This is a genomic window from Aequorivita sp. KMM 9714, assembly GCF_011065475.1.
In the GTDB taxonomy this organism is placed as follows: domain Bacteria; phylum Bacteroidota; class Bacteroidia; order Flavobacteriales; family Flavobacteriaceae; genus Aequorivita; species Aequorivita sinensis.
This window is the reverse complement of sequence record NZ_JAAGRO010000001.1, coordinates 922742-1383058: the sequence shown is the minus strand read 5'-3', so window position 1 is coordinate 1383058 and position 460317 is coordinate 922742. Positions and strand designations below refer to the sequence as shown.

The following is a 460317-nucleotide window of genomic DNA, read 5'->3' as shown; positions in this document are numbered from 1 at the left end:
ATCGCCATTATCTACAAAGATGTCTGAGTTAGCAGTTATAATGGAAATTATCTCATTATATATATCGCCTTGATTTTGAATGTTAGTTACTACATCCCCAACAACATCAACGGTAATTGTGTCGCCAGCTTCATTAATGTATGTATAGGTTCCATCACCATTATCGGTAAGGGTAGTTACTGTTTCAAAATTCTTAATAATAATTTCTAGATCTATACTAGTTAAAATCCCGTCTTCATCAAGATACTCAAGTGTTTTACCATCTGGATTTAAAGCTAATGAGGTTAGCGTTTCTAAATTTGAAACATCTAATGTTGTTGTATTACCATTTTCATCAGTGTATGTAAACGTTCCATCACCGTTGTCGACAATAGTTGTAAGAGTCTCAAAGTTCTTAATTACTTCCTCAAGATCTATAGTTGACGTTACACCATCTTCATCTATATACTCTAATGTATGTCCATCGGCATTTAGCTGAAGAAACGTTAGAGTTTCTAAGTCTGATATATTTATTACAATTGTATCTCCGTTTTGATTGATATAATAGAACTGATTATTTTCTATATCCCAGTATACTATATTATCCGGTAAATCATCTTCAATCATTAATTTATGCCATCTTTCTTGAAACCAATAATAGTATCCAGGTGATAGAGTTTCACTCGTGTTAGTGTTATAAACCAACAAACTCTCTATATTACCTGCACTAATAGTATGCTGATCGGTAATACTTGTTAAAGGAACTTGAGGCATTAACACCCCTCTGTTTAAAGATTTTATCTCTAATTGAGCTGAAGGGTTTGGCATATCTGTACCAATCCCTACTTGGGCATAGAGAACATTAGTTAAGATTAATGTAAATAACAGTAATAGTTTTTTCATAGTAAATTGTAATAGAAAATGTTATTCTTAAAGTGTTTTAAAAAACTAAAAAGGGGAATAAGATTTTTTAAGTTTATTACTAATAAAAATTGAATAAAATTTTATCGAATAATAATAACCGAATGAAACGCTTATTTTTTAGCTCGAGAGCAAATGTAGAGGGAAGAAATTCCTTAAAAAATTGTTAGGATACGTGTTTTCCGCAATTCTAACATGTCGCAAATAGTTGATTTTCAAGTATTTGTGTTTTTAATGAAAAACACTCAAAAAAAACCATCTTTAAGTCTTCTTTTTATGATAGAAAGAGTGTGATATTGTAAATATCAATGAATATTATTTCTGCAAAATGAAAAGATATCCTATTACTTAAAGTTAGCAGCTTATAAGACTAATAGATTAATATTTGGGATTGCATAAAACAATAAAAGCCATAAGTACACTTATAGCTTTTAGGATAGAATTAATCTATGATTTTTAAAGAAGGATTAGTAACAAAAGTGACAGATAAGTAAAAATTGGTATAAATATTCAAATATCTAATTTAATTTTTAATACTATCAATAAACTCAGAAGGTGTTACTCCTACAACTTGTCTAAAGTTTGATGAAAATTTACTGTGAGACGAAAAACCACTTTCATCTGCTAAATAACTTATCTTATAATTTGAATATTCTGGATCTGACTTTAATTTTTCTAAAATATAGTCGATACGTAGCTGATTGATATACGTATTATAATCGGAGTTTTTATGTTTCTTAAGAATATATCGTAAATACTTAATGTTGGTGTTTAGCTTTCCTATTAAAATTGACATAGACATGTTTTTGTCAAGAAAATCAAGGGAAGTTTCAAATTCACTTAGTTTATCTAAAATTTCTTTTTCAGTTTTCTCTGAAAGATTTATATCAGAGTTATTACAGACTTCTGTTTCAGTATCTTCATAAAATTTAGAAAATATTGTTTTTCTTTTCAATACTACAAAAACACCTAAAACTGAAAAACAAATTAAAATAACACCCAAATAACCCTTATTATTTTCGTCTAAATTAGTTTCTTCATTTGAAATATTAAGGGTTTGATATGCGCTATTAACCATGCTCTTTTTCTTAGCGGTATTTTCATTTAATAGCTTATTAAATTTTAATTCATATTTGGAGAAACTATCCAACTCTCTAACCTGCTGGTAATAATTTGAAGCGGTTTTATATACTGACTCTTTTAAACTTCCGTTATTGCTTTTCTCAGCAATGTCTAATGCTTTTAAAATATAAAACTTAGCACTATCAATTTTATTAGTTTTTAAAAATGCATTAGAATATTCTTGATATATTAATCCGGCCCACAATGAGTTTCCTGCATTAGCTTTATTGATATAATAATTGGCTCTAGAAAAATGAGATTTTGACGCCTTAATATCATCAAGATTAAAATATGCCCTTCCAAACATTTCCTCAATATTGCTTTTAAAGAAGTATTTTAAAGACTCGTTTTTTTCCTGGTCATACGCTAACATGGAAAGGTTTAAAAATTCTATTGCGCTTTTATAGTTTTTTTCTTCCAATGCATACTCGGCTAATTCATGATTAGCCATAGCTTTATATTTGGTAACACTCTCTTTATTTTCAATTTTTGAGCTTACTTCAAGTCCTTTATTTATAGATTCTTTTCCTTTGTCTAAGAATCCTATGTTTCTATATTGGGTAGATAAAAAACCATAAATTCTAGCTTGGAAACTATAATCATCTTCTCTTTTAGCAATTTCTAAAGCTTTTTGAGCTTGTTGTATAGCTTCTCCTCTTTTATCTTGTTTTTCTAATATATCAGCCTTAAGCATCAATGTTTTTACCCGTTGGTTATCATTGGTTGAATAAATAAACAAGGAGTCTGCTAAATGCATCGCTTTTAAATGATCTGAAGAAGATACATTTACTGCAATGTGATAAAATATACTATCGAAGGCTTTAAGATCTTTATCTTTTTGAGAAAAACTTTGAAAAGGAAGAAGCAGAAGAATTAATAAGGCTAAGTAATGGTTCATTAAAATAAATTAGTATAAATATTTTACCAAGTCAAAGATAGCAAAAACTATAGCCGTAATAGTTTAATCTTCAATTAAAAATTAATACTAAAATATCTTTTAAATGTTAATTGCTATTAGAATTTATATGTGCATTAAATAAAAATCCCCTCTTACTTCCAAACCTGGATTTAAGAGGGTGATTTTTAATAGTTAGTAAATAACTAAAAACTTTAGGATAGGATTTATTACTTTATCACAAACTTTCCAGTCGTTTTTGAATCTCCTACCTCAACGTTATAAAGATATACTCCAGAAGCCCAGCTTTTTGTAGGAACTGTTATGGTGCTATTTATTCCGTTTTCAATAGTTTTATTATACTGTACTCTACCCATAACATCGGTAATTGTTAAAGTTGCTTTATTACCCAGTTCTTTTGGAAGCTGAAGGTTAACAAAATCACTAGCAGGATTTGGATATACAATTGCCTTTAATGTTGATGGCAATTCTTTTACACTTAGTACATCAGCTGGAACTGGAGCTTTATAAACTCCACCTACTTCTTCAAAACTAGAAAAGACTCCACAGTACATGGTTTCTCCGTTAAAAACAAAATTCATCGGAACTCCATAAAGGTCTACACCTGGAGCAGGTGAAAACGCAGGAAATTCCTCGCGATAATCAATCCAAGTTTGTCCGTGATCTAAAGTATAGTAAACCGCGTCGTGCACGTGCCCCATAAAGAAAGCTCCTTCGTAGTATTCTAAAATTCTAACTGTAGTTTGAGATCCCGCAGGGATTGGCATAGTTTGCCAATTTTGAAAGTCGGTTGTATATCGAATTGCATCAGGAATTCCACCAGCATTGTAAGCAACATAAAAAGTATCATTTACCACTACCGAACTACCTCCGTACCAGTAATCGTCAACTTGTGACCATAAATCTGCAGTTTCATCGTATTTCCAAATTCCGAAGGCACCTACATTGTATAATTCACCATTAAAAGATCTTAGGTTATATGTCCACTGCCCTCCGTTATCAGGATTATCAACATCCCATAAAGATTCTTGATCGGTAAGATGCCAAGTTACACCATTGTCTTCGCTATAAACCACACCAAGACTTAATACAGAGACATAAACTCTTCCGTTGTGGTATTCCATTGCATAAATGGCATTATTTTCAGTTGCTGAAGGAAGTAAATCTCTAAAATTTACATTTGTCCAAGTCTCACCATTGTCGTGAGAAATAGCGACATTGCAATCAACACCTCCCATGTAAATGCTTTCATCTTTTACTAGAAAAGAAGTGTATGCATAATCAGCTGCGCTAGTTTTTGTCCAAGATGCTCCTTCGTCCTGAGAGATATAAATTCCGCCCAATTCAGGGTAATTATCATCTGCAGCAATTAGGTTACCATTTTCAGCTTGACATAACACCCACGTGCTTTTATCAAGGTTGGTAGATTGCCACTGTGCTGTAAGTACAGAAGTATTTAAAAATAAAAGCGCAACTAGTGCGAATAGTAAAGGTTTTTTAATCATAATAAAGGGGAATTTTAAGGGTTTTTAAAAAAGTTAGATTTTTAAATTATTAGTTAAATTTTAAAAACAAATCGCTAACATAACAATTTATTTTAACAGAAAATGAGCGATTTCAAAATTTTATAATACCCTTATTCCCCACCCTTATGTAAACAAAAGATTTTTAGTGTTTTAGTGAATTAGAGTACTTAATTATAAATATCTGAGCTTTATTAGATTAGAAATCTGAATGCCTTTATTAATATTTTTAATTCCCCTTATAACTAACTCTCCATATATGATGTGTTTTATCGTCTGTAATCAACATGGAGCCATCTGCTAAAACAACTGCCCCTACAGGTCTTCCACGCACCTCATCTTTCTTTGGCTCAACTATAAAACCTGTTAAAAAATCCTCAGCTTTCCCTGAAGGCTTTCCATTTTTAAATGGAATAAAAATCACCTTATATCCTGAAAGTATATCTCTATTCCAAGAGCCGTGTTGGACTACAAATGCTCCGTTTTTGTATTTCTTTGGAAAAGCATCTGCCGTATAAAACACCAAGCCTAAAGAAGCAGTATGCGAACCAAGATCTACATCTGGAACTATAGCAGATTTTAGTCTAACATTGGGTGGTACAGGCATTCTAGGATCAAAATTGTTTCCCCAGTATGAATAAGGCCAACCGTAATAACCATCTTCCTGAACAGAAGTTAGATAATCTGGCACCAAATTATCTCCTAAGCCATCTCGTTCATTTACGGTAGTCCAAAGGGTTTGAGTTGTCGGTTCCCAATCCATTCCTACTGGATTTCTAAGGCCAGAAGCAAATACACTAAGATTGCTACCGTCGGAATTCATAACTAATATATTAGCCTTCATCACTTCATGCTCCATTCCTTTTTCACCAATATTATCGCCACTACCTACTGCAATATAAATTTTAGAATTATCTTCATTGGCTATAATATTCCGAGTCCAATGCTGATTCACTTTGCCAGCTGGGAGGTCTACAACTTTTTGTCCTTTCGTCTTAATTTTTGTCTGTCCTGTTTCATATGGAAAACTCAAAACCGCGTCGGTATTTGCTACATATAAACAATCCCCTATTACCAGCATCCCAAATGGCTGATTTAAACCTTCTTTTTTAGTTAGTAATATTTCTCTAAAATCAGGGAGTCCATCATTATTTGTATCCCGAAGTAGGGTAATTCTATCGGCACTGCGTTTTAAATTGTTTGATCCTCCTGCACCAATAATCGCAGCACCTATTCGCTTTAAAAGACTATAATTACTATTGCTTTCAGCTACTAATACATCTCCATTTGGCAATTCATACATCCAACGTGGATTCTCAAAACCATCTGCATATTTAGTAACCTGAAAATCTTCAGGAGCTTTGGGAGTTTCACCATCTTTCCATCCTATTACATTAGAATAATTGGAAACCGACTTTGTTTCAAAAGGTTCAGGCAATGGTTTTTCTTCTTGTGAAAAGAGAGAAAATTGGACTATAATTAAAGCTAAAAGAGAAATGGACTTTTTCATTTTTTATGTTTTAAACTACTCAGTATTGAATAGTAGTTAATGCCAATGAAGATATTGTATAACCTTAAAAATCTCTCTTAACAAACTGTTATTCTTTTAAATAGAAATAGCTGAGTTAAAAATTAGGTAAACTTTCTGCTTCAATTAGCCAATTCTATTCTTATTGCTTATTTTTAAATAGATTCGAAACTTTAGATATGAATAACACCTATTTACTCTCCCCATTTTTTAAGTCTCGCTATTCAAACCTATCATTTTCTATTATCGCAATAGCATTTTTTTTCTTGAGCGTTTTTTCCAACACCTTGAATGCACAAGAAATACAAGGAATAGTTTACTCAAATACTAATAAACCTATTAGTGGAGTGTCTGTATTCTTGAATACTAAAAAACTTACTGAAACAAATAGCAAAGGGGTTTTTAGTCTTCCAAAAACTTATCAACTTCCTATTAATTTGAGATTGGAACACCCTAAATATTATATTAGTACTGTTACAATTTCAGAAAACAACTCTACTTTTAAGCTATCTCCACTTTCAAAATCGGAAGATTTAGATGAAATTATCTTAACTACAACTACCCAGAAACAAACCTCACCATCAGCAGAAATAATAATCCCAACTGAAAAAATAAAGACGGAGAAATTGGATGCATATAGTCCTACTGAGCTTATATCGGTGATCAATGAAACGCCTGGGGTATTTATTCAAAGTGGTGCATTAAACACCAATAGAATTACGATTCGCGGGGTTGGGTCACGGACACTTTATGGCAGTAATAAAATTCGCGCTTATTTTAATGGTATTCCAATTACAAACGGAATTGGGGAAACAACCATTGATATGTTTGACCCAGAAGATTTACAATCGCTAGAAGTTATAAAAGGCCCAAAGGCTACTCAATACGGCACCAATCTAGGGGGAACGCTTTTATTAAATTCAAAACAAGCTGCGGTAGGAGAAACTTTTCTGAAATCAAATCTAAGTTTAGGTTCCTTTGGCCTTATAAAAAATACTGTGAGCGCTGCAACGGCTACAGAAAAGTTTTCGTTGAATATAAATTACGATCATCTCGAAACCGATGGTTTCAGAGAAAACAATAAATACAATAGAAATGGATTACTACTAACTTCCAACTATAAACTAAATGCCAAAAGTGAAATTTCACTTTTAGTAAATTACATCGACTATAACGCGCAAATTCCTAGTTCAATTGGCAAAACTGCTTTTGAAGAAGACCCCACACAAGCTGCATTTACTTGGAAAAAAGCACAAGGTTATGAAGACAATAAAATTCTATTAACTGGTTTAAGTTTTACGCATCATTTTTCGGAAAATTTTGCTAATAGAACTAGCGTATTTTACACCTATCTAGATCATTATGAACCGCGACCTTTTAATATTTTAGATGAATTCACCAATGGTTTTGGAGGAAGAACGGTTTTTAATAAAGATTTTTACTTCTTGGAAAATAAGGCAAATGTCAGTTTTGGAGGAGAATTTTATAAAGATCAATACAACTGGAAAACCATAGAAAACCTTTACGAAGACAACAATGGCAATGGAAGTTTAGAAGGAAATTTATTAAGCGATAATATTGAAAATAGAGATAACCTGAACATATTAGCCACTGTAACAATTCCATTTACTGAAAAGCTTAAGGGACAGTTTGGGTTGAATTTCAACAAAACAAACTACAGCTTTACCGATGAGTTTAATTTAGGTGATGCCAATAAAAGTGCAGACCGAGACTTCGACCCTATTTTTGCACCGAATGTAAATCTGCTTTATCAATTTAATGAAAACTTAAGTGCTTATTTTAATTTCAGTCGCGGATTTAATTATCCTTCCATTGAAGAAACCCTAACTCCAGAGGGTGTTATAAATCCAGACCTCGGACCTGAAAAAGGATTTAATTACGAAGTAGGAAGTGAAGTATTTCTATTAAAAAGAAAACTTCACTTTAAAGTAAATGCCTATCTTTTAGATATTGACGATTTATTGGTTGCAGAGCGTGTTGGCGACGATCAATATATCGGTAGAAACGCAGGAAAAACAGAACATAAAGGAATTGAATTACAACTCTCATACCTCCACCCATTAAGTAATTCTGGTTATATTTCGCCCTATATCAATGCTGAATTCAACAATCATAAATTCATTGATTTTGTAGATGGTGATCGCGATTTTTCTGGTAACAAACTCACAGGAGTTCCTGAGAGAAAAGTGAATGGTGGAATTAATTTTGGATTTAAAAATTTCGTTTTAAATACCAATTTTCTTCATATAGGTGAAATTCCTATGAATGACGCTAACCAACTTTATTCAGAAAAGTATACCGTTCTAAATGCTAAAGCATCCTATAAAAAAGAGCTTTCTAAAGCTTTATCAGCAGAAGTGAATGTTGGCATCAACAACTTTACAGATGAAAAATACGCTTCTTCTATTTTGATAAATGCAACTGGTTTTGACAATAGTGAACCACGGTATTATTATCCAGGAATGCCTCGAAATTGGTTTGGTGGAATCAAACTGAAATACATTCTATAACCCAGGAAAGAATCGTCCTGATCGTTTTTTATATTCCGTGTAGTTCGGGAATTTTTCAATCAGACGTTTTTCTTCGTATAAACTTTTAATATAAAACAGTACAAAAAGAACTGTAGCGATAAGCAATCTATATCCAGAATCAGTGATTACAGCATAGCCGTAGAAAGCTAAAATTAACCCCGTATATATAGGATGACGAACCAACTTATAAATACCAGTCTCAACTAGTTTAGCACCAGGTAAAGGACTAGGAAATGGTGATAGGTGAATATTGAGATGTAAGACGGCAACCACCGTTATAAAAGATCCTGAAATAAATAGTAATAACCCAATCCAAAATAATACCTCCGGAAATATTATCGATAATACTTCAAAATCGAAAGCAAAAGCAATAATCAACAGGAATTGAAACAGTACAAATAATATGTCTTTTAAAGGAATTTTCAACTGGAGCTAAGATTAGTGGTGACTTTTTACAAAGATGTAAAAGATATTTCTATCAGACATTAATATTCAAACCTGACTTTTAAGAAAAATTAATCCGATTTTTTTAATGTGATAAGCGTAATTTCAGGACGCATCCCCATTCTTCCTGGAAAGCCGAGCCATCCCAACCCTCTAGTAACATATAGGTTTTGATTTTCCACAGTATATAATCCTGCCCAGCGTTTGTATTTATATTTTATAGGGCTCCATTGTTTCCCCATAATATTAATTCCTGCTTGCATCCCGTGTGTGTGCCCCGAAAGTGTAAGCGCCACATCGGTGTATTTTAATACCTCTTGGTCCCAATGAGTAGGGTCGTGAGAAAGTAGTATTTTGAATGGAATATTTTCTACATTTTTCAATGCTTTTGATAAATCCCCATCCTGTCTAAATGGTGGAAGACCCCAATTTTCAACACCTGCAATTGCAATTTCTTGATTATCTTTTTTAAGTGTAACACTTTCGTTTAGCAGAAGTTTGAAGTCTATTTTATCATAAAAAGATTTAATTTCTTCAAAATTTTCACTTTTAGCTTCTGGGGAATTCCATTTGCTATAATCGCCATAATCGTGATTTCCTAAAATCGCATATTTAGCAGTTTTAGCCGAGAGTTTTTTCAGGACTTTATCCCATCCATTTAATTCCCAAGCGTAATTATTTACAAGATCACCAGTGAAAAAAATTATGTCTCCTTCCAATTCATTTATAATATTAACGGCTCTTTCTAAAATTCTATAGCGATAATTAAAGCTTCCAAGATGAAGGTCGGAAATATGAATTATTTTAAAATCGTTAAATGCTTCGGGTAACTCTTTATGAGCAACTTCAACCCGGTAAACTTTATACTTATAAGCTCCTTTAAAAATGGCATAAACAATAACGAAAAAGGGAAGAAATCCGGCGAGTAATCCTACTGTAGGAACAATGATTAGAGATTCTGTTTCAGAGAAAACATAGTTTGAAAAATATAGAATACTAATTATTATTACGAATAATATTTTAGGTGTAAATGAAGAAATTGTAAGTCCATACAATGAAGATACTAACGTTTGCCTTTTTGTTACAGGCAAAGCATCCATTTTAATCTTTAGAATTAATATAGCAGATACTAAGCCAATCGTAAACGTCCAAAATAAAATATTGATAATCGTATTCAATAATGGAGAGGTTAAAAGCTGAGTAATAGATTGCAGCCAGTAAAAAGTGAGCACGTCAACCCCCACAATAACTACACACAATAAAAAAATAGTAAAAAGTGAATACGAACGCATTTAAGTGTTTTTATTTAATACTCCTAAAATTACGTAGAAGATAAAACATTACCACTCCTCTACCCTTTAATTTTAAAGTAGTTTAACATAGAATAAAATTGATTCCAGTATTTTAAAAGTACAATTCTAGATACCTAAATTTCAATTAATTTGACCTAGATTAAGGTTTTTTACTTTTGAATTTAATTAAATTGAATAATAAAATGATTAATTTAACCAGATGGATAATATTGGTTTAGTACTATCGGGCGGCGGCGCGAGAGGCGCAGCACACATAGGAGCATTAAAAGCATTTGAAGAATACGGAATTTCTCCAACACACATTTCAGGAACAAGTATTGGGGCTATTGTAGGAGCACTTTATGCCGCTGACGTTCATTGGACTGAAATATTAAAGTTCTTCAAAAACACCTCTATTTTTCATACTAAGAGATTCGCATTTAACAAGCCAGGATTTCTAGATACCGAAAAGTTTTATGATGACCTCAACTTCTATCTCCCAAGGGATAATTTTGACAGCTTACAAAAGCCTTTATACATCACTGCAACAAATGTTTTAAACGGAAAATTAAAGATTTTCAGCAAGGGGCAACTTATAAAACCAGTTATAGCTTCTGCGTCATTTCCAGGTGTTTTTACACCTACAGAAATCAATGGTTCTTATTATATCGATGGAGGAATTCTGAACAATTTTCCTGTTGAGCCAATAAAAAAGCACTGCGATAAAATTATTGGAGTCTATATCAATTCCCTTAAAAAGATAAGCATAAAAGATTTGAAATACTCTTATAGTGTTGCAGATAGAGCCCTGAAAATTAGGGCTGCTTACGATTCGATAAAAAAGTTCCCTGAATGCGATTTAATTATTTCTCCTGAAGAAATTGGGGAGTTTGCCGTTTTCGGAATGAGCAATACAGACATCATTTTTGAACTAGGATATAACGCCACAATAAAAACCTTAGAAGAAAATAAAAATCTTTTTAAAAGCTAATTACAGTTTCACTTCAAGCTTGATTGGGCAATGATCAGAACCGTAATATTCTGATAATATTCCTACATTTTCCACTTTTTCTAACAATTGATTACTTACCAAGAAATAATCAATTCGCCAACCAGTATTACGCTCTCTTGCTTTAAAACGATAGCTCCAATATGTATATGCAACTGTATCTGGATTAAAGTGTCTATAGGTATCTACAAATCCTTCGTTGAGCAGGTTATCCATCCCATCAATTTCTATTTGAGTATATCCAGCAGTTTTGTTGTAATTAGACTTGTCGTTTTTAAGGTCAATTGCACGATGTGCAACGTTTAAATCGCCACAAAGAATAACAGGTTTTGTTTTTTCTAAAGACTTTAAATAGTTTTTGAAATCTTCATCCCATTTCTGTCTGTAATCAAGCCTTACTAACTTCTGACCAGAATTCGGAACGTAAACATTCACCAAAAAGAAGTCTTCAAACTCTGCGCATATTACTCGTCCTTCCTGATCGTGTTCTTCAACTCCCATATCGTAACTAACTGATATAGGTTCTATTTTACTTAAAATAGCAACGCCTGAATATCCTTTTCTTTCTGCAGAATTATAAAATTGGTGATAGTCCTTTAACTGAGATAATGCCTCAGCAACTTCCTCATCCTGAGCTTTAGTTTCCTGAAGACATAGAATATCTGGATTTATTTTGGAGATATCCTCGAAGAAATCTTTTTGAGTTATCGCCCTTACACCGTTAATATTCCAAGAGATTATTTTCATTGCTAATTTTTGTTTTTGTAAATATCAGAAAGGAGAAAAGAATATCCAATAAATATGAAGATCAAATTTAACCAAGACAGTTAATAATCGTGAATGAATTTGTAAAGATAATTCTATCCATAAGGTTTTCTGTATTAAAGGTAGCCGATAGGTAATTAAACTATCCGCAAATATTTTAGTCAATCAAAACTTCTTCGCCAAACCAATTCCAAAAGAGAAATAGTTAAGTTTCGTTTCTGTAGAAACATTTTCAACTTCTATATCTGTTGAAAGAGAACGATATCTTAACATTGGTCGCAATGAAATTTTAGAAGCCAACTCATAATCTATGCCTACCGCAAGTTGCCACCCAAACCCATATTCTGTATCTGCAGTTATATCGCCCGCGATATTTTCTAATTCTATGCGATTGTAAATAGCACCAGCTCTCGCCAAATAAGAAAATGAAGTGGTACCAATTGGACGATTAATTTGAAATCCAAAAGTGAACCCTTTTTCTAACAAAGTAATGTCCTCTTGGGTAAAAACATCATCACCTCTAAATTGATTAAAGCCCCAACCTGCATAAAAAGCCAAGTGAGGCATAATTTTATACGCGCCTGTTATTTCAAACCCATAACCTATATCGGCATCAGTATCACCTACATCACTTGTAGGGAAATTTAAGCCAGGTCTGAACTCAATAGCCCATTTCTCCTGCGCCATTACCTGGGTAGAGATTAACAATACGGCAGACACGATTAAAAAATAATATTTTTTCATAATGCAATAACTAACTTAATCATATCTCCAAATTACTGCGAAAAAAAACCTTTAACTATGACTTAAGTCAGTTAAAGGTTGTTGATCAGATAACTACAAAATAGTAGATAAAGCTATAAAGGAATATTCCCGTGTTTTCTATTGGGTCTCGCTACATCTTTAGTTTCTAACATTGTAAATGCTTTTAATAGCTTTCTACGGGTTTCACGAGGTTGAATTACTTCATCTATAAATCCACGTTGTGCAGCTTTAAAAGGGTTTGCAAACTTCTCGGCATATTCGGCTTCTTTTTCTGAAAGTTTCAATTCAGGGTTTTCAGCTGCTGCAATTTCTTTTCTAAAGATAATTTCACTTGCTCCCTTTGCTCCCATTACCGCAATTTCAGCAGTTGGCCAGGCGTAATTCATATCTGCACCAATATGTTTACTATTCATTACGTCATAAGCTCCACCATAAGCTTTTCTGGTAATAACAGTTACACGTGGCACTGTTGCTTCACTTAAGGCGTAAAGAAGTTTAGCTCCATTAAGAATAATTCCGTTCCACTCTTGATCGGTTCCTGGAAGGAAGCCTGGAACATCTACTAAAACTAAAAGAGGTATATTAAAACAGTCGCAGAAACGTGTAAATCGTGCTCCTTTTTTAGAGCTATCTACATCTAATACTCCTGCCAAACTCATTGGTTGGTTTGCTACAATTCCGATACTTCTACCACCTAATCTTGCAAATCCAACAATAATATTATCGGCATAATCTTTATGCACTTCAAGGAAAGAATCGGTATCGATAATTCCCTTAATCACCTCGTGCATATCGTATGGCTTATTTGAAGAATCTGGAACTATCTTTTCCAATTCATCTCGATATTCATCAGCAGCTTCAAACGGAAGTTTTTCTGGAGTTGTTTTATTATTTTGAGGCAGGTAACTTAAAAGAGTTTTCACCTGTTCTAAACAAACAATATCATTTGCAGCTGTAAAATGCGTTACCCCACTTTTTGTAGCGTGGGTTTTCGCTCCTCCTAATTCTTCTGAAGTAACAGTTTCATTAGTAACAGTTTTCACAACATTCGGACCTGTTACAAACATATAACTACTGTCCTGAACCATCAAAGTGAAATCGGTCATTGCTGGTGAATAAACTGCTCCCCCGGCACATGGTCCCATAATGGCAGAAATTTGAGGAATTACTCCTGAAGCTTGAACGTTTCTGTAGAAAATATCTGCATATCCACCTAAAGAGCGAACCCCTTCTTGAATACGCGCTCCACCAGAATCGTTTAGCCCAATAACGGGCGCACCAACACTCATTGCGTGATCCATTATTTTACAGATTTTCTCGGCGTGAGTTTCTGATAAAGCTCCTCCAAAAACAGTAAAATCTTGTGCGAACACATAAACTAAACGTCCGCTAATTGTTCCGTAGCCAGTAACAACACCATCCCCATAATACACTTCTTTTTGCATATCAAAATCGGTGGTTCTATGGGTAACGAGTATGCCCATTTCTTCAAAAGAGCCTTCGTCTAAAAGATATTCTACACGCTCGCGAGCAGTTAATTTCTTCTTTTCGTGTTGTTTTGCAATTCTCTTTTCGCCTCCACCCATCTTGGCTTCAGCTATGAATTCTTGCAGTTTTTTATTGTTGTCGCTCATAATTCTTGTAATTGACATCTATGCGAAATCTGGGGCTTCGCAGTATTTTTTTTACCGCAGAGGCGCAGAGGACGCAGAGACATTACTTCGGTAATTGAAGTTTTTCTGAATCTTTAAAATATTGTTTTAATGCAAATAGTGCCGCCACTTTTGCCTCTTCTTCATTAATAGCCTTAAGCTTGTCTTCGGAATAATATTTCTTCACAAAATTAGTATCGAAATTTCCACTGCGGAAAGCCTCGTGTTCAAAAACAAATTTTCCAAACGGAAGTGTGGTGCTCACACCTTGAACATCGTAATTAGCGATTGCTTCAAGCATTCGTTGCATTGCAGCGTTTCTTGTTTTTCCGTAGGTAATAAGCTTGGATAGCATAGGATCGTACTGAATTGGCACTTGCATACCTTCTGTAAAACCATCATCCACACGAATATTCTCACCACTTGGCGGGCGGTAAACTTCTAGTTTTCCAACACTGGGCATAAAATTATTAAGTGGATCTTCGGCATAAACACGAACTTCAAAAGCGTGTCCTTTTATTTTTATATCCTCCTGCGAAAAAGCAAGCTTTTCGTTATTAGCTACATTAATCTGCTGTTCTACTAAGTCGAGACCAGTAATTAATTCGGTTACTGGATGCTCCACTTGTAGTCGGGTATTCATCTCAAGGAAGTAGAAATTTAGATTTTCATCTAAAAGAAATTCCACTGTTCCCGCTCCAACATAATCACAGGCTTTGGCAACTTTTATAGCCGCTTCCCCCATAGTTTTACGCAATTCTGGAGTAAGAACTGAAGATGGTGCTTCTTCTACAACTTTTTGATGACGCCTTTGAATACTACAATCGCGCTCAAAAAGATGAACTGTATTTCCAAAATTATCAGCTAAAACTTGAATTTCAATATGGCGTGGAGAAGTAACAAACTTTTCAATAAAAACAGAACCGTCGCCAAATGCATTTTCAGCTTCGCTAATAGCACGTTTCATTTGATCTTCAAATTCTTCGGCATTCTCAACTACTCGCATTCCTTTTCCACCACCACCGGCAGAAGCTTTTATAAGAATTGGAAATCCAATTTCTCTAGCAATTTGTTTGGCTGCTTCAACATCTGTAATGGCTTCATCGGTACCAGGAACCATAGGAATATCATAAGCTTTTACCGCTTCTTTAGCAGCTAGTTTGCTTCCCATCACGCGAATTGCGTGCGACTTTGGCCCGATAAAAATCATTCCGCTTTTTTCAACCTTCTCTCCAAACTCAGCGTTTTCACTCAAAAATCCATACCCTGGGTGAATAGCATCAACGTTTAAGTCTTTAGCAACTTTAATGATATTATCTCCTAATAAATACGATTCGTTTGAAGGAGGTGGGCCGATGCATACGGCTTCATCTGCAAACTTAACGTGTGGAGAGTTTCTATCTGCTTCAGAATAAACTGCAACCGTTTTGATCCCCATATTACGGGCGGTTTTCATAATTCTTAAAGCTATTTCGCCACGGTTGGCAACTAATATTTTCTTAATCATTTTTCTCTAATTCAATTAGCAATTTTCCTTTATCAACCGTATCACCTTTAGCGATGTTTACAGTTTTTACAATTCCATCTCGAGAAGCTGTAAGAGTGTTCTCCATCTTCATAGCCTCAAGAACACAAAGGGAATCACCTTTTTTAACTTCATCGCCTTCAGCAACATTAACTTCTAAAATAATCCCCGGCATAGGTGCGTGGATTTCGTCTTCAAAGGAATCATTTCCTAAAGAAAGCCCCATTTCTTTTATAAGCGCATCCAAAGGTGTTCCTACATTAACATGGTAAATATTACCATTTACTTTTACGCTGTAGTTTCTATTAATGAAGTCGTTTTCTAAAAGTTCAATTTCGAAAGATTTGTTGTTGTGAAGTAAATGTACTTTTTGACCAGAAAGTTCGGTTTGGTCTATGTTTTCGGTATCTTTTTTGACAAGTTGGAATTCGTAATTCTCATCCACCGAAACGCTATAGCTTTCTTTCATAATTTTGAAAATTTTGGTTAAAGATAAGGTTTGTTTAGGTTTTCGACCAAAAGGAATTTCCTAAGATTTTAGAAATCACACTCATTTTTGGTATCTTTAAGCTAAAAGAAATAAAAATGAAGAAATACCTACTTATTTTATCGGCCCTTATCGTTTTTACATCTTGTGGAAAGCAGAAAAAGAAAGAAGATGTAGCCTTAAAAACAAAACCCCAGACTTATAAAACTGAAATGTTTGTAAGCGACCTGTCAATTCCGTGGGGAATGACTTGGTTACCTGATGGCAGTATGCTTATTACTGAAAAGGATGGGAGATTAATACACTTTAAAGATGGCAAGAAAATAGAAATAGCAAATATGCCAGCGGTATATGTAAATGGACAAGGTGGGTTATTAGACATTAAACTACACCCAAATTATAATGAAAATGGATGGATTTATATGACTTATGCTTCGGAAGAAGGTCCAGGGAAAGGAGGTCATACTGCTTTAATGCGCTGTAAACTAGATGGGGATTCGCTAACTAATATTGAGATGCTTTATAAAGCAAGCCCTAACTCTCCTGCAGGGCAACATTTTGGTTCAAGAATTGAGTTTGATAATGACGGTTATGTGTATTTCACCATAGGAGAACGCGGAGATAGAGAAGTTAACCCGCAAGACATTACTCGTGATGGAGGTAAAGTTTACCGATTAAAAGACGATGGTAGCATACCTGAAGACAATCCATTTTTCAACGAACCAAATGCTAAAAAGGCAATTTATACTTATGGAAATCGCAATCCACAGGGAATGGCTATTCACCCTGAAACAGGAAAAATATGGATGCACGAGCACGGACCAAAAGGCGGGGATGAAATTAATATTGTGAAGAAGGGTGCAAATTACGGTTGGATGGTAGTTACCTATGGGGTTAATTACAGCGGAACAGAAATCACAGATCAAACTGAAAAAGAAGGAATTGAACCACCTATTTACTATTGGGTTCCTTCTATCGCTCCTTCCGGAATGGCATTCGTTACTAGCGACAAATATCCTGAGTGGAAAAACAAATTACTCGTAGGTTCGTTGAAGTTTGCATATGTTGAACTGCTAACTCTTGATGGAGAAAAAGTAACCAAACGAGAAAAAATAGCTCAGGATATCGGACGAGTTAGAAACGTAAAGATTGGTCCGGATGGACTAATTTATATTGCAGTAGAAGGACAAGGTATTTACAGATTAATTCCTGAATAAATAAAACCTATTCTCTTTAAAAAACAAAGTCGAGACCTATTTGATAGATCTCGACTTTATTTTTTTATTCATCCTAGATATCTGAATGAAGCCTAATATTCTACATTAATTATTGAAGATTGAAGCTTACAGGCTTGAACTAAATTGCTTCTACTTTTTAGTTCCTTTCTTTTTCTTTCTAAAGAAATCAAACGCGAACCATCCTATTACTGCAATTACGAAATACATTAAATAAGACACTGGTTTTCCACTTCCACCTACTGTTGTGAAAACTCTATCCCAACGAACTTTTTTGTTAATTCCATCCCAGCTCATCCATACAAATACTGGTTTTCCTACAACGTGATTATAAGGTACAAAACCCCATGTACGAGCATCCTCACTGTTGTTTCGGTTGTCCCCCATCATCCAATAGTAATCCATCTTGAATGTATAATCGGTTAAGGGTTGACCATTTAGAAGAACTTCCGTTCCTGATTGAGTAATTTTATTTTCAATTCCTATTTCGCTTCCTTCATAAACTTCTATAATACGCTTGTAGAATGGAAGAGTCTCTGGATTTATAGAAACTGTTTCTCCTTTCTGAGGGATATAAATTGGTCCGAAGAAATCATTATTCCAAGGATATTTTTGATCGTTTGGAAAAATCCCTGGATCCCACTCTCCTTTTTCACTTCTAAGACGCGTAATTTCAACCACATTTGGGTTGTTTTTTAGCATATTCATAGACTCTTCAGAAATAGCTGCAAAACGATATGTATTATTACCAAATCCATAGCGATCGGTAATATCATATCGATTATAAAGCATTTCTGGATTTAATTGTCCGTTTACCTTAACGTCATACGCAAATTGAATTTTAGCACGATCTGGAAGTTGGTTTTTCTCTCCATTAATATATACGTAACCATCGCGAATTTCTAGAGAATCTCCAGGAACACCTACAGCACGCTTTACGTAATTCGACTTTTTGTCGATTGGCTTGTAGTAATATTTCCCATCACCGTACTGCTGAAAGGCGTTTACAGTATCTACAGGCCAATTAAATACTACAATGTCATTTCGTTTTATACTCTGAAAACCTGGCAATCGGAAATAAGGTAGTTGTGGTTTTGAAAAATATGACTTTTTATGAACCACAGGAATTGTATCGTGCACCATTGGAAATGCAACAGGCGTCATCGGGTTTCTAGCCCCATAATGAAACTTACTCACAAAAAGGAAGTCACCAACCAATAAGGTTTTCTCTAACGATGAAGTTGGAATTGTAAAAGGTTGCATTACATAAGTATGCACAACTGTTGCAGCTACAACGGCAAATAATATAGAACTCACCCACTCTCCAGTTGAAGTACGCGGTTTTAAGCTTCTATCCTTTATATGCGTAACATCTTGAGTGTAATTTATGTAATATATGTAAAGCCCTAGAGTAACTATCCCTAAAATTGTATCCGTAGTGGAATTACGTCCATAACTGCGTAAGGTTTCAACCCAAACTACCGGAAACATAATCAGGTTAACAATTGGAATAAATAATAAAATAGTCCACCACCAAGGACGATTAATAATTTTCATTAAAACCACAGCATTGTAAACTGGTACTGCTGCTTCCCAAGGTTTTCTACCTGCAGCTTTATAAAGCTTCCAAGTTCCTGCAAAGTGTATTAATTGAACTATTAAAAATAATATAAACCAACCTGTCCAACTCATAATTTGTAATTCGTTAAATTGTAATTCATTTAAACCCCTTCTAATCTATACTGCAAAATAATAGGGATAATATATTTTAATTGAAATTGTACTAATACAACTGCAATCTAAAAACTGTTAATCCGCACTTGTTAATCCTAAAACATCCTTCATTGAGAAAACACCTTTTTTATCTTTAAGCCATTCCGCGGCCAAAATAGCACCCTTCGCAAATCCTTCACGGCTATGTGCTTCGTGTTTTAAAGAAATTGTATCAATATTAGATTCATAGGAAACTATGTGGGTTCCTTTTACGTCTTCTTCCCTTTTAGCGGTAATTGATAAAACTTCGTCAGAAGTAGAATCTAGATTCCATTCTTTTTTACTGTTGTATTTTAAAATACTCTCAGCTATTGTTATTGCTGTTCCGCTTGGGGCATCTTTCTTTTCAAGGTGATGCGTTTCTTCAACAGACACATCGTACTCCTTCCATTGAGCCATCAACTTAGCAGCATATTCATTAATGCTAAAGAAAAGGTTAACTCCAACACTGAAGTTTGACGCATAAATAAAACTTCCGTTACGCTTTTCGCATAACTTTACCATTTCATCATAACTTTCTAACCAACCTGTAGTTCCTGAAACTATTGGTAAATCTGCTTCTAAAGCTTTTTTAATATTACTTACTGCAGCTTCGGGAGAAGAGAATTCAATAGCAACCTCAGCGTCTTCTATATTACCTTCAGAAGATTCCAACCAACTTTTAAAAACAATTGAATGACCACTTTCTAAAGCTAATCTTTCAATAGTTTTTCCCATTTTACCATAACCGAGTAAAGCTATTTTCATAATTTTCTATTCTCTATAAAACACCAACTATTTAAATCGATACGTCAACGACATTCCGTATTGTGGTTTTGCATTAAATTGATTGTAATTTAGACTAGGTTGTAATGATAGGTCTTCACTCACTTCATATTGTTGTAAATGAGCATCTACGTTTGCATCAATAACATTAAGCAAATAGAAACCTAGAGTTACAATAATACTGTAACTCTTATTTCTTTGTGCTGATTTTTGAGCATTTATAAGTCTATCGTTTGAAATTCCTTGAAATTCATCATCTGTATAGCCTGCAAGTCTTCGCTTATAAGCATCTCTAAAACGATTATAGTCGTCGTCCTGCTGCTTATAAAAATAAACTCCAGCTGCCATTCCAGCATAGATAATAGGGATTTTCCAGTATTTTTTGTTGTAGGCTTGTCCTAAACCAGGGATTACTGCTGAGTAAAATGCAGCTTTAGCTGGAGCCAATGGATTGTATTCAACCTTAGGACCGAGTGAATCTTTCACTACAATTACTTTTTCTTTCTGTACAGAAAGAGAATCAGCTGTCTGCGCAAACAGTGATGAAGCGAAGATTAAAAAAAAAATATTTAGAAGATTACTTTTCACTTTTAATTAGCTTCAAAATACGCTCGAAATCATCTTGATTTTTAAATGGCACAACCAACTGCCCTTTTCCTGACTTTGAAACCTTAACATCCACAGCAGTTTCGAAAAGGTCTGTAAGTTCTTTCTTTGCTTTTTTAGCAAAAGGTGGTGCACTTGGTTTTGATGGAGTAGCTTTTTTATCTGGGTTTTTGAAACTTCTAACTAAAGCTTCTGTTTCACGAACCGATAAGTTCTGACCTAAAATTTTCTCGTAAATATCAAGTTGATCAGATAAATCTTCAACATTAATTAATGCTCTACCGTGGCCCATACTTATAAAGCCATCTCGCATTCCTGTTTGGATTATTGGATCTAGTTTAAGCAAACGCAAATAGTTTGCAATAGTAGATCGGTTTTTTCCAACTCTATCACTCAATTCTTCTTGAGTAACGTCTATTTCTTCAATTAAGCGTTGGTATGAAAGAGCTATTTCAATAGGATCTAAGTCTTGTCTTTGGATATTTTCAACCAAAGCCATTTCTAGAGATTCTTGGTCGTTTGCAATACGAATATAGGCTGGTATGGTTTCTAAACCAACCAATTTTGAAGCACGGAAACGACGCTCTCCACTTACTAACTGATATTTATTGAAATCTAATTTACGAACAGTAATCGGCTGAATTACACCTAGTTCTTTTATCGATGAAGCAAGTTCACGAAGGGATTCTTCATTAAAACTAGTTCGCGGTTGAAAGGGGTTTACTTCAATACTACCTAACTCCAACTCTACTATGCTACCAACAACTTTGTCGGCATTTTTGTCTTCTACAGATTTTATATCATTGGTAGGATCTTTCAACAGTGCTGAAAGACCACGACCTAATGCTTGTTTTTTTGTTGCCTTCGCCATTTATTCCGTTTCGTTTTTTTTGATTAACTCGTTCGCCAAACTTAAATAATTATCCGCTCCTCTACTTGATGCATCGTAACTAATAATACTTTCACCATAACTTGGCGCTTCACTTAAACGCACATTACGTTGAATGATTGTTTCGAAAACCATTTCATCAAAATGCTTTTTCACTTCATCTACCACTTGATTTGATAGACGTAAACGTTGATCGTACATGGTCAACAACAATCCTTCAATATCAAGGTTTACATTGTGAATTTTCTGAACGCTTTTTATAGTGTTCAAAAGTTTTCCTAAACCTTCTAATGCAAAATATTCGCATTGAATAGGAATAATTACAGAATCTGATGCTGTAAGGGCGTTAAGAGTTAATAACCCTAAAGATGGCGCACAGTCTATAAGTATATAATCATAATCATCTTTTAAACCTTCAATAGCTTTTTTAAGCATATATTCACGGTTCTCAACATCTACTAATTCAATCTCGATTGCCACTAAGTCTATATGCGACGGAATTAAATCTAAATTAGGAGAGCTTGTAGATATTATCGCTTCTTTTGCAGTAGCACTATGTTCAAGCAATTGGTAAGTACCTAGTTCTACAGTTTCAACATCAATACCCAATCCTGACGTAGCGTTAGCCTGCGGATCTGCATCTATTAGTAAAACTTTTTTCTCTAAAACGCCTAAAGAGGCCGCTAAATTCACAGAGGTTGTAGTCTTACCAACTCCTCCTTTTTGGTTTGCAATTGCAATTATTTTACCCATTAATTTACTTGAGATTTTAGCAGTTAAAAGTACAATTAATTATGTTGATAGAAAATCATTTTTGTTAACACTAAGTAAACAGACTCTCTATTTGAAAATGCAAAAATAAAAAACACCAAATTCCAAACCTACTTGTTTAACAAGTGAGCTTGGAATTTGACTATAATCTCGATTATTACCGATTTAAAATTTATTTTTTTGTTTTTTGTGAACGAATCATAGCTTCAAGCATATCCCACATTTGTTGTGGTACTTCCTCAAGCTGATTCATTTGCCCTGCGCCCTTTAACCATTCACCACCATCAATAACAACAACTTCACCATTGATATATGCAGAGAAATCTGAAACTAAATATGCCGCTAAATTTGCAAGTTCTTGGTGTTCACCAACTCGCATAACAGGAACTTTTTTAGCCGGATCGAATTTTTCTTTTAAGTCGCCTGGAAGCAATCTATCCCACGCACCTTTAGTAGGAAATGGCCCTGGAGCAATTGCATTAGAACGAATTCCGTATTTAGCCCATTCTACAGCAAGCGAACGCGTTAAAGCAAGCACACCAGCCTTTGCCGTTGCACTTGGCACAACATAAGCAGAACCTGTAAAAGCGTATGTGGTTACAATATTTAAGATGGTTTTATTTGTTTCTTTTTTATCAATCCAATGCTTTCCAAAAGCGAGGGTACAGTTTTTTGTTCCTTTTAAAACTATATCTATAATAGTATCAAAAGCATTTGCTGAAAGTCTTTCGGTTGGAGAAATAAAATTTCCTGCAGCGTTATTTAAAAGAACATCCACAGAACCAAACTCTTTTACCGATGCTTCAACCATAGCTTCTACTTCATCGTAATTTCTAACATCACATTGCACAGGAAGCACTTTTCCACCAGTAGCGGTTTCTAACTCCTCTTTTACTTTTTGTAGCTTTTCAATATTTCTAGAAGTGATTACCACATTGGCACCTAATTCCAAGAAATAGGTTGTCATTGCTTTTCCTAAGCCGCTTCCACCACCAGTTACTACTATTGTTTTTCCTTTTAACGCATCGTCGCGTAACATTTTTGAAGTATAGTCCATCGAATAATTTGTTTGTAGGTAAAGATAAGAACTAAAGTAATGAATGAAGAATTAGTTAACAAGAATTAGCAGTTGTAAATAAGCCTCTAAAGTTAATAAAGCGATAAATGATTGCTTTTAAGGCGTTAAATAATGTGAAATGGCTAGCCTACCAAAAGTATTACTCTTAACTTACAACTATGGAAAAAGTATTAGTAGCAGGTGCAAATGGCACCACAGGAAAAAAGATAATTTCAATTTTAAAACAATCTGATAAATACGAACCTTTTGCTATGGTTCGCAACAAAGAACAAGTTGAACATTTTAAAAATGATGGTGTAAAAACCATACTTGCCGATTTAGAGCAAGATGTAAGCGGAACTACTAAAGGAATGGATCGTGTTATTTTTGCAGCTGGTTCTGGTGGAAAAAACGTTAAAGGCGTAGATCAGGAAGGAGCTAAAAAACTTATGGATGTATCTAAAAAAGATGGCATTAAGAAATTCGTAATGCTAAGCTCAATGGGTGCTGATAATCCAGAAGTTTCTTCTGAACTGAAAGACTATCTAAAAGCTAAGCAAAACGCAGACCAACACCTAGTGAATTCAGGACTTGAATACTCAATTGTACGTCCTGGCGCTCTGAACAATGAAGCTGGTAAAGGTAAAATTGTATTAGAAAGCAAACTAAATCAACAAGGTGAAATATCCCGTCAAGATGTGGCTGAAACTTTAGTTGGATCACTAGAAAGTTCTGTTGCTAGAAATAAAACTTTTGAAATCCTACAAGGAGATACGCAAATTAAATCTGCTTTAGAGAAGATTTAAAATTTAGAATACAAATACTAAAAAGCACGTAATTTACTTTACGTGCTTTTTTTATGAAATTTGGTGAAACTATTCTGAAGTCCACAATAGTTTTTGAGCAGTTCCGTGATCTCCTAATTGATATACAGCTAAGGATGATGGTAAGAATGGTATTGGTTTAAAAACAGCTTCAGATAAGCTATCCAATAAAACTCTTTGAGCTACCCCCAAACTTATGTGTGGGTCAAAATTTTCGTAGCTGTACTTTTCAACAAAATCTGGCACATAATCTACAGTAAATTCACTTATTTCACTTCCATCTGGATTTTGAACAAAAGACTCTTGAGACCCACCTTTAACTATAAACGGTTTTACAAGTTCTATCGTTTTTTTATGAAGATTAACTATAGATTCGGTTCTACTATGCCTAATCATTGCAAAACTCTCTTCAGTATCACGAGAGTAGTATAAACTTTCGGTATAAATAGTATCATTTTTAATTGTTTCGAAAAGACCTTCAACAGCTTTATTAACTTTCGGCAAATCTTTTTCTTTTATAAAACATTGCAATAGCGTTATATGCGGAATGTGGTTATCGTCAAGCTTTATCGTTTCAGGATTATTCTGATTGATTAAAGTATTTAATTGAAGTGATTGCGCTTGCATCGCTTCAGAAGGAGTTAACAGCACATCAATTGCAATTATTTTGTCATTCTTAGGAACACAGGATAATACCATTATAGAAGTAGCTATTAAAAATGCGATTTTTTTCATGTTTCAAAACTAATATTAATCGATTAGATTTTGATTAGAAAACTGTATCATTTTGATTCCCCAACAACTAAATCTCTTTTTAAAATAATATCGCAAACAATAAACAATTAACTAGACACATAATACGCGAGAATATTATCTTTGCAGACTGTGTAAACTATTTTAACTAGAATATGACAATTTCTTACAACTGGCTAAAGCAATTTATTGATCTTCCTTGGGACGCTGAAAAAACAGCAGAACTATTAACCGACCTTGGTCTTGAAGTGGAGGGAATAGAAGAATTTTCTTCCGTAAAAGGCGGATTAAAAGGTGTTGTAGTAGGTCACGTACTTGAATGTGAACAACACTCTAATGCCGATAGATTAAAAGTAACTAAGGTAGATGTTGGTGGCGAAAAGCCTTTACAAATAGTTTGCGGTGCACCAAACGTAGCCGTAGGTCAGAAAGTTCCTGTTGCTACTATTGGCACAACCTTATATGACGCCGAGGATAAACCTTGGGAGATAAAAAAAGGGAAAATTCGCGGAGAATCAAGTGAAGGAATGATTTGCGCTGAAGATGAACTAGGAATAGGAGAATCTCACGATGGAATTATGGTTCTAGACAACGATTTAGTTCCTGGAACTCCTTTGTCTAAAATTTTAGAAGTAGAAAACGATACTATTCTTACAATAGGGCTTACTCCAAATCGCGCCGATGCAATGAGCCATTGGGGTGTTGCAAGAGATTTAAAAGCTGGGTTGTTACAAAAAGGTATCTCTAAAAAGTTAGACACTCCTTCTACTAGCAGTTTTAAAATAGACAACCGAGTATTAAAAATAGGTGTACAAGTAGAAGATAGCTCACTTGCTCCAAGATACTGCGGAATTACAATTAGCAATATTAAAGTAGAACCATCTCCAGCTTGGCTTCAAAATAGATTAAAATCTATAGGAGTTGCTCCTATTAACAATGTGGTTGACGTTACTAACTATATTCTCCACGACTTAGGACAGCCACTTCACGCCTTTGATGCTGCGAAAATATCAGGCAATAATGTAGTTGTAAAAACATTACCTGCAGGAACTAAGTTTACAACTCTTGACGGCGTTGAACGCGAACTCCACGAAGAAGATTTAATGATTTGCGACGCTGAAAAACCAATGTGTATTGCAGGGGTTTACGGCGGTTTAGATAGCGGAGTTACCGAAAATACAACAAGTATTTTCTTAGAAAGTGCATATTTCAATCCTGTGAGTGTTCGTAAAACAGCGAAACGTCACGGCTTGAGCACCGATTCATCTTTTAGATTTGAAAGAGGTGTTAACCCAAATATCACCGATTACGCACTGCGTCACGCGGTAATCCTAATAACTCAATTAACTGGCGGTCACGTGTCAAGTGATTTAATAGACATTTATTTAAAGAAAATAGACGACCACCAAGTTGTATTGAATTTTGAAAAAACCAATAGAATTATTGGTGAAGAAATTCCTCAAGAAACCATTAAAGACATTCTTACTTCTTTAGAAATAAAGATTAACAACTTTACTGAAACGGGTATCGGGATGACCATTCCGGCATATAGAAATGATGTAACTCGTGACGTTGATGTTATTGAAGAAATATTGAGAGTTTATGGATACAACAACATAAACTTCACACAAAAATTAAATGCGTCTATTGCACCTATTACTCCAGGACAAGATTATAGTGTTCAGAATAAAATAGCACAGCAGTTAACGGGGCTTGGTTATAACGAAATGCTTAACAATTCACTTACAACACCTAAATACGGTGGCATGAGCGAAACGGTTAAAGACAACTACAATGTTGAAATGCTAAACCCATTAAGTAGTGATCTTTCAGTTATGCGTCAGTCTATGTTGTTTTCTGGATTAGAAACCATAGCGTATAATGCTAATAGAAAGAATAGCGACTTAAAGCTTTTCGAATTTGGAAAAACATACCATAAATTCCCAGGAGGTCATATAGAGAATAAACACTTAGCATTGTTTATCACTGGTTTTAAAACACAAGGAAATTGGGCTTTACAAGAAGTAAAAACTAATTTCTTCTTCGGAAAAGGAAATGTTTCAGCCATTTTAGAACGACTAGGAATTAATGATTACTCCGAAACTTCTACTGACAACGATATATTCTCTGAAGGAATTGCTTTTAAAAAGAACAAGTCTACAATTGTGGAATTTGGAATCGTAAAGAAGAAAATTGCTAGTGAACTAGATGTTGATGCAGAGGTGTTTTACGCAGATTTTAATTGGGATGAAGTATTAAAACTAATTCCTTTAAAAACACTTAAGTTCCAGCCTATTCCAAAATATCCAGGATCACAACGTGATTTTGCACTTTTATTAGATGATTCTGTAAGCTTTGGTGACTTGCGTATTGCCGCGTTTAATACTGAGAAAAAAGTATTGAAAGAGGTAACGCTATTCGATGTTTATAAAGATAAAAATCTACCGGAAGGCAAAAAGAGCTATGCATTGTCATTTACTTTTGAAGACAAATCCAAAACATTAACCGACAAACAGGTTGATAAAATAATGGATAAGCTTAAAAGAACGTTTGAAAATGACTTCGGCGCAACTCTAAGATAACTGAGTTTTACTTAAAACTTACTCTTCTTCTGTCGGGAAAACTAATCCATCCACAATATGGAAAAATCCGTTTTTGTGATAGAAGTCTGATGCTATAATTGTAGCAGTTCTGTTTTCAGAATCTATAAGTTGTAGGTTGCCATCTTTTTCTCTAATAGCTAGGTTTTGGCCATTTAGAGTAGAAAGGTGTGCTGTTCCGCCATTTTTTAAAACAGCCATTTTTAAACTGTGACTATCCAACCTACCTGGCACTGTAAGATACCTTACTAGAGATTGTGTTATTGATTTATTACTGATAATTGAATCTCTACTCTGTTCTTCAATTTTCATAAAAGCATCATCTACAACAGCAAAAATGGTTACCATTTCCTCTTTTTCAAGTTTTGCCTGCAGCACTTCATCATTCAATATTTCAGAAAAAAATGTAAGCGATTTTGCTTCTGAAATATTATCAATAAAGGATTTTGTAGAGGTAAATGTTATATCGTTCCATTTTTTAGAAACTTCTACTTTTTCAGCAGAAAGGTATTTTTGCGCAACAGCGGAAGTAGTTAAATTGATTACCAATAGAAGTAATAAGGCATTTTTGAATGGCATAGCATAATTTTTATAGGTGTAAATATAGCAAATACAACAGCAAGTTTGTGAAAATCAATTTACAGCTATACTGTTTAATAAATTCATAAAATATTTAAATTATTTGTTTTGATGAATTCTTGTGCTTAAATTTATTCATCCTTAAGCTTCGCAATGATGTTTTCAAAAACAAATATCGAACAAAAACTTCACAATTATCGTTCAAAACGTATTGACGAAAATTCTATAATGGATGAAGTTTATCGTATTTTTTCTAACAACGAAATAGAACGATCTCAAATTGTTTCACGTCTACAAGAAAAATCTAAGGAACAGGAAAATTCATTTTCATTCGATTCTCTAGATGGCAAACGAATTTATCATATAGAAGACATAAAAAAGCTTTGTATAAACTACAGATTGCGTTTTTTAGATTCACATTATTTTAAAGGAGACTTTCCAGAAGAGGCTATTTCAGAAATAAGAAATCTAGAAAAGGAACATAACACTAAACTTAAGAATTTTAAAATTGTTGCTCCTGCTAAGCTTTTAAAGCTAGAAAATGCTGACGACCCACTACTTTTTGCTCCTATAGGGAATGACTATTTTTATTTAATACACAAGTGGGGAAACGATTTACACCCCTTCAGAAAACTTCTGATGTGGCCTTATAAAAGCTTTGAAAACATTGTATTTACAGTAGTTGTTATTAGCATTTTACTCACAATTTTAGCGCCTATCAATATGTTAACCTCAAATCCTAGTATTGGGCTTTATATATTTTTGGCTTTTTACATTTTTACAGCACTTGGAGGAATTGTAATTTTCTACGGTTTTTCTAAAGGGAAAAATTTTAACGGCGCTATTTGGAACAGCAAATATTACAACGCTTAAAATCCTCTAAATTCTTCTTACTAAAACAGGCATCCATCTTTTTGTGAAATTTTTCACACATAGTTTATACCTGAATTTGAAAATAAGTTAGTAATTTGATAATCTAATCCATAAACACATACAACTATGTCAGATAATTCAGAAGAAACAATTCGCATATACACTGGTTCAGATATTATGGCCCAAGCTCTAGTAGAAAGATTAGAGAATGTTGGAATCACTCCTATCCTTCGAGATGACGAACAGAGCGGGGTTATGTTTGGTTCTGGGAGTAAGTTTGACGACCAAGTACGCATCTTTGTTCGTAAGGATGAACTTTCGGTAGCGCAACCTATTGCAGATGCTTTTATTGAAGAAACAAAAGAATAACATGGCCAACACAACAAGAATTTATACCGGCCCAACACTTATTGCAAAAGGATTAGTTGCACGATTAAATGAAATAGGAATTAGTCCTATAGAAAGAAACGATCATGACAGTAGCTTAAGGGCTGGTCTTACTATGGGTATTGCAAACCAAACGATGGTTTTTATCCGAAAAGATGAAGAGCAAAAAGCACAACCTATAATTGATGAGTTTCTAAAAGATATTGAAGAGTAACAGAATGATTTAAAAATAGTTTACAATTTAAGAAAACAAAAAAACGGTCTAACTTTTATAGTTAGACCGTTTTTTTTAGTTGTTAAGAGTATTTAATTAAACTTCAACAGCATACATTTTGTCTCTTAATTCCTTAATTTTCTTATCGCTCATATACTCATCAAAGTTCATATATCTGTCTATTGCTCCATTTGGAGTAAGTTCGATTATACGAGTACCAACAGTTCTAGCAAACTCGTGATCATGAGTAGTAAGAAGAACAGTTCCTTTAAAGTTTTTAAGTGAATTGTTAAACGCAGTAATCGACTCTAGGTCTAAGTGGTTTGTAGGCTCATCAAGCATTAATACATTTGCACGCATCATCATCATTCTACTAAGCATACAACGTACTTTTTCACCTCCAGAAAGCACATTACTCTTTTTTAAAGCTTCTTCTCCACTGAACAACATTTTTCCAAGGAAACCTCTTAAAAACACTTCTTCGCGTTCTTCTTCAGTTTTTGCATATTGACGTAACCAATCCACTAATGACAGGTTGTTTTTGAAGAAAGCATCGTTATCTAAAGGTAAATAACTTTGATTAGTAGTAACACCCCATTGGAAAGTACCACTATCAGCTTTCATATTATCATTTAATATCTCATAAAAAGCTGTTGCTGCACGAGAATCTTTTGAGTAGATAACTACTTTATCTCCTTTAGCTAAGTTGATATCAACATCTTTAAAAAGCACTTCCCCATCAATAGATGCCGAAAGGTTTTCTACATTTAATATTTGATCTCCTGCTTCGCGTTCGCGTTCAAAAATAATTGCTGGATAACGACGGCTAGAAGGTCTGATATCTTCAATATTTAATTTTTCAATCATTTTCTTACGAGAAGTTGCCTGCTTACTTTTTGCAACGTTCGCGCTAAATCGCTGAATAAATTCTTGAAGTTCTTTCTTTTTCTCCTCTGCCTTTTTATTTTGTTGAGCACGTTGACGTGCAGCTAGCTGGCTACTTTCGTACCAAAACGTATAGTTACCGCTGTAATGGTTTATTTTTCCAAAATCGATATCACTAATATGGGTACAAACAGCATCTAGGAAGTGACGGTCGTGAGATACTACAATCACACAGTTATCGTAATTTGCTAGGAAACCTTCAAGCCAACTAATTGTTTCGTAATCTAAGTCGTTTGTAGGCTCATCCATAATAAGCACATCTGGATTCCCAAAAAGTGCTTGTGCAAGAAGTACACGTACTTTTTGTTTACCATCAAGATCCTTCATTAATGTATAGTGTAGACTTTCATCTATACCAAGATTTGAAAGCATTGCTGCAGCATCACTATCTGCATTCCAACCATTCATTTCTTCAAAGGCAACTTGAAGTTCGCCAATTTTTTCGGCATTCTCGTCTGTGTAATCTTCGTAAAGCTTATCTATCTGAGTTTTTATTGAAAACAACTCTTTGTTTCCTCGTACAACTGTCTCAAGTACGGTAAATTCATCATACGCGTTGTGGTTCTGTTCTAGAACCGACATACGTTTTCCTTTTTCTAAATGTACATGTCCCGAAGTAGGCTCTTGTTTTCCTGAAAGGATTTTCAAGAAAGTAGATTTACCCGCACCATTGGCACCGATAATTCCATAAATATTCCCTGTGGTAAACTGTGTATTTACATCATCAAATAAAACACGTTTACCAAATTGAACCGAAAGATTTGAAACTGAAAGCATAAAATTCTGTATTTTGCGCAAAAGTAGCTAATTAAGCGACACGCTGAAAATATTAAAGCTTTAAAAACCCTTTTAACCATCATTTAACATTAACCATCAAAAGGCTCTGCTATCTTTGTGTGTTAATCTAATTTTGTCTCATTTGTTTAGAAAACTACTCCTTTTACTTTCTGTTCTTGCACTGTTCTCCTGTAAAAATAAGGAAGAAAATACTGTGCAGACTACCTATATACGTGGGCAAATTATAAATCCTACGCTAGATTACGTTATATTTTCTAAAGGAAACATCGTTTTAGATACGATTCCTCTAGACGAAAATAACTTCTTTGAATATTCAACCGACAAAATTAAAGCTGGATTACATCTTTTCAGTCATAGTGAAGGTCAGGTATTTTACATTGAACCTGGCGATAGTTTATTAATACACATCAACACTATAGATTTTGACGAATCATTAGCTTTTTCAGGAAAAGGCGGGGACCAAAATAACTTACTGATTGATCTTTATCTAAAAAATGAGAAGGAAAATCAAAATCTTCCAAAATGGTATTCCCTTTCTTCGGAGGAATTTGAAGGCAAAATAGATTCTTTAAAAGCTAGTAAACTTCAGAGCTATGAAGAATTTATAGCAAATAATAAAGTTTCTGAAAGTTTTAAAGACATTGCGCTTTCAAACATCGAATACGATTATTATTCAAAAAAGGAATTATACGGAGCTGCGAATAGAAATACTCCTGCTAAGTTTTCTGATGATTTCTTCAATTACAGAAAAAACATAGATTTCAATAAGGACGAATTGAAGTTTTATTATCCATATTATCGTTTTCTAAATCGATATTTTGAAAATATGGTTTGTACAAAGTACAATGAAAATGATGTAATAGATCGAAATTCATTCGATTACAACTACAAAAAAATCCACATTATAGACAGTGTAGTCGCTTCAGATTCTATTAGAAATAGACTTTTACGCTACAATACGATCATGTATCTCTTTAATGCACAAAATGAAGAAGAAGAAACTCGACTTTTTGAAGCCTACAAAAAGATGAATACGGATATAAAATATTTGAATGAAGTTGAACAAGTTTATAATGCTTCAATTCAACTCATCAAAGGGAAGAAAATCCCTAATGTTCTATTGGTTAATACCGAAAATGTATTAAATGAGTTAACCAATGTTATTAATGCCCCTACTGTGGTGTTTTTCTGGAGAGGGCAACCTGCAATTCAGCACAGAAACCTGCACAAACGCGCTTCCGAGTTAAAAGCTAAGTTTCCACAATACGATTTTATAGGTGTAAATACAGACACGCACTTTAAAAGATGGAGAGACATTGTTTACAAATCTAAATACGACTCTAAGTTTGAATATCAGATAGAAAACCTAACTGATGCAGAGAAAAAATTCATATTAAGATATATCAATTACGTAATTGTTATCGATAAAGATGGAATTATTTTGGATGGTAAAACCAATATGTTCAACTTAGATTTTGAAGATCAATTACAAGCTTTCCTAAACGAATAACGCTTCAATAAGTTGTTTTGCAGCAACATATTAAAGCGTTATTATTTTATTTTAGAGTTCTTCTACTTCAATATTTACTGAAGTCTCATTAATTTCCTTTTTTATAATCTTCAAGAAACTTTTCTAAGCCAATATCGGTTAGTGGGTGTTTTAGCAACCCTTCTATTGAAGACAAAGGACCGGTCATAACATCCGCTCCTATTTTAGCACAGTTAATTACGTGCATCGTATGACGAACAGATGCTGCTAAAATCTCAGTTTCGAAGCCATAGTTATCATAAATTAGTCTAATATCTGCAATCAATTCCAACCCATCAGTTGAAATATCATCAAGTCGTCCTATAAATGGAGAAACATAAGTCGCTCCAGCTTTTGCAGCTAATAATGCCTGTCCTGCAGAAAACACCAAGGTACAATTTGTACGAATACCGTGGTCGGTAAAGTATTTTAATGCCTTTACACCATCTTTAATCATTGGAATTTTCACAACAATTTGCGGGTGTAACTCGGCAAGCTCCTCACCTTCCTTCACCATACCTTCAAAGTCTGTTGCGATTACTTCTGCAGATACATCTCCATCTACAATATTGCAGATATCTACATAATGCTTTAAAATATTATTTCGGCCAGTAATGCCCTCTTTAGCCATCAACGATGGATTAGTAGTTACGCCGTCTAGGACACCAAGGTCTTGTGCTTCTTTTATTTGGTCGAGGTTTGCAGTATCAATAAAGAATTTCATAAGTACAATTTCAGATTATTACACAAAAATAGCGAAGATTACTTCGTGGAAATAGGGTTGTTAAAAAAGATTGATAAGTTGATAATTTACAACAAATAGTCTAAATCTCTATAATATTTTACTGGAATATATTTTTTAAATCATTTATTGCCGTTAATTTTTCTTTATTATATCCTTTGATTGAAGCTGGAAGAATAATTAAAAAAAATATAAGAGGCCAAAGCATAAACCATTCAAATCTATTCTCAATTAATATATAGTACATAGAAACAGTAATGGTGATTAAGCTCAATAAAATAAACAATGAAATAATGTAAAAACTGAGAACTGGAAACTTAAGTTCTAATTCAATATTATTATCATTTATAATTCCAAAAATGACAGGTTGCCACGATCCATTTTCTCCATATATACTTTTACGCTGGATTTTGAATTCATTTCCTCTTCTAAACCCTTCATATATTTCTTTTGACTTTTGAGGATGTGTTTTACGAAATATGAATGAATTACTAAATGAAATATTAGCATCAAATCGTTCAATAATTTCAGACTTATTTAAATCCGTAACTAAATGAAACTTTTCAGCAGGGTAAATTAGAGACATAATCGACAAAGTCTAATTAAGTGAAGTAAAATTACTTCAACCCGTAATGCTTCAAAAGCATTCGTTCGTAAACTCTATCTGGCAATACGCGTTTTAAAACAATAGAAAATTTTTGCAAAGGAGCTCCTACCTTATAGTGTATCTTAGGATTTGGAGTTTCAATAATTTTATGAACTACTTTTGCCATTTCTAAGGGATCACCGCCATTATCTACATGTTCATCCATCATCTTTAGGGTGCTTCCGTAATCCCTTTTATAAGGTGAATCATCCAAAACTGGAGAGTGATATCTACCTGCAGCAATATTAGTAGCGAAATCACCTGGAGCTATATTGGTCATTTTTACACCAAATTGCAAAGTTTCCATTCGCATTGCCTCTATAGTAATTTCTAAAGCAGCTTTGGTTGCAGAGTATATTCCACGATATGGAAGCCCCATGTACCCAGCTATAGAGGTGATATTTAATATATGCCCTCCTCCCTGTTCTCGCATATGCGGCATCACAGCCTTAATCACATTAATAGGCCCGTAAAAATTGGTTTGAAAAGCCTTTTTAATCTCAGATTCTGGAGTTTCTTCAATAGGCCCCGTGATTCCAACACCGGCGTTATTTATAACAACGTCAATCCTTTTTGATTTGTCGATTATTTCAGAAATAACAGCCTCAATAGATTCAGTATCGTTTACGTCCATCTTTAATAACGGAAATACCGAACTTGAAATTCTATTAGGGTTTCTACTTGTTCCGTACACTTGGTAACCACGTTTTGATAAATATTCGCCAATAGCCTTACCAATTCCTGAAGAACCGCCTGTGATGAGTACTGTTTTAGACATAAAATTTTGTTGAAAAGCAAAGGTGCGTTTATGCAATCAGTTTTCCAAATAGTTTTTGCAAAAAGACACTAGAACAAAAACTGCTGCGCTGTAAGAAAAAGGATGAGTTTGAGATATTTTTTAGAATCTATTCTGTTTCCCTTCAGAACTGTTTTGAGCTACTTTCAGAACGAAAGTTTATTGCATAAAAAATGGCAAGCTACCTACATCACACCGCTACGACCATTTACCTTTGCTGCGTTCCCGCCCTGGAGGATTCAACAGGAGCTGGTTGTGTAGGACTTGCCGCTGCAAAGATAAAGCTTTTTCAAGTTTTTCCAAGTATTTTCACATTTCAATTTTAATAAATACCTTGCAGAAAAATTATCGTGAATCATGAAAATCTATAACGCTTTAATTCCTACACTCTTACTGCTTTTTTTAGGTAGTTGCGGAAATAATTCTGAAGACAAAAAAGATGCTTTTTCACTCGAAATTAACGAGCCGAAGAAGACATATACCACCGAAGATGTTATTTCTTTGACATTAAACAACAAGAAAAGTTTAAAAACAGATTCTATCGCCTACTTTTTAAACAATGATAGACTTGAAGTTTCAGGGAAAACGGTTTCTCTTTCTGGACAAAAACTGGGAGAAAAAACGTTATTAGCTAAAATTTACAGCGATGGTGATGAATATGAAGCATCAACAAAACTCCTTATTTTATCTTCAATAAAACCGAAGCTATACACATATAAAGTTATTGAAACCTATCCCCACGATATAAATGCATACACTCAAGGTTTAGAGTTTAATGGTGACATTCTATACGAAAGCACAGGGCAATACAAAGAATCTACCCTTAGAAAAACCGATTACAAAACGGGTGAGGTTTTACAAATGGTAAAACTTGCCGATCAATATTTTGGCGAAGGACTTACTATATTGAACAACAAAATCTACCAACTTACTTGGAGAGAAAACACAGGTTTCATCTACAATTTGGAAACTATGGAACAAACTGGAACGTTTGTTTATGGAAAAAGTAAAGAAGGTTGGGGACTATGTCAGGACGGAGTAAACATCTATAAAAGTGACGGAACAGATAAAATATGGACCTTAAACCCAAACACACTTGCCGAAAAAGACTATATCGAGATTTTCACAAACACTAGCAAAATCAGCAGTGTTAACGAATTAGAATGGGTAGAGGGAAAAATTTACGCGAATGTATACCAACAAGGTTCAATCGCTATTATCAACCCTAAAAATGGGGCGGTAGAAGGAGTAATTGACCTTACCGACCTTAAAGATAAAGTGACGCAGCACCCAAAACTAGATGTCCTAAACGGGATTGCTTATAAAGGTGAAGAAAACATACTTTACATTACCGGTAAAAACTGGGATAAGCTTTTTAAAGTTGAGATTATTGAAAAGTAAAAACCGTTATAATTTTAAGTAACTATTTTTCAACCACGAATTCACTAAACAAATTGCGAATTCGTGGTTGATTTTTTTTACAATAATATTTTACAAAATATCCTTTCAAAACTTCTTTTAGCATTACAATAATAAGCTTCATAAAAAGTTATATTTTTACCAAAACTTTATTTGAATGAGGTATTTATACGGATTAGCAATTTTGAGTTGCTTAGTGCTATGGAGTTCGTGCCGAAACGACTTTGAAACTGTTGCAAGTACTGGAAAATTAGAATTTTCGAAGGACACAGTTATGTTAGACACTATTTTTTCTAACATTGGTTCTAGCACATATAATTTAAAGGTTTATAACCGAAGTGATGAAGACATCAACATTCCTACTGTTCGATTGAAACAAGGAGAATCTTCAAGTTACCGACTTAATGTAGATGGTATGCCTGGAAAGGTATTTGAAAATGTTCAGATACTTGCCAAGGACAGTATTTTCATATTTATTGAAACCACTTTTGACGTAACGGGAGTACCTACAAATCCTAAAGAGTTTCTTTATACAGACCAACTTCTTTTCGATACCGGCGGCAATGAACAAAAAGTAGAATTAGTTACTTTGGTGAAAGATGCTGTTTTTCTATATCCTGAAAAATATGAGGACGGCACTTACGAATCTCTCAACTTAGGTATGGACAGTGATGGTAATGATATACTTGTAAAAGGATTCTTCCTTGACGACGACGAGCTTACATTTACAAATGAAAAACCCTATGTAATTTATGGCTATGCAGCTGTGCCAAGTAATAAAACACTTATGGTTGAAGCTGGTGCTCGTGTTCATTTTCACGCAGGAAGCGGAATTATAGTTGCTGAAAATGCTACTATGAAAGCTATGGGTGCACCAAGCTTGGACCGCGAAGCAATGGAAAACGAAATTATTTTTGAAGGCGATAGATTAGAACCTGGTTTTGCTGATGTTCCTGGACAATGGCTTACCATTAGATTTACTAGTGGAAGTGTAAATAACGAATTCAATTACACAACTATTAAGAATAGTACAGTTGGATTATTACTTGAAGACAGTCCTGTTACATTAAAAAACGTACAGATTTACAACAGCGCGAACGTTGGTTTATTAGCGCGAACTGGAGTAATTGATGCTGAAAATATGGTAATAAGCAATAGCGGACAATCATCATTAGCAATACAACTTGGCGGAAGTTATGAGTTTAGACATTCTACATTTGCTAATTACTGGAACAATGGATTCCGTACCTTCCCTACAGTTTCATTAGACAACAGTTTAGAAACTGAAGAGTATATTTTTGTAGCGGATTTAGTAAAAGCTAATTTCACAAACTGTATTATCTATGGAAGTGAGCGTCGTGAATTTTCATTATTAAAAAATTCGGAAGCTGATTTCAATTTTAACTTCACCAATTCATTGTTGCGTTTTGAAGATCCTACAGGTGAATTTAACGACAACCCAATTTATGATTTTGAAAACCCTCAATATTATACCGATTCAAAATTCAATATAGAACCTATGTTCCAGGACACTGCGCTTAACAATTACAACATTGAAGCCGGAACTTCTGGAGCTGATAATATTGGTAAAAATAATGTAAGCCCAAACATAGATTTAAACGGAAATTCTAGAAGTACTCCTCCAGATGCAGGAGCTTATGAGGCTACTGTTTTTCCTGAACCTTAAATTTTAAAACATTTATTTTCAACAAAAAACCCATCTTTAGGATGGGTTTTTTACTGCACTATTTTTAATAAAATTGTTATTTAACCTTCAACCATTTTAGTTTTAATCTTGAATTTTTTCTTTCTACCGGTTGCATAATTAAAGTATCGCCAACAAAGTAAAACCTTCTTTCGGCTGTAAGTCCAAATTCGGAAGGGTTTGAATGCGAGAGTTTGTAATGAGATACAATACTATCTGCTTCAGAAACTTTATAATTCCCCATATAATAATAGGACTTAGTAATGTGCTTTAAAGCTTCTAATGAAATGGAATCTGTAAAATTTGGAAATTCTACGCCTGCATTTTCGTATCCTTTATTGTAAAGATGAAGTGCTACATGATTGTTGTTATCGTATAAAAGATAACCATCCATCCCACCGCGGTAATGACTCCAAGTATTAGTTGTAGTATCGCGCACCTTCATACTTTCCAGTTTCCAAAGACCCGTAATTGATGGGCTGGTAAGTTTTTCGTTTTGACAGGAAATCGTAAACCATAAAACTCCGGCGGCAACGATATATTTAATTTTCTTCATTTATTAAAAACTCAATTCGAAATAATTCGCAAAAAGCAAATATTAAATTATATATTCTTTAATCTAGGATTTGCCGCAAGGTCTACTTTTGACCTTGTAGTTATAGTTAATTGCTCTAGAAAGTCGTAGATGGTATTGAAAATCTTGTAGAAGGGGATAATTTAGTAATCCACCCTACCCTCTTTATCTTCCCATTTATTAAAAACGACTCTACCTTCTTCTCTGTTCAGATTGATAAATTTCACGTTTCTATCTTCAATATTCTTATCTATTTCATCATAAATAAAATGGTCGTCGAAACCTATTTCAGCTGCGTCTTCTTTAGTACAAGCATAATACACAGCTTTTGGTCGAGCCCAGTAAATCGCACCTAAACACATAGGGCAAGGTTCACATGAAGTGTAAATAATACAATCATCCAACTGAAACGTATTCAGTTTTTCACAAGCCTTGCGAATAGCTACAACCTCAGCGTGAGCAGTAGGATCGTTACTAGATGTTACTTGATTATAACCTTCGGCGATAATTTCACCATTCTTTACTACTATCGCTCCAAAAGGACCACCAGCATCAGCATTCATCCCTTTTTCAGAAAGTTCAATCGCTCTATTTATAAATTTTTTATCTTCTTCTGTAATCATTTCAATTTATTTTAAAAAAATGGCTCTAATTGTTTTTAGTAACTATTAGAAAATTTATCTATCGACTTAATTTATTTAGGTTTAAGTCTAAAAAAACCTATAATAAAAAAACAACTCTCCAACTATACCTAGAAATATTTCAGGGAAAGTTAGAGAGTTGTTTTCTAGGAGTTATTACATTTTAAAAAGTGGTAAACCAGACATCATCTCGTTAACCTCTTCGGCAATGCTCTCTAATTTAGCTTCGTTATCGTGATTCATAATTACCTCATCAATCAAGTCGACAATTTTACCCATATCTTTTTCAACCAAACCACGTGTTGTAACGGCTGCAGTTCCAACTCTAATTCCACTTGTTACAAAAGGTGATTTATCATCAAAAGGCACCATGTTTTTATTTACTGTAATATCAGCTTTGCTAAGTGCTTCTTCTGCCTCTTTTCCAGAAATATTTTTATTTCGAAGGTCAATAAGCATCATATGGTTATCTGTACCACCTGAGATAAGATCGTAACCTTTATCAACAAAATGCTTTGCCATTGTAGCTGCATTTTTCTTCACTTGTACCATATAGTGCAAGAACTCATCTGTTAATGCTTCACCAAATGCAACTGCTTTAGCCGCGATAATATGCTCTAATGGCCCTCCTTGGTTTCCTGGGAAAATTGCACTATCCAAGATACTGCTCATTTTACGAAGTTTTCCGTTTTTCAGTTTAATACCAAATGGGTTATCAAAATCTTTCCCCATTAAAATCATACCTCCACGAGGACCGCGTAAAGTTTTGTGTGTTGTAGTAGTTGCAATATGGCAATGAGGTAATGGATCACCAATAATACCTTTAGCAATAAGACCTGCTGGGTGAGCTATATCTGCAAAAAGGATTGCTCCAACTTTGTCCGCAATCTCGCGAAAACGCTTGTAATCCATTTCACGTGAATACGCAGATGCTCCGGCGATTATCATTTTTGGCTTTTCTCTCAGTGCGATTTCCTCAACCTTATCGTAATCGATTAGTCCAGTTTCTTTTTCAACACCATAGAAAACAGGGTTGTAAAGTTTACCAGAGAAGTTTACTGGTGAACCGTGCGTAAGGTGACCACCGTGAGAAAGGTCAAAGCCTAAATATTTATCGCCTGGGTTTAAGCAAGCTGCAAAAACTGCTGTATTTGCTTGTGAACCACTATGTGGCTGCACGTTTGCATATTCAGCTCCAAAAAGTGTTTTTGCACGATCAATTGCTAGTTGTTCAACTTCATCAACAATTTCACAACCTCCGTAATAGCGCTTACCTGGATAACCTTCAGCATATTTATTAGTTAAAACTGATCCAGCAGCTTCCATAACTTGGTCGCTTACAAAGTTCTCTGAAGCTATCAGCTCCAAACCATTTTTCTGTCTTAGTTTTTCCTCTTCTATAAGTTCAAAAATCTGTTCGTCGCGTTTCATAGTAAAATTTTATTATTTGAAATAAGGGTTAAAACATCTGTTTATTTTCAAAAATATTAAGCTCTTAAAACCTTTTATGAAGCTAATATTTTTTTTGAAAGTTAATTAATTCCAAAAATAGCAAATCCAATTGGTAACTGTCGTGAAATATATATATTTGATGAAGAATTTAATGAACAAAACATAAGTTACAAACTATTCTTATTCCATAATTAATTCCTTGAATTTCAGTAATTCGAATAATTTTTACTTAGTTTTATTTCACAACTATAAAAGATATTAAAAAATGCCTATAACAGCTAATGACCCTAATCGAAAAACCTGGCTCGAAACTAATCCAGATACAGATTTTCCAATTCAAAATATCCCTTTTGGCGTTTTCTTAACCAGAGATGATATTATTACTATCGGCACCCGTATAGGAGACTATGCTATAGACCTAGGTGCTTTACATCAATTAGGCTATTTCAAAGGAATTGACCTTACTGATGATATTTTTCTTCAAGACACATTAAATGATTTTATAAGTGATGGAAGAAAAACTTGGCGTTTGGTACGTAACCGAATTGCCGATATTTTCGACAAAGAAAATCCCGAGCTTCGCGATAATGAAAATCACAGAAAGCACATTCTATTTACTATGGATGAAATAGAAATGCAGCTTCCTGTACAAGTAGGAGATTACACCGATTTTTATTCAAGTAAAGAACACGCAACAAATGTGGGAACGATGTTTCGCGGAAAAGAAAATGCTTTAATGCCAAACTGGCTTCACATCCCTGTTGGATACCACGGAAGAAGCTCGTCTATTATACCTAGTGGAATTAATGCCCGTAGACCTTGGGGACAAACTATGCCTGAAGGAGCTACCGAACCTGTTTTTGGTCCGTCAAAACTAGTTGATTTTGAGCTTGAAATGGCTTTTATCACTACTGATGCCAATGCTTTAGGTGAGCCAATTCCTGTAAATGAAGCTGAAGATTACATTTTCGGATTAGTACTTTTTAACGATTGGAGTGCTCGTGATATTCAAAAGTGGGAATATGTTCCCCTTGGACCATTCTTAGCGAAAAACTTCGCTTCTTCTATATCACCTTGGATTGTAACTTTAGATGCACTTCAACCTTATAAAGTAGAAGGTCCTAAACCTGAAAGAGAACAGCTACCTTATCTTCAGTATAAAGGAAAGAAAAGCTACGACATCAACCTTGAAGTTTATATCGCTCCAGAAAATGCAGCTGAAACAAAAGTTTCTACTTCCAACTTTAAATATATGTATTGGAATATGGCTCAGCAACTTGCGCATCATACTGTAAATGGATGTAATGTAAATAGCGGTGATATGATGGGAAGCGGAACTATTTCTGGACCAACTCCAGATTCTTATGGTTCAATGCTAGAGCTTACTTGGCGCGGTGCTAAACCTATCACTCTTTCAGATGGTACGGAAAGAAAATTCATAAACGATAACGACACCGTAATTTTAAGAGGATACTGTAAAAATGACAAAGTACGTATTGGCTTTGGTGAATGTAGAACAAAACTACTTCCAGCGATAAAGCAATAAAAATTCAATTTTATTAAACCACGGAAACGCTAAAATAATAATATATTAGTGTTTTCGTGGTTTTTTTATTTACTCCAATTATATACTATTAAGTATTTATCTAAAAATTGGTACTACTATTGTATTTTAGCTTTCACAACTAATCCAAATTATTATGAAAGCTTATTACATTCTTTTATTTACAGCACTTTTAAGTTTTTCTTGTAATAGCGTAAAACGAACTGAGAGATTTGTTTCTCAAGGGAATTACGATGAAGCTATAAATCTTGCGGTTAAAAAACTTCAAAAAGATAAAACTGCTAAAGAATTCGACACACACATCAAACTTTTAGAAGTTGCATTTTTAAAAGCTACGGATAGGGACTTGCGTGAAATTGAGTTTCTCAAAAAAGATAAATCAACTTCAAGTGCTAAAAAAGTTTACTACACATACCTAGACCTAAAAGATCGCCAAAATAAAATCCGCCCCCTCCTACCGCTACACAGTCTTGAAATGGGACGGAAAGCAAACTTCGTTTTTTCCGATTATTCAAATGAAATACTCAATTCAAAAGAAAATTATCTAAAAGCTCTATATCAAGAAGCTCAATTATATTTAAATAGTAATTTGAAAAAAGATTTCCGTAGTGCGTTCAATGTTTTGTGTGAAATAGACGAAGTGCAACCAAATTATCGGGACGTAAAAAAACTAAAAGAAGATGCTCATTTTTATGGGACCGATTTCGTTTTAGTTGAATTAAACAATCACACAGGACAATTAATCCCATTTAGATTGGAACAAGATTTATTAGATTTCAACACCTACGACTTAAATGAATTTTGGAAAGAATATCACGGAAAACCTGAGCAAGGTATTAACTACGATCTAGGTATAGATCTGAATTTTCAAACAATTCAAATTTCTCCTGAACGTATTTCAGAAAAACAATTCACTAGAAAAGAACGTGTAAAGGATGGTTACGACTACAGATATGACAGAGGTGGAAATATTATAAAAGACAGCCTTGGCAACCCAATAAAAGTCGATAAGTTTAAAGATGTTTCGGCCTTAGTAACTATTACCACGCAACAGAAAAGTGTGTTTGTTGGAGGTGAAGTAGTCTATAAAGACTTAAACAAAAGAAGGAGGTTAAAAAACTTCCCTCTTTCAGCAGAATTTATTTTTGAAAATGTGTTTTTAAAATACCGTGGAAACAAACGTGCATTATCTAATGAAGACATGCAACTTCTAACCAATCATTTTATAATTTTCCCAAGCAACGAACAAATGGTTTTTGATGCTGGTACAGTTATAAAGGAAAATTTCAGGGAAATTCTAATAAACAACCCATTTTAAATAAAGTAGTTGAAAGTACTAATCTATAGCTAAACAAATTTTGTGAGGTCAGCAGCATCAATTCCGTTATGCGAATCGTGGTGCACCACTACCCCATCTTTAATTACAATAAGCTGTGGGCTTTCGTGGTTTACTTTAAAACGTGTTGCTATTTCATTTGAAATATCGCGATTTTGCAACAAATCAAGAAAATACAATTTTAGCTGATCGTCATTTAAGCTATAATTTTTTTCGAACATCTTTAGGACGCCACGACTCACACCACAACGGGTAGAGTGTTTAAAAATTGCAACTGGTTTTGTTTTAGACTGTGCTACTAAATCGTCTAACTGCTCTATTTTACCTAAAACGTGCCAAGGAGTTTCTACTATTTCCTCTTTAGCAGCATCTCTTGGTGATTTAAACATATCAAAAAGTCCCATAATAATTTCTTTTATACAAAGCTACAAGTTCTATTGTCATAAATATCTAAATGAAATGATAAAAGCTAAAAACAACAGTCATAATGTCTGTTAAATAGCTGATTATTACAGACATTTTGTCTTAATTTTATAATGGCTTTGTATTTGTAATTCGACTAAGCACAATGACTTTCGCTCTTTAAACGAAGCCGAAAGAAATAAACAAAAAGCAAAAAAAAGAATATTATATATGAACTTTAACGATTTTACCATAAAAAGCCAGGAGGCCATCCAAAAAGCGCAGCAAATTGCCCAGGGATTTGGCCATCAGCAAATTGAAAACGAACACATACTCAAAGCTATATTTGAGGTGGATGAAAATGCCACACCATTCATTTTAAAAAAATTAAATGTAAACCTTGTTACCCTTAAACAGATTTTAGAAAAGCAACTAGAAAGCTTCCCTAAAGTTTCTGGTGGTGATATTATGCTTTCACGTGAAGCCAATAAAGCTGTACTTGAAGCGAGCAATATTGCTAAAAAAATGGGCGATGAATTTGTTTCTATTGAACATCTTCTTTTGGCGATTTTAAATTCTAAAAGTGCTATTGCCCAAAGTCTAAAAGACCAAGGAGTAACCGAAAAAGGGATGAAAGCTGCTATTCAGGAGTTACGAGGTGGCGAAAAAGTAACTTCACAAAGTGCTGAAGAAACCTATAATTCATTAAACAAATACGCTAAAAACCTCAACCAACTAGCTCGTGATGGCAAGATGGATCCAGTAATTGGTCGTGATGAAGAGATAAGAAGAATTCTTCAAATTCTCTCTAGAAGAACAAAAAACAACCCAATGCTTGTTGGAGAACCAGGAACTGGTAAAACTGCAATTGCAGAGGGTCTTGCTCACAGAATAGTGGACGGGGATGTACCTGAAAATTTAAAAACTAAAGAGATTTATTCATTAGATATGGGTGCGTTAATCGCCGGAGCCAAATACAAAGGGGAGTTCGAAGAGCGATTAAAAGCTGTTATTAAGGAAGTAACTTCAAGCGAAGGAGACATTGTTCTTTTTATCGACGAGATACACACCCTAGTTGGTGCTGGAGGTGGACAAGGTGCAATGGATGCCGCAAACATCTTAAAACCAGCATTAGCCCGTGGTGAATTACGCGCAATAGGAGCAACAACGCTTGATGAATACCAAAAGTATTTTGAAAAAGACAAAGCCTTAGAGCGTCGATTCCAAAGAGTTGTTGTAGATGAACCAGATACTGAAAGTGCTATTTCAATATTACGAGGAATTAAAGAAAAGTACGAAACACACCATAAGGTACGTATTAAAGACGAAGCAATTATTGCTGCCGTTGAACTTTCAGAAAGATATATTACAAACCGTTTCCTTCCAGACAAAGCCATTGACTTAATGGACGAAGCAGCTAGTAAACTTAGAATGGAAATCAACTCTAAGCCTGAGGAACTAGATGTTTTAGACAGAAAGATAATGCAACTTGAGATCGAAATTGAAGCGATAAAACGTGAAAACGACGAAGTTAAGTTGAAGTCTCTACATTCAGAATTAGCCAATTTAAAAGAAGAACGAAATGAACTTAATGCAAAGTGGCAAAGTGAGAAAGAAGTAGTAGATAATGTTCAGAATCTGAAAAAGGAAATTGAAGAGTATAAGCTAGAAGCTGAACGCGCTGAACGAGATGGCGATTTTGGAAAAGTAGCAGAGCTTCGTTATGGAAAAATTAAAGAAGCCCAAGAAAAGCTTACCAAACTTGAAACGCAACTAGCGGAAAACGACGAAAGCACATCTTTAATTAAAGAAGAAGTTAATAGAGAAGATATTGCTGAAGTTGTTGCAAAATGGACTGGAGTTCCAGTTACCAAAATGCTTCAAAGTGAACGTGAAAAACTATTAGTATTAGAAGATGAGCTTCACAAACGAGTAGTTGGTCAACACGAAGCAATAGTTGCAGTAAGTGACGCTATTAGAAGAAGCCGCGCAGGATTGCAGGACGAAAAAAAACCAATTGGTAGTTTCTTATTTTTAGGAACAACTGGTGTAGGTAAAACCGAGCTTGCTAAAGCCTTAGCTGAATATCTATTCGATGATGAAAGTGCTATGACGCGAATTGATATGAGTGAGTATCAGGAGAGACACAGTGTGAGCCGTTTAGTTGGTGCACCTCCAGGATATGTGGGATATGACGAAGGTGGGCAATTAACCGAAGCTGTACGTCGTAAACCTTATAGTGTGGTGTTGCTAGACGAAATTGAAAAAGCACACCCTGATACCTTCAATATTCTATTGCAGGTTTTAGATGAAGGTAGGTTGACAGACAACAAAGGACGATTAGCAGATTTCAAAAACACCATTATTATTATGACTAGTAATATGGGTAGTCAGATTATTCAAGAGCGTTTTGAAGCGGTGAAAGATCCGGATACTGCAATGGAAGGTGCTAAAACTGAAGTATTAGCATTACTAAAACAAACAGTTCGTCCAGAATTCTTAAACCGAATTGACGACATTATAATGTTTACACCACTTTCAAGAACAGACATCCGCAAAATTGTGGAGCTTCAATTGAAGGGTGTGTCTAAAATGTTGCTGAAACAAAATATTGTTTTGGATGCAACACCTGAAGCTATCGATTATTTAGCTGAGAAAGGTTACGACCCTCAATTTGGAGCAAGACCAGTAAAGAGAGTTGTACAACGAGAAGTGCTTAACGAGCTATCGAAAGAAATTCTCGCAGGAAAAATAACTACAGAAAGTATTATACTGCTAGATAGTTTTAATGATAATCTTGTGTTTAGAAACCAAGAGACTTTAGTAGAATAATTTAGTTTTTCTATTCTATGAAAATCCCCCAAGCAAAAGTTTGGGGGATTTTTTTATCTAGTTTTAAGTTTTACATGAAGTTCATACTCGCCCTCAGCCAATCCATCTGCTCCTGTCACACCAATTACCACTTGGAAAGGATTTGCAATAGCCGTTAAATTTTTTACTGTACGTGTATGATTCTGAGTTCTTCCTCTTTTTTTATAATCCCATTTATGTTCAGCTTCACAACTCACGCAACCGTTTAAATTAGGTACAATATTTTTCTCCGAAACTGTTCCAACTTGATATGCGTAAATACTAAAATTAGCTCTACGATTTTTAGGAACCACCGTTACTTCCATTTCGGAATAAGCTGGTAAATCGGTATAATACAACACATGATTTCCTGTAAATTTATTTTTTTGCGTTTCTGGGAAACATGCATTATTACTTTTCCACGCCCAAGATAAATCCTCCATAGGCTTACCTTGATTAAGGTTTCCTTTTAAAACACCATTGCCATTTTCAAAATATATAGGTTCTTGACTGTAAGATTGTAGCGAAATAAATAGAAACAAAAGTGTAAGTGGAAATATTTTCATTTTATTATTAATTTAAATGTTAGTCAAGTTTTAAAATTAAAATTTCTATAAAACTATTAACTAATTTATTCTTTAGTACGCTTATTTAGTGAACACCTACTTTTTATTTAGTGAATGAAAAATAAACGCCCAGAAGCAGCTCTGAATTTGTAGAAAAATTAGGTACAACAAAAAGCCCATCAAAATTTTAATATTGAATTTTGATGGGCCTGGCTTCAAATAAAGCAGTAACTATAGTTTAGAAATAACTACCACTTATCTATCAAGTCCTTTAATTGTTCTTTGGTTTTACCCGTTTTCTCTTGAAGGCGTCCAAGTAATTCATCAGACTTTCCTTCAGCGTACATTAAGTCATCATCGGTAATGTCTGCAAATTGTTGCTTAAACTTACCTTTTACTTGATTCCATTTTCCTTTAAACTGATCTTCGTTCATAGCTTTTTGATTTTAGTTTAATTAATTATTTTTTTTTGATACTTTAAAATTACATGTCTTCTCTGAGATTTTATATTAATGAAACCCTAAAGGTTCTTTGAATTAAGTTATAACTTTGCTAACAAGTCTTAAATGATGTTATTTAAAACACAACACTATGAAGCAATTTCTATTATTATTGATTTTCATGCCGCTTTTTACATTTTGCGGTCAACAAAAAGAAAAAAACATCGAGGAACAGTCTTCAGAAGAAAACAATGTAGTCGAAACCCCACTATATAAAGCAACATATTATTTAATTCGTCACGCCGAAAAGGATAGAACAGATCCTCAAAATGAAGATCCTAGTCTTAACATAGATGGAATGATGCGTGCAAAAAATTGGGCGAAATATTTCGAGACAATCAAAATTGACGAGATTTACGTAACTAAATACATTAGAACCAAGCAGACAGTCTCTTTTATTGCTCAGCAAAAAGCAATTTCTCCTAAAACTTACAACCCAAACACATTATACTCTGAAGACTTTCTAAAAGAAACCAATGGTAAAACTGTTATCATTTCGGGACACAGCAATACCACCCCTATGCTGGTAAATAAACTTATAGGAGAACAAAAGTTTAATGATATGGATGATAGCGATAATGCAACACTTTTTAAGGTATCTATCGATGGAAACAACCGAAACGTAGAAACTTTAAAAGTGGAATAAAATCTTCTTTTCGGATTTTATAATAAAATTTAGAAATTCTTCTTTATTCATTCTATTTTTGCATCTATGGCAATTCAGAAAAACGTAAAAATTAAAAATCGTAAAGCTAGGTTTGAGTATGAGATTCTCGATACTTTCACTGCAGGCATTGTTTTACGCGGAACCGAAATAAAAGCCATCCGAGAAGGTAAGGCCTCGATTGCTGAAAGCTTTTGTGAATTCAATAGTAAAGGCGAACTCTTTGTGATAAACATGACTATTCAAGAATATAGCCACGCCACACATTACAACCACAGCCCTAAAAGTGAACGTAAACTTCTTCTTAATCGAAGTGAATTAAAGAAACTTGAAAAAGAAGTTAAAAACTCTGGGTTAACCATTATACCATTAGTACTTTTCACTAATAACAAAGGTTTAGCTAAAATGGATGTCGCTCTTGCTCGAGGTAAAAAACTATACGACAAAAGGGAAACCATAAAAGAAAGAGATACCAAAAAACAACTCAGCAGAATTAAGAAATCATTTAATAATTAGTTGTTTTCCCAGTTTTAGCATCTTCGTATTCTTCTAACTAAAAGAAGTTTAGATTACATTATCCGATAACAATACTTTAGCAAGATGTAAACTTTTTTATTAGTATTTTGCAATAACTAATCTTCCAAAATACTGATGAAAATAAAATTACTTCTTCTAGTTTTCCTATTAATTTCAACAACTATTTCTGCTCAGATAGTAGGAAAAGTAACCGACACTAATGGTGAACCACTACCCTATGTGAATATTTATCTTCAAAATAGCTATATAGGAACTACAACAAATGACGACGGTAACTACTCTTTAAACGTATCTGATAAGAAAGAATACAAAGTTTCATTTCAGTTTTTAGGTTATAAAACGTTAACCAAAAATATCACGGCTACATCTTTTCCTTATATCTTAAACATTTCACTTGAAGAGGAAACAACAAGTTTAGAGGAAGTAGTTGTAGACACTTCAGAAGATCCCGCCTATCGCATTATTCGCAAGACAATTGAACAGCGTAAAGAAAACTTAGAAAAACTAAGCGAATACACTGCAGACTTCTATTCGAGAGGACTATGGCACGTGAAAGATGTTCCAGAGAAAATTTTCGGACAAGAAGTTGGTGATTTTGATGGGGCGCTAGACAGTACACGTACAGGAATAGTTTACCTATCGGAAACTATTTCAGAAATAGCCTATCAAAAACCTGACAAATTCACTGAAAAAATTATAGCAAGTAAAGTAAGCGGTAACGATAACGGATTTAGCTTCAACAGTGCGCAAAGTGCAAACATTTCGTTTTACGAAAATACGGTAGAACTAAATACTGCTCTTGTTTCGCCAATTGCAAATAATGCCTTAAGCTATTACAACTATAAACTCGATGGAGTTTTTTATGAAGGCACAAAGCTTATCAATAAAATTAAAGTTACACCTAAACGCCCTAAAGACCGAGTATGGCACGGATATCTTTATATAGTTGAAGATGATTGGCAACTTTACGGCGTAGAACTTTCTACTGCAGGAAGTGCAATTCAGATACCTTTTGTAAGTGATTTATTAATTAAACAAAATTATAAATACGACACCGATAATGATTTCTGGGTTAAACTTTCTCAAACTATCGATTTTGGGTTTGGCCTCTTAGGGATGAAAGGAGATGGCCGTTTTATTGCTGTTTATAGTAATTACGATTTTAAACCTGAATTCACTAAAAAGTCATTCACCAACGAAGTGCTTTCCTTTAAACCAGAAGCTAATAAAAAAGACAGTCTATTTTGGAAAGGAATTCGTCCAGTGCCACTTACGAATGAAGAACTTAAAGATTACATTAAGAAAGACAGCCTTCAAGTATTAAGAAGCTCGAAGAAATATTTAGATTCTATAGATGCTAAATCAAATAAACCTGGAGTAATGAGCCTATTAACCGGCTATACTTACAAAAACTCATACAACAAGTGGTCGGTGGGATACGAAGGGCCATTAAGAGGGATAAACTTCAACACTGTACAAGGTTGGAACAGTAAAGCTGGATTAACTTTCTTTAAATGGTACGACGATAACCAAACAAACACGCTATCGGCAGCCGTTAGAGCAGATTATGGAATTGCCGAAGACCGACTTCGATTTACAGCTGGCATTCTTAGAAACTTCAATTGGAAGAACAAGTTGCGTTTTTCACTCTCAGGAGGAAGCAAGGTTGCTCAGTTTAACGATGAGGAGCCTATTTCTCCACTAATAAACACCATAGCTACGCTTTTCTTTGAAAGAAATTATATGAAGCTTTACGAGCTTAATTACGGACGTCTAGCCTATAGTCAGGAAGTTTTTAACGGACTGCACTTATATGCATCTGTTGCTTATGAAAACCGTCAACCGCTCTTTAACAATACCGACTATGTTACAATTCCGAATAAGGATGTAAATTACACAAGTAATAATCCGCTATCTCCAAACGACTTCACCAATGCGGCAATTTCAGAACACAACATTGTAAAGAGTAAGTTACGAGCTCGAATTAATTTCGCTCAAAAGTATTTTTCAAATCCTGATATGAAGTTTAATATTGGTGATAATAAATTTCCTGAACTTAATATTTCAGTAGAAAATGGAACCACTATTACTGAAAGCTACTACGATTATACTCACTTAGAAGCGAGTTTAAATCAATCAATATCTTTAGGAAATAAAGGTCAATTTTATTACAATTTAAAAGGAGGAACCATTGCAAACGGTGAAGGAATTTCATTTATAGATTACAAACATTTCAACGGAAATCAAACAAGAGTGGGCACTTCGCCAAATTATACTAATGTTTTCAACCTAATGCCCTATTACGAATTCAGCACCAATAAAAGTTATTTTGAAGGGCATTTAGAACACGACTTCCGCGGATGGATTTTAGGTAAAATTCCAGGAATAAATCAGCTAAACCTCAACTTAGTGGCAGGAGCACATTTTTTAAGTACCGAAGAAAGAAAGCCTTATTCCGAAGTTTCAATCGGTATCGACAATCTCGGTTTTGGAAAATTTAGACTCCTCCGCGTAGATTATGTTCGCTCCTATTACAACGGTAGTAGTGAAGGCGCTTTCATTTTTGGTTTGAAATTTATAGACCTTTTAAGGCTATAAGCTTATAAAACACCTCAGTCATTATTAGCTTATTAGCTCTTTTGTAATTATATTTCATTGTAATGAAATTGACAATAGCGAGATTCTATTCTTTAAAAAATAAAAGATGAAAATTATATTTAAACTCCTGCTCATATTTTCGCTTTTTACAAGCTGTATCCCAATGCAGAAAGTACCAAAAGGTGCGAAAATGACCGATTTTTTTCATTTTCAAAAAGCTGATAATTACGATGCTTCCAAATGGGCTGTTTTCCTACCTGGAACTGGAGGTTTGAGGATTTTCAAAGACACTACGCACTATTTTAACGTAGCTAAAAAACTTAATGCAGAAGGAATTTCTGTTTTATTGGTCGATAACGTTGCAGCTTATAAGGCATCCAAAAGAAATGTTGACGAAGAAGAGCCCTCTCAAATACTTTGGACTCTAGAACAAGCTTTAAAATGGGCTAAAGAGAGTGAAAGAATCAATCCAAACTCCAAGGGAAGCATTGTAGGTTGGTCACGCGCTGGCTTAGGCTTAATTCCTTTGGCAAATGACAAAGCGCAACTAGGGAAATTTCATATTAAGTCAATTGCAATGTTCTATCCTGCAAATGGCTATGAGTTGAAGTTAAAACCAAAGGTTCCAGTTCTCATTATGACGGGAGGAAGAGATAAAATTGTAAAAATTGACGATATTCTTGAGCACATGATTGCCGAGAATGTAAACATTCAAGTTTATGATGAAGCCTATCACGGATATGATGTTGAAAGTTTAAAGAAAGGCAAGTATTACAGAATCATTCCATTTATCAGTAAAAAACACTATTTATTAAAATACAATCAACAAGCCGCAAATGAATCTTTTGAGGAGTTGATTGAGTTTTTAAAAAAGCAATGATTACATATACTCACTTTGAATGTAAATTCATTTCAAAAACAAAGTTCATAATATAGATAAGCACTTATGGCCATCCCTTTCCCTATTCTTAAAACTGAACGTTTGCATCTACGTAAGATAAATCTTTCGGATGTAGATCGAATTCATTATTTCCGTTCAGATGAAGAAATCACAAAATTCATTAAAAGATCGGAGCCGCAAACTTTTGAAACGGCGGTGGCACATATTAAAAATATTAGCAGCCAATTAAAGAAAAATCAGTCCATAACTTGGGGGATAACTTTACAAGATTCAACAGAATTAATTGGCTCGATTTGTCTTTGGAATTTTTCAGAAGATAAAAAAACTGCAGAGGTTGGTTACGACCTAGATCCTAAATTTCAAGGCAAAGGATTTATGAGTGAAGCCCTAAAAGCAGTATTAAATTATGGCTTCACCCAAAGAGGTTTTGAAACTATTGTTGCTTACACAGATTACAGAAATATTCCGTCAAAAAACCTATTAAAACGCTTTGGATTTATTCCAAGTTGCACTTTAAAAGACACTGATAACCAAAACAATGAAGTGTTTTACTTAAACCGTTAGTTCTTGTCCTCTAGGAGAGGTACAAATCGGAATTCTCCGTGCTCTTCTTTCACAAATTCAGTCTCAGATTTACGAGTAAACACCGTCATTATCTGAACATTTTCACCTACAGGAATCACTAATTTCCCTCCAATTTTCAGCTGAGCTAATAAAGGATTTGGCACAAAAGGTGCACCTGCGGTAACTATAATTCCGTCATAAGGAGCTTCCTCTTCTAACCCAATATACCCATCTCCAAAAATCATTCGCTTTGGTTTATAACCTAATTTCGGAAGAAATAATTTAGTCTTTTTAAAGAGTTCGTTTTGCCTTTCAATGGTAAAAAGAGTCACCCCTAATTCTAAAAGCACGGCAGATTGATATCCGCTTCCAGTTCCAATTTCAAGAATTTTATCTCCCCTTTTAACTTCTAAAAGTTCTGTTTGTCTAGCTACAGTATAAGGTTGAGAAATAGTTTGATCTGCCGCAATAGGAAAAGCTTTATCGGTATAGGCGTGATCTACAAAACTAGAATCCATAAAGAGATGCCTTGGAATCTTACCTATAGCCTGCAGAACATTATTATTTACAATTCCTTTCTTTTTAAGAGTTTCAACAAGCCTCTTGCGCATTCCTTGATGAGTAAAGGTATCTTTCACTTTATTAGATTTTAGTTCCGAAGAATTCGGGATAGACAATTACGTTACAAAGTAACCAAATAAGCTTTATAAGCCTTAATTTGCGAGGACCAAATTCCAAAATATATTTCAATATTCAAAAACCAAATTCCCTTCACAACTACTAAAAAAGGCCAACTTAATGATTTTCATTGCCTGAACTTACAATTAAACTTATCAACATATAAAATCATAGTCTCGGCTCATAAAGTTCAAAATTTTAAAACACTTAAACTACTCAACTTTTAACCCCTTCAACTTTTAAACTTTCCCTTGAAAACCCTTACATTTGTGAAAAACACACGTCAATGTTAAAAGCTGGAGTTCTAGGTGCTGGACACTTAGGAAAAATACACTTAAAACTACTGCAACAATCATCAAAATACGAACTTGTTGGTTTTTACGATGCAGATAAACAAGCTTCCGAAAAAATAGAATCTGAGTTCGGCTATAAAAGTTTTCCAACTATGGAAAGCCTTATAGATGCTAGTGAAATGGTTGTGGTAGTAACACCTACAAGCACACATTTTGAATGTGCTAAAAAAGTTCTTAAAGCTAAAAAACATCTTTTTATTGAAAAACCTATCACAGAAACCGTTGCGCAAGCAGAGGAAATTCGTGATTTAGCTAAAGAGATGAAAGTTCGAGGTCAGGTTGGACAAGTTGAACGTTTTAACCCTGCATTTCAAGCTATAAAAGACAACATCCACAACCCGATGTTTATTGAATCGCACAGACTGTCAGAATTTAACCCTCGCGGAACCGACGTTTCTGTAGTTTTAGACTTAATGATTCACGACATAGACGCTATTTTAAGCGTAGTAAAAAGCCCTGTTAAAACGGTAAGTGCAAGTGGAGTTTCGGTAATTAGCGAAACACCAGATATTGCAAATGCAAGAATTGAGTTTGAAAACGGTTGTGTAGCAAATTTAACAGCCAGTAGAATTTCACTCAAAAAAATGCGTAAAGCACGATTCTTTCAGCGTGATGCATATATTTCTGTAGATTTCTTAGAGAAGAAATGTGAAGTGGTGAAAATGAAAGAGGCAGCTACAGAACCTGATGATTACGCAATGATATTGACTAATGCAGAAGGCGTAAAAAAGCAGATTTATTTTGAAAACCCTCAGGTTGAAGAAAACAATGCTATTTTAGATGAACTTGAAAGTTTTTACGATGCTATTAAAGCAGATAGAACACCTGAAGTATCTTTAAAACAAGGTACTGAAGCATTGCGAGTAGCAATGTTGATTATAGAGAATTTCAAAAAAATATAGATAACATAAATTGATACACGAATTATAAATTCAAGATTTTAAAATGAAAAATATAGCAGTAATAGGTGCAGGAACAATGGGTAATGGTATCGCTCACACCTTCGCACAATTCGATTACAAAGTAAACCTAATTGATATTTCACAAGAATCTCTAGACAGAGGAATAGCAACTATCACCAAGAACTTGGATAGAATGGTTGCAAAAGATAAAATTTCAGAAGAGGATAAATCACGTACGCTTAACAACATTACAACTTTTACTGATTTAGAAAAAGGTGTAAAAGCAACAGACTTGGTTGTAGAGGCTGCTACAGAAAATGTAGATTTAAAACTTAAGATTTTCCGCGATTTAGAGAATTTTTGCGACGAGAATACTATACTAGCAAGTAATACATCTTCAATCTCAATCACTCAGATTGCTGCAGTAACTAAAAGACCTGAAAAAGTAATTGGTATGCACTTTATGAATCCAGTGCCGATTATGAAGTTGGTTGAAATTATTAAAGGATACAGCACTAGCCAAGAAACTTTCAAGGTTATTGAAGACCTTTCTAAAAAGTTAAACAAAGTTCCTGTTGAAGTTAACGATTATCCAGGCTTTGTGGCAAACCGTATTTTAATGCCAATGATTAATGAAGCCATCGAAACGCTTTACAATGGCGTAGCAGGCGTTAAGGAAATAGATACAGTTATGATGCTAGGAATGGCGCACCCTATGGGTCCTTTAGCTTTGGCCGATTTTATTGGTCTTGATGTTTGCCTTTCAATCTTAAACGTGATGTACGACGGATTTAAAAACCCTAAATATGCACCTTGTCCATTATTGGTGAATATGGTTATGGCTGGAAAGCTAGGAGCTAAAAGCGGGGAAGGATTTTACGACTATAGCGAAAACAGAAAAGCAGAAGTTGTTGCTGCTATGTTTTCAAAATAGCATTAAAACGATCTGCTAATTACAATCATTCATTGAATTTTAATAAATGGCCAAAATTATTCCCTTCAAAGCTGTTCGCCCAACTCGAGACAAAGTGAGTTTACTCGCCGCACGCTCGTATGAAAGCTATACAGCTTTGCAGGTAGAGTCGCGATTACGAGATAATCCATTTTCGTTTTTACATATTGTAAACCCAGGCTTTAGATATCACAAGGAGATTTCTGGAGAAGAACGTTATGGCTTGGTGAAAAATCGCTATTTAGAATTTAAAGAAGATGGTATTTTTATGCAGGACGAAAAGCCTTCCTTTTACATTTATAAAATTGTGAATCGTGATGGCTTAGTTTTCAATGGATTTGTGGGTGCAACTAGTGTTCAAGATTATGAAAACAACATAATTAAAAAGCACGAAGACACTCTTGAATACCGAGAAGTAGCTTTTAAAGAATATTTAAAAACTGTAGGATTTAATGCTGAAGCTGTACTCCTCACCTATCCAAATAATCAGGAGTTAACAGACATTAAAAAGTTGGTGATGCAAAACAGACCCGAGTATGAGTTTACAACAACATACCGAGACACGCATTACCTGTGGAATGTAGATGATGAGGAGCTTTTGAAAAAAATTCAGGAAATCTTTGAAAAAATTCCATCATTGTATATAGCAGACGGACATCACCGTTCGGCATCTTCTTATCTTTTAGCAAAAGATTTAAAAGAAGAAAATCCGCATCACACTGGAGAGGAGCCTTATAATTTTTTTATGAGTTACCTCATTCCTGAAAGCGATTTAAAAATATATGAATTCAATAGGTTGGTTAAAGACTTAAATGGATTGACAAAACAAGAGTTTTTAATAAAGCTCGATGAATATTTTAGAATCGAAAACCGAGGGATGGAATACTATAAACCATCTCAGGTGAATCATTTTAGTATGTATTTAGATGGGGAGTTTTATTCACTTCACCTTCGTAAAAGCAAATATAAAATCACAAATGCTCTTGATGCTTTAGATACTCATATTTTATATGTTACAATTTTAAATCCTATTTTAGGGATTGAAGATTTACGAAAAGACAAACGCATTGAATATTCACACGGTAAAAAAGATTTAGCTTACGTTAAAACGGTTGTAGATTCAGGGGAATTTGCTGTAGGTTTTGGTGTATTACCTGTTACCACAGAAGAAATGCGAAAAATAGCAGATGAAGGCTTTAAAATGCCCCCAAAAAGCACTTATATTGAACCGAAGCTTAGAAGCGGAGTTACGGTTTATGAATTCTAATTACAATTGAAATAAAGAGGGAAAGTTTAAGAAGAAAGAGAAAAATGATTTCAGAAAATTTAAAGAATTTAAAAAGTAAGTTACCTAACGATGTAACCTTAATTGCGGTTTCCAAAACAAAACCTGTATCAGATTTGATGCAAGCCTACAATGCAGGTCATAAAGTTTTTGGTGAAAATAAAGTTCAAGAAATGGAGTCTAAATGGCAAGAAATGCCAAAAGACATCCAATGGCATATGATTGGACATCTGCAACGCAACAAAGTAAAGTATATAGCTCCATTTGTAAGCTTAATTCACGCAGTTGACAGCCTAAGGCTTTTAAAAGAAATAAACAAACAAGCCAAAAGAAATGAAAGAGTCATTGAATGTTTGCTTCAAATAAAAATTGCAGAAGAAGACAGTAAATTTGGAATGGATATAGCCGATGCAGCTGCGCTACTAGCATCTGATGAATTAAAAAGTTTTAAAAATGTGAAAATTGTTGGTTTGATGGGAATGGCAACATTTACAGACGATGAAAAGCAAATTTCACAAGAGTTTCAGAGACTAAAAAAGGCCTTTGACCAATTCAAAATTGAAAATTCAGAATTGAAAATCTTGAGTATGGGAATGAGTGGTGACTACAAGATTGCAATCGAGAATGGCAGCAATATGGTGCGTGTAGGCAGTGCTATATTTGGCGAAAGAAACTATTAGCACAAAATTAAATTATTGAATAGTAAGTAAAGTAGATGTACGCAATTTTAGATATAGAAACGACGGGAGGAAAATACAATGAAGAGGGCATTACAGAGATTGCTATCTATAGGTTTGACGGTCATAAAATAGTCGATCAGTTTTCAAGCTTAATTAATCCTGAAAGACCCATTCAGCCTTTTGTGGTTAACCTAACAGGAATTAACAATGAGATGTTACGCCAGGCACCGAAATTTTATGAAGTAGCCAAACGTATCATAGAAATAACAGACGATTGTATTTTAGTAGCGCACAACGCACTTTTCGACAATAGAATATTAACCACTGAATTTGATCGTTTAGGTTATCCTTTCGAAAAACAAACGCTTTGTACTGTTGAATTGGCAAAAAAGTTAATTCCAGATATGCCTTCCTATAGTTTAGGGAAATTAGTACGTGCATTAGGAATTCCTCTTACCGACCGCCATCGCGCTCAAGGGGATGCAAAAGCAACAGTTTCACTTTTCAAAATGTTGTTAGCTAAGGACACTTCAAAGCAAATTATTAGCGAAACAGTTCGAAAAGACCCAAAGAAAAAACTAGATTCCAAATTACTAAATCTTGTAGAAAACATCCCTTCAGAAGTCGGTGTTTACTATATGCTAAATGAAGCGGGTGATGTTATTTATATAGGAAAGAGTAAAAACATCAAGAAAAGACTTAGCCAACATTTTACTAGCGAAAATCGAAAGTCGAAAAGAATTCAACAGCAAGTTAAATCGGTTAGCTTTGAAAAAACAGGAAGTGAACTAATAGCACTTTTAAAAGAATCTGAAGAAATTAAGCAAATTAAACCTATGTTTAATCGTGCCCTTCGCAGATCTTCGTATACACATCAACTAACCTCATTTGTAGATGAAAACGGTTATATAAACTTAAGTATTGAAAAAGCAGATGGCCGTAAAAAAGCTATAATTACATTTAGCAATTTTCAACAGGCAAAATCTGAACTTTTTAAAATTACTGAAGAATATAACCTTTGTCAAAAACTCAATGGTCTTTACGATTCTAAAAAACAATGCTTCAACTACACAATTAAGGAGTGTTATGGGGCTTGTATAAATAAAGAGCCTGCAGAAGAATACAATGCACGAGTTAAAGCATTTCTAGAAAAGAAAAGCTTTGAAAATCAAAATATGTTGATAATCGATCGCGGGCGAGATGTAGAAGAGCGAGCTGTTGTTTTAATTGAAGATGGGAAGTATAAAGGTTATGGATTTTACAATTTAAACCATCAAATTAATAACCCAGAAATACTAAAGACTATTATCAATCCGATGCAAAACAACCGAGATGCACAACATATAATTCAGAGTTATTTAAGAAGTAAAAAAGTACTTAAAACAGTGAATCTTTCAACCAACTCGATTAATAAGTAATCATTGCTTATTTTTATAGTTCAGATATTTATATGAAACCATCCAATAAAAAATCTTGGCGTTACAGGCTACACGAAATTATCTATGAGGCAGACACGCCAATGGGTAAGCTATTCGATATAGTACTACTCATTCTTATACTTCTAAGTGTATTGATTGTAATGCTAGAGAGTGTTAAATCAATAGATTTAAAGTATCACGAATTATTTTATATAATTGAGTGGACAATTACTATCTTTTTTACAATAGAATACATAGCTCGAATAATTTCAGTAAAGAAACCTAAGCACTATATATTTAGCTTTTATGGGATAATAGATTTTTTATCTACAATTCCTCTATACCTTTCATTCATTCTAGTAGGAAGTAATTATTTATTAACTGTTAGAGCTTTACGACTATTACGTGTTTTTAGAATTTTAAAAATCACCCGTTATATAGGAGAAGGAAATAAACTTAAAAAGGCTTTAATAGAGAGTAGGCCTAAAATATTTATTTTCATTTTTGCAGTTCTTATCGTGGCAACTATTGCTGGAACATTAATGTACTTAATTGAAGGAGAAGCGAGTGGTTTTGAAAATATACCCGTAAGTATTTATTGGTGTATTGTAACTTTAACTACCGTAGGCTTTGGTGATATAGCTCCAATAACACCCGCTGGAAGATTTTTAGCAACTTTAATAATGATACTTGGTTACGGTGTAATAGCCGTTCCTACAGGAATTGTAAGTGCTCAATATGTAAGAAAAATTCCGGATGATTTCGTTCACGTAAATACATTATCTTGTAGAAATTGCCTCGAACAAAAGCATAGAGACGACGCAGAATTCTGCCATAAATGTGGGCACAATCTTAATGAAGAACCAAACCAAATTGAAAACACATAATACTCCATTGCTTATTTGTGTAGTTGGTCCAACAGCTATCGGAAAAACAGCAATGGCAATAAAACTTGCGCAAGCTTTTTCTGCTGAAATAATTTCGGCAGATTCTCGACAGTTTTTTAAAGAAATGAACATTGGAACAGCGGTGCCCTCGCCAGAAGAACTGGCAGCAGCTACGCATCATTTTATTCAAAATAAAAGCATTTTTGAAGATTATTCCGTAGGTGATTTTGAAAGAGAAGCAATTGCTTTTTTAGACGAGTATTTCACACGTAAGAATATTGCAATAATGGTTGGTGGCTCTGGATTATATGTAGATGCCGTAGTAAATGGTTTGGATCATTTTCCTGAAGTACCATCAGAAGTAAGGGAAAAACTAAATTCTGAACTCGATGAAAAAGGTATACAACACCTTCAAAGCGAACTTAAAGAAGTAGATGCTTCCTATTATGAAAAAGTAGACATCAACAACCCACATAGGTTAATACGCGCTTTAGAGATTTATAGAGCTACGGGAAAACCATATTCTACCTTTTTAAAGAAAGATTCTATTAAAAGAAATTTCGACACGATATTTATTGGCTTAGAAGCCGAAAGAGAAATAGTTTACGATCGTATAAACCTACGTGTTGACAATATGATTTCTGAAGGACTTATGGAAGAGGCCCAACAATTGTTTAAACACCAGGAAAGAAATGCGCTTCAAACGGTAGGGTATCGAGAGCTTTTTGAATATTTCGATAACAATATTTCTGAGGAAGAAGCTATTTCAGAAATAAAGAAAAACACACGCCGATTTGCAAAGAGACAAAACACATGGTTTAAAAAAAACAAAGATATTCATTGGTTTGATTATAAAACAGACGCTATTGAAATCATCAATTTTATAAATGAAAAAAACGCCTAATAAAGGCGTTTTTTTACACATATCTTACTCTAAAATACTAGTTATCCACTTCGCTTTTTACAACTAAACGGAAACCTTCACCATGGATGTTAATAATTTCAACATCTTCATCTTTCCCGATGTACTTACGCAGTTTTGCAATATATACATCCATACTTCTTGATGTGAAATAGTTATCATCTCTCCAGATTTTAGTAAGTGCTAATTCACGAGGCATTAAATCGTTTTTATGTAAAGCCAAAAGCCTTAATAATTCATTTTCCTTTGGAGATAATTTAATTGGAGACTCCTCTTTATAAGTTAAGAAACGCAACTTTGAATTAAGGTGGAAATTACCAATCTCGAATTCAAACTGCTTACTGTCTGCAATACTATCTGTAGCTTTTCTTTGAATAATCGCTTTTATTTTCATTAAAAGCACTTCACTATCAAATGGCTTGTTTAGGTAATCGTCTGCCCCCACTTTATATCCTTTAAGCACATCTTCCTTCATAGCTTTCGCTGTTAAGAAAATGATTGGCACATCTTCGTTTTTTTCACGAATTTCTTTCGCTAATGTAAATCCGTCTTTATAAGGCATCATTACGTCAAGTATGCAGAGATCAAAATCGTCTTTTTTAAATTTTTCGAAACCTTCCATCCCATTTTTGGCGTGAGTAACGTTATAATCATTCATTGCCAAATAGTCCTTTAATACTGTTCCAAAATTTGGATCATCTTCCACTAGAAGGATCTTTTTGTTTTCTGTTTCCATAATTCTAAGATATTAAGTGTAATTTTATTATAAATGTGCTGCCTTTTCCTTTTTCACTTTCAACATAAATTTCGGCATCGTGATCATCCAAAATTCGTTTTACGTAAGCTAGACCTAGGCCATGTCCTTTTACGTTATGTATATCGCCAGTATGTTCTCTGTAAAATTTTTCAAAGATTCTCTTTTGTACTGCTTTAGTCATTCCAGTACCTTGATCACGGATTTTGAGAATCACACTGTTTTTTACATTTTCTGAGTATATGTCTATTTTAGGTTCATCATCAGAGTATTTTACTGCGTTGTCTAACAGGTTTACAATAACATTTGTTAGATGCGATTCGTTCGCTAACACTGCAGATTTAAGCGCTCCGTAATGTGTTTTTATATAACCTCCTCTATCTTCAACAATTAAGCTTACGTGGCTAATTGCATCCTCTACTACTTCTTGTAGATTAACACGTTCTTTTGGCAAGTCCAACTCATTTTTCTCTAATTTTGAAATGCGAAGAACATTTTCTACTTGCGCGTGCATACGTTTATTCTCTTCTCTTATCATCCCCAAGTAACGCTCTAAAAACTCTTTATTATCCTTTACTTTCGGGTTCTTAAGTGAGTCTAATGCAAGATTAATTGTTGCAATTGGAGTTTTAAACTCGTGAGTCATGTTATTTATAAAATCTGTCTTAATCTGAGAGATTTGTCGTTGTTTATAAATCTGAGAAATCGCACTAGAATAAGCAAGAATAATAACTGCGGTAAATACTAAGGAAAGGATTGCCATTCCTAAAATACTATTCCAAACAAGCTTTTCTTTTCCTGAAAAGTTTACATATAACTCGTAGCTGGCTTGATTGTTATTTTCAAAGAGCGGAACCATGTAAGTACTTTCTTCATCATACTTAAAGTTTTTAGTTCTTACTTTGGTCTCTAGTTCATTACTGTAAACAGCAAATTCGAACTTAGTACTTAAACCTCGTTCTTTTAATTCTTTATTTAATAAATCCTTTATTTCAGAAACACTTATTCTTTTATAAATTGGAGTAAGTGTATTAATCGTACTTACAAAATTTTCGAATTGTTTTTGTTCGTAATCTTTTAATCTAGAAAAAGATTCGACACGTGTTTCCGAAACTGTATTCCCATCTATTCCAGATGATAATTTTGTTTGAGTTTTTCGATTTGTTAGCTTTCTAAACTGAATAGTATCAGTGTCTAAATTTAATAGTCCTGATGAAAGCTTAAAATCCTGCTCTAATATACCATCGGTAAAAATGTATGTTTCATTCGTTGCTTTATTCTGAATCTTATAAGCCAACTCTGTAAAACTCACATTATCTGGCACTTGAATACTATCTACATAAGGCATATAAAGCTTGTAATAAGCTTCAGTTTCTTTTAGTTTAATTTCCTTAGCTACCGACAAAAGCACTTGCTTTGCAGTAATTGTAAATTGATCAGCCTTAGTACTATATGCATTGGAAATCCAATAGCCCTGTACAAAAACTATCCCTAATAATGAAAGGCTCATAAGAGCTATGAGTAAAACAAATAGCTTTTTGTTCATAGCCCCAAAAATAAGATTTTAACATTTAGCTCTTTGTTCATTTAACCAAATGTTAACAAAAGACGAGGCTAGATTTAACGTGGGTTTAACTAAGGGAGAGATGAATTTGGTTTACTAATTTCTGAGTGTCTTCTAAATCAATGTTTTCGATAATAATATCTGCCAATTCTTTCTTTTTAGAATCAGGCCATTGATTTTTAATTCGCTCTTCTACTTGGCTTTTTGTAACACCATCGCGCTTCATTACGCGAGCAATTCTTACTTCTTCTGGAGCTGTGACTAATATTACTACATCACAATTTTTATAACTTCCATTTTCAAAAAGAATAGCAGCTTCTTTAATTACGTAATCACTTGTTTGTTGTTCTCGCCATTTTTCGAAGTGTAAACCAACTTCAGGATGAATAATAGCATTTACTCCTTCTAACAAGTTTTTATCATTGAAAATCTTTTCCGCAACGAATTTACGGTTTAGCTCATCGTTTTGATAAGCTTCATTCCCAAGTAACTTTATTAGCTTTTCACGGATAACGGGGGAAGAATTCGTTAGTTTTTTCGCTTCAATATCAGCGATATAAACAGGAACACCTAAAGCAGCAAACATTTTTATAACAGTTGTTTTTCCACTGCCAATGCCTCCCGTAAGTCCAACTACTTTCATTTGTGCTATTGTTTTATTTTACGATTAAAAGATCAATTTTTTTAGGTTCGAAAACTATATTATAAATATTTTCAGGTTTAGAATCTAAAAATGGAATCATAAACTTTCCCTCTTTATTCATTTTTGAATAGTCGCAAACAACTCTAAAATTATCTTTAGTGAGATTAGCAAATTCATCTACAGAAACGTCAAATTTCAGTGTAATTGTAGAGGGTACTAATTTAATTTCAATATTAGGCGGTAAGTTTACAACTTCTACCGGTAATGTGAATTCTCCTTGTGAAAATTCTGCAACTTTAAGATTTGCAGTAACCTCTTGAGGCTTAACAGCAATAACATCCTCTGATGGTTTACTTATAGCTATTTTTCTTGAAATATTTCTATCTACATTTTTAATTTCGATATGCTCTGTCTCAACGTATTTTATATCACTTATAACCTTTTTAGGTCCAGATATTAATACAGAATCGGGCGTAAATTTTAATGAATCAACGGCTTTAAATCCATTTTTATACGAAATAGATTTTAAAGCTTTAATTGGAACTCTTTTAAGTACAATTGGGTCTAGTTGAACATTTAAGTCTTCAATAGAGAGGTTTTTGATAGCTCTGCTACTTCCAAATTTTAATCCTATTAGCCCTATGAGGTTCTTGTTAGGTATTTCGAATTTAAACTTATTGTTTTCTAAGTAATCTTCGATATTTATTTCTATTGAAGGCTTCTTAACTTTATAATACAAAATTTCGAATCCGTTTGCTGTAAGGTCAAAATCAATATCTCGAACTGCATTTTCTGATAAAGCAGTAGTCTCTGGAATATTTGAATATTCAATTTTGGTATTTAGTGAAGCTGTAAACTCTCGGCTGAATTTTGTAAAAACCCAAAATATGGTTGCTAGGGTTAAAAAAAGTAAAAAACGCTTAACTTTTTTTTTATTAAGGTTTCTAAAAATTCCCTTGAACATATTTAAGTGATTATTAATTTATAAAGTTACTTAAAAAATAAAGATGGAAATTGTTCTTGTGGGTTTTTATTGAGAAGTCCAATAAAAAAACTCGATTTTAAAAACGCTAAACCATACCCAAAAAACTGAATAAAGACTGCTACTACAGATAAAACACCAATATAAACACTTTTATTTTTAATAGATGAGTCAATCAATATTAATACGAGGTAACTTGCTAATGGTATGCCAAGATAAGGAGATAAAAACAGCGCTCCCAAGATTGAAGCTATAGTAAATAACACAAATAAAGTTGGAAACCAAAAAGTGATTTTTGCCGATGAAGGATGCCATTTGCTTAGAATTGGTCTTACCATACCGAATTTCTTAACCTGAATATGAAATTTTTTCCAAGAAATCCTTCTTTTGTGATACACATATGCATTAGGAAGAAAAACAGTTTTGTAGCCAGCTTTTAAAATACGTTGTGATAAATCAGGATCTTCACCTGGATGAATTTTACCGTACCCTCCTGTTTTCTCAAAAACCTCCTTTGAAATTCCCATATTAAAACTTCTAGGTTCAAATGAGTTTACACTTACTTCACTACCTCTTATTCCTCCAGTTGTAAAAAAGGATGTCATGGTGTAATTAATAGCTTTTTGCAGTGGTGTAAAGCTTTGGTGCGCTGCATCGGCACCTCCGAAGCAATGGTAAAATGAATTTTTTAAGAACTCATCAACAGCGGTAAGATAATGCGACGGTAATAAACAATCGGAATCTAATATTATAAAATAATTTCCTTTAGCTCTTTGCATACCGTAATTTCGAGACTCTCCAGGGCCAGAGTTTTCTTTAAAGTAATATGAAATATGGAGCTTATCTGAAAACTCATCAACCACCTCTTCCGATGTTATACTAGATCCATCTTCAACTATCACAATTTCAAAATCACCTGAGTAATCAAGTTCAAAAAAACTATTCAATAGCTCTCTAACCTCCTGAGGACGGTTATATACAGGTATAACAAATGAGTATTTTAATAACATGCGGCAAAGTTACTCAAATAAAAAAAACCACCCGCTTTCGCAGGTGGTCTTTAAATAAAATTAAACCATTAAAACCTAATTTTTAATAACCCTGTAAGTTCCAGTTTGTCCATTAGCAGTTACTCGCATAATGTACGTACCAGTACTTAGGCCTGAAACATCTAATTGTGATGTTGTAGCATTAATTTGGGCATCGATCACTCTCTGTCCTAACATATTGAAAAGAGCAACAGACTCAATGTTGTCTACGCTGTTCATATTCAATATAGTTGTTGTTGGGTTCGGATAGAAAGAGAATCCTTCAATAGTATTATCTGCAACACCTAAGTTAGTTCCATCAATTACTATATCAGTTACAGCACCATTGTTTAATACGAAAACATAGTATGCTTGTCCTGCTACAGTATTAATAGATGCAGACGTACCTGGAGCACATTGGTTAGTGTTTTGGTCTACCAAAGTAAGATCAGTTTCTACTGCATTTTCGTTAGGTGCAGTATAGAAAGTTACTGAACTTGCTCCTCCTGGAGTTACGATGGTTGCTGTTGCAGTTCCATCTCCAGTTGGTACAAAGTTATACCATACACCATTTGCTCCTGTAAGATCACATCCGTTTGGATTACCATCTTCTGTTGTAGCTGCAGGCATATTAACCTGAGGATCTGTATAAGGGAATCCTATTTCGTCTACATCAATAGAGTTAGCAATCTTATCGTTTGGTGGCGGTACTGGTGCACAAGTAATATCAGCTTCCCATCCAGCGTAATTAAATGAACCATCACTCATAAATACAAAAGTAAGGGCTCCACTTGGATGTGTAGAAGTGAATGGTCCAGGAATTGTACTACCCCAATATCCTCCAGGAGGGAATCCACCTGTAGTACCAGGATTTCCACTAGAAATAATAGGAGCAGTTGCATCAGGTCCATCATAAACATATAATGCATCCCAATTAGCTTCCGTTTCAAAAGATAAGAAAGTTACAGTAACAACATCACCTGAAACATCAGGTACTATTGTAGTTGTAATATTAGCAGAGTTGCTATAGTTACCATTTGGTCCTCCATCATCGTAGAATTTATCACCACAAGCTGGTGGAGTTGCAAATGTAACAGGTCCTGCATGAGTACTCAAGCCATCTACGGTTCCACAGTCGGCGACAACATAGAAGTCATAATTCATTCCACTTGTTAAACCTGTAGCAGTTGCAGAAGTTGTCCCTGAAGGAGTAGTTCCTGTAACTACTGGTGTGTCTGTAGTTGGGTTTGCTCCAGCATCAAAAATGTACCAGATATAACCATTACTAGCATTAGGTTCACCAGTCCAAGATAAATCTACAGACGTTGGAGTAATGTTAGTTACAGTAAGGAATGTTGGTTCAGGACAAGTAGGTGGATCTAAAGTCTCTCCTACAGATGCCCAAGCAACTTGAGTAGTAGCTGCAGTTGTTACGATAGGACCAATTAAAGTTGTCATACCTGTACTTAAATCAACTGAACGCCATTCTGCTTGGAATGTATCACCATTAAAGGCAGCCATATAAACTGTATCGGTTGTAGGATCCCATGCCATACCTTGTCCATAGTTTGCAGTAAATCCAATACTACCAATAGGTGTAGAAGCAGCAGTTGCAAGATCTATTGAATGGAAGGTATCAGTAACCAAATCATAAGTATATCCTACTCCAGCTCCGTCAATTGCAAGAGCAATTGGAAGGTCTGCAGCTGGCAAATTCATAGCTCCAACCAATGTAGCAGAAACTGCTACCGGGTCTATAGTATAAAGGCTATTACCAGCAATCGCATAAAGAATTCCAGTAGTTTGGTCGTATTCCATTCCAACCCAGTCTCCAGGAATATTACCTAGTGCAGTATAAATACCTGTAACAACATCGAAAGAGAAGAAATCACCTCCGTTATCTAATACGTATCCTGTTGTTGGATTTGCAGGATCGATTGCACCCGCATTTTCAAAGTTAACTGTTACTGGAGATGATCCAAAAACTTCAGTGTTTTCTGGCGTTGCAACTCCAAATCCGATTAACTCTACGTTTGTGTTATTAACACCATATACAGTAGTTAATGGACCTGGTCCACCACCGCCACCAATTGGCTCACAAGTTCCTTCGAAAGTATAAACTCCTTCTTCTGTTGCAGTAACAACAAAACCGGTTCCATCATCATATGCTTGACCATAACCAATTGTACCAGCTGTTGAATATTCCCAGTAAGTATTACTTCCATCTGTTGGTTCAAGTGATAAACCTATCCAATAAGTGGTATCTGCACCATTTTGTCCAGGTAGGTTTACATCAGCAATGTCAAGAACTACACTCCACGCGTCGAATCCAAAATTACTTCCTATTACTGTTTGTGAATCTGGAACTAAACTTGTTTGTGAAGTAATTAATGCTCCAGGCGCTCCTGAACCATCGTCTTCATAAATAAACACGTCAACATTATCAGCATTAACACCAGAACCTTGAGTTCCAATAAATGCTGTTATCGTGATTGATTCTAAAGTCATATTTTCACCATCGGCAACAGTCAAGTCGTTAGCAACAACACGTCCTAAATTTTTAGTGAAGCTCTTACCATTTTCAAAAGCGTTACTCGGAGCTGTAGTAGCACAAGGACCTCCTGTTCCACCACCTCCAATAGGTTCACAAGTACCCTCGAAGGTATAAACTCCTTCTTCTGTTGCAGTAACAACAAAACCGGTTCCGGTTCCATCATCATATGCTTGGCCATAACCAATGGTACCAGCTGTTGAATATTCCCAGAAAGTATTACTTCCATCTGTTGGTTCAAGTGATAAACCTATCCAATAAGTGGTATCTGCACCATTTTGTCCAGGTAGGTTTACATCAGCAATGTCAAGAACTACACTCCACGCGTCGAATCCAAAATTACTTCCTATTACTGTTTGTGAATCTGGAACTAAACTTGTTTGTGAAGTAATTAATGCTCCAGGCGCTCCTGAACCATCGTCTTCATAAATAAACACGTCAACATTATCAGCATTAACACCAGAACCTTGAGTTCCAATAAATGCTGTTATCGTGATTGATTCTAAAGTCATATTTTCACCATCGGCAACAGTCAAGTCGTTAGCAACAACACGTCCTAAATTTTTAGTGAAGCTCTTACCATTTTCAAAAGCGTTACTCGGAGCTGTAGTAGCACAAGGACCTCCTGTTCCACCACCTCCACCGGCTGCAGTTACATTAATTGTATAATCTTCAGCTTGTCCATAACTTGAACCTGGATCACAAGAATCTGGAGCATAACTAGATAGGAATTTTTTTATAACTCGCATTCTCGTTGGTCCTTCAAGAACCCCAGCTGGTACATCAATAGTACCTGTAGCTTGTTGTCCGTCTGTACCTGTAGAACCAACTATAGTCCCTATTTCATATCTTTCACTCGCATTATCCAAAATACCGTCTTGATTCCAATCTATAAATACAGTAAAACTATTTGTAAAACTTCCACCTGTATTACCTTCTAAGGCAATTGGATAAGACATTCCTTCTTCCATATCACCGCTAATTGCAGTAAAATCTTCATGTGCAGGAGATCCATCAATCGTAGCATCAGAAACATTACTAATTCCTGCTACCTCAACTAAGGTAATAGGCTCTACACCATTGTTAAATTCTAATGGTCCACAATATGGAGCAGGAAAAGATCCTCCACCTCCACCAGAGAGAACTTCAACTTCCCATCCACAAGTATTTACTACTGAAGTGGCGTAAAACTCAAAAGTTAAAGCACCAGTTGTAGATGTAAATACAGCGGATCCATTTGCAGCTATCATCCCTGCAAGCTCATCTGTATCGCTATTTAAGTTGCTATCGTAAATTTGAGGCGAACTTGTGTCTGGACCATCATAAATATTTAAATAATCAAAATTTCCAAATACACTAAACGATAAAAATTCTACAGAAAGATCAGTTCCAGTCAATGTAGTAATTGTAGCACAACCACAGTTAGGATAATCACCAGGATCTCCTGAAGAGGTAGTAGAACAATCACCACCCGGTCCTCCAGTCATACCATCGGATGGGTCATAAAAGAAATCCCCTGCTTCTACTGCAAAAGTTTCAGTTGCACCTGCAGTAGGTATAATTTGAGATAAAACTCTGTTTTGAGTAGCCTGGTTTTGAACGTTAAAATTAGGAGTACCTCTTTGCTGTGCAGCGGCTTCAGCAGCTAAAATCTCAGCTTGCTCTAAAGATGTAAGACCAATGGAATTTTGATATATTGGATTACTACCAACATAGCCATTTGCATTAGCGTGTTCTGACAGAGTAAGTGGCGCATCCGATATTCTTGCGTTATTAGCTCTATTGGAAGATCTTAGATAAATTGGGTTTGTGTTTACCGCACCATTTAATCTAGAATATTCCGAAAGACTAATAGGCTCATCAGAACTGATATTTGAATTAACACCTCTTACACCATTTGTAGTGCTATTTTGGGCCTTAAAATAAGAACGCAGCATTTGCTGCTCCTCTGCCGTAAAATGATCGGAAATAGAACCATTGTATTTCCCGACATTATTATACCTTACCAACAAATCCTGTATGGAGGAGTTGGATTTTTTCTGGACTTCTGTCTTCGTCGTACCGGGGACGGTCGTCGAAGTCGAAGGCTGAGTAACCTGGGCATTCATCGTAAGCGCAAGCAAGCCGATGAAGCACCCAATGAGAGTACTTTTCTTCATAATTTGATAAGTATTTAGTTAATAATACTTTAAATGTATTTAAAATATTGTTAACAAACAAAAGATACAATAACAAATTTGACCATAAAAAGAAAATCCTGTACAGTAAACTGCACAGGATTGATGATTTCGTAAAAAATTTAGATTTTTTATTTCCCTTCAACAAAAGCTTCCATCACGGCGTCGCTTACTCCCATATTAGAAAAACCACCATCGTTATACAAGTTCTGTAAGGTTACTCTTTTAGTAAGATCACTAAACATTGCTACCGTATAATTTGCACAGTCAAGAGCAGTTGCGTTTCCTAATGGCGACATTTTATCAGCATAGCTCATAAAGCCATCAAAACCTTTTACTCCTTGTCCAGCTGTAGTTGGAGTTGGAGATTGAGAAATTGTGTTTACACGCACCTTTTTATCACGCCCAAAGAAATATCCAAAACTACGTGCAATGCTTTCTAAATAAGCTTTATTGTCGGCCATATCATTATAGTCTGGAAATACACGCTGTGAAGCCATATAGGTTAGTGCAATAATACTACCCCACTCATTCATAGCGTCTTTCTGATATAACACTTGCATAGTTTTATGAAATGAGCCTGCTGAAATATCCCATCCTTTATGCGTAAAGTCGTAATTCTGATTTGTATAATGGTTACCTTTTCGAACGTTTACCGACATCCCTATTGAATGCAATACGAAATCTAATTTACCTCCTAAAATTTCAGTTGCCTTAGTAACTAGATTCTCAAGGTCTTCCAAGTTTGTTGCATCTGCTGGAATAACTTCAGAATTTGTTTTTTCAGCAAGTTCTTTTATTTGGCCCATACGTAGAGCGATAGGCGCGTTAGTAAGCACAAAGCTTCCACCTTCTTCATGTACTCGCTCAGCAGTTTTCCATGCTATAGAATTTTCGTCAAGAGCTCCAAAGATGATTCCACGCTTTCCTTTAAGTAAATTATAAGACATATTTTAAATGTTAATAGTTATCAATATATTATAGTGTAATGCTAATATAAAATTACACACTTTGAATCGTAAAGATACATTTTAATTCAATAATTCTTTGGCATTAGCCATCGCTGCTTCGGTTACTTTTTTGCCACCAAGCATTTGTGCAATTTCTACAATTCGTTCATCTGTATTTAATACCTTTAGATGAGTAGTTGTTATATTATTTACATCTTCCTTGTAAATCTTAATATGCTGTTCGCCTTTTGCTGCTATTTGTGGTAAATGCGTAATACTAATCAACTGCATTTTATCACCCATATTTCGCATTATAACTGCCATTTTATTAGCTACTTCTCCCGAAACCCCTGTATCTATCTCATCAAAAACAATTGTAGGTAGTTTTTTATATGAAGCTAATACTGCTTTTATAGCAAGCATTATTCTACTCATTTCACCACCTGAAGCAACTTTTCTCAAAGGGCCAAATGCTAAACCTTTATTTGCAGTAAACAACAACTGCAATGAATCGGTACCATTTCCTTTAAAAGTTTCTGAAGCCACAAGCTCAAATTTAAATTGTGCATTCGGCAACCCTAAAGGAATTAGTGTTTCTTCAAGTTTTTTCTTTAAAACTGGAATAGCCTTTTCTCTCTTACTATGAAGCGAATTTGCAGTTTGTAAAGCCTTAGATCGAAGCGTAGATATTTGCTTTTCTAAGTCTTCAATTTCAGCATCTAATCCTAAAGTAGTATTTACTTTTTCTTCAAGATTTTTTTCTATCGCAATTAATTCTGCAACTGTAGCAACAGCGTGTTTTTGCTGAAGTTTATATAGTGTTTGTAATTTTTCATTTATCCTAAAAAGATCTTCAGGATTAGCCTCAATTTTTTCTGAAGTATTTGCTGCTTCAGCACCTATATCTTCAAGTTCGAGAATAACGCTGTTTAAACGCTCCCATAAACTTTCAAATGATGTTGAAAAACCTTTAATTTTCCCTAATACTATACGAGCTTCTTTGGCTGTAGAAATTGAACCAATTTGCTCTTGGTCTAACAACTGATTTACAGTGACAAACGCTTCTTGAATAGATTCGGCATTATTAAGAGTTTCGTACTCTTCTTCCAATTCTGCTTGATCGATTTTATCAAGCCCTGCTTGCTGTAATTCGTTATAGAGAAAACTATTGTAATCTAATTCTTTAGCAGCTTCTTCCTTTTGGTGTTTTAGCACCGTTAGTTTTTCTGAAACTTTTTTATAGTCTGAAAACTGTGATTGGTAAGTGTTTAATAATTCATCATTTCCAGCCAAAGCATCAATAACTTCCATCTGGAAACTTTCAGAAACCACTTCTAAAGTTTCGTGTTGACTATGAATATCTATTAAATATGGTGATAAGGCCTGAAGTTGAGATAAAGCCACTGGAGTATCATTGACAAATGCTCTTGATTTACCACTAGGCAAAATCTCTCTTCGAATAATAGTAAGAGAGTCGTAATCTAAATCATTTTCTTCAAAAATGGATTGTAAATCATAATTTTCAACTGAAAAATGACCTTCAATTATACATTTTTTTGAAGAATCTTTTATGTTGCTTAAATCTGCTCTTTTACCAAGAAGCATAGCTAAAGCACCTAGAAGTATCGACTTTCCTGCTCCAGTTTCACCAGTTATAATAGTTAATCCCTTTTGAAGATCTACACGTATATCTTCAATAAGCGCATAGTTTTTTATGGCAAGGGTAGTTAACATATTTTAAATGTATGACATTAAAATTAAGTAGTGAGAATTTAAGAAGTTAGATTAAGTAAGAATTAAAATTCTCGCGTTTAACCGTATGTAGCTTAACGTTGAAGTTAATACTTAATCTCAGACCAATTGCTGCGTTTTGTAGGGGCAAGTCTATTTAAGTTTTCTACTAGTTTAGTAATATCAACTTTTGGACCTCCACTGAAAACAGCTTGAATTTCATCGGTTTTTGCATCAAAAAAAGTACGAACTAAATATGAATTTGGACGTCTATCGCTAATTCCTTTTAATCTATTAATAGCATCGGCTATAACTTTTTTCCCTTCTAATTGATTAGACTCCATTTTATCCATTCCTTCACGGTGATACATATACATTACATCGTGAAAATCTTTATAAACAGAAGATAATAAAGCATCGTTATAACTATATCTAGTTTGGTTTCCATCAGTAGCTTTCCATCCAGAATAACTACTAGAAGCTGCAGTACTCGTTATTTGTTTAGCAATTTCAAAATAAGGCTTTCCTCCTTCAGGACTAAACGTATCGGCATCAAGCCCAATTACTGTATAAACGTGAAATGCAATAACCGAAATAAGGTTAGAATCGAATGAGTTAAGATTAAGCGCTAATGGTTCAAATTCCTTATATCTAAAAGTAACCTGCTTGTCGTAATAGTTGTATACAGGACTGTCATAAGTAGATCCATAAACAGGTCTTGAAGATTGTATTTGAAGTGTTCCGCTAAATGTTTCACCTTCGTAACTATTGATCACCAAGGTCATATTACAATCAATTCTTTCTTGGTTTTTATAAACTTTATCTGTCCATTTTGTATTGTTTATAAACTCAAGTAATTGACTCTGTAGTGTGCTAAAAACCTGAAGGTTTGGTTGTCCCGTTTTTTCAGCATCGACAGTTACCGTACAATTTAATTCTTGCGCAGTTGCAGGAACTATAATTGCGGTGCATAGTATAAAAAATAATAGTTTACGCATGGATGTTTTCTATAATATATTCTAAAATATCTTTAGCTACTTCTTTTTTAGGTTTAACAGGGAAAGGCAACATTTTATTGTCTTTAGCTATTAAAGTAACTTTATTGGTGTCCGATTTAAAACCAGCACCTTTATCTCGTAGCGAATTTAGCACAATTAAATCTAAATTCTTTTTTTTGAGTTTCGATTTTGCATTTTCTTCCTCGTTTTGAGTTTCCAATGCAAATCCAACTAGAAATTGCTTTTTCTTAATCGCACCAAGTGAAGCAAGTATGTCTTTTGTTTTTGTAAGTTCTATTGTAAGATTATCCGTTTTCTTTTTAATCTTTTCTGAAGAAACTTCTGCTGGTCTGTAATCTGCAACTGCTGCACTTAGTATTGCGATATCACTTGTATCGAAATATTTGTGAGCCGCTTGATACATTTCTTCTGCCGAAGTAATACGAATTAATTTTACAAAATCATTCTCCAACTTTAATGCAGATGGCCCAGAAATCAGAACAACCTCAGCACCTAATTCCGCTGCTGTTTCGGCAATGGAATATCCCATTTTCCCACTAGAGTGATTTCCTATAAATCGAACAGGATCAATAGCTTCATAGGTTGGACCTGCAGTGATTAGAATTTTCTTACCTCGAAGTGGAAGCTTTCCAAGAATATCGTTTTCTAAGAAAGAAACAATGTCTTCAGGCTCTGCCATTCTTCCTTGACCTACTAACCCACTCGCAAGTTCACCAAAAGCCGCAGGAATCTGAATATTCCCAAAACTTTCTAATTTTTCAAAAGTTTGATTTGTAGTTGGATGCTGATACATATCCAAGTCCATTGCCGGAGCGTAATAAACAGGACATTTTGCAGAAAGATAGCAAGCGAGCAACAAATTATCGCAGCCTCCATTTGCCATTTTAGAAAGTGTATTTGCAGTAGCTGGTGCAATCAACATCAAGTCTGCCCAAAGTGCTAACTCAACGTGGTTATTCCACTGTGCTTCACGATTGCTTTCGGTGTCAGTTTCTTCATTTGTAAAAGAAGAAAACACTTCGTTTTTAGAAAGCGTGGCAAGCGTTAAAGGTGTAACAAATTCTTTTGCAGAAGAAGTCATTACTACTTTTACGTTAGCTCCTTTTTTCACAAGAAGCCTAACTAAAAAAGCTGCTTTGTACGCGGCAATCCCGCCGGTAATGCCAAGCAAGATATTTTTCCGGTTCAAAACAGACATTATCTAATTTTTCAAATTATAAATATATAGCTCAAAGCTAAAATAATTTTCAACTTTGAGCTATTTCTTTTACACTTTTACTCTACTACTTCGTCAGCAGTATTTCTGTAGTAAATTTTATTTTCTAACCATTCCTGCACTGCTAAAGCGTGTGGTTTTGGTAATCTTTCGTAGAATTTTGAAACCTCTATTTGTTCTTTGTTTTCAAAAATCTCCTCTAAACTATCGTTATAAGTTGCAAACTCATCTAGTTTTTCTAAAAGCTCTTTCTTAATATCGCCATTTATTTGCGTAGCTCTTTTCGAAATAATAGAAATAGCTTCGTAAATGTTGTTTGTTGGAGCATCAATTAAGTTTTTGTCTAAAGTGACAGTGTTAACAGGTGCTTCTGAGTTTTTAATATCCATAGTAAATTAATTAAATAGTAGGTGTTGTTTCTTCGGTTACAGTTCTGCGCTCTATATCTTCATATATTTCAACAGCTTCAGAGGCTAGATCTGTATCCTTGTAATATTTCATGAAATTTTTATAGTGTCCTTTTGCTATATCTAATCGCTCTTGCACCAAACTTGGAATACTATTTATTGCAAGTTTATAAGCTGAAACAAAACGATTAAAAAATGCTTCTCTTCTATAAATAGATCCAGGATTATCTGTTATAAAGTTATCGAAAGCTTCAATTGCAGACTTGTAATCCTCTACATGCAGATATTGCACTGCAGTTTTGAATTCTTTTTTCTCAAGTTTTTCACGCAATTCAGCAACAAGTTCGTTAGCTTCCATTCTCTTATCAGAGTTTGGATATGTGTTTATAAACTCCTGAAGTTTTTCCAACCCTTTATGAGTATCTCTTTGGTCTAATGAAAACCTAGGAGAAAGTTCGTAAAAACTTTTTGCCGATTTAAACGATGCAACCTCAACACTATCACTTTGTGGATAAGCTTGCGTAAAACGCTCAAACTGATATCCAGCACGGTAATAATCTTCTAAGTTGTAGTACGTATTTGCATAGATAAACATTAGTTTTTCACCTTGTGGTTTACCTCTATATAACGGAACAATTTGTTCCATCAATTTTAAACCTTTACGGTATTTACCCATTTGATAGAGCGAATCTGCAAAAGCGTATTTCTTACCAATATCATCCTTACGCAACACCTCTTGGTATTGGCTACAAGATGAAAGTAATATTGTAAGACAAAGTATTATAAAAAAAGGTAATCTCATGGGCTTAAAAAACATCGTGCAAAAATAGGCAATTAAACGGGATTCAACAAAACTTATTATTACGCTAAATTATTGCCCTAAAAGCTATTATTTGCACACCTTTTGAAAAATTTAACGCAATACCGAATTCTAATAGATCTAGAACTCCTGAACGAAAGAATCTATTTTGGCGCTCAATCCATCACTTACACCAACTAGAGGCAGCCTTACAGTATCATTACAAATTCCTAATTTTTTGAATACAGCTTTTATTCCAGCTGGGTTTCCTTCTGCAAAAATATAATCGATTGCAGGAGCAATTTTATAGTGAATTTCATAAGCTTCATCTACTTTTTTATCAAGACCAAGTTTCACCATTTTTGAAAATTCTTTTGGAAATCCTTCTCCTATAACCGATATAACTCCAGCACCACCAGCAAGTACCATAGGTAAGGTAATCATATCGTCGCCAGAAATAACTAAGAAGTCTTTTGGACAGCCAGAAATCAATTTCATAGCCTGAACAATATCTCCTGCAGCTTCTTTAATCGCCACAATTTTATCAAAATCATTCGCTAAACGAATTACAGTCTCAGGCAACATATTTGATGCTGTTCTACCAGGAACATTATATAAAATCACAGGAAGTGGAGCTTCTTTTGCTATGGCAGCAAAATGCTGATAAATTCCTTCTTGCGTTGGTTTGTTGTAAAAAGGAGACACTGAAAGTATTGCAGTAAAAGCAGAAAGATCACGTTGATTCATTTCAGCAATAACCTCATTAGTGTTGTTACCTCCAATTCCTATAACTAAAGGAAGTCTTCCGTTGTTTGTAGAAACTACGGTATCAATAACCAACTGCTTCTCTTCTTTAGACAAGGTCGCACTTTCTGCTGTAGTTCCAAGAACTACTAAGTAATCGATACCATTATCAATATTGAAGTTTACTACATTTTTAAGTCCTTCTACATCAACCGAAAAATCACTCTTAAATGGGGTGATTAACGCAACTCCAGTCCCTATTAATTCTTTCATTTTAGTATTTTATTATTTATTAAGATTACAATGTAATCTATATTTTTTTTAAGATTTTTAGATATTTAGTTACCTCAGCTTTAAAGTCAGCTTTACTTTTCGGATCTACAGCCAACATCAAGTCAAAAAGTCTTTCATCTGCCCCATTAAATCCTATTTTAAACTTTGCTTTGCTTTGAGCAATTAAGGCATCTAAAAAATCATTTTCCGTATTTGTAAACCCAATTAATACATCAAAATCGAAATCGAGAAATTCTTTAGCTATTTGATTATTAATATCACCTCTCCAGTTAAACTCTTTGTTGGTAATTTGGTTTTGCCTTAATGTGGGTAGCTTTCTTCGGGTTTCCATAAAAGTAAAGACCCTAATATCTTTTCTTTGCAAACCAAGGGAGGCTCCAAAATCATAAAATCTTTCAAAGTCGTCAAAATAAGATTCATCAACCAGAAAACCTAAAAACTTTAATGGCGCATTTCTCTGAGAAAAATCGCGTGATTCTAAGCTTTTTTCAGTTTGATTTTTTAAAGATTTAAGTTTGATTTTTTTCAGCATTGAAAGCATAATTTCGCCCCTCAAAAATAATATATTAAAGGATTATTTGACCTTCAAATTGAAATTCATTTTTGAAGATTTTTATTCCAAATTTATCGCGGTTTATTTTTGAAAACTTTTAACCTATATTTCCTATTAAAAGCCAATCATTTCAAGAAAATCGTCTTCAGAGATAATTGCCACACCGAGGCTTTCAGCTTTTGTTCTTTTACTAGGTCCCATATTGTCTCCCGCTACTACAAAATTTGTTTTAGAAGAGATAGAACTTGAAACTTTCCCTCCATTATCTTCAATTAGCTTTTTGAGCTCATTACGAGAAACCTTTGTAAAGACACCAGAAACCACGAATATCTGTCCGTTTAAAGTGTCTGTTTGATTGGCTAGTTCGTCGGCAGAAATCTCTAGCTGAACGCCGTAGCTTTTCAATCTTTCAATAATAGTAAGGTTTTCTTCGGAAGCGAAAAACGACACTACACTTTGAGCAATACGTTCTCCAATTTCATCTACAGTAACTAAATCTGCTTCCGAAGCATTAATTAAAGCATCAATCGTTTTGTAGTGTTTTGCTAGTTTTTTAGCCACTGTTTCTCCAACGTAACGAATTCCTAAGCCAAAAAGAACTCTTTCAAAAGGTATTTGTTTTGAAGCTTCAATCCCGTTTACAATATTTTCGGCACTTTTTTGCGCCATTCGCTCTAACGGAATAATTTGTTCAGATTTTAAAAGATATAGATCTGCGTAGTTATTTATCAATCCATTGTTTACCAACAATGCAACCGTTTCACCCCCTAATCCTTCTATATCCATCGCTTTTCGCGAGATAAAATGTTGAATTCTACCAATAATTTGAGGTGGGCAACCTTCGGCATTAGGACAATAATGTTGCGCCTCACCTTCTGAACGTACTAACGGTGTACTACATTCTGGACACTCACTTATATATTGAGTGGGCTGCGAATTAGGGTCTCTTTGCGTAAAATCCACTCCAATTATCTTCGGAATAATCTCTCCTCCTTTTTCTACAAAAACCGTATCTCCTTCTCGAATATCGAGTTTTTCAATCTGATCTGCATTGTGAAGCGAAGCTCTTTTTACAATAGTTCCAGCCAATTCAACCGCCTCTAAGTTTGCAACTGGGGTAATTGCTCCAGTTCGCCCAACTTGATAGGTGATTTGATTTAAAACCGTGGAAACCTGCTCTGCTTTAAATTTATAGGCCATTGCCCAACGTGGGGATTTTGCTGTATAGCCCAACTCTTCTTGTTGTTGAAGATTGTTAACTTTTACAACAACCCCATCTGTTTCATAAGGTAATTCGTGACGGTGAATATCCCAATAATTAACAAAAGCCAAGACCTCATCCAAACTTTTTGCCAGCTTGGCTTCAGTTGGCACTTTAAAACCCCACTGTCTTGCTTTTTCTAAACTCTCAAATTGGGTTTTTATAGGAAGCCTTTCCCCCACTAAACTATACAACAAACATTCTAACGGACGTTTAGCCACTTCGGCACTATCTTGAAGCTTTAAACTACCCGAAGCGGTGTTTCGTGGGTTTCTATAAGGTTCTTCTCCTGCCTCTACTCTTTCGGCATTCATCTTTGTAAAACCTTCAAAAGGCAAAACAATTTCACCTCGAATTTCAAATAATGGCGGATAATCTCCTTTTAATTGTAAAGGAACAGAACGTATGGTTTTTACATTTGCCGTAACATCATCCCCCTGAAAACCATCACCACGAGTAACAGCTTTTACAAGCTTACCATCTTCATAAGTAAGACTTATTGAAGCTCCATCGTACTTTAGCTCACAAGTGAATTCCACATTGCCATCCACCATTTTTTCAATACGCTTTTCCCAATCTTCTAAATCTTCTTTTGAATAAGAATTATCCAAAGAATACATTCTGAAAGTATGCGGAATGGTTTTAAAATTTTTAGTGATTTCACCACCAACTCTTAATGTTGGTGAATTTGGATCGTGAAATTCTGGATGTGCTTTTTCTAAATCTTGAAGTTGTTTCAGTTTTTGATCAAATTCAAAATCGGTAATAGTTGGATTATCAAGCACATAATAGTTGTAGTTATGCTCTCTTAACTCGTTTCGAAGCGATGTAATTTGCTGTTCAATATTCATACAACAAATATAAAACTAAAGCACTATTATAAAAGAGAAGAGACCTATTTTACACATCGAAAAAAACAAAACTCCTCTAATTCATTCTTAAAACCTTAAATTAAAGAACAACTTTGATAGAGATAACTCCTACGTTCTATCTTCATTCAACCATTTTGGCTGATCTGTAGGCTTAAATTTCTCCATTTTATTAAGAAGTTGCTGAGGATTAGAATCTACTAAAAGCAGATTGTAATTATCCATAGACAGGAATCCTTTACGCACCATGGTTTCCAGCATTTTTATAAGATCGTTATAAAAACCATTGACATTTAATAATCCAATTGGTTTTGAATGCAAACCAAGCTGAAGCCAAGTGATAATTTCAAAAAGCTCTTCTAAAGTTCCCATTCCGCCAGGTAGTGCAATAAATCCATCGCTATTTTCCTGCATTTTTAATTTGCGTTGATGCATATTATCGGTGGTTATGAGTTCGGTAAGTCCAAGGTGAACAACTTCCTTTTTCTTCAAAAAGTTTGGAATAATCCCCATTACCTTTCCTTTGTTATCCAAAACGCTTTTTGCTATAACTCCCATCACGCCAATCTTCGCAGCTCCATATACCAATGTTATATTTCTTTCAACGAATATTTTTCCTAGTTTTTCAGCAGCAGCAGTTATTGCAAGGTCATTACCTTCACTACTTCCACAGAAAACACATATTTTTTCAAGTTTATTCATAATCAAATCTCTTTGCTCGGTTTTATTGGCTTTTTGTGCTACAGGCATCGAATTTTAAGTAGACTACTTAACACACTTCATCATGCGATCTTTCCCAAAAATATCTTTTTTCACCTCTATTTTTTTAAATCCTTCATCCTTTAAAAGCTGAATCATTTCATCAGCAAGGTACTCATTAATCTCGAAAAATAGTTTTCCGCCAGGCTTTAAATGTATTTTTGCTAAGCGTGAAATTGATCTATAAAACAGCAATGGATCACTGTTAGTCACGTATAATGCAGAATCCGGCTCATGTCTTAAAACATTTTCCTGCATCAATTCTTTTTCCAATTCCCGCACATAAGGTGGATTGGAAACTATAATATCGTAATGTTCTGGAAGTGCTGTTACTTTTAAAATATCTGTTTGAAAAAAATCAACATTTACATTATTAATTTCTGCATTCTCAGAAGCGACCTTTATTGCCTTTTCTGAAATATCCAACGCAGACACTTTAGAATTTGGAAGGTTTTTAGCTAAAGAAATAGCAATACAACCACTCCCCGTGCCTATATCAAGAATAGAAGTGGGCTCAGAATGCTGAGTGGTGGTTTTATGATTAGAAATTATATAATCTATCAACTCCTCTGTTTCTGGACGGGGAATTAAAGTGTATTTATTCACTTTAAATGGAAGTCCATAAAATTCTGTTTCTCCTATTATATATTGAATAGGCTCGTGATTATTAAGCTTAAAAAGCGCAATTTGAAACTTATCATAATCGTTTGCTGAGACTTCTGTTTCGGGATTTAAAGCAATATTAACCCGAGAAAGATTCAGGTATTCTTCAGAAAGTATATAGAAAAAAGATTGAATTTCTTCCGAAGGATAAAGTCCTGAAAGTTGTTCGTGAAAATAATTTTTTAATTCTGAAATTTTCAAAAGCTGTCTTAGTTTTTACTTGAAATTGAATTTTGATAATTATATGGAATTTACAACGATTTCAACATATGTACTTGACAAGAATAATGTCCCGTATCCCCCATTCTAGTTTCAATATATTCAAATCCCGATTGTTTGTAAAGTTTCTGAGCTTGAGTCATATATTCCATAGTTTCGAGATATATTTTCTCATAACCAAAATCCCGCGCTTTTGACAAACAAACTTCCATCATTTGCGTCCCAATACCTCTTCCTCTTGCTTCGGGTAAAAAATACATTTTCTGAAGTTCACAAACGTTGCCGTCAAAATTATCCAATTTAGCAATTCCCGCGCCTCCAATTACTTTATTATTTACTTCAACTATAAAATATGCAGTTTTGGGTTTGTTATAGGTTTCATACATACAATCTAAAGCAGTATCAGCATAGGCGGTACCAACTTTTGGCACGTTGAAATCCTCCAAAATAGCACGTATTACTTTGGCAATTTGAAGATTATCACTCTTTTTAATAAGTCGGATAATTGGTGTGTTCATTCTAATTAAAACCTTGTATTTTTACGCTGTGAAGATACACGAAAAATATATGTTGCGATGTATACAACTCGCTAAAAACGGACTAGGAACTACCTATCCAAATCCTTTAGTGGGAAGCGTTGTTGTACACAATAATAAGATTATTGGCGAAGGCTGGCATTATCAAGCAGGACAACCACACGCTGAAGTTAACGCCTTAAAAAACATAGAAAATCGAGAACTCTTAAAGGATAGTACAATATATGTAAGTCTAGAGCCTTGTAGTCATTTTGGAAAAACTCCACCCTGCGCCAATCTAATTGTTGAATCTGGGATTAAAAAAGTGATAATTGGGAGCTTAGACCCTAATCCTCAAGTTGCCGGCCGTGGAATAAAAAGACTAATAGAAGCTGGATGCGAAGTAATTGTTGGAATTTTAGACAAGGAATGTGACGAGCTTAACAAGCGGTTTTTTACGTTTCACACCAAAAAAAGACCTTATATTTTCTTGAAGTGGGCGCAAACAACGGATGGCTTTATCGCTCCAAAGAGCGAAACTCGAAATGAAAAAAAACCAGTCTGGATAACAAATAAATTTTCGCGACAAATTGTGCATAAAATGCGAGCCGAAGAACAGGCAATTTTAGTCGGCACTAATACTGTTTTAGAAGACAATCCAACACTCACAGTAAGAGATTGGTATGGCAAAAATCCATTGCGAGTTATTATCGATAGAACCTTAAAAATTTCGCCAGAAGTTTCAGTTTTTGATGGGAGTGTAAAAACTATTGTTTTTAACAATAAAGAGAGCAAAATTTCAGATAACATTGAATTTGAGAAATTAGATTTCAAAAAGAATATTCCACAACAAATCTCTGATGTACTTTTTAAAAATAACATTCAATCTGTAATCATTGAAGGAGGTTCAAAGACTTTACAATCATTCATCGACGCGTCACTTTGGGATGAAGCGTATGTTTTTACAGGAAAGAACACTTTTAGCGAAGGAATAAAAGCTCCTATTTTTAAAGGCGATATTTCTTCGGAAAAAATGATAAAGGAAGACACATTAAAAATATTTAAAAACCCTAGCATTTGATAGCGCTTCTCTTTAGCATACTTTCTTCCACAATGATTTTTGTGGTTTTTAAGCTTTTTTCACGTTTTAAAATCAATACTTTTCAAGCCCTTACGTTTAATTATGTTACTGCTTGTATCTGCGGAATTATCCTTCAAGAAAATTCAATAAAATTTTCTGAAGTACCACAATTTGAATGGTTTCCCTTTGCCCTTGGTTTAGGTGGATTATTTATTTTGGTTTTCAACCTAATGGCGATAACAACACAGCGAAGTGGACTTTCGGTGGTTTCAGTAGCCACAAAAATGAGTGTAGTTATCCCAATTCTATTCGGGTTATTATATTATAAAGAAAGTCTTGGATTTTTTAAAATTATTGGAATTATCCTCGCTTTAATTGCTGTGTACCTAGCTTCTATCAAAACTAAAGATGGAATTAAAATAAAATTATCAAATTTTATTTTTCCTGTTCTTGTATTTTTAGGGAGCGGCACTATAGACACAACTATCAAATATTTAGAAGGCGAGTTTATTGCTAAAAACGATATCCCAATATTTTCAGCAACAATTTATGCCATGGCTGGCCTTATTGGATTTGCAATACTAATATTTCAACTAGTTAAAGGAAGTTTTAAGTTTGAATTTAAAAACTTAATTGGTGGAATTGCTTTAGGTGTTCCAAACTACTTTTCCGTTTACTTTCTAGTTGAAGCCCTGCGCAGCAATATACTTGAAAGCTCTGGAGTTTTTACTGTAAATAACGTTGCGATTGTAATGACTTCAACAATGTTAGGTATTTTACTTTTTAAGGAAAAGTTATTGAGAAAAAACTGGATTGGAATTGCGTTGGCTGTGCTAAGTATATTATTTATAGCTTTGGAAAAATGGTAGTTTAAAAATTAAAAACACACTTTTGGAAACGGAAAAAGACACATATAAAACCATTTTAAAACCATCGGAAGAAGTTCTTTATAAAGAGAAAGGAAGTAAGTTTTTTGGCTATGCTTTTCCTGTTACTTCAGAAGAAAAAATTAAAGAGCATTTAGAAGATCTTAAAAAGCAACACTACAGTGCGCGACATTGGTGTTATGCCTGGCAGTTAGGCAAAAGCTACGAACATTATCGCGCAAATGATGATGGGGAACCTTCAAATAGCGCTGGAATGCCAATATACGGTCAATTGCAATCTTTTGATGTTACTAACATATTGGTGGTAGTTGTGCGCTATTTTGGCGGAACAAAGCTTGGCGTGGGCGGATTAATTCAAGCGTATAAAACTACAGCGCAAATGGCATTAGAAACTTGCCGAATTCACACTAAAACTATAGACGAAATCTTTTTCGTGCAATGTGAATATCCTGAAATGAATACTGTAATGCGCATTTTAAAAGACGAAAACATCAAAATCGTAAATCAGAAACTTGAACTGAGTTGTGAATTCGAAATTTCGGTTAGAAAGAAAGATGCAGATAGAATTTTTGAACTTTTTGAAAATACATACAAAGTAAAAATCATCAAGGAAGAAGATAAAAAAGAGTAGTATTAGAAAAACTAACGTCTGAACAGAAATTTGATGATTTTTTAATTAAGGCGACTTGGAATTACTTATAAAATTATTGCACTTTTCAACAACCTTTATTAACAATTTAAAGTTTGAACATCCAATTGTAGATTTCAAAAACATGCTTAAATTTTAATACTTCTTTTTTTGAAATCAAGTATTAAATCTATCAATTTTCAAACAGTTTAGATTGATTATAAATTTCAAAAATAAATTGAAAATAGAAACTTTATTTTTTCAGGAAAAAGAAATTAATTTCGAATAATTTTTCCGCAAAATATGTTTAACGATTGACCGAAAAACATAAACAGTTATCGCGCTTATAACCAGCAATTTAAAACTCATCCCACTGCCTATAAGTCTTTCCGTTTAGTTCTTTTAAAACCTAAAACTTAACTAACTAAAAATAAAACAACCAACTAATTAATTTTTTAATAGGGCTTTCATATTTTTACAATTGCCTTCTTGCAAATATGTGGGCGTTTGATAAAAGTTTTTTGTAGCTTTATCGAAAGTGGAGTATGATGAAAAAAATTGAATATTTCAACCCCAAAGTGGTTTTTTTTATAACTATTTTGTTCACATATTTGCACTGTTAGGAAATAGGTCGGAAACTCTCCATCCGTTATTTTTTAGCCACATCTAAAATTAAAAATAAATTATTCAAGATTAAATTATGAGCAAGACTGCGGAATCGGTTTGGAATAACTGCTTGGCTTTTATAGAAGACAACATTTCTTCTCAAGCATATAAAACATGGTTCGAACCAATTAAAGCCGTTAAATTAGCTGACTGCTCTCTCAGCATACAAGTGCCAAGTAAGTTTTTTTACGAATGGCTAGAAGAGCACTATGTGAAAATTTTAAAGGTTGCTCTTACCAAAGAATTAGGTAAGAACGCTAAGTTGGTTTATATAATCCGTATGGAAAATACATATGGTAATAAGCAGCCCTTTACTGAAAAAATTCCTAGTGCAAACCGCAGCAATTTACGATCACAAGAAATTGATGTACCATTAAAAAATAAAAGTCCTGAATTAAAAAATCCATTTGTAATTCCTGGAATTAGAAATGTTAAGATAGAATCTCAATTAAATCCTAATTACAACTTTGAAAACTTCCTAGAAGGAGAGTCTAACCGTTTGGCACGCTCTGCAGGTTTAGCAGTAGCAAACAAACCAGGAGGAACATCATTTAACCCACTGTTGATATTTGGAGGGGTAGGTTTAGGAAAAACTCACTTAGCACATGCTATTGGTGTTGACATAAAAGATAAATATCCAGAAAAAACTGTTCTGTATATTTCTGCTGAAAAATTCACACAACAATATATAGAATCTGTTACTAAGAATAATAGAAACGACTTTATTCACTTCTATCAAATAATAGATGTATTAATAGTTGACGACATTCAATTGCTTTCGGGTAAAGCTGGAACTCAAGATGTTTTCTTCCATATTTTCAATCATTTACACCAAAATGGAAAGCAGGTTATCTTAACAAGTGATAAAGCACCTGTAGATATGATTGATATCGAACAGCGATTACTATCACGCTTTAAGTGGGGATTATCTGCAGAATTAAATCACCCAGATTACGCCACAAGAATTGCAATTATAAAGAGTAAATTATACCGTGATGGTGTTGATATGCCTGAAGACATTATAGAGTTTTTGGCAAACAACATCAAAACCAACATACGTGAACTTGAAGGCGCTATTATTTCTTTAATAGCTCATTCATCATTCAACAAAAAAGAAATTACAATTGATCTTGCTCGTAAGATTGTTGACAACTATGTGAAACACACCAAGCGTGAAGTTTCTATAGAATACATTCAAAAAGTAGTTAGTGATTATTTCCAAATGGATGTAAGCACGCTTCAGTCTAAAACGCGAAAAAGACATATTGTACAAGCTAGACAATTGGCGATGTTCTTTGCTAAAAAACTAACCAAAGCATCACTAGCTTCTATCGGCTCACAAATAGGTCAGCGAGATCACGCAACTGTATTACACGCATGTAAAACTGTTGATAATCTTTCTAGCACCGATAAGCAGTTCCGTAAGTATGTTGAAGATCTAAACAAAAAGTTGACTTTATAATTTAGTTCTTATTTAGAATTAAGCATATAATCGTTTACTTTATTTTAAAAATCTTTAAATTTTCATTTTGGCAAAAACAAAAGTTTTAATGGTATGTCTAGGCAATATTTGCCGGTCTCCTTTAGCCGAAGGTATTTTAAAATCTAAAGTTGATTCGTCAAAGGTAATTGTAGACTCAGCAGGTACTGGTAGTTGGCACGTAGGCAGTAAACCAGACAGCAGAAGTATTGCAGTTGCTAAAAAAAATAATTTAGACATAACCGATCAACGCGGAAGACAATTCAGCGTTAGTGATTTTGATGAGTTTGACCACATATACGTTATGGATAATTCCAACAAAGAAAACGTGCTGGATCTTGCGAAAAATGACGAGCATAGAAGTAAGGTAAAACTTATTTTAAACGAAATATTCCCTGGAGAAAATGTAGATGTTCCAGATCCCTATTACGGAGGAGATTCAGGCTTTGATAATGTTTACAAAATGCTAGATGAAGCTTGCGAAGTAATTGCTAATAAACTTTAATAAACACTTCCAGCTTTTTAGTAGTTATTAATATTTAACGCTAATAATTAATAACACTCAATCTTACCTAATTTGAAGAAAACATACTTTCTGACAATAAGGAAATGAATGTATCAAGTTTGAGTACAGGTCTATACCTCACCAAAATAACTTCTGAAAAAGAACAAGCTGTTATCGAAAGATTAATAACTCAATAATAACAATAATGAGGCCCGAAAAAGGAAAACTTTACCTTATCCCCTGCCCTTTAGGCGACGTATCACCTTTAGCTGTGCTTCCGGCATCAGTACAAACTACTATTGAAAAAATAGACCATTATATTGTAGAGCATCAAAAAAATGCTAGGAGGTTTATAAAAAGTATTTCCCCAGAAAAAGAACAATCTTCTTTAAAGCTTCAAGAAATAAACAAATTCACTCAGCCTGAAGAAATTCCCGCTATGCTTAATCCTTGTTTAGAAGGATTTGACGTGGGAGTTATAAGCGATGCTGGTTGTCCTGGCATTGCCGATCCTGGTGCAAGAGCGGTTCATTACGCTCACGAGAATGATATAAAAGTAGTGCCTCTTGTAGGACCATCTTCTATTTTACTTGCAATGATGGCAAGTGGTTTTAACGGACAAAACTTCACCTTCAATGGATATTTGCCCATCGAGAAAAGTGAAAGAAAATCTGAATTAAAACGTCTAGAAAAGCTGTCTAAAGACTTCGATCAATCACAGCTTTTTATTGAAACGCCATATCGTAACAACCAGATGCTTCAAAGCTTGATAGACATCTTAAATCCACAAACTAGAATATGTGTTGCTTGTGACATTACTTTGCCTTCGGAGTACATTAAAACAGCTCCAGCGAGTGTGTGGAAAAAAATAAAGGTGGACCTTCATAAAAGACCCACCTTATTTATCATTCACGGATAGTGTTTAATTACATTATCCTTGGTTTTCTATTAGGCACAATATGTGAAGTATCATAGCCTGAAAACTTTCGTAGGTAGTAACGGATGGAAGTGCCATTAGCATCTTCAAAACCATCTGCACCGCCACTTCTAAGGAACTTCTTTACATTTCCAGCTCCTGCTAAATGCGCTGCCGCTAGGATACCAGATTCTGTAACTTTAACCCCTCCTACTACTTTGCCTACAGTTCGTTTAATATCTTTACGTAAAATCCACTTGTTTAAAGAAGTGTAAGCCATAAAAGCTGCTTCTTGTTGACGAGTGTTATAAAGAAAGTTATCAGCATCTCTAAGTCCCATCATTTTCAGGGTGTTTTTTGAAAACTGATATTTTCCCATATACCCATAAGGGTTAACAACGTGATAATCCCCTCTCGATTCTTTAAAACCAAGAGCTTCTTTAAATCCTAAATAAGATTTTCCTAAGAATAAATAGTACTTAGGTTTCAGAGGAGCGTCTAACGGAACTAGCTCGTCTTCTGTGGGCACATTGTAGTTCAACTCCATACCTTCAGTACTAAAAACTGAAAAATCGTAGTTGCTTTCATTTGCATTAAAACCTGTCCCTACTATTACGGTAACAACAAGTAAAGTGATAATAAAATAATATCTTTTTTTCATTCATTCTAAAATTCGGGTGTATTGCTACACCTTCTTTTGAGGGCGCAAAGATAAGACTTTTTTTAAAAACCTGATTTACAAGATGTTAATTAAATGTGAAAGAAAGATAAACCTCTATTTCTAAAGGGTTAAGAAGGTAAATAAATTTAAATGTGAATAATTAACGATTTAGACCTTGACTATTTACCCAACGAACATATTGTGCTTTATTCGCATTGTGTTGGGCTAGATTTTTTGCAAACTTATGGTAGCCAAAATTAGTAACATCGGCCACAAAGTAATAATAATCGTGTTGCTCCGGATTTAAAACAGCATCAATCGAAGAAATATCGGGCATTGCAATTGGACCTGGCGGAACTCCTGCATATTTATAAGTATTATAAGGCGAATCAAGTTCTAAATCTTTATATAGCACACGTTTAATCACTTGGTCATAATCATTTGTCTCACGTTTTAAAGCATATATAACCGTAGGATCCGCTTGAAGTAACATCCCTACTTTTAATCGATTAAGATAAACCCCTGCCACTCTAGGGCGTTCATCGACTTTTGCAGTTTCTTTTTGAACAATTGCTGCCAAAGACATTACCTGCTCCTTTGTGAGGTTTTGTTTTTTAGCCTTTTCAATTCGTGAATCGCTCCAAAAACGTTCGTATTCTTTTTTCATTCGTTCACGAAAAGTTTCTGCTGAAGTGTTCCAATAAAATTCATAGGTATTTGGAATATAAAGCGAAAGCGCTGTATCATCATTTAACCCTACTTCTTTTAAAAATTCAGGATCACGCATAGCCGTAATAAGTGAAGTGCTATCCGCTTCAATTTGTCTAGAAATATGTCCTGCCAAATTTTCCAATCGTTCCTGATTATTGAATTTTATATTTATAGGAATGTTTTTACTTCTCAGAGTGTTTACAATATCGTTATTGCTCATTCCTTTTCTGATAATAAAATGACCAGCTTTAATACTAGAAGAATATTGTTTTCTGTCTGCTATTGCCAAAAAAGAATCTGGATTATCTATTAGCGGTTCTAATTCATCAATTACATCATGAATAGTAGCATCGGTTGGGATATATACGTGAGCTTCATTATTGTTGAATGCTGTATTTGGAGTAAAAGCTGTATTGTAAACATACCAAGCAAATCCGCCCATGGCAACGGCACCTAATAATACTATAGCTATTAATATTTTTTTAATGTACATTATATTTGATTATGAATTGACTAGTTATAATTGTTTAAGTGGGCAAGTAGATTTAGTAAACTTCAGTTTGCAGCGCCTAACGAAAGTTAATCTTGAATGCGTTGATAAATATATTCACTTTTGAATTTCCTGTCGGAATAAATCCAATCTTTTTTAATTCCGTTTTGTATGAAGCCTGCTTTTTCAAAAAGTTTCATACTCCCGATATTATCTTCAGTAATTCCTGCGTGAATTTGATGAAGATTTAAATGCTTAAAAGCATAATTACAGGTTAGCTCTAACGCTTCATAAGCAAAACCTTTTCGTTTATTTTCATCAGAAAATATAACAATTCCCACTCCTGCTCTTTGATGTTTGGGATCAAAATCGAAAAGATCTATAAAGCCGATAATGGCTTCATCGTCACTTTTACAAATTGTTAAACGCAATTGCTTTACATCGTAAATGTCGCGGTGACTGTTTTGTAAATATTGTTGTAGGATAAATCTAGAAAAAGGTGTAGTAGTATTACTAACCTCCCAAAGCGACTCAGTGTTTTCTAAAATATAGAGAAAATCTATATCGGAAGGTTCCAAAGCACGTAAATATAAGTTCTCTCCTATTAGTGTGTTCATTTCCAAATACCTTTAAAAACTTGCGTTGCTGGCCCTTCTAAATATACATTCTCATAACCTTTAGCAGTTTTTTCAAAACTAACTTGAAGATTTCCTCCTGGGGTGATTAATGAAATATTGTTATTTGATGTCTTTCCAGTTTCAAACATTGCTATTGCTACAGCTGTAACTCCTGTTCCACAAGATAGTGTTTCATCTTCTACGCCGCGCTCATAAGTTCTAACTGAAAAAGTGTCAGGATTTTCTTGTTCAACAAAATTTACATTTGAACCTTCTTTACCATAAATATTATTGCGGATTTCTTTTCCTTGTGCAAAAACATTGAATGCCTTAAGGTTGGAAACCAATTGAACGTGATGTGGCGATCCCGTATTTAAGAAGGTATAATTTTCTGAAGTATTTAGTGTTTCAATATCATTCATTTTCAAAGAAACCCAATCATCTTCAACTGATGCTTCATGCAATCCGTCAACAGCTTCAAAAGTTGTGTTTTTTGAAATAATCCCTAAAAACTTTGCAAAGTGCACTATGCATCTTCCACCGTTACCACACATTGTACTTAAGTTTCCATCACTATTATAGTACACCATTGTAAAATCTGCCGATGGATTGTTTTCTAATAGTAATAAACCGTCTGCACCAACGCCGAAACGACGGTCACAAATTTTTGCTACAAGAGCTGTATCTTCTTTCGGGAAAAACAAATCGCGATTATCTATAATCACAAAATCATTTCCTGTTCCTTGGTATTTATAAAAGGTGAATTCCATATCAGCGCAAAGATATAAAAAGCCGCTACGAGTTGGAGGATAGTAATTGAGTTAAATACAAGTTAAAACAGGTTTTATGGCACACTATTTTCAGGCTATGCTTGTTAAATTTGTTAAGCTGTGATAAAATTCGTTGGCAAAATGATTTTTCAATATACCTTACCCTTAGACAAGAAACATCTGAATTGCAGAATGATACAGCGAAAATCAAAATCTCATTTGATTTAAAAAATTAGTATTAATTAAAAAATGTTATACAATGAAACAAACATTCCGTTTATTTCTAGTAGCGCTATTTGCGGGCGCCATTACACTAGGAGGCTATAAGTATCTAGAAGACGAAGAGCGTATTTCATTTGCTCCGCAAGAAACATCAAAATTTATCCCTACTACCTATTTAGGAACTGCAGCTGAAATGAGTACCGATTTTACTGAAGCTGCCGAAAAAACAGTTCACGCAGTAGTTCACGTAAAAAACATAACAGTAAGCAGACAACCTACCAATATATTCGAGTTTTTTCAAGGTGGTGGTCAGCCACGAGCTATGGTAGGTAGTGGTAGTGGAGTAATTATTTCGCCTGATGGATATATTATTACCAACAACCACGTAATTGCCAATGCTTCAAATCTAGAGGTTACTTTAAATAACAATAAGGTGTATAAAGCAAAACTAATAGGTACAGACCCTTCAACAGATATTGCGCTTTTAAAAATTGATGATGAGGAGGAGCTTCCATTTATTCCCTTTGGAGATTCAAACAATATAAAGATTGGCGAATGGGTTCTTGCAGTAGGAAATCCATTTAATCTTACTTCAACAGTAACAGCTGGAATTATTAGTGCAAAAGCACGTGATTTAAATCAATTTGACGGGAATCCGCAGTCGTTCATTCAAACTGATGCTGCTGTAAATCGCGGAAATAGTGGTGGTGCTTTAGTGAATACAAGAGGTGAATTAATTGGAATAAACACCGCAATAACTTCAGAAACTGGAAGTTTTGTTGGATATTCCTTTGCTGTTCCTTCAAACAATGCACGAAAAGTAATTGAAGATATTCTTGAATATGGAAATGTACAACGTGGAATTTTAGGAATTCAAGTTGGCAACATAAATCCTCAAATCGCTGAAAAATATGGAATCACCGATACAGAAGGAGTATTTGTTGGAGGCATAGAAAAAGGAAGCGGTGCAGACAAAGCTGGAATTAAAGAAGGTGACGTTATTAAGCAATTAGATGGTTTTAAAGTTTCAAAATTTGCTGATCTTTCAGGGTATTTAGGTTCTAAAAGACCTAACGACGTGGTTGAAGTAACTGTACTTCGCAACGGAAATGAAAAAACTCTAGCAGTTAAACTAATAAAGCTAGAAACATTTTCAATGGATGATTTAGGATTAGAAGTAAAGAATATTACTGCTGAAGAATTAAAAGAACGCGGACTTAAAAACGGAGTAATTGTAACTCGTGCTCTTACCCCTGAAATTGCTCAATACAAGCTTGAAGGAATAATAATTACAAAAATCAACGACGAAACCGTAATAGACATTGATGATGTAAAGCGAATTATGATGAAACGCAACACCCGCACACCTATAAAAATGACTTTCATGGATACAGCAGGAGGTATTAATACCTTTATATTTAGGTAGATTAAATTCTGAGAAAATTTAAATCAACTAAATGAAAAAAATTCTAGTTGGTTGAACGCAGTCGAGAACGTATAAGTTGTATTTAACTTTTAGTTCTCGACTGTTCTTTTATAGTCTTTTAAATACTTTTCAAGTCACAGGTTTTTATTTACTGTTTATATTTCTTCAAAATGATGAAAAAGAGTACTTTTGCAACAAATTTAAACCCTTAAATCCTTCCTTATGAGTTTTGATGACGTTTATGAAAAAGAACTGTCTTTTCAAACTGATCGCCGAAAAGCTTCAGTAGAATTTATTAAAATCATTAGCGACCTTTGGTACGATAAGTCCATTGAATTGGTGCTTTTCCGTAACCAACTTATAGACCGCAATGTGAGCGAAATATTAAACCTTCACGAATATGCGGGTGAATTTGTACAAAAGCCAATTTCAATTTTTGACTCTGTTGAAATTGCTCAAGCAATAAAAACGTTAGACCTTCCACCAGCTAAATTAGACATTGGAAAACTTACTTACGAATTCCACTTGGAAGACGACAAGTATTCAAACGCTCTTGCATTTGTTTCAGCAAAACTAAAAGATGCAAAAGAAGCTAAAACTGTTGTTCCTAAAGACGTAGTGCTTTATGGATTTGGTCGTATTGGTCGTTTATTAGCTCGTGAGCTAATGGGCCGTACTGGTCAAGGTAACCAACTTCGCCTACGTGCAATTGTAGTTCGCGGAAACGTAGACCAAACTGTATTAGACAAGAGAGCTTCATTACTTCAAAACGACTCTGTTCACGGTGAATTCCCAGGAACTGTTCGTACAGATCTTGAAAACAGCGCGTTAATCATTAATGGTACTACAGTTCATATCATTTCAGCAAATAACCCTGAAGATATCGACTACACTAAATACGGAATTGAAGACGCATTAATTATTGATAACACAGGAGCTTTCCGTGATAAAGAAGCTTTAAGCGGTCACTTAAAAGCAAAAGGTGCTTCAAAAGTATTATTAACTGCTCCAGGTAAAGGAGTTCCAAATATCGTTCACGGTGTAAACCAAAACGAACACGATCCTAACACAACCGATATATTCTCAGCTGCTTCTTGTACTACAAACGCTATTACGCCTATTCTAAAAGCGGTAGAAGATTCATTCGGTGTAGTTCGTGGTCACTTAGAGACTATTCACGCATACACAAACGACCAGAATCTTGTAGATAATATGCACAAAAAATACCGTCGTGGTCGTGCTGCTGCATTAAACATGGTTATTACTGAAACTGGTGCTGGAAGTGCTGTTGCTAAGGCATTACCAGAATTAGCTGGTAAACTTACAAGTAACGCTATTCGTGTTCCTGTTCCTAATGGTTCACTTGTAGTATTAAACCTTGAGCTTGCTAAGCCAACTTCAGTTGAAGATATTAATTCTGTAATGAAGAAATACGCTTTAGAAGGTGATTTAGTTGAGCAAATTAAATACTCATTAAACAATGAGTTAGTGTCTAGCGACATTGTTGGCTCTTCTGCTCCTGCTATTTACGATAGCAATGCAACTATCGCTACTGAAGATGGTAAAAACGTTGTACTATACATCTGGTATGATAACGAATATGGTTATAGCCACCAAGTAATTCGCCTAGCGAAATACATCGCTCAAGTAAGAAGGTTTACTTATTACTAGTAGCTAAATACAAGGGTAGATTTTAAGTTCCCTTAGTTTATATCTTTGCGTCCTCACTGATTCTGTGATAAATCATTATCTCAAAATCATTAGGACGCAAAGTTTTTTTTATGAGTTCATTAACTGAGAATTATTAGGCTTTCTCTCAAATTTGTTTGATTTATATTTAGACTTTCATGTCACTAGAGAAAAAGCGATCTTACCTCAAAAAAAAGCGATTCATAATTCCATTAGCATTTTTAATCCTAATTTTCGCTTTTCGCTTATACCTTCCTTTTTTCTTAAAAAATCATTTAAATAAAACTCTCAATAATATTTCTGGGTATTACGGTAAAGTGGAGGATGTTGATGTTTTTATATTTCGTGGGGCTTACACTATAAAAGGACTACACTTAAATAAAAACACTACAAAATCTCAAAAGCCCCTTATCAGCATACCTAAAACTGATATTTCTATTGAATGGAAAACGCTGTTTAAAACCAAGTTAGTAAGTGATGTTGTTTTGACTAATCCAGAAGTCACTTTTTCTTTAAAAGAAAATGAAACTAATGGAATAAACGTAAATGATTGGCCAAAAATCTTTAAGGAGCTCATAATGATAGACTTTAACCGTCTTGAAGTTAAACAGGGAAAATTAACTTTCTTGGAAGATTATGAGCAACCCAATATATTTTTTGAAATTAACGATATAGCTCTTTACACCGACAATTTGAGTAATGTTGTTGAAAAGAAAAGGCTACTAAACTCCCCTATCCGAGCATCAGGTTTCACCCCTAGCAATGCAAAGGTATCTTTAGAAGGTTATATGAATTTTTCAAAGAAAATCCCTGACATGGATTTGTTTTTCACAGTTGACAACACAGAAACAAGCAGTTTAAATAACTTTACAAATCACTACACAGGTTTAGAATTTAAGCAAGGTAATTTCAGTGTAAAAAGTGAGGTAACTGTTATAAACGAAAACATAAAAGGTTATGTTAAGCCAATATTTTCAAATACGCAATTAACAGGAAACGCAGAAAACTTTACAGTTGAAATCTGGGATGGATATTCTGAATTTTTTAATTTTATTTTAAAGAATCAGAACCTTGAAACATTCGAACAAAAAGTGTTTTTTGAAGGAAGTTTAAAAAATGAAAATTCTGATGCTTGGTCTAGTTTAGAAGACATTTTTAAAAATGCGTGGATAAAAACTTTTTCTAAAAGCAACCATGAAATTAAAGATAAACCTATGAAACTCACGCCACAACAAAAACGTGAGTTACGTAAAAAAGCGCGAGATGAAGAACGCGCTAGACGTAAGAAGGAACGAGAAATCAAGAATGGTTGATTTTAAGAGCCAAATCCTTACTTTTACCATAATTAAAATCACACATCATTTAAGATCATCCCAATGCGAATCGATATAATTACCGTCCTACCTGAATTACTTCAAAGTCCGTTTGAGGCATCTATTTTAAAACGTGCCATAGAAAAAGGATTAGTGGAAGTTCACACCCACAATCTACGCGATTGGTCTACTAATGCTTATAAACAAATAGACGATTATCAATTTGGTGGTGGCGCAGGAATGGTAATGATGATTGAACCCATCGATAAATGTATTTCCGAATTAAAAGCAGAAAGAGATTACGACGAAATAATCTATATGACGCCAGATGGGAAAACTTTTAATCAACAAGTTGCCAATGAGCTTTCGCTAAAAGGAAACATTATTATCCTTTGCGGTCACTACAAAGGTGTAGATCAACGTGTTCGCGATCATTTTATCACTAGAGAAATATCTGTGGGCGATTTTGTGTTAAGCGGTGGCGAACTTGCAGCAGCCTTAGTTTGCGATGCAGTTATCAGATTGCTTCCTGGGGTATTAGGTGATGAAACTAGTGCTTTGACAGATTCTTTTCAAGATAATCTATTAGCCCCGCCAATCTATACCCGTCCAGCAGAATACAAAGGCTGGACTGTCCCTGAAGTTCTTACAAGTGGTCATGCTGCAAAAATTGAAGAATGGCGTGAAGAACAAGCTTATAAACGCACAAAAGAACGCAGGCCAGATTTATTAGATTAGCTTTTTATACAATTACACACTAATTTGTTTCTTACACCAAACCACTTACTATTTAGTATAGTATTTTGTAAATTTGGTAATCACAAACAAGATTATAATTAAAATGAAAATATATACAAAAACTGGTGATGCAGGTACTACCGCTCTTTTTGGTGGCACACGCGTTCCCAAGCACAATATTAGAATTGAAAGCTACGGTACTGTAGATGAACTAAATTCGTATTTAGGGTTAATTCGCACACAAGATATCGATCCTCGTAGTAAAGAAATTCTCACATTTATTCAAGATAGGTTATTTACACTTGGAGCAATTTTAGCTACTGACCCTGCAAAAGCTACTTTAAAAAGTGGAAAAGAGCGGTTAAACATCCCTAAGATTGAAGAAGAAGACATAGTGCTATTGGAAACAGAAATGGACAAAATGAATGATGCACTACCCCCTATGACGCATTTCATTTTGCCAGGTGGCAACACTACAGTGTCATATTGTCACATTGCCCGTACGGTATGCCGTCGAGCTGAACGTCGAGCAACGCTTTTAAATGAAAATGAACCTGTTGACAACCGTGTGCTGATGTATTTAAACCGACTATCTGACTACCTATTTGTACTGGCACGAAAGTTGTCTAAGGATAGCAACGCGGAAGAAACAAAGTGGATTCCGGAAAAATTATAATAGAATTAATTAAAAATCAGAAACAGCAGAACAACAGCATTTTAGCTAAAATAACTTATTAACAATGCTATTCGTAACTGTCTGATAATCAAAGTTTAAAAAACGTTCTTTAAAATATTGTAGAAATAATTTAGTTTTTACTTGACTTTCTAAACTAAAAAATTATTTTTGCAGAAAACTAAAACCTAAAGTGCTATGTACTGGACATTAGAATTGGCATCATATTTAAGCGATGCACCCTGGCCCGCAACCAAAGATGAATTGATTGATTACGCGATCAGGACTGGTGCTCCACTAGAAGTAGTGGAAAACCTTCAGGCAATTGAAGACGAAGGCGACTCTTACGACTCTATTGAAGAGATTTGGGCGGATTATCCTACCGACGACGATTACCTTTGGAACGAGGATGAGTATTAATACCCAAAACATTTTGGGAAACATTAAAAAATAATATAAAAAGTCTCTTCAAAGGGGCTTTTTTTTTATTCAAATTTTATTGAAAATAAACCACTATTCACGAATTCAAAATATAGTATTCGTGTATTTTTGGTGAAAAATTAATTATTGCAGATTCACAATTGTAGGATTCTGAAATAATTCAACATTGACGAAATAGTGCTCTGCATCTGCATCACTTCAAAATAAATTAATATCATGGGAATATTAGATAATGTATTAAAAATATTTGTTGGCGATAAGTCTAAAAAAGACATCGGCCAAATACAACCGTTGGTGAACGAAGTAAAAAAACACGAAGCAGCCCTTGAAAAATTATCCCACGATGAGCTACGCGCAAAATCAGAGTTCTTCAAAAAAGAAATAAAAGACGCTCAAGCCGATATTCAGAAGCAAATTGATGATCTTGAAAAAGAGTCTGAAAACGAAGAAGACATCAATAAAAAAGAAGAAATCTATAACCAAATAGATAAACTTAAAGACGATCGCTACGAGGTAGAAAAAGCGACTCTTACCAAAATTCTTCCTGAAGCTTTTGCTGTTATGAAAGAAACCGCAAAACGCTTTAAAGACAACGAAACAATTACAGTTACCGCTTCACCTTTCGACCGCGAGCTTTCAGCAAATAAAGATTATGTAACTCTTGATGGCGATAAAGCTATTTGGAAAAACTCTTGGGATGCTGCCGGAAAACCTATTACCTGGGATATGGTGCATTACGATGTTCAGCTAATCGGTGGTATTGCACTTCACGAAGGAAAAGTTGCAGAAATGCAAACTGGGGAAGGTAAAACATTAGTTGCTACCCTACCTATGTACCTAAATGCACTTGCAGGAAACGGAGTTCACCTTGTAACTGTAAACGACTACCTAGCAAAACGTGATAGCGCGTGGATGGCACCATTATTCAATTTCCACGGAATGACAGTGGATTGTATAGACTATCACCGCCCAAACTCTGAAGAAAGAAGAAAAGCATATTTAGCCGATATTACGTACGGAACAAACAACGAGTTTGGTTTCGATTATCTACGTGATAACATGGCTCACTCACCAAACGATCTTGTTCAACGCCCACATCACTACGCAATTGTCGATGAGGTGGATTCTGTATTAATTGACGATGCTCGTACACCACTTATTATTTCAGGACCAGTTCCAGAAGGTGATCGTCACGAATTCAACGAACTTAAACCACAGATTAATAATATTGTTGAGGTTCAGAAAAAATACCTAACAGGTGTTTTAGCTGAAGCGAAAAAACTTATTAAAGAAGGAAACGAAAAAGAAGGTGGTTTCCAATTACTACGTGTTTATCGTGGTTTACCAAAAAACAAAGCACTTATTAAATACCTTTCAGAAGAAGGTGTTAAGCAAATTCTTCAGAAAACGGAGAATCATTATATGAGTGACAACAATCGCGAAATGCCAAAGGTAGATGCCGAGCTTTATTTCGTAATTGATGAGAAAAACAATCAGATAGAACTTACCGACAAAGGTGTAGATTATCTATCAGGCGAAGGAGATTCTAATTTCTTCGTAATGCCAGAAATAGGATTAGAGATAGCTCAAATTGAAGCTAAAGGTCTTTCAAAAGAAGAAGAAGTAGCAGCAAAAGAAGAGCTTTTCCGCGAATTCTCTGTTAAGAGTGAGCGTATCCACACTATGAATCAACTTTTAAAAGCTTACACGCTTTTTGAAAAAGACGATCAATATGTAGTGATGGATAATAAAGTTATGATTGTAGACGAACAGACCGGTCGTATAATGGATGGTCGTCGTTACAGTGATGGACTTCACCAAGCAATTGAAGCGAAAGAAGATGTGAAAATTGAAGCAATGACTCAAACATTTGCTACAGTTACACTTCAGAATTACTTCCGTATGTATCGCAAACTGTCAGGTATGACGGGTACAGCTGTTACAGAAGCAGGAGAACTTTGGGAAATCTACAAACTTGATGTGGTAGAAATTCCAACCAACCGCCCAATTGCACGTTTTGACCGGGAAGATAAAATTTATAAAACTAAACGTGAAAAATACAACGCTGTTGCCGAAGAGGTTACAGCACTTTCACAAGCAGGGCGTCCTGTACTAATTGGTACTACTTCTGTAGAAATTTCAGAATTGTTAAGTAGAATGTTGAGTATTCGCAATATTCCACACAACGTACTTAACGCGAAACTTCACAAACGTGAAGCAGATATTGTTGCTGAAGCTGGTAAAGCTGGTATTGTAACTATTGCTACAAACATGGCAGGTCGTGGTACCGATATTAAGCTTAGTAAAGAAGTAAAAGAAGCCGGTGGACTAGCAATTATAGGTACCGAACGTCACGATTCACGTCGAGTTGATAGACAGTTACGTGGTCGTAGTGGTCGTCAGGGAGATCCAGGAAGTTCACAATTCTACGTTTCGTTGGAAGACAACCTAATGCGATTATTCGGAAGCGAGCGTATCGCGAAGATGATGGATAGAATGGGCTTGAAAGAAGGCGAAGTTATTCAGCATAAAATGATTTCAAAATCTATTGAGCGTGCACAGAAAAAAGTAGAAGAAAACAACTTTGGTGTTCGTAAAAGACTACTTGAATACGATGATGTTATGAATGCGCAACGTGAAGTTGTTTACAAACGTCGTTACAACGCATTATTCGGAAACAGACTTCGTGTAGATATCGCAAATATGATTTTCGATACTTCTGAAGTTATCACTGAGTCTAACAAAATGGCTCAAGATTTCAAGAATTTTGAGTTCGAACTTATTCGTTACTTCTCAATGAGTTCTCCAATTACTGAAAAGGAATTCGAGAAAATGGATAGCAAGACAATTGCAGGTAAAGTTTACAAAGCTGCTTATGTTCACTATCAAGATAAAATGGCTCGTAACGCTGAAATGGCTTACCCAGTAATTAAGAATGTTTACGAAACTCAAAAAGATATATACAAGCGAATTTTAGTGCCATTTACTGATGGTGTAAAAACACTAAATGTTGCAACAGATCTTGAGAAAGCATATGAAACTGAAGGAAAGCAGTTAGTTCACGATTTTGAGAAAAACATCACACTTGCTATTATAGACGATGCTTGGAAAACACATTTACGTAAAATGGATGAACTTAAGCAATCGGTACAACTTGCGGTTCACGAACAAAAAGATCCTTTATTAATTTATAAGTTTGAAGCTTTTGAATTGTTTAAGGAGATGATTGAGAAAGTAAATAAAGATGTTATTTCTTTCTTATTCAAAGGTGAACTACCACAAGAAAACCAACAGCAAATTCAAGAAGCACGTGAAGTTAGACGTAAAGAAAAACTAAGCGAACAGAAGGACGAAATCCCAAATATGGATGAGCGTGCTGCTCAATCTCGTGCGGCCGGTAATACGCAATCACAACAACAGCAGGTAACTGAAACTATTGTACGCGAACATCCAAAAATCAATCGTAACGACAAGGTAACTATCAAACACGTTATGAGTGGTGAAAACAAAACGATGAAGTACAAACAAGCTATTCCGCTTTTAGACAAAGGAGATTGGGTATTGGTAAACGAATAACCGATATTAATTTCTTATAAATCATTAAATCCCGAAACTATTCTTTTCGGGATTTTTTATGTCTAAAAAAACTATCTTTAGTTGAATTTTCTCAAAGTAAGAGTGATGAAAAAAATTTATATAGAAATAAAATGGGCTTTTATTTATAGCATCACGCTTTTAGCTTGGATGCTTTTAGAAAATACACTTGGCTGGCATCAAGAAAAAATTGCCGATCAATGGTGGTTGACTTTATTATTTATTCCTTTCGCAGTTTTTATTTATTTATTATCAACCAGAGAAAAAAGAAGAAGGGTTTACGATAGAAAGATGACTTGGCCTCAAGCATTTCTTTCAGGAGCAATTTTAAGTGTTTTTATAGCTCTCCTCACTCCTATTAGCAGTTATATTATAAGCAATTACATTACTCCTGAGTTATTTTTTAATGCTATGGATTACTCCACAAAAAATGTAGGTATGACGCAATCGGATGCAAATGAGTACGTTCTACTTACTACTTATTTATGGCAGTCTCCCGTTGGAGCTTTAGCTTTTGGATTAGCAACTGCAGCAATTGTAGCATTTTTTGTTAGAAAGAAGTAAAAGCGATTGTCTTTGAAAATGGTAACTTTGACGCAAACTAGTCCTAATAGGCTATTTTCTATTTTATGCGATTTTTATTCACCTTTTTAATGGCTTTTTTTATTTCTGCTGCGACCCATGCTCAGGAAAATATTGCCATTAATGATTTACTAAATGAAGCAAATGCTTCTACGTATTCTCATCCTGAACAGGCAGGAAAAATTGCTTCGTATATAGTTTCCCAAAATGAAAGCGATAAAATTCACGCACAAGCTAAATTAATACTTGCTAAGAGCTATTACGTTCGTGGAATCTACAACACAGCAATAAAAAATGCTTTGGAAGCTAAAGTTCTTGCTCAAAAAACTAACGATGACATTATTAAGTATGAAACTTTAGTTTTCGCCATAAAATTGCTGCGAATCTTAGATTTGGAAACTGTTGCTAAAAAATATACAAACGAACTAATTGCCTTAAAAAAGCAAACAAAAGATAATGAGCTTATCTTAAAAATTGATGGAAAGTTAAAACAAGACCATGCTCTTTTACTTCTAAAAAGTGGCAAGTATTTGGAAGCTGATAAAAGCTTAAAAAACGCAGCATCTTTGATTTCTAAAACTGAAGATAGTATTTCAAAAAATGAAATTAAAATTGCAAAGTTTGATTTGCTACTAAAAAGTGAAAAACTACAGCCAAATGATATAGCTTCAAAAGATTTTGAAACAATAAGCACTTCCGATTTTGAAAAGATACAAGTCTTAGATATTATTGGAAGACAATATTTTCACGAACAGGAATACCAAAAAGCTATTACAAGTTTTGAAGATGCTTTAGCGCTTTCTATTAACCTCCCTAATATTCAATTCAAAAATAAAAGTTTAGAAGGCTTATCTCTAAGCTATTTAGCTCTAGAAGACACAGATAATTTCTTTAAATACAAACAGCAATCAAATTTGGTTTCAACACAAATTGTAACAGATAAAAATCTAGCTACCAATACAGTCTTTAATTTTATAAATTCATATTTAAATGAAATTTCAGAAAGTAAAATTCATCAATCTTATACTTCAATTTACGTTTTAGGTGGTGTATTAATTCTAATGATTTTAATCGGTGTTAGTATAAACTATATGTACACCTCAAAAGCGAAAGAATATTTAACGATTTATAAATATATTTCTCCTAAACAAACTGTTGAAAAACCTCAACCTAAAGTTGAGAACATTGATAAAAGTTCTATTATCCCAGTAGAAACAGAGCAAATGCTTCTTCAAAAGCTCTCTAAGTTTGAAATGGGGAAAAAGTTTACTAAACAAGATATGAGTATTGCATTATTAGCTTCTCAATTTGATACAAATACTAAATATCTCTCAGAAGTGATTAATAGACATAAAGGAAAAAACTTTAATGGATACATCAACGAACTTCGCATCAATTACATCATAGAAAAGCTTAAAACAGATCCAGTTTATTTCAACTATAAAATAAGCTATCTAGCCGAAGAATGTGGTTTTTCATCACATAGCAGTTTTACTACCGTTTTTAAATCGGTTACGGGTATTTCTCCTACCAAGTTTATGAATTACCTACAACATCAAAAAGAGTCGGCATGAGAATAGAAGGTTTTTTAAAAGTCGTTTTGTGTTTTCTTCTGTTGTTATCAGGAGTGAATTCTGCTGCTCAAAAAGATTTAGATAGTAGTATTACTGCCTCAAAGAATAAAATATTTGAAGATCCAAATAAAGCTATTTCAATTGGGAATGAAATATATCTAAAAGCAACACAGCCGGAAACTAAGGTTAACGCCTTAATGCTTATAAGCAACGCTTACCTTTCTAAAAGAGATAATTTAAAATCGCTAGAATACGCTTTAAAAACCCGTGAATTTTTAAATGAAATAAGCAGCATTAGAACACGTATAAACGTGTTAAATACAATAGGGATGCAACATCAGCAACTTCGTATATACGACAAGTCTATTGAGTATCTAGATGAGGCACTACAATTGTCTAAACAAATTACTAATCCAGATAGCCTTTCTTCTTTATTGGGATACAACTACACTATTCGCGGCTTTATTTATCGTGAACAGATGAGCTGTGAAATTGCCTTAAACTATTTTGACAAAGCATTTAATGAGTTCGAAAAAAAATCTGAAGACAAAACAATGATTGCTAATTTGAGTACAATCACTTACAACAAAGGCAACTGTTTTCTTCAGCTTTCACAAGTTGATTCGGCTCGAGTTAATTTCAATAAATCCATATTCTTCGCAGAAGAGGTTGGCGCAAAAAGTTTATATGCTTTTGCTAAAAAAGGTTTAAGTGAAGTTTACACTATTGAAGGAAAATATACCAAAGCCATAAAAGAATTAAAAGAAGCTGAGGAAGCTTCAAGTAATGTTGGCGATTTAATTTTAAATCAAGGTATCTATAAAAACTTATCCGATAATTATCTCGCAATAAACGATCATAAATTTTACAATTTATATTTCAAAAAATATTCAGAAGTACAAAAACGAATTAGTGAAAAAGAACAAACAACTATTAACTCTTCAATAAATAATCTAATTGAAGAAAGTTCCTCAGCCACTGAAAAAACACTTTCAAATCTAAATATTGCTTGGTGGGTATTAATGGTATTAATATTAATCTCAGTTCTAATTTTTGGAAGTTTCGGTATTAAAAATCATAAAAAATATAAAGAAGCCAAGGAAAAATTAGAAACTTTGAAGGCATAGTCTATCAAATCCTATTTTGGCGTTTAACACCTGTAAATTAGTTTATTAAAGAGGTTTTATCCTTTCAAATTTCGTGAATTTAAAAAGGACTACCCTTTTATTAATGTAATTAATAACCTACTTTCGACATCGTTAAACTAAATCTAATTTATCTAAAATTTAAGAATGAAAAAAAATACTTTTTTAATCAAAAGTTTGTTTTTAGGAGCTGCACTTTTTTTTGCCTCTAATGCGCAAGCGCAAGTAGAATTAAAAATACTTACCGAAATGGGTACTCGTTTTAGCGACGTAAACGATAACGGTCAAGGTGTAACAACTGCACAGTATTATGATTTTGCAACAGGTACATTAACACCTATGGAATATGATGCATTGATGCTATCTTCTATTAATAACGATGGAAATGTTGCTGGAATTATAGACATCAACAACTATATGGAAGCTGGCTATAGAATCAATGGAGAGTGGAAAGGCGTTGGCTTTACAACGCAACAAGATCCATCAAACGACCAAAATTTCCCTTATGGAATTTCTGATAATAGTAGATATATAACTGGACAAGGAAACTTTGGCTTAAATTATGGAGGTTTTCTTTTCGACACTCAAACTGAAGAATTAGTTATTAGATTAGACCCTCAAGGTGAAGCAGGAGCTTCTTATGGAGTAAATGACAACGGAATTATGGTTGGATGGGTTGATCGTCCTGACGGAGGTGGAACTTTACGCGTACCAGCTTATATTACATCAGATGGTGAATTCCACACTATTCCTGAAAATCAATCACCAGCAGAATCATGGGATAATTCAATTTTTGGAATTAACAATAATAACGTAATGGTAGGTAGTTTTGACCTAGAACCATTTATCTACGATTTAACAACAAATACTTTTACAAGTTTTGATATCCCTCAAGGCGCATTTAGTGCATCTTTTTCTACAATTTCTGATAATGGAGTTGCAGTAGGATATGCCGAAGTTGATTTTCAAATAAGAGATGCTATTGTTTATCACCCTACATTTGGTGATCAACCAGTATTTTTAAAAGATATTTTAGCAGACCACGGTATTACAGTAGATACATCTGATGGTTATTTAGGAACTGCCATCTCAGTATCTTCTAATGGAAAGTATATCGCAGGATGGTTAAACGGCCCACCAATGTATTCTCAAGGTTGGATGGTAAATCTTGACGACTTAATACTAGGAACAGCTACACTAGAAACTACAACTGTTTCTTACTACCCTAACCCAGTGAAAGATGTCTTAAACTTAAGTACTAAGGAAGCGATTAACTCGATTGCTGTTTACAATGTAACAGGTCAAAAAGTTTCTAACGTAAATGTAAACGAAAACAATACTCAAGTAGATTTCTCAAATCTTGCATCTGGTGTTTACTTGGTAGAAGTAAAAAGTAATGGAAGTGTAGAAAACTTAAAAGTAGTTAAAGAATAATTAGACTCCCCCTCTAGTTTTTATTAACCATAAGCCTCTTTTTAAATTTTAAAAAGAGGCTTTTTTATTTCCCTTTTTAAAATACACTCTTATTGTAATAAAAACTCACTACATATGGCATCTTTTTTGGTATATCTAATTCAATAAAAAGCCTTTAGCAGAATATCTTTGAAATAGCAATAAATCGAATAATTTGTTTTTTTGATAAAATTTGAATCAAAATTTACACAAAAAATAAGATATCCTCAATGCGCCTAACAGACACTCACAAAAAACGTTAAAATCATTGAGTTTTTTATAATAAAAATAAGATAATATTACAAAACATTTAAGATATAAAATTTCAAATACCGCTTATTTATATTAACTTTGATAAAATCGAAAAAATATGAAACAGAAATACGCAGACTTCGATAAACTTAACCGTTTACTGGTGGCATGCTTTGAAGCAGAAAAATTGTATTACAATGCTGCTCAAGATGCTCAAACTACGGAATTAAAGCGGTTTTTGAACTATATGGCTGTTGAGAGAAACAGGATGAGCCATGATATCAGCAACGAACTTCACTCCCGTGATATCGAACCTTTGAAAGAAGATTCTAACAAGGGTAATTTAGACCGTACTTGGCAAGAAATAAAAGAAGCTCTAGAAAATTTTGATGCTGAATCAATTGTAAACTCTTGTATTAGCCGAGATCGTAATAACATTAAACGATACGACGAACTTTTAGAACGAAGAGAATTACCAGATGGTATTCTTGAGTTACTTGAAAAACACAAGTATCAATTAGAATGGTATATAAAACAAGCTAAACAACACACAAAGAAATGTCCTTTTATTGAAGGTAAAAAAGAAGAACAGCCTCAAGACGAGAATAAAGGAAAAAATGACGGTAAAGTCATTAATCTTAAAGCAATGTAAAAAAAAAAAGCCCTGAAAATCAGGGCTTTTTTTTATTGTTAAAATCTTGTTCTTATTCGTCTAACAACAAATTCAAAGTTACAGTAATATTATCACGAGTTGCTCTAGAATAAGGACATACTTCGTGAGCTTTATTCACTAAGTCTTCTCCCGTCTTAACATCCACACCTGGTATATAACAATCTAAAGTAGCTTTTAGCTGAAGGTTGTCTTCTTTTGTCATACCAATTTCAATATTTGCAGTTACGCTCACATCTCCATCAAGTTTTACTTTCTCTCTCTCAGCTACTAATTGTAATGCTCCACCAAAGCAAGCTGCATAAGCACTTCCAAATAGCTGCTCAGGGTTAGTTCCTTTTCCACCGTCGCCACCTAGACCTTTAGGAGTTGAAAGTTCTAAATCTATCTTTTTATCTTCTGAGGATACGTGACCTTTTCTTCCTCCTACTGCTGTAGATGAGGCTTCATATAACTTTTTCATTTCTTTGTATTTTTATTAATATTAAATTCCAATATACTATGTTAAACCCGTTTTTAAAAAAACATATTCATAAATTTGTGCTAAATTCACAATGTGGCTAAAAAGATAAAAAATACAAGTGCTTTAAAAGAGAAAGAAGGCGTTCCACAACCTAATACGTTGAATATGGAGGTTGTAAATAAACTTCGTGCTCGAAAAAAGAAAGAATTAACTGTTGAGGGTTTGGTTTCAGGAATTTTAAATGGAAATCAAACTGCCTTAAGCCAAGCAATTACTATAATTGAAAGCAAGGCTGCAAAACACCAACTTCTGGCTAAAACGCTAATTGAAAAGTGTTTACCTCACGCAAATAAATCTATCCGTATTGGGATTACAGGAGTTCCAGGGGTAGGGAAAAGCACATTTATTGAAAGTTTTGGAAAGTTATTAATTTCCAAAGGCAAAAGAGTTGCAGCACTTACGGTAGATCCTAGTAGCAGTATTAGCAAAGGAAGTATTCTAGGTGATAAAACCCGAATGGAAGAATTGGTTAAAGAGCCTAATGCCTTTATTAGACCTTCGGCAAGTGGAAGCACTTTAGGCGGTGTAGCGAGAAAAACGCGAGAAACAATTATTTTATGTGAAGCTGCAGGTTTTGATGTTATTTTAATTGAAACTGTTGGGGTTGGACAAAGTGAAACCGCCGTACACTCTATGACCGATTTTTTTCTATTGCTAAAACTCGCTGGTGCAGGTGATGAATTACAAGGAATAAAACGCGGTATTATGGAAATGGCAGATTCCATAGTGATTAATAAAGCTGATGGGGAAAATCTCAAGGCTGCCAAGATGGCTAAAAATGAATTTAACCGCGCCTTACACCTCTACCCTCCCAAAGAAAGCGGATGGAATCCAAAAACTCTTTTGTCTAGCGCATTGAATAACGAAGGTATTGAGGAAATCTGGGAAGTTGTTTCTAACTATTTCGAAAAAACTCAGGAAAACGGATATTTTCAACATAAAAGAAAAGAACAAAACAAGTTCTGGCTTATGCAAACTATTGAAAGTAGGTTGAAAAGTGATTTTTATGCTAGACCTTCAATTAAAATTGAATTAGAAAAGCAATTAATCGCTATTGATGAAAATAGAACAACCCCTTTTGAGGCTGCTGAAAAGTTATTAAATCTAAAATAATCTTACTTAAAATTCTTTTTAAACCATTCAACTTGGGCTTCTAAGCCTTTGCGTAAATTTGTTTGTGGATTGTAATCTAATAAATTTCTTGCCTTATCAATATTAGCCTTAGTTCTCGATTGATCCCCTGCACGAGGTGGTTTCTTTTCAAAATTTATTTTTTCTTGAAGAATATCTTCAACCGTTGAAATTCCTTCAGTAGTTGTGCTTTCTGTTTCAGTTCCTAAATTGAAAATCTCCCCATTACAAATATCTTCTTTACCGATAACGCTTATAATTCCGTCAACAATGTCTTGCACATAAGTAAAACTACGAAGATGTTTTTCACTCCCATCAAATAGAGGAAACGGTTTATTATTTAAAGCACAATCTATTAACCTTGTGTAAAGTTTATCAGGTCTTTCGCGAGGTCCATATACCGAAAATAATCTTAGAGAAGTTGCTTGTAATTTCTTTTCACGGCTTTTTGCCAAAGCTAATTGCTCCGCAGCTAATTTTGTAACACCATACCAAGATGCAGGTTTTGCTGTAGTTGTTTCAGGAAAGGTAGCTTCAAGTCCGTATATTGATGAAGTAGCAATATTTACAAAAAAAGGTTTTTGTGGTAAGCTTTCAGTAAATTCTAATAAGCGTTGAGTTGCTAAAATGTTATTACTAAAATAATCTTCGAAAGTGGAAGTATTTGATATGCCTGGATGTGCAGCAAAATGAAATATATAATCTAAGTTTTCAGGAATTTTACTGCTTAAATCATCAGTTCGTAGGTCTAGTTTTAGAACTTCAATATTTTTTTCGGCTAAGGCTTTTGCATTTAACTCTTTTAACTGCGTATCGTAATAAGGTGAAAAATTATCAACTCCAATTACATCATGACCCACAGCTTTCAATCTTTCTGCAGTATGTGAACCTATAAACCCGGCAGCTCCCGTAACAAGTATTTTCATTTATTTAATTTTCAATCAAGACTGAAGAAAATCACAAACCAAAACAAGTAAAAATATTTAAATCTCTCCTTACTGCTCTAAAGGCTTGTTTACATTTTTCTTTTCCTTGCAAAATAACATCTTTTTAAACAAACACTTTTACCTTTCGCAACTTTACTTTCATTAAACAAAGTAATATTTTGACTATGTTCGGTATTCATCGACTAATAAACCTATAAACTTCTCAACTAAAAACTTACATTTGCAGAAATCTTTTCAATTTATTGCATGTACGAATTTACAATCATTGTACCCGTTTATAACGAGGAAGAAAACTTAGAAAGAGTTGAAAAGGAACTATTAGCATATACCAAAATCGCTTCTAAAAAAACATCTATACTGTTTGTTAACGATGGTTCTAGTGATAATAGTCAAGCTTTAATTGAAGCTATATGTAAAAGGAATGAAGCTTTTAATTTTATTTCTTTTAAAGATAATCGAGGGTTAAGCGCAGCAATTAAAGCTGGATTTGACACTGTTGAAAGTCCATTAGTGGGTTATATTGACAGTGATTTACAAACCGACCCAGAAGATTTCAACCTACTTCTAAAACACATTGATGAGTACGATCTTGTTACTGGAGTTCGTGCCGATAGAAAAGACAAGTTTGTAAAAAACATGTCGTCTAAAATTGCAAACGGCATCCGTCGCACATTTACTCATGATGGAATGGACGATACAGGGTGTCCTCTAAAAGTTATAAAAACAGACTACGCCAAACGTATTCCTATGTTTAAAGGGCTTCATCGTTTTTTACCTGCAATGATTTTATTGCAAAACGGAAAAATTATCCAAGTACCTGTTAAGCATTTCCCTAGAATGGCGGGTACAGCAAAATTCGGGCTATGGAATCGTTTGATTGGGCCTTTAATGGATTGTTTTGCATACTTATGGATGAAAAAGAAGTACATCAATTACGAGATTAAAAGTAAAGGATGAGTAGCTGGCTTATTTATAGCATTGGTTTTTTAGCTCAGATTCTTTTTAGCGGAAGACTACTACTTCAATGGATTCTTTCTGAAAAAAGCAAACGAATTATAACTCCTTCTACATTTTGGAAGCTTAGTTTATTCGCTTCATTTTTACTTTTTGTTTACGGATATCTAAGAGACGACTTCGCAATAATGTTAGGGCAAGCGCTCACTTATTACATCTATATTCGAAATTTACAACTACAAGGGGAATGGCAGAAATCGCCTAAACTACTGCAAATATTTCTAATTATATTTCCGGTGCTTATTGTAATATTCGCTTATAACAACGGCGAATACGACCTCAATAAGCTTTTTAACAATCAAGAAATTCCTTTTTGGTTATTACTTCTAGGAATAGTTTCACAGGTTTTATTTACCCTCCGATTTGTTTATCAATGGATGGTTTCCGAAAAATTGAAAGAATCTTTACTACCTGTAGGCTTTTGGAGAATGAGTGTTGTTGGGGCTTCATTGATCTTAACTTATGCTATATTTAGAAAGGATCCTGTGTTATTTGTTGGGCATATAGCTGGATTGGTAATTTATGTTCGAAATATTTTCATTTGGAAAAAACAAGTTGATAATGAAAATTGAAAGAAATTATTTAGTGCTTCTTATAATTACTTGCGCAGCCATTTTCTTTGTAAATTTAGGCTCTTTGCCTGTAAATATAATGGAAGCTCGCAACTTCATTACAGCACGTGAAATGCTTACCGATGGCAATTGGCTGCTAACTACAATAAACGGAGAGCCACGTTATCAAAAACCTCCATTACCCACTTGGTTAACGGCTTTTTCTGCAGCGATTTTCGGAATAAAATCAGTTTGGGCTTTACGTCTTCCCGCAGCCATAATGTCGCTTATTTTAGTCTTAATCTCATACAAATTTGCACAAAAACTTACATCTGAAAAGCTGTATTCTTTTATCAGCTCGCTTGTTATGGCGACTTCATTTTATATAGTGGCATCTGCACGTGACGGCCAATGGGATATTTACACACACGGATTTATGATGTTGTGTATTTATATGCTGTATCTCTTTTTTACTGAAGACTTAACTAGGCATAGTGTAGGAAATCACAAATATCGAAATGCACTTTTAGCAGGACTGTTTTTCGGATTTTCATTTTTAAGCAAAGGCCCCGTTTCATTTTATGCGTTACTTCTACCCTTTCTAATTTCGTTTGGGATAGTTTATAAGTTTAGAGATTTAAAATCAAGATGGCTTGCTTTATTACTATTTATTGTAGTTGCAGCCATTGTTTCTAGTTGGTGGCACTGGTACACCCTTACTTTTGATCCTGTAGCAATAGAAATCACCAAAAAAGAAACTACCAACTGGATTAGTTACGAAATAAAACCGTTTTATTACTATTGGAGCTTTTTTACACAAAGTGGAGTTTGGACTATCCCAGCGTTTGTAGCATTACTCTATCCTTATTTAAAAAATCGCGTATTCAATAAAAAAGCTTATCTCTTTACTTTTCTTTGGACAATGATTTCGGTAGTCTTACTGTCTTTAATTCCAGAAAAAAAATCTAGATACTTATTGCCCGTTCTTATTCCAATGGCGCTAAACACTGGATTTTATATTGAATATCTTTTCAGAAGGTTTAAAGAATTAACTGATAAAAAAGAAACAATTCCAGTTTATTTTAACTTCGGACTTATTGCTTCAATAGGAATAATTTTTCCTATTGGCGGATATATATTTTTGAAAGATGGTCTTGAAGGGAACTGGCTTTGGTTTGTGCTCCTTTCAATAACTCTTTTGATAATTGGAGTTTTTATGTTCCGAAACCTCTTCAGAAGAAAAATATCAAATGTATTTTATTTAACCATTGCATTTATTGTTACAGTTATTTGGTTTGGACTACCGCTAAGTAATGCTATTACAAACAATCCTGAATACAAATCATTTTCAGAATTGAATGCTTTTGGTAAAACTGAAGGATTAAGTATTTATGAGTTTTCTGATATGACTCCGGAGCTTATTTGGGATTACGGTGAAAAGATGACGATTTTAAAAGCAGATGAGAATGTTATCATTCCAGAAGAAAGCAAGTTTGGTGTTATGGTTTCTGAAAACAACATAGAAAACTTCAATAATACTTTTGCTGATTACCACAAAGAACTTGTAGAGCGATACGATATGAATCCAAAAGGTTCCGACAGCCGCACTCACAAAAACAGATTGTATAGAGATTTGTTTATTGTATCGAAAAAATGACGAATTAAAACCTGTCAGGTTTACAAAAGTTGAAGAATTAAATTTTCGTTGTGAAAAAGAGGTTTCGACTGGGCTAAACCTAACATCTTTTATGTATTAAATTTTCGTTGTCCCCATTGCTGCAACAAATAAAAGCCCCAGCCTAATAAGCCACCAATGGCCATTCCTGTAATAACATCTAAAGGATAGTGAACGCCTAGGTAAATTCGGCTGTATCCTGTCATAATTGCCCATATTAAAAGAAGAAAAGGCAAGTGTTTATACCATTTTTGAAGACTCAATCCTAGAAATACGGCTGCTGCCATTGAACTAGCTGCGTGTGCTGAAAAGTATCCATATCTTCCACAACCGTCCGCAACGTAGCGCATAGTTTCTTTAAGCTCGGCTACTTGGCAAGGTCTAGGACGTTTAATTCCGTATTTAAAAAGATTGGCTAGTTGGTCTGTTGCAGTAATCATTAAGGCTACACTCACAACAATTACAAGCATTCCCTTTAATCCGTAATGTTTATATATTAAATAAAGCAAAACAGCGTACAAAGGAATAGACGACCATTTTTCAGTTACAAAACGCCAAAATCCGTCCCAAGAGGTATTTCCTAGGTTATTCAGAAATAAAAATAGTTCGGTGTCGTATTCTAATAATTGGTCGAGCATTTTTTTGATTCTTTTGTAAAAATTCAGCTAATCGCTTTCACCACAGATGAAATAACAGTTTAATATTATTCGTGTGCCGCAGTAATAGCTAATTAATCTTCTTCGTACAAGGCAATCTCACGATCGTAAAAATCGGTAGCACCTTGGATTAAGTTTTCTGCTTCAGCTTCTAATTCTTTTTGATCTTCCTTGTCAAAATCTTCCAGCCATTCTACTTCATCATTTTCAAGGTTTATGATAAAACGAGGAAATTCTGTGTGAATCACAAAAATTGCATTTGGGTAATCGCTATTGTCGCCTAGTAAGTATTTTGGGAAATCCATTTTTAGTTATGAGTTTAGAGTTATGAGTTTTTTTAATCAGGATTCAGTTAAACATTATCCTACCATTATTATTTTGCAGCCAACCTAATTAATTTCTTCGAAAGATAGTTAAATCTGATGAATAACATAATTCCGCTAGCGCTTAGCCCAGCTAGTAGTCCTATCCAAATTCCCATACTTTCTAATGAAGTGTGCATACTTAAGTAATATGAAACTGGGAATCCAATAATCCAATAGGATATAAAGGTTAACACTGTAGGAATTTTCACATCTTGCATTCCGCGTAACGCTCCTAGAGCAACCACTTGTAGCGCATCAGTAAATTGGAAAATAGCAGCAATTATCAACAACTGCGAAGCTAATATTACTACTTCATTGTTATCGGCAAACTGTGCTAAATTATCGTAATCAAGGAATATTTTTGGTAAATCACCATTAAAAATTATAAAACCAGCTACGAATACTAATGATAAAATAGACGTTAGAAGGAAGATAGAAATGGCTACACGACGTAACTCTACATAGTTTTTTAAACCTTTCTGATTACCCACTCGTATCATTGCAGCTACACTAAATCCCATTGCCACCATAAAGGTCATAGATGCAAGATTTAGTGCAATCTGATTGGCAGCTTGTGGGTTTTTACCCAATATTCCCGAAAGCCAAACAGCAGAAGTGAAAATCCCCACCTCAAAAAACATTTGCATAGCCGAAGGAAAACCAAGGTTTAAAAGTTTCTTAATCATTGCTTTACTAAGGGTGAAAATCTTAATTTCAGTAACAAAGAAGCGCGACTTTTCTTTTCGACTTAGTAAATACCATAAAGAACCTACCAACACAACACGCGATGCCAAGGTGCCAATTGCAGCACCAACAACACCTAGCTCTGGTGCACCAAACTTTCCAAAAATAAACATATAGTTTAGTAAAATGTTTACCAAGTTTGCTATAATAGTAGCATACATTGGCAGTCGTGTCATCGACATTCCATCACTAAACTGTTTAAAAGCTTGAAATATAATCATTGGAACCAATGATGCAGCAACCAAAGTAAGATATGGCATAGCTAAATCCACAACCTCTGGGGGTTGTTTCATCATATACATCAAAGGTTTTGAGAACATCACTAAGGCAAATAAGGCAATCCCCAAAGCAATACACAAAAACAGTCCGTGCTTAAACGAGGATTTCCCTTTCTCTCTATTCCCTTCTCCATCAGCTTCAGCAACCAAAGGCGTTATGGCTGTAGAAAACCCAATGCCTAAGGACATTGCTACAAACATAAAACTATTTCCAAGTGAAACAGCAGCAAGTTCGGCACTCCCCAACTGCCCAACCATAATATTATCTACCAAGGCCACCACTTGATGCCCTAGCATACCCAAAATAACTGGGGTTGCCAGTTTGGTGTTGTATTTGAATTCGCGAGTATAATCTGAAAGCGCCAAAATTTAAATTTTGCGCAAAGATAGTAGTTGTGTAATTTAGAATAGCTTTGTATTTTAAAAATTATGAATTCATACTTCTTAATTAAGAATTAAAAAGAAATGGCAAGACGAATCCCAAAATCTATAACCGATAAAAAAGAAAAAACTAGCGTTAAAGACTCCTTCAAAGCACTAAAAACGATTCCTAGATTTTTTAGAGAAATATTTAAAAGTAGTCCGAAACTTTTCTTACTTAATATCTTCAGTAGGTTAATTAATGCTTTTACACCTGTAGTAATTCTTTGGGTAGGTAAAATGATTATTGATGAAATCATACTTCAAGTTTCGTTAGAGGATAAAGATTTTACTCAATTATGGAATTTGGTGCTTATTGAATTTGCCGTGGTAGTGCTTTCAGATTTGTTGGGTAGGTTGATAAATCTAACCGATGGACTTTTAGGAGACCTCTACTCCAACGATTCTTCCGAAAAGATTATCCGAAAAACTGCCGAACTAACTATTGCCCAACTAGAAGACCCTGAGTTTTACGACAAGCTAGAACGTGCTAGAACCCAAACCAACAGCAGAGTTGAATTAATGAGTAACGCTTTAGGACAGGCTGAAAGTGTAATTTCAATATTTTCATTAATAGCAGGATTGGTATATTTTGAACCTATATTAATTCTAATTCTTATACTCAGTATTATTCCATCTTTTATTAATGAAGCCAAATTTAGTAGTACTCGCTATTCACTTGCAAGAAGTTGGACTGCAGAAAGAAGAGAATTAGACTATTTACGATTTATTGGGGCTAACAACCAAACTGCTAAGGAAGTTAAACTTTTTGGACTCACTGATTTTATTGCAGAGCGATTTAAAAATCTTTCCAATGAATATTATCACCTCAACAAAAAACTTTCGTTGAAACAAAGTTTATACGGTTCGCTGTTTAACATTCTAGGGATATTGAGCTATTATGGCGCCTATATTTATATTATTTTAAGAGTACTTACTGGAGTTATTTCAATCGGGGAACTTACTTTCCTTTCTGGATCATTCAACAGATTGCGAAACAACCTACAAGGCTTTTTCTCACGATTCACTCGTATTTCTGAAAGCGCCCTATACCTTCAGGATTATTTCGATTTCTTAGATTTAAAAATCGAACAAACTTCCGAAGCAAAAACTCCTATTCCCGAAACCATTACCCAAGGTTTTCAAATAAACGATTTACATTTTGCTTATCCTGGTAGTAAAACTGAAGTGCTAAAAGGCGTTACTTTTACTATGAAGGCAGGAGAAAAAATGGCTTTTGTAGGACAAAATGGAGCTGGTAAAACAACACTTATAAAACTCTTCCTACGTTTTTATGAACCTACTCAAGGTGAAATATTATTAGATGGAATAAACATCAATAAGTTTGATGTTGACGAATACCGAAATCGTTTTGGGGTGATTTTCCAAGACTTTTTTAAATATGAATTTACCCTTCGTGAAAACATTGCTGTAGGGAACATATCCGAAATCGATAACGATGAAACAATTGGTTACGCGGCCAGTAAAAGTTTAGCAGAACAAGTTGTAAGCGAAATGGAAGACGGTTTAGAACAACGCCTTGGAAGACGTTTTTACCAAGGGCAAGAACTAAGCGGTGGACAATGGCAAAAAGTAGCCCTCGCCCGCGCCTATATGAAAGACGCCGATATTATGGTGCTAGATGAACCCACTAGTGCTCTTGATGCACAAGCAGAATACGATGTTTTTGAACGATTCATAGCACTTACCAAAGGAAAAACCAGTATTATTATCAGCCATCGTTTTAGCACGGTACGTATGGCTGACCGAATTTTGGTGTTGCAAAACGGACAAGTATTAGAGCTGGGCACTCACGAGGAGTTAATGGCAAACCCTAAATTGTACTCGGAGTTGTTTAAATTGCAGGCAGCGGGGTATCAGTAGGATATGAGAATGAAATCGAAATCGAAATCGAAATTGAAATTGAAATCGAAACCGAAGTTGAAGTTTGTAAGATAAAATGTAAATTGAAATCATAAAAAGCACCCAAAATAGTAATTAGCCACCTCAACAGAACCTCAAAGACTAGATGAACGATTTAAAATCCTATGCCAGATTAAAAAGTTCTAATAAATCGCTTATAGAACTATTGGCTAGTGAATCTAGTTTTTCTAATGTTCCTAGCACTTGGCAGGTGGTTGTTGTGGATATTCAAAACTCCACCCATGCTGTTAAGGAAGGCAAACACCATCAAATAAACTTGACCGCAACTGGAGCAATAATTTCAGTTTTGAACACGATTAGAAAAGAGGGAAAGAATGTAGAAATCCCATATTTTTTTGGAGGTGATGGCGCCACATTTATAGTACCCAAAGTACTTCTATCTAAAGTTACCTCAGTTTTAGAAAATTACAGACTACACATTAAACGCAAAACAAAGCTAATCCTTAGAGTTGGGTATATTTCAGTGGAAGAGTTAAACGATCAAAAAACCACAATAAAAATAGCCAAACACCGACTTACTGAACAATTAACAATTCCCATTGTTTTAGGAAACGGTTTAAAAAAAGCTGAGGAAATTATTAAAACTAATTTTGTAGAAAATAATGCTACAAGTTTTAAAAAAGACCTTCTCAATTTAGAAGGAATGGAATGCAGATGGAAAGAAATTAATCCGTCACAAACTAAAAATAAAGTTGTTTGTTTACTGTTGGATGCCACAGATGAAGCTACTCAAATTGAAGTCTATAGTGAAGTTCTATCCAAAATAGACTCGCTTTTTGGCACATTTAAAAACAGACAACCTATAAAATCTCAAAGTCTTAAATTGAATTATAGTATTTACAATATTTGGGAAGAAATGAAAATTAGTCTCGTCAATAAAAGTTGGATGTACTTGTTTAAAAATTGGTTTTCAACACTTATAGGAACACTATATTTAAGAATAACTTCCACTGGAAAACAATATTTACAGCAAATAAGTCAGTTGTCACACACTTTTATGCTCGACGGTATGATTAATACAATTTTTACTGGGGAACAAAGTAAAATAGACGCGTTTTTAGAATACTTAAATCAACTAGAAAAAGAAAAGAAAATCATTTTTGGCATTCATATAACCCACGCTTCCGTAATGTCGTGTTATGTTCTAGATAGAAAAACAAAACATTCCCATTTTGTGGATGGCACAGAAGGTGGTTACACTTCAGCGGCTAAAATGTTCAAAATGAAATTGAAGGGTTAAGGTGATTTTGTAAATCGAGATTTGATATCCATTTTACCTTTGTGATTCAACAAAATAATCCTGAAGTTTCAATAAAAACTTTAATTTTAGCCCAACACAATCAAAACTCTCATTATGCAATCTAAAGCTACCACAGCAGACCAATATATTTCTGAACTTCCTGAAGACCGTCAGGAGGTAATGAAAAAACTTAGAGAAACTGTAAAGTCTAATCTCCCTAAAGGTTTTGAAGAAACTATGCAATACGGAATGATTAGTTATGTTGTTCCGCATAGTATTTATCCAGATGGATACCACTGTAAACCCTCAGATGCTTTGCCTTTTTTAAGTATTGCTTCTCAAAAAAATCACATTGCATTTTACCATTCAGGAGTCTATGCAGATCCTGAGCTTTTAGATTGGTTTGTTAATGAATATCCAAATCACGCCAAAGGAAAATTAGACATGGGCAAAAGCTGTGTTCGATTTAAAAACCCTAAAAACATTCCTTTTGACCTCTTAGGTGAGCTTAGCTCAAAAATTACTGTTGAGCAATGGATTGAAAAATATGAAAGTGTTTTAAAGAAGTAGAAATTACTTCTTCGCAATCTGACGCTCATTTCAAAACCTTCGCTATTTTTGCATTCTCAAATAAAGAGGCAAATGGCTATATCAGACTATATTCTCAACTCAGATGAAACTACTATTGGATTAGATGAAATCCATTTGAGTGATTCTAATAAAAATGCTTTGAATCAGTTATTAAAAGAGTTTAAGCATTTGGATATTTTAAGCAAGTATAAACTTCCTGTTGATAATAAGATATTTCTTTTTGGTCATACAGGTTGTGGTAAAACGACTACTGCCAAAGCCATTGCACAAGCTTTAGGTAAAAAAATAATCATCTTAAATCTTGGAACTGTTGTCTCTTCCCGATTGGGCGAAACTGCCAAAAACATTACCGATGTTTTTAAAAAAGCTATGCGCGAAAAAGCGGTGTTGTTTTTGGATGAATTTGATTCCATCGGAAAACTTCGAGATCACGACGACAAGGATTCTTCAGAAATGAAACGCCTTGTAAATACCGTAATTCAGTTAATTGATGAAATGCCCAATGAAACCTTATTAATTGCTGCAACCAACCATCCTAAGGTGATTGATTCAGCTTTGCTAAGAAGGTTTCAATTAAGACTAGAGTATGTATTGCCAACCGACAAACAACTAGATAACTATTACGACACGCTGTTAAAACCTTTCCCTGAAGAATTTAGAAATATAAAACGCAGCTATAATATTTCGTATGCTGAAGCAAAAGACATAACCTTCAGCGCAGTAAAAAATGCCATTATAGCAAGTGAAGAGGCTAAGGAAAAAGCAGGGATTCGTGAAAATATAGAACAATAGGCTAACTAACGAGAGAACAGTATTGATTGTAGTATCTTTACAGTTCTAAAAAACTACTCGTGCATCCAAAAAACCCATTCAATAAAGACTATAATTTCAATAATCTTATAGCTAAACATCCCCCATTAAAGTCTTTCGTATTTGTAAACGAACACGGAAATCAAACAATTAAATTTGCCGACAGCCAAGCTGTAAAAGCACTAAACACTGCCTTACTTAAGGAACATTTTGGTATAAACTATTGGAATATTCCTGAAAATAATCTCTGCCCTCCAATTCCTGGGAGATTAGATTACCTATTGCACGTTGCAGATTTAGTATCAGAAAAAGACATTCATCTATTGGATATTGGTACTGGAGCAAATCTTATTTACCCTATTCTTGCAAGTACTCATTTTAATTGGAATTGTACAGCTAGCGAAGTGAACACAGATTCATTAAGCAATGCACAGGAAATAATCGATAAAAACGAAGCTTTAAAAAACATTGAACTTCGACATCAACAGTTCAAAAGCAATATTTTAGAACATATAATTCAGCCTACCGACGCTTTTGATGTTGTAGTTTGTAATCCACCTTTTTTCAAAAACCGAACAGATGCCGAAAAGAGCAACTTAAGAAAATTTGAAAATTTAAAACTCAGTGAGGATAAAACTCAAAATTTTGGCGGATTGAGTAACGAACTTTGGTACAAAGGTGGCGAAGAAGCATTTATCAAAAAAATGGCTGAAGAAAGTGTTCAGTTTAAAGATCAAGTACGTTGGTTTACCTCTATTGTTTCACAAAAAGAAAACCTAAAAAACATAAAACGCGCCATCAATAAAACGAAACCAACTGAAGTGAAAATTATAGAGATGGAGCAAGGCAATAAACAAAGCCGCTTCGTTGCTTGGACGTTTAAATAAATTACTTTTTTAAAACACTTTTATCTTTTGAATCCAAAAGTGCCAAATATTTTAAACTCATTCCTTAAAGCTCCCGTTTTAAAAATTAACTCGGAACAGTATCCTTTTTCTAATTTTGATTTTTTAGAGGAAAAAATTTCTGATAGTGAATTCAGTTTTCCAACAAATCTAGTTCTCGGTATGCAAGCCGAAGCCTGTTTTGAAGCAGTTTTAAGGATGTCTAAAAAATATGAATTGCTACTTGCAAACCTTCAAATTCATGCTTCGAATACTATCAATAACCAAAAAGAAACTTTAGGCGAACTAGATTATATTGTTAAGAATTTAGTTGCAAAGGAAGTCAGTCATATAGAATTAGCCTGCAAGTTCTATTTATACGATGAAAACAACGGCACTACAGAAGAAGAAAAATGGATTGGTCCGAATAGAAAAGATACTCTTTACGACAAATTGGAAAAGGTAAAACTTAAGCAATTCCCGTTACTTCATAATCCTGAAACCATTCAAAGGTTAGAAGACCTAAATGTTGAATTTCCTACATCGCAGAAATTATGCATAAAAGCATTTCTATTTCTTCCCAAGGAAATTAGCAGTGACTCATTCCCTAAAAATTACACTAGCTGTCTTGTTGGGCATTGGATAAAACACCAGGATTTTAAAAAGGAGGATAAAACTGCCAAGTACGCCATCCCGACAAAAAAAGAATGGCTCTTACCAATTGAAACTATTGAAGAATGGCATACTTTTTCAGAAATTGAGAAGCTGATAAATGAACAGATTCAAAATAAAAAGTCACCTTTAATCTATAAAAAAACGCCCCATACATTGGAGCGCTTCTTTGTGGTTTGGTGGTAGCTATTTTTTTTAATCAACACTACCAACTAAATTAAGTTTATTTAGCTCCGTAAGTATCCATTAGATACATCAAGCTTGCCATAGTTGCAGCACCGAGCTCTAGCTCCCGCTTATTAATTTTATCGAAAGTGTCATTTTCGGAATGGTGAATGTCGAAATATCTTTGCGAGTCTGGTTGTAGTCCAGCAAGAACATCTATATTTCCTTTCATTGGGCGAATATCTGCACCACTATAACCTTCGGTAAATAAATGAATAAAATAGGGTTCAAATAAAGGTGCCCAAGAGCGAATTTGTGCAACGTTAGCCGCATCAGTTTCAAGAGAAAAACCTCTTGGTGTAAAACCACCGCTATCACTTTCTATGGCAAAAACGTGTTTTTCATTTTTACTTTTAATTTCCTCAGCATATTTTTTACCTCCGCGTAAGCCATTTTCCTCATTCATAAACAACACAACGCGAATAGTATGTCTTGGTTTGTAGTTAAGCTTTTTAAACAAGCGTAACACTTCCATACTTTGTGTCACTCCTGCCCCATCATCGTGGGAGCCATCGCCATTATCCCAACTATCTAAATGTCCGCCCACAACCATATATCGATCTGGGTAAACACTACCTTTAATTTCACCGATTACGTTGTACGACAAAACATCGTCCCAATTCTTACAGTTTTGTTTAAAGTAAAATTTCAAATTTGGATCAAGTTTTAATAAACTGCTAAGTAATTCTGCTCCGTTTGTACTAATGGCAGCCGCTGGAATATATTTAGACTCAGGGGTCTTTCCATAGCTCATAGCACCTGTGTGAGGCGCATCGTCCATTTTATGTGAAAGAGAACGAACAATTACACCTACAGCTCCGTATTTTGCCGCGTGTTCGGCCCCAGAAAAACGTTGATCTGATGCACCACCATAAGCATAACCAGTATGAATAAACTCAGGATTCATCGGCCTATTAAAAAATACAATTTTCCCTTCGACCTTTTCTTTTCCTAATGCTGCCAATTCGTCGAAGCTATGAACTTCAACAACTTCAGCTTTTAAACCTAGGTTTGGTGTTGGTATAGAGCCACCCAAAGCACTAATATGTGTTTCTGTTTTAATACCTGAACTTCCTTCAATATATGCGTATTCTTTAAAACCACGCGTCCATTTTGGGACCATTACAGGTTGTAGCCAAACTTTGTCTAAACCAAGTTCGTTAAGTTGAGATTCGGTGTATTTTACAGCGTATTCTGCTTCAACTGAACCAGAAAGTCTACCACCAATTTCGTTGGATAAGTAATCTAACCAATCGTAAGCTTTTCCATCGGTTAAGGCTGTATTATACAGCTTCTTCAACATAATTGAATCCTTGGTAGGATTTTGTGAAATTGCTATAAATGAAAAAAGAATTGTAAAAATTAAAGTGGGGAGAAAATTTATTTTCATTGTGTTTTGTTGAGAAAATTAATCATTTTTAAGCCTTTCACGATATTCTGAAATTTTCGCCTTTATATCATTATCCAATTCAGGCTCTTTAATATCAGTGTATTTTTGTAATTCTTGAAGCATTATTTCTGCCACAATATATCGTGTAGCTTTTTTATCATCTGAAGGAATTATATACCAAGGTGCTTTAGGTTTTGAAGTGCGATTAATCGCTTCTTCGTAATACTTTTGGTATTCATTCCAAAGTTCGCGCTCATCTAAATCACCTGGAGAAAACTTCCAGTTTTTATTAGGCTTGTTTAAACGACGTAATAGGCGATATTTTTGTTCTTCTTTTGAAAGATTTAAAAAGAATTTAAAAATAATTGTTCCATTTTCCTGAATGGTTTTTTCAAAATCATTTATTTGCTGAAAACGTTTGTCCCAAAACTCATCGGTGATGTCATCCAAGCTATTTACATCTGGTAAATTTTCACCTAGAATATATTCTGGATGTACACGTGTAACCAAAACGTTTTCGTAGTGGGTACGATTAAACACACCAAACTTTCCTCGTTCTGGTAGCGCTATATAATGACGCCATAAATAATCGTGGCGTTTCTCTAAAGATGTAGGTGTCTTGAAACTGTGAACTACTACTCCACGAGCATTAAAATCTTTGAAAACCTCACGAATTAAACTGTCTTTTCCTGCTGTATCCATTCCTTGAATACACACTAAAACACCATATTTCCCGTGAGCATAAAGTGTATCTTGAAGATCTCCAAGCTCCTTTCGAGTTTTTTTCAATGCTTTCTTTAACTTCTTTTCTGAAGCATCTAAATCTACTTTTGTTTTTGTGTCTTTTATCTTTATACTTTCAGAAACCTTAAAGTCTTCGATTTTTATGTCTTTCATATCTAATATTTTTAAAGAGAAGGACCTCAACCCTTCTACAATTACTATTTAAATACCGCTGTTAGCACTTCTTATTTACTAGCAAATAACTTTACGTCCTCTTCGCTTATTTCTTTGCCACCAAGGATAATCAAGCGCTCTACAACATTTCGTAACTCACGAATATTTCCTGTCCAATCAAATTCTTGTAATAGCTCAATAGCTTTTTTTGAAAATTTCTTTTGAGCCGTTCCGTGATCTGTTGATATTTTTTCTGAAAAATACTCAACTAATAATGGAATATCGTCTCTTCTATCGTTTAATGAAGGAACTTTTATTAAAATAACTGCTAATCTGTGATATAAATCTTCACGGAAATTGCCTTCAGCTATTTCCTTTTTTAAGTCTTTATTGGTAGCAGCAATAACACGAACATCTACTTTTATGTCTTTATCACTTCCCACTCTTTGAACTTTATTTTCTTGTAAAGCTCTTAGTACTTTAGCTTGGGCAGATAAACTCATATCTCCAACTTCATCGAGGAAAATAGTTCCTTTATTAGCAGCTTCAAATTTTCCTGCTCGATCTTTATTTGCAGATGTAAAAGCGCCTTTAACGTGACCGAAAAGCTCACTTTCTATTAATTCACTTGGAATGGCAGCACAGTTTACTTCTATCATTGGACCTTTATTTCTATCACTTTTCTGGTGAAGCCAATGCGCAACAAGTTCTTTTCCTGTTCCGTTTGGACCTGTGATTAAAACGCGGGCTTCCGTTGGGGCCACTTTTTCAATCATATCCTTTATCTTCTCAATTTCTGGAGAATTCCCAACCATTTGATAGTTTTTAGACACCTTCTTTTTAAGACGAGTATTTTCAACTACCAACTCTTTTCTATCAAGAGCTATTCGTACCGTATTTAGTAAGCGGTTTAAATCTGGTGGTTTTGAAATATAATCGAAAGCTCCTAATCGCATGGTATTAACAGCTGTATCAAGATCACCATGTCCAGAAATCATTACCATTGGTATTTCAGGCTTTATCTTTTTTACAGCTTCTAAAACCTCAACACCATCCATTTTTGGCATTTTGATATCACACAGCACAAGATCAAAATCTTCTTTTTTAATAATCTCCATTCCTGCAAGACCGTCTTCAGCTTCAAAAACTTCATAATCTTTATTCTCTTCAGTAAGAATTTTAACTAAAACTCTTCTGATGGCTGCTTCGTCTTCTATAATGAGTATTCTTGGCATTTTTAATATTTAAATTTTATTCCAGCCCTAAAATAAGGCGATTTTTCTGAATTTATCTGATATATCTTATCTCCATCACCATCTTCCAGTCTAAAGTTGTTATAAACCGAATGCGCGGCGTATGTATAAAACACTAAGTGTTTTGTGAAAAAATGTTCGTAACCCAATCCAGCAAGAACTATAGTAGTTTGAATACTTTCTGCAACTTTTGTTCCTGAGCCTTGTATAGAAATGGGCACAAAATTCTGTTGTAAATTGGCATAATCGTTATCTAAAGTTGCAAACGCTTGAATTGCATCTTTATGACTATCATTTAAATAATGCCTGATATTTGTTTTAGGCACACCAATTGTAAAAGTCCAATTAGGATGAAATTCTTCATAATAATTCAAAATTGGCAGTGGCAACCATCTCCCTGGTGTCGTTGAGTAAGTAAGTCCTGCAATTAATCTATACGGATTTTTACCCTCTGGCACATCTTTTCTTTTATCATTTATAGCATAAACTCCAACTTCATACGTAAAATCATCTGCTATTAAACTACCTTCAAGATCACTCTGAACTTTAGCTCCAACCTTCATTCCTAAGCGCCATTCGTCACTATACTTCCAAGTATATCCTAAGTAAAGATCTATACGTTCTACAGAACTAACTTGATGTGATCCAAATGCGAGTTTATCATTGTCATCTTTAATATTTACATCAAGATAACGATACTCTGCACCAACAACAAAAAAATCACTTCTACCCTTTTTCAAAGGAATTGGAGATTGTATCAAAACTCTATACCTCTGAATAGAATTATCCGATTTTGAAAGTGGTAAATTCAAAAACTCAACTCTAGCCAAATCGGTAGTTTGAGCTTTCACTCCCAAACCGATTAGTCCGATGAAGACAATTAACAAATTGAGCCTATAATTCATAAATGATTTATTCTTCTGAAGAAATCTTTAAATCTGTATTACTACTTGTTGTTCTTGCGAACATATGTATGTCACTTTGGGGATAAGGTATTGCAATTTTATTTTCTCTGAGCTTAGCGTCGATTTTAAATCGTAATTCGCTTTTTATTCTAGGTTCGGAAAAACTATCGTTAATAAAGAAATATACACCAAACTCAAGAGCCCATTCTCCAAACTCATTAAAGAAAACGAATGGTTTTGGATTCTTCAGTACTCCTTTTTGAGTAGACACTGCTTCAATTAATATTCGCTCAACTAATCTTGTGTCACTTCCAAAGGGAATTCTCACTCTAATAAACTCCCGCGTTGTTGTATGATTTTGAGTGTAATTCTTAAAAGTATTAATTAAGAACTTGTGATTAGGAATAATTAATATTTTATCATCACGTGTTATTGCTCTGGTACTACGAAGTTTTATTTCTATAATCCTACAAACCTTATCTTCAACTTTAATAATGTCGCCAATTAAAAGCGACTTATCCATAATGATATAAATTCCTCCTATTATATCTTGAAAAAGCTCCTTTAAAGCTAACCCTAAACCAACTAATAAAGCAGCAGAAGCAGCGAGTATAGGCGTGATATTAAAGTTTGCTAAACTTAAAACCGTAAAAAAAACAATAATATAAACGGCTGCTTTAATATATTTAAACAAGCTGATAAATTTTTGCTTATCAGTTGAGTCCATTTGCCTAGTTATAAGCGAACGTGTAAATTTTAAAGCAAAATGAGTAACTATATAAGAGACAAGAAGTAATAGCAATAATCCAATGGTGACTCCCACTTGGTTATCACCCTCACCAAAGTAGAATCCTAGATCCAAAAATCTCTTTATTGTACCTAGAACATCTTCTTTAACTACAGTTTCTATTTTAGTTACTTTATTATTCACATCTATTAATACTTAAGCCATTTAAAAATTTCTTTATACGATGGTTTCTTTCCGTACATCAAAATTCCTACGCGGTATATTTTTGCAGCAAACCAAACCATTCCTATGAAAGTACCAAATAAAATTAATACTGAAATTACTTGTTGCCAAATTGGTACACCAAAAGGTATACGCATAAGCATCACTACAGGAGATGTAAAAGGAATATAAGAAAAAACTTGTGATACTGTACCATGTGGATTATCTATCACTGTAAAGAAACCTACGTAAACTGCTAAAATAAGAGGCATTAAAATAGGCATCATAAATTGTTGTGTATCGGTTTCGCTATCAACAGCAGCTCCAACAGCAGCATATAATGAAGCGTATAATAAGTAACCTCCAACAAAAAATAGAACAAACATTATAATGAGGTTTGTAATTGGCAGATTATTAATTTCTATTAAAATATCGTTTAAAACCTGTTGAGTCCCTCCGTCTATAGTACTTTCTATTGCTTGCTGAGAAGGTGAGCCAGCTGAAGGGTCTATTCCGAAAACTGATGTCACTACCGTCATTAATACCAATATTAAAATCACCCAAATTAAAAACTGGGTAATTCCGGCAAGCGTGGTTCCAAATATCTTTCCTAACAATAATAAACGAGGTTTTACCGATGAAATTATAACTTCTATAACCCTGCTTGTTTTTTCTTCAATAACACTTCGCATTATCATATTACCATAAATAATGATAAACATAAATAGCAGATAACCTGCCGCTCCACCGAAGATTAGTTTTAAGCCAGAGCCAAGTTTTGACGTCTCCTCACCTTTAAAAGTTTCTTGATTTGCATTAATGTTAATACGAAGGTCTTTTATAACATCAGAATCCATTCCGGCTTCTTTTAGCTTAAGAGTATTCACTTTACTTTCAAGCATTTTATTAATACTATTCATTAAAGGGAGCGACGGAGATTCTTCAGAGAAAAATGTAATTCCTTTTGAAATAGACTCTAGACTTTCTGAATCGGGAATATATAAAAGCCCATAAGTTTCATCGGTTTGAGCATCTTTTTTAGCTTCATCTAATGAAATATTTGGCAGTAATATATAATGTGTTTGTGCTGTGCTTTTAAATTCAGTTAAGAACAGTCCACTCTCGTCCAAAACTGAAATCTTGCGAACTGTGTCATTATTCAAATTAGACAAATAAGCAACTAGTGCAAAAATCCCAACAAATATAATAGGACTTAAAAAAGTCATAATAACAAACGACTTATTGCGGACCTTGGTAAGGTATTCTCTTTTTATTATTAATGGAAGATGATTCATCTATAATTAGTTGTTTTGGATGGTTTCAATAAAAATGTCGCTCGCTGATGGAATTACTTCAACAAAGTGAGTTAATTGACCTTGAGATGTAAGATAGTTCACAAACTCATTAGTAGATACGGAATCTGGCAACTTCACTTTATATTTAAGTTCCTCGTTTATACTTTTGAATGTTGTTGGGAAAATTTCAAACTTCTCTTTTAAGGAAGCTGTTGTTGCTGCGTGATTAGGAGTTATTAATCCAATTTCAAAAACGTTGTTTTTGTATTGTCTTTTAATATCCACTAGCTTACCATCAAGAATTTTATTGGATTTATTAATTAACGCGATATGATCGCACATTTCTTCTACCGATTCCATTCGGTGTGTAGAAAAAATCACAGTTGCTCCGTCATCTCGTAATTTTAATATTTCATCTTTAATTAGATTGGCGTTAATAGGATCAAAACCACTAAAAGGCTCATCAAATATCAACAATTTTGGGTTGTGTAAAACGGTAACCACAAATTGAATTTTTTGCGCCATACCTTTTGAAAGCTCTTGGATTTTTTTATCCCACCAATCACCGATATCTAGTCTATCAAACCAATATTTAAGTCTTTCCTTAGCTTCTTGTTTTGAAAGCCCTTTTAGTTGAGCCAAATACAATGCTTGCTCTCCTACTTTCATAGTTTTATACAAACCTCGTTCTTCAGGCAAGTATCCTATAAATCTTACATGGTCTGGTTTAAGAGGTTCGCCATCTAATATTACCGAACCCGTATCTGGCATTGTAATTTGATTGATAATTCGAATTAAAGTTGTTTTTCCAGCTCCATTTGGCCCTAACAACCCAAAGATGCTTCCTTTTTCCACCTCTATAGACACATCGTTGAGCGCCTTATAATCTCCGTAGTTTTTGGAAACATTATTAACTACTAAAAGTTTTTCCATAGAATTTATTTGTAAGGTGTAAATATATTGATTTGAGAGCCTAACAGCACTTTTTAAAGCTAACTTTTAAGAAATTTTTAGACTCTAGTTTATTAGCAATTTTTGTAGACTAATTTATATAATTATCTAGAAAACAATAATGCCCTAAATGCAAAACCCACCCAAAAACCTAAGCTTTTGGGTGGGAAAAAAATTGCTATGAAAAAGAAAAATTGCCGCCTCTTAGACGAAGCGACAATTCAAATATATACAAATTATTTTAATTTAACGTTTGTTTAAGAAAACATGTCTTTAACTTTTTCAAAAAATGACTTGTCTTCCTTTTCTGGGTTTGGTTCAAAATGTTGATCGTTGGCCATTTTTTCAAAAAATTCTCTTTGTTCTTTCGAAAGAGATTTTGGTGTCCAAACATTAACGTGAACAAGCAAATCACCAGTACCGTAACCATTTATACTTGGTATACCTTTACTGCGGAGTCTTAAAATTTTTCCACTTTGTGTACCAGCTTCAATTTTAATTCTAACTTTTCCTGTTACAGTTTCTATTTCTTTAGAAGTTCCTAAAGCTGCATCAGAAAAACTTATATATAAATCGTAATGCAAGTTATCACCTTCACGTTGTAAGCTTGGATGAGGTTTTTCCTCTATGGCTACTAAAAGGTCACCTGCAATTCCATTACCTGGCGCATCGTTTCCTTTTCCAGAAACTTTTAATTGCATTCCATCTACAACACCGGCTGGAATTTTAATTGAAACTGTTTCCTCAGTCACTAACATTCCGTCAGCATCTGCATTTGCAGGTTTCGAATCTACAGTTTGCCCTAAACCACCACAAGCACTACAAGGAGCTGAAGTTTGCATACGTCCCAAAATTGTATTTTGGATACGGGTAACTTGACCTTGTCCATTACAAGTAGGACAAGTTTTATAAGTTGTTCCTTGTGCTAGTTTCTTGCGTTTTACTTTAATTTTCTTTTCTACACCGGTAGCAATCTCTTCTAAGGTAAGTTGTACACGAATACGTAAATTACTCCCTTTTACAGTTCTACGTCCGCCGCCACCGAAGCCACCGCCTCCGAAGCCACCTCCGAATGCGCCGCCAAAGATATCGCCAAACTGGCTGAATATGTCATCCATATTCATACCACCGCCACCGAAGCCACCACCGCCTTCAAAGGCTTGATGACCAAATTGGTCGTAACGTGAACGTTTGTTCGGGTCGCTAAGCACTTCGTAAGCTTCTGCAGATTTTTTAAACATTGCTTCCGCTTCATCGTCCCCCGGATTTTTATCAGGGTGATATTGAATTGCTTTTTTACGATATGCCTTTTTTATTTCGGCAGCCGTTGCATTTTTTGAGATTCCTAATATTTCGTAATAATCTTCCTTCATATTATTGTCCTATAACCACTTTTGGGTAGCGGATAATTTTCTCACCTAAAGTGTATCCCTTTTCTACCACATCAATTATTTTTCCTTTTAATTTTTTGTCTGGAGCTGGAATCTGAGTAATTGCTTCGTGTGCTTCAGAATCAAAAGTATCGCCCTGCTTAACCTCCATCATCTCTAAACCTTTAGAACGCAGAGTTTCACGCAGTTTATTATTGATAAGTTCTACACCCTTAAAGTGATCGTCTCCTATTTTTTCAATTTCTTTTAGCGCTCTTTCAAAATCGTCTAAAACCGGTAATAATGACATTATCACATCTTCACCTGCTGTTTTAAACATTTCTATGCGTTCGCGAGAGGTACGCTTTTTATAATTTTCAAATTCTGCGAAAAGACGCAAGTAGCGATCTTTTTCATTTTGAAGTTGATCTTGCAATTCGGCTAAAGGATCTGTTTCGTTTTCTTCAGCAATTTCCTGCTCATTATTCATTTGTTCGTCTAAACCTACTTCTTCCTGAAATTCGGTTTCTTTGTTTTTATCATTTTTGCTCATAGCGAGAATTCTTTCAGTTTTTCAACAGGGAGCAAAAGTACTGCCAATTGTTGTAAAATGTCAAAATGTCACAGCTTTTAATTTAATATTAATTTAAGATATTATGTTTCAATTAATATTACTTTTGCGCTCCATTAAAAATTTAAAATAAACTATGAAATCAACAACCTTAAAAATTACATTACTAGCCTTTTTGGCAGCAGCAACATTTTCTTGTAAAAATGCTGAAAAAGAAACTGAAGTTGCAGTAGAAACTCCAGCAGAAGCAACTGAAGCAGCAGTAGAATACAACGTAGACCCAGCAGCTTCTGAAATTAAGTGGGAAGGTGAAAAGCCTACTACAAAACACTTCGGAACTATTTCACTTAACTCTGGTGTATTCCATTTAAACAATGGAGCTGTAGAAGCTGGAAAATTCGAAATAGACATGAACACAATCAATGTTCAAGACTTAGAAGGTGAATACAAAGACAATTTAGAAGCTCACTTAAAAGGAACTGTTGAAGGTAAAGAAGGAGATTTTTTCAATATCAAAGAATATCCAACTGCTAAATTTGAGTTGACTGGTATCGAAAACAACGTAGTGAAAGGTAACTTAACTATTAAAGGTAAAACTAACGCTATTGAGTTTCCTGCAACTGTAACTACAGAAGGAGATAAAATGACGTTAAAGAGTGAAACTATTGAATTAGATAGAACAAAGTGGGATATCAACTTTGGTTCTAAGTCTATTTTCGACAACCTAGGAGACAAATTTATTAGTGACATTATGAAAATTGAAGTTTCTTTGGTAGCTAATAAAGCTTAATCAAAAAAACTTTCTCACAAAACTTAAAAAGAGGCCAATTTGGCCTCTTTTTTTATTTCATATTATTCTTTCAAAACATCTTCTAGCGCATTGTCTAGATTATAATATTTAAACTGATATCCTAGTTTTTCTAATTTCTTAGAACTAACAAGCTGCCCTTCTAAAACTAATACAGACATTTCCCCCAGAACTAATTTCAACACAAATGCTGGTATGTTTGGCAACCATAGAGGACTGTCAAGTTTTGAAGCTATCATTCTTGTCATTTTTTTATTCTGAACAGGATTTGGGGCTACAGCATTAAACTTCCCTTCCAACTGATTATTGAGTAAGAAAAGATAAATTGCTGCAATATCTTCTATATGTATCCAAGACTGCCATTGCTCGCCACTGCCTAATGGAGCACCAACACCTAATTTAATAGGTTTTATTATTTGGGGTAATGCACCTGCTCCTTTTGCCAAAACCATCCCTGTACGAACTTTGGTAACCTCCATCCCGGCATTTTTAAATTTTGCTGTGGCAGCTTCCCAAGAAGAAACAACATTTGCTAAAAATGAATCATCGGTAGCTTTGTCTTCTTCAGTGTAAAGTTTTGTTTTGGAATTGGGGTAGATATTTATTCCACTAGCTGAAATAAAGTGAACTATATTGTGATCTATCTTTTGAAGTGTGTCATAAAGTAAGTTAATAGACGTTACCCTACTGTCGATAATAGTTTTTTTATAACTATCTGTCCACCTTTTTGCAATAGTTGCTCCTGCCAAATTTATTATAGCAGTAACACCTTCAAAAACTTTAGTATCTATTTCACCTTTTTTTGGGTTCCAATAAAACCCTTTGTAGTTTTCGGTATTTTCAATTTTTTCTTTACTTGTGGTAAGATAGTGAACAGCGATCCCACCATTGTGACATTGTTTTACCAACTCACTTCCCACAAGTCCTGTAGCTCCAGTTATCAACACTTTCTTCTTCATAATTTTAAATTTATAAATTCAAAAAGAAACTACAAAGTGTCTTAACGGAAGATTGTGAAATAAGCATCGTAATGTAATTAATTGAAGTTTCTTAACTACTTTTTAATGATGAAAACGAAAAAGCAGATTAGGGCTTTTCTGACTTTTAAAGTTCTAATTTAGTCGCTCTCATCATTTCTTTTTTTCCTGGAGGACCAGGAATTCTCTCTACAGAAAAACCAACAGCTTGCATTGCACGCCGGGCATTTCCATTTGCCGCATATGTCACTAATACCCCGTTTGGCTTTAAAGCATTGTACATTAATTGAAAAATTTCTTCGGTCCACAAATCTGCTTGCACACGGATTCCAAAAGCATCGAAATAAATTAAGTCTATGTTGCTTTCAAGAGTAATTTCTGAGAAGAACATTTTATTCTTTAGAAGTTGAAAATTATCTGAAATCGATGATTTTTCTTCCCAAGGAGTATTGTGCAGTTTTAAAAACCCTTCTTCTGGAGCATTTAACAGTTCTGGGTAATTTAAGGTTTCAATTTCAGAGACTTCTAAGGGATAAGCTTCAACGCCAGTGTATATAATATTGAAGTTGTGCTTTTCTGTTTCTAATAAAGTGAGAAATGCATTTAACCCTGTGCCAAAACCGATCTCTAATATAGAAATATCCTTAGATGAATTTTTGTCAGTATAATAAAAAAGCCCTTCTTTTATAAAAACGTGAAGAGCTTCGGCTATCGCCCCGTGCTTAGAATGGTATTGTTCATTCCATTCTGGTATATGTAAAGTGTAAGAGCCGTCTCCTGTTTTAAGTATTGTACGTTTCAAACTACTATTCTTTTTCTACTTCTGGAATAAGCACACCATCGGCTTCAAAAGCTAGTGTTCTTTTTACTTCGGTAATAGCGGCAATTTCGTCTTCAGATTTCCCTCCATCTTCAGCATAGTGACGCTGGTCTTCAACACTCATTTCTTCAATATATGCTTTTCCATTAACAATGATTTCTTGTCCTGCTATATCTTTCGGCATAAAAAAGCCATAATCTTTAAAACGAACCATAGCTTCATCATTACCTAAATCGAGATTCATCCAACATCCTTTTTTCTGGCATACATCTTTTACAGTTGTAGTAAATTTCACATTTATAGTATCTCCAGGTTTTAAAGCGTTATACTTTTCAATCATTTCAGCCTTTGTCAAAACACCTTCATCTGTTATTTCATCTCCAAAAGACTGATAGTTTATCGCTACCTCTTCCACTTGAGAATTAGATGACTCCTCTTTTTGTTCATTTTTACAGCTAAAAACTGCAAATGAAATTGCGAGTACTAATAATATTTTTTTCATTTTTAAATAATTATTATATTATTGATTGCTATTGCATTGCAATTTTAAGGATTTTTTAAATTTTTAATGGTCTAAATTTTACCTATTTTTACCGAATAAATGAAAATTAAATGAATTCTTCTATTACTCCAAAATTAAACATAATTAAAACAGAAACTTCTAGAGTTAAAGAAGTTGATTTTGACAACCTTGTTTTTGGAAGCACATTTACCGATCACATGTTCGAATGCGATTTTAAAGACGGCGAATGGCAAAATCCAACAATTAGACCTTACGGTAATTTATCAATCTCACCTGGTGCGAAAGTCTTTCATTATGGCCAAGCCGTTTTTGAAGGAATGAAAGCCTATAAAGATGAAGATGGTAAAGTTTGGTTATTTAGACCACAACAAAATTACGAGCGAATTAATAAATCGGCTAAGAGATTAGCGATACCTGAATTCCCTCGCGAGATTTTCTTTGAGGCATTAACCACTCTTGTTCGTATGGATAAGGAATGGATTAAACCAGGACTTGGTAACTCATTGTACATACGTCCATTTGTAATGGCTACTCAAGTTGGGGTTTCTGCTTCACCATCAACCGAATATAAGTTTATGATTTTAGCAGCTCCTGCTCAAGCATATTATACTGGTGATGTAAGAGTTGTTATCGCCGATCATTATAGTCGTGCTGCAAACGGAGGTGTAGGTGCTGCAAAAGCTGCTGGAAACTACGGGGCACAATTTTACCCAACAAACCTTGCACGCGAAAAAGGATTCCACCAAGTAATTTGGACTGACGATAGTGAACATAAATATCTAGAAGAGGCAGGTACAATGAATGTTTTCTTTAGAGTGAACGACACATTAATTACCGCTCCTGTTAGTGATAGAATTTTGGATGGAGTAACTCGTAAAAGTGTTATTGATATTGCAAAACACAATAACATAGATGTAGAGGTGCGTCCTGTTTTAGTTTCAGAAATTATTGAAGCTGCAAAAGACGGAAGTTTAAAAGAAATTTTTGGTGCGGGAACTGCAGCAGTTATAAGCCCTGTAAGCGCTATTGGCCACAAAGATAATGTTTACGAACTCACTAAACCTGAAGACAGCTACTCTGCTCGATTTAAGAAAGATTTAATGAGTATCCAACACAATGAAACTGAAGATCCATTTGGTTGGAGATTTGAAGTTAAATAAAAAGAAACAACAAATTAAAAGTGCCGACTAGGTACTTAAATATAAAATCCAAATTCCAAAGGTTCTAACCATTTGGAATTTGGATTTTTCTTTTTATAATTTATTTTTCTAGTATCTCTTTAATTTTTGGCTGAAAATAATTTGGGCCTTTTAACACCTTTCCATCTTCTCGGTAAATAGGTTTGCCATCTGCTCCTAACTTACTCATATTACTTCGTTGAATTTCGTCAAAAACCTCTTCAATTTTATGTTGCATACCATGCTCGATTATGGTTCCACATAAAATGTATAGCATATCGCCCAAGGCATCTGCAACCTCAACTAAATCGTTATTATTTGCAGCTTCAAGGTACTCTTCATTTTCTTCTCGCATTAATTTGTAACGCAACAGATTTTTATTAATTCCAAGTTCAGCAGTTGGAGCGTCTTTCATACCAAGACCAAATGCTTTGTGAAATTCTGTTACTGCAGCTATTTTGTTTTTCATTGTATTTTTTTGAGGTTAGACTTCTTCAATTATTGAAAAAAGAATTAAAATACAGGTTTTCAGAATTTACATTGATTCTTGTGAATCCTGAATCTTGTTTGCACTTTAATCCTTACTTTTACAGCCATAAAACTACAAATTTATGTTCACAACTGGTCAATGGGTTTTTACGGCTTTGTTTTTTATTGTTTTCGTGATTATCATAGCTTTTAGCTATCGAAGCGATAAAAAACTTCATAAAAAATACTACAAAGGAAGTATTTGGGTTTTGATTGGTTTTATAGCTTTTGTATTACTCTTAGTTATGGTTAAAACATATTTTAAACCTTAAATTGAATTCAATTTATTTTAAAACAAAAAGCGCTTCGGGAATTCCGAAGCGCTTTTTTTATAAGTTGAAAACTAAAATTAGTTTACAGCAGGCAAATTACTATAGTTTTTTGCATAGTATAACATCTGCTCAGCAAATGTTTTTGGCTGCTCAATTGTAAAGCTTTCAATTTCGCCATTATCATTCATTTTTGGAACAATTACAGGATTTACAAATCCGCTATATGGCGCAGATGTAAACTGCTCGTTACGCTCTAAAATTTCTTTATGAAGGTCGTAATCTACTTTTACACCGTAAGTTTCAACAAGTTTTTCTACAGCTGCATAATCTCCTTCACTCTTAATTCTTTGAGTTTCTCTTAATAACTGACCGAATAAATCGTGTAATTTATCATAGTCGTTAATATTGTAATAAGTTTTGCCATCACGAGTAACTTTTTCAATTACATTGTCAGCTTTTCCTTTTTCGTAAACCCAAGAAGACACCCACTGACGGTTACGCATATGTGCTTGTACAACATCATCACCAAGGTTAAGACGAATTAACTGCGTCATCAAACCATTTCTGATATAGCCATCATAAGCAGCCATTCCCACTTTTTTCCAATCATCAACTAATCCTAACTCTTGTAATTTTGGAGTGTATAAGTAGTATAATCCTACTAAATCTGCACGACCTTCTTCTAAAGTTGAAGCGTAATTCTTAAGTGTTTCTTTTGTTTCACCTACACCAGGATTTAATTGTCCTGAAGCGTGACCAATTACTTCGTGAAGTGCTGTGTGAAGTTTGTCGGCTACTTGTCCGTATTCTTTTTCTAATGCTAACTCTTCGTCATCGTGAACAAATTCTTTTAATCTTCCTGAACTACCAGCGTTATTGTAAGCTTCAATAATGTTACCCAATGAAACCGACTTACTTCCTACTGCTGCACGAATCCAGTTAGCATTTGGAAGGTTTACACCAATTGGTGTACTTGGAGAAGCATCACCAGCTTCACCTGCTACGTTTACTACTTTATAAGTAACACCTACAACATTTTTCTTTTTGTGTTCTTCCATCAATGTTGAGTTATCTTCAAACCATTGTGCGTTTTCAGAAAGTACGGCCATTTTTTCAGACATATCAAAATCTTTAATCTGTACAATGCTTTCGAAAGTACCTTTATACCCTACTGGATCCTGATAAACTTCAATAAAACTGTTGATGTAATCAATATTTCCTTCCGTAGCAGCTGTCCAAGCAACGTTGTAATCGTCCCAAGTTTGAAGATCTCCTGTTTTGTAATATTCTATTAACAAACCAATAGCATCACCTTGAGCTTTATTTTCAGCTACACCTTGAGCCTTTTCAAGCCACTCAATAATTCTATCAATTGCTTCGCCATAAAGTCCACCCGACTTATACACCAATTCTTTTACCTCACCATTCTCTTTAACTAGTTTTGAGTTAAGACCAAAAGACAATGGCTTTTGCGGATCTGGCGACTGCTTTTTTGAATAGAAATTTTCTACATCTTTAGTAGTAACATCAGCTCCGTAAAAGTTTACAGCGCTTTTAGCTACGTTATCAATTCCTTTAGACTGATCAACTTTTGTAGCGTCTTTATCATTAAAGATTACATCAAATGCTTCACCTTCTAAAGTAGTGTTTGTATCGTTTAATAATTGCTTTAGATAATCTGAAGAGAATTCAGGCTTAATCTTGTTACTTGCATAATGATGGTGAATACCATTACTAAACCAAATTCTTTTTAAGTAAGTTTCAAAATTATTCCAGTCATCAGAAGACTTATCACCCTCATAATTTTGATACACATTTTCTAATGCCTTTCTGATAGTAAGGTTGTGTCTATAATTCTGATCCCAGATTATATCTCTTCCCTCTAATCCTGCTTGAGTAAGGTAATAAACTAGTTTTTGTTCTTTCAAAGAAAGTTTTTCCCATCCTGGAATTTGGTAACGCAAAACTTTGATATCTGCAAATTGCTCTACTGAATAGTCAAAATCTTTATTTTCTTCAGTTTCTACTTGTGCAGTTGGTTTTTCATCTTTTTTCTCATTACAAGAAAAAAACAACAAACCACTCATTGCCATTGCAATAAATAAGGTTTTCTTCATTTTATTTAAATTTTTATTAAACGCAAATGTACTAAAATATTGGTCTCTATATTAATTGGTTTATCATGAATGAAATAGCAGACGTCTATATATAAAAGCTTAGATGAAATTTCCGTATCTTAGCACCTACAACCAACACCAACCTCAAAAACATGAAAATAATTAAGTATTTACTTTTTCTTATTCTCCTGATAGTAATTGGCGGTGCCATTTATTTTGGAACACAGGACGGCTCTTACGACATTAAAGATTCAATGGTTATTAAGGCTCCTCCAGAAGTAGTATTTAATAAAGTAAATGATTATAGAAATTGGGAAACTTGGGGGCCTTGGAAAAAAGAAGACCCTACAATAAGATTTACTTACGCCGAAAAAACTGTAGGCGAAGGTGCTTCCTACTCTTGGGATGGTGAAATGAATGGTTCAATGAAAACTACCAAGGTTATCCCTAATAAAGAGATTGAACAAGATTTAACGCTAGAAACTCCAGGAGGAGCGCGTCACCCTAAAGTATTTTGGAGTTTTGAAGAAGTTCCCGAAGGAACCAATATTACTTGGAGAATGAAAGGAGAACACACGCTACTTGATAAGTTCTTTTTCTCGATAAGTGGAACCGATTTTAAAGCTCAAATTCACGATATGAATATTACTGGTTTGGAAGGAATTGCCAAAGAGGTAGTGGAGGATATGAAAAAATATTCGATAAATGTAGATGGGCTTACACAATACGGCGGTGGATATTATATGTACACAACTTCCGTAGCTAGAATGCAAGAATTAGGTGATAAAATGGAACCAATGATGACACAAGTTTTAGACTTTGTTTCTAATAATAATTTAAATATGTCGGGGAAACCTTTCACCTTATACAATCAAGTTGACGAAGCAAACAATACTGTTATTTTCTCAACAGGTGTTCCAGTAAGAGAAAAAGTAATTACTCCTGAAGGAAGTCCAGTTGTTTGTGGATTTATGGAGCCTATTTCTGCGGTTAAAATTTCTCTAAAAGGTAACTATAACCACTTGCCAGAAGCTTATACTAAAGGTAATGAATACATTAAAAAGAATAGTTTAGAAATAGACCCTGAGGGTAAAAAATTCGAAGTCTATATTACAGATCCAAATGAAACTGCCAACCCTGCAAATTGGGTAACAGAAGTTTATATCCCAATTATAACGACGCCAAAACCTGATTTAGAAGAAGGTATTTAAAATGAAGCAACTCGTTCTAGTTTTTATTGGTGGGGGTTTAGGAAGTACATTGCGTTATGGACTTTCTAAGTTTCTAAACAATGCTGAAACAGGAATACCTTACGGTACATTTGCCGCCAATATTCTTGGAAGTTTATTAATTGGAATAATACTAGGACTCGCTTTAAAAAACCAAACCCTTTCTCAGAATACAGTTCTATTTTTAGCTACCGGGTTTTGTGGTGGATTTACAACATTTTCAACCTTCGCTTATGAGAATCACTTATTCCTAAAAAGCGGGGATTTTATGTCATTCGCTTTATATACTATCGCTAGTTTTGTAGTTGCATTTGCAATGGTTTTTATCGGAATGTGGGCTGTGAAGTTTTTTTAATGTTTTCCAAAATTCTTAACCCCAGCTTCAATTCGAATTAACAAATCGTTTTCTTTAGGAGGTATAGGGCAAGAATATTTTGGGTTATATGCACAATAAGGATTATAGGCTTTATTAAAATCGATAACAAAAGTATCTCCTTCAGGAATTCGCTGGTCTAAATACCTTCCCCCACCATAGGAACCGGCTCCACTTGTTAAATCGGTAAACGGTAAAAATAGATAATCCTCGTATCCAGGTTCATTATAGGGTTGTGTGTTTTTAAAGAGACTTAATACAAACTCCTTTCCATCTATACTAAAATGTGCTTCTCCATATTTTACATATTCTGGAGTTCTATCTGTAGTGGTTGGCATTAAAAATGGCTTTTCATTTGGAGTACGCACAAACCTAGCATTCACAATATATTTTTCATCTATTGGATAAAACTCCAATTCTTTAAAAGTTCGAAAATCTTCAGGAGTGAGAATCGTTGTTTCCGGATTAGCGAATTCATTATTTAATTTTATCTGTGCTTCTAGACTTTCTAAAACCAGTGCTTCACTCTGTGCAAAACCTAAAGATGTAATTAGTAAAAATGAAAATAAAAGTAAATTCTTCATAAATAGTTTTTAGTAAAAATAGAAAAGAATTCTAAAATTCGTAATTATTTATTGAGAAGACGAAAAAATATATAACTTTCAAACTTCTCATCAGTTAAATTCTTCTATTACTACAACTTTCACACAGAATTTATTAATTTAAACAATATTCACCTACAAGCAGAAGAAGAAAAACACTATTGGCCAAATGAGGAAAAGGCTATAGCTTGGAAATAGGAATACAAGGGAAGTATAGCTTTACTTTAAGCTTATATAATTCATTTAAAATAAAAAAAGGCGAATACCAATCTTAAGATTGTGACTCTTTTTTAAACCTTTTATTCTTACGACTAACAATTACTGCATCTAAACAAGAGATCATCAAGGCAATTCCCGCAAACAGACAAATAATTCGAACCAACTTATCACCAGGAAACTCTAAACCTGTAAAACCTAATAGTGCTGTGACAATAGTTATAATCAAAAAATGAATAGTATAGTTTTTCATGGTATATGTTTTAATTAGAATACCAAAAATACTTCATACATAGCTCCACAAGTCTTAACAAGATTCTAATTGTAACAATTTTAACATCAGCTAACTACTTCACAGGTTTTAGTGCATTGTTCTTTACAACATGCGAAAGTACTATCTGAGTTTTAGTTTCACCATAAAAAATAAGTTGGTCTATAAAAGACTCTAAATGTTTTTGATTTTTTAAAACAACTTCCATTACAATATTTTCATTTCCTGTAATGCGATAGCAGTTTATAACCTCATCGTATGTTTTTACTATTTCAAGAAAAGGTTTCAATTTACCCATAAAAGCGCGAAGTGTGATAATGGCTTTAAATTGATACCCAGCTTCCATAGGAGAAACATCTGTAAAATAACCAGTTATAATATTAGAGTCCTCCATTTTTTTAATACGTTCAGAAACTGCAGGAGAACTAATACCTACTTCCCTCCCAATTACGGTGTTTGGCTGACGTGCATTTGTTTGAAGACACTTCAGTATTTTCCAGTTTAAAGAATCTATACTCATATTAAAGTTTTAATCAATTTTTACTTAATATTTAAAGCAAATATACGTTTTTACTTTAACATCAATTATGAATTAAAGTTTCTTGTCGCTAAATTTGATACACTTTAAAATTATAAAATGTCAGCTCATACTTACGGAAATAATAAACATTCAGCGATGTACCTAAAAGCAATGGAAATTTTTTCATTAGCTCGTAACATCTCTACATACCTAAGTTATGATTTAGCAGGAATTCAGAAAAACGGAAAAGAAGATCCTAATATTTATTTCAGTGGCGATATTGTTCAACAATCAGTATCACTTGGACCTAAAATTCTAAAAGCAGAAAGTCAACCTTTTTCTGAAGAAAAACACAAGCATGCAGCCTCTGTGATTCACTTATCTAATTTGTTGTACAAAACCTGTGAACGCTTAGAGAAAGTAAATAGCAATGGTAAAGATTTTTTACCGTTACTTAGAAAAGAAATCAAGAAATTCCGCAAACTCCAACATACCTGGCAATTAACTCTTTAACATATAGAGTTCTACTTTTCATTTTCTATATCAGAAACCTATCGTTACCTTTGTAAAAGGAAAGTATTAATGCCTTATTATGTTTGACGACGACGATTTTGATTCTATGGAGCACCACAACAACGTGAGGCAAATGCCTATTTATATAAAAGCCGAGGAAATCTCAAACCTCGTTTATCACCTTGTGAAATCTGTAGAAAACACAGATATAAAGTATAAACGCAAAGGTGAAAAGAAATTAATGGAGTATAACTTGAGTTATATGATGGAAAACTCACTTATTATTCCAACCAAAATTATGGGTGCAGAAAGCGTTGACGCTTACGACCTTAAAATGGAAAATGCCACCATAATTCGTAAATCAGCTCGGGAAATTATCAACGACCTTCAAGGAATTGAAATGTTAGGCTTTGATGAAATTGAATACCTTGATTTACTTCGAAAAGAAGTTGAAAACTTCCGTGTTCTTTTTGCTGAATGGGTAAAAACCTTTGATCCTTGGGATTACACTATAGATCGTTGGGGGCTTTTTAATCCGCCAGGTATAAATTACGACGACCACAGTCCTGAAGATGACATCCCTTTTGATTCAGAAAATATTTTTGAAGATTTTTTTGATGATTATGAAGACGAAGACTGGGAAGATCTAGAAGATGAGGATAGTGAAACTGAGGAAGAGGAATAACAACAATTTTTAATTTTAAAATATAAACCCCGACAATCTAATTAGAATGCCGGGGTTTATTATTATAAATTATTATTTCTACATATTACGTCTATACTGCCCACCTACTTTAAATAAGGCTTCGGTAATTTGACCTAACGAACAAACCTTTGTTGCTTCCATAAGTTCTTCAAATATGTTTTCATTGTGAATTGCTGCAGTCTGTACTTTTTCAATTGCATCCGTTGCTTTTCCATCATACATTTTATGAAGACTTTGAAGTGTTTTAATTTGAACTTGCTTCTCTTCCTCGGTTGCGCGAATTACTTCAGCAGGAAGAACGGTTGGCGAACCTTTACTACTTAAAAAAGTATTTACTCCAATAATCGGGAATTCACCATTGTGCTTTAAAGTTTCATAATACAAACTCTCTTCTTGAATTTTGCTGCGTTGGTACATAGTTTCCATTGCACCAAGAACTCCTCCACGCTCAGTGATACTATCAAATTCTTTTAATACAGCTTCTTCTACTAAATCGGTTAATTCTTCAATAATAAAAGATCCTTGAATTGGGTTTTCATTTTTAGCAAGCCCTAATTCCTTATTGATAATTAACTGAATTGCCATTGCACGACGTACACTTTCTTCTGTAGGTGTTGTAATAGCCTCATCGTAAGCATTTGTATGCAGTGAATTACAGTTATCATAAATAGCGTAAAGCGCTTGTAACGTAGTACGAATATCATTAAAGTCAATTTCCTGCGCGTGCAATGAACGTCCAGAAGTTTGAATGTGATACTTCAGCATTTGAGCTCTTGGGTTTGCACCATACTTCTCTTTTAATGCTTTTGCCCAAATCTTTCTAGCTACTCGACCAATAACTGCATATTCAGGGTCGATACCATTACTAAAGAAAAATGAAAGGTTTGGACCAAACTCGTTGATGTCCATTCCACGGCTCAAGTAATATTCTACATAAGTAAAACCATTTGCTAGTGTAAATGCTAACTGGGTAATTGGGTTAGCTCCTGCTTCGGCAATGTGGTAACCACTAATAGAAACAGAATAGAAGTTTCTTACTTTCTTTTCGATAAAATACTCCTGAACATCCCCCATCAATCTAAGTGCAAATTCTGTAGAGAATATACAGGTATTTTGCGCTTGATCTTCTTTTAAAATATCTGCTTGAACAGTACCGCGAACTTGTTGTAGTGTTTCGTATTTAATTTTGTTGTAAACATCAGCATCTAATACTTGATCTCCCGTTACACCAAGTAGCATCAATCCTAAACCGTTGTTTCCTTCTGGTAACTCTCCGTTATATTTAGGTCGTTCAATACCTTTATCCTTGTAAATTTTGCTGATTTTCTTTTCAACATCTGCCTCAAGACCGTTTTCAACAATATACTTCTCACAATTCTGATCGATAGCTGCATTCATAAAGAAACCTAATAGCATAGGTGCAGGACCATTAATAGTCATACTCACAGACGTCATTGCGTGACTTAAATCAAAACCAGAGTAAAGTTTCTTGGCGTCGTCTAAACAGCAAATTGAAACTCCCGCGTTACCGATTTTTCCATAAATATCTGGTCTTAAATCAGGATCATTACCATATAGGGTTACACTATCAAAAGCAGTAGAAAGCCTCTTTGCAGGCAATCCCATACTTACATAGTGAAAACGTCTATTTGTACGCTCTGGTCCACCTTCACCTGCAAACATTCGTGCAGGATCCTCTCCAGTTCTTTTGAAAGGATATAAACCAGAAGTATAAGGGAACTCTCCAGGAACATTTTCTTGAAGTACCCATCTTAAAATATCGCCCCAAGCTTGATATTTTGGCAAAGCAACTTTTGGTATTTGTGAATGTGAAAGCGACTCGGTATGTGTTTCAATCTTAATTTCTTTGTCGCGAACTTTAAAACTATAGATTGGGTTTTTATATTTATTTACTTTTTCATCCCAACCGGTGATAACTTCCCAGTTGTAGGGATCTAAATTCAACTTTTCACGATCAAACTCAGCAAGTAATAATTTTAATAGATCTTTATTGGCTTCCGAATCGTTAATAAATTCAGAAACTATCCCTGCTTTATCCAATTCTGGTGCTTTTCCAGAAATCGATTCTATAGCTTTATAGATTCCATAAAGTTTTTGGGCAACTTCAGATTGCTCTGAAGCTTTTTTATCGTAAGCTCTGTTGTTTTCAGCAATTTCAGATAAGTATCGCGTTCTTGATGGTGGGATTACAAAAACCTTCTCATCCATTTCTTCTGGAACTTGAAAATCACTTTTAAGATCTCCCTCAGTTTTTTCTGAAATAGTTTCCATTATTGCTTTATACAGCGTGTTCATTCCAGGATCGTTAAACTGGGACGCTATTGTACCATAAACAGGGAGCTCGTCTTGTGGAGTTTCCCATAGGTGATGGTTACGTACATATTGTTTTTTAACATCGCGTAGTGCATCTAAAGAACCGCGCTTGTCAAACTTGTTAATTGCCACTAAGTCGGCAAAATCTAACATATCAATTTTCTCAAGCTGAGTTGCCGCCCCAAATTCAGGAGTCATTACATATAATGAAACATCACTGTGCTCTAATATTTCGGTATCGCTCTGCCCAATACCTGAAGTTTCAAGTATGATTAAATCGAAGTTAGCAGCTTTTAAAACCTGAATAGCTTCAGCTACGTATTTAGACAAAGCAAGATTACTTTGTCTTGTAGCCAGACTACGCATATAAACTCTTGGAGAGTTAATAGCGTTCATTCGAATTCGGTCTCCTAATAAAGCCCCACCAGTTTTTCTCTTTGATGGATCAACGGAAACAATTCCAATAGTTTTTTCAGGGAAATCTATTAGAAATCTTCTTACTAATTCATCAACTAATGATGATTTACCAGCTCCTCCCGTTCCAGTAATACCTAATACAGGAGTTGTATTCTTTTCGTTTATAACGTGAATTTTATCCAACGCATCTTTTGCGATTTCAGGGAAATTTTCAGCAGCAGAAATTAAGCGAGCAATAGAACCGATTTCCTTATTTGGAAGATTCTCTAGTTCATTATTTAGTTTATCACCAATAGCAAAGTCTGATTGTTTTACTAAATCGTTAATCATTCCTTGCAACCCCATTTCTCTACCATCATCAGGCGCATAGATACGAGTGATACCGTAATCCATCAATTCTTTTATCTCTGATGGAAGAATAACTCCTCCACCGCCACCAAATATCTTAATATGACTTGCCCCTTTTTCCTTTAGGAGGTCGTACATATATTTAAAGTATTCGTTGTGCCCACCTTGGTATGAAGTCATTGCTATTGCATTAGCATCTTCTTGGATTGCTGTATTTACCACTTCTTCCACACTACGGTCATGACCTAAGTGTATAACCTCAACACCAGTGGACTGAATAATTCGTCTCATTATATTAATAGCGGCATCATGTCCATCAAAAAGAGATGCTGCAGTTACAATACGTACTTTATGTTTAGGGGTATATGGCTTAATATTTTGCATAATAATTTCTACTTGTAAATTAATAGGCAAATTTAATTAAAACCATACGAACTAAACAGTTATATGTAATAATGATAATTTTTAAAAATATTGTGGTAATAAATCATTTTATCGTATCTTAGGGTATTAATTTCTTAACCTAAATTTAAAATATTATGAAAAAAATCTACTTATTAGCATTTGCTTTAGGAGCATTTGCTTTTTCTACTCAAGCTCAAGTAGAATTAACCGACGATTTTGAATCTTATACGGTGGGCGATGTGTCACCACAAGCAGACCATTGGCGCACTTGGTCTGGTGTTAGTGGAGGTGCTGAAGATGCAGACGTAACAGACGATGAGGCATTATCTGGAATCAAATCATTACATATTGACGGATCTGGAATTACAGATATGATTCTGTTAACTCCTACGGCTCCAATGTTTGGAACATATACAATTCAATGGTACTCATATATTCCTGCTGGTGCTTCCGGATATTTTAATATGCAGGCAGCATTAACCGCAAGTGGATCGGCATGGACACAAGCCCTTATGGGAGGAAACGTTTATTTTAACTGTAGTGGTTCAGAAACCGGACAAGGTGGGGTAACCGGACAAACGGATTGCTCAACTTACGATCAAGTTTTTACATTTCCAGAAGACCAATGGTTTAAAACAACTTGTGTTTATGATTTAGATAACCAAGTTTGGGATATGTTTATTGATGGCCAACAAGTAATATTTTCACAAGTATTTGAATTTGGTGGACAAGTATTTACAGAATTAGCTGGAATTGACTTCTTTTCTGCAAGCCCAAATAACGATATGTATATAGATGATATAACTATGGCTTCTGGGATTTTAAGTACAGAAAATTTTACTGAAGATAAATTCTCTGTATATCCTAACCCTGTAAAAGACATACTAAACATCGAATCTGCAGCTTCAGTAGATAAAGTAACTGTTTATGATGTTTTAGGAAAAGTTGTGCTTCAAGAGATGCCAGGAAAAATTTCTCCTACAGTTAATATGAGCAGCCTTTCTTCAGGAACATATATGGTTAAAGTAACTATCGGAAACAACTCAAAAATTGTAAAAATTGTAAAATAAAGAATAGTTTTAAAGGTTTAATTTAAAAAAGGTCCTTAAATTTTAAGGGCTTTTTTATTTCTAAAAACTTATATTTTTTTTAATAAAAACATCAAAACATCTTTTTTTTAAATCATTTTATTATATCTTAGACCCTCGTAAAATCAAACAAACTATAAAATATTATGAAAAAAATTTACTTATTAGCATTTACCTTAGGAGCATTTAGTTTATCTACATCTTATGGGCAAATTGACCAACAAGATGATTTAGAAAGCTATTCTCCTGGTCCTATTTCAGCTCAATCTGACTATTGGAAAACTTGGTCTGGACAAAATGGTGGTCCAGAAGATGGTATCGTTGCATTAGACCAATCTAACTCAGGTTCACAGTCTTTATTGATTGACGAAGTTGGTGCCCCTGCTGGTAAAGACCAATTATACATTATCGATAGCCAACCAGATACAGATATCTATACTGTGAGATTTAACATGTACATTCCATCTGGTAAAGAAGGATATTTCAACTTACAAGGAGAAACACCTGCAGTTGATCAAGGTGCTGGTTCTTTCTTAAGCCCTGATATTTATTTTAACCCAGACAATATGACTCCAGGTCAAGGTCAAGTTGCTGATGGATCTGCTACTTGGGCTTTCCCTCATGATACATGGTTCCCAGTAGAATTAATTTTAGATCTTGATAACAAAACACTTCAAATGAATGTAGATGGTTTACCAGCTATTTTAGAAGGAACTCCATTTAACGATATGGCAGTACCTTATTTTGGAGCTATTGACTTTTACGCACCTAGCGAGTTTACAACTTACTATATTGATGATGTAGTTACAGCTTTTGGCTTACTAAGCACTGAAGACTTTAAAGCTGATAAATTCTCTGTATATCCAAACCCAGTGAAAGACTTCTTAAATATAGAAACTGTTAATGCTGTAGACCAAGTAGTTATTTACGATGTATTAGGAAAAGTTGTACTTCAAGAAAACCCAAGTACTATTTCTCCAAGAATTAACATGAGCAACCTTCCAACTGGTGCTTATTTAGTTAAAGTAAAAATTGGAAACAGCTCTAAAACTGTAAAAGTTCTTAAATAAGAATTTTAAAATAAGTTTATAATTAAAAGACCCTTCACATTGAAGGGTCTTTTTTTATCTTTGAGGTTTCTATAAAAACACAAACAAGATGTATTTAAAAAAATTTATCCTTTTTATTAGTGTATTCACGCTATTCTCTTGCGCTGAATTACAGCAAGTAGTAAACACCCTTCCAACTGACACAGGTATAGGCATGGACCCTCAACTAATAGGAAACGGTCTTAGAGAAGCTTTAGATAAAGGAATAGATAAACAAGTAACGAAGCTAACGAACAAGGATGGATTTTATAAAAATCAACTCGTGAAGATTATGCTACCTTCAGAGTTGCAAAAGGTAGATCAAACCCTACGCGATATAGGCCTTGGAAGTCTTGCCGATGAAGGGATTAAAGCATTAAACCGCGCTGCTGAAGATGCTGTAAAAGAAGCTACACCTATATTTGTAAATGCAGTTAAAGAAATAACATTTACAGATGCAAAAAACATTCTATTAGGTCCAGATAATGCAGCTACCAATTATTTAGAACAACGCACTAACACGGCATTATATTCAAAATTTAATCCTGTAATAAAAAACTCTTTTGCTAAAGTTGGAGCAGATCAAATTTGGACAAATATTATTACAAGATACAATTCAGTTCCTTTTGTTACTAAAGTAAATCCAGATTTAACCGACTACGTAACCAACGAAGCCTTAAAGGGTGTTTATACAATGATTAGTGTAGAGGAGAAAGATATTAGAAACAATATCGGAGCAAGAACCACAAAATTACTCAGACAGGTTTTTGCAATGCAGGATTAATATACTTAATTATTTAACAGTATAAATCACTAAGCTACTTACTTTTAGGATACTATTAACCAAGCCTTTGTAACATTTTGGCTTTATACAAATTATCTTTGCAATCGTAAAAAATGTGGCAATGACTAATTTGTTTAGAAAAAAATCGAAGCTTGAAAAATTAGAAGACAAATACACTCTTTTGATGAAGAAATCTTTTGAAATTTCTCTAAAAGATGTTGAGAAAAGTGAATTATTTCATAGTCAAGCCGATAAAATTATGAGTGAAATACAAAGGCTTTCATTGAACAGCCATTCCTAATTGATTCCCATATTAGCTTTTGTGAAGTCCTTTAAAGTACTCAAACGCTTTTGTCATTCTACTACCATACCAACTAAAGTATTCACCATCTACTAACTTAACTTCAGCCTTAAATTCTTTTTGTAATTCCGAAACGTGCTTTTCTTTAAAAGGAAATGGCTCTGTGGAAAGCAAAATGGTTTCAGCCTGACGTAATAAATCTTCTTGAACTTCAGGATAACGGGAATTTTCGTCAGTAAAGAGATTTTCAAACCTATTTAATTCTAGTAATTCATTGATGAATGTATCTCTTCCTGCAGCCATATACGGATCCTCCCAAATTAAGTAAACCACTTTTTTTATAGGAAGTTTCTCAGAAAATGCTTTGAAAGCATTCCATTCGGATAAAATTTTTGAGCTTATTTCTAATGCAGATTGCGAGACTTCAAACATCTCCCCTAACCTATTTATCATCTCAATACATTCAGAAATATTTGAGATATCACTTACCCAAACTGGAGCTATTTTCTCTAACTCAATTACTATTTCTTCAGTATTTTCTTCTTTATTACAAATTACAATGTCTGGATTAAGGGCTTTCACCTTCTCGAAGTGTACATTTTTTGTACCTCCAACAATTGTCTTTTCCTTCCGAAGTTCATTAGGGTGCACACAAAACTTGGTTACCCCAACTATATTATCACGTAAACCTAAATCTACCAATAATTCGGTTTGCGAAGGCACCAAAGAAACAATTCGGGTGGGAGTTTTGCTAAGTTTTACAACTCTATTTAACTGATCAATGAATTCCATCTAAAATGGTTTTCATTTCAGTTTGCATTTTCATTGCTACTTCAGCAGCAGCATCGTCAAAATCATTTTTATTTGAAGCGTAAATTATACCTCTTGAAGAGTTAATTAATAAACCGATGTTTTCAGACATTCCATATTTACAAACATCTTGTAGGTTTCCGCCTTGAGCTCCTACACCAGGAACCAATAAAAAGCTATTAGGCACAATTTTGCGAATGTCTGCTAAGTACTCTGCTTTAGTCGCACCAACCACGTACATTAAATTTTCGCTGTTGTTCCAAGTTTTAGAAGTTTCCAAAACCTCTTTATAAAGTTCTTGTTGCCCAACATTTTTTGTTTGAAAATCAAAAGCACCTTCATTTGAAGTAAGTGCAAGTAAAATTGTGTGCTTGTCTTTAAAAGCTAGAAAAGGCTCTACAGAGTCTTTGCCCATATATGGAGCAACAGTAATCGAATCGAATCCTAAGTCTTCAAAGAAAGCTTTTGCATATCTTGAAGATGTATTACCTATATCACCGCGTTTTGCATCTGCAATGGTATATATTTCAGGATAATTTTTATTTAAATAAGAAATCGTCTTTTCCAGGGATTGCCATCCTTTTAAACCATAAGCCTCATAAAAAGCAGTATTTGGCTTATATGCCACTGCATATTGATGTGTAGCATCTATAATAGCTTTATTAAATGCAAAAATCGGGTCTTCTTCCTTTAAAAGAAATTCCGGAATTTTATCAAGATCTACATCAAGTCCAACGCAAAGAAAAGATTTCTTCCTTTTTATTTCTGAAATTAATTGTTGGGTAGTCATTAGGTTTAATTTAAATCTGACGAAAGTTTATTGTAAAGTATCTGAAAATTAAATAGAAGTGAAATTGACCAACTATGATTAATAGTTGGTTCATCCCTACTTTATAAGACTTGTAACGCTAAATTATTTTAAAATGTTTCGCCTGTTTCTTTTAGCTTCTCTGTATTACTCACCAATTGCAATTCGTCTATTATTTCTTGGATATCTCCATTCATAATATTACCCAAGTTGTAAAGAGTAAGGTTTATTCTATGGTCGGTTACACGCCCTTGCGAGTAGTTATATGTTCTAATTTTAGCACTACGATCCCCACTTGTTACCATAGAACCTCTTTTAAGAGCATCTTCAGCTTGTTTTTTAGCCAATTCCATATCATACAAACGTGAACGAAGCACTCTAAAGGCTTTTTCCTTGTTTTTATGCTGTGATTTTTGATCTTGACACTGCGCAACCAATCCTGTTGGAACGTGAGTTAAACGCACAGCAGAATAGGTAGTGTTAACAGACTGCCCACCTGGACCAGACGAACAGAAGAAATCTACCCTTACATCTTTTGGATTAATTTCAATATCAAATTCTTCAGCTTCTGGAAACACCATAACCGTAGCAGCACTTGTATGTACACGTCCTTGAGTTTCGGTTTGTGGTACTCGTTGTACACGGTGTACACCAGCTTCAAACTTTAGAGTTCCATAAACATCATCACCTTCAATTTCAAACTGAATTTCTTTAAAACCTCCGCTAGTACCTTCACTTAAATCTATAACGTTTGTCTTCCAACCTTTACCTTCACAATACTTTGTGTACATTCTAAAAAGGTCTCCTGCAAATATACTTGCTTCATCACCACCAGTACCCGCGCGAATTTCCATAACGGCGTTCTTAGAGTCTTCAGGATCTTTAGGCACTAAAAGGAATTTAATTTCCTCTTCTAATTGAGGCAAACGAGTTGACGCTTCGTCTAGTTGCAACTTTGCCATTTCAACCATTTCCGCATCGCTTCCATCTGAAATGATTTCTTCAGCTTCATTAATATTATCAGTAAGCTCAAGATATTCTGATCTTTTATCCATCAAAACTCTTAAGTCTTTATATTCTTTATTTAACTGAATATATCTCTTTTGGTCACTGATTATATCTGGTTGAATGATAAGGTCACTCACCTCATCGAAACGTTGTTTTATTATTTGAAGCCTGTCTAACATATATTTTTATAATGAATGGCAAATTTACAATTTTTTAGTCGAAATTATTTCGATTGAAAAAATGAAATTATTTCTTGAAGAAACCTGAAGTTTCTATATCTATTTTGTGGTGTTTTAGAGCAGATTACGAGGTTTCTTTCGATTTAGATAACTTATCAAAATCGATAACCACTCCTACTCCAAGTATTTGTTTCCATTGAACACTTGGACCTTCAAGAATGATTTCTTCGTTTGTGATCTCATTTCTTTTGGACTCTACTTTAATATCATTATCATATCTGAGGTGAGATCCTAAAGTTGCTTTAACAAACTTGTTTACTTTCATATCTATATTCACCTCCCAATCAATATCAATATTGCCAAAACTATTGACGTAATCGGTATATAATCTTAAATGACTATTCAACTTAATATTTTCGAAAATATTCTCTTCGTATTTATTGGTTAACAGTATACCTACTTCTTGCTTTATATTATTACCCTTACTCAACATATTTCCATCCATATCGTAAATAGCTGGATTTACACCAAAGGCACCTCTATTTGCTAGATGATCATCCATTACAAAAGTGGTTTTTAAAGTAAAAGGAGAAGCATAAAATGATAAATGTTCAATTTTTCTACCGTATTCCATCCCAACACCAAAAAACATATAACCAGGCGCTAAAAACCTAGATATAGCTTCATCTTTATTAGGGTATTTATAACCATTTGAAAACTGAGTGTTAAAGCTAAATCTTGCAGAATAAAACCAATTGCTTATAGAATCGGTTTGCAACACTACGTTGGAATTTAAATCTATAACATCTTCGGTTTTTTTTACGCCATTATCTTGTTGCTTATTTAAACCGTACTTCAGATTTAATTCAGAGTTCCAAAACCATTTTTCTTGCTTATATTTTGCTACAGACTTAGTAGAAACAATACCTGAAATAGAATTTGTTCCTCCAGAATTCCAATTAGTAAAAGATACTTGGTTTAGCAATAAGCCAGCCTCATTTTTGGTTCGCCAACCTAAGTCGACAGTATCCTTTTTTTTTGTTTTTACCTTTAATGAATCTGTATGCGCTTTTAAATTATAAGAGTTAAGAATCAATAAAGGAAAAATTAACCAAAGAGTATATTTCATTATAATCTATTTAATATGTAAACGTGCCGTTTTCACCAGTTATTGTAAGCTTCTTTGTTTCTGAAGCCTCAACTCTACCCACTATTTGGGCGTCTACATTAAATGACTTTGAAATTTTTATGATTTTCTCGGCAATTTCTTCTGGAACGTATAACTCCATTCTATGCCCCATATTAAAAACCTTATACATCTCTTTCCAATCGGTCTTACTTTCAGCTTGAATTAGTTTGAAAAGTGGTGGAACATCAAAAAGATTATCTTTTATAATATGAAGATTTTCTACAAAATGAAGAATTTTGGTTTGTGCCCCTCCACTACAGTGTACCATACCATGAATTTCTTTGTTGGTAAACTGCGATAAAATTTCTTTAATTATCGGCGCGTAGGTACGAGTTGGAGACAAAACTAATTTCCCAGCATCTAAGGGACTGTTTTCAACAGTATCTTGTAGTTTTTTAGAGCCAGAGTAAACTAACTCAGACGGCACTGACGAATCAAAACTTTCAGGGTATTTATCACTTAGGTATTTTTCAAATACATCGTGTCTGGCCGAAGTAAGGCCATTACTTCCCATACCTCCATTGTATTCTTTCTCGTAAGTTGCTTGCCCAAAAGAAGCCAAACCAACAATTACATCGCCCGGTTTTATATTTGCATTATCAACTACATCACTGCGTTTCATTCTTGCAGTTACGGTAGAATCTACAATGATAGTTCGTACTAAATCGCCCACATCAGCTGTTTCACCACCAGTTGAATATATGTTTACACCAAATTGTTTTAATTCGGAAATCAACTCTTCTGTACCATTTATTATTGCAGAAATAACTTCACCTGGAACTAGGTTTTTATTTCTTCCAATGGTTGAAGAAAGCATAATATTATCTACAGACCCCACGCAAAGTAGGTCGTCTATATTCATTATTAGCGCGTCTTGAGCAATCCCTTTCCAAACAGATAAATCTCCTGTTTCTTTCCAATACGTATATGCAAGTGAAGATTTTGTCCCAGCACCATCGGCGTGCATAATTAGACAATAGTCTTTATCACCCGTAAGATAATCGGGGACTATTTTACAAAAGGCTTTAGGAAATAGACCTTTATCAACATTTTTGATGGCGTTGTGTACATCTTCTTTACCGGCTGAAACACCTCTTTGTGCGTATCTATCTGAATTTTGTGAGCTCATTTAATAAAATTTACGGCAAAAATACGCATTAAAAAAAGCCCAGCAAAGTGGGCTTTTTGAAATATGATTAATTAGTTTACTCCCAATCAGGCATAAATGCATTTTCAAATAGAAGAGTTCTACTTTCGCTATCATCTATTTCAAGTTGATATACATCTTTTTGAGAGATACCATCGTTAGAGGTATTTGTGAATATCACAAAAGCTTCATTAGGTGAGAAAATTGGTTCTAAATCGTTAGTACCATTAGGTTTTTCACCAGAAATATCTGTGGTTGTATTTGTTACCATATCGTATAGGAATATTCTAGAATTCAATCTTCTATAATCTAAAGGCTCAAAACCATCCACATCATAAGAGTATACAATTTTAGAGTTTGTTACAGAGATATCCAATCCTCCTGCACCACCAGGAAGTCCAGTAATAAGAGTGTCTAACACTGTTCCACTAAAGTCTATAGTAAAAATTGAAATATCATATCCACTTAAATTATTTGTTTTCAAAACTATTAGATCGCTATTTTCACTAACAGCTATTTCAGAAATTAAAGAACCATCGGTAGTTTGATATACTAGTTCAAGGTCTTGTCCGCTTGATCGAATTCGATATAATTTATCTAATACTGGGAAGTATATACGATCACTCGTTGGAGGCCAAGATATATTTATTTCATTCAAATTAAAACCATTAGGCTTTACGTTTGATGTAACTTTAACCTTATCCGTACCATCGCGGTTCATAGTATATATGTCGGCTTGGGCACCGGTGGTTTGTAGGTAAGCAATTCTATTTGCAGCAACATTTCTACGTGGCCTGTAACTATTTGTATTTTCTGATGTTAACTGAAATTCATTACCTTCTTCATCTGCTGAAAATATAACGTTGTTACCATTTATATTTCTAACAAAGAGAAATCTATTTTCAATAGGTGCGGGTTTCACTTTAAATGTTCCAACAGGACTTAAAACTGGAGGATTATATTCGTCCGCAGCCGATACTTGCCAAAAATATTGTGCACCGAGCATCAATTCTGAATATACAAATGTAGAGTCTGTAAGCTCATCGAACATAAGTACTTCTTCATTTTGGTCATTTCTCAACTCTAATGTAAATGTTATAGGGTCGCCTTCAGGGTCTGTTGATTTCCATTCAAATACTGCTTCAATGCTTTCTAGAACTTCATTTTCCTCAGGTGCAATTAACTCAGGGGTTGATGGTGGTCTATTATTTGCCGTTGAAACCTCCATATCGAAAATAACATTAACGGTTTTATTTGCAAGAACAGTTGCTGGCTCATATCGAGCTAGATAACCATCCAAACGAGCTAAAACAGAGTATTCACCTCCAGGAACATTTTCTATAATAAAATATCCTTCATCATCTGTAAATACTGTACTAGTTACTGGACTTGTAGAAACTCTAACGTTCTGCAATGGTTCGTTTGTCCCTTCTATTACAGCCTTTCCGGTAATTTTACCGTAGGCGTTTTCGTCAATTCGGTCTTCGTTACAGCTAACCAAAACGACAAATAACAAGCATAAGAACTTTATATATGTAAAACTTCTTCTCATCTGTATGTTATATTTGTTCATTAATGTTATTTTCTTAAAACCACCCGATTATCAATTATTAAGCGGTGATATTTCAAGTTGATCACCTTCTTGGTAAATCTTCTTTTTTGACCTAGAAGAACCAAAATGATAACTCAACCCTAAACTCATTGTATAATAGAAGTCGTCCCTTCTTCCTTGAGGTAAATTGTCTATTTTATCTGAGAATGTAACATCCCACTCTCCATTAAGTACAAATGACACTCTAGGAGATACACGATATTCTAATCCAGCTCCAAACTTTAAATTAAAGTAGCTATCCCAACGTTGTAAATCGCCTATAGGGCTGTCATCTGCGAACAACAATATTCCTGGTCCTGCGTAAAAAATAGGACTTAACCTATCATTAGGCAGCATATTATACTCAACATTAACACCTTGACTAAGCCACCAATGATTTATTTCTGGAGTAGAATTTAGCCTAAAAAATTGAAAATCTGCTGCTACTCTTAATTCTGGAAGGATGGAATACTTATACAGTAGCCCAAATTTATAATCTAAAATTCCAGTGGTATAATCTCCATCCACTAATGCCATACCGGCATTAATATTGAACTGACTTTTATAATTATTCTCTAAATATCGTCTTTCGTAAAGTTCGGTTGATTCTTCAACTTCTTTTTCAAGTAAATATTCATCTACAATCTCTTTATTTTTCTCACTTCCTTCTTTTGTAGACCATAATTTGTCTTTGATACCTTCAATGATTAGCATTTCAACCGACTTCTCAATAGCTTCTTGAACTGCCATTTGCGCTGGTTCATTTTTAGTAAAACCTGTTTCAACCTCAAGTAAGCGTTGAAAATTCACATATTTGAAAAGACTTACATCTACGGCTTGGGAAAGAATAGTTTTTGAAACATATACTGTTTTTAAAACTTCACCAGTGTTAGTAGAAACCGCACGTAAATAAACAGTAATTCTATCTTGTCTATATTGTGTAGATCCTCCAACACCAAAATACCTTGCACCAGCACCACCTGTTATGATGTTTGAATCATAGGACACTACTCCACCTTCTAATAAAACACCAGCAAATAAAAGTGGAGGTAATCGCGTAGGCGAATTATCATTAGCTCTTCTGTGTTCCTCACGAGTTGATCGTATAATCTGTCGCTCGTTTAGAAGATTACTTATGTTTTCGCGCTCAATAGGTCTAAACCACTTTGAGTCTTCTAAGGCTTTAATTAAAATAGTGGTTGCACCTTGAGTTATTGCAGTACTGAAAGTACTTCCATTTTCTATGTTTTTATATTGCCCGGTTTGGTCTTTAAAATTATAAACCCCAGCAATTATTGGTTCTTCTGGCTCTGGAAGGGTATAAAGCGTTTTTGTTTGTTTAGTAATCTCACCTATACGTGCGTCTTGCGGACCCAAGGGTTGATTAAAATATGCACCACAACCCCAAAATAAAAAAGAGAGAGCTACAATACAAAGTTTTGTAAGTGTATTCTTCATATAGATTTTAATTTGGAATGATTATTTGGGTTGCTTCACCAGTAATAATATTTAATACATTTATCACTAATCCTCCCGATGATTCAAATACTTCATACTGATAGTCACCACTAATACTTGTTCCCATTGGAGGAGTTTTCCCTTGATTAAATTGATTATAACCAAGTTGATTAAATCCGTCCAATCGATCTAAGGCATCAAATGCAGAATCATCCTCAAATGAATTTTGAGCATTGGCAGAGTTTAGTAGCCAAGCCCCATTAAATGGATCTCCCCCTACAAATGATGGATTTATAGGCCTATACACTAGCTGTTGTCCGAAACTCACAGTAGAAAAAGTAATAAATAAGAAAAAAATAAAGTATTTCATCTTCATTTGTGTTAGTTAATTTTTATGAGATATTAAAATGTTTTAATCTCAATGAAAAGATAAGAAATTTTTACATATTTTTAACAGAAAAACCGATAATTATTCATGAAAGACAGCAATATTCTCTTCTTTTAAGGTAAAAAAATTATTTCCTAGTAATATTTCTGTGTATGCTTTCTCTCATTATATTGATGTAAAAACCAATATACTTTTCTAATAGCAATGTCTGCCATCTGTTTTAAGAACTCAATTTGAGGCCTAACAAAAAATTCTAAAACTTTTTCATTTGCTACTAAAATTTCAATTTTGGTAGTATTATTTAATGACAAAACTTCTTTGATAGTTACGACTTCTGCTCCGTTTATATTGTTTAATCTGTACTTTTGATCAAACAATTTATAAAAATCCCTGCCTGGTTTTGTTTTAGTATCCTCGGTAACGATTCCACTAATCATAACACCATCTACAGGTTTTGTACTAATATCTGGCGACAGGTTTACAGCTCTTTCTCTTTCGATGCTATCACGTTTTTGAAGTGCTAAATCCTCTTCCGTTGCATTTATAACTTTACGATCCATACCCAATGGTGTATCTTCGTCGTCATATATTAATAGCAACACAATTACCCGTTCGTTGTCATTAACAGTTATAGTAGTTGTGGAAAGATTTTTTTTCTCTCCAATCTCTAGTACAAATCTTCCACTTTGATCGTTTTTTGATGTATTTGAATTATTATCTTGATTTTTAATCACAGAAAGAACATAATGTAAACTCTGATTAGAAACAGTTTTATTTACAGCCGAACTAGTAATACTATAAGAATTCCCATGTTGCTCTATATTGATATTAGCTTCCACCTCAGTATTGTAAATTTGAGATAGAGCTATACAAGGCAACAACAGCAGCAAAAAGAAAAGAGGTAAGCTATGTAATCGAGTTTTGTACAAAATTTTAATTTTTTAAATTCCGAATTATAACGGTTTGATTTTTACCTTTCATCGTAACCATCATTTTATCGGACATTGAATTTTGGCCACCAAGCCAAATTAAGTTTTGATTAGCTCCAAACTGTAAAACGTTAGCAGCATGTATATCACTGTGACTAACACTTAAGTCCGTAAAGCTATGATTATTACCAATTTGCAAAACATCTTCTGAGATTTTATTTGCAGCAACCACCATATTAACGTCATTTCTATTACCAAATTGATTCACGTCTATATAGCTATAATTTGAATTTGTAACAGCAAAGGCGGAATTGTAATTTCCCACTTGTTGCACACGAGTAACATTATTAACCCCAACTAACTGGTTGTTTTGTGCAGCTACAACATTTAGTAGTGATGTTTTAGACTGGATATCCTCCAAAGCCTTATTGTCTTTGTCTTTATAGGTTTGACCATAAGTAGCACACGCCATAAACCAAACAATAGAAACTACCGATATTTTAATTAAGTTATTCATAATATTTTGTTTTAAGAGTTGGTGTAAAGCGTAAGAGCACTTAAAAAGTGCTCTTACAGTTTACTACTTTTCTATAAATATAATTAATATTTATTTCAGTATACTATAGATTAGTTTGAACTACTAAAGAGCCGTTACCAATTCCTATTTGATTAACTACACTGTTGTGACCAAGACCGAATTGACCAACAACACTAGTGTTTCCAAGTCCAAATTGATTTACCATTGAAGTATTAAACAATCCCATTTGCAATACAAGGCTTCCGTTAAGAGCACCTATTTGATTAACATCTGAATCGTTAAACCATCCGATTTGACCAACAAATGATTGGTTTCCTAGACCCAATTGGAAAACATCTGAATCATTCAATAATCCGTCTTGATAAACTGTAGATCCATTTCCAATTCCTAATTGAGTTACATCTGAAAAATTCAAAACCCCCATTTGGTCAACATCTGAATTATTTCCTAAGCCAATTTGAATTACATCAGAGTCATTTCCAAATCCGTTTTGATCTACATCAGAAGTGTTAAAAGCTCCTAATTGATCTACGTCTGATATGTTAAAGTCCCCTATTTGAGTAACACTAGAAGTGTTTAAAACTCCAGTTTGATCAACATCAGAATCATTGTCATTTCCAACTTGCAATACAGTAGAACCATTAGCTAAACCCCATTGAGTTACTGTAGACTCATTATTTTGTCCTAATTGCACAACTAATGAACCGTTAAGTGCACCATCTTGATCTACATCAGAATCGTTGTTAGCTCCAACTTGAAGTACCGCAGATTGATTTAGAACACCATACTGATCTACCATTGATGTGTTTCCAACACCAAACTGGAATACGTCTGAGTCATTAAGAATTCCTTGCTGGAAAACTGTTGAACCATTTCCTAGTCCAAATTGAAGAACATTACTGTCATTTGATTGTGCGAACATTACTGTTCCCGCGATTAGCGCCAATGCGCTTAAAACTACTTTTTTCATAATTTAAAGATTTAAAGATTATTAATAATTGGTTAAAAATTCTTTTTCTTGCAAGGAAAAATTTCCTTGAGGTTTTTCAGGAACACGTAAAAGCATTCCATTAAAATTAAATTATGGGGATGGGTGTAAAGATGAACTTAGTAAAAGAACATTTTAAAAAGTAGGGATTTTTTTTAATTTACAAAACGCTGGGGACAGGTTTGTTTATTTGAGGAGGAATTGCAGTTCGAGATAACTTATCTCCTTTTGAACTACACAACAAATATGCAACAAATATTATTAATAAACAAACAAAGTTGATCTTTTTACGCAAATAGGGGGAAACAACTATTTTTAAAAAATAATCCCCTATTTAATTTTTTAACCTTCAATAAAACCCACAGCACCTAGGGTTCATTTCAATTTTAACTTTCTAATCTATAACTAAGAAACTTTAAAAAAAGGTTGGAACTTAAAATAACCTTAGATTTATTTAAGCAATCTATAATACCAACACATTTATTAGATTCATCACTTTAAAAGCACACACAATTAAACACCATTAACTGCGTCTTAAAAAGATGATTTTCAAAAATAAAAAACCGCTCAACAAAAGTTAAGCGGTTTAGAATGATCCTTATATAATAGAGTATGTTATTTTGTAAATAACAGTTCTCTGTATTTAGTTAATGGCCAAAGCTCATCGTCTACTAAAAGTTCTAGTTTATCACAGTGATACCTTATAATTTGGAAATAAGGTTTTACTTCGTGACAATATGAAAGGGCACGTTTTTCAGCGTTTTCAATTTTATTAGCTTTTTTACGCTCTTCAATCATATCGGTAATGCCTTTATTAATTTTAGCAAGGTGTTCACTTATTTGTTCAATAAGGTGCATTTGCTCTGTAGCATACTTCTTAAAGTCGGTACCGTAAATATTTTTTAAACCTTGAACGTTTTCTATCAATATGTTTTGATATTGAATAGCAGTAGGAATAATGTGGTTTCTAGCAATATCACCAAGTACACGTCCTTCAATTTGAATACGCATAGTGTATTCTTCCATTTCAATTTCATAACGAGCTTCCATTTCCACTTTGCTCATTATCCCTAACTCTTCAAAAAGATCAATAGTTTTCTTAGAGATTTTCGCCTTTAATGCCTCTGGAGTTGTTTTGTGATTGCTAAGTCCGCGTTTTTTTGCTTCCTGTTCCCATGCTTCACCATAACCATCACCTTCAAAACGAATTCTTTTTGAGTCTTTAATATACTCTCTAAGCACATTGAAGATGGCGTCGTCCTTCTTCATCTTTTTGCTCTTTATCAATCCGTCAACTTTTGCTTTGAAGTCGATAAGTTGTTTAGCAACAATCGCATTCAACACAGTCATAGGGTTTGCACAGTTAGCTGTTGAACCTACTGCACGGAATTCAAACTTATTACCTGTAAACGCAAAAGCTGAAGTACGGTTACGGTCGGTATTATCTAGTAAAATTTCTGGAATTTTACCTACAACATTTAACTTAAGCTCTGTTTTTTCTTGTGGCGAAAGTTTTCCGTTAGTTACTTTTTCAAGCTCATCAAGAACCTCAGTTAATTGCGAACCAATAAAGGCCGAAATAATTGCTGGCGGCGCCTCGTTAGCCCCTAATCTATGATCGTTACTTGCACTTGCAATAGAGGCTCTAAGTAATTCTTCGTGATCGTTTACCGCTTTAAGCGTATTGATAAAGAAAGTTAAGAACTGAAGGTTTTTCATTGGAGTACTTCCAGGCCCCAAAAGGTTTACTCCTGTATCTGTAGCTAACGACCAGTTGTTATGTTTCCCACTTCCATTTACATTCGCAAATGGCTTCTCGTGAAACAACACCCTAAAATTATGTTTTTCGGCAATTTTATGCATCAAATCCATCAATAAGGAGTTGTGATCTACCGCAAGGTTTGTTTCTTCAAATATAGGAGCCAACTCAAATTGATTTGGGGCAACTTCATTATGACGGGTCTTTACTGGAATACCTAATAACATACATTCAGTTTCCAAGTGTCTAATAAAGTTTAAAACACGTGCAGGAATTGAACCAAAGTAATGATCGTCTAATTGCTGTCCTTTAGCAGAAGAATGACCAAGTAGGGTTCTTCCAGCCAATGAAATATCAGGACGAGAAGCTGCTAAAGCGCTATCTACTAAAAAGTATTCTTGCTCCCAACCTAGAGTTGCATTTACTTTAGTTACATTTTTATCAAAATATTTTGCTACTGCAGTTGCTGCATTATCAATAGCAAGTAATGCTTTTAGCAAAGGAGTTTTATAATCTAACGCTTCACCTGTATACGAAACAAAAACTGTAGGTATACATAATGTCGTTCCGTAAATAAATGCTGGAGAAGTTGGATCCCACGCAGTGTATCCACGAGCTTCAAATGTATTTCTAATACCACCATTAGGGAAACTAGAAGCATCTGGTTCTTGCTGTACTAATTGACCGCCACCGAATTTTTCGATAGCGTGACCGTCTTCCATTGTTTCAAAAAACGCATCGTGCTTTTCAGCAGTTGCACCCGTTAAAGGTTGAAACCAGTGAGTATAATGTGTAGCACCTTTAGCAATTGCCCATTCTTTCATACCTGTAGAGATATGATCGGCAATGTTTCTTTCTATTTTAGCGCCAGTATTAATAGCTGCCATAACACTATTAAATGAATCTTTGGTAAGATATTGACGCATAGCATCTCTATTGAAAACATTTTTTCCAAAGATTTCGGAACGCCTTTGTGGTTCAGTTACAGGAACTGGAACTCTATCAAAGGTCTTTTTTAGTGCGTGAAATCGCAATGTTGGCATCTTGTAGTTTTTTTAGTTTGACATTGCAAAAATAAGAAAAACCAAAGCACACCCCTTTATTTTTAGAGTTTTTTTGAAAAAAAATGTGTTTTCCCGTGAAGACCCCCTAAAAAATAGGGGTTAAACCAGATAAAGACTACTTTAATATTGTTAAAGCAATAAAAACAGCATAAGCCGATAAAAGTAAAATCCCTCTTTTACGGCCAAGTTCGTAAGCTTTTGGCAGGAATGCTAAAGGCAAAAGTATTCCAGCAAAACCAATCATCCAGAATATGTCGTTTGTAAGCACCTCTTCGCTTATAACTGCTATAGGTTGAATAATAGCAGTAATTCCCAAAACTGAAGCAATATTAAATATGTTAGAACCTATAAGATTCCCAAGCGATAAAGCCTTTTCTTTTTTAAGTGCTGCAATTACAGAAGCAGCTAGCTCTGGGATACTTGTACCTACAGCAATCATCGTAACTGCGATTACTCGTTCTGTAACTCCAAAACTTTGTGCTAAAGAAACCGCTCCGTTTACTAACAATTCACTTCCGCCATATAATGCTACACCACCAATAACTAACCAAAGAATAATCTTAAAATTAGACGTGGTTGCAAGACTTTCATCAACTTCTTCATCAACTTGCACAGCCCCTCTATCCTTTCGTGCTTTTCTTATTAAAACCCATAGATAAACCACTATCATAAGTATTAATGCAAATCCTTCCGAACGAGAAATTATATCTCCACTCTTCAATATAAAATACAGCCCAATTGAGAGTATCATCATAACAGGCCAATTAAGCTTATAGAAATCCTTATCTATAGCTAAAGGTGAAATTATTGCCGTTATACCTAAAACAAGTCCAATATTTGCAATATTGGAACCGATTACATTTCCTAAAGAGATATCAGAAAACCCATTTAAAGCGGCTTGTAAACTCACTAACAATTCTGGAGCTGAGGTAGCAAATGAAACTACCGTCAGTCCTATAACCATTTTTGACAAATTCAATTTAAAGGAAAGCGCCACGGAAGACCGCACCAAAAATTCTCCTCCAATTACCAATAATGTTAAGCCGATAAATACAAATAAATAATCCATAAACCTTATTAAGTTCGCGAAGATACTAATTATGAAAAAAGCACAGGTTTTGATAGTATTTTTTTAACGAATACAATAAACAACTAAAAAAGAAGTTTTATAACTACAAAAATAGTTGTTTAACTATAAAACTAGTTCTGAATTTTATCTATGGAAAACCTCACAAATAAAGAAGAAGAAGTAATGCAAGCCCTTTGGAAGCTTGAAAAGGCCTTTGTAAAAGAAATTTTACAGATTTTACCGAGCACTAATCATTACAACACAATTTCTACTATAGTTAGAAATCTTGAAGATAAAGGCTATGTAGCCTTTAATGCATTTGGCAAAACACATCAGTACTACCCTATTATTTCTAAGGAAGAATACAGCAAGGGATTTATGAATCTCGCCTCTAAACGATACTTTAATAATAGTTATAAAAACATGGTTTCATTTTTTGCTAAAGAAGAAAAAATAAGCGCGCAGGATCTTCGAGAGATATTAGAGTTAATTGAAAACAAATAATAAAATGGAAACAATTCAATACATTTTAAAATCTGCTGGAATTCTTTCCTTATTTTATCTTGTTTATACTTTTCTATTAAAAAAAGAAACACACTTTACCTTCAACAGGCTCTTTCTTTTTATAGGAGTCCTTGCTGCTGCAATACTTCCATTTATACAGTTTACCAAAACCATAATAATAGAAACTCCGGCTTTAGCATCATTTTCTTCCACTGAAACGACTTCAGAAACTTTAACTTCCATAGCATTTAACACAAACTATTCAATTGAAAATATACTATTGTATATATATGTATTAGGAGTAATAGTTTTTTCATTAAGATTCATTTATCAGCTTGTTTCTCTTTTTATTTTATTAGAAAAACAACCTCACAAGCAAAGTAACAATTGTAAAATAATTGAAGTATCTGAATCAATTTCACCATTTTCATTTTTCAATTATATCGTTTACAATCCCAATTTACATACTGACAATGAACTTGGTATGATATTAGCACACGAAAAAGCACACGTAGAACAACTACATACATTAGATGTATTGATAAGTAACCTACTTATTATTATACAATGGTTTAATCCATTAGCATGGGGCTATAAAAAAAGCATTGTAGAAAACTTAGAGTATTTAGCAGACCGAACAACCATTACTCGTATTAATTCAAAAAAGGAATACCAATTAGCATTGCTAAACACCTCATTGGCATCGCCTTTATCTGCCCCAACAAATAACTTTTATAATTCATTCATCAAAAAACGAATCATTATGTTAAACAAAGCAAATTCAAATAGACAAAACGCCTTTAAGGCTATGGTACTACTGCCCTTATTAACGATATTTTTATGGAGTTTTAATGTAAACGAAGTAAAAAAATACGTGGAAATTCCTTCAGAAAATAATAAGGTAAAAACAGAAAAAGTTAAAGAAGAAGCTATCACACCTATTTCAGACAAGAAGGATATAGCTGTTATTACAACTATTGAGCCTGTAACAGAATCTATAGCTCAAAAAACACCAAAAGCTATGACTAAAAAACAATCACCATTACAGGAAACCTACCGTGTGAAAATTGACAAGAACACAACCGATGCTTCACTTCAAGAAATTAAAGAAGAGGTTAAAAGTAAATATGGTTTAGAATTAAGCTATGCTACCATTCGCAACAATAATAACGAAATTACTTCACTTACCCTGACTTATACCGGAAACGGAAACAACGGAAACTACCAAGTAAGCCAGAATCAAGGCATTGATGAATTTTTCTTTTTTATCGATAAAGATGGGAAAACAGGGTTTTGGTCTGAAGCAGTCGAAAAGCGCCGTAATGAACGTATGCAAAGAAGAAATTTAAAGACGCAAGAACGTTCGCAGGATATGAACGAACGCAAAATGGAAATGCAAGAACGTATACAAAAGAGAAAAATGGAAATTGAGGAACGCAGATCTAAAATGAAAAATAATCATCCTACTCCTTCAGCCTCTCCAAATAATGAAGCACATGAAGTGCAGGGCCAAACAAACACAAAAAGACATTTGAATAAAAATAAAAAAGCAGATAATACACTTTATTTCATCGATGGTATAGCGTCTACTAAAAAGCAAGTAGAATTATTGTTGCCTGAAAACATTGATAAAGTAAATGTTTTAAAAAGTGAAAAAGCGCTTAAGAAATATGGTGGCAAAGGAGTCAATGGGGCTATAGAAATTACCACCAAAAAATAGAAATCTTATAAATTTCATAAACCTTCTTGATAACTAGAAGGTTTTCTTATTTTTATACAATATGAAAAAGAAATTCTTTAAATTTTTAGCAAAGGTTAATAGGAAGATACTTCCTAGTTTCACCAAAAAGGGAGTGGATTTGGCTAAAGCATCGAAGCTACAAATGGCAATTTTTGGTTACAAATTATGGGTAACCAAAAATTCGTTAGACTAATACTTTAGTAAGGATTTTACATTTTGATTTTTTAATTTCTGAACGCCTTTTAAAAACTCTATTTCTAGTAAAAAATTACACTGCACAATTTCCCCTCCAAGATTTTCGATAAGCTTACAAGCTGCTCTTGCTGTTCCACCCGTAGCTAGTACATCGTCGTGCAAGAGAACGCGATCACCTTTCTTAATAGCGTCTTCGTGTATTTCGAGGGCATCCATTCCATATTCTAACTCATAAGGCTCTTTAAGAGTATTAAACGGGAGCTTCCCTGGCTTTCTTATAGGAACAAAACCCGCTTTAAGTTCTTTTGCTAGTAATGTTGCAAAGAAAAAACCACGCGACTCAATACCTACAACTTTATCTACCTTTTCACCTTCCAACAAAGCTACTAATTGCTGTAAACAATAGGCGGTTGCATCAGGGTTTGCTAGTAGCGGAGTTATATCTTTAAAACGCACTCCAGCTTTGGGGAAATCCTCAATATTTCGAATATATTCACTTAAATTCATTTTTTTGTAGATTTTATTTGTCTTGCAATTTAAAAATAAATATATTTGCAGCCGCTAAAAGCAACAACAAAATGGCCTTGTGGCGCAACTGAATAGCGCACCTGATTACGGCTCAGGAGGTTCCAGGTTTGAATCCTGGCAAGGTCACAAAAAAAACCACACTCATTTGAGTGTGGTTTTTTCATTTTAGGAGAAAAAATTTTCATATTTCACTTCCATAAATTTCTTCTGTCATTAACAAAGCCCCTATCTATTAGCCGCAATAAATATCTTTTATGATTTCTTTTTAAGTTATGTAATTCATTATCCGTAAATTAATACTCTAAAACAAACCTTATGACAAAAATTGTAAAAGATTCAGACGATAAAAAAGAAAGAGATTATATATTCCAAGACAATAAAAAAACCCGCTATGGAGCAGGTTTTATTTTAATTGTGTTATTTCTATTAATTATTGGAGTAATTATTTCAGGTATTTACCTTGAGTGGTTTTAAATAATTTCAGCACTCAAACCAGCTTCCAACAATATTGTACAACGAGGTTTTAATTCCTCATATTCTCCAGTTTTCACCGTACACTTACCTTTATAATGAACAATTATAGAGCATTGTTCTGCTTGCTCAGGTGTATGCTCGCAGGCAAATATTAAACAATTTATTACATGGTCGAATGTATTTACATCATCATTGTAAAGTACTATTTCATTTTGGTTGCTCTCCATTTCAGCAACATCTACATCTTCTTGTATTTTTTCTCTTGTACTCAAATCGTGAAATAATTAAACGTTAATAGTTATTCATTAGTAAAACCTTTGTCAAAAAACTCTGTTTAACCTTACAACAGATGTTTCAACTACTAAACTAATTAATAATTAGCTAATTACGAAATTAAAAATTTCGCAGCAACCCATCTATTTTTCTCTTTATTCTCAACGAAGGTCAGTCCCAAATTATTGCAAGTTTCTGTAATAATTGGTAAATCTTCTATGTAAAAACCACTTAAATACAGCTCGCCTTTAGCGTTTAAACACTTGACATAACTAGCCATATCATTTAATAAAATGTTTCTATTAATGTTAGCAATTATAACATCGTATTTTTGGTCTTTCAATAAATCTGCATCGCCTTGATATACCGAAATATTAGCACAGTTATTTCGTTCTACATTTTCCAAAGAATTTTCATAACACCATTCATCAATATCGACAGCATCAAGTTGTGAAGCACCTCGCATTTCAGCTAAAATTGCCAAAACAGCAGTACCACACCCCATATCGAGAACAGTTTTATTTTTAAAATTATTTTCTAAAATAAACTGAAGCATCATAAAAGTGGTTTCGTGATGTCCCGTCCCAAATGACATTTTAGGCTCGATAATAATTTCGTATTCAAACGATTTTACAGGATGAAAAGGTGCACGTACCGTACATTTTCCATCAACTTCAATAGGATCGAAGTTCTTTTCCCACTCTGCATTCCAATTTACCTGGGCTATTTCTGAAAAGGTATATTCAACTTTAAATTCATCAGAATCTAAAATATTTATATCACTCAAAATATCTTCATTCCACTCATCTTTCTGAATATACGCTGTAACACCTTCTTCTGTTTCAACGAAACTTTCAAAACCTGCATAACCTAATTCGGCAGTTAGAATCTCAGCTCCTGGTTGTAAAGGAGACACTTTAAAAATATATTCTATATATATCATTGGTAAGTTTATTTGTCAATTAATCAATACTAATTGACGGTGAAAATTAATTTTATTTTATTCTATCGGAAGAAATATTTCTTCTGGATACTTCACTTTTGTAAGATATAATCCGTGCGCTGGTGCCGAAGCCCCAGCCTTAGATCTATTTTTACTATTTAAAATTGCTTGAAAATCTTCTACACTCGTTTTCCCAAATCCAACATCCAATAAAGTTCCTACTATAGCTCGAACCATATTGCGTAGAAATCGATCTGCGGAAATTGTGAAGGTTAATTTATTATCAATCAATTCCCACCTTGCTTTACTAATAACGCAATTATATGTTTTCACATCAGTTTTAGACCGCGAAAAACATTGAAAATCTATATGATTAAATAATAATTCAGCAGTTTTATTCATTAAATCTACATCAGGAGTTTTATTTAATTGATAAGCAAAATCCTGAGAAAAAGGATCTTTCCTTAATGATATCACGTACTCATATTCTCTTGCAACAGCATCAAAACGCGCGTGTGCGTTGTCTTTTACTTGAAAAATATTTACCACAGAGATATCCTTTGGAAGAAAGGAATTTATTCTAAAAACTAAAGCTTTTGTATCATTTATAGCTTCAAAATCAAAATGAGCAAATAATTGTTTTGCGTGAACACCAGCATCTGTCCTACCCGCTCCCGTGATTTTTATATCCTCACGAAGTAAAGTAGATAGCGATTCTTCAATAACTTGCTGAACACTCACCTGCTTTGGTTGGCGCTGCCACCCAAAATAATTTTTCCCATTATATGCTATCTCAATAAAATATCGCAAACTTAACTGTTTTTACAATTTGCAAAATTACAACATACTACGGAGCTTCTTACTTTCAAAATTGAAAATATTAATTTCAATGCTATCAAGGCTTAGAGCTTGATTTTATATAAATTTGAAAACTATTACAATCAAGCAAATCCCACACATTGAAAAAAATTCTCCTACTTAGCGACACACATAGTTATATTGATGAAAAAATCTTGAAATATGTTAAACAAGCCGATGAAGTATGGCATGCTGGTGATATAGGAGACCTAGCTGTTACCGATGCTATAAAAGCATTAAAGCCACTTCGTGCTGTTTATGGCAATATAGATGATCACGAAGCGCGCCGAGAATTTCCCTTACACAATCGTTTTATGTGCGAAAAGGTTGATGTTTGGATTACTCATATTGGAGGATATCCAGGTAAATACAATCCATCAATAAGACAAGAGTTATACGCCAATCCACCAAAAATATTTATTTGTGGACATTCTCATATATTAAAAGTTATGCCTGATAAAACTACAGGTCTGCTCCATATGAATCCAGGTGCAGTGGGTAAACACGGATTCCACAAAGTAAGAACGATGTTAAGGTTTGAAATAGATGGTGAGAAAATTGAGAATTTGGAAGTTATAGAATTCGAAAAGCGCTAGGAATTACTTTTTACTCAGTTAATAAAAGTTTTTTTACTTTCTTTTGACTTTGTCCTAAAAAGCAAAAAACCCCCTAAGGTGGCATCCTGAGGGGGTTTTGCACTAATATACCAAGATCGGTTTACCGTAAACGATCAACAGATTTTACGAGGTCCTCGTCCTTTTTAATGGCCTTATTGGCCAGCACTAAAAATACGATAGAAATGATAGGAAAAAGAACCCCAATACCCTTCTCTGAAACAATAGTTTCTCCGGATAAAGTTAGTAATCGATAAACGAAAACTCCTAGTAATACAAAATTTGATACTATATTTAAACGGTTTAACACAAATTGCTGTTGCCGTTTTTTAAATGATATAATCGAAATAATAGCCAATGCTATAGACAAAAATATAAGTCCAAAAATCAAAGGCTCACTGCGTTCCATAATAATTTGACCATCCGTTCCTACTACTTCAGGAAACCATAAATATAATCCGCCCATTATAAGGGCTGAAATGATTAAAAAAACAGTTTGTATACGTTGTATCATTACTATTAACACAATTAAGCAGCAAAAATACATTATCTTTTTAAAAAAAATAACACTAGTTTTTAAAATATTGTTGTATTATTGCATTATCTATTCGTAACCACCTCAATAAAGGTTACTTAGTCTTCAAAAAAACATTTTCAACGTACTTACCTTCTCAAAAGGAATTAAATAGTATAAATTTTAACTACAGCATTCATTACATGTTTGAAATTTCAGAATTAAAAAGTAAAAAGCTTCCTGAATTACAGGAAATAGCCAAAGAACTTAAAGTGCCAAAATTCCGCACACAAAAAAAATTAGATTTAGTTTATCAAATACTCGATTATCAAGCTGCTAACCCTAAAGCCGTTAAAGCTGTACTTGGGTCAGATGATTCTTCTACAACTACTAAGAAGGAAGAGAAAAAAACTGAGTCTCCAAAAAATAGTGGCAACCAAGAAGAGCAGCCAAGTCCTAAAAAGGCTGACAATCGAGGTAACAAACCTCAATCCAACAAGCCACAGCCGCAAAAGAAACATCACGATAAGAAGAGTGATGACGATAAAAAAGATGACGTGAAGAAATCTTCTAAATCTGATAATAAAGATAGCGATAGAAAACCACAACATCAGAAATCTTCTTCTTCAAATCGTCCAAATAAATCAGACGACAGAGAGAAAAATCAGCGTACTGATAAAAACAACACAGACAACAGACAAAAACATCAAAGCCACAAACAAAAAGATGGCAACATTCACGATAATCGCAACAACGGGAATAAAGATTCTCGTAATCGTTACCGTGAGCCAGATTACGAGTTTGCAGGGATAATAGAAAGCGAAGGAGTTCTAGATATAATGCAGGACGGATACGGATTTTTACGTTCTAGCGATTATAACTACTTATCTTCTCCTGATGATATTTATGTTTCACAATCACAAATTAGACTTTTTGGTTTAAAAACCGGAGATACAGTTTTAGGTGAAGTACGTCCACCAAAAGAAGGTGAAAAGTATTTCCCTTTAATTAAAGTAAATAAAATTAATGGGTTAAACCCAAATGTAGTTCGCGATCGCGTATCATTTGAGCATTTAACACCACTTTTCCCACAGGAAAAATTTAAATTAGCTGAAAAGCAAAGCACAATTTCTACAAGAATAATTGATCTTTTTGCTCCTATTGGAAAAGGGCAACGTGGTATGATTGTTTCTCAACCAAAAACCGGGAAAACAATGTTGCTAAAAGATATTGCAAATGCAATTGCGGCTAACCATCCAGAAGTTTATCAAATTATTTTATTAATTGATGAACGTCCTGAAGAAGTTACCGATATGCAACGTAACGTTCGAGGTGAAGTTGTAGCTTCTACTTTTGATAAAGAAGCAACAGAACACGTTCGTGTAGCAAACCTGGTAATAGATAAAGCTAAAAGATTAGTAGAATGTGGTCACGATGTTGTAATTTTATTAGATTCTATAACTCGTTTAGCTCGTGCCTATAACACAGTTCAACCTGCAAGTGGTAAAATATTAAGTGGAGGTGTTGATGCAAATGCACTACATAAACCAAAACGTTTCTTTGGTGCTGCACGTAATATAGAAAACGGTGGTTCATTAAGTATTATAGCTACAGCCTTAACCGAAACTGGTTCTAAAATGGACGAGGTTATTTTTGAAGAATTTAAAGGTACAGGTAACATGGAGCTTCAATTGGATAGAAAAATATCTAACAGAAGAATCTTCCCTGCTATAGATCTTACCTCTTCAAGTACTCGTAGAGATGATATCCTGCTAGATGAAAACACAATACAGCGTATGTGGGTTCTTAGAAAATACCTAGCCGATATGAATCCTATAGAAGCTATGGAGTTTATTAACGACCGTATTAAGCAAACGAAAAACAATGAAGAGTTCCTAATTTCGATGAACGGATAGAACTCTTTTCAATATAAATTTAAAATCGCCATTGAAGAAAATTTCAATGGCGATTTTTTTTGTTTCCGAAATCCATAATAACTTTAGTCCACTCGCTTTATATTTATAAGCAACACTATAAACTTATAATTATATCCCCAGCAAATGAATATGCATTAACGCTACTTAACATCAACTCTACCAATTACCATTCAACACTTATAAGCTTAAATAGAAGCGGTTTTAGACACAATCTACTCATGATCACCTATAGCTAGCCAATTCCATTAGATACAGCTTCAGAAACGCTAATTTAGAAACAAAAAAAATCCCGACCATATGGCCGGGATTTTAATATTTAGAATTTTAAAATTCTTATTGCTTTACTACTTTTTGAGTAAGAGTACCTGAAGTAGTTTCAACTTTTAAAGTGTAAACACCTTGTGCAAAAGAAGAAGTATTGATAGTTCCGTTGCTGTATACAGCACCTACGTTTTTACCTAATACATCATACATAGCTACGTTAGTAACTTCGATGCTTGAAGGAATGTTCAAGTTAAGAACATCAGTTGTAGGGTTAGGGTAAACAGCGATCATTTCAGCAAGGTTGTCACCGATAGATGCAGCTGGCTCATCAGTTAAGTTCCAAGCAAAACTTGGGAAAGGCTCACCAATTAATCCAGTAATGTTAGTCCAGTTCTGTGCTCCAGCACCAAAAAGGTCAGATGGGTCAATTAACACAGGCTCTTGGTTAGGGAAAGAAGATAAAGAACCAAACCAGTTCCAACGTCCATCTTCAGCTGGTCCACCAAGTACACTTGGGAAAACAGATACCCAGTAAACACCTGCAGGAAGCACAACTTGGTTACCACCGTTTGCATCTGTAATGTTTATTTTAAATTCAGAACTACCTGCTCCATCCTCAGTAAGAGTATATAAAGAAGGATCGATATCACCTAATTCTAAAACACCTGATCCAGCTACCTCTGGGTTACCACCTGGAATAGAACCAGAAATCTCATAAATGTATACGTTAAATCCAGTAGTAAAAGGTTCAATTGCACCAAAGTTAGAGTTAAGACCGTAAACAGTAAGATCTCCAAGAGCAACATCAGAAGTTAATGAGAAATAATCAGCACAGTAAACACCAGTACCATCATCACCTAATGTAGAAATTAATCCTGTCGAATTATCTGCGATACGATCAATAAGAACGTTTTGACCAAAAGTCGCTGCGGTCATCAAAAGAGCCGAAGCTAAAAGAGTAATTTTTTTCATAATAGAAAAGTTTTAAGTTTAATTTATATGAGCAAATATAACCAACCAAATAAGATTTACAAATAATTTAGTGCTAATTTTTCTGATTTCACCCTGTTAAATTTAAAGCAATCACAGGTTGAACGCTATATTTGACAAATTTCCTCATAAATTATTAGCAGATGAAAAATCACCTCTTAGCACTTAGTATTATACTTTTTGGTTATTCCTTAAATCTAAACGGACAAATGCAACAAAGGCAAGTTCAGCCAATTATTGATTACCCAAATTTAAATAAAACTTAAACTTACAATGAAAGCATTACGTTTTATAAAAATTTGGCTGCCACAGATAAGAGATTTCAGGTTTTTGAAATTGCCAATTTAGTTATGGATTAAAAATTTGAGTATTAAGAAATCGTTTATTCCCTTTAGATCTTTTTTGGTGTTGCACAATTAATTTTAATGTTTAAGATTTCACAACTAAAGGAAACAAAAAATTAAATTAACGTAAACACCATAGTAGGTGTTTCAATAAGACTAAAAGAAGACAAAACTTTTAATTAAATTACATATTAAAAAGCCCCAATCTTTCGATTGGGGCTTTCATTTAAATAATTCGATAATGAAAAACTATTGTTTAACTATTTTTTGAGTGATTGTACCAGCTGATGTTTCAACTTTTAAAAGGTAAACACCACTAGCAATTGAAGACACATTTATTACACCATTGTTAAAGTTAACATTAACTCTCTTTCCTAAAGTATCAAAAAGCACTATAGATTCAACTTCTACATCTGATGGAGTTTTCAAGTTAATTATGCTAGATGCAGGATTAGGATAAATTGAAACTTGAGATAATAAGTTTTCGATAGTTCCTAAAGCATCATCACCAATTACATTCCAAACGAGTCCTTGAGTTAATCCTAAATCTGAGAAAGGTGTAGGTTCTGTAGCTCCACATACCTCAGCTTCAATATATGAAGGCGAAATTTCACCAGCATTATTACATCCAAAACGCATGAAGTTGGTGTCAGTTAGGTCATCAGTAATAACAACTTCAACAATTAAACGCTCACCAGCAGGAATAACTCCTACCACTGGAATTGTAACAAAAGATTCAGCATCCGCCTCAGTAATAGTAACTTCGCCAGTTCCTTGTGTGATATAAGTACCATTAGGAACAGGAGGAAATTCGTCTGTTGTGGAATAAATATTAACTGTCATTGGAAAACCATTTGGAGAAATAACAGGTCCAATTGCAATTTCTACCGCTTCAACCGATAAACCATTAATAATATTGTGATCACCTACTAAATCGAAATCACGATACATGGAATTATCACGAAATGATGTTGCAGTAGCACAAGCAATTTCAGCACCTGCTTCAATGGTTTGTGAAAGACTTTGGGTTAATATTACCGGCGCACGATTTTGATCTAACTCAATCGTTACGTCTTGACTTGTGGTTACCGCAGTATTCGTTAAACTAGTTTGAGCTTGAGTTGTTAATCCAGCCATAAAAACGGCTGCAATAAGTGTAATTTTTTTCATAATTTAATATTTAAATTGTTAAAAGTTAGCTTTAATATTTAAACATATACATTTTAAACAAACTAACCCAATAAATAATAATTATTTTTATATTTTTCCTTTAAATTAGTTTTAACCATTGGACCAAAACCCAACATATAACACAGGTATGTTGCAGGTTTTTATATTATTCAATTATATTCACTAAAAACTGATGAAAATAACAATATTCATATTTTCTTTAATTATTCTCTTTTCCTGTACTTCAGAAAAAACAAGGAAACCCTTTAACTTAACTACAACTTTTGAAACTTCAGAAGGAAAAGAAACTTCAACTTATAATGAAAGCATTACGTTTTATAAAAATTTGGCTGCCACTGATAAGAGATTTCAGGTTTTTGAAATGGGAGAAACAGATAGCGGACGACCTTTACACATAGTTATATATAATTCAGAGTTTACCAAGAAAACTCAAAATCAAAGTTCCTTTTCAAAAAATGATAAAAATCTTTTATTAATTAATAATGGAATACATGCAGGAGAGCCTGATGGAATAGACGCCACTATGCGGCTTTTTGGAGAATTATCCAAAAACAGTATTCCTAGTCCGAAAAACACAATTATAGCTACAATACCTATCTATAATATAGGAGGGGCACTAAATAGAAATAGCACAAGCCGAACAAATCAAAACGGCCCTAAGGAATATGGGTTTCGTGGGAATGCTAGAAACTACGACCTAAATAGAGATTTTATAAAATGTGATACCAAAAACGCAAAATCATTTGCTGAAATTTTTCACTGGCTCAATCCAGATCTATTCATCGACAATCACGTTAGCAATGGCGCAGATTACCAATACACGCTCACCCACCTATTTACGCAACACAACAAACTAGATGGTGAATTAGGTAACTATCTTGAAACTTCATTTATTCCTGAATTTGAGAAATCTTTAAAGCAAAAACAATGGGACATCACACCTTATGTTAATGTATTCAACAATAAACCAGAAATCGGGTTTTCACAGTTTATGGACTCTCCTAGATATTCAACAGGTTATAGTGCGTTATTCAACACTATGGGAATGATGGTAGAAACTCATATGCTAAAACCCTATAAAGATAGAGTTGAAGGAACTTATGAATTAATGAAAAGTTTTATAGCCATTGCAGATTCAAATGCCGCAAAAATTAAATCATTAAGACAAGATGCTATTAAAAAGTACAAAATTGGAAGCTACTACCCTATTTCTTGGAAAATAGATTCAACAAAAACAACTTCACTTAACTTCAAAGGCTATGAAAGTGATTTTATACCGAGCAAAATTACAGGACAAAAACGATTAAAGTATGATAGAAATAAGCCTTTCAACAAAACTGTTACCTACTACAATAACTTTAAAGCAAACGATTCTATCAAAATCCCTACTGCATATATAATTCCGAAGGGGTATTGGAATATTATCGAACTTTTAAAACTAAACAATATAAACTTTTCAAAAGTTGAAAATGACACAATTATCACTTCCGAAGTTTATAGAATTGCCGAATATCAAACAGTTAAAAGTCCATACGAAGGTCATTATTTACATTATAACACCAAGGTGGATAAAACTACAGAGAACGTTAAAGTAAACAAAGGAGATATTTTAGTAAAAACCCAGCAACCGGGGTTAAGATATATAATTGAAACTTTAGAGCCTTCAGCGCAAGATTCATTTTTCAATTGGAATTTCTTTGACGCTATTCTACAACAAAAAGAAGGATTTTCTCCCTATGTATGGGAGGATTTAGCCGAGGAGTTTTTAAATAAGAACCCTATAATCAAAGAAAAGTTTGAGACTAAAAAACAAAACCAACCTGAATTTGCACAAAATTGGTATTTACAATTAGATTGGATTCACAAACAATCCCCTTATTACGAAAAATCACATCTTCGTTATCCTATCATTAGGGTGGGTGGTTAAATATTCTTTGGGGAAGAGAAGTTTAATGTTTTCATAAGAATTTTTTAAAGCATCCTGGGATTTTTCAAAATTTTTCCATTTTGCTTTTTTAATGCCCTCTTCAGGCTGAGGAGTTAAAGGGCCATCGTAATCGGTATACATTTCATACCAGTGGGTAATTTTAAGTCGGTATTTATTGTTTCTAGTAAAAACGTGATAAGTTTTCATTATAAAGTCACGAATTTCTAGACCTTCTACCCCTGTTTCTTCTTCTACCTCACGGATTGCAGCTTCCCTATAACTTTCTCCTTTTTCAATTTTTCCTTTAGGCAGGTCCCATTTCCCGTTACGTCTTATAAAAAGAATTTCTTTTTTACTATTATAAACTAATCCCCCAGCTGCTTCTACTACTTTTATTTTTTTCCGAAGAAAACGTTCTAACTTTTCCGCATTCTTGTGATAAAGATTAACATAGAGAAGCTCGCCGTTGTTAATCTTTTTAACCAATTTTTTAAAACGCGCTTGCTTTAAAGGTATGGTTGTATAGTGTTCACCAATATTTTTTTCAGTAGAAAGAATAATGGGAATTTCTTTTACAAAAACTTTATACATTTGTAGTATGATATTAAATAAGGAAACGGCACAAAAAACCGCAGCATTATTATTGCAAATTAATGCAATAAAATTACAACCACAAAACCCTTTTACATGGGCTTCGGGATGGAAATCTCCCATTTATTGTGATAATAGGATAACACTTTCGTATCCAACAATTCGAAATTACATTCGTGAAAACCTCGCTAAACAGATTGAAGAAACCTACGGAAAGCCAGAAATGATAGCTGGTGTAGCCACTGGAGCAATTGGTATTGGCGCTTTAGTAGCAGACTATCTTAACGTTCCTTTTTGTTACGTAAGACCGGAAGCTAAAGGTCATGGACGAAAAAATAAAATTGAGGGTCACCTTGAACCCAATACCAATGTTATTGTAGTGGAAGATTTAATTAGCACAGGAAAAAGCAGCCTTATGGCTGTAGAAGCACTTAAAGAAGCAAATGCTAACGTAAAGGGAATGTTTGCTATTTTTAGTTATGGCTTTAATATTGCAGAGGAAAATTTTAAGAATGCTAATGTAGAGTTAAGCACCCTTAGCAATTATGAAATGTTACTACAAGAAGCTGAAAAGTCGAAGTATATTAGCGCTGATGAAGCAAGATTACTTGGCGAATGGAGAACCAACCCTGAAACTTGGGGGCAGTAGTTGGTAGTATAAAAATAAAAAATAACAGACTTAATAATTTTAATAATGAAATTAAACAGTAAAAAAGTAACGGTTCAAAAATCAGCTTCAGAGCTGTGCGAATTTTTGGCGGATGTAAAAAACTATGAAGGCTTGATGCCAGACACTATTAGTAAATTTGAAGTAATTAGAGACAATGCTTTTGTATTTGCGTTAAAAGGTATGCCTGAAATAGCTTTAGAAATAAAAGAAGTTGACAGCCCTAATAAAGTAGTTTTAGGCGCGATTAGCGACAAACTTCCGTTTACTTTAAAAAGCGATATTGAAAGTGTATCCGATACATCATCTACTGCTGAATTACTTTTTGAAGGAGAATTTAACAGTATGATGGCTATGATGATAAAAAGCCCTATTTCAAAATTTATTGAAACTCTAGCTTCAAACTTAGAAAAGCTGTAGATTTATTTATAACAATATATATTGAGAACGGAGCTAAATCAGAATTTTAGTTCCGTTTTTATTTTTAGTAAATAAGCTTCACTTCCTTTAATTGATATTTTTGAATTTTTTCATTTTCAGTTTCTACTAAAAGCTCTCCCAAATCGCTAACCCCTTTTATAATTCCATTAAATCGAAATCCTTTTTGATCTTCAAATACCGAAATAACATCTTTCCTAAATAGTCGATCTTCAAAAAGCTTTTTCTTTTCAACAAAATCTACAACTGAAAGATTTTCCAAACTTTTAGTCAACGACTTTAAAACCTCCTGTAAAACTTCATCTAAAATAAATTCCCTGCCAGATTCGAGCTTCAAAGAACTCGCTTGAGGCAAATCCGGGAAGGATATTAAATTAACATTTAGCCCAATTCCTATAATTGAATACTGTACATTACTGCCTTTAAGTACATTTTCAATTAAAATACCGCCAATTTTTTTTTTGGCTGACATTATGTCGTTAGGCCATTTTACAGAAAGATTCGGGATATTTAGATTATTTAAAGCATCATAAATAGCTATTGAAACTGCCATGGAAATAATAAAATGATATTCTGCTGCCAACCCTTTAAAATCTTTAAACACACTAAATGTAAGGCTTTGACCTTGTTTTGAAAACCAAGAAGCTCCCATTTGTCCACGACCGGAAGTTTGTTGTTCAGCTAGTACAACTGTATGATCTGAAAGCAGGTTTTCACGTAGCAATTCCTTCATATACGAGTTGGTTGAATGGGTGGCATTAAGTTTGATTATCTTCAAAACAATAATTTAGTTTAGTATTACTTAATTTAAGCGGTTCAAGAAACAAAAAAGTAATAACTTTGCGAAATAGAAAAGAAAGATATTTAATGCAAAAAAAACAAGCAGGAACAGATCAACTTATTGCTCAAATAATACGAGGGATTGAAGATGTTAAGGGACAGGATATAGAAATCCTAGACCTAAGAGAGATAGAAAACACAGTATGTGACTATTTTATAATTTGCAATGGTACCTCTAACACACAAGTTAATGCCATTGTAAACTCAGTTCAAAAATCAGTAAGCAAAGAATTAAAGGAAAAGCCTTGGCACGTTGAAGGTAGCGACAACGCCGAGTGGATACTTATGGACTATGTTCACGTAGTTGTACACGTATTCCAAAAGCATATCCGTGAATTTTATGATATTGAAGGACTTTGGGGCGATGCAAAATCGGTTAAAATAGAAACAACTCATTAAAAAGAAGACTGCCTTATGGCTCAAGAAAATAAAAACAAGAAAAACGAATCCAAAAAGCCTAGGCCAAATTATTATTGGATTTACGGTGCTATAATTTTATTATTTTTTGGATTACAAATCTTTGGTGGTGGTAGCTGGTCTCAGCCTGCTAAAACCAACCAAGCGCAATTTGAAGAATTTTTAAAGGCTGGGGATGTTGAACGCGTTGAAGTAATCAACAAGAAAATTGCTAAGGTATATCTTACTGAAGAAGCCAAAGCGAAAGACATACACGCTCCTAAAGGAAACGCACCCTCTTTTTTAGAGCCAGGCACAAATGACGCAACTTACCAGTTTGAATTTGGAGACTTACAGTTATTCCAACAAGATTTTCAACAAATAAAAGCTGAAAACGATTTAACTACTAGCTTAAACTTCGATACAGACACTAACGTATGGGGTGATATCTTAATGGGAATTCTTCCATTTGTAATCATTATTGCAATTTGGATATTCATTATGCGTAGAATGTCTTCTGGTGCTGGAGGTGGTGGTCCGGGTGGACAATTGTTCAACATAGGAAAGTCTAAGGCTAAACTATTTGATGAAAAAACCGATATCAAAACTTCTTTTAAAGATGTTGCAGGATTAGAAGGTGCAAAAGAAGAAGTTCAAGAAATTGTAGACTTCCTAAAAAACCCAGATAAATATACGTCTCTAGGAGGTAAAATCCCTAAAGGTGCATTACTAGTTGGACCTCCAGGCACAGGTAAAACTCTTTTAGCTAGAGCCGTTGCGGGTGAAGCAAAAGTACCTTTCTTCTCACTTTCAGGTTCAGATTTCGTTGAAATGTTTGTGGGTGTAGGTGCCTCACGTGTACGTGATTTATTTAAACAAGCTAAAGAAAAATCTCCAGCAATTATATTTATTGATGAGATTGACGCAATTGGTCGTGCACGTGGAAAAAACAATTTTTCAGGTGGAAACGACGAGCGTGAAAACACATTAAACCAGCTTTTAACCGAAATGGATGGTTTTGGAACAGACTCTAATGTTATTGTACTTGCTGCAACAAACAGAGCTGATGTTCTTGATAAAGCTTTAATGAGAGCCGGTCGATTTGACAGACAAATTTATGTTGATCTTCCAGACGTTCGTGAAAGAAAAGAAATTTTTGAAGTGCATTTACGTCCTTTAAAAAAGGGAGAAGACTTAGACACCGATTTCTTATCAAAACAAACACCAGGTTTCTCTGGAGCCGATATTGCAAACGTTTGTAACGAAGCTGCTTTGATTGCTGCCAGAAAAGGAAAAAAATCTGTTGGAAAACAAGATTTCCTTGATGCAGTAGATAGAATAGTTGGTGGTCTTGAAAAGAAGAACAAAATAATGACTATGGACGAGAAACGCGCCATCGCATTCCACGAAGCTGGTCACGCCACTGTAAGTTGGATGCTAGAGCACGCTGCTCCATTAGTTAAAGTAACAATTGTACCACGTGGACAGTCTCTAGGAGCTGCTTGGTACCTACCAGAAGAAAGACTAATTATTCATCCAGAACAAATGTTGGATGAAATGTGTGCAGCCCTAGGGGGTCGTGCCGCAGAGAAAGTAATTTTTAACCGAATTTCTACAGGAGCATTAAGCGATCTTGAAAAAGTTACTAAACAAGCTCGAGCAATGGTTACTATTTACGGTCTTAACGATAAGGTTGGAAACCTAACCTATTATGATAGCAGTGGTCAATCTGAATACAACTTCTCTAAGCCATACAGTGAAAAAACTGCTGAACTTATTGATCAGGAAATTTCAAAACTTATTGAAGAACAGTATGATCGTGCGGTTAGAATCCTTGAAGAAAATAAGGATAAACTTACCGAACTAGCAAATGTGCTCTTAGAAAAAGAAGTTATTTTCAAGGACAACCTTGAGAAAATATTTGGAGAGCGTCCATTTCAAAAACCAGAAGAAGCTCCAAGAGTGACAACATAATAATGTTGTCACTTTAGAGTTATTACTAATAATTACAGAACTAGTTGCTATACTTCAAAATGTATTTTATATCTTTGAAGTAAACGCATTTATAAACTCCTCAATTACTTGATTAATGAGTCTATTAAAAAGGCTTTTAAATCCAATATATAAAAAAACAGAAGCTAAGACTAAATCGTCTGAGCTGCCTGAGCACAGTACCTATTACCCTGAGCAAAAACTTCCTGTAGACGAGAAATTTACTTTCAATTTCAAAAACAACGGAGGTAAATTTTTATATTGTGAAAACTGGGAAGAGATAAAAGAAGCATTTGATAACATTCTTTTAGAAAATGATTGGTACGAGCAAGATGTTTTCTGTTTTAATGAAATGCTTTCTGAAAAGTTTGACGGCTTTAACCTCAACTTTGTAAAAAATACAAATTCAACATTTTTCCTTACTACTTGTGAATCACTTGTAGCTAAAAACGGTTCTATTCTACTTTCGTCTAACCAGATAAAAGAAAAAAAACTAAGCGAGTTTCCTTTTAACATCGTAGTGTTTGCAACTACAAGTCAGATTGTTGAAACCATAAGTGAAGGTTTGCGAATTATCAAAAACCAAAGCTTAAAACACATCCCAAGCAACATTACTACCATTCAGGACTTCGACACTGAAAAAGAAAAAGAAAAGGATTTTATGAGTTATGGAAGTAGCACAAAAAACCTATATTTGTTGCTATTGGAAGACTTATAGTATGAAAGAAACACTCGTTAGGACCCTTTCGGGCGTATTATACATTTCGATTATTATCATAGCAATGTTTACCTCGCGCGAATGGTTTATGGGGCTATTTTTCGTACTTGCAGTGATTACCTTAAGCGAATACTTGAAACTTGTGCACTTAACTAGCTACCTAGCTTATTTTCTACTAGCAGCTGGTTTTTATTTTTTAAGCTATAATGTCTTCGACGATAACGCAATCTATCTTTTACTCATTCTAAGTGGTTTTGTAAATTTATTTCTTCTTAAAGACGTACTTTGGACAAGCAAAATCCCAATGTTTGAAAAGAAAAAATACATTACAGTGGTATTTTATATTATTAGTGGTTTTGTATTTTTAACGCTAATTCCCGTAATGAATATCGATGGCAGGTTTATGCCAGAACTTATAGTAGCTGTTTTTATATTAGTATGGAGCAATGATACCTTTGCTTATCTAATTGGAAAGAATTTCGGCAAACATAAACTCTTAGAGCGAATCTCACCTAAGAAAACTATTGAAGGCTTTATAGGAGGTATGGTAGGAGCCTTGTTAGCAGGATATATTATATTTAAAGTCCTAGAACACTATAGCCAATTAGACGCCTTAGAATATCCTCTATGGATGTGGATTGTAATGGCATTAATTGTAGCTATATTTGGAACGATTGGCGATTTAATTCAGTCGAAATTTAAAAGGCAAGCCGGTGTTAAGGATAGTGGAATTATTATGCCAGGTCACGGCGGATTATATGATAGATTAGACAGTATAATCTATGCCAGCCCATTTGTATATGCGTTTTTATTAATAGTTGACAATGTTTCATAAAGAAGGTTTTAAAATTATAATTATAGCTCTGGTAATTGTTATCGGACTAAGCCTATTGGCCAATGTTTTTATTGAACATCCAACTATTCGCGGAGGAGTAATTATTTCATTAATTATTTTATTGCTACTCATTCTGCAATTCTTCAGAAATCCTAAAAGAAACTTCTCTCTAAACTCTAACCAAGTATTATCCTCGGTAGATGGAAAAGTTGTTGTTATTGAAGAAGTATTTGAAAAGGAATATTTTAAGGACAAACGTCTACAGGTTTCTGTATTTATGAGTCCTATAAACGTTCACGTAACACGCTATCCTGTGGGAGGAAAAGTTACGTATAGCAAATATCACCCAGGAAAATATTTGGTTGCTTGGCACCCTAAAGCATCTGAAGAAAATGAACGTACAACTGTTGTTGTAAAAAATGATGTAATTGGTGAAGTTCTATTCCGACAAATTGCAGGAGCATTAGCTAAAAGAATAGTAAACTACGCCGAAGTAGGACAAGAAGTAGAACAAACAACAGATAGTGGTTTTATTAAATTTGGTTCGAGAGTAGATATTTTCCTACCGCTTGATGCCAAAATTAAAGTAGAATTAAACCAAAAAGTAAAAGGTGGAATTTCAATAATTGCTGAAAAATAATGACATCTGAAGAGTTAGATATCGCCTTTAAAAATGCCGTAAAAAGCATTAATGAACATAAAGATCCGTTTCCTGCCGATGTTTTATTACGCTTATACGCATACTACAAACGCGCTACAAATGACGACCACCCCCCAAGTGGACGAAAGGCACATATCTCGGCTTTTAAAACAAATGCGCTATTCCAAACTCGTGGCTTAACACCTGATGAAGCTAAAGAGCTTTACATTAAAGCTGTAAAACAATACTTTCTGTATAGAAAGTAAATTATGACTGCTGGGCTTTATTGAATTTTATTTCATAAGTCTCAATAGCTGCGCGAATTTTATCTACATTATCCGACGCCATTTGATGTGCTAACTCCATAGCCTCTTCCAATTCTTTATCTGGGTGTTGAAACAAATCGGTAATAACATGATTAATTTTATCGAGAATACTTTCTTGACTGTTCTTAATGTCTTCTAATTTTTGAAGCATTGCTTTCATTTCATTATACTTAGCCTGATCCATAATTATCTATTTTACAACAAGATACAAACTAAACCTCTTCAAATTCAAGAAATTAAACTCGATTTAAAACTAATTAAGAAAACTCTATAAAATATAAACCATAATAGACTTACATATTTTAAGTTCCAAATTCTATAAAAAAAACGACCCCGAATGGAGTCGCACAATTTAAATATTTATGTTTAACAAGATTTTAAACCTAATAGGTTTTGCAAACCTAGCTTTTGCTTATAATTTATTTTAATCCGGCTAGACTGGCTTTCAAGGTTTCAATCTTTGCAAGAGCATCAGCTTCTTTTTGCTTTTCTAAGGCAACTACCTTTTCAGGAGCGCCATTTACAAAGCGTTCGTTCTTCAGTTTCCCTTGAACACTCTTTAAAAAACCTTCGGTATATTTTAATTCCTCAGTTAGTTTTGCTATCTCTTCTTCAACATTAATAGCACCTGCTATCGGAATAAAATACTCGTTACTCTTTGCACGGAAAGTTAGTGCTCCGTCAAGCTTTTCTGTAATGTAGTTCAGTTCAGAAATATTTCCTAGTTTAGCAATTACAGCGTCAAAATCTTTTGAAGCGTTATCGTTATTTAAAACTGAAAGCTCAATTGTATCTTTAAAAGAAATATTCTTTTCTTTACGAATTGTTCTTATACCTGAAATTACTTCAGAAGCAAAATCGAAATCTTTAATAATCTTTTCGTCAAAAGGCTGAGCTTTTGGCCATTCTGAAACTATTAAGGCTTCAGAAGTATCACGTTTAGTTATGTGTTGCCAAATTTCTTCTGAAATAAAAGGAACAAATGGGTGTAGAATTTTTAAATTATCTTCTAGTACTGAAATTACTTCCTCATAAGTTTTCTTAGAGATTTTTTCACCGTAAGGTGGTTTTACCATTTCTAAGAACCAAGAGCAGAAATCATCCCAAACCAACTTATAAGTAGCCATTAAAGCATCACTTATACGATATTTACCGTAGTGATCTTCAATCTCCGCAAGTGTTTTTTGAAATTTACTTTTATACCAGTTTAATGCTATAACATCACTTTGCGACTGTTCCTTATCTGGGCAAACCTCCCAGCCGTCGATTAGTCTATAGGCATTCCATATTTTATTTACAAAGCCACTTCCCTGTTTACACAGGTCTTCATCAAACATCAAGTCGTTTCCTGCAGGAGAACTTAAAAGCATGCCCACACGTACGCCATCTGCACCATAAGTTTCCATTAAATCTATAGGGTCTGGCGAATTTCCTAAAGACTTACTCATTTTTCTACGCTGTTTATCGCGAACGATTCCCGTTAGATAAACATTTGTAAAAGGCTTTTCATTTCTATATTCGTAACCAGCAATAATCATTCTTGCCACCCAGAAAAATAAGATTTCAGGAGCAGTTACTAAATCGTTTGTTGGATAGTAATAATTGATTTCTTTATTGTCCGGCTCTAAAATTCCGTTGAAAACACTTATTGGCCACAACCAAGAAGAGAACCAAGTATCTAATGCATCTGGATCTTGAGTTAAATCTGTAGTCTTTAATGCGTTGTTATTCGTTTTTTCTTGAGCAAGTTTTAAAGCTTCCTCAATATTTTCAGCAACTACAAAGTCTTCTTTTCCATCGCCATAGAAATACGCTGGAATTTGTTGTCCCCACCATAACTGTCTTGAGATATTCCAATCGCGTACATTTTCCATCCAATGACGGTAAGTGTTTATAAACTTCTCGGGAACTAAGTTTACATCTTTTTCAAGAACTGCATCTAAAGCAGGTTGAGCAAGCTCCTTCATTTTTAAGAACCATTGATCACTCAACTTTGGTTCTATTACAGCGCCTGTACGTTCACTTGTACCTACCTTGTGCATATGGGTTTCAATTTTTGAAACCACTCCCATTTCTTCAAGCTCTTTTACAATTTCTTTGCGAACTACAAAACGATCTTTTCCTTCATAATGCAATCCAAAACTATTTAGAGTTCCATCGTCATTAAGAATATCTACAATCTCAAGATTGTGCTTATCGCCAAGAGCTTTATCATTTTCGTCGTGAGCAGGAGTTACTTTTAAACATCCTGTTCCAAATTCTACGTCTACATATTCATCTTCAATAATAGGAATCACTCGGTTGCAGATAGGAACAATTGCTTTTTTACCACGTAAGTGTGCAAAGCGTTCGTCATTAGGGTTAATACAAATAGCAGTATCACCTAAAATTGTTTCAGGGCGAGTAGTAGCGATAGTTAAGGTATCCTCACTACCTTCAACTTTATATTTTAAGTAATAAAGATTACCTTGTTTTTCTTCGTATATAACCTCTTCATCAGAAAGTGTAGTTTTGGCTTCTGGATCCCAATTTACCATTCGGTAACCGCGATAGATATTTCCTTTTCTATACAAGTCTACAAACACTTTTATAACAGAAGCAGACATTTCTGGATCCATTGTAAACTTAGTACGTTCCCAATCACAAGATGCACCAAGTTTTTTAAGTTGTTCAAGGATAATTCCTCCGTGTTTGTGCGTCCACTCCCAAGCGTGCTCTAAAAACTCTTCTCTCGAAAGGTTAGCTTTATCTATCCCTTCGGCTTTAAGTTTAGCCACTACCTTTGCTTCTGTTGCAATTGAAGCGTGGTCTGTTCCTGGCACCCAACAAGCGTTAAAACCTTGTAATCTTGCACGACGAATTAATACATCCTGCAAAGTATTATTAAGCATATGCCCCATATGCAGTACTCCAGTAACGTTTGGAGGTGGAATAACAATAGTATAAGGCGTTCTTTCATCTACCTCAGAATGGAAGCAATTATTCTCCATCCAGTAGTTATACCACTTATTTTCAATCTGTTTCGCGTTATATTTTGCTTCTAATGCCATACTTTGGTCTAGTATTTGTACTATGAATGGCAAAAGTAAATATATCTGTAGGATAATAAAAGGATTAAGTTATTTTGCAGAATCTTTAAAAGTTCGATACTTTTACAAATATTAAAAACCAAAAATCATGAAAAAATTAGCTCTAATGGCACTTGTTGCCTTTATCGGTTTTACCGCTCAAGCACAACAAGCAAAAATTACTTTCAATGAAGACACCGTGGATTACGGAACTATCGAAAAAGGTAGTGACGGTTTACGTGTATTTGAATTCACGAACACTGGTGATGCCCCACTTATTATTAGTGATGTAAAATCTAGTTGTGGTTGTACTGTACCAAAAAAACCTGAAGGACCAATTGCTCCAGGTGCAAGTAGCAGTATTCAAGTGAAGTACGACACAAATCGTGTTGGACCTATTAGAAAAACAATTACTGTATATTCTAACGCAAGCGAGCCTATGGTAGCCTTAAAAATAAAAGGTACCGTAAAACCAGAAGCGGCAAGTGTACTTGAAAAAAGTTAAATAAATATACTTGAAAAAGCATAATCCGGCTGAAGATAAATTCTTTAGCCGGATTTTTTTTTTAGAATAAGCTTTTGAGATTGAAAGCTACTTTTTGAATTTCACCATCTCTTTTTATATGCATAGAAATTCGCTTGTCTTCTTCACTAGAAAACAAAGAGATTAATTGGTATAATTTATATCTATACGCTGGCTTGCCGTTAACGTTAACTATCTCATCATTTTCGACTATCCCGGCTAAGGCAGCAGGCGAACCTTCTCTTACATCTACAACTATATAAATTGGTACAAGTGTAAAATTAAACTCGGTGGTTATAGCAATACTATTTCTGTTTAAGGCCTCACTCCTACTATCACTATTTGTATTTATAGCGGCTTGGCGTTCCTCTTTCACTAACTCCATTCCTCCGTGCTCTAAAGTCAAACCACTCATATTATAGTGAAAAGGCCTATTGAAGTTTCGGTTTTTCTTAAACCGAACAACGCTACCGCCATAATCAAAAGTTATAGTAAACCTACTTAAAAACCCACCCCCTATAGTTCCGTCTCGATCTTCGTAGAAGCGCGCTTTTAAAACAGCAACTTCTTCAGGAAACGAGGCATTAACATCTTTTAATAAGTAATCGCCCAATATTAGTTCTGGTACTCGCGCACGCTTACCAAAAATATTTCCACTTAAGCCCAGCCCTAAAAAATCATTAAAATAGTTTTTAGGATTTTCATTTATAAACCCCAACTCATCAAACAACCACAAAACATCACTAGAACCAGAGTCTATCAATAAAGTTACTTCTTCTTGTATAGTTTCTGAAGCTACTTGTAGGTTGATATATGGCTTGCCATTTACAAAATTGAGGGCAAGATCTTCACACTTTTTGCACTTTTTAAAAGTATGTTTTTGAGGATCGTAGATGGTTATTACCTCGGATGCATAATTAATTTTTACTACGAAATTTTTAAAAAATTCATTTCCCAATATACCGTGAATGGGTACCCCCATTCTAGGAGAGAAATTTAGAGAGCTATCGAAAATCACGTAAAGCGAATGGCTTTTATCAACAGCTTCCCCTACTTTTATATGATTGTTTAAGCTCTTTAATGCTTCAACCATTCCCCCTGCCCCTAGACCTTGTAATTGAACTGGCGATGTGTTTTTCAACTGAACACTATCTGCAGCTTCTAAACTAAAAAGGATTGTAGACTTCACCCCAGTATCGAGAATGAAAGACAATGGCGTTCCATTAATTTCGATTTCGATTACTGCTAGGTTATTTACTATTTTAAAAGGAATTCGGTTTTTTTTAGCATTGTTTTCCAAAGTAAATCCCGCCTGCGCCATCAATGAAAAAGAGCACAGCAACAAGATTATAAACAATGGCTTATACAAATTGAGAAGGGTATTAATGAATATCTCTTGAAGATATAAAAAAAAGGCGAATGTTAATCGCCTCAGATTAGTTTTATAAAATATATTTTGCAACTTTGCTGCTAAAATTTTTATTATGCCATCAGTATCAACAAAAGGGAAAAACATGCCGGAATCTCCAATCCGCAAACTAGTTCCTTTCGCCGAAAAAGCTTATAAAGCTAATAAAACTGTTTACCACTTAAACATCGGTCAACCTGACATTAAGTCGCCGGAAATAGCGATGAAAGCAGTTTCCGAACACAATCTAGAAGTTCTTGCATACACTCGTTCTGAAGGATCGGAGGAGTATCGCAAAAAGATTTCTGCATACTATCACAGAAACAATATTCCAGCTGAAGCTAATGATATAATTGTAACTACGGGAGGTAGTGAAGCTTTGCTTTTTGCAATGGGTAGCATTGCCGACGTTGGAGACGAAATAATTATTCCTGAGCCATTTTATGCAAATTACAATGGTTTTGCAACTGCATCTGGTATTTCAATTGTTCCTGTAATTTCAAAAATTGAAGACAACTTTGCCTTGCCTCCAATTTCAGAATTTGAAAAGCTTATTACTCCAAAAACAAAAGCTATTCTTATCTGTAATCCAGGAAACCCAACTGGATATCTTTATTCAAAAGAAGAAATTCAAACTTTAGCTGAAATTGTAAAAAAACACGATTTATTTTTAGTGGCAGATGAAGTTTATAGAGAATTTACATACGATGGATCTAAGCACTATTCAATTCTAGAAGAAGAAAGCTTAGCACAACACGGAATTATTATTGATTCGGTTTCAAAAAGATACAGTATGTGCGGTGCTCGTATTGGCTGTATGGTTTCAAGAAACAAAGAAGTTATTGCTACAGCATTAAAGTTTGCTCAAGCTAGATTGAGTCCTCCTACCTTTGCACAAATTGCTAGTGAAGCTGCCTTAGAAACTCCACAGAGCTATTTTGACGATGTAATTACGGAATATCAAGATAGACGTAATACTTTAGTTAAAGCTTTAAAAGCTATTCCTGGGGTGACTGTAGGTGAACCAAAAGGTGCTTTTTATTGCATCGTGCAATTACCTGTAAAAAACAGTGACGCTTTTGCACAATGGTTGCTTGAAGAATTTGACGATAACGGTGAAACCATCATGGTTGCTCCTGCCGCAGGTTTTTACTCTACTCAGGGCGTAGGACTAAATCAAGTGCGTATCGCTTATGTGCTAAATAAAGAAAGCTTAATTAGAGCAGTTGAAATTCTAAAAATTGCTTTAGAGAAATACAAGGATTAATGCGAATTGAAGAGAACAAATCGCTTAAAAATTACAACACCTTTGGTATCGATTGTACGGCTCGCTACTTTGTTTCGGTTGAAACAGTGGAAGAGTTAAAAGAAGTACTATCCCAAAAAATATCAGACGAAATATTCATTCTTGGTGGGGGTAGCAATATGCTACTTCCCGCCAAATTGAATTCGTTTGTTATTCATTTAAACTTAAAAGGAATTGAGGTTTTAGATGAAACCCAGAGTGACGTAAGAATAAAAGTAATGGCTGGTGAAAACTGGCATGAATTTGTTCAATACTGCATAGCTAACGATTTTGGTGGGTTAGAAAACTTATCATTAATTCCAGGAAATGTAGGTACAGCACCTATTCAAAATATTGGCGCTTATGGCGCAGAATTGAAAGATACTTTCGAAAGCTGTACCGTTCTTGAAATTGAAAACTTAAATGAAAAAGAGTTCTCAAATGAAGAATGTAAATTCGGCTATCGAAATTCAATTTTCAAAAATGAGGCTAAAGGAAAATACATTATTACAAGTGTAACTTTTAAGCTCACAAAAAAGGACCATAAATTAAGTATTTCATACGGAGATATTCAGAAAGTATTAGCTGAAAAAAATATTCTGAATCCTGGTATTAAAGATGTTTCTGATGCAGTTATTGCTATTCGACAATCAAAACTTCCTGACCCTAAAGTATTAGGTAATAGCGGTTCTTTTTTCAAAAACCCGATAGTAGACAAAGATACTTTTGAAGAATTCCGAAAAAAATATCCTGAAGCACCATTTTATGAAGTTTCACCTACAGAATTTAAAATACCTGCAGGCTGGCTAATAGAAAAATCTGGTTTCAAAGGAAAACGTTTTGGAGATGCTGGAGTTCACAAAAAGCAAGCGTTGGTATTGGTTAATTATGGCGAAGCCACAGGCAAAGAAATCTGGCAACTTGCAATGGACATTCAGAAAAAAGTAAAAGAATTATCTGGTATTACAATAGAACCCGAAGTAAATATATTTTAATTGGCTGTAAGAACTCCATCAACAACGTAACTTGTCCCGTTAGAGCCTTTTTCTCCGCCTTTTAAAACTTTAACCTTCATCCCTTTATTATCGGAGATAATAATCTTATCATCTGCTTTAGTTAATATTAAACTTGTTCCTGACAATGTTTTTAACTTGAGTTTCCCTGATTTACTAATACTTTCTGATAAAGATTCTTTAGAATGCTCTCCTTCTACGATGTGGGACTTTAAAAGGTCTATTAACTTATCGAGATTTTCTTGTTTTGAGTAAAACTTATTGTTTTTATCGGCTAAGGAATCTAAAGCTGTATTGGAAGGCCCAAAAACCGTATAAGCCCCACCATCTTTAGTAAGTTGAGTAGCCATTTCTGCGGTAACAATTAAACTAGCAAATCTTTTTAAATCTCTTTCATTCATAATTTGCGACATTATACTTTTTGATATCGCTATACCCTCTGGAGTTAACGCTTTCTTAGGAGCTCTATTTAATTCAGACTTTTGAATTTCTTCGTTCGTCGTATTAACAGATTCCAAACTATTAACTTCTTGGTTTTCATTTTTACAAGACGCTGCAAGAAAAATGAATAGAAAAACAAATATTAATGAGAGTAATTTTTGCATTATGAAATTGTTTAAATGAAACCTAAAAATACTTAAAATCTGAGTGAAACAATAAGAAAGGTTGTATTTTTGCAGTCAAATATATTGTCATGAAACTATTACTTATAACATTAGTATTATTACTATTAGGTGTTGCAGGAATTGCAATAAAAATCTGGGCTAAGAAAGATGGAAAATTTGCTGGAACATGTGCTAGTCAGAATCCATTTTTGAATAAAGAAGGAGAGTCTTGTGGATTTTGTGGTAAAACTCCAGATCAATTTGCAAACTGCTCTGAGGACACACACAAATTGGAAGCTTCTAATAAATAATCAATTTAGAAACAAAACTCTTTAATCAACAATCTTAATCGCTACAGCAGCTTTAGGGGTTTCAATCAGATAAATTTATGGTGCTACTTTACGTTTTCGGCGCTGTTGCGTTGATTAACTGTGCTTATTATCTTCTTTTTTCAAAATTTTCATTCTTAAAACCTACCGAAAAGGTTGTTTCGGTTAAACATCCCGTTTCTCTTATAGTTTGCGCCAAAAACGAAGCTGAAAATCTTAAAAAGCATATTCCGCTTTGGCAACAACAGGATTATCCTGAATATCAAATAATACTTATTAATGATGCTTCTATAGATGATACTCTAGAAGTAATGGAATCGTTTGCTGAAAATGACCCTCGTATTCAAATAGTGAATGTAAAAAACAACGAGGCTTTTTGGGGCAATAAAAAATACGCACTTACCTTAGGGTTAAAACGCTCTGTAAACACTCGTTTAATCTTTACTGATGCAGATTGTTACCCTGCTTCAAATAAATGGCTAGAGAGTATGGCGACGAAGTTTACTGACCAAAAGCAGCTGCTTTTAGGTTACGGAGCCTATGAAAAACAACCAGGTTTATTAAATAAATTAATCCGGTTTGAAACATTGATGACCGCTGTTCAGTATTTTTCTTACGCTGAAGCTGGAACACCATATATGGGGGTAGGCCGCAATCTAGCCTACACTAGCACACTTTACTACGAAAACAATGGGTTTATGAGTCATATTAAAGTTCCTTCAGGAGATGACGACCTTTTTGTTAATGAAGCAGCAACAAAAGACAATGTAGAAATATGTGTAGAACCAGAAGCGTTTACATATTCTATTCCGAAGAAAAAATTTAGCAGTTGGATAAAACAAAAAAAGAGACACTACTCCACAGCCAAACTTTACAAGACTAAACATCGATTTTTGCTAGGAGCTTATTACATTTTTAATCTTCTTTTCTGGCTATTAGGTGCTGCAACTTTGTTTACAGAGTTTTGGATTTTTGGATTGGTAATTATGTTTATCAGACTTGCATTTCAACATCTTATTATCGGCTATGCAGCTAAGAAACTTAAGGAACAGGATTTAATACCGTTCATACTGTTTTTTGAATTGTTTTTAATCTTCAGTCAATTAAGTATCTTTATTTCCAACAGAGGAGAAAAAAACCCGAGATGGAAATAACTTCAGAAGAAATAATACAACAAATACAAAGTGCGAAAAAAGGAAAGCAAGGAGCTTTTAAATTCTTGCTAGATTTTTACTGGAATGACGTTTACGGATTTCAACTTAAAAGAGTACGTAACGAACATGAAGCTGAAGACATCACCATTGAAACTTTTGCTAAAGCATTTGATAAAATAGACACCTTTGATGAGAACTACACTTTTTCAACTTGGTTGATTACTATTTCAAAAAACATTCAAATAGATAAATCAAGGAAAAAGAATGCTTCTATAAATTCCCAAACTACCGATACATTTAACGATCACGCCCATAAAATTGTTGATCACTCGCCTACTCCGGAAGATAATTTAATTCGCGAACAAAATCTTGCGGAATTGCTGCGTTATATTAAACTGCTAAAACCTCATTATCAAGACGTGATCAACCTTAGGTATTTTCAGGAAATGAGTTATAATGAAATTTCTGAAACCCTTGAAGAACCTCTTAACAATGTAAAAGTAAGATTGCTTAGAGCTAGGAAACTCTTAGCAGAAATCATTACCCTAAAACAATAGCAGAATTTCATAGTATTTTAAGTTTTCTTCTTTATTCTTAACCTCTAATTAGCATTTCATTTTCGTACTTTTGTTAGTTATATGAAAACAAAGACAACTATCGGCATAAATGGTTTTGGGCGCATTGGCCGAAACCTATTTAGATTATTAATTAATCATCCAACTATTGATGTTGTTGCTGTAAACGACTTAGCAGATTCTAAAACATTAACTCATCTTTTAAAGTACGACAGCATTCACGGTGTATTAAAAGAACCTATTTCATTTACTAACGATGAAATTACTGTAGCTGGTAAAAAAGTAAGGTTCACTTCAGAAAAAAATATCGAAGCTATCTCTTGGGGTGCTATTGATGTTGTGATTGAGTGTACAGGGAAGTTCAAAAAAAGAAATCAACTAGAATATCATTTGAAGAATGGAGCAAAAAAAGTGATTCTTTCTGTTCCTCCTCTTGAAGATGATATTAAAACTGTTGTACTTGGCGTAAACGATTCAATTTTAAATGATGACGATATCATTATTTCAAATGCTTCTTGCACTACAAATAATGCAGCTCCAATGCTAAAGGTTATTAATGAACTTTGTGGAATTGAGCAGGCATACATTACTACCGTTCACTCTTATACTACAGACCAAAGTTTACACGATCAGCCTCATCGCGATTTGCGCCGTGCAAGAGCTGCTGGGCAATCTATTGTTCCAACAACTACTGGTGCCGCTAAAGCCTTGACAAAAATTTTTCCAAATCTCGCCGATGTAATTGGGGGTTGTGGAATTAGAGTTCCAGTTCCAAATGGATCTTTAACCGATATTACCCTTAACGTAAAAGAAGAAGTTACAATTGAGGAAATAAATAACGCTTTTAAAGTTGCTTCAGAAAACTCCATGAAAGGAATTCTTCAATACACCGAGGATCCTATTGTTTCAATCGATATTGTTGGCAATACACACTCGTGTATTTTTGACGCTGAAATGACTTCGGTTATAGGTAAAATGGTGAAAATTATTGGGTGGTACGATAATGAAATCGGCTATTCTTCAAGAATCATCAATTTGATAGAAAAAATTTCAGCTAAATAGATTTACATTTATTCGACTCAAAGATTAATAAGTTCTAGTGAAATTCAAGTAAACTCTTATTGATTCTATTTTTGAATTTTGCTTCTTCCCCATTCATAATTATCGTTTGAATTGGTAAATAATAAATCTCTGTAACATCTTTTAAAGACGCTAATCGCATAAAGTCTTTTTCAGTGGTTAAGATTAGTTTGTGAGTTTTAAGACTATCAATTTCTGAAGTTGTAAAATTATGATGATCTGGGAATGATTTTTCCTCAAACGTTAAGCCTCGCTGTTTTAAATAAGAAATTAATGGCTTAGGATTGGCAATACCTGTCACCAATAAAAACTTTTTATCGTTTAAATACTCGATGGGCTTGGATTGATTTGCAGCTTTTATTTCTGAGCCATATCCAATTTTTGAAAAATAAACCTCTTGTTTTGATGTAGGATTTAATTTGCGTTTTATGTTTTCGATATTCGATGAAGAAATATTATCAGGACATTTAGTAACTACTATAACGTGCGCTCTTTTAGCACCGTTTCTTGGCTCTCGAAGGTTTCCTGCGGGTAAAACACAATCATCGGCATACAAACTGTCGTACGGGGTAAGTAAAATATTGAAAGACGCTTTTACTTTTCTATGTTGAAACGCATCATCTAATAAAACCAGTTCTGATGTAGGTTGTAACTTTTCAATACCTGTTTGCCTGTCTTCACAAACGGCTACCGTAATTTCTGGAAATTTCTTTTTAAACTGAAGGGGTTCATCCCCAACCTCTTCAACTTTGCTATTCACTAAAACCTCACGATATCCTGAAGTTTTTCTTTTATACCCTCTACTTAAAACTGCAAGCTTATGATTTTCCTTTAGAAACGACACTAACAATTCAATCATCGGTGTTTTTCCAGTGCCTCCTGTAGAAAGGTTTCCAACACAAATAACGGGAAGATTATAAGCTTTACTTTTTAGCCAACCTTTATTGTATAGGAAATTACGGCCTGCAGTAATGCCACCGTACAAAATTGAAAATGGGAATAATAATTTCCGAAGTGATTTCATTCAACGAAAATACTAATTCCGGAGTAAGTGCAAATCTGAAAATTCAATATTTAAGAATTAAGTGCCTTTTTGTATTTTCAATAATCCGTTATCTTTACAGAAAATAATAAAAATGAAGGTAAAAGAAGTTATTGGTTTGCTAGAAGAGCTATCTCCCCTAGCATATTCTGAAGGTTTTGACAATACCGGCTTACTTGTAGGCGATGAAAATGCAGAAGTTTCAGGAATTCTGGTAACATTAGATACACTGGAAGCGGTTGTAGATGAAGCAGTCGAGAACAATTGTAACCTCATCGTAAGCTTCCATCCTATTGTCTTTTCTGGGTTAAAAAAGATTACAGGAAAAACCTATGTTGAGCGTGTAGTTCAAAAAGCAATTAAACACGATATTGCTATATTTTCAAATCACACAGCGCTAGACAATTCATGGAATGGTGTAAACACTATGATTTGTGAAAAGTTAGGTTTAATAAATCGCAAAGTCTTAATCCCACAAAATGAAACTATAAAAAAACTCATCACTTTTGTTCCTAATGAAAGTGATGAAAAAGTTCGAAATGCCTTATTTGAAGCTGGCGGTGGAAGTATAGGAAATTACGACAATTGCAGTTTTAATATAAAAGGAATTGGCAGCTTTAAAGGTAATGAAGATTCAAATCCTAAAAAAGGTGAAAAGGGCGAACTTCATTTCGAAGAAGAAACTCAAATAGGAATCACTTTTGCTAAGCATTTACAAAGTAAAGTTTTAAAGGCCCTTTTTGAAGCGCATCCTTACGAAGAAATTCCCTACGAAATTACCACTCTAGAAAATCATAATCAACAGATAGGGATGGGAATGATTGGAGAGTTTGAAACAGAAAAGTCTGAAACTGAGTTTCTGAAATTTCTTAAAACTACAATGAAAACTGACTGCGTACGTCATTCAAAATTGTTAAAAAAACAAATTAAAAGGGTTGCAGTACTTGGAGGAAGTGGAAGTTTCGCTATTGACGCTGCAAAAAAAGCTGGAGCAGATGCATTTGTATCGGCAGATTTTAAATATCACGACTTTTTTAGGGCTGAAAACGCCATAGTTTTGGCGGATATTGGTCATTATGAGAGTGAACAGTACACAAAAGACCTTTTACATTCTTTCCTTAAGAAAAAAATCACTAATTTTGCACCCTCCTTGTCGGCAGGCAGGATTCTTATATCGCAAATAAATACCAATCCAATTAGTTATTTATAATTTATGGCAACAAAAACTGAAGTTACGGTTGAAGAGAAGTTGAGAACACTTTATGATCTACAACTTATTGATTCAAGAATTGATGAAATCAGGAATGTTCGTGGAGAGCTTCCTTTAGAAGTGGAAGATCTTGAAGACGAAGTAGCTGGAATGAACACTCGTTTAGAAAAGCTAAAGGCCGATCTTGAAGTGATTGAAGACCAAATTAAAGAAAAGAAGAATAATATTGAAGAGTCTAAAACTCTTATCAAAAAATATTCGACTCAACAAGATAATGTTCGTAACAACAGAGAATACAACTCGTTGAGCAAAGAGATTGAATACCAAGAATTGGAAATTCAACTTTCTGAAAAGAACATTAAGGAATTCCGTGCTCAAATAGAGCAAAAAAATCAAGTTATCGAAGAAACTCAAAATCGCTATAACGAGCGTTCTGAGCACTTAAAGCACAAACAAGCAGAACTTGATGAAATCTTGAAAGAAACTGAAAAAGAGGAACAAACTCTTATTAAGGAATCTGAAAAGTATGAAGCTAAAATTGAGCCTAGACTTATTAAAGCTTACAAAAGAATTAGAAGTAATGTAAGAAACGGACTAGCAATTGTTGCAGTTGAAAGAGGTGCTTCTGGAGGATCTTTCTTTACTATTCCACCACAAGTTCAAGTAGAAATTGCAGGACGTAAAAAAATCATTACAGACGAGCACAGTGGTCGTATTCTAGTTGATCCAGATTTGGCTAACGAAGAGCGTGAAAAAATGGAGGCAATGTTTGCCAAACTGAAATAAGCGAATTCATTAAATATAACAAAGCCTTCACATAAAGTGAGGGCTTTTTTTGTACCTTCAATCTAGGTTTTTGATAATATATCAAACTCACTTTTGAAAATATGTACTATGAAAAGATTATCGATTTTAATTATAAGCATCCTTTTTTTCTCTTTACAAGGAGCTTGTAAACCTTCAAATGAAAAAAATAAAGAAATTGAATCTATAGCTCAAAAAGAACAATCCCCCGTTCAAACTGAATCAATTAACGGCCTTAAAAAAGCCTATTTCGCCAGTGGCTGCTTTTGGTGTGTAGAAGCAATTTACGAAAGTGTTATTGGAGTTAAAGACGCCATTTCAGGATATAGCGGCGGAACTATTGATAATCCTACCTATCAAAATCATAAAGATCACGCAGAGGCAGTTGAAGTAATTTACGACCCTGAATTGATAAGCTATAGCCAACTTGTTGATGTTTATTTTGGCTCCCAGAATATCACACAAATAAACGGCCAAGGGCCAGACCGTGGAACATCTTATCGTTCTATAATATTTTATCAAAACGAGGATGAAAAGAAAATTATTGATGATAAGATATCTCAACTCAATAAAGAATTAGACGGAGAAAAAGTTGCAGCTCAAGTATTGCCTTTTCAAAAATTCTGGAAAGCCGAAGAATATCATCAAAACTACGAACGCAATAATCCTGGCAATCCATACATTCAGAATGTTTCTATTCCAAGGTTAAACAAATTCAAGAAAAAACACCCTGAATTGCTTAAGGAAAAGCAAAACCACTAATAGCTAAATTTTAAACTATAATTATAATTAAGGGTTAGACTTTCTTTACTGCCTTAATCTCAAAAATAAGAGGATACAATTTGTTAGGAAGCTCGAATAATCCTTTTGCATTTTCTATTAAATCTGGAAAAACATTATAGGGAGATGCGTCGTGCTCTTTTAAGTATTCAATATGAAGACCAGCTTCTGCCAATGAAGTAATCACTTCTCCTAAACCGTGATTCCAGCCGTATTCCTTACTAATCATATCAGAATTTGGATTGGCATAAGTGCCTTTGTATTCTTCGTATATAGATTCTTTTTGTTGATAGCCATACTTCATTGCAGGTGGCGAAACTCTATAATCGAACATCCAGCCAATAGGGTGAAATTCTACAATATAAAAGAACCCTCTAGGTTTGAGCCGTTCCGAAATCATTTTTGCCCAAGGTTTTAAATCTGGCAACCAACCTATAGTTCCGTAGCTAGTGAATACTATATCAAACTTTTCTGAAATATATTCTGAAGTTTCTAATACATTACAGCATATAAAATTTGCGTTAAGATTCAATTGTATATTTAATTCCTTTGCTAGCTTAATACCTTCATCTGAAATATCAACACCTGTACAATTTGCCCCCATTCGCGCTAAGCTTAGGGTGTCTTGCCCAAAATGGCATTGAAGATGAAGAATACTCTTCCCAGAAACATCACCTAATGTGCTAACTTCATATTTGTTAAGAGAAGATTTTCCAGAGATGAAATCTTTCAAATTATAAAAGTCACTGCTAGCGTGAATCCCAACTTTCTTATTCCAAGTTTCCCTATTAGTATCAAACTCTTTTTTAAACTTCACAACTTTAATTTTTATAAATGTAACGAAAAACTAAAATTTCAAATTGATAAATTTTTAATTTATTTTTTATTATATTCGTTAAAAACGGGTTAAATACATTACGAAGCAATATTTTATATTGTAGTTTTATGAGACTAACTTAAAAACAAATTGTTATGGGAGACATTATTTGGCTTGTTGTTGTCCTTCTTATCTTAGGATGGCTTGTGGGTTATTTCGGCTTTGGAGAAGCTGTAGGAAGTTTAATTCACATTTTATTGGTTCTAGCAGTTATCGGTATTTTATATCGTTTAGCTACAGGCCGCAAACCTTAATACCGATCAATTCAAATCTCAATTATTAATTTTAAAACCAACAATCAATTATGAAGAAAGTTTTTTTAATTTTATTTGCCGCAGGTTTAATGAGCACTAGCTTTGTTAGTTGCCGAGAAAATAAAACTGTCGCAGACGACATAGAAGACGTTGCAGACGATATAGGTGATGCAATAGATTAATCAACCCCTTAAAATCAATAAAAAGCCCTTTTAACATATATTAAAAGGGCTTTTTTAATTTAAGCAACCATATCACTCCACTTGGGATGCTTGTCAATATACTTTTTTGTGAAAGGGCACAAAGGCTTTACTTTCAACCCACGCTCTTCAATATGCTTTAATACTGCCTCGGTTAATTTACTACCTATACCCTGACCTGCCAAAGCTTTAGGCACTTCAGTGTGAGTTATAGATATAACCTCATCCTTTAGGCTGTATTCAACAATTGCCAACTCTCCGTTTACATTTGCTTCAAACCTATTCTTTTCTTTATTATCAATCACTTCCATACTAATTCTTATTTTAAATAGTTCAACTCTCTAAAATAACCATTTAAAACCCAAATCCAAGTCCAAAAGCAACTCGAGCTCCATCTTTACTATTAAAGACACCTATATTTGCCGACATTAATTCTGCTCCATTAATAAATAATCCTCCACCATAAGTGTTATGCCACTTTTCAGAATAGTCGAAGTTTGGCATCCAAACTCTTCCATAATCAAAGCTACCATAGACCCCTAATTTAATTGGAGCAAGCGGAGTTTTTAATTCCCCAAAAGAATAACGTAAATCGGTGTTTTGATAGTAAGCAGATTTTCCAGTATAACGCTGATTTCTAAATCCTCTCAAACCATCTGTTCCCCCTATGGAAGCAGCGTGATAAAATTCGTAGTCGTCTCCAATATTTAAATGACCTTTAAGTGTTGTTGCTAAAACTAAATTCCCGGAAGGAATTAATTTATGGGCAATTCCCCATTTTGAAGTTATATAACCAAATGTTTTATCTTCATCGAGATTACTCTTAACTCCAGTTTCTAAATCGAAAGACATTCCCATAGTAGGGTAAGCTCTGTTATCTGAATTTGCAAATTCAAATAGAATGCTTGCACCTGCAAATTGCACTTCATCAAAAACATAAGTTGGAAGATGAGGGTTATTATCAACAAAGCGGTTATTAGTTTTATGAACTTCTATATTTTCATAAGATCCATTAACGCTAATTTTACTTCCACGATGTGAATCCCAAATAAATCCTGGGGAAATGGAAAAACCTCTAATTTTAACTCGATTATAATCCTTTCCAAAATCTTCTTGAAGATTATTTGTTTCGTTTCCGTATCCAAAAAAGTTCTGAGTGAAATTTGGACTTTGAAACTTGAGATCTAATAGAAAGTTTATTTTTTTAATCACATTGGCAAACTCCCCACGATAGTTTAATTCATAACCATTTGTTTCAAAGTAATAAGCTCCTAAAATTGTATGCTGACTTGTAAATGGATTTCGTTCAAACCCGTAAGTTGTATAAATATTTGACAAACCTAGCTTTAAACCATCATCAGGATTTGCTCCTATAGTTGGCAAAATTTGATTGGTATTGTTTTTTTGTTTTTTATAATCAAACACATTGGTTTTGTAGTCGTCTGTAAGTTTGATTTTAGCCTTTTTTGCTTTTGAAACATCATTAGGCATTGTTTTGTAATCGTATATAATCACATTCCTCCCATCTTCCACTATATAATCGTCATTGTTTTGCCCTCCGATTAATCTAATTTTAATCTTCTTACTTTTTCCTATTACTTCAAAAGTATCATCGTCATCTAATCCGTAAACCCAAATTTCCTTTGTTGTTTTTGGTGAAAACACTCTAGAGTGAAAACGATCTTTAATAGTGTCATCTTTTTTACGGAATATCTCAACAGTAACCTCATTATTTTCAGCGGCTTTAATCCTTATATAATCATCCTTATTTGTCCCTGTTAAAACTCCATATTTTGATGTAAGTTTATAATACCTATCTGCAATTTTCTGAAGATTTGCCCTGCGTTGTTTTAGGTTATATTTTATTTTATCTAAACTTTCATCTTGAACTTCTTTTGGCATTTTTGAAAAGGCTAAATCGATTACCTCATCTGTAACATTTTCAGTTATATATTGCACTTCTGCATCCCAATCATCTTTATCCACATCTACTAGAAAAGCCATATCTAATGGGTAAGGCTCAATATTCACTCCTTTTACATCTTTTATATCTGGACCGTATTTTTGTATCATCCTTGCTCCAGGTATAAATGCAATAGCTGCAGATAATAATAAACCTTCAGACATTACAGAAAAAGCTTGATCTCGATCTCTTGGAAGGGGTTTGTAAATTGTTTTCCCTTTTTTCTCAAACTCCATCCAACGCCACTGATCTTGATGCCTGTCCCAATCTCCAATCAGCATATCGAATAGTCTAGCTCTTAAATAACTTTTTTGGTCAATCACTACATCTTCGTCAGAGTAGAGATCTTCCATCATATCTAATGTACTTATAACTTCCCCCGTAAATTTTTCTCCTGCCAAATGCATATGTCCTTCAGAAGCGTGTTCTTCAAGTAGGTATAGTTCATTACCGAATTCTTCATTAAATTGTTTTAAAGCATTTTGTTTTGGTATGTAGAATAATTGCGGATTTAAATGATAAACTCCAGCAGCGTCAGATAGTGTTCCAACTACTAGTGGCGCATAAGGATGAGATCCGGTAAATGCATCTTTCACAAGTTTTTCAGAAAATGTATTATCGAATTGCCCTCCTACATAATTATCTTTAAAAGCTACAGCCTGTATGTATTGAGTAGCACTTTTTTCTACCGCACGCATAACAAATTGCCTACCGTCTTTAGCTTCTAAACGTAAAGACCTAGATTGACTTCCACCACCTTTTCTAACGGGTTGTAATCCTCCGAATAAAGTGTCTAAATCTACTACTTGGGCTTTTACTTCTTGGCCAAAATACTTTCGATATCGCTCACCCAACAGAAATCTATGAAATCCTGACTTCTCAGTATCTTCCTTTTTATAAACAGAAGCAGAAATTGAATCTTTAAAGGTATTTTGGTATTCTGGAATCTCAAATTTCGAGGGTATATTGATAGTTTTTCTAAAAATTACCTTATTCGATTTGGCGTCAACAAACTGAACATCTGAGGACATATTAGCATTAATATTTAATACAGCATAACCATTTCCTGCAAATCCAAAATCACCCTTTTTTCGCACTCTAACTGCATTGGTTTTTATTCCAGCTCCACTAATTATTTGAGTGAGATTATTAGAATTTATTAACTGCAAGTTATGGTCGTGCCCTGAAAGGAATACAACATTTTCATTATGCTGAGCCGCGGCAATTAGGTTTTTACTTAATTCGTTATAGAATTTGTTAGAAATATCTGCATTAGAAAAACCACTAGTATTTCTTATTACATTCTTTAAGTTTCCAAGGATTGGCAATGGTTTCATAAAGTCGATAAAACTATATTGCCCTCCGTGAGACCCATTAGTAAATACAGGGTGATGTATAGCAACTAAGGTAGTTTTACCTCGGGCTTTTTTAATTTCATCTCTAAACTCTTCCAAAAAAAGAGAGCGTGACTTAATTTCACAATTATCATTGATTTTTGGATGCTTGTTCCAATTTGTAATGTACCAATGTGAATCTACTATGAGTAAGATTGTATCGTCATCTAGCTTCACTTTCTCGATAGGGCATCCATTTTCAGGTAAAAATGTATTTTTTCCTAATGCGTTCTCTACAAATTTTTCTTGCTTTTTTAAACCATTAATTCCGCTATACCAATCGTGATTTCCTGGAATAAAAATAACTCTCCCTGGGAACGTTTTAGCAACATCAGTTTGAAATCGGATTATTTCTTCAGCCTTCTGAGCTTTAAAACCTTTTTTTGTTGGGAAGCCATTTGGATAAATATTATCACCTAAAAACAACAAAACATCTTCTTTGCTTGCTTTTTTAAAGTTCTCTTGCATTGCTCGTAATGCCAAAGGAGTCGATCCATCTTTTTCGATATATCCTGCATCCCCAATTAAAAAAATATTTCGAGTTTCAGAATTAATACCTCGTAATTCTGTGTCTAACCCATCTTCAGGAGTGAAGTTGAAAGTAGCGCAAGAGCTTAAAGTAATAACAAGTAAAATAAGTAGTGTTTTCTTCATATAACTAGAAAAGTTCTAATAAATTAAGATGTTCTTTCGAGATCTTTTGTGGTAAATAAATTTTCAGCTTTCTCTAAATCGTGATTCAAATCTGCTCTAATAGCCTTTATTCCAGAAGCACCTTGAAGTTCTTCAATTTCAACTATTTCTATATTGTCACTAATATAGTTTTTGGCTTTTAAAAATTCGAAATACTTTAAGTATTCCTTTTCAATAGCAGAACTTGAATATACAACGCATAATTTATGTGGCTGCGTTAAACGCTCATTTGTGTTTTTAATAAGAGCTTTATCAATTCGCTTTTTTATAATCTCATATCGCACATTATACGCTCCATCTACATCAAATTGCTTTTCATCCATTCTATAACGAATGTTTAAAGGAACATCGTGAGCAAGAATTAAAGAGGCTACTTTTAATTTTAAAGGAAAGTCCTTTTGAGCTTTATAAAACATAGCTTCCATTTCACACGCTACTTGCAATTGCCAAACACGAAGATTGTATAAATCTGTAAGGTGAAATGTTCTTTCTTGAGTAATAGATTGGCCTATATAAATATTGTGCTCTACCCCATCTGTTTTAAACTTCTCAAAGTAATGAGGGAACATATTTTGAGCCTTCCGCTGCTGCTTATCAATAAAACAAGACAATTCTTTATTGATTTTGTCAATTGTATTGTCATAGTTCTTACGCGCTTTGTAAAAGGACCTTAAATTTTCATCTAAACAATCGTAGAACCTCTTGATATCTTCAACATTCTCATTCGATTTAAGAAGGTGATCGAACAATGGAAATATTTGAGACGAATAAAAATTATTAATCTCCTGTTCGGTACTCGTATGAAGGTTTAATTTAAGTTCGAATAAAAAATTATCGATTTGATAAACTAACTGTTCGTAAAAAGGAAGTTTCTTTTCTTCAATACGTGTTTCTAATATTCGTTTTGTTTGGGTTAATTGTTCTTTGTAATCTTTTTGAACCGCCTCATTTCTTGCATTAGAAGAACCTACAATATCAATTTGACCGTATAGTGGAATAACGTTTTCGAAAACTATTTCCTTAAACACCGCATTCTCACCACTGTTTCTATTCTGTATGTATCTGTTTGCTTCTTCTTCAAAACGCCACTGAACTGATGGATGAATAGAAGTACACTCTTGTTGTATTACGGCGCTAATTTCATTTTTAAACTCAGTAATTGTTCTAGCCGAATAACTTAAAATGAATGGCATTAAAGTCTCTAACTTCACCATATTTATAGCATTAAGCTGATTGGCATTGTAGGTAGCGAGTTCTAAAATAAACATCATCTGCCCTTCAATCACAATTGGCATCAACACCGCACTCTTCAAGCCTTGATCAATTAAGGATCTACTTAAGCTATTTCCTCCAGTTGACTCATTATAACGCTCTACATTAGAAATAATAACCGTTTTATGCTCTTTAAACAAGCGGTTATAAACATCGTTACAGGCGTATTCCTTACAATTTATAGATTCGTTTGACGCAATTGTCAACATCTTAAAATTTAAATCATAAGGAGGTCGAAGTTGATTTCTATCTAAAATATAACTACCAAGCTGCAAATCGGGAATACCAAAAATCTTTCGAATGTCTTCTACTAAAAACTTATAGCTTTCATTATTCGGACGAATCATATGAGTTTTAAAACCATCGATGGCATTATCCAAAGTAGTATCAATCATATTTATGATACCGAATCCCTCCATAGTCCAAGAACCTTCAGGGAAATATTTCATCCAAACATTTTTGTCTTCCGCATTAGCTAGCAATTCGTCAACTACTTCTTGCGTAATTTCAACAGCACTTTCATTAGGGTAGATTTCTACATAGTCGGCATTAAATGTTACGCGATAGTTTTTCTCTTCGCCATTTTTCAATTTAATTTTTAAGTTTTTCGGCCTGTCAAAATCAATGTTATATTGATAATATGAATTCAGAATAATAGCATAAGGAATAAAGTCGTATCCCTCAATATGGTCGCGAAAAACTTCCTTTAAAACATTGTGATTTTGACGATTTGAGTCTTCAAGTATTTTAGCTAACCTTCTACTTTTATAAAAACTAAAATTAGACAATGGATCAATTGCCGCTTTAATTTCGTTGTTACTTAAGGCTGGAGGAAACAAATACCCCATAAGCTGATCTATTACCTCTTGATGCTGTTCATATTCTTCATAGGAAGATATACCTTCCGTAAGAATAGGGTTTTCTTTAAAGTGATTTAAAGCTTGACTTGCTTGAAATTGTTCTATTGGGTTATCAGACTTTAGTAATTCTAAACACTTGTCTCTAAGAAACCTAAAAGACAACATAGACACAAAAGGTCCTGAAGTAAATACTTTTTTCATACTAAATCTTTTAAGGGTTTCATGAAGTTATAATAGCTAATAATAAATGCTAGAGCCGAAATCACAATACCAAACATAAATACGGTATACGTAATTCTTAAGAGTCTGTATTTACGCTCTAAAACTAACCCTAGATAATATAAGTCTTTTGTAAGTGAATTGTAAAGAACATCTTGATTTTCCATTAAGTAATCAATTCCCCATTCAAAATCTTTTAATCCCATTTTATGGAAGTTTCCAAAAAACAAAATATTAGTTTGCTTATTCATAATCATCTCCTTTGTTACATTAACACTAGAGATATTTGGTCGTGTTGAAAGCACAGACAAAACAACTGAAGTAACGCTAAACAACATTAAAACCAAGGTAGGCCATACCAAGAAAGCATTAGACAAATTATCTAGCTTTGGAACAAGATTAGAAAGTGCCACCGAAATAATAATAGCATTTACTGAAAGTAAAATGTTGGCTTTTGTATCGGCGATAGCACTTAACTCAATGTGATTTTTTAAGGTAACACGAAACATTGTCTCTACCCCTCTACCAAATTTATTCGAGCTTTGTTTTGAAGCCTGTTTTGCCTTAATCTTATCAATCTTAGCGTCTAATTCACGAAGGTTTAACGCCTTTAAAGGTTGCCATTTTAGTTTTGCTGAATCTGAATAAAACTTATGCCATTCAAAAAATTCTTTATTTCCTTCAAGCCACTCCAAGTCAGTAAAAGAAGTGTTTAGTTTTAAAGAATTTTCTTTTCTTAAAAGATTAGAAATTTCAAAATAATTTTCAGAAGCTACGTGACTGCAATCTGCATCCTTTATTAATTTCTGAAGTTTAGTTTTTGGCTCCACATCTTTAATTGAAACAAGAATTAAATCTGCAACAAGGTCAATAATATCTTTAGAGACCTGATTGGATTGCAAAAACTCCTGAACAATTTTCACACTTACTTCTTCATGACCTTTATCTACTTCTACAAAACCAGTGTCGTGAAACCAAGCTGCCAGCTTTAAGATTTTTGTTTCCTTCTCAGAACATCCTTCCCATTCAGCGAGTTGAGAGATATCTTCAACCACTCGCCTAGTGTGATTTATATTGTGATAAAAATTTACTGTAGACAATCTTGTTTCAAATAAATCTGAAACAAATTGTTCGGCTTTTTCAATTATATCTTCCACTCAATTTTATTTAAATTAATGAAGTTTTTTCTAATAATAGTTATTAGCAAGTTAAGGTATTTTGTCTTTTAATAGCCTTAAAACTTACGCAAACACTATTCAAATAATAAAAGATTAGTTTCAAATTATTGTTTAATTCTATATTTCAAAACTACTTCCTACTAAATCGCAAGACTATTTAAGGATAAATTAAAGTACAAATCCACTAAGCGTCTCTTGTTTTGCTATTTTTACAAGAAATAACACACTATGAAAAATATACTATTACTTATCTTGTTTACAGTCTTTTTAATATCCTGCAAAAATAACAATAAGTCAACTGAAAACGTTAATCAAAACCAGTCTATTTCTATTGAAAACCTAAGCACTTCCGAAAAAATTGCAAATGCAAGCGGCTATAAAAACTGGAAAGACGTTTCGGAAATAGCCTTTACTTTTAATGTAAATCGTGGCGGCAATCATTTTTACCGAGCTTGGACTTGGAAACCAAAATCCGGAGATGTCACCATGACCTCAGCAAATGATACAATTAGCTATAATCGTACGCAATTAGACAGTTTAAATTTGGAAACCGATGCTGCATTTATAAACGATAAATATTGGTTACTTACTCCTTTTCAACTAATGTGGGATGAAGGAATCACTATTTCTGAAAAGAAAAACGTTGCTGCTCCAATTTCAAAAGACACATTAAACCAAATTACAATTGTTTATGGAAATAAAGGAGGATACACTCCTGGTGATGCTTATGATTTTTTCTATGACGAAGATTTTAAAATTAGAGAATGGAACTACAGAAAAGGAAATGCCGACACTCCATCTCTTAGCACCACTTGGGAAGATTATGAAGATTTCAATGGTATAGAAATAGCTAAAACATACAAAGATTCTACAGGCGGTTTTAAGTTGTATTTTACGGATATATCGGTGAAAAAATAAAAATCCCCACTACTAAATCACTAAGTTACAAAACCTTAAAAAAGCAGTTGTTAATGCTAAAATATATGACAAAATAAACGGATATAAATTCCTATTTTTGTGAAAAGACGAAAATTTTAACTCATCCAAATGTTTCAAAACACTTTAGAATACGCAAAACAACAGGACTCCCAAGACCCTTTAGCATCTTTCAAAAAAAAATTTCACACACCTAAAAATGCTTCAGGGGAAGATTTAATCTATTTATGTGGAAACTCCCTTGGGTTACAACCAGTACTTACTTCAGAATACATCAAAGAAGAATTACAGGATTGGGCCAATCTTGGTGTAGAAGGTCACGTACAAGGGAAACACCCTTGGTTACCTTATCACGAATTTCTAACTAAAAACATGGCTAAAATTGTAGGAGCAAAACCTTCAGAAGTAGTCGTGATGAATACCCTTACAACAAACCTTCACTTGATGATGGTTTCGTTTTACCAACCTACTAAAACAAAGTATAAAATTGTAATAGAAAGTGATGCTTTTCCTTCAGATAAGTACGCTATGGAAAGTCAACTAAAGCATCACGGGATTGACCCTAAAGATGGATTAATTCTTTGGAAGCCAAGAGAAGGTGAAGAACTTTGCCGTTTTGAAGATTTGGAAGAAATCATGGCACAAAGTGGAGATGAAATTGCTTTATTAATGATTGGCAGCACCAATTATTACACAGGTCAATCTTTTCCTTTGAAAAAAATTACCGACTTAGGACATAAGTACAACTGCAAGGTTGGTTTTGATTTGGCTCACGGGGCTGGAAACATACAACCAAATTTACACGAATCGGGTGCTGATTTTGCTGTTTGGTGTACTTATAAATATTTAAACAGCGGTCCTGGAAGTTTAGGAGGATGTTTTGTACATGAACGACACGCAAACAATAAGGACTTAAATCGTTTTGCAGGTTGGTGGGGACACAATAAAGACACCCGTTTTAACATGCGAAAAGATTTTGATGCACTTCCTGGAGCTGAAGGATGGCAGTTAAGTAACCCGCCAATTTTATCGATGGCTGCAATTAGGGCTTCATTAGACACCTTTGCCGATGCTGGTTTTGAAAACCTACGTGAAAAATCTATAAAGCTTACAGGCTATTTAGAGTTTCTACTAGATGAGATGAAAAACGATGCTATAAATGTAATTACGCCTCGAAATCCAGAAGAACGCGGTTGTCAGCTTTCTATTCAAGTGAAAAATGCAGACAGAAACTTACACAATAAGTTAACAGAAGCAGGAGTAATTAGTGATTGGCGTGAACCTGATGTAATAAGAATCGCCCCTACTCCTCTTTACAATAGCTTTGAAGATGTTTATAAGTTTTCAGAGAAATTAAAGCAAGTATTAAACAAATAAAAAGAATTCCTCCCGAGCGCAGTCGAGGAGTAAATCTTTAGCAGAATATTGAATAACTAGGTCTCGACTGCGCTCGACCAGACAATTTTTATAATGAGCAAAAACCATAATATCTTAGTAATAGGCGCTGGTCTCTGCGGAAGCCTTTTAGCTTTACGTTTAGCGCAACACGGTTTCAATATAACCTTAGTAGAAAAAAGACCCGATTTACGAAAAGTAACTCTTGATGCTGGTCGCTCTATAAATTTAGCCTTAAGTGATCGCGGATTACGCGGTTTGCGATTGGCAGGTGTTGAAGAAGCCGCCAAAGAACTATTAATCCCAATGACGGGAAGAATGATTCACGAGAAATCTGGCAAAACATTTTTAAGCCCTTATAGCGGTAGAGATGATGAATATATCAATTCAGTTTCTCGCCCAGGTTTGAATAAACTTTTACTAAATGAAGCTGAAAAAATGCCAAACCTGAAAATAATCTTCAATCAATCCTGCGTGGAGGTAGATCATAAGACTCCTTCTGCAACTTTTGAAGATTTTGAAACAGGTGAATTAACCACATATACGGCAGATGTAATTTTTGGAACTGACGGCGCTGGATCTGTTGTAAGATCTAGCATGGTAAACGACAAGGAATTCCTTTTAAACATCTCACAACAATGGCTGGGTCACGGGTATAAAGAACTCGAAATTCCTGCTGCTGAAAACAATGGTTATAGAACTTATAAAAACGCACTTCATATTTGGCCACGTGGTGAAGATATGCTTATTGCGCTACCAAATTTAGATGGAAGTTTTACTGTAACCTTGTTTCTTCCGTATAAAAACAGCGATTATTGTTTTGAAAACCTTACTACTCCCGAAAAAGTAGAAGAATATTTCCAAAAGGAATTTCCTGATGTGTTAGAATTAATTCCTAATCTTACTGAAACCTTCTTTACCAATCCAACAGGTTCTATGGGAACTGTAAGATGTGATCCTTGGCAACGCGAAGGAAAGATTTTATTAATGGGAGATGCAGCACACGCAATGGTTCCATTTTACGGCCAAGGAATGAATGCTAGTTTTGAGGATGTAGCAGTTTTTGACGAAATTTTAAATCAATATAAAGATGGTTTATCTTCAGGAGAATCATCTTGGGAAACCATTTTCAATGAATATGAAAAAGTCCGTAAAAAAGATGCCGATGCTATTGGTGAGCTTGCAGTTGACAATTTCGATGAAATGAAAGCTCATACGGGAATGGAAATATTTCAAAAGAAAAGAAAACTTGAAACGGCATTCGAAAATGAATTTCCAGGAGAGTATTACAGCAAGTATTCTTTAGTTACCTTTAATGAAGATATTCCCTATTCCGAAGCAAAAAAATTAGGAAGAGCACAAGACAATGCTATCTTAGGACTGATTCACGAAGGAAAACTTCCAGAAACGATGTCGTTAAAAGAAAAGCTTGAAGTAGTAAGAAAACAAACACAAGTTATTCTCAATACAAAAGAGAAAGCTGATTATTTAAAATATTAGAAACATCATTATTTGATGTTAAAGAAAAAATTCAATAAAAAAATTAATAATGGGAAACAGCAGCAAATTAGTTGAAGGAAAAGCAACCCCGAGAGGTGCATATCCACACGTTAAACGCGTAGGCGACTTTATTTTTATTAGTGGCACAAGCTCACGTTTGCCAGACAATACTTTTGCAGGCGTAAATAAAATTGACGAAATGGGAACAATGCATTTCGACATTAAAGAGCAAACTCGTGCTGTATTAGAAAATATAAAAGATTATTTAGCAACAGAAGGAGCAACAATGGCCGATGTGGTTGATATCACTACTTTTTTGGTAAACATGAATGACTTTGGAGGTTATAATCAAGTATATTCAGAATATTTCAACAAAGAAACCGGACCAACGCGCACAACTGTTGCAGTACATCAATTACCGCACCCACATTTAGTGATCGAGATTAAGGCTATGGCATATAAGCCAGTAAAAAGCTAAATAAAGAACTACTAAGAGTTATCGCAAACCTCCATGTAGGTTAAAAGAAGATTGCTATGTTCCTTTCAAAATTAAATTGAGGGAACAGGATAAAATTGAAAATAAATTGACATTGAAAATTCTAAACTATATAAACGGCGAATACGTTGAGCCACTCTCAAAAAAATGGCTGGATAATTATAATCCTTCCAATGGAGAAGTGTATTCTCAAATTGCAAATTCCAATCAGGACGATATAGAAAATGCATATAAAGCCGCTAAGGAAGCTTTTCCTAAATGGAGTAATACAACTATAGACGAACGCAGTCGTATTCTTCTAAGAATTGCAGATTTAATTGAAGAAAACTTAGTTGATTTAGCTGAAGCTGAAGCAAAAGACAATGGGAAGCCATTAAGTTTAGCTTTGTCTGTTGACATCCCAAGAGCATCATCAAATTTTAGATTTTTTGGAAATGCCATCACTCAGTTTTCAAGTGAAGCTCATGAAAGTGTTGGGTTAAATACTATGAATTTTACACTTCGCCAACCCCTTGGAGTTGTAGGCTGCATTTCACCTTGGAATCTACCTTTATATTTGTTTACATGGAAAATTGCACCTGCAATTGCTGCAGGAAATACGGTAGTTGCTAAGCCAAGTGAAGTAACCCCAATGACCGCCTTTCTCATAGGAAAAATTTGTACGGAAGCTGGTTTACCAAAAGGTGTTCTGAACATAGTTCACGGCTTAGGTCCTTCTGCGGGAGAAGCAATAGTAACCCATAAAAACATTAAAGCAATCTCCTTTACTGGTGGCACAAAAACTGGCGAACATATTGCTCGTACTGCCGCTCCAATGTTCAAGAAATTGTCGTTAGAATTAGGTGGCAAAAATCCAAACCTCATCTTTGCCGATTGCGATTATGAGAAAATGCTAGAAGTTACTGTACGCTCATCGTTTGCTAACCAAGGTCAAATTTGTTTATGTGGAAGTAGGATATTTGTTGAAAGACCAATTTTTGAAAAATTTAAAAGAGACTTTGTTGAAAAGGTAAAACAACTAAAAGTTGGAAATCCTTTTGAAGCTGAAACAAACATAGGAGCTCTGGTTTCCAAACCTCACTTAGAAAAAGTTGAATCTTATATTAAACTCGCCAAAGAAGAAGGTGGAAAAATACTTTTCGGTGGAAATCGAGTTAATGTAAAAGATTTTGAAAACGGATATTATTTAGAACCTACAGTTATTGAGGTTTTCGACAATAATTGTCGTGTGAACCAAGAAGAGATTTTTGGGCCTGTTGTAACCATTATGCCTTTTGATACTGAAGAAGAAGTGTTAAATATGGCAAACTCAGTTAAATATGGCTTATCTTCTACTTTATGGACTTCAGATTTAAATCGTACCATGCGAATTTCTAAACAGATTGAAGCGGGAATAGTTTGGGTTAACACATGGCTTAACCGCGATTTACGAACTCCATTTGGTGGTGTAAAAGACAGCGGTGTGGGACGTGAAGGGGGATTTGAAGCTTTGAGATTTTTCACTGAAGCAAAGAATGTGTGTATTAGATACGAATGAAGTTGAACACGAAATAAATATTGAACCTAAAAAATTAAAATAAATTTTCCTCGAGCGCAGTCGAGGTGCCTTATAAAAGTTGAAAGACAATTGAATTGGTTACGACTGCACTCGCTTTGATAAATAGATATGAATATAGACTTAACAAATAAAAACGCATTAGTCTGCGGAAGTACTGCAGGCATAGGAAGGGCAACTGCAATACAATTGGCTAAACTTGGAGCTACAGTTACTTTGGTTGCAAGAGATCAAGTTAAACTAAAAGAAACTTTAATTGAGCTTCCACACGACAAAGGTCAGAAGCACAATTATTTTGTAGCAGATTTTACAAATCCGCAGCAATTAAAAGACAAGGTAGAAGTTGCCGTTTCAAACAAGATTTTTCACATTTTAGTTAATAATACGGGTGGACCAAAAGGCGGCCCTATATTTTCAGCAGAACCTGATGAATTTGAGAAAGCATTTTCAATGCACGTTATATGCAATCAGATTTTAGCTCAGGCTGTAGTGCCAGGAATGAAAGAAGCGGATTATGGTAGAATAATAAATATTATTTCAACTTCTGTAAAACAACCTATTGATAATTTGGGAGTAAGTAATACCATTCGCGGAGCTGTAGCAAGCTGGAGTAAAACCATGGCAAATGAGTTAGGGCAATTCGGAATAACTGTAAACAACGTTTTACCAGGATTTACTGCTACAGATAGACTAAACGATATAGTTGCAAATGCTGCTAAAAGAATGAATAAAACAGAAAAAGAAGCTGCCGAGGCTATGAAAAACCTTGTGCCAGCAAGACGTTTTGCACAACCTGGTGAGATTGCAAATGCAGTAGCTTTTTTATCGAGTGAAGCCGCTAGCTACATTAATGGGATTAACCTTCCAGTAGATGGTGGAAGAACCAAAAGTTTGTAAATTTAACTTCAAAATAATTATTACTCTCCAACTTAGTGAAATGATATGAAACGAAAACTCCGCATTAATGGCCATTCTCACCTTCTACCCTATCCAGAAGAAATTCCTCAATTTATGCAGGACAAGGGAATTTTTTGGGTAGATAAAGACAGAAAGTTTATGCTTCAAAAAGATTGGAGTCGCCCTGTTACAGACTCTAGTTTCTTTTTAAATGAAAAGCTAGAATGGATGGAGCGTTTTAAGATAGACCACGCTGTGGTTTTAAATCTTTCACAACTTTATGGAAACGGTTTACGCGTTGAGGAAATGAAAAAAGCGCTTCGTTTTCAAAACGATTTCAACGCTAAAGTACAACACAACAATCCTTCAAAATTCACTTGTGGTTTTGTTGTACACCCTGGATTCGTAAGAGGTGCTTTGTGGGAGATAGAGCGTTGTGTTGAAGAGCTAGGAATGCAACTTTTGTGTTTACCTACCCACTATATGGATACTATCGGTACATGGCGCTGTATTTTTGACGAGGAAAATGAACCGATATTTGAGCTTGCTTCAAAATATAATTTAGCTGTAGAAATCCATCCTTATGATGGTGAAAAATTTATAAAATTAGAAAATACAGCTTGGCGTTTTCACCTTATCTGGATGTTGGCACAATGCGCCGATGCTTATCACTTTTTAACGCTAAATGGCTATGCCGACAAATACCCTGGTATGCGTACTTGTTTCGCACACGGAGGGCAATTAGCGCAAATAAACCTAGGTAGAAGAATACAAGGTTTTGACGGTCGCCCAGACTTATTTGAAGGAAAAACACACCCTAGAAAATCTGTAGGACACAAAAATATCTTCTTCGATACGCTTGTACACGATACAGGCTCATTAGAGTTGGTAGTTAAAAACCAAGGAGCAAAACAAGTTTTAGTAGGACTTGACGATCCATATCCGTTAGGAGAAATGGAAAGTGCTCCACAATCATCATATCCTGGAAAAATATTAGATCTTGCCTTAGAACGTAAGATTATTACCCAAACAGAAGTCGATGCTATGTGGGAAGACAACGTAATACAATGGCTATGTGGCGATGATGAAGCTGCTAAAGAAAAACTTGTTAAACGTATTCTTGGCGAATAATTAAATTAATAACTACAATCTTACATCTATAAAAAATGGATTTCCTTCCTGAAAAAATAAACGATTACATTGAAAGTCATTCACAACCTGAACCTGAATTACTACAAAAGCTAAGTCGTGAAACATGGCAAAAAGTACTTGCACCAAGGATGCTAAGTGGGCATTTACAAGGTCGTGTATTAAGTATGTTATCGAAGTTGATTCAGCCAAAGTACGTTCTTGAAATTGGGACTTATACAGGTTATTCTGCGCTGTGCCTAGCTGAAGGAATGCAAGAAGACGGGGAACTTCATACCATAGATATTAATGAAGAATTATTCGATTTTCAACGTAAGTATTTTGACGAATCTGCTTTTGGGAATCAAATAGTGCAGCATTTAGGAAATGCTTTGGAGATTATTCCAGAAATCGATAAAACCTTCGACCTAGTTTTCATTGATGCTGATAAAAGCAACTATCCAAACTATCTCGAAATTATTCTTCCAAAACTAAAAAAAGGTTCTGTAATTTTAAGTGACAACGTACTTTGGAGTGGAAAAGTAGTTGAAAAAGTAAAGAAGGATGATATCGATACACAAGCTCTTCTAAAATACAATCAAGCTTTAAATACACACCCTAGGTTAGAAACTGTGTTACTTCCAATTCGAGATGGTTTAACTATTAGTCGGGTAAAATAAGCTCCCAAACTTCAAGAAAACATACTTCTACAATTTATCTCCCAAATTTTTTACGCATGTTACATATGTGCTAGTCTTTGGTACATACACTGTAACCTCCTCACTATCAATACCCTAAATTTACTTCAAATTACTTAGTAGGTATTCCTTATTATTTTAAATCAGGCAAACTCCATAAACAAGAAAAGTGTTTACCCACAGATAAACCGTGTTTTGCCTTTTGAAAGCTTCGTAGTTCCATGCGTTTTTGAAGCGGTAATTCGATTCAATCATTTTATCAAAATTCTTACGAATCAAAAATGCGTAAAACAGTATTAATCATTTAAATATCAAATTATGAGAAAAACATTCTATTTATTACTTATTGCACTCATAACGCTGAGCTTTTCACAAGCCCAAAGTTTAAGTCAAGATGTAATGTCAAGTGCTGGCGCAACCATTAGTGGAGCGTCAAACTCCTTAAGCTTTACCGCCGGGGAAGCCGTTATCGGCGATATCTCCAATGGTGAATCTTTAGGTCAAGGTTTTTGGCTTGGCGCTATTGAAGGTGTGGTATTGAGCAACGAAGACTTCACTCTTGACGTCCACACAACGGTATATCCAAATCCGGTAACCGACTATTTAAACATCAGTTTTAAAGACATGGAAGGCGAAACTTTCGATATATCAATTTTCGACCTTAACGGAAGACTAGTCTATAATAATGTACTTATGGATAGCACTTCCAATGAAACCCTCAACTTTAGTGGGTACAGTAGCGGTTTGTATATCCTAAACATTGAGCAACGTGTTACCAAAAAATCGAAATCATTCAAAATAATCAAACAATAAAAATTATGAAAACAATAATATATTATTTCGCTATCGCTACATGTTTACTGACCTTTCCAGGAATAATTGCGCAAAATCTTACCGAGGAAGGAGCTACATCCAATTCAGGTTATTTGTCAAAAACAGTACAGGATTCACAGGTTGAACAAAACAAAAACGAACAACCTATCATTGCTTCAAGCAATACATCAAATAGATCAGCGGCGGCTGAACTTATAAATTATCAGGCGGTTGCAAGAGATGCTGGTGGAGCGCTTATGACAAATGCCGCAGTAACTATAGAATTTGAAATAAGAGATGGTGCCGGAGGCCCAGCCGTTTACAATGAAACCCAAAACCTTAATACAGATATCAATGGTGTATTTTCAGCAAAGATTGGTGCCGTTTCGCCACTTGTTGGAATAAATTGGGCAAATATTAATCCTTGGCTGCAAGTAAATCTTAACAGTACCAATGTGGGGGAAACTCAAATGGCGAGTGTTCCAGGGGCATTGTACAGTAACAATAGTGGATCTGTAATGATTTATGGATCAGGAACTACAAATGCTGATAAAATGATTGCTCAACATTCGCCTTCTTTCCCTAATTGGGGTATTGGGTATAATGATGTAGAGGATGATATTGACTTTGTTTCTGGAGGAACCAAAACAATGCGAGTTGACCTTGAAAATGGTAATATAAGTACTATGGGTAATGTGGAAGTTCAGCACACAACTACTGCACCAGAATTAAATAGAGTTTATGGTAACTCTATGCCAATTGCATTTGGTAGTGTTGCGCTAGGATATAATGATATCCAGACTGGATATGGAATTACATCTTTTACAAACCCAGCAGAAGGTACATACAATATCGTGCTTGACCATGCAACAGATATGAATAATTGTGTTGTTTTAGTTACACCATATAACGGATCTTTTGGAACACCTGAAATTGCTGGTTATGAACCAACTGGAGCAAATTCTTTTACCGTTCGTATTCAAACTGCCGGTGGCGTAGCTCGTGATAGTGCTTTTACCTTTGTGGTTTACGGTAATCAATAAAAATTAAAAAGTCAGGTTTTCTAACATTGGGAAAATCACATTATAAGGAGTGATTTTTCTCAGAGTATAAAGTAAAATTGTACTAAAAAGCTTTCAGGAATTCATTTTTCTGAGAGCTTTTATTATGGTATCATTTTAATTATTTGCGACTTCAACTTTGTTTAATATGTTTTTACATAACTTGTAAAAAACAAAAGCGAATACAGTTCCTACTAAGGCTCCAACAAAGATGTCGCTTGGGTAATGAACACCAACAAATATCCGACTTAACACAAAAATTATTGGCCATATATAAGCTAAGTAAATCCATTTTGTGTAGTTGCGTAACATCAATACAACAAAGGTTGTTATTGCAAAGCTTGACGAAGCGTGACCCGAGAAAAAACTATAGCTATTGGGTTTTTGAAGAATTCGAATAAGTTCAGTAAAGGCTTCTACATTATTAGGTCGTAAACGCCCTACGTAGTCTTTTACAATTAAAGTGAATAAGTAAGTAGCCGCAAATGTTAATACTAAAAAAGTTAAAGCGACTAATGCCTTTCGACCTTTGTAATAATAAAAGAATAGGAATCCAAAGAAAATAAAAAGTGGTATCCAGATTTCAATTTGTGTGGTAAAAAGCCAAAACGAATCAAAAGATTCACCTCCGAGACTGTTTAAAAAAACAAAAAGGTCTCTATCCCATTGCTTAAGGCTTTCAAACATTTAAAACTTTCGCTTAATCGGGCCGGTAATTTCATCGACCTCTTCTTTTACTTTATCAATTTCTTTGCGAACGTCCTTAGTGATATCAATATCGATACCTTGCTTTTCGGCACTTTTGGTGATTTCAGATTTTATATCGTTTGTAGCATCCTTAACTTGACGCATAGCCTTCCCTAATCCCCTTGCAATCTCTGGTACTTTGTCTGCACCAAAAACCAAAAGAATGATGAATAGAATAAATCCTATTTCGGCACCGCTAATGAAAAGAAAATAAGCCTGTAAAATCATGCTGCAAATATACTAATGAGTTATGAGTTAATTGTGATGAGTAGGGAGTTTTTATAAAATGATTGCACAAAAAATCCCTTCTACATTTTATAACGCAGAAGGGATACTCTTTAAAAATCTTAAGATTACTACTTTCTTGAATTATTTTTAAATTCTTCAAAAGCCCCAAGCTCTTTTTGTCTTGGCCAAACATTGTTTGAAGTATCAATATCTGCAGTTTCTTCCTCTGGGTCTACTTCAACCTTTACGATTTCCTTTTCTGAAGCAATAACTTTACTTACATAGCTATCATTCTTTCTCCATATTTGAGCTGGATATGTGATTTGTTCTGAAGTACCATCGCTATAAGTGTACTTAGCTAATATAGGCATCGGAATACCTCCTGGCTTTTCAAAAGTAATTTCATGAAAGTACTTCGGGTTTTTTAAACTTGCTCTTTCTTCTACTGGAATATTTTCTTCAATATAATCCTTTAAAGGTTGTACATCCTTAAGATTAGCAGTTTTCATACTTTCTTCGTAATCCTCACTATCTTCAGTAACCATATACACCATTGCGGGAATTTCAGTTTCAAGAATTCCTCGTTCAGCGATAATCTCTTTTACCTCTTTGGTCATTTTAGAGGTTACGTGATACTTCTTTACATCTATTACACCTATATCTACATAGTTGGTTGTGTAAAACCATTCTCTCCAATACCAATCTAAATCTACAGCCGAAGCGTCTTCCATTGTTCTAAAGAAATCTTCTGGGGTAGGGTGCTTAAACATCCATCGATTAGCATAGGTTTTAAATGCAAAATCAAAAAGCTCACGCCCCATTACGGTTTCTCGAAGAATATTTAATGCAGTTGCAGGCTTTCCATATGCGTTTGCTCCAAAATTATAAACATTCAATCCCTTAGTCATAATTGGTGCTAACTGACTTTGATCACCAGCCATATAATCTACTATGTTTTTTGCTGGACCGCGACGCGACGGGTACTTTTTATGTGGTGCTATAGCGTCTGGGTATGTTTCTCCAAAATCCTGCTCGGCAACGTATTGAGTAAAAGTGTTTAAACCTTCGTCCATCCAAGTCCACTGACGTTCATCGCTATTTACAATCATAGGGAAGTAATTATGTCCCACCTCGTGAATAATTACGCTTATCATTCCGAACTTAATACGCTCTCTTATTGTGCCGTCTTTTTCAGGTCTTCCATAATTCCAGCATATCATCGGGTATTCCATTCCTTGATTTTCAGCACTTACTGAAATTGCTTTTGGATAAGGATAATCAAAAGTCATTCGTGAAAAAGTTTTTAGAGTACTAGCAACCGCACGAGTTGACCAATCGCCCCAAAGTGGATTAGATTCCGGTGGGTATAATGACACTGCCATAACAGAACCTGCTCCCATTTTTACCGCCATCATATCCCACATATACTTTCTTGATGTGGCAAAAGCATAATCACGTACATTTTCAGCTTTAAACTTCCAAGTTTTCTTTGCTTTAGAAAATCCTTTTGAAGCTGCCTCAGCCTCTTCTTGTGTTACAATCAAGACAGGTTTATCGAAAGATTTTTGAGCATCTTCATAACGCTTCAACATATCTTTTGTGAATACTTCCTTTCTGTTTTGAAGGTTTCCAGTTGCATCCAAAATATGATCTGCAGGAACAGTAATATTCACTTCAAAATTTCCAAATGGCAATGCAAACTCATCTCTTCCCCAAAACTGACTATTTTGCCATCCTTCTACATCGTTGTAAACTGCCATTCTTGGATAAAACTGAGCGATTACATATCCGCGATTTCCATCTTCAAATGTTTCGTAACCACTTCTTCCATCTACAACCATATAGTCGTTAATATTATACCACCACTTAATAGAGAACTCAAACTTTTCTCCTGGTTTTAAAGCTTGAGGCATATCAATACGCATCATTGTACGATTAATAGTATATTTCAATGCTTTTCCTTTAGCATCTTTTACTTCAAGTATATTAAACCCACCATCAAAAGCTTCAGTCATATAATTTTCAACAAATGTTGAAGGCATATTTGCAGGAGAAATTTCTGAAGGCTCAATTAAAGGTGACTTCGAGTCTTTTGCTCTCACGTTTTGATCGAGTTGTACCCACAAGTACTCCAAAACGTCAGGGGAATTATTACTGTAAGTTATGGTTTCAAAACCACTAATCTTTTTGTTTTCATCATCAAGCTCAATATCCATAATATAGTCTGCTTGCTGTTGATAGTAATGCGGACCAGGGGCACCACTTGCAGTTCGAAACATATTAGGTGTTGCAAACTCTTCGTTGAGCTGCTTAAATCGGTTTGTGTTGTAATGGCCTTGTTCTCTTTTGGTAGGTTCCCATTCATTTTGTGCAAAAGCAAACCCAGAGAAAAAGAATAATACTGCAAGGAATAGAATGTTTGTTGATTTCATTTGGAGGAATTAAAAGTTTAATAAGCCACTTGGTTCATCCCTATCAAGAATTAAACTTCTACGGCTTTTAGGTGTTTTTAAATGAATAATATTCTGCTGATCTGAAAAAATTTCAGTCAGAACTTTATTTTCAATTTCAATCGTCTTTATTTCTTTTATGTCTTTCACTTCAATATAGGAAACAACCATATCTACATCATATTCTTTGCCTATATACTCAAGCTTCACCGGTTTCCCGTTTACTTTAATATTTATTTTTTGAAACAGGTAGTTTTCCAGAAGCTCATCCACTTTAGGCGATTCATTTTTTCCACCTAATAAGATTGAAGAATCATAACGCTGTTGTAGTGCATCTTCAAGATCATCTGTGAAGATTTTGGCTATTATCTGAAGAGAATTTTTCTGTTTTGCATATTCGATTTTTGTAATACTTACATAAAACTTATGAACCGGAGCACCCGACATCAAAGGAAAAGCAATTAATAAAATAAGGATTTTGAAGTATTTCATATAAAAATCAAAAGACAAAACATCTGTAGATTACTATCAATAAGAGTACAATACTAATTATTTTTTTTGTCTTTTTCGGTCTAAATTAGGCTTAGACAATAGAGAATTATGAAGATAATTAATTTCAAATTTTATTTTTCACATAAAGTTTTAGGTGAAAATTTTGGGAAATTACTCACCGCGCTTTTTATATTCCTTGCTTTTATCAAGAAGAAAGTCCATTAATTGCATTTCGTTTTCAGGCTTTAATAAATCCTTATCCAAGCCATTTTCTTGTGCATAAAACAAAAAGTCTACAGCTTTTTCTTGAGGAATATTGAAGTTATCTTCTATAAACTCCTTACTAAAACGCTGTTGTATATTATTACTTATAAGATTTTCATTTTCTTGTTTTTCAACAACTGAAACCTTTTTTCCATTCGGAAATAGTAATTGCCCAACTCCACCTAAAATAGCTAAAACATCTGCACCATTTTTAAGTGCGTAGCTGTGAAGAGCTTCTTCGGCTGCATTTCCAGAAATGGCCGTTTTATCATCTGGCTTAAAATTGTATCCATACTCCAGGGCTTTATAGCTCAAATCCCAATCTTTTGCCACACTGTACGTAGGAATCTTCATTACGTCTACATTGATATTCCCTGATAAATCATAAGGCCTTACTACAACCTCTTCTAATTGATTTACTGCAGGATTGAGAAAAATATTCATTATTTTCCTATCCACAACTCCTTTATCTATTACAACTGTAAATGCTTGATATTGCAGCGCAGTAATCTGCACTCTATCGTTTTCTGCTATTGCAATTTCAAAGGTTCCATCAGCATTAGTAATAGTTCCATTTTGAGCGGAAATATTATACACTGAAATTCCTTCGGCATCTTCACCCTTGGGAACGTGAAGTTTACCAGAAACTTTAACACGGTCAATTTCTTGTGCTAATATTGCGGGACTTACTATTATGAAAAGTAAAAGAAGTAGTTTTTTTGTCATCTATTAAAGATACGGATTTGTTTTGACTATGAAAATTTAAAGTTTCCATTCGCATTGGTTAAATTTACATGCTTTAAAAGTCAACATTCTTATTTTATTAGAGCTGACAAGAAAAATTATTCAAAATGAAAAACCTTTTAGTAGTTAGTACAAGCACTGTTTACGGTGGTGAATATTTAGATTATATAACAGGTGAAATGGCCGAATTATTTAAGGACACTGAAGAAGTTATTTTTATCCCCTACGCTCGACCTGGCGGGATTAGCCACGATAGTTATACTGAAAAGGCTGCTAAAGCATTCGATAAAATAGGTAAAAAAGTAATCGGACTTCACACTTTTGAAGACCCTGTAATAGCAATTAAAAATGCAAAAGGAGTTTTCACTGGTGGCGGAAATACATTTGTACTAGTTAACGCACTATATAAGTTCGAAGTAATGCAACCGCTTCGAGAAGCTATTTTCAACGGAATGCCTTATATGGGAACTAGTGCTGGAAGCAACATTTGTGGGGTGTCTATGCAAACCACCAACGATATGCCAATTGTATATCCACCTTCTTTTAAAACATTAGGAGTTATCCCTTTTAATTTAAATCCTCATTATTTAGACCCAGATCCTACTAGCAAACACATGGGAGAAACACGAGAAACGAGAATTGCAGAGTTTCACACTCAAAACACCATTCCCGTGGTTGGACTTCGTGAAGGAAGTTGGTTACGTGTAAAAGGGGATGAAATTATTTTGAAAGGTGATTTAGATGCTCGCGTGTTTAAACAAGGAAAGAAACCGTATGAAATTTCAAGCGGCACAGCTCTAAATTCTGAATTAGTTTAACTCTTTCACAAAATGATAGCCCTTGGCAACAAAGCCTTGGTTGTAAAAAAACTTATGCGAAGGAAAATTATGCACATAACTATTCAGCTCTATCCAATTGCATGATTTTTTCTTTGCATAATCTGTAACGAAATTGGTTAGCATCTCGCCTATTCCTTTTCCTCTATAGGTATCGTCGATAATAACGTGGTCCATTTCTACATTTTTGCCAGCATAATGCCGAGTTTGAAACCACAAGCCGCAGGTACCTATTAAAACTTCATCGTCAAATATACCTAGGCACTCATAATTTTGCTCTACCATTTCAAGCAATCGTTCTTTTATAAGATCTTCGGGAACAGTGTAGTTTCCGAGTTTCTGTAATAGCGGAACTATACTTAAAATATTTTTAGACTCAATAATGCGGATTGAAATAACGTTATCTTTCAAAATAATGGTAATTTTAAAACTTCATAATTTACTATAATGAAGCGTAACGAATTTATTAAAATTTCTGGTCTTGCAGGTCTAAGCTTAGCTATTTTTCCGCATTTTTCTTTTAGTACTTTTTCAGAAGAATTTACCCGAAACCAACTTATTGGTAAAGGTAATCCTGATATTGTAGGTGAAAGTTATACCTCCAAAATGCACAAAACCACCAAGGAAGCTTTCAATAAAATGAAAGCAGCGGCTGCAAAGGATAATTTTAATATAGAAGTTGTTTCTTCATACCGAAGTTTTCAGCGTCAAAAGGAGATTTTCGAAAGAAAGTATAGAAATTTCACTTCTAAAGGACTTTCTCCTATGGAGGCAATCGAAAAAATTATTGAGTATTCTACCATCCCTGGAACTTCTCGCCATCATTGGGGTACCGACTTAGATATTATTGATGCTAATGCCCCTCGCCCATCAAGTGTTTTACAACCTGAAAATTTTCATGGAAATGGGCCGTATTGCGACTTTAAAGTTTGGCTAAATAAAAACGCAGAAAAATATGATTTCTATGAGGTTTATACCGACAATGGAAATCGAAAAGGGTTTAAATACGAACCTTGGCATTTTAGTTATGCTCCAGTATCTATTCCTATGTTAAAAGAATATAAAGAAAAGATTGATGTGAAGAAAATGCTTTCGGAAGAGAAGCTTTTAGGCAGCGAACACTTTTCTGATGATTTTATCAAAAGGTACTACACTGAAAACATCTTAGATATAAATCCGAAATTACTTCCTCAGGGAAGCTTATAAACAGTTTTACTGTTACAGTATTTAAACTAATATTATCAAACAAAAAATCTTAAAATGAATAAAAAAGTCCTTTTAATGATTCTTGACGGTTGGGGTATTTCTCAGAATCCAGAGGTATCTGCTATAGCTCAAGCCAACACACCATTTATAGATTCTCTTTACCACAAATATCCAAACGCACAGCTACTTACTCATGGAATGAATGTTGGTCTTCCTGACGGACAAATGGGGAACAGTGAAGTAGGACACATGAATCTTGGAGCTGGACGAATTGTATATCAAGACCTGGCCAAAATAAACATGGCGGTTGAACAACAAAAGTTAAATCAAGAGCCTGAACTTCAAAAAGCATTTGAGTATGCAAAAATGAATAATAGAAATTTACACTTCATAGGCTTAGTTTCTAATGGTGGTGTGCATTCACATATTGGGCACTTAAAAGGCTTACTTTCAGCAGCACAAAAAGAGGGAGTAAAAAACATGTATGTCCACGCTTTTACCGATGGACGCGACGTCGACCCACATTCAGGAAAAGGATTTATTGAAGATTTAGAAAACCACTTAGAACAAACTGGAGGAAAATTAGCCTCAGTAATCGGGCGTTATTTTGCAATGGACCGTGACAAACGCTGGGAACGCGTAAAAAAAGCTTACGATTTGTTGTGCTTCGGTAAAGGTAAACCTTCAAAAAATGCAGTAGAGAGTATTGAGGAAAGTTATGCGGAAGGAATTACAGACGAATTTCTTGAGCCTATTACAATGACAACTTCTGATAGTAAACCAGTTGCAACTATACAAGCAGACGATGTTGTGATTTTCTTCAATTTTAGAACTGATAGAGGAAGACAACTCACTGAAGTTTTAACTCAGAAAGACCACGATAGCTTTGAAATGAAAACGCTTCCACTGTATTTTGTAACACTTACAAATTACGACGATTCCTTTGGAAACATAAAAGTTGTTTACAACAAAGAAAACTTGAATGATACTTTAGGTGAAGTATTGGAGAAAGCCGGTAAAAAACAAATTCGAATTGCAGAGACTGAAAAGTATCCGCACGTAACATTTTTCTTTTCAGGAGGTAGAGAAGTTCCTTTTGAAGGTGAAAAACGTATTCTTTGTCCTTCTCCAATGGTAGCTACCTACGATTTAAAACCTGAGATGAGTGCTTATGAAATTCGTGACAAAATTTTACCAGAAATAGAAAATGAAACCGCAGAGTTTATATGTTTAAATTTCGCTAACCCAGATATGGTTGGACATACAGGTGTTTTTGAAGCAGCTATTAAAGCTTGTGAAACTGTAGACAACTGTGTAAAAGCAATTGTAAACCAAGCTTTAAAAAGTCATTACACTACCATAATTATTGCCGACCATGGAAATAGTGAAACAATGCAAAACCTAGATGGCTCACCAAATACAGCACACACAATTAACCCAGTGCCAATCATCATTGTTGACGAGGATATAAAATCGGTTAAAAATGGAATTTTAGGTGATATAGCTCCAACAATTTTAGATATTATGGGTGTAGCTCAACCTGAAATAATGACACAGAAATCTTTAGTTTAAAATATTTAATGTAAAAATCAACATCAAACTTAACTATGAAAAAAGTAATTTTAATTCTCTCTGCTACCCTTTTGGTAGCCTGTAATTCTTCAAAAGACAAAAAAAATTCACTTGAAAACAGCGCAATTGAAATGGCAACAGAAAACAGTAATAAAAAAATTAACGACACTGTTCCCTATGAAGACACAGTTATGCTTTTAGGAGAATCTAACAGACAAGGATTACTAATGGAGCCTTTTAAAGAATGGTATAATTTAGGTTATAGTCATTACAGAACAGCTCCAGAGGTTGCAAATGAGTTAAAGCCACTTCTTGAAGATGTATCTATCTCCGTTTTTATGGGTACTTGGTGTGAAGATAGTCAGCGTGATGTTCCACATTTGTATAAAATACTAGACGACACCGGTTTTGACGAATCTAACCTTACTCTAGTAAATGTTAACGACGAAAAAACTACACCTCAAGGATTAGAAGATGGAAAGGATATCATTAACGTTCCAACCATAATATTTTATAAAGATGGAGTTGAATTAGGTCGAATTGTAGAGTACCCAATTGAGACAGTTGAAAAAGATATGCTTAAAATATTGAGTGGAAAAAATTACAAGCACGCTTACGCCGAATAAAACTTTAGCATCGGTATAATTCTTTGTAATTTTGCAGCTTGAAAAAAATTGAAATGATTGGAGAAACAATAACTATTGCTGTAGATTTTGATGGAACCATCGTAGAGGACAAGTACCCTCGTATTGGCAAACCTATCATCTTTGCTTTTGAAACATTAAAGAAACTGCAGGATAAAGGTCATCGACTTATTTTATGGACGTACAGAAAAGGTCCGGAATTGGAAGAGGCAGTACAGTTTTGCAAGGATAATGGTATTGTTTTCTACGCAGTCAACAACAGCTTTCCTGAAGAGGAATTCAACCTCTCTCACAGTCGCAAAATAAACGCAGATATTTTTATTGACGACAGAAATGTTGGCGGACTTAAGAGTTGGGGAGAAATTTACCAAGAACTAGTTGGAGAAAAACCTATTTCTAATAAATATACTACTAAAAAGAAAGGGTGGTTTTCCTTTTTGAAATAAAGATATGATTATACCAAAAACAAGAGAAGAAATTGAATTAATGCGCGAAAGTGCATTAGTAGTATCCCGTACTTTAGGAATGCTTGCAAAGGAGGTAAAACCAGGGGTTACAACTAATCAGCTAAATAAAATGGCTGAAGAATATATCCGTAGCCAAGATGCGATTCCAGGATTTTTGGGGCTTTACGACTGTCCTTCAACTTTACTTACAAGTGTAAACGAAGCAGTAGTTCATGGACTTCCTACCGATATACCTTTAAAAGAAGGAGATATTGTAGCGATTGATTGCGGGGCGATAAAAAATGGATTTTACGGGGACCACGCTTATACTTTTGAAGTAGGTGAAGTTTCGCCAGAAATCAAAAAACTTTTAAAAATCACTAAGGAATCTCTTTATATAGGTATTCGCGAATTTAAAAAAGGAAACCGTGTAGGAGACGTAGGTTACGCAATTCAAAATTACTGTGAAGCACAGGGTTATGGAGTAGTTCGTGAACTTGTAGGTCACGGAATTGGTCGTAAAATGCACGAAGATCCTGAAATGCCAAACTACGGACGTCGTGGTCGTGGAAAGAAATTTGTAGAGGGAATGACAATTGCGCTAGAGCCTATGATTAATATGGGAACTCACAGAGTAAAGCAATTAAATGATGGTTGGACTATTGTAACTTTAGACGGACAACCAAGCGCTCACTTTGAACACGATATCGCTCTTGTAGATGGAAAACCTGAATTACTATCTACCTTTGATTATATTTATGAAGCGCTAGGTATTACTAGCGACGAAGAAAAAGAATTCAGAAACTTATAAACTTTAAAGCCTTTTGCACCTATGCGTTTAATATTTAATCGCAAGGTGCAAAGGTTTAAAAGTTCAAGCCCTACACTTTGTTCAAGAAAATCCTAAATACTATTCCGCGTCCTTTGCTTATCAGGCTGAGTATTATCGGACGTCCGATTCTTGCTTTTTTCTTGAGGGGCAATAAATTCACTGATCCAATAGACGGGAAATCTTATCGAAAGTTTCTTCCGTATGGATATGAAGTTATTCGCGAAAACGCACTTTCTCCTGGAACCCTTTCCTTGGAAAGACATAGGCTGTTTTGGCTTTATTTAAAAAATGAAACAGGGTTTTTCACGGATAATATAAAAGTCCTACATTTTGCTCCAGAACAAGCTTTCTATAAAAAATTCAGGAAAATGAAAAACCTGACTTACACAACAACAGATTTGAATTCTCCTATTGCTGATGTAAAGGCTGATATTTGCAACTTACCTTTTAAGGATAATGAATTTGATTTTATAATCTGTAATCACGTTTTAGAGCATATCCCCGACGATACTAAAGCGATGATGGAATTATACCGTATTCTAGCTCTCGGCGGCACAGCGATTCTGCAGGTGCCTTATAAAGCCGATTTAGATACTACTTTTGAAGACGATAGTATTACAGACCCTAAGGAACGCGCAAAAATATTTGGACAGTATGACCACGTTCGTGTTTATGGGATGGATTACTTTACAAAACTAGAAAGCATCGGGTTTAATGTAGAAGCCGTAAATTACACAAGCACCTTAACTTCTGCAGAGGTTGAAAAGTACAGACTTCCGAAAGGCGAATTAATTCCAGTTTGCCGAAAACTAATCTCCTAATTGTCTTTTAAAACCTTTGGTAATAAAAACCTGATGTTTGTTTAATGAATCATTGAAGGTTAAATAAGCCTCTACACCTGGAAGGTTTTCAAGTAAGTTTTTAGATTTTTCAAGACCTAAAGCCATAAATGAGGTTGCATAAGCATCTGCTAAAGCACAAGTTTCGGCAAGTACAGTTGCGCTAGTTACATCACTCTTTTCTGCAGAACCTGTTAACGGGTTTAAAGTGTGTACATAACTTTTACCAGTTGCTGAATCAATTCTGAACTTACGGTAATTTCCTGACGACGCCATTGCAATATTTTTAAGCTTAACAGTCGCTTCATAAGAACGATCAGTTAATTCGGAATCTACAGTTTCAATCCCTACTATCCAATCTTGCTGACTGTTTAAATTCTGCCCCTTAGCAAGAATTTCACCACCTAATTCTATAAGGTAATTACCAACTCCTTTAGACTCTAAGTAGCGGCCAATACAATCAATTCCAAAGCCTTTAGCTACAGCATTAAAATCGAAGTAAATTTGAGGGTATTCTTTAGAAATTGTCCCGTTTGCATTTATTTTTACTTTGTGAAATCCAACATAGTTCATAAGAGAATCTAAGGTTGTACTATCTATAACTTTCAAATGTTTTACATCACCAAAACCATAAGCATTTCGCAATACTCCAATTGTTGGATCGAAATAACCACTGGTTTTCTTATTCACATCTTCTGAAATTTCAAACACTTCTTTAAAGATAGCATCCACAACTAAAGTAGAGTCTCCACGATTAATTTTTGAAATATCACTTTCAGGAATATATGTACTTACAGAATGATTTACGGCATCGATAACAGAGTCTATTGCCATTTTAAAATTTAAATCTTTTTCTGAGTACAACTGAATATTGTAAGTAGTACCAAAAGCTTCACCCTGAAGGTAGATGGGAGTGTCTTTATCCTTATCACAAGAAGTTAATACTAGTAAAAAAGACAATGCAATGTATTTCACAAATTGAAACATACGATAAGTTGATAGTGTTAAACTAGATTAAATTATTTCTTGTAATCCTTTATAGACAAGCGTGTAATCTTCGTTTTTTAAAACAGGCTTACCGTAATCACTTCCATGTCCTAAACCTACACCAGCATAGTAAGTTTTTGCATCAAATTTAGATGCGTGTTCCTTTATGGTTTGCATAAAAACAGGATCGTATGCTGTAGCATCTTGAGGATAAGATATAGCCCTTACAATAATGAAATGAAGTTCTTTGTTTTTTAAAGCAACAAACTGCGGATCCTTTTTAAGTTTTGAGTTAACCCCTAAAAATTCAAATCCATCTTCTTTCAATTGTTTCCCTACAATATTCATTGCAAGGTTATGTAATTCTTGTTTTGTAAGTTCTTCTGCCATAATTAATTCAAAATTAAGGAAAATAGGATTACGTTATACAAAAAAACCGTTTCAAAATTGAAACGGTTTTTAAATATTTGAGATGTTTATTATCCTCCGAAATCATCGAAACGGATGTTCTCATCTGGGATTCCGAAGTCTTCACCCATTTTTTGAACAGCTTGGTTCATCAATGGAGGACCACAGAAATACAATTCGATATCTTCTGGAGTATCGTGGTGATTTAGGTAGTTATCAATAACTACTTGGTGAATAAACCCTACGAAACCGTCTCCTTCTTCATCATGAATGTCCTTTTTCACTTTCCAATTATCTTCTTCTAATGGTTCAGATAATGCTAAGTAGAACTTAAAGTTTGGAAATTCGTTTTCTAGTTCTTTAAAGTGATCTAAGTAGAAAAGCTCTCTCTTAGAACGTCCACCATACCAATATGTAACTTTACGTCCTGTTTTTAAGGTTTTGAATAAGTGGTATAAGTGAGATCTCATTGGTGCCATTCCTGCTCCACCACCAACATAAAGCATTTCTGCTTCTGAAGGGTTGATAAAGAATTCACCGAAAGGACCAGAAATAACAACTTTATCACCTTCTTTACAGTTAAAGATGTATGACGAAGCAATACCTGGATTTACATCCATCCATCCACCTTTTGCACGGTCGAATGGCGGAGTTGCAATACGAACGTTAAGCATAATCTCACGTCCTTCTGCTGGGTAAGAAGCCATTGAGTAAGCTCTTTCAGTAGTTTCGGTATTCTTCATTACAAGTGGCCAAAGTTTAAACTTATCCCACTCTTCTTGGAATTTGTCTGGTCTATCGTGCTCCTCAGGGTGAGCCGTAATATCCATATCTGAGAATTTGATCTCACATGGTGGTATTTCAATTTGAATATACCCTCCAGCTTTATAGTTCATATCCTCAGGGATTTCAACCACAAATTCTTTAATAAAAGATGCAACGTTGTAGTTTCTAACAACTGTAGCTTCCCATTTTTTAATTCCGAAGATTTCCTCTGGAATTGAAATATTCATATCCTGCTTAACTTTCACTTGGCAAGATAAACGTGCACCTTCTTGTAATTCTTTACGAGTAAAGTGAGGAGTTTCTGTAGGCAATGCTTCACCACCACCAGATAATACGTGGCATTCACATTGAATACAAGTTCCACCTCCACCACAAGCAGATGGTAAGAATATTTTTTCGTTACTTAAAGTAGTTAGAAGTGAGCCACCACTTTCTACTTCAATCACCTTTTCGTCGTTGATAGTAATCTTTACAGGACCAGATGGTGATAATTTTTGTTTGGTAAAGAGTAATAGTGAAACCAATAACAAGATTAGCACTAAAAAGGCTACAACTGTTACTATAATTACTCCGAGTGTACTTACTGCTAAAAACATACTATTGCTTCGTTATAGTTGAAACTTCAACCGTTTTCACGGCCTCTGTATTTTCATTTTGAATTTGTTCAGTTTGAATTCCTAAGTTTTCAGGATTTCCTTCTAATGAAGATGTGTCCTCATCACCACCAGTTAACATACCACCGAAACTCATAAATCCAATCGCCATTAAACCAGTAATAATAAATGTAATTCCTAATCCCCTTAATGGTGCTGGAACATTTGAGTAACGGATTTTTTCACGAATTGCTGCAATAGCAAGAATAGCTAAAAACCAACCAATTCCTGAGCTTATTCCGTAGTTTAATGCCAACCCTAAAGTTTCGATTTCTCTAGATTGCATAAATAATGATCCTCCTAATATCGCACAGTTTACAGCAATAAGCGGTAAGAAAATACCTAAAGAGTTATATAGTGAAGGTGAAAACTTCTCTACTACAATCTCTACCAGCTGAACCATAGTTGCAATGGTTGCAATAAAAAGAATGAATGATAGGAAGCTTAAGTCATAAGAAGCATATTCTTCTCCTAACCAAATTAAAGCTCCTTCCTTTAATATATATTGATCTAAAAGCCAGTTTATAGGTACAGTAACTGCTAGTACGAAAATAACTGCAGCACCAAGACCAACAGCAGTTGATACTTTTTTAGACACCGCTAGGTAAGAACACATTCCAAGGAACGTGGCGAATACCATGTTGTCTATAAATATCGATTTAAAAAATAACTCTACGTGTTCCATTTGTTCAGTAATTGAGTTTACAGTTTCAGTTACAAATAGGAGAACCTACTGCAACCGTCATCTGCCTAGTTTGTTATTCCTCTATTAAGTCTTTGTTTCTTGCGCGTTGTACCCAGATGATTAATCCAACGATAATCAATGCCATTGGAGACAATAGCATAAATCCATTGTTTTCGTATCCTATAGCATAAAGCCCAGTTTTCGTAATTGGATCTCCAAGTACTTGGTATCCTAGAAGTGTTCCAGAACCAAGTAATTCTCTAAAGAAACCAACGATTACAAGTATAAGACCATAACCAGCAGCGTTTCCAATACCATCTAAGAATGATCTCCAAGGACCGTTAGCTAATGCAAAGGCCTCAAAACGCCCCATGATTATACAGTTAGTAATAATCAAACCAATAAATACAGAAAGTTCTTTACTTAACGAGTAAGCAAAAGCCTTCAATACTTGATCTACAACAATTACCAAAGAGGCAACTACTACCAACTGAACGATAATTCTAATTTTTGAAGGTATTATATTACGCATTAACGATATAACCACGTTACCAATCCCCATTACTGCAAGTACCGAAATGGCCATTACAATTGAAGCTTTAAGTTGGGCTGTAATAGCTAATGCAGAGCAAATTCCTAAAACCTGAATTGTAATAGGGTTATTATCCGCTAGAGGATCTAGAATAAGCTTACTGTCTTTTTTTGATAGCAATCCCATAATTTATTGATTTAAAGATTTTAAATAAGGAAGGTACATTCTCATATCCTTTTTAATCATTGCTGTTACTCCATCACCTGTGATAGTTGCTCCAGCAATAGCATCAACCTTATTGTCGGTTTTATTTTCGTTAACAGGGTCGTTATTACCTTTTGCTACGGTAATTCCTTTAAAAGTATCGCCATCTAAGATGTGCTCACCAGTAAAGTCGTCCATAAAGTAGCGTTGCTTAATCTCAGCTCCAAGACCTGGAGTTTCCCCCGCGTGGTCAAAGAATACACCTTGTACTACTAACGATTTATCAACAGCTACGAAGCCCCAAATTGCATCCCAAAGACCTTTACCTCTCATAGGAATTACATAAAGAGTTTTACCATCTTTCTCTCCTACAAATAATGGAAGTCTACGCTTGTAGTTTGGGTCTTTAGCTTTAGCTTCTTCTTGTTTAATATCTATTAAATACGCTTCTGGATCTTCTGTTACTTCTTCACCTTGAATTACTAATTGCTTAGTAATGTATTTTGAAAAAGCTTCTTCAACTTTATCGGTCGAAATAAATGTGATATCACCATCACCTTCATTATCGTTGACGTCCATAGCGTAAAGAATGTTTTGCATCTTTTCAAAACGCTCATTTAGTGTAATTTTACTTTTTAACCCCTGTGCAACACCGGCTAAAAGTGATCCCACTACAATAACCATAATCACTGCAAAGATTATAGTATATGAGTTTTTATCTGTTTTCTTTGACATGATTACGCTGTTTTAGCTTTTAAACGTTTCATTCTCTTCTTAATATTTCCTTGTACCACGTAATGGTCAATTGTTGGTGCAAATACGTTCATCAACAATATTGCAAGCATTACACCTTCTGGGTAAGCCGGGTTAAACACTCGAATTAGCACCGAAATAAACCCTATAAAGAAACCGTAATACCATTTACCTATATTGGTTTGCGAACCTGTAACTGGATCTGTAGCCATATAAACGATACCGAAAGCTAAACCACCAATCACTAAGTGATGCCAGAATGTTTCACTCATTAATCCGTAGAAAGTATTTCCTTCTTGAATCCAACCAGCATTTACAACACCGTTAAAGATAAGCCCCATTGTTAAGGCACCAATAACCGCTGAAAGCATAATTCTCCAGCTTCCAATTTTTGTGTAAATTAAAAACGCTGCACCTAATAGTATTAAGAAAGTAGAAGTTTCTCCTACCGATCCAGGTATAAAGCCCCAGAAACTATCCCATATACTATAAATAGGCTCTTGGTTTTGAGCTAAGCTACCTAATATTGTCTCTCCTGAAATTGCATCTGGCTGTCCAGTCATTTCTTTAGCACCATGTACCCAAACTTTATCTCCACTCATCCAAGTTGGGTAAGCAAAGAATAAGAAAGCACGAATAGTAAGCGCTGGGTTAAGGATATTCATCCCTGTTCCACCAAAAACTTCTTTACCAATTACAACACCAAAAATTACGGCTACAGTAAGCATCCAAAGTGGAATATCAATAGGAACAATAAGTGGCACAAGCATACCCGTTACCAAGTACCCTTCTTCTACCTCATGTTTGTTGATAATTGCAAAAATAAATTCTATTAAAAGACCAACTCCGTATGAAATTATAACCAAAGGCAACACCTTCATAGCACCTAGAGCAAAGTTGTCCCAAGTAAAGAAGTTAGCAAAAGGATCTAATCGCAAAGTTCCATCTATAGCAGCATAATGCTGATATCCGGCGTTAAAAATTCCGAAAATTAAACAAGGAACAAGCGCCATAATAACCGTGTTCATAGTTCGCTTTAAATCGTCCACTACTCGAACGTGCGAACCAGAATGTGTGGTTTCATTCGGCATATACAAGAAGGTATGCAACGCATTAAATGCAGGAGCCATTTTTGTACCTCTGTACTTTTCCTTTAGCTTATGTAAATTCTGTTTCAATCCCATAGCAATTATCCTATTTCTTTATACATTATGTCAAGACCGTTTCTAATGATCTGTTGGTGTGGTTGCTTACTTACACAAACAAATTCTGTAAGCGCAAAATCTTCTGGTGCTACCTCATACATTCCCATAGCTTCCATTTGATCTAGATCTTTAACCATACAAGCTTTAAGCATTTGTAATGGATACATATCTAATGGAAAAACTTCTTCATAGATACCAGTCATCACGAAAGCTCTATGCTCTCCGTTAGTATTTGTATCTAGATCGTATACTTTATTTGGCATCAACCAAGAGAATGTTAACGCTCTTGAAGTAGATATTTTATCAAAAACAGGCTTATTCCAACCAAATAATTCGTAGTCATCACCTTCTGGAATTACAGTTACAGTATTGCTGTAATATCCTAAATGACCTTTTGGTGAAATTTTAGCTCCAGTAAGAACATCACCACTAATAACGCGTACGTTCTCACTGTTAAGACCAGAGTCATACAAGAATGTAGAAACCTCTGAACCTATTTTAGTTTTATAATATTTTGGAGCTTTTACTTCTGAACCTGAAAGAGCAACAGTTCTTTCAGCATTAAACTTACCAGTTAGCAATAACTCACCAATAATTACAAGATCTTGTGGCGCAACAGTCCAAACAACCTCACCCTTATTAACTGGCTGAATCTTGTTTATTAGCGTACCAACATTACCTGCTGGGTGCGGTCCTGAAACAGTATGCAGTGTAATATCTTTTAAACCTTTAAAAGGAGAGCTTCCACTTTTACCAACACCAACATGCAACTGTCCTTTAGTAAGTTTACTAAGAGCAGTTACAGCAGCTTGAAGTTCTTTTTCTTTACCATTTAAAGAAAAATCAACATCGTTTGCTAAAGGCGCAGTAGTATTTGCTGAAACATAGATAGCTTCTGGTTCTTGCTCAGTATTAGCAATAACCGCATATGGTCGCTGCATAATAAATGGCCAGCAACCAGATTCTAGCAATCTAGCTTTAATAGCATCAGCACTTGAAGATTCTGGGTTTAAAACACCAAAATCCTTATAAGTATCCTGCGTATCCGCTTCGATTAAAAGGTTAGTAATTACACGTTTTGCACCGCGCTCTATTTTAGTAAGAGTACCACTTACAGGTGAAACAAATTTTATCGATTCGTTACTCTTTGAGTAGAAAATGGTGTCACCAGCTTGAAACTTATCGCCTTCTCTAATCACCATTTTCGGGATGATAAGATGAAAATCCGACGGTTTTATAGAAAAAGTTCTAGATCTTGGTGCGCTAGAAATTGTCTTTTCCGCTTCACCCTTCAGCTTAATAGTGAGACCTTTTTTAATTTTAATGTCTTTGGACATAATATAGATATTAATAATGCCTTTATATCACCTTAATAAACCCAAATAATATATCCTCTGAGTTTAAGGGCGTGCAAATTTATAAATTAAAACTACCATTGCACAACAAATGAGTATAATTTTATTTCAGAAAAATAAGATTAGGCAAATTAAAAAGGGTTTGAAAGATTGTATGACTTAAAAATTACTTATTTCACATCAAAAAATAAATTTATCACAAGTTTCTTTATTCTATCCTTTGATTAAAAAATATTAACTTCCATCCAATACCTTCAGCTTCAACCACAAAAAATAATTACTATTGTGCTATAAAAAAATGCTACAAAGTTTATCTTGATTGTTTTATTATAACCGATGAAACTAAATCAAAATAAGCAAACAGAAGTGAGAAGGGTGGAAAATGAAAAAATTTACTGGGCTGCTTGTGATGATTGTAAAGGGCGTGGAAAAACACGTCAAAAACTCAGCATAAAAGCTAGAAAACGCTATCAAAAAGAATTAGATGAATTTGAAAATTTAACTACTAAAACCAAAGCTCCCACTCGCCCTAAAGCTCCTTCTAAACCATGTACAACTTGTGAAGGAACAGGAATAATTCCTTCAAAAAACCATCCAATCCCGGATAGCGAAACAATGCCACATATAGCAATTATTGGTGGCGGAATAGGTGGCGCAGCTCTTGCCGTAGCTTGTTTACATCGCGGCATCCCCTACACTCTTTATGAACGAGACGATAATTTCGACACTCGATCTCAAGGATACGGACTCACACTTCAACAAGCCAGTAAAGCCATTGCTGCATTAGGAATTCTCTCCTTAAAAGATGGCGTGATTTCAACCAGACATCTAGTTCATACTGTAGAAGGAAAAATTATTGGGGAATGGGGAATGAGAAAATGGATTAAACCTGATTCAAAAAAGACTTCAAAAAAAACTAATATTCATATCGCAAGGCAATCCCTACGCTTGGCCTTACTTGAGCAGCTAGATTCAAAAAACTCAATTCAGTGGGGCCACAAATTAATTGACCTTAAGGAAAGAAAAAATAATAGCGTTGACTTAAAATTTTTAGTAAGCGGGAAAACTAAAACAGCAAGAGCTGATCTCGTTGTGGGTGCAGACGGCATTCGAAGTTCAGTGAGGAAGCTCATAATTGGTGAAACTATTTCTCCATTACGACATCTTGATTGCATTGTAATTCTTGGAGTTTGCTCTTTAGAATCCTTAAAAAACATGGATAGCTCACTTTTAGATTCTAAAACAGTATTTCAAACCGCAAATGGCAACGAACGTATATACGTTATGCCCTTCACTTCAGATACTGTTATGTGGCAACTCAGCTTCCCTATGTCGGAAAAACATGCAAAATCATTAAGTGAAAAAGGAGCTAAAGCATTAAAGGAAGAAGCAATCAAAAGAACTCAGTGGCATTCTCCTATCCCTCAAATTATTAGTGCTACGGAAGAATCTCAAATTTCTGGATATCCAGTTTACGACCGAGAATTACTCGATCCAGAATTATTAAAGAAATGTGGGGCAATCACCTTAATTGGAGATGCTGCCCACCCTATGAGTCCTTTTAAAGGTCAAGGTGCCAATCAAGCACTGTTGGACGCACTTTCCCTGGCAAGAAAAATATCCAAAGGTTGCAATGCCTCATCCCAATGGAGAAAAGCAGGAATAAGAGAAAGCGTTTTAAATGATTTCGAAGTTGATATGATAAAGCGAAGTGCTTCAAAAGTAAAAGACTCTGCAGCAGCTGCAAAATTCCTTCATTCTGAAATTGCACTCCATAAAGGAAACGAACCCAGAGGACGAGTTTTAAAAAGAAAAAACAATTCAAATAACACCGAATAAACCTAACTCTTTGAATACACAATTTGAGGGAAGTATAAAGAAGTATAAATCTTTATTATTTCACATTAGGAATTTATTTATTTTAGCTATCAATCAAAACTTAGCTTAATCTTTACTATTGAAAAAGAAAATCTTATTCATATTATTATCGATACTAATTATAGGTTTTTTAATTCCACAGAATTTAAAAATGCCTGTAAAAGGCGCCACTAAGTCCGATTATAATGCTGATTCGTTTTGGTATTACCCGTGGGGGAAATCTGTTACACATAAAGGTGTAGATGTATTCGCGAAAAAACGAACTACAATATATTCGGCAACAAATGGACTTGTATTATTTTCAGGAGAAGTGCCTATAGGAGGAAAAATAGTTTTAGTACTTGGACCAAAATGGCGATTACATTATTACGCTCACCTCAATGATTTAAACACTTCTTTTTTATCTTTTGTAAGTAAAAGATCTAAGGTAGGAACAGTGGGAAACACTGGAAATGCCGCTGGAAAAACACCACATCTCCACTACTCTATTGTTACGATTATTCCGTATTTGTGGAGAATAGATTCCGATAAACAAGGTTGGAAAAAAATGTTTTATTTAAACCCTATTGAGTATTTCGAAAACTGATAAGTGGATAATTACAATCACTTTTTATAACATATAGTATCACTCTAAACTTAGGTTAACATTTCTTTACTATATTGATACAGTAAACTGAATGTATATTTGCAAACTCAATCAAAATATATAACCTCACTAAAGGGTTTAAAGAAGGCTTCAACAATTCAGGAGCCTATTAAATAATTTTAAAAGTATTTTAATGTCAAATAATAACGATCAAATAAATAAGAAAATGAAGCTTGCTGAAGGGCTTTTGCTAAGAGCAGACTTATTGAAGAAAATTGAACATCTTCAAAATAGAATTAGACCTGTATTAGTAGTTTCAGACGACAAACTACCTCAAGAAGATCCTGATAAATTGATAGCTCAGTTACGAAAAGCAATTCAAGATTTAGAAACTTTAGTTATACGAATTAATAAAACCAACAACGAAACTTTAGTTGAAGGTGAAGGAATTCTTATGGAAGCACTAGCGAAAAGAGATTCTTTAAAAATGCTTTCTGAAAGACTAAGAAGAATAAGACTTGACGCACAGTTTAACAATAGTGGCGACAGCAATTTAAAAAATACAATTAGCATCAAAAAGCTTCAAAATGAAATGGATGAAACAGGAAGAGCTTTTAGAGAAATTGACAGCAAAATTCAAGAAATAAATTGGCTCACCGAGCTTAAAGATTAAGCCGAAAGGCTAGAATGGTCGGGGCGAGTACCAGCCCCTTTTTGTGGTAGTTTTCGGGGCAAACTGAAAACACTACCAATACAGAAGCTGCTTGGGTTGCGGCAAAACGTACTGTTTAGGACCCATTACCGCTTACAACTTACAAGTGTATAATTTACAACTTACTACCAGGTACTGACCGATCATTCTTATTAATCAACTTCTAGCAACTAGAATTATAAAAAAGATAATAGCACTTTTTTTTACTTTAACTTCATTCCACATAACCGCACAGAATATAATTGGTGCTTGAAAAACACCGAAAAAGCAATATTTTTTTCGACTTAAGTCTTTACACTGCATTTTTTATAAATTGGACTTTTCACACTCTAGATTAAGGTGAAATCTAAAGTTAACTTAATAGATTTCAAAAAGCATTTCAAGATTATTACCTTAAAATGAATTGATTTTATTTACGATCGAAATCAAATAAGCAAACAGGCATAAAATTTGTTTATATTAGCTTCATAAATAATTATTATGCTAAAATCATTCGCTTTCTCCCTTATCCTTTTATTTATTGCGCCTCAAATTTCGGCTCAAATCACTGAAAAAGTAGAACCACCCTATATTCAAACTGTACAATTTAGAGGTGCTACAGAATTAAGTGAACTACCAATAATCAGGTTAGGACAATCTCTAGAATTAACGTTCGATGCATTAAATGGAGATGAAGCAGATTACTTTTATAGAATCACTCACCACAATTTTGATTGGACCCCTTCAGACCTTTCAAAAAGTGAATATTTAGATGGATTCGACGATGTTCGAATTACCGAATATCAAAACTCATTAAACACACTTCAAATATATTCACATTACAAACTAATCATCCCTAACCGAGACACTCGAACAATTAAAAAAAGCGGAAATTATTTACTAAGCATATTTAGTAGTAATGGAGATTTAATTTTTACTAGAAAATTCTTAGTCGTAGAGGATATCGCATCGGTTGGAGTTGAAATTAAGCGTGCACGAGATCTAAATGTTATCGATGAAAAACAAGTAGTTCAATTTACTGTAAACTCACAAAGCCTATTGTTGCGAAACCCAAAACAAAGCGTAAAAACCCTAGTTCTTCAAAACAGCAACCTTAAAACCGCTATAACAGACCTTGTTCCACAATACACTATGGGGAATGAGCTTATTTATAAGTATGACAAAGAAGCTGCATTTGGAGGTGGAAATGAATTTTTAGCTTTCGACAACAAGGATGAGCGTTCAGCCTCAAACGGTATAAGATCTATCGCCGTTACCGATTTATACGAAAACTATTTATTTACAAATATTCCAAGGTATAATAGACCTTACACCTACAACCCTGATATTAACGGTAATTTTGTGGTAAGAAATATTGATGCTAGAAATCAAGATATTGAAGCTGAATATGTTCGTATGCATTTCAACTTACAGTATTATGAAGATTTAGGCGACAAAGAAATTCACGTTTACGGCAACTTCAACAACTGGACTATAGACGGAAGCACGTACTTACGCTATGACAGTGAAAGTGATTCTTACAGAAATACTCGACTTTTCAAACAAGGGTTTTACAACTACAAATACGTGGTAGTAAACAGAGATGGAAGTATAGATGAAGGCGCCATTAGTGGAGATTTCTGGCAAACAGAAAACGATTATACCGTAGTAGTTTACTTCCGAGACCTTGGTGCTAGATACGACAGAATTATTGGGATTGGTCGTGCAAATTCAACCTCAATTACCAATAATTAATTTATAAATTTCACTTAATGAGTGAGTGATGAGCAAAAATAAGCCAAAAGTTCTCGATGGAAGAAAATCAATGCGATACCGCGGAACTAAATGCTTGAACTGTAATCAACCACTCGATAAAAGCGATGTTTATTGTCCTTATTGCTCCCAGCTTAATAGTGACAAACAACTTTCTGCCAAAGATTTTTTGGCGGAATTTCTTAGTAGTATTCTAGTTTATGACTCTCGAATACGCACAACATTCAAGGATTTACTGTTTAGACCTGGTGTAATTACAAAGAACTATGTAAAAGGACAACGTCTTAAATATGCCAATCCCTTTCGCTTTTTTCTAAGTGTTTCTATTATTTATTTTCTTTTAGAAAGTTTTATAGGGTTTGTACAAACCTCCGAAAAAACTAGCTCATTCAGTCTAAACAATGATGATGAAAAAGGCGTTTCGATGGATTCGCTAATCAATGAACAACCAGAGAATTTCGTTTTAAATAGTTCGGCAAATGAAGTTTCAAAAGCTAAAGAACTGGGCATATCACAATATTACTCAGATAGAACATTAGATAGTTTATCATTTTTTGAAAGCTACAGTAAGCGCGGAAATATCTATTATTCTTATTATTTAAAAACTAAGATTGAAAACCCAATTGCAGCTCTTGATAGTTTAGGCCACACCAACACCTTTAAGCACCGATGGCTTTATTCGCGATCTGTTTCGGTTTATAAAATAATTCACAATACAGACGAATTCTTTACTTATTTAAAAGCTAAATTGCCATTTTTCTTATTCTTTTTTGCTCCAATTTATGCTTTGTTTTTTTGGCTTTCCTACTCTCGAAATAAATACAATTTTATTGAACACGTGATTTTTGTGTTTCATATTTTCAGTTTTATATTTCTGTATTTGATTATTTTCAGTATTCCTGACATAATCTTTAACTCTAGTTTTTTTCAAACACTTTTATTTGCCCTCATTGGGCCATTATATTTTTACTTCGCACTGAATAAATTTTATGGTCAGGGAAAGTGGAGAACATTTTTTAAATTTGTATTTTTAAGCATTGTATTCTCGCTGAGCTTTATGATAGCAATAGGTTTTTTTGTAGCGATTAGTGCAGCTTTATATTAACAAAATGGTGCAACAGGTAACACAGGGAATTAAAATTTCAGTACTTACTGAATTTGACGGCACATTTTACAAAAACCGTAAAATGCAATATGCCTTTGCTTATAATATCACCATTGAAAACCAAGGAAAAGACACTGTTCAACTCACTTCGCGAAGATGGGTAATCAAAGACTCGTTAAACAACACTGTGATTGTAGAAGGTCAAGGAGTTATTGGGCAAAAACCTATTCTAAAGCCTGGTGAAAGACATTCGTACACTAGTGGCTGCTTATTATTTTCACCTTTTGGCTCGATGAAAGGTCATTTTAATATGATTAATTTTGAATCTAATCGTAAATTTAGTGTTGCAATTCCGCTTTTTAACTTGAGCGCTCCATTCTCAATGAATTAAAATGCTGTTTTACTTACCTTATCAGTTTGCAAATCTTCATAACGCATTGAAATAGCATCGTTATTCCTAACAATCTGTGTAATACTTTTAGTTTTTACATATTCTCGATCCATTACTAAACTACTTTTGAGATCTCCATCTCCAGATGTTTTATGAAAATTTAGCAATTCATCTTCTGTTGGTCTAATAGTTTCGAATAAGAACTCTGAAAACCATTTCTCTCTTTTTTTCTTTAAAACTTCAGGGTACAATGGTGAGGAAGACCAAATTTGGGGAGCCAATGGTTCCTCAGAAAAATGATATTTTTCCCCGTCCCAAACTAATTTAAATAATCTAACACCATCATTCCAATCTACAAGTATAACGGTAAATGGTTCAATATCTTGGAAATTGTATTGTTCTATTTCCGATTTTAAATCGTTTGATCTCAAAATATCTTTTAGCACTACTCCTCTACTTTTACGGTAAGATTGTTTGGGTTCGTGAGCCACAAAGCCTCCGTTCATCAATGAAGCAACTCGTTTTCTATCACTTACTCCTATCCAAGTTCCTCCCGCAACCGCATCTTTAGGATAAAGTAGTTTTACGCCATCTTCATTATAAATTTCAGGCGGTAAGGTTTCTCGACCTGGAGCTTCGTCACGATTAGAAGTTAATATAAATCCGTGATTTGATATAGGAGTGAAAGTTATAGTGCACATTATGATTTATTTATTAATCGAATCTACAAAAGGAAACTTAAAAACACCAATTTACTGGCTTTAAATGTAAAATTAGACTGATTACCAAATTTATCCATTTTGGAATTAAGAAATATGAAGATTAGGTGCTTCAAAAATTGTATCTTTGCAACCTTTAAGAACACAAAAATAATAATGTAATGGGAAAAGGATTTTTTGAAGTACCGATCGCTGTAAACGAACCTGTTAAGGACTACGCTCCTGGTTCACCAGAACGAGAAGAAGTACTTAAAACGTATAGAGAAATGTATAAGGCAGAAATTGAAGTGCCTTTATTTATCAACGGAAAAGAGGTTAAAACTAAAGAAACCGCTACAATGTCACCTCCACACGACCATAAGCACGTGTTAGGTACTTACTATAAAGCTACTAAGAAAAATGTTGAAGAAGCAATTGAAACTGCTTTGGAAGCAAGAAAAAAATGGGCTGCAATGCCATGGGAACAACGTGCTGGAATCTTCCTTCGCGCTGCCGAACTAATTGCTGGTCCATATAGAGCAAAAATAAACGCTGCTACCATGCTTGGGCAGTCTAAAAATATTTATCAAGCTGAAATTGATTCTGCTTGCGAGCTAATAGATTTCTTGCGTTTCAACGTTCAGTATATGACTGAAATCTACGCTGAGCAACCAGAATCTACATCTTCAGCTTGGAACAGAGTTGAATACCGTCCGTTAGAAGGATTTATTTATGCTATTACTCCATTCAACTTTACTGCCATTGCTGGGAACCTTCCTGCAAGTGCTGCATTAATGGGGAACGTAGTAGTTTGGAAACCAAGTAACACTCAGGTTTATTCAGCTAAAGTTATTATGGATGTATTCCGTGAGGCTGGTGTTCCTGCAGGAGTTATCAACATGGTAATGGGAGACGCTGTAATGATTTCAGATACGCTTATGGCAAGCCCAGATTTCAGTGGAGTTCACTTTACTGGTTCAACTGGAGTTTTCCAAGGGATTTGGCAAAAAATTGGAAACAATATTTCAAACTACAAAACTTACCCACGAATAGTAGGTGAAACTGGAGGTAAAGACTTTATTGTTGCTCATAAAACTTCAAACCCAAAACAAGTTGCTACTGCAATGGCTCGTGGAGCATTTGAATTCCAAGGTCAAAAATGTAGTGCAGCAAGCCGTTGCTACATTTCAAGTACAATTTGGGAAGATGTTAAAAAGCAATTGATTGAAGATGTTCGTTCATTCAAAATGGGTACTCCAGAAGATATGGGGAACTTTATTACTGCAGTAATTAATGAAAGCTCTTTCGATAAACTTGCAAGCTACATAGACCAAGCTAAGAAAGATAAAAACGCTGAAATTATTGTTGGAGGTGGATACGATAAGAGTAAAGGATACTTTATTGAGCCTACTGTTATTGTAACTAAAGATCCTAAATACACTACTATGTGTACTGAGCTTTTCGGACCTGTTCTTACAGTTTATGTATATGAAGATAAAGACTGGACAGAAATGCTTGAATTAGTTGATGGAACTAGCGAATACGCATTGACAGGTGCTGTTTTCAGTGAAGATAGATATGCTTTAGAAGAAGCTGTAAAAGCTCTTGAAAATGCTGCAGGTAACTTCTACATCAACGACAAACCAACTGGAGCTGTTGTAGGTCAACAACCGTTTGGTGGGGCTCGTGCAAGTGGTACAAATGATAAAGCAGGAAGTAAACAAAACCTTTACCGTTGGATTTCTCCTAGATTGGTAAAAGAAACTTTTGTTTCTCCTACAGATTATAGATATCCTTTCTTAGGGTAACCCAAAATAATTTAAATAGAAAAAGCCCCGATTTGAAATTTCAAATCGGGGCTTTTTTATGATCTATTTTAGAAATTTCTATTCAAAATTCTTAGCCTCATTAATACTTGCAAACTGAGAGTTTTTAGCATTGTTGTCCTGATCAACTACCATAACTACAAAACTTAAGTTTTCACCTACATAGTTAGAAGGAACTGTAAATGTGTAGTTCTTTTTAAATTCTTGGAAAGCAGGTGTTGAAGGAATTGCATCTCCAAACAAGTCAGAAAGTGAGTTTCTCAACGCATCATTGTGTACATAATCTTCAATAGGATTTCCTAGACCTTCATATGGATGCCCAGGAGTTTCATTAAAGTAGTTAGCCTGTGGCGCAACAACTCCATTTTCTAATAAGTAAACCACAACCTTATCACCAGGAGTTGAACCATTTTCGTAAACAACTTTTACTTCTACAGTTAAGTTAGCACCTGTAAGCTTTGAGTTAATTGCAATTGCAACATCAGTATCTGCACCTGCCATTGATAAAATTTGACCACTTGGGTAAGGATCTGGCCAAGCTACAGTACGGTTAATTTGTCCTTTTGGGAAACCATTACTTACACCAAACATATCTTGTAATTCCTGAATTCTAGGGAAATCTAATGGATCTGGTAAACTTGCCGCAGTTTTATGAATAGCTACAATACTTACGTGCTCTGTAGCAGCTCTTAACTCGTCAATAGCCAAAGCAACCGCTGGACAGAATCCACACCAAGTTCCTGTATAATCTTCAACTACTACTTTACGTTTTGGTATATATACTGCAAAATTCTTTGTTGCTGAAGTATAAGTTTCATTGTTTACTACATACTCTGCATAAACCTCAAAGTCTCCTACATTATTAGATGAATAAGTATTACCTTCAATAGCTGTATTGTTAACATAAAAAGTAGCTTCGTCTGAAGTATCAGTACCTTCATTATCTAGTAGGCCAAAAGTAACTGTTTGATTTCTCATTGCTTTAGTAACACTCACTGTTAAAGCTCTTTCAGTTTCAGCAAGTACTTCAAAAGTTAATACATTACTTACAACATCATCATATATAGCTTTTACTTGATAGTTACCTAATTCACCAAATGTGTAGCTACTGCCTTCAATTTCAACATCATTTACTAGGATATTCGCCAGAGATGTATAGTCTTGATCGTCGTTACCTATAACAGTAAAATTCACCACTTGATCAATACTCACAACTTCTAACTCTCCATTCCCAGCGTCACTTTTGAGTTCTAATACTAAAGCAGGTCCTTGCTCAACAAATGGATCTTCTTTTTTGCTACAAGAAACAACTGCCAAAACCGCAAAAAGGAATAAAAATTTAAAATAGGGATGTGTTTTCATAATAAAATTAGTTTTTTAAAGTGTGCTAATATAGCGCAATTATAAAAAAATGTTAAAGAATAAATTGTTAAATCAATATTTTTTCAAAAAACCAATCTTTAATTCATTAAAAAAAACTTAATATTGCCAATATAAAGTTAAATTAAAACCTTATTACAAAATGAAAAAATTAATCCCTCTTCTACTTCTACTAGTATCTTTAGCTGCTACATCACAAAATGAAATGCCTAAAGTAAATCTTACAACAGTAGACGGTAATGTTTTTAACTCTTCAAGCATTTCAACCGACGACAAAGTAACTATTGTATCCTTATGGGCAACTTGGTGTGTGCCTTGTTTAAAAGAATTAGACGCAATAAGCGAAATTTACGACGAATGGCAAGAAGAAACTGGAGTTGAGCTTTACGCAATTTCTGTAGACGATAGTCGAACTGTAAAAAGAGTTAAGCCTTTAATTAATGGAAAAAGCTGGGATTACACTGTGCTTTTAGACACTAATAATGATTTTAAACGTGCTTTAGGTGCTGCAACCGTACCATTAACACTTCTTGTAAAAAACAACGAAATAGTTTATCGTCATTCTGGATATAGCCCTGGTGCAGAGTATGAACTTTATGAAAAAATAAAGGAATTCTCTAACTAATCTTTATATTACAAACCCAACAAATAATTATGAAAAAACTTATTTTAGGCGCCTTTCTTTTAGTGGGAGCAATTGGCTTTTCACAAGAAAATGGCTACTTTTTTGGTGGACTTGAATCTAATTCTCAATGGCTTTTAGACGATGAAGATTTTGGTTATTTTGCCCCAAAAGAACAGTTTCGTTCTAACAATTACCTTCAATTAAACTATTCATTAGGAAAATTTACTGCTGGAGTACAATACGAATCGTATTTACCAAAAGCTCTAGAAGGCTACTCTCCTACTTGGGATAATCAAAACGGAATTGGAACTTATTACTTAAATTTTAGAAATGAAACCCTAGATGTTACTGCCGGTTATTTCTACGAACAATTTGGTAGTGGATTACTTTTACGTACTTGGGAAGACAGACAATTAGGAATAAACAATGCTTTAAAAGGTGTACGTGTTAAGTTTAGCCCAACTGCAACTTTTAATATGACGGGAGTTTACGGACAGACTCGTAATGGTTTTGATGTTTCTGAAGGAGTAATCCAAGGACTTGATGCCAATCTAGATTTAAGCGCATTAATGAATATTGATGCAGTAGATTTAAAATTTGGCGCTAGTTACGTTGGTAGATATCAAGACAATGGTGCAAACGATACAATTCCAGCAAGCGTTAATGCTTATGGAGGAAGACTTGATTTTGTAGCTGGTAACTTTTATGGTGGAGTTGAAGCTAATACAAAAGATCCGGACGTACTTATAAATGAAACTATAGTAACATCTCCTCAATTGTTTGACGGAACTGCTTTATTAGTAAACTTAGGGTACGCACAAAAAGGACTTGGTATAAATACTACTTTTAGAAGGCTAGAAAACTTTGCGTTTTATTCAGACAGATACGTTGAAGGAAACCAATACAACGAGCAGATTATAAACTACGTTCCAGCAATTACAAAGCAGCACGATTATTTACTTTCTAATATATATGTTTACAACTCTCAACCAAGACTGTTGTTTACTACAAACGAGCAAAGAGCTGGAGAAGTAGGAACTCAAGTTGACGTTTACTACTCTTTCGACAAAGAAAGCGCTTTAGGTAAAGTAGGAACTAAATTATCAGGTAACTTTTCATACTGGGCTGGACTTGATACCGACTTCAATAAAACAGATCAAAACTACGATGTTAAGTTTATTGGTAAAGGTGATAGATACTTCAGAGATTTAAATATTGAAATAAAAAACCGTTGGAGTTCAAAATGGAGCACTGTTGCATCCTTCCAAGATGTTATAATAGACAAGAGTGTTTCTAAAGGAGGAATTCTAGGTCAGCAAGGAGACATCCGCGCTCAGATTGCCGTAATAGAAGGAACTAGACGCTTTACAGGTGCTAAAGCTTTACGTATGGAACTACAACATCTTTGGACTGCAGACGATGATAAAAACTGGGCAGCTGGAGTTCTTGAATACAACTTCAACTCATCTTTAGGTGTGTATGTAGCAGATTCTTGGAATTATGGCGGACCAAACAACGACCACTTTTACAACATTGGAGGTAGTTATTCAAAAGGACGTGCTCGTTTCGGACTTAACTATGGTCGCCAAAGAGGTGGTTTAATTTGTGTAGGAGGTGTTTGTCGTGAAGTTCCTGAAAGTTCAGGAGTAACAGCAAACCTTGTAGTTACATTCTAAACTACTTAGATATAAATTTATAAAGGTCGTTCAAAGCAATTTGGACGACCTTTTTATTTGGAATATAGTGAGATTAAAACCGAATTTTTTCTCAACAAGCAATTAGCTACAATGAATATAGCACAGTTCGTATAGGTTGAGATGTATACCTAGAGCTATTTAAAAATGAATGATATTTGATTCATCTATTTACCTTAAAAGGATTACATATACTTCAGATTAAATCAATTTCGAAATTGGTATACGTAGTAATTCTTAATGAAATCTAACAACGAGATGTTCCTAAATGAAGCCATGCTGAAACCAATTAATTATTCAGACTTACACGTTTAACTTCTTTAAATAGAAATCATTATTTGAAGAGAAACTTATTTGAAAGGTATATAAAAACAAAAAAGACTATTCCGATTAAGAATAGTCTTTTTAGAAAGCTATAAAGATTAAAACCTTACTGCTTTAGTATTTTAGTAGTTTGTACAGCACCAGCCTTGTTAGTTATTTGTAAAACATAAGCCTGTGAAGCCAAGTTTGAAACATTCATAGTATGACGTCCAGTATCAAAAGATGCTTGTTTCACAACTTTCCCTAAAACATTATACATAGTTAATTGAACAGGCTCAGCAACTTCCATTACAATTTCATTAGAAACCATAGTAGACTGAACAGCAAATTTAACTTTTCTTAATTCGTTAACTCCTAGTGTTGGGTTGTAACGGTAAGAAAAAATTAAAGGTTCATTAATTTCGTTTGTTCCTGCAGCATCAGAATATTGACGGAATGCAAATTTAAATTCAACATTGTCAGTTCCATTACCAGCATCATTATTCCATAGGTGGTTTCCTATACCTGTAGTTTCACCAACTGCGATAGGAAGTGCAGGGTCTACAGCAGGAGGAACAGTCTCTCCTATTTCTAAATCGTTATAACACAATCCGTAACACAATTGCTCAAATGTACCAGTTACAGAGTTTTGTTTTTCAATAACCTCAATTCGAGTATATATTTCTTCTGAAGTATTATCATTGGTTACAAAAAACTCAAACTCGGAATCTATGTATTCAATAGAACCATACTCAACAACATCTCCATTATTTAATTCATTCCCAGCTCTGTCTCTTACAGTAAACTGTGCATTAGCAACAGTAAAGCATCCTATAGTCGCTAATAAAAGTAATTTGATTTTCATTAATTTAAAATTTTAAGGTTAAAAGGAATTATATTTTACCAAAAGTAGTGATTTTAATTATATATAAAGTCCTGAATATTAAAAAGATTTGAATTTTTAACACTTGTTAAAATCACACTAAACACTACAAATCAATTACTTACACCTAAAAAACCACTATAAATTGAATTTTCTTAAAATTAAAGAAGTATGTAAAAATTTTAATCTTTTATTAACATTGTTTCATTGAAAATAGTAGATTTGTATGTATAAAATCTTTAAAAACTCCTAAAAAACTAAAATCATGTTTAAAAAACTATCTCTTTCCTTAGTTTTTACAGTATTTGCATTTGGCTCGTATGCGCAAACTATTGTATCAACTTCCCCTCAAGACAAAAATGTTGTCTTGGAAGAATTCACAGGAATTTATTGTCAATTCTGTCCAGACGGACATGCACGTGCTCAGGCTATCAAAGATGGTAATCCCGACAGAGTCTCGTTAATAAACATCCACACTGGTGGTTTTGCGAATCCATCAGGTAATGCCCCTGATTTCCGAACAAATTACGGTGCTGCCATTGCTGCACAAACTGGTTTAACTGGATATCCATCTGGAACGGTTAACCGTCACGTATTTTCTGGAAATAACACTATACTTGATAGAGGTCAATGGGCAATTAGAGCTAATGAAATTTTAGGAACTGCTTCAAATGTAAACATAGCTGCAGAAGCCAATATTGATATACAAACTAATGAATTAACAGTTCACGTTGAAGCTTATTATACTAGTAATAGTGCTGAATCTACAAATAAATTGAATGTTGCTGTATTACAAGATAATACAAAGGGACCTCAAAGTGGTGGTGGCCAAGGTAGCAATTACAACCATATGCATCGTTTGGTTGATCTAATTACCGGACAGTGGGGTGAAGACATTACTAATACTACAGCCGGAAGCTTTATCGATCGTACTTTCACTTATACTATACCGGCAGACTATAGAGATGTTCCTACAAATCTTGCTGATATGAAGGTAGTTGTATTTATTACAGAAACTACTCAAGAAATACCTACTGGTGTTACAACTTTACCAACGTATACTGGTCTAACAAATAATAATGATGCTGCGATAGCAGAAATTCCTGAAATAGAACCTACTTGTGATACTGAATTATCAGCCAATGTAGTAATTAAAAATTTAGGCGCAGATCCAATCACTTCACTACCTATCACATACACAATTAATGGTGAGGCAAACACATTTACATGGACTGGTAACTTATTATCGCTTAGATCGGAGACGGTTTCCTTACCTGCAGTAACTTATACATTAAATAGTACAAACACACTGGAGGTTACTATCCCTAACGACGACGATAACTCTAACAACTCGCTAACTACTACCTTTGACCAAGCAGCTGAAGGTACTGGAACAGTAAACTTAGAAATTCGTACCGATGCATATGGATCTGAGTGCCGTTGGAACCTTAGAGATAGCAATGGAAACATTATCGAAAATGGAGGACCTTACCCTAACAACACTACAGTAAACCTTACATTTAATTTGGACGCAGACTGCTATCTATTTACTGGGATAGATACTTGGGGAGACGGTGGAACAAGATTCACATTAACTGATAGTGATGGAACCCAACTGTTTTACGCAGTAGGTAATTGGGGAGCTGAAACCACAGGACAGTTTGGTAGTAACGGTGTATTAGGCACTAACGATTTTAGCACTGAAAACATTGCTCTTTATCCTAACCCAGCAAGTACAGTTCTTAACCTTAAGAATGCTGAAAATGCAAACATCGAAGTTTATGATATTTTAGGAAAATTAATTCTAACTCAAAATAACATTGATGTAGACGCTCAAATAAATGTTGCTAATCTACAAGCTGGAACCTATTTTATTAAAATCTCTAAAGACAACTCGGTAACAACTAAGAAGTTTTTAGTTACTAAATAGTTTTAGAATTACATATTTTAAAAACCCCGATTCGTTCGGGGTTTTTTTATACCTTAACCCTACTGAAGATATAACTACAAGAGTTCACATTTTAAATCATTACAAATATGAAATATACTATTAAGAAGGAAAAAACAATATTTGATGATCACTACAAAATAACTGAGGGATATATAAAGCACCAAACTTTCAATGGAAATGTAATAACAGTTAGACGTTTAGCATTTGAAAGAGGTGACTCTGTTGCAATACTATTATATGAAAAGGAATCGCGAAGCATACTACTAACCAATCAATTTAGATATCCTACCTGCAAACACCACAATGGATGGCTGCTAGAAATTCCTGCAGGATCTCTAGAAAAAGATGAAAACCCTAAAGATTGTATCATTAGAGAAGTGCTAGAAGAAATTGGATATAAAATTGAAAATCCAAAATTAATAAACACATTCTACACCTCACCCGGCGCTAGCACCGAACGTATATTTTTATATTTTGCAGAGGTTTCAGCTCAAGACAAAATTTCACAAGGTGGTGGAGTTGAAACAGAAAATGAGGATATTCAACTTGTAAAGTTACCCATAGCTGATATTCATTCGAAAATCACAGAATTTAAGGATGCAAAAACCATCCTTGCAATGCAATGGTTTCTTACAAATAATAAAGCTTAATGTGGCTTTAGTGAGTTTACCATCTAAAACAAACTAATAGTCTACCCAAAGCTACTTCGCTTATCCTTTATACTTAAGTGGTAAATACACCACACTTTTCGTTTCAAAAAAGTCTTCTTCAAAGTAATCTTCTAAAGGATAAATTTCAGCATTTTTATACACTTTTAATTCCTCTGTTAAATCACCTCCTTTTAAATAAAGAATCCCATTTTTGCGATCGTGTAAACTCTTTTTGGCGATTTTTCCGTTTACCCAATGTACAAATGTTTCCATTTGAGCTACGGCACGACTTACAATAAAATCGTAATTATCTGAAATAGTTTCAACTCTTGCATTTGTAGTCTTTACATTTTCTAATTGCAAACCATCTACTACTTCATCTACTACTTTTATTTTTTTTCCGATGCTATCTACCAGGTGAAATTGAACATCTGGATATAAAATAGCAAGAGGAATACCTGGAAAACCTCCTCCTGTACCAACATCTAAAATCTTAGATCCTGGTAAAAAAGTTTGAATTTTTGCAATCCCAAGTGAATGTAAAACGTGTCTTAAGTATAGTTCGTCTATATCTTTTCGAGATACTACATTTATCTTTAAATTCCAGTCTTGGTAGAGTTCTTGTAACCGCTTAAACTGTTCCTTCTGAATATCAGTAAGTTGCGGGAAATATTTTAAAATTAGCTCCATATTAGTAAATAAGTCGCAAAAGTAGGATATCTTAACTTAAATTGTGAATTTCGACAACTAGATTTCCATAAAAGATGCCTATTTTTGTTGAATATACAAATTAAATTACCCTTGTTAACTATTACATGAATCAAAAAAACTTAAACTTTTCAAGAAAGGATAGCGCCAAATTCTTTAGAACACTAAATAAACGAGTAAACGATTATTTCAAAGAAAACGAAATTGATAAATCAGGAAACTGGAAGCTTCACCTGAAAACAATTATTATGTTTTCACTTTATCTTACCCCTTATTTTTTATTACTTACACTAAATTTCCCTGGATGGGCTCAATTACTACTTACCATTATTATGGGAGTAGGAATGGCTGGCGTGGGAATGAACGTTATGCACGATGCCAATCACGGAGCATATTCATCTAAAAAATGGATAAATAAGGTGATGGGCAGCAGTATGTATATTCTTGCAGGAAACGTCTATAACTGGCAAGTACAACACAACGTACTTCATCATACTTACACAAACATTCACGGTCACGATGAAGATTTAGAAGCTGGACGTATTCTTCGATTTTCAGAACACTCTAAATGGAAGCGTTTCCATAAATACCAACACTGGTATAGCGTATTACTTTATGGCTTATTAACCTTCAACTGGGTACTAACTACAGATTTTTTTCAAACTAAAAGATATTTAGCTAGAAAACTATCCTACGGTAAATTCCCTAGTCCGGTAAAACAATGGAGTATTTTAGTAATCACTAAAATTATTTACGTTTCCTTATGGATAATAATTCCAATTTTATTCTTCAACATTGTATGGTGGAAAATACTAATAGGTTTCTTTATAATGCACTACGTTGCTGGATTGATCTTAAGTATTGTTTTTCAACTTGCTCACGTTGTTGAGGACACCGAAGTCTTCCTTCCAGACGAAAGCGGTACTATGAAAAATACTTGGGCTATTCACCAGTTATTTACTACAGTGAATTTCTCTACAAACAATCCAATTGTAAATTGGTACACAGGCGGATTAAACCACCAAGTAGAACATCATATTTTTCCAAATATCAGTCATATTCACTACAAGAAAATTTCTGAAATTGTAAAAAGCACTACAAAAGAATTCAATTTACCTTATAAAGAATATAAAACTACCAGAGAGGCAATAGCTGCCCATTTTAGACATTTAAGAGAAATGGGGCAAAAACCTGCTACTCTAACTGCTTAATAATTATGGACAAAAGACTTTCAAATCGCGTAAATGCGATGGCAACCTCAGCTACGCTAGCAATGGCTGCCAAAACTAGAGAACTTAAAGACCAAGGAGAAGACATTATTGGGTTAAGTCTTGGTGAGCCTGACTTTACAGTTCCAGATTACATCAAGGATGCTGCAATTCAAGCTATTAAAGACGATTATCATTCATATACTCCTGTAGATGGTTATGGCGAGCTAAAAAACGCTATAATTCACAAATTTAAGCGAGATAATAATATTGAATACAAACCTTCTCAAATAGTAGTATCTACAGGTGCCAAGCAATCTTTAGCTAACTTAACTATGGTCCTTTTAAATGAAGGGGATGAAGTTTTACTTCCAGCACCATATTGGGTGAGTTATGCAGACCAATGCAAAGTTGCTGGAGGAGTTCCAATAGAAATTCCAACTACTATCGAAACCGATTTTAAAGTTACTGCAGAAGCACTAGAAGCTGCAATTACTCCAAAAACTAAAATGATTATTTACAGTTCACCTTGTAACCCAAGTGGTTCGGTTTACAGTAAAGAAGAACTTAGAAAGTTAGCCGATGTATTGGTAAAATATCCTGATGTAATTGTAATTAGCGATGAGATCTACGAACACATCAACTTTAGCGGTAGTCACGCTTCAATGGCTGAGTTTGAAGATATGTACGATCGTACCGTAGTTGTAAACGGGGTTTCAAAAGCCTTTTCTATGACGGGTTGGCGTATTGGATATATAGGCGGTCCAGAATGGATTGCAAGAGCTTGTAATAAAATGCAAGGTCAAGTTACTAGTGGAGCAAATGCTATTGCACAGAGAGCTGCAATTACAGCCTTAGAGAATCCACCGAGTAAAATTAAATTCATGGTTGATGCCTTCAAAGAAAGGAGAAAGCTAATACTAAATTTACTTTCAGAAATTGAAGGTTTTAAAACCAACGAACCTGAAGGTGCTTTTTATGTTTTTCCAGATATTTCATATTTCTTTGGAAAAACTTTACGTGGTAAATACATTAACAGTGCTTCAGACTTATCATTATATCTTTTAGAGGAAGCTAAAGTGGCAACCGTAACTGGTGAAGCCTTTGGAGACCCTAATTGTATTCGCATTTCTTATGCCACTTCAGAAGCTGAAATAAAAGAAGCTATTCGCCGAATTAAAGAAGCCCTTTCTTAAGAAGAATTTTTTTTTAAAAATATTATTTTAGCAACAGGATTAGTTAAAAACAACTAATCCTGTTTTGCTTTTATAAAATCTCTGTAATTTAGGCAACTTAAAATCCAAAAAACTAACTTTAATGAAAACAAAACTTACATTATTTCTCATTCTTTTTGCTTTTGCATTTGGCGCTAAGGCACAGGATAGAACCAAAGCCACTTATGTAGGCACAGTAGGAAGTGTAGTGCACGTTCCATCAATTGCCTCACAGGCCGCTAAGAACGAATTACCTCCGGCACGAGTAAAAAAATCTGTAATGCAAGATGGCAGAGCATCGCGAAACTTAATTGTGCCTGGAAAAGATCCTCAAATTGAAGATGATTTCTTTGTTAGAAATCCCCATAAATTAACACAAGCCCTCAAGGGACGCACCCCTTCCCTAGTATTTGATGCTGCTTCATCAAATTCACAACCTACAGACCCAGCTGTTGGCGTTGGGCCTAACCATGTGTTTGTTGTTTTTAATACTGGTTTCAGAATTTTCGATAAAAGTGGAAACCCTTTAACTGAACAATTAAGCCCTAATCCAACTATTTTCCCTAATGGTGGATGTTGCGACTTAACTGTGTCTTATGACAATGCAGCTGATAGATTTGTAATTACATTTCTCGGGAATGGTGCTCAAATTGCAGTATCAGATGGGCCAGACCCAGTAAATGACGGATGGTATGTTTATAATATTCCTCAAATTAGTGACTATCAAAAACTTTCAATTTGGAGTGACGGATATTATATGACTGATAACACAAGTGCAACCAATAAGGTATATGCTATGGAGCGTTCAAAAATGCTTAATGGAGATACTTCAGCTAAAATTATTGGATTTCCACTTCCTGGAATTGTTAGAAATGGCTTTTACAGTCCGCAAGCCTTAAACGTTTCCAACAATAATCTTCCTGCTCCTGGGGCAGCTCCTATTGTTTATCTGCAAGACGATGCTTGGTCTGGTGTTTCACAAGATCATGTAAAATTATGGACTATAGATGTTGATTGGGCAAATCCTGGCAATTCCACAATTACATCGCCAATTGAACTAATCACTACTCCATTTATATCAGTTTTTGACGGCGGAAGTTTTTCTAATCTTTCTCAGCCTGGAGGAGGTGCTGCAATTGATGCACTTCAAGCAACTATTATGAATCAGGCTCAATTCAGAAAATTTAACACTCACAACTCTGCGGTATTTAATTTTGTTGTTGATACAGATGCAAGCGGTGGTGAACTTGCGGGAATTCGTTGGTTCGAACTTCGCCAAGATGGCGATGGTCAACCTTGGAGTATTTACCAAGAGGGCACACATACTTCCCCTGATGGAAAACACGCTTGGCATGGAAGCATGATGATGGACATACAAGGTAATATTGCTATGGGATATACCGCTATGGCTGGACCGAATACGCCAGACCCAACTTCGAAAAGAGTGAGTTCATATTATACAGGGCGTTTTGCAAATGACCCGCTAAACACCATGACCATAGGTGAAGAGTTAATTGCAGCTGGAAATCAAAATATCCCTGGATTGCGATATGGAGATTACAGTAAAATTGATATCGACCCTGTAAACGATAAAGAGTTTTGGTATATAAACGAATATATGAACAACGGTAGAAAAGACGTTGTAGGTGTTTTTCAAATTGCTCCTAACTTCAATAAAGATGTTGGGGTGGTAAGCATAGACAGTCCTGAATCTGGAACACTTTCAAGTAGTGAAACTGTTAAGGTTACTATTTTCAACTATGGAGAAGACAGCGCTTCCAACTTCCCAATAACTTTTCAGGTTGATGGTGGCACGGTAGTTACTGAAACATTTTCAGGAACAATTCCTTCTGCAACAACAGCTGAATACACGTTTACAGCTACTGCAAATTTAGGAACAGTTGGCACAACATACTCTATTACAGCTGCAACAAATATGGCTGGCGATGAAAACACTAGTAACGATTCGCTTTCAAAATCTGTTACTTTCTTAGAGCCGAATGACATTGGTGTGAGTGAAATCTCTTCACCTACCTCTGGCACACAATTAAGTGCTTCAGAAGAAATTACAGTTACAGTTACTAACTTCGGAGGTGAAACACAATCAAATTTTGATGTTTCATTTAATCTAGAAGGAACAATTGTTACTGAAACTGTTGCAGGACCGTTAGAAGGGAATTCAGAGATTACATATACATTTACTCAAACAGGCGATTTTTCAGCTTTTGGAAGTTACGAGTTAAGCGCATATACATCGCTACCTAATGATAGTGATACTTCTAATGATGCGACAGCCGTAGTGATTACAAATCAAAATTGTACTCCAACAATGAACTGTAGTTCAGGAGATGGTTTACGATTGTTTAATTTAACAACTATTGACAATGCGTCAGGTTGCGAGGGATATGCTGACTTCACCGATCAAATCGCGATTTTGGATCCGGATACTACTTACGACCTTACATTAAAAACCAATTATGGGAATCAATATGTTCGTGTATGGGTCGATTTTAACGACGATTTTGTGTTTTCACAAGATGAAATTGTAGTAAATAATGTAATTATTGGTCAAGGACAAACATCGGGTACTTTTACCTTAACAACACCATTTGTAGTTCCGGCTGATGCCGCTATAGGCCAACATTTGATGCGTGCTAAAACCAATTGGAATGCACCCGTGCCAAACGATGCATGTGAAGAAACCACTTATGGAGAAACAGAAGATTACAGCGTTCAAATAGGTGAATTAGGAGTTGGAGATTCTATTTTTAATGAAAGTGGACTTACTGTTTTATCTTTAGATAACAATGTGTTTGATATTAAAGCGGAAACTCAAGGGTACTCTAAAGACCTTCAATTGTCTGTTTATAACATCTTAGGACAAAGGTTACTATTTAGAAAGCTTGAAAACGAAGGTGGAACATACAGGTATAAACTAGATATGGGTTATGTAGCAAAAGGAGTTTACCTAATCCGCGTTGGTAATCGAGATACCGGAAGAGTACAACGTATAATTGTGAAATAAATATTTTTTACATTTAACATTAAAGCCCAAAGCATAAAATTTGCTTTGGGTTTTTTTATGAAATCTATTGCTGTATTTTTACCAAAAATCGATAAATGGCCAAAATTTTATTATTAGGAAGCGGAGAATTAGGTAAAGAATTCACCATTGCCGCCAAGAGAATCGGACAAACAGTTATCGCTGTTGATAGTTATAAAAATGCACCTGCAGCCCAACTCGCAGATTTTGCAGAAGTTATAAATATGCTAGACGGCAAGGCCTTAGACGCTTTAGTTGAAAAATACAAACCAGATTATATAGTTCCAGAAATTGAAGCCATCCGTACGGAACGTTTTTATGAATATGAAAAGCAAGGCTATACGGTTATTCCTTCAGCGAAGGCAGCTAATTTTACTATGAACCGCAAAGCCATTCGTGATTTAGCGTCAAAAGAATTAAGTTTAAAAACCGCAGCTTATCGCTACGCAACCTCAGCCGAAAGTCTTAAAAAAGCAGTTTCGGAAATTGGGATGCCCTGCGTGGTAAAACCATTAATGTCTTCTAGCGGAAAAGGTCAAAGCACCATTAAAACCGAAGCAGATATTGAAAACGCTTGGACCTATTCACAAGAAGGTTCCCGTGGTGATGTGGCCGAAGTTATAGTAGAAGCTTTTATAGATTTTAATTATGAAATTACGCTACTTACCGTAACTCAACGCAACGGAGAAACACTTTTCTGCCCACCCATTGGCCACCGACAAGAACGTGGCGATTATATGGAAAGTTGGCAACCCGCCCCAATGAAAAGCGATGTTTTAAAAGAAGCACAACAAATGGCTGAAAAAGTTACCACTGCCCTAACCGGTTGTGGCATTTGGGGAGTAGAATTCTTTGTGGCTGATGACGGCGTTTACTTTTCTGAACTTTCTCCAAGACCACACGATACTGGCATGGTAACCCTTGCAAAAACACAAAACTTCAACGAATTTGAATTGCACTTAAGGGCCGTACTTGGACTTCCAATTCCAGAAATAACCCAAGAACGCATTGGCTGTAGTGCAGTAATTTTAGCTTCAGAAAATTCAGATAATCCAACCTACAGCGGACTTGAAAAAGTAGCTGCATCACCTAAAACAGATTTTAGAATTTTTGGGAAACCAACTTCTCGCCCGTATCGAAGAATGGGCGTTGTTTTAACCTACGATAATGTAGATGGAAACATTTCAGAAGTAACTGAAAAAGCTAAAAATTTGGCTAAACAAGTGAATGTGAATTAAAGATAAACCTTAATCTTCAATAGTAAATTCCAAAATCTACTATAGATTAAAGCTTCATTTTTTATAAAAACTGAAGAGGACAGTTATACCTACAAGATTAGAAAAACCTTGCAGGACAATTAATTATTATCGTCAAATTCTGAATCCTGAATTTGGAATTTCAAATTCCAATTATCGATTTCTCCAGAAAAATGGAGTTAATAAGATAAGTACTGTAAATAGCTCCAATCTTCCTATTAACATCAAAAAGCTAGACCACCATTTTGCAGCATCTGGCAAATGTCCATAGTTGTCAACTGGACCTAGACTACCAAGTGCGGGCCCTATATTTCCAAGTGTTGAAGCAGCTGCACCTATAGCTGTTTTAAAATCTAAGCCCACCCATGAGAAGACTAATGTTCCAACTATAAACGAAAGCATATAGAGTATAAAAAAGCCCAATATATTAAATACAATGGGTTGCTGTACAGCTTTTTGGTTGTATCTCACAGGTAAAATTGCATGTGGATGTAGTGTTCTTTTAAATTCTAATACACCGTTTTTCACCATTATTAGATGGCGCATAATTTTTATTCCTCCTGAAGTAGAACCTGCACATCCTCCTAAAAACATCATTCCAAAGAAAAATATGGTTAAGAATGGTGTCCATGCGGTGTAGTCTGCACTTATAAAACCTGTAGTTGTTATTACCGTAAGCACCTGGAACAATGCGTGGCGAACTGCGCTTTCAAATGGTCCCCAAACCATTGGATGAACAACACTAGAAAGTGACATATCTGCTTCAAAATATATTAATAAAGCTGCTAGTAACGTAAACCCTAATACAATCGCGGCGTACATTTTAAACTCTTCATCTTGAAATATTTTCTGAAACTTTCTTTTGAAAGCAAAATAGCTCAGAACGAAATTACTACCCGCCAAGAACATGAAAAATATAATAATGTATTGCACCAAAGGATTGTCGTTCCAGTAGGCGACACTATTATTTTTGGTAGAAAACCCACCCGTACTCAATGTCGATAACGAATGGTTTATAGCATCGAAGAAACTCATACCAGCCAACTTAAGAAGAATTGTTTCTGCTAAAGTGTATCCCACATAAATAAGCCAAAGTCGTTTTGCAGTATCGGTAATTCGAGGGTGAAGTTTATCACCTCCAGGCCCCGGAGCTTCAGCAGCAAAAAGTTGCATCCCTCCTATTCCTAATAAAGGGAGAATAGCTATTGCCAAAACGATTATCCCCATACCTCCTATCCAATGGGTAATACTTCGCCAAAAAAGCACACCCTTGGGTACCGCTTCAATATCAGATAAAATGGACGCTCCCGTAGTTGTAAAACCACTCATAGTTTCAAAAAAAGCATCAGTAAAATTTGGGATTGCAGCCGTAAAAAGATAAGGTAGTGTACCTATAAGCGCCATAAAAACCCAACCAAAGGTTACAATAATATACCCTTCTCGCTTTTGAATTTCTTTTCTATGATTTTTAGTTAAAATCATAACCACCCCTCCAAGCCCAAGCGCTACAGACCCTGAATAAATCATTTGGGCTAAAACTCCATCGTTATAATACCAACTAACTATAGCAGATAGAAGCATAAATCCGCCATTCACAACGAACAAAAGCCCCATTAAATGCGCTATAATCTTAAAGTTTAGCTTGGTGAGGGAGTTCATTACACAAATAGTTTTTCAACCTTACTTATAGATTGTGGAAGACAACATACTACTACTCTATCTCCTTGTTTAATTTCGAAATCTCCTAAGGCAATAATTCCTACTCCGTCTCTAACTACACCTCCAATAATTGCAGAATCAGGAAAATGAAGATCTTTTATTTTTTTGTTACATACTTTAGAATGCGACGACACCATAAACTCTAACAACTCTGCATTCATATTATTCAACTTAGTCATAGCCACAACTTCTCCTTTTCTTACATAACGGAAAATATTATTGGCTGCCAAAAGTTTCTTGTTAATAAGGGTGTCTATACCTATGGAATGCGATAATTGAAAATAGTCCATGTTTTCTACAAGCGCTATCGTTTTCTTAACTCCTTTCGATTTCGCTACCAAACAGGACATAATATTGGTTTCACTGTTTCCTGTTACAGCAATGAAGGCATCCATGTCTTCAAGAGATTCTTCTAAAAGTAAATCTACATTTCTCCCATCTCCATTTATAACCAAACAACTTGGTATTTCATCTGCAATTTCGAAAGCTTTCTCTCTACTGCTTTCAATTAATTTCACTTTAAACTTTGCCTTGCATAAATCCTTGGCTGTTTTGTAACCAATCTTACTACCACCAAGAATCATCACGTTTTTAATGTCTTGTTTACTCTTACCAGAAAGTTTAAAGATTTGTTCGTTTCCTTTTTTTACAGTGGTGAAATAAACTTGGTCGCCTTGTTTAAACTGGGTATCACCCCTAGGTATAATTGTATATTGTGTTCCAAAACGTTGAAGCGCAATAGGCACATATTTTAAATCTGGATAAATTTTAGCGACTTCTTTTACTGTTTTCCCAACAAATGCTGAAGCTCCTGATAGGCTTAAACCAATCATGGTTAGTTCACCTTCTTCAAATTCGTAACTTTCATTAAATGCACTTTGATTTAAGAGAAGTTCAATTTCATCGGATGCTAGCGATTCTGGAGAAATAAGCTCATCAATTCCAAACTTAGAGAAACCTACATCGTCCTTTTTCTCAATAAATTCGGTGTTAGAAATTCGGGCAATAGTTCGTTTGGCACCTAATTCTTTAGCTAAAACACAAAGTGTAATATTGGTAGTTTCACTTGAAGTAACCCCAATAACTAAATCTGTTTCGGCTACTCTACTATCTTGTAATACTGATATTGAGGTTGCGTCTCCTCTTACCACACGTATGTCCAAATGTGTATCAGCATTTGCTAATGATTCGCGATCGGTATCTATTAAGGTTATATCTTGCGATTCAAACGAAAGTAGTTTAGCAAGATGAAACCCTACCTCTCCCGCACCAGCGATAATAATTTTCATGAAAAATTTGTTTTAGCGAATGAAATAAGTGGATGCAAAGATAGGTATTTATGATGTTGATATTGAATGTTAGCGCATTAAAGTAAATATTTTTACTTCCTGAAACTTTAACAAAGGTAGTATCATCTGTCCAAAAAATATGTAGTTTTGTAGGCGTACAATTATGAAGAAAAAAATAACTCCCTACAAAGATTCGCAAGACGGCAAAAAGAAACAAGTTGAACAGATGTTCGACAACATTTCTGAGAATTATGACGGTTTAAACCGTGTAATTTCACTTGGCTCTGATATTAAGTGGCGAAAAAAAGTTATTAAAATGGTTGGTGACACAAAGCCAAACTCCATTTTAGATATTGCTACTGGAACAGGAGATCTTGCAATTCAGTTTGCTGAAAGCACAAATGCTGAAAAAATTGTCGGTTTAGACCTTTCAGAAGGAATGCTTTCAATTGCAAAGAAAAAAGTTTCTGGAAAACCAATTTCTCAAAAAATTGAATTTATCCAAGGTGATTCTGAAGCTTTACCTTTTGAAGACAACACCTTTGACGCAATTACAGTTTCTTTTGGTATTAGAAATTTTGAAAATCTTGAAGTAGGGCTTTCAGAAATACTTCGTGTGCTAAAAAGCAATGGTATTTTTGTAGTTTTAGAAACTTCTGTACCTTCAAAATTCCCTTTTAAACAAGGTTATAACTTATATTCTAAAAATATTTTACCGCTTATCGGAAAGATGTTTTCTAAAGATAAAGTTGCCTATAAATATTTAAGTGAAAGCGCTTCCACATTTCCACATGGTGAAAAGCTCAACAATATTTTACGAGAAATCGGGTTTAAGAATGTGGAAAACCATCCCCAAACTTTTGGTGTAGCTACCATTTATAAAGCAACAAAATAAGTATGAAAAAAATATTTTTTGTAATTGCCATTTTATTTTGTGTAACCAGCAGCTCTGCACAAGGAGGCCTTTTTAGTAAGGAACGCTTAGAAAATTTACAAAATTTTGATAAAAGATTTCTTACTTACGGTTATTTTTTAGGCTTTAATAGCTACGATTTTAAATTTGATTATAAACAGCATCTTGGCAATGACACAGATGTATTGGTACAACGCTCCGCAGGTTTTAATGTTGGTCTTGTAGGGGATATGAAAATTATTGAAAATATTCACCTGCGTTTAGAACCAGGATTATATTTTACACAACGCGATTTAGAGTTTCGAAATATAACAGGTGCTCAAGACTCTCTGCGTGAAGTTAAATCTACTTATATACACGTACCCCTTTTGGTAAAATTTTCTACCAATAAATTAAATAACTTTAGACCTTTTGTGGTTGGTGGAGTTTCGGCTTCATTAAACCTTTCTAGCAATCAGGACAATCCCGAAGATAATGAACAAGGGAAATTCAGAATGATGAAAGGAACATATTATTATGAGTTAGGCTTTGGTATAGACTTCTATCTGTACTACTTTAAGTTCACGCCTTCAATTCGAGGAGTATTTGCGTTGAATGATGAGTTAGTACGAGATGACGACCCAAATAGCCCATGGACTGGAAATATTGATAAATTATCCTCAAGGGCAATATTTATAAACTTTACTTTTCAGTAGCGCTTCTAAATTCACTTAAAAAAATAGCCGTCGCTGTGGCAACGTTTAAACTTTCCGCTCTTTGGGTTTCTCCAAAACGTGGAATAGTTAACTTTTGATTCAGCATATTCATTATTTCTTCTGATATCCCATTTGCTTCATTACCCATTACAATCACAGCATCATTAGGCAACTTTTCAGAATAAATATTGTTTCCATCCATACAAGCACCGTAAGTTTTCTGTGTTGTATTATTCAAAAATTCTGGAAGTGATGTATAATGCACAGCTACCCTAGCTAAGGACCCCATTGTAGCTTGTACAACTTTAGGATTATAACAATCCACAGTATCTTTAGAACACACCAATTGTTGAATTCCAAACCAATCGCACAAACGTATAATTGTACCAAGATTCCCAGGGTCACGAACAGCATCTAAGACTACCGTTAATCCTGTATTTTTGATAGATTCATTTTTTGGAATTTTAAAAACAGCAACAGAAGTATTCGCAGTTTTTAAAAAACTTAATTTCTTTAGCGCTTTTTCATCTACAAGAAAGTGATTTTCATCAACAATTTCTGATTGGTCTACGGTAAATAACCATTGAAGCTCTATGCCTTCATTAATTAATTCTGCAATAACTTTAGGCCCCTCTGCTACAAAAAAACCAGTTTGATCTCTATACTTTTTCTGTTGAAGACTTGTTATTAATTTTGTTTGACTTTTGCTAACCAAAATATAGTATTTTTGAAGTTGACTAAACGAGCACTCTTGACGCACTATCTTGCAAAAATATCATTATTTATAGTATTTATAAGCTTATTATATTCTTGTAATGCTGTAAAACAAGTACCAGATGGAGAATTTCTACTAACAGAGAACACTATATTGGTAGATAGCACTAAAATTAAAGACGCTGGGGTTTATAGCCAATTAGCGCAAAAGCCTAATCCTACCATCCCATTAATAGGTGTTCCTTTAGGTTTACACATCTATAACTTAGCAGATCCACAGCCAGATTCAACATATTTAAAGTGGCTTCACAAAAACCCAAAAAGAGAAGAAAGGCTTATCCGATTTCTATCAAAAAAACAAGTTGACCAGATAGACAGTAGTTATGTTAGCTTCAACAAATGGCTTCAGAAATTAGGCGATGCTCCCGTAATTATTAGAGAAAATAAAACTGAAAAATCTTTAGAGCGATTAGAACGATGGTATGCAAGTCTTGGATACTTTAACAATGAGGTAAATTTTAAAATCGAGCCTGACAAGAAAAGAGCAAAAAGAGCTTCATTAGTTTTTAATATCAACAGACAGAAACCCTATATTATTGGAGACACAATTATCGAAAAGATAAGTTCTCCAGTAGTAGATTCCCTTTTTCAAAAAACAAAAAATAATTCGTTTATTAAGGCAGGAAAGCAATACTCTGCTGCCGATTTTGTGAATGAAAGAGATCGATTAACAGTACTTTTAAGGAACTCAGGTCTTTACCATTTTGAACAAGATTACGTAAGGTTTGAAGCCGACACTGTAAATACAGATCACAAAGCTAACATCACCTATTTAATTGCCGATAGAAAAATAACCGATGCCGATAGTTCTAGGACGGTTCCATTTAAAGTTCATAAAATTAATGAAGTTCACATTGTTACAGACTACAGCTATGCCAATCGGAACAAAAGCTATAGCGATTCCATAAGCTATAATGGATATAAGCTATACAGTTATGGTAAAATGCGTTACAGACCGAAAGCAATCACAGATGCTGTATCTATTACACCAGGTAAGATATTTAAAGATATAGACAGGTCACTTACCTACAATCAGCTTAGTGATTTAAAGATTTTCAAATACCCCAACATTAACTATACCCCTGTTCCGAATGACACTACAGGCACCTTGCTTAACACCTCTATTTTATTAAGCCCTCGTGACAATAAAACCTTGGGAGTAGATTTTGATGCCTTTTTATCTACTATTCAACAATACGGGATTGGATTTAGTGGAAATATGACATTTAGAAATATTTTTAGAGGAGCAGAAATACTTCAAATTTCAGGAAAAGGAAGTTTAGGTTCTTCAAAAGATGCTGCGGATAATTCAAGTAGCTTTTTTAATATTTCAGAATTTGGTGGGGATGCAAAACTGACTTTCCCGCGTATTATTTTACCATTTAACACCCAAAAGCTAATTCCAAAATATATGCTTCCAACCACAACTTTAAGTTTTGGTGCAAGTGCACAAAACAATATTGGTTTGGATAGACAGTCTTTTAACAGCTTTTACAATTACAGTTGGAAACCTTCAAAAATCCTCAACTATCAAGTTGACGTACTTAATGTTCAATATGTAAAAAACCTCAACATTGGAAATTACTTCAATGTATACAAAAACAGTTTTGAACAACTCAATGACATAGCACAACAAACAGAATTTGCTTACCCAGGAAGTATCAACCCTGAATATTACACAATCAACAACAATAATGACCTAGTACTCGAAGTTCCAAGTGGTGCAAATGGCTTTATTAGAGATGTATTAAATGGAGACATCACTCCTGTTTCAGACCAAGGAGAAGCATATCAGTTAGTTGACAATATTGATGAAAGAAAAGCAAGGCTTACCGAAAATAACTTGATTTTCGCTTCCAATATTACCCGTACAAGAGACACACGTGAAAACATTCAAGACAATAGTTTTTCACGTACAAGATTTAAACTTGAAAGTGCAGGGAATATACTTTCTAGTGTTGCAAGCTTAATTGGCGCAAAAAAGAACGATAGAGGAAACTACGAAGTTCTTAACGTTCAATATTCTCAATACATTAAAGGTGAAGCTGAATATATTAAACACTGGGAGCTTGACGACAATAATATTCTAGCTGTAAGAGCATTTGGCGGAATTGCTATTCCGTATGGTAATAGTAACAGTATTCCATTTACGCGAAGCTATTTTGCAGGTGGTGCAAATGACAATCGCGGATGGCGAGCATATGACTTAGGTCCAGGAAGCAGCGGCAGTAAAGATGAGTTTAATGAGGCTAACTTTAAAATAGCTTTAAACGCAGAATATAGGTTTACAATTATCGGTGCCGTAAAAGGTGCATTATTTGTGGATTCTGGAAATATCTGGAATGTTTACGACAATATACAAGATGAAGAAGCCAAATTTAACGGGTTTAAAGATTTAAAAGAGCTTGCTGTTGCTTCAGGAATAGGACTTAGATACGATTTTGGTTTCTTCGTTATCAGATTGGATGTAGGCTTCAAAACCCATAACCCTGCACGTCCTGTAGGCGAACGTTGGTTTAAAGATTACAACTTCTCAAAAGCTGTTTACAACATAGGTATTAACTACCCCTTCTAAACCATATAAATTTGTTATTTTTGTCTGCTAATTGAGTTATCAGTTATAGTTTCAAATAGAAGAATTTTCGATTAACATATTATCTCAAAAATTATGAGTCACGGAATTAAGCCAGGTGTTGCCACCGGAAAAGAAGTTCAAAAAATACATAAATACGCAAAAGAAAAAGGTTTTGCTATGCCTGCGGTAAACGTTGTAGGTTCAGATAGCGTTAATGCTGTAATGGAAACCGCTGCTGGATTAAATTCTCCTGTAATTATTCAATTTTCAAACGGGGGAGCTCAATTCAATGCAGGAAAAGGGCTTTCTAATGAAAATGAAAAAGCAGCAATTGCTGGTGCTATAGCTGGAGCAAAACACGTTCACGAACTTGCAGAGCTTTATGGCGCAACAGTGATTCTTCATACAGATCACTGTGCTAAAAAATTACTTCCTTGGATAGATGGATTACTAGATGCTGGTGAAAAATTTTACAAAGAAACTGGCAAACCACTATACAGCTCACATATGATCGATCTTTCTGAAGAACCTATCGAGGAGAACATCGAGATTTGTAAGCGCTATTTAGAGCGTATGAGCAAAATAGGAATGACCTTAGAAATTGAATTAGGTATTACAGGTGGTGAAGAAGATGGTGTAGATAATACAGATGTAGATTCTTCAAAACTTTACACACAACCAGACGAAGTAGCATACGCTTACGAAGAGCTTTCAAAAATAAGCGATCAATTCACAATTGCTGCAGCTTTTGGTAATGTTCATGGTGTATACAAGCCAGGAAATGTTAAGCTAACGCCTATCATCCTGAAAAATTCTCAAGAGTACGTTCAGAAAAAATTCAATACAGGTTACAACCCTATCGATTTTGTTTTTCATGGCGGAAGTGGATCTTCATTAGAAGAAATTCGCGAAGCAATAAGCTATGGAGTTGTAAAAATGAATATCGATACTGATATGCAATTCGCATTTACGGAAGGTGTGAGAGAGTATTTTGTAAAAAACCTAGATTATTTAAAAACACAAATAGGAAACCCAGAAGGTGATGACCTTCCAAATAAGAAATATTACGATCCAAGAAAATGGCTTCGCGAAGGCGAATTAACATTTAAGAAAAGATTAGAACAAGCTTTTGAAGATTTAAATAACGTAAACACGTTATAATATAATTCTCGTAACAATAGAATATAATATGCACTAAGCCATATTATCCAAATCTATTATTACTGAATTTAAAATCAACATAGTGAAACTTCAACCAATAACAACAGATGAAAATGCCTTGGTTTAAAAGAACGAAAAAAGGGATACAAACCCCGACTGAAGAGAAAAAAGACGTCCCTAAAGGGCTGTGGTACAAATCGCCTACAGGTAAAATTGTGGATAGCGAAGAGCTTGAAAGAAACTTTTACGTAAGTCCTGAAGACGGTTACCACGTACGAATAGGAAGTAAAGAGTATTTTCAAATTTTATTTGACGATAATAAGTTTAAAGAATTAGATAAAAACCTTACTTCTAAAGACCCTCTTAAGTTTGAGGATAAAAAGAAATATACGGACAGGCTAAAAGAAGCAGAAGAAAAAACAGGATTAAAAGATGCTGTTCGTTGCGCTGTTGGAAAATCGATGGGCGAAGATTTAGTTGTTGCTTGTATGGATTTTAGCTTTATTGGAGGTTCTATGGGTAGCGTTGTTGGTGAAAAAATTGCTCGTGCTGCAGATTATTCTCTAAAGAAAAAAATTCCACTAATGATTATTTCAAAAAGTGGTGGAGCTAGAATGATGGAAGCTGCACTTTCGTTGATGCAACTTGCTAAAACAAGCGTAAAGCTTGCACAATTAAGTGATGCTGGTATTCCTTATATTTCTTTAGCTACAGATCCAACTACAGGAGGAACAACAGCTTCTTTTGCAATGTTGGGTGACATCAACATTAGTGAACCCGGTGCATTAATTGGTTTTGCTGGACCACGTGTTGTGAGAGATACTACAGGTAAAGAATTACCTGAAGGGTTCCAAACATCTGAATTTGTATTAGAGCACGGGTTTTTAGATTTTATAACACATCGTAAAGATTTAAAGCGAAAAGTTAACCTTTACCTAGACCTAGTTTTAAACAGACCAGTACGTAAAGAAACTGCATAAGTTTTAATAAGTAGTTATTATTCTAAAAAATAATATAGTAACTCAATAAGTTTTACTATTTTTGCAGCCTTGATTATCAAAATGGTAGTCAATACATAAAAATCATTTTAACAATATTGGCATGTATTTATCACAAGAAGCTAAAGAAAAAATTTTTGAAAAACACGGTAAATCAAAGAAAGATACTGGTTCTGCAGAGGGACAGATCGCTTTGTTTACTTACCGCATCGAGCATTTAACAAAACACCTTAAAAACAACCAAAAGGACTTCAACACTGAGCGTTCATTGGTAATGTTAGTAGGAAAAAGAAGATCTCTTTTAGATTATTTAATGAAAAAAGACATTCTTCGTTACCGTGCTATTATTAAAGAATTAGGATTACGTAAGTAATTATAAGAGGGGCGTTTTACGCCCCTTTATTTTTTATTCCAAATTTGATTTGGGGTTTTATTAGAGAAATCGATAATTTATAAAGAAGGCTACCCCCTTAGTTTTTCATTGGTCAAACCACAACAACACAACAACACTTAGCTTGAAAAACAAGCTTAGACCAAAAATTAACTGCACATATCTTAATGTGCAAAAATGAAAAACAAATGATACCTAAAGTATTTAAAGAGGTCATTGACCTTGGTGATGGAAGACAAATCACCCTTGAAACTGGAAAGTTAGCTAAACAAGCTCACGGATCTGTAGTTGTACAATCTGGAAAATGTATGTTATTATGTACTGTAGTTTCTAACTACGACTACAAAGACTTAGATTTCCTACCACTTACAGTAGATTACCGCGAAAAGTATGCTGCTTCTGGTCGTTACCCAGGAGGTTTCTTTAAAAGAGAAGCTAGACCAAGTGACGGAGAAGTGTTAACAATGCGTCTAGTAGACCGCGTTTTACGTCCACTTTTCCCAAAAGATTACCACGCTGAAACACAAGTAATGATTCAGTTAATGAGTCACGACGACGATGTTATGCCAGATGCAATGGCAGGATTAGCGGCTTCTGCTGCAATTCAGCTGTCTGATTTTCCTTTCGAATGCCCTATTTCAGAAGCACGTGTAGGAAGAATTAACGGTGAATTTATCATCAACCCAACAAGAGCACAATTACTAGAGTCTGACATCGATATGATGATTGGAGCTTCTGCTGATAGTGTAATGATGGTTGAAGGTGAAATGGACGAGATTTCTGAAGAAGAAATGACTGAAGCAATTAAGTTTGCCCACGAGCACATTAAAGTTCAATGTGCTGCACAAGTAAGACTTGCTGAAGCTGTTGGAAAGAAAGAAACTCGTGAATACCCTGCAGAAAGAGAAGACGCAGACCTTGAAAAGAAGGTTTACGATATGGCTTACGATAAAGTTTATGCTATTGCACAAGCTGGTTCTGCTAAACACGAAAGAACGACTGCTTTTGCTGAAATAAAAGAATCTATTAAAGCTACCTTTACTGAAGAAGAATTAGAAGACTTTGGAGACCTAGTTTCAAGATACTATTACAAAGCTGAAAAAGCTGCAGTTAGAGATTTAACGCTAAACGAAGGATTACGTTTAGATGGACGTAAAACAAACGAAATTCGCCCTATCTGGTGTGAAGTTGATTACTTGCCATCTGTACACGGTTCTTCTATTTTTACTCGTGGAGAAACTCAGGCACTTGCAACAGTGACTTTAGGAACTTCAAGAGAAGCAAACCAAATAGACATGCCTTCATTTGAAGGTGAAGAAAAATTCTACCTACATTACAACTTCCCTCCTTTTAGTACTGGAGAAGCTAGACCTATTCGTGGAACATCTCGTCGTGAGATTGGTCACGGTAACCTAGCGCAACGTGCACTTAAAGGAATGGTACCTAGCGATTGTCCTTACACTGTACGTGTAGTTTCAGAAGTATTAGAATCTAACGGTTCTTCTTCTATGGCAACTGTTTGTGCTGGAACAATGGCAATGATGGATGCAGGAATCCAAATGATAAAACCAGTATCTGGTATTGCAATGGGATTAATCTCTGATGGTGATAGTGGTAAATACGCTGTACTTTCTGATATTCTAGGTGATGAAGATCACTTAGGTGATATGGACTTTAAAGTTACTGGAACGGCAGACGGTATTACTGCTTGCCAAATGGACATTAAAGTAAAAGGATTAAGCTACGAGATTCTTGTAAATGCTTTAAAACAAGCAAGAGAAGGAAGACTTCATATTCTTGAAAAATTAACTGAGACTATTGCAGAGCCACGTGAAGACGTTAAGTCTTACGCTCCTAAAATGGTAACTACTAGAATTCCTAATGAGTACATTGGTGCTTTAATTGGACCTGGAGGAAAAGTTATTCAAGAGCTTCAAAAGGAAACAGGATGTACAATTGTTATTAATGAAGATCCAGAAACTGAAGAAGGAATTGTAGAAATTCTAGGAACAGGTCAGGAAGGAATTGATGCTGTTTTAGCTAAAATAAAATCTATAACATTCAAACCTGAAATGAATAGCGTTTACGAAGTTAAAGTAATTAAAATGCTTGACTTTGGTGCTGTTGTAGAATATTTAGAAGCTCCAGGAAATGAGTCTTTATTACACGTTAGTGAACTAGCTTGGGAACGTACAGAAAACGTATCTGATGTTGTAAACATGGGAGATGTATTTGATGTGAAATACTTAGGTTTCGACCCAAGAACTAAAAAAGACAAGATTTCTAGAAAAGCTTTATTACCAAAACCAGAAGGCTACAAAGAGCGTGCTCCACGTGAAGACAGCCGAAATGGTGGACGTGACAATCGTGGACGCGATAACCGCGGACGTGATAATCGCGATAACCGTGATAGAGACAGAAAGAGAGATTAAATTTTAGTTATGAGTTTATTTTAACTCATAACCATAAACTTAAAAAAAACGCCTTCAGAAATGAAGGCGTTTTTTGTTTTTATGCCATAATTTCATAAAAAGCACAAAGTGTGCAATACTGTCACCCTAAGAGTTTCAGGTATTTAAATAAGCTTAAAAGCTCTTAAACCACCTTGTATAGTAAGCTAACAGCGATTATAATTTTAAACTTTAGAATTAAAAATATTTATCGGCCCTCTCGCACAGTACTTGCAGCCTTATAGGCCTAACAATAAAACAAATTATGAAAGTACTAGTAATTGGCGCAGGAAATATGGGGTTGACATATGCCGAAGGCATGGCTGATTCTCCTTTATTAAATCGTAGAAAATTAATGATTTACGATGTTTCAGATGAAAAAATTTCATCTCTAGAAAAAGTTGATAAATTCGATGTTTACAGAAATTTGGAAGACTGCCTTCCAAAAGCAGATATCGTTTTTGTAGCTGTTAAACCATACCACAGTGATGAGTTATTCCAGAATATGAAAAGCATGGTAAACCGTGATCAGGTTTTTATATCATTAATGGCTGGAGTTACTATCGAAACCATCCAAAATAGCCTAGATGTTAAAAAAGTGGTTAGAGCCATGCCTAATCTCCCAGCAAAAGTAGGAATGGGAATGACAGCATTTACAGCGGCCAAAGACGTTAGTCGCGTCGAGCTTTTAATGGTGCGAAACCTATTAGATACAACTGGAGAAGCTATTCACGTAGAAAACGAAAACTTTATTAATGCTTCTACCGGGATTTCAGGTAGTGGCCCAGCTTACGTTTTTTACTTTATGCAATCTATGTTGGAAGCAGCACTAAAAATGGGCTTCTCACAAAATGATTCAAAAATATTGGTCACCCAAACATTTGAGGGGGCTGTAAGACTTTTCACAGAATCTGATCTTTCACCAAATAGTTGGATGAAGATGGTTGCTTCAAAAGGAGGAACTACTCAAGCAGCATTAGATTCTATGGAGGATAACAATGTAAAAGAGTTGATTAAAGAAGCTGCTTATGCAGCTTTTAACAGAGCAACAGAATTAGGAAAATAAAAAAGAAAGAAATTATATGAAGGAAAAACGAGTGGTTATAAAAGTAGGAACCAACGTTATGACAAATAAAGACAATCGTATTGTAGGACCTATTCTCAATGAATTGGTAAGACAAATCGCTGCCTTATACGAAGATGGGTATTCACCTGTTTTGGTCTCTTCAGGATCGGCAATAGCCGGTATGGAGGTTTTAGGTGAATGTAAGGCAAAGGATGACGCTACAAGAAGACAAATATATTCTTCTGTAGGGCAACCTCGAATGATGCGACATTACTATAGCCTATTCCATGATTACGGAATGCGATGCGCTCAAATTTTAGCAACTAAACGCGATTTCACCCCTGGAAAACATCGTGAAAATATGATTAATTGCTATGAAGGTCTTTTAGCAGAAGGAATTGTTCCCATTGCAAATGAAGACGACGCAGTTTCGTTAACAATGTCTATGTTCAGTGACAATGATGAACTCGCCAGCTTAGTAGCTGAACTTATTGAAGCAGACGCTTTAGTGATCTTAACAGATACTGATGGCTTATATACTGGTCACCCAGATGATGAAGATTCTGAAAAACTGAGCAAAGTACACCCAGACCAGGCTGTGGAACAATACGTTCAAGCTTCAAGAAAAGGCGAAGGTGAAGGTCGTGGTGGGATGAAATCCAAACTTAAAATTGCCAAGCAAACGGCCAAGAAAAACATACCTACCTATATCGCTAATGGAAAACGTAAAAATGTAATTGTTGACATTTTAAACGGCCATGATTTAGGTACAAAATTTTACGCATAATTTTAAAAAACAGAAGAGGATATGAAGTTGATTGAGGAAACATTAAAAAATCAGGTTTTAAATTCGATGATAAATATTATCGATAAAAACCGTGAAGAATTATTACAAGCAAATAAAAAGGATCTACAAGCCTTTAAAAAGGACGACCAAGCACTATATGACAGATTGGTGGTAGATAACTCTAAGATTGATGGCATGATTAAAGCTATTTCTGAAGTTAAAGATCAAGAAGATCCAGTAAACCGGGAGATAAGCAGTAGGGAGCTAGAAAGTGGTCTTAAGATAATTAATAAAACAGCTCCATTTGGCACTATTATGATTATATACGAATCAAGACCAGATGTTACTATCGAAGCTGCAGTACTTGCTTTTAAAGCCAATAACAAAATTCTATTAAAAGGCGGTAAAGAAGCCTATAATAGCAATAAAATTTTGGTGAAATTCTGGCATGATGCGTTACAAGAAAACGAACTAGAGAAAGATTGGATTACGATGCTAGAACTAAACCGAGAAGAAACACAAGCCTTCTTAAAAAATCCTGACGAGCCAATAGATTTAATTGTACCACGTGGTGGCGAACGATTAATTCAATTTGTAAAGGAAAATGCCAATTGTGCCGTTTTAGTTAGCGGTCGTGGAAACAACTTTTTGTATGTAGCTGAAGATGCCGATTGGAAAAAAACCCTTGAGGTGATTATTAATGCAAAAACCGATAAAATTTCAGGTTGCAACGCATTAGATAAAGTTTTAGTAGATAAGAACATCCCTAACTACAGAACAAAACTTCAAGAATTAAAAGAAGTACTCGAAGCTTCAAAAGTGGAAATTATTGTAGATTCTGAAGTTAAACAAACACTTTCTTCTTCAAAATTAATCGACGATGAAAATACCTGGTATGAAGAGTTTTTAGCAATGAAAATTGCAATTGGCGAAGTTGAAAACATCGACCAAGCTATTTCAAAAATAAATAAATACAGTGGTGGGCATTCAAGTGCTATTCTAACTGAAGACAATAGCAAAGCAACTAATTTTATGGAAAACATAGACAGTGCTGCTGTTTACCACAACGCCTCTACTCGCTTCACCGATGGCGGACAAATGGGCGTTGGCGCCGAACTTGCTATTAGCACAGATAAACTACATCATCGCGGCCCCTTAGGTTTAAAGCAATTGGTGACTAATAAATACTACGTTTACGGAAATGGCCATATTCGAGCGTAGAATTTAACATATTAAACTTTAAAAAGCCTTCTTCAATACTTTGAATGAAGGCTTTTTATTTAATACTTATTCTCGAAATCGATTCCATTGAAGTGATAAACCCAAAGCACCAATTGATTCAACAGAATTAATATTAGCAGCAAGTTTAAGCCCCATAGAGTATCGCGGACCTAGACTAAATTGCAATTTAGCGCCAATTGGAAAACCAATAGTATTTTCTGTTATATCTCCTCTTCTTCCAGTATTTGAATCTACTACTCCATAGGTATTGAAATGAAAATATCCAGCTCCCACAAAAATGTCGGTAAAAATTTTTTCACTTAATGGAAAACTCCGACCGTATAAAAAATTTACTTCGGTAAATTCATCATTACTACCAATAAAACTTCCTTCAGTACCAGCTCCAATTTCCAACCCAAAAATATTTTTCCCATAATTAAAGTTTACATCTCCACTTACGGCAACACCCGAATTCCCTCCTACAAAAACCCCTAATGGACTAATAGAAAAAGAACGATAGGCAAACTTATTAGAGTTGGCTTCAGTTTGCGCTATAGTAGTTAATGATATTAAAAAGTATAGGAAACTTGAAATTACAAATTTGATTTTTAGATGTTTCATAATTAATAAATTAGAGGTTAATATTTTACAATTACTATACTTTGTTTATAATGCAATTTGTTATTAATTAGAATCTTCCTATAAATCCCACTGCAATGACACTCCACTTGAATAAATGGGGAATTCGGAATTGATATTAGTTTGTAGGAGTAAACCCACCGAAAACTTTTTACCCGTCATAAATCGTAATTTCGCCATTATTGGGAACCCCATAGTAGATCGGAAATTTCGTTGGTAATACGTTTGAAAAAACGAGTCGTGTTGAGGGTCTTCTAGGTACAAGTACCCCACGCCAGCGTGAGTTTCTAAAAACCATCGGTTTGAAAGTCTAAATTCTCTTCCGTAAAGTATATTAAGTTGAACGTATTTACTACTCCCCAATACCTCAAAGCCCGCAGAAGGAGCAAACGATAATAAGTTTCTTTTATAATTAAATGTAACATCAACAATTACCGCATAACCTGCAAAATAAGAATTTGTATTTCTATCAGGACGGCTCCAAAAAATATTTGTTGGAGTGATAGAGAATGATTTAATCGAGAATTTATTAGAAAGAGATTCTTCCTGAGCACATAATTTATTACTCATTAAAAAAACCAAAAGGCCAATTACGATAATCGCATACTATGTAGCATTCATAATTTTCCTTTTAGTAAATAAGAAAAATCTAAGTTAATAGATTAATACTAAGGTAATGAATAAATCAATCCATCTAACGCAACCTTTTTAATATTATCAGACTATAGGGAAACAACTTAATCAAGTATCTTATGAGAATCCTTAAGCTAATTCCATTTGTTTTTCTGATTGTATTTTTTGGTTCATGTGAAAATGAACCTCTCGGGAAAATTGATCCATCACAGGTTATACAAGTAAACTCTCAACTCTAAAAGTTGATTGAAAAGACTGCTGCAGTGATTTTACTAATGAAATTACTTGTATAGACTTCAATTATGGATTCACTTTGATTATTTACGATGAAGACTTTGAAATTTCAATTATAGACACATTAAATCACACTAATAAAAAAGTTGAAAGTACTTCCAATTCGAATGTTTCTGTTGAAAACTCTGAAGGTGATAAAATAGAGAATGCTAAAGAAAATATATTGAAATCTAATCAAGTTAATGGTAAAGACGAAAAAGCTACATCTAGATTTAATGAAAAAGAATTTAAGGTGTCAAAAAATTATCATTATTACAACAGCAACACAAATCAGCAGTATATAACGTCTAATAAGAAAGAAATTGACAGTTTAATTTCTGAAAATAACAAATCGGCAGATTCACTAATACTTGATAAAGCAAATTATATAGAAGACTAACCATCGCATTTAGAGAGTCTAAAAAATTAATTCTGATTTTTTTTAAGTTTTTGTAACCTTTAGGGTAATTCTTACGTATAACCCAATACAAAAGTTTTAAAACTTAATCTACAGGACATACCTTAAATGAGACAACTTAAAATTACAAAGCAGGTTACCAACAGGGAAACCGCTTCATTAGACAAGTACCTTCAAGAAATTGGAAAAGTTGACTTAATTACCGCAGAAGATGAAGTAGAATTGGCACAGCGCATAAAAGCGGGTGACCACGTTGCATTGGAGAAATTAACCAAAGCTAATCTACGTTTCGTTGTTTCGGTAGCAAAGCAATATCAAAATCAAGGTCTTACTCTACCCGACCTTATAAACGAAGGAAATCTTGGTTTAATTAAAGCCGCACAACGTTTTGACGAAACCCGTGGTTTTAAATTTATATCGTATGCAGTTTGGTGGATTCGTCAATCTATCTTACAAGCTTTAGCAGAACAGTCTCGTATTGTTCGTTTACCGCTTAACAAAATTGGAAGCATCAACAAAATAAATAAGATGTATGCTTCTTTAGAACAAGCAAACGAACGTCCACCTTCTGCTGAAGAAATTGCAAAAGAGTTGGATATGACGATAAGTGATGTAAAAGAGTCGATGAAAAACTCTGGCCGTCACGTATCCATGGATGCTCCGCTTATTGAAGGAGAAGACAGTAACCTTTACGACGTTTTACGCAGTGGTGAAAGTCCAAATCCAGACCGTGCATTACTACACGAATCTTTAAGAACAGAAATTGAGCGTGCTTTAGAAACACTTACTCCTCGTGAGGCAGATGTTATCCGTTTATACTTCGGTCTTGGCGATCAACAACCAATGACATTAGAAGAAATAGGCGAAACTTTCGATCTTACTCGTGAGCGCGTACGCCAAATAAAAGAAAAAGCTATTAGAAGATTAAAACATACTTCAAGAAGTAAGATTTTAATGACATATTTAGGTTAAACTTAATAGCTTACCTTTAGCTAAGTCTAAACAAGACAAAAACTTTTAACGATAACCAACAGTATAATCCTAATCTAGTATTAGGGTAACAACTGTTCGTTTTTTGATTGATGAATAACCTCCGGCTGATTACCGGAGGTTTTTCATTTAAACTATAATCCTATCTACGGGCAGTAAAACCTCTCAAACTGCAAACTAATTTGTAACTTTGCCAACCAATGAAACATACCATCTGTTATTTAAGCAAGGATCATCAACCGATGAAAAATTCGGAATTAGAAGACTTGTTCAATCAGGTTTTAGAGTTCAATAATTCCTCAAATATTTCAGGGATATTGCTTCATAACAACAACTTTTTCCTTCAAGTTCTCGAAGGAAAAAAGGAAACCATTCAGGAACTTTACGCCACTATACGAAAGGATAATAGGCATAAAGACATATTAATTGTTTTAGATCAAAAAATTGAAAGCCGAATTTTCAATAATTATGACGCTAGGTTTAGTATCCTAAAAAGCAAAGATGATATCGAAAAACTAAACATTTATCTGTCAAAATATAGTTCAAATAATAATTACCCAACAAACATTAAAAGACTTTTAGAACCTTTCTTATTATAAGCTATCATGAAAAACACACTTATTGCTCCCTCCATACTTGCCGCAGATTTCGCTAACCTTCAAAGAGATATTGAAATGGTTAATGCTAGTGAAGCAGATTGGTTTCACCTCGATGTAATGGATGGTGTTTTCGTGCCGAATATCTCGTTTGGGATGCCAGTTATTAAAAGCATAGCTAAACACGCTAAAAAGCCTTTAGACGTGCATTTAATGATTATCGACCCAGATCGCTACATTAAAACATTCACCGATTTAGGGACCGATGTATTAACAGTTCACTACGAAGCTTGTACACATTTACACCGAACACTTCAAGCTATCAAAGCCGAAGGAATGCAAGCAGGAGTTGCAATAAATCCACATACTAATGTAGCTTTATTGGAAGACACAATAAAGGATATTGATTTAGTTTGCATTATGAGTGTAAATCCAGGTTTTGGCGGACAGAGCTTTATTGAAAATACTTATAAAAAAGTAAAACAACTTCGTGAAATTATTGAAGCAAACGGCGCTACTACCAAAATTGAAATAGATGGTGGTGTAACAATTAAAAACGCTAAACAACTAGTAGAAGCAGGTGCTGATGTTTTGGTTGCAGGTAGCTATGTGTTTGGCGCGAGTAACCCTACTGAAACTATTGCAGACTTAAAGAAAATTGTACTCTAGTGTTTTATTATGTCTAAAACTTCTTCAATTGAAAATTTATTTGATGTATTAATTATAGGGGCAGGTCCTATTGGGATAGCTTGCGCCTTAGAATCAAAAAAAAATGGCTTAAGTTATATTGTGGTTGAAAAAGGAGCACTTACCAATTCACTTTACAACTACCCGCTAAATATGACTTTCTTCTCTACTTCAGAGAAGCTAGAAATTGATGAGATTCCATTTATAAGCAACAACCCTAAGCCAAGACGTAATGAGGCTTTAGAATACTATCGCCGTGTAGCTACATCAAATAATCTCAATATTAATTTATATGAAAAGATTGTTTCTGTTGAAAAGAATGAAAACAGCTTTAATATTGAGTCAGATAAAAACAATTACAAGGCCAAAAACATAATCGTAAGCACAGGGTTCTACGATATTCCAAATACACTAAATGTTCCTGGGGAAAATCTTCCCAAAGTGATGCATTATTACAAGGAAGCTCACCCATTTGTAATGCAAAAGGTTATTGTTGTGGGAGCTAGTAACTCCTCTGTAGATGCGGCATTAGAAATTTGGCGTAAAGGCGGAGATGTAACCATGGTAGTTCGCGGACCGGAAATTGGCGAACGTGTAAAATACTGGGTAAAACCAGATATCGAAAACAGAATAAAAGAAGGAAGCATTAAAGCTTATTTCAATTCTGAAATAGAAGAAATTTCAGAAAGCGAAGTTTTAATAAACACGCCACAAGGTAAAATAAGTCTACCGAATAATTATGTAGTGGCGCTTACAGGATACAAACCTGATTTTAATTTCTTACAAACATTAGGTGTAAAACTTTCAAACGATAACAAAAGGCTTCCTCAATACAATCCCGACACAATGGAAACCAATGTGGACGGGCTATTTCTTGCAGGAGTAATTTGCGGTGGTATGGAAACTCACAAATGGTTTATCGAAAATTCGAGAATACACGCCAAGATTATCGTTGACCATTTAACCAGATAGTTGGCGGTAGATAGTTGGTAGTTTATAGTTAGTAGATGGAGTTTAAAGAAAAATCTAAATTCTTAAACTTCTCATTAATTCTCCGATAATCCACAGTATTAATTCTTCTTAAATATTTCTCAAGTATTGAAGCAGTCCTAAAGCGTGCTCCATGCTATTTTAAGGCTTCTGACTGCATTTAAACTCGCAACACACTTCATTGTCACTTAATAGACTAAAAACTCTTACAGAGTCTGTATAAAACTTCATTAAAAAACATCAAAAAAAAATCCCCGACATTGCTGTCGGGGATTTTAGATTTATAATTATCGATTTATTAGAAATCGAAAGTATAGAATTTATCCCAGAATAATCTAGTTTCAGCAGCATCACCACCAATAGCACTAGAAGCAGCGCTCCAGTTAGCTTCGTTCAGGGTTTGTTCAGCAACAGGATATAAATAACGAGTTGGGAAACCTGAAGTTGCACCAGCTGGTTGCTTTAGAATTGGGTAATCTAAACGACGAACTGAGTTGTAACTAGCAAATGTTCTGTTGTAAAGACCTAAATACGCTTGCGTACCAATTACTTCTTTCCAAGCTGGGCTAGAAGTACTGTTTGCAATTGCAGAGTCATAATCAACAGCAGGTGAAGCTAAGTAATCAGCTAAACCTTCAGCACCCCAGTATTCGAAAGATGCAGTAATAGCAGCTTCGTAATGAGTTGCAGCATCGCCACCAACAGCATAACCTCTAGCAGCAGCTTCAGCTAATAAGAATCTAACTTCAGTGTAAGATAAAAGTTCACCTGGTTCAGCTGGATCTACTAAACGGTCAGCAACGTGAGAGTGCTCTGCATAAGCAGAAATCTCACCAATACCACCACCTACATACTCTCCATCAACAGTAGTAAAGTAAACTGCTCTTCTTGGATCTTCTAATCCATTCATCAAATCGATGATTGTTTCAGCAGCAACATAGTCATTACGTCCACTAAGAACTAAGTTATCGTTCATAGGGTTGTTGTTTGGAGCTGCAGGGCGATACATATAACTTCCGTTATCAGCATTACTTGTAAATACACCACTTGTGTAAGCAGACTCAACAGTAGCTTGAGAAAGTGCTGGATTTACATCTGCAAGCATGATACCCATTCTTAACTTTAATGAGTTCGCAAACTTTTTCCAATTAGCAACATTTCCTGAATACATCATGTCTTCAGTATCACTAAAACTTCCAACACTAGTATTCATGCTACCAATAGCAGCATCTAAACGAGTAAGTAAGTCTTTGTAAATAGTTGCAGCGTCATCATAAGCAGGCAAAAGGTTTTCGATGTCTAATGCTTCGCTATAAGGAACATCTCCGTAAGTTTCTACTAAGTTACTGTAAGCGAATACAGTCATCACTTCAACAATTGCAAGCTTATTAGGCTTAAGTGCGTTTGTTAAATCATTATCCGTAGCTGAAATAATTCTATCAGCTTCGTTTAAATCTTTAAGTACATCACGATACAATTCTCTCCAGTGGTTGTCAGGAATTGCACGAGTAATTTGATCGTAGTTACTCTCATCAGTATAAGTAGTTTCCTGCAATTGTTGTGTCCATAACCTTAAGTTGTTAAGGTTTACGTTTGGAGTTACAAATTGATCTGCTAATTGTTTTTGAGCAGAAGCAAACAAACTCTCACCACTTACATTAGTAGGGTCTTTTATATTCTGATTCAGATCTTCTAAATTATCTGAACACGACACGGCCATAACTGCCGCGGTTAATATTAAAATTAGTTTCTTCATCTTTTTTTTTATTAAAATTGAGCTTTAATGTTAAACCCGTAATCTTGGGTAGTTGGTAATGAACCAGTAACATATCCTTGAAGGTTACCTGAACTCAAACCTGCTTCTGGATCAGCATAAGGAATATTCTTGTCGATAATCCATAGGTTTGATCCTGAAACGCTAAACTGTAATCCAGTCATAAATGTGTTTTCAAGGAATCTAGATGGCATAGTATAAGTAAGCGATACTTGACGTAACTTAATATAACTAGCATCGTAAACGAATGCAGCAGCTGGTAAAGCAGCATATCCAAATGCGCTAAAGTTGTTTGCATCAGTTCTAGTTGTGTTTGGAGAACCATCAGGGTTAACACCTGGGTTAATTAATCCACCACCATTTTCAAGAGTGTTTCTTACTGGGTTTCCTAAGTCGTTTGTAAATGCAGTATTTGCATAAAGACCTGTCGCTTCACCATAGTATTGGTCAAGAGAGAAAAGGCTTCCACCTTCTTGGATATCAATTAAGAAACTAAAAGAGAAATCTTTGTAAGTAAAAGTGTTAGTAATACCTGCTAACCAATCTGGGTTAGTATCTCCAAGAATGTTATTAGAGTTTGGAGACTTAAGGTATCTTCCAGAATCTGGATCTACAACTTTCTCACCGTTTAAGTAAACGAAGTCTTGACCGTAAATTACACCGTAAGGCTCACCTAATGCAGCGTTGATAGAAACACCACCTTGGAATCTACCTAATTCTAGGTTTTTAATTCCGTCAGGTAAAGCAACTACCTCACTCTTGTTTTGAGTCCAGTTTGCATTAATTGCCCAAGTAAAGTTATCGTTCTTAACTGGCATAGCGTTTAAAGATACTTCAATACCCTTGTTTTCAATTTCACCTGCGTTAAGCAATTTACCAGTATAACCAGTAGAAGCAGAAATTGGAACAGTTACAATTTGGTCGATAGAGTTTGATTTGTAGTAAGACACATCAAATCCTAATCTGTTATCAGCAAATCTCATTTCTAAACCTGCCTCGTAACTCTTAGTAGTTTCTGGCTTAAGGTTTGCGTTGTTAGCTGTATTAGGAATAGAGTTTCCTATATCACCATTAATTGTATAAGTATCACGTAATCTATCAAATGGAGCTCCGTTACCTACTTCAGCGTAGTTTACACGAAGTTTACCAAAGCTAATTGCGTTAACATCTAATATTTTGCTAAACACAAAACTAGTAGATACAGATGGGTAGTAGAATGAACTGTTTTCTTTAGGTAGTGTAGAGAAACGGTCTCTTCTAATAGTACCATCTAAGTAAACTACATTTGCAAAACCGAAAGATGCACTTGCGTAAACACCATCTACACCAACTTTCTCAGCACGTTCAATTGGATTTGGATTTGGAGAAGCACCATTCTGTAAAGAATAAAGTCCTGGAACTACCAATCCACCAGCAGTAGAAGATGTTAATGAGTTAAACTCACTTCTTCTAATGTTAGATCCTAAGATACCAGCAAAGCTTAAGTTTTCAGTAATATCTGTGTTGAAGTTGAACATTAAATCGTAGTTTGTTTCTACAGCAGTAATATCTCTTCTTAAGTAACCTGAATTAACATTTCCACGAGAAACACCAAAGTTAACAGCTCCAGAACCTACAGCTCTACGCTCTTCTTGTTGCTCATTGTAAGTATCAGTAGAAACTCTACCTGTTACACTTACCCAGTCAGCCAATTCATAGTTTAACTCAAAGTTACCGATAAAACGGCTTCTTCCATCATTTTGGTAGTTTTCGTAACGTGTCCAGTATGGGTTATCCCAGTAAAGTGGAGCTGCACCTGGAGTTGTACTGTTTGGGTTCCAAGTTACGTTTCTTTTTGTAGCAAAATAAATATCTCTTTGAGCATTCAAATCTGTACTATTAGACCACCACTGCTTCATCATACCAACAACGTTGTCTGTATAACCAGTAGAGTTACGTCCAAGTGCATCAGACTTAATATAGTTAGCAAATCCACTAGCAGTTAATTTTTCACTAACATCGTAAGTTCCGCTAAAAATAAAGTTATGTCTATCTATTTGGCTATTTGGCATTAGACCTGATTGATCTAATTTAGTATAAGACATACGGTACGAACCATTCTCTAAACCATTAGAAATAGAGATAGAGTTTGTAAGTGTTACTGGAGTTTCAAAGAAAGCAATAGGACCATTCTTTGCTGCAGTATAAGCAGTTTTCTTCAAGTAGTTTGGCGAAGATGGGTCAAATGAATCCCACTTATAGATAAATAAGTTTGGATCGTAAGCTGGACCATAAGATGCATCATCTCCATAGTTCTCAATTTGATCATCAATACCATCACCGTCAACATCACCAAAAGTGAAGTAGTCACCATATCCAGGACCATATTGAGTTTGGTATTCAGCAAAAGTACTTTTGTCGATAAAACCAACAGTTGCATTACTATTAAGAGTAACTCCTAATCCTTTTGCAGACTTACCTTTTTTAGTAGTAATAATAATTACACCGTTTGCAGCACGTGAACCGTAAAGTGCAGATGCAGCAGCACCTTTAAGTACGTTAATACTTTCGATGTCGTCTGGGTTAATATCTGCAGCAGCGTTACCGTAGTCATAATAGTTACCAGATGCTTGAGTTTGTCCAGCAGAGTTGGTATTTCTATTACTAATTGGCACACCATCAACAACGAATAAAGCTTGGTTATCTCCAGTTAAAGAAGTGTTACCTCTAATAACTACGTTAGTAGATCCACCAAAGTTGTTGTTTCTTCTAATCTGAAGACCAGAAACCTTACCAGAAAGGGCATTTGTAAAGTTATTCCCTTTTACAGTAGCAACATCGTCACCACCTACTTCCTGCGTAGAGTATCCAAGAGATTGTTTCTCACGAGATACACCAAGTGCAGTTACTACTACTTCGTCCAGAGCAGATCCGGCCTGCATAGTAATGTTCATTTTATTTGAAGCCCCAACAGCTACCTCTTGGGTTTCAAAACCTACATAACTATAAACGAGTGTTTGACCAACTGCAGCCTCAATGGAGTAATTACCATCAAAATCAGACTGTGTTCCGGTACTAGTACCCTTTATAATAATGTTAACTCCTGGAAGCGGGAGACCTGTGTCATCAGTCACCGTTCCGGAAATCGATTTTTCTTGTGCAACTGCGAGCTGCACAACTAACGCTAGTAAAAGCGTTAAAATTCCACTAAACTTTGTTTTCATTTTTTTGTTTGTTTGAATTAGCACCTCAAAAGTGCCAATAAAATCTTACAATTCCAACTTTTAATGGATGTAGATTCACAATTATTTAACTGAAAAGAATTTTTTATCAAAGAAAAAATCATATTCAAAAACCCGTTTTTTTTCACAATCATCTGATTTTGTTACGCTTCGAAGCTTGCGCGAACACTAATATTAGCTTTATTACGGAAATTATGCGGGTCAAATTATTTTCACACACATTATTAACAATTTCGTTAAAACGACGATAAATTTGATTTTTTCCGCATTTTAACATAATATCAGCCTTTTTCAGAAATTCGATATTACACAAATAAAAAAACCTCAATTACTTCTTGCAATAATTGAGGTTTCTAAATTTAAAGGATTTACAACTTATTTTGAAGCTCCTTCTCCTTTGAAATTTTGTGAGTTACTCTTAAAAAGCACATTGAAAGTTGTTAAACTTCCATAACAACGAGTAATATATTGCTGTAGGTCAATTTTCAAACTTTCATCTAATTCTTTACTTGAATTTATCTTTTGCTCCATCACTCTAAGCCTATCTCGCAACATCACTATTTTATGAAAAAAAGTGTCTATTGGAATTTCCTTAGAACTTAAATTACTATCTGCCGGTTGCAAAACCATTGTACCTCCTTTCCACTTATCAGCAATTGGAACTATTTCACTTATACCATTCCATTTTTTAAGAATTTCTCGAAGACTTCTCTCTACTTCATAAAAACTTACAGAATCTACTTCGTCTTCGGCAGCTTCAATAACTTCAAATTCATCATCAATATCAATTGTTTCTAAACCATTTTCTATAAAAGTTACCCAGTACATTTTTGCAGTAACATTTGTAATAACTCCTTTTCCGTAAGTGGAGTGATTTATCCTAGAGCCTATTCCTAAAATTTGTTTCATTTATATGTAATTAATATGTTTTTTTGGATTCGTAAAATTAAAAAATTAGATCGAAATCTTTTTTATAAATAACCCGCTTAAAATTAAAATCCACTTCGTTTTCTGGAAGTGGATTTTAAAGTAGTTATACCTTAATATATATAACACCTACTAAATTCGTCTTATTCTTATTGATATTTGCGTTAAGTATAGTGCATAAATGTTTTCTGATTTCAAGTAAAACCCACACATAATTACCACATAATAAGAACCTTAAAGTCAATTTCACTTTTAAGGTCCGAAACAAAAATATCTTCAATTAGAATAAAACTTCACTTAACAGATATAATATTTGTAAACTATAATTTGAACTTTAATTCTACGCTAGATAAGCTCTACATTCTTCTGCACATTTTCTACAAGCTTCTGCACAATCTTTGCAATGTTGCATCTCATGTTTTGAACATTCTTCTGCACACATATCACAAATTTTCGCACAGTATTTTACCAAGTCGTTTACATCAGTAAAATTCATTGCTAATAATTGATTCAGTGTACTACAAACTTCAGCGCAAACTCTATCCAAACGGATACAGTTTACCATCATTTTTACATTTTCTTCATCTAAGCAGGCATCAGCACAATAGTTACAATGATTGATACAATTGCCTAGGGCGTGGATTAGCTTTTCGTTTTTCATAGTAATTGTTTTTATAATGAAACACAATTTACTAATTCATTTATCCCTAGTGTATTAAAGAAATAATAAATTAAAGCGAAAGCTCAAAAAGAACTATTTATGATCTTCGACAACTTTCGGATCGCGGTACTTACAGCAACCCATTAAATTTTCATAAGCTTCATCCGTGGCTGTTATGTCTTGAGTATCGTGACCACTATCGGCAATACTTTGTTGAATGGTGGTTAAATCTGTCTTCTTTTCATTGTAAATTAAACTTAGCTGATGTGTATCTACATCCCAAGTTGCCATTTTAACACCTTTAGCTTGAATTGAAGCTTTTTCAATACGCTCTTTACACATGCCACAAACTCCATCTACTTCAATAGTTGCTTTTGCGTTTTTGTTTTGAGCAAAACCTGTTGCTCCTATAAACATAACTCCTAGGATTAAAAGTACTTTTTGCATAATATTCGAATTTTAATAATTAATAAATTGTTTGTTTTTTTACTCTAAATTATTTTAAATAATCACTTCCTTATAAAATAATAAAAGACAGAAATTAGTTAAGTCTATATCTTAAACCCGCGTAATACGAACTCCCAAAAATTGGTCCATAAACATAGGTTGTATCAAAACTTGCCCCAAACGGATTGTCGCTTCCTATAATTGGATTTTCTTGTTTAACATTAGTCAAGTTTTCACCCCCTACATACAATTCAAAGCTATTTGAAAAAACCTTAGTTATCTGCGCGTTCACTGTAGAAAGACTTGAAGAAAACTCTGAAAGACCTATGGTGTTTAGATAGGTTGCAGACGAAGCAAAACGCTGTTCTCCTATATAGTTGTAGGTTGCATCAAACTTCCAGTTTCCTCCTTTTGTATTCAATTTAGTTTCATACGAAGCATTTGCGAAAAACCTGTGATTTGGCGTTAACGGATTCTGTTTCTTTCCGCTTAAATAAGTGGTTTCTACATCGTAATACTTATAGGCTAAACGCATATCAAAGCGTTCGAACATATTATAATTAAACTCTGCTTGAAAGTTGTTTGAATAACTCTCACCATCTAAATTATAGAAATTGATTTCTGTAGGATTTTCCCAATCAACCACTATTTGATTTTCAAAATCTGTTCTATAAAAATCAACTGTTATATCCGCTTTTCTATTGAACAAATTAAATCCTTGCATATACGAGATTCCATAATTCCAAGCAATTTCAGGGTCTAGTCCATATATTTTACCAGAATTACCTAAGACATTTAAACTACGTGAGGTAGCGAAAAGACTTTGGTTTTCTGTGAAAATATTAGCACTACGTTTTCCTCTTCCCGCAGAAACACGAATAGCAGACTTGTCCCAAGGCGTATAGCGCAAGTGGAAACGAGGCGTAACAAAAGCGCCAAGTCTGTTATGAACATCTCCTCTAATCCCAAGGCTATAACTTAAGTTGCTAGAATTATCAAAGTTGTATTCAAAAAATGCACCTACTGAATTTTCAATTCGACTGTAGTTTTCTGTTAAAACTAACTCTTCGTAACTATCATAAGTTCCGCTAAGTCCAGTTTTAATTTTATGCCTAGAATCACTTATAATTGAGTTATAAGTTAACTGCGAATACAAACTATTATGCTGAATATTGTAATCGTTTAACCCAAAATAAGATTCTTGGTCGTGATGGCTATATGCTACTTGTATTCCACCTGTACGCCAAGGTATATCGGGGTTAACAAATCCAAATTTTCCTGAAACATCAAATCGCTGTGTCTTAATTTCGCTTCCCCAAGCATTTGTTGTGCCACGGTCTATTTTGGGATCAAAATTCACCTGACCAGTTTGCTTCTCATCATTCAAATACCTTACGTTAAAAAAGCCAACATAGCCATTTTCCTGATCGGTATATTGCCAGCGATTCATAACGTTTACTTGCTGCATTAATGGTGCATCTATAAAGGAATCGTTGTTTTTATCAAATTCATAATCACGCATATTACCGTGAATATATAAACCCGTACTCCATCTATTGGTTACTTGTGTATTTAAATGAGTATTCAACTCAAACCTTCCATTTCCAGAGCCATAAGCATTTACAAAAAGCTTATCATCTGTTAACGGTTTTTGAAGTTCAGCATTAATTTGTCCTGCAATACTTTCATAACCATTTACTACGCTTCCCGAACCTTTAGTTATTTGTATACTTTCCACCCAAGTCCCAGGGATGAAACTCAATCCATAAGCTTGAGACGCTCCACGAATACTTGGTACGTTTTCGGTTGTAATTAAAATATACGGACTTGTGAGCCCTAACATTTTAATCTGTTTTGTTCCCGAAATAGCATCTGCAAAATTCACATCTATAGAAGGGTTTGTTTCAAAACTTTCCGCAAGATTGCAACAAGCAGCTTTTAATAATTCAGCACTGCTCACATTAATCACGTTTTGAGATTGTAAAAAAGAACGCGAGCTCGCCTTTTTACGGGCTGTAACCGTTACTTCATCTAAATTTGCTTTAGAAGTAAGTGTATGTTTTATTCTTTTTGGAGAATTAACCGTAATTGTATCAGTTTTATACCCTACAAAACTCACTACCATTTTTTTGTATTCTGGCTTGTATTCGATTTCAAAATTTCCATCAAAATCTGTAACCGCACCAACCGAAGTATTTAACCAGTATACATTCGCTCCAGCCACTGGAACCTCATCATTATTGATGTTTTCGGTGATTATTCCTTTTAATTTTTCCTGTGAAAGAATTGAGAGTGGAAATAAAAGGGCTATTAATATTAATTTATAGCTTTTCATATAATTTTATAAGTGTTTGTTTTAAACCTAAAACATAAGCCTACTTCTCAGCTTGATATTCGTCCTATGCTTTAATTTTTTTTTATTTTATTTAATCAATTTTAGCAGCACGCAATCTTAGTGCATTTGTTATAACTGAAACCGAGCTAAAACTCATTGCTAAAGCCGCAATCATAGGAGACAACAAGATTCCAAAAACAGGGAATAGCACTCCTGCAGCAACTGGAACACCCAGCGTGTTGTAAATCATTGCAAAAAACAGATTCTGCTTAATGTTTCTCATCACCTTCTCACTTAGTTGAAACGCTTTTACAATTCCGTGTAAATCACCTTTAACTAAAGTAACTCCGGCGCTTTCTATAGCTACATCAGTTCCTGTTCCCATCGCAATTCCCACATCGCTTTGAGCCAAAGCAGGAGCATCGTTAATTCCGTCACCTGCCATTGCTACCTTTTTACCTTTAGCTTGTAGTTCTTCTACTGCTTTAAGCTTGTCTTGAGGTAGCATTTCTGCCTTAAAATCTTTTAGATTTAATTCCAAAGCAACCGCCTGCGCCGTATCGTGATTATCTCCAGTAAGCATAATAACCTCAATTCCTTTTTCTTGAAGATCAGCAATAGCTTTTTTACTAGTTGCCTTTATTTTATCAGAAATAACAACATAACCAACTACATCACCTTCAACTGAAAGCATTGGTACAGTTTTACCTTTTTTCTGTTCTTCTGAAATATTAGCTTGAAGAGAATTAGAAATTTTCGCACCAGCCTCTTCCATCATTTTTTCGTTCCCTAGTGCCACCTTTTTACCATTGATAATTCCGGTAACACCTTTTCCTGTAACTGAATTAAAGTCTGTAGTTTTAAAACCACTTGCTTCTGTGTTTACGTTTTTCTCTTTTCCATACTTAACAGTGGCATCAGCAAGAGGGTGCTCACTATTTTGATTGAGTGAAACCATATATTGAAGCACTTCATCTTCAGTATAACCTTCTGACGAACCCACTTTTTCTACCGAAGGCTTTCCTTCTGTAATTGTCCCTGTTTTATCAATGATTAACACATCAACTTTATTAAGCGCTTCAAGAGATTCGGCATTTTTAATTAGCACTCCATTTTGAGCTCCTTTACCAACACCTACCATTACAGACATTGGCGTAGCAAGTCCTAATGCACACGGACATGCGATAATTAAAACCGCGATAGCATTTACTAACGCATACACATAAGAAGGTTCTGGTCCGATTAATGCCCAAACCACAAAAGTGATTATGGCAATTAAAACAACTATTGGTACAAACCAACCCGATATTTTATCTGCTAATTTTTGAATTGGAGCACGACTCATACTGGCTTTATTAACCATATCGATAATCTGAGAAAGCAAAGTATCACTACCAATTTTTTCTGCTTTCATAACAAAGGTCTGCTTACCATTTATAGTTCCAGAGCTTACTTGGTCACCAACAGTTTTAGTTACAGGCACAGGTTCTCCGGTTATCATCGATTCGTCTATCGAGCTTTCGCCTTCAATTATACTACCGTCTACAGGAATTTTCTCACCAGGTTTTACACGAAGTTTATCCCCTAGTTGAATATCATCTATCGAAATTGTTTCTTCTATACCATCTACAACTCTTACAGCCTTATTAGGCGCGAGTTTCAATAATTCCTTTACTGCAGAATTTGTGCGGTTATGAGCTCGAGCTTCTAGCACTTGCCCCATTAACACCAAAGTAAGAATTACAGCAGCCGATTCGAAATAAACGTGAACACTTCCCGATTCAGTTTTAAATTGAGGAGGGAAAAAATCTGGAAACAACATTCCGAAAACACTAAAAATCCAAGCGACACCAGCACCAATACCGATTAAGGTAAACATATTTAAGTTCCAGGTTTTTATGGATCTATAGGCGCGTTCAAAAAACATCCAAGTAGCATAGAACACTACAGGAATAGACAAGACGAATTGAACCCAATTCCAATTTTTCATCGACATCCATTCATACAACGGATTATCAGGGATCATTTCTGACATTGCGATAATAAATATTGGAATTGTAAAAGCAACGGCTATCCAGAATTTTTTCAGTAGTAGTTTATAGCCACTGTCATCTGCCGCTTCATCTGCAGAATTACTTGCCATAGGCACTAAATCCATTCCGCAAACTGGGCAATCACCAGGCTTATCATAGGTTTTGTCACCTTCGCAGTGCATCGGACAATAAAATGTCCCTGATTTGCTTTGGCTTGCTCTTCTTTCTTCCTTTCGCTTTTGGTGTCTAGCAGCGGCCTTTGTATCGCCTTTTACAGCAATACTATAACTTCCTCCATCATCCTCGAAAGCCTTTTCAAAAACTTTTAAAGGAATCTGACTTTTCATTTCAATTACAGCTTCTCCTTTTTCTAAGTTTACCGACGCCTTCTCGACTCCTTTAATTTTGTTTAACGTCTGTTCTACGTGAGCTCTACAACCATCGCAAGTCATCCCGTGAATTTGATAACTCTCTTTAACAGCAGCTGTTTTACTTGGCTGAGCTACTAAATGCATACCACAAACAGGGCAATCACCCGGCTTATCATATGTTTTATCACCTTCGCAGTGCATAGGGCAATAATAAACACTAGAACTGCTTGCATTGTGTTTTTGTTCCTTATCATTTTCCTTAAGCGAAGCTTCTTTTACAGTATCATTAGGTGAAGAAATTTTGTATCTACCCCCGTCTGATTCCAAAGCACTCTCAAAAACTTTAAGCGGGATATGCTGCTCCATTTCAATCACTGCTTCACCTTTTTCAAGGTTTACAGATGCATTAGAAACACCTTCAACATCATTGAGTATCTTTTCCACGTGACTTCTACAACCATTACAGGTCATTCCGTCTATAGTATATTTATGTGTCATTTTTATTTGATTTTAAATCTATAGTTAAGCGAATTACTGTTCTAAAAGTTTTATACAGCAAAACCTACACTCCAAGTTAATGAAATATAAGCACAAATAGATTTAAGAAATCAAATTAAGAAGGTCTCGTAGAGAATATTTAAATCCCGTTCGAGAGGTGGCGGATTGTATTCCGCATAGAAGATTTTTTGAAAAGAAGTTATATCAACTTCCTGTAGTACAAATACCGAAACAAATGTAGCGACAAAGGTTTTGTTGAACTTAACATCAAATGATGCCTTTGTAAAATTTTCGTCGGTTTGTATTTTAGTTATATGGTTATCGCAACAGTCTGGAGCTTCAGAAGCTAAGTTTTCTATCTCACAATTAGAGTCGGAAGTTTCTGCTTCCATTTCACAAGAAAGATGTTTTTCGACTAATGTAACCTCAGATGTGATTTCCATACCCCCACAAAAATGTTGGGCATAAGCTATCCCTGAACTGCTAGCGAGCATCAGTATAGACAAGAATATAGATATCACTTTTTTCATTATAAAGCAAAAGTACAAAAAAAAGCCTTCCGAAATATTGGAAGGCTTTTTTGTAATTAGTTAATTTCTGAATCAACTCTACCACATTTCAGCATCTTATCACCGAAATAAGGGTTTAGAATATTTTTACCACTGCTAATCCAAGCAGCACCTTTATTATTGAAAGCCATTGGGCAATATTGTTTGTAAAGTGTACCAGACGCTAATGCTCCTTCTAGCATACCTTCAATCCCTGCAGTAAGAGTTTCAAAATGCTCACGCTGTACATTAACATCCTCTGATGCAGCCATAGCAGCAACTGCTGTTTGAGTAGCTTCATTTACTTCTACTTCTTTAATAAGAACTTCAAGCTTAGAGGATTCTGTAGCTGTTTTTTCAGCATCAGTGTTCACTAAAGCTTCTTGAACTTCAATATATTGATCAAAAATAGCTTCTACCTTTGGGTCGTTGAATTCAGCTTCTCTTTCTGAAATTTCATAAACTTCTTTTTCAGAAGCAGTATTATCAACAGTAACTACTTCAGGTTCTTCCACCTTTTTCTCATTGTCTTTACAAGACGTAAATGCAATAGCTGTAAACGCTAAAACAACAAAAGATAACTTTTTCATAATGAATTTTAAATTTAAGTTGCAAATATATTGATTTCAATTTGAATTGTACTTATGAAAATAAAAGGCTGGAAGTAATATCAAAAGAAACAACGGTTGAATTAAAAAACGACGTACATAGAAAAGCACAAAATGACTCGATGTTCCTTCTGAAGTGTAAATTATTAAACTGAATACAATCATAAGTATCATGAAAAGTATTGCATAAAGAACCAATGAAATTTTAATCACTTCCCTATTCCTAAATAGTAAGGATATAATTCCAAGAGAAATAACAGAGTTTAGTATAAATCGGAATGCTGTATTTACATGCAACAAAAACACATCCATTTCAGGAAGAGGCGCGGTTTTATAATCGGATTTAAAAAAATTCAATAAAGGATCGTAAAAAAGATTGTCTTCAAAAGCGCGAACTAGCACTAGAAAGGAAGTGAGAATTACAACTAGTAATATTCTTATAGATTTACTCACTTTACAAGATTTGATTTCGGATTCACATTTAACATTCGCACCCATATCATCCACAGCATAAATACAAAACCATAAATTATTCCTGGAAAAACTACGGCGTGAAGCACGTTTTCATATTCAGGAAATTTATAAAGTGCTACTGTTAAAATGGCTATTCGAATAATGTTTATAATGTAAATTAACACTGCGCCTGCAAAGATGTAAAGAATAGTTTTTTTGAATTTTTCTGCAAATGCAATAATAAAGGCTACAAAAAGTATAATTACACTCACCGAGTTACAACCTTCAACAATATTTACTGTGTATCTCCCATCTATTGTCAACAACATCCCCTCTACGGTTTGCGCTGGATTTAAACATGCAGCATAGCCAAAAGTATTCAACACAGCAACGCTTTGCATCGCAACAAGGTGTGTTATATAATCAGGATAAAAAGAACCGTTTTTAGATAAATTCAAATAAACTGAATACAGAATACCCAGCAACAAATACGTTCCGATAAAAAGACCTACAAAGCGCACAACTGATTTGTATTTCAACAAGAGTTCTTTCACCGGTTAGTTTTTAGAAATTTGAAAAGTTACAGTTTATTTTTTTGTTCAATTTTAACAAAAATACATTATTTGTTCTTGGTGCTTAATGAGCGATTTAAAATACTTTTGCCTAAATATTTTAGATATCATAAAACTATGCCTTTTTCAGAGTTAAAACCAAAAATAAAAACGATTCTAGCAAATGACGCTAAGGGTACAAATGAGCGCCTAAATCAAGTTTGTGAATTACTGCAAACAACTGTAAGCTATTACGATTGGGTTGGGTTTTATTTTGCAAATGAAGCCGAAAAAACACTTCACTTAAAAGCATTTGCAGGCGAACCAACAGATCATACAGTTATTCCTTTTGGAAAAGGAATTTGCGGACAAGTAGCTGTTAGCAACCAAAACTTTGTAGTACCAGATGTAAAAGCACAAGACAATTATATAGCTTGTAGCATTACTGTAAAAGCTGAAATTGTAATTCCACTTTTTAAAGATGGTAAAAATATTGGTCAGATAGATATCGATTCTAATACTGCAGATCCTTTTACTGAAGCAGACGAGAAATTTTTAGAATGGGTGAACAAAGAGGTTGCGGAGATACTTTAGTGGCAACCACTAAGTATATTCTAGAACTGAACCTTCTAATAACTAACAAATTCCAAAGGCATAATAAAATGCTTTTGGAATTTTATTTTTAATGTGATGTTTCTGCAAATCGCAAAGCTTTACATTCCAGTTCTAATTGCTTCAACTGGATCTAATCTCGACGCGGAAATTGCAGGAAGTATTCCAGATATTAAACCTATAGCTGCACTAATAGCTGTACCGATAAGCATATTCCAAGGTGAGAGCACAAATTCAAAATCGCCTGTAAATTGCGATGCCAAGATTGAAACTATAAATACTAAGAACAACCCTATCAAACCGCCTATTACAGCTAAGATTACAGCTTCAAATAAAAACTGGAATAAGATAAATTTATTTTTAGCTCCTAATGACTTTTGAATTCCAATTAAATTGGTTCGTTCTTTCACACTCACAAACATAATGTTCGCAATTCCAAAGCCTCCAACCAATAATGAAAAACCACTAATTATCAACCCAATTAGGTTCATACTTCCTGTAATATTGTCTATTAAATCGGCAAAGCCTTGAAGTTGATTAATAAAAAAAGTACTAACCTCATCCGGTTTTAAACCTCGTTTTAATCGGAGTTGTTGGGTTAGCATTGCGATAAACTCGGCATTGTCAACTCCTTTTTCAGGTTTTACTACAATTTGCGGGAATGTATTTTTGTTATTATCTCCAAATATTCGTCTAACAATATTTACTGGAATCCAAACAGAAGTATCTTTTGAATTACCGAATAAACCAGCGCCTTCTTTTTCTAAAACCCCAATTACATTAAATCTTCGTCCGTAAATTCTCACTTCTTTTCCAATGGCATTAGCAGCATCTCCAAAAAGTTGATTCGCAATTTCATCTCCTATAACCACAACCATAGAGCCGCTATTAGATTCTGCAGCATTAAAAAATCTTCCTTGTCCAAGCTTAAGAGCTTCAATATCGTAATAGCTTTCTGTAACCGCACCAATAGGCACATTATCTACTTGATTGCTTTCAGATTTTATGCTTTCATTTGGCACGCCTAATGTGAAAGACGCAGCTTCTAAATTTGGAGTATTTCGTTCGATGTATTGAAATTCGTCATAAGTAACATCTGGAAACTGTTGCCATTTCCAACGTGGGATTTCGGTAGGGCCAAAACTAAAACGCATTATGATGATTGTACTATTATCTAGTCCGCTCATACTTCCTTCTATCTCCCGTTTTAAAGAATCTACTGCTGCAAGTACAGCTATAATCGAAAAAATTCCAATAGTTACCCCAACTAAAGACAAAAAAGTCCGCAATTTATTGTTCCGGAGTGCATTTAATGCGAAGTTGAAACTTTCCTTTAAAACGCGAAGATATATTAGCATTAAGATTTTAAATTAGCGATTGACGATTTCGTTTTCGACCTGGTTGATAAAATTATTAAAAGTAAGACGTTTTCTCGTTGTATATGTTACAAATTTACTATTCAATTATGTACTTTTGCACCTTAATTTTTAGCAATGAACAATTCCAAGAAAATCAAGTCAGCTTTAATCTCTGTTTTTAGCAAAGAAGGACTAGCTCCTATCGTAAAAAAATTACATGAACAAAATGTAAAAATTTACTCAACAGGAGGCACCGAAAAATTTATAAACGATTTAGGCATCGATGTAATTGCCGTTGAAAACATAACCGATTACCCATCAATTCTAGGAGGTCGTGTAAAAACATTACACCCAAAAGTTTTTGGAGGAATTTTAAACCGACAAGATAACGAGAGTGATGTTGCGGAAATGGAAAAATTCAATATTCCACAGTTAGACGCTGTAATTGTTGATTTATACCCTTTTGAAAAAACTGTTGCTTCTGGAGCATCAGAAGAAGATATTATTGAAAAAATTGACATAGGTGGTATTTCGTTAATTCGTGCCGCAGCTAAAAACTTTAAAGACACTATTTGTGTTTCTTCAGTTGATGATTACGCTGAGTTTTTAGAATTAATTTCAGCAAACGACGGAGAAATTTCACTTAAAGATCGCAAGCGTTTTGCTGCAAAATCATTTAATGTTTCTTCTAATTACGACACTGCTATTTTTAATTACTTCAATTCAGAAGAAAACTTACCAGCGTTTAAAATAAGTGAAACTAAAGGTCAGGAGTTACGTTACGGCGAAAACCCACACCAAAAAGGATTCTTCTTCGGAGATTTTGATGAAATGTTTACTAAACTTCACGGTAAGGAATTGAGCTACAACAACCTTCTGGATGTTGATGCTGCAGTAAACCTAATGAACGAATTTAAAGGCGAAGCACCAACTTTTGCTATTCTTAAACATAACAACGCTTGTGGAATTGCACAACGCGACACTGTAAAAGAAGCTTATTTAGATGCATTGGCAGGTGATCCTGTTTCAGCTTTCGGAGGAATTTTAATCAGCAATGCTGAAATTGACGAAGCTACCGCTAATGAAATTCACAGTCTTTTTTGTGAAGTAGTAATCGCTCCATCTTACTCGAAACAGGCTCAAGAAATTTTAGAAGGAAAAAAGAATAGAATTCTATTAATTCAAAAAGAAATTGAACTACCTTCAACAACTGTAAGAACTTGTTTGAACGGAGTTTTAGTTCAAGATAAAGATAATATTACCGATACTGCTGATATTTTAACACATTCAACTAACAATAAACCTAGTTCATCTGAGTTAGAAGACTTGTTGTTTGCTTCTAAAATATGCAAGCACACTAAGAGTAATACAATTGTCTTGGCAAAAGGAAAACAACTTTGCGCTAGTGGAACCGGACAAACGAGCCGTGTAGATGCACTAAGACAGGCAATTGACAAAGCAAAGTCGTTTAATTTTGAACTTGAAGGAGCTGTAATGGCAAGTGACGCATTTTTCCCTTTCCCTGATTGTGTGGAAATTGCAGACAATGCAGGTATTACTGCAGTAATTCAGCCTGGAGGTTCTATTAAAGATCAGCTAAGTATTGATTATTGCAACGAGCATAATATGGCAATGGTATTTACCGGAACACGTCATTTTAAGCATTAAAAAATCATTACATTTGTTAATATAAAACACAACAGCTTAATATTCAACACCGCTAATTAAAAACTATGGGATTTTTTGACTTCCTAACTGAAGAAATAGCCATTGACCTTGGTACCGCGAACACACTGATAATTCATAATGACAAAGTAGTTGTGGATGCGCCATCTATAGTAGCACGCGATCGTACTACTGGGAAAATAATTGCGGTAGGTCGTGAAGCCGCTATGATGCAGGGGAAAACTCACGAAAACATCAAGACTATTCGTCCGTTAAAGGATGGTGTAATTGCAGATTTTGACGCGAGTGAAAAGATGATAAACATGTTTATCAGTGATATTCCTGCTCTAAAAAAGAGATGGATTAAACCTTCATTGCGTATGGTTGTTTGTATTCCTAGTGGTATTACTGAAGTGGAAATGCGTGCGGTAAAAGAAAGTGCCGAAAGAGTAAACGGAAAAGAAGTTTACTTAATCCACGAACCTATGGCTGCCGCAATTGGTATTGGTGTTGATATTATGCAACCAAAAGGAAACATGGTTGTGGATATAGGAGGTGGTACAACAGAAATTGCAGTTATTGCCCTTGGTGGTATTGTTTGCGACAAGTCTGTTAAAATTGCTGGTGACGTATTTACAAACGATATCGTTTATTATATGCGAACTCAGCATAACCTTTATGTAGGTGAACGCACTGCTGAAAAGATAAAAATTCAAATTGGTGCTGCAACTGAAGATCTTGAGCTTCCACCAGACGAAATGGACGTTCAAGGACGTGATTTGTTAACTGGAAAACCAAAACAAGTACAAACTTCATATAGAGAAATTGCAAAAGCATTAGACAAGTCTATTCTACGTATAGAAGACGCTGTAATGGAGACATTATCACAAACTCCACCAGAACTTGCTGCCGACATTTACAACACAGGTATTTACCTTGCAGGTGGTGGTTCAATGCTACGCGGATTAGATAAAAGACTTTCACAAAAAACTGATTTACCAGTTTATATCGCTGAAGATCCTTTACGCGCAGTAGTACGTGGAACTGGAATATGCTTGAAGAATCTTAATAAATACAAAAGCGTACTTATAAAATAATTTCCTAAAAGCGATTAATCAAAAACAATAGCATACTGTTTATGGCGTTGCTACCATTAGAAAGCAGAATATTTTAACCCTATTAAGCAATGCAGCAAATAATATTTTTCTTTATACGGAATAAAAACTTCCTGTTATTTGCTGTATTGTTTATTATTGCTCTTGCTTTAACAATTCAATCTCACAATTACCACAACAACAAATTTATAAGTTCTGCAAACGTTGTAACAGGTGGAGTCTATACTGTGAGAAATAATATTACAGATTACTTTACTCTAGCAAAGGAAAACGAAGATTTACTACAAGAAAATTTAATGCTCCGCAAAAAACTAAGTCAATACAATGAATTGAACTTAGCTCCTACTTTAGATAGCGGTAATATCATCAACAAATTTGAGTATTATTCTGCTCGAGTAATCAACAATAACTATTCAAAAACTAAAAACCAGCTTACCTTAGATAAAGGTAGAAGAGATAGTATTAAAAGAGATTATGGTGTTATTTCTTCAAAAGGGATTGTTGGGATTGTAAGCGATGTATCAAACAACTATTCTACTGTTCAATCTATATTAAACACCAAAAGTAGAATTAACGCTAAATTGAAAAAATCTAGCCATTTTGGATCACTTATTTGGAATACAAAAGACCCAAATATAGCCCAGTTGATAGATATCCCAAGAATTGCAGATATTGAAAAGGGAGATACAATTATCACAGGTGGGCGATCAACTATTTTTCCCGAAGGTGTACTAATTGGAACCGTGAAGGATTTTCACCTAGACAATGACGATAATTATTATTACGTAAACATCGATTTATTTAATGATATGACTAGTCTTGAGCACGTATTTTTAATCAAAAATAATGATGCAATAGAGATCAATGAGCTAGAAAAAAGAGTGGAAGATGCAGAGTAACGATATATTAATTAATATAGTACGGTTTATAGTGCTTGTTTTTATACAAGTGCTACTGCTTAATAATATTAATTTAGGCGGTTACATAAATCCATTTCTTTATATCTATTTTATACTACTATTCCCTCTTGATGGTAATAAAAGCTTACTAATTTTTTTAAGCTTTCTATTAGGTCTTTCTATCGATATTTTTGAAGATTCAGGTGGTGTTCACGCGGCTGCATCGGCCTTTATCGCATACATTCGACCGTTTGTTTTAAAGTATTCATTTGGTGTAAGCTACGAATACAAATCTGTAAAAATTAAAAAAGCAGATACAACTGAAAAAATCACTTATATCACTTCTTTAGTATTAATGCATCATTTTGTTATGTTTTCACTAGAAATATTTAGTTTTAAACATATACCATTGTTATTAAAATCTACGTTATTTTCAGGAATATTCACAATAGTCTTGACAATGTGTACTATGATTTTGTTCAATAGAAAATCGAAATGAGAAAAGTTGTACTTATAGCATTAGTTTTATTAAGTGGTGTACTTTTCACGGCTAGGCTTTTTTATCTGCAAGTTTTAGATTCTTCTCCAGAATCTCTTGAGCAAAATAGCGCTATTAAAGTGATGTATGATTATCCGCAACGCGGGTATATATTTGATCGTAATGAAAATCTCTTAGTTTCCAATCAACCATCGTATGATGTCATGGTTATCCCTAGAGATGTGAAGCCATTAGATACTTTGGAGTTTTGTAAACTTTTAAAGATTTCTAAAGAGGATTTTAAAGAAGTGTTACGTAAGGCTGAAATTTACTCTCCGAGGTTACCTTCAGTAGTAGTTCCACAATTAAATAAAGCCGACTACGCTTCACTTTCAGAAAAAATGTACAAGTATGAAGGCTTTTACATTCAGCGTCGTTCCCTTCGTGACTACCAAGTAAAACACTCTGCTAACGTTCTAGGATATATTGCTGAAGTAAACAACGCAATTATTAAAAAGAATCCCTATTACCAAATGGGGGAACTAATTGGAACCGCTGGTGTTGAAAAAGAATACGAGGAAGTTTTACGCGGTGTAAAAGGAGTAAAATACATACAAAGAGATCGCTTTAACAGAGATATTGGGCCTTATAAAGACGGAGTATTCGACACAATTCCAGAAAGAGGTAAAGATATACAACTTACTATAGATGCAGTGCTTCAGGAGTATGGTGAAAAATTAATGGTTAACAAAAGAGGTGGTATAGTTGCTATTGAACCAAGTACTGGTGAAATCCTTGCTCTTGTTACAGCGCCAAGTTACGATCCATCGCTATTGGTAGGAAGGGACCGATCGAAAAACTTTACAAAATTGTGGTATGATACCATTGCAAAGCCTTTATATGATAGAGGTTTAATGGGTGAATATCCACCAGGATCTCCCTTTAAAGCATTAACCGCACTTATTGCACTTCAAGAAAATGTAACCACAGAAGACGACCGAATAAACTGTCCTGGAGGGTACTATTACAATGGAAGACGCTTGATGAAATGTCACGGGGCTCACGGCGCCACAAGTATGGTTTATGGTATTGCAAAATCTTGTAACACTTACTTTGCAACACTATACCGGAGATCTGTTGATAATTACTCTACCATTCAAGAAGGTACTGATAAATGGAAAGAACATTTAGCGAGTTTCGGACTTGGTAACTTCTTAGGATACGACCTTCCAAGTGGAAAGAGAGGACTTATTCCAGATTCAAAATTTTATAATCGCTTTTATAATTTCCCAAAATACAGATGGTTTTCAACTGCTACCATTTCAAACTCTATTGGTCAAGGTGAAATTAACCTAACACCAATTCAAATGGCAAACTTTACAGCTGCCATTGCAAACCGAGGATGGTATTATACTCCCCACGTAATTAAAAACATAATTGGAACCGATACCATTCCACAAAAATTCAAAGAAAAACACCATACAACCATCGACCCTAAGCATTTTGAACCTGTGGTTGAAGGAATGTATCAAGTTTACGAATCGGGAACTGCATCTTATCTTAGAATACCAGGAATTGAAATATGCGGTAAAACAGGTACAGCCGAAAACTTTACCAGAATCGATGGTAAACGTGTACAACTTACCGACCACTCTATTTTTGTGGCCTTTGCACCTAAAGATAATCCTAAAATAGCTTTAGCAGTATTTGTAGAAAACGGATATTGGGGTTCTCGTTGGGCAGGTAGAATTGCTGGTTTAATGATTGAAAAATACATTAAAGGTGAAATAACTAGAAAGGATATGGAGAAATTTATCCTTGAAGGTAGTTTAGAAGATGAATATGCTAAGCCGCATAGCGGGAAACCTTTTACAATTAATAGATAATGTCTGCAGCAAAAACATATATGAAATTTGACTGGTTGATGATCTTTATTTTCATCGCCTTAGTTTCTATGGGCTGGATTAATATTTATTCCGCATCGCTCAGTGATTCTGCTCAGGGATATTTTGATTTTAAGCAGATTTACGGCAAACAAATGATTTGGATAGGATTAAGTTTTATACTTATCATTTTCATATTAGCAATAGAATCAAAATTTTACGAAAATTACGCAAGTATTATTTATTTAGTCTCCTTACTTTCCCTTGCGGGGCTCTTTGTGTTTGGTCGTACTATAGCCGGAACAACTGCTTGGTATGACTTTGGTGGTTTCAGTATTCAACCCAGTGAATTTGCCAAAGCAGCTACTGGTCTAGCACTTGCGAAATACGTAAGTGATATTCAAACCAACATGCAAGAGTTAAAGCACCAAATAAGTGCATTTATTATTTTAGCTCTTCCTGTTATACTCATTATACTACAACCTGACCCTGGAAGTGTATTGGTGTATGCTGCATTTGTATTTCCATTATACAGAGAAGGATTACACGGAGTTTATTTATTACTAGGACTTTTTGCCACCGTTATTTTTGTTTCTACACTTGCGTTTGGAGCAGTTTGGGCGGCAGTAGCGGTTTTACTAATTGCTGGAATAGTTTATTACAGAAATAGAAAAAAACGTCCAAATATTTTAAAATATATAATGATTGTTGTTGCTTGTATTGGGTTTGCATTTTCAGTAAGCTATATCTTCAACAATGTATTTAAACAACACCATAGAGACCGTTTTAATATAGTTCTTGGTAAAGAAGTTGATTCACGAGGAATTGGCTACAATACAAATCAAAGTGAAATTGCAATTTCGAATGGTGGATGGTTAGGAAAAGGCTGGACACAAGGCACACAAACGAAAGGAAATTTTGTACCCGAACAACATACCGACTACATTTTTAGTACAGTTGGTGAAGAGTGGGGATTTGTAGGAAGTATGATTGTAGTCCTCCTATTTATTGGCCTCATTCTCAGAATTATTTACAAAGCTGAAAAACAGAAAAATCAATTCGGGAGGGTTTATGGCTATAGTGTAGCAGCAATTATCTTTCTTCACTTTTTTGTGAATATAGGAATGGTTACTGGTATATTTCCAACCGTTGGTATTCCACTCCCCTTCTTTAGTTACGGAGGATCTGGACTATGGGGCTTTACTATCTTACTTTTTATATTTGTAAAGCTAGATGCAGCCAACTATTACTACACCTAACACAAAGCTGAAGTTTAGGATTTTCTGACAACTGAAACCTTTTTATCTATTTCTTTCCCCAAGCTTTTAAGTCAATCATACTTTCCATTTTATCTTCAATTGAATCAGGCAAGGCAGGAAAGAAATCTATACCCGTTTTAGCTTCTATTTCGTCGATAGAAACTACATATTCATAAAAAGTATTACTACTAGGTTCGTTGGGGATTAAAAAAGCTATAGCTTTATGATTGCCATCTGTAACATCTACAACAATTTTATAAAACTCATTAGGCACAGAAACATTTTCATACCCAATAGTTTCCATATTTCCATTTAAAACACCTCCAGTTACCACATAAACTCCGTCGTATTTATTTGCCCAATACCTAACCTTTTGTTCTAAACGATTCCAAATTCCAGCATTAAATTCACGGTTTTGAGGACTAACATTACTGGTTAAAAAAGTTTCATTATAAGCTTCAAAAGACATTTTTCTATCGCCAGCAGGAACTAAATGCCCGCGATCATAACCAGAGTTTTTGTAATTGCGCCAGTCTGCAGATGTTGTTGACACCTTATTGTCAATTTCAAAATAAGGTCTTTTAAATTCATTTCTAGATAAATCGCTTTTACTAAGTTCATAAGCAACCCATTCTGCCTGTTCATGATCTTCAGAATAGGAAAGTGTGAAATAATTGTGTCTTACTATAGCTCCAGTAGTAGATTCTGGAAGAAATGAGTCATCAAATTCTTTCGAATTTCTAACAACTTGTGTTGATGTATCTGAAATAATATTATTATTCCCATCAAAGATATCGTCTGAATAGTACAATACAACGGTAAGAATAATAATAACTAAGGGATAAATGTATTTTCGATTCATAGGGTCAAAAATACTATTAACTTATAATCTTTAAAAGTTTGAAGTGTTTATTCTATGAGTTTAAGATATAATGCATAACATTAATTTCTCACATCCATAGCATCTCTTAAAGCATTCCCGATTAGCATAAAAGCCGTAACCAAGCTCATAATTGCAAGGCCAGGAATTAAGGCTAAATAAGGTTTTCCTAAAATAATATATGCGTAGTGATCTTTTATGATTCCTCCCCAACTTGGCATTGGCGGCTGAGCACCTATTCCTAAAAATGAAAGGCCACTTTCTATTAAGATTGCTCCCGCAAAATTGGCTGCCGAAATTATAATAACTGGCGCCATACTATTAGGTAAAATATGTTTTACTATAATTCTAAAATCATTATAACCTAAAGCTCGGGCAGCAGTTACATATTGCATCTGTTTTACCCCCATTACCTGCCCTCTAACCACTCTTGCAACTTCTACCCACATTGTGAGCCCTACAGCGATAAAAACCTGCCAAAAACCTTTACCAAGAGCTAGGGTGATAGCAATCACTAACAGTAACGTTGGAATAGACCAAGTAACATTGATTACCCACATAATTGCTGCATCCACTTTCCCTCCAAAATACCCAGCAATTGCGCCCATTGTAATCCCAATTACCAAGGAAATAAAGACCGCTACAAACCCTATGGCAAGCGAGATTCGGATTCCTATTAACATTCGGCTTAACAAATCACGGCCATATTTATCAGTTCCGAGATAGAATTTCTTTTCTGAAATGTATTTGTTAGGAATTTCCTTCACTGAAGTAACATCAGGAAAAAGCGATACTGAATATTCCTTTTGAAGTCCATCAGTGCCATCAGGAGTATATTCGGTTATCTCGATAGTATTAGACTTTAATGAATAATTTGAAATAGGAATTTCAGTATTTGCATTCTTTTCACCAAAAAAGAAAACCGAGATTGGGTTTTGATCTTCTATGGCAACAGGAATTGTAAGCATTTGCACTGAAAATCCAGGGTTTTTAGAATGAATGGACAAGTGCATCTGATTTGCATTTTGTGAATTATCCGGCGCCAATGCGTAAGCGAATATGGCTACTAATACACAAACCATTAAAAACCCCAAACTGAAAACGCCCCAGAAGTTCTTTTTAAACTTCTGAAGCGCTATTTGTGTTAATGAGGTTGAGTTTTTCACGTTTCAAATTTACTGAAAATTTTAGGTGAATAGCCATAAAAAAACCTACAAGGTTTTTGAAATCTTGTAGGTTTTAAATCTGCCTTCTAGAAATACTAGAAAGTACTAGTTTTTAATATCCGCTACTTTTTTAGCTTTTATATTATTAAGCTTTAAGTCTTCTAACACGTGGATAGCTTCTTCAACATAAATATCTTTACTTAAGCTTTTATGCCATCTCTTACGTTTTTCTGAAAGCGTTGTATCTTGTTTCATCAATTCAACTTCATAAGGCAAAGATTTAAAAGTTAGCTTATTGTCATACTTGTCAATTGCATCAAAGCGTTTACTTATTTCTTTACGTTTTTCAATTTCGGCAGTATAATCATTAAAATTAAGGTTTACTTCCTTTTCATCTCTGCGCTCTTTAATCCACTTCGCATTTTCATCTATTAGTTGCAACTGCTCATTTTTAGCCATTCTAGCTTTACTGTTATCAATGGTTTCTTGAAAGCCAATATAGCCATCCCAAATATCATACTTAGCCGCATCAATTTTATCATAAGGTAGTGGGTTTGGGTAATCACGCTCCCCTATATCGATATAACTGTAACGATCTGGCATAACAACATCACTATTTACACCTTCTAACTGTGTTGAACCACCATTAACTCGGTAGAATTTTTGTGATGTAATTTTTATAGCTCCTAAGTCTCCTATATCATTGTTTCTAACCCATTGGTTTAAATCAACAACATTTTGCACTGTACCTTTTCCGTATGTTTGTTTGCTACCAATTACAATAGCTCTTTTATAATCCTGCATAGCAGCAGCTAAAATTTCTGAGGCTGATGCAGAAAGTTCATTTACTAAAATTACTAAAGGTCCGTCCCATACAATTTCGTTGCTTTCATCTTCTAAAACCTCCTTTTTTCCTGCTGAAGAAACCTGAACAATTGGTCCTTTCTTAATAAATAACCCAGCAATATCCACAGCAGTTCTAAGTGATCCACCACCGTTATTTCGAAGGTCTAACACAAGTCCCTCCATTCCTTGTTCTTTTAAACGTAGAATTTCTTTTTTAACATCGGAAGCAGCATTGCGCTCTTTATAGTTTTCCATGTCGAAATAAAACTGAGGCAAATTAATAAGTCCGAATTTGCGACCGTTATTTTCTATATATGAAGATTTAGCATAAGTTTCTTCAAGTTCAACTACGTCGCGAGTAATAACTTTATCTGAAATAGTTCCATCAACATTTTTTACTGTAAGAGTAACTTTAGTCCCTTTTGGACCTTTAATTAGTTTTACAGCATCATCTATACGCATACCAACTATGCTAACAGATTCATTTTCTCCTTCTTGTTTAACTTTAAGGATAGCATCACCAACTTCAATTTGTTCACTTCTCCACGCTGGTCCTCCACTTATTACCTCAATTACCGTTATGTAATCGTTTTTCTTTTGAAGTCTAGCACCAATTCCTTCTAGTTTTCCAGACATTTGAAGGTCGAAACGATCTTTATCTGGTGGTGCGAAATAGTTGCTATGCGGGTCAAACTCTTCAACAATAGTATTTAGATAAATTGCAAAATAATCCTTACGAACAAGATCTTTTGTGAAATCGAAATATTCATCTAATGATGTTTTTGCAGTTTCTCGAGCCTTTTGTTCTAGCTCAGCCATAGATTTTGGTTCGAATGGCTCTTCAGAGGCTTTACTCGACTTTTCTTTATTTTCGTCTTCGTTATCTTCCACTTCAGCATTATCATCGTTATCGGACTTATCTAAAGCTTTTTGTTTAGTTTTTTGCTCTTCAACATAGTCGTAGTAGCTAGAAAGTGTTGTAAACTTTAGTTGCTGTTCCCAACGAGCCTTTAAAGCTTTGGTTGACGTAGTATATTCGATATTGTCGTAATCTACATTAATAGTTTCTTTTTCATCAAAATTGAATGGCTTGTCTAAAACTTCAGGATAGATTTTCTTCACATCTTCCATTCGTTCTTGGAAGCGATTATATACTAAATTGAAAAAAGATAAATCTTTATTCTTTATTTGGTCGTCAATTTCAGTTTTATACTTACTGAACTCTTCAATATCTGAAGCTAAAAAGTATCTTTTTAAAGGATCAAGGCCTTTAATGAAATTATCAAAAACATCAGCCGAAAAAGCATCGTCGATAGCCTTCGGGTCATAGTGTCCTTTTTCAAGAACATAAGTTATAAGATCGAGTAGTAATTTATCTTTATCCGGGTTTTCAAATTCTTTAGTAGTGAAACTGCAAGAAGCTACAGAAACAAAAACTGCCAAAAATAAAACTTTAAAATTCTTCTTCATTATCCGCATAGTAAGGGTGTTGATTTAAGAGTGTCTAAATTATACAAAAAACCGTGCCATTAAACTATTTTGCTACTAATATTTTGTTAAACAGCCATTATTGATTGAGAAACAAGGATTCTTATTTCAAATTTAATAAATGTACTTTTGTGTCTTCAAAATTTTAAAGAATGACAAACAAAAGACCACTTATTTTAGTAACCAATGACGACGGAATTAACGCTCCTGGAATAAGAGCATTAATTGAGGTTATGAACACATTAGGGGACGTTTGTGTGGTTGCACCAGATTCTCCACAAAGTGGAATGGGACACGCTATTACTATTAACGACGCTTTATACTGTAATCGTATAAATATAAATAAAGACGAGCCTCAAGAAGAGTATAGCTGTAGTGGTACTCCTGTTGACTGTGTAAAAATTGCAGTAAATGAAATTTTAGATCGAAAACCTGATTTATGCGTTAGTGGTATTAACCACGGAAGTAATTCGTCCATCAATGTTATTTACAGTGGTACTATGAGTGCCGCAGTTGAAGCAGGAACTACTGGGATACCGTCTATTGGTTTTTCTCTTTTAGATTATTCGTTAGAAGCTAATTTTGAGGCATCAAAGAAAATTGTAAAAGCCATTGCTGAACAAACGCTTAAAAACGGACTTCCTAATGGCGTGGTTTTAAATGTAAATATCCCAAAGCTTAATTCTTCTGAAATAAAAGGGATGAAAGTTTGCCGTCAAGCAAATGCCTATTGGCAAGAAAAATTCGACAAACGCACTAATCCCCTAGGAAGGGATTACTATTGGCTTTCTGGTGAATTTGTTAATCAAGATAAAGGACAAGATACAGATGAATGGGCTTTAGAAAATGGGTATGTTTCAATTGTACCTGTTCAATACGATTTAACAGCCCACCATGCTATTAAAGTAATTAATTCTTGGGAATTACAGTAAAATTAATTGAATGTAAAACACTAGATAATAGTGATAATACAATTGTTATAATATTTATACACAACGAATGAAACCACACGTAAAAGAAATTTTAATAGGACTAATAATAGGGTTACTAGCAAATGTTGCAGGAACCTATCTATATATCTTCTTTTTTTCTGACTTAGAAATTGAAGATACAATCAAAGCTGCATTAGCCAATGATTTTCTAGGTAGTTTAATAGCCTTAGGAGCCATTTTAAATTTAATAGTTTTCTTTATTTACCTTAAGAAAAACCAAGTTTATAGAGCAAGAGGAGTTGTTATGGCAACAGTAATTGCCGCATTAGTAATCTTATATACAAAATTTCTATAAAATTATAGCGGGAGTTTCTTTAACTCATTAACTTAGTAATTCAATAACCTAATAATAAAATACAAAAGAATGAGACGTGCAGTATTTCCTGGAACTTTCGACCCTATTACACTTGGACACTTAGACATTATTAATCGTGCACTACCCCTATTTGATGAAATAATTATTGCTATTGGTGTTAATGCCGATAAAAAAACAATGTTTACTTTGGAAGAACGCTTGAAGTTTATTGAAGACATCTTTAAAAATGAAGAAAAGGTAAGCGTTGAAAGTTATTCTGGTTTAACAGCTAAATACTGTATAGAGAAGGATGCTCAATTTATTGTTCGTGGTTTGCGAAATACTACCGATTTAAATTACGAGCAGCCAATAGCTCAAACCAATTACCAGATGGCGAATGTTGAAACTATATTTTTAATCTGCTCTCCTGAGGTTTCTAATATCTCATCTACAATAGTAAGAGATGTTATGCGCAACAATGGCGATTACTCTAAGTTAGTTCCTACTTCAGTAAAAAGTAAATAAAGTAGCAGTTTTAAAAAAAAAAAATCAAATCTGAATAATAAAAAAACCCTTTCAGTTTCCTGAAAGGGTTTTAAAAATTTTAATTAATCTAGAATTAAAGCGCAGCTACATGCTTAGCCATATTCGACTTCAAGTTAGAAGCTTTATTCGAATGAATAATATTCTTCTTAGCCAATTTGTCGATCATAGAAACAATTGAAGGGAACATTTTCTCAGCTTCTGACTTATCAGAAAGCTCTTGAAATCTCTTCATGGCATTACGAGCAGTTTTATGCTGGTAACGGTTACGCAAGCGTTTAGCCTCGTTGCTTCTAATTCTCTTTAATGCTGACTTGTGATTTGCCATTGTATTTTTATTTAATTCTAAATTTTTGTAGTCCGTAGGGGAATCGAACCCCTGTTACCAGGATGAAAACCTGGCGTCCTAACCCCTAGACGAACGGACCATTACATTGTTTAATGCGGGTGCAAAAATACACCTTTTTTTTAATGTTCCAAATCCTTTTTAAAAAATTTTTAAAATTTTAATCAGGATTATGAAAAAGAACTTTTTTAATCAATCTCCCCAGTTCGAAAACAAAACTAATTGTCTAAAATAACCGGTTTAATCGTGCATTATATTTTCAAATGCGGGTGCAAAAATATACCTTTTTTTCAATACTTCAAAATGTTTTGAAAAAATTTTCAAAAAAATTAATATGCTTTTGCAAAAAGCACTTTTCCAGTCGATGGTTTACCTGTAACCATACAAGTTCCCGCTACCTTCTCACCTTCTAAAGGAATACATCTAATTGTAGCTTTAGTTTCGTTTTTAATTTTCTCTTCAGTTTCTATAGTTCCATCCCAATGAGCTAGTATAAAACCTCCTTTGGTCTCTAAAACCTCTTTAAACTCTTCGTATGATGACACCTCGGTTGTATTCTCTGTTCTGTGTGCAACAGCTTTATCAAAAAGATTTTTCTGAATTTCATCCATTAAAGACTTCACCTTTTCAACTACATCCTCATTAGAGATGAATTCTTTTGTAAGCGTATCTCTTCTTGCCAATTCTACAGTACCCTTTTCAACATCTTTAGGACCAATGGCAATACGCACAGGAACTCCTTTTAATTCGTATTCATTAAACTTCCATCCTGGCTTTTGGGTATCGCGGTTATCGTATTTTACTCTAACACCTTGCGATCTAAGTTTCTTCATTAATTCTAAAGCAACTTCGTTTACTGCTTCAAATTCTTCATCTTTTCTATAAATAGGAACGATTACAACTTGATCTGGAGCCAAATTTGGAGGCAACACCAATCCGTTGTCATCACTATGTGTCATAACTAAAGCTCCCATTAAACGTGTAGATACACCCCAAGATGTAGCCCAAACGTAATCTAACGTACCATCTTTTGCGGCAAATTTTACATCAAAAGCCTTAGCAAAATTCTGACCTAAAAAGTGAGATGTTCCCGCTTGAAGCGCCTTTCCATCTTGCATTAAAGCTTCAATACAATAAGTTTCTAAAGCACCAGCAAAGCGTTCACTTTCAGTTTTAGTTCCTTTTACTACTGGTATCGCCATATAGTTTTCAGCAAAATCTGAATATACATTCATCATTTGTTCTGCTTCTGCTATAGCTTCTTCTTTAGTGGCGTGAGCAGTATGCCCTTCTTGCCACAAAAATTCGGCAGTACGTAAAAACAAACGTGTACGCATTTCCCATCGCACCACATTCGCCCATTGGTTTATCAATAATGGTAAATCTCTATAAGATTGAATCCACTTTCTATAGGTATCCCAAATAATAGTTTCCGATGTTGGACGTACGATTAATTCCTCTTCTAGTTTAGCATCTGGATCTACAACAATTCCGCTTCCATCCTCAGCATTCTTTAATCTATAATGAGTAACAACTGCACATTCCTTAGCAAATCCGTCAACGTGACTTGCCTCTTTACTGAAATAAGATTTTGGTATAAATAAAGGGAAATAAGCATTTTGATGTCCTGTTTCTTTAAACATTCTATCCAATTCAGCTTGCATACGCTCCCATATTGCATATCCGTATGGTTTAATAACCATACAACCTCTTACTCCTGAGTTTTCAGCCAGGTCTGCTTTGATTACCAGTTCGTTATACCATTTTGAGTAATCTTCTTCGCGTGTAGTTAATTTCTTTGCCATAGGCCGGGTTTTGGCACAAAAGTTGCACCTATGTTAAATGATTAGTTATTGTCCGCAAAACTACTTATTTTTATAATGTCCAACAATTAAATTACCCAAGATATGTTCACTCGAAAATTCAATATAAAACGTTTCACCCCGATAGCATTTGCAGGAGCTTTAGTTCTTTTACTATCGTCCTGTGGAACTCACAATAACGGCTATTACGACTCGGATGGAATTTATGCATCTGGAAATGAATCTCGTACAGAAAATTACGACAACAACCCATCGAGCGAAAAAGCTAATTATTACAAACAATACTTCAAAAGCAAAGCTGAATCTATCTCAGAGATGCCTGAAGAGGGCGCTATTTTTACTGATATCGAAGCCTACGCTACTACAGAGCGTTTAGACGATGAAGGATATATAGTTATTGAAGATAATTACGAAGATGAAGGTTATGGCGCTTGGGGAAGCAACTCAGAAGATATTACTGTAAACATATACAACTATGGTGGACATGGATATGGCTTTTATCATAGACCTTACTGGTATGGTGGATATTGGGGACACTCCTATTACACACCTTTTTGGGGAATAAGTTATGGTTGGGGTTATCCTTATTATGGATATGGATATGGTTACGGATATGGATACCCATATTATGGATATGGCTACTACCACCCACACTATTACAACAATTATTATTATAACAACCACTATTACAATGGTGTGTCATATAATCGCGGACGAAGAAATACAGACTACAGTAGATCACAAGCTCGTGGACGTGCAAACAATGTTTCAACCAGAAACTCGTCTTATAGTAGATCAGAAACTACCCGTAGGATAAATAATAATAGCGTTCGAGCGAATTCTAATACGCGATCATCAAACAACAACACTATTAGAAGTGGAAACACACGTTCAAACAATACTAGGTCAACTCCTGTTATTAGAAACAACAGAAATACAAAACCTAGCTCTACTCCTACAATTCGAAACACACGTACCAATAGAAATAGTAGTTACTCACAGCCTACAAGAAGTAATAGCAATACTACAAGAAATAGTACATTCTCTTCTCCTTCAAGAAGTAGTAGCTCTGGTTCTATGAGAAGTTCTGGTGGCAGTACTCGTTCTAGTGGAGGCTCAAGAAGTAGCGGCGGAAGAGGATAACATTAAACGCTATCGTGTATATAAAACTCATCGATTATAGTATTTATCACTAGCGTAATATATCCAAAATAACGCAATATCAATTTCAAGATTCTAACAATGCCCATTAACCATTTCATCTTAACTCGAAATGCTTATTTTGGGCATTATCTTTTAATAAAATTTTAATCAATATCATCAAAATGAAAAGAATTTCATTATTAATAACACTAAGCATCTGTTTTGCAACTTCTCAAGCTCAAAACATAACAGACGGTTTGCGCTATAGCAGCAACCAAAACCTTGGAACAGCTCGATATACAGCTTTAAGTGGTTCAATGGGTGCCTTGGGCGGCGATTTTTCTGCCATCAGCTCAAACCCTGCTTCGGGGGCAGTTTTTTTAACCTCTACCCTTTCACTTTCTTCGGCTTTCAATAACATAAATAATAGCAGCAATTATTTTAACAATGAAGAAGAAACTTCTAAAACTGATTTTTCTCTAAATCAATTAGGTGCTATTTTCGTGATAAACAATGCAAATGACGAATCCTCCTTTAAAAAGTTTACTATTGGATTAAATTACAATCAGTCAAACAATTTTGAAAACAAGCTCTTTATTGCAGGAACTGGAAATAACACTATCGGTAATTTCTTTTTAGAACAAGCGCAAGGAATGCCTTTAAACCTATTAGACTTAAGATCTGGAGAAACAATTACAGATTTATATCAATACTTAGGTGAAACCGAAGGTAGTGCAGCACAAAATGCCTTTTTAGGCTATCAAGGTTTTCTATTTGACCCTATAGATCCTAGCAATCCCTTAAACAGTGAATACATTTCAAATATAGCAGGAGGAGTATTTAACCAAGAATACGCATATCTTTCACAAGGATACAATAGTAAGTTTACTATTAATTTTGCCACTCAGATTACAAATAACTTATACTTTGGAGCAAATATAAACACCCACACTATTGAATACGACCAAAGTACATTTCTACTAGAAAAGAATAATAATCCGGGCTCTATTGTAAGAAGCGTAGGATTTGAAAACAATCTTTCGGTTACAGGCTCTGGTATCTCTGCCCAAATAGGTGGTATTGCTAAAGTAGCGAACAATCTTAGATTAGGCTTAAGCTTCGACACTCCTACTTGGTATCAGATAGCTGAAGAAACAACTCAGTCACTTAAAAGCAGTCGTGTTTTTGAAGGAAAAATGATTAATGAATATATAGATCCGAGAGTAATTAATGTTTATGAAGATTACAACCTTAAAACTCCTGCAAAGGTTACTGCAAGTGCCGCTTATATTTTTGGTAAAAGCGGATTAATAAGCTTTGATTATTCTTATAAAGATTACTCTTCTATTAAGTTTAGCCGTTTAAACAATTATTACGACCCATATTTTGATATGATGAATAACGCTATTAAAAATACTTTAAAAGCAGCTTCTAAATTTAATGCTGGCGCAGAGTACCGTATTAATCAATTAAGCTTACGAGGTGGATTTCACTATGAAGAAACTCCTTATAAAAACAGTGAGGTTATGGGAGACTTAACAGGGTTTTCTTTAGGCGCAGGGTATAACTTTGGACGATTTAATGCAGACATTGCATATTCTCGATCAGAACAAGAAAGAAACCAACAATTGTATTCTGTTGGATTAACTGATACTGCTTTAATAAACTCAGTTTACAACAACTTTATATTGTCATTGAGTTTTAATTTATAATTACAAAACCATTTTAGACTAAACACATATAGTCTTTTGAAAGCAAAAGCCTCCACATTTAGTAATGTGGAGGCTTTTTGTTTATCATACAGTTATACTTATCGTTTTAAGGTGAAATGTCCTGTAAACACTTTCGGCATATCATCTTCTTTATATTCAACTCTAAACCAATAATCACTTGAAGGCATTGGTTTTCCGTTAAACGTTCCATCCCAACCTTCTCCAACTGGACTTAACTGTTTTAGAAGTTTTCCGTAACGGTCAAAAATGAAAATCTTAGCAGTAGGGTCTGCAGTTCCAATTCCAATAATATTCCAAGTGTCATGGTAACCATCTTCGTTTGGAGTAAAATATAATGGATAATCGACTACTCCAACTTCAATAGTTACGCTTCCACATCCGTTTACATCTCTTATTGTAATAGTATGTATACCTGGTGAAACTCCCTCGAAAACATTATTTGTTTGGAAAGGCCCATTATCTAGTTGATATACATATTCCCCTAATCCCTCAGCAGAAACTTCAATAGCATGTGGGTTAGCAAAAGCAGAAGTTATAACTTCAGCACTATAAACTAAAGGTGGAGATGAAAGCACAACAGTTGTTACAGCCGTAATTTCACATCCCGAAGCTATTTCGGTTATAATCACACTATACTCACCTGCTTCTAATGCTATTATAGAAGCTCCAGTTTCACCTGGAATCATAACTCCATTCAACATCCATTGGAAGGTATAATTATTAGGATTTAGCCCCGTGTCGATTAATGGAGGAGAAGTCTGGCCATCTTCATTTTCAATAGGATTGCCATTCTCATCCACACATAACCTGTATTCGTCTTCTAAATTTACTTTAGGTAATTCTTGCACTTTTAAAATAACCTCAACTACTTCAAAACATTTTGGCTCGTATTGGTTTTCGCTATTGGTAACTCTAGCATAAATTACCTGAGGATTGATTACGTTATAGTAAGGGAATGAAATTGCGTTTACATTATTTAAAGCATTTTCATAAGTTTCAAAATAACTAATCAAATAAATGTTTGGATCTTGTCCAGCTAATATTTGATTGCGAAGCGTTACAACATCAGGATTCGTTAGATCTTCTAAATCAAATTCCGCAATGCCATCATTTGCTTCAAAGTTGTCACACACTATAAGTGGATTTGGTGTATTTGCAATAGCGCCTTCTTGAACAATTAATTCAAAACTTTGATTTCCACCTATAAAACAACCCGTTAGTGAATTTTCAATTCGCGTGTAAATAGTTTGTGGAGATTCTGGGTTACCAGCTAAATCTCTGTTTTGATGTGCAGTTGTATTTACAATTTGATTAATTCCGTTGGCAGCATCAGTAGCATCCAAATAAAAACTAACCATTAAATTAAAAGCTGATTGCTCTCCTAATATTTCTGGAATCTTAGTGGTTAGATCGAATTCTGCTACACCATCTGTATTAATTTCACATATAATATAAGGTGACACTATAGCACTATCATCTGGTACAGGATCCACAATCAATTCAAGTTTTACAATTTCAAAACAAGAACTATCTGGATTACTTCCTTTAACATATATAGTCTGTGGATTGCTAATATTTTGATAGCTCTCTGGGTTTGGAATTTGATCTATTCCGTTGAATGCATTGTCGTAACTTTCGTAATACGTTACATCCCATGCACCACCGTTAAGAATTACCTCTTCTCTTATAGTTAAATCAAATATTTCAACTTCATCATCAGGTCCAGGACCAACCACAATATTCTCATCACACAATCTTATAGGTTGTGGCTCAACTAAGTCTGGATTAGGCAACACTCGTAACAATAATGTAGTAAATGCAACACAGTCTGTTGAACCATCTTCTACTCTTACATATAGAGTTTGTGGGTTTACAGTGTTAACGAATTCAGTATCCGGATCAATTTTATTGGTATTATTTTGAGCATCGTTTTCATTCAAAAAGTAACTAACTCCCATTCCTGGAGCACCATTAGTTATTTCAGAGTTCTTAAGCGTTAAATCAAATGTTGTAAACCCATCGTTTATAGGACCTAAATCCTCACAAAGCTCAAAAGGAGTAGGATCTACTATAGATACAGCCCTAGATACAATTAGCGTAAACTTTCCTACAGTATAGCAATCAGATCCATCGATATAAGCCAAACGAACAAAGATATCTTGTGGGTTTGTAACGTTTGTATAAGTTTCGGGTGCACCAATTGGATTCAGACCTGATTGAGCATCTTCAAGAGTCGTGTGGTACGACAATTCAAGTTGCGTAGGATCTTGTGAGCCATAAATTAAAGGTTCTTGCACCGTTAAATCAAATTCTGCAAAACCATTACCATCAGGATCACAAGCTACCAAGTCTGGTAAATCTAATGGTACTATCGGACTTGGTTTTACAATTAAATCTAATGGCACTACTTTGAAACATCCACTTGTATTTGGAGGTAAATCAAAAGAAGCTCTTGCGTAAATTGTCTGGTTAAAAGCAACAATATTTTGAAATGGAGATGCCAATGGGAAAGTTCCATTATTTGCATCGTTTAAAGTTTCGTGATAAGTCACCACTATAGAAGGATCCCCTCCTGCAATTTCATCGCTTTTTAGGGTCAAATCAAATTCGGCAAAACCATCGTGGTCTACGTCACATACTTCTAATGGAGTAGGCTCTACAACGGTAGGAACAGGAAGCACCTTTAGAAGCAACTCTGTAGTTGCCACACATCCGGTTTGACCTTCTACAGCCACATAAATTGTATAAGGTGTGATTCCAAATCCACCACCATCAACTGGGTTAGTGTAAGTTGTTGGGTTTGGAATTGGATTGTCATTTTGTAAATCAACTAAAGTTTCAAAATACTTAACAGTTAATGTAGCATCGCCATTTGTGATAAATGCGTTATTAGTTGTAAGGTTGAAAGTTGAAATTCTATCCGTATCACTTCCACTTTCCAAATCATCACAAAGCTCCATTGCATCAGGATCTTGAATTAATGGAAATTCACCTAGAATCAAATCAAACTCACTGATTCTTGCACAAAGAGTGATATTATTTTCTAAGCGAACCCATATTGTTTGACCAGCACTAGTAAAAGCATTTGGAGTTAAAATAGGGTTTTGGCCGTCTATTGCTTCTTGTAAAAGGGTATGATATGAAATAGTAAAGTCGGTTGTTGATTGAGTTCCATAAACAAAAGGAGTGTTTATAGTAAGATCAAATACTGCCTCACCACTTCCATCTGAATCACAAGCAAAAAGATCTCCAAACTCTGAAGTAGGTTGATTTGGCAATGGGTTTACAATTAGTGTAAGCTCAACAACAGAGAAACAACCTGACGAAGTATTTTCTACTCGAGCCCAAACGGTATCAGTATAAGGGACGTTATTTAAATATGGACCAGTAATTTCACCAGCTCCACCTGCTTGAGCAAGTGCTTCCAATGGATAATACTTAACTATTACACCTGGTTCACCTCCTATTATCTCGTCATCTTTTAAGGTAAGGTCGAATTCTGCAAAACCATCGTTATTATCATCACATACTTCTAAAGGTGTTGGCGCAACAGGTGTAGGTAATTGATCCACTACAAGAGTTAGAGTAACAAGTTTTTTACAACCAAAACCGTTAGAAACACGAGCAATTACAGTTTGCGGATTACTAGGTGCTGGTGGAATTGCTCTGTTTTGATATGCTTGTGGATTTGCAATTGGATTATCTGCCAATTCATCAGCTGCAGTTTCGTACCAAGTAACAGTTACGTTTGTATTTCCACCCGTAATTTCAAGATTTCTTGAAGTTAAATCGAATGTACTAAGCTGATCGGTTGGTGTACTTCCATTTACCGTATCATCACATAAATGATAATCTTGAGGCTCTATAGCTATAGGCTCTGGATCTACAAATAATTGAAGTTCTACAATATCATAACACCCAAAACTACCATTATTAGGTGTTGTATTAGTAGCATTCCCAACTCCAAGAACATAAATTGTCTGAGTGTTGATTGTTTGATTTGTGAAAGCTCCTGGTGTAGCAATTGCTTGTGAGTAGTTAGGAGCAGTAAGCGCTACCTCCCCAGCATCAATTGCTTGTTGTTCATTTACATAATAATATAAATCGTATTGAGTTGGATCTAATGCTCCTAAAATTTCTGAAGCTTTTGAAGTTAAATCAAAAACTGCGTATCCATCTTGGTCATCATCACAAATACGATAAGGTGTTGGCTCGGTTAAAATTGGACTGTCGCGAACCTCTAATGGCAACTCAACAATGTTATAGCAACTTGTATTTCCACTTATTACTCGTGCATATACACGGTCGTTATAAGGATTACGGTTTTCATAAGGATCCATCAACTCACCCTCATTGGTTTGCGCATCCAAATAAGTGTAGTGATAAGTAACTGTAAGTGCTGGGTCACCATTTGTAATGTCCTCATCTGCATCATGAAGTGTAAACAATGTAAACCCATCATTTCCTGGGTCACAAGCTATCAAGGCATCAGGAGTAGAATTCACAGTTGGAGGACCATCCAAAATAATATCGAATTGAGCAGTTTCAAAACAAGTATTGTCATTGTTATTTTGAACTCGAGCATAAATTGTTGTAGGACTAGCCGCCACTGTATAAGGCTGCGGTAAAGAATTTGTTCCAGCATTCGCCTCACCTTGCGTACTGTGATAAGTAACTGTATAATTTAATGGATTCTGCCCATCTAGAATTGTTGCTGAGAATACAGCTTCTAAATTAATCACTTCTTGACCATCCTCATCTTGGTCACATAAGTAGTGTGGTGAAGTTGGTGCGGTAGCTGTTGCACCTTCGTAAGTCAATTCAAATGTATCAATTACATAACAATTTCCTTCTTCATTTTCAATACGAACCCAAATTGTTTGATTTGTCCCCACAATAGGGTAAGCATTAGCTGGGTTAATTGGATTAAGCCCAGATTCTGCCTGTAATAAATTTAAGTGATATGTAATTAAAAAGTTAGGGTTTTGAGCTCCCAAAACAACGTTGTTATTCTGAGTTAAATCGAAAATCCCAGGTGTGGAACCATTATCACAAATTGAAAGATCCAAAGGAGGATTAGCAATAATTGGTTGCGGATTTGTGATAATTTCAAATTCTTTAATTTGGGTTGGGCCAATAAGAAAACTTATAGTAACCCTATAATCACCAGCATCTGTAACTGTAATTGATGGAAAATTCCCATTATATATTGTTACAAAACCAGTTCCATCATCATATTCCCATAAATAGTTATTTGCACCTTGTGTTTCCGCGTCAATAACAAACTGATCACCAACACAACCTGTTTGCGTAGTTACAATCGAACAGTCTGTAGAACCAGAACCTTGACTTCCGGCATTGGTTTGTTCTAATTTTATAAAACCAGGATTCCTATTATAATTAGTTATTACAAGTACATATATTTCACCCGGTAAAGCATTTGGAATAGTAAAATTTTCAATAGGTTGAGCTGAATAACTACAAGCTATTTCATTAAAAGCTTGAAGTTGTGTATAATCACAAAGATCATCACCTTGCTGAAAAGGTCCCCACGCAATAAAATCAACATCCAATCCCTGTCCTATAGGATTACCATTTGCATCAAAAGCTGTATTTTGAACTATCTCAAAATCTAACCTACCTGCCTGATCTACCTGCAAATAAAACCAAGCCGGATATGGCTGGGTAAACAAACAACCATAGTCTGGACCTGCCTCTGCGGTCGGATTACAATCTGGATCTTGATCATTACAATTTGGGAAAATTAGCGCTTGGTCGCCAGCACAAAATGGCTCGATAGTTGAACAAGTACTGCCTTGTGCAAAAGCAGACATTCCTGAAAATAAAAAGGAGATTATTAATACTAATAAATACGGGGGATTTTTCTTTATCATCTTACTAGGGTATAATGGGCGGGAAATTAAGAAAATTTTATGAAACCACCTTGTGAGTTTTATTAAAAATATAAAGACACGCTTTTCATATACAATAACCTATTGTGTATCTTTGCAACCCCAATAAAAACTTATTTTTAAAATACAAATGGGTATAGAAAAAGAACTTAGAGAAATAGAAGAAATGGGTAACGACCATATTGGCAGCTCCACAGAGACGCCTTTACGCCCAGATGCCTTCGAACTTAGCGATATAGAAAAGATTGCAAGCATTAAGAAAGATGTACACAACATCATGCAAACCTTAGGGCTAGACCTAACGGATGACAGCCTAAAAGGTACTCCAAACCGAGTAGCAAAAATGTTTGTACAAGAGATTTTTGGCGGACTTCATCCAGATAGAAAGCCAAAAGCATCAACTTTTGACAATAAATACAAATACCAGGAGATGCTGGTAGAGAAAAATATTACACTTTATTCTACTTGTGAGCACCACTTACTTCCAATTGTTGGGAAAGCACATATTGCTTATATTAGCAATGGTACAGTTGTAGGCTTATCAAAAATGAATAGAATTGTAGATTACTACGCAAAACGACCACAAGTTCAAGAGCGTCTTACAATTCAAATAGTTAAGGAACTTCAAAATGTTCTAAAAACTGAAGACGTAGCTTGTGTTATAGATGCAAAACATTTATGCGTAAACTCTAGAGGTATTCGCGATATCGATAGCAGCACTGTAACAAGTGAGTTTGGCGGTGCGTTTAAAAACCCTGAAACTCGTAGAGAATTTTTAGACTATATTAAATTTGACACTGAATTCTAATTATTGACAAGACACCTCTTGACTGATGTACTATTAACTAATATTACGCCATTCAGTTTTTTAAGAGGTAGAATTTTCAAGGATTTAAGCAAATCAGCAGAATTCAGACTAAGCAATTTAAAATTCACACATTTTTGTAGACCTAATAGAAGAGCTTAAAATTAAAAAGCAATTTAAATTGAAATATATCATCTTGTAAATAAGATGAATGTACTAAGAAATAAAATCGATTAAATTTTTGGTAACCAAATCGGTCACCTGTTATCCGTCATCTACCCTATAATTATGAATGACTTACACATATACAATTCAATTTCGAAAAAGAAGGAAAAATTCACTCCCATACACGAAGGTGCAGTAGGCATGTACGTTTGTGGACCAACAGTTTACAGTAATGTACACTTAGGGAATTGTCGCACCTTCCTTTCTTTCGATTTAGTTTTTAGATATTTAAAGCACTTAGGCTATAAAGTGCGATATGTGCGTAACATTACAGATGCAGGACATTTAGAAAATGACGGTGAAAGCGGCGATGATCCAATTTTAAAAAAAGCACGTCTTGAGCAATTAGAACCTATGGAAGTGGTTCAAAAATACACGGTTGACTTCCATACTACAATGGCGAAATTTAACGCTTTGCCACCAAGTATCGAACCGACTGCTACAGGACATATTTATGAGCAAATTCATATTGTTGAAAAAATTATTAAAGAAGGATTTGCTTACGAAAAAAACGGCTCTGTTTATTTCGATGTATTAAAATTTAACGAAACCAACGATTACGGAAAATTAAGCGGTAGGAAGCTAGAAGATATGATAGCAAACACCCGCGAACTTGCCGCTCAAAGCGATAAGAAAAACCCACAAGATTTCGCCCTTTGGAAGAAGGCTGAGCCGCAACACATAATGCGTTGGCCATCTCCTTGGAGTGATGGATTTCCTGGTTGGCACCTAGAGTGTACCGCTATGAGCACAAAATACCTAGGCAACAATTTTGATATCCACGGAGGTGGGATGGACTTGAAATTCCCTCACCACGAATGTGAGATTGCACAAGCTGAAGCTTGCAACAACACATCTCCTGTAAATTATTGGATGCATGCCAACATGCTAACCCTTAACGGGAAAAAAATGTCCAAATCTACCGGAAACTTTATTTTGCCAGACCAAATGTTTACTGGCGATAACGACATATTAAGCAAGCCATTCTCTCCTACTGTTACAAAGTTTTTTATGTATCAAGCGCACTATCGCAGCATACTAGACTTTAGTAGTGATGCTCTTGAAGCTTCTGAAAAAGGATTTAACAGATTAATGGAGGCACACAGAATTCTTTTAAAATTAGAATCTTCTGATGATGAAAGCACTATTGACATTGAAGCTTGGAGAAAATCTTGCTATGAAGCAATGAATGACGACTTTAACAGCCCTATTTTAATCGCCCATCTCTTTGAAAGCATCAAGTTTGTAAACGCTCTAAAAGAAGGAAAAGAGACTATTTCTAAAGCAGATTTAGAGCTTTTCAAAAAGACAATGCACGACTTTCTTTTTGAAGTTTTAGGTTTAGAAGATAATACTTCAGATAACTCTCAAGACAGCGAAAAACTTTCAGCAGCCGTAGAACTTCTTATTCAATTACGAAATGAAGCACGTGCCAATAAAGATTTCGCATTGAGTGATAAAATTCGTGATGAGCTTGCTGCAAAGGGAATTCAACTTAACGACGGGAAGGAAGGAACAACATTTTCACTGAATTAAGAGCTAAAGCTTCAAATAAAGTTTTATGAAAAAAGTCCTTATATACCCATTTGTTTTACTCATAAAAGGGTATCAAGGCTTTATTTCACCTTTGTTACCTTCAAGTTGTAGATACACCCCTACTTGTTCACATTACGCGGTTGAAGCATTGCAAACTCATGGTTTGTTAAAAGGCAGTTGGCTTTCAATAAAACGAATAGGCAGTTGTAATCCTTGGGGAGGTTCAGGCTACGATCCCGTACCACCAAAAAAGAAATAAATTAGTTCGGCGTTACTTTTTCGCTTTTGTTATCTTTACGCGACGCAATAAAATTATCCATATGCATTACTTAAGTTTTACCTGGAATCCTTCTGAAGGAATTGACCTTGGTTTTTTCATGATACGTTATTACAGCTTGATGTTTGTTGTAGCTTTTACGCTTGGCTGGGTTCTAACTAAAAAAATATACGAACGCGAAGGCATAGCTCAGGAAAAACTAGATAGCCTTTTTATCTATATGGTTGCAGCTACACTAATAGGTGCACGATTAGGTCACGTTATTTTTTACCAACCAGAACTATTTGTTCAAGATCCACTTTCAGTATTCCTGCCTATAAGTACAGTACCGGAATTTGAATTTACAGGATTTCAAGGTCTAGCAAGTCACGGAGCTGCAATCGCAATTCTTATTGCTATGTATTACTACACTAAAAATGTTGTAAAAAAACCTTTTTTATGGGTAATGGATCGAATAGTAATTGCTGTGGCAGCAGGAGGTGTTTTTGTAAGAATTGGGAATTTTATCAATTCAGAAATAATTGGAAAACCTTCAGGCGATTTCCCTTTAGGTGTTCGATTTTTACATGAAAGCATTAGCCCACATGAAGCCGTAAGCGTAACTGGCATACAACCTGTAAGCAAGGCTTATGATGCAATCGCAAATAACCCTCAATTCGCAGAAATACTTCAATCGGTACCATTTCGTCATCCAGCACAATTATATGAAGCTGCAGGCTATGTTATTGTGTTTTTAGTATGTTGGTATTTGTACTGGAAAACTGAACGCAGAAAACAAACCGGTTACATCTTTGGAGTGTTTTTAATTCTTCTATTTATGGTTCGCTTTTTAGCCGAGTATGTAAAGGCTAGCCAAGGTGGTTTTGAATCTGTTTTAGGACTTCTATCAACTGGTCAATGGCTTAGTGTTCCATTTATTCTTGCAGGTATATTCATTATGTGGAAGGCTTCAAAAAAACCAATTACAGAATAACTAACAATCACAGAAACTCAATTATTAAGCCAAATAAAAACCACCCTAACTTAAGTCTTGGATGGTTTTGTTAAAACATATAATTAGAAAAATCTGTGTAAGTATAATAATAAAATGAAAAAACTATTTATCTCTGCTGCAATTGTCGGTTCTATGCTGACCTTATACAATTGCAAAGACGCTCCAAAAACTGAAACTAAAATTCTAACCAAAGAAGTTACTTTCAAAAAAGAAGGTGAACTCGAGTTATTAAAAGCAGAAAACGATTCAGTAATCGCAAAACTAGACATCGAAATAGCTGATGACGACTATAAAACTCAAACAGGTTTAATGTATCGCCGTTCTATGGACGAAAACCACGGAATGTTATTTATATTCGACAATATGCAAATGCGATCATTTTATATGAAGAACACCGAATTTGCTCTTGATATAATATACTTTAATTCAGATATGGAGATTGTTAGCATCCAAAAAAATGCGCAACCTTTTAATGAAACTTCTCTACCATCAGAATCACCAGCGCAATACGTATTAGAAGTAAATGCAGGTCTCTCTGATAGATGGAAATTAGAGAAGGGTGATAAAATTCGATACACTAGAAATTAACTTAAAGCTTCTGCCTTACATTATTTTTAAATTTATCACTACTCTATAACTAACTAGGCTTTCAAATAATATTTGCGAAACTGCTAAAATAAAAATAGCCCTTTTCTATCCGAAAAGGGCTATTTTATTATTATCGAGATTTGAATTAAGCTTCTACAACAGGAGCTTCTTCTTCCTCTTTTCTATCTAGTAAATCCTCAATGTTTTTACGTTTTACAGTATCATACATAATTGGAGTTGCTATAAACAATGAAGAGTATGTACCTACAAAGATACCTACAATAATTGCAAACAGTAGACCTCTAATAGACTCAGCTCCAAAGAAGAACATACACAACAATACGATAAGCGTAGTAAATGAAGTATTTAAGGTTCTTCCTAAAGTACTATTTAATGCCACATCAATTACTCTGTTCATTTTCCAGTTTGGATGCTCACCGAAGAACTCACGAATACGGTCAAACACAATTACGGTATCGTTTAGAGAGTAACCTACAACCGTAAGGATTGCTGCGATAAACGCTTGGTCAATTTCCATACTGAATGGCATAAACTTATAGGTAAGTGAGAAAACACCTAGCACAATTACCACATCGTGGAAAATTGCAGCTACCGCACCAAGTCCAAATTGCCATTTTCTAAAGCGTAATAAAATATAAAGGAAAACAACGATTAACGAACCAAATACAGCCCAGAAAGAGTCTCTCTTAATGTCGTCTGCAATGGTTGGACTTACTTTATAGTATTCCATTCTACCAATCGATTTTCCTTCTTGATCACCTACGAATTTTTCGAAAGTCATATCTGCAGGCATATCTTTTTTCACAGTTTCAAAAAGCATACGCTCTATTTCATCATCTACTTCTGTACCAGTTTCTTCTACTTTATATTTAGTAGTAATCTTTAACTGATTATCTCCACCATAGGTTTTTGCCTCTGCACTACCAAAAGTTGCAATAAGGTTGTCTTGAATTTCAGCCGAATTAACATCCTTAGCAAAACGAACAGTATAAGTACGTCCACCAACAAAATCAACACCTTGGTTAAGTCCATTAGTAAATAGAGAGATTGCACTAATTGTAAGCATTATAGCTGAAAAGATATAAGCCATTTTACGCTTCTTCAAGAAAGCGATATTTACATTCGTAAATAGATTCTTTGTAATTGAAGTTGAACAAGGTAAATCCTTTCCATTCTTTGTATAGTTATCAATAAATAATCTTGTGATAAATATTGAAGTAAACAATGCTGTTGCAATACCAATTAATAAGGTAGTAGCAAATCCTTGAATAGGACCTGTACCAAATACTAATAGAATTAAACCGGTAAGTCCAGTAGTAATGTTAGCATCTAGAATTGAAGAAAGTGCGTTGTTGAAACCATCTCTAATAGCATCTTTTTGTGCCTTTCCTTTGGCTAGCTCTTCTTTAATACGCTCAAATATAAGTACGTTAGCATCCACAGACATACCGATTGTTAATACGATACCCGCAATACCAGGAAGCGTAAGTACGGCACCAAGACCTGCTAATATTCCAAATATAAAAAGGATGTTTACTAATAAAGCGATATCAGCAAAGATTCCAGCTTTACCATAATAGAAAACCATCCAAACAAGTACTATCCCTAAAGCTAATAAGAATGATAATACACCACTGTTAATTGCCTCTTGTCCTAATGTAGGCCCAACAACTTCACCTTGTACAATTTCTGCAGAAGCAGGAAGTTTACCCGCACGTAGTACGTTTGCTAAATCCTGACCTTGAGGTACAGTAAAGTTTCCAGAAATCTGGCTACGACCACCAGCAATTGGTCCTGAAGTAACACCTGGAGCAGAATATACAATATCATCAAGTACAATCGCAATCTGACTTTGGTTTTGGTATGCATTACCTGTCATTTGCTCCCATACTTTAGCACCTTGACCATTCATTTGCATAGATACAACTACGCGGCTCATTTGATCAAACTCTTGTCTTGCATCTACAACTACACTTCCTCCAAGAGGTGGTGTATTGTTTCTGTTTCCTTTTAACACATATAATGAAGACGTTTCTTCACCGTCTAATTGTGGATTAGCCTCTGGTAATCCCCATACGAATTTTGCAAAACGCAATTCGTTTGGCAATAATGATTTTACTTGTGGGTTGCGTAAATATCCGTTTACAACAGAAGTATCTTTTAATCTAAAAGTCGCAATTATTGGACTTCCTTGACTTCCTAAAGAAACCATCTTTGAAAGAATCGGGTTTGACTTACCGTCATCTACAAGAGAATCTTTAACGTCTTGCCCACCTAGTAATTTACTTACATCATCTTCTTCTGTAGCAGTAGAATCTGTTTCTTCTTGTGTAGTTTCAACTGTTTTTACAGTTTTAGATTTAGCCAATTCTATTTCACCTGCTTTTAAATCTGCAGCTTGTAGGAATCCTGCTACTTCTTCAAATTTGTAAACATCCCAAAACTCAAGTTGAGCTGTACTTTGAAGTAATTTTTTTACACGATCTACATCCTTAGCCCCTGGAAGTTCAACAAGAATTCTTGCAGACTTACCAATACGCTGAATGTTTGGTTGAGTAACACCGAATTTATCGATACGCTTTCTTAAAACCTCAAAAGCTGAAGTAATTGACTCATCAATTTTCTTTTCGATAATTGGCTTTACTTGAGCGTTAGTCATTCCAACCTCAATTACATCTTCTAGGTTTTTGTTGAAGAAAATATCTGGCGATGCAAGATTATTTTCACCTGGAAGTGCTTCAAACGCTTTAAAGAAAGACTCTAAGTAAGTGTCCTGGCTTGTTTTCTGAAGCTCTTTTGCATTTTCTAATGCTTGATTGAAAGCAGCGTCTTTAGTATTATTTGCAAGACCTTGTAAGATATCTTTTACAGACACTTCAAGCATTACGTTAATACCTCCTTTAAGGTCCAGACCTTTATTCAATTCCTTTTCTTTAGCAGTTTTATAATCAACTCCTAAAAATACTGGGTTGTTTGCCACAGAATCTAGGTAACGTGCTTCAGCAACGTTTCTTTCGTGTGGTTGATCCTCAGTGAATTTGCTGTTTGCAAATTCTTTTGCACTATCTTCTACTTTACTTGTAATAAACGTAAAAGAAAGCTGATAAATACTTACCAATCCAAAGAGGATGGCAAATACTGATACTAATCCTTTGTTTTGCATAATTTGTTTTTTGGGTCAGATTTTACACTCCTATTCCGAAGTCTCGAAACAGGGCCGCAAATATATGGTTTGCGAATATATCTGACAATATGATTGTGTTTAAATAAGTTGTAGTAAACTTTAAAGGTAAATCACCCATAAAATTTTCAGAAAAGTGAAATCTACAGGTAGACCTCAACTCTATATTTTGTAGAAATCAAGAAAAAGGACCTGCTCTTACCTCTGGTATTTTGTAAGAGGTATTGTCTATTAAAAGTGAAAGTTTTCGATAATTCTTAAAAGCAACAGCATCATATCCCGTTTTATAAGCAACCTCAATTTCTGAAGTTCTTAATGATACAATGGGATTTAAGTACTGATCTTTTAAATGTTTAGTTGCAACTGGTAATCCTTGAAGACCTGAATCTGTATTAAAATCTTTTTGAATTACAACTACCTCTAGCTTGTAAATCTTGGAGTCAGACGAATAAGGAAACTCAGTATTATTATCATTTTTAGTGAAATCTGTCTCGTCAATTTGAAGTTTATTTTGACTATTAAACAGATTCTTTACTACTGCAACATCAATAGCACTGTAATATGCTACCGTTAATTTGCCATCTTGAAATTTAGATATTTGCACATCTTCAATTCCAATACTCTTAAGCTGCGAAGTAATTTCTGAAATGGCGTGATTTGCTTCATCAGAGCTTACGGAATTAGCATCAAACTGCACTACAATTTCCTGATTAGGAAGCGTAGCTTTGTCTATGCTTATTCCTAAAAAAGCAAGAGCAATTGTTATTCCAGTAAGATACCATCTCCAGTTCACGTGCCAAATATAAAAAAATAAAGACTGTATCGCTACAGTCTTTAAGTTTTATAATTCCTTAACTGATTTATAGTTAAATCTTCCTGTAATTAGAATCAAAATTCTAATTCAAAGTAAAGGCTACTTTCTGGATTATCTTCAGTAACATCTTCACCTTTTAAAATTTCACCAGCTTGGTTTAACAACTTTAAATTAATTTTCCAATAACCAGTCATCGTTAATGACAGTTTCCCTTTGTACATTTTATTAACTGAATTGTAAGTTAAATCTATATTATTTGGCGAACTGTGATTTCCCATTCCAGGCATACGAGGATCAACTGTTATTTTAAAATTTTCAACAACAGGAAAATTCATCATGTCCTCCATTTTATAGAGAACAGCTTGCATATCGTTTAACGCTACTTCAGGATTTTGAGGCCCAACATAAGCCAAAACATATCTAACACCATCTGCCCCCATAAATACTTGAGTTTTCACCATTCCATCATTTGGTTGTAAGACTGTAATCCTTGTTACTCCTTCAACAGATTCACCATTCAAATTATAATTAAGTTTTAGCTCCCAATATTCAGTTTCATTGCTTGCCATCTGAAAAACAATATGACCTTTGTAAACTGTACTTTCTTCAGCGTTACTCAACATACTATGTGGCGCAGAATGAGCTCTATCAGTCATATTCATCATTGGCATCCAACTCAATTCAGCATCATTTATGTATTTATCTGTTGTTAAATCTTTAATTCTAATAGAGATTTCATTATAACCAATTTCAAGATTTTGTTTCTCTGAATAGATTTCAACAACGTGATTTGCAGCTGAAATTTCATAAATCTTACTTAACCCTTCAACTGGGTTAACCTCTATTGGAGTATTATCATCGTCGTTAGAACAACTTACAAATGATATTGATATTAAAAGAAATGCGAATATATATTTAAGTGTTTTCATTTTTATTAAGGTTTTTTCTAATTAATTTATTGCGTAAGAAATTGTTGCGTAAACATTCCTCCCCATCCTCGGAATATTATTCCAATCGGTGTAAGAAGAATAGTTTGCGTCTAAGATGTTTTGAATTCCTGCTTTTACAAAAAGGTCGTTATCATTAATAAAGAAACGTTTTCCGAAGCTAGCCGATAGAGTTGCATAAGCAGCAGTTTTCGTTTCCCCGTAAGCAGGATTGTAATTACTCTGCTCACCTGCTCCTTCTATTGAAAGCGATGCCGAATATTGATTTTTATAAAAATCTAGAGCTCCACCATAAGAAAGCGGGCTTATTAATGGCAAGTTCTCGCCATCATCATCCACGCCTCTGTGGTATGAAATATTCCCAGTTAATTTAAAAGCATTCGAGATACTATATCTTCCAGAAAGAGACGCATTAAACAGTTGTGCAAAATCGAGGTTTGAGTAGATTTTAACCCCTGAAGCCCCAATAGTCATTGTGCTCAACGAATTATCAAGCTGTCCTATGATATAATCGAACACGTGAAAATAATTAGCAGCAGCAGTAATTTCAAAAATCGGCTTTTTAAAAGTTATTGAAAGATTTACATCTGTCGATCTTTCAGTTTTTAAATTTGGATCTCCAATATAATCGTGGTTATCAAAACTATTAAACAAATAGAACCCATACCCCTCCGATACTGAAGGTGCGCGTTCACCGTAAGAAATCCCACCATTTAAATGGAAATCTCCCAACGCCTTATGATATTGAGCGGAGAAACTTTTCAGAAAACGGCTATTAGTTCTTTCCATATTTGGATAAAAAATCTTCAAACTATTCAATCCAAAATCATCCTCCACAGTATTGGAATGATAAGACAACCTAGTTGAAAGTTTTAATGATGATTCGTTAAAGTCTATATGGTCTTCAGCATAAAACCCAACATTTTTAGTGCGTACATCTGGCCAGGTAAGCATAAACATTGGCTGTTCATTAGTGTTAATAGGATACATCGTCATTTCGGCATATGACTTATTGTAATAGCCGTCTAACTTAAACATGAATTGACTTTTTTCTTTATTTAAGTTAGCCTGAGTATAAAATCCAGCAGTTTCACTCCAACCTGGCATATCCATATGTACTACTACATCAGGACGGTTGGTGTCATCCATCACATGCTTTATAGTGTTATAATACACTTTAGATTCCCAGTTATTAAACTCACCAAATAAAGTATCTTGATTATAACCTATAGACCCAATAACCGCTCGAGCTAAGGAAACATCCATAGTTAATGCTGGGTAACCAACATCTCTAGCTTCATCATATATTAAGGAAGTAGTTATTGATTTATCATCAGCCAGTTTATAACCCGAATTAACAGAAAAGTTATATTTTTCAAATTGCGAATACTTCACCTCTTGGACCCCTCCAGCTTTATAATTATCGGCTTTACGATATATTACATCAGTATTGAAATAGAATTTTTCATTAGAATAATTCAACTCTCCCCCAAAAACTCGCATTTTATTATTGGCTTCATAACCTGTTTCCAATGACCCCGTCCAGTCTGTAGGCTTAAAATTACTTTTGTCTAATTTTAAATTTATTCCACCTCCAATTGTGTTTCCAAACGCTGCACCTTGCTGTCCCGAGCCAATTTGTGCTTCAGACAAATTAGACACATCTACATAGGAAGTTATAGGATCCATTTTATCGGTACACGCTCCAAAAATCTGCATACCATCTATTGTAATTGCAAGACGCTCAGAGGCCATATCGTTCATGGTTGGCTCCCAAGCATAAGCACCACGTTTTACCATTTTAATACTTCGAGCAGTTTCTAAAAACTCATCGAGTGTCGACAATGGTTTATGTTGCTTTTGATGATCCAATTGTTTCCCTGCCGAAATAACAACAACCTCACTAAGATTTATTAGTTTCAGACTGTCTATAGGATATTCTTGCGCGTGCAATGGCGATAAATCTCCGCATAACAATGCACCCACTAGACTACCCACAAGCATTCCTCTTAAAGGAAATACATCTATAGATAATTTCATTTTCTAATGTTTTGATAATTTATAATTGATTAATCGCTAAAAAATATTTCGTCAGAAATAAAAGCGATAGTCAGTAAAAATTATCCCAACTGCGGAGGGTGGTAAATGTTTGAAGTTAATAATAAGGAATTCAAATTAGGCAAATACCCAATTTCCTCAATAGAATAATGGTCAGTTTGAAATACAAACTCATATTCATTTACATTTTCAGAAATAATAACCTGAGGAATTTCGGTTTTTGAAGTTTTGCTATTTAGTGGATTATCATCATTAGCTCCAGCTTCTTTTGCAAGCTCTTTACTTAAATAACACTTTCCATCACATTCAAGCTCTGGTTTGTCTATATTTTCACAAAGCACGGTAACGATGTAATCATAATTTGCAATATAATCCACAACAGGCCATAATGGCTTTGTGAACATTAACACAGAAATTAATATGAGGATTATATTTTTCACCCTACAAAGATAAGACGTACAAACCCTCTCAAAACATGACTTTTATCATTGTCTTTGAAGTATTTCGGATAAAAATATCATTAAAAAACAACGAATAATAACATCTAAATTAATTTTCAAAATTTGTCAACTTTTTAATGTTGATAAATTTATATATCGCTCACCTTCAGGTGTTTAATACTATTTTTATGACAACTTTATTTTTTTTGCTTTAAAATGAAGTAACTAATTTGTTATATTTACCTACTTTAAAATTCAATACCTACAATCTTCTAATTACCTAAATATATGTCAATTAAAACAGCCGTCCCTACCCCTAAAACTTACAGCCAAGATGAAGCTTTTGAAGCTTCTGTTGAGTACTTTAAGGGTGATGATCTTGCAGCCCGCGTTTGGGTAAATAAATACGCTCTTAAAGATTCTGATGGAAATATTTATGAAAAAACACCTAACGACATGCACCGTCGTATCGCTAGTGAAATTGCCAGAGTAGAGCAACGTTATCCAAATCCTTTAACTGAAGAAGAGATTTTTGAAGCCATAAAAGACTTTAAATACATTGTCCCTCAAGGAAGTCCGATGGCTGGAATTGGCAATCCGTATCAAATCGCCTCGCTTTCTAATTGTTTCGTGATTGGAAATGAAGGAGACTCAGATTCCTATGGTGGAATTATGAAAATAGATCAAGAGCAAGTACAGCTTATGAAGCGTCGTGGCGGGGTTGGTCACGACCTTTCACATATACGCCCTAAAGGTTCGCCAGTTAAAAACTCTGCCCTAACCTCAACAGGTATCGTTCCGTTTATGGAGCGCTATTCAAACTCTACTCGTGAAGTTGCACAGGATGGACGTCGTGGAGCATTAATGCTTTCAGTATCTATAAATCACCCAGATTCTGAGGAGTTTATCGACGCCAAAATGGAACAAGGCAAGGTAACTGGTGCCAACGTTTCTGTGCGAATTGACGATTCGTTTATGCAAGCTGTAAAAGACGGAAAAAACTATACACAGAAATACCCTATTTTCAGTAACAATCCAAAATATTCAAAAGAAATAGAGGCTGAAAAACTTTGGAAGAAAATTGTACATAACGCATGGAAATCTGCTGAACCTGGAATTCTCTTTTGGGATACAATTATTAACGAATCGGTGCCAGACTGTTATGCAGACCTTGGCTACAAAACTGTTTCTACAAACCCTTGTGGTGAAATCCCACTTTGTCCTTACGATTCTTGTCGTTTATTAGCTATCAACTTATTTTCATACGTTGAAAATCCGTTTACAGATAAAGCTGAATTCAACTTCGAGCTTTTCAAAAAACACATTGTTATCGCTCAAAAAATAATGGATGACATCATCGATTTAGAGCTTGAAAAAGTAGATGCTATCCTTGCAAAAATTGATGCTGATCCTCAAACTGACGAAGTAAAATCAGTTGAAAGAAATCTTTGGTTGAATATTAAAAGAAAAGCTGAGGAAGGTAGAAGAACCGGAATCGGAATTACTGCCGAAGGCGATATGCTTGCTGCTTTAGGCATCAAGTATGGCAGTAAAGAAGGAAATGACTTTTCAGTTAAAATACATAAAACCCTTGCCTTAGAAGCGTATCGAGCTTCGGTTTATACAGCAAAAGACAGAGGTGCTTTCAAAATATTTGATAGCGAAAGAGAAAAAGAAAATCCTTTTATTCTTCGCTTAAAAGACGCTGATGAGAAACTTTATTACGATATGTTGGAATTCGGGCGAAGAAATATTGCCTTACTCACCATCGCGCCTACCGGTACAACAAGCTTAATGACACAAACTAGCTCTGGAATCGAACCAGTTTTTATGCCTGTTTACAAACGAAGAAGAAAAGTAAATCCGAACGATAAAAATGTACGTGTAGATTTTGTTGATGAAGTTGGCGACAGCTGGGAAGAGTACGTTGTTTTCCACCATAGATTTAAGCAATGGATGGAAGTAAATGGGATTGCAACGGATAAAAATTATTCTCAAGAAGAGTTAAACAATATTGTTAAGAAATCTCCATACTACAAAGCAACATCAAACGATGTGGATTGGTTGAGTAAAGTAAAAATGCAGGGCGCAGTACAAAAATGGGTAGATCATTCTATTTCTGTAACCATTAACCTACCTAATGATGCCACTGAAGAATTAGTTGGAAAACTATATTTGGAAGCTTGGCAAGCCGGATGTAAAGGTGTTACGGTGTATCGCGACGGCTCTCGCTCTGGAGTATTAATTTCTAATGACGAAAAGAAAGAGGAAGAAGAAAATGAAACTCTTACTGCTTTTCCTACAAAACGTCCTGAAGTTTTAGAAGCTGATGTTGTACGCTTCCAAAATAACAAAGACAAATGGATTGCTTTTATCGGCCTTATAGACGGTAAACCTTATGAAATTTTCACTGGTTTCGCAGATGATGAAGATGGAATTTTAATTCCGCGTTGGGTAAACAATGGTGTTATCATCAAAAACCGCAACGAAGACGGAAGCTCACGATACGACTTCCAGTACAAAAATAAAAGAGGCTATAAAACTACTATTGAAGGATTGTCTCATAAGTTCAATCCAGAATACTGGAATTACGCAAAATTGATTTCTAGCACCCTTAGACACGGTATGCCAATTGAAAAAGCTGTGGAATTAATCAACAGTTTACAATTAGACACCGAAAGCATAAATACTTGGAAAAACGGCGTTGCTCGTGCACTAAAACGCTACATTGTTGATGGTACAGAAGCTAGAAAGCAGAAGTGTGAAAACTGTAATAGCACATCACTTATTTACCAAGAAGGATGTTTGACCTGCAAAGATTGCGGATCGTCTAAATGTGGGTAGTTAGAGGTGAGAGGTGAGACTTGAGACCGCTACGCTATAAGATACAAGAATAAAAACTAAACCTCAAAAACATCGATCAACATTTTGAGGTTAAAGGAAAGTGAAGATTAACTAAAATAGACCTGTCAGGTTTTAAAAACCTGACAGGTCTATATATTTTCAGACTAGCGAAAAACACCTGGAAACGAAGAAATCCCGTAATACATTTTGATTTATTTCTTTTTTGAAAAACCCTAAAACATTATTCATCTTTTGGGGTTAAAGGGAATTGAAATAGAGATAAAAAAAGACCTGTCAAGAATTGATTTCCTGACAGGTCTTATATTTTTATAATAAAACTCGGGTTTACAGTTCTAACAAATCGTTAGTTTTACGTACACCTGCAGCACTTTCTTGTATGTGTGCTTTTTCTGCATCGTTTAATTCAATTTCAACGATTTCTTCAACTCCATTACGTCCTAAAATTACTGGAGCACCAATGCAAATATCATTCAGTCCGTATTGACCATCTAGCATAACTGAGCAAGGGAACATTTTCTTTTGGTCACAAGCAATTGCTTGAACTAAAGCAGAAACTGCAGCTCCTGGAGCATACCATGCTGAAGTACCTAATAATTTTGTAAGTGTAGCACCACCTACTTTAGTATCTTCTTTAACTTGGTTTAATCTTTCTTCAGAAATGAATTTAGACACAGGAACACTGTTTCTTGTAGCCAATCTAGTTAATGGCACCATACCAGTATCGCTATGACCACCAATTACCATTCCATCAACATCACTAATAGGCGCACCTAAAGCTTCAGCCAAACGGTATTTAAAACGAGCGCTATCTAATGCACCTCCCATTCCGATAATTCTGTTTTTAGGTAATCCTGAAGTTTTATGAACTAAATAAGCCATAGTATCCATTGGATTACTAACTACTATAATAATAGTATCAGGAGAATGCTTTACAAGGTTAGAAGAAACATCCTTTACAATTCCAGCATTAATACCAATTAATTCCTCACGAGTCATTCCTGGCTTACGTGGGATACCACTTGTAATTACGCAAATATCACTACCAGCAGTTTTAGAGTAATCGCTAGTTACACCAGTGATTTTAGTGTCAAATCCATTTAAAGAAGCTGTTTGCATAAGGTCCATCGCTTTTCCTTCAGCAAAACCTTCTTTAATGTCTAATAAAACTACTTCACTTGCAAAATCTTTAATAGCAATGTACTCTGCACAACTTGCGCCAACAGCACCTGCTCCTACAACTGTTACTTTCATATCTTTTTAATTAATCATTATGTGGTTATTGTTAATAGTGGTCAAATCGTTAAAGAAAATTATATTTTGACACCTATTTCAAAGCTCATTCTGAACTTGTCACAAAAGTACTATTATCTGCTTAAAATTATGATAACAAACGGTTAAAAACTAGAAAACCCATTCCTAAAAAATTAGGAATGGGTTTTCATTATACTTACAAGATTTTGTAAGCTGACAGATTATGCGTCAATATTCGCATAAATTGCATTTTTCTCAATAAACTCACGTCTTGGTGGAACCTCATCTCCCATTAGCATAGAGAAAACTCTATCTGCTTCTATTCCATTATCAATAGTTACTTGACGAAGCGTTCTAAATTCAGGATTCATAGTTGTATCCCAAAGTTGCTCAGCATTCATCTCCCCTAAACCTTTGTATCGTTGGATTGAAGCGCTACCACCAAACTTCTCGTTTAGTTCGTCGCGTTCTTTATCACTCCAAGCGTAATCTTTCTTAGCTCCTTTCTTCACTAAATAAAGTGGTGGTGTTGCAATATAAACACAACCAGCTTCAACGAGTTCTCTCATATATCGGAAGAAGAATGTAAGAATTAATGTTGCAATGTGGCTACCATCCACATCCGCATCACACATAATTACTACTTTATGATAACGTAATTTTGAAAGGTTAAGCGCTTTACTATCATCTTCAGTTCCGATAGTTACACCTAGAGCCGTGTAAATATTTCTGATTTCTTCGTTTTCAAAAACCTTGTGATGCATCGCTTTTTCAACGTTCAGAATTTTACCTCGAAGCGGAAGAATAGCTTGGAAATCACGATCACGACCTTGTTTAGCCGTACCACCTGCCGAATCTCCCTCCACAAGGAATACTTCACATTTTGTTGGATCTTGTTCAGCACAATCTGATAACTTTCCGGGTAATCCACCACCGCTCATTACAGTTTTACGCTGTACCATTTCACGAGCTTTTTTAGCTGCGTGACGGGCTTGAGCCGCTAAGATTACTTTTTGAACAATCGTTTTTGCATCATTTGGATTTTCTTCCAAATAAATTTCAAGCATTTCAGAAACCGCCTGACTCACTGCTGCAGTAACCTCACGGTTCCCTAATTTTGTTTTGGTCTGACCCTCAAATTGAGGCTCCTGTACTTTTACAGAAATAATCGCAGTTAATCCTTCACGGAAATCATCACCTGCAATTTCAAACTTAAGTTTATCCAACATTCCTGATGCATCCGCATACTTTTTCAAAGTTCGTGTTAACCCTGCACGGAAACCAGAAAGGTGTGTACCCCCTTCGTGAGTATTAATATTGTTTACATAAGAATGTAAATTCTCACTGTAAGAAGTGTTATAAATCATAGCAACTTCAACAGGAATATCATTCTTTTCGCCTTCCATAGCAATCACACCACCAATAATTGGCTCACGATTTCCATCTAAGAAGCGAATAAATTCTTTTAAACCTTCATCACTGTGGAATTTTTCTGTTTCATATTCGCCTTTGTCATTTTTATGACGCTTATCTGTAACATAAATAGTTAAACCTCTATTTAGGAAAGCAAGCTCGCGCATTCTACTTGCAAGCGTATCATAGCTATATTCAAGTGTTTGTTTGAATATATCTCCATCAGGTTTAAATGTAACTATTGTACCACGTTGATCTGTTTCACCAACAACCTTAACAGGGTGCATTGCTTTACCACGCTCATAAGACTGCTCGTAAATTTTACCATCGCGATAAACAGTTGCAGTTAACTTTTCAGCAAGTGCGTTTACAACAGAAACCCCAACCCCGTGAAGTCCTCCTGATACTTTATAAGAATCTTTATCGAATTTACCTCCAGCTCCAATTTTGGTCATTACAACCTCAAGTGCTGAAACTCCTTCTTTTTTATGGATATCTACTGGAATTCCACGTCCGTTATCCTCAACAGATATCGAATTATCTTCATTAATAATAACTTTTATCGTATCGCAATAGCCTCCCATTGCTTCATCAATGGAGTTATCAACCACCTCGTAAACCAAGTGGTGCAAACCTCGAACACCTACGTCCCCTATATACATCGATGGACGCATGCGCACGTGCTCCATTCCCTCTAACGCTTGAATCTGGTCGGCGCCGTAGCTGCCTTTTTTCTGTTCTTCGCTCATATAATTATTTGAATGATTTTCAGTTTTTTTCGTAATGAACAAATATAACGAAATCCCCAATAAAATCAGGGGTTTACGCTAAATATATACGCTAAGTTATTAACAAATAAATGTGAAAAAACATTGTTTTTTAAAACACAATATTAAGTTTTGAATTTACCCCTGAAAATTAAACACTATTTCGGCATTATTTTACGTTTAAAGCTATAATCATATTGAAAATCCACATTTTAAACATACTTTTTATATATTACATGAAACAAATTTTTAATTCAATCGTCTAAACACTAAGAATTCTGAAAATCAATACATGAAAAAATCACTCTTCATATTTTTTATCACACTAACGGCATTTGGTTTTCAAAATTTAAATGCCCAAAGTTTCCCTAACCGGGATGCCTCACCAATGGATTTAGCAATCGCTAGACCATCCAAAAATGCGCCTCCGTTAGCAAGAGTTATATACAGTAGGCCAGAGAAAAACGGTAGAGATATTTTTGGAGGGCTAGTGCCTTATAATGAAGTTTGGCGTACAGGAGCAAATGAAGCAACAGAACTCACTACATACGAACCACTGATGTTCGGAAAAACTTTACTACAACCTGGCTCATACACTCTTTATACAATTCCTAATAGCGATAGTTGGACTATTATAATTAATAGCGAAACAAATGCCTGGGGTGCTTTTAACTACCAAAAAGAAAAAGATGTTGCACGAATTGAAGTTCCCTGTGTACAAGCTGTTGCTCCAATAGAAACACTTTCAATGATTTTTAAAACAGACAACAAAGGCACCGTTCTACTTATAGGCTGGGATGATCATTATGTTGAGATTCCTTTTAAAAGGATTTAAACACGATTTTATACAAAATAAAAAAGCGCCAAATTTCAGAATTGATATTGAAATTTGGCGCTTTACATTTATAAAATAAACCTTATGGAATATTTAAATATTTATGCGTTTGAAGTGAAACTTTCCACTGTGGATTCTGCATAACGTAATCCACAATTAATGGACTCATTTTTTCACGTTTACTCCACTCTGGTTGTAAGTAAAGAATACAATCTTTATTTACCTTAGCTGCTTGTTCTTCAGCAAATCTAAAATCATCTTTATTAAAGACAATTACTTTCAATTCGTTTGCTTTCTCATAAACCTCTTCAGTAGGCAACTTCAATTTTTTCGGTGAAAGGCAAATCCAATCCCAAGTTCCTGTGAGCTTATATGCCCCAGAAGTTTCAATGTGAATTTGCATCCCTCTTTGCTTTAACATTTCGGTTAATGGCCGCATATCCCAAGTAAGCGGCTCTCCACCCGTTATCACAATAGTTTTTGAATATTTATCTGCATTTTCAACAATTGTTTCAATTGCTGTAGGCGGGTGTAAATCTGCATTCCAACTTTCCTTAACATCACACCAATGGCAACCAACATCGCAACCACCAACTCTTATAAAATAAGCAGCAGTTCCCTTGTGAAATCCTTCACCTTGAATAGTGTAGAATTCCTCCATTAAAGGAAGCATAACTCCCTTATTAACCAAATTTTGTATTTCCTTTTTCATCGCTGCAAAAATACCTTATTTGTTAGCAAAAACCCTAAAAACCAAAAATTAAAAACTTGAATTTACTAATATGAATAAATTTTAAAAGATTTTTTGAAATTTTGCACTTGGAACGAGGTGCTTTAAATGATTTGGCGCTTATATTTCTTACATTTGAACAAAATTTATGAAGATGGATAGAAAGCAAGCTTTTATAGATAGTATTAACTCTGGATACCAGACTAAAGGTGACTTTATAAACCTAGGTTCAGCGATGCTGGACGGAGAAACTATTAAAGATACTTTTATAAAAATACCATTAAAAACACTTAACCGTCACGGGCTTATAGCTGGAGCGACAGGAACAGGAAAAACAAAAACACTTCAAATTCTCGCAGAAAATCTTTCTGAAAAAGGAATTCCTGTTTTGTTAATGGATGTAAAAGGTGATTTAAGTGGGATTGCACAACCAGGAGAAAATAATGCTAAAATTGAAGAACGCCATAATGCAATTGGCTTTCCCTACGAAGCAAAACAATTTCCTGCTGAAATTCTTTCCCTCTCAGACCAAGAAGGAGTGCGACTACGAGCAACCGTAAGCGAATTTGGCCCTGTTTTACTATCGAGAATTTTAGACTTAACCGATACTCAGTCGGGGATTGTTTCAGTTATATTTAAGTACTGCGACGATCATAAAATGCCTCTTCTTGATTTAGAAGACTTCAAAAAAATATTGCAATACACCACCGAAGAAGGTAAAGACGAATTTAGCCAAGAGTACGGAAGAATTTCAACCGCCTCAACTGGAGCTATTCTTCGTAAAGTAATTGAACTTGAACAGCAAGGAGCCGATTTGTTTTTTGGTGAAAAATCATTCGACCCACAAGATTTACTTCGTATAGATGAAAATGGTATGGGATATATCAACATTATTAGGTTGACTGATATTCAAGATCGCCCAAAATTATTTTCAACATTTATGCTTAGTCTTCTGGCTGAAATATATGCTACATTTCCGGAACAAGGAGATAGCGGAAGACCAGAGTTAGTTATTTTTATAGATGAAGCACACTTAATTTTTAAAGAAGCAAGTAGCGCCTTACTTAATCAAATTGAAAGTATTGTTAAGTTAATTCGATCAAAAGGTGTTGGACTTTACTTCGTTACTCAAAATCCTACCGATGTACCAGACGCAGTTTTGGGTCAATTAGGATTAAAAATTCAACACGCACTACGAGCTTTCACTGCAAAAGATAGAAAAGCTATAAAATTAACTGCTGAAAACTATCCACTTTCAGATTATTATAAAACCGATGAAGTTTTAACAGCTTTAGGAATTGGGGAAGCTTTAGTGAGTGCATTAAATGAAAAAGGAATCCCTACTCCACTTGCGCGTACAATGCTTCGTGCTCCAATGAGTAGAATGGATATCCTTTCTGATGATGAATTAAAGAGTTTGTTGAAGAAGTCAAAACTCATCCCTAAATACAGCGAAGTAATTAACAGGGAGAGTGCATACGAAATGTTGACCGAGAAAATAGAAATCGCCAACAGAGAAGAGGCAAAAGCAAAAGCAGAAAAAGAAAAGGAAGCTGCAAATAAATCTAGCAGCAGACGTTCTTCATCAAGAAGAAGTAGCACTACAAACCCTTGGATTAAAACAATATCTAGTCCAACTGTAATAAGAAGTGTACTAGGAATTTTAAGTAAAATGATGAAATAACATCCCTTATAGGATTAAATATTAAAACAACTTATAAACCAGAATAACAAAAAAATAAATGAAAAAGACGTTAATTTTAGGTGCTGTAGCGGCATTATTATTTGTACAATGTAAAGAAGAGAAGGATCCTTACACCATTAATAAAGGAGCTATTGGGAGTTTGACGAGTGAAATTAAAATCAAGCAGATTGATTCAATTTTCGCAAATGATTCTATTGTAAAAATAAGCTCTTCTCCTAATGCTTTAGAAACTCAAGGAGAAGTAGAAATATATGAAAAGGGAGGAAAGAAATTAATGCTACTTTCACCTAAAAATGAATCTGACCCTAATTCACCAATAACTAATATTCAGGTTTTCGATTCACGTTTTAAAACAGACAAAGGATTAAATTCTGCAAGTAAGTTTAAAGATGTAAAAGCAAACTATACTGTTGAAAACATCCAAACTACCATCAATTCAATCGTTGTTTTCCTAAAAGACACCGACGTATATCTTACAATCGATAAAAAACATCTTCCTGAAGAATTAAGATACGATCCAGAAGTTAAAGTAGAAGCAACTCAAATACCAGATGATGCGCCTTTCAAATACTTTATGATTGGATGGGAACCAACAGCAGAATAAGTTGTTTTCTGAAAAATTCAATTATTGATATTTTTTTAATGTTGCGTAAAAATTAAATTTACCAAACCGTTAAAACATCAAAAAAAGTATATTTAAAAACCCCTTGTTATCAAGGGGTTTTATTTTAATTATTTTTAAAATAATGATTTAGAAAAATACAATCTTCATCATTATATCATATATTAGTTTGAAATAAAGCGAAAAATTTTACTTAAGTTCATAAAAATTAAATGCTTACAAATAACAACGACTTTACTATTCAAAATAAATGAAAGAAATACCACCACAAATAATCAGACAAGTTTTCGTGATTTTACTCATTCTTCTGATGGGTACTCTTATTTTTCGTGAACTCCTACCATATCTCACAGGCGTTTTGGGAGCAATTACTATTTATGTACTTATGCGTAAATGGATGGTTAAATTGGTTAAAAAGAAAAAATGGAATTCATCATTAGCCGCTACTTTCTTAATGGTAATATCCTTCGTTGGAATTTTGATTCCTATATCAGGAATTATCTGGATGCTAACTAATAAAATAGGAAAAGCAGCGGAAAATTCAGCAGATGTAATCAACGCACTTAAAAACCAATTAAAAGATGTAGAAGAGAGATTAGGTTACGATTTTGTTTCAAACATAGATACTTCGGCTATTACTGGATGGCTTACCGAAAACCTACAAGGGTTTGCAGGGGGTACTTTCAATGCTTTTATAGCAATTGGACTTATGTACTTTATCCTCTTTTATATGTTTACTAACCGTAGAGATTTAAAAGAATCTCTAAAGGATTATATCCCGATGGATCGTGACAACATTAAGGAAATTGGAAAAGAGATTCAGGCTATGGTACGCTCGAACGCCTTAGGCATCCCCTTGGTTGCTGTAGCACAAGGGATAGTTGCTTTAATAGGATTTCTAATCTTTGGAATTGAAGATCCCTTTTTCTGGTTTGTTATTGTAACTATCGGAAGTATGATTCCTTTCGTTGGTACTTTAGTTGGTATTTTACCCGTGTTTGTACTCACTCTTTCATCTGGAGACAACTTTCAAGCTTGGGGTATTCTAATTTACGGATTTGTAGTTGTAGGTTCTACAGACAACATTATAAGACTTTATGTTCTTAAAAAGCTAGATGATGTACATCCCTTAGTTACCTTAATAGGGGTTATAGTTGGAGTACCACTCTTTGGATTTATTGGACTAATTTTTGGCCCTCTCTTAATTAGCTTATTTATGGTGATTGTTAAGATTTACAGAAAAGAATACGGGAAATTAGATATGGCATCTAAGCAAACTGAAGAACCACAAGAACTGTAGGGTTTAACTAATTTTCTCAATCCCTGATTTTTATAACAAAATTTTAAAACTTTCTACCTCAGCAATATTGTATCTTTAAAAGAAAAAATTTATGTCATTTAAAGGAATATTTTCAAAAAAGAACTTCAATCCAGGGAATCGAGATTCAGGTGTTACTGAAGATTATTTAGAGGAGGAAGTGGCTAAAATTAACGATGACGATGTTGAGATCGTTCTTCAAAACGAAGAAGAAATAAACAAGAAATTTAGCGGAGCTAATTCCTTATCAAAATACGCCGAACTAGAAAAGATTATGATAGGAATGCTTAAAGATATTAAGAACAGAGTCTACCCTGAAATCCCATGGTTTACTATCGCTACAATCGTATTGGCATTACTATATGTACTTAACCCTTTTGATATTATTCCAGATTTTATACCAGGAATAGGGTATATAGATGATGTTTCAGTATTAGCTATAGGAACAGGTTGGATTGAAAGTGACCTACACAAATATCTCGATTGGAAAATAAAAGAAGGCAAAGGCCTTTAAGCCTTAATTATGCCTTCTTCTTTCTCTTGCTAACAATGTGTTTTTAAGCAGCATTGCAATAGTCATTGGCCCAACTCCACCAGGAACAGGTGTAATGAATGATGCTTTTTTGCTTACATTTTCAAAATCTACATCACCAGTAATTACATATCCTTTTGGCTTACTTGGGTCTTCTACTCTTGTAATTCCCACGTCTATAATAACAGCGTCATCTTTAACCATTTCAGCTTTTAGGAAGTTAGGAACTCCAAGTGCTGAAATAATAATATCTGCTTGCGTGGTAATTTGAGAAATGTTTTTTGTGTTACTGTGTGTTACGGTAACAGTACTATTTCCTGGCCAACCTTTACGGCTCATTAAAATACTCATAGGACGCCCTACAATATGGCTTCTTCCTATAACAACAGTGTGTTTACCTTTGGTGTCAACTTTATAACGTTGAAGTAATTCAAGTATCCCAAATGGCGTAGCTGGAATAAACGTGCTCATGTCTAAAGCCATTTTTCCAAAGTTTTCAGGATGGAAACCATCTACATCTTTTGAAGGATCTACTGTAAGTAATACTTTTTGTGTATCAATTTGTGGAGGTAATGGAAGTTGAACTATAAATCCGTCGATATTATCGTCTTCATTTAATTCCTTAATTTTTTTCAACAACTCTAGTTCACTCGTTGTTTCAGGCATTTGTACTAACGTAGATTCAAAACCAACACGTTCACATGCTTTAACCTTACTACCAACGTAAGTAAGACTCGCACCATCATTTCCTACAATAATTGCAGCTAGATGTGGAACTTTTTCGTTTTTTGCCTTCATCTTTTCAACTTCGGCAGCAATCTCATTTTTAATATCGTTACTTACTTTTTTTCCGTCTAGAATAGTCATGGTTAAATTTAATGTATTCAGCGGCTGTTGCTGTTAGTTGTAAACCACACTCCAACTTTGCCTGGTTATCAAAAAAATATAATTATATACTTACTTAATTTTTTCACTTTTAGCTTTAAAACTGTTTTTATCTTTAAAAATCCTAGACATCTACATTATTTTCAATGGCTACAAAAAACAGTAATAATGAATTAGCAAAGCGATTAAAAAAACAGTCGGAAAAACTTTTAAAAAAGTAATTCTTTCTGAAAATTTTGGAAAGCTTAACGCATTTTACTCATAGCTTGCATCATCTTTCTTCCGCCGCCACCTTGCATCATTTTCATCATTTTGCTCATCTGATCAAACTGCTTTAGCAATTGATTTACTTGCTGAACGCTAGTTCCACTACCTTTAGCAATACGCTTTTTTCTACTTCCGTTAATCACAGATGGCTGAGATCTTTCAGTTGGTGTCATTGAATGAATAATAGCTTCAATTCCTTTAAAAGCATCATCATCAATATCAACATCTTTTAGGGCTTTCCCAGCTCCAGGAATCATCCCTACAAGATCCTTCATACTACCCATTTTCTTAACCTGTTGAATTTGGTTAAGGAAATCGTCAAAACCAAATTGGTTTTTAGCAATTTTCTTCTGAAGTTTTCTTGCTTCTTCTTCGTCAAATTGTTCTTGTGCTCTTTCAACTAAGGAAACAACGTCTCCCATCCCCAAGATACGATCTGCCATACGTTCCGGGTGGAAAACATCAATGGCATCCATCTTTTCACCTGTACCAATAAATTTAATTGGCTTATTTACAACACTCTTAATAGAGATTGCAGCACCTCCACGAGTATCACCATCTAATTTAGTAAGTACAACCCCGTCAAAATTTAGCCTTTCGTTAAAAGCTTTAGCTGTATTTACAGCATCTTGACCTGTCATTGCATCAACAACGAAAAGGGTTTCCTGAGGATTTATTGCTTTGTGAACATTCGCGATTTCTGTCATCATCGCTTCATCTATAGCCAGACGTCCAGCAGTATCGACAATAACAACATTAAATCCGTTTTTCTTAGCATGTTCAATTGCGTTTTGCGCTATTTGAACAGGGTTTTTATTTTCAGGTTCGCTATAAACCTCAACACCTATTTGGTCTCCAACTACGTGCAACTGATTAATTGCAGCAGGACGATAAACATCACAGGCAACCAATAGTGGTTTTTTAGTCTTTTTAGTTTTTAAGAAGTTAGCAAGTTTTCCAGAGAATGTGGTTTTACCACTACCCTGAAGACCAGACATTAAGATAACAGTAGGCGCACCACTTAAATTAATACCAGCAGTTTCACCACCCATCAATTCAGTAAGTTCGTCTTTTACCAACTTAACCATCAATTGACCAGGTTGAAGTGTAGTAAGTACGTCTTGACCTAATGCTTTTTCTTTTACTGTATTGGTAAATTCCTTAGCTGTTTTAAAGTTTACGTCGGCATCCAAAAGAGCGCGACGCACTTCTTTTAAAGTTTCTGCTACGTTTACTTCGGTAATACTACCGTGACCTTTTAATACGTGTAACGCTTTGTCCAGCTTATCGCTTAAATTATCGAACATATTCTTGCTTTCTTTATATTATTAACTCTTTAGCTAAAGCTATTGAATTGGAGTGCAAAGATAACACTATGGAAGGGAGTATCAAAAAAGTACACAGTATTATATGTGCCTTAAACTATGTTTTTTACTAATTTTAAATATATTCGTGTTGTGGGGTTGTACTTAAAAAAATCATAATTTTTTCATAAATCGATTTAAAGCAACCTTCTACACATAACAAAACCACCTCAAAATTGGTATATTGCCCCCCTTACATAAGAAATAGAATATGAAAGAAGCTATACTCTCCCCTTTTCAAAAGTTTGTTAAACTCCAAAGTGCTACTGGAATACTATTACTAGCTACTACTATAATTGCTTTAATTTGGGCAAATAGTCCCTTTGCAGATAGTTACTCATCACTTTGGGAATACGAATTGGGTATAGTTACCGATAATTTTGAATTAAAGAAACCCTTGCTACTTTGGGTTAATGATGGGCTTATGGCCATTTTCTTTTTCTTGATTGGTCTTGAGATTAAAAGGGAGTTTTTAATTGGTGAACTTAATTCCACCAAAAAAGTTATGTTCCCTTTGTTTGGGGCACTTGGAGGTATTGTATTGCCTGTATTACTGTTTATATTAATAAACCAAAACCCAGAAACCCTTAAAGGTTGGGGAATTCCTATGGCTACCGATATTGCCTTTTCGTTGGCAATCTTAAAAGTTCTTGGTGATCGTGTACCCTTAAGTTTAAAGATCTTTTTAACCGCATTTGCTATTGTTGATGACCTAGGTGCTGTACTTGTAATTGCTATCTTCTATAGTGGTAGTTTAGACCTTGTGTTATTGGGATCTGCACTTGCATTTTTGGCCTTCGTTTATTTTATTAGCTACAAAGGTTTTTACTCTAAGTATTTAACTATGCTTTTTGGATTTATAGTTTGGTTACTGTTCCTAAAAGCAGGACTACACCCAACTTTAGCAGGTATTTTAATGGCTTTTGCTGTACCGGTTCGTCAAAAAATTAGCACTCACGAATTCTCTCATCAACTTGAAGGAATTGTAAAATCTATAAAACAAAGCACCACGCTTCAGAAACCAGTACTTTCAGCTGAACAGCTAGTACTTATTGACGACTTAGAGGATTGGGCAGATAAGTACCGATCACCTTTACAAGCTTTAGAGCACGAACTTCACAATGTGGTAGCATTTATTGTAATTCCAATTTTTGCTCTTGCAAATGCCGGAGTAGCACTTTCTAGTGAATCTGGACTTGAAAACACCTTGGTTATAAATATTATAATATGTTTAATTCTAGGGAAGAGTATAGGAATATCAACGACAATCTTTTTAGCTAGAAAGTTTAAAATTATCACTGTACCTAGTGATATTACGAACAAGCAGATAATTGGAGTATCTTTCTTAGCAGGTATCGGATTTACAATGGCTATTTTTATCGCTAGCTTGGCATTCAATACACATCCTGAGTACATAGATTCTGCTAAAATAGGAATCCTTATTGGCTCATTCCTTTCAGCTATTATTGGCTATGGATTACTTTACTATAAATCCCATAAAGGGCAGTTTAATCACAATCCGAACGTTGTGAAAACAACAGAAGAAAATTAAATTTAATATCGAGCGTAAAGCGTTGAAAATGAAATTTGCGCTCGATTCTTAATTATAAATTTAAAGGAATTCTCATAAAAGTGACAACCGTGTTGTCACTTTTATTGTTTTCCACAAAGAACTCTACTTCGTTTCCGTATAGCGTATTCAGTCTATCTTGAGTGTTTTTTAGACCAGTTCCTTTATGTAACAAAGCTTTAAAAGAATCTGTAAGTGGCTCCCCATTATTTTTGATTTCAATGAATAGATAATCAGTATTCTTATAAATTTTCAATTTTACTTTTAGCTCGGTATTATTATAACCATAGCCGTGCTTTATTGCATTTTCGAAAATAGGTTGTAGAAGCATATGCGGCACTAATACATCTTGCACATCACTATTAATATCCTTCTCCACCAAAAGATGATCTGAAAATCTAATGGAGATAATTTCAATATACTTATCCAAAAGAGCGAGTTCTCTGTGAAGAGGTATTAGATTCTCATCTTTATAATCCAATATATCTCTAAAAAGATCTCCGAAATCAGCTATCAGGTTCTGAGCTTTTTCTTTGTCAATTTCTATTAATGCTGAAATACTATTTAGGGTGTTAAAAATAAAGTGAGGATGTAGTTGCGCCTTCAACATATTGAGTTTAGCTGTTGCCAAATGCGTTTCCACCTGTGCTTTTTGGATTTCGATATTGCGAACTTTTTTAATGTAATAATAGACGTTTATTACTCCTATCATAGCAAAGTAAACTAGAAAATTTACTTCTATAACTGAAACAAAATAATCAAAAGACAGATATCGTGAAGCTTCAGAAAAAGAGGTTTCTCCAATTAATAATGATATCACAGCAGTCATAAAAAAGATGAAGTACCCAATAAAAAAAGAAAAGAAAACATGCACCCAAATTATCTTCTTCCATCCCTTAGCTCCCCATTTCTCGAACATCAACTTTGTTAATATGCTAATAAAAGTCATAAACAATATAACCACAACCCAATCTATAAGAACACCGTAGTTAAAAAGTTTCCCCCAACTTAGCGGACCATAACTAGTTGTACCTATCACTTTCCAATAGCTTTTTTTTAATTGTACCAATAGCACAACTATGGTATAAAAAAGAGCTAAGTATTTCAGGAGTTTAATATCGATGTGTTTTTTTAATCCCATTACACTCCCATATTTTTTAATAGATCCTTACGATAGCTTTTACTAACTCTAAAAAGTGAAGCGTCCTTCATTAATACATCAACTTCACCAAAATTTGAATGTATTACTTTATCTAAGAAATGAGCATTTATTATTGTAGAACGGTGAATTCTAATCATTTGACCACTGTTCATTTTACTCATCAAGTTTTGAAGAGAATCTCGAAGAACATGTTTTTTCTGCGCAGTACAAATTTCAACATAGCTTCCTGAAGCCAATATGTATTGAATATCTGAATAATCAATAAATGACACGGTATTGCCAATTTTTATCGGCAATTTATCCTTTAAAATATTCTTACTTTTTTGAGAACCTTCATTATCCATATATTGAAAGAGCTTTTTGAATTTGTCTTCCAAACTGTTTTCGGTTTCTTTAAAAAATTGCTGTTTTGCTCTAGCTACAGCTTGCTGAAAACGTTCTTTTTTAAATGGTTTAAGTAAATAATCTAAAGCGAAAGCATCAAAAGCTTTTACCGCATACGCATCAAAGGCTGTGACAAAAATGACCATCGGTTTTTTTTCAGTTTTTAAATTCTTTAAAACATCAAAACCATTCATATCCTTCATTTGGATATCTAAAAAAATAAGATCTGGCTGTAATTCTTCTATTTTTAAAATTGCCTCCTTGCCTGTTTTGCACTGCCCGAGAAGTTTTAAAACATCCTCCTCCTCTACCAATGAAAGTAATCGCTTTCTAGCTAAAGGTTCATCATCTATTATTAAGCAGCTAATTTTCATTCAATCAGGTAGTTTTTAAAATTCGATAGAAAGTTTACAAAGTAAATGTAGTAAAACCTAGTTGTTATTTTAGTTGAATAAATTATTTCCACACTTAAAATTCTATACTTAAAACTCACATTTGGTTCATCTACATCAAATATTAAGCGATTCACATCTTATTATGAAAGTTCTAAAATCTTAAGCGATCATAAGATTTCAATATGTGTCAATTAAGTTTTTAAAACAGATTGAAGGTGGTTCAAAACAATATTCTTCTATTCACAACAAACACTTAATAGACAAGGCTTTTAAAAATTAATTTCACACCTGTAAAGTGCTTGCACAATCTATAAAAACTTAAAACCAAGCTGTTATGATTGAAACTATTATACCTTTTAGCTTTTGCTTCATTGCATTATTTTCAGAATACACCAATGCCCAATCTTTTGAAGAAACAACTCTAGACGATATTACTACAACTCCATCTGCTTCGCGAAGTGCTAACTTTGTTGATGTAAATGGGGATGGTTGGGACGACATTTTCTTTACCAACGGACCTGCATCAGGTCAAAACAATATGCTGTACATAAATAATGGAAACGGCACTTTTACCACGGTTACAACAGACGACATAGTTTTAGACAACGACCGTTCAGACGGCGCGAGTTTTGCCGATGTTGATAATGACGGAGATTTGGATGCTTTGGTAGTAACCTATGGTAGAAATGGTGTTGGAAAGAAAAATTATTTCTACAGAAATAATGGCGATGGCACATTTAACTATGAACCGAGTAACGCTATTGGAGCGCCGTTAACCTACTCTGAAATGGCAAATTGGATAGACCTCAACAACGACCAATTTATGGATGCCTATATTACAAACAGTATAGTTTCTACTAGAAACCTATACTTCGAAAATCAAGGTGATGGATCTTTTGAAGCGGTAACTGGTCTATCGATTACTAATGAAACTCTTGCCTCCCGCTCAATTAACTGGATAGATTATGATGGTGATGGCGACAGTGATTTATTTATAACCAATGAAAACAATTCTACAAATTCTCTATACAGAAATGATGGACCTAACAACTTCACACAAATCACCAATTTATCTATCACTCAAAACGGAAAAAACTCTGCTGGAAGCTCTTGGGCAGATGTAGATAATGATGGAGATTTCGACTTATTTGTTGCTAACTGGAACGGACAAGCAAACCAGTTATTTATCAATGAAAATGGCACTTTTATTGAACAAGTAAATTCTGAAATCGCTTTGGAAATTGGAAGTTCGTTTGGCTCTGCTTTCGCCGATGTTGATAATGATGGTGATTTAGATTTACTTGTTTGCAATGCATATTATACCGGACAAATTACAAATTCACTTTATATAAACGATGGTTTTGGAAATTTCACAAAAGATACAACTAGCAGTTTAGCCAACCACCAAGGAAATACTTTTGGTTGTGCTTTTGGAGACTACAATAATGACGGTTGGCTAGATGTTATTTTAGCAAACACCCTAAACGAAAACCAAAGCAATTCATTATTTAAAAATACTGGAAGTGGTAATAATTGGATTAAAATTAAATGTGTTGGAAATCCGTCTAACGGTTCAGCCATTGGTGCAAAAGTTAAAGTAAAGGCTACGATTAATGGTAATGAAATTTGGCAGATTCGCCAAATTGAAGCAGCAAGTGGATATTGTAGTCAGAGTAGTTACACCAATCATTTTGGACTGGGTGACGCTACTAATGTTTCTGAAGTAATCATAGAATGGCCTTCAGGCGCAGTACAAACTTTTAGTGATATTAATAAAAACAAGACTTATGAAGTAGTTGAAGGAAACGATATACAGTTAAGTGCAAACACTCAAAGTACACTTGACTTTGTAGTTTTTCCAGTGCCTGCAGATGATGTTTTAATAATACACTTTCCTATTAACGCATTGAAATCGACAATCACAATTTTTGATATAAACGGTAGAAAAGTAAAAAGTGATATTAATAATAATCAGACTTCTATAGCTATTGAAGTAAGTGATTTGAGTGCAGGCGAATACATTTTAAAAATATCAAATGAAGATAAAATTACATCGCAAAAAATAATTATTAAATAGAAATATACTTTCTTCTATTTTTCTAAGCGTAAAAACGTGTAAGACTTCCTTAGCGAAATTCTTCACGTTTTTTTGTTTTACTATAAATTCACTTTGCCAAATTTATTATAAAAATTAAATGCATTAATAATATATCCATCCTTTAATCGTAATATTGCAATGTATTAATTAACTCAAAAAATGGGAATCACTAAATCTGAAAAATTCACAGAACAGCAAAATCAAATTGCAAACTTTGCAAAAGGCTTTGGTCATCCAGCTCGCGTAGCTATTCTTCAGCATTTATTCAAAATCAACACCTGTATTTGTGGTGATTTGGTTGAAGAAATCGGACTAGCCCAACCTACTATTAGCCAGCATTTAAAAGAGTTGAAAAACTTAGGACTAATTAAAGGGAATATAGAAGGCACTAAAGTTTGCTATTGCATTCATAAAGAAAATTGGACCAAAATGAAGTTAGTTATGCACGAATTTTTAGACCAAGACATTCTTACAACAGAATGCTGCTAAACAAATACGCATCATCACACATAAAACATATACTATGAAAAACGAACAAGAATTAAAAGATATCGTCAAAGAACGTTACACAAAAATCGCAGAACAAGGCAAAACTGAAAATGCAGCTTCCTGCTGTGGCGCAACAACTCCATCAAATAAAGTTTACAACATTATGATGGACGACTACTCCGAAACTAAAGGGTATTCTGAAGATGCTGATTTAGGTTTAGGCTGTGGTCTTCCTACAGAATTTGCACACATTAAAAAAGGCGATACTGTAATCGATTTAGGCTCTGGCGCTGGAAATGACTGTTTTGTTGCTAGACATGAAACAGGTGCAGAAGGAAAAGTTATTGGTATCGACTTTACACCTATTATGATTCAAAAAGCGCGTATGAACGCTGATAAACTAGGCTATAACAACGTTGAGTTTAGAGAAGGTGATATAGACGCAATGCCAGTTGGTGACGACACCGCCGACGTAATTGTAAGTAACTGTGTATTAAACCTTGTTCCTAACAAGCAAAAAGTTATTGGTGAAATCTATAGAGTTTTAAAACCAGGAGGACATTTCAGTATTTCCGATGTTGTATTAGTTGGCAATCTTCCTGATGCCTTAAAAGAAGACGCCGAAATGTATGCAGGATGTGTAGCTGGAGCAATTCAGAAACAAGAATACCTTCAATTCATTCAAGATGCAGGATTTGTAAATGTTCAAATTCAAAAGGAAAAACCAATTGTTATTCCTTATGATATTCTTGAAAAATATCTTTCAACGGAAGAGGTAAACGCTTTTAATAATTCAGATACAGGAATATTTAGTATTACTGTTTACGCAGAAAAAGAAGGCGAGAAATCAAACAAACCTAAATTAAAACTAGCAGACATTCAAGACAACACTTCTTGCTGTGGTCCAGCTTCAAGCTGCTGCTAATAAACAGAGATATTGCGTTTAAAGCAACGCCTCTTTCCTTCTTTGGAAAGGGGCGTTTTAAATTAATTTTTGACCGAAATAAACTTAGCCTGTTATAAGCAAATACTAATTCTTAGTTAAAAGAATTAAAGTCTAGAAAGCCTTTCTAATTTTAGAATTAAATTCGATAACTAATCAATTTATTAATGACGGGGATTTTCAAAATTCATCACGCAACAAAAACAAAAACTTTTTTTAGATTTTTAACGGTACTATTGACAATCCTTTTCAGCAGCAGTTTATATTCTCAAAGACAACAATTAGAAGGAAATATTAATGCAGCCGACGATATTGACGTTGAAGGTGTCAATATTTTTAATGTTTCTACAAATAAAGGAACCGTTACCGATGCAAATGGGAGATTTTTAATTTCGGTAAAAGAAAAAGATACGCTTTCTATTTCCGCTATTCATATTCAAACAACAACATTAATTATCGGTGCCGAACAAATGACTAACAAGAAAATCATAATTCATCTTAATGAAAAGATGAACGAATTAGGCACGGTTACTTTAAGAAAACCCCTTACTGGATACATAGGTTCTGATGCTAAAATAATTCCAATACAGGAAACAATAACAGCAACTAGCATGGGACTTCCAAATGCCGATAAACCAAAACTTACTAAAACACAAAGGCAATTGTACGCAGCAAATTCTGGACCTGTAGATGCGGTGGTAAATATGATTTCAGGAAGGACTAAAATGCTAAAAAAACGTTTGGAATTCTATAAAACCGCAGCGTTAACCCTAACGCTCCTTGATAAATTTCCAGAAACCTATTTTACAGATGAATTAAATATTGAAAAACTGAAAATCTATTCTTTTATTTTCTTCTGCGAGGCTGATCCAGATTATCAAAAAACAATAAAACAAAGCACCATTGAAATTCTTGACTTTTTAAAACGAAAGAGCAGAGAGTTTAAAAACCAATAATCCCAAAAGCTAAATTTGTATTAAAAGAGCTTTCAAAAATGTATTACGGTTTTTCCTTTTTAACTTTGTTCCAGATTTAGCCAAATGCTAAACAAATAATGAATTGTAGTCAAAAGGTTTTAAAACAAATCTAGTAACCTTATACTACTGCTTACCTAAAATGAAATATATGAATAACGATAAATTATTGAATTATATAGACACCGTAATAAAAAATATGCCTGCCGACTGGTTAAAACTAACCACACATCGGCTAGATATTTATAATGAAGATTTAGCAAAAACACAGTTTTTAGAGCAGTTTGAAAACTTGTATGCTGCAAATAATGCCGATACAAAGGCACTTTCCGAATTACCTACGGCCTACGATTATATTAGATTAGGGCACCCACTATCTTGTGTTTTAGAATGGACAATTGCTAAACTCGATAACTTGAAATCTGAAAACGTAATAAGTTTTCAATCAAATACAATTCCTGTATTAGCTATCCTACGCAAAAACCATTTCGATAATAAGAACACCCAAATCATATACACAGATGAGCTTCCTAAATTTTTTAATACTGAAATTTTAAAAGATGTTTATGGTTATAATTTTCAGGTAAAGAAAGTAGAAAACGCAGACGATATTTCTGAATTTGACGGAAGTACAGTTTTGATTTCACATCAAGATAAAATTTCTAAAACCGACCTTAACTCAAATGTTGATTTCTATATCAATCTATACGGACATCAAGGAAGTGTGTTAATAGTAAACGGCGAAAAGAATGAAAGCTATATTTCCGACATACAGCACGTAAGAAGAAGAGAAACTGTTGCTATGACGCCGAATAATTGTTTGATAGCACTAAAAGCAATAGTTGAAAATTCTAAAATTGAAACTATAGATATCAGTCAAACTGATAAGGAAAAAGTATTAGATTCGATTAAAGAAATTACCGGTACAACATCAAAACCTTTAGTTGCAACTAGTGGCTTATCTATTCAATATGCCATAATGATGGGGCTTGTTCACGATGCTCTTGAAAACCACAAAGGGAAAGACATCAGGTTTATTGTCCCACCAAACTGTTATGGAGGAACAAACGACCAAGCAAGACGAGTTGCTGCTTGTATCGAAAATGTTGAGATTGAAGATCTATTAGTTGATGGAGATAACGATATGGTTCAGAGTATTGACACGGTTTTGGCTAAAATCGCTAAAGAAGATGCTGTTCCGTATATTATAGCTGAAATCCCTACTAACCCTAGAGTTGAAGTTCCAAACCTTCAAAAGCTAAAAGAGGTTTTAAGTAAGGAAAGAAAAACCTCATCGGGAGAAACTGCTATCGATCCTGTGTTTATATTAGACCAAACTTTTTGCCCGAACGTTCACTTCTTAGGAAAAGGTGAAATGCTTTCAACAGTAAGAACAATTTCCTTTGCTAGTGGTTCTAAATTTCCAAGTGGCGGACTATGTACATCAGGATATTGCGCAGGTAATGACAAAACAGAAGCTCTGATGCAGAAGATTGAAAAACATCTAAGCTTATGTGATAACGAAGCCACGCAACTTCAATATGAAATACTTGCAAAACAATTGCCGTCTATGAATCAACGAATTCACGATGCGTACGAAAACACACGCGAATTTGTAAACTTTATTCACGAAGCGCTACCTGATGCTAAAATTAATTTTGTTTCAGAAGAATTGGCTGAGCAAGGTTTCACTCCTTCTGTTTTCTCATTGGATTTACCTACAAAAGGGAATTCTGCTGAAGAAAAAGAGACATATAAACGAGCTTTAAACCACAAACTCATCAATTTAATGATTACTGAAATTCCAAACGAGAGTAAATATTGCGTGAGTTATGGACAATTAAAAGGATGTTACTGGACGATTCCGGCAACCTCAACTCAAGGAACAACTAAAGAAGATGATAAAGACTATATCGCTCGTGTAGCCCTTTCTCCAAATTTAAACCTTGATCTACACAAAAAGGTGTTTTTAAAATTTGTAGATAGTATGTAATTCTAAAAATAAAGAATTGGTAGAAGGCACGTTTACTTTGATAGGCGTGCCTTTTTTATTTAGGAAAAACACTAATTAAACTACTTTAAAACTAAATTTATTTTGAAGAATGTAACTGTATGCAACGGCGATAAACACAGTGAGTATTTTTGATGGCGTAGGATAAAACCCTAGCAAATCAACAAATAACTTCATACATATATAACTAAGCACTAGCGCTCCCATGGCAACTAAGAAATACCTAAAAAACTGAACTTTCCACGGTAAATTAGACTTCTCGAAAGTGATAAATTTCTGAAGTAAAAACCCAGTCACAAAGGTTATAGGAAACACAAAAAATAAAGAAGCAATATGTGGGCTCAGCACTACAAAAAACAAATCGACATTTTGTTTTGCTACTATGAAATTGTAAAAAATAAAATATAGGAATGTATCAAACACCAAATTTCCTCCTCCACAGACCGCATACCGATATGTTTTTAAAGGAAGAAAACGCCGAAACAAAAAGTAAAAGGCGTCGATAAATTTGATAAGGCTTTCTTTCATTGCAATTAGGGCGCAAAGTTAAGATAAGAAAGCGGAAGTAACGAATTAGATTATAATGAAAAAGGGAAGCTAAATTTAGCTTCCCTTTTTTGGTTTAATTTATCGTCTATTACTAGATCGGGTGCTCTTTCCTTTTGAAGGAGCTTTACCTCTACCAGTATTTCGTCCGCGACTATGATGGGCCGCTTTTTGTCTTTTCTTTTCTGCTTCAGCCTCTTTAACATCGGCCATAGTCTCGGTAGGTTCAAAATCGGTAAGAATTTTTGCTTGTAGGCGTTCTCCTATCAATTTTTCAATATCTTTTAAATATCCAACCTCATCAAGACTAACTAATGATAGCGCTTCTCCACTAGCTCCTGCTCTACCTGTTCTTCCTATACGGTGAACATAATCTTCAGAAACATTTGGTAATTCATAGTTGATTACATGCGGAAGTAATGGAATATCTAGTCCACGAGCTGCAATATCGGTAGCAACTAACACGCGAACCTTTCCTTCTTTAAATCCTGCAAGGGCTCTAGTTCTAGCTCCCTGGCTTTTATTCCCGTGGATAGCAGCTGATGTAATTTTCGCTTTTTCAAGCTTTTCACTTAAGCGATTGGCACCGTGCTTAGTTCTTGTAAAAACTAAAACCTGTTGCCAATTTCCTTCAGAAATAAGTTTTATAATTAAATCAGTCTTAAGATTTTTATCAACTCTATAAACTGTTTGATCAATTTTCTCTACTGTAGTATTTTCTGGAGTTGCTTCTACTAAAACAGGCTGATGAAGAAATTCATTAGCAAGTTTTTTTATTTCCTTTGAAAAAGTTGCAGAGAATAAAAGATTCTGCCTTTTTGAAGGAAGTAGTGCAAGTATTTTTTTGATGTCACGAGCAAAGCCCATGTCTAACATTCTATCAGCTTCATCCAAAACTAAGACTTCAACTTTTGAAAGTGAAACCGCACGTTGATTATGAAGATCTAATAGTCGTCCCGGTGTTGCCACCAAAACATCTACACCATTACGCAGTGCATTAATTTGAGGATTAGCTCCTACTCCACCAAAAATAACTGTTGATCGTAGGTCTGTAAATTCGCTATAATCCTTAAATTCTTGCTGTACCTGAGCAGCTAACTCACGAGTTGGAGTAAGTATAAGCGCACGAACTGGTCGTTTGTGCAAGATTGGTTGGTTTTGTAATATTTGTAATAATGGCAATGCAAAACCAGCAGTTTTACCGCTACCTGTTTGTGCTGAAGCCAACACATCTTTTCGTTCTAAAATTAAAGGAATTGCTTTTTGTTGAATAGCCGAAGGCGTTTCATATCCTTTTTTGCTAATTGCTTTCAGCAGGGCATCGGATAGCCCAAGTGATTTAAATGTCATAAATTTATTTAAGTTGTAAGACCGCTGCGCTTGGAGATAGTATATCGCGGCGCTTTTAGAATGTGGTCTTTTCAAGAACCTTTAAAACTAAGAAGACGGTTTTAATATGCGGCGAATATACGTCTAATTTTCTCCGTGGAGGTTTTTCGCAGCTATTATCTCGATTGGAAGACTGTTTTTGTGATAACATTCACAGTTAAGCATCATAAAATCAACTTATAAACCTATGAAAACAAATAAATTCTACCTTCATAATAGTTCAAGACAAGGACTAATTAAGGTAAATATTGAATGCGTTCCATAACGTGTTCTACCATTAAATCGCATTTCTTATTTCCAAATTCATAAATAGAAGAATCGAGTGTTGTTTTAAAAAGCTCATCTCTCAACATATTCTTAGCACGATGTAACCGCACTTTTATATTGCTTTCAGACAATTTTAAACAGTCGGCAATTTCAGAATTAGACAATCCTTCCACTTGATGAAGAACAAAAACAATTCTATATTTTTCTGGTAATAAATCGACAGCTTGTTCAACTAAAATGCGCGTTTGAGATTTTATGGCTTGTTTTTCTGGATTCATTGTATTGGTATCTGGCAAGTGAATTATATTTTCAAGACTTTCTGTTGAACCATAATTGGTAGACTGGCGTTTTTGTTTTCGAATAAACTGTAATGCCTCATTAATTCCAATTCTAGTTAACCAAGTTGAAAAGGAAGATTCACTTCTAAATTGATACAATTTGAGATAAGCCTTTACGTAAGCTTCTTGCATTATATCGCGAGTGTCAGCTTCAGAATTAATATAACTTCTTATTACCCTAAAAAAACGTTGATTATAACGTCTCAATAGAATTTCATACAATTCCTTTTCACCTGCTAACACCCGATTTACAATCTGAGTATCAGAGAGTTTAGTTAATGCGAATCTGTCCGTCTGAGTTGAGTTCATTGTTTCCTTTTCTTTTTAGATGCCGCAATTATTATAAAGTTACAAAATATGTAACCACTTATGGTTTATTGCATCAAAACAATAGAACATAAATCTTTAGAGCCATGGCAACAATAACAAACAACATTGAAATCAATAAGTTACAAACCCTATTAAAGTACACCTTTACAATAGTACCTATTGTAGCTGGATTGGATAAATTTTCAAACATTTTAGTGCAGTGGGATACCTATCTTGCACCCTCGACCTTGGATATGCTCCCGTTTAGCGGAGCAACATTTATGATGATTGTAGGAGTAATTGAGATAATTGCAGGAATTATTGTCTTTACTAAAACTCAACTAGGAGCATATATCGTTTCTTTATGGCTTATTCTTATAGGATTAAGTTTACTCTTAACCTGGCATCATCCTGATGTGGCGGTTCGAGATATGGTAATGGCTATTTCTGCATATGTTTTGGCTAGATTGAGCACTTCTAAAAGCTAAAAATTAAATTCTCTAATTTAGAAGAAAACCCTTCCCTTTATTTTATTAAGTATAGGAAGGGTTTTTTGTATTTATTTAATAGATCTATTCGTATATTTTTCATTTTCAACAAATTAATTGAAATAAAACAGCTTTTTCACTAATAAAAAATATTTTAGTCGTAAATTTAAGTTCTAATAACATACGATGAAACGACTATTACTTTTTATAGTATTAGCTTGCGTTTCGTGGAGTAGTCTTCCTCACACTCCTTCTCAAAACCAAGAAGACACGCTTAAAAATTCGTATTTAAATTCGGAAAAATCTATTCCGAAGAATAAAGACACGCTATCAGAGTTCATTAATTTCAAGAAATCTATTGCGATTTCAACAAGAAACAAGGATTATAAAACCCTTGCAAAATCGTTTATCGGTTTGGCAAAATGGCACGAGGACCATACCATACTCGACTCTTCAATTGTTTATTTACAAAAAGCTATTTCGGTTTACAAAAAGCAAAAAATGCCAAAAGAATTGGCAGACACTTATCTGCTTCTAGCAACAAATTACAGTGGAACTGCAGAATACGACGAGGGATCTAAAGTTGTCTTTAAAGCATTAGCTCTATATGAAGAAATAGACAATCAGCGCGGCATTGCTCAATGTTACACAAAAATAAGCGACCTACTTTATTACTCAGACAGCTATGCTGAAGGCGCAGAATACTGCAAAAAGGCAATAGCTATTCAAGAAAAACACGGTTATAAAGATGATTTACCTCTCTCCTATCGGCGACTTGCGGAGAATCAATTATTCTTAGGTGATTTAGATAAAAGTCTAAGCAGTATGAATCGCGCTATCAACCTTTACAAACAATTAGGAGTTGTGGATGCGCCTCTTTTAGCTTGCTACAACGGCCGCGGAAATATTTACAAATACATGGAACGTTATGAAGATGCTATTGCAGATTACAATCGTTGCTATGAGGGTGCGAAAAAAATAGGTCTGTTGCGATATACCATGCCACCAACTGCAAATATTGGCCACGTGTATATTTTGCAAGGAAAATATGCCGAAGCTCTACCCTACAACTTAAGAGCGATAGAAATAATGAAACGTATAGGCAACACCAAAAACCTTTGGGAAAACTATATGCATATTTCAAATATATATAGTGAATTGGGTGATTATAAAAACGCACTTGAATATCACGAACTTTACGAACAAGGTCATACAGAATATTTAAATACCATAATTGCACGCAAGGACAGTGAACTTCAGGTGAAATATGAAACTGCACAGAAAGACATCGAAATTTTGAGTCAGCAGGAAAAAATTACACAACAACGAATAACCCAATGGCTTTATATTGGTGTTGCAGGATTACTAGCTATAATTCTCTTTGGAATGTATTTTACCTTAAAGAATATTCGTAAAAAACGAAAGGCGCTTTCGCAATTAAACACTGAGTTGGATGCAAAGAATAAGCAAAACGAATTGTTGCTAAAAGAAATTCACCATCGTGTAAAAAACAATCTAGAATTGGTAAAAAGTCTTATCGCTTTACAATCTGCAAAATTGGAAGATGGCGCTAGTAAGGAAGCTATGCTTGCCAGCGAAAATCGAGTTCAAAGTATGGGTATTATTCACCAAAAGTTATATCAAGGAGAAAACTTGGGCAGTATAGAAATGAAGGATTATTTCATGAATTTAAGCGAAGGCGTGCTCGATACTTTTGATGCGGAAGAAAAGGTGAAAATAGAATGTGCTATGGACGATCTAAACTTAGATGTAGATACTGCCGTGCCCATAGGTTTAATTGTAAACGAACTTTTGACGAATGCATTAAAATACGCCTTCCCCGAAGGAACGAAGGGCAAAATAAAAATTAGCCTTAATAAACAAAATGAAGCATTATTTCTAAAAGTTTCAGATAACGGAATTGGTAAAATCAAAAATTCTAAAGCAAAAGGAACTGGATTTGGCACCCAGCTTATTCAATTGCTTACGCTACAATTAAATGGTACAATTTCAGAAAACCATAAAAATGGAACTGAAGTACTTTTCAACTTTAAAAATTTCAAAATAGCCTAAATGGGAACTGCAATAAAAATATTGATAGTTGAAGATGAAATGGTTATTGCAGCCAATATCTCGTTACAACTAACCGAACTTGGTTATGAAGTTACTGGTATTTTGCCACGAGGTGAAGAAGCACTGTCACAGATAAGAATAGACAAACCAGATATTGTTTTACTGGATATTCGGTTAAAAGGCGAATTGGATGGAATACAAACCGCCCAAGAAATTCAAAAGTATTTTAGAATTCCAATTATCTATTTAACCGCGAATTCAGACGAAGCACATTTTAATCGAGCGAAGGAAACACACCCTTATGGGTTTATTTCAAAACCATTTAAAAAACTAGACCTGCAACGAGCTATCGAATTAACCGTTGAAAGAATTTCAACTGAGATTGGTACTAACAATGGTGAAACTAGCAGTACTGATTATCGTTTAAACAACGGTAATACAGGTAACACAATTTTAAACGATCGTATTTTTGTACGCCACAACGACAAAATGCTAAAAATAAATATTAAAGATATTTATTACATCGAGGCAGACCGTAACTATTGTCGCATCTTTTCGCAGGGACGAGAATATCTTTTAGTGATGACCTTAAAAGATATTGATATCAAACTTCCAGAGAAACACTTCCTCAGGATTCATCGTTCCTACATTATTAATCTTTCCCAAATTGATGAAGTAGCGGGAACTCATGTTGTAATTTCAAAGAAAGCAATTCCAATGAGTAAAGCTATGCGCACCGAACTTCTTAAGCGGTTACAAACTATATAATGTTTCAGAATACTGAATTCTGAAATTAATTTTCCTTTAGTAACTAATTCCCACTCTCCGGACAGTAATAAAGTCTCTTCGTCCTAAATCGCTTTTTATTTCTTTTGATTGTCAGTTACTTAGATGTACTCCTCGTACTATTTCTAGAAACTAATATTAAAATAATCTATTATGAAAAGAATACTCTTTTTAGCACTTTCAATGGTCTTTCTATTTACTGCTTGTCAAAAACAAGATATGCGCTATACCCAACAGTCCCCCGAAATTGACACTTATAAAAAAATAATTAATGCTTATGAGAAACAGGACTGGGAGGCTCTTGCTAGCCACTATGCCGATACTGCGAAAATAATGAACAACGTAATTGAAAAAGAAGGCAAGACTATAGCCGAAGAAATAGCAATGGGCAAAGAAGATGCAGCACTCTTTAGTAGCTGGGACTATGTGGACGGCGAATCTGATTATGAAATGGTCGTGACAGATAAAGGTAAAACTTATGTAAACTTTTGGGGTACTTGGAAGGGTACACTTGCGGCAAATAACAAGACCTACACTATTCCTGCGCACATAACCGCCCAATTTGTAGATGGTAAGGTTGTAAAAGAATTTGGCTATTGGGATATCTCCAAGATCATGCTCGATATACAATCTCTACAACAAGCTGAAATAGCTGTAATGAAAGATTCAACCAGATTATAATTTAAATATTCAAAAAGATGGATAATGGTAATGAGGGCAATGAAGAGTTTATCACAACTCAGATTTTACCTCAATAAAAAACAGAATATGAAAACAGTAGGCATCATAGGTGGTTCAGGCTTTATAGGAAGCTATACTACAAGGAAATTTTTAGAGGAAGGATTTAACGTAAAAGTATCGGTTACTGACATTAAAAAGAGTGAAAAGTATCAGCATCTTTTCAACCTTGAAAGTTCAGATAATCTAAATATTAGTCCGTTAAAGGTTGAGAATTTAGAAGCTTTAAAAGATTTTATCAGCGATTGCGAAATAGTAGTTCACGGCGGCACACCTTTTCAGTTAGATGTAAAAGACCCTCAAATCGAACTTTTTGATCCAACAATAAAAGGCACTGAAAATTTTTTAGAAGCCTTAAAAGAATCATCATTAATAGAGAAGGTTGTTTTTATTGCCTCGGTAGCTGCGTGGAATACAAACTTTCCATTGCCTTCATTTGGAAAAACAATCTCGGAAAATTTTAATGAATCCGATAAAAAATACATCAACTCCGAAAGTCATCCTTATGCACAAGCCAAGTTTATAGCAAACCAAACGGTTGAAAAATTTATACAGGATAATCCAAATCTTTCCTATGAAATCACTTCTGTTTCGCCAGTAGGAGTTATGGGAAAGTCATTGTCAAAAAGAGAAGACTCCACTTCTACTGGGTTACAATTTCTTATTAAAAATAAAATAGCCCCAAACCCATTTGTTCAGATGCTTTACGATACCAATGCAGAATTCGCATTAGTAGATGTAGAGGATGTTGCTGAAGCCATTTTTAAGGCTGCAACTACTTCTGGATTACACAATAAAAACTATTTACTAAGCAGTGAAACTTATACTATTAGCGACATGAACTTGATGCTAAATCAACAACCTTCACACCATAAGGCGAAGATTATTTATGAAAATGCACTCGCCAGCAAAGAATTGAAAATGACATTTAAACCAATTCAACAAACATTGAAAAATTATTCAAAGTAAAATCAAATAGAGTATTAACTAAATATATAAACTAATGAAGACAAAAATATTAATTGTAATGATGCTAATAAGTTTCATTACCACAGCGCAAAAAAAGAACGGAACTATTTACATAGACCATCCGGCAATTACTGTAGTAGAAGATATGACTAAGTCTTTCGTAAACGGTGACACCGATAAAGTTTCAAGTTATTTAGCAGAGGATTTTATGGCTTATAACGGCAACAATATCAATCCTAATGACAAAGGAACTGATAAAGAAAGCTTTTCAAGTTCTGCGAAAAATTGGAATGATGCTCTAGATTATTTTTCAATATCACGTTCTCCAGGAGCATATCCAGATGCATTGGAATATAAAGACGACAATCAAAAAAATGTTGTTTGGGTACAGACTTGGGAAGATATGAAAGGCGTTCACAAAAAAACTGGAGTAAAGGTTAATCAACCTATACATCGTTTATTTATTGTTAACAAGAACAACAAAATACAAACTATCATAACCTATAACAATAACAATATTTTTAGAGAAGTGGGGCAAAGTAATAGCAACCGTACAAACGGCACTATCTATAATCACCACGAATACATTAACACCGTTCGAAATCTAATGTATGCTTTCGAAAACAAAGATTTTGACAAAGCTTATGGTTTTTATGATGACAATGCCCGTTTCGTTAATTCAAGTTCACCAGATTTTGAGAGCATTTCACTTGCTGAGCAAAAGGAAATTGACAAAAAATTATTTGAGAAGTATGATATTAAAGATGTACAAATTGTTGGTTACCCAGACTACTTACACTATGAAATGGGAGATGCCCATGTAGTGCAGTCCTGGTGGAACATTAACCTAATGCGTAAATCCGACAAAAAAGCTATTACAGTTCCTATACACTACCAAATGTATTTTAATGAAGATGGCAAAATAACTCGTGAAACAGCTTACTACAATCCAAAACTTATGGACTAAGCCTAGTGTTAAAATCAATCAAATTATTAAGAAAGGCAAATTACACAATAACCAGTTCGTCAATGACGGACACAAATGAAACATTATGAAAAATTTGATATTTATAATTCTTTTATTACCATTATTGGCAATATCACAGAACAATGCTGAATACGGCGTATTCGAAAATGCAATATTAATCCCCAATCCTACTCAAGTAACACAATTTGAAAAAGGAATAGCAGCACATAACAAAAAATTTCATGGCGAAGGACCTTATGCAGGACGAGTGTATTGGATTTCTAATGGTCCTAATACTGGAAGCTATGTTTGGGTTATGGGACCATTCCCTTGGAGTGCTTTAGATAACAGACCCGCTCAAAAAGACGGTCATGATACCGATTGGAACAACAATGTAGCTCCGTATATGACAGCAGACAGTGGTTCTCAAAGCTATTGGCGAGGACGCAATGAACTCTCTCGATTCCCAAAAGATTTTACCATAAAAAATATGGAAGTAGATTATTGGGATATAAAAAGAGGAAAGTATGAAGATGCCATGAAGTTGGTGAAAAAAGTATACGATGTGTATTCTGAAAAAAGTCCAAATGACACCTATGGAATCTATACTAATGAATTTTCAAGCACCAAGGAAGGAAGAGATCTTGCTGTAATATCATTTTTTGACAAGTCTGCTTGGCTGGGTCAAGATCGCGGATTTGTTGAGAAATACGAGATCGTTAATGGTAAAGGAAGTTGGAAAGAGTTTTTAAATGACTGGATGGCAGTTACTGAAGGCGGTGAAACCGAACTGTGGATTTTCCGTCCAGATTTAAGTGGCATAAATGGCAATGTAAAAGTTGCCGACAGAAAATAAAAACTTACGCGTCTTCTGCGCCTTTTGTGAATAACCTCTTGCAAGGGCGTAAAGTCGCTTAAATTACATTCTATGAAATCACAAATTCACAAATATCTAATCTTTCTATTTGTTTGCTTATCCAGTGTGCAAGTTCAAAGCCAAGATCCACATAGCAGTGAAGAATCCGCCATAACAGGAATCGTTTACTCAAAAGTTAAAAGGAACCTTAGCAGCTCAGAATCATTAAAAAATGAACCTAGAGAATCCAAAACAATCAAAACAACTCCAGAGTATTTTCACCTACGTCCCGATGTTGAAAAAGCTTATAGCTATTCACACGCCATAAAAATTGGAGATGATATAAAAATCTCTGGTGCCGTAAGTATGGACGATGATGGTAACCCAACAGCCATTGGTGATCTGGAACAACAGATGAAAAATTGTTATGCTGACTTAGAGAAAATCTTAACACATTTTGGTTGCACGTTTGACGATGTGGTTGTAGAAAATGTATTCACTATCGATATGCCAAAGTTTTTGGAAGTTGCAGGATATCGAACAAAAATCTATAAAAAGCAATTTCCAACCGGTTCTTGGCTTGGTGTAAAAGAATTGGCTATTCCAGAATTTATGATCGAGATTGAATTGGAAGTACATAAACATCAATAAAACGGAACATTATGAAAACTCTTAAAACTTTACGTTATTAAAATATAAATATCGGAGCAGCTGAAAACCGTTTAGAGTAGGCATTTATAAAATAAATCACAATACAATGAAAACAGTAATTGTTCAACACGAGGTGAAAAACTTCATCGAATGGAAAAAAATTTTTGACGCAGATCAGTCCAATCTTCAAAAAGAAGGAGTTCAACTTAAAGATCTTTACAATTCGGCTACAAATGCAAACGATGTAACCATGATTTTTGAGATACCTGATGAACCGGGATTATTTGACAAAGTAATGAGCGACCCGCAAAGACAAGCAGCTATGAAAATTGGTGGAGTAGTAAGCAAACCTACTATATCAATATTAAACAAAGTTTAGTATCACGATACCGATAAGACATGCACTAACAATTTAAATTACAATACAAGGACAACAGTAATAGGACGCCACAAAGTAGGCGATTTTAACACATGGCTTAAAGGCCATCAAGATCGGGTAGAATTATTTTCACCCTCAGTTTCCAGTTTTAAAACTTATCAGGATACAGATGATCCTAATTCAATAGTGTTGGTCTCGAAGTAACAGACATGGAAAATTTAAAGCCATGCTAGATCGTACAGATAGTATAGAAGCTCAGAAAAGACATACAGTATTAAAACCGATTACTGTTTCAATGCCAATAAATCCTTAACAACAGGTTTTGAAACATGGACTCAATTTTAAAAGCAAAAGTATGGTTGAAGTAATAGTTAGTTCAAAAAAAAAGCTTGTTTAGGTAAAGAAGAAATATGAAATGATTACCTTTAAACTATCTATAAACCACTAGTTATGAAATATATAACCTATTTTTTAATTCTGTTTGCAATTATTTCCTGTAAACAACAAAAGAAAGAAAACATTCGATTAGGTGTTGTTGATTTATCTGTAAGTGGTAAAGAAAGTGCTCAACCTTATTTTGAAAAAGGACTTCTATTGTTACATTCCTTTGAATATGAAGATGCCCGCGATGCTTTTATAGAAGCACAAGAGGAAGATTCAGAAATGGCAATGGCTTATTGGGGAGAAGCGATGACCTATAATCATAGTTTATGGCAAGAACAAGATTATGAGGCTGCAACAAATGCCTTAAATAAGCTGGATAAAATTAAATTCGATAGTAATGAATACGAAATTGAACAGGATTTAATTAAAGCTGTGCGTATACTCTATGAACCAAAAATTGATAAAACACAAAGGGATATCAATTATTCGAATTATATGGAGGAACTGCACAACAAATATCCTGATAACCAAGAAGTCTCAGCCTTTTATGCTTTATCACTATTAGGTTCGGTAGCTGAGGGCAGAGATGATGTTATTTATGGAAAAGGTGCCAAAGTTGCAAAAGGTATTTTAAACGAAAACCCAAAACATCCAGGAGCATTACATTATCTAATTCACTCCTATGACGATCCCGAGCACGCCAACCTAGCTTTAGACGCTGCTAATATATATTCAAAAGTAGCTCCAGATGCTAGTCATGCGCTACATATGCCTTCACATATTTATGTTGCCATGGGAATGTGGGATAATGTTATTTCTTCAAATATAGATTCTTATCAAGCCAGCTTGAACCGAATGGAGAAAAAGGGATTAGATAATGATGCGCGTGGATATCACGCTTTTCATTGGCTAGAATATGGTTATCTTCAAATAGGAAATTATGAGGAAGCGAGAAAAATGGTATTAGATATGCAAAAATACGCTACCGAAAAACCATCTAAAAAGGCAAGAACTCACCTCGTATTTTTAAAAGGAACGTATCTTGCCGAAACAGATGAATGGGAAAGTGATATTGCAAACATAGCATTAGATATAAACGATTTAAATATTACCATTCGTTCACAGTATCACTTTATAGAAGGAATGAAAGCATATACTAACGGCAATCTAAAAAAATTAGATAGCGTAATCGATGTTATGGAGCAAGACTATAATAGAGAGTCTTTCGTAGTTTCAAAAGGGAGTTCTAATTTGTGTTCTGCTGTTACTCGAGATGAGGCCAATGAAATGGATTTAAAAGAAGCTAAAATTAGACAAAACCAACTTCTGGCACTTCACGCCCAGCTAAAGGGTGACTCTAATTTAGCCGAACAACATTTTAAAGAATCCATTAGTATTGAAAACAGTATAAGTTACAGCTTTGGCCCGCCTACAATTCACAAGCCTACCCACGAACTTTATGCAGATTGGTTACTCTCTCAAAATCGAAATGAAGAAGCAGCAGCGCATTATAACCTAGCGCTAAAAAATGGTCCGGGCAGACTACGTGTTTTAAAAGGTATTGAAAATTCAAAACAAGTTATCTAAACCTATAAACAACTGTTTTACTGAAGATTAAGCCTCTATAAAATTGAAAATCGCGAAACTTCTTATATCTTTATAAGAATTCATTTTATGTTCAAAAGCCAAGCTTATGAAATTCATAAACTTCGCAATAGTTCGGTTTTCAATTTTTCTCACAATAGGGATTCTTTCTGCACACTTCTACCCTGTTACAACATTTTTATTGCCTTATCTTTTAGCTATATTATTTGTTTTTGTTCTATTCTGGTTTTGGGCACGTAAACGAATTTTTCAATCTGTAGAATTAGGAATTGCAACATATTTATGTTTTTTCTTCATTGGATATGTTAGTTATCAGATACGGTTGCCAATGTTCCAATCGAATCACTATACACATATTACAACTTCAGATATTCCTGAAATGCTTCAGTTAAAAATTACTGAAACTATAAAAGATGATAATTTCAACCATAAGTATTTGGCTGAAATTTATGAAGTAAATGGAAAGAATTCAAAAGGAAAGGTTTTAGTAAATGTTTCTAAAGACTCTATAGAAAACAGATTTTTAGTTGATGATCTTATATTGGTTTATTCAACTATTTCTGATATCCCTAAACCTTTAAATCCACATCAATTTGACTATTCAAAATATATGAAGTCACTAGGGGTTTATGGGCAATTGCATATATCTAGGAAGGAAATTATAAAACATCAAATTGGAGCCCCAACATTAAGAGGTTTTGCTCAAAATCGTCGTGCTAGAATTATAGAAAAACTTCAGAAAACAAAATTAGAAACAGATGAACGAGCAATCATTCAAGCATTAGTTTTAGGAGAAAAGAAAGATATAGATAAAAACCTATACGAAAAATATGCAGCGGCTGGAGCGGTTCACATACTTGCTGTTTCGGGCTTACATGTAAGTATCATCTATTTTATACTAAGCTTTTTATTAAAACCTCTTTCCAGATTAAAGCACGGTTCATTAATACAAGTAATATCTATAGTTTTATCTCTTTGGGGTTTTGCTTTGCTTTCAGGTTTGTCACCCTCTGTTACAAGAGCTGTAACGATGTTTAGCTTCTTCGCCCTAGCCGAAGTATTAAACCGCGACACAAACGCTATAAACACCTTATTCCTTTCTTATTTCATTTTATTAGTTATTAATCCGTTTTTACTATTCCAAGTTGGATTTCAACTAAGCTATTTAGCCGTTTTCTTTATAATTTGGTTACTTCCTGTTTTTCAAAATATTGGTTATTCAAAATATAAAGTTGTTCGTAAGGTTTGGACATTAATTGCAGTAACTATTTGTGCCCAAATCGGAGTTTTACCATTAAGTCTATTCTACTTTAATCAGTTTCCCGGCTTATTTCTTCTTACCAACATAGTTATCCTTCCTTTTTTATCAATATTAATGTGTGGTGGCATATTGATAGTGATTTTAGCAAGTTTTGATTTCTTGCCAAATTGGTTAGCAGAGACCTACAATTACCTAATAGAACAATTGAATTGGTTTATTAACTGGATTGCTGCTCAGGAGCACTTTTTACTTGGCGATATACATTTTTCTACTTTAAAAACCATAAGTGCTTATTTAACAATTATAGCCTTTGCTTTATATCTTAAAAAGTTAACCTACCCTAGGTTAATTACTTCGTTAGCGACTATTGCCTTGTTAATTTCAGTATATATTTATGATGAAAATAGATATTCGAAAAGTCAATTAGTGGTATTTCAAAAAAACAGACAAACTCTTCTAGCTTATCAAAATGGTAAAAACCTTAGCGTTTTTAAAAGTGACTCAACTGAAAACTTATCTTATGATTATCCAATAAAAGCATTTAAAACCAAACAGAATATTACATTATATTCTGAAAAGACACTTCCTTCTATTTTTAAATATAAAGACAAAAAAATATTGATAATCGATAGCTTAGGTGTTTATCCAAAGCACGAAAACATTCATACAATCATATTATCCAATAGCCCGAAAATAAACCTCAACAGGCTTATCGATAGTATTAATCCAAGCCAAATTATTGCCGATGGGAGCAACTACCACAGTTATGTAGATAGATGGGAGGAAACTTGTAAACTAAAAAAGCTCCCATTTAGCCATACAGCTAAACAAGGAGCTTTCCTATTAGAATAACTCGAATATGAAACTTAGTGGTTATTCTAAAATGTATATTTAAAATTCTTTTGATATTCTTCCCAAGCAGAAGCAGTTGTTATTTTTAAATAGTCATCACTTTGAATCATTTTAAGAAATATCTCCAATTGTTTTGGAGTTCTGTATCCTGGCACTGCTTGAATTAACTCACCATCTTCTTTAAAAAACACTACCGTTGGATAGGCATTAACTTTAAGTGCATGAGCAAATAAATGCTGTGAGTTTCTACCTTTTCTATCTGGGTTATAGTTAGGATTAGTATATGTAAAATCTTTATACTTTATCTCTTCTGTACCTTCGGCATTAAACTTTACTGCATAGTAGTTTTTATTTATATACTCAATTACACTTTTATCGCTAAATGTATTTTTGTCCAGCATTTTACAAGGACCACACCAAGTGGTATAAACATCCATAAAAATCTTTTTTGGATTTTCTTTTTGGGCTGCTAAGGCTTCATTCATTGTCATCCAATTTATCTTTTGAGCATTAACACTACCTAGTGTAAACAGGAAAACAATTATTAAAATATTTCTCATCAAATTCATTTTAGTAATTCAAAAGTAAAGAAACAAAAAACGTTCCACAAAATGGAACGTTTTTTATAAATTAATGTAATATGCATTAACGAATTCCGTGCATTAATCTTTTCAATACTGGGTTTAAAAGCATTGCTATAAATCCAACAATAATTGGTACTACTGCAAAAATCAAGAAGAAAGTTCCTAAAGAATACTCCTCAGAAATTTTGTCAATCATACCTCCCATTGTGTTTGCAGCTTTTTGCCCTACAGCAATTGCTAAATACCAAACTCCGAACATAAAACCTATCATTCGTGCAGGCACTAATTTACTTAGGTATGAAAGTCCCAATGGAGAAAGACAAAGCTCTCCCATAGTGTGGAATAGATATGCTAAAATTAAAAATATCATACTTACAGAAGCCGTTCTTGCTCCAGGAGGAATATCGGATGCACCATACGATAGAATAGCAAACCCAAGACCTAGTAAAACTAAACCAATTCCATACTTCATTGCAGCACTCGGATTGTATTTACTTTCCCACCATTTTGAGAATAACGGTGCTAAGGTAATAATGAAGAATGAGTTTAGAATTCCAAACCAAGTAGCATCTACCTTTAATTCTTCTGAAAAAGCTTTATCGTAAATACGATATAAAACCAATGCCCAAACTAGAATAAAAGCTATTGCTAGAACAATATTAGAGGCCCCAATTTTAGTAAATGTCTTTTTAAATATTAATACAATTACATACGTTATAATAATCAACGGAATGGTAGTTAACAAACCATCAACTATTTTAAAAATAATTGCTGCATTTCCTTCTAAGTTTCTATCGGTATAATCACTTGCAAACAAGGTCATCGATCCTAATGATTGCTCAAAGAAAGCAAAGAAAAACACTGTGAAAAGCGCGAAAATTGTAACTGCAATTAATCTATCTCTAACTATAGGTAGATAACGTGCGATACGTGTAATTAATAAAACTAAAAACATTACTAATGCGGCTAAAACAACCACATTTGTACCACTCATGCTTCCTACTTCAAATGGAACTAATGATTTAGAATATATCGTATCTAATGGATCATTAAACAAATACAATAAACCACCAATAGATGATAGTACTATTAACACATAATCAAATGTAGTAAATGGGTTAAGTTTTATCGCTGCTTCTACTTCCTCTTCAACTTCTTCTTTATCTGCACCTTCTTCTACATTTAAAACTATATCTTTTTTCTTTGAAGGTCTAGCTCCAACTTTCCCGAAGATTTTATGAGCTAATATAAATTGAAGCATTCCAAGGAACATAAATATTCCTGCTAAACCAAAACCATAAGCCCATCCGTAGTTTTCCGCTAAGTAACCACATAACATCATTCCGAAAAATGCACCTGCGTTTACTCCCATATAGAAGATGGTATAAGCACCATCTTTTTTGGATTCACGGGTTTTATACATTTCAGAAATAATAGAAGTAATATTCGGCTTAAAAAAACCAGTTCCAATTACTAATAGCGCCAAGCCTAAATAAAATGAAGCTGTTGTTTCTAATGCCATTGCTGCGTGACCAAGTGTCATTACAATACACCCAATTACAACAGCAATTCTATATCCTGTAAATTTATCGGCTATCCAACCTCCTATAATTGGGGTTAGGTATAATAGTGAAGCATATGTACCTATTAAAGACAGCGCGTGCTCACGAGGCCAGTCCCAACCAGGGTTATCACTCATCAAAGGAGCTGTTAAAAACAATATCAATAGAATACGCATTCCATAAAAGGAAAAACGCTCCCACATTTCAGTAAAGAATAAAATAAATAATCCAACTGGATGCCCTAAAACAGTGTCTTTAAATAAATTTTCAATATCCGTTTTCATTTGTATATGCTTTGGTTAGTTTTTTAAAAATTATGTTTTTAATTCTTGAAGTTAAAACCTATAAAGTTTTCACTTTTACATTTGCTTTTCATTGTCTTCAGCACCATGAGTAAGACTTTCTAATTTTCTTCTCACTAAAAGAACCAATATACCAAATGCAACTGCGAAAATTGCTATTCCAGTAAATACGGTATATTCTCCTAAATCTGAAGCTGATTGTCCTAAGAATCCTGCTAATAAATTTCCGAATCCGGTCATCGCGAAATAAATACCCATCATTAACGATGCATATTTTAATGGCGCTAATTTAGTAATGTAAGAAAGTGCAACTGGAGAAAGACAAAGCTCTCCAATAGTGTGGAACAAATATGCTAATACTAACCAGTACATAGCCGAAGAACCTTGGTTGTTGTACTCACCAGCAGCAGCCGTCATAAAAAAGAAACCTAGTCCCATAATTACTAGACCAATACTCATCTTAAACAGAGAGGATGAAATTTTCCCTTTTAATTTTCTTTTCGCCCAGTAGGCTGCAACAGCAGTACCAAATATTATAATAAACATTGCATTAAGAGACTGGAACCAAGATGCTGGCACTTCCCACCCAAGTAGGAAACGATCTGTTTTTTCTGAAGCATAAAGATTCATCAAACCACCTGCTTGTTCAAAAGCTCCCCAGAATACAATAACTAGAAGGAAAGAGATAAACAGAACTATCATTCTGTCTTTTTCTATCTTAGATAGCGGCCTTTTCATGGCAGCTTGTTCTTCAGGATCGATAGATTTATTTGTGTTGTTACCAACAAATTTTAAGTGCTTTTGTCCTACTAAATATTGAATAAGCCCCAGAGCCATTCCAATTGCAGCAAGTCCAAATCCGTAGTGCCATCCGTAAGTCTCACCTACATAACCAACGATAATACTTGATAAGAAAGCTCCTATGTTAATTCCAATATAGAAAATTGTAAATCCTTTATCTCTTCTAATATCACCGTCTTTATAGAGTCCTCCAACCATTGTTGAGATATTCGGCTTAAGCATACCTACACCAGCTACAATTAGTCCAAGTCCAGAGTAAAAAGCCCACATTTCTTCAATAGAAAGTATGGCGTGACCTGCAACTAGCAGTATACCTCCAACAAGTACAGATTGTTTTTGACCTAAAAATTTATCGGCAATCCATCCACCGGGAATCGATGCTACATAAACAAACATAGTATACCATCCATAAACAGAAAGTGCTTCAGCATTTGTCCAACCTAATCCTGGGTTTGCACTTGTCGTTTCAGCTACTAAATAAAGAACTAAAATAGCACGCATTCCATAATAGGAAAATCGCTCCCACATTTCGGTAAAAAATAGAATATAAAGTCCTACCGGGTGGCCAAAAATTTCCTTTTGCTTTTGATACTGTAATGCGTCTGACATAGTAATAGTTTATATTTAAAAAATTATTTCTTACTTTCTGTTTTATGTTCGGGTTTACTTAACTCAATTCATCGATATTCGAAAAGAATTAGTTTATCCCATGCATCATTTTCTTTAATTTTGGGTTGAATAGCAATAATAATACTGCTGCCGCAATTGGGATAGCTGCAATTATTAAAAAGAAAGTAGACATAGAATATGTTTCCGAAATTTTATCGATGTAAGATCCTGTCATACCAGCAATAAAGTTGGCAATTGCAGAAGCTGTAAACCACAGACCAAATAATAAACCTGCTAATCGTTTAGGCGATAGTTTAGAAACATACGACAATCCTACTGGACTTAAACAAAGCTCACCTGTTGTGTGGAAGAAATAGGCTAAGATTAACCAAATCATACTCACTGAAGCTGTTTCAGCTCCTTGAGGAATACTGTTGGCACCCACAGATAACACCACGAAACCAACTCCTACTAAAGCTAATCCCATTGCAAACTTAACTGGACCTGAAGGATTCCATATTTTTTCCCACAGCTTACTGAAAGATGAAGCTAATGTGATAATAAAAAAGGAGTTTAAGATTTGAAACCAAGATACCGTAACTTCAGTATGCTCTAAACTGAACTCTCTATAAACTTTCCAAACACCTAAAATCCATATGATCACGAATGATATTGCTGTAAAAGTAATAGTTAAAGGATACGCTTTAAAAATTTTCTTACCTAAGCCATATAGTACCCAAGAAACAATTATGATTGGGAAAATAGTTAAGATGGCATCCACCCATTTAAATATGGTTCCTGTACTTCCTTCTAATACTCTTTGTGTATAGTCTTTAGCAAAAACGGTCATAGACCCTCCTGCTTGCTCAAAAGCAAAGAAGAAGAACATACTTGCAACCATTAATACACCAACAACTATTAATCTATCTCTTACAATATGCGGAGCTATTTCTTCTTCTTCATCTGCTCCACCAGCCATTGCATCTAATTCAGCTTGAGTATGTGTTCCTGGCTCTTCCCCTATAATCCCGAATATTTTACGTCCGAAATAGAACTGTAGCATACCGAATAGCATAAATACTCCTGCTAAACCAAATCCATAATGCCAACCTACTTTTTCACCTATATATCCGCATAATAGCATTCCTAAAAATGCTCCTGCATTAATACCCATATAAAAAATGGTATATCCAGCATCTTTTTTAGTACTTGAATCTGGATATAAGTTTCCAACCATTGATGAGATATTCGGCTTAAACATACCATTACCTACTATCATAAGCACTAAACCTATATAGAAGAATGTTGGGTCTATCATTTCAAAGGCCATAGAAAGGTGACCTAAGGTCATAATTAATGCACCTAATAAAATAGCTTTTCTAAATCCAGTAAATTTATCGGCAATTATACCACCAATAAGCGGTGTTAAGTAAACTAAACCTGTGTACCAAGCATAAAGCTGCATAGCATCAGCATTCGTCCATTCCCAACCTCCTTTGGCTATTTCTGTTATTAAGAATACGGTCAATAACGCACGCATTCCGTAATAGCTAAAGCGTTCCCACATCTCTGTGAAAAACAAGATGAACAATCCTGCTGGATGGCCCATCACCATTTTATTATCAACACCTTTTTTAGCTAAATGCGCTATTAACTGAGGATCATTTTCTTGGCTCATAAGATAAAACTGTTAAGTTTTTTTTAAAGATTATTTTTAATATATTCAGTCATTAAAGTATACAGGTGTAAACGAGTGTTTCCTCCATATATACCGTGATTTTTATCTGGGTAAATACGCCAGTCAAATTGCTTATTGGCTTGCACCAGTTCTTCAATTAAGCGCATTGCATTTTGCACGTGTACATTATCATCTGCACTTCCGTGAATTAATAAATATTTTCCTTCTAGTCCGTCTACGTGAGAAAGTGGCGAATTATCATCATACCCTGACGCATTCTCTTGTGGAGTTTGCATATAACGCTCTGTATAGATAGAATCGTAAAATCTCCAACTTGTAACCGGGGCAACGGCAATTGCCATTTCAAATGTTTCTGGTGCTTGAAATAATGCGTTAGACGACATAAATCCACCATAGCTCCATCCCCAAATTCCAGTTCTAGAAGAATCAATGTATGGTAAACTACCTAGTTTTTTTGCTGCAGCGATTTGATCTTCAACTTCATATTTACCCAATTCTTTTTGAGTCATTTTTTTGAAATCACGGCCTTTAAAACCAGTTCCTCGCCCATCAACACAAACAACAATAATATCTAATTGATTTACTAACATTTCGTGCCAAAAGTCATTTGTGCCCATCCAACTGTTTGAAACACTTTGTGAACCTGGTCCAGAATACTGAAACATAAATAATGGATATTGCTTAGACTCGTCAAAGTCTAAAGGCTTTATCATATACATGTTTAAGTCTTCACCATTCACATTGATAGTAGAGTACTCTTTTGGTGAAATATTATAAGAAGCTAATCGATTCTTTAAACCATTATTGTTTTTAATTTCACGTAAAAGTTTTCCAGTTTTAGCCTCGTGAAGTGTATATACATAAGGAGTTTTAGAATCTGAAAATGTATTAATAAAATAAGTAAAGTCTGAACTAAATGAAGCATTATTAGTTCCTATCTTTTGCGTTAAACGAACCTTATTTTTTCCCGATGGCAAAATAGAATACACATCGCGATTAATACTTCCGTTTTCAGTACTTTGAAAATATATACGACCAGTATTTTGATCGAAACCGTAATATCTAGTTACTTCCCATGGACCACTAGTAACTTGATGAAGAAGTTTTCCGTCTTTATCATATTGATAAATATGATTCCATCCATCTTTCTCGCTAGTCCAGAAGAAACTATTGTTATTTAAAAATGTAAGGTTGTCGGTTACATCAACATAAGCATCATCTTTCTCAGCTAAAATTAATTTTGAAGTATTGTTTGACGTATTTACAAAAACCAAATCAATAACATTTTGATGGCGATTGGTAAGTTGAACACTTAAAATATTATTGTCTTGCGTCCACAACAAACGTGGAATGTAGTAACTGTTATAGCTTGAAAGATCTACTTCAGAAGTTTTTTTACTTTTAAGATCGTATAGTTGTAATGAAACTTTAGAGTTTTTCTCACCCGCTTTTGGATATTTAAAAGTATCGGCAGAAGGATAAAGTTCCTTTCCGTATAAATCCATGTTGAATTGTGGAACTTCAGTTTCATCAAACTTAATGTAAGCCAATTTATCACCATTCACACTCCATTCAAAAGCACGAACAAAAGCAAACTCCTCTTCATAAACCCAATCAGTAATACCGTTGATGATACTATTCTTTTTACCATCAGTAGTAATTTGAGCTGTTTCATTAGAATTCAAATCTTTTATAAAAAGATTATTTTCAAATCCGTAAGCTATTTTATTCCCATCATTACTGAAAGTCGGCTCCTGTATTTTATTAGCAGAAACAAGGGTAAATTCTTTAGTTTTTACATCGTAAACATAATAAGTTCCCAATGTTGAACGACGATAAACCTGTTGTAGCTCTGTTGAAAAAAGAATTTTAGATTCGTCCTTACTCAATTCATAAGAAAGCACTAAATCAATTCCTTTTAAATCTTTAGTATTTAAAAGTGTACTTACTTTTTTACCACTTTTATAATCGTAAACATCGATAGATGATTCTTTAGATTGTCTGTCGTAATTAAGCACTGCATATTCCTTACCGTTCTTTAGGGAACGTAGAACTTCAAGGCCTTGAGTTCGAAATGCACCACCCCAAATTTCTTCAAGAGTTATGTCTTTTTGCTGGGCAGTAATAGCAGAAAATGCTGTGAAAAACAGCATTATAAATGAAAGGGAAATTAATTTCTTCAAAGTGTTAAAATTTGATAGGCCAAGTTTACTAATTTTTTGTGAAATTGAGGGTCGTTTTTTTGTTAAATAAGCCATTACAGCTGTATTTATTTGTAATTACAATCTGTTGCAACCCCACAAAATCCAATCTACATAGAAGAAAATTTATTTTAATCCCTAAAAATTAACTTTACGAGGTTTCATAAGCTTAATTAACAAGTTAATTTTATTATGTTAAAATAAATTACTGATAAACACCAAAGACTATAAACAAATTTACTCTAAAGTCCTTCTTACCTTTATTGATTATATTTACGCAAGTTCACCTTTTCTATTTCTAAAAATAACACTTCATATCATTTCAATTATTTAGTTATGGTAAATTTTCAAAATCAACATCCTGCAGACGTAGCCGAGCAATTAAGAGAAATGGACAACGACGAAAGAAACTTGTCTTTTTTAATGCTTACACCTGAAAAAAAAACTGAGGTTTTTCGTTTTTTAGAGCCATCATTTCAAATAAAAATCATCAAAGCTTTAGGAAACCAAGAGCTATCTGATGTTTTGAACAATCTACCTCCTGACAACAGAACTAAGCTTTTTGAAAACTTTCCAGATTATCTTATTAAGACTTCCATAAACCTACTAAACCCGGAAGAAAGAGAGATAGCACTCAGTTTAATTGGCTATAAAAAAAATAGTATAGCGCGATTGATGACGCCTCATTATATACAAACGAAAGCAGAAAAAACTGTTAGTGAAGTATTATCATTTATAAAAAAAGAAGGAAAAAAGGCAGAGACTTTAAACTTTGTTTATGTCGTTGATGATGAAAATAAACTCATTGATGACCTTAGAATAGGACAATTACTACTAGCCGATTCTGACACAAAGATATCCGAACTAATGGACCGTCACGTCTTAGCCATCACTTCTACAACATCAGTAGAAGACGCTGTGGAAATATTTGATAAGTACGATCGCTCAGCCTTACCAATTATTACAGAAAGTGGGGTATTAGTTGGCATAGTAACATTCGACGATATTTTAGACAGAGTTCAAGAACAAACCACTGAAGAAATTCAAAAATTTGGAGGTACTAAAGGACTAGAAATGTCGTACACCGAATCAACGCTTTTTGACCTTGTAAAAAAAAGAGCAAGTTGGCTAGTGATTCTGTTTTTTGGTGAAATGCTCACCGCTTCAGCTATGGGGATTTTTGAAGGAGAAATTGAAAAAGCAGTTGTACTTGCATTGTTTGTTCCTCTTATCATTTCAAGTGGTGGTAACTCAGGATCTCAAGCAGCTTCATTAATTATTAGAGCTATGGCCTTAAAAGAATTAAAGCTAAGAGACTGGTGGTATGTAATGAAAAAAGAACTACTCTCTGGGGTGTTGCTTGGCGCAATTTTAGGATCTATAGGATTTTTACGAATATTATTATGGCAAAAAATAGGATTCTACAATTACGGAGAGTTTTGGCTTGAGGTTGCATTAAGCGTTTCGGTTTCCTTAGTATTTATTGTTCTTTGGGGAACTCTTTCAGGCTCTTTAATTCCATTTATATTGAAATCATTGAAAATGGACCCTGCGACAGCTTCAGCGCCTTTTGTGGCAACATTAGTTGATGTTACAGGAATAATTATCTTCTTTTCGATTGCAGCATTTTTCCTGGCAGGAAAATTATTGTAGCCAATATTATTTTAAAAATAAAAAGCCATCCTCATGCGGATGGCTTTCATATATTTTTTAAACTTTTGTAAAATTCGCTGATGTATTAATCTCGAATTAAAGGTAATGTAGAGCAGCGTAGCAAACCTTCTTGCTTTGCAATCTCAGCATAAGGCACTTCTTCTACAGTAAATCCTTGCTCACGCAGCCAAGTGTTTAATCTCGTAAAATTCTTTTCTGAAATAACCACATCTGGAGAAATAGAAAAAATATTGCTATTCATGTCGTACATTTCTCTCTTGCTAATATGGAAACAATTTTCTTTACCGAAGAAATTAACGAGCCACTCGTACTCCTCTTCAACTAAAAATCCTTCTTTATGGATAATTGCTTTCCCTCTACCCAATGGCTGGAAGCAGCAATCTAAATGAAGTGCATTATCTTCAGCCACAGTGTTGCTTTTTCTAAGGCTAAAAGATTTAACTGTTTTATGCGGAAACAATTTTCGAAGGTGTTCTACCCCCTTCATATTCGTTCTAGCAGTGATATAGTCTGAATAATCATCTCCGTAATATGTTCCAACAAAGATATAATCTCCCCACGGCATTACATCTCCACCTTCAATATGTGCAGCTTCTGGGAATTCAATTATTTTTGAAGGGTCTATTTCATCAATTACCGAATGAATAGCATCAATTTCTTTACTTCTATCCTCAAGAATATTTGCTTTAATGAATTTATCTTCAATTACGAAAGCAATATCTCTAGTAAAGATTTGATTGTAGTCTTCTATCGAATCTGGGCGGTAAACTTTTACGTTGTATTTTTTAAATACCGCAGCCACTGCTTCCATTTCCTTAACCATATCTTCATCTTTGGGATATGTACCTGCTTTTATATGTTCTGCAGATTTCGGATCGTAAGCGTCTTCTAATTTCGGAACAGGACCATTACTATCTGCGCGCCCGAGTACTACGGCGCGTAGTTGTGAAATTTCGTCGTTTATATTCAGCTTTATCATAATAGCAAATATAGAAAAAGCACCTCTATACCGAAGTGCTTTTAATTTTATTAGAAATAATATTTATCTTTTTTCAACCGTTTTAAATTCGCGCAATTTTTCGCCGATATAAATTTGACGTGGACGTCCTATTGGCTCCTTGTTTAAGCGCATCTCTCTCCATTGAGCAATCCATCCTGGCAAACGACCTAATGCAAACATTGGCGTAAACATTTCTACTGGAATTCCTAAGGCACGGTAAATAATACCTGAGTAAAAGTCAACGTTAGGATATAGTTTTCTATCTACGAAATACGGATCTTCTAAAGCTTCTTTTTCTAATGCTTTAGCGATATCTAAAATATCATCTTGGATTCCAAGATTTTCTAAAACATCATCCGCAGCTTTCTTTATGATTTTAGCACGTGGGTCGAAATTTTTGTAAACTCTATGACCAAAGCCCATTAATCTAAACGGATCGTTTTTATCTTTTGCTTTTGCCATGAATTTTTTAGTGTCTCCACCATCTGCTTTTATTTCTTCAAGCATTTCAATAACAGCTTGATTTGCACCACCGTGAAGTGGTCCCCATAAAGCTGCAATTCCAGCAGAAATAGAAACAAATAATCCAGCGTGTGAAGAACCAACAATTCTCACTGTAGATGTAGAGCAGTTTTGCTCGTGGTCTGCGTGTAGAATCAACAATTTATCTAGCGCTTCTAAAACAATTTCATTAGTAGTGTAGTCTCCACTTGGCTTTTTGAACATCATCTTCAAAAAGTTGTCTACATAACCAAGTGTATCCCCACCATAGTCTAATGGAAGCCCCATACGTTTTCTGTATGTCCAAGCCGTTAAAACAGGGAATTTACCAAGAATCTTAACTATAGCCTTATACATATCCTCCTCACTATCAACATTGACAGACGATGGATTAAAAGCTACTAAAGCTGAAGTTAAAGAAGACAACACGCCCATTGGGTGTGCAGCTTTTGGAAATCCATCCAAGATTCTTTTTACATCTTCGTCAACGTGTGACTGCGCTTTAATATCTTCGTGAAATTTATTAAGCTGAACTTCAGTTGGCAATTCACCAAAAATTAGCAAATAGCATACCTCTAAAAAATGTGCTTTTTCAGCAAGTTCTTCAATGGCATAACCTCGGTAACGTAACACTCCTTTTTCACCATCTAAAAATGTAATAGCACTTTCACAAGCACCCGTATTTTTATATCCTGGATCTAAAGTTACAACACCACCGGTACTGCTCCTTAGAGTTTTTACATCTATACCAATTTCATTTTCAGTTCCTTCCACTACCGGGAATTCATATTTTTTACCTTCTATTTCGAGGGTCGCCATCTTTGCCATAAAGTATCGTGTATATTTAATTTTTTCAGAAATGCTAAATTACAAAATTTCAAGCAATTTTTTTAAGTTTTGCCCATTAAGTTAGGTTAAAAAAACCTTAATACGCAGGGCATAGACATCATTTTTATAGACATAAAAAAACCTCGTCTTAAACGAGGTTTTAATTTACTTTATAAATACCTAAATTTTAAAGGCATTTTGCTGTGGAAAGTATGCAACTTCACCCAATTGCTCCTCAATTCTAAGCAATTGATTGTATTTCGCCATTCTATCACTACGTGATGCAGAACCAGTTTTTATTTGCCCACAGTTTAATGCTACTGCAAGATCTGCAATAGTATTATCTTCTGTTTCACCACTTCTATGACTCATCACCGAAGTATAACCTGCATTATGCGCCATATTCACAGCTGCTATAGTTTCAGTTAAAGTTCCAATCTGATTAACCTTAATAAGAATTGAATTAGCAATACCTTCTGAAATACCTCTAGAAAGTCTTTCAACGTTGGTTACAAATAAATCGTCACCTACCAGCTGAACTTTATCACCAACCTTCTCAGTAAGATATTTCCAACCTTCCCAATCGTTCTCATCCATCCCATCTTCAATAGAAATAATTGGATATTTTGAACATAATTCGGCTAAATAATCTGCTTGCTCTGTAGAAGTGCGCACTTTTCCTTTTTCGCCTTCAAATTTGGTGTAATCGTATTTACCATCAACATAAAATTCTGCCGCAGCACAATCTAATGCTATCATAACATCATCACCCAATTTGTAACCAGCTTTTTCAGTAGCTTTTGCAATAGTATCTAAAGCATCTTCCGTTCCGTTTAGCGTTGGAGCAAAACCACCTTCATCACCAACAGCAGTACTCAAACCACGATCGTGTAAAACTTTTTTAAGGTTATGGAAAATTTCTGACCCCATTTGCATAGCATGAGCGAAATTTTTAGCCTTAACTGGCATAATCATAAATTCCTGAAATGCAATTGGCGCATCACTATGAGAACCACCATTAATAATATTCATCATTGGCACAGGAAGTGTTTTAGCACTTACACCACCAACATATCTATATAAAGGCTGCCCTAATTCGTTTGCAGCCGCTTTAGCACAAGCCAAAGAAACCCCTAAAATAGCATTAGCCCCAAGATTTCCTTTGTTTGGAGTACCATCTAGCTCCATCATTGTTTTGTCTATAAGACCTTGTTCAAATACAGAAACACCTAATAGTGTACCTGCAATTTTTCCATTTACATTTTCAACTGCATTTAAAACGCCTTTGCCCATGTAATCTTTTCCACCGTCGCGAAGCTCTACAGCCTCGTGTTCCCCGGTTGAAGCTCCTGATGGCACAGCAGCACGGCCCATATATCCATTTTCAGTAATTACGTCAACCTCTATAGTAGGGTTTCCTCTAGAATCGAAAATCTGTCTAGCATTGATGTCGATAATGATACTCATTGCAATGTTATTAATTGTTAGTTGTTATTTGTTAAGTACTATACTACTTGTGTTTTTCTATTATATCAATAAATTGATTAAAAAGGTATGACGCATCGTGTGGTCCAGGACTTGCTTCTGGATGATATTGTACAGAAAAAGCAGGCTTGTTTTTCAGACGAATCCCAGCTGCGGTATGATCGTTTAAGTGTTCGTGTGTTATTTCTATATTCGGATTAGCCTCAGCTTCTTCCCTATTGATTGCGAAACCATGGTTTTGAGAAGTAATTTCACCTTTACCTGTAATAAGATTCATTACTGGGTGGTTAATACCACGATGACCGTTGTGCATTTTATAAGTAGAAACTCCATTTGCTAGGGCCAACATTTGATGTCCTAAACAAATTCCAAACATTGGAAGCTCCTTATCTAGGATAGTTTTCACAACTTCAATTGCACTTTTTAACGGCTCTGGATCACCAGGACCATTTGAAATAAAGTATCCATCTGGATTAAAAGCTTCTAAATCTTCAAAACTTGAATTGTATGGGAATACTTTTATATAGCAATCACGCTCGGCAAGCATTCGTAATATATTCTTTTTAATACCAAGATCTAAAGCTGAAACTTTATACTTAGCATTCTCATCTCCGAAGAAATAAGGTTCTTTTGTTGAAACTTTTGAAGCTAACTCTAAGCCATCCATATTGGGAACATCGGCTAATTGCTTTTTTAGACCTTCAATATTATCTACTTCCGTAGAAATTACGGCATTCATCGCTCCGTTATCTCGTATGTAATTTACTAACGCTCGTGTATCTACATCACTAATAGCAAGTAAATTATTTCTATTTAAAAATTCTTCTAGTGAGTCGTCAGCTGCCGGACGTGAATAGTGGTAACTAAAATTACGCACCACCAAGCCTGCAATTTTAACACCTTCCGATTCTACTTCTTCTTTATTAGTACCATAATTCCCAATGTGAGCATTGGTGGCTACCATAATTTGACCAAAGTAAGAGGGGTCTGTAAAAATCTCTTGATACCCCGTCATTCCAGTATTAAAACAAACTTCACCAAAGGCCGAGCCTTCTTTGTTACCTACCGCTTTACCGTAGAACACAGTTCCATCTGCTAATAAAATAAGTGCTTTTTTTCGTGTTTGATATTTCATCTTTTGAAGGCTTTCAACCCATCGATAATCTTTGGGTGACAATTATTAGGTTTCTCAAAAATCTTTGCAAAAATAGTATAAAAAAAAGGGATAAACGAAAACGCTTATCCCTTTGTTATTTTATGAATAAAAAATCATTTATTCTTCTTCTTTTTTAGCTTGTGTAGCTTTTGCTGGAGCAGCTTTTGTAGCACCGCTTCCACGACGACTTCTACGAGTAGATTTCTTCTTGGTTGCTTTACCAACATTGTAGATTTCGTTGAAATCAACTAGCTCTATCATTGCCATATCAGCGTTATCACCTAGACGATTACCCAATTTAATAATACGAGTGTAACCTCCTGGACGATCACCTACTTTTGGCGCAACAGTTCTAAAAAGCTCTACAACTGCATCTTTTTGACGCAATTTAGCCATAACCAAACGACGGTTATGAGTAGTGTCTTCTTTAGACTTAGTTACTAATGGCTCAACAAATTGCTTAAGCGCTTTTGCTTTAGCAACCGTAGTGTTAATTCTCTTGTGTTCGATAAGAGAACTTGCCATGTTAGCCAACATTGAGTGTCTGTGGGCAGTTTTTCTTCCTAAGTGATTGTGTTTTTTTCCGTGTCTCATGACATTTTAGTTTTCATCATCTTGCTACAAAATCCGTTCATCGGAGAGCAAACTATGATGGGTTAATTTTAAAGATTTGAGATAATAGACGTGAGATATGAGACTAAAATCTAACGTCTCACGTCTAAGGTCTCAAGTCTGTTCTAGTCTTTATCTAATTTATATTTTGCAAGGTCCATCCCGAAGTTTAGGCCTTTAACACTTACTAACTCTTCAAGCTCTGTAAGTGATTTTTTACCGAAGTTACGGAACTTCATCAAGTCATTTTTGTTGTAAGATACAAGGTCTCCCAAGGTATCAACTTCAGCAGCCTTTAAACAGTTTAGCGCACGAACCGAAAGATCCATATCAACTAATTTAGTTTTAAGCAACTGACGCATATGAAGAGATTCCTCATCATAAGTTTCAGTTTGTGCAATCTCATCAGCCTCTAAAGTTATGCGCTCATCGCTGAACAACATAAAGTGGTGGATTAATGTTTTTGCAGCTTCAGTCAATGCATCTTTTGGGTGAATTGATCCGTCTGTTTGGATTTCGAAAACCAATTTTTCGTAATCTGTTTTCTGCTCTACACGGAAGTTTTCAATACTGTACTTCACATTTTTAATTGGAGTGTAGATAGAATCTGTAAAGATAGTTCCCAAAGGAGCATTGGCTTTTTTGTTCTCTTCTGCAGGAACATAACCGCGGCCTTTTTCGATAGTAATTTCGAAATTAAGGTTTACCTTCTTATCCATATTGCAAAGAACCATATCTGGGTTCAATACTTGGAAACCTGAAATAAATTTTTGGAAATCTCCAGCTTTTAACTGATCTTTTCCAGAAACTGAAATAGTAACTGTTTCGTTATCTATTTCTTCAATTTGTCTTTTGAAACGAACTTGTTTCAGGTTCAAAATAATTTCGGTAACATCTTCCACTACTCCGGCAATGGTAGAAAATTCGTGATCCACGCCTTCGATACGTACCGAAGTAATGGCGAATCCTTCCAAAGAGGATAGTAATACGCGTCTTAATGCGTTACCAATGGTAAGACCGTAACCTGGTTCCAAAGGACGAAATTCAAATTTCCCTTCGAAATCGGTAGAGTTTACCATTATAACTTTATCAGGCTTCTGAAAACTAAATACTGCCATAATTGACTTTCTGTGTTTTTTATTATTTAGAATATAATTCTACAATCAACTGTTCGTTGATGTTTTCTGGAATTTGGATACGCTCAGGAATAGAAACGAAAGTTCCTTCCTTTTTCTCTCCGTTCCAAGTGATCCACTCATAAACGTGACTTGCGTTAGCCAATGAATCGTTGATTGCTGTAAGAGATTTTGATTTCTCTCTAACCGCCACTACATCTCCAGGCTTAAGTTGGTATGATGGAATGTTTACTTTTTCACCATTTACAGTGATGTGTCTGTGAGAAACAAGTTGTCTAGCACCTGAACGTGTAGGAGAAATTCCCATTCTGTACACTACGTTGTCTAAACGAGACTCACACATTTGAAGCAATACTTGACCTGTAATTCCAGGAGCAGCGTTTGCTTTCTTAAACATATTTCTGAACTGACGCTCTAAAATACCGTAAGTGTATTTTGTTTTTTGCTTTTCAGCAAGTTGAATTGCGTATTCAGATTTTTTTCCACGACGACGTGTGTTACCATGTTGTCCTGGAGGGTAATTTCTTTTTTCGAAAGATTTGTCGTCTCCGAAGATTGCTTCCCCGAATTTACGGGCGATTTTAGTTTTTGGACCAGTATATCTTGCCATTTCTAATTTAAGGTTTTGAAGAAAAACTAAATTAAGGTCGTTTTATAGAGAACACTTGGAGGCGCAATAAATTGCACCTCAAGCTCTCGATCCTTTAGTCTTTGATTCCTTCAGATTGATATTTACTATTTATTAAACTCTTCTTCTCTTTGGAGGACGGCATCCGTTGTGCGGCATTGGAGTAACATCGATAATTTCAGTTACTTCAATTCCTGCATTGTGGATAGATCTTATTGCAGATTCTCTTCCGTTTCCTGGACCTTTTACGTAAACTTTTACTTTACGTAAACCAGCGTCATGAGCAACTTTTGCACAATCTTCTGATGCCAACTGAGCAGCGTAAGGAGTATTTTTCTTAGATCCACGGAAGCCCATTTTACCGGCTGAGGACCAAGAGATAACATCTCCATTCTTATTTGTTAACGAAACAATAATGTTGTTGAAGGAAGCAGTAATATGTGCCTCACCAACAGATTCAACATTAACTTTACGTTTTTTAACTTGTTTTGTAGTCTTAGACGTTGTCTTTGCCATAACTCTAGGTTTTATTTAGTTGCTTTTTTCTTGTTAGCAACAGTTTTACGTTTTCCTTTTCTAGTACGAGAGTTATTCTTAGTACGTTGTCCTCTTAATGGAAGACCTGTTCTGTGACGAATACCTCTGTAACAACCAATATCCATTAAGCGCTTAATGCTTAATTGAACTTCACTACGTAATTCACCTTCGATTTTGAACGATCCAACAGCGTCACGAATAGCACCGATTTCATCATCGTTCCATTCACTTACTTTTTTATCTTCGTCAACTCCGGCTTTGTTCAGAATATCTTGGGCACGGCTTCTACCGATTCCAAAGATATACGTTAACGCGATTACACCCCTTTTGTGCTTCGGGATATCTACACCTGCGATTCTTGCCATAACTTATCCTTGTCTTTGTTTGAACTTTGGGTTCTTTTTGTTAATTACATATAATCTACCTTTTCTGCGTACAATTTTGCAGTCGGCACTTCTCTTTTTTACGGATGCTCTTACTTTCATCTCTCTTTGATTTAATTTATTGTTCAATGAACCAGTGAGGTCCGTTGTTTAGTATCTGTATGTTATTCTCGCCTTAGTTAAATCGTAAGGGCTCATTTCAAGCTTTACTTTATCACCAGGCAACAATTTAATATAATGCATACGCATTTTTCCAGAAATGTGAGCGGTTACAATATGACCATTTTCCAATTCAACACGAAACATAGCATTTGAAAGCGCTTCAACTATACTCCCATCTTGCTCAATTGCGTTTTGTTTTGCCATTTTTTAATATAATTTAAATTAAAGGTGATTTTTAAAGAGTGCAAAAGTACGATAAACTTTTTAAAATCTCATACTTACACTTTAAATAGTTCACCCTATTACATTTAAGCTACCGCTTTTCTGTTTTTTCCTGTTTTCATTAAGCCATCGTAATGACGGTTTAATAAGTAGGAGTTTACTTGTTGCATGGTGTCGATAGCCACACCTACCATAATTAGTAGTGATGTACCACCATAGAATAATGCCCAACCTTGTTGGATCCCCATCAACTTAACTACGAATGCAGGGAAAATTGCAATAAGCGCTAAGAAGATTGAACCTGGAAAGGTAATTTGAGACATAATTCGATCTAAATATTCTGCAGTTTGACTTCCTGGCTTAATACCTGGAATAAATCCACCACTTCTTTTTAAGTCATCAGCCATTTTGTTCGTAGGAACAGTAATAGCAGTGTAGAAGTATGTGAAAATAATAATCAAGATTGCGAATACTATGTTATACCAAAGGCCAAATATATCACTAAATGTAGCTTGAACACCTTGAGCGAATTCGCTATCAGATAAACTAGCTACTGCAGAAGGCACAAACATAATTGCTTGCGCAAAGATGATTGGCATTACTCCAGATGCATTTAGCTTTAATGGAATAAACTGACGAGCACCAAAAATATTCTTTTCATATCCGCCACTCGCTGTTCTTCTTGCATATTGTACTGGTATTTTACGAACAGCCATTACCAACATAATTGATAATAGAATAATCACAAACCAGATAACCAATTCAATAAGAATCATAATCAAACCTCCGTTTGATTCCATTACTCTTGAAACGAATTCTTGAGCAAACGATTGTGGCATATTTGCGATGATACCCACCATAATAAGTATGGAAATACCATTACCAACTCCTTTGTCGGTAATTTTCTCACCTAACCACATAGCGAATATTGTTCCTGTTACAAGTATAATTACAGATGAAACATAGAACATAAGGCTTTGCCCCATTACAAATGCTTCTGGTGGCACTCCCATTGCTGGAAGACCTGCAAGGTAACTAGGTGCCTGAACCAAACATATACCGATAGTTAACCATCTAGTAATTTGATTGATTTTTTTACGGCCACTTTCTCCTTCTTTCTGTAATTTCTGTAGGTATGGAACAGCAATTTGCATTAACTGTACTACAATAGAAGCTGAAATATAAGGCATAATACCTAAAGCAAAAACAGAAGCGTTGGCAAAAGCCCCTCCTGTAAATGCGTTTAGTAAACCACCAATACCGCCAGAGTCAAATTGACCTGCGAACTGTGCCAACATATCTGCATCTATCCCAGGTAATACTACTTGCGCACCAAAACGGTACACTAATAGCATTCCTAACGTAAGCAAGATGCGGTTACGAAGCTCTTCTATTTTCCAAACATTTTTTAAGGTATCGATAAATTTCATCCCTATCTTTTGTTACAATATTACTACTTCACCTCCGGCAGCTTCAATAGCTTCTTTTGCCGAGGCAGTAAACTTGTGCGCAGATACTTTCAGTTTTGCTTTTATCTCTCCTCTACCTAAAATCTTAACCATTTCATTTTTTCCAGCAAGACCTAAACCAAATAAGGTTTCAAAGTCAACGGCATCTTTTATTTTCTTGTCGTCAACCAATTGTTGTAAAGTATCGATGTTGATACCTTTATACTCCTTACGGTTGATGTTTGTAAATCCAAACTTAGGAACACGACGTTGTAATGGCATCTGACCACCTTCAAATCCAAGTTTCTTTGAATATCCTGAACGTGATTTTGCACCTTTATGTCCACGGGTAGCAGTGCCACCTTTACCGGAACCTTGTCCGCGACCTACTCGCTTGCCTTTGTTTTTCGCCGATCCTGCGGCGGGTTGTAAGTTACTTAAATCCATTTTTTCGTGTTTCCTTATTTAGTTTCAACTGAAACTAAGTGATTAACTTTATTGATCATACCAAGTATGCTTGGCGTATCTTCGTGTTCTATGGTTTGTCCTATTTTACGTAGGCCAAGTGCTTCCATAGTTTGTTTTTGGTCCTTTGGGCGATTAATTACGCTTCTAACCTTTGTTACTTTTATTTTTGCCATCGCTTTGATATTTATCCTTTGAATACTTTTTCAAGTGAAATCCCACGTTGGTCAGCGATTGTTTGAGCGCTACGCATTTGCAATAGAGCGTCAAAAGTTGCTTTAACAACGTTATGTGGGTTTGAAGATCCTTGAGATTTTGATAATACATCGTGTACTCCAACAGCTTCAAGTACCGCACGTACAGGTCCACCAGCGATAACTCCTGTACCAGGCGCAGCTGGGATAAGGTTTACGCGAGCACCACCGTACTTACCTTTTTGCTCGTGTGGAAGCGTTACTTTGTTAAGTGGAATACGAACTAAGTTTTTCTTAGCATCTTCAATAGCTTTTGCTATTGCGCTAGCAACGTCTTTGGATTTCCCAAGACCTTGTCCAACCACTCCTTTCTCATCTCCAACAACTACAATAGCTGAAAATCCGAAGGCACGACCACCTTTGGTCACCTTGGTTACACGTTGTACACCTACCAAACGGTCTTTTAAGTCAAGACCTCCTGGTTTTACTAATTCTACGTTTTTATAATCTTGATACATAATTTTACTTAGAATTTAAGGCCACCTTCTCGTGCACCTTCAGCTAATGATTTTACTCTTCCGTGGTATAGGTAACCGCCTCTGTCGAAAGCGATGGTTTCAACACCAGCTTTAACGGCTTTTTCTGCGATTAATTTCCCAACCATTTTTGCAGCTTCAACTTTATTTACATTTGAAGCGTCTATCTCTTTATCTCTTGAAGATGCAGCGGTAATGGTTTTCCCATTTACATCGTCAATTATTTGAGCGTATATTTCTTTGTTGCTTCTGTAAACAGCCAAACGTGGACGACTTTCAGTCCCCTCAACCGTTTTTCTGATTCGCATGCGCAAACGCTCTCTTCTTTCGTATTTTGATAATGCCATAACTCTATTTGTTATGCAGATTTACCTGCTTTTCTTCTTAATTGTTCACCTACAAACTTGATACCTTTTCCTTTGTAAGGTTCTGGCTTACGGAAACTACGAATTTTTGCAGCTACCTGTCCAACTAATTGCTTGTCGTGCGAAGTTAGTTTTACAATCGGGTTCTTACCTTTATCAGATACGGTTTCCACTTTTACTTCTGGAGCGATGTCCATAATGATGTTGTGTGAAAATCCTAAAGCTAAATCTAGTTTTTGTCCTTGGTTGCTCGCGCGGTAACCCACACCAACCAATTCTAATTCTTTAGTCCAACCTTTGCTTACACCCTCAATCATATTATTAACTAAAGCTCTGTACAGACCATGTCTTGCAGTGTGATCTTTAGAGTCTGAAGGGCGTTCCACTATTACGTGGTCATCTTCTACTTTCATGGTTATATCAGAGTATTCCTGAGATAACTCACCTAATTTTCCTTTTACGGTAATTACGTTGTCTTTAATATCAACTGTAACTCCTTGTGGGATTGCTACCGGGTTTTTACCTATTCTTGACATTTCTTTGTCTATTTTTTAGTAAACGTAACACAATACTTCACCTCCTACATTCTGAGCTTTAGCTTGCTGTCCTGTCATAACTCCTGAAGAAGTTGAAACAATAGCAATTCCTAATCCGTTCAGAATACGTGGAAGTTCTGTTGAACCTGCGTATTTACGTAAACCTGGTTTACTAATTCTTTGAATTTTCTTGATCACTGGCTCTTTAGTAAGCTTATCATATTTAAGAGCGATTTTGATGATACCCTGTGGAGTACTTTCGTCATCAAATTTGTAGCTCAATATGTAACCCTGATCAAAAAGGATTTTTGTAATCTCCTTTTTAAGATTTGACGCTGGAATCTCTACTACGCGATGTCCGGCTTTTGCAGCATTTCTAACTCTAGTTAGATAATCTGAAATTGGATCTATATTCATTTATTGATATTTGCGGTTGTGGTTTTTGCCCGTTAATCGAAACAAACCTTCAACCAATTTATATTAAATTTTGGAACAAATTAATGTTCTTACCAAGATGCTTTACGAACACCAGGAATAAGGCCTTGGTTAGCCAATTCACGGAATGTAACACGTGAAACTCCAAAAGTTCTCATATACCCTCTTGGTCTTCCTGTAAGTTTACAACGGTTGTGTAAACGTACTGGAGAGGCATTTTTTGGTAGTTTTTGCAAACCTTCCCAGTCACCAGCTTCTTTTAAAGCTTTGCGCTTGGCTGCATATTTTGCTACCATTTTCTGTCTCTTAACCTCACGGGCTTTCATTGATTCTTTAGCCATCTCTTAGTTCTTTTTAAAGGGTAACCCTAATTCTTGTAATAATGATTTCGCTTCCTTATCGGTCTTAGCTGAAGTAACAAATGTAATATTCATTCCTTCAATTTTCTTCACTTTATCGATATCGATTTCAGGGAAGATAATTTGCTCGGTAATTCCTAAAGAGTAATTTCCTCTTCCGTCAAAACCTGTTGCTTTAATTCCGTTAAAGTCACGTACCCTAGGCAATGCTGAAGTAACCAATCTATCAAAAAATTCGTACATGCGCTCTCCACGTAACGTAACTTTTACACCAATTGGCATACCTTTACGTAATTTGAAGTTTGCAACGTCTTTCTTAGAGATAGTTGGAACCGCTTTTTGCCCGGTTATCTTAGTAAACTCATCAACCGAATAGTCAATAAGTTTCTTATCAGCTACTGCTGCACCCACTCCGCGGGAAACAACAATACGCTCTAATTTTGGTACTTGCATGACGTTTGTGTAACCAAATTCGTCAGTAAGAGCATTGATCACTCTGCTTTTGTACTCGTCTTTAAGTCTTGGTGAATATGCCATAACTATATTGCTTGATTCGATTGTTTTGAAAACCGTACTTTTTTACCATCTTCCATTTTATATCCTACTCTTGTAGCTTTTCCAGATTTTGGATCTACTAAAGATAAGTTTGAAATATGGATAGGAGCTTCTTTCTTAACGATACCACCTTGTGGGTTAGCAGCGCTAGGCTTCTCATGTTTAGAAACCATATTTACTCCTTCTACGATTGCTTTGTTTTTGTCAAGGAATATTTTCATTACCTTACCTTCTGAACCTTTATGGTCTCCGGCAGTAACTACTACTGTATCTCCCGATTTTATTTTAAGCTTTGTCATCTTAGTTTTCATATTAAAGCACCTCTGGTGCCAATGATACTATTTTCATAAATTGCTTGTCGCGAAGTTCTCTTGCTACCGGTCCAAATACACGTGTTCCTCTCATTTCACCTTGTGGGTTTAATAAAACACATGCATTATCATCGAAACGGATGTAAGAACCATCAGGTCTTCTAATTTCCTTAACAGTACGTACTACTACTGCTGTAGAAACTGCACCTTTCTTAATGTTTCCATTAGGAGTAGCTTCTTTTACTGAAACTACTATTTTATCACCTATAGAAGCATACCTTCTTTTTGTACCGCCTAATACGCGGATGCAAAGTACTTCTTTAGCACCGGTATTATCTGCGACTTTGAGTCTTGATTCTTGTTGTAACATAATTACTTCGCTCTTTCAATTATTTCTACTAATCTCCAACATTTGGTTTTACTTAAAGGTCTTGTTTCCATGATCCTTACTGTATCACCTTCATTGCAGTTGTTTGTCTCGTCGTGTGCAACGTATTTTTTCGTCTTTGTCACGAACTTTCCGTACATAGGGTGCTTTAATTTCTTAACCTCTGCAACTACAATAGACTTATCCATTTTGTTACTGGTTACCACACCGATACGTTCTTTTCTTAAATTTCTTTTAATTTCTTCCATCTTTCAGCTGTACAATTATTGCACTTCTCTATTAGTTAGTTCAGTCGCTATTCTTGCTATCACTCTTCTTTGAGATCTTAGTTGAATTGGATTTTCCAACGGTGAAATGGTGTGAGCCATTTTTAGGTCTACATAGGCCTTTTTAGTTTCAGCAAATGCTTCCTGAAGTTCTGCCGTTGTTGCTTTCTTAATTTCTGATTGTTTCATCTTTCAAAAAATTATGCTTGGAAATCCCGAGACATTACAAATTTAGTTTTTACTGGAAGCTTTTGTGCTGCAAGGCGCAATGCTTCTTTAGCTGTTTCAACTGGTACACCAGATACTTCGAAAAGTATTCTACCTGGTTTTACTACAGCAGCGTAATATTCAACAGCACCCTTACCTTTACCCATACGTACTTCAAGAGGTTTTTTGGTAATTGGCTTATCTGGGAAAATCATAATCCAGATAGACCCCTCTCTTTTCATATAACGAGTAGCAGCAATACGAGCAGCTTCAATTTGTCTAGCTGTAAGAAATTCTGATTCCAACGATTTTATACCGAAGGTTCCATATGCTAATTGATTACCACGTCCGGCATCACCTTTCATACGGCCTTTTTGATGTTTACGGTATTTTGTTCTTTTAGGTTGTAACATTTTCTTCTGTTTAAAAAATTACTTTCTGCGGCGTGCTTTGTTGCCACCGCGTCCTTGAGCACCTTTACCACCTTTTTTGCCAGTCGAAAGACCAACTAGTGGAGAAAGTTCTCGCTTTCCATATACTTCGCCTTTCATAATCCATACTTTAACACCCAATCTACCATAAGTAGTGTGTGCCTCAACTAAAGCGTAGTCAATATCGGCTCTAAAAGTTGACAATGGGATACGACCTTCTTTGTAAGATTCTGAACGAGCCATTTCTGCTCCGTTCAAACGTCCTGAAATTTGAACCTTAATACCTTCTGCATTCATACGCATTGTTGCTGCAATAGCCATTTTAATTGCACGACGGTATGAAATACGGCTTTCAATTTGGCGTGCAATACTAGCAGCTACCAAATACGCATCTAATTCAGGTCTTTTGATCTCATGAATGTTGATCTGCACCTCTTTGTCCGTAATTTTTTTAAGCTCTTCTTTTAGCTTGTCTACTTCCTGTCCACCTTTCCCGATAATAATACCAGGACGGGCAGTGGTTATAGTAACGGTTACAAGCTTAAGCGTACGCTCAATAATTACTCTACTCACACTAGCTTTACTTAAACGAGCGTGGATATATTTCCTGATCTTGTCGTCTTCGGCTAATTTGTCGCCGTAGTCGTTGCCTCCGTACCAGTTGGATTCCCAACCTCTAATGATACCTAAGCGATTTCCGATTGGATTTGTCTTCTGTCCCATTTAATTAATTGCTTTGTGTGTTATCGTTAGCTGCCAATACCAGTGTTACGTGGTTGGAGCGTTTTCTAATTCTATGTGCACGGCCTTGTGGTGCAGGACGAAGTCTTTTTAACATCGTACCACCATCCACACGGATTTCTTTAACAAAAAGATCTGCGTCTTCAATTGAAGCATCTTCGTTCTTTTGCTGCCAGTTTGCAATAGCAGATAAAAGTAACTTCTCTAATTTACGAGAAGATTCTTTTGAACTAAATCTCAATATGTTAAGTGCTTTATCTATTTTCTCACCACGTACCAAGTCTGCCATTAAACGCATTTTTCTTGGTGAAGTGGGGCAATTGTTCAATTTAGCAAAGTATAATGTTTTCTTTGCCTCCTTGATTGCTTCTGCTCTTTCTCTTTTACGAACTCCCATGGCCTATTATTTTTTACCTTTGTTTTTAGCACCTGCATGACCACGGAATGATCTTGTAGGTGAAAATTCTCCTAGTTTATGCCCTACCATGTTTTCTGTTACATACACAGGAACAAATTGACGTCCGTTATGAACAGCAATGGTTTGACCAACAAAATCTGGAGTAATCATAGAAGCACGTGACCAAGTTTTGATAACGGTCTTCTTATTACCTTCTACATTTTGCTGAACTTTCTTGTCTAGTTTATAATGAACGTACGGTCCTTTTTTTAACGATCTTGCCATAACTTATTTCTTTCTACGTTCTAAGATATATTTATTACTTGCTTTCGTTCTAGTACGTGTTCTGTAACCTTTTGCAGGTATACCATTTCTAGAACGTGGGTGTCCTCCTGAAGCTTTACCTTCACCACCACCCATTGGGTGATCAACAGGGTTCATAACAACTGGTCTTGTACGAGGTCTTCTTCCTAACCATCTGCTTCTACCAGCTTTACCTGATACTAACAATTGATGATCGTGGTTAGAAACCGCTCCAATAGTAGCTAAACAATTAGCCAATACCAATCTAGTTTCACCAGATGGTAATTTGATAGTTGCATATTTACCTTCACGAGCCATAAGCTGTGCGAAAGTACCTGCACTTCTAGCCATTACCGCGCCTTGTCCTGGACGAAGCTCGATGCAAGAAATAACTGTACCTAAAGGGATTGCCGAAAGTGGCATTGCGTTTCCAATTTCTGGAGCAACTGAGTCACCAGAAACAATATTTTGTCCAACTTGTAGTCCGCTTTGCGCAATTACATATCGCTTTTCACCATCTTGGTAATTTAAAAGCGCGATAAACGCTGTACGGTTTGGATCGTATTCAATGCTAGCAACTGTAGCAGGGATTCCCGCTTTGTTGCGTTTGAAGTCGATAATTCGATATCTTCTTTTATGACCACCACCTTTGTAGCGCATGGTCATTTTTCCTTGACTGTTTCTACCACCAGATTTTTTAATCGGAGCAAGTAAAGACTTCTCCGGCTTATCGGTTGTAATGGCGTCAAAACCATTAACAACCCTAAAACGCTGACCTGGGGTGATTGGTTTTAATTTTCTTACTGACATTTTCGTCTAATTAGATCTAAGTTATCTTAGATGTTACTGTAAAAATCTATTGTATCACCTTCCGCCACCTGTACGATTGCTTTTTTGTAAGCATTCGTTTTACCAGTTTGGACACCTGTTTTTGTATAACGGGTCTTCCTATCAGGGCGGACATTTATTGTGCGAACTTTTTCAACAGAAACTCCGTAAGTGGCCTCAACCGCTTTCTTGATTTCTATCTTATTCGCCTTTGGGTTCACTACGAAACCAAAAACATTATTGTCTTCAGCATCTTTAGTAGCTTTTTCCGTAATTATAGGTTTAATTAAGATGTTCATCCTGTTTCTATTTACTTAAGTTTGTTTCAATTCCTTCCAAAGAACCTTCAAACAGCACTAAACTGTTTGCATTCATAATTTTGTATGTACTTAATTGTGAGCTAGTTACAACTTCAGTACCTTTCAAATTGCGAGAGGACAAATATACATTATTATTTAAGTCTCCCAACACAAATAAAGATTTTTTATCGTCTAGTCCTAAGTTCTTTAAAACCGACACAAAATTCTTTGTTTTAGGCGCATCAAAATTCAACTCTTCCATAACGTAGATCGCTTTGTTATTTGCCTTCATAGATAGGGCAGATTTACGAGCTAAACGCTTAAGGTTTTTGTTTAATTTGAATGAGTAGTTACGTGGACGAGGTCCAAACATTCTACCACCACCTTTAAAAACACCAGACTTGATGCTACCCGCACGAGCAGTACCAGTTCCTTTTTGTTTCTTTATCTTTCTAGTAGAACCAGCGATCTCAGCGCGTTCTTTTGATTTATGCGTTCCTTGTCTTTGATTTGCAAGGTATTGCTTTACATCAAGATAAACTGCGTGATTGTTAGGCTCTATTCCGAACACATCTGCAGAAAGTTCAACTTTTCTACCTGTGTCTTTTCCGTTAATGTCTAATACAGCTACCTTCATTATTTCTCAATCATTACATAAGAGTTTTTATGTCCTGGGATTGCTCCTTTAACAACAAGTAAGTTCTTTTCAGCAACTACTTTTAAAACTCTTAAATTTTCTACTTTTACTCTTTCGTTGCCCATTTGTCCAGCCATACGCATTCCTTTGAATACTCTCGCAGGATATGATGCAGCTCCAATAGAACCTGGTGCACGTAAACGGTTGTGCTGACCGTGTGTAGATTGCCCTACACCGCCAAAACCGTGACGCTTAACAACTCCTTGAAAACCTTTACCTTTAGATGTACCTACTACATCAACGTACTCTCCTTCGGTAAAAAGATCCACAGTAAGTGTGTCACCTAATTTGTAATCTTCTTCAAAATACTTGAATTCGGCGACTTTGCGTTTTGCAACGGTTCCTGCTTTTTTTGCGTGCCCTTCAGCAGCTTTAGTAGCAGTCTTCTTGTCATCGAAACCAAGTTGAAGAGCTTCGTACCCGTCAACCTCTTTGGTTCTGACTTGGGTAACAACACAGGGTCCTGCTTCAATAACGGTACACGGAATGTTCTTTCCGTTCTCGTCAAAGATGCTGGTCATCCCTATCTTTCTTCCAATTAACCCAGACATATTTATTAAATTAAAAATTATGAATTCCAAATGCAGAAGTCGATTCCTACATTCTTCCTTCGATTGTTTACTATTTATTGTTTGAAAAACAAACGGGATCAAAATAAATCCGATCCCGAATGTTACTTTGTTTTCCGTTTTTCCGTCGCTAACAAGCTCGGGACATTTTAGTGATCCTGAATTCAGAAAATTGAATTCAAAATTTTATCACACTTTAATCTCTACTTCTACACCACTTGGCAACTCTAACTTCATTAGAGCGTCAATCGTTTTTGAAGAAGAACTGTAGATATCCAAAAGTCTTTTGTAAGAACTTAATTGGAATTGTTCTCTACTCTTCTTGTTTACGTGTGGAGAACGTAATACTGTAAAGATTTTTTTATGTGTTGGTAAAGGAATTGGCCCTGTTACTACAGCTCCAGTACTCTTTACGGTCTTTACGATTTTTTCAGCAGATTTGTCCACCAAATTGTGATCGTAAGATTTTAGTTTAATTCTAATTTTTTGACTCATTGCTGAAATTATTATTCGTTAGCGGTTCCTCTTGCTGCTGCAATTACACTTTCTGATATGTTAGAAGGTGTTTCAGCATAATGTGAAAATTCCATTGTTGAAGTAGCACGACCTGATGACAATGTTCTTAATGTAGTTACATAACCAAACATTTCAGAAAGTGGCACTTCAGCCTTGATAACTTTAGCACCGGCACGGTCACTCATACTAGAGATTGTTCCACGACGACGGTTAAGGTCACCAACTATATCACCCATGTTTTCTTCAGGTGTAAGCACCTCAAGCTTCATAATAGGCTCAAGAATTACAGCTCCAGCTTTCTTAGCAACTTCTTTGAAACCAATTTTTGCAGCTAATTCAAAAGATAGTGCATCAGAATCCACAGGGTGGAAAGATCCATCTTTTAAAGTAACTTTCATAGCATCAACCTCAAAGCCTGCAAGTGGTCCATTAATCATTGCTTGAGTGAAACCTTTTTCTACAGCTGGGATAAATTCTTTTGGTACGTTACCACCTTTAATAGCGTTAACGAATTCCAATCCAATTTTTCCTTCTTCAGCTGGTTCAAGTGTAAATACAATATCTGCGAATTTACCACGACCACCAGATTGCTTCTTGTAAACTTCTCTATGGTCTGCAACTTTAGTTACAGCTTCTTTGTACTCAACTTGTGGTTGACCTTGGCTTACTTCTACTTTAAATTCGCGACGTAAACGATCAACGATAACATCTAAGTGAAGCTCACCCATTCCAGAGATAATTGTTTGTCCAGAAGCTTCGTCTGTACGAACTTGGAATGTTGGATCTTCTTCAGCAAGCTTAGATAAAGCCATACCTAATTTATCAACATCCGCTTTTGTTTTTGGCTCTACCGCAACCCCGATTACTGGGTCTGGGAAGTCCATACTTTCCAAAATAATTGGATGCTTTTCAGCTGTTAGTGTATCACCAGTTTTAATATCTTTAAAACCAACTCCTGCACCAATATCTCCAGCTTCAATAAAATCGATAGCATTTTGCTTGTTAGCGTGCATTTGGTAAATACGAGAAATACGCTCTTTATTACCAGTACGGTTATTTAGAACATATGATCCTGCATCTAAATGACCAGAGTAAGCACGGAAGAAAGCTAAACGACCTACGAATGGGTCAGTAGCAATCTTAAATGCAAGTGCCGCGAAAGGCTCTTCTACACTTGGCTTACGTAATTCTTCTTTTTCAGTATTAGGATTCACCCCTACGATACCTTCTTTATCCATAGGAGAAGGCAAGTAGCGACATACAGCATCAATTAAGAACTGAACTCCTTTATTTTTAAATGAAGAACCACAAATCATTGGAATGATACTCATATCCATTACAGCAGCACGAAGAGCAGCATGCACTTCATCCTCAGTAATAGAATCTTCATCTTCCATATATTTTTCTAGAAGGTTTTCGTCGTAAGCAGCAACTTCTTCAATAAGTTTACCGCGGTACATACGAACTTCCTCTTTCATATCTTCAGGAATTTCAACAACGTCGAAAGTTGATCCGAATGTTTCATCATGCCAAACAATAGCACGGTTTTTCACTAAATCAACAATTCCTTTAAAATCAATCTCTTCACCTAATGGTAATACGATAGGCACTGCATTAGAACCTAACATATCTTTAACCTGTTGGCACACTCCTAAGAAGTTAGACCCATTACGGTCCATCTTATTAACGAAACCAATACGAGGCACCTTATAGTTATCAGCAAGTCTCCAGTTTGTTTCAGACTGTGGCTCTACACCATCAACAGCACTAAACAAGAAAACCAACCCATCTAGTACACGTAATGAACGGTTTACCTCTACGGTAAAATCCACGTGACCAGGAGTATCGATTATATTAAAGTGGTACTCTTTAGTTTCTGGTAATGGTTGTGCATTTTCCATTGGAAATTTCCACTTACAAGTAGTAGCAGCAGAGGTAATTGTAATACCACGCTCTTGCTCTTGCTCCATCCAGTCCATAGTAGCAGACCCTTCGTGAGTTTCTCCTAACTTATGGTTTACCCCAGTGTAAAAAAGGATACGTTCTGTAGTTGTTGTTTTACCGGCATCAATATGCGCGGCGATTCCGATGTTTCTTGTGTATTTTAAATCTCTTCCCATTGTTTAGAATCTGAAATGTGAGAATGCCTTATTAGCTTCTGCCATTTTATGAGTATCCATGCGTTTTTTAACCGCAGCTCCTTCCTCCTTTGCAGCAGCAAGAATCTCAGCAGCTAATTTAGCAGCCATAGATTTCTCGTTTCTTTTTCTTGAATATGTAATTAACCATTTCATTGCAGTTGCAATTTTACGGTCTGGACGAATTTGCATAGGAATTTGGAAGGTTGCCCCACCAACTCTACGACTACGCACCTCTACGTGAGGCATAACATTAGAAAGAGCATCTTTCCAAAGTTCTAACGCAGTTTTTTCGTCGTCTTGCTTCTTTTCTTCTACAATATCAATTGCATCGTAGAAAACTTTAAAAGCCACACTCTTTTTTCCATCCCACATCATGTTGTTTACAAAACGCGTAACCAACTGGTCGTTAAACCGTGGATCTGGTAAAAGGGGTCTTTTTTTGGCCTGTTTTTTTCTCATCTGTTGTTTTGTTAATTGTTAATCGTCAATGCTAATTATATAACCTAAGCTATAAAGCATCAGCTATTAACCGTTTTCATTTTACTTCTTTGGGCGTTTTGCTCCATACTTAGATCTACGTTGCGTGCGGCCTGCAACACCTGCGGTGTCTAAAGCTCCACGAACAATGTGGTATCTAACTCCTGGCAAATCTTTTACCCTTCCACCTCTAACCAATACTATCGAGTGCTCTTGGAGATTATGACCTTCGCCTGGGATGTATGCGTTTACTTCTTTACCATTTGTAAGCCTTACCCTTGCTACTTTACGCATTGCAGAGTTAGGTTTTTTAGGCGTAGTAGTATATACACGCGTACAAACACCACGACGTTGTGGGCATGAATCCAAAGCAACCGATTTACTCTTCTTGGTTATTCTGGTTCTTCCTTTACGTACTAATTGTGAAATTGTTGGCATATAAAATATGTATTATTACTGTTTAAAAATAAAACACCCCTATTTTTAGGGGATGCAAATGTAGAATAAATTTTTTACTAATCAAACCATACTGAATTAATTTTCAGCATACTTCCAATTTTTTTTCATAAAAGAGACGAAATAGGAAGTTGAAGCTTTAATTTTGAAGATTGCAAACTTAAACTTATTAAAATCACTCAACAACAATTAAATACCATATCACGTTTAAGATTATTCAACAAAAAAAGAAATTCGATATTAACAAATACACTTTGCTTACCTGACCGTAAAGCCTATCCAAACTAACTTGATAGTATTTTTATTGACTTGTAGAATAACAGAGCAAGATATAGATGTAAAAGAAATACCAATTTCTACAGAAAACTAAATTTTATCAAATACAAAGAAACTAGATTACAGATTTGAAACAAGCTACCACACTATTTCTACTCCTTAATATATACACCTGTTTTTTCTTTGGAATAAACGCTCAGGAGCTTACACTTTCTGTAAAAGCTGAAAAACCTATTTCACAAAACCTTATTGACTCACTACAAATTCCAAAAACGTTTCAAAACTATTCAGAAATTGAAAAAGAGACAGATACAATTTCACTGAAACTTCAACGAATGGGATTTATTGAAAGCGAATTTCTTCAAATAAATAAAGAAAACGATAGTAGCTATGTCGCAGCTTTTAATCTAGGACGAAAATACAATCAAATAAAAATATATTATTCTGAAGAAAATTTCACCCGAAAAGAATTACAACGAATTTCAAACAATATTACAAATTCCTATTTCACAGTAAAGTTTGAAGCAATAACAAGTTCACTAAACAAACTAACCGCCATACGAAATCAAAAGGGAAATGCTTTTGCACTTTTACGATTAACTGAATTTCAAATTGAAGATAACAACTTGCTCTCTGCATCGCTTTTTGTAGACAACAAAGAAATAAGAACAGTCGACTCTATTATTGTAAAAGGCTATGAAAAATTCCCTCCTTCTTATTTAAAGCATTATGCAGGGATAAAAAAGGGCAAAGTTTTTAACAAAGCAAAACTTCTTAAGCAAAACGACAATTTAAACAACCTAGGTTTTGCATCATCCACAAAACCACCCGAAGCACTTTTTAGAAAAGACTCGACTACCGTGTATTTCTATCTAGAAAAACAAAACAACAACCTATTTGATGGAATACTTGGTTTTGCTACGGATGAAAAAAAACAAAAACTTAACTTCAATGGATTTTTAAACCTTGAATTAAACAACAATTTGAATTACGGCGAACAACTGCTCATCAATTATAAAGCCGATGGAGAAGAACAAGTGAGTTTTAGAACTAAGCTCACACTCCCCTATTTGTTCCAATCGCCTTTTGGTCTAAGCGGAGAACTCAAAATTTTCAAAAGAGACAGTACTTTTATCACCTCGGAGCAACAAGTACGCACGACTTATCAAATCAACCCCCAATCAGCTACATATATAGGGTACAAAAGCTACGACTCTAGCAATTTATTAGATGAGGCTATTGCTGGTAATCCTATTGAAGATTTTAAATCTAATTTCTTTATAGCTGGCGCTTCCTACATAACCACTCAAAACAAAAAGCTTTTCCCCATAAAAAGCCGATTCACATTAGAAGGAGGAATTGGGAATCGAAAAAAGAATAATATCAATGAGGATCAAATAGGTATTGAAGCACTTATCAGCAACATTTTTAATTTAAACTTTAAAAACTCAATATTTATACAAAATGCCACTAATATTTTAATTAGCGATAGCTATCTAACAAATGAACTATTTCGATTTGGAGGTATAAATAGTATACGGGGATTTAATGAAAACAGCATAGACGCATCATTCTTTTCCATTATTAACACCGAATATAGGTACCAATTCAATGAAGAAGTGTTTGTACACAGCATTATAGACGTGGGGTATTTTGAGAACCAAACTCTTGCTTTAAAACAAAACCTTTACAGCTTTGGTTTTGGACTTGGCATCAACACCAACACAGGTTTGTTTAGGCTAAATGTTGCAAACGGCAACACCGAAAACCAAGATTTTAATTTTTCAAACACTAAGATTCATATCAGTGTTTCATCAAAATTTTAATAAAAGCTTAAAAAACAAGGTTTCACTTTCAAAAGGAAAGTTAAAAATTGGGAGTAAATACTTGTGTAATTAACTTTTTATTGTGATTTTTGCCGTTGGCTAATTCAAATAATTTATAAAAATGAGAACAAAGTTTAGTGGAATCTTAACGCTACTACTAGCGTTAGTTGTGCAGCTTACCTTCGCACAACAAAAAACTATTACAGGTACGGTGACGGACGACACAGGTCTGCCATTGCCTGGTGCAAACGTTATAATAAAGGGTACAAGCTCTGGAACACAAACAGACTTTGATGGTTTATACTCCATCACTGCAAATGTGGGTCAAACGCTTACCTTTAGTTATGTAGGTTTTGACACCAAGGAAATTAAAGTAGGAGCGCAGAACAGTGTTAATGTTACTTTAAATCCAGGTGCAAGCCTAGAAGAAGTAGTTGTTACTGGGTATTCTACTCGTAATCAAACTGTGCAAACTTCAGCTGTTGTATCTATTTCAGCAACTGAACTTTCTCAAATGGCACCTACTACTAGTGTAGATAATATGCTACAAGGTAAAGCCGCTGGGGTGCAAGTAACTGCAGCTAACGGTAAGCCAGGACAAGGAGCTTTCGTTCGTATTCGTGGAACAGGATCTCTTGTTGCTGGTGCATCTTCTCCATTATACATAGTGGATGGCGCGCCAATTAGAGAGCAAGATCTTGCAGGTATCCCACCAGAGGATATCGAAAATATTTCGATTCTTAAAGATGCTCCAACTACAGCTAGATATGGTTCTAGAGGTGCTAACGGGGTAGTTGTAATTACTACAAAGAGCGGTAACAGAAATAGAGAAGCAAAAGTTCGCTTTAGCTCTAGATATGGTACTACTTCTAGAATTACACCAAACTTCGACATGATGAACGCTACTGAAAAGATGGCATTCGAAGCACAAATGTATGCTATGGGTATTTCTGGAGCTGCAACACTTCCAGGTGTAGCAACAAACCCAGGTTCTCCAGAAAGAAACTTCTTATTACAACATGAGACAGACTGGGAAGACTTAATCCTTAAGGATGGTATTATCCAAAACAATAGTGTTTCTATTTCTGGTGGTGCTGAAAAAGTAGATTACTACTTCTCTGTAACAAACGACAGAAACACTGGTATTATTGACCAAATTGATGGTTTCGAAAGATTAGGTTCACGTTTAAACGTAAACTTTGAAGCAAAAGAATGGTTAAACGTTGGTGTAAACGTAGGTTACTCTCGCTCAATGAGTGATGAGCCACGTGACCGTAACAACGCTCAAAACCCATTCCGTGCAATGTTGGACTACAACCCATACGAAACTGAATTCTTATTAGATGAAAATGGAACTGTTATTTTAGATGACAACGGTAATCCAACTTACAACCCAACACGTGGTGGATTCCCAGTAAGAGGTGCTTTATTAACTGAGCCATCTGAAGATATTACAAATACATTACTTGGTAGTGTAGATGCAACAGTTACTTTCAGCAAAAACTGGAGCTACACTTTTGCAGTTGCAGCTAACTGGAACGCAATGAGAAGAGAGAGCTACTCAAAGCCAGGAGGTATTCTTGACGTTATCTTAGAAGGTGCTGATAACCCAACAGGTAACAAGTTTGATGATCAAATACACCGTGTGGATCTTACTGTAAGTAATAGATTAAACTATCACTTCAATAGAAACAACCACGATTTTAACATCATGGGATTATACGAATACAACATGTACGAGTTTAACCGTCAGTTTGTAAGAAGTAAAGGTTTCCCTTCTCCATTATTGACTACCCAAGCTAACGCATCTACATTAGATGACGGTTACACAAGTAGACAAAGATTAACGCTTGTATCTTACGGTGCATTTGCAGAGTATGACTATGCAGAGCGTTACTTATTAGGTGCTACAGTACGTAGAGACGGATCTTCAAGTTTTGGTAGCGACGTTAAGTACGGTACTTTCTATAGTGGAAGTCTTGGTTGGAACATAGCAAAAGAGAACTTCTTCTCTGTAGACGCTATTAACGATCTTAAAATTAGAGCTGCTTACGGTACAGTAGGTAACAGATTAGGTGTTCCTAACTATGCATCTCAAGGTACAGTAGTATTCGGTTCATACCCTGGAGGATCTTCAACGCTTCCAAGTCAAGTTGCTAACCCAGAAATTCAGTGGGAAACAACTGAAACCTTAAACTTTGGTTTAGAGTTAAACATGTTCAACAAGCGTTTACGTTTTGTATCTGACTACTTTATCCGTAACACTACCGACCTATTATTCAACATTCCTAAAGCATGGGAGTCTGGTGTAGGTTCTATTGCAGGTAACTTAGGTGAGATTCAAAACAAAGGTCTTGAAGTTGCATTACAAGGAGACATCGTACGTAACGATGATTTCAAATGGACTTTAGGAGGTAACATTATCTTCTTAGACAACGAAATCGTTTCTTTACCTGACGGTCAAGATATTACTCCTAATGCATTTAGCATTTTATTTAGAGAAGGTGCTAAAATTAACGAGCACTACTTAGTAAGATACGCAGGAGTTGATCCACAAACTGGACAAGCTCTTTACTACGGTGCTGACGATCAAAAATACACTGCTAACAACCTTCCAGAAGGTGAAAACCGTGTGTTACAAGGAAAGTCAACATTGGCTGACAAAGAAGGTGGTTTCTTTACAGACTTAAACTACAAAGGTTTCGGACTTCGTGCTGATTTCATCTTCAAATACGGAAACTGGATTAACAACATTGTAAGAGCACAACGTGAAGATCCAACCGACATTGACTCTAACAGATCTACAAGTGCGTTTAACTACTGGAAGCAACCAGGTGACACAGGAGTACTTCCTAGCCCACGTTACGCTAACACTGATGCAGCTGTTGACTCTGACCAATACTTAGAAAAAGGTGATTACATAAGAATGAGAAACATTACTCTATCTTATACATTCCCTAATAGATTCTTAGACAAAACTCCTATTAGCAGCTTAAGAATTTATGCTCAAGGACAAAACTTATTGACATTCTCTAAATTCTGGGGAGATCCTGAAGTAGGTATTTCATCTGGTGAAACTATCTCATTCGCAAGTACTGTTGCTCCAGGAGAGGTTACATTATACAGTTACCCAAACACTAAGTCATACCAGTTAGGGATAGACGTAAGTTTCTAATTTTAAAAAAACAATAGCAAAAAATGAAAAAATTAATTTATAAAATAGCAGTTTTTGTTTTAGTTGCTGGAAGTTTAACTTCTTGCGATGAAAAACTAGAGCAGGTTCCTTTTGACGAATTTGGAACTGAAAATGCCTATGCAAGTGCAAGAGATTTTGAAAATGCCGTTAGAGGTATCTACTCAACACTTACTACTGGATCTTTTTACGGAGGAAGTGATGCAGGTGGTATGTTAGACATGCCAGATGTACTTTCTGATAACGTTACTTTAGCACAGATTGGACGTCAATCTAGAGCGAATAACCACAACTTTAGATATGAAGCAGCGGCTCCAGCAATGTCTGGCCTTTACTTCAACGCTTATACCTTAATCTTTAGAGCTAACACTTTATTAGATAAGGCTGCAGGTTTTGAAGGTGAAAGTAAAGCTAACTTCGTTGCGGAAGCAAAGGCTTTAAGAGCTCTTGCCTACTTTGACCTAGTAAGATTCTTCGGAAAAATACCAACTCAATCAGGTGATGCTAATGGAAGCTTAGGTGTTCCTTATATTACTGAACCAGAACCAAACGCAACTCCAGCACGTGAAACTGTAGGATTTGTATACAACCAGATTGTAGCAGATTTAGAAGAAGCTGCAGCAAACATCAATGATACCAACGGTGAAGGCCGTATGGGTAAAGATGCAGTTAACACACTTCTTTCTAGAGTTTACTTATATATGGGTAAATGGCAAGAATCTGTTAACGCTGCAAACAGAGTAACTGCTTCAGTAGCTCCTAGAGCAGATGTTCCTGGAGTATGGACAGACGAAAACGAAAGTGGTTTATTATTCCACATTCCAATCGAGCCACCAGTACTTTCTAATACAATTGGTGTAATGTGGAGCCAAGGAGGTTTAAACTCTATTACTCCTGAATACGTAGTTTCTTACGAATTCTTCCAAAAGTTTAGCGACGACGATATCCGTAAAGAAGCTTACCTTGCAGAAGGATCTAAAAGCGGAAGTAACTTTAACGTAATCTATAAGTACTTTGGAAGACCAGGTGGAACTCAAGGACAAGTAGATATCAAAATCTTAAGAGCTGAAGAAGCTGTTTTAAACAAAGCAGAAGCTTTATTTAACTTAGGACAAGAAGGACCAGCAAGAACTGCTTTGGATTTAGTAAGAACTAAGCGCTACACAACTCCTCCAAGTGGAGAAACAGGTACTGCTCTTAGAGATGCTATCCGTTTAGAGCGTAGATTAGAATTTGCTTTCGAATCTCATAGATTCTTCGATCTTAAGCGTTGGGGTCTTGGTGTAGACCGTGAAAGTTTTGGTGATTTAGCTGATGGTTCAGGAACTCCATCTGATGTACTTAACTTAGCTGCTGGAAGCAACAAATTCCAAATGCCAATAGCACAAGGTGCAATGGACTTAAATCCAAACTTAATTCAGAATCCTGGTTACTAATTTTTAAATACCAATACAAATGAAAAATATTAAAACAATAATCGCATTTTTATTTACAGCGGTACTATTAGTATCTTGTGAAACTTATGAGGATTACGAATCTGATGCTACTGTTGTAGGTTTTACTAAACAATCAACCAACATTAACAGAGTACCAGAAGGTGGAACTAAAGAAGGTACAGTAACATTGTACGTATCTGATGTTTCTAACGCAGACAGAACTTTTACATTAGTAGATCTTCCTGCTGACGAATTCCCAACTGCAACAGATAACTACGAATACCCAAGTTCAGTTACTATTCCAGCTGGAGTAAGAGAAGTTGAAGTTACTGTTACAGCAATTGACAACTCAATTTCACCAGACGACAGAACTTTCTTTATCCTTGCTGTACAAGCAGGTGAAGGATATGTTGCTGGAGGTCAAGTACTAATTGGTCTTAAAAACTAAGAACAAATAGGTTAGTACAAACCTTGAATTATATTAAACACCCTTTGGAAATTCCAAAGGGTGTTTTTTTATATATAGCTCTAAACATATCAACTATGGCAAACAAGTGTTTTGAATTTAAAAACACAAGTATTAGTTTGTCAGTTAATTTATCTAATTTTACCAAAAGCTAAAAAAATAATACTAAGAACTCAATGAGCGATAAGAACAACACTATATTCGGTATATATCCAGTTAAAGAAGCGTTATCATCTAATGTAATTTTTGATAAAGTATTTATTCAAAAAGGTATTGATAGCGATAAAATTGAAGGGTTAATAAAAGATCTTGAAAAGGCGAATGTTACAATAAATATAGTGCCTTTTGAAAAGTTGAATAGATTAACTCGTGGTAATCATCAAGGGATTGTAGCGGTAACATCTCCTGTCGCATTTCACAGTTTAGAAAGTGTTGTGGAGAAAACATTGGAAAGCAATAAGACTCCCCTATTTCTAATCTTAGATCAAATAACCGACGTAAGAAATTTTGGAGCAATTCTACGTACTGCAGAATGTACAGGTGTAGACGCCGTTATAATTCAAAAATCAGGAGGTGCACCCGTTTCTGGAGATACCGTAAAAACTTCAGCTGGAGCAATATTTAAAATTCCTATTTGTAAAGTAGATCATATTAAAGATGCTATATTTTATTTACAGGGCTCTGGTATTTCTACAATAGCTGCTACGGAAAAAACCGATTCCGAAGTTTATAGTTTAGATTTAAAAAAGCCATTAGCCATTGTAATGGGCTCTGAAGGAAAAGGAGTTTCTAAATCTGTGTTAACCCTAGTAGACGAACGCGCTTCCCTCCCACTACTTGGAGAGATTAATTCCTTAAACGTTTCCGTAGCTTGTGGAGCATTTTTGTATGAAGTGGTGCGTCAAAGACTATAAGAAAACATCCTTATCTATGGATGCTTATTAGCTTTCCTAATACGATTATAAACACAAATCATCAAGCTATGTTTAATGAAAATTAAGGTGTTCGTTACAATTTTGCTTTAAATACAAATAGTTTTAGTGTTCACTTGATATATTCTCGTCACTAATGCTATCCGAATTCTTTTTAAACGTATAAACAATTTTAACCCGTTTAGTAATTTGCTCAGCGGGTTTTTCATTTTCTATAGTATCGTTTATATCTTCCTTCGGCAGTTCTATAAAGTTTCCATTTTCATCAAATTGTTTTAAAAATGGATCGTCATCGGGATTATAATCCTCTTTTTCCCATTCGTATTTTTTATTCTGAATAGGATTTGTTTTAAAAATAAAGGAAAATACAAGACCTACTAAAAAGCCAGAAAGATGTCCTTCCCAAGAGATTTCAGGATTAACTGGAAATACATACCACAACAAACCACCATATAGAAAAACTACAGCTAGAGCTAAAGCAGTAAGCTGAAATTGTTTAGAGAAAATTCCTTTAAAGAATAAGAAAGCAGCTAACATATAAACTACCCCACTCGCTCCTATATGTAGCGATTCTCTCCCTATTACCCAAGTAGCAATACCAGTCAATAAAAGCCCAAATATTAAAACCTTCCATCGGATATTTCTATAGAAGTAAAACAAAGCTGAAGAAAGAACAAACAAAGGAATTGAATTATTAAAAAGATGCTTTAAACTGCCGTGAATAAACGGACTAAATATGATGCCTCTTAGGCCCTCAATATTTCTTGGATATACACCAAATTTATTAAAGTTTACCCCAAAGCGAGATTCAAACCAAAATACAATCCATATCGACATTACAAACAGTAATGGATAACCAAAAACATCGGGCGTAAATTTTAATTGATTAGCGTTTTCCATAATTAAGAAGTAAGTTACAAAAAACAATCCCAAAATTAATTTATGATATAATGTCAGTGAATCCGATAGTATAAAATTGTAATTTTGAAGTCTATGAACGCACCACTTGCAGAACGAATACGCCCCACTACTCTTGAAGGATATTTAAGCCAACAACACTTAGTTGGTCCAAAGGGATCCTTAACTTCACAATTAAGCACAGGAATGATTCCATCGATGCTTTTTTGGGGTCCTCCAGGAACTGGAAAAACTACCTTAGCCAATATTATTGCCAATTATACAGATAGGCCTTTCTATACATTAAGCGCTATAGACAGTGGTGTAGCTGCAGTCCGTGAAGTAATTGAAAAAGCAAAAAAAAGCGACAATCTATTTTCTACAAAAAATCCAATTCTCTTTATCGATGAGATTCATCGATTTAGCAAGTCGCAGCAAGATTCACTGTTAGGCGCCGTAGAAAAAGGATGGATAACACTAATTGGTGCTACAACAGAAAATCCAAGTTTTGAAGTTATTCCTGCATTATTGTCTAGATGTCAGGTTTACATTTTAGAGTCATTTAGTCGTGAAGACATGGAAGCGCTTCTTAAAAGAGCTTTAAAAGAAGATGAAATCTTGTCTAAGAAAAATATAAAGCTAAAGGAAACTGAAGCTTTAATAAGACTCTCTGGAGGAGATGCTCGAAAACTATTAAACATTTTAGAGCTTGTAGTTTTATCAGAAAACACCGAGAAGATTACAATTACCAACGATTTGGTTATGCAAAAGGCACAGAAAAACACTGTGCTTTACGACAAAACTGGCGAGCAGCATTACGATATTATTTCGGCGTTTATAAAATCAATTAGAGGAAGCGACCCTAATGCAGCAGTTTATTGGTTAGCAAGAATGATTGAAGGCGGAGAAGACATAAAATTTATTGCCAGAAGGATGGTAATTTTAGCATCCGAAGATATTGGTTTGGCAAACCCAAACGCATTACTACTTGCAAACAGTACTTTTCAAGCAGTTAATTTAATTGGCTATCCTGAAGCTCGAATTATTTTAAGTCAATGTGCCATCTATCTAGCTACCTCAGCAAAGAGCAACGCATCATATAAAGCCATAGGCGAGGCTCAGAGTTTGGTTAGGCAAACTGGCGACTTATCTGTACCATTATCCATTAGAAACGCTCCAACAAAGCTTATGAAGCAATTAGGCTATGGCAAGGAATATGAATATGCACACAATTATGAAGGCAATTTTGTGCCCCACGAGTTTTTACCTGAAGAAATAAAAGGCACTACCTTTTATAAACCTGGAAATAATGCAAAAGAAAACTTGCTTAAAACGTATTTAAAACATCTTTGGAAGGACAAATACGACTTTTAATTTTGAAGTTTATAAACTTTTAAATAAGCTCCATCGTTGATTTTAAGATCACCAGATGCATCAAAGGCTGCCTTTCCGGTTACACCTGAAGTATCGGTATATTCTAAATGATTATTGTTTATAACTAAAGTACCTCTTAAAAGTAGTCCATCGCTAGCTTTATTAGATTCTTCATAAAGTGAAAAGCCTTTATCAGTTTTACGTAGCAAGAACGTTTTCCCTAAATAAGAATAGTTTGAAAACTTAGCTTCTGGGATGTAAATCTCTTTTGTAGTATTTGTATTTTCCTTAACTGTAGATGATATTACCTCTTCTACTTGTGTTTTTTTTATAGAAGCAACTTCACTATTAACTGTAGAGTTTTCACTCAAAAGAACTACATCTTTTTGCTTAACGCGAAGCGAATTAAAACTATTAAATGCTTTTCTTAATGCATCTTGATATGCTTTGTCGTATTGTTTAAACTTAGTTCTCCCTTCATGAGTTCTAAAAACCTCTTCCCCATTACAATCTCTCAAAACTACTTGGAGTTTAATGCCAATAATGCTATTAAGCTTTTCCACATCAGCAAAAAGACCATCGCAACGATTTGCATTTGGAGCAAGATTTGCCATATATGCATTAAATCCATTTTTTTCTAAATAGAATTCTGTCATAGAATTCAATTTATACATATCCTTTCCGTTTAAAAAATCGAATTGCTCTGGCACTATTACGTAACTGTAATCACTCAATGTTTTGTTCTGAGAATAAACTGTAACACTTAAAAATAATGCCGCTAAAAAAAATAATATTCTTGTCATTAATCGTCGATAATAATGTTGAAACCTAGCTGTAAAGATACACTTTTTGCTTTTGCCAAATTACCGTATTTAAGAAGGTTGTCGGCAGCCACATAAAAATTTACCGACCCAACATCAGCAGAAACTCCTAAACCTACATTTGAAAAAGAATAAGAATCTACAGTATAAGTAGCTTTTGCTGAAATAAACTCGTTTAGTCTTCTTTTGTAATAGAGCGTTCCCGCCAATTGTTGCCCTTTAGGTCGAAAAATAGAATAAAATTGAACTCCTACATTTTGTTTGTGTAAAACACCTTTATCCATATTCATACAATCGCAATCGTCTGAAGCAAAAAATCTTCCAAAACCAAAACTCAAGCCTGCATTAATTTTTACAGGTCTAAACTGAGTGTATTTATTGTGAAGTGTATCGATTGGAATTTCACGTTCAAATTCATCCTCAATATCATCGTAATAAGGATAGGTAGATTCACCATCACTTAATGCTGGAAAGATTAAATTAATTCCGTCGAGTGTATAATTTCCGTGTGCACGATAATTCTCTACATCTTTTCTATGAAAAATCGCCCCTACATCCAAGGCGCTAGCCGTAAGTACAAAAGCGTCGTTAATCTCATAAGTAAAGCCCAAATCTACTCCTACCCCAATATTTCCACCAAATAAGGCTCTACCTAAAACTTCTTTAATAACTTCATTAGGACCATCAAGCTCTCGTAAGGAAGCATAACCAGAAGTTTCAACACTTACATCGGCATTTTCTATGGTATGCTCATAAATATTTTCCGAGTTTTCATCACCAAGTCGTGTAACAAAGGTTCCAGTATTATTTACACTTCGATAACTAAACATACTCGAATAGAGCTTTAATCTAGCACCAACAGTAAGCTTTTCATTAATCTTTTTATTCATTCCAAAATGATAAACCGTCATAAAATCGCCAGTAGTGCTAACTTCACCTAAATCAAATTTATAGTCTAAATAATCACTGTTGCCTTCCCAAGCCAATATTGCTAAATCTTTAGGGAAGTAACTTATAAAATCGAATTCTTGATAGATTCCTGCAGAAAAAAATATTTCATTCTTTGCTCTCCACCCAAAATTTATCAACTCTAATTGCTGAGTAGCAGTAAAGAAATCGGTATTCTTCATTTCAAATATCTTTTTTGTGATTCTATCATTAATATTATCATTGCCATTATTGAAAATATCATAAACCGAAACTCCTGAAGAACCACCGTTAATATGAATTTGGGACAACAACGGAATACCATAATGTTTTTTGTGAATTACTTTACTTCCAGGGTTTAACATTAGAGATTGTGGGGTATCATCAAAACCATAGAGTATTTGCTTATTTTGAGAAATAGCCAATACTCCTACTAGGAAAAACATTACAGTCAAAAAATTTCGCATAGTATTAATATTCCAAAAAGTATGTGGTTTTGGATTTCATATTAAGCGTTCCTTGTAGGTTTTCGTTGGAAGATGGAATAGTTACTGAAACAACAACCTTATTAGCTAATGTAAGTTGCGATATAGCTTCGCCTTCAACAATATGTGTGAATTCAGTAATTACAGGCGTTGAAACTTCTCCTTGCTCTACGGCAGTACCAGTTTCATAGGTAATAATGTTTTCTTCACTTAAAAACTCAAAGTCAACTTGAAAACTTCGCGGAATAGAATTTGTAAATTTGAAATAAAAATCAGCGCGTTTTAAACTCTCTTGTAAAGTGCTATCGTCCAGAAATTTAATTTCGGTTGTATCCCGCAATGTTAGAATGGGTGTACCATTAATTGTATCATAAAAATCGCTTGCCTGTAAATTGAAATAAATTAAATCCAATTCCATTATTGGAGATAATGAAATATCTTCAGCTTGATCGAAATCGGTATCTCTAACGCACGCTGTAAAAAAAAGGCATAAAAAAAGAGTGGAAATCGATATTGCTAGCGTTCTTATCATAAGTTTCTATAGGTTACTTATGCATAACGCCTTAAAAATTAAATTATTACTAGAGATAGTCCTTAATTTCAGATAGTTCCTTAACGGCAATAAAAGGTTTTTTCACTGCTTCATTTCGGTAGTTATAAAACAATGTGTGCATCCCTGCATTTTGAGCTCCTAGAATATCGGCTTCAAAACTATCTCCAATCATTATGCTTTTGTCGGGAGTAACAGAAGCTTTTTCCATGGCGGTATAAAAAACAGTTGGATGTGGCTTTTTTAATCCAACTTCTTCCGATGTAGTTATAGTTGCGAAGTATTTTTTTAAACCGCTATTATCTATTTTTTTACGTTGAACCTCTTCAAAACCATTGGTTATAATATGAAGTCTATATTTTTCTGAAAGATAATCTAAGGTTTCAAAGGTATTGCTAAACAAGTAATTGTCTCCAGGCAGCTCGTCTATATAACTATTAGCGAGTGAATCTATTAAATCTATAGTATAATCGAATGCTAATACATCAAATGTTTTTGACAATCTACCTCTTCTAAGTTCTTGTTTTGTTACGCGTTCTTCACGAAACATTCTCCAATATTCAAGATTAATTGGTTCGTAAACCTTTAAAAAATCGGAAAGTGGAATGTCTATTTCATGCTTCCTAAAAACGCGTTGGAATGCCAATCCAGAGTTTTTATCGAAATCCCAAAGTGTGTGGTCGAGGTCAAAAAATACATCCGTTATTTTCTTATTGAGCATATTCCTGTAGTTTTTCTGAAAATATTTTCCTCCATACCTTTTGATTATCTAAGGCAGAAAAGTCTTTGTTAGAGAAAGTCATTGTAAAAGTTCCATTAACGTCATCAACCGCTTTAAGCATTGTAGATACTGTTTTATCAATATCTGAAGCGTATTTCTTGTTAAATGCCAATGTAGTCATTGCTGACGGATGAATAATTAACGGAGTTTTAATTTCATAATCCAAATCATAAAAAAGAAAAGGGGTGCAAGTCCCTGCTCTAAACCCAACAGTGTCACGAAAAACCATAGTGAAATCTCGTTTTACTTCAAGTTCTACTAAGTATCTATATAAATCAGGAAGATTTACAAGATACTCCGAATTCATCGAACTAGTAAGTGAGCGATTTGTAATTTCTTGCATCCTTCTTTTTTCATCTTTCAACATTTCATAATTACCCAACGCATTGAACGAAAACATTAAACCCACCTCCTTATAGTCTGAAACATATTTTATAAGCATCTTAAACTTTTGCCGATGCGTGTTCATACTTTCGTTAAAAGACAAAGCGTCTCCTAGCATAAAAAAAACTGTAAGTTTAAAATTACTTCTCGTAGATTTATTCACCATCCACTTAAAAGTATCTAAAGGATCTCGCTTAAACCCTAAAATTACTTGGGTTCGTAAAATGATATCTCTAAATTTTGCTCGAAAAAAGCTATCCAGATACCCCACAACTGTTCGGAATAAACCTTTTTGTTTATAGGCAAATGTTTGTGATGCTTCAATTACAGGGTGAATAACAATTTTCTTTTCGGGGAACTCCATTTTTGGAAAAGCCTCCAAAAGTTGTTCTTTAAATTTATATGCCCAGATATCGACAATTGGTTGTTGCAAAAAACCTTCTTTATACGCCAAACTTTCCGAGGCCATGAAACGTCCCAATTCATCTTTTACATGCGGAAGATATTCTTCATAGCGAGTAATCATATAAAAACTAGCCGAAAAAATATCAAAGGGTAAAGAACTAATGTTTGAGACTGCAAAAAACCCAAAAGTATCATCCCATTTTTTAACCGTAATATCGGTAGCTTCAATCCCTTGTTGTTCTAATAGTCCGTGACTTTGGAAAAAAAGCTCATTCCCCATTGGTTTTTTCCCATATGAAATTTTAGGGCCTTGATGTGCAATAAATTCTTCAATACCTGAAGTAAACGAAATATCGATACCTAATATCCGCAAACATATATGCTTGAATATATAGGAAATTCTAGGAGTAACTTTTTGAGTGTAGATTAACAACATAGAGCGTTAAAGCATATTTTCATCGGCAAAGCTAAAATACGCTTTTTCAGTAATTATAAGGTGATCTAGCACCTTAATGTCTAAGCTTTCTCCTGCAACTTTAAGTTTTTTTGTTAATTGTATATCTGCGTGACTTGGTTTTAAAGTACCCGAAGGGTGATTATGAGCCATAATTATTCCTACAGCTCCTATTTGCAGTGCTTCCTTGAAAGCTAAACGAATATCAACCACAGTACCTGTAATACCACCCTTACTCAATTGAACGCTTTTTATTATTTTGTTTGAATTATTTAAGTAAAGAATCCAAAACTCCTCGTGAGGAAGCTCCCCGATTATTGGTTGAACATACTCAAAAACTGATCTACTTGAAGTAATCTTTTTTCTTTCTAATGCTTCACCTGTTCTTCTTCGTCTGCCTAATTCCATTGCAGCAGTAATTGAAACCGCTTTTGCCTCACCTATACCTTTAAACTCCATTAAATCGGATATTGAAAGCCTTCCTAATTCACTTAAATTATTATTTACCGAAGCAAGTATTCGCTGACTTAAAGACACAGCACTTTCGTTTCGGCTACCCGATCCAATTAATATTGCAATAAGCTCTGCATCGCTCAGTGCAATTCTACCTTTCAACAACAACTTCTCACGAGGGCGATCGTCTTCGTTCCAGTTTTTTATAGAAAATGAATGGTTTTCCTCCATAATACTGTATTTAACACCTTAAATATAGTAATGAAAAATGAGAAATCGAAAACAAAAACAACCATAACAAATTGAATATCAATACATAAAACCATACTTGTAAAGTTAGGTATTGAAATAAATTTTGATAAGGATTTTATTAATGAAGACTCTAAATATAATTCTCACTTTACACTAGCTACGGTCTCACTCAGTAGATTTTCAGTGGTATTGGTACTATAATCTACTAAGCTTTAATCATTTGAAATAAGAACGATATATCACTTCTTAACATACATCAATGCACAGTAGAATTATGCGACGTAATTTTGTCTCAAATAAAATCGTTTAACATAAAAAAATATATAAAGATGAAAACAAACTGGAAATTAGACCCGACTCACTCTGAAATCGAATTCAAAGTAAAACACATGATGATCTCAACTGTAACTGGAAGTTTTAGAGAATTTGAGGCTACTGCAGAAACAGAAGATGATTCATTTAAAAATGCAGAATTCGCTTTTAATGCAAAAGTTGATTCAATTAGCACTAAAAATGAAGATAGAGACACGCATTTAAAGTCGGATGATTTTTTCAATGCTGAGCAATTCCCACAACTTACATTTAAATCTAAGTCATTTGACGGCGATAAAATGGTTGGTGACCTAACTATTAGAGATATAACAAAAGAAATCACTCTTGACGTAGACTTTAATGGTATAGCTGAAGACCCATACGGACAAACTAAGGCTGGATTAGAGGCTACAGGAACAATAAACCGTAAGGACTTCAACTTAAGCTGGAGTGCAGTTACTGAAGCAGGTAATATTGTAGTGAGTGATAAAGTAAAATTAATCGCTAACCTTCAGTTTATCAAACAATAATAAAAACACTTTAGTTTTTATCCTAAAGGTCGGTAGATTAATGCTTCAAAATCGATTATTCGATCTGAAACTTTCTACCGACCTTTATTTATTTAATTTAAAACCTCGAAATAATGAAAACAAAAACAGTAGAATTTATAGCTAGCCCAAGAGAGCCGCATTTTGTTGGCGATGGTTTTCGCGTACATAATTTTATTCCTAGCGGTTTTCGTTTAGACATGCATCGGATGAATCCATTTATAATGTTGGATTACAATTCACCTTATAATTTCCCTCCGTCCGATAAACCAAGAGGTGTTGGTGTGCATCCACATAAAGGCTTTGAAACTGTAACTATAGCGTATAAAGGTAAAGTTGCACATCACGATAGCAGTGGCGGTGGTGGTGTAATTGGGGAAGGAGATGTACAGTGGATGACCGCAGCTAATGGAGTATTACACAAAGAATATCACGAAGAAGAATGGAGTAAAAAAGGTGGTGAATTTCAGATGGTACAACTATGGGTGAATCTACCTGCAAAGGACAAAAAAGCTAACCCAAAATACCAAGCGATAAAAAACCAAGATATTGCGCGTTATAATTTGCCAAATGACGCAGGAGTAATTGAAGTAATTGCAGGTGAATACAAAGACAAAAAAGGTTCTGCATCTACTTTTACACCAGTTCATTTATTCAATGCAAGACTGAAAAAAGGGGGAAAAGCAGATTTTAACTTTCCATCACATTACAACACTGCTTTGCTAGTATTAGAAGGTAATATAATAGTAAATGGAGAAGAAAAAACACCAACAAATCATTTTGCATTAATGGCAAATGACGGAGAAAACTTCGAAATTGAAGCTACAGATGATGCATTAGTATTAGTTTTAAGTGGCGAACCAATAAACGAACCTATTGCAGCACAAGGTCCGTTTGTAATGAATACTAGAGAAGAATTAATTCAAGCTTTCAACGACTTTAACCTTGGTAAGTTTGGATATTTAGAAGACTAGTTTAATCTTAATTTTCTAAAAATAAATATTTTTAAAAAACCTAAAGACTAAAAAAAATGAAAGCAGCTATAATAGAAAAATTAGGAGAAACCCCTAAGTACAAGGATTTTCAAAATCCACAAATAGAAAGTGACGAGCAATTATTATTGGAAGTAAAAGCGGCAGCTGTAAAAAATCTGGACAAAATTCGAGCTAGCGGTAAACACTACGCTAGTCATAAAGAAATGCCTGCTATAGTTGGAATGGATGGCGTTGGGTTTCTAGAAGATGGCACTCGAATTTATGCACAAGGTATAACTGGGATGATTGCTGAAAAAGCTTTAATCAATAAAAACAGTTATACATTAATTCCTGAAAACCTCGACTTTAATACAGCAGCGGCATTGCCAAATGCTGTATTGGGAGGTGCTATGGCGCTAAAAGTTAGAGGAGAAATCAAGCCTGGATATACTGTGCTTATAAATGGCGCTACAGGGGTAACTGGACAATTAGCAGTTCAACTTGCTAAGTATTACGGAGCAAAAACCATCATTTCTACAGGACGAAATCCTGAGAATTTAGAAAAAACAAAGAGCTTAGGAGCTGATAAAACCGTAAGCCTAAAGCAAGAGGATTCAGCCTTTATTGCCGAAATTCAAAATATCCATAAAGAAACTCCTATCGATTTAGTTATTGATTATCTATGGGGAAAGCCAATAGAATTAATAATTACTGCTTTGAAAGGTGGTGGACTTAATAATTTCACCCACAATACGCGAATTGTAACTGTTGGTTCGATGGCGGGAGAAAATATAAATTTAGCTTCAGGTATTTTAAGAAGTTCCGCTATTGAAATTTTAGGGTCAGGATTTGGAAGCCTTTCAAAAACAGATTTAGAAGGTTTTCATAAAGAAGTTCTTCCAGAAATGTTCCAGTTAGCTGCAGATGGCAAGCTAAAAATTGAATTGGTTGAAGGTGACATTAAAGACGTAGAGCGTTTATGGGAACAGAAAATAGATTCAGGAAAACGCCTAGTAATTTCAATTAACCAATAGTTCTAAAGTATTAATTATATGTTATAATTCGCTAACCATCCTGTAATTGCCACAACAAAAAGCAAGAAATTTAGTAACTTGATAGACTTTTAATTTTCTTCAAAAAACTAATTAATGCTTCAAAAGCTATTTTCGTCGTTTTTTGAATTCTAATCTAAAATAAACAGCATGAAAAATCAAATTCAATTACCTAGTCTTCCTTATAAGGAGAATGTGCAAAAGAAGATGACCTTACATCTGTTTTTACAGATTATTGGGAAAATTCGTTTAAAAATGACTCCCAGAAAAAATCACTGGTGGTATATTACAGAATATGTCGAAACTCGTGGATTTACAACAGGTCCTATTCCCTACAATTCAGGAGCAGATCAGTTTGATATAGCAATTAATGTACAAGATCATCAATTAGAAGTTAAAACAAGCCAAGGAGATTTTGAGCACTTCCCTTTGAACGACAAACTTACGGTTGCAGATTTTTATAAAAATTTAAAAGAGATACTTAATAAACTCAACATAGCAGTTTCTATAGTAGATAAGCCTTTCGATTTAAACATAGACAAACCATTTTCAAAGATTACGGAATACCATCACTACGATAAAAAGTACACTAAAGATTTATGGAGATCGATGTTATGGATAGGCAATGTGTTTAAAGAATTTAGTGGTCGTTTTTACGGCAAATCTTGTCCTGTTCAGCTTTATTGGCATTCATTTGATTTGGTAGTTACTAGGTTTAATGGAAATGAAGCACCTCCTATGCCTGCGGAAGCGAGATTATCTGATAAAGATGCTTATTCGCATGAATGTATAAGCTTTGGCTTTTGGGCAGGGGACGAAAATGTTCCAGAACCTGCATTTTACTCTTATACTTATCCATCTCCTGAAGGAATTGACAAGGAAGAAATATCACCTAAATCTGCCGAATGGATTGAAAGCAATGGTAGCCCTATGGCCCTTTTAAAGTATGAAGCCTTGTTGAAATCAGAAAACCCTAGAAAAGATTTACTTGACTTTCTAGAGTCTACTTATCAAGCAGGAGCTAAAAAAGCTAATTGGGATATTGAGAAATTTAGAGTTCCTGAGTTAGAAAAATTATAAAAAGTAATTTATATTTAAGACCACTTAAAACGAAATAAAATGACAAAATTAGAACTAGAAGATAATGGCAAAAAGGGACGTTTTGTTATTTATGACAATAATGAAGAAGCAGGTGAAATGACTTTTACTTGGGCTGGAAAAGAAAAGTTTATTATTGACCATACAGAAGTGGATGATAAGTTTGGTGGAAAAGGATATGCCAAGCAACTTGTAATGGCAGGTGTTGATTACGCTCGTGAGAACGACTTAAAAATTATCCCACTTTGTCCATATGCAAAAATGAGATTTGATAGAGATGAAAGTTTAAGAGACGTCTTGGCTTAAACTTAAATTATAAATTCATTTAAACAATTAAAATAAATTATGTCTAATACCGAATTAATTATAGAAGAACGCGCTGCCGATATTGGAAACTTTATGGTTGGACGTTTATTACCTTTCAGACAAAAACGATCTGTAGGTCCATTTACATTTATCGACCATATGGGACCATCAACTATGACTAAGGACCAAAACCTTGATGTTGCACCCCACCCTCATATAGGATTGTCAACCCTAACCTATTTGTTTGAAGGATCTATACAACATAAAGACAGTCTAGGTTCAGATATCGAAATTAAGCCTGGAGCTGTTAATTGGATGACTGCAGGTAAAGGTGTGGTTCATTCTGAAAGAACACCTGATTATTTAAGAAATACCGAAAAAACCTTACACGGACTTCAAATTTGGGTAGCCTTACCTAAGCATTTAGAACAATCAGAGCCTACTTTTTTTCATATAAAAGAAGAAGATATTCCACATTGGAAAGAACAAGGTGCAGAGTTTAAGTTAATTGCTGGTAAAGCTTTTGACAAAACCTCACCAGTTCCTGTACACAGTGAGTTGTATTTTATTGAAATAAAAAGCACAGAAAAACAACAAATCACCATTGGTGAAGATCTTTATGGAGAAAGTGCCTTATATATCTTAAACGGAAGTATTAATGCAGACGGTTATAATTACGAACCTAAACAAATTCTAGTTGCTAAGGATAGCAAACTGTGCTCCTTTGAAATGGCACCGAATACAACCGTTTATATTTTTGGCGGAATTCCCTTTGAAGAAGAACGATATATCCATTGGAACTTTGTAAATTCAGATAAAGAAGTTATTGAAAAAGCAAAGAAAGATTGGAAAGAACAAAATCTAGAAGCTTTTCCAAAAGTGGTTGGAGATGAAAACGAGTATGTTCCACTTCCAGAACCACGCAGGTTATGAAAACTGGGAGACTAGAGGCCTTTAGCGACGGCGTATTAGCCATTATCATCACTATTATGGTTTTGGGTATGAGTGCTCCAGAAGGTTATACTTTTGATGCATTAAGACCTATACTACCAGTATTTCTTACTTATCTATTAAGTTTTGTATATGTTGGGATTTATTGGAATAATCACCATCATTTGTTACAAGCAGTGAACCGAGTAAACGGGAAGATTTTATGGGCCAACCTTAACTTACTGTTTTGGCTTTCACTTTTTCCATTTGCCACAGATTGGATGGGTAAAAATCATTTTGAAGCTAATCCTACGGCAATCTATGGTGTAGTATTATTTATGGCTGCTGTAGCATTTAAAATAATGGTATATTGTGTAATCCTTAGCGAAGGTAAAAATTCGAACATAGGCAAGGTTTATAGTAAGGACAAAAGAATGAATTTATCGCTATTATTATACTTTTCAGGCGTTGTTTTTTCTTTCTTTATCCCAATCATTAGCTTAATGATATATTTAGGAGTTGCCTTGATGTGGATTGTGCCAGACCCGAGAATTGAAAAAACTTTAAAAGATTAATATTATGGACACGAAAGAGTATTCAAATGGAGAAGTAACCATATTATGGAAAGCCGAAAAATGCATCCACTCAGGTATATGTGTAAAAACATTACCAAAAGTTTACAATCCTAAAGAAAGGCCTTGGGTAAAACCAGAAAATGCGACATCAGAAGAGTTAATTAATCAAGTGTCTAAATGCCCTTCTGGAGCTTTAAGTATAAAGCAATAAGTCAAATTTGAATAATAAAAACTATTACTCAAATCGATTTTAACTTGCTTTAACCTCAAGGCAGTATTATAAAATGAAAAAGCTATACTCAAATTCAATTTTACTTGAATTGATGTATAGCTTTTTACATTATTAGTGACCGCGGAGGGATTCAAACCCCCAACCCTCAGAGCCGAAATCTGATGCGCTATTCAGTTGCGCCACGCGGCCATTAACAATATTTAAACACGAAATAATTTTTTCTTATAAATTCATATCGATCACAACCGAAATCTAATGCACCCAGCCCGAACGTGCCTAACGACAGTTCGGCTCGGGCGGATATTCAGTTGCGCCCAGTGGCCAATTAAGTTTTCAAAAATATCTTCTTTTGAAGAATTAATAAAATCTAAATTAAGACAACCTTGATTTTACAACTGTCGATATCGTTTTCCCATCTGCTTTTCCTGCCAGTTTTCCACTAGCAATGCCCATAACTTTTCCCATATCTGCCATAGAAGAAGCTCCAGTTTCTGCGATAATTTCATCTACTATTTTGCTTACTTCTTCAACACTTAGTTGCTTTGGCAAAAACTGCTCGATTACTTTAGCTTGAAGCAATTCTGGCTCAGCAAGATCCTCACGTCCTTGTTCCTTATAAATAGCAGCACTATCTTTTCTTTGTTTTACTTGCTTTTGAAGGATTTTAATTCCTTCTTCTTCAGAAATTTCTTGTTTAGAACCTGTTTCAGTTTGAGCTAAAAGCAATGCTGATTTAACAGATCGCAAAGCTTCTAATGATTGAGTGTCCTTTGATTTCATTGCGGCTTTCATAGCCTCCATCACCTTATCTTGTAAACTCATTATAGTGTTTTTTTGTAAGCACGAAGATACTTATTTAAGCTGAAAAGTATCAGCATATAGATTCACTTTTTTTAATCTTAAATACCATAAATCAAAAAGGTCCGAAACCAATTAAGATTTCGGACCTCTACTTTAAGTGGGGAGAAATATTCACTTAGTTAATCTACATTATCGTGTAAAAATGAGTTGTTTCTACGCAATTCAATTCCGTCATCTTCTATGTTTACAGAAGTTCTAGAAATTGTTGGCTCTTTACTAGTATCATTAAGATCTATACCCATGCGCTTATAAGCGGGTTGTCTTTCAATTTCATCTATACGTGAAGGACTATTCTTAAACTTGTAATTAAACTCCTTCATTTTACGCTTGCGCTCTTCCGTACGATCGCTTAGTATCTTTGAAATAGGAGAGTTTAACGGATCTTCTATTTCCTTACTTTCGCTATCATTTGGAGATTGCTCAGTTACTGTTCTTTTAACAAATTCAATTTCGTTTTCCTCAATAGCTTCAGACTTATGGTTTGATGGTTTTGCGTTATTTAAGGTATTTTCAACCTCTTGATAGTCATCTAAACTATATCTTTTAATACCATCATCTGAAACTTCAGTTACAGGCACAACTTCAACGTGATCTTCAACCTCTATTTCTTCGAGATTAAAAATTGTTTTCTCTTCTCTATTATTTGTCTCTGCTGGTTTTCTTTCAACAGGTTTTATAGGAAGATCAAACATTAATATTTGATCGTCGTTGTCTTCAACTACTGGCTTAGAGTGTCCAACTTCTTCCGCAGTATTTTTTGTTGAAGCCTCAACAATAACAAATTCGTTTACATTTATTTTATCTACTTCTACTTGTTCAAACTCTTCTATTCTTTCAGCTTTTACCTCTTCGTATGAAACCGGTAAATTCTTTAGAAGCTCTGAAGTATTTATATATCCTTGAAACGATGGTCTTTGTTCAATCTCATCATCGTCAAAAAGCGTGTGTTTAACCACAGGGGCTTCAGCTTTAGGCTGAGAAGTGATAGGAGTTTCTGGCAGTCTTACAGGTCCAGAAGTAGCTTTTGGTGTAAGATTTTGCTCCGCTTTTTGATCATCTCCAAGCGTGTGGATTATTTTTTTTGTTTCGGTGTTTACAATTTCATTTTGTTGTTCAACATTAAATCCTGTGGCGATTACAGTAATAGAAATTGATCCTTCTAAGCTTTCATCTTCACCAACACCCATAATAATATTGGCACTGTGTCCAGCTTCATTTTGAATGTGATCACTGATTTCACCTATCTCATCGATAGTAATCTCGTCGGACCCAGAAACGATAAGCAACAATACGTTTTTGGCACCTTTAATTTTATTATCGTTAAGTAATGGAGAATCTAATGCTCTTCCTATACCTTCTTTTGCTCTATTTGCACCAGATGCAGTAGAACTACCCATAATAGCTGTTCCACTATTAGAAAGAACTGTTTTAGCATCTCTAAGGTCAATGTTTTGAGTGTAGTGATGTGTAATAACTTCGGCTATACCACGAGCAGCGGTGGCCAAGACTTCATCAGCTTTAGAGAAACCAGCTTTAAAGCCTAAGTTCCCATAAACTTCACGAAGTTTATTATTATTAATTACCACTAATGAATCTACATTTTGACGTAGTTTTTCAACGCCAATTTGAGCTTGTTCATTTCTTGTTTTACCTTCAAATTGGAAAGGAATAGTGACTATACCCACAGTAAGTATATCCATATCCTTTGCCATTTTAGCGATAATTGGAGCGGCACCTGTTCCGGTACCTCCACCCATACCAGCGGTTATAAAAATCATCTTGGTATTTGTAGTTAGCATAGATTTAATTTCTTCCATACTTTCTACAGCAGATTGTTCACCAACCATCGGATTTGCTCCTGCACCTAAACCTTCAGTTAAGGAAACCCCTAATTGAATTTTAATAGGCACTGGGCTATTTTCTAATGCCTGTGCATCTGTATTACATATCACGAAATCTACTCCCTTTATGCCCTGACTGAACATATGGTTAATTGCATTACTACCTCCACCACCAACGCCAATAACCTTAATCACATTTGATTGGTTTTTTGGCAAGTCGAATGAAATGTTCTCAAATTCTGTGTTGCTGCTCATATTTTTATTTTTAATTGCAATTTTTATTTTTCTTCTCTTTCTTTTATTATTCTGCGTTATCGAGGAACTCTTTAAATTTTTCGGCCCATTTGTCAAAAATACCTCGACCACGTCTAGTGCCTTTTTTTTCTTCTTCTACTTCTTCTCTTTCAGCTTCTACTTCAGGATGCTGAACCGCTTCTTGTTCGTCAGTCTCTTTAACTTCCTCTTCAGTTGGGAATGTTCTCATCAATGATGATTTCTCCTTACTTTCAAGACTATTCATCACTAGCCCTACTGCTGTTGCATACATCGGACTTGTAGTTTCAGGGTCGCTATCTCCAGCTAAATGTTCGTTTGGATATCCAATTCGTGTATCCATACCTGTTGCGTACTCTACAAGCTGTTTTATATGCTGAAGCTGAGCTCCACCACCTGTTAGCACAATACCAGCAATTAATTTCTTCTTCTGCTCTTCGTGCCCGTAATTTTTTATTTCAATATACGCTTGCTCAATAATCTCCATAACTCGAGCGTGAATTATTTTTGAGAGATTTTTTAAGCTAATTTCTTTTGGCTCTCTTCCTCTTAATCCTGGGATTGAAACAATTTCATTGTCTTTATTCTCTCCAGGCCAAGCAGATCCAAATTTTATTTTAAGAAGTTCAGCTTGTTTCTCGATAATCGAACAACCTTCTTTAATATCGTCTGTGATTACATTACCTCCAAAAGGAATTACTGCCGTGTGACGAATAATTCCATCTTTAAATATCGCCAAGTCAGTTGTTCCACCTCCTATATCGATTAATGCTACTCCAGCTTCTTTTTCTTCTTGACTTAATACAGCTCTTGCTGATGCTAAGGGCTCCAGTGTGATTGCCGATAGCTCTAACCCTGCACTTTTTATACAGCGTCCAACATTTCTAATTGAAGAAACCTGACCTACAACTACGTGAAAGTTTGCTTCTAAACGCGCACCGTACATCCCGATAGGTTCTTTAATTTCTGCTTGTCCATCAACTTTATAATCCTGTGGTAATACGTGAAGAATTTCTTCCCCAGGAAGCATTACAAGCTTATGAACTTGGTTACATAAAGCATCAATATCTTCATCCTTAATAACCTCCTCACCATCTGGTCTAGTAATGTAATCGCTATGCTGAAGGCTTCTAATATGTTGTCCCGCGATACCAACAACAACATCCTTAATCTTCATTCCTGAAGAAGTTTCTGCATCTTGTACCGCTTGTTGAATGGATTGAATAGTTTGTGTAATGTTATTTACAACACCACGATGAACGCCAAGACTTTTTGCCTTGCCTATCCCCAACACTTCCATTTTACCATAATCATTTTTTCTACCAATCATAGCTACTATCTTGGTAGTTCCTATATCCAATCCTACAGCAATATTATCGTTTTCCATGGCCTTACTTTTTTGTGGCTATAACTTGACTATCAAATTTCAAGTTCACCTTGTTGTACCCGTATAGCGTACTATCTTTTTTTGTTTTTTTATAAAATGCTTTAAAGTTTTGAAACTTCTTTTCAATGCTTACTGGTTTCCCAAAAAATACATTAAAATTTACTTTTCTTAATTCCAGTTCAATCTCTCCATCTGCCCGTTGATGAACCCCAATAACGCTCCTTTTCATAAACTCATCTTCCTTTATTTTCAGCAATAAGTCAGTAAGTTCAGAGAACTCACTTTCTGAAGTACCACTAATTATCGGAACTCTTGCTGAATACACTTCAGATAACGGCATTACTTTTCCGTCTGAATCTAAGTAATAATCTGGTGTAGCAGACACTCTACCAATGGGTTCGCGCTGTTCTATCCTTGCGCATAACTTTCCATCTATGGTTACATACACCTGAGCATCGCGAATCATAGGGTTTCCTATCAATCTATACTCCATCTCTCTCAAAGCTAAGGCTTCTTTAGATATGTCCGAAACCTTCTCGTAACTTTGTATCAACAATTTATTAACGTTATCAAAAGTGATAAAAGGGCTGTTATCATCAACAAAAACAACGTCTATTTTACTAATTTTTCTCGCCTCATTTCGCTTTTTTGTAAAGCTAAAAAGGAAGCCAATTAATCCCAGCAAAAGAATAAGTTTTATGTAAATAATACTACGCCTCATCTTTAAATTTTTGGGTTAACTTATTAACTTCGGTACCAATGTCTCCGGCACCTACCAACAATTTTACTCTACAATCCGACTGTGATAAAACTTCAGCTAAATCTGATTTTGAAACCAAGATTTTATGCTGAGAATCAATCTGATTTAACAACCATTCTGAAGTAATTCCTTCAATTGCCTCTTCTCTAGCAGGATAGATATCCAGCAATACCACTTCATCAAATTGTGAAAGACTTCTCGCAAAACCTTCTGCAAAATCTCTTGTTCTTGTGAAAAGATGTGGCTGAAAAACAATCTGCTTACGATTATTTGGATACATTTCTTCAACAGCTTGATACAAAGCGTCTATTTCAGTAGGATGATGTGCATAATCATCTATTAAAACAAGTTTATCAGTTTTAATTTTATATGAGAAACGGCGTTTTACCCCTTTAAAACTCGCAATTGCGTTTTTAAGACAAGAAACTGATACCCCAGCTAACAATGCCATTCCCATTGCCATAATAGCATTGGTAAGATTGTGATGTCCTGGCAAATTAAATGTAAGATCTTTAATTACCTCATTTGGTGTTTTCAAATCGAATAGATATGCTCCATCTTTTACCCTTACATTTTGGGCTTCATAATCTGCAGTTTCTTGAACCGCAACAGTCATTCCGTTTAAAGGCAAGCCTATCTTTATAAAAACGTTTTCTTTTTTATCAACTAGTTCTGCAAAAGTTGTAAATGCATTTTCAATTTCTGAAGCGTCTCCATAAATATCTAAATGGTCAGCATCCATAGAAGTTACACAAGATATGTCTGGACGAAGTTGAAGAAACGAACGGTCAAATTCATCTGCTTCAACCACTGTAATTTCACTTCCTTTATAAATAAAATTGGAATTGTAATTCTCTGCAATTCCTCCCAAAAATGCTGTTACCGGCATGTTACAAGCAGCCAATAAATGTCCTAAAATTGCAGAAGTTGTAGTTTTTCCGTGTGTACCTGCTACAGCTAGACAAAGTGTATTTTTGGACACCTCTCCTAAAAGCTGAGCGCGTTTTACAATTTGAAACTCTTCAGAAATAAAATAGTTTAAAATTTTATTGTTCTTAGGAATTGCAGGGGTGTAAACTACCAAAACATTATGCTTTGCCTTCACCTCAGATTGAAGTTCTGAAATTTCATCTGTAAAAGTTACTGGTATCCCTTCTGCAACCAATTCGTCTGTTAAGTCAGTTGAGGTTTTATCGTACCCAAAAACAGCCTTACCTTGCATTTTGAAATACCGTGCAAGAGCACTCATCCCAATGCCGCCAATACCTACGAAATAAAAGGTCGTTATGTTTTTTAGGTTATTCATTAATTGTTGTTGTTCAATAATTTCTCAATCTCTTCAACTATTTCTTTTGTGGCATTTGGTTTTGCCAATGCCAATATATTTTTTGAAAGCATTTCCTGCTTTTCTATAGAGGAAATTAAATCTGAAAATTCCTTTTCAAAATTTGTATCCAACTCATTTTCTTTAATCAAAATAGCAGCATTTTTTTCCGAAATTGCCAACGCGTTTTTTGTTTGATGGTCTTCAGCAACATTTGGCGAAGGGATAAATACAACTGGTTTTCCCACCAAACATAATTCTGAAACCGATAGCGCTCCCGCTCTTGAAATAATAAAATCTGAAGCTGCATAAGCCAAATCCATTCTGTTTAAAAAAGCATGGACTTGTACATTTTCATTTCCTTTATTCTTATAGGTTTCTTCGTAAAATTTCCCGCATTGCCAAATAACTTGTAAGTTGATTCTTTCAAAAAACGGCAATGACTTTTCAATTAATTGATTTATTCTCCTAGCACCTAAACTACCTCCTAAAACCAAAAGTGTTTTTTTATCCCTATTCAGGTTAAAGAAAGTAAGTGCTTCTTCTCTTTTCAAAGAAATATCCAACAAATCTTGTCTTACTGGATTTCCCGTTAACTTTACTTTTTCAGAAGGAAAAAATTTCTCCATTCCTTCATAAGCCACACATATTTTCTGAACTTTACTACTTAGCCATTTATTGGTAATTCCTGCGTGACTATTCTGCTCTTGAATTAAACAAGGTATATTTTGCTTTGCAGCCATTCGCAACAGTGGCGCACTTGCATAACCTCCAGTTCCAATTGCAGCATCAGGTTTAAAAGTTTTTAAAATAGACTTTGATTTCATTAAACTTGAAACCAGCTTTAACGGGAAAGCTAAATTTTGCAATGAAAGACTGCGTTGTAATCCAGAAATCCAAAGACCTTTTATTTTATATCCTGCTTGTGGGACTTTTTCCATCTCCATTCTATCCTCTGCTCCCACAAATAAAAATTCAGCGTCAGGGAAACGAGTCTTCAACTCATTTGCAATAGCAATAGCTGGGTAAATATGCCCCCCAGTACCGCCTCCTGATATGATGAATTTTTTGTTTTCCAATTTTTTGTTTTCTTCTTTATTACACTAACAACACTTGTTGTATTCTATATGGTTTCACTTAAAACATCAAGTGGATTTTCTTCCTCTTCTTCTTTTGCTGGAACTTCTCTTTTTGCACTCACACTCAAAATCATTCCCAACGCCAAACATGTCATCCAAATAGAGGTTCCACCACTACTGATTAAGGGTAAGTTTTGTCCAGTTACAGGAAATAATTCGACTGCCACAGCCATATTTATCATCGCCCTGAAAATAATGGGAAAACCTACACCAATGACTAGTAGTTTGGTAAACACCGACGGTGCTTTATGAGCCACTACCACTATTCGAAATAACAAAAACAGATATATAGCCATTAAGGTTAACCCACCAACTAAACCAAATTCTTCAACTATAATCGCATAAATAAAATCTGATGAAGACTGTGGTAAGAAATTCTTCTGAACACTTTTTCCTGGACCTAATCCAGTAATACCTCCCGAGGCTATAGCAATTTTTGCTTTTTCTATTTGATAATCTGCTTCTGTATCTTCTTTATCAGCAAAGTTTTCAACCCTACTTATCCAAGTGTCTACACGGTTGGGAAATACTCCAGGAAATGCTTTGGCAGTTAAAACAAACAATGTTAAAAACAGCACCCCTGCACTAAGTATAATTCCAAGATACTTTAATGGATACCCTCCAACAAAAACAAGCATAACAACCATTACAAAAAATATTGCAGTGGTAGAAAAGTTAGCAGGTAAAATCAAACCAAGAACAATAAACACTGGCCCCCAAAGCAGTAAAAGTGTTTCTTTAAAAGAAACTTCTTTATCTTTAATACGAGACAAATACCGCGCTACATAGGTCATTAATACTACCCCTGCTAGGGTTGATGTCTGAAAGGTAATCCCTACAAATGGCAACCTAATCCATCGGCTGGCGTTTGCACCCCCTATAGTTGTACCTTGTGATAACGTAATTACCAACAGGAATACTATAATAGGCAACCCAATTATAGAGAGCCCTCCAAAGTAATTATAGGGTATTCTATGCACTGCATACAACACAATAAAACCTAAAATTAAATGGGCTAGATGTCGTAATAAAAAAGGCAATGTATTTCCATCATTGTTATACAAATATGCAAGATTGCTACTTGCACTATAAACAGGCAGGAAAGATATAAGTGCTAGAAGCCCTACTATCCCCCAGATTGCTCTATCTCCTTTTGTATATTGGAAAATATTTATCATTTACCTTTTTCCGCTATTGGTTTATGTTTTTGATTCTTTTTTATGCCTTATTACAAGTTTCTTACAGCATCTTTAAACTGCCTTCCTCGGTCTTCGTAGTTTTCAAATAAATCGAAGCTTGCACAAGCAGGAGAAAGTAGAACTGTATTATTTCTTTCGGCTAATTTATACGCAACTTGAACAGCCATTTGCATTGAATCTACTTCAACGATTGTATCCACTATATTGCCAAAAGCACTAATTATTTTTTGATTATCAACACCTAAGCAGATAATTGCTTTTACCTTTTCATTAACTAATGGAAGTAATTCGTTGTAATCATTGCCTTTATCAACACCTCCAACAATCCAAACAGTTGGATTTTCCATACTATCTAATGCAAAATATGTAGCATTTACATTTGTTGCCTTGGAATCATTAACATACATCACATTATTGATTTTAAGCACATTTTCAAGTCTGTGTTCTACGCCGTGAAACCCTTCAAGACTTTCTCTAATTGTTTGTTTACGTATTCTCAATAATGTAGCTACGGTTGATGCAGCCATTGCATTCTTTACATTGTGTTCTCCCTGTATTCCTATTGTTGCGATTGGCATAGTGAATTCTGTATTATTTATTTTAATTATTATATCGTTATCTCTTCTAAAAGCTCCTTGTTTCAATTCTTTTTTTAATGAAAAAGGAAGCGGTTGTGATTTTATGGGATTCTGTGAAAGCCATTTTATGATTTCTTCATCGTCGGCATCATAAATAAAAAAATCTTGCGATGTTTGATTCAATATTATTCTGAATTTGGACTCGATATAATTTTCATATTTATAATCGTATCTATCCAAATGATCAGGACTCAAATTGATTAATGCTGCAATGTGAGGTGAAAATGTTTCAATACCATCTAGCTGAAAACTACTTAGTTCTAATACGAAGTGATCGTATTTAGATTCTGAAACTTGTTCTGCAAAACTCTTTCCTATATTACCTCCAAGAGCAACATTTAACCCACCGTTTTTCAATACTTCATAAGTTAAACTTGCAGTTGTAGTCTTCCCATTACTTCCTGTAATTCCAACAATTGTCGCGCTTGTATATTTAGATGCAAATTCAATTTCTGAAATCACCTTTACTTTATTTTCGCGCAACTTTCTTACTATTGAAGCAGTTTCAGGAATACCTGGACTTTTCATTACAACATCGGCAGAAAGAATTTTCACTTCAGAATGACCTCCTTCTTCCCATTCAATCTCATTATTTAAAAGAACTTGTTTGTACTTATCTTTTATTTTTCCAAAGTCTGAAACAAACACTTCAAACTTCTGTTTCTTACCCAATATGGCCGTGCCTACTCCACTTTCTCCTCCACCAAGAATGACCAATTTTCCTTTCATGTTTACTTATGTTTTCGTTAAAACGTGAAACTTCACGTCTCTATCGAATTTTTAGCGTGACGATGGTTATTATCGCCAAGAATATTCCTACAATCCAAAATCGTGTTACAATTTTGCTTTCATGAAATCCTTTTATTTGATAATGGTGATGCAATGGCGACATTCTAAAAATGCGTCTTCCCTCACCATATTTTTTCTTTGTGTATTTAAACCAACCTACCTGCATTACTACAGATAGATTTTCCATTAGAAAAATTCCGCAGAGGATTGGGATTAACAACTCCTTTCTTACTGCAATTGCTATAACTGCTATAATTCCACCAATAGTTAAACTACCGGTATCCCCCATAAACACTTGTGCGGGGTAGGTGTTATACCATAAAAACCCAATAAGAGCCCCAACAAAGGCAGTGATAAATATGGTCATCTCTCCCGTATTGGGGATATACATTATGTTGAGATAGTCGGAGAAAATAACGTTACCCGAAACCCAAGCAAACAATGCTAGTGTTACCCCTATTATTGCTGAAGTTCCCGCAGCAAGTCCATCTATTCCATCGGTTAAATTTGCTCCATTTGAAACTGCAGTAATTATAAAAATCACAATCGGTATAAATATCAACCACACATAGCTTTTGTAGCCCTCTCCAGCCCAACTAATTAAAGTGGAGTAATCGAATTCATTTTCTTTTACAAAAGGAATAGTAGTTAACATCGACTTATCCTTTACATAAAACTGATCTACTGGTCCTTTGGCTATAATTTCGGTTTGAGCTCCTGGTGTTGTAGTATTGTGCTGCACTACGATATCTGGATGAAAGTACATTGTAACCCCTACAAAAAGCCCTAATCCAACCTGACCAATTACCTTGAACCTCCCTGGTAATCCTTCTTTATCATTTTTAAACTTTTTGATATAATCGTCAATAAAGCCAATTACTCCCATCCAAAGTGTGGTAACAATCAAGAGGATTACATAAATATTTTCAAGTTTTGCAAATAGTAAAACAGGGATTAATGTTGCTAGAATTATTATTATTCCGCCCATCGTTGGCGTTCCTGCTTTTTCATTTTGACCTTCTAAACCAAGATCGCGGATAGACTCACCAACTTGTTTTCTTCTTAGATAGCTAATGATCTTTTTTCCATAAACTGTTGCAATAAACAGCGATAAAATAACTGCTAAACTTGCTCGGAATGTAATGAAGTTAAATAACCCCGCTCCTGGCAAATCGTATGTTTTGTCTAAGTATTCAAAGAGATAATAGAGCATTAGATTATTTATTTAATAGCGTTAAAACTTCATTTACAATTTTAAAATCATCAAAATCAAAACGTTCACCATTAATCTCCTGGTAGGTTTCATGACCTTTTCCAGCAATTAAAATAATGTCGTTTTCATTAGCCATTTGGCAAGCCGCTTTTATGGCTTCTTTTCTATTTGTTATAGAAATTGTTTTTTTATAATGTTCAGCAGGTACTCCTGCTTCAACTTGTTCAATAATTCTATCTGGATTTTCAGTACGAGGATTATCACTAGTAAAAACCACTTTTGTGCTTAACGTAGCAGCTATTTTACCCATTACTGGACGCTTAGATGTATCGCGATCGCCGCCACACCCTACAACGGTTATCACTTCTTCATTTCCTGTACGAATACTATTTATTGTTTCTAATACATTCTTTAAAGCATCAGGAGTGTGCGCATAATCTACAATTGCGGTTATCTTCTTTTCTGAAATTAAATATTGAAATCTCCCATCTACACTGTCTAGAGTGCTAATTAATTGAAGAGTTTCAAGCTCCTTTAATCCTAACAACTGGGCCGTGCCGTAAATTGCAAGTAGGTTATACACATTAAAGCCTCCTATCAACTTCACCCACAATTCTTGATTGTTGATTTTAATAAGTTGACCAGAAAATTGACTTTCTAAGATTTGCGCTTTAAAGTCAGCAAAGGTTTTTAAAGCGTAGGTTTGTTTCTTTGCTTTAGTATTCTGAAGCATAACTGCCCCATTTTTATCGTCAGCATTCACCAAAGCAAAAGCAGTGTTTGGTAAATTATCGAAAAACGACTTTTTTACATCTCTATATTCAGCGAAATCTTTGTGGTAATCTAAATGGTCGTGAGATAGGTTTGTGTAAACACCACCAGCAAATTTTAAAGCCTCTGTTCGTTTTTGGTGAATACCATGAGAACTTACTTCCATAAAACAGAACTCTACACCTGCATCAACCATTTTACGCAAATAACTATTTATCGTGATTGAATCTGGGGTTGTATGTGAGGTTTTATGCTCGGTATCCCCTACCATTATATTCACAGTAGAAATCAACCCAACTTCCATCCCAGCTTTTTTGAAAAGCTTGTATAAGAGTGTAGAAATTGTTGTTTTCCCATTGGTTCCGGTAATCCCAACCAGTTTTAAGTCTTCTGATGGGTTCCCGTAGAAGTTCGCCGCCATAATTGCTAAGGCTTTATGCGTATCGGCCACCTGAACATAGGTAATTCCATTTACTATGTTTTCAGGTAGTGTTTCACATATAATCGCCAAAGCTCCTTGATCTGCAGCTTTTTTTATGAATTGATGCCCGTCAGAAACAGTTCCTATTATGGCTACAAAAACATCGTTCAACGATACTTTTCTAGAATCGAATTCTAGATTGCTAACAGCCACAGAAGTACTTCCAACGACACTTTCGATGGTTACTTTATATAATATGTCCTTTAAAAGAATCACGATAATTTTAAGGTTATTAATTTGCCCTTTTCTAGGGTTTCTCCTGATTTTATGGATTGACTCGTAACCGAACCATTACCCACAACTTGCACTCTAAGTCCAAGATTTTCTAGTATAGAAACCGCATCCATCCCCGCCATTCCAGTTACATTTGGAATAGTTTTATGTGACTTTTGAAGTTTAGCATAGTATTTTTCGAAATCTTGTTCAATTTCTGGATCTGGTGTTTCTATATTTTTTACATCATCTATGTTTCTAGATTCAGTAAATATTTTTTGAGCAATTCTTTTAAAAACAGGCCCAGAAACATCAGCTCCGTAAAATCCTTTTTTAATACTTGGCTTGTGAATTATCACTATACACGAGTACTTTGGGTTTTCAACAGGGAAAAATCCTGCGAATGATGAAATATATCGAGGATTGCTATTCCAGTCTTTATGCCAATATTCCGTACGTGCAGTTCCGGTTTTACCCGCCATTGAAAAATCTGGAGAGTACAATGATCTACCCGTTCCACGCTCGACGGTGTTTTTCATAATTTCCTTAATTTCATTCAAAGTCTTATCTGAACAAATTTTAGGATTTATGATTTTTGTATCGTAAGTAGTTACTTTTTCATTCCATGCACGAACCTCTTTGATAAAACGTGGTTTTACCATCACTCCATTATTAGCGATAGCATTATAAAAAGTTAAGGTCTGTAAAGGAGTTATTTCAAGATTATACCCATAAGCTATAGAAGGAAGCGCGTTTCTACTCCATTTCTTATCCCCTGGTTCCGGAATCATAGGTTCACCTTCCCCTTTAATAGCCACACCTGTTTTTTCATTTAGGTGCCAGCTTTTTAAGCGGTTTATAAATTTATTTGGGTTTTTAGAATACCCTTCATCTATAATTGTAGCCAATCCTATATTGGAAGAAACCTCAAGAGTTCTAGCAGCAGAAATTTCACCATACCCACCTCTTTTAGAGTCGTGAACAGGCTTGCCGTAAAATACTTTTCTTCCATTCCCGGTGTCAACAACAGTACTTGTATCAACAACTTTGTCTTCCAAAGCTGCCATCATTGCCATTACTTTAAAAGTTGAACCCGGTTCGTGAGATTCACCAATAGCGTAGTTAAGTTTTTCGTAATAAGTACCATTAGATGCCACACCCAAGTTTGAGACAGCTTTAATCTCTCCAGTGGCCACCTCCATCACTATTACTGTTCCGTGTTCAGCCTGATAGTGCTCTAATTGCTTTAACAAAGCGTGATGTGCAATGTCTTGAATATTTACATTAATAGTAGATACAATATCGTAGCCGTCTTGTGGCTCTATTTCATTGTCGTCGAAAATTGGCTTCCACTGACCTTTGGAGATTTTTTGTTTTAGTCTATGACCTTCTTTTCCTGTAAGTAAATCGTTGAATGCTCCTTCAAGACCAACAGCATAATAACCTGGGCGATTATAAGCTTCATTTCCGACAGTACGTTGAGCTATTTTTCCTATTGGATGCTCACGAACCGTACGTTGTTCTACTATAATCCCACCTCTATAGGGTCCCTTATTGAAAAGTGGTAAATTTCTCACCTTAATATAATCAGAGTACCCAAGGTTTTTTACTACAGATACATACCTATTTTTATTAGCTCTAGCCTTTCTAAACTTGTTTTGATAATAAGAAACTGGTTTCCCAAACATTTTACTAAGTCCTTCAGAAAGCGGCTTTATATTTTCATTAAAATCTTCATCTAGAGGGGTTACGGCGTCAAAACGTATATCGTATTTGGGAACTGAAGTAGCTAATAAACTACCATCATCAGCATATACATTTCCTCTATTAGCAGGTATTATAAAATTTTTGGTAGTATTCTGTTTAGCGAGTTCACGATACTCATCTCCATCAACAAATTGAATATTTATCAACTTGATGCTTATGGCAAAAGCAAACAACAACATACACCCTGCAACGATGTATAGTCTGTTTAATATGTTTCTTTCGTCAAATGCCATTTTTTCTTAATCAGTATTCTTTTTTAATGTTTTATAGTATTCTTACTCCTCTTCATTAACAATCCTTATACGTTTAGGAGGAGTTGTTGAAGGCTGCAAGCCTTGATCTTCCATTGCAGCAATTATTTTACTTTCCATTCTAGTTTGCATTAACTGCATTCGCACATCCACATACTCGCTTTTCAACTCTTTTACCTGTGCATTTAAACCTGATATTTCGTGCACTTTTTTATCTGCGTTATGTGAAGATGCAATCATTATCAGAGCTAAAAGAGAAAGAAATATGATGAAGCGCCAATTCTTTAACGCCTCGTCACTTACCAAGAATTTTCCTTTTACTATGTTATAAAAGCTTTCCTTCAAAACTTACGATTAGAGATTTATTAATTAGCGAAATACCCGCTTCTACTTCCTTTTAATCCAACATTTATTCAACCTCGTCTTCTTACAACTTCTCAGCAATACGAAGTTTTGCACTTCTAGCTCGATTGTTCATTTTTATCTCCTCCTTTGTAGGAACGATAAATTTTCCAACCGCCTTAAATGGAACTTCAAAATTTCCAAACACATCTTTTTCAGGCTCACCTTCAAACAATCCATTACGGATATACCTTTTAACCAACCTATCTTCCAAAGAATGGTAACTTATTAAGCTTATACGCCCACCGGGTTTTAAAACCTCGTTGGTCTGTAATAAAAACTCCTTAAGAGCTTCTAGTTCTTGATTCACCTCTATTCTAATAGCTTGATAAATCTGAGCTAGAATTTTATTTTCTTTATGTGCTGGCAAAAACCTACTCAGCACTTTTTTAAGCTGCTCGCTTGTTTTAATTTTTTCTTCTTCCCTAGCTGCAACTATCACTCTTGCCATTGCTGGTGCACTTCTTAACTCACCATAGTTTGCAAGCACATCTCGTAATTGCTCCTCCTCATATTTATTAACAACTGTATAAGCCGAGAAATTTGTTTCGCGATTCATTCGCATATCCAAATCCGCTTCAAAACGAGTTGAAAACCCTCTTTCTGCAACATCAAACTGATGTGAAGAAACCCCAAAGTCTCCAAGTATTCCATCTACTGTTCGATATCCGTGAAACCTTAAAAACTTCTTTAGAAATCGAAAATTCTGATTTATCAACAAAAACCGCTCATCATCAATCGCATTAACCAAAGCGTCTTTATCTTGATCAAATCCAATCAGCTTTCCCTCTGACCCTAATCTGCTTAATATCTCACGAGAATGTCCGCCACCACCGAAAGTAACATCAACATAAACTCCGTCTGGCTTAATATTTAAACCATCCACAGTTTCTTTCAATAAGACTGGATTATGATAGTCCATTTTCTTCTTCAAAATTTTTACCCATTACTTCTTCGGCTAAATCAGCAAAATCTTCTGGCGAAACAGAAATAGATTCCTCGTACTTGTCTTTATCCCAAATTTCTAACTTCTCTATCGCTGAAGAAATAACCAATTCTTTATCTATTCCCGCAAAAGACATCAAGTCCTTCGGTATTAACAATCTACCAGCAGCATCAAGCTCTACGACCTTAACTCCTGCTGTAAACATTCTAATAAAATCGTTGTTTTTCCTTGTAAACCGATTAAGCTTACTCATCTTCTTCATCATCTCCTCCCATTCTTTCATAGGATACAACTCCAAACACGGTTGAAAAACCGCTCTTTTAATCACAAACCCTTCTTGCACCACCGAAGCCAACTGCTTTTTAAGCGGCGCAGGCACCATGACACGTCCTTTTGCGTCTGCCTTACATTCGTATGAGCCTATTATATTGAGCATTACGGAAAATTCCTGTTTGTGATTTGTAGATTCAAATATATATATATTTTACCACTTTTTACCACATTATACCACATTGTTAATAAATTTTACCACATTGAAGTCATTGCTTAACCAACATTTGAAAACAAAGGCTAATTTTAAGTAGAGCGTATGAAAAATTTTTGTTTACTTTTGTTTCTAATAAATTGCACCAACCAAGTATGACTAACAACTTAAAGAAAGAAGGAAAATTTTCATATTTAGAAATAGGTGAAGGGACGCCAATCATAATACTTCATGGCCTTATGGGTGGATTAAGCAATTTTGATGGAGTTGCAAATTTCTTTCCTCCGAAGGGTTACAAAGTTCTTATTCCCGAATTACCCATTTACAAAATGACCTTATTGCGAACAAATGTGAAAACTTTCGCCAAGTATGTTGGTGATTTTATAGACCATTTAGGTTACGGTAAAGTTATTTTACTTGGAAACTCCTTAGGCGGGCACATAGGCTTGCTTTGCACCAAATTATATCCTGAAAAAGTTAAGGCCTTAGTTATTACTGGAAGTTCCGGTTTGTACGAAAGTGCTATGGGAGAAAGTTACCCAAAACGCGGGGATTACGAGTACATAAAGAAAAAAGCTGAAAACGTATTTTACGATCCAGCGGTAGCAACAAAAGAAATTGTTGACGATGTATTTGAAACCGTAAACGACAGAAATAAGTTAATTAGAACTCTTGCCATTGCCAAAAGTGCCATTAGACACAATATGGCAAAGGATTTGCCGAAAATGCATACTCCTACCTGTATTATTTGGGGAAGAAATGACAATGTAACTCCACCTGATGTTGCTATTGAATTTGACGAACTTCTTCCAGATTCAGAACTTTTTTGGATAGATAAATGTGGGCATGCTGCTATGATGGAACATCCAGATGAGTTTAACGAAATACTTTACGCTTGGTTACAAAAACGCAAATTTTAATTATTCCTAGTTTTACAAAAACTTATTTCTCTATTAAATCCTAAATATAAATAAATGCACATTAAATCGGCAGAATTTGTAATGAGCAATAGTGATGTGGACAAATGTCCAAAAGATCGCTTGCCTGAATATGCATTTATTGGGCGAAGTAATGTTGGTAAGTCTTCTCTTATCAATATGTTGATGCTTCGTAAAAATTTAGCAAAAACTTCTGGACGACCAGGAAAGACTCAGCTTATCAACCACTTTTTAGTTAATAAAAATTGGTATTTAGTCGATTTACCTGGATACGGATATGCGCGAGTTTCGAAAAGCAGCAAAAAAACATTTCAAAAATTTATTACTGATTATTTTGCTAAAAGAGAGCAAATGATTCTCGCATTTGTACTTGTAGACTGCCGTCACGAACCTCAACCTATCGATTTAGAGTTTATGACTTGGCTAGGCGAAAATGGTATTCCTTTCAATATTATCTTTACAAAGGCAGATAAATTAAAACCAATGGCATTGGAACGCAACCTAAAGGCATATACAGACAAAATGTTGGAAACTTGGGTTGAAATGCCAAAGTATTTTGTGACCTCAGCTAGCAATTCAGTAGGAAGAGATGAGCTTTTAAATTATATAGATGAATTGAATTCAAATATCAATCGCACTGAGTTTTAATCATCTTTACTTCAGGTAAAACTTCTCGTTAAAAAAGAATCTCACAGTTTATTCAACTTTTTATTGGAATAACCTCCACATCTCCATAACTTCGTTTATGTTGGAACAGATTTTTGCTTTAATCTGAATTATCACCACAAATAAACCTAAGATTATGAAGAACTTACCATGCCTTACCACAATTCTTTTTCTTCTATTTTCTTTTAATAGCTGCGCTACATTTTCATCGGTAGGATTAGATAATCAGTATATCATTGATGGAAATTCTCATTTAACATCAACAGACAATTCTACGATAAAAATTAACCACAACACTTGGAATGAACTTCTCAAAAAGCACGTACAAAACAACGGGTTAGTCGATTACATAGGATTTAGTAAAGATGAAGCTAAATTAAACGACTACTTAAAAATGCTTTCTCTTAATCATCCTAATAGCACTTGGAGTAAACCTGAAATATTAGCCTATTACATTAACCTGTACAACGCTGCCACTATTAAACTTATAATTGAAAATTATCCTGTAAAAAGCATTAAAGACATAAGTCGTCCTTGGTCTAAAAACAGAGTTCTAATAGGGAGTGAAATGATTTCCCTAAACAATATTGAACATGGAATTCTGCGAAAGATGAACGAGCCTAGAATTCATTTCGCGTTAAATTGTGCTTCTATCTCCTGCCCTAAACTTCTAAATGAAGCTTTTACTGCCGATAAAATTCAACAGCAGCTAGAACAAGTTACAAATGAATTCATCAATAGTAAAGAAAATAACATTTCAATTTCTGAAGCTAAGATTTCATCTATATTTAAATGGTACAAAAACGACTTTATAGTTAACGAGAAGAAAGATTTAATTGGTTTTATAAACCAATATTCGAAAGTCAAGATAAATTCAAATGCGACAATTTCATATTTGGATTACAATTGGAATTTGAATGAAAAAAACTGAAATAATTACCAAGCCATTTTATTCCGAGTTGGTAAAACCACCTCAAATAGTTCAGGTTTACGAAGCTATTACTAGCATTCATCAGAAAACTATACTAGTGGTTTTTTCATCCATAATAATCGACATTTAGAAATTTGTATATTCCCATAATTAAATCAGCATAATGCTTTCCATTATAATCCCGGTATTAAATGAAGATCAAATCATCGAAAAGTTACTTTTTCATTTAAAGGAAAATAGTTCAGGTGAAAATGATATTGAAGTAATAATAGTTGATGGTGGAAGCACGGATAATACTAGGGATTTAATTCAAGACTTCAGCAAACAAACCTCGACCCCTGAGAAGTTTCAAAACGTAAAAAAAAGAATTTCCTTTCAGCTTTTTTCTTCAGAAAAAGGACGGGCAAAACAAATGAATTATGGGGCAAAACAAGCTTCTTCCGAAACCCTTTACTTTCTCCACGCCGATTCTTTCCCGCCAGAGAATTATGATAAGTATATTTTATCTGAAATAAACCAAGGCAATATAGCTGGATGTTTTAGAATGAAGTTTGACAGTAGTCATTGGTGGCTAAAACTTGCTGGATGGTTAACGAGGTTTAAATGGAAGGGTTGTAGAGGCGGAGATCAAAGCCTTTTTATTTCTAAAAAACTATTCAATGAAATCGGTGGATTTGATGAGAGCTATATTATTTACGAAGACAATGTTTTAATTAATGAACTATACAAAAGAAAGTCTTTCATTGTAATTCCACATTCCCTAACAACCTCTGCAAGACGTTATAAAGAATTTGGAATTTGGCGTTTGCAATATCATTTTTGGGCTATTCATTTAAAGAAATGGTTAGGTGCAAATGCAGATGAATTATACGCATACTATTCAAAAAATATTGCTAAAACACAATAACACACCAATAGGTAAATATCAGAAATACTGCAGTTTAGTTCAATATCGCTTTATTTTTTTCGATATTGTAGTAAATTTTAAAGATAAACTACATGAATATTTTTGAGGCAATTAGAAAAGATCACGATATACAACGCGAACTTTGTCGCTTGGTTACTTCAACCTCGGGCGATACAAAAGAGAGAAAGCAAAAGTGGAAAGAGTTAAAACACGAATTGCAAATTCACGCAGACGCTGAAGAGAGAACTTTCTACGCGCCGTTAATTCAAAACGATATGATGCAGGAACACGCACGTCACGGAATTGCAGAACACCACGAAATGGAGGAACTTATTGATAAAATTGATGATAAAGATATGGATTCACCTGCTTGGTTAGTTTACGCCAAACAATTATGTGAAAAGGTAGAACATCATTTAGAAGATGAAGAACACAGCTTCTTCCAATTAGCAGGAAAAGTGTTTACCGAATCTCAAAAAACAGATATCGCAAAAGATTATTTAAAGCAAATGAAAGAGAACAGGTAATTACCAAAATCTGTTGTTATAAAACTCTCGATTATATAAATCAAACCTAACAGATTTTAAAAACCTGTTAGGTTATTTTTTTTACATTCCAGATATCACTTTATCCTTAGGAAGCTTTACAGAATAAGAAAATTTCAACTTCTTAGTTTCTCCAGCTTTTAAGTTTAAACTCCAAGTAAGCTCTCCTCTATCGGTATTCACATCTGCATTAGAAGTCTCAACAAGCTTGATTTCTATATCCTTTTCAGTTGATAGCGGGAACTGTTCTTTTACATCAATTTTCACCGATTCACTACGAGTGTTTTTAACGGAAATCTCATAAGTATAAACTCGTTTTTGAGAATTGCCAAAGAAAGAAGTACTCCCTTCTTCATTCACTCTTTCACGCTTTGTAACAATACGTTCGTCTCTCCCTAAACTTAAGGTTAATTTTTCTTCAGTTGAATTGGGATTAATATATGAGCTACCTGCAAAATTATTATCGATAATCAAGTTCGCACTACCTGGCAAAAGGTTAAGCTTACTCCAATCTGAAATTTTTGCAATTAAGAAAGCTGTTTCATCCAATCGAGGTGCAGTAAGATAGGAGTATTCTGCAGGCAATTGATATTCCTTTAACCTAACTGCTTGTGGTTTTTGATTCGAATAAACATCATAAGGTGTATTTATTACAAATGAAGTTGACAGTTGATTCTCCTCAACTACTGCCATCTCATTTCTAGTGGCCCCGTCTTCCATTACTTCCACTTGTACTCCGGCAATTTTACCTTGAAGTCTCTGAGGGAGCGGAGCAGCTGGCTGATAAAAACCTACCCACCACGGATTCAATTGTGGCGCATTGTTATTGCGTTTCGGATTTCCACTTGAAAAAGCCAATTTCACTTGCTTCCAATCAATTCCTGTGGATTGTGAAATATTAGCGTTGTATACTAACTGTACGGGCTCATTTAAATTATCTACTCTTACTTCATAAAAAGGCATCCAAGACACATTATTCGTAAAATAATGGATGTCAAAATTTGTTTTAACAGCTCTATTAGAATTCAATCGAATAACTAATTGCCCTGCATTTTGTTCATTACCACCAGCTTCTTGTAACTGATTATTTAACTTATTAACTATCTTTTGTTGCTCTGCTTCTTTACTTTTCAAGTCCAAAATATTTGCAGAAAGGGTTTTATATTCTTCTCTGTAATATTTTATCATTGTAGCCATACTCGTCGGGGACACTCCATTTTGCCCACCAAACTTTCTATTTTCTTCCAATAATGCCAAAGTGCTTTCCTCTCCTTTTCGAGCAGTTATTAATTCGTCTAAAGTGTTTTTAGCTTCGTCGTATTTACGCTTTACCTCTAAATATTGAGCGCTTTGATTTTCCCCTTTTACCAAATAATCTCTTTCAAAGGATACCGAAAGAATTGTTATTTGGCTATTATCACTTGTAATGCGAATACTATTGGGATCAACATTTTGTGCAATCTGACTAATTACAAGTTCAGAACTTCCTTTAGGCACAGAAAATTGACTAACCGTATGATGCATACTTGCTCCACGACCATATATAGTAACGTCCAACAACGAAGCGTTGGTTTCTAAAACTGTCTGAGCAGAAAGAAAATGCGTGCTGAAGATTAAAAAAGTTAAAACGATTACAGATGTAATAGATTGAGGTAAGGTTTTCATAAGCTAAATTAAATTTGATTGAAAAAATATTCAAATGTTGTGCCATTAAATTCTTGAGGCTATTCTAGGGTAGGTGGTGAGGGGTGAGGGGTGAGGGTGACGGATGTTCGACGCTGAAAACTGATAACTTAGAGACTAGACCGCTGACGCTTCTAGAATATAGACTGCAAATAAAAAGGACTTAAATTCTAACTAAACACAATAATATGCATTTTATTTACATGATAATCAATTATTTAGAAAATATTCATTATGATTGCATATCCCCAAACAATGAATTAAACAACCTTTAACCATCTTCTTAAAATGAAATGTATGCTCAACATTAAACGGGGATTATACTCCTTGCCCATTCTTTTATTTTTCTTTTCTTTAGAATCTTTTGCGCAAGTTGGAATTGGCAATACGAATCCATCTAGCGCTTCGCTACTCGACATAGGCGATGGCACTGACGATAACACAAAAGGAATTCTGATTCCTCGGGTAAATCTAACCAACTTAAATAGCCTAAGTCCAATAGAACAAAACCCAGCCACAGATCAAGTAGAAAGCCTTTTAGTATATAACACAAACGAAACTACTGGTAAGGGTTTTTACTATTGGAATGGAGGCACACGATGGGTAAAATTAATAGCCTCCGATGCACCAATAGATAAATGGAGTCTTACGGGAAATGAAATAACAGACGATGACTTTTTAGGAACAACCAATGACCAACCGCTTAGAATAAGAACGAATTATGCTGAACGTTTTAGGATACCCAATGCCTATCAAGTTCATGCCATGGGCAATGGAACAGCCTCAACCCCTTTCTATTCTTGGGCTTCTGACACAGACATAGGAATGTATAGAATCAGTGATGACATACTTGGCTTTTCCACAAATGGAATTCAAAGAATGATAATTCTTTCTGATGGAAGGGTTACAGTCAACAGCTCTTCAGTATTCAATTCTACATTTAACTCCTTTGCAACTGGTAATAGGATGGCTATAGCTGCACAAGCAGTAAATAATAATGCAGTTTATGCAGAAACTACCGGAACAGGAGATGCTGTTTTGGGTATTACTTCCTCCGGAAATGGCGTATGGGGACAAAGTAAAGATGGAATAGGTGTTATAGGTATTGGTACAATAAGTGGAGTTGGGGTCCAAGGACAAAGTAACGGTACTGGCAATGCGGTGCAAGGAATCGCCTTGTTTTCTGGAGATGGTGTAGTAGGAGAATCCACCTATGGAAATGGAGTAGTAGGCTATACAAATGGTATAGAAAATGCTTCTGGAGTTTTAGGTTGGGCATCAAATGAGACTGCTGGAGGTTGGTTTATTAGCTCAACAAGCACTAACCCCCCAACCCCAGGAACGGGAACTGCACTCATTGGCGCTATGGGCTCAATCTCAATCACACCTCCAAATGGCTCTGGCGTAACGGCAAATGGTGTTAAGACAGGAATTTATGCAAGTGCATCTGCTTCTGGAACAGGTTCTACAAACAGTGGTAATGCTGCTGGGGAGTTCACTTTAGGAACAAACCCTGTAGGCGGCACAAACACAATAAGGGCAAGGGCCAAGATTGCAGGATATCATTACGGAAGATTAATAGGTATAGGAAGTAATAATATAAATAGTTATTACGGTGGATATTTTGAAGGAGGAGTAACTAGTCCGGCTTATTCATATGTAGGAATCAAATACAATGCCGGCACGAATGGAGATGGTGGCACAAATTACAAAATTATTGGAAGTGGTATTGTTTCAACATTAGTTGATGATAGTGCTGGTAATAAGAGAATACTTTTCGCACCCGAATCACCCGAGATTCTATTTGAAGATTATGGCGTTGGAAAATTACAAAATGGAAGTGTTTATATTAATATAGACCCGCTTTTTGCTAAATCTATTCACGTTTCAGAAAAACACCCTCTAAAGGTATTTATTCAACTTGAAGGTGAATGTAACGGTGTATTCGTAACAGAAAAAACTGCTAGTGGTTTTCTTGTAAAAGAACTTAATGGCGGTACAAGCAACACTCCTTTTTCATATCATATTGTAGCAAATCGTGCAGATGATATTGCTAGCGATGGAAGTATTGCCTCAAAGCATGTTGGTCTTAGATTCCCTATTGGACCTAGTCCAGCTGAAATGATGGAAACCCAAGCTATGGAGGTTAAAGAAGATAAAGTTAAAATTGAAAAAGTAAAAGGCAAATCAGCAAAGAGTACCCAGTTAGATATTCAAGCTACTGAAAAACACTCAAACTCTGAACCTCAACTATTGCAAGAACAACAGCCTGCTAATACTCCAATAAAATCATCAAACACCAACAACATGCAGCTTCAAGAAAGCAAGTAATTTAAAAATAACATAAACCACTCAAAAGCCTGAACTACGTTAAGCATAGTACGGGCTTTTTAATTTCTATAACTCGACAAAACCTTTATAAATTCGCCACATTTTCATGTAAGTTCCACCTAAAAGATTAGACGAACTTAACACCCACTCACCTTATATCCTCAAAGAAAATGTGTAATTTTCAAATTCATTTAATTTTATAATCAACACAGCCACTATGGAGCATATTGTTATTATAGGAAACGGGATTTCTGGCATAACTGCGGCTAGACATATTCGAAAACTTTCAGACAAAAAGATAACTATAATATCTGCAGAAACAGAGTATTTCTTTTCACGCACAGCATTGATGTATGTGTATATGGGGCATATGCGATGGCAAGACATAGAACCTTACGAAAGTTGGTTTTGGGAGAAAAATCGATTGGAACTAAAAAAAGCCTATGTAGAAAGAGTAGATACAGACAACAAAACTTTATTCTTTAAAGAAGGTGGTTCTATTAATTACGACAAATTAATAATAGCTAGTGGATCTGTTACAAATACCTTTGGTTGGGAGGGCTTAGATTTAAATGGTGTTCAAGGTTTAGTAAATAAGCAAGACTTAGAAACTTTAGAAAAAAATGCTCCTAATAATAAGGTTTGTCCTCACGCAGTGATAATTGGGGGCGGATTAATTGGTGTTGAAATGGCCGAAATGCTTCGCACCAGGGATATAAAAGTCACAATGCTAGTTCGAGAGGAAGGTTTTTGGGCAAATGTGCTTCCAAAGCCTGAAGCCGAAATGATTTCACAACATATAATCTCACATGGTGTAAACCTAAAACACCTCAGCAATCTCGATAAAATTATTGGTGATGCAGATGGAAATGTTAAGGCTGTAATCACAAAAGAAGGGGAAGAAATCCCTTGTTCTATTGTGGGAATAACCACAGGAGTAAAACCTAATATTTCGTTTTTGAAAAATTCAAAAATTGAAACTGACAGGGGTATTTTAGTCAACAGAAAATTAGAAACAAACATAAAAGATGTTTACGCTATAGGAGATTGTGCTCAACAACGAGAACCCATTGGACTTAGGCCTGCAATTGAAGCAGTATGGTATACTGGTAGAATGATGGGAGAAGCCCTTGCTCAAACTATTTGTGGTAATCCTTTTGAATACAACCCAGGAAATTGGTTTAACAGTGCTAAATTTTTCGACATAGAGTATCAAACTTACGGATGGGTGTTTTCAGAAGAAAGACGAAAGGATTACGAGGAACAGTTTAATTGGAAATGCAGAAGCAATTTACGATCTGTATCTGTTTCTTATCATAAAGAAACTCGAGAATTTTTAGGAATAAATACTTTTGGAATAAGAATGCGACACGAAGTTTTTGATAGGTGGTTAAATGAAAAACGCAGTGTTGAATATGTTATAAAAAATCTTAGCCAGGCTAATTTTGATCCCGAATTTTTCAGAAGATATGAAAAAGAAATTGCGAATGAATTTTTATCAATTGCTCAATTAGCTACATCTTAATAAAATTATGAGTACAGTTCAAAGAAATATGTCCCTTACAGGAGAACCGCCAAAAACCATAAACGGTCAACAAAAAATCGCATCTGCTATTGGGTTGATCGGCTTATTGATTATGGCATTAGCTCTTTTTAATGTGGATTTCCCCAATAAATCGCTTTGGCTAACAGCTTCCCTAACTGCAATTGGAGGCGGAACTATTTGGTTTTCTATTGCCGCGTATAGCAATAAGCACGAAGGCATAAAAAACGACGGCATATATTTTAAGTCGTTAACCTCAAAAGGTTTTTGGGGATGGATTTTAGGGATTTCCCTAACTTTATTCTATGTATTACTCTATTGGTTTCCACAATATCTAGGCTATGTGCAAGGTGGAGATAACAAAGGTGTAGTTGCTCTTTTTGATCCCTTAAGCAGATTTTTAAATGGTGGACCAGCAAGCCAATGGTTTCTATATGGCACACTTTATACCTTGGCAATTTTAGCCTTCGGAATAAAATTTATTTTAAAATACAGACATAATAAATACGAAAAACTAAGAACATACTCTGTGATGTTTTTTCAGTTAGGGTTTGCCTTTATTATACCTGAATTAATGCAACGCTTAAATAGCGAAACCTTTTCTTTACCGTATTACGACTTAAAGAATATTTGGCCTCTTAACCATTATAACTTCGAACAATATAGAGTTGATGATTTTATATCTGCAGGTAATATCGGTATTGGACTGTTAATATTTGGTATTGCTTCCATATTTATAATCACTCCTATCCTAACATATAAATACGGAAAGCGTTGGTATTGCTCTTGGGTTTGTGGTTGTGGCGGTCTTGCTGAAACCGCTGGAGATCCTTTCCGTCATTTAAGTGATAAAACGCAGGTGGCTTGGAAAGTTGAAAGATGGGTAATTCACAGTGTATTAGTTTTTGTAGTATTAATGACAACAGCAGTTGTGCACTCTTATTTGGGTGACGATACTTCCAAATATTGGCTTACAAAAGATGTTTTCCTAATAAGTGTCGGTGTTCTTTTAACCATGGTTTTTGCAGGGGTTTGGATTTTTAAAAGAGAAGAACTTCAAAAAGACGCTCGTATTGGGTCTATAGCCTACTTTGTAATTATCATCGCATTGATAGCACTGCATTTTACGACTGGAAAAACTTTATTCCTTTTTGATGCTGAAACGCTGCGTTCAACTTATGGATTTCTTATTGGTGCTGTTTTTAGCGGGGTAATTGGCGTTGGCTTCTACCCTATTTTTGGCAATCGAGTTTGGTGTCGATTTGGTTGTCCTATGGCAGCGATATTAGGATTTCAACAACGTTTATTTTCAAGATTTAGAATTACTACCAATGGCGGCCAATGTATTAGTTGCGGAAATTGTTCTACATATTGCGAAATGGGAATTGACGTTCGCGCTTATGCCCAAAAAGGAGAAAACATTGTACGCTCTAGCTGTGTAGGATGTGGAATATGTTCGGCTGTTTGCCCTCGTGGTGTTTTAAAACTTGAAAATGGCCCATTAGAAAAAAGAATTAATCCTAATGAAATACTACTAGGAAATGATTTAGACCTAATGAACTATGTAAACAAATAATCCATATTTAGTCTTAGATTCCTACTAGGTTTGTATCCACATTCAAGTGATTGTCAGATATTTTTCTGAAATTCGCGATTTTAATATTCTAAAGCATTTAATGTCAAAAAACATCAAAGTAATAATTCCTGCCTTCAATGAGGAAGACGCTATTGCAAAAGTAATTGCGGAAATTCCAGAAATTGTTTCAGAAGTAATTGTTGTAAATAATAATTCTACAGACAATACTGCAAAAGTTGCTGAAGATGCAGGCGCGACAGTATTACTTGAACCAAAAGCGGGATATGGTTATGCCTGCTTAAAAGGAATGGAATATATTGCTAATCTAGAAAAAGCTAAACAACCAGATATTATCGTTTTTCTAGATGGTGACTATAGCGATTACCCTTCTGAATTAACTAGAATTGTAGCACCTATTATCGAAAATGATGTAGATTTTGTTGTTGGCGCTAGAGCAAAAGAACTTATGGAAAACAGTTCTATGACCTTACCTCAACGCTTCGGAAATGCTCTTGCAACTAGGCTTATGAAGCTTTTTTTTAATTCAACTTTTACAGATTTAGGGCCCTTTAGGGCTATTAAATACGATAAGTTGCTAGCTTTGCAAATGGAGGATAAAACCTATGGATGGACAGTAGAAATGCAACTTAAAGCATTGAAAAAGAAGTACACTTATGTTGAAATTCCTGTTAAATATAGAAATCGAATAGGTGTCTCAAAAGTTTCAGGTACGGTAAAAGGTGCTATATTTGCAGGCGTAAAAATTCTAACCTGGATTTTTAAATACAGTTTCAAAAAATGATTCTTGAATCAATAATCATTGCAATATATTCCATTGCCCTTCTCCTCATTTTTATGTACGCGTTGGCGCAACTTAACTTGCTATTCAATTATCTTAACGCAAGAAAAAAACATAAAGAATCTCCTACGTTCGATTTTTCAAACCCTGAAGAAATTCCTTTTGTAACTATTCAGCTTCCAGTTTACAATGAACTGTATGTTATGAAACGCTTACTAGACAATATTGCTCTAATAGACTATCCTCACGACAAATTAGAGATTCAAGTTTTAGACGATAGTACAGATGAATCTTTTGAGGCAACCGCCAAACACATTCAAGAACTAAAAAAAACAGGTCTTGATATTCAGCATATTTCTCGCGAAAACAGAGTTGGATTTAAAGCTGGAGCATTGAAAGAAGGTTTAAAGATTGCAAAAGGTGAGTATATCGCCATATTTGATG

Annotated in this window: 431 protein-coding genes, 3 tRNA genes, 1 other RNA gene and 1 pseudogene (1 of these 436 running past the window's edge); 207 read left to right on the top strand and 229 right to left on the bottom strand. The window is 34.7% G+C overall.

All coding sequences use genetic code 11. From position 1 onward, the window contains the following. The 4 genes and pseudogenes from G3A46_RS06215 to G3A46_RS06200 all read right to left on the bottom strand — a co-directional run. Positions 1-882 (bottom strand): annotated as a pseudogene (locus G3A46_RS06215) (hypothetical protein); the annotation flags it as partial. A 541-nt stretch (positions 883-1423) separates the two neighbouring features. Next, entirely contained in the window at positions 1424-2920 is a 1497-nt protein-coding gene (locus G3A46_RS06210; RefSeq protein WP_165147527.1) for a helix-turn-helix domain-containing protein, read from the bottom strand. 227 nt (positions 2921-3147) lie between these two features. Then, complete coding sequence (locus G3A46_RS06205; RefSeq protein ID WP_165147524.1) at positions 3148-4443, bottom strand: T9SS type A sorting domain-containing protein; 1296 nt, start codon at positions 4441-4443, stop codon at positions 3148-3150. Between the two features lie 247 nt (positions 4444-4690). Then, the gene (locus G3A46_RS06200; RefSeq protein WP_165147521.1) at positions 4691-5971 is read right to left on the bottom strand and encodes a sorbosone dehydrogenase family protein; all 1281 of its coding nucleotides are present in this window, start codon (positions 5969-5971) and stop codon (positions 4691-4693) included. Positions 5972-6168: 197 nt separating this feature from the next. Here G3A46_RS06200 and G3A46_RS06195 point away from each other — a divergent pair, with 197 nt between their 5' ends. Next, positions 6169-8520 (top strand): TonB-dependent receptor, encoded by a 2352-nt coding sequence (locus G3A46_RS06195; RefSeq protein ID WP_165147518.1) that lies wholly within the window; start codon positions 6169-6171, stop codon positions 8518-8520. Here the strand turns inward: G3A46_RS06195 and G3A46_RS06190 are convergent. After that, complete coding sequence (locus G3A46_RS06190; RefSeq protein WP_165147516.1) at positions 8515-8967, bottom strand: isoprenylcysteine carboxylmethyltransferase family protein; 453 nt, start codon at positions 8965-8967, stop codon at positions 8515-8517. The genes G3A46_RS06195 and G3A46_RS06190 overlap by 6 nt on opposite strands. 89 nt (positions 8968-9056) lie before the next feature. Then, a complete protein-coding gene (locus G3A46_RS06185; RefSeq protein WP_165147514.1) occupies positions 9057-10277 on the bottom strand; it encodes a metallophosphoesterase in 1221 nt (406 codons plus the stop codon). A 220-nt stretch (positions 10278-10497) separates the two neighbouring features. Between G3A46_RS06185 and G3A46_RS06180 the strand changes: the two genes are divergently transcribed. Continuing rightward, complete coding sequence (locus tag G3A46_RS06180; protein ID WP_165147512.1) at positions 10498-11268, top strand: patatin-like phospholipase family protein; 771 nt, start codon at positions 10498-10500, stop codon at positions 11266-11268. On the opposite strand, the gene G3A46_RS06175 is transcribed toward G3A46_RS06180, so the two are convergent. The 5 genes from G3A46_RS06175 to G3A46_RS06155 form a co-directional block, all read right to left on the bottom strand. Beyond that, positions 11269-12033: an exodeoxyribonuclease III gene (locus tag G3A46_RS06175; RefSeq protein ID WP_165147510.1), complete on the bottom strand. Its 765-nt coding sequence runs from the start codon at positions 12031-12033 to the stop codon at positions 11269-11271. It abuts the gene before it with no gap. Positions 12034-12216: 183 nt separating this feature from the next. Continuing rightward, positions 12217-12795, bottom strand: coding sequence for an outer membrane beta-barrel protein (locus tag G3A46_RS06170; protein WP_165147508.1), 579 nt, complete (start codon positions 12793-12795; stop codon positions 12217-12219). Between the two features lie 113 nt (positions 12796-12908). After that, entirely contained in the window at positions 12909-14450 is a 1542-nt protein-coding gene (locus G3A46_RS06165; protein ID WP_165147651.1) for an acyl-CoA carboxylase subunit beta, read from the bottom strand. 82 nt (positions 14451-14532) lie between these two features. After that, positions 14533-15972: an acetyl-CoA carboxylase biotin carboxylase subunit gene (gene accC / locus G3A46_RS06160; protein ID WP_165147648.1), complete on the bottom strand. Its 1440-nt coding sequence runs from the start codon at positions 15970-15972 to the stop codon at positions 14533-14535. Next, on the bottom strand, positions 15968-16462 hold the full coding sequence (locus tag G3A46_RS06155; RefSeq protein WP_165147506.1) for an acetyl-CoA carboxylase biotin carboxyl carrier protein subunit: 495 nt from the start codon (positions 16460-16462) through the stop codon (positions 15968-15970). Before G3A46_RS06155 ends, accC begins: the two co-directional genes overlap by 5 nt. Before the next feature lie 116 nt (positions 16463-16578). Between G3A46_RS06155 and G3A46_RS06150 the strand changes: the two genes are divergently transcribed. After that, on the top strand, positions 16579-17697 hold the full coding sequence (locus tag G3A46_RS06150) for a PQQ-dependent sugar dehydrogenase (protein WP_165147504.1): 1119 nt from the start codon (positions 16579-16581) through the stop codon (positions 17695-17697). Between the two features lie 150 nt (positions 17698-17847). On the opposite strand, the gene lepB is transcribed toward G3A46_RS06150, so the two are convergent. From lepB to G3A46_RS06120, 6 genes are all read right to left on the bottom strand, one after another. Further along, positions 17848-19407, bottom strand: a complete 1560-nt coding sequence (lepB, locus tag G3A46_RS06145) for a signal peptidase I (RefSeq protein ID WP_165147502.1) — start codon at positions 19405-19407, stop codon at positions 17848-17850. Positions 19408-19524: 117 nt separating this feature from the next. Beyond that, the gene (gene dapB / locus G3A46_RS06140) at positions 19525-20235 is read right to left on the bottom strand and encodes a 4-hydroxy-tetrahydrodipicolinate reductase (protein WP_165147499.1); all 711 of its coding nucleotides are present in this window, start codon (positions 20233-20235) and stop codon (positions 19525-19527) included. Positions 20236-20262: 27 nt separating this feature from the next. After that, the gene (locus G3A46_RS06135; RefSeq protein ID WP_139855177.1) at positions 20263-20841 is read right to left on the bottom strand and encodes a DUF5683 domain-containing protein; all 579 of its coding nucleotides are present in this window, start codon (positions 20839-20841) and stop codon (positions 20263-20265) included. Then, positions 20831-21730, bottom strand: a complete 900-nt coding sequence (locus G3A46_RS06130) for a ParB/RepB/Spo0J family partition protein (protein WP_165147496.1) — start codon at positions 21728-21730, stop codon at positions 20831-20833. The genes G3A46_RS06135 and G3A46_RS06130 overlap by 11 nt, the downstream gene beginning before the upstream one ends. Then, a complete protein-coding gene (locus G3A46_RS06125; protein WP_139855173.1) occupies positions 21731-22501 on the bottom strand; it encodes an AAA family ATPase in 771 nt (256 codons plus the stop codon). Between the two features lie 190 nt (positions 22502-22691). Then, positions 22692-23576, bottom strand: a complete 885-nt coding sequence (locus G3A46_RS06120; RefSeq protein ID WP_165147493.1) for an SDR family oxidoreductase — start codon at positions 23574-23576, stop codon at positions 22692-22694. Positions 23577-23755: 179 nt separating this feature from the next. On the opposite strand from G3A46_RS06120, the gene G3A46_RS06115 reads away from it, so the two are divergent. Further along, positions 23756-24382 (top strand): SDR family oxidoreductase, encoded by a 627-nt coding sequence (locus G3A46_RS06115; protein ID WP_165147490.1) that lies wholly within the window; start codon positions 23756-23758, stop codon positions 24380-24382. A 69-nt stretch (positions 24383-24451) separates the two neighbouring features. On the opposite strand, the gene G3A46_RS06110 is transcribed toward G3A46_RS06115, so the two are convergent. Beyond that, entirely contained in the window at positions 24452-25135 is a 684-nt protein-coding gene (locus G3A46_RS06110) for a 2'-5' RNA ligase family protein (RefSeq protein ID WP_165147487.1), read from the bottom strand. 173 nt (positions 25136-25308) lie between these two features. Here G3A46_RS06110 and pheT point away from each other — a divergent pair, with 173 nt between their 5' ends. Beyond that, positions 25309-27735 (top strand): phenylalanine--tRNA ligase subunit beta, encoded by a 2427-nt coding sequence (gene pheT / locus G3A46_RS06105; protein ID WP_165147484.1) that lies wholly within the window; start codon positions 25309-25311, stop codon positions 27733-27735. 18 nt (positions 27736-27753) lie between these two features. On the opposite strand, the gene G3A46_RS06100 is transcribed toward pheT, so the two are convergent. Then, complete coding sequence (locus G3A46_RS06100; RefSeq protein ID WP_139855167.1) at positions 27754-28332, bottom strand: fasciclin domain-containing protein; 579 nt, start codon at positions 28330-28332, stop codon at positions 27754-27756. A gap of 153 nt (positions 28333-28485) precedes the next feature. Here G3A46_RS06100 and G3A46_RS06095 point away from each other — a divergent pair, with 153 nt between their 5' ends. From G3A46_RS06095 to G3A46_RS06085, 3 genes are all read left to right on the top strand, one after another. Further along, entirely contained in the window at positions 28486-29205 is a 720-nt protein-coding gene (locus tag G3A46_RS06095) for a hypothetical protein (RefSeq protein ID WP_347237684.1), read from the top strand. 126 nt (positions 29206-29331) lie between these two features. Then, positions 29332-29574, top strand: a complete 243-nt coding sequence (locus G3A46_RS06090) for a DUF2007 domain-containing protein (protein WP_139855166.1) — start codon at positions 29332-29334, stop codon at positions 29572-29574. Position 29575: 1 nt separating this feature from the next. Then, complete coding sequence (locus G3A46_RS06085) at positions 29576-29806, top strand: DUF2007 domain-containing protein (RefSeq protein ID WP_139855165.1); 231 nt, start codon at positions 29576-29578, stop codon at positions 29804-29806. A 96-nt stretch (positions 29807-29902) separates the two neighbouring features. Here the strand turns inward: G3A46_RS06085 and G3A46_RS06080 are convergent, their stop codons facing one another. After that, positions 29903-31528: an ABC-F family ATP-binding cassette domain-containing protein gene (locus G3A46_RS06080; protein WP_165147481.1), complete on the bottom strand. Its 1626-nt coding sequence runs from the start codon at positions 31526-31528 to the stop codon at positions 29903-29905. A gap of 142 nt (positions 31529-31670) precedes the next feature. Between G3A46_RS06080 and G3A46_RS06075 the strand changes: the two genes are divergently transcribed. Beyond that, entirely contained in the window at positions 31671-33059 is a 1389-nt protein-coding gene (locus G3A46_RS06075; protein ID WP_165147478.1) for a hypothetical protein, read from the top strand. Between the two features lie 88 nt (positions 33060-33147). Here G3A46_RS06075 and fsa read toward each other — a convergent pair whose 3' ends face one another. The 4 genes from fsa to ffs form a co-directional block, all read right to left on the bottom strand. Further along, positions 33148-33801: a fructose-6-phosphate aldolase gene (gene fsa, locus G3A46_RS06070; protein WP_139855162.1), complete on the bottom strand. Its 654-nt coding sequence runs from the start codon at positions 33799-33801 to the stop codon at positions 33148-33150. 118 nt (positions 33802-33919) lie between these two features. Beyond that, the gene (locus G3A46_RS06065) at positions 33920-34405 is read right to left on the bottom strand and encodes a hypothetical protein (protein ID WP_165147475.1); all 486 of its coding nucleotides are present in this window, start codon (positions 34403-34405) and stop codon (positions 33920-33922) included. 31 nt (positions 34406-34436) lie between these two features. Further along, complete coding sequence (locus G3A46_RS06060; RefSeq protein ID WP_165147472.1) at positions 34437-35243, bottom strand: SDR family oxidoreductase; 807 nt, start codon at positions 35241-35243, stop codon at positions 34437-34439. 189 nt (positions 35244-35432) lie between these two features. Beyond that, positions 35433-35531: signal recognition particle sRNA small type (gene ffs / locus G3A46_RS06055), an RNA gene on the bottom strand. Positions 35532-35618: 87 nt separating this feature from the next. Here ffs and G3A46_RS06050 point away from each other — a divergent pair. Both G3A46_RS06050 and G3A46_RS06045 read left to right on the top strand, forming a co-directional pair. Further along, positions 35619-36662, top strand: a complete 1044-nt coding sequence (locus G3A46_RS06050) for a glutaminyl-peptide cyclotransferase (RefSeq protein WP_165147469.1) — start codon at positions 35619-35621, stop codon at positions 36660-36662. A 175-nt stretch (positions 36663-36837) separates the two neighbouring features. Next, positions 36838-38367 (top strand): hypothetical protein, encoded by a 1530-nt coding sequence (locus G3A46_RS06045; RefSeq protein ID WP_165147466.1) that lies wholly within the window; start codon positions 36838-36840, stop codon positions 38365-38367. Positions 38368-38443: 76 nt separating this feature from the next. On the opposite strand, the gene G3A46_RS06040 is transcribed toward G3A46_RS06045, so the two are convergent. From G3A46_RS06040 to glyA, 3 genes are all read right to left on the bottom strand, one after another. Beyond that, positions 38444-38941, bottom strand: a complete 498-nt coding sequence (locus G3A46_RS06040; RefSeq protein ID WP_165147463.1) for a lipocalin-like domain-containing protein — start codon at positions 38939-38941, stop codon at positions 38444-38446. 161 nt (positions 38942-39102) lie between these two features. Next, positions 39103-39582, bottom strand: a complete 480-nt coding sequence (locus G3A46_RS06035) for a nucleoside deaminase (protein WP_165147460.1) — start codon at positions 39580-39582, stop codon at positions 39103-39105. 174 nt (positions 39583-39756) lie between these two features. Beyond that, on the bottom strand, positions 39757-41031 hold the full coding sequence (glyA, locus tag G3A46_RS06030) for a serine hydroxymethyltransferase (protein ID WP_139855155.1): 1275 nt from the start codon (positions 41029-41031) through the stop codon (positions 39757-39759). Positions 41032-41317: 286 nt separating this feature from the next. On the opposite strand from glyA, the gene fahA reads away from it, so the two are divergent. Both fahA and G3A46_RS06020 read left to right on the top strand, forming a co-directional pair. Continuing rightward, a complete protein-coding gene (gene fahA / locus G3A46_RS06025; protein WP_139855154.1) occupies positions 41318-42598 on the top strand; it encodes a fumarylacetoacetase in 1281 nt (426 codons plus the stop codon). A gap of 154 nt (positions 42599-42752) precedes the next feature. Beyond that, positions 42753-43934: a hypothetical protein gene (locus G3A46_RS06020; protein WP_165147457.1), complete on the top strand. Its 1182-nt coding sequence runs from the start codon at positions 42753-42755 to the stop codon at positions 43932-43934. Between the two features lie 29 nt (positions 43935-43963). Here the strand turns inward: G3A46_RS06020 and ytxJ are convergent, their stop codons facing one another. Further along, entirely contained in the window at positions 43964-44356 is a 393-nt protein-coding gene (gene ytxJ / locus G3A46_RS06015; protein ID WP_165147454.1) for a bacillithiol system redox-active protein YtxJ, read from the bottom strand. Positions 44357-44585: 229 nt separating this feature from the next. On the opposite strand from ytxJ, the gene clpB reads away from it, so the two are divergent. Beyond that, complete coding sequence (clpB, locus tag G3A46_RS06010) at positions 44586-47186, top strand: ATP-dependent chaperone ClpB (RefSeq protein WP_165147451.1); 2601 nt, start codon at positions 44586-44588, stop codon at positions 47184-47186. Positions 47187-47239: 53 nt separating this feature from the next. Here clpB and G3A46_RS06005 read toward each other — a convergent pair whose 3' ends face one another. Both G3A46_RS06005 and G3A46_RS06000 read right to left on the bottom strand, forming a co-directional pair. Beyond that, positions 47240-47770 carry a hypothetical protein gene (locus tag G3A46_RS06005; RefSeq protein ID WP_165147448.1) on the bottom strand — a complete coding sequence of 177 codons (531 nt, stop codon included), beginning with the start codon at positions 47768-47770 and terminating at the stop codon, positions 47240-47242. Positions 47771-48018: 248 nt separating this feature from the next. After that, positions 48019-48204 (bottom strand): CsbD family protein, encoded by a 186-nt coding sequence (locus G3A46_RS06000; protein WP_165147445.1) that lies wholly within the window; start codon positions 48202-48204, stop codon positions 48019-48021. Between the two features lie 157 nt (positions 48205-48361). On the opposite strand from G3A46_RS06000, the gene G3A46_RS05995 reads away from it, so the two are divergent. From G3A46_RS05995 to G3A46_RS05975, 5 genes are all read left to right on the top strand, one after another. After that, positions 48362-48916, top strand: a complete 555-nt coding sequence (locus tag G3A46_RS05995; protein ID WP_165147442.1) for a phosphoglycerate mutase family protein — start codon at positions 48362-48364, stop codon at positions 48914-48916. A gap of 66 nt (positions 48917-48982) precedes the next feature. After that, positions 48983-49450: an SsrA-binding protein SmpB gene (gene smpB, locus G3A46_RS05990; protein WP_165147439.1), complete on the top strand. Its 468-nt coding sequence runs from the start codon at positions 48983-48985 to the stop codon at positions 49448-49450. Between the two features lie 135 nt (positions 49451-49585). Further along, positions 49586-52069, top strand: a complete 2484-nt coding sequence (locus G3A46_RS05985) for a DUF5686 and carboxypeptidase regulatory-like domain-containing protein (protein WP_165147436.1) — start codon at positions 49586-49588, stop codon at positions 52067-52069. 106 nt (positions 52070-52175) lie between these two features. Next, a complete protein-coding gene (locus tag G3A46_RS05980; RefSeq protein ID WP_165147434.1) occupies positions 52176-52949 on the top strand; it encodes a dienelactone hydrolase family protein in 774 nt (257 codons plus the stop codon). 66 nt (positions 52950-53015) lie between these two features. Beyond that, positions 53016-53534: a GNAT family N-acetyltransferase gene (locus G3A46_RS05975; protein WP_165147431.1), complete on the top strand. Its 519-nt coding sequence runs from the start codon at positions 53016-53018 to the stop codon at positions 53532-53534. Here G3A46_RS05975 and G3A46_RS05970 read toward each other — a convergent pair. Beyond that, positions 53531-54172 (bottom strand): protein-L-isoaspartate(D-aspartate) O-methyltransferase, encoded by a 642-nt coding sequence (locus tag G3A46_RS05970; RefSeq protein WP_165147428.1) that lies wholly within the window; start codon positions 54170-54172, stop codon positions 53531-53533. The two genes, G3A46_RS05975 and G3A46_RS05970, sit on opposite strands and share 4 nt — an antisense overlap. A gap of 326 nt (positions 54173-54498) precedes the next feature. Here G3A46_RS05970 and G3A46_RS05965 point away from each other — a divergent pair, with 326 nt between their 5' ends. The 7 genes from G3A46_RS05965 to miaA are packed head-to-tail and all read left to right on the top strand — an operon-like array spanning position 54499 to position 61593. Continuing rightward, on the top strand, positions 54499-55467 hold the full coding sequence (locus G3A46_RS05965) for a Gfo/Idh/MocA family oxidoreductase (protein WP_165147425.1): 969 nt from the start codon (positions 54499-54501) through the stop codon (positions 55465-55467). Between the two features lie 43 nt (positions 55468-55510). After that, positions 55511-56401 (top strand): 3-hydroxybutyryl-CoA dehydrogenase, encoded by an 891-nt coding sequence (locus tag G3A46_RS05960; protein WP_165147422.1) that lies wholly within the window; start codon positions 55511-55513, stop codon positions 56399-56401. A 46-nt stretch (positions 56402-56447) separates the two neighbouring features. Next, positions 56448-57686 carry a DUF1015 domain-containing protein gene (locus G3A46_RS05955; protein ID WP_165147419.1) on the top strand — a complete coding sequence of 413 codons (1239 nt, stop codon included), beginning with the start codon at positions 56448-56450 and terminating at the stop codon, positions 57684-57686. 44 nt (positions 57687-57730) lie between these two features. Then, a complete protein-coding gene (locus tag G3A46_RS05950) occupies positions 57731-58384 on the top strand; it encodes a YggS family pyridoxal phosphate-dependent enzyme (protein WP_165147416.1) in 654 nt (217 codons plus the stop codon). A gap of 35 nt (positions 58385-58419) precedes the next feature. Then, entirely contained in the window at positions 58420-59802 is a 1383-nt protein-coding gene (locus G3A46_RS05945; RefSeq protein ID WP_165147414.1) for an exonuclease domain-containing protein, read from the top strand. A gap of 32 nt (positions 59803-59834) precedes the next feature. Further along, positions 59835-60689, top strand: coding sequence for an ion transporter (locus tag G3A46_RS05940; RefSeq protein ID WP_165147411.1), 855 nt, complete (start codon positions 59835-59837; stop codon positions 60687-60689). Further along, the gene (miaA, locus tag G3A46_RS05935; protein WP_277875378.1) at positions 60676-61593 is read left to right on the top strand and encodes a tRNA (adenosine(37)-N6)-dimethylallyltransferase MiaA; all 918 of its coding nucleotides are present in this window, start codon (positions 60676-60678) and stop codon (positions 61591-61593) included. The genes G3A46_RS05940 and miaA overlap by 14 nt, the downstream gene beginning before the upstream one ends. A 37-nt stretch (positions 61594-61630) precedes the next feature. On the opposite strand, the gene G3A46_RS05930 is transcribed toward miaA, so the two are convergent. The 19 genes from G3A46_RS05930 to G3A46_RS05840 form a co-directional block, all read right to left on the bottom strand. Then, the gene (locus G3A46_RS05930) at positions 61631-62347 is read right to left on the bottom strand and encodes a response regulator transcription factor (RefSeq protein WP_139855135.1); all 717 of its coding nucleotides are present in this window, start codon (positions 62345-62347) and stop codon (positions 61631-61633) included. A 4-nt stretch (positions 62348-62351) separates the two neighbouring features. Next, positions 62352-63875: a HAMP domain-containing sensor histidine kinase gene (locus G3A46_RS05925; protein WP_241836862.1), complete on the bottom strand. Its 1524-nt coding sequence runs from the start codon at positions 63873-63875 to the stop codon at positions 62352-62354. 121 nt (positions 63876-63996) lie between these two features. After that, entirely contained in the window at positions 63997-64572 is a 576-nt protein-coding gene (gene coaE / locus G3A46_RS05920; RefSeq protein ID WP_165147402.1) for a dephospho-CoA kinase, read from the bottom strand. A gap of 13 nt (positions 64573-64585) precedes the next feature. Then, entirely contained in the window at positions 64586-65536 is a 951-nt protein-coding gene (locus G3A46_RS05915) for a CdaR family protein (protein WP_165147399.1), read from the bottom strand. Positions 65537-65562: 26 nt separating this feature from the next. Continuing rightward, entirely contained in the window at positions 65563-66564 is a 1002-nt protein-coding gene (locus G3A46_RS05910) for a glycosyltransferase (protein WP_165147396.1), read from the bottom strand. Positions 66565-66639: 75 nt separating this feature from the next. Next, the gene (locus G3A46_RS05905) at positions 66640-71142 is read right to left on the bottom strand and encodes a GEVED domain-containing protein (protein ID WP_165147393.1); all 4503 of its coding nucleotides are present in this window, start codon (positions 71140-71142) and stop codon (positions 66640-66642) included. Beyond that, positions 71129-71353 carry a hypothetical protein gene (locus tag G3A46_RS05900; protein WP_165147390.1) on the bottom strand — a complete coding sequence of 75 codons (225 nt, stop codon included), beginning with the start codon at positions 71351-71353 and terminating at the stop codon, positions 71129-71131. The genes G3A46_RS05905 and G3A46_RS05900 overlap by 14 nt, the downstream gene beginning before the upstream one ends. A gap of 88 nt (positions 71354-71441) precedes the next feature. Continuing rightward, positions 71442-72260: an SDR family oxidoreductase gene (locus G3A46_RS05895; RefSeq protein ID WP_165147387.1), complete on the bottom strand. Its 819-nt coding sequence runs from the start codon at positions 72258-72260 to the stop codon at positions 71442-71444. A gap of 81 nt (positions 72261-72341) precedes the next feature. Continuing rightward, positions 72342-73994 (bottom strand): DNA repair protein RecN, encoded by a 1653-nt coding sequence (gene recN / locus G3A46_RS05890; protein WP_165147384.1) that lies wholly within the window; start codon positions 73992-73994, stop codon positions 72342-72344. Positions 73995-74098: 104 nt separating this feature from the next. Beyond that, positions 74099-74989, bottom strand: coding sequence for a DUF4835 family protein (locus tag G3A46_RS05885; RefSeq protein WP_165147381.1), 891 nt, complete (start codon positions 74987-74989; stop codon positions 74099-74101). Continuing rightward, positions 74982-76208 carry a bifunctional phosphopantothenoylcysteine decarboxylase/phosphopantothenate--cysteine ligase CoaBC gene (gene coaBC / locus G3A46_RS05880; RefSeq protein WP_165147378.1) on the bottom strand — a complete coding sequence of 409 codons (1227 nt, stop codon included), beginning with the start codon at positions 76206-76208 and terminating at the stop codon, positions 74982-74984. The genes G3A46_RS05885 and coaBC overlap by 8 nt, the downstream gene beginning before the upstream one ends. Before the next feature lie 77 nt (positions 76209-76285). Continuing rightward, positions 76286-76615 carry a DNA-directed RNA polymerase subunit omega gene (locus G3A46_RS05875; protein WP_139855125.1) on the bottom strand — a complete coding sequence of 110 codons (330 nt, stop codon included), beginning with the start codon at positions 76613-76615 and terminating at the stop codon, positions 76286-76288. A gap of 10 nt (positions 76616-76625) precedes the next feature. Continuing rightward, entirely contained in the window at positions 76626-77435 is an 810-nt protein-coding gene (gene bamD / locus G3A46_RS05870) for an outer membrane protein assembly factor BamD (RefSeq protein WP_165147376.1), read from the bottom strand. A gap of 138 nt (positions 77436-77573) precedes the next feature. Beyond that, the gene (gene dapA / locus G3A46_RS05865) at positions 77574-78449 is read right to left on the bottom strand and encodes a 4-hydroxy-tetrahydrodipicolinate synthase (protein WP_165147374.1); all 876 of its coding nucleotides are present in this window, start codon (positions 78447-78449) and stop codon (positions 77574-77576) included. 37 nt (positions 78450-78486) lie between these two features. After that, the gene (locus G3A46_RS05860) at positions 78487-79002 is read right to left on the bottom strand and encodes a hypothetical protein (RefSeq protein ID WP_165147372.1); all 516 of its coding nucleotides are present in this window, start codon (positions 79000-79002) and stop codon (positions 78487-78489) included. 135 nt (positions 79003-79137) lie between these two features. After that, positions 79138-81135 carry an NAD-dependent DNA ligase LigA gene (gene ligA / locus G3A46_RS05855; RefSeq protein ID WP_165147370.1) on the bottom strand — a complete coding sequence of 666 codons (1998 nt, stop codon included), beginning with the start codon at positions 81133-81135 and terminating at the stop codon, positions 79138-79140. A gap of 129 nt (positions 81136-81264) precedes the next feature. Next, positions 81265-81855, bottom strand: coding sequence for a TIGR00730 family Rossman fold protein (locus G3A46_RS05850; protein WP_165147368.1), 591 nt, complete (start codon positions 81853-81855; stop codon positions 81265-81267). A gap of 63 nt (positions 81856-81918) precedes the next feature. After that, the gene (gene prmC, locus G3A46_RS05845; RefSeq protein WP_165147366.1) at positions 81919-82776 is read right to left on the bottom strand and encodes a peptide chain release factor N(5)-glutamine methyltransferase; all 858 of its coding nucleotides are present in this window, start codon (positions 82774-82776) and stop codon (positions 81919-81921) included. Positions 82777-82826: 50 nt separating this feature from the next. Then, positions 82827-83312: a GNAT family N-acetyltransferase gene (locus G3A46_RS05840; protein ID WP_165147364.1), complete on the bottom strand. Its 486-nt coding sequence runs from the start codon at positions 83310-83312 to the stop codon at positions 82827-82829. A 28-nt stretch (positions 83313-83340) separates the two neighbouring features. Here G3A46_RS05840 and ribD point away from each other — a divergent pair, with 28 nt between their 5' ends. The 6 genes from ribD to G3A46_RS05810 all read left to right on the top strand — a co-directional run bounded on the left by ribD (position 83341) and on the right by G3A46_RS05810 (position 89475). Next, a complete protein-coding gene (gene ribD, locus G3A46_RS05835) occupies positions 83341-84390 on the top strand; it encodes a bifunctional diaminohydroxyphosphoribosylaminopyrimidine deaminase/5-amino-6-(5-phosphoribosylamino)uracil reductase RibD (RefSeq protein WP_165147362.1) in 1050 nt (349 codons plus the stop codon). Continuing rightward, positions 84387-85259, top strand: coding sequence for an EamA family transporter (locus G3A46_RS05830; RefSeq protein WP_165147359.1), 873 nt, complete (start codon positions 84387-84389; stop codon positions 85257-85259). Before ribD ends, G3A46_RS05830 begins: the two co-directional genes overlap by 4 nt. Positions 85260-85281: 22 nt before the next feature. Further along, on the top strand, positions 85282-85908 hold the full coding sequence (locus G3A46_RS05825) for a YigZ family protein (protein ID WP_165147356.1): 627 nt from the start codon (positions 85282-85284) through the stop codon (positions 85906-85908). 697 nt (positions 85909-86605) lie between these two features. Then, the gene (gene dnaA / locus G3A46_RS05820) at positions 86606-88033 is read left to right on the top strand and encodes a chromosomal replication initiator protein DnaA (protein WP_139855115.1); all 1428 of its coding nucleotides are present in this window, start codon (positions 86606-86608) and stop codon (positions 88031-88033) included. Between the two features lie 88 nt (positions 88034-88121). Then, positions 88122-88556 carry a low molecular weight protein-tyrosine-phosphatase gene (locus tag G3A46_RS05815; protein WP_165147642.1) on the top strand — a complete coding sequence of 145 codons (435 nt, stop codon included), beginning with the start codon at positions 88122-88124 and terminating at the stop codon, positions 88554-88556. 205 nt (positions 88557-88761) lie between these two features. Beyond that, the gene (locus G3A46_RS05810; protein WP_165147353.1) at positions 88762-89475 is read left to right on the top strand and encodes an SAM-dependent methyltransferase; all 714 of its coding nucleotides are present in this window, start codon (positions 88762-88764) and stop codon (positions 89473-89475) included. Between the two features lie 7 nt (positions 89476-89482). On the opposite strand, the gene G3A46_RS05805 is transcribed toward G3A46_RS05810, so the two are convergent. The 4 genes from G3A46_RS05805 to dapF all read right to left on the bottom strand — a co-directional run bounded on the left by G3A46_RS05805 (position 89483) and on the right by dapF (position 92721). Next, on the bottom strand, positions 89483-90133 hold the full coding sequence (locus G3A46_RS05805) for a peptidoglycan-binding protein LysM (RefSeq protein ID WP_165147350.1): 651 nt from the start codon (positions 90131-90133) through the stop codon (positions 89483-89485). 160 nt (positions 90134-90293) lie between these two features. Further along, positions 90294-91337, bottom strand: coding sequence for an endolytic transglycosylase MltG (gene mltG / locus G3A46_RS05800; protein WP_165147347.1), 1044 nt, complete (start codon positions 91335-91337; stop codon positions 90294-90296). An 86-nt stretch (positions 91338-91423) separates the two neighbouring features. Beyond that, on the bottom strand, positions 91424-91951 hold the full coding sequence (locus G3A46_RS05795; protein WP_165147344.1) for a GNAT family protein: 528 nt from the start codon (positions 91949-91951) through the stop codon (positions 91424-91426). Then, positions 91948-92721 carry a diaminopimelate epimerase gene (dapF, locus tag G3A46_RS05790; protein WP_165147341.1) on the bottom strand — a complete coding sequence of 258 codons (774 nt, stop codon included), beginning with the start codon at positions 92719-92721 and terminating at the stop codon, positions 91948-91950. The genes G3A46_RS05795 and dapF overlap by 4 nt, the downstream gene beginning before the upstream one ends. A 259-nt stretch (positions 92722-92980) precedes the next feature. Between dapF and G3A46_RS05785 the strand changes: the two genes are divergently transcribed. The 12 genes from G3A46_RS05785 (at position 92981) to G3A46_RS05730 (ending at position 108474) form a co-directional block, all read left to right on the top strand. Next, complete coding sequence (locus G3A46_RS05785; protein ID WP_165147338.1) at positions 92981-94369, top strand: trypsin-like peptidase domain-containing protein; 1389 nt, start codon at positions 92981-92983, stop codon at positions 94367-94369. A gap of 222 nt (positions 94370-94591) precedes the next feature. Then, the gene (locus G3A46_RS05780) at positions 94592-96040 is read left to right on the top strand and encodes a glyceraldehyde-3-phosphate dehydrogenase (protein WP_165147335.1); all 1449 of its coding nucleotides are present in this window, start codon (positions 94592-94594) and stop codon (positions 96038-96040) included. A 176-nt stretch (positions 96041-96216) separates the two neighbouring features. Beyond that, positions 96217-97371, top strand: coding sequence for a DUF748 domain-containing protein (locus G3A46_RS05775; protein WP_165147332.1), 1155 nt, complete (start codon positions 96217-96219; stop codon positions 97369-97371). Between the two features lie 63 nt (positions 97372-97434). Continuing rightward, the gene (gene trmD / locus G3A46_RS05770) at positions 97435-98109 is read left to right on the top strand and encodes a tRNA (guanosine(37)-N1)-methyltransferase TrmD (RefSeq protein WP_165147329.1); all 675 of its coding nucleotides are present in this window, start codon (positions 97435-97437) and stop codon (positions 98107-98109) included. A gap of 103 nt (positions 98110-98212) precedes the next feature. Then, positions 98213-98785, top strand: a complete 573-nt coding sequence (locus G3A46_RS05765; RefSeq protein WP_165147326.1) for a cob(I)yrinic acid a,c-diamide adenosyltransferase — start codon at positions 98213-98215, stop codon at positions 98783-98785. A 195-nt stretch (positions 98786-98980) separates the two neighbouring features. Next, the gene (locus G3A46_RS05760; RefSeq protein ID WP_014782927.1) at positions 98981-99202 is read left to right on the top strand and encodes a DUF2795 domain-containing protein; all 222 of its coding nucleotides are present in this window, start codon (positions 98981-98983) and stop codon (positions 99200-99202) included. A gap of 237 nt (positions 99203-99439) precedes the next feature. Continuing rightward, complete coding sequence (secA, locus tag G3A46_RS05755) at positions 99440-102799, top strand: preprotein translocase subunit SecA (protein ID WP_165147323.1); 3360 nt, start codon at positions 99440-99442, stop codon at positions 102797-102799. A gap of 105 nt (positions 102800-102904) precedes the next feature. After that, the gene (locus G3A46_RS05750) at positions 102905-103381 is read left to right on the top strand and encodes a DUF4199 domain-containing protein (protein WP_165147320.1); all 477 of its coding nucleotides are present in this window, start codon (positions 102905-102907) and stop codon (positions 103379-103381) included. Positions 103382-103470: 89 nt separating this feature from the next. Beyond that, positions 103471-104973 (top strand): helix-turn-helix domain-containing protein, encoded by a 1503-nt coding sequence (locus G3A46_RS05745; RefSeq protein WP_165147317.1) that lies wholly within the window; start codon positions 103471-103473, stop codon positions 104971-104973. Further along, entirely contained in the window at positions 104970-106100 is a 1131-nt protein-coding gene (locus tag G3A46_RS05740; RefSeq protein ID WP_165147314.1) for a tetratricopeptide repeat protein, read from the top strand. The genes G3A46_RS05745 and G3A46_RS05740 overlap by 4 nt, the downstream gene beginning before the upstream one ends. 165 nt (positions 106101-106265) lie before the next feature. Then, positions 106266-107552: a T9SS type A sorting domain-containing protein gene (locus tag G3A46_RS05735; RefSeq protein ID WP_165147311.1), complete on the top strand. Its 1287-nt coding sequence runs from the start codon at positions 106266-106268 to the stop codon at positions 107550-107552. A 388-nt stretch (positions 107553-107940) separates the two neighbouring features. Then, a complete protein-coding gene (locus G3A46_RS05730) occupies positions 107941-108474 on the top strand; it encodes a DUF2383 domain-containing protein (protein WP_165147308.1) in 534 nt (177 codons plus the stop codon). A 52-nt stretch (positions 108475-108526) separates the two neighbouring features. Here the strand turns inward: G3A46_RS05730 and G3A46_RS05725 are convergent, their stop codons facing one another. Further along, complete coding sequence (locus G3A46_RS05725; RefSeq protein ID WP_165147306.1) at positions 108527-108955, bottom strand: organic hydroperoxide resistance protein; 429 nt, start codon at positions 108953-108955, stop codon at positions 108527-108529. A 93-nt stretch (positions 108956-109048) separates the two neighbouring features. Between G3A46_RS05725 and meaB the strand changes: the two genes are divergently transcribed. Beyond that, positions 109049-110128 carry a methylmalonyl Co-A mutase-associated GTPase MeaB gene (meaB, locus tag G3A46_RS05720; protein WP_165147304.1) on the top strand — a complete coding sequence of 360 codons (1080 nt, stop codon included), beginning with the start codon at positions 109049-109051 and terminating at the stop codon, positions 110126-110128. 2 nt (positions 110129-110130) lie between these two features. Here meaB and G3A46_RS05715 read toward each other — a convergent pair whose 3' ends face one another. Further along, complete coding sequence (locus G3A46_RS05715; protein WP_165147302.1) at positions 110131-111072, bottom strand: NAD-dependent epimerase/dehydratase family protein; 942 nt, start codon at positions 111070-111072, stop codon at positions 110131-110133. A 267-nt stretch (positions 111073-111339) separates the two neighbouring features. On the opposite strand from G3A46_RS05715, the gene G3A46_RS05710 reads away from it, so the two are divergent. From G3A46_RS05710 to G3A46_RS05700, 3 genes are read left to right on the top strand one after another with little or no spacing between them, the layout of a single operon-like run. Next, positions 111340-112050 (top strand): glycosyltransferase family 2 protein, encoded by a 711-nt coding sequence (locus G3A46_RS05710; protein WP_165147300.1) that lies wholly within the window; start codon positions 111340-111342, stop codon positions 112048-112050. Then, positions 112047-112679: a lipid-A-disaccharide synthase N-terminal domain-containing protein gene (locus tag G3A46_RS05705; protein ID WP_165147299.1), complete on the top strand. Its 633-nt coding sequence runs from the start codon at positions 112047-112049 to the stop codon at positions 112677-112679. Before G3A46_RS05710 ends, G3A46_RS05705 begins: the two co-directional genes overlap by 4 nt. Further along, positions 112669-114315: a glycosyltransferase family 39 protein gene (locus G3A46_RS05700; RefSeq protein WP_165147297.1), complete on the top strand. Its 1647-nt coding sequence runs from the start codon at positions 112669-112671 to the stop codon at positions 114313-114315. The genes G3A46_RS05705 and G3A46_RS05700 overlap by 11 nt, the downstream gene beginning before the upstream one ends. Before the next feature lie 89 nt (positions 114316-114404). Here G3A46_RS05700 and G3A46_RS05695 read toward each other — a convergent pair whose 3' ends face one another. The 3 genes from G3A46_RS05695 to G3A46_RS05685 all read right to left on the bottom strand — a co-directional run bounded on the left by G3A46_RS05695 (position 114405) and on the right by G3A46_RS05685 (position 116742). After that, positions 114405-114971, bottom strand: a complete 567-nt coding sequence (locus tag G3A46_RS05695) for a phosphatase PAP2 family protein (RefSeq protein ID WP_165147295.1) — start codon at positions 114969-114971, stop codon at positions 114405-114407. 92 nt (positions 114972-115063) lie between these two features. Further along, a complete protein-coding gene (locus G3A46_RS05690) occupies positions 115064-115294 on the bottom strand; it encodes a hypothetical protein (protein WP_139855090.1) in 231 nt (76 codons plus the stop codon). Positions 115295-115362: 68 nt separating this feature from the next. Beyond that, positions 115363-116742: an MATE family efflux transporter gene (locus G3A46_RS05685; protein ID WP_165147293.1), complete on the bottom strand. Its 1380-nt coding sequence runs from the start codon at positions 116740-116742 to the stop codon at positions 115363-115365. Between the two features lie 99 nt (positions 116743-116841). On the opposite strand from G3A46_RS05685, the gene G3A46_RS05680 reads away from it, so the two are divergent. The 6 genes from G3A46_RS05680 to G3A46_RS05655 all read left to right on the top strand — a co-directional run bounded on the left by G3A46_RS05680 (position 116842) and on the right by G3A46_RS05655 (position 123123). Then, complete coding sequence (locus G3A46_RS05680; protein ID WP_165147290.1) at positions 116842-118680, top strand: ABC transporter ATP-binding protein; 1839 nt, start codon at positions 116842-116844, stop codon at positions 118678-118680. Between the two features lie 145 nt (positions 118681-118825). Next, on the top strand, positions 118826-119980 hold the full coding sequence (locus G3A46_RS05675) for a DUF3095 family protein (RefSeq protein WP_165147287.1): 1155 nt from the start codon (positions 118826-118828) through the stop codon (positions 119978-119980). 114 nt (positions 119981-120094) lie between these two features. Continuing rightward, on the top strand, positions 120095-120550 hold the full coding sequence (locus G3A46_RS05670; RefSeq protein ID WP_165147284.1) for a DUF1801 domain-containing protein: 456 nt from the start codon (positions 120095-120097) through the stop codon (positions 120548-120550). Between the two features lie 72 nt (positions 120551-120622). After that, positions 120623-121363: an ATP-binding protein gene (locus tag G3A46_RS05665; protein ID WP_165147281.1), complete on the top strand. Its 741-nt coding sequence runs from the start codon at positions 120623-120625 to the stop codon at positions 121361-121363. A 59-nt stretch (positions 121364-121422) separates the two neighbouring features. Next, on the top strand, positions 121423-122268 hold the full coding sequence (rlmF, locus tag G3A46_RS05660; protein ID WP_165147278.1) for a 23S rRNA (adenine(1618)-N(6))-methyltransferase RlmF: 846 nt from the start codon (positions 121423-121425) through the stop codon (positions 122266-122268). 27 nt (positions 122269-122295) lie between these two features. Beyond that, positions 122296-123123, top strand: a complete 828-nt coding sequence (locus G3A46_RS05655) for a DUF1853 family protein (RefSeq protein ID WP_206735958.1) — start codon at positions 122296-122298, stop codon at positions 123121-123123. A gap of 37 nt (positions 123124-123160) precedes the next feature. Here the strand turns inward: G3A46_RS05655 and G3A46_RS05650 are convergent, their stop codons facing one another. From G3A46_RS05650 to G3A46_RS05610, 9 genes are all read right to left on the bottom strand, one after another. Further along, entirely contained in the window at positions 123161-124552 is a 1392-nt protein-coding gene (locus G3A46_RS05650; RefSeq protein WP_165147272.1) for a M20/M25/M40 family metallo-hydrolase, read from the bottom strand. Positions 124553-124570: 18 nt separating this feature from the next. Continuing rightward, a complete protein-coding gene (locus G3A46_RS05645) occupies positions 124571-125449 on the bottom strand; it encodes a PPK2 family polyphosphate kinase (protein ID WP_165147269.1) in 879 nt (292 codons plus the stop codon). Positions 125450-125520: 71 nt separating this feature from the next. Then, positions 125521-126684, bottom strand: coding sequence for a sigma-54 dependent transcriptional regulator (locus tag G3A46_RS05640; RefSeq protein ID WP_165147266.1), 1164 nt, complete (start codon positions 126682-126684; stop codon positions 125521-125523). 2 nt (positions 126685-126686) lie between these two features. Then, on the bottom strand, positions 126687-127607 hold the full coding sequence (locus tag G3A46_RS05635; protein WP_165147263.1) for a DUF6268 family outer membrane beta-barrel protein: 921 nt from the start codon (positions 127605-127607) through the stop codon (positions 126687-126689). 7 nt (positions 127608-127614) lie between these two features. Beyond that, positions 127615-128538, bottom strand: coding sequence for a mechanosensitive ion channel domain-containing protein (locus G3A46_RS05630; protein ID WP_165147260.1), 924 nt, complete (start codon positions 128536-128538; stop codon positions 127615-127617). A gap of 5 nt (positions 128539-128543) precedes the next feature. Continuing rightward, positions 128544-129851: an ABC transporter permease gene (locus tag G3A46_RS05625; protein WP_165147257.1), complete on the bottom strand. Its 1308-nt coding sequence runs from the start codon at positions 129849-129851 to the stop codon at positions 128544-128546. A 6-nt stretch (positions 129852-129857) separates the two neighbouring features. After that, positions 129858-130784, bottom strand: coding sequence for an ABC transporter ATP-binding protein (locus G3A46_RS05620; RefSeq protein ID WP_165147254.1), 927 nt, complete (start codon positions 130782-130784; stop codon positions 129858-129860). A 275-nt stretch (positions 130785-131059) separates the two neighbouring features. Continuing rightward, positions 131060-132175 carry a molecular chaperone DnaJ gene (gene dnaJ, locus G3A46_RS05615; RefSeq protein WP_165147251.1) on the bottom strand — a complete coding sequence of 372 codons (1116 nt, stop codon included), beginning with the start codon at positions 132173-132175 and terminating at the stop codon, positions 131060-131062. Position 132176: 1 nt separating this feature from the next. Continuing rightward, a complete protein-coding gene (locus tag G3A46_RS05610; protein ID WP_165147248.1) occupies positions 132177-132725 on the bottom strand; it encodes a nucleotide exchange factor GrpE in 549 nt (182 codons plus the stop codon). 154 nt (positions 132726-132879) lie between these two features. On the opposite strand from G3A46_RS05610, the gene G3A46_RS05605 reads away from it, so the two are divergent. Then, a complete protein-coding gene (locus tag G3A46_RS05605; protein WP_165147245.1) occupies positions 132880-133533 on the top strand; it encodes a YceI family protein in 654 nt (217 codons plus the stop codon). A gap of 62 nt (positions 133534-133595) precedes the next feature. Here G3A46_RS05605 and G3A46_RS05600 read toward each other — a convergent pair whose 3' ends face one another. The 3 genes from G3A46_RS05600 to G3A46_RS05590 form a co-directional block, all read right to left on the bottom strand. Next, positions 133596-134510 carry a TIGR01777 family oxidoreductase gene (locus tag G3A46_RS05600; protein WP_165147242.1) on the bottom strand — a complete coding sequence of 305 codons (915 nt, stop codon included), beginning with the start codon at positions 134508-134510 and terminating at the stop codon, positions 133596-133598. A 145-nt stretch (positions 134511-134655) separates the two neighbouring features. Next, positions 134656-135330 carry a tRNA (5-methylaminomethyl-2-thiouridine)(34)-methyltransferase MnmD gene (gene mnmD, locus G3A46_RS05595; RefSeq protein WP_165147239.1) on the bottom strand — a complete coding sequence of 225 codons (675 nt, stop codon included), beginning with the start codon at positions 135328-135330 and terminating at the stop codon, positions 134656-134658. Positions 135331-135334: 4 nt separating this feature from the next. Then, the gene (locus tag G3A46_RS05590; RefSeq protein ID WP_165147236.1) at positions 135335-135850 is read right to left on the bottom strand and encodes a DUF4920 domain-containing protein; all 516 of its coding nucleotides are present in this window, start codon (positions 135848-135850) and stop codon (positions 135335-135337) included. Between the two features lie 110 nt (positions 135851-135960). Between G3A46_RS05590 and G3A46_RS05585 the strand changes: the two genes are divergently transcribed. Beyond that, a complete protein-coding gene (locus G3A46_RS05585) occupies positions 135961-137031 on the top strand; it encodes a branched-chain amino acid aminotransferase (protein WP_165147233.1) in 1071 nt (356 codons plus the stop codon). Between the two features lie 100 nt (positions 137032-137131). Here the strand turns inward: G3A46_RS05585 and G3A46_RS05580 are convergent, their stop codons facing one another. After that, positions 137132-137518, bottom strand: a complete 387-nt coding sequence (locus G3A46_RS05580; protein WP_165147230.1) for a nucleoside triphosphate pyrophosphohydrolase family protein — start codon at positions 137516-137518, stop codon at positions 137132-137134. Between the two features lie 142 nt (positions 137519-137660). On the opposite strand from G3A46_RS05580, the gene G3A46_RS05575 reads away from it, so the two are divergent. Beyond that, positions 137661-137849 (top strand): hypothetical protein, encoded by a 189-nt coding sequence (locus tag G3A46_RS05575; protein WP_139855066.1) that lies wholly within the window; start codon positions 137661-137663, stop codon positions 137847-137849. Between the two features lie 77 nt (positions 137850-137926). On the opposite strand, the gene G3A46_RS05570 is transcribed toward G3A46_RS05575, so the two are convergent. Next, positions 137927-139966, bottom strand: coding sequence for a dihydrofolate reductase (locus G3A46_RS05570; RefSeq protein ID WP_165147227.1), 2040 nt, complete (start codon positions 139964-139966; stop codon positions 137927-137929). Between the two features lie 152 nt (positions 139967-140118). Here G3A46_RS05570 and G3A46_RS05565 point away from each other — a divergent pair, with 152 nt between their 5' ends. Next, positions 140119-141177 (top strand): SRPBCC family protein, encoded by a 1059-nt coding sequence (locus G3A46_RS05565; protein ID WP_165147224.1) that lies wholly within the window; start codon positions 140119-140121, stop codon positions 141175-141177. Position 141178: 1 nt separating this feature from the next. After that, complete coding sequence (gene crcB / locus G3A46_RS05560; RefSeq protein WP_165147221.1) at positions 141179-141550, top strand: fluoride efflux transporter CrcB; 372 nt, start codon at positions 141179-141181, stop codon at positions 141548-141550. On the opposite strand, the gene G3A46_RS05555 is transcribed toward crcB, so the two are convergent. From G3A46_RS05555 to G3A46_RS05545, 3 genes are all read right to left on the bottom strand, one after another. Beyond that, positions 141547-142152, bottom strand: coding sequence for a DUF1684 domain-containing protein (locus G3A46_RS05555; RefSeq protein ID WP_165147218.1), 606 nt, complete (start codon positions 142150-142152; stop codon positions 141547-141549). The genes crcB and G3A46_RS05555 overlap by 4 nt on opposite strands. Positions 142153-142441: 289 nt before the next feature. Beyond that, positions 142442-142639: a DUF1328 domain-containing protein gene (locus G3A46_RS05550; RefSeq protein WP_165147215.1), complete on the bottom strand. Its 198-nt coding sequence runs from the start codon at positions 142637-142639 to the stop codon at positions 142442-142444. A 94-nt stretch (positions 142640-142733) separates the two neighbouring features. Next, complete coding sequence (locus G3A46_RS05545) at positions 142734-143177, bottom strand: Lrp/AsnC family transcriptional regulator (RefSeq protein ID WP_165147212.1); 444 nt, start codon at positions 143175-143177, stop codon at positions 142734-142736. Positions 143178-143294: 117 nt separating this feature from the next. Between G3A46_RS05545 and G3A46_RS05540 the strand changes: the two genes are divergently transcribed. Continuing rightward, on the top strand, positions 143295-143690 hold the full coding sequence (locus G3A46_RS05540) for a hypothetical protein (RefSeq protein WP_165147209.1): 396 nt from the start codon (positions 143295-143297) through the stop codon (positions 143688-143690). Positions 143691-143769: 79 nt separating this feature from the next. Continuing rightward, entirely contained in the window at positions 143770-144375 is a 606-nt protein-coding gene (locus tag G3A46_RS05535; protein WP_165147206.1) for a hypothetical protein, read from the top strand. Positions 144376-144453: 78 nt separating this feature from the next. On the opposite strand, the gene G3A46_RS05530 is transcribed toward G3A46_RS05535, so the two are convergent. Beyond that, positions 144454-147879 (bottom strand): methylmalonyl-CoA mutase family protein, encoded by a 3426-nt coding sequence (locus tag G3A46_RS05530; RefSeq protein WP_165147203.1) that lies wholly within the window; start codon positions 147877-147879, stop codon positions 144454-144456. Positions 147880-148034: 155 nt separating this feature from the next. Between G3A46_RS05530 and G3A46_RS05525 the strand changes: the two genes are divergently transcribed. The 4 genes from G3A46_RS05525 to G3A46_RS05510 all read left to right on the top strand — a co-directional run bounded on the left by G3A46_RS05525 (position 148035) and on the right by G3A46_RS05510 (position 151161). Next, on the top strand, positions 148035-148970 hold the full coding sequence (locus G3A46_RS05525; RefSeq protein ID WP_165147201.1) for a T9SS type A sorting domain-containing protein: 936 nt from the start codon (positions 148035-148037) through the stop codon (positions 148968-148970). 164 nt (positions 148971-149134) lie between these two features. After that, the gene (locus tag G3A46_RS05520) at positions 149135-150058 is read left to right on the top strand and encodes a T9SS type A sorting domain-containing protein (protein WP_165147199.1); all 924 of its coding nucleotides are present in this window, start codon (positions 149135-149137) and stop codon (positions 150056-150058) included. Between the two features lie 88 nt (positions 150059-150146). Next, entirely contained in the window at positions 150147-150860 is a 714-nt protein-coding gene (locus G3A46_RS05515) for a DUF4197 domain-containing protein (protein WP_165147197.1), read from the top strand. A 121-nt stretch (positions 150861-150981) separates the two neighbouring features. Further along, positions 150982-151161: a Lacal_2735 family protein gene (locus G3A46_RS05510; RefSeq protein WP_165147194.1), complete on the top strand. Its 180-nt coding sequence runs from the start codon at positions 150982-150984 to the stop codon at positions 151159-151161. A gap of 12 nt (positions 151162-151173) precedes the next feature. On the opposite strand, the gene G3A46_RS05505 is transcribed toward G3A46_RS05510, so the two are convergent. The 13 genes from G3A46_RS05505 to G3A46_RS05445 form a co-directional block, all read right to left on the bottom strand. Next, positions 151174-151953, bottom strand: a complete 780-nt coding sequence (locus G3A46_RS05505) for a helical backbone metal receptor (protein WP_165147191.1) — start codon at positions 151951-151953, stop codon at positions 151174-151176. Continuing rightward, complete coding sequence (gene pyrF / locus G3A46_RS05500) at positions 151940-152761, bottom strand: orotidine-5'-phosphate decarboxylase (RefSeq protein WP_165147188.1); 822 nt, start codon at positions 152759-152761, stop codon at positions 151940-151942. The genes G3A46_RS05505 and pyrF overlap by 14 nt, the downstream gene beginning before the upstream one ends. Before the next feature lie 128 nt (positions 152762-152889). Further along, entirely contained in the window at positions 152890-153966 is a 1077-nt protein-coding gene (prfA, locus tag G3A46_RS05495) for a peptide chain release factor 1 (protein WP_165147185.1), read from the bottom strand. A gap of 124 nt (positions 153967-154090) precedes the next feature. Continuing rightward, positions 154091-155095, bottom strand: coding sequence for a DUF3078 domain-containing protein (locus G3A46_RS05490; protein ID WP_165147183.1), 1005 nt, complete (start codon positions 155093-155095; stop codon positions 154091-154093). Between the two features lie 10 nt (positions 155096-155105). Continuing rightward, on the bottom strand, positions 155106-156284 hold the full coding sequence (locus G3A46_RS05485) for an AIR synthase related protein (protein ID WP_165147181.1): 1179 nt from the start codon (positions 156282-156284) through the stop codon (positions 155106-155108). A gap of 76 nt (positions 156285-156360) precedes the next feature. Continuing rightward, positions 156361-157875: a carboxypeptidase regulatory-like domain-containing protein gene (locus G3A46_RS05480; protein ID WP_165147179.1), complete on the bottom strand. Its 1515-nt coding sequence runs from the start codon at positions 157873-157875 to the stop codon at positions 156361-156363. Between the two features lie 30 nt (positions 157876-157905). Next, positions 157906-159351: a CsgG/HfaB family protein gene (locus G3A46_RS05475; protein WP_165147177.1), complete on the bottom strand. Its 1446-nt coding sequence runs from the start codon at positions 159349-159351 to the stop codon at positions 157906-157908. Positions 159352-159358: 7 nt separating this feature from the next. Continuing rightward, entirely contained in the window at positions 159359-159721 is a 363-nt protein-coding gene (locus G3A46_RS05470; RefSeq protein WP_241836861.1) for a curli assembly protein CsgF, read from the bottom strand. Positions 159722-159873: 152 nt separating this feature from the next. After that, positions 159874-160668, bottom strand: a complete 795-nt coding sequence (locus G3A46_RS05465) for a CsgE family curli-type amyloid fiber assembly protein (RefSeq protein WP_165147173.1) — start codon at positions 160666-160668, stop codon at positions 159874-159876. Positions 160669-160672: 4 nt separating this feature from the next. Beyond that, positions 160673-161185: a hypothetical protein gene (locus tag G3A46_RS05460; RefSeq protein ID WP_165147171.1), complete on the bottom strand. Its 513-nt coding sequence runs from the start codon at positions 161183-161185 to the stop codon at positions 160673-160675. A gap of 103 nt (positions 161186-161288) precedes the next feature. Further along, positions 161289-162176 (bottom strand): hypothetical protein, encoded by an 888-nt coding sequence (locus G3A46_RS05455; protein ID WP_165147169.1) that lies wholly within the window; start codon positions 162174-162176, stop codon positions 161289-161291. Between the two features lie 633 nt (positions 162177-162809). Beyond that, positions 162810-164996 carry a glutamine synthetase III gene (locus tag G3A46_RS05450; protein WP_165147166.1) on the bottom strand — a complete coding sequence of 729 codons (2187 nt, stop codon included), beginning with the start codon at positions 164994-164996 and terminating at the stop codon, positions 162810-162812. Between the two features lie 136 nt (positions 164997-165132). Next, complete coding sequence (locus G3A46_RS05445) at positions 165133-166086, bottom strand: calcium/sodium antiporter (RefSeq protein ID WP_165147163.1); 954 nt, start codon at positions 166084-166086, stop codon at positions 165133-165135. A 150-nt stretch (positions 166087-166236) separates the two neighbouring features. Here G3A46_RS05445 and G3A46_RS05440 point away from each other — a divergent pair, with 150 nt between their 5' ends. From G3A46_RS05440 to G3A46_RS14320, 3 genes are all read left to right on the top strand, one after another. Next, the gene (locus G3A46_RS05440) at positions 166237-166590 is read left to right on the top strand and encodes a BlaI/MecI/CopY family transcriptional regulator (RefSeq protein ID WP_165147160.1); all 354 of its coding nucleotides are present in this window, start codon (positions 166237-166239) and stop codon (positions 166588-166590) included. Between the two features lie 4 nt (positions 166591-166594). Then, positions 166595-168310: a M56 family metallopeptidase gene (locus G3A46_RS05435; protein WP_165147157.1), complete on the top strand. Its 1716-nt coding sequence runs from the start codon at positions 166595-166597 to the stop codon at positions 168308-168310. A 61-nt stretch (positions 168311-168371) separates the two neighbouring features. Next, complete coding sequence (locus G3A46_RS14320) at positions 168372-168524, top strand: SsrA-binding protein (RefSeq protein WP_241836860.1); 153 nt, start codon at positions 168372-168374, stop codon at positions 168522-168524. Here G3A46_RS14320 and G3A46_RS05430 read toward each other — a convergent pair. Continuing rightward, positions 168521-169033 (bottom strand): adenine phosphoribosyltransferase, encoded by a 513-nt coding sequence (locus G3A46_RS05430; protein WP_165147154.1) that lies wholly within the window; start codon positions 169031-169033, stop codon positions 168521-168523. The two genes, G3A46_RS14320 and G3A46_RS05430, sit on opposite strands and share 4 nt — an antisense overlap. Positions 169034-169106: 73 nt before the next feature. On the opposite strand from G3A46_RS05430, the gene G3A46_RS05425 reads away from it, so the two are divergent. Next, a tRNA-Arg gene (locus G3A46_RS05425) sits at positions 169107-169180 on the top strand. Between the two features lie 189 nt (positions 169181-169369). After that, entirely contained in the window at positions 169370-169528 is a 159-nt protein-coding gene (locus tag G3A46_RS05420) for a hypothetical protein (protein ID WP_165147151.1), read from the top strand. On the opposite strand, the gene G3A46_RS05415 is transcribed toward G3A46_RS05420, so the two are convergent. The 3 genes from G3A46_RS05415 to truA all read right to left on the bottom strand — a co-directional run bounded on the left by G3A46_RS05415 (position 169525) and on the right by truA (position 171554). After that, complete coding sequence (locus tag G3A46_RS05415; RefSeq protein WP_165147148.1) at positions 169525-169800, bottom strand: ATP-dependent Clp protease adaptor ClpS; 276 nt, start codon at positions 169798-169800, stop codon at positions 169525-169527. The genes G3A46_RS05420 and G3A46_RS05415 overlap by 4 nt on opposite strands. 113 nt (positions 169801-169913) lie before the next feature. Further along, positions 169914-170744 (bottom strand): 50S ribosomal protein L11 methyltransferase, encoded by an 831-nt coding sequence (gene prmA, locus G3A46_RS05410; RefSeq protein WP_165147145.1) that lies wholly within the window; start codon positions 170742-170744, stop codon positions 169914-169916. A gap of 57 nt (positions 170745-170801) precedes the next feature. Next, positions 170802-171554: a tRNA pseudouridine(38-40) synthase TruA gene (truA, locus tag G3A46_RS05405; RefSeq protein WP_165147142.1), complete on the bottom strand. Its 753-nt coding sequence runs from the start codon at positions 171552-171554 to the stop codon at positions 170802-170804. A gap of 149 nt (positions 171555-171703) precedes the next feature. Here truA and G3A46_RS05400 point away from each other — a divergent pair, with 149 nt between their 5' ends. Next, on the top strand, positions 171704-172198 hold the full coding sequence (locus G3A46_RS05400) for a metallophosphoesterase family protein (RefSeq protein WP_165147139.1): 495 nt from the start codon (positions 171704-171706) through the stop codon (positions 172196-172198). Positions 172199-172319: 121 nt separating this feature from the next. Here the strand turns inward: G3A46_RS05400 and G3A46_RS05395 are convergent, their stop codons facing one another. Next, positions 172320-172730, bottom strand: a complete 411-nt coding sequence (locus tag G3A46_RS05395; protein WP_165147136.1) for a DUF4293 family protein — start codon at positions 172728-172730, stop codon at positions 172320-172322. Positions 172731-172933: 203 nt separating this feature from the next. On the opposite strand from G3A46_RS05395, the gene rho reads away from it, so the two are divergent. After that, positions 172934-174646, top strand: coding sequence for a transcription termination factor Rho (gene rho, locus G3A46_RS05390; RefSeq protein WP_165147133.1), 1713 nt, complete (start codon positions 172934-172936; stop codon positions 174644-174646). Positions 174647-175000: 354 nt separating this feature from the next. On the opposite strand, the gene G3A46_RS05385 is transcribed toward rho, so the two are convergent. Next, positions 175001-175903, bottom strand: a complete 903-nt coding sequence (locus G3A46_RS05385) for a T9SS type A sorting domain-containing protein (protein WP_165147130.1) — start codon at positions 175901-175903, stop codon at positions 175001-175003. A gap of 161 nt (positions 175904-176064) precedes the next feature. Between G3A46_RS05385 and G3A46_RS14465 the strand changes: the two genes are divergently transcribed. After that, positions 176065-176187: a hypothetical protein gene (locus tag G3A46_RS14465; protein ID WP_277875376.1), complete on the top strand. Its 123-nt coding sequence runs from the start codon at positions 176065-176067 to the stop codon at positions 176185-176187. A 327-nt stretch (positions 176188-176514) separates the two neighbouring features. Here the strand turns inward: G3A46_RS14465 and G3A46_RS05380 are convergent, their stop codons facing one another. Continuing rightward, entirely contained in the window at positions 176515-177435 is a 921-nt protein-coding gene (locus G3A46_RS05380) for a T9SS type A sorting domain-containing protein (protein ID WP_165147127.1), read from the bottom strand. A gap of 193 nt (positions 177436-177628) precedes the next feature. On the opposite strand from G3A46_RS05380, the gene G3A46_RS05375 reads away from it, so the two are divergent. Next, positions 177629-179383, top strand: coding sequence for a M14 family metallopeptidase (locus tag G3A46_RS05375; protein ID WP_165147124.1), 1755 nt, complete (start codon positions 177629-177631; stop codon positions 179381-179383). Here the strand turns inward: G3A46_RS05375 and G3A46_RS05370 are convergent. Next, the gene (locus G3A46_RS05370; protein WP_139855869.1) at positions 179345-179974 is read right to left on the bottom strand and encodes an NUDIX domain-containing protein; all 630 of its coding nucleotides are present in this window, start codon (positions 179972-179974) and stop codon (positions 179345-179347) included. The genes G3A46_RS05375 and G3A46_RS05370 overlap by 39 nt on opposite strands. Positions 179975-179981: 7 nt before the next feature. Between G3A46_RS05370 and pyrE the strand changes: the two genes are divergently transcribed. Further along, positions 179982-180623 (top strand): orotate phosphoribosyltransferase, encoded by a 642-nt coding sequence (gene pyrE / locus G3A46_RS05365; protein ID WP_139855868.1) that lies wholly within the window; start codon positions 179982-179984, stop codon positions 180621-180623. Positions 180624-180668: 45 nt separating this feature from the next. Beyond that, positions 180669-181061, top strand: coding sequence for an SRPBCC family protein (locus G3A46_RS05360; protein ID WP_139855867.1), 393 nt, complete (start codon positions 180669-180671; stop codon positions 181059-181061). A 64-nt stretch (positions 181062-181125) separates the two neighbouring features. Here the strand turns inward: G3A46_RS05360 and G3A46_RS05355 are convergent, their stop codons facing one another. Beyond that, on the bottom strand, positions 181126-181857 hold the full coding sequence (locus G3A46_RS05355) for a biotin--[acetyl-CoA-carboxylase] ligase (RefSeq protein ID WP_165147121.1): 732 nt from the start codon (positions 181855-181857) through the stop codon (positions 181126-181128). 89 nt (positions 181858-181946) lie between these two features. Between G3A46_RS05355 and rsfS the strand changes: the two genes are divergently transcribed. The 6 genes from rsfS to G3A46_RS05325 all read left to right on the top strand — a co-directional run bounded on the left by rsfS (position 181947) and on the right by G3A46_RS05325 (position 186766). After that, positions 181947-182318, top strand: a complete 372-nt coding sequence (gene rsfS, locus G3A46_RS05350) for a ribosome silencing factor (RefSeq protein ID WP_139855865.1) — start codon at positions 181947-181949, stop codon at positions 182316-182318. Positions 182319-182333: 15 nt separating this feature from the next. Next, positions 182334-184289, top strand: a complete 1956-nt coding sequence (gene ftsH / locus G3A46_RS05345) for an ATP-dependent zinc metalloprotease FtsH (protein ID WP_165147118.1) — start codon at positions 182334-182336, stop codon at positions 184287-184289. A gap of 115 nt (positions 184290-184404) precedes the next feature. Continuing rightward, positions 184405-185025, top strand: coding sequence for an LUD domain-containing protein (locus G3A46_RS05340; protein WP_165147115.1), 621 nt, complete (start codon positions 184405-184407; stop codon positions 185023-185025). A gap of 1 nt (position 185026) precedes the next feature. Then, entirely contained in the window at positions 185027-185860 is an 834-nt protein-coding gene (locus G3A46_RS05335) for a phosphatidate cytidylyltransferase (RefSeq protein WP_165147112.1), read from the top strand. Continuing rightward, positions 185850-186500: a phosphatidylserine decarboxylase family protein gene (locus G3A46_RS05330; RefSeq protein ID WP_165147109.1), complete on the top strand. Its 651-nt coding sequence runs from the start codon at positions 185850-185852 to the stop codon at positions 186498-186500. The genes G3A46_RS05335 and G3A46_RS05330 overlap by 11 nt, the downstream gene beginning before the upstream one ends. Further along, positions 186500-186766 (top strand): acyl-CoA-binding protein, encoded by a 267-nt coding sequence (locus G3A46_RS05325; RefSeq protein WP_139855860.1) that lies wholly within the window; start codon positions 186500-186502, stop codon positions 186764-186766. Before G3A46_RS05330 ends, G3A46_RS05325 begins: the two co-directional genes overlap by 1 nt. Before the next feature lies 1 nt (position 186767). Here the strand turns inward: G3A46_RS05325 and G3A46_RS05320 are convergent, their stop codons facing one another. Together G3A46_RS05320 and G3A46_RS05315 are read right to left on the bottom strand one after the other, a co-directional pair. Further along, positions 186768-187010 carry a hypothetical protein gene (locus tag G3A46_RS05320; RefSeq protein ID WP_139855859.1) on the bottom strand — a complete coding sequence of 81 codons (243 nt, stop codon included), beginning with the start codon at positions 187008-187010 and terminating at the stop codon, positions 186768-186770. Positions 187011-187245: 235 nt separating this feature from the next. Next, positions 187246-189876 carry a valine--tRNA ligase gene (locus tag G3A46_RS05315; protein ID WP_165147639.1) on the bottom strand — a complete coding sequence of 877 codons (2631 nt, stop codon included), beginning with the start codon at positions 189874-189876 and terminating at the stop codon, positions 187246-187248. 127 nt (positions 189877-190003) lie between these two features. Between G3A46_RS05315 and G3A46_RS05310 the strand changes: the two genes are divergently transcribed. Further along, on the top strand, positions 190004-190399 hold the full coding sequence (locus G3A46_RS05310) for a DUF1573 domain-containing protein (RefSeq protein WP_165147106.1): 396 nt from the start codon (positions 190004-190006) through the stop codon (positions 190397-190399). 61 nt (positions 190400-190460) lie between these two features. On the opposite strand, the gene G3A46_RS05305 is transcribed toward G3A46_RS05310, so the two are convergent. After that, positions 190461-191786 carry an aspartyl protease family protein gene (locus tag G3A46_RS05305; RefSeq protein WP_165147103.1) on the bottom strand — a complete coding sequence of 442 codons (1326 nt, stop codon included), beginning with the start codon at positions 191784-191786 and terminating at the stop codon, positions 190461-190463. A 115-nt stretch (positions 191787-191901) separates the two neighbouring features. Between G3A46_RS05305 and G3A46_RS05300 the strand changes: the two genes are divergently transcribed. Both G3A46_RS05300 and murB read left to right on the top strand, forming a co-directional pair. Further along, complete coding sequence (locus G3A46_RS05300) at positions 191902-193092, top strand: pyridoxal phosphate-dependent aminotransferase (RefSeq protein WP_165147100.1); 1191 nt, start codon at positions 191902-191904, stop codon at positions 193090-193092. Further along, positions 193092-194105: a UDP-N-acetylmuramate dehydrogenase gene (gene murB / locus G3A46_RS05295; RefSeq protein WP_165147097.1), complete on the top strand. Its 1014-nt coding sequence runs from the start codon at positions 193092-193094 to the stop codon at positions 194103-194105. Before G3A46_RS05300 ends, murB begins: the two co-directional genes overlap by 1 nt. Here murB and G3A46_RS05290 read toward each other — a convergent pair. Continuing rightward, on the bottom strand, positions 194102-194728 hold the full coding sequence (locus tag G3A46_RS05290; protein WP_165147094.1) for a fasciclin domain-containing protein: 627 nt from the start codon (positions 194726-194728) through the stop codon (positions 194102-194104). The two genes, murB and G3A46_RS05290, sit on opposite strands and share 4 nt — an antisense overlap. Positions 194729-194817: 89 nt before the next feature. Here G3A46_RS05290 and G3A46_RS05285 point away from each other — a divergent pair, with 89 nt between their 5' ends. From G3A46_RS05285 to gap, 4 genes are all read left to right on the top strand, one after another. Continuing rightward, entirely contained in the window at positions 194818-195039 is a 222-nt protein-coding gene (locus tag G3A46_RS05285; protein WP_139855853.1) for a membrane or secreted protein, read from the top strand. A gap of 77 nt (positions 195040-195116) precedes the next feature. Then, entirely contained in the window at positions 195117-196211 is a 1095-nt protein-coding gene (locus G3A46_RS05280) for a glycosyltransferase (RefSeq protein WP_165147091.1), read from the top strand. Further along, complete coding sequence (locus G3A46_RS05275) at positions 196202-196768, top strand: sigma-70 family RNA polymerase sigma factor (RefSeq protein ID WP_165147088.1); 567 nt, start codon at positions 196202-196204, stop codon at positions 196766-196768. Before G3A46_RS05280 ends, G3A46_RS05275 begins: the two co-directional genes overlap by 10 nt. A gap of 81 nt (positions 196769-196849) precedes the next feature. After that, positions 196850-197848 (top strand): type I glyceraldehyde-3-phosphate dehydrogenase, encoded by a 999-nt coding sequence (gene gap / locus G3A46_RS05270; RefSeq protein ID WP_165147085.1) that lies wholly within the window; start codon positions 196850-196852, stop codon positions 197846-197848. 34 nt (positions 197849-197882) lie between these two features. Here the strand turns inward: gap and lpxK are convergent, their stop codons facing one another. Further along, positions 197883-198890, bottom strand: coding sequence for a tetraacyldisaccharide 4'-kinase (gene lpxK, locus G3A46_RS05265; RefSeq protein WP_165147082.1), 1008 nt, complete (start codon positions 198888-198890; stop codon positions 197883-197885). Between the two features lie 112 nt (positions 198891-199002). On the opposite strand from lpxK, the gene G3A46_RS05260 reads away from it, so the two are divergent. From G3A46_RS05260 to msrA, 3 genes are all read left to right on the top strand, one after another. Continuing rightward, positions 199003-200118: a Nif3-like dinuclear metal center hexameric protein gene (locus G3A46_RS05260; RefSeq protein ID WP_165147079.1), complete on the top strand. Its 1116-nt coding sequence runs from the start codon at positions 199003-199005 to the stop codon at positions 200116-200118. 3 nt (positions 200119-200121) lie between these two features. Next, the gene (locus G3A46_RS05255) at positions 200122-200904 is read left to right on the top strand and encodes a C4-type zinc ribbon domain-containing protein (RefSeq protein WP_165147076.1); all 783 of its coding nucleotides are present in this window, start codon (positions 200122-200124) and stop codon (positions 200902-200904) included. 108 nt (positions 200905-201012) lie between these two features. After that, entirely contained in the window at positions 201013-201684 is a 672-nt protein-coding gene (gene msrA / locus G3A46_RS05250) for a peptide-methionine (S)-S-oxide reductase MsrA (RefSeq protein ID WP_165147073.1), read from the top strand. Positions 201685-201718: 34 nt separating this feature from the next. On the opposite strand, the gene G3A46_RS05245 is transcribed toward msrA, so the two are convergent. Beyond that, complete coding sequence (locus tag G3A46_RS05245; protein ID WP_165147070.1) at positions 201719-202519, bottom strand: class I SAM-dependent methyltransferase; 801 nt, start codon at positions 202517-202519, stop codon at positions 201719-201721. A gap of 155 nt (positions 202520-202674) precedes the next feature. On the opposite strand from G3A46_RS05245, the gene G3A46_RS05240 reads away from it, so the two are divergent. Then, complete coding sequence (locus G3A46_RS05240; RefSeq protein ID WP_139855844.1) at positions 202675-202833, top strand: lmo0937 family membrane protein; 159 nt, start codon at positions 202675-202677, stop codon at positions 202831-202833. 50 nt (positions 202834-202883) lie between these two features. Next, positions 202884-203015: a hypothetical protein gene (locus G3A46_RS14460; RefSeq protein ID WP_277875375.1), complete on the top strand. Its 132-nt coding sequence runs from the start codon at positions 202884-202886 to the stop codon at positions 203013-203015. A 59-nt stretch (positions 203016-203074) separates the two neighbouring features. Here G3A46_RS14460 and G3A46_RS05235 read toward each other — a convergent pair whose 3' ends face one another. Genes G3A46_RS05235 through G3A46_RS05220 form a run of 4 tightly spaced genes read right to left on the bottom strand, consistent with a single transcriptional unit; the run spans position 203075 to position 210591 of the window. Then, positions 203075-203344: a GNAT family N-acetyltransferase gene (locus G3A46_RS05235; RefSeq protein WP_165147067.1), complete on the bottom strand. Its 270-nt coding sequence runs from the start codon at positions 203342-203344 to the stop codon at positions 203075-203077. A 43-nt stretch (positions 203345-203387) separates the two neighbouring features. Then, entirely contained in the window at positions 203388-207044 is a 3657-nt protein-coding gene (locus G3A46_RS05230; RefSeq protein ID WP_165147064.1) for a metallophosphoesterase, read from the bottom strand. Positions 207045-207067: 23 nt separating this feature from the next. After that, positions 207068-209416: a hypothetical protein gene (locus tag G3A46_RS05225; RefSeq protein WP_165147061.1), complete on the bottom strand. Its 2349-nt coding sequence runs from the start codon at positions 209414-209416 to the stop codon at positions 207068-207070. Next, a complete protein-coding gene (locus G3A46_RS05220; RefSeq protein WP_165147058.1) occupies positions 209413-210591 on the bottom strand; it encodes a Pycsar system effector family protein in 1179 nt (392 codons plus the stop codon). Before G3A46_RS05220 ends, G3A46_RS05225 begins: the two co-directional genes overlap by 4 nt. A 249-nt stretch (positions 210592-210840) precedes the next feature. Between G3A46_RS05220 and G3A46_RS05215 the strand changes: the two genes are divergently transcribed. The 10 genes from G3A46_RS05215 (at position 210841) to G3A46_RS05170 (ending at position 221073) form a co-directional block, all read left to right on the top strand. Continuing rightward, on the top strand, positions 210841-211530 hold the full coding sequence (locus tag G3A46_RS05215; protein WP_165147055.1) for a hypothetical protein: 690 nt from the start codon (positions 210841-210843) through the stop codon (positions 211528-211530). A 129-nt stretch (positions 211531-211659) separates the two neighbouring features. Beyond that, the gene (kynU, locus tag G3A46_RS05210) at positions 211660-212925 is read left to right on the top strand and encodes a kynureninase (RefSeq protein WP_165147052.1); all 1266 of its coding nucleotides are present in this window, start codon (positions 211660-211662) and stop codon (positions 212923-212925) included. Between the two features lie 93 nt (positions 212926-213018). Continuing rightward, entirely contained in the window at positions 213019-214443 is a 1425-nt protein-coding gene (locus tag G3A46_RS05205) for an NAD(P)/FAD-dependent oxidoreductase (protein ID WP_165147049.1), read from the top strand. Positions 214444-214492: 49 nt separating this feature from the next. Further along, entirely contained in the window at positions 214493-214921 is a 429-nt protein-coding gene (locus tag G3A46_RS05200; protein WP_139855836.1) for a RidA family protein, read from the top strand. Positions 214922-215033: 112 nt separating this feature from the next. Beyond that, complete coding sequence (locus tag G3A46_RS05195) at positions 215034-216476, top strand: aldehyde dehydrogenase (RefSeq protein WP_165147046.1); 1443 nt, start codon at positions 215034-215036, stop codon at positions 216474-216476. A gap of 129 nt (positions 216477-216605) precedes the next feature. Next, the gene (locus tag G3A46_RS05190; protein ID WP_165147043.1) at positions 216606-217391 is read left to right on the top strand and encodes an SDR family oxidoreductase; all 786 of its coding nucleotides are present in this window, start codon (positions 216606-216608) and stop codon (positions 217389-217391) included. 45 nt (positions 217392-217436) lie between these two features. Beyond that, on the top strand, positions 217437-218522 hold the full coding sequence (locus tag G3A46_RS05185; RefSeq protein ID WP_165147040.1) for an amidohydrolase family protein: 1086 nt from the start codon (positions 217437-217439) through the stop codon (positions 218520-218522). 35 nt (positions 218523-218557) lie between these two features. Continuing rightward, positions 218558-219199: an O-methyltransferase gene (locus G3A46_RS05180; RefSeq protein WP_165147037.1), complete on the top strand. Its 642-nt coding sequence runs from the start codon at positions 218558-218560 to the stop codon at positions 219197-219199. A 336-nt stretch (positions 219200-219535) separates the two neighbouring features. Beyond that, entirely contained in the window at positions 219536-220030 is a 495-nt protein-coding gene (locus tag G3A46_RS05175) for a T9SS type A sorting domain-containing protein (RefSeq protein WP_165147034.1), read from the top strand. Between the two features lie 5 nt (positions 220031-220035). Continuing rightward, complete coding sequence (locus tag G3A46_RS05170) at positions 220036-221073, top strand: hypothetical protein (protein WP_165147031.1); 1038 nt, start codon at positions 220036-220038, stop codon at positions 221071-221073. Positions 221074-221208: 135 nt separating this feature from the next. Here the strand turns inward: G3A46_RS05170 and G3A46_RS05165 are convergent, their stop codons facing one another. From G3A46_RS05165 to G3A46_RS05145, 5 genes are all read right to left on the bottom strand, one after another. Next, on the bottom strand, positions 221209-221778 hold the full coding sequence (locus G3A46_RS05165; protein WP_165147028.1) for a phosphatase PAP2 family protein: 570 nt from the start codon (positions 221776-221778) through the stop codon (positions 221209-221211). Further along, positions 221779-222066 carry a twin-arginine translocase TatA/TatE family subunit gene (locus G3A46_RS05160; RefSeq protein ID WP_165147025.1) on the bottom strand — a complete coding sequence of 96 codons (288 nt, stop codon included), beginning with the start codon at positions 222064-222066 and terminating at the stop codon, positions 221779-221781. It lies immediately after the preceding gene. Positions 222067-222194: 128 nt separating this feature from the next. Next, positions 222195-224498, bottom strand: coding sequence for a M1 family metallopeptidase (locus G3A46_RS05155; protein WP_165147022.1), 2304 nt, complete (start codon positions 224496-224498; stop codon positions 222195-222197). A gap of 9 nt (positions 224499-224507) precedes the next feature. Next, on the bottom strand, positions 224508-225008 hold the full coding sequence (locus G3A46_RS05150) for a DUF6702 family protein (protein WP_165147019.1): 501 nt from the start codon (positions 225006-225008) through the stop codon (positions 224508-224510). A 171-nt stretch (positions 225009-225179) separates the two neighbouring features. Then, a complete protein-coding gene (locus G3A46_RS05145) occupies positions 225180-225998 on the bottom strand; it encodes a carboxypeptidase-like regulatory domain-containing protein (RefSeq protein ID WP_165147016.1) in 819 nt (272 codons plus the stop codon). A 125-nt stretch (positions 225999-226123) separates the two neighbouring features. Between G3A46_RS05145 and pepE the strand changes: the two genes are divergently transcribed. Further along, entirely contained in the window at positions 226124-226834 is a 711-nt protein-coding gene (gene pepE / locus G3A46_RS05140) for a dipeptidase PepE (RefSeq protein WP_165147013.1), read from the top strand. Here the strand turns inward: pepE and G3A46_RS05135 are convergent. Beyond that, positions 226826-227263 carry a GNAT family N-acetyltransferase gene (locus G3A46_RS05135; protein WP_206735957.1) on the bottom strand — a complete coding sequence of 146 codons (438 nt, stop codon included), beginning with the start codon at positions 227261-227263 and terminating at the stop codon, positions 226826-226828. The two genes, pepE and G3A46_RS05135, sit on opposite strands and share 9 nt — an antisense overlap. Positions 227264-227299: 36 nt before the next feature. Between G3A46_RS05135 and G3A46_RS05130 the strand changes: the two genes are divergently transcribed. The 6 genes from G3A46_RS05130 (at position 227300) to G3A46_RS05105 (ending at position 232373) form a co-directional block, all read left to right on the top strand. Then, positions 227300-228058, top strand: coding sequence for a M15 family metallopeptidase (locus G3A46_RS05130; RefSeq protein ID WP_165147010.1), 759 nt, complete (start codon positions 227300-227302; stop codon positions 228056-228058). 54 nt (positions 228059-228112) lie between these two features. Next, positions 228113-229630: a 2,3-bisphosphoglycerate-independent phosphoglycerate mutase gene (gene gpmI / locus G3A46_RS05125; RefSeq protein ID WP_165147007.1), complete on the top strand. Its 1518-nt coding sequence runs from the start codon at positions 228113-228115 to the stop codon at positions 229628-229630. A 35-nt stretch (positions 229631-229665) separates the two neighbouring features. After that, positions 229666-230256, top strand: a complete 591-nt coding sequence (locus G3A46_RS05120; protein ID WP_139855822.1) for a thioredoxin family protein — start codon at positions 229666-229668, stop codon at positions 230254-230256. 53 nt (positions 230257-230309) lie between these two features. After that, entirely contained in the window at positions 230310-230720 is a 411-nt protein-coding gene (locus G3A46_RS05115) for a hydrolase (RefSeq protein WP_165147004.1), read from the top strand. Positions 230721-230724: 4 nt separating this feature from the next. Beyond that, positions 230725-231531: a type I methionyl aminopeptidase gene (gene map, locus G3A46_RS05110; protein WP_165147001.1), complete on the top strand. Its 807-nt coding sequence runs from the start codon at positions 230725-230727 to the stop codon at positions 231529-231531. Positions 231532-231608: 77 nt separating this feature from the next. Next, entirely contained in the window at positions 231609-232373 is a 765-nt protein-coding gene (locus G3A46_RS05105; RefSeq protein ID WP_165146998.1) for a class I SAM-dependent methyltransferase, read from the top strand. On the opposite strand, the gene G3A46_RS05100 is transcribed toward G3A46_RS05105, so the two are convergent. From G3A46_RS05100 to G3A46_RS05065, 8 genes are all read right to left on the bottom strand, one after another. Next, on the bottom strand, positions 232362-233351 hold the full coding sequence (locus G3A46_RS05100; RefSeq protein ID WP_241836859.1) for an FAD:protein FMN transferase: 990 nt from the start codon (positions 233349-233351) through the stop codon (positions 232362-232364). The genes G3A46_RS05105 and G3A46_RS05100 overlap by 12 nt on opposite strands. A 54-nt stretch (positions 233352-233405) precedes the next feature. Further along, on the bottom strand, positions 233406-233768 hold the full coding sequence (locus G3A46_RS05095) for a Na(+)-translocating NADH-quinone reductase subunit F (RefSeq protein WP_165146992.1): 363 nt from the start codon (positions 233766-233768) through the stop codon (positions 233406-233408). Between the two features lie 89 nt (positions 233769-233857). Beyond that, complete coding sequence (gene nqrF / locus G3A46_RS05090) at positions 233858-235168, bottom strand: NADH:ubiquinone reductase (Na(+)-transporting) subunit F (protein WP_165146989.1); 1311 nt, start codon at positions 235166-235168, stop codon at positions 233858-233860. A gap of 1 nt (position 235169) precedes the next feature. Beyond that, a complete protein-coding gene (nqrE, locus tag G3A46_RS05085; RefSeq protein ID WP_165146986.1) occupies positions 235170-235910 on the bottom strand; it encodes an NADH:ubiquinone reductase (Na(+)-transporting) subunit E in 741 nt (246 codons plus the stop codon). A 73-nt stretch (positions 235911-235983) separates the two neighbouring features. Further along, on the bottom strand, positions 235984-236628 hold the full coding sequence (locus tag G3A46_RS05080) for an NADH:ubiquinone reductase (Na(+)-transporting) subunit D (protein ID WP_139855814.1): 645 nt from the start codon (positions 236626-236628) through the stop codon (positions 235984-235986). A 3-nt stretch (positions 236629-236631) separates the two neighbouring features. Continuing rightward, entirely contained in the window at positions 236632-237381 is a 750-nt protein-coding gene (locus G3A46_RS05075) for a Na(+)-translocating NADH-quinone reductase subunit C (RefSeq protein ID WP_165146983.1), read from the bottom strand. Positions 237382-237383: 2 nt separating this feature from the next. Further along, positions 237384-238583, bottom strand: coding sequence for an NADH:ubiquinone reductase (Na(+)-transporting) subunit B (locus G3A46_RS05070; RefSeq protein WP_165146980.1), 1200 nt, complete (start codon positions 238581-238583; stop codon positions 237384-237386). Positions 238584-238588: 5 nt separating this feature from the next. Beyond that, the gene (locus G3A46_RS05065) at positions 238589-239941 is read right to left on the bottom strand and encodes a Na(+)-translocating NADH-quinone reductase subunit A (protein WP_165146977.1); all 1353 of its coding nucleotides are present in this window, start codon (positions 239939-239941) and stop codon (positions 238589-238591) included. A 354-nt stretch (positions 239942-240295) separates the two neighbouring features. On the opposite strand from G3A46_RS05065, the gene G3A46_RS05060 reads away from it, so the two are divergent. The 6 genes from G3A46_RS05060 (at position 240296) to apaG (ending at position 246383) form a co-directional block, all read left to right on the top strand. Next, a complete protein-coding gene (locus tag G3A46_RS05060; protein WP_165146974.1) occupies positions 240296-241798 on the top strand; it encodes an NAD(P)/FAD-dependent oxidoreductase in 1503 nt (500 codons plus the stop codon). A 118-nt stretch (positions 241799-241916) separates the two neighbouring features. Then, the gene (locus tag G3A46_RS05055) at positions 241917-242423 is read left to right on the top strand and encodes a M23 family metallopeptidase (protein ID WP_206735956.1); all 507 of its coding nucleotides are present in this window, start codon (positions 241917-241919) and stop codon (positions 242421-242423) included. 193 nt (positions 242424-242616) lie between these two features. Next, positions 242617-243096, top strand: coding sequence for a DIP1984 family protein (locus G3A46_RS05050; RefSeq protein WP_206735955.1), 480 nt, complete (start codon positions 242617-242619; stop codon positions 243094-243096). Positions 243097-243615: 519 nt separating this feature from the next. Beyond that, positions 243616-244869: a DUF5103 domain-containing protein gene (locus G3A46_RS05045; protein ID WP_165146971.1), complete on the top strand. Its 1254-nt coding sequence runs from the start codon at positions 243616-243618 to the stop codon at positions 244867-244869. Positions 244870-244897: 28 nt separating this feature from the next. Continuing rightward, positions 244898-245992, top strand: a complete 1095-nt coding sequence (locus G3A46_RS05040; RefSeq protein WP_165146968.1) for a DUF3667 domain-containing protein — start codon at positions 244898-244900, stop codon at positions 245990-245992. Positions 245993-245996: 4 nt separating this feature from the next. Continuing rightward, positions 245997-246383, top strand: coding sequence for a Co2+/Mg2+ efflux protein ApaG (gene apaG / locus G3A46_RS05035; RefSeq protein WP_165146965.1), 387 nt, complete (start codon positions 245997-245999; stop codon positions 246381-246383). On the opposite strand, the gene G3A46_RS05030 is transcribed toward apaG, so the two are convergent. After that, a complete protein-coding gene (locus tag G3A46_RS05030; RefSeq protein WP_165146962.1) occupies positions 246380-247084 on the bottom strand; it encodes an NRDE family protein in 705 nt (234 codons plus the stop codon). The two genes, apaG and G3A46_RS05030, sit on opposite strands and share 4 nt — an antisense overlap. Positions 247085-247263: 179 nt before the next feature. Here G3A46_RS05030 and pruA point away from each other — a divergent pair, with 179 nt between their 5' ends. Beyond that, positions 247264-248889: an L-glutamate gamma-semialdehyde dehydrogenase gene (gene pruA / locus G3A46_RS05025; RefSeq protein ID WP_165146959.1), complete on the top strand. Its 1626-nt coding sequence runs from the start codon at positions 247264-247266 to the stop codon at positions 248887-248889. Positions 248890-248967: 78 nt separating this feature from the next. Here the strand turns inward: pruA and G3A46_RS05020 are convergent, their stop codons facing one another. Continuing rightward, on the bottom strand, positions 248968-250269 hold the full coding sequence (locus G3A46_RS05020) for an Omp28-related outer membrane protein (RefSeq protein ID WP_165146956.1): 1302 nt from the start codon (positions 250267-250269) through the stop codon (positions 248968-248970). A gap of 160 nt (positions 250270-250429) precedes the next feature. On the opposite strand from G3A46_RS05020, the gene G3A46_RS05015 reads away from it, so the two are divergent. Further along, complete coding sequence (locus tag G3A46_RS05015; protein ID WP_165146953.1) at positions 250430-250912, top strand: TlpA disulfide reductase family protein; 483 nt, start codon at positions 250430-250432, stop codon at positions 250910-250912. Between the two features lie 29 nt (positions 250913-250941). Beyond that, positions 250942-252588, top strand: coding sequence for a DUF6029 family protein (locus tag G3A46_RS05010; RefSeq protein WP_165146950.1), 1647 nt, complete (start codon positions 250942-250944; stop codon positions 252586-252588). 448 nt (positions 252589-253036) lie between these two features. Here G3A46_RS05010 and G3A46_RS05005 read toward each other — a convergent pair whose 3' ends face one another. Next, the gene (locus tag G3A46_RS05005; protein ID WP_165146947.1) at positions 253037-253774 is read right to left on the bottom strand and encodes a T9SS type A sorting domain-containing protein; all 738 of its coding nucleotides are present in this window, start codon (positions 253772-253774) and stop codon (positions 253037-253039) included. Positions 253775-254057: 283 nt separating this feature from the next. On the opposite strand from G3A46_RS05005, the gene G3A46_RS05000 reads away from it, so the two are divergent. Together G3A46_RS05000 and G3A46_RS04995 are read left to right on the top strand one after the other, a co-directional pair. Beyond that, positions 254058-255722 (top strand): Omp28-related outer membrane protein, encoded by a 1665-nt coding sequence (locus G3A46_RS05000; protein WP_165146944.1) that lies wholly within the window; start codon positions 254058-254060, stop codon positions 255720-255722. Between the two features lie 107 nt (positions 255723-255829). Further along, positions 255830-256393 (top strand): NUDIX hydrolase, encoded by a 564-nt coding sequence (locus G3A46_RS04995; protein WP_165146940.1) that lies wholly within the window; start codon positions 255830-255832, stop codon positions 256391-256393. Between the two features lie 60 nt (positions 256394-256453). On the opposite strand, the gene rsmG is transcribed toward G3A46_RS04995, so the two are convergent. Then, complete coding sequence (rsmG, locus tag G3A46_RS04990) at positions 256454-257083, bottom strand: 16S rRNA (guanine(527)-N(7))-methyltransferase RsmG (RefSeq protein WP_165146937.1); 630 nt, start codon at positions 257081-257083, stop codon at positions 256454-256456. 125 nt (positions 257084-257208) lie between these two features. Between rsmG and G3A46_RS04985 the strand changes: the two genes are divergently transcribed. The 4 genes from G3A46_RS04985 to purT all read left to right on the top strand — a co-directional run bounded on the left by G3A46_RS04985 (position 257209) and on the right by purT (position 263804). Then, entirely contained in the window at positions 257209-258312 is a 1104-nt protein-coding gene (locus G3A46_RS04985) for an acyl-CoA desaturase (RefSeq protein WP_165146934.1), read from the top strand. A gap of 5 nt (positions 258313-258317) precedes the next feature. Next, entirely contained in the window at positions 258318-259505 is a 1188-nt protein-coding gene (locus G3A46_RS04980) for a pyridoxal phosphate-dependent aminotransferase (protein ID WP_165146931.1), read from the top strand. 121 nt (positions 259506-259626) lie between these two features. Continuing rightward, positions 259627-262548, top strand: coding sequence for a GEVED domain-containing protein (locus G3A46_RS04975; protein ID WP_165146929.1), 2922 nt, complete (start codon positions 259627-259629; stop codon positions 262546-262548). A 95-nt stretch (positions 262549-262643) separates the two neighbouring features. Then, positions 262644-263804 carry a formate-dependent phosphoribosylglycinamide formyltransferase gene (gene purT / locus G3A46_RS04970; protein WP_165146926.1) on the top strand — a complete coding sequence of 387 codons (1161 nt, stop codon included), beginning with the start codon at positions 262644-262646 and terminating at the stop codon, positions 263802-263804. A gap of 171 nt (positions 263805-263975) precedes the next feature. On the opposite strand, the gene G3A46_RS04965 is transcribed toward purT, so the two are convergent. Continuing rightward, complete coding sequence (locus G3A46_RS04965) at positions 263976-265481, bottom strand: potassium transporter TrkG (protein ID WP_165146923.1); 1506 nt, start codon at positions 265479-265481, stop codon at positions 263976-263978. Next, positions 265481-266830 (bottom strand): Trk system potassium transporter TrkA, encoded by a 1350-nt coding sequence (trkA, locus tag G3A46_RS04960; protein WP_165146920.1) that lies wholly within the window; start codon positions 266828-266830, stop codon positions 265481-265483. The genes G3A46_RS04965 and trkA overlap by 1 nt, the downstream gene beginning before the upstream one ends. Before the next feature lie 163 nt (positions 266831-266993). Between trkA and ubiE the strand changes: the two genes are divergently transcribed. Together ubiE and G3A46_RS04950 are read left to right on the top strand one after the other, a co-directional pair. After that, positions 266994-267725: a bifunctional demethylmenaquinone methyltransferase/2-methoxy-6-polyprenyl-1,4-benzoquinol methylase UbiE gene (gene ubiE / locus G3A46_RS04955; RefSeq protein ID WP_165146917.1), complete on the top strand. Its 732-nt coding sequence runs from the start codon at positions 266994-266996 to the stop codon at positions 267723-267725. A 2-nt stretch (positions 267726-267727) separates the two neighbouring features. Further along, positions 267728-268438 (top strand): porin family protein, encoded by a 711-nt coding sequence (locus G3A46_RS04950; protein WP_165146914.1) that lies wholly within the window; start codon positions 267728-267730, stop codon positions 268436-268438. On the opposite strand, the gene G3A46_RS04945 is transcribed toward G3A46_RS04950, so the two are convergent. After that, positions 268425-269153, bottom strand: coding sequence for an RNA methyltransferase (locus G3A46_RS04945; RefSeq protein WP_165146911.1), 729 nt, complete (start codon positions 269151-269153; stop codon positions 268425-268427). The two genes, G3A46_RS04950 and G3A46_RS04945, sit on opposite strands and share 14 nt — an antisense overlap. 36 nt (positions 269154-269189) lie before the next feature. Here G3A46_RS04945 and G3A46_RS04940 point away from each other — a divergent pair, with 36 nt between their 5' ends. From G3A46_RS04940 to G3A46_RS04905, 8 genes are all read left to right on the top strand, one after another. Continuing rightward, positions 269190-271787, top strand: a complete 2598-nt coding sequence (locus G3A46_RS04940) for a BamA/TamA family outer membrane protein (protein WP_165146908.1) — start codon at positions 269190-269192, stop codon at positions 271785-271787. Between the two features lie 93 nt (positions 271788-271880). Next, positions 271881-272948: a class II fructose-bisphosphate aldolase gene (gene fbaA, locus G3A46_RS04935; protein WP_139855784.1), complete on the top strand. Its 1068-nt coding sequence runs from the start codon at positions 271881-271883 to the stop codon at positions 272946-272948. 113 nt (positions 272949-273061) lie between these two features. After that, on the top strand, positions 273062-273928 hold the full coding sequence (accD, locus tag G3A46_RS04930; protein ID WP_165146905.1) for an acetyl-CoA carboxylase, carboxyltransferase subunit beta: 867 nt from the start codon (positions 273062-273064) through the stop codon (positions 273926-273928). Positions 273929-274049: 121 nt separating this feature from the next. After that, on the top strand, positions 274050-274319 hold the full coding sequence (gene rpsO / locus G3A46_RS04925; RefSeq protein WP_139855782.1) for a 30S ribosomal protein S15: 270 nt from the start codon (positions 274050-274052) through the stop codon (positions 274317-274319). 206 nt (positions 274320-274525) lie between these two features. After that, on the top strand, positions 274526-276769 hold the full coding sequence (locus tag G3A46_RS04920) for a polyribonucleotide nucleotidyltransferase (protein ID WP_165146903.1): 2244 nt from the start codon (positions 274526-274528) through the stop codon (positions 276767-276769). 283 nt (positions 276770-277052) lie between these two features. Then, positions 277053-277853 carry a pyrroline-5-carboxylate reductase gene (gene proC / locus G3A46_RS04915; protein ID WP_165146901.1) on the top strand — a complete coding sequence of 267 codons (801 nt, stop codon included), beginning with the start codon at positions 277053-277055 and terminating at the stop codon, positions 277851-277853. A 16-nt stretch (positions 277854-277869) separates the two neighbouring features. After that, the gene (gene proB / locus G3A46_RS04910) at positions 277870-278640 is read left to right on the top strand and encodes a glutamate 5-kinase (RefSeq protein WP_165146899.1); all 771 of its coding nucleotides are present in this window, start codon (positions 277870-277872) and stop codon (positions 278638-278640) included. Positions 278641-278661: 21 nt separating this feature from the next. Then, positions 278662-279861, top strand: coding sequence for a glutamate-5-semialdehyde dehydrogenase (locus G3A46_RS04905; RefSeq protein WP_165146897.1), 1200 nt, complete (start codon positions 278662-278664; stop codon positions 279859-279861). Positions 279862-279927: 66 nt separating this feature from the next. Here the strand turns inward: G3A46_RS04905 and G3A46_RS04900 are convergent, their stop codons facing one another. Both G3A46_RS04900 and G3A46_RS04895 read right to left on the bottom strand, forming a co-directional pair. Next, positions 279928-280482, bottom strand: a complete 555-nt coding sequence (locus G3A46_RS04900; RefSeq protein WP_139855777.1) for a hypothetical protein — start codon at positions 280480-280482, stop codon at positions 279928-279930. 78 nt (positions 280483-280560) lie between these two features. Further along, positions 280561-281070: a DUF3575 domain-containing protein gene (locus G3A46_RS04895; RefSeq protein ID WP_165146895.1), complete on the bottom strand. Its 510-nt coding sequence runs from the start codon at positions 281068-281070 to the stop codon at positions 280561-280563. A 376-nt stretch (positions 281071-281446) separates the two neighbouring features. On the opposite strand from G3A46_RS04895, the gene G3A46_RS04890 reads away from it, so the two are divergent. The 5 genes from G3A46_RS04890 to G3A46_RS04870 all read left to right on the top strand — a co-directional run bounded on the left by G3A46_RS04890 (position 281447) and on the right by G3A46_RS04870 (position 285069). Continuing rightward, positions 281447-281806, top strand: coding sequence for a hypothetical protein (locus G3A46_RS04890; protein ID WP_165146893.1), 360 nt, complete (start codon positions 281447-281449; stop codon positions 281804-281806). 126 nt (positions 281807-281932) lie between these two features. Further along, complete coding sequence (locus G3A46_RS04885; RefSeq protein ID WP_139855772.1) at positions 281933-282796, top strand: sigma-70 family RNA polymerase sigma factor; 864 nt, start codon at positions 281933-281935, stop codon at positions 282794-282796. A gap of 218 nt (positions 282797-283014) precedes the next feature. After that, positions 283015-283413 carry a BLUF domain-containing protein gene (locus tag G3A46_RS04880; RefSeq protein ID WP_165146891.1) on the top strand — a complete coding sequence of 133 codons (399 nt, stop codon included), beginning with the start codon at positions 283015-283017 and terminating at the stop codon, positions 283411-283413. 6 nt (positions 283414-283419) lie between these two features. Beyond that, a complete protein-coding gene (gene rpe, locus G3A46_RS04875) occupies positions 283420-284079 on the top strand; it encodes a ribulose-phosphate 3-epimerase (RefSeq protein ID WP_165146889.1) in 660 nt (219 codons plus the stop codon). Positions 284080-284088: 9 nt separating this feature from the next. Then, complete coding sequence (locus tag G3A46_RS04870; RefSeq protein WP_165146887.1) at positions 284089-285069, top strand: YpdA family putative bacillithiol disulfide reductase; 981 nt, start codon at positions 284089-284091, stop codon at positions 285067-285069. A 316-nt stretch (positions 285070-285385) separates the two neighbouring features. On the opposite strand, the gene G3A46_RS04865 is transcribed toward G3A46_RS04870, so the two are convergent. The 11 genes from G3A46_RS04865 to xrtF all read right to left on the bottom strand — a co-directional run bounded on the left by G3A46_RS04865 (position 285386) and on the right by xrtF (position 299517). Continuing rightward, positions 285386-286843: a SusD/RagB family nutrient-binding outer membrane lipoprotein gene (locus G3A46_RS04865; protein ID WP_165146884.1), complete on the bottom strand. Its 1458-nt coding sequence runs from the start codon at positions 286841-286843 to the stop codon at positions 285386-285388. A gap of 11 nt (positions 286844-286854) precedes the next feature. Beyond that, the gene (locus G3A46_RS04860; RefSeq protein ID WP_165146882.1) at positions 286855-290064 is read right to left on the bottom strand and encodes a SusC/RagA family TonB-linked outer membrane protein; all 3210 of its coding nucleotides are present in this window, start codon (positions 290062-290064) and stop codon (positions 286855-286857) included. 393 nt (positions 290065-290457) lie between these two features. Then, positions 290458-290991, bottom strand: a complete 534-nt coding sequence (locus G3A46_RS04855) for a hypothetical protein (RefSeq protein ID WP_165146880.1) — start codon at positions 290989-290991, stop codon at positions 290458-290460. Between the two features lie 358 nt (positions 290992-291349). Beyond that, complete coding sequence (locus G3A46_RS04850; RefSeq protein ID WP_165146878.1) at positions 291350-291670, bottom strand: four-helix bundle copper-binding protein; 321 nt, start codon at positions 291668-291670, stop codon at positions 291350-291352. Positions 291671-291763: 93 nt separating this feature from the next. Next, positions 291764-292117 carry a heavy-metal-associated domain-containing protein gene (locus G3A46_RS04845; protein WP_165146876.1) on the bottom strand — a complete coding sequence of 118 codons (354 nt, stop codon included), beginning with the start codon at positions 292115-292117 and terminating at the stop codon, positions 291764-291766. Between the two features lie 94 nt (positions 292118-292211). After that, entirely contained in the window at positions 292212-294452 is a 2241-nt protein-coding gene (locus G3A46_RS04840; RefSeq protein WP_165146874.1) for a TonB-dependent receptor, read from the bottom strand. Positions 294453-294543: 91 nt separating this feature from the next. Further along, positions 294544-297354, bottom strand: coding sequence for a heavy metal translocating P-type ATPase (locus tag G3A46_RS04835; RefSeq protein ID WP_165146872.1), 2811 nt, complete (start codon positions 297352-297354; stop codon positions 294544-294546). A gap of 110 nt (positions 297355-297464) precedes the next feature. Then, positions 297465-297884, bottom strand: coding sequence for a hypothetical protein (locus G3A46_RS04830; protein ID WP_165146870.1), 420 nt, complete (start codon positions 297882-297884; stop codon positions 297465-297467). A 56-nt stretch (positions 297885-297940) separates the two neighbouring features. Beyond that, positions 297941-298492 carry a DUF3347 domain-containing protein gene (locus tag G3A46_RS04825; protein WP_165146868.1) on the bottom strand — a complete coding sequence of 184 codons (552 nt, stop codon included), beginning with the start codon at positions 298490-298492 and terminating at the stop codon, positions 297941-297943. A gap of 36 nt (positions 298493-298528) precedes the next feature. Continuing rightward, a complete protein-coding gene (locus tag G3A46_RS04820; protein ID WP_241836858.1) occupies positions 298529-298963 on the bottom strand; it encodes an exosortase F system-associated protein in 435 nt (144 codons plus the stop codon). Further along, positions 298960-299517 (bottom strand): exosortase family protein XrtF, encoded by a 558-nt coding sequence (xrtF, locus tag G3A46_RS04815; RefSeq protein ID WP_165146863.1) that lies wholly within the window; start codon positions 299515-299517, stop codon positions 298960-298962. Before xrtF ends, G3A46_RS04820 begins: the two co-directional genes overlap by 4 nt. A gap of 135 nt (positions 299518-299652) precedes the next feature. Between xrtF and G3A46_RS04810 the strand changes: the two genes are divergently transcribed. After that, positions 299653-300108 (top strand): GAF domain-containing protein, encoded by a 456-nt coding sequence (locus G3A46_RS04810; RefSeq protein WP_165146860.1) that lies wholly within the window; start codon positions 299653-299655, stop codon positions 300106-300108. A 119-nt stretch (positions 300109-300227) separates the two neighbouring features. Here G3A46_RS04810 and G3A46_RS04805 read toward each other — a convergent pair whose 3' ends face one another. After that, positions 300228-301484, bottom strand: a complete 1257-nt coding sequence (locus tag G3A46_RS04805; RefSeq protein ID WP_165146857.1) for an ABC transporter permease — start codon at positions 301482-301484, stop codon at positions 300228-300230. Positions 301485-301619: 135 nt separating this feature from the next. Between G3A46_RS04805 and purH the strand changes: the two genes are divergently transcribed. From purH to rodA, 6 genes are all read left to right on the top strand, one after another. After that, positions 301620-303152, top strand: coding sequence for a bifunctional phosphoribosylaminoimidazolecarboxamide formyltransferase/IMP cyclohydrolase (gene purH / locus G3A46_RS04800; protein ID WP_165146854.1), 1533 nt, complete (start codon positions 301620-301622; stop codon positions 303150-303152). Positions 303153-303217: 65 nt separating this feature from the next. Continuing rightward, a complete protein-coding gene (locus G3A46_RS04795; RefSeq protein WP_165146851.1) occupies positions 303218-304246 on the top strand; it encodes a rod shape-determining protein in 1029 nt (342 codons plus the stop codon). Between the two features lie 89 nt (positions 304247-304335). Then, on the top strand, positions 304336-305163 hold the full coding sequence (gene mreC / locus G3A46_RS04790) for a rod shape-determining protein MreC (protein WP_139855754.1): 828 nt from the start codon (positions 304336-304338) through the stop codon (positions 305161-305163). After that, positions 305153-305662 carry a rod shape-determining protein MreD gene (mreD, locus tag G3A46_RS04785; protein WP_139855753.1) on the top strand — a complete coding sequence of 170 codons (510 nt, stop codon included), beginning with the start codon at positions 305153-305155 and terminating at the stop codon, positions 305660-305662. Before mreC ends, mreD begins: the two co-directional genes overlap by 11 nt. Next, positions 305659-307527, top strand: a complete 1869-nt coding sequence (gene mrdA / locus G3A46_RS04780; protein ID WP_165146848.1) for a penicillin-binding protein 2 — start codon at positions 305659-305661, stop codon at positions 307525-307527. Before mreD ends, mrdA begins: the two co-directional genes overlap by 4 nt. Then, positions 307527-308783 carry a rod shape-determining protein RodA gene (gene rodA, locus G3A46_RS04775; protein WP_165146845.1) on the top strand — a complete coding sequence of 419 codons (1257 nt, stop codon included), beginning with the start codon at positions 307527-307529 and terminating at the stop codon, positions 308781-308783. Before mrdA ends, rodA begins: the two co-directional genes overlap by 1 nt. Positions 308784-308829: 46 nt before the next feature. Here the strand turns inward: rodA and G3A46_RS04770 are convergent, their stop codons facing one another. From G3A46_RS04770 to G3A46_RS04760, 3 genes are all read right to left on the bottom strand, one after another. Further along, positions 308830-309645 (bottom strand): DNA/RNA non-specific endonuclease, encoded by an 816-nt coding sequence (locus tag G3A46_RS04770; RefSeq protein WP_165146842.1) that lies wholly within the window; start codon positions 309643-309645, stop codon positions 308830-308832. 80 nt (positions 309646-309725) lie between these two features. Then, entirely contained in the window at positions 309726-310829 is a 1104-nt protein-coding gene (locus tag G3A46_RS04765) for an ABC transporter permease (RefSeq protein WP_165146839.1), read from the bottom strand. 105 nt (positions 310830-310934) lie between these two features. Beyond that, on the bottom strand, positions 310935-313145 hold the full coding sequence (locus tag G3A46_RS04760) for a carboxy terminal-processing peptidase (protein ID WP_165146836.1): 2211 nt from the start codon (positions 313143-313145) through the stop codon (positions 310935-310937). A 170-nt stretch (positions 313146-313315) separates the two neighbouring features. On the opposite strand from G3A46_RS04760, the gene surE reads away from it, so the two are divergent. From surE to coaD, 3 genes are all read left to right on the top strand, one after another. Continuing rightward, on the top strand, positions 313316-314095 hold the full coding sequence (gene surE, locus G3A46_RS04755; RefSeq protein WP_165146833.1) for a 5'/3'-nucleotidase SurE: 780 nt from the start codon (positions 313316-313318) through the stop codon (positions 314093-314095). A gap of 67 nt (positions 314096-314162) precedes the next feature. Further along, positions 314163-314450: a hypothetical protein gene (locus G3A46_RS04750; protein ID WP_165146830.1), complete on the top strand. Its 288-nt coding sequence runs from the start codon at positions 314163-314165 to the stop codon at positions 314448-314450. A gap of 69 nt (positions 314451-314519) precedes the next feature. Then, on the top strand, positions 314520-314975 hold the full coding sequence (gene coaD / locus G3A46_RS04745; RefSeq protein ID WP_165146827.1) for a pantetheine-phosphate adenylyltransferase: 456 nt from the start codon (positions 314520-314522) through the stop codon (positions 314973-314975). A 94-nt stretch (positions 314976-315069) separates the two neighbouring features. Here coaD and rpsT read toward each other — a convergent pair whose 3' ends face one another. From rpsT to proS, 3 genes are all read right to left on the bottom strand, one after another. After that, the gene (gene rpsT / locus G3A46_RS04740; protein ID WP_139855298.1) at positions 315070-315321 is read right to left on the bottom strand and encodes a 30S ribosomal protein S20; all 252 of its coding nucleotides are present in this window, start codon (positions 315319-315321) and stop codon (positions 315070-315072) included. Between the two features lie 28 nt (positions 315322-315349). After that, positions 315350-315421 (bottom strand) — tRNA-Glu (locus tag G3A46_RS04735). A gap of 247 nt (positions 315422-315668) precedes the next feature. Then, positions 315669-317144 carry a proline--tRNA ligase gene (gene proS / locus G3A46_RS04730; protein ID WP_165146823.1) on the bottom strand — a complete coding sequence of 492 codons (1476 nt, stop codon included), beginning with the start codon at positions 317142-317144 and terminating at the stop codon, positions 315669-315671. A 102-nt stretch (positions 317145-317246) separates the two neighbouring features. Here proS and G3A46_RS04725 point away from each other — a divergent pair, with 102 nt between their 5' ends. Next, positions 317247-318305, top strand: coding sequence for a hypothetical protein (locus tag G3A46_RS04725; protein ID WP_165146820.1), 1059 nt, complete (start codon positions 317247-317249; stop codon positions 318303-318305). A gap of 182 nt (positions 318306-318487) precedes the next feature. Then, positions 318488-320017 (top strand): transporter, encoded by a 1530-nt coding sequence (locus G3A46_RS04720; RefSeq protein ID WP_165146817.1) that lies wholly within the window; start codon positions 318488-318490, stop codon positions 320015-320017. 98 nt (positions 320018-320115) lie between these two features. Here G3A46_RS04720 and G3A46_RS04715 read toward each other — a convergent pair whose 3' ends face one another. Next, a complete protein-coding gene (locus tag G3A46_RS04715) occupies positions 320116-325932 on the bottom strand; it encodes a T9SS type B sorting domain-containing protein (RefSeq protein WP_165146813.1) in 5817 nt (1938 codons plus the stop codon). Between the two features lie 148 nt (positions 325933-326080). Between G3A46_RS04715 and folE the strand changes: the two genes are divergently transcribed. From folE to G3A46_RS04690, 5 genes are all read left to right on the top strand, one after another. Further along, the gene (gene folE / locus G3A46_RS04710; protein ID WP_139855308.1) at positions 326081-326758 is read left to right on the top strand and encodes a GTP cyclohydrolase I FolE; all 678 of its coding nucleotides are present in this window, start codon (positions 326081-326083) and stop codon (positions 326756-326758) included. Positions 326759-327043: 285 nt separating this feature from the next. Continuing rightward, positions 327044-328516, top strand: a complete 1473-nt coding sequence (cysS, locus tag G3A46_RS04705; protein WP_165146810.1) for a cysteine--tRNA ligase — start codon at positions 327044-327046, stop codon at positions 328514-328516. 25 nt (positions 328517-328541) lie between these two features. Then, positions 328542-328775 (top strand): membrane protein insertion efficiency factor YidD, encoded by a 234-nt coding sequence (gene yidD / locus G3A46_RS04700; protein ID WP_165146807.1) that lies wholly within the window; start codon positions 328542-328544, stop codon positions 328773-328775. A 61-nt stretch (positions 328776-328836) separates the two neighbouring features. Further along, positions 328837-329766 carry a prolipoprotein diacylglyceryl transferase gene (gene lgt, locus G3A46_RS04695; RefSeq protein WP_165146804.1) on the top strand — a complete coding sequence of 310 codons (930 nt, stop codon included), beginning with the start codon at positions 328837-328839 and terminating at the stop codon, positions 329764-329766. A 114-nt stretch (positions 329767-329880) separates the two neighbouring features. Then, positions 329881-330375: a DUF192 domain-containing protein gene (locus G3A46_RS04690; protein WP_165146801.1), complete on the top strand. Its 495-nt coding sequence runs from the start codon at positions 329881-329883 to the stop codon at positions 330373-330375. A gap of 145 nt (positions 330376-330520) precedes the next feature. Here the strand turns inward: G3A46_RS04690 and secDF are convergent, their stop codons facing one another. From secDF to G3A46_RS04665, 5 genes are all read right to left on the bottom strand, one after another. Continuing rightward, on the bottom strand, positions 330521-333559 hold the full coding sequence (secDF, locus tag G3A46_RS04685; RefSeq protein WP_165146798.1) for a protein translocase subunit SecDF: 3039 nt from the start codon (positions 333557-333559) through the stop codon (positions 330521-330523). Between the two features lie 196 nt (positions 333560-333755). Further along, positions 333756-334370 carry a hypothetical protein gene (locus G3A46_RS04680; protein WP_165146795.1) on the bottom strand — a complete coding sequence of 205 codons (615 nt, stop codon included), beginning with the start codon at positions 334368-334370 and terminating at the stop codon, positions 333756-333758. A 95-nt stretch (positions 334371-334465) separates the two neighbouring features. Continuing rightward, positions 334466-335320 (bottom strand): hypothetical protein, encoded by an 855-nt coding sequence (locus G3A46_RS04675; protein ID WP_165146792.1) that lies wholly within the window; start codon positions 335318-335320, stop codon positions 334466-334468. Positions 335321-335341: 21 nt separating this feature from the next. After that, positions 335342-337378: a TonB-dependent receptor gene (locus G3A46_RS04670; RefSeq protein WP_165146789.1), complete on the bottom strand. Its 2037-nt coding sequence runs from the start codon at positions 337376-337378 to the stop codon at positions 335342-335344. A gap of 80 nt (positions 337379-337458) precedes the next feature. Continuing rightward, positions 337459-337800, bottom strand: coding sequence for a hypothetical protein (locus tag G3A46_RS04665; protein WP_165146786.1), 342 nt, complete (start codon positions 337798-337800; stop codon positions 337459-337461). Between the two features lie 324 nt (positions 337801-338124). Between G3A46_RS04665 and G3A46_RS04660 the strand changes: the two genes are divergently transcribed. Next, entirely contained in the window at positions 338125-340680 is a 2556-nt protein-coding gene (locus tag G3A46_RS04660; protein WP_165146783.1) for an adenosylcobalamin-dependent ribonucleoside-diphosphate reductase, read from the top strand. A gap of 345 nt (positions 340681-341025) precedes the next feature. On the opposite strand, the gene mdh is transcribed toward G3A46_RS04660, so the two are convergent. Both mdh and gyrB read right to left on the bottom strand, forming a co-directional pair. Further along, positions 341026-341952, bottom strand: coding sequence for a malate dehydrogenase (mdh, locus tag G3A46_RS04655; protein ID WP_165146780.1), 927 nt, complete (start codon positions 341950-341952; stop codon positions 341026-341028). A gap of 221 nt (positions 341953-342173) precedes the next feature. Further along, on the bottom strand, positions 342174-344114 hold the full coding sequence (gene gyrB, locus G3A46_RS04650; protein ID WP_165146778.1) for a DNA topoisomerase (ATP-hydrolyzing) subunit B: 1941 nt from the start codon (positions 344112-344114) through the stop codon (positions 342174-342176). 310 nt (positions 344115-344424) lie between these two features. Here gyrB and G3A46_RS04645 point away from each other — a divergent pair, with 310 nt between their 5' ends. Further along, positions 344425-344967, top strand: a complete 543-nt coding sequence (locus G3A46_RS04645; RefSeq protein ID WP_165146776.1) for a DUF2911 domain-containing protein — start codon at positions 344425-344427, stop codon at positions 344965-344967. Positions 344968-345049: 82 nt separating this feature from the next. On the opposite strand, the gene G3A46_RS04640 is transcribed toward G3A46_RS04645, so the two are convergent. Continuing rightward, entirely contained in the window at positions 345050-345679 is a 630-nt protein-coding gene (locus tag G3A46_RS04640) for a 7-carboxy-7-deazaguanine synthase QueE (protein ID WP_165146774.1), read from the bottom strand. A 172-nt stretch (positions 345680-345851) separates the two neighbouring features. Between G3A46_RS04640 and G3A46_RS04635 the strand changes: the two genes are divergently transcribed. From G3A46_RS04635 to G3A46_RS04620, 4 genes are all read left to right on the top strand, one after another. Beyond that, a complete protein-coding gene (locus G3A46_RS04635) occupies positions 345852-347381 on the top strand; it encodes a helicase HerA-like domain-containing protein (RefSeq protein ID WP_165146772.1) in 1530 nt (509 codons plus the stop codon). A gap of 58 nt (positions 347382-347439) precedes the next feature. Then, on the top strand, positions 347440-348006 hold the full coding sequence (locus tag G3A46_RS04630) for a hypothetical protein (RefSeq protein ID WP_165146770.1): 567 nt from the start codon (positions 347440-347442) through the stop codon (positions 348004-348006). A gap of 268 nt (positions 348007-348274) precedes the next feature. Next, positions 348275-349324 (top strand): AI-2E family transporter, encoded by a 1050-nt coding sequence (locus tag G3A46_RS04625; RefSeq protein WP_165146768.1) that lies wholly within the window; start codon positions 348275-348277, stop codon positions 349322-349324. Positions 349325-349415: 91 nt separating this feature from the next. Further along, complete coding sequence (locus tag G3A46_RS04620) at positions 349416-349856, top strand: YkvA family protein (RefSeq protein ID WP_165146766.1); 441 nt, start codon at positions 349416-349418, stop codon at positions 349854-349856. 3 nt (positions 349857-349859) lie between these two features. On the opposite strand, the gene G3A46_RS04615 is transcribed toward G3A46_RS04620, so the two are convergent. Further along, positions 349860-350741 carry a bifunctional 5,10-methylenetetrahydrofolate dehydrogenase/5,10-methenyltetrahydrofolate cyclohydrolase gene (locus G3A46_RS04615; RefSeq protein ID WP_165146763.1) on the bottom strand — a complete coding sequence of 294 codons (882 nt, stop codon included), beginning with the start codon at positions 350739-350741 and terminating at the stop codon, positions 349860-349862. A gap of 263 nt (positions 350742-351004) precedes the next feature. Beyond that, positions 351005-352333, bottom strand: a complete 1329-nt coding sequence (ffh, locus tag G3A46_RS04610; RefSeq protein ID WP_165146760.1) for a signal recognition particle protein — start codon at positions 352331-352333, stop codon at positions 351005-351007. A 268-nt stretch (positions 352334-352601) separates the two neighbouring features. Between ffh and nhaA the strand changes: the two genes are divergently transcribed. Next, positions 352602-353942 (top strand): Na+/H+ antiporter NhaA, encoded by a 1341-nt coding sequence (nhaA, locus tag G3A46_RS04605; protein WP_165146757.1) that lies wholly within the window; start codon positions 352602-352604, stop codon positions 353940-353942. Positions 353943-353994: 52 nt separating this feature from the next. On the opposite strand, the gene G3A46_RS04600 is transcribed toward nhaA, so the two are convergent. Both G3A46_RS04600 and G3A46_RS04595 read right to left on the bottom strand, forming a co-directional pair. Continuing rightward, the gene (locus G3A46_RS04600; protein WP_165146754.1) at positions 353995-355101 is read right to left on the bottom strand and encodes a histidine kinase; all 1107 of its coding nucleotides are present in this window, start codon (positions 355099-355101) and stop codon (positions 353995-353997) included. Then, the gene (locus tag G3A46_RS04595; protein ID WP_165146751.1) at positions 355101-355880 is read right to left on the bottom strand and encodes a response regulator transcription factor; all 780 of its coding nucleotides are present in this window, start codon (positions 355878-355880) and stop codon (positions 355101-355103) included. Before G3A46_RS04595 ends, G3A46_RS04600 begins: the two co-directional genes overlap by 1 nt. A 355-nt stretch (positions 355881-356235) precedes the next feature. Between G3A46_RS04595 and G3A46_RS04590 the strand changes: the two genes are divergently transcribed. From G3A46_RS04590 to G3A46_RS04570, 5 genes are all read left to right on the top strand, one after another. Continuing rightward, positions 356236-357978 (top strand): FG-GAP-like repeat-containing protein, encoded by a 1743-nt coding sequence (locus G3A46_RS04590; RefSeq protein ID WP_165146748.1) that lies wholly within the window; start codon positions 356236-356238, stop codon positions 357976-357978. Between the two features lie 180 nt (positions 357979-358158). Beyond that, a complete protein-coding gene (locus tag G3A46_RS04585; RefSeq protein WP_165146745.1) occupies positions 358159-358488 on the top strand; it encodes a metalloregulator ArsR/SmtB family transcription factor in 330 nt (109 codons plus the stop codon). 34 nt (positions 358489-358522) lie between these two features. Next, positions 358523-359413 carry an arsenite methyltransferase gene (locus G3A46_RS04580; protein ID WP_165146742.1) on the top strand — a complete coding sequence of 297 codons (891 nt, stop codon included), beginning with the start codon at positions 358523-358525 and terminating at the stop codon, positions 359411-359413. Between the two features lie 185 nt (positions 359414-359598). After that, positions 359599-360387: a carboxypeptidase-like regulatory domain-containing protein gene (locus tag G3A46_RS04575; RefSeq protein ID WP_165146739.1), complete on the top strand. Its 789-nt coding sequence runs from the start codon at positions 359599-359601 to the stop codon at positions 360385-360387. A gap of 169 nt (positions 360388-360556) precedes the next feature. After that, positions 360557-362398: a cystathionine beta-synthase gene (locus G3A46_RS04570; RefSeq protein ID WP_165146736.1), complete on the top strand. Its 1842-nt coding sequence runs from the start codon at positions 360557-360559 to the stop codon at positions 362396-362398. A 645-nt stretch (positions 362399-363043) separates the two neighbouring features. On the opposite strand, the gene G3A46_RS04560 is transcribed toward G3A46_RS04570, so the two are convergent. Continuing rightward, a complete protein-coding gene (locus tag G3A46_RS04560) occupies positions 363044-364312 on the bottom strand; it encodes a DEAD/DEAH box helicase (RefSeq protein WP_165146733.1) in 1269 nt (422 codons plus the stop codon). Between the two features lie 275 nt (positions 364313-364587). Then, positions 364588-365265 (bottom strand): RNA polymerase sigma factor, encoded by a 678-nt coding sequence (locus tag G3A46_RS04555; RefSeq protein ID WP_165146730.1) that lies wholly within the window; start codon positions 365263-365265, stop codon positions 364588-364590. Between the two features lie 104 nt (positions 365266-365369). Here G3A46_RS04555 and G3A46_RS04550 point away from each other — a divergent pair, with 104 nt between their 5' ends. The 11 genes from G3A46_RS04550 to G3A46_RS04500 all read left to right on the top strand — a co-directional run bounded on the left by G3A46_RS04550 (position 365370) and on the right by G3A46_RS04500 (position 377274). After that, on the top strand, positions 365370-365753 hold the full coding sequence (locus G3A46_RS04550; protein ID WP_165146727.1) for a hypothetical protein: 384 nt from the start codon (positions 365370-365372) through the stop codon (positions 365751-365753). A 186-nt stretch (positions 365754-365939) separates the two neighbouring features. Next, entirely contained in the window at positions 365940-367826 is a 1887-nt protein-coding gene (locus G3A46_RS04545; RefSeq protein WP_165146724.1) for a tetratricopeptide repeat protein, read from the top strand. Beyond that, the gene (locus G3A46_RS04540) at positions 367827-368594 is read left to right on the top strand and encodes a response regulator (RefSeq protein ID WP_165146721.1); all 768 of its coding nucleotides are present in this window, start codon (positions 367827-367829) and stop codon (positions 368592-368594) included. It begins immediately after the preceding gene. Between the two features lie 171 nt (positions 368595-368765). Continuing rightward, positions 368766-369293, top strand: coding sequence for a nuclear transport factor 2 family protein (locus G3A46_RS04535; protein ID WP_165146718.1), 528 nt, complete (start codon positions 368766-368768; stop codon positions 369291-369293). A gap of 87 nt (positions 369294-369380) precedes the next feature. Next, the gene (locus G3A46_RS04530; protein ID WP_165146715.1) at positions 369381-370319 is read left to right on the top strand and encodes an NAD-dependent epimerase/dehydratase family protein; all 939 of its coding nucleotides are present in this window, start codon (positions 369381-369383) and stop codon (positions 370317-370319) included. A gap of 34 nt (positions 370320-370353) precedes the next feature. Beyond that, positions 370354-371286, top strand: a complete 933-nt coding sequence (locus G3A46_RS04525; protein WP_165146712.1) for a nuclear transport factor 2 family protein — start codon at positions 370354-370356, stop codon at positions 371284-371286. Between the two features lie 85 nt (positions 371287-371371). Next, entirely contained in the window at positions 371372-372142 is a 771-nt protein-coding gene (locus tag G3A46_RS04520; protein WP_206735954.1) for a hypothetical protein, read from the top strand. Between the two features lie 72 nt (positions 372143-372214). Then, complete coding sequence (locus tag G3A46_RS04515) at positions 372215-372793, top strand: RidA family protein (protein WP_206735953.1); 579 nt, start codon at positions 372215-372217, stop codon at positions 372791-372793. 106 nt (positions 372794-372899) lie between these two features. After that, entirely contained in the window at positions 372900-373172 is a 273-nt protein-coding gene (locus G3A46_RS04510; RefSeq protein WP_165146709.1) for a hypothetical protein, read from the top strand. Positions 373173-373622: 450 nt separating this feature from the next. Continuing rightward, positions 373623-375143 (top strand): hypothetical protein, encoded by a 1521-nt coding sequence (locus G3A46_RS04505; RefSeq protein WP_165146706.1) that lies wholly within the window; start codon positions 373623-373625, stop codon positions 375141-375143. A gap of 106 nt (positions 375144-375249) precedes the next feature. Beyond that, complete coding sequence (locus G3A46_RS04500) at positions 375250-377274, top strand: ComEC/Rec2 family competence protein (protein ID WP_165146703.1); 2025 nt, start codon at positions 375250-375252, stop codon at positions 377272-377274. Positions 377275-377300: 26 nt separating this feature from the next. On the opposite strand, the gene G3A46_RS04495 is transcribed toward G3A46_RS04500, so the two are convergent. The 5 genes from G3A46_RS04495 to G3A46_RS04475 form a co-directional block, all read right to left on the bottom strand. Further along, complete coding sequence (locus tag G3A46_RS04495; RefSeq protein ID WP_165146700.1) at positions 377301-377834, bottom strand: thioredoxin fold domain-containing protein; 534 nt, start codon at positions 377832-377834, stop codon at positions 377301-377303. An 85-nt stretch (positions 377835-377919) separates the two neighbouring features. Then, a complete protein-coding gene (locus G3A46_RS04490) occupies positions 377920-379704 on the bottom strand; it encodes a peptide MFS transporter (protein WP_165146697.1) in 1785 nt (594 codons plus the stop codon). A gap of 75 nt (positions 379705-379779) precedes the next feature. Continuing rightward, a complete protein-coding gene (locus G3A46_RS04485; protein WP_165146694.1) occupies positions 379780-381132 on the bottom strand; it encodes a peptide MFS transporter in 1353 nt (450 codons plus the stop codon). 88 nt (positions 381133-381220) lie between these two features. Then, positions 381221-382810 (bottom strand): peptide MFS transporter, encoded by a 1590-nt coding sequence (locus tag G3A46_RS04480; protein WP_165146691.1) that lies wholly within the window; start codon positions 382808-382810, stop codon positions 381221-381223. Between the two features lie 23 nt (positions 382811-382833). Next, positions 382834-385014 carry a S9 family peptidase gene (locus tag G3A46_RS04475; protein WP_165146688.1) on the bottom strand — a complete coding sequence of 727 codons (2181 nt, stop codon included), beginning with the start codon at positions 385012-385014 and terminating at the stop codon, positions 382834-382836. 354 nt (positions 385015-385368) lie between these two features. Here G3A46_RS04475 and mgtE point away from each other — a divergent pair, with 354 nt between their 5' ends. Further along, complete coding sequence (mgtE, locus tag G3A46_RS04470; protein WP_165146685.1) at positions 385369-386685, top strand: magnesium transporter; 1317 nt, start codon at positions 385369-385371, stop codon at positions 386683-386685. An 85-nt stretch (positions 386686-386770) separates the two neighbouring features. On the opposite strand, the gene G3A46_RS04465 is transcribed toward mgtE, so the two are convergent. From G3A46_RS04465 to rpsL, 36 genes are all read right to left on the bottom strand, one after another. Then, positions 386771-387685, bottom strand: coding sequence for an arginine deiminase family protein (locus G3A46_RS04465; RefSeq protein ID WP_165146682.1), 915 nt, complete (start codon positions 387683-387685; stop codon positions 386771-386773). A 63-nt stretch (positions 387686-387748) separates the two neighbouring features. Further along, on the bottom strand, positions 387749-389035 hold the full coding sequence (locus G3A46_RS04460) for a citrate synthase (protein ID WP_165146680.1): 1287 nt from the start codon (positions 389033-389035) through the stop codon (positions 387749-387751). A 180-nt stretch (positions 389036-389215) separates the two neighbouring features. Further along, the gene (gene eno, locus G3A46_RS04455) at positions 389216-390502 is read right to left on the bottom strand and encodes a phosphopyruvate hydratase (protein WP_139855383.1); all 1287 of its coding nucleotides are present in this window, start codon (positions 390500-390502) and stop codon (positions 389216-389218) included. A 43-nt stretch (positions 390503-390545) separates the two neighbouring features. After that, on the bottom strand, positions 390546-391655 hold the full coding sequence (gene carA / locus G3A46_RS04450) for a glutamine-hydrolyzing carbamoyl-phosphate synthase small subunit (RefSeq protein ID WP_165146678.1): 1110 nt from the start codon (positions 391653-391655) through the stop codon (positions 390546-390548). Positions 391656-391793: 138 nt separating this feature from the next. After that, positions 391794-392270: a 50S ribosomal protein L17 gene (gene rplQ, locus G3A46_RS04445; RefSeq protein WP_165146676.1), complete on the bottom strand. Its 477-nt coding sequence runs from the start codon at positions 392268-392270 to the stop codon at positions 391794-391796. Positions 392271-392413: 143 nt separating this feature from the next. Continuing rightward, positions 392414-393406 carry a DNA-directed RNA polymerase subunit alpha gene (locus G3A46_RS04440; RefSeq protein WP_139855386.1) on the bottom strand — a complete coding sequence of 331 codons (993 nt, stop codon included), beginning with the start codon at positions 393404-393406 and terminating at the stop codon, positions 392414-392416. Positions 393407-393428: 22 nt separating this feature from the next. Next, positions 393429-394034, bottom strand: a complete 606-nt coding sequence (gene rpsD, locus G3A46_RS04435; RefSeq protein WP_139855387.1) for a 30S ribosomal protein S4 — start codon at positions 394032-394034, stop codon at positions 393429-393431. 132 nt (positions 394035-394166) lie between these two features. Continuing rightward, the gene (rpsK, locus tag G3A46_RS04430) at positions 394167-394568 is read right to left on the bottom strand and encodes a 30S ribosomal protein S11 (protein ID WP_139855388.1); all 402 of its coding nucleotides are present in this window, start codon (positions 394566-394568) and stop codon (positions 394167-394169) included. An 11-nt stretch (positions 394569-394579) separates the two neighbouring features. After that, complete coding sequence (gene rpsM, locus G3A46_RS04425; RefSeq protein ID WP_139855389.1) at positions 394580-394954, bottom strand: 30S ribosomal protein S13; 375 nt, start codon at positions 394952-394954, stop codon at positions 394580-394582. Between the two features lie 3 nt (positions 394955-394957). Next, a complete protein-coding gene (gene ykgO / locus G3A46_RS04420; RefSeq protein ID WP_009779203.1) occupies positions 394958-395074 on the bottom strand; it encodes a type B 50S ribosomal protein L36 in 117 nt (38 codons plus the stop codon). Positions 395075-395122: 48 nt separating this feature from the next. After that, the gene (gene infA / locus G3A46_RS04415; RefSeq protein ID WP_139855390.1) at positions 395123-395338 is read right to left on the bottom strand and encodes a translation initiation factor IF-1; all 216 of its coding nucleotides are present in this window, start codon (positions 395336-395338) and stop codon (positions 395123-395125) included. A gap of 104 nt (positions 395339-395442) precedes the next feature. After that, positions 395443-396786 (bottom strand): preprotein translocase subunit SecY, encoded by a 1344-nt coding sequence (secY, locus tag G3A46_RS04410; RefSeq protein ID WP_165146674.1) that lies wholly within the window; start codon positions 396784-396786, stop codon positions 395443-395445. Positions 396787-396798: 12 nt separating this feature from the next. Next, positions 396799-397251, bottom strand: a complete 453-nt coding sequence (gene rplO, locus G3A46_RS04405; protein WP_139855392.1) for a 50S ribosomal protein L15 — start codon at positions 397249-397251, stop codon at positions 396799-396801. 14 nt (positions 397252-397265) lie between these two features. Then, positions 397266-397445, bottom strand: coding sequence for a 50S ribosomal protein L30 (gene rpmD, locus G3A46_RS04400; RefSeq protein ID WP_139855393.1), 180 nt, complete (start codon positions 397443-397445; stop codon positions 397266-397268). 11 nt (positions 397446-397456) lie between these two features. Next, positions 397457-397981: a 30S ribosomal protein S5 gene (rpsE, locus tag G3A46_RS04395; protein WP_139855394.1), complete on the bottom strand. Its 525-nt coding sequence runs from the start codon at positions 397979-397981 to the stop codon at positions 397457-397459. A gap of 8 nt (positions 397982-397989) precedes the next feature. Continuing rightward, positions 397990-398346, bottom strand: coding sequence for a 50S ribosomal protein L18 (gene rplR, locus G3A46_RS04390; protein ID WP_165146672.1), 357 nt, complete (start codon positions 398344-398346; stop codon positions 397990-397992). A gap of 11 nt (positions 398347-398357) precedes the next feature. Next, positions 398358-398900, bottom strand: coding sequence for a 50S ribosomal protein L6 (gene rplF, locus G3A46_RS04385; protein ID WP_165146670.1), 543 nt, complete (start codon positions 398898-398900; stop codon positions 398358-398360). 15 nt (positions 398901-398915) lie between these two features. Beyond that, positions 398916-399317, bottom strand: coding sequence for a 30S ribosomal protein S8 (gene rpsH, locus G3A46_RS04380; protein ID WP_139855397.1), 402 nt, complete (start codon positions 399315-399317; stop codon positions 398916-398918). An 89-nt stretch (positions 399318-399406) separates the two neighbouring features. Further along, positions 399407-399676: a 30S ribosomal protein S14 gene (rpsN, locus tag G3A46_RS04375; protein ID WP_139855398.1), complete on the bottom strand. Its 270-nt coding sequence runs from the start codon at positions 399674-399676 to the stop codon at positions 399407-399409. A gap of 3 nt (positions 399677-399679) precedes the next feature. After that, positions 399680-400231 carry a 50S ribosomal protein L5 gene (gene rplE / locus G3A46_RS04370; protein WP_139855399.1) on the bottom strand — a complete coding sequence of 184 codons (552 nt, stop codon included), beginning with the start codon at positions 400229-400231 and terminating at the stop codon, positions 399680-399682. A 2-nt stretch (positions 400232-400233) separates the two neighbouring features. Further along, positions 400234-400548, bottom strand: a complete 315-nt coding sequence (rplX, locus tag G3A46_RS04365; RefSeq protein WP_139855400.1) for a 50S ribosomal protein L24 — start codon at positions 400546-400548, stop codon at positions 400234-400236. Between the two features lie 13 nt (positions 400549-400561). After that, positions 400562-400930 (bottom strand): 50S ribosomal protein L14, encoded by a 369-nt coding sequence (gene rplN, locus G3A46_RS04360; RefSeq protein WP_045079247.1) that lies wholly within the window; start codon positions 400928-400930, stop codon positions 400562-400564. Between the two features lie 2 nt (positions 400931-400932). Beyond that, a complete protein-coding gene (gene rpsQ / locus G3A46_RS04355) occupies positions 400933-401196 on the bottom strand; it encodes a 30S ribosomal protein S17 (protein WP_139855401.1) in 264 nt (87 codons plus the stop codon). 15 nt (positions 401197-401211) lie between these two features. Beyond that, entirely contained in the window at positions 401212-401403 is a 192-nt protein-coding gene (gene rpmC, locus G3A46_RS04350) for a 50S ribosomal protein L29 (RefSeq protein ID WP_165146668.1), read from the bottom strand. Between the two features lie 11 nt (positions 401404-401414). Beyond that, a complete protein-coding gene (gene rplP, locus G3A46_RS04345; RefSeq protein ID WP_165146665.1) occupies positions 401415-401834 on the bottom strand; it encodes a 50S ribosomal protein L16 in 420 nt (139 codons plus the stop codon). Between the two features lie 18 nt (positions 401835-401852). Continuing rightward, positions 401853-402575 (bottom strand): 30S ribosomal protein S3, encoded by a 723-nt coding sequence (gene rpsC / locus G3A46_RS04340; protein WP_139855403.1) that lies wholly within the window; start codon positions 402573-402575, stop codon positions 401853-401855. A gap of 4 nt (positions 402576-402579) precedes the next feature. Continuing rightward, positions 402580-402990, bottom strand: coding sequence for a 50S ribosomal protein L22 (rplV, locus tag G3A46_RS04335; protein WP_139855404.1), 411 nt, complete (start codon positions 402988-402990; stop codon positions 402580-402582). 6 nt (positions 402991-402996) lie between these two features. Beyond that, positions 402997-403275, bottom strand: a complete 279-nt coding sequence (gene rpsS, locus G3A46_RS04330; protein WP_139855405.1) for a 30S ribosomal protein S19 — start codon at positions 403273-403275, stop codon at positions 402997-402999. Between the two features lie 3 nt (positions 403276-403278). After that, the gene (gene rplB, locus G3A46_RS04325) at positions 403279-404103 is read right to left on the bottom strand and encodes a 50S ribosomal protein L2 (protein ID WP_139855406.1); all 825 of its coding nucleotides are present in this window, start codon (positions 404101-404103) and stop codon (positions 403279-403281) included. 26 nt (positions 404104-404129) lie between these two features. Next, positions 404130-404420: a 50S ribosomal protein L23 gene (gene rplW / locus G3A46_RS04320; RefSeq protein ID WP_139855407.1), complete on the bottom strand. Its 291-nt coding sequence runs from the start codon at positions 404418-404420 to the stop codon at positions 404130-404132. A gap of 7 nt (positions 404421-404427) precedes the next feature. Next, complete coding sequence (gene rplD / locus G3A46_RS04315; protein WP_139855408.1) at positions 404428-405057, bottom strand: 50S ribosomal protein L4; 630 nt, start codon at positions 405055-405057, stop codon at positions 404428-404430. Further along, positions 405057-405668: a 50S ribosomal protein L3 gene (gene rplC / locus G3A46_RS04310; protein WP_165146662.1), complete on the bottom strand. Its 612-nt coding sequence runs from the start codon at positions 405666-405668 to the stop codon at positions 405057-405059. Before rplC ends, rplD begins: the two co-directional genes overlap by 1 nt. Before the next feature lie 207 nt (positions 405669-405875). Then, the gene (gene rpsJ, locus G3A46_RS04305) at positions 405876-406181 is read right to left on the bottom strand and encodes a 30S ribosomal protein S10 (RefSeq protein ID WP_010181931.1); all 306 of its coding nucleotides are present in this window, start codon (positions 406179-406181) and stop codon (positions 405876-405878) included. Between the two features lie 11 nt (positions 406182-406192). Next, positions 406193-408322, bottom strand: coding sequence for an elongation factor G (gene fusA, locus G3A46_RS04300; RefSeq protein ID WP_165146659.1), 2130 nt, complete (start codon positions 408320-408322; stop codon positions 406193-406195). 3 nt (positions 408323-408325) lie between these two features. Further along, positions 408326-408802 carry a 30S ribosomal protein S7 gene (gene rpsG / locus G3A46_RS04295; protein ID WP_139855411.1) on the bottom strand — a complete coding sequence of 159 codons (477 nt, stop codon included), beginning with the start codon at positions 408800-408802 and terminating at the stop codon, positions 408326-408328. 81 nt (positions 408803-408883) lie between these two features. Continuing rightward, positions 408884-409258, bottom strand: a complete 375-nt coding sequence (gene rpsL, locus G3A46_RS04290) for a 30S ribosomal protein S12 (protein ID WP_073215344.1) — start codon at positions 409256-409258, stop codon at positions 408884-408886. A gap of 422 nt (positions 409259-409680) precedes the next feature. On the opposite strand from rpsL, the gene G3A46_RS04285 reads away from it, so the two are divergent. The 5 genes from G3A46_RS04285 to rlmB all read left to right on the top strand — a co-directional run bounded on the left by G3A46_RS04285 (position 409681) and on the right by rlmB (position 417387). Beyond that, positions 409681-411378 (top strand): POTRA domain-containing protein, encoded by a 1698-nt coding sequence (locus G3A46_RS04285; protein WP_165146656.1) that lies wholly within the window; start codon positions 409681-409683, stop codon positions 411376-411378. Positions 411379-411499: 121 nt separating this feature from the next. Continuing rightward, positions 411500-414553, top strand: coding sequence for a SusC/RagA family TonB-linked outer membrane protein (locus G3A46_RS04280; RefSeq protein ID WP_165146653.1), 3054 nt, complete (start codon positions 411500-411502; stop codon positions 414551-414553). Between the two features lie 23 nt (positions 414554-414576). After that, positions 414577-416007, top strand: coding sequence for a RagB/SusD family nutrient uptake outer membrane protein (locus G3A46_RS04275; RefSeq protein WP_165146651.1), 1431 nt, complete (start codon positions 414577-414579; stop codon positions 416005-416007). 19 nt (positions 416008-416026) lie between these two features. After that, positions 416027-416455, top strand: a complete 429-nt coding sequence (locus tag G3A46_RS04270) for a hypothetical protein (RefSeq protein ID WP_165146649.1) — start codon at positions 416027-416029, stop codon at positions 416453-416455. A 194-nt stretch (positions 416456-416649) separates the two neighbouring features. Further along, entirely contained in the window at positions 416650-417387 is a 738-nt protein-coding gene (gene rlmB / locus G3A46_RS04265) for a 23S rRNA (guanosine(2251)-2'-O)-methyltransferase RlmB (RefSeq protein ID WP_165146647.1), read from the top strand. 123 nt (positions 417388-417510) lie between these two features. Here the strand turns inward: rlmB and G3A46_RS04260 are convergent, their stop codons facing one another. After that, entirely contained in the window at positions 417511-418305 is a 795-nt protein-coding gene (locus tag G3A46_RS04260) for a rhomboid family intramembrane serine protease (RefSeq protein ID WP_165146645.1), read from the bottom strand. A 93-nt stretch (positions 418306-418398) separates the two neighbouring features. Here G3A46_RS04260 and G3A46_RS04255 point away from each other — a divergent pair, with 93 nt between their 5' ends. Continuing rightward, a complete protein-coding gene (locus G3A46_RS04255; protein ID WP_165146643.1) occupies positions 418399-419676 on the top strand; it encodes a replication-associated recombination protein A in 1278 nt (425 codons plus the stop codon). Here the strand turns inward: G3A46_RS04255 and G3A46_RS04250 are convergent. From G3A46_RS04250 to radC, 6 genes are all read right to left on the bottom strand, one after another. Next, on the bottom strand, positions 419673-420479 hold the full coding sequence (locus G3A46_RS04250) for a hypothetical protein (RefSeq protein ID WP_165146641.1): 807 nt from the start codon (positions 420477-420479) through the stop codon (positions 419673-419675). The genes G3A46_RS04255 and G3A46_RS04250 overlap by 4 nt on opposite strands. Then, the gene (locus G3A46_RS04245; protein ID WP_165146639.1) at positions 420479-421891 is read right to left on the bottom strand and encodes a DUF5723 family protein; all 1413 of its coding nucleotides are present in this window, start codon (positions 421889-421891) and stop codon (positions 420479-420481) included. The genes G3A46_RS04250 and G3A46_RS04245 overlap by 1 nt, the downstream gene beginning before the upstream one ends. Positions 421892-421895: 4 nt before the next feature. Further along, positions 421896-422441 (bottom strand): hypothetical protein, encoded by a 546-nt coding sequence (locus tag G3A46_RS04240; RefSeq protein ID WP_165146637.1) that lies wholly within the window; start codon positions 422439-422441, stop codon positions 421896-421898. 49 nt (positions 422442-422490) lie between these two features. Beyond that, positions 422491-423180, bottom strand: a complete 690-nt coding sequence (locus tag G3A46_RS04235) for a YjjG family noncanonical pyrimidine nucleotidase (protein WP_165146634.1) — start codon at positions 423178-423180, stop codon at positions 422491-422493. Continuing rightward, positions 423170-424402: a hypothetical protein gene (locus tag G3A46_RS04230; protein WP_241836857.1), complete on the bottom strand. Its 1233-nt coding sequence runs from the start codon at positions 424400-424402 to the stop codon at positions 423170-423172. Before G3A46_RS04230 ends, G3A46_RS04235 begins: the two co-directional genes overlap by 11 nt. A gap of 69 nt (positions 424403-424471) precedes the next feature. Then, positions 424472-425167 carry a DNA repair protein RadC gene (gene radC, locus G3A46_RS04225; protein WP_165146628.1) on the bottom strand — a complete coding sequence of 232 codons (696 nt, stop codon included), beginning with the start codon at positions 425165-425167 and terminating at the stop codon, positions 424472-424474. Positions 425168-425517: 350 nt separating this feature from the next. Here radC and G3A46_RS04220 point away from each other — a divergent pair, with 350 nt between their 5' ends. The 8 genes from G3A46_RS04220 to G3A46_RS04185 all read left to right on the top strand — a co-directional run bounded on the left by G3A46_RS04220 (position 425518) and on the right by G3A46_RS04185 (position 431194). Next, positions 425518-426030, top strand: coding sequence for a YceI family protein (locus G3A46_RS04220; RefSeq protein ID WP_165146625.1), 513 nt, complete (start codon positions 425518-425520; stop codon positions 426028-426030). A gap of 113 nt (positions 426031-426143) precedes the next feature. Beyond that, on the top strand, positions 426144-427022 hold the full coding sequence (locus tag G3A46_RS04215) for a pirin family protein (protein ID WP_165146622.1): 879 nt from the start codon (positions 426144-426146) through the stop codon (positions 427020-427022). A gap of 56 nt (positions 427023-427078) precedes the next feature. Further along, positions 427079-428056, top strand: coding sequence for a zinc-binding alcohol dehydrogenase family protein (locus G3A46_RS04210; RefSeq protein WP_165146619.1), 978 nt, complete (start codon positions 427079-427081; stop codon positions 428054-428056). 168 nt (positions 428057-428224) lie between these two features. Beyond that, positions 428225-429154 (top strand): DUF5996 family protein, encoded by a 930-nt coding sequence (locus tag G3A46_RS04205; RefSeq protein ID WP_165146616.1) that lies wholly within the window; start codon positions 428225-428227, stop codon positions 429152-429154. Positions 429155-429193: 39 nt separating this feature from the next. Beyond that, positions 429194-429478 carry a GNAT family N-acetyltransferase gene (locus G3A46_RS04200; RefSeq protein ID WP_165146613.1) on the top strand — a complete coding sequence of 95 codons (285 nt, stop codon included), beginning with the start codon at positions 429194-429196 and terminating at the stop codon, positions 429476-429478. Positions 429479-429517: 39 nt separating this feature from the next. Continuing rightward, entirely contained in the window at positions 429518-430411 is an 894-nt protein-coding gene (locus tag G3A46_RS04195; protein ID WP_165146610.1) for a pirin family protein, read from the top strand. Next, the gene (locus G3A46_RS04190; RefSeq protein WP_165146607.1) at positions 430408-430983 is read left to right on the top strand and encodes a TMEM175 family protein; all 576 of its coding nucleotides are present in this window, start codon (positions 430408-430410) and stop codon (positions 430981-430983) included. The genes G3A46_RS04195 and G3A46_RS04190 overlap by 4 nt, the downstream gene beginning before the upstream one ends. A gap of 4 nt (positions 430984-430987) precedes the next feature. Beyond that, the gene (locus G3A46_RS04185; RefSeq protein WP_165146604.1) at positions 430988-431194 is read left to right on the top strand and encodes a (4Fe-4S)-binding protein; all 207 of its coding nucleotides are present in this window, start codon (positions 430988-430990) and stop codon (positions 431192-431194) included. Between the two features lie 136 nt (positions 431195-431330). Here G3A46_RS04185 and G3A46_RS04180 read toward each other — a convergent pair. The 15 genes from G3A46_RS04180 to mraZ form a co-directional block, all read right to left on the bottom strand. Then, a tRNA-Arg gene (locus G3A46_RS04180) sits at positions 431331-431404 on the bottom strand. Positions 431405-431587: 183 nt separating this feature from the next. After that, complete coding sequence (locus tag G3A46_RS04175; protein ID WP_165146601.1) at positions 431588-432037, bottom strand: GatB/YqeY domain-containing protein; 450 nt, start codon at positions 432035-432037, stop codon at positions 431588-431590. A gap of 158 nt (positions 432038-432195) precedes the next feature. After that, entirely contained in the window at positions 432196-434172 is a 1977-nt protein-coding gene (gene ftsZ / locus G3A46_RS04170) for a cell division protein FtsZ (RefSeq protein WP_165146598.1), read from the bottom strand. A gap of 46 nt (positions 434173-434218) precedes the next feature. Beyond that, entirely contained in the window at positions 434219-435577 is a 1359-nt protein-coding gene (gene ftsA, locus G3A46_RS04165; protein ID WP_165146595.1) for a cell division protein FtsA, read from the bottom strand. A 4-nt stretch (positions 435578-435581) separates the two neighbouring features. Next, complete coding sequence (locus G3A46_RS04160) at positions 435582-436298, bottom strand: cell division protein FtsQ/DivIB (RefSeq protein WP_165146592.1); 717 nt, start codon at positions 436296-436298, stop codon at positions 435582-435584. Beyond that, positions 436288-437643, bottom strand: coding sequence for a UDP-N-acetylmuramate--L-alanine ligase (gene murC, locus G3A46_RS04155; RefSeq protein ID WP_165146589.1), 1356 nt, complete (start codon positions 437641-437643; stop codon positions 436288-436290). The genes G3A46_RS04160 and murC overlap by 11 nt, the downstream gene beginning before the upstream one ends. After that, entirely contained in the window at positions 437643-438740 is a 1098-nt protein-coding gene (gene murG / locus G3A46_RS04150) for an undecaprenyldiphospho-muramoylpentapeptide beta-N-acetylglucosaminyltransferase (protein ID WP_165146586.1), read from the bottom strand. Before murG ends, murC begins: the two co-directional genes overlap by 1 nt. Positions 438741-438784: 44 nt before the next feature. Then, positions 438785-439978, bottom strand: coding sequence for an FtsW/RodA/SpoVE family cell cycle protein (locus G3A46_RS04145; protein ID WP_165146583.1), 1194 nt, complete (start codon positions 439976-439978; stop codon positions 438785-438787). 50 nt (positions 439979-440028) lie between these two features. Next, entirely contained in the window at positions 440029-441366 is a 1338-nt protein-coding gene (gene murD, locus G3A46_RS04140; protein ID WP_165146580.1) for a UDP-N-acetylmuramoyl-L-alanine--D-glutamate ligase, read from the bottom strand. A 40-nt stretch (positions 441367-441406) separates the two neighbouring features. Then, a complete protein-coding gene (gene mraY / locus G3A46_RS04135) occupies positions 441407-442639 on the bottom strand; it encodes a phospho-N-acetylmuramoyl-pentapeptide-transferase (protein WP_165146576.1) in 1233 nt (410 codons plus the stop codon). A 4-nt stretch (positions 442640-442643) separates the two neighbouring features. Beyond that, positions 442644-444107: a UDP-N-acetylmuramoyl-L-alanyl-D-glutamate--2,6-diaminopimelate ligase gene (locus G3A46_RS04130; protein ID WP_165146573.1), complete on the bottom strand. Its 1464-nt coding sequence runs from the start codon at positions 444105-444107 to the stop codon at positions 442644-442646. Then, positions 444104-446104 carry a penicillin-binding protein gene (locus tag G3A46_RS04125; protein WP_165146570.1) on the bottom strand — a complete coding sequence of 667 codons (2001 nt, stop codon included), beginning with the start codon at positions 446102-446104 and terminating at the stop codon, positions 444104-444106. The genes G3A46_RS04130 and G3A46_RS04125 overlap by 4 nt, the downstream gene beginning before the upstream one ends. Before the next feature lie 42 nt (positions 446105-446146). Further along, on the bottom strand, positions 446147-446467 hold the full coding sequence (locus G3A46_RS04120) for an FtsL-like putative cell division protein (protein ID WP_165146567.1): 321 nt from the start codon (positions 446465-446467) through the stop codon (positions 446147-446149). An 82-nt stretch (positions 446468-446549) separates the two neighbouring features. Further along, positions 446550-447446, bottom strand: a complete 897-nt coding sequence (gene rsmH, locus G3A46_RS04115) for a 16S rRNA (cytosine(1402)-N(4))-methyltransferase RsmH (RefSeq protein WP_165147627.1) — start codon at positions 447444-447446, stop codon at positions 446550-446552. Further along, complete coding sequence (mraZ, locus tag G3A46_RS04110; RefSeq protein WP_165146564.1) at positions 447433-447906, bottom strand: division/cell wall cluster transcriptional repressor MraZ; 474 nt, start codon at positions 447904-447906, stop codon at positions 447433-447435. The genes rsmH and mraZ overlap by 14 nt, the downstream gene beginning before the upstream one ends. A 203-nt stretch (positions 447907-448109) precedes the next feature. Between mraZ and G3A46_RS04105 the strand changes: the two genes are divergently transcribed. The 6 genes from G3A46_RS04105 (at position 448110) to G3A46_RS04080 (ending at position 451923) form a co-directional block, all read left to right on the top strand. Then, positions 448110-448874, top strand: a complete 765-nt coding sequence (locus G3A46_RS04105) for an alpha/beta hydrolase (protein WP_165146561.1) — start codon at positions 448110-448112, stop codon at positions 448872-448874. Positions 448875-448928: 54 nt separating this feature from the next. After that, positions 448929-449540 (top strand): ribosome biogenesis GTP-binding protein YihA/YsxC, encoded by a 612-nt coding sequence (yihA, locus tag G3A46_RS04100; protein ID WP_165146558.1) that lies wholly within the window; start codon positions 448929-448931, stop codon positions 449538-449540. 154 nt (positions 449541-449694) lie between these two features. Further along, a complete protein-coding gene (locus G3A46_RS04095; RefSeq protein ID WP_165146555.1) occupies positions 449695-450489 on the top strand; it encodes a DUF547 domain-containing protein in 795 nt (264 codons plus the stop codon). After that, positions 450476-450619, top strand: coding sequence for a hypothetical protein (locus G3A46_RS04090; RefSeq protein WP_165146549.1), 144 nt, complete (start codon positions 450476-450478; stop codon positions 450617-450619). The genes G3A46_RS04095 and G3A46_RS04090 overlap by 14 nt, the downstream gene beginning before the upstream one ends. A 33-nt stretch (positions 450620-450652) precedes the next feature. Then, entirely contained in the window at positions 450653-451396 is a 744-nt protein-coding gene (locus G3A46_RS04085; protein ID WP_165146546.1) for a TIGR04283 family arsenosugar biosynthesis glycosyltransferase, read from the top strand. A 92-nt stretch (positions 451397-451488) separates the two neighbouring features. Continuing rightward, positions 451489-451923 carry a hemerythrin domain-containing protein gene (locus G3A46_RS04080; protein WP_165146543.1) on the top strand — a complete coding sequence of 145 codons (435 nt, stop codon included), beginning with the start codon at positions 451489-451491 and terminating at the stop codon, positions 451921-451923. A gap of 81 nt (positions 451924-452004) precedes the next feature. Here G3A46_RS04080 and G3A46_RS04075 read toward each other — a convergent pair whose 3' ends face one another. Continuing rightward, positions 452005-453606 carry a DUF4139 domain-containing protein gene (locus G3A46_RS04075; protein WP_165146540.1) on the bottom strand — a complete coding sequence of 534 codons (1602 nt, stop codon included), beginning with the start codon at positions 453604-453606 and terminating at the stop codon, positions 452005-452007. Positions 453607-453921: 315 nt separating this feature from the next. On the opposite strand from G3A46_RS04075, the gene G3A46_RS04070 reads away from it, so the two are divergent. From G3A46_RS04070 to G3A46_RS04050, 5 genes are all read left to right on the top strand, one after another. Continuing rightward, positions 453922-455955 carry a hypothetical protein gene (locus tag G3A46_RS04070; RefSeq protein ID WP_165146537.1) on the top strand — a complete coding sequence of 678 codons (2034 nt, stop codon included), beginning with the start codon at positions 453922-453924 and terminating at the stop codon, positions 455953-455955. 217 nt (positions 455956-456172) lie between these two features. After that, on the top strand, positions 456173-457480 hold the full coding sequence (locus G3A46_RS04065) for an NAD(P)/FAD-dependent oxidoreductase (protein ID WP_165146534.1): 1308 nt from the start codon (positions 456173-456175) through the stop codon (positions 457478-457480). Positions 457481-457487: 7 nt separating this feature from the next. Beyond that, complete coding sequence (locus tag G3A46_RS04060; RefSeq protein ID WP_165146531.1) at positions 457488-459074, top strand: 4Fe-4S dicluster domain-containing protein; 1587 nt, start codon at positions 457488-457490, stop codon at positions 459072-459074. Positions 459075-459174: 100 nt separating this feature from the next. Next, on the top strand, positions 459175-459876 hold the full coding sequence (locus G3A46_RS04055; RefSeq protein ID WP_165146528.1) for a glycosyltransferase family 2 protein: 702 nt from the start codon (positions 459175-459177) through the stop codon (positions 459874-459876). Then, positions 459873-460317: the beginning of a cellulose synthase family protein gene (locus G3A46_RS04050; protein ID WP_165146525.1), read on the top strand. The gene runs 1046 nt beyond the window's last position; only the first 445 of its 1491 coding nucleotides appear in the window; its start codon is at positions 459873-459875; its stop codon lies beyond the right edge, outside the window. Before G3A46_RS04055 ends, G3A46_RS04050 begins: the two co-directional genes overlap by 4 nt.

Bases quoted from the DNA above. Each gene is read 5' to 3' on its own strand.
- rplC (WP_165146662.1), bottom strand. From the start codon at position 405,668: ATGTCTGGGTTAATTGGAAGAAAGATAGGGATGACCAGCATCTTTGAC.
- G3A46_RS04495 (WP_165146700.1), bottom strand. From the start codon at position 377,834: ATGAGAAATATTTTAATAATTGTTTTCCTGTTTACACTAGGTAGTGTT.
- G3A46_RS05600 (WP_165147242.1), bottom strand. From the start codon at position 134,510: ATGAAGAAGAAAGTGTTGATAACTGGAGCTACAGGACTTGTGGGAAGT.
- G3A46_RS04535 (WP_165146718.1), top strand. From the start codon at position 368,766: ATGAAAAGAATACTCTTTTTAGCACTTTCAATGGTCTTTCTATTTACT.
- rodA (WP_165146845.1), top strand. From the start codon at position 307,527: ATGTCTGCAGCAAAAACATATATGAAATTTGACTGGTTGATGATCTTT.
- G3A46_RS05010 (WP_165146950.1), top strand. From the start codon at position 250,942: ATGAAAAAACTTATTTTAGGCGCCTTTCTTTTAGTGGGAGCAATTGGC.
- G3A46_RS05065 (WP_165146977.1), bottom strand. From the start codon at position 239,941: ATGTCCAAAGACATTAAAATTAAAAAAGGTCTCACTATTAAGCTGAAG.
- G3A46_RS05510 (WP_165147194.1), top strand. From the start codon at position 150,982: ATGACTAATTTGTTTAGAAAAAAATCGAAGCTTGAAAAATTAGAAGAC.
- G3A46_RS04580 (WP_165146742.1), top strand. From the start codon at position 358,523: ATGAAAAACGAACAAGAATTAAAAGATATCGTCAAAGAACGTTACACA.
- G3A46_RS04530 (WP_165146715.1), top strand. From the start codon at position 369,381: ATGAAAACAGTAGGCATCATAGGTGGTTCAGGCTTTATAGGAAGCTAT.
- G3A46_RS05650 (WP_165147272.1), bottom strand. From the start codon at position 124,552: ATGAAAATAAATTTTCTCCCCACTTTAATTTTTACAATTCTTTTTTCA.
- G3A46_RS06005 (WP_165147448.1), bottom strand. From the start codon at position 47,770: ATGAAAATATTTCCACTTACACTTTTGTTTCTATTTATTTCGCTACAA.
- G3A46_RS04825 (WP_165146868.1), bottom strand. From the start codon at position 298,492: ATGAAAAAGTTATCTTTTGTTGTTTTAGCGTTTACAGCTATTGCATTT.
- G3A46_RS04625 (WP_165146768.1), top strand. From the start codon at position 348,275: ATGAAAGAAATACCACCACAAATAATCAGACAAGTTTTCGTGATTTTA.
- G3A46_RS04795 (WP_165146851.1), top strand. From the start codon at position 303,218: ATGGGATTTTTTGACTTCCTAACTGAAGAAATAGCCATTGACCTTGGT.
- G3A46_RS14320 (WP_241836860.1), top strand. From the start codon at position 168,372: ATGAAAAAGAAATTCTTTAAATTTTTAGCAAAGGTTAATAGGAAGATA.
- G3A46_RS05690 (WP_139855090.1), bottom strand. From the start codon at position 115,294: ATGGATTTCCCAAAATACTTACTAGGCGACAATAGCGATTACCCAAAT.
- G3A46_RS04275 (WP_165146651.1), top strand. From the start codon at position 414,577: ATGAAAAAATTAATTTATAAAATAGCAGTTTTTGTTTTAGTTGCTGGA.
- rsmH (WP_165147627.1), bottom strand. From the start codon at position 447,446: ATGGACTATCATAATCCAGTCTTATTGAAAGAAACTGTGGATGGTTTA.
- G3A46_RS06175 (WP_165147510.1), bottom strand. From the start codon at position 12,033: ATGAAAATAATCTCTTGGAATATTAACGGTGTAAGGGCGATAACTCAA.
- crcB (WP_165147221.1), top strand. From the start codon at position 141,179: ATGAAGCAACTCGTTCTAGTTTTTATTGGTGGGGGTTTAGGAAGTACA.
- G3A46_RS04280 (WP_165146653.1), top strand. From the start codon at position 411,500: ATGAGAACAAAGTTTAGTGGAATCTTAACGCTACTACTAGCGTTAGTT.
- G3A46_RS06155 (WP_165147506.1), bottom strand. From the start codon at position 16,462: ATGAAAGAAAGCTATAGCGTTTCGGTGGATGAGAATTACGAATTCCAA.
- G3A46_RS05275 (WP_165147088.1), top strand. From the start codon at position 196,202: ATGGAAATAACTTCAGAAGAAATAATACAACAAATACAAAGTGCGAAA.
- G3A46_RS04250 (WP_165146641.1), bottom strand. From the start codon at position 420,479: ATGACAAGAATATTATTTTTTTTAGCGGCATTATTTTTAAGTGTTACA.
- mrdA (WP_165146848.1), top strand. From the start codon at position 305,659: ATGAGAAAAGTTGTACTTATAGCATTAGTTTTATTAAGTGGTGTACTT.
- G3A46_RS04550 (WP_165146727.1), top strand. From the start codon at position 365,370: ATGGCAACAATAACAAACAACATTGAAATCAATAAGTTACAAACCCTA.
- G3A46_RS04905 (WP_165146897.1), top strand. From the start codon at position 278,662: ATGAAGTTGATTGAGGAAACATTAAAAAATCAGGTTTTAAATTCGATG.
- G3A46_RS05810 (WP_165147353.1), top strand. From the start codon at position 88,762: ATGAGGCCCGAAAAAGGAAAACTTTACCTTATCCCCTGCCCTTTAGGC.
- G3A46_RS05775 (WP_165147332.1), top strand. From the start codon at position 96,217: ATGTCACTAGAGAAAAAGCGATCTTACCTCAAAAAAAAGCGATTCATA.
- murD (WP_165146580.1), bottom strand. From the start codon at position 441,366: ATGAAAGGAAAATTGGTCATTCTTGGTGGAGGAGAAAGTGGAGTAGGC.
- G3A46_RS04175 (WP_165146601.1), bottom strand. From the start codon at position 432,037: ATGAGTTTACAAGATAAGGTGATGGAGGCTATGAAAGCCGCAATGAAA.
- G3A46_RS04665 (WP_165146786.1), bottom strand. From the start codon at position 337,800: ATGTTCACAAAGCCATTATGGCCTGTTGTGGATTATATTGCAAATTAT.
- G3A46_RS06185 (WP_165147514.1), bottom strand. From the start codon at position 10,277: ATGCGTTCGTATTCACTTTTTACTATTTTTTTATTGTGTGTAGTTATT.
- G3A46_RS05695 (WP_165147295.1), bottom strand. From the start codon at position 114,971: ATGCTCGACCAATTATTAGAATACGACACCGAACTATTTTTATTTCTG.
- G3A46_RS05910 (WP_165147396.1), bottom strand. From the start codon at position 66,564: ATGTTATTAAAATACTCATTTGTTATACCTGTATATAACCGTCCTCAG.
- rsfS (WP_139855865.1), top strand. From the start codon at position 181,947: ATGCAAAAAAAACAAGCAGGAACAGATCAACTTATTGCTCAAATAATA.
- G3A46_RS05080 (WP_139855814.1), bottom strand. From the start codon at position 236,628: ATGGGATTGCTATCAAAAAAAGACAGTAAGCTTATTCTAGATCCTCTA.
- G3A46_RS05620 (WP_165147254.1), bottom strand. From the start codon at position 130,784: ATGGAAAAACTTTTAGTAGTTAATAATGTTTCCAAAAACTACGGAGAT.
- fusA (WP_165146659.1), bottom strand. From the start codon at position 408,322: ATGGGAAGAGATTTAAAATACACAAGAAACATCGGAATCGCCGCGCAT.
- G3A46_RS04885 (WP_139855772.1), top strand. From the start codon at position 281,933: ATGAGACAACTTAAAATTACAAAGCAGGTTACCAACAGGGAAACCGCT.
- rplR (WP_165146672.1), bottom strand. From the start codon at position 398,346: ATGGCATTATCAAAATACGAAAGAAGAGAGCGTTTGCGCATGCGAATC.
- G3A46_RS05945 (WP_165147414.1), top strand. From the start codon at position 58,420: ATGTACGCAATTTTAGATATAGAAACGACGGGAGGAAAATACAATGAA.
- G3A46_RS04145 (WP_165146583.1), bottom strand. From the start codon at position 439,978: ATGATAAATATTTTCCAATATACAAAAGGAGATAGAGCAATCTGGGGG.
- G3A46_RS05895 (WP_165147387.1), bottom strand. From the start codon at position 72,260: ATGTCTTATAATTTACTTAAAGGAAAGCGTGGAATCATCTTTGGAGCT.
- G3A46_RS05575 (WP_139855066.1), top strand. From the start codon at position 137,661: ATGTTCACAACTGGTCAATGGGTTTTTACGGCTTTGTTTTTTATTGTT.
- rplQ (WP_165146676.1), bottom strand. From the start codon at position 392,270: ATGAGACACGGAAAAAAACACAATCACTTAGGAAGAAAAACTGCCCAC.
- G3A46_RS06200 (WP_165147521.1), bottom strand. From the start codon at position 5,971: ATGAAAAAGTCCATTTCTCTTTTAGCTTTAATTATAGTCCAATTTTCT.
- G3A46_RS05440 (WP_165147160.1), top strand. From the start codon at position 166,237: ATGGAAAACCTCACAAATAAAGAAGAAGAAGTAATGCAAGCCCTTTGG.
- rplD (WP_139855408.1), bottom strand. From the start codon at position 405,057: ATGAAGGTAGCTGTATTAGACATTAACGGAAAAGACACAGGTAGAAAA.
- coaBC (WP_165147378.1), bottom strand. From the start codon at position 76,208: ATGTCTGTTTTGAACCGGAAAAATATCTTGCTTGGCATTACCGGCGGG.
- dapA (WP_165147374.1), bottom strand. From the start codon at position 78,449: ATGAAAGAATTAATAGGGACTGGAGTTGCGTTAATCACCCCATTTAAG.
- G3A46_RS04480 (WP_165146691.1), bottom strand. From the start codon at position 382,810: ATGAGCCAAGAAAATGATCCTCAGTTAATAGCGCATTTAGCTAAAAAA.
- ffh (WP_165146760.1), bottom strand. From the start codon at position 352,333: ATGTTCGATAATTTAAGCGATAAGCTGGACAAAGCGTTACACGTATTA.
- G3A46_RS05450 (WP_165147166.1), bottom strand. From the start codon at position 164,996: ATGCCAACATTGCGATTTCACGCACTAAAAAAGACCTTTGATAGAGTT.
- lepB (WP_165147502.1), bottom strand. From the start codon at position 19,407: ATGAGTTGGACAGGTTGGTTTATATTATTTTTAATAGTTCAATTAATA.
- G3A46_RS04865 (WP_165146884.1), bottom strand. From the start codon at position 286,843: ATGAAGAAACTAATTTTAATATTAACCGCGGCAGTTATGGCCGTGTCG.
- rplO (WP_139855392.1), bottom strand. From the start codon at position 397,251: ATGGATTTAAGTAACTTACAACCCGCCGCAGGATCGGCGAAAAACAAA.
- G3A46_RS05445 (WP_165147163.1), bottom strand. From the start codon at position 166,086: ATGGATTATTTATTTGTATTTATCGGCTTAACATTATTGGTAATTGGA.
- G3A46_RS04810 (WP_165146860.1), top strand. From the start codon at position 299,653: ATGCCTTTTTCAGAGTTAAAACCAAAAATAAAAACGATTCTAGCAAAT.
- G3A46_RS05665 (WP_165147281.1), top strand. From the start codon at position 120,623: ATGGCTATATCAGACTATATTCTCAACTCAGATGAAACTACTATTGGA.
- G3A46_RS05470 (WP_241836861.1), bottom strand. From the start codon at position 159,721: ATGAAATACTTTATTTTTTTCTTATTTATTACTTTTTCTACTGTGAGT.
- cysS (WP_165146810.1), top strand. From the start codon at position 327,044: ATGAATGACTTACACATATACAATTCAATTTCGAAAAAGAAGGAAAAA.
- ligA (WP_165147370.1), bottom strand. From the start codon at position 81,135: ATGAATATTGAACAGCAAATTACATCGCTTCGAAACGAGTTAAGAGAG.
- G3A46_RS05875 (WP_139855125.1), bottom strand. From the start codon at position 76,615: ATGGATATTAAAAACTCAGAAGCACCTGTTAACACTGTCACTTTAGAC.
- G3A46_RS04200 (WP_165146613.1), top strand. From the start codon at position 429,194: ATGACAAAATTAGAACTAGAAGATAATGGCAAAAAGGGACGTTTTGTT.
- G3A46_RS04255 (WP_165146643.1), top strand. From the start codon at position 418,399: ATGAACGCACCACTTGCAGAACGAATACGCCCCACTACTCTTGAAGGA.
- G3A46_RS05040 (WP_165146968.1), top strand. From the start codon at position 244,898: ATGAGCAAAAATAAGCCAAAAGTTCTCGATGGAAGAAAATCAATGCGA.
- G3A46_RS05585 (WP_165147233.1), top strand. From the start codon at position 135,961: ATGAATTCTTCTATTACTCCAAAATTAAACATAATTAAAACAGAAACT.
- G3A46_RS05710 (WP_165147300.1), top strand. From the start codon at position 111,340: ATGTACGAATTTACAATCATTGTACCCGTTTATAACGAGGAAGAAAAC.
- G3A46_RS04595 (WP_165146751.1), bottom strand. From the start codon at position 355,880: ATGAAAATTAGCTGCTTAATAATAGATGATGAACCTTTAGCTAGAAAG.
- rpsK (WP_139855388.1), bottom strand. From the start codon at position 394,568: ATGGCAAAGACAACGTCTAAGACTACAAAACAAGTTAAAAAACGTAAA.
- dnaA (WP_139855115.1), top strand. From the start codon at position 86,606: ATGAGCAAGACTGCGGAATCGGTTTGGAATAACTGCTTGGCTTTTATA.
- G3A46_RS05490 (WP_165147183.1), bottom strand. From the start codon at position 155,095: ATGAAATATACTCTTTGGTTAATTTTTCCTTTATTGATTCTTAACTCT.
- G3A46_RS04515 (WP_206735953.1), top strand. From the start codon at position 372,215: ATGAAATCACAAATTCACAAATATCTAATCTTTCTATTTGTTTGCTTA.
- G3A46_RS05645 (WP_165147269.1), bottom strand. From the start codon at position 125,449: ATGAAAGACATAAAAATCGAAGACTTTAAGGTTTCTGAAAGTATAAAG.
- rpsN (WP_139855398.1), bottom strand. From the start codon at position 399,676: ATGGCTAAAGAATCAATGAAAGCCCGTGAGGTTAAGAGACAGAAAATG.
- rho (WP_165147133.1), top strand. From the start codon at position 172,934: ATGTTTGAAATTTCAGAATTAAAAAGTAAAAAGCTTCCTGAATTACAG.
- rpsQ (WP_139855401.1), bottom strand. From the start codon at position 401,196: ATGGAAGAAATTAAAAGAAATTTAAGAAAAGAACGTATCGGTGTGGTA.
- G3A46_RS05205 (WP_165147049.1), top strand. From the start codon at position 213,019: ATGAGCAAAAACCATAATATCTTAGTAATAGGCGCTGGTCTCTGCGGA.
- murC (WP_165146589.1), bottom strand. From the start codon at position 437,643: ATGAATAACCTAAAAAACATAACGACCTTTTATTTCGTAGGTATTGGC.
- coaD (WP_165146827.1), top strand. From the start codon at position 314,520: ATGAGACGTGCAGTATTTCCTGGAACTTTCGACCCTATTACACTTGGA.
- lgt (WP_165146804.1), top strand. From the start codon at position 328,837: ATGCATTACTTAAGTTTTACCTGGAATCCTTCTGAAGGAATTGACCTT.
- dnaJ (WP_165147251.1), bottom strand. From the start codon at position 132,175: ATGAAGGAAGATTATTACGAAATATTAGGAATCTCAAAAAATGCAACG.
- G3A46_RS05185 (WP_165147040.1), top strand. From the start codon at position 217,437: ATGAAACGAAAACTCCGCATTAATGGCCATTCTCACCTTCTACCCTAT.
- carA (WP_165146678.1), bottom strand. From the start codon at position 391,655: ATGAAATATCAAACACGAAAAAAAGCACTTATTTTATTAGCAGATGGA.
- G3A46_RS04675 (WP_165146792.1), bottom strand. From the start codon at position 335,320: ATGAAAACACTTAAATATATATTCGCATTTCTTTTAATATCAATATCA.
- G3A46_RS05030 (WP_165146962.1), bottom strand. From the start codon at position 247,084: ATGTGCACTATAACTTTCACTCCTATATCAAATCACGGATTTATATTA.
- G3A46_RS05730 (WP_165147308.1), top strand. From the start codon at position 107,941: ATGAAACAGAAATACGCAGACTTCGATAAACTTAACCGTTTACTGGTG.
- G3A46_RS05795 (WP_165147344.1), bottom strand. From the start codon at position 91,951: ATGAACACACTAATAGGAGAGAACTTATATTTACGTGCTTTGGAACCT.
- G3A46_RS04235 (WP_165146634.1), bottom strand. From the start codon at position 423,180: ATGCTCAATAAGAAAATAACGGATGTATTTTTTGACCTCGACCACACA.
- G3A46_RS05455 (WP_165147169.1), bottom strand. From the start codon at position 162,176: ATGAAAAAAGTAGTTTTAAGCGCATTGGCGCTAATCGCGGGAACAGTA.
- G3A46_RS04920 (WP_165146903.1), top strand. From the start codon at position 274,526: ATGATACCTAAAGTATTTAAAGAGGTCATTGACCTTGGTGATGGAAGA.
- G3A46_RS05175 (WP_165147034.1), top strand. From the start codon at position 219,536: ATGAGAAAAACATTCTATTTATTACTTATTGCACTCATAACGCTGAGC.
- G3A46_RS05145 (WP_165147016.1), bottom strand. From the start codon at position 225,998: ATGACAAAAAAACTACTTCTTTTACTTTTCATAATAGTAAGTCCCGCA.
- G3A46_RS05150 (WP_165147019.1), bottom strand. From the start codon at position 225,008: ATGAAATACTTCAAAATCCTTATTTTATTAATTGCTTTTCCTTTGATG.
- G3A46_RS04880 (WP_165146891.1), top strand. From the start codon at position 283,015: ATGAAACATACCATCTGTTATTTAAGCAAGGATCATCAACCGATGAAA.
- G3A46_RS04555 (WP_165146730.1), bottom strand. From the start codon at position 365,265: ATGAACTCAACTCAGACGGACAGATTCGCATTAACTAAACTCTCTGAT.
- G3A46_RS05700 (WP_165147297.1), top strand. From the start codon at position 112,669: ATGAAAATTGAAAGAAATTATTTAGTGCTTCTTATAATTACTTGCGCA.
- G3A46_RS04840 (WP_165146874.1), bottom strand. From the start codon at position 294,452: ATGAAAAGCTATAAATTAATATTAATAGCCCTTTTATTTCCACTCTCA.
- G3A46_RS05315 (WP_165147639.1), bottom strand. From the start codon at position 189,876: ATGGCATTAGAAGCAAAATATAACGCGAAACAGATTGAAAATAAGTGG.
- G3A46_RS04520 (WP_206735954.1), top strand. From the start codon at position 371,372: ATGAAAAATTTGATATTTATAATTCTTTTATTACCATTATTGGCAATA.
- G3A46_RS04725 (WP_165146820.1), top strand. From the start codon at position 317,247: ATGTTCACTCGAAAATTCAATATAAAACGTTTCACCCCGATAGCATTT.
- G3A46_RS05360 (WP_139855867.1), top strand. From the start codon at position 180,669: ATGAAATTAAACAGTAAAAAAGTAACGGTTCAAAAATCAGCTTCAGAG.
- G3A46_RS05200 (WP_139855836.1), top strand. From the start codon at position 214,493: ATGGGAAACAGCAGCAAATTAGTTGAAGGAAAAGCAACCCCGAGAGGT.
- G3A46_RS14460 (WP_277875375.1), top strand. From the start codon at position 202,884: ATGAAGAAAGTTTTTTTAATTTTATTTGCCGCAGGTTTAATGAGCACT.
- G3A46_RS04085 (WP_165146546.1), top strand. From the start codon at position 450,653: ATGCTTTCCATTATAATCCCGGTATTAAATGAAGATCAAATCATCGAA.
- G3A46_RS04080 (WP_165146543.1), top strand. From the start codon at position 451,489: ATGAATATTTTTGAGGCAATTAGAAAAGATCACGATATACAACGCGAA.
- G3A46_RS05805 (WP_165147350.1), bottom strand. From the start codon at position 90,133: ATGAAAAAAAGATATTATTTTATTATCACTTTACTTGTTGTTACCGTA.
- rpsL (WP_073215344.1), bottom strand. From the start codon at position 409,258: ATGCCAACAATTTCACAATTAGTACGTAAAGGAAGAACCAGAATAACC.
- pheT (WP_165147484.1), top strand. From the start codon at position 25,309: ATGACAATTTCTTACAACTGGCTAAAGCAATTTATTGATCTTCCTTGG.
- G3A46_RS06115 (WP_165147490.1), top strand. From the start codon at position 23,756: ATGGAAAAAGTATTAGTAGCAGGTGCAAATGGCACCACAGGAAAAAAG.
- pruA (WP_165146959.1), top strand. From the start codon at position 247,264: ATGGGAAAAGGATTTTTTGAAGTACCGATCGCTGTAAACGAACCTGTT.
- G3A46_RS05240 (WP_139855844.1), top strand. From the start codon at position 202,675: ATGGGAGACATTATTTGGCTTGTTGTTGTCCTTCTTATCTTAGGATGG.
- rplP (WP_165146665.1), bottom strand. From the start codon at position 401,834: ATGTTACAACCTAAAAGAACAAAATACCGTAAACATCAAAAAGGCCGT.
- G3A46_RS06110 (WP_165147487.1), bottom strand. From the start codon at position 25,135: ATGAAAAAAATCGCATTTTTAATAGCTACTTCTATAATGGTATTATCC.
- G3A46_RS06020 (WP_165147457.1), top strand. From the start codon at position 42,753: ATGAAAGCTTATTACATTCTTTTATTTACAGCACTTTTAAGTTTTTCT.
- G3A46_RS04570 (WP_165146736.1), top strand. From the start codon at position 360,557: ATGAATAACGATAAATTATTGAATTATATAGACACCGTAATAAAAAAT.
- G3A46_RS06050 (WP_165147469.1), top strand. From the start codon at position 35,619: ATGAAAATCTATAACGCTTTAATTCCTACACTCTTACTGCTTTTTTTA.
- G3A46_RS04440 (WP_139855386.1), bottom strand. From the start codon at position 393,406: ATGGCAGTATTTAGTTTTCAGAAGCCTGATAAAGTTATAATGGTAAAC.
- G3A46_RS05590 (WP_165147236.1), bottom strand. From the start codon at position 135,850: ATGAAAAAAATATTATTAGTACTCGCAATTTCATTTGCAGTTTTTAGC.
- rpsG (WP_139855411.1), bottom strand. From the start codon at position 408,802: ATGAGAAAAAAACAGGCCAAAAAAAGACCCCTTTTACCAGATCCACGG.
- rplF (WP_165146670.1), bottom strand. From the start codon at position 398,900: ATGTCAAGAATAGGTAAAAACCCGGTAGCAATCCCACAAGGAGTTACA.
- rpmD (WP_139855393.1), bottom strand. From the start codon at position 397,445: ATGGCAAAAATAAAAGTAACAAAGGTTAGAAGCGTAATTAATCGCCCA.
- G3A46_RS04830 (WP_165146870.1), bottom strand. From the start codon at position 297,884: ATGAAAAAAGTGATATCTATATTCTTGTCTATACTGATGCTCGCTAGC.
- infA (WP_139855390.1), bottom strand. From the start codon at position 395,338: ATGGCAAAACAAAACGCAATTGAGCAAGATGGGAGTATAGTTGAAGCG.
- G3A46_RS05190 (WP_165147043.1), top strand. From the start codon at position 216,606: ATGAATATAGACTTAACAAATAAAAACGCATTAGTCTGCGGAAGTACT.
- G3A46_RS06130 (WP_165147496.1), bottom strand. From the start codon at position 21,730: ATGGCGAAGGCAACAAAAAAACAAGCATTAGGTCGTGGTCTTTCAGCA.
- G3A46_RS04220 (WP_165146625.1), top strand. From the start codon at position 425,518: ATGAAAACAAACTGGAAATTAGACCCGACTCACTCTGAAATCGAATTC.
- pyrF (WP_165147188.1), bottom strand. From the start codon at position 152,761: ATGACTACCCAACAATTAATTTCAGAAATAAAAAGGAAGAAATCTTTT.
- G3A46_RS06150 (WP_165147504.1), top strand. From the start codon at position 16,579: ATGAAGAAATACCTACTTATTTTATCGGCCCTTATCGTTTTTACATCT.
- G3A46_RS04190 (WP_165146607.1), top strand. From the start codon at position 430,408: ATGAAAACTGGGAGACTAGAGGCCTTTAGCGACGGCGTATTAGCCATT.
- G3A46_RS05975 (WP_165147431.1), top strand. From the start codon at position 53,016: ATGGCCATCCCTTTCCCTATTCTTAAAACTGAACGTTTGCATCTACGT.
- fbaA (WP_139855784.1), top strand. From the start codon at position 271,881: ATGAGTCACGGAATTAAGCCAGGTGTTGCCACCGGAAAAGAAGTTCAA.
- G3A46_RS05680 (WP_165147290.1), top strand. From the start codon at position 116,842: ATGGCAAGACGAATCCCAAAATCTATAACCGATAAAAAAGAAAAAACT.
- prmA (WP_165147145.1), bottom strand. From the start codon at position 170,744: ATGATATATATAGAATATATTTTTAAAGTGTCTCCTTTACAACCAGGA.
- nqrE (WP_165146986.1), bottom strand. From the start codon at position 235,910: ATGGAACACGTAGAGTTATTTTTTAAATCGATATTTATAGACAACATG.
- G3A46_RS05760 (WP_014782927.1), top strand. From the start codon at position 98,981: ATGTACTGGACATTAGAATTGGCATCATATTTAAGCGATGCACCCTGG.
- G3A46_RS05815 (WP_165147642.1), top strand. From the start codon at position 88,122: ATGGTATGTCTAGGCAATATTTGCCGGTCTCCTTTAGCCGAAGGTATT.
- secY (WP_165146674.1), bottom strand. From the start codon at position 396,786: ATGAAATTTATCGATACCTTAAAAAATGTTTGGAAAATAGAAGAGCTT.
- smpB (WP_165147439.1), top strand. From the start codon at position 48,983: ATGGCAATTCAGAAAAACGTAAAAATTAAAAATCGTAAAGCTAGGTTT.
- G3A46_RS05995 (WP_165147442.1), top strand. From the start codon at position 48,362: ATGAAGCAATTTCTATTATTATTGATTTTCATGCCGCTTTTTACATTT.
- G3A46_RS06195 (WP_165147518.1), top strand. From the start codon at position 6,169: ATGAATAACACCTATTTACTCTCCCCATTTTTTAAGTCTCGCTATTCA.
- clpB (WP_165147451.1), top strand. From the start codon at position 44,586: ATGAACTTTAACGATTTTACCATAAAAAGCCAGGAGGCCATCCAAAAA.
- yidD (WP_165146807.1), top strand. From the start codon at position 328,542: ATGAAAAAAGTCCTTATATACCCATTTGTTTTACTCATAAAAGGGTAT.
- rpe (WP_165146889.1), top strand. From the start codon at position 283,420: ATGAAAAACACACTTATTGCTCCCTCCATACTTGCCGCAGATTTCGCT.
- G3A46_RS04630 (WP_165146770.1), top strand. From the start codon at position 347,440: ATGAAAAAGACGTTAATTTTAGGTGCTGTAGCGGCATTATTATTTGTA.
- msrA (WP_165147073.1), top strand. From the start codon at position 201,013: ATGAAAAGATTATCGATTTTAATTATAAGCATCCTTTTTTTCTCTTTA.
- mreD (WP_139855753.1), top strand. From the start codon at position 305,153: ATGCAGAGTAACGATATATTAATTAATATAGTACGGTTTATAGTGCTT.
- G3A46_RS04850 (WP_165146878.1), bottom strand. From the start codon at position 291,670: ATGAAAAACGAAAAGCTAATCCACGCCCTAGGCAATTGTATCAATCAT.
- rpmC (WP_165146668.1), bottom strand. From the start codon at position 401,403: ATGAAACAATCAGAAATTAAGAAAGCAACAACGGCAGAACTTCAGGAA.
- G3A46_RS05850 (WP_165147368.1), bottom strand. From the start codon at position 81,855: ATGAATAAACTTGAAAAAATATGTGTTTTCTGTGGAAGTAGTGAAGGT.
- G3A46_RS05530 (WP_165147203.1), bottom strand. From the start codon at position 147,879: ATGCAAAATATTAAGCCATATACCCCTAAACATAAAGTACGTATTGTA.
- G3A46_RS05095 (WP_165146992.1), bottom strand. From the start codon at position 233,768: ATGGCAGAAGAACTTACAAAACAAGAATTACATAACCTTGCAATGAAT.
- gyrB (WP_165146778.1), bottom strand. From the start codon at position 344,114: ATGAGCGAAGAACAGAAAAAAGGCAGCTACGGCGCCGACCAGATTCAA.
- pepE (WP_165147013.1), top strand. From the start codon at position 226,124: ATGAAAAACCTTTTAGTAGTTAGTACAAGCACTGTTTACGGTGGTGAA.
- G3A46_RS05740 (WP_165147314.1), top strand. From the start codon at position 104,970: ATGAGAATAGAAGGTTTTTTAAAAGTCGTTTTGTGTTTTCTTCTGTTG.
- G3A46_RS05545 (WP_165147212.1), bottom strand. From the start codon at position 143,177: ATGAGTATAGATTCTTTAAACTGGAAAATACTGAAGTGTCTTCAAACA.
- G3A46_RS04460 (WP_165146680.1), bottom strand. From the start codon at position 389,035: ATGGCAAAGATGGCGACCCTCGAAATAGAAGGTAAAAAATATGAATTC.
- G3A46_RS05430 (WP_165147154.1), bottom strand. From the start codon at position 169,033: ATGAATTTAAGTGAATATATTCGAAATATTGAGGATTTCCCCAAAGCT.
- G3A46_RS05160 (WP_165147025.1), bottom strand. From the start codon at position 222,066: ATGATTTTACAGGCTTATTTTCTTTTCATTAGCGGTGCCGAAATAGGA.
- G3A46_RS04950 (WP_165146914.1), top strand. From the start codon at position 267,728: ATGAAAAAAATATTTTTTGTAATTGCCATTTTATTTTGTGTAACCAGC.
- G3A46_RS04770 (WP_165146842.1), bottom strand. From the start codon at position 309,645: ATGAATCGAAAATACATTTATCCCTTAGTTATTATTATTCTTACCGTT.
- G3A46_RS14465 (WP_277875376.1), top strand. From the start codon at position 176,065: ATGAAAAATCACCTCTTAGCACTTAGTATTATACTTTTTGGTTATTCC.
- G3A46_RS05325 (WP_139855860.1), top strand. From the start codon at position 186,500: ATGACATCTGAAGAGTTAGATATCGCCTTTAAAAATGCCGTAAAAAGC.
- G3A46_RS05765 (WP_165147326.1), top strand. From the start codon at position 98,213: ATGAAAATATATACAAAAACTGGTGATGCAGGTACTACCGCTCTTTTT.
- G3A46_RS05985 (WP_165147436.1), top strand. From the start codon at position 49,586: ATGAAAATAAAATTACTTCTTCTAGTTTTCCTATTAATTTCAACAACT.
- G3A46_RS05750 (WP_165147320.1), top strand. From the start codon at position 102,905: ATGAAAAAAATTTATATAGAAATAAAATGGGCTTTTATTTATAGCATC.
- G3A46_RS06040 (WP_165147463.1), bottom strand. From the start codon at position 38,941: ATGAAGAAAATTAAATATATCGTTGCCGCCGGAGTTTTATGGTTTACG.
- G3A46_RS05965 (WP_165147425.1), top strand. From the start codon at position 54,499: ATGTTAAAAGCTGGAGTTCTAGGTGCTGGACACTTAGGAAAAATACAC.
- G3A46_RS04750 (WP_165146830.1), top strand. From the start codon at position 314,163: ATGAAACCACACGTAAAAGAAATTTTAATAGGACTAATAATAGGGTTA.
- G3A46_RS04260 (WP_165146645.1), bottom strand. From the start codon at position 418,305: ATGGAAAACGCTAATCAATTAAAATTTACGCCCGATGTTTTTGGTTAT.
- G3A46_RS04060 (WP_165146531.1), top strand. From the start codon at position 457,488: ATGAGTACAGTTCAAAGAAATATGTCCCTTACAGGAGAACCGCCAAAA.
- G3A46_RS04505 (WP_165146706.1), top strand. From the start codon at position 373,623: ATGAAATATATAACCTATTTTTTAATTCTGTTTGCAATTATTTCCTGT.
- G3A46_RS05670 (WP_165147284.1), top strand. From the start codon at position 120,095: ATGCAATCTAAAGCTACCACAGCAGACCAATATATTTCTGAACTTCCT.
- G3A46_RS05785 (WP_165147338.1), top strand. From the start codon at position 92,981: ATGAAACAAACATTCCGTTTATTTCTAGTAGCGCTATTTGCGGGCGCC.
- rpsD (WP_139855387.1), bottom strand. From the start codon at position 394,034: ATGGCAAGATATACTGGTCCAAAAACTAAAATCGCCCGTAAATTCGGG.
- G3A46_RS04095 (WP_165146555.1), top strand. From the start codon at position 449,695: ATGAAGAACTTACCATGCCTTACCACAATTCTTTTTCTTCTATTTTCT.
- G3A46_RS05310 (WP_165147106.1), top strand. From the start codon at position 190,004: ATGAAAAAATTAGCTCTAATGGCACTTGTTGCCTTTATCGGTTTTACC.
- G3A46_RS05215 (WP_165147055.1), top strand. From the start codon at position 210,841: ATGAAAAATATACTATTACTTATCTTGTTTACAGTCTTTTTAATATCC.
- secA (WP_165147323.1), top strand. From the start codon at position 99,440: ATGGGAATATTAGATAATGTATTAAAAATATTTGTTGGCGATAAGTCT.
- proB (WP_165146899.1), top strand. From the start codon at position 277,870: ATGAAGGAAAAACGAGTGGTTATAAAAGTAGGAACCAACGTTATGACA.
- prfA (WP_165147185.1), bottom strand. From the start codon at position 153,966: ATGTTAGACAGGCTTCAAATAATAAAACAACGTTTCGATGAGGTGAGT.
- purT (WP_165146926.1), top strand. From the start codon at position 262,644: ATGGCCAAAATTTTATTATTAGGAAGCGGAGAATTAGGTAAAGAATTC.
- coaE (WP_165147402.1), bottom strand. From the start codon at position 64,572: ATGAAAGTAGTTGGACTTACGGGAGGCATTGGCAGTGGAAAAACAACT.
- kynU (WP_165147052.1), top strand. From the start codon at position 211,660: ATGTTTCAAAACACTTTAGAATACGCAAAACAACAGGACTCCCAAGAC.
- G3A46_RS05340 (WP_165147115.1), top strand. From the start codon at position 184,405: ATGAGTCTATTAAAAAGGCTTTTAAATCCAATATATAAAAAAACAGAA.
- G3A46_RS04895 (WP_165146895.1), bottom strand. From the start codon at position 281,070: ATGAGTAATAAATTATGTGCTCAGGAAGAATCTCTTTCTAATAAATTC.
- G3A46_RS04055 (WP_165146528.1), top strand. From the start codon at position 459,175: ATGTCAAAAAACATCAAAGTAATAATTCCTGCCTTCAATGAGGAAGAC.
- folE (WP_139855308.1), top strand. From the start codon at position 326,081: ATGGGTATAGAAAAAGAACTTAGAGAAATAGAAGAAATGGGTAACGAC.
- G3A46_RS04615 (WP_165146763.1), bottom strand. From the start codon at position 350,741: ATGACTATTCTAGACGGAAAAAAAGTAAGTAACGATATTAAAAATGAG.
- G3A46_RS05540 (WP_165147209.1), top strand. From the start codon at position 143,295: ATGTCAGCTCATACTTACGGAAATAATAAACATTCAGCGATGTACCTA.
- G3A46_RS05285 (WP_139855853.1), top strand. From the start codon at position 194,818: ATGAAACTATTACTTATAACATTAGTATTATTACTATTAGGTGTTGCA.
- G3A46_RS04980 (WP_165146931.1), top strand. From the start codon at position 258,318: ATGGACAAAAGACTTTCAAATCGCGTAAATGCGATGGCAACCTCAGCT.
- G3A46_RS04575 (WP_165146739.1), top strand. From the start codon at position 359,599: ATGACGGGGATTTTCAAAATTCATCACGCAACAAAAACAAAAACTTTT.
- G3A46_RS04270 (WP_165146649.1), top strand. From the start codon at position 416,027: ATGAAAAATATTAAAACAATAATCGCATTTTTATTTACAGCGGTACTA.
- G3A46_RS05070 (WP_165146980.1), bottom strand. From the start codon at position 238,583: ATGGGATTGAAACAGAATTTACATAAGCTAAAGGAAAAGTACAGAGGT.
- murB (WP_165147097.1), top strand. From the start codon at position 193,092: ATGCGAATTGAAGAGAACAAATCGCTTAAAAATTACAACACCTTTGGT.
- G3A46_RS05435 (WP_165147157.1), top strand. From the start codon at position 166,595: ATGGAAACAATTCAATACATTTTAAAATCTGCTGGAATTCTTTCCTTA.
- G3A46_RS04125 (WP_165146570.1), bottom strand. From the start codon at position 446,104: ATGGCATTTGACGAAAGAAACATATTAAACAGACTATACATCGTTGCA.
- G3A46_RS04995 (WP_165146940.1), top strand. From the start codon at position 255,830: ATGAAATATACTATTAAGAAGGAAAAAACAATATTTGATGATCACTAC.
- G3A46_RS05115 (WP_165147004.1), top strand. From the start codon at position 230,310: ATGATTGGAGAAACAATAACTATTGCTGTAGATTTTGATGGAACCATC.
- G3A46_RS05925 (WP_241836862.1), bottom strand. From the start codon at position 63,875: ATGAGCCTTTCATTATTAGGGATAGTTTTTGTACAGGGCTATTGGATT.
- G3A46_RS04210 (WP_165146619.1), top strand. From the start codon at position 427,079: ATGAAAGCAGCTATAATAGAAAAATTAGGAGAAACCCCTAAGTACAAG.
- G3A46_RS04600 (WP_165146754.1), bottom strand. From the start codon at position 355,101: ATGGGATTAAAAAAACACATCGATATTAAACTCCTGAAATACTTAGCT.
- rplB (WP_139855406.1), bottom strand. From the start codon at position 404,103: ATGTCAGTAAGAAAATTAAAACCAATCACCCCAGGTCAGCGTTTTAGG.
- rpsH (WP_139855397.1), bottom strand. From the start codon at position 399,317: ATGAATATAGATCCAATTTCAGATTATCTAACTAGAGTTAGAAATGCT.
- G3A46_RS04845 (WP_165146876.1), bottom strand. From the start codon at position 292,117: ATGCAAAAAGTACTTTTAATCCTAGGAGTTATGTTTATAGGAGCAACA.
- G3A46_RS05300 (WP_165147100.1), top strand. From the start codon at position 191,902: ATGCCATCAGTATCAACAAAAGGGAAAAACATGCCGGAATCTCCAATC.
- G3A46_RS05550 (WP_165147215.1), bottom strand. From the start codon at position 142,639: ATGAAAAACTATACTATTCATTTTTTGATTATAACTATTGTCACAGCA.
- rplX (WP_139855400.1), bottom strand. From the start codon at position 400,548: ATGACAAAGCTTAAAATAAAATCGGGAGATACAGTAGTAGTTACTGCC.
- rplW (WP_139855407.1), bottom strand. From the start codon at position 404,420: ATGAACATCTTAATTAAACCTATAATTACGGAAAAAGCTACTAAAGAT.
- G3A46_RS04660 (WP_165146783.1), top strand. From the start codon at position 338,125: ATGTCAATTAAAACAGCCGTCCCTACCCCTAAAACTTACAGCCAAGAT.
- G3A46_RS04975 (WP_165146929.1), top strand. From the start codon at position 259,627: ATGAAAACAAAACTTACATTATTTCTCATTCTTTTTGCTTTTGCATTT.
- G3A46_RS05290 (WP_165147094.1), bottom strand. From the start codon at position 194,728: ATGCAAAAATTACTCTCATTAATATTTGTTTTTCTATTCATTTTTCTT.
- G3A46_RS05120 (WP_139855822.1), top strand. From the start codon at position 229,666: ATGAAAAAAGTAATTTTAATTCTCTCTGCTACCCTTTTGGTAGCCTGT.
- rpsE (WP_139855394.1), bottom strand. From the start codon at position 397,981: ATGTATCAAGATTATAAAAACGTAGAATTAGTAAAACCAGGAGGTCTT.
- glyA (WP_139855155.1), bottom strand. From the start codon at position 41,031: ATGAAACGCGACGAACAGATTTTTGAACTTATAGAAGAGGAAAAACTA.
- G3A46_RS05930 (WP_139855135.1), bottom strand. From the start codon at position 62,347: ATGGAAACAGAAAACAAAAAGATCCTTCTAGTGGAAGATGATCCAAAT.
- G3A46_RS04160 (WP_165146592.1), bottom strand. From the start codon at position 436,298: ATGAGGCGTAGTATTATTTACATAAAACTTATTCTTTTGCTGGGATTA.
- lpxK (WP_165147082.1), bottom strand. From the start codon at position 198,890: ATGAAATCACTTCGGAAATTATTATTCCCATTTTCAATTTTGTACGGT.
- pyrE (WP_139855868.1), top strand. From the start codon at position 179,982: ATGATATTAAATAAGGAAACGGCACAAAAAACCGCAGCATTATTATTG.
- fsa (WP_139855162.1), bottom strand. From the start codon at position 33,801: ATGAAATTCTTTATTGATACTGCAAACCTCGACCAAATAAAAGAAGCA.
- G3A46_RS04185 (WP_165146604.1), top strand. From the start codon at position 430,988: ATGGACACGAAAGAGTATTCAAATGGAGAAGTAACCATATTATGGAAA.
- G3A46_RS05505 (WP_165147191.1), bottom strand. From the start codon at position 151,953: ATGGAATTCATTGATCAGTTAAATAGAGTTGTAAAACTTAGCAAAACT.
- ytxJ (WP_165147454.1), bottom strand. From the start codon at position 44,356: ATGGGACTTTTTGATATGTTTAAATCACCAAGAGATGCTGCTAAAGAG.
- G3A46_RS05515 (WP_165147197.1), top strand. From the start codon at position 150,147: ATGTATTTAAAAAAATTTATCCTTTTTATTAGTGTATTCACGCTATTC.
- G3A46_RS04620 (WP_165146766.1), top strand. From the start codon at position 349,416: ATGTCATTTAAAGGAATATTTTCAAAAAAGAACTTCAATCCAGGGAAT.
- G3A46_RS04590 (WP_165146748.1), top strand. From the start codon at position 356,236: ATGATTGAAACTATTATACCTTTTAGCTTTTGCTTCATTGCATTATTT.
- G3A46_RS05280 (WP_165147091.1), top strand. From the start codon at position 195,117: ATGGTGCTACTTTACGTTTTCGGCGCTGTTGCGTTGATTAACTGTGCT.
- dapF (WP_165147341.1), bottom strand. From the start codon at position 92,721: ATGGAATTCACCTTTTATAAATACCAAGGAACAGGAAATGATTTTGTG.
- G3A46_RS05725 (WP_165147306.1), bottom strand. From the start codon at position 108,955: ATGAAAAAGTTATATGAAGCCTCATCTACAGCAGTAGGAGGAAGAAAA.
- G3A46_RS05130 (WP_165147010.1), top strand. From the start codon at position 227,300: ATGAAGCGTAACGAATTTATTAAAATTTCTGGTCTTGCAGGTCTAAGC.
- G3A46_RS05640 (WP_165147266.1), bottom strand. From the start codon at position 126,684: ATGCCAAGAATACTCATTATAGAAGACGAAGCAGCCATCAGAAGAGTT.
- G3A46_RS06120 (WP_165147493.1), bottom strand. From the start codon at position 23,576: ATGGACTATACTTCAAAAATGTTACGCGACGATGCGTTAAAAGGAAAA.
- G3A46_RS05715 (WP_165147302.1), bottom strand. From the start codon at position 111,072: ATGAAAATACTTGTTACGGGAGCTGCCGGGTTTATAGGTTCACATACT.
- G3A46_RS05885 (WP_165147381.1), bottom strand. From the start codon at position 74,989: ATGCGTAAACTATTATTTTTTATACTATGCACCGCAATTATAGTTCCT.
- G3A46_RS06000 (WP_165147445.1), bottom strand. From the start codon at position 48,204: ATGAACGAAGATCAGTTTAAAGGAAAATGGAATCAAGTAAAAGGTAAG.
- G3A46_RS05535 (WP_165147206.1), top strand. From the start codon at position 143,770: ATGTTTGACGACGACGATTTTGATTCTATGGAGCACCACAACAACGTG.
- G3A46_RS04715 (WP_165146813.1), bottom strand. From the start codon at position 325,932: ATGATAAAGAAAAATCCCCCGTATTTATTAGTATTAATAATCTCCTTT.
- ftsH (WP_165147118.1), top strand. From the start codon at position 182,334: ATGGCTCAAGAAAATAAAAACAAGAAAAACGAATCCAAAAAGCCTAGG.
- G3A46_RS06060 (WP_165147472.1), bottom strand. From the start codon at position 35,243: ATGTCTAAAACAGTACTCATCACAGGCGGTTCTTCAGGAATTGGTAAG.
- G3A46_RS05260 (WP_165147079.1), top strand. From the start codon at position 199,003: ATGAAGGTAAAAGAAGTTATTGGTTTGCTAGAAGAGCTATCTCCCCTA.
- G3A46_RS04105 (WP_165146561.1), top strand. From the start codon at position 448,110: ATGACTAACAACTTAAAGAAAGAAGGAAAATTTTCATATTTAGAAATA.
- G3A46_RS05420 (WP_165147151.1), top strand. From the start codon at position 169,370: ATGACAAAAATTGTAAAAGATTCAGACGATAAAAAAGAAAGAGATTAT.
- surE (WP_165146833.1), top strand. From the start codon at position 313,316: ATGACAAACAAAAGACCACTTATTTTAGTAACCAATGACGACGGAATT.
- mraY (WP_165146576.1), bottom strand. From the start codon at position 442,639: ATGCTCTATTATCTCTTTGAATACTTAGACAAAACATACGATTTGCCA.
- G3A46_RS04585 (WP_165146745.1), top strand. From the start codon at position 358,159: ATGGGAATCACTAAATCTGAAAAATTCACAGAACAGCAAAATCAAATT.
- G3A46_RS04645 (WP_165146776.1), top strand. From the start codon at position 344,425: ATGAAAAAATCACTCTTCATATTTTTTATCACACTAACGGCATTTGGT.
- G3A46_RS05230 (WP_165147064.1), bottom strand. From the start codon at position 207,044: ATGAAGAAAACACTACTTATTTTACTTGTTATTACTTTAAGCTCTTGC.
- G3A46_RS05840 (WP_165147364.1), bottom strand. From the start codon at position 83,312: ATGAACACACCAATTATCCGACTTATTAAAAAGAGTGATAATCTTCAA.
- G3A46_RS05475 (WP_165147177.1), bottom strand. From the start codon at position 159,351: ATGAAGAATACACTTACAAAACTTTGTATTGTAGCTCTCTCTTTTTTA.
- rpsC (WP_139855403.1), bottom strand. From the start codon at position 402,575: ATGGGACAGAAGACAAATCCAATCGGAAATCGCTTAGGTATCATTAGA.
- bamD (WP_165147376.1), bottom strand. From the start codon at position 77,435: ATGAGATTACCTTTTTTTATAATACTTTGTCTTACAATATTACTTTCA.
- purH (WP_165146854.1), top strand. From the start codon at position 301,620: ATGAACAATTCCAAGAAAATCAAGTCAGCTTTAATCTCTGTTTTTAGC.
- G3A46_RS04525 (WP_165146712.1), top strand. From the start codon at position 370,354: ATGAAGACAAAAATATTAATTGTAATGATGCTAATAAGTTTCATTACC.
- G3A46_RS05610 (WP_165147248.1), bottom strand. From the start codon at position 132,725: ATGAGCAAAAATGATAAAAACAAAGAAACCGAATTTCAGGAAGAAGTA.
- G3A46_RS04870 (WP_165146887.1), top strand. From the start codon at position 284,089: ATGTCTAAAACTTCTTCAATTGAAAATTTATTTGATGTATTAATTATA.
- proC (WP_165146901.1), top strand. From the start codon at position 277,053: ATGAAAGTACTAGTAATTGGCGCAGGAAATATGGGGTTGACATATGCC.
- mgtE (WP_165146685.1), top strand. From the start codon at position 385,369: ATGGTAAATTTTCAAAATCAACATCCTGCAGACGTAGCCGAGCAATTA.
- rpsS (WP_139855405.1), bottom strand. From the start codon at position 403,275: ATGGCAAGATCGTTAAAAAAAGGACCGTACGTTCATTATAAACTAGAC.
- rpsO (WP_139855782.1), top strand. From the start codon at position 274,050: ATGTATTTATCACAAGAAGCTAAAGAAAAAATTTTTGAAAAACACGGT.
- G3A46_RS05780 (WP_165147335.1), top strand. From the start codon at position 94,592: ATGAGTTTTGATGACGTTTATGAAAAAGAACTGTCTTTTCAAACTGAT.
- G3A46_RS05045 (WP_165146971.1), top strand. From the start codon at position 243,616: ATGCTAAAATCATTCGCTTTCTCCCTTATCCTTTTATTTATTGCGCCT.
- mreC (WP_139855754.1), top strand. From the start codon at position 304,336: ATGCAGCAAATAATATTTTTCTTTATACGGAATAAAAACTTCCTGTTA.
- G3A46_RS05980 (WP_165147434.1), top strand. From the start codon at position 52,176: ATGAAAATTATATTTAAACTCCTGCTCATATTTTCGCTTTTTACAAGC.
- G3A46_RS04805 (WP_165146857.1), bottom strand. From the start codon at position 301,484: ATGCTAATATATCTTCGCGTTTTAAAGGAAAGTTTCAACTTCGCATTA.
- G3A46_RS05165 (WP_165147028.1), bottom strand. From the start codon at position 221,778: ATGTTTGAAAGCCTTAAGCAATGGGATAGAGACCTTTTTGTTTTTTTA.
- rplV (WP_139855404.1), bottom strand. From the start codon at position 402,990: ATGGGAGTTCGTAAAAGAGAAAGAGCAGAAGCAATCAAGGAGGCAAAG.
- G3A46_RS05555 (WP_165147218.1), bottom strand. From the start codon at position 142,152: ATGAAGAATTTACTTTTATTTTCATTTTTACTAATTACATCTTTAGGT.
- ftsA (WP_165146595.1), bottom strand. From the start codon at position 435,577: ATGGAAAACGATAATATTGCTGTAGGATTGGATATAGGAACTACCAAG.
- G3A46_RS05460 (WP_165147171.1), bottom strand. From the start codon at position 161,185: ATGAATAACTTAATTAAAATATCGGTAGTTTCTATTGTTTGGTTTATG.
- G3A46_RS04500 (WP_165146703.1), top strand. From the start codon at position 375,250: ATGAAATTCATAAACTTCGCAATAGTTCGGTTTTCAATTTTTCTCACA.
- G3A46_RS05940 (WP_165147411.1), top strand. From the start codon at position 59,835: ATGAAACCATCCAATAAAAAATCTTGGCGTTACAGGCTACACGAAATT.
- mraZ (WP_165146564.1), bottom strand. From the start codon at position 447,906: ATGCTCAATATAATAGGCTCATACGAATGTAAGGCAGACGCAAAAGGA.
- G3A46_RS06045 (WP_165147466.1), top strand. From the start codon at position 36,838: ATGAGGTATTTATACGGATTAGCAATTTTGAGTTGCTTAGTGCTATGG.
- trmD (WP_165147329.1), top strand. From the start codon at position 97,435: ATGCGAATCGATATAATTACCGTCCTACCTGAATTACTTCAAAGTCCG.
- G3A46_RS05525 (WP_165147201.1), top strand. From the start codon at position 148,035: ATGAAAAAAATCTACTTATTAGCATTTGCTTTAGGAGCATTTGCTTTT.
- secDF (WP_165146798.1), bottom strand. From the start codon at position 333,559: ATGCAAAACAAAGGATTAGTATCAGTATTTGCCATCCTCTTTGGATTG.
- G3A46_RS04465 (WP_165146682.1), bottom strand. From the start codon at position 387,685: ATGATAAAGCTGAATATAAACGACGAAATTTCACAACTACGCGCCGTA.
- G3A46_RS05330 (WP_165147109.1), top strand. From the start codon at position 185,850: ATGTTTCATAAAGAAGGTTTTAAAATTATAATTATAGCTCTGGTAATT.
- proS (WP_165146823.1), bottom strand. From the start codon at position 317,144: ATGGCAAAGAAATTAACTACACGCGAAGAAGATTACTCAAAATGGTAT.
- rpsT (WP_139855298.1), bottom strand. From the start codon at position 315,321: ATGGCAAATCACAAGTCAGCATTAAAGAGAATTAGAAGCAACGAGGCT.
- yihA (WP_165146558.1), top strand. From the start codon at position 448,929: ATGCACATTAAATCGGCAGAATTTGTAATGAGCAATAGTGATGTGGAC.
- G3A46_RS04245 (WP_165146639.1), bottom strand. From the start codon at position 421,891: ATGCGAAATTTTTTGACTGTAATGTTTTTCCTAGTAGGAGTATTGGCT.
- G3A46_RS04545 (WP_165146724.1), top strand. From the start codon at position 365,940: ATGAAACGACTATTACTTTTTATAGTATTAGCTTGCGTTTCGTGGAGT.
- G3A46_RS06035 (WP_165147460.1), bottom strand. From the start codon at position 39,582: ATGATTACAGAAGAAGATAAAAAATTTATAAATAGAGCGATTGAACTT.
- G3A46_RS06210 (WP_165147527.1), bottom strand. From the start codon at position 2,920: ATGAACCATTACTTAGCCTTATTAATTCTTCTGCTTCTTCCTTTTCAA.
- nqrF (WP_165146989.1), bottom strand. From the start codon at position 235,168: ATGTTTTTAGCAGTAAGTACACTCGGAGTAATTATAGTAACAGTTGTA.
- G3A46_RS05485 (WP_165147181.1), bottom strand. From the start codon at position 156,284: ATGAGCTCACAAAATTCAGATAGATACGCACAAAGAGGTGTTTCAGCC.
- gpmI (WP_165147007.1), top strand. From the start codon at position 228,113: ATGAATAAAAAAGTCCTTTTAATGATTCTTGACGGTTGGGGTATTTCT.
- G3A46_RS04240 (WP_165146637.1), bottom strand. From the start codon at position 422,441: ATGATAAGAACGCTAGCAATATCGATTTCCACTCTTTTTTTATGCCTT.
- G3A46_RS04195 (WP_165146610.1), top strand. From the start codon at position 429,518: ATGTCTAATACCGAATTAATTATAGAAGAACGCGCTGCCGATATTGGA.
- G3A46_RS05170 (WP_165147031.1), top strand. From the start codon at position 220,036: ATGAAAACAATAATATATTATTTCGCTATCGCTACATGTTTACTGACC.
- G3A46_RS04690 (WP_165146801.1), top strand. From the start codon at position 329,881: ATGAAAAAACTATTTATCTCTGCTGCAATTGTCGGTTCTATGCTGACC.
- G3A46_RS05370 (WP_139855869.1), bottom strand. From the start codon at position 179,974: ATGTATAAAGTTTTTGTAAAAGAAATTCCCATTATTCTTTCTACTGAA.
- G3A46_RS04070 (WP_165146537.1), top strand. From the start codon at position 453,922: ATGCTCAACATTAAACGGGGATTATACTCCTTGCCCATTCTTTTATTT.
- accD (WP_165146905.1), top strand. From the start codon at position 273,062: ATGCCTTGGTTTAAAAGAACGAAAAAAGGGATACAAACCCCGACTGAA.
- G3A46_RS05075 (WP_165146983.1), bottom strand. From the start codon at position 237,381: ATGTCAAAGAAAACAGATAAAAACTCATATACTATAATCTTTGCAGTG.
- rpsM (WP_139855389.1), bottom strand. From the start codon at position 394,954: ATGGCAAGAATCGCAGGTGTAGATATCCCGAAGCACAAAAGGGGTGTA.
- G3A46_RS05000 (WP_165146944.1), top strand. From the start codon at position 254,058: ATGTTTAAAAAACTATCTCTTTCCTTAGTTTTTACAGTATTTGCATTT.
- eno (WP_139855383.1), bottom strand. From the start codon at position 390,502: ATGAGTATCATTATCGACATCAATGCTAGACAGATTTTCGATTCTAGA.
- G3A46_RS04510 (WP_165146709.1), top strand. From the start codon at position 372,900: ATGAAAACAGTAATTGTTCAACACGAGGTGAAAAACTTCATCGAATGG.
- trkA (WP_165146920.1), bottom strand. From the start codon at position 266,830: ATGAAAATTATTATCGCTGGTGCGGGAGAGGTAGGGTTTCATCTTGCT.
- G3A46_RS05735 (WP_165147311.1), top strand. From the start codon at position 106,266: ATGAAAAAAAATACTTTTTTAATCAAAAGTTTGTTTTTAGGAGCTGCA.
- mdh (WP_165146780.1), bottom strand. From the start codon at position 341,952: ATGAAAGTAACAGTTGTAGGAGCAGGTGCTGTTGGCGCAAGTTGTGCA.
- G3A46_RS05705 (WP_165147299.1), top strand. From the start codon at position 112,047: ATGAGTAGCTGGCTTATTTATAGCATTGGTTTTTTAGCTCAGATTCTT.
- rlmB (WP_165146647.1), top strand. From the start codon at position 416,650: ATGAGCGATAAGAACAACACTATATTCGGTATATATCCAGTTAAAGAA.
- G3A46_RS04965 (WP_165146923.1), bottom strand. From the start codon at position 265,481: ATGAACTCCCTCACCAAGCTAAACTTTAAGATTATAGCGCATTTAATG.
- G3A46_RS05570 (WP_165147227.1), bottom strand. From the start codon at position 139,966: ATGAAGAAAACCTTATTTATTGCAATGGCAATGAGTGGTTTGTTGTTT.
- G3A46_RS06090 (WP_139855166.1), top strand. From the start codon at position 29,332: ATGTCAGATAATTCAGAAGAAACAATTCGCATATACACTGGTTCAGAT.
- G3A46_RS05605 (WP_165147245.1), top strand. From the start codon at position 132,880: ATGAAATCAACAACCTTAAAAATTACATTACTAGCCTTTTTGGCAGCA.
- G3A46_RS05520 (WP_165147199.1), top strand. From the start codon at position 149,135: ATGAAAAAAATTTACTTATTAGCATTTACCTTAGGAGCATTTAGTTTA.
- G3A46_RS06170 (WP_165147508.1), bottom strand. From the start codon at position 12,795: ATGAAAAAATATTATTTTTTAATCGTGTCTGCCGTATTGTTAATCTCT.
- G3A46_RS06085 (WP_139855165.1), top strand. From the start codon at position 29,576: ATGGCCAACACAACAAGAATTTATACCGGCCCAACACTTATTGCAAAA.
- G3A46_RS05015 (WP_165146953.1), top strand. From the start codon at position 250,430: ATGAAAAAATTAATCCCTCTTCTACTTCTACTAGTATCTTTAGCTGCT.
- rsmG (WP_165146937.1), bottom strand. From the start codon at position 257,083: ATGGAGCTAATTTTAAAATATTTCCCGCAACTTACTGATATTCAGAAG.
- dapB (WP_165147499.1), bottom strand. From the start codon at position 20,235: ATGAAAATAGCTTTACTCGGTTATGGTAAAATGGGAAAAACTATTGAA.
- G3A46_RS04075 (WP_165146540.1), bottom strand. From the start codon at position 453,606: ATGAAAACCTTACCTCAATCTATTACATCTGTAATCGTTTTAACTTTT.
- G3A46_RS05635 (WP_165147263.1), bottom strand. From the start codon at position 127,607: ATGAATTATAGGCTCAATTTGTTAATTGTCTTCATCGGACTAATCGGT.
- G3A46_RS06080 (WP_165147481.1), bottom strand. From the start codon at position 31,528: ATGCTTTCAGTTTCAAATCTTTCGGTTCAATTTGGTAAACGTGTTTTA.
- G3A46_RS06165 (WP_165147651.1), bottom strand. From the start codon at position 14,450: ATGAGCGACAACAATAAAAAACTGCAAGAATTCATAGCTGAAGCCAAG.
- G3A46_RS05395 (WP_165147136.1), bottom strand. From the start codon at position 172,730: ATGATACAACGTATACAAACTGTTTTTTTAATCATTTCAGCCCTTATA.
- G3A46_RS04900 (WP_139855777.1), bottom strand. From the start codon at position 280,482: ATGAAACATCTAAAAATCAAATTTGTAATTTCAAGTTTCCTATACTTT.
- gap (WP_165147085.1), top strand. From the start codon at position 196,850: ATGAAAACAAAGACAACTATCGGCATAAATGGTTTTGGGCGCATTGGC.
- G3A46_RS05020 (WP_165146956.1), bottom strand. From the start codon at position 250,269: ATGAAAACACATCCCTATTTTAAATTTTTATTCCTTTTTGCGGTTTTG.
- G3A46_RS05955 (WP_165147419.1), top strand. From the start codon at position 56,448: ATGGCCAAAATTATTCCCTTCAAAGCTGTTCGCCCAACTCGAGACAAA.
- G3A46_RS04670 (WP_165146789.1), bottom strand. From the start codon at position 337,378: ATGAAATTATCTATAGATGTATTTCCTTTAAGAGGAATGCTTGTGGGT.
- G3A46_RS04855 (WP_165146880.1), bottom strand. From the start codon at position 290,991: ATGAAACAAATTTTAGGAATAGGCTCTAGGATAAATCACTCCACTTAC.
- rplE (WP_139855399.1), bottom strand. From the start codon at position 400,231: ATGGCATATTCACCAAGACTTAAAGACGAGTACAAAAGCAGAGTGATC.
- mltG (WP_165147347.1), bottom strand. From the start codon at position 91,337: ATGTACATTAAAAAAATATTAATAGCTATAGTATTATTAGGTGCCGTT.
- G3A46_RS04860 (WP_165146882.1), bottom strand. From the start codon at position 290,064: ATGAAAACAAAGTTTAGTGGAATTTTAACGCTTTTACTAGCGTTAGTT.
- apaG (WP_165146965.1), top strand. From the start codon at position 245,997: ATGGTGCAACAGGTAACACAGGGAATTAAAATTTCAGTACTTACTGAA.
- G3A46_RS05335 (WP_165147112.1), top strand. From the start codon at position 185,027: ATGAAAGAAACACTCGTTAGGACCCTTTCGGGCGTATTATACATTTCG.
- G3A46_RS05950 (WP_165147416.1), top strand. From the start codon at position 57,731: ATGATTTCAGAAAATTTAAAGAATTTAAAAAGTAAGTTACCTAACGAT.
- G3A46_RS04720 (WP_165146817.1), top strand. From the start codon at position 318,488: ATGAAAAGAATTTCATTATTAATAACACTAAGCATCTGTTTTGCAACT.
- rpsJ (WP_010181931.1), bottom strand. From the start codon at position 406,181: ATGAGTCAAAAAATTAGAATTAAACTAAAATCTTACGATCACAATTTG.
- radC (WP_165146628.1), bottom strand. From the start codon at position 425,167: ATGGAGGAAAACCATTCATTTTCTATAAAAAACTGGAACGAAGACGAT.
- G3A46_RS04560 (WP_165146733.1), bottom strand. From the start codon at position 364,312: ATGACATTTAAATCACTTGGGCTATCCGATGCCCTGCTGAAAGCAATT.
- G3A46_RS04065 (WP_165146534.1), top strand. From the start codon at position 456,173: ATGGAGCATATTGTTATTATAGGAAACGGGATTTCTGGCATAACTGCG.
- G3A46_RS06065 (WP_165147475.1), bottom strand. From the start codon at position 34,405: ATGTCTCTAATTTACCCTGCTGAAAAGTTTCATTTAGTTACGGATTTA.
- G3A46_RS05565 (WP_165147224.1), top strand. From the start codon at position 140,119: ATGAAAATAATTAAGTATTTACTTTTTCTTATTCTCCTGATAGTAATT.
- G3A46_RS05005 (WP_165146947.1), bottom strand. From the start codon at position 253,774: ATGAAAATCAAATTACTTTTATTAGCGACTATAGGATGCTTTACTGTT.
- G3A46_RS05050 (WP_206735955.1), top strand. From the start codon at position 242,617: ATGTCAAATAATAACGATCAAATAAATAAGAAAATGAAGCTTGCTGAA.
- nhaA (WP_165146757.1), top strand. From the start codon at position 352,602: ATGAAAGAAGCTATACTCTCCCCTTTTCAAAAGTTTGTTAAACTCCAA.
- G3A46_RS05960 (WP_165147422.1), top strand. From the start codon at position 55,511: ATGAAAAATATAGCAGTAATAGGTGCAGGAACAATGGGTAATGGTATC.
- G3A46_RS05255 (WP_165147076.1), top strand. From the start codon at position 200,122: ATGGCAACAAAAACTGAAGTTACGGTTGAAGAGAAGTTGAGAACACTT.
- G3A46_RS05380 (WP_165147127.1), bottom strand. From the start codon at position 177,435: ATGAAAAAAATTACACTTATTGCAGCCGTTTTTATGGCTGGATTAACA.
- G3A46_RS05625 (WP_165147257.1), bottom strand. From the start codon at position 129,851: ATGAATCATCTTCCATTAATAATAAAAAGAGAATACCTTACCAAGGTC.
- G3A46_RS05375 (WP_165147124.1), top strand. From the start codon at position 177,629: ATGAAAATAACAATATTCATATTTTCTTTAATTATTCTCTTTTCCTGT.
- G3A46_RS04835 (WP_165146872.1), bottom strand. From the start codon at position 297,354: ATGACACATAAATATACTATAGACGGAATGACCTGTAATGGTTGTAGA.
- map (WP_165147001.1), top strand. From the start codon at position 230,725: ATGATTATACCAAAAACAAGAGAAGAAATTGAATTAATGCGCGAAAGT.
- G3A46_RS04985 (WP_165146934.1), top strand. From the start codon at position 257,209: ATGAATCAAAAAAACTTAAACTTTTCAAGAAAGGATAGCGCCAAATTC.
- recN (WP_165147384.1), bottom strand. From the start codon at position 73,994: ATGTTAACTACCCTTGCCATAAAAAACTATGCGCTTATTGAAGATATA.
- G3A46_RS05860 (WP_165147372.1), bottom strand. From the start codon at position 79,002: ATGCTGAAAAAAATCAAACTTAAATCTTTAAAAAATCAAACTGAAAAA.
- G3A46_RS06095 (WP_347237684.1), top strand. From the start codon at position 28,486: ATGATGTTTTCAAAAACAAATATCGAACAAAAACTTCACAATTATCGT.
- G3A46_RS04485 (WP_165146694.1), bottom strand. From the start codon at position 381,132: ATGTCAGACGCATTACAGTATCAAAAGCAAAAGGAAATTTTTGGCCAC.
- ubiE (WP_165146917.1), top strand. From the start codon at position 266,994: ATGAAGAAAAAAATAACTCCCTACAAAGATTCGCAAGACGGCAAAAAG.
- G3A46_RS05480 (WP_165147179.1), bottom strand. From the start codon at position 157,875: ATGAACAAATATAACATACAGATGAGAAGAAGTTTTACATATATAAAG.
- G3A46_RS05225 (WP_165147061.1), bottom strand. From the start codon at position 209,416: ATGAAAAAAGTATTTACTTCAGGACCTTTTGTGTCTATGTTGTCTTTT.
- G3A46_RS05915 (WP_165147399.1), bottom strand. From the start codon at position 65,536: ATGTTCAAGGGAATTTTTAGAAACCTTAATAAAAAAAAAGTTAAGCGT.
- G3A46_RS05060 (WP_165146974.1), top strand. From the start codon at position 240,296: ATGAAACTAAATCAAAATAAGCAAACAGAAGTGAGAAGGGTGGAAAAT.
- G3A46_RS05155 (WP_165147022.1), bottom strand. From the start codon at position 224,498: ATGAAATCAACAAACATTCTATTCCTTGCAGTATTATTCTTTTTCTCT.
- G3A46_RS05580 (WP_165147230.1), bottom strand. From the start codon at position 137,518: ATGAAAAACAAAATAGCTGCAGTAACAGAATTTCACAAAGCATTTGGT.
- G3A46_RS05320 (WP_139855859.1), bottom strand. From the start codon at position 187,010: ATGGATCAGGCTAAGTATAATGAAATGAAAGCAATGCTTCAAAAATTA.
- G3A46_RS06125 (WP_139855173.1), bottom strand. From the start codon at position 22,501: ATGGGTAAAATAATTGCAATTGCAAACCAAAAAGGAGGAGTTGGTAAG.
- G3A46_RS05235 (WP_165147067.1), bottom strand. From the start codon at position 203,344: ATGGAAGTGATTGATAATAAAGAAAAGAATAGGTTTGAAGCAAATGTA.
- G3A46_RS05745 (WP_165147317.1), top strand. From the start codon at position 103,471: ATGGCTTTTTTTATTTCTGCTGCGACCCATGCTCAGGAAAATATTGCC.
- G3A46_RS06100 (WP_139855167.1), bottom strand. From the start codon at position 28,332: ATGCCATTCAAAAATGCCTTATTACTTCTATTGGTAATCAATTTAACT.
- G3A46_RS04205 (WP_165146616.1), top strand. From the start codon at position 428,225: ATGAAAAATCAAATTCAATTACCTAGTCTTCCTTATAAGGAGAATGTG.
- G3A46_RS04640 (WP_165146774.1), bottom strand. From the start codon at position 345,679: ATGAAAAAGGAAATACAAAATTTGGTTAATAAGGGAGTTATGCTTCCT.
- rplN (WP_045079247.1), bottom strand. From the start codon at position 400,930: ATGTTACAACAAGAATCAAGACTCAAAGTCGCAGATAATACCGGTGCT.
- ftsZ (WP_165146598.1), bottom strand. From the start codon at position 434,172: ATGAGCAGCAACACAGAATTTGAGAACATTTCATTCGACTTGCCAAAA.
- G3A46_RS06180 (WP_165147512.1), top strand. From the start codon at position 10,498: ATGGATAATATTGGTTTAGTACTATCGGGCGGCGGCGCGAGAGGCGCA.
- G3A46_RS04490 (WP_165146697.1), bottom strand. From the start codon at position 379,704: ATGAAAACGGATATTGAAAATTTATTTAAAGACACTGTTTTAGGGCAT.
- fahA (WP_139855154.1), top strand. From the start codon at position 41,318: ATGCCTATAACAGCTAATGACCCTAATCGAAAAACCTGGCTCGAAACT.
- G3A46_RS04540 (WP_165146721.1), top strand. From the start codon at position 367,827: ATGGGAACTGCAATAAAAATATTGATAGTTGAAGATGAAATGGTTATT.
- G3A46_RS05385 (WP_165147130.1), bottom strand. From the start codon at position 175,903: ATGAAAAAAATTACTCTTTTAGCTTCGGCTCTTTTGATGACCGCAGCG.
- G3A46_RS04635 (WP_165146772.1), top strand. From the start codon at position 345,852: ATGGATAGAAAGCAAGCTTTTATAGATAGTATTAACTCTGGATACCAG.
- G3A46_RS06205 (WP_165147524.1), bottom strand. From the start codon at position 4,443: ATGATTAAAAAACCTTTACTATTCGCACTAGTTGCGCTTTTATTTTTA.
- ykgO (WP_009779203.1), bottom strand. From the start codon at position 395,074: ATGAAAGTAAGAGCATCCGTAAAAAAGAGAAGTGCCGACTGCAAAATT.
- G3A46_RS05180 (WP_165147037.1), top strand. From the start codon at position 218,558: ATGGATTTCCTTCCTGAAAAAATAAACGATTACATTGAAAGTCATTCA.
- G3A46_RS04760 (WP_165146836.1), bottom strand. From the start codon at position 313,145: ATGAAGAAGAATTTTAAAGTTTTATTTTTGGCAGTTTTTGTTTCTGTA.
- G3A46_RS05675 (WP_165147287.1), top strand. From the start codon at position 118,826: ATGAACGATTTAAAATCCTATGCCAGATTAAAAAGTTCTAATAAATCG.
- G3A46_RS04090 (WP_165146549.1), top strand. From the start codon at position 450,476: ATGAAAAAAACTGAAATAATTACCAAGCCATTTTATTCCGAGTTGGTA.
- G3A46_RS04215 (WP_165146622.1), top strand. From the start codon at position 426,144: ATGAAAACAAAAACAGTAGAATTTATAGCTAGCCCAAGAGAGCCGCAT.